This is a genomic window from Enterococcus sp. DIV1758 (assembly GCF_051711985.1).
Lineage (GTDB): Bacteria > Bacillota > Bacilli > Lactobacillales > Enterococcaceae > Enterococcus > Enterococcus faecalis.
In genome coordinates this window covers 420,515-881,887 of record NZ_JBIOOA010000001.1, presented here as the reverse complement: position 1 = coordinate 881,887, position 461,373 = coordinate 420,515, and the positions used below count along the sequence as shown (strand labels likewise).

The 461,373-nt window shown below is 37.0% G+C and carries 435 protein-coding genes, 4 tRNA genes, 7 pseudogenes, 2 riboswitches and 5 other annotated features (2 of these 453 only partly in view); of the genes and pseudogenes, 117 read left to right on the top strand and 329 right to left on the bottom strand.

Annotated features, from left to right (window positions below; all coding sequences use genetic code 11):
• A protein-coding gene (dnaE, locus tag IGJ52_RS04410; protein WP_289870126.1) for a DNA polymerase III subunit alpha crosses the window boundary here: on the bottom strand, positions 1–1,783 show its 5' portion. It extends 1,547 nt beyond the left edge of the window; 1,783 of the gene's 3,330 nt are visible here — the first part of the coding sequence; its start codon is at positions 1,781–1,783; the stop codon falls past the left edge of the window.
• Between the two features lie 117 nt (positions 1,784–1,900).
• Between dnaE and IGJ52_RS04405 the strand changes: the two genes are divergently transcribed.
• On the top strand, positions 1,901–2,086 hold the full coding sequence (locus IGJ52_RS04405) for a YjzD family protein (RefSeq protein WP_002355945.1): 186 nt from the start codon (positions 1,901–1,903) through the stop codon (positions 2,084–2,086).
• Between the two features lie 54 nt (positions 2,087–2,140).
• Here IGJ52_RS04405 and IGJ52_RS04400 read toward each other — a convergent pair whose 3' ends face one another.
• The 3 genes from IGJ52_RS04400 to IGJ52_RS04390 all read right to left on the bottom strand — a co-directional run bounded on the left by IGJ52_RS04400 (position 2,141) and on the right by IGJ52_RS04390 (position 5,679).
• Complete coding sequence (locus IGJ52_RS04400) at positions 2,141–3,337, bottom strand: multidrug efflux MFS transporter (protein ID WP_002381323.1); 1,197 nt, start codon at positions 3,335–3,337, stop codon at positions 2,141–2,143.
• A gap of 208 nt (positions 3,338–3,545) precedes the next feature.
• Positions 3,546–4,952: an NCS2 family permease gene (locus IGJ52_RS04395; RefSeq protein WP_002355943.1), complete on the bottom strand. Its 1,407-nt coding sequence runs from the start codon at positions 4,950–4,952 to the stop codon at positions 3,546–3,548.
• A gap of 151 nt (positions 4,953–5,103) precedes the next feature.
• On the bottom strand, positions 5,104–5,679 hold the full coding sequence (locus tag IGJ52_RS04390; RefSeq protein ID WP_002383440.1) for a DUF1361 domain-containing protein: 576 nt from the start codon (positions 5,677–5,679) through the stop codon (positions 5,104–5,106).
• Positions 5,680–5,884: 205 nt separating this feature from the next.
• Here IGJ52_RS04390 and IGJ52_RS04385 point away from each other — a divergent pair, with 205 nt between their 5' ends.
• Positions 5,885–6,688 carry a Cof-type HAD-IIB family hydrolase gene (locus IGJ52_RS04385; protein WP_010775688.1) on the top strand — a complete coding sequence of 268 codons (804 nt, stop codon included), beginning with the start codon at positions 5,885–5,887 and terminating at the stop codon, positions 6,686–6,688.
• Between the two features lie 115 nt (positions 6,689–6,803).
• Here the strand turns inward: IGJ52_RS04385 and IGJ52_RS04380 are convergent, their stop codons facing one another.
• From IGJ52_RS04380 to IGJ52_RS04355, 6 genes and pseudogenes are all read right to left on the bottom strand, one after another.
• Positions 6,804–7,889, bottom strand: a complete 1,086-nt coding sequence (locus tag IGJ52_RS04380) for a hypothetical protein (RefSeq protein WP_231422047.1) — start codon at positions 7,887–7,889, stop codon at positions 6,804–6,806.
• Between the two features lie 142 nt (positions 7,890–8,031).
• Positions 8,032–9,642 carry an aspartate 4-decarboxylase gene (aspD, locus tag IGJ52_RS04375; RefSeq protein ID WP_438791938.1) on the bottom strand — a complete coding sequence of 537 codons (1,611 nt, stop codon included), beginning with the start codon at positions 9,640–9,642 and terminating at the stop codon, positions 8,032–8,034.
• Positions 9,643–9,801: 159 nt separating this feature from the next.
• Entirely contained in the window at positions 9,802–10,215 is a 414-nt protein-coding gene (ndk, locus tag IGJ52_RS04370) for a nucleoside-diphosphate kinase (RefSeq protein ID WP_002383435.1), read from the bottom strand.
• 109 nt (positions 10,216–10,324) lie between these two features.
• On the bottom strand, positions 10,325–10,978 hold the full coding sequence (locus IGJ52_RS04365) for a DUF4767 domain-containing protein (protein WP_438791937.1): 654 nt from the start codon (positions 10,976–10,978) through the stop codon (positions 10,325–10,327).
• Positions 10,979–11,020: 42 nt separating this feature from the next.
• A pseudogene (locus IGJ52_RS04360) lies at positions 11,021–11,964 on the bottom strand (aminoglycoside phosphotransferase family protein).
• A gap of 76 nt (positions 11,965–12,040) precedes the next feature.
• Positions 12,041–14,182 carry an amidase family protein gene (locus IGJ52_RS04355; protein ID WP_438791936.1) on the bottom strand — a complete coding sequence of 714 codons (2,142 nt, stop codon included), beginning with the start codon at positions 14,180–14,182 and terminating at the stop codon, positions 12,041–12,043.
• A 161-nt stretch (positions 14,183–14,343) separates the two neighbouring features.
• Between IGJ52_RS04355 and IGJ52_RS04350 the strand changes: the two genes are divergently transcribed.
• Complete coding sequence (locus tag IGJ52_RS04350; protein ID WP_438791935.1) at positions 14,344–16,581, top strand: ATP-binding cassette domain-containing protein; 2,238 nt, start codon at positions 14,344–14,346, stop codon at positions 16,579–16,581.
• Between the two features lie 103 nt (positions 16,582–16,684).
• On the opposite strand, the gene IGJ52_RS04345 is transcribed toward IGJ52_RS04350, so the two are convergent.
• From IGJ52_RS04345 to IGJ52_RS04335, 3 genes are read right to left on the bottom strand one after another with little or no spacing between them, the layout of a single operon-like run.
• The gene (locus IGJ52_RS04345) at positions 16,685–17,341 is read right to left on the bottom strand and encodes a 5'-methylthioadenosine/S-adenosylhomocysteine nucleosidase (RefSeq protein WP_061100728.1); all 657 of its coding nucleotides are present in this window, start codon (positions 17,339–17,341) and stop codon (positions 16,685–16,687) included.
• A 17-nt stretch (positions 17,342–17,358) separates the two neighbouring features.
• On the bottom strand, positions 17,359–18,414 hold the full coding sequence (locus IGJ52_RS04340) for an endonuclease (protein WP_438791934.1): 1,056 nt from the start codon (positions 18,412–18,414) through the stop codon (positions 17,359–17,361).
• Positions 18,415–18,436: 22 nt separating this feature from the next.
• On the bottom strand, positions 18,437–19,021 hold the full coding sequence (locus tag IGJ52_RS04335; protein ID WP_438791933.1) for a hypothetical protein: 585 nt from the start codon (positions 19,019–19,021) through the stop codon (positions 18,437–18,439).
• Between the two features lie 176 nt (positions 19,022–19,197).
• Between IGJ52_RS04335 and IGJ52_RS04330 the strand changes: the two genes are divergently transcribed.
• Both IGJ52_RS04330 and mprF read left to right on the top strand, forming a co-directional pair.
• A complete protein-coding gene (locus IGJ52_RS04330; RefSeq protein WP_002358908.1) occupies positions 19,198–19,932 on the top strand; it encodes an alpha/beta fold hydrolase in 735 nt (244 codons plus the stop codon).
• A complete protein-coding gene (gene mprF, locus IGJ52_RS04325) occupies positions 19,929–22,460 on the top strand; it encodes a bifunctional lysylphosphatidylglycerol flippase/synthetase MprF (RefSeq protein ID WP_002358907.1) in 2,532 nt (843 codons plus the stop codon). Before IGJ52_RS04330 ends, mprF begins: the two co-directional genes overlap by 4 nt.
• 70 nt (positions 22,461–22,530) lie before the next feature.
• On the opposite strand, the gene IGJ52_RS04320 is transcribed toward mprF, so the two are convergent.
• Together IGJ52_RS04320 and IGJ52_RS04315 are read right to left on the bottom strand one after the other, a co-directional pair.
• Complete coding sequence (locus tag IGJ52_RS04320; protein WP_002355927.1) at positions 22,531–23,343, bottom strand: pyruvate, water dikinase regulatory protein; 813 nt, start codon at positions 23,341–23,343, stop codon at positions 22,531–22,533.
• 12 nt (positions 23,344–23,355) lie between these two features.
• The gene (locus IGJ52_RS04315) at positions 23,356–23,985 is read right to left on the bottom strand and encodes a helix-turn-helix transcriptional regulator (protein ID WP_002355926.1); all 630 of its coding nucleotides are present in this window, start codon (positions 23,983–23,985) and stop codon (positions 23,356–23,358) included.
• Positions 23,986–24,154: 169 nt separating this feature from the next.
• Between IGJ52_RS04315 and ppdK the strand changes: the two genes are divergently transcribed.
• Positions 24,155–26,785: a pyruvate, phosphate dikinase gene (gene ppdK / locus IGJ52_RS04310; RefSeq protein WP_438791932.1), complete on the top strand. Its 2,631-nt coding sequence runs from the start codon at positions 24,155–24,157 to the stop codon at positions 26,783–26,785.
• A 128-nt stretch (positions 26,786–26,913) separates the two neighbouring features.
• On the opposite strand, the gene IGJ52_RS04305 is transcribed toward ppdK, so the two are convergent.
• From IGJ52_RS04305 to sfsA, 16 genes are all read right to left on the bottom strand, one after another.
• On the bottom strand, positions 26,914–27,246 hold the full coding sequence (locus IGJ52_RS04305) for a putative quinol monooxygenase (RefSeq protein ID WP_002358903.1): 333 nt from the start codon (positions 27,244–27,246) through the stop codon (positions 26,914–26,916).
• Positions 27,247–27,280: 34 nt separating this feature from the next.
• Positions 27,281–27,354: transfer RNA gene (locus IGJ52_RS04300), tRNA-Arg, on the bottom strand.
• Positions 27,355–27,674: 320 nt separating this feature from the next.
• A complete protein-coding gene (locus IGJ52_RS04295) occupies positions 27,675–28,868 on the bottom strand; it encodes a GNAT family N-acetyltransferase (protein WP_033624593.1) in 1,194 nt (397 codons plus the stop codon).
• 57 nt (positions 28,869–28,925) lie between these two features.
• A complete protein-coding gene (locus IGJ52_RS04290; protein WP_002355921.1) occupies positions 28,926–30,320 on the bottom strand; it encodes a glycoside hydrolase family 1 protein in 1,395 nt (464 codons plus the stop codon).
• An 83-nt stretch (positions 30,321–30,403) separates the two neighbouring features.
• A complete protein-coding gene (locus IGJ52_RS04285) occupies positions 30,404–31,681 on the bottom strand; it encodes a PTS sugar transporter subunit IIC (RefSeq protein ID WP_002355920.1) in 1,278 nt (425 codons plus the stop codon).
• A gap of 65 nt (positions 31,682–31,746) precedes the next feature.
• Positions 31,747–32,067 (bottom strand): PTS lactose/cellobiose transporter subunit IIA, encoded by a 321-nt coding sequence (locus IGJ52_RS04280; RefSeq protein ID WP_002355919.1) that lies wholly within the window; start codon positions 32,065–32,067, stop codon positions 31,747–31,749.
• Between the two features lie 22 nt (positions 32,068–32,089).
• Positions 32,090–32,416, bottom strand: a complete 327-nt coding sequence (locus IGJ52_RS04275; protein ID WP_002355918.1) for a PTS sugar transporter subunit IIB — start codon at positions 32,414–32,416, stop codon at positions 32,090–32,092.
• Between the two features lie 280 nt (positions 32,417–32,696).
• On the bottom strand, positions 32,697–33,107 hold the full coding sequence (locus IGJ52_RS04270) for a DUF3284 domain-containing protein (RefSeq protein WP_368561311.1): 411 nt from the start codon (positions 33,105–33,107) through the stop codon (positions 32,697–32,699).
• Positions 33,107–33,307 (bottom strand): DUF3188 domain-containing protein, encoded by a 201-nt coding sequence (locus IGJ52_RS04265; protein ID WP_002355916.1) that lies wholly within the window; start codon positions 33,305–33,307, stop codon positions 33,107–33,109. Before IGJ52_RS04265 ends, IGJ52_RS04270 begins: the two co-directional genes overlap by 1 nt.
• 13 nt (positions 33,308–33,320) lie before the next feature.
• Positions 33,321–33,539 carry a hypothetical protein gene (locus tag IGJ52_RS04260; protein ID WP_002355915.1) on the bottom strand — a complete coding sequence of 73 codons (219 nt, stop codon included), beginning with the start codon at positions 33,537–33,539 and terminating at the stop codon, positions 33,321–33,323.
• 43 nt (positions 33,540–33,582) lie between these two features.
• The gene (locus tag IGJ52_RS04255; RefSeq protein ID WP_002364646.1) at positions 33,583–35,046 is read right to left on the bottom strand and encodes a PTS sugar transporter subunit IIC; all 1,464 of its coding nucleotides are present in this window, start codon (positions 35,044–35,046) and stop codon (positions 33,583–33,585) included.
• 141 nt (positions 35,047–35,187) lie between these two features.
• Positions 35,188–35,505: a PTS sugar transporter subunit IIB gene (locus IGJ52_RS04250; RefSeq protein WP_002355913.1), complete on the bottom strand. Its 318-nt coding sequence runs from the start codon at positions 35,503–35,505 to the stop codon at positions 35,188–35,190.
• 228 nt (positions 35,506–35,733) lie between these two features.
• On the bottom strand, positions 35,734–38,439 hold the full coding sequence (locus IGJ52_RS04245) for a sigma 54-interacting transcriptional regulator (protein WP_002355912.1): 2,706 nt from the start codon (positions 38,437–38,439) through the stop codon (positions 35,734–35,736).
• Positions 38,440–38,483: 44 nt separating this feature from the next.
• Positions 38,484–39,785 carry a DEAD/DEAH box helicase gene (locus IGJ52_RS04240; protein ID WP_002383417.1) on the bottom strand — a complete coding sequence of 434 codons (1,302 nt, stop codon included), beginning with the start codon at positions 39,783–39,785 and terminating at the stop codon, positions 38,484–38,486.
• 26 nt (positions 39,786–39,811) lie between these two features.
• Positions 39,812–40,810 carry a Gfo/Idh/MocA family protein gene (locus tag IGJ52_RS04235; protein WP_002383416.1) on the bottom strand — a complete coding sequence of 333 codons (999 nt, stop codon included), beginning with the start codon at positions 40,808–40,810 and terminating at the stop codon, positions 39,812–39,814.
• Positions 40,811–40,915: 105 nt separating this feature from the next.
• Entirely contained in the window at positions 40,916–41,647 is a 732-nt protein-coding gene (sfsA, locus tag IGJ52_RS04230; protein WP_438791931.1) for a DNA/RNA nuclease SfsA, read from the bottom strand.
• A 198-nt stretch (positions 41,648–41,845) separates the two neighbouring features.
• On the opposite strand from sfsA, the gene IGJ52_RS04225 reads away from it, so the two are divergent.
• The 3 genes from IGJ52_RS04225 (at position 41,846) to zwf (ending at position 44,577) form a co-directional block, all read left to right on the top strand.
• Positions 41,846–42,214 carry a DUF4828 domain-containing protein gene (locus tag IGJ52_RS04225; protein WP_002355908.1) on the top strand — a complete coding sequence of 123 codons (369 nt, stop codon included), beginning with the start codon at positions 41,846–41,848 and terminating at the stop codon, positions 42,212–42,214.
• Between the two features lie 171 nt (positions 42,215–42,385).
• Positions 42,386–43,054 carry a metal-dependent transcriptional regulator gene (locus tag IGJ52_RS04220; protein ID WP_061100738.1) on the top strand — a complete coding sequence of 223 codons (669 nt, stop codon included), beginning with the start codon at positions 42,386–42,388 and terminating at the stop codon, positions 43,052–43,054.
• Positions 43,054–44,577: a glucose-6-phosphate dehydrogenase gene (gene zwf / locus IGJ52_RS04215; RefSeq protein WP_002358895.1), complete on the top strand. Its 1,524-nt coding sequence runs from the start codon at positions 43,054–43,056 to the stop codon at positions 44,575–44,577. Before IGJ52_RS04220 ends, zwf begins: the two co-directional genes overlap by 1 nt.
• 51 nt (positions 44,578–44,628) lie before the next feature.
• Here zwf and ileS read toward each other — a convergent pair whose 3' ends face one another.
• The 17 genes from ileS to IGJ52_RS04130 form a co-directional block, all read right to left on the bottom strand.
• On the bottom strand, positions 44,629–47,409 hold the full coding sequence (ileS, locus tag IGJ52_RS04210; RefSeq protein WP_421503604.1) for an isoleucine--tRNA ligase: 2,781 nt from the start codon (positions 47,407–47,409) through the stop codon (positions 44,629–44,631).
• A 310-nt stretch (positions 47,410–47,719) separates the two neighbouring features.
• Positions 47,720–48,421 (bottom strand): cell division protein DivIVA, encoded by a 702-nt coding sequence (gene divIVA / locus IGJ52_RS04205; protein WP_002355904.1) that lies wholly within the window; start codon positions 48,419–48,421, stop codon positions 47,720–47,722.
• Between the two features lie 151 nt (positions 48,422–48,572).
• Positions 48,573–49,355 (bottom strand): RNA-binding protein, encoded by a 783-nt coding sequence (locus tag IGJ52_RS04200; RefSeq protein ID WP_438791930.1) that lies wholly within the window; start codon positions 49,353–49,355, stop codon positions 48,573–48,575.
• 26 nt (positions 49,356–49,381) lie between these two features.
• Complete coding sequence (locus IGJ52_RS04195; protein WP_002355902.1) at positions 49,382–49,639, bottom strand: YggT family protein; 258 nt, start codon at positions 49,637–49,639, stop codon at positions 49,382–49,384.
• A 28-nt stretch (positions 49,640–49,667) separates the two neighbouring features.
• The gene (locus IGJ52_RS04190) at positions 49,668–50,312 is read right to left on the bottom strand and encodes a cell division protein SepF (RefSeq protein WP_010713807.1); all 645 of its coding nucleotides are present in this window, start codon (positions 50,310–50,312) and stop codon (positions 49,668–49,670) included.
• A 13-nt stretch (positions 50,313–50,325) separates the two neighbouring features.
• Positions 50,326–51,003, bottom strand: coding sequence for a YggS family pyridoxal phosphate-dependent enzyme (locus IGJ52_RS04185; protein WP_002358890.1), 678 nt, complete (start codon positions 51,001–51,003; stop codon positions 50,326–50,328).
• A 16-nt stretch (positions 51,004–51,019) separates the two neighbouring features.
• Positions 51,020–52,252, bottom strand: a complete 1,233-nt coding sequence (ftsZ, locus tag IGJ52_RS04180; protein WP_002355899.1) for a cell division protein FtsZ — start codon at positions 52,250–52,252, stop codon at positions 51,020–51,022.
• 26 nt (positions 52,253–52,278) lie between these two features.
• On the bottom strand, positions 52,279–53,601 hold the full coding sequence (ftsA, locus tag IGJ52_RS04175; RefSeq protein ID WP_438791929.1) for a cell division protein FtsA: 1,323 nt from the start codon (positions 53,599–53,601) through the stop codon (positions 52,279–52,281).
• Positions 53,602–53,774: 173 nt separating this feature from the next.
• Positions 53,775–54,899 carry a cell division protein FtsQ/DivIB gene (locus IGJ52_RS04170; protein WP_438791928.1) on the bottom strand — a complete coding sequence of 375 codons (1,125 nt, stop codon included), beginning with the start codon at positions 54,897–54,899 and terminating at the stop codon, positions 53,775–53,777.
• A gap of 8 nt (positions 54,900–54,907) precedes the next feature.
• Positions 54,908–55,999 carry an undecaprenyldiphospho-muramoylpentapeptide beta-N-acetylglucosaminyltransferase gene (gene murG / locus IGJ52_RS04165; RefSeq protein ID WP_002355896.1) on the bottom strand — a complete coding sequence of 364 codons (1,092 nt, stop codon included), beginning with the start codon at positions 55,997–55,999 and terminating at the stop codon, positions 54,908–54,910.
• 4 nt (positions 56,000–56,003) lie between these two features.
• Positions 56,004–57,374, bottom strand: a complete 1,371-nt coding sequence (murD, locus tag IGJ52_RS04160) for a UDP-N-acetylmuramoyl-L-alanine--D-glutamate ligase (protein ID WP_208772277.1) — start codon at positions 57,372–57,374, stop codon at positions 56,004–56,006.
• Positions 57,375–57,396: 22 nt separating this feature from the next.
• Positions 57,397–58,362 (bottom strand): phospho-N-acetylmuramoyl-pentapeptide-transferase, encoded by a 966-nt coding sequence (gene mraY / locus IGJ52_RS04155; protein WP_002355894.1) that lies wholly within the window; start codon positions 58,360–58,362, stop codon positions 57,397–57,399.
• A gap of 26 nt (positions 58,363–58,388) precedes the next feature.
• Positions 58,389–60,617, bottom strand: coding sequence for a penicillin-binding protein (locus IGJ52_RS04150; protein ID WP_002383404.1), 2,229 nt, complete (start codon positions 60,615–60,617; stop codon positions 58,389–58,391).
• A complete protein-coding gene (gene ftsL / locus IGJ52_RS04145; protein ID WP_002358883.1) occupies positions 60,617–61,024 on the bottom strand; it encodes a cell division protein FtsL in 408 nt (135 codons plus the stop codon). The genes IGJ52_RS04150 and ftsL overlap by 1 nt, the downstream gene beginning before the upstream one ends.
• Before the next feature lie 16 nt (positions 61,025–61,040).
• Complete coding sequence (gene rsmH / locus IGJ52_RS04140; protein WP_010710705.1) at positions 61,041–61,997, bottom strand: 16S rRNA (cytosine(1402)-N(4))-methyltransferase RsmH; 957 nt, start codon at positions 61,995–61,997, stop codon at positions 61,041–61,043.
• A gap of 14 nt (positions 61,998–62,011) precedes the next feature.
• The gene (mraZ, locus tag IGJ52_RS04135) at positions 62,012–62,497 is read right to left on the bottom strand and encodes a division/cell wall cluster transcriptional repressor MraZ (protein ID WP_002383402.1); all 486 of its coding nucleotides are present in this window, start codon (positions 62,495–62,497) and stop codon (positions 62,012–62,014) included.
• Between the two features lie 233 nt (positions 62,498–62,730).
• Entirely contained in the window at positions 62,731–63,123 is a 393-nt protein-coding gene (locus tag IGJ52_RS04130; protein WP_002383401.1) for a DUF3397 domain-containing protein, read from the bottom strand.
• A 244-nt stretch (positions 63,124–63,367) separates the two neighbouring features.
• Here IGJ52_RS04130 and IGJ52_RS04125 point away from each other — a divergent pair, with 244 nt between their 5' ends.
• Both IGJ52_RS04125 and IGJ52_RS04120 read left to right on the top strand, forming a co-directional pair.
• Positions 63,368–64,333: a magnesium transporter CorA family protein gene (locus IGJ52_RS04125; RefSeq protein ID WP_002383400.1), complete on the top strand. Its 966-nt coding sequence runs from the start codon at positions 63,368–63,370 to the stop codon at positions 64,331–64,333.
• A 67-nt stretch (positions 64,334–64,400) separates the two neighbouring features.
• Positions 64,401–64,511 (top strand): DUF4044 domain-containing protein, encoded by a 111-nt coding sequence (locus tag IGJ52_RS04120; protein ID WP_002383399.1) that lies wholly within the window; start codon positions 64,401–64,403, stop codon positions 64,509–64,511.
• Between the two features lie 90 nt (positions 64,512–64,601).
• Here IGJ52_RS04120 and recN read toward each other — a convergent pair whose 3' ends face one another.
• From recN to IGJ52_RS04065, 11 genes are all read right to left on the bottom strand, one after another.
• Complete coding sequence (recN, locus tag IGJ52_RS04115; RefSeq protein ID WP_192444944.1) at positions 64,602–66,275, bottom strand: DNA repair protein RecN; 1,674 nt, start codon at positions 66,273–66,275, stop codon at positions 64,602–64,604.
• Between the two features lie 17 nt (positions 66,276–66,292).
• Positions 66,293–66,742, bottom strand: a complete 450-nt coding sequence (locus IGJ52_RS04110; protein ID WP_002358881.1) for an arginine repressor — start codon at positions 66,740–66,742, stop codon at positions 66,293–66,295.
• A gap of 138 nt (positions 66,743–66,880) precedes the next feature.
• On the bottom strand, positions 66,881–67,696 hold the full coding sequence (locus tag IGJ52_RS04105; protein ID WP_176944810.1) for a TlyA family RNA methyltransferase: 816 nt from the start codon (positions 67,694–67,696) through the stop codon (positions 66,881–66,883).
• A gap of 13 nt (positions 67,697–67,709) precedes the next feature.
• Positions 67,710–68,591: a polyprenyl synthetase family protein gene (locus tag IGJ52_RS04100; RefSeq protein ID WP_002355879.1), complete on the bottom strand. Its 882-nt coding sequence runs from the start codon at positions 68,589–68,591 to the stop codon at positions 67,710–67,712.
• The gene (locus tag IGJ52_RS04095; RefSeq protein ID WP_002383396.1) at positions 68,591–68,821 is read right to left on the bottom strand and encodes an exodeoxyribonuclease VII small subunit; all 231 of its coding nucleotides are present in this window, start codon (positions 68,819–68,821) and stop codon (positions 68,591–68,593) included. The genes IGJ52_RS04100 and IGJ52_RS04095 overlap by 1 nt, the downstream gene beginning before the upstream one ends.
• 1 nt (position 68,822) lies before the next feature.
• Positions 68,823–70,169, bottom strand: coding sequence for an exodeoxyribonuclease VII large subunit (xseA, locus tag IGJ52_RS04090; protein ID WP_086281014.1), 1,347 nt, complete (start codon positions 70,167–70,169; stop codon positions 68,823–68,825).
• A gap of 9 nt (positions 70,170–70,178) precedes the next feature.
• Positions 70,179–71,024: a bifunctional methylenetetrahydrofolate dehydrogenase/methenyltetrahydrofolate cyclohydrolase gene (locus IGJ52_RS04085; RefSeq protein ID WP_002355876.1), complete on the bottom strand. Its 846-nt coding sequence runs from the start codon at positions 71,022–71,024 to the stop codon at positions 70,179–70,181.
• 103 nt (positions 71,025–71,127) lie between these two features.
• On the bottom strand, positions 71,128–71,580 hold the full coding sequence (gene nusB, locus IGJ52_RS04080; protein WP_002355875.1) for a transcription antitermination factor NusB: 453 nt from the start codon (positions 71,578–71,580) through the stop codon (positions 71,128–71,130).
• The gene (locus IGJ52_RS04075) at positions 71,573–72,004 is read right to left on the bottom strand and encodes an Asp23/Gls24 family envelope stress response protein (protein ID WP_002355874.1); all 432 of its coding nucleotides are present in this window, start codon (positions 72,002–72,004) and stop codon (positions 71,573–71,575) included. Before IGJ52_RS04075 ends, nusB begins: the two co-directional genes overlap by 8 nt.
• A gap of 332 nt (positions 72,005–72,336) precedes the next feature.
• A complete protein-coding gene (locus IGJ52_RS04070) occupies positions 72,337–72,657 on the bottom strand; it encodes a MazG nucleotide pyrophosphohydrolase domain-containing protein (protein ID WP_002355872.1) in 321 nt (106 codons plus the stop codon).
• Between the two features lie 13 nt (positions 72,658–72,670).
• Positions 72,671–73,735, bottom strand: a complete 1,065-nt coding sequence (locus IGJ52_RS04065) for a M24 family metallopeptidase (protein WP_002391500.1) — start codon at positions 73,733–73,735, stop codon at positions 72,671–72,673.
• A gap of 171 nt (positions 73,736–73,906) precedes the next feature.
• Between IGJ52_RS04065 and IGJ52_RS04060 the strand changes: the two genes are divergently transcribed.
• The gene (locus tag IGJ52_RS04060) at positions 73,907–74,722 is read left to right on the top strand and encodes a metallophosphoesterase (RefSeq protein WP_002355870.1); all 816 of its coding nucleotides are present in this window, start codon (positions 73,907–73,909) and stop codon (positions 74,720–74,722) included.
• A 70-nt stretch (positions 74,723–74,792) separates the two neighbouring features.
• Here the strand turns inward: IGJ52_RS04060 and psiE are convergent, their stop codons facing one another.
• The 4 genes from psiE to rplU form a co-directional block, all read right to left on the bottom strand.
• On the bottom strand, positions 74,793–75,245 hold the full coding sequence (gene psiE, locus IGJ52_RS04055) for a phosphate-starvation-inducible protein PsiE (protein ID WP_002355869.1): 453 nt from the start codon (positions 75,243–75,245) through the stop codon (positions 74,793–74,795).
• A 197-nt stretch (positions 75,246–75,442) separates the two neighbouring features.
• Positions 75,443–75,730, bottom strand: a complete 288-nt coding sequence (rpmA, locus tag IGJ52_RS04050; RefSeq protein WP_002355868.1) for a 50S ribosomal protein L27 — start codon at positions 75,728–75,730, stop codon at positions 75,443–75,445.
• Between the two features lie 12 nt (positions 75,731–75,742).
• The gene (locus IGJ52_RS04045; protein ID WP_002355867.1) at positions 75,743–76,087 is read right to left on the bottom strand and encodes a ribosomal-processing cysteine protease Prp; all 345 of its coding nucleotides are present in this window, start codon (positions 76,085–76,087) and stop codon (positions 75,743–75,745) included.
• Positions 76,088–76,119: 32 nt separating this feature from the next.
• Positions 76,120–76,428, bottom strand: a complete 309-nt coding sequence (gene rplU / locus IGJ52_RS04040) for a 50S ribosomal protein L21 (RefSeq protein ID WP_002355866.1) — start codon at positions 76,426–76,428, stop codon at positions 76,120–76,122.
• A 19-nt stretch (positions 76,429–76,447) separates the two neighbouring features.
• Positions 76,448–76,523: a sequence feature (ribosomal protein L21 leader region), on the bottom strand.
• Between the two features lie 172 nt (positions 76,524–76,695).
• Here rplU and IGJ52_RS04035 point away from each other — a divergent pair.
• Positions 76,696–76,769, top strand: a tRNA-Arg gene (locus IGJ52_RS04035).
• Positions 76,770–76,856: 87 nt separating this feature from the next.
• Here the strand turns inward: IGJ52_RS04035 and IGJ52_RS04030 are convergent.
• From IGJ52_RS04030 to IGJ52_RS04005, 6 genes and pseudogenes are all read right to left on the bottom strand, one after another.
• Positions 76,857–78,749 (bottom strand): TPM domain-containing protein, encoded by a 1,893-nt coding sequence (locus IGJ52_RS04030; protein ID WP_438791927.1) that lies wholly within the window; start codon positions 78,747–78,749, stop codon positions 76,857–76,859.
• 241 nt (positions 78,750–78,990) lie between these two features.
• A complete protein-coding gene (locus tag IGJ52_RS04025) occupies positions 78,991–79,422 on the bottom strand; it encodes a VOC family protein (protein WP_025187508.1) in 432 nt (143 codons plus the stop codon).
• A gap of 144 nt (positions 79,423–79,566) precedes the next feature.
• A pseudogene (locus IGJ52_RS04020) lies at positions 79,567–79,767 on the bottom strand (MerR family transcriptional regulator); the annotation flags it as partial.
• 268 nt (positions 79,768–80,035) lie between these two features.
• Positions 80,036–80,377: a nucleotide pyrophosphohydrolase gene (locus IGJ52_RS04015; RefSeq protein ID WP_033624874.1), complete on the bottom strand. Its 342-nt coding sequence runs from the start codon at positions 80,375–80,377 to the stop codon at positions 80,036–80,038.
• The gene (locus tag IGJ52_RS04010) at positions 80,370–80,669 is read right to left on the bottom strand and encodes a hypothetical protein (protein ID WP_002358867.1); all 300 of its coding nucleotides are present in this window, start codon (positions 80,667–80,669) and stop codon (positions 80,370–80,372) included. Before IGJ52_RS04010 ends, IGJ52_RS04015 begins: the two co-directional genes overlap by 8 nt.
• Complete coding sequence (locus IGJ52_RS04005) at positions 80,650–81,612, bottom strand: helix-turn-helix domain-containing protein (protein ID WP_002419356.1); 963 nt, start codon at positions 81,610–81,612, stop codon at positions 80,650–80,652. Before IGJ52_RS04005 ends, IGJ52_RS04010 begins: the two co-directional genes overlap by 20 nt.
• 126 nt (positions 81,613–81,738) lie before the next feature.
• Here IGJ52_RS04005 and proC point away from each other — a divergent pair, with 126 nt between their 5' ends.
• Positions 81,739–82,554: a pyrroline-5-carboxylate reductase gene (gene proC, locus IGJ52_RS04000; RefSeq protein ID WP_174092407.1), complete on the top strand. Its 816-nt coding sequence runs from the start codon at positions 81,739–81,741 to the stop codon at positions 82,552–82,554.
• A 59-nt stretch (positions 82,555–82,613) separates the two neighbouring features.
• On the opposite strand, the gene mapP is transcribed toward proC, so the two are convergent.
• Complete coding sequence (gene mapP / locus IGJ52_RS03995) at positions 82,614–83,438, bottom strand: maltose 6'-phosphate phosphatase (protein ID WP_438791926.1); 825 nt, start codon at positions 83,436–83,438, stop codon at positions 82,614–82,616.
• A gap of 214 nt (positions 83,439–83,652) precedes the next feature.
• Positions 83,653–85,821, bottom strand: a complete 2,169-nt coding sequence (locus IGJ52_RS03990) for a PTS transporter subunit IIBC (protein ID WP_086281039.1) — start codon at positions 85,819–85,821, stop codon at positions 83,653–83,655.
• Between the two features lie 280 nt (positions 85,822–86,101).
• On the opposite strand from IGJ52_RS03990, the gene IGJ52_RS03985 reads away from it, so the two are divergent.
• The 4 genes from IGJ52_RS03985 to bopD are packed head-to-tail and all read left to right on the top strand — an operon-like array spanning position 86,102 to position 91,088.
• On the top strand, positions 86,102–88,396 hold the full coding sequence (locus IGJ52_RS03985; protein WP_025188637.1) for a glycoside hydrolase family 65 protein: 2,295 nt from the start codon (positions 86,102–86,104) through the stop codon (positions 88,394–88,396).
• Positions 88,389–89,057 carry a beta-phosphoglucomutase gene (gene pgmB, locus IGJ52_RS03980; protein ID WP_002355844.1) on the top strand — a complete coding sequence of 223 codons (669 nt, stop codon included), beginning with the start codon at positions 88,389–88,391 and terminating at the stop codon, positions 89,055–89,057. Before IGJ52_RS03985 ends, pgmB begins: the two co-directional genes overlap by 8 nt.
• Positions 89,047–90,054 carry an aldose epimerase family protein gene (locus tag IGJ52_RS03975; protein WP_002383376.1) on the top strand — a complete coding sequence of 336 codons (1,008 nt, stop codon included), beginning with the start codon at positions 89,047–89,049 and terminating at the stop codon, positions 90,052–90,054. Before pgmB ends, IGJ52_RS03975 begins: the two co-directional genes overlap by 11 nt.
• 23 nt (positions 90,055–90,077) lie before the next feature.
• Positions 90,078–91,088, top strand: coding sequence for a LacI family transcriptional regulator BopD (gene bopD, locus IGJ52_RS03970; RefSeq protein ID WP_002358859.1), 1,011 nt, complete (start codon positions 90,078–90,080; stop codon positions 91,086–91,088).
• A gap of 73 nt (positions 91,089–91,161) precedes the next feature.
• On the opposite strand, the gene IGJ52_RS03965 is transcribed toward bopD, so the two are convergent.
• The 5 genes from IGJ52_RS03965 to IGJ52_RS03945 form a co-directional block, all read right to left on the bottom strand.
• The gene (locus tag IGJ52_RS03965; protein ID WP_002355840.1) at positions 91,162–91,371 is read right to left on the bottom strand and encodes a hypothetical protein; all 210 of its coding nucleotides are present in this window, start codon (positions 91,369–91,371) and stop codon (positions 91,162–91,164) included.
• A gap of 169 nt (positions 91,372–91,540) precedes the next feature.
• Positions 91,541–92,062, bottom strand: coding sequence for a GNAT family N-acetyltransferase (locus tag IGJ52_RS03960; RefSeq protein WP_002383374.1), 522 nt, complete (start codon positions 92,060–92,062; stop codon positions 91,541–91,543).
• Positions 92,055–92,549: a tRNA (adenosine(37)-N6)-threonylcarbamoyltransferase complex ATPase subunit type 1 TsaE gene (gene tsaE, locus IGJ52_RS03955; RefSeq protein WP_025189182.1), complete on the bottom strand. Its 495-nt coding sequence runs from the start codon at positions 92,547–92,549 to the stop codon at positions 92,055–92,057. Before tsaE ends, IGJ52_RS03960 begins: the two co-directional genes overlap by 8 nt.
• 141 nt (positions 92,550–92,690) lie before the next feature.
• A complete protein-coding gene (pta, locus tag IGJ52_RS03950; RefSeq protein WP_002355836.1) occupies positions 92,691–93,674 on the bottom strand; it encodes a phosphate acetyltransferase in 984 nt (327 codons plus the stop codon).
• A 155-nt stretch (positions 93,675–93,829) separates the two neighbouring features.
• The gene (locus IGJ52_RS03945) at positions 93,830–94,510 is read right to left on the bottom strand and encodes a uracil-DNA glycosylase (RefSeq protein ID WP_002363309.1); all 681 of its coding nucleotides are present in this window, start codon (positions 94,508–94,510) and stop codon (positions 93,830–93,832) included.
• A gap of 133 nt (positions 94,511–94,643) precedes the next feature.
• Here IGJ52_RS03945 and IGJ52_RS03940 point away from each other — a divergent pair, with 133 nt between their 5' ends.
• Positions 94,644–95,513 carry a Cof-type HAD-IIB family hydrolase gene (locus tag IGJ52_RS03940; RefSeq protein WP_033600974.1) on the top strand — a complete coding sequence of 290 codons (870 nt, stop codon included), beginning with the start codon at positions 94,644–94,646 and terminating at the stop codon, positions 95,511–95,513.
• A 49-nt stretch (positions 95,514–95,562) separates the two neighbouring features.
• Positions 95,563–96,087, top strand: coding sequence for an LURP-one-related/scramblase family protein (locus IGJ52_RS03935; protein WP_002355833.1), 525 nt, complete (start codon positions 95,563–95,565; stop codon positions 96,085–96,087).
• A 184-nt stretch (positions 96,088–96,271) separates the two neighbouring features.
• Here IGJ52_RS03935 and IGJ52_RS03930 read toward each other — a convergent pair whose 3' ends face one another.
• From IGJ52_RS03930 to IGJ52_RS03920, 3 genes are all read right to left on the bottom strand, one after another.
• A complete protein-coding gene (locus tag IGJ52_RS03930; RefSeq protein WP_002383368.1) occupies positions 96,272–96,835 on the bottom strand; it encodes a GNAT family N-acetyltransferase in 564 nt (187 codons plus the stop codon).
• A 96-nt stretch (positions 96,836–96,931) separates the two neighbouring features.
• The gene (locus tag IGJ52_RS03925; protein WP_033600838.1) at positions 96,932–98,152 is read right to left on the bottom strand and encodes a 3D domain-containing protein; all 1,221 of its coding nucleotides are present in this window, start codon (positions 98,150–98,152) and stop codon (positions 96,932–96,934) included.
• Between the two features lie 248 nt (positions 98,153–98,400).
• A complete protein-coding gene (locus tag IGJ52_RS03920) occupies positions 98,401–99,168 on the bottom strand; it encodes a putative ABC transporter permease (protein WP_033600839.1) in 768 nt (255 codons plus the stop codon).
• A 125-nt stretch (positions 99,169–99,293) separates the two neighbouring features.
• Between IGJ52_RS03920 and IGJ52_RS03915 the strand changes: the two genes are divergently transcribed.
• Both IGJ52_RS03915 and IGJ52_RS03910 read left to right on the top strand, forming a co-directional pair.
• Positions 99,294–101,021 carry an ABC transporter ATP-binding protein gene (locus IGJ52_RS03915; protein ID WP_002363303.1) on the top strand — a complete coding sequence of 576 codons (1,728 nt, stop codon included), beginning with the start codon at positions 99,294–99,296 and terminating at the stop codon, positions 101,019–101,021.
• Complete coding sequence (locus IGJ52_RS03910) at positions 101,011–102,777, top strand: ABC transporter ATP-binding protein (RefSeq protein WP_002383364.1); 1,767 nt, start codon at positions 101,011–101,013, stop codon at positions 102,775–102,777. The genes IGJ52_RS03915 and IGJ52_RS03910 overlap by 11 nt, the downstream gene beginning before the upstream one ends.
• A gap of 51 nt (positions 102,778–102,828) precedes the next feature.
• Here IGJ52_RS03910 and IGJ52_RS03905 read toward each other — a convergent pair whose 3' ends face one another.
• The gene (locus IGJ52_RS03905) at positions 102,829–103,377 is read right to left on the bottom strand and encodes a folate family ECF transporter S component (protein ID WP_002385065.1); all 549 of its coding nucleotides are present in this window, start codon (positions 103,375–103,377) and stop codon (positions 102,829–102,831) included.
• A gap of 30 nt (positions 103,378–103,407) precedes the next feature.
• Positions 103,408–103,575, bottom strand: a riboswitch (THF riboswitch).
• Between the two features lie 66 nt (positions 103,576–103,641).
• Positions 103,642–104,064, bottom strand: coding sequence for a methylglyoxal synthase (gene mgsA, locus IGJ52_RS03900; RefSeq protein WP_002355823.1), 423 nt, complete (start codon positions 104,062–104,064; stop codon positions 103,642–103,644).
• A 185-nt stretch (positions 104,065–104,249) separates the two neighbouring features.
• On the opposite strand from mgsA, the gene IGJ52_RS03895 reads away from it, so the two are divergent.
• The gene (locus IGJ52_RS03895) at positions 104,250–105,353 is read left to right on the top strand and encodes an ABC transporter ATP-binding protein (RefSeq protein ID WP_002355822.1); all 1,104 of its coding nucleotides are present in this window, start codon (positions 104,250–104,252) and stop codon (positions 105,351–105,353) included.
• A gap of 50 nt (positions 105,354–105,403) precedes the next feature.
• Here the strand turns inward: IGJ52_RS03895 and IGJ52_RS03890 are convergent, their stop codons facing one another.
• From IGJ52_RS03890 to IGJ52_RS03875, 4 genes are all read right to left on the bottom strand, one after another.
• Entirely contained in the window at positions 105,404–106,021 is a 618-nt protein-coding gene (locus IGJ52_RS03890; RefSeq protein ID WP_002355821.1) for a hypothetical protein, read from the bottom strand.
• Positions 106,022–106,147: 126 nt separating this feature from the next.
• Positions 106,148–107,035, bottom strand: coding sequence for a 16S rRNA (adenine(1518)-N(6)/adenine(1519)-N(6))-dimethyltransferase RsmA (gene rsmA, locus IGJ52_RS03885; RefSeq protein ID WP_438791925.1), 888 nt, complete (start codon positions 107,033–107,035; stop codon positions 106,148–106,150).
• 18 nt (positions 107,036–107,053) lie between these two features.
• Positions 107,054–107,638, bottom strand: coding sequence for a ribonuclease M5 (gene rnmV / locus IGJ52_RS03880; RefSeq protein WP_002358848.1), 585 nt, complete (start codon positions 107,636–107,638; stop codon positions 107,054–107,056).
• Positions 107,635–108,405 (bottom strand): TatD family hydrolase, encoded by a 771-nt coding sequence (locus tag IGJ52_RS03875; protein ID WP_438791924.1) that lies wholly within the window; start codon positions 108,403–108,405, stop codon positions 107,635–107,637. Before IGJ52_RS03875 ends, rnmV begins: the two co-directional genes overlap by 4 nt.
• 134 nt (positions 108,406–108,539) lie before the next feature.
• Between IGJ52_RS03875 and IGJ52_RS03870 the strand changes: the two genes are divergently transcribed.
• Together IGJ52_RS03870 and IGJ52_RS03865 are read left to right on the top strand one after the other, a co-directional pair.
• A complete protein-coding gene (locus IGJ52_RS03870) occupies positions 108,540–110,762 on the top strand; it encodes a HelD family protein (RefSeq protein ID WP_438791923.1) in 2,223 nt (740 codons plus the stop codon).
• A gap of 120 nt (positions 110,763–110,882) precedes the next feature.
• Positions 110,883–111,488, top strand: a complete 606-nt coding sequence (locus IGJ52_RS03865; protein WP_438791922.1) for a hypothetical protein — start codon at positions 110,883–110,885, stop codon at positions 111,486–111,488.
• Between the two features lie 57 nt (positions 111,489–111,545).
• Here IGJ52_RS03865 and IGJ52_RS03860 read toward each other — a convergent pair whose 3' ends face one another.
• The 9 genes from IGJ52_RS03860 to IGJ52_RS03820 form a co-directional block, all read right to left on the bottom strand.
• Positions 111,546–111,767 carry a hypothetical protein gene (locus tag IGJ52_RS03860; RefSeq protein WP_002366304.1) on the bottom strand — a complete coding sequence of 74 codons (222 nt, stop codon included), beginning with the start codon at positions 111,765–111,767 and terminating at the stop codon, positions 111,546–111,548.
• A gap of 99 nt (positions 111,768–111,866) precedes the next feature.
• Positions 111,867–113,876: a methionine--tRNA ligase gene (metG, locus tag IGJ52_RS03855; RefSeq protein WP_438791921.1), complete on the bottom strand. Its 2,010-nt coding sequence runs from the start codon at positions 113,874–113,876 to the stop codon at positions 111,867–111,869.
• A 187-nt stretch (positions 113,877–114,063) separates the two neighbouring features.
• Positions 114,064–115,455: an amino acid permease gene (locus tag IGJ52_RS03850; protein ID WP_438791920.1), complete on the bottom strand. Its 1,392-nt coding sequence runs from the start codon at positions 115,453–115,455 to the stop codon at positions 114,064–114,066.
• A 40-nt stretch (positions 115,456–115,495) separates the two neighbouring features.
• Positions 115,496–116,359 (bottom strand): GRP family sugar transporter, encoded by an 864-nt coding sequence (locus IGJ52_RS03845; RefSeq protein WP_002355811.1) that lies wholly within the window; start codon positions 116,357–116,359, stop codon positions 115,496–115,498.
• A gap of 147 nt (positions 116,360–116,506) precedes the next feature.
• Complete coding sequence (gene sapS, locus IGJ52_RS03840; protein ID WP_002358842.1) at positions 116,507–117,532, bottom strand: two-component system sensor histidine kinase SapS; 1,026 nt, start codon at positions 117,530–117,532, stop codon at positions 116,507–116,509.
• Positions 117,533–117,545: 13 nt separating this feature from the next.
• A complete protein-coding gene (sapR, locus tag IGJ52_RS03835) occupies positions 117,546–118,220 on the bottom strand; it encodes a two-component system response regulator SapR (protein WP_002355809.1) in 675 nt (224 codons plus the stop codon).
• 88 nt (positions 118,221–118,308) lie between these two features.
• Positions 118,309–118,533, bottom strand: coding sequence for a hypothetical protein (locus IGJ52_RS03830; protein WP_002355808.1), 225 nt, complete (start codon positions 118,531–118,533; stop codon positions 118,309–118,311).
• Between the two features lie 274 nt (positions 118,534–118,807).
• A complete protein-coding gene (locus IGJ52_RS03825; protein WP_002355807.1) occupies positions 118,808–119,680 on the bottom strand; it encodes a VOC family protein in 873 nt (290 codons plus the stop codon).
• A 64-nt stretch (positions 119,681–119,744) separates the two neighbouring features.
• Positions 119,745–120,575 carry a LysR family transcriptional regulator gene (locus IGJ52_RS03820; protein ID WP_016614030.1) on the bottom strand — a complete coding sequence of 277 codons (831 nt, stop codon included), beginning with the start codon at positions 120,573–120,575 and terminating at the stop codon, positions 119,745–119,747.
• Between the two features lie 112 nt (positions 120,576–120,687).
• On the opposite strand from IGJ52_RS03820, the gene IGJ52_RS03815 reads away from it, so the two are divergent.
• Positions 120,688–121,716: a YeiH family protein gene (locus IGJ52_RS03815; RefSeq protein WP_010816373.1), complete on the top strand. Its 1,029-nt coding sequence runs from the start codon at positions 120,688–120,690 to the stop codon at positions 121,714–121,716.
• Positions 121,717–121,998: 282 nt separating this feature from the next.
• Positions 121,999–123,174, top strand: a complete 1,176-nt coding sequence (locus IGJ52_RS03810) for a SulP family inorganic anion transporter (protein WP_002419366.1) — start codon at positions 121,999–122,001, stop codon at positions 123,172–123,174.
• Between the two features lie 15 nt (positions 123,175–123,189).
• Here the strand turns inward: IGJ52_RS03810 and IGJ52_RS03805 are convergent, their stop codons facing one another.
• From IGJ52_RS03805 to IGJ52_RS03795, 3 genes and pseudogenes are all read right to left on the bottom strand, one after another.
• Positions 123,190–123,705: a GrpB family protein gene (locus IGJ52_RS03805; RefSeq protein ID WP_002361365.1), complete on the bottom strand. Its 516-nt coding sequence runs from the start codon at positions 123,703–123,705 to the stop codon at positions 123,190–123,192.
• A gap of 17 nt (positions 123,706–123,722) precedes the next feature.
• Positions 123,723–124,218 (bottom strand): annotated as a pseudogene (locus IGJ52_RS03800) (GNAT family N-acetyltransferase).
• 67 nt (positions 124,219–124,285) lie between these two features.
• Positions 124,286–124,645, bottom strand: a complete 360-nt coding sequence (locus IGJ52_RS03795; protein ID WP_002358829.1) for a DUF1304 domain-containing protein — start codon at positions 124,643–124,645, stop codon at positions 124,286–124,288.
• A gap of 67 nt (positions 124,646–124,712) precedes the next feature.
• On the opposite strand from IGJ52_RS03795, the gene IGJ52_RS03790 reads away from it, so the two are divergent.
• Entirely contained in the window at positions 124,713–125,093 is a 381-nt protein-coding gene (locus IGJ52_RS03790; RefSeq protein WP_002385048.1) for an MmcQ/YjbR family DNA-binding protein, read from the top strand.
• A gap of 46 nt (positions 125,094–125,139) precedes the next feature.
• Here IGJ52_RS03790 and rplT read toward each other — a convergent pair whose 3' ends face one another.
• From rplT to opp1B, 8 genes are all read right to left on the bottom strand, one after another.
• The gene (gene rplT / locus IGJ52_RS03785) at positions 125,140–125,499 is read right to left on the bottom strand and encodes a 50S ribosomal protein L20 (protein WP_002355799.1); all 360 of its coding nucleotides are present in this window, start codon (positions 125,497–125,499) and stop codon (positions 125,140–125,142) included.
• 60 nt (positions 125,500–125,559) lie between these two features.
• The gene (gene rpmI, locus IGJ52_RS03780) at positions 125,560–125,760 is read right to left on the bottom strand and encodes a 50S ribosomal protein L35 (protein WP_002355798.1); all 201 of its coding nucleotides are present in this window, start codon (positions 125,758–125,760) and stop codon (positions 125,560–125,562) included.
• A 113-nt stretch (positions 125,761–125,873) separates the two neighbouring features.
• A complete protein-coding gene (gene infC, locus IGJ52_RS03775; RefSeq protein WP_002355797.1) occupies positions 125,874–126,395 on the bottom strand; it encodes a translation initiation factor IF-3 in 522 nt (173 codons plus the stop codon).
• 54 nt (positions 126,396–126,449) lie between these two features.
• Positions 126,450–126,581 (bottom strand) — a sequence feature (ribosomal protein L20 leader region).
• Positions 126,582–126,793: 212 nt separating this feature from the next.
• Positions 126,794–127,864 carry an RNA-guided endonuclease TnpB family protein gene (locus tag IGJ52_RS03770; protein WP_002413564.1) on the bottom strand — a complete coding sequence of 357 codons (1,071 nt, stop codon included), beginning with the start codon at positions 127,862–127,864 and terminating at the stop codon, positions 126,794–126,796.
• A 40-nt stretch (positions 127,865–127,904) separates the two neighbouring features.
• On the bottom strand, positions 127,905–128,861 hold the full coding sequence (gene opp1F, locus IGJ52_RS03765) for an oligopeptide ABC transporter ATP-binding protein Opp1F (RefSeq protein WP_261998565.1): 957 nt from the start codon (positions 128,859–128,861) through the stop codon (positions 127,905–127,907).
• Positions 128,861–129,919 carry an oligopeptide ABC transporter ATP-binding protein Opp1D gene (gene opp1D / locus IGJ52_RS03760; protein WP_002355794.1) on the bottom strand — a complete coding sequence of 353 codons (1,059 nt, stop codon included), beginning with the start codon at positions 129,917–129,919 and terminating at the stop codon, positions 128,861–128,863. Before opp1D ends, opp1F begins: the two co-directional genes overlap by 1 nt.
• 9 nt (positions 129,920–129,928) lie before the next feature.
• Positions 129,929–130,981: an oligopeptide ABC transporter permease Opp1C gene (gene opp1C, locus IGJ52_RS03755; protein WP_002355787.1), complete on the bottom strand. Its 1,053-nt coding sequence runs from the start codon at positions 130,979–130,981 to the stop codon at positions 129,929–129,931.
• Positions 130,981–131,922, bottom strand: coding sequence for an oligopeptide ABC transporter permease Opp1B (gene opp1B, locus IGJ52_RS03750; RefSeq protein ID WP_002381304.1), 942 nt, complete (start codon positions 131,920–131,922; stop codon positions 130,981–130,983). The genes opp1C and opp1B overlap by 1 nt, the downstream gene beginning before the upstream one ends.
• 90 nt (positions 131,923–132,012) lie before the next feature.
• Here opp1B and IGJ52_RS03745 point away from each other — a divergent pair, with 90 nt between their 5' ends.
• Complete coding sequence (locus tag IGJ52_RS03745) at positions 132,013–132,363, top strand: DUF3899 domain-containing protein (RefSeq protein ID WP_002355784.1); 351 nt, start codon at positions 132,013–132,015, stop codon at positions 132,361–132,363.
• 78 nt (positions 132,364–132,441) lie between these two features.
• Here IGJ52_RS03745 and opp1A read toward each other — a convergent pair whose 3' ends face one another.
• The gene (gene opp1A, locus IGJ52_RS03740) at positions 132,442–134,112 is read right to left on the bottom strand and encodes an oligopeptide ABC transporter substrate-binding protein Opp1A (RefSeq protein ID WP_010816372.1); all 1,671 of its coding nucleotides are present in this window, start codon (positions 134,110–134,112) and stop codon (positions 132,442–132,444) included.
• A 243-nt stretch (positions 134,113–134,355) separates the two neighbouring features.
• On the opposite strand from opp1A, the gene IGJ52_RS03735 reads away from it, so the two are divergent.
• The 6 genes from IGJ52_RS03735 to fni all read left to right on the top strand — a co-directional run bounded on the left by IGJ52_RS03735 (position 134,356) and on the right by fni (position 140,406).
• Complete coding sequence (locus IGJ52_RS03735; RefSeq protein ID WP_002383344.1) at positions 134,356–135,429, top strand: FUSC family protein; 1,074 nt, start codon at positions 134,356–134,358, stop codon at positions 135,427–135,429.
• Positions 135,426–136,061 carry a pentapeptide repeat-containing protein gene (locus tag IGJ52_RS03730; protein WP_438791919.1) on the top strand — a complete coding sequence of 212 codons (636 nt, stop codon included), beginning with the start codon at positions 135,426–135,428 and terminating at the stop codon, positions 136,059–136,061. The genes IGJ52_RS03735 and IGJ52_RS03730 overlap by 4 nt, the downstream gene beginning before the upstream one ends.
• A gap of 269 nt (positions 136,062–136,330) precedes the next feature.
• On the top strand, positions 136,331–137,275 hold the full coding sequence (gene mvk, locus IGJ52_RS03725; RefSeq protein ID WP_002383342.1) for a mevalonate kinase: 945 nt from the start codon (positions 136,331–136,333) through the stop codon (positions 137,273–137,275).
• Positions 137,275–138,270 (top strand): diphosphomevalonate decarboxylase, encoded by a 996-nt coding sequence (gene mvaD / locus IGJ52_RS03720; protein ID WP_002355778.1) that lies wholly within the window; start codon positions 137,275–137,277, stop codon positions 138,268–138,270. The genes mvk and mvaD overlap by 1 nt, the downstream gene beginning before the upstream one ends.
• A 2-nt stretch (positions 138,271–138,272) precedes the next feature.
• Entirely contained in the window at positions 138,273–139,379 is a 1,107-nt protein-coding gene (locus IGJ52_RS03715) for a phosphomevalonate kinase (protein ID WP_002355777.1), read from the top strand.
• The gene (gene fni, locus IGJ52_RS03710; protein WP_002403711.1) at positions 139,363–140,406 is read left to right on the top strand and encodes a type 2 isopentenyl-diphosphate Delta-isomerase; all 1,044 of its coding nucleotides are present in this window, start codon (positions 139,363–139,365) and stop codon (positions 140,404–140,406) included. The genes IGJ52_RS03715 and fni overlap by 17 nt, the downstream gene beginning before the upstream one ends.
• A 44-nt stretch (positions 140,407–140,450) precedes the next feature.
• Here the strand turns inward: fni and adhE are convergent, their stop codons facing one another.
• The 5 genes from adhE to IGJ52_RS03685 form a co-directional block, all read right to left on the bottom strand.
• Positions 140,451–143,048, bottom strand: a complete 2,598-nt coding sequence (gene adhE, locus IGJ52_RS03705) for a bifunctional acetaldehyde-CoA/alcohol dehydrogenase (protein WP_368552649.1) — start codon at positions 143,046–143,048, stop codon at positions 140,451–140,453.
• Between the two features lie 155 nt (positions 143,049–143,203).
• Positions 143,204–143,509 carry a post-transcriptional regulator gene (locus IGJ52_RS03700; protein ID WP_002383337.1) on the bottom strand — a complete coding sequence of 102 codons (306 nt, stop codon included), beginning with the start codon at positions 143,507–143,509 and terminating at the stop codon, positions 143,204–143,206.
• A 261-nt stretch (positions 143,510–143,770) separates the two neighbouring features.
• Positions 143,771–144,169, bottom strand: a complete 399-nt coding sequence (gene yajC / locus IGJ52_RS03695; protein ID WP_002383336.1) for a preprotein translocase subunit YajC — start codon at positions 144,167–144,169, stop codon at positions 143,771–143,773.
• Between the two features lie 60 nt (positions 144,170–144,229).
• Positions 144,230–145,375 (bottom strand): tRNA guanosine(34) transglycosylase Tgt, encoded by a 1,146-nt coding sequence (gene tgt / locus IGJ52_RS03690; RefSeq protein WP_002355772.1) that lies wholly within the window; start codon positions 145,373–145,375, stop codon positions 144,230–144,232.
• A 158-nt stretch (positions 145,376–145,533) separates the two neighbouring features.
• Positions 145,534–146,640 carry an iron-containing alcohol dehydrogenase family protein gene (locus IGJ52_RS03685; protein WP_002379176.1) on the bottom strand — a complete coding sequence of 369 codons (1,107 nt, stop codon included), beginning with the start codon at positions 146,638–146,640 and terminating at the stop codon, positions 145,534–145,536.
• A gap of 170 nt (positions 146,641–146,810) precedes the next feature.
• Between IGJ52_RS03685 and IGJ52_RS03680 the strand changes: the two genes are divergently transcribed.
• Genes IGJ52_RS03680 through IGJ52_RS03670 form a run of 3 tightly spaced genes read left to right on the top strand, consistent with a single transcriptional unit; the run spans position 146,811 to position 150,159 of the window.
• Positions 146,811–148,274, top strand: coding sequence for an ABC transporter substrate-binding protein/permease (locus IGJ52_RS03680; RefSeq protein ID WP_002355770.1), 1,464 nt, complete (start codon positions 146,811–146,813; stop codon positions 148,272–148,274).
• A complete protein-coding gene (locus IGJ52_RS03675) occupies positions 148,267–148,989 on the top strand; it encodes an amino acid ABC transporter ATP-binding protein (RefSeq protein WP_002355769.1) in 723 nt (240 codons plus the stop codon). Before IGJ52_RS03680 ends, IGJ52_RS03675 begins: the two co-directional genes overlap by 8 nt.
• A 15-nt stretch (positions 148,990–149,004) precedes the next feature.
• Positions 149,005–150,159 (top strand): pyridoxal phosphate-dependent aminotransferase, encoded by a 1,155-nt coding sequence (locus IGJ52_RS03670; protein ID WP_010816370.1) that lies wholly within the window; start codon positions 149,005–149,007, stop codon positions 150,157–150,159.
• 47 nt (positions 150,160–150,206) lie between these two features.
• Here IGJ52_RS03670 and IGJ52_RS03665 read toward each other — a convergent pair whose 3' ends face one another.
• The 16 genes from IGJ52_RS03665 to IGJ52_RS03590 all read right to left on the bottom strand — a co-directional run bounded on the left by IGJ52_RS03665 (position 150,207) and on the right by IGJ52_RS03590 (position 171,183).
• Positions 150,207–150,518 (bottom strand): hypothetical protein, encoded by a 312-nt coding sequence (locus tag IGJ52_RS03665; protein ID WP_002419368.1) that lies wholly within the window; start codon positions 150,516–150,518, stop codon positions 150,207–150,209.
• Positions 150,519–150,533: 15 nt separating this feature from the next.
• Positions 150,534–151,394 carry a hypothetical protein gene (locus IGJ52_RS03660; RefSeq protein WP_002415921.1) on the bottom strand — a complete coding sequence of 287 codons (861 nt, stop codon included), beginning with the start codon at positions 151,392–151,394 and terminating at the stop codon, positions 150,534–150,536.
• A complete protein-coding gene (locus IGJ52_RS03655; RefSeq protein ID WP_002355765.1) occupies positions 151,384–153,450 on the bottom strand; it encodes a cellulose biosynthesis cyclic di-GMP-binding regulatory protein BcsB in 2,067 nt (688 codons plus the stop codon). Before IGJ52_RS03655 ends, IGJ52_RS03660 begins: the two co-directional genes overlap by 11 nt.
• Before the next feature lie 14 nt (positions 153,451–153,464).
• Positions 153,465–154,727 carry a glycosyltransferase gene (locus IGJ52_RS03650; protein ID WP_002355764.1) on the bottom strand — a complete coding sequence of 421 codons (1,263 nt, stop codon included), beginning with the start codon at positions 154,725–154,727 and terminating at the stop codon, positions 153,465–153,467.
• Positions 154,724–156,307 (bottom strand): hypothetical protein, encoded by a 1,584-nt coding sequence (locus IGJ52_RS03645; RefSeq protein WP_016614035.1) that lies wholly within the window; start codon positions 156,305–156,307, stop codon positions 154,724–154,726. Before IGJ52_RS03645 ends, IGJ52_RS03650 begins: the two co-directional genes overlap by 4 nt.
• The gene (gene wsfD / locus IGJ52_RS03640) at positions 156,297–157,817 is read right to left on the bottom strand and encodes a glycan biosynthesis hexose transferase WsfD (protein WP_219259830.1); all 1,521 of its coding nucleotides are present in this window, start codon (positions 157,815–157,817) and stop codon (positions 156,297–156,299) included. Before wsfD ends, IGJ52_RS03645 begins: the two co-directional genes overlap by 11 nt.
• 13 nt (positions 157,818–157,830) lie before the next feature.
• Positions 157,831–159,039, bottom strand: coding sequence for a hypothetical protein (locus tag IGJ52_RS03635; protein WP_263306396.1), 1,209 nt, complete (start codon positions 159,037–159,039; stop codon positions 157,831–157,833).
• A gap of 81 nt (positions 159,040–159,120) precedes the next feature.
• On the bottom strand, positions 159,121–160,050 hold the full coding sequence (gene dnaI, locus IGJ52_RS03630; RefSeq protein WP_002355760.1) for a primosomal protein DnaI: 930 nt from the start codon (positions 160,048–160,050) through the stop codon (positions 159,121–159,123).
• The gene (locus IGJ52_RS03625; protein WP_010816369.1) at positions 160,050–161,459 is read right to left on the bottom strand and encodes a replication initiation and membrane attachment family protein; all 1,410 of its coding nucleotides are present in this window, start codon (positions 161,457–161,459) and stop codon (positions 160,050–160,052) included. The genes dnaI and IGJ52_RS03625 overlap by 1 nt, the downstream gene beginning before the upstream one ends.
• Positions 161,460–161,474: 15 nt before the next feature.
• A complete protein-coding gene (nrdR, locus tag IGJ52_RS03620) occupies positions 161,475–161,957 on the bottom strand; it encodes a transcriptional regulator NrdR (RefSeq protein WP_002381296.1) in 483 nt (160 codons plus the stop codon).
• A gap of 179 nt (positions 161,958–162,136) precedes the next feature.
• A complete protein-coding gene (gene coaE, locus IGJ52_RS03615) occupies positions 162,137–162,736 on the bottom strand; it encodes a dephospho-CoA kinase (protein WP_002390402.1) in 600 nt (199 codons plus the stop codon).
• The gene (gene mutM, locus IGJ52_RS03610) at positions 162,733–163,575 is read right to left on the bottom strand and encodes a DNA-formamidopyrimidine glycosylase (RefSeq protein ID WP_010713835.1); all 843 of its coding nucleotides are present in this window, start codon (positions 163,573–163,575) and stop codon (positions 162,733–162,735) included. The genes coaE and mutM overlap by 4 nt, the downstream gene beginning before the upstream one ends.
• A gap of 99 nt (positions 163,576–163,674) precedes the next feature.
• The gene (polA, locus tag IGJ52_RS03605) at positions 163,675–166,323 is read right to left on the bottom strand and encodes a DNA polymerase I (protein WP_438791918.1); all 2,649 of its coding nucleotides are present in this window, start codon (positions 166,321–166,323) and stop codon (positions 163,675–163,677) included.
• A 187-nt stretch (positions 166,324–166,510) separates the two neighbouring features.
• Positions 166,511–167,422, bottom strand: coding sequence for an aldo/keto reductase (locus IGJ52_RS03600; RefSeq protein ID WP_010715059.1), 912 nt, complete (start codon positions 167,420–167,422; stop codon positions 166,511–166,513).
• A 68-nt stretch (positions 167,423–167,490) separates the two neighbouring features.
• Positions 167,491–168,915: a helix-turn-helix domain-containing protein gene (locus IGJ52_RS03595; RefSeq protein WP_438791917.1), complete on the bottom strand. Its 1,425-nt coding sequence runs from the start codon at positions 168,913–168,915 to the stop codon at positions 167,491–167,493.
• A gap of 123 nt (positions 168,916–169,038) precedes the next feature.
• Complete coding sequence (locus tag IGJ52_RS03590; protein ID WP_002361337.1) at positions 169,039–171,183, bottom strand: heavy metal translocating P-type ATPase; 2,145 nt, start codon at positions 171,181–171,183, stop codon at positions 169,039–169,041.
• 125 nt (positions 171,184–171,308) lie between these two features.
• Between IGJ52_RS03590 and IGJ52_RS03585 the strand changes: the two genes are divergently transcribed.
• Positions 171,309–172,007, top strand: a complete 699-nt coding sequence (locus tag IGJ52_RS03585; protein ID WP_002415909.1) for a helix-turn-helix domain-containing protein — start codon at positions 171,309–171,311, stop codon at positions 172,005–172,007.
• A gap of 69 nt (positions 172,008–172,076) precedes the next feature.
• On the opposite strand, the gene IGJ52_RS03580 is transcribed toward IGJ52_RS03585, so the two are convergent.
• The gene (locus IGJ52_RS03580; protein WP_002415908.1) at positions 172,077–174,083 is read right to left on the bottom strand and encodes a KUP/HAK/KT family potassium transporter; all 2,007 of its coding nucleotides are present in this window, start codon (positions 174,081–174,083) and stop codon (positions 172,077–172,079) included.
• Positions 174,084–174,416: 333 nt separating this feature from the next.
• A complete protein-coding gene (locus tag IGJ52_RS03575; protein ID WP_002415907.1) occupies positions 174,417–177,062 on the bottom strand; it encodes a calcium-translocating P-type ATPase, PMCA-type in 2,646 nt (881 codons plus the stop codon).
• Between the two features lie 822 nt (positions 177,063–177,884).
• On the opposite strand from IGJ52_RS03575, the gene IGJ52_RS03570 reads away from it, so the two are divergent.
• A complete protein-coding gene (locus IGJ52_RS03570) occupies positions 177,885–178,190 on the top strand; it encodes a helix-turn-helix transcriptional regulator (protein ID WP_002355748.1) in 306 nt (101 codons plus the stop codon).
• A gap of 344 nt (positions 178,191–178,534) precedes the next feature.
• On the opposite strand, the gene queA is transcribed toward IGJ52_RS03570, so the two are convergent.
• Complete coding sequence (queA, locus tag IGJ52_RS03565) at positions 178,535–179,566, bottom strand: tRNA preQ1(34) S-adenosylmethionine ribosyltransferase-isomerase QueA (RefSeq protein ID WP_002355747.1); 1,032 nt, start codon at positions 179,564–179,566, stop codon at positions 178,535–178,537.
• A 165-nt stretch (positions 179,567–179,731) separates the two neighbouring features.
• On the opposite strand from queA, the gene IGJ52_RS03560 reads away from it, so the two are divergent.
• From IGJ52_RS03560 to IGJ52_RS03535, 6 genes are all read left to right on the top strand, one after another.
• On the top strand, positions 179,732–180,622 hold the full coding sequence (locus IGJ52_RS03560; RefSeq protein ID WP_002361334.1) for a ring-cleaving dioxygenase: 891 nt from the start codon (positions 179,732–179,734) through the stop codon (positions 180,620–180,622).
• Positions 180,623–181,248: 626 nt separating this feature from the next.
• Entirely contained in the window at positions 181,249–182,442 is a 1,194-nt protein-coding gene (locus IGJ52_RS03555) for a betaine/proline/choline family ABC transporter ATP-binding protein (protein ID WP_002355745.1), read from the top strand.
• A gap of 3 nt (positions 182,443–182,445) precedes the next feature.
• The gene (locus IGJ52_RS03550; RefSeq protein WP_002355744.1) at positions 182,446–183,081 is read left to right on the top strand and encodes an ABC transporter permease; all 636 of its coding nucleotides are present in this window, start codon (positions 182,446–182,448) and stop codon (positions 183,079–183,081) included.
• Between the two features lie 2 nt (positions 183,082–183,083).
• On the top strand, positions 183,084–184,004 hold the full coding sequence (locus IGJ52_RS03545) for an osmoprotectant ABC transporter substrate-binding protein (RefSeq protein ID WP_002355743.1): 921 nt from the start codon (positions 183,084–183,086) through the stop codon (positions 184,002–184,004).
• Between the two features lie 3 nt (positions 184,005–184,007).
• A complete protein-coding gene (locus tag IGJ52_RS03540; protein WP_002363261.1) occupies positions 184,008–184,670 on the top strand; it encodes an ABC transporter permease in 663 nt (220 codons plus the stop codon).
• Positions 184,671–184,741: 71 nt separating this feature from the next.
• Positions 184,742–185,206 carry a GNAT family N-acetyltransferase gene (locus IGJ52_RS03535; RefSeq protein ID WP_002361333.1) on the top strand — a complete coding sequence of 155 codons (465 nt, stop codon included), beginning with the start codon at positions 184,742–184,744 and terminating at the stop codon, positions 185,204–185,206.
• Between the two features lie 35 nt (positions 185,207–185,241).
• Here the strand turns inward: IGJ52_RS03535 and IGJ52_RS03530 are convergent, their stop codons facing one another.
• The 5 genes from IGJ52_RS03530 to IGJ52_RS03510 all read right to left on the bottom strand — a co-directional run bounded on the left by IGJ52_RS03530 (position 185,242) and on the right by IGJ52_RS03510 (position 192,640).
• On the bottom strand, positions 185,242–187,065 hold the full coding sequence (locus IGJ52_RS03530) for an APC family permease (RefSeq protein WP_002379167.1): 1,824 nt from the start codon (positions 187,063–187,065) through the stop codon (positions 185,242–185,244).
• Between the two features lie 297 nt (positions 187,066–187,362).
• Positions 187,363–188,532 carry a cation diffusion facilitator family transporter gene (locus IGJ52_RS03525; RefSeq protein ID WP_002415904.1) on the bottom strand — a complete coding sequence of 390 codons (1,170 nt, stop codon included), beginning with the start codon at positions 188,530–188,532 and terminating at the stop codon, positions 187,363–187,365.
• Between the two features lie 220 nt (positions 188,533–188,752).
• Positions 188,753–191,458, bottom strand: coding sequence for a YhgE/Pip domain-containing protein (locus tag IGJ52_RS03520; protein WP_010816363.1), 2,706 nt, complete (start codon positions 191,456–191,458; stop codon positions 188,753–188,755).
• 120 nt (positions 191,459–191,578) lie between these two features.
• Positions 191,579–191,809 carry a hypothetical protein gene (locus IGJ52_RS03515; RefSeq protein WP_002355737.1) on the bottom strand — a complete coding sequence of 77 codons (231 nt, stop codon included), beginning with the start codon at positions 191,807–191,809 and terminating at the stop codon, positions 191,579–191,581.
• Positions 191,810–191,887: 78 nt separating this feature from the next.
• The gene (locus tag IGJ52_RS03510) at positions 191,888–192,640 is read right to left on the bottom strand and encodes a tyrosine-protein phosphatase (protein WP_010715057.1); all 753 of its coding nucleotides are present in this window, start codon (positions 192,638–192,640) and stop codon (positions 191,888–191,890) included.
• Between the two features lie 172 nt (positions 192,641–192,812).
• On the opposite strand from IGJ52_RS03510, the gene IGJ52_RS03505 reads away from it, so the two are divergent.
• On the top strand, positions 192,813–194,291 hold the full coding sequence (locus tag IGJ52_RS03505) for a helix-turn-helix domain-containing protein (RefSeq protein ID WP_010816362.1): 1,479 nt from the start codon (positions 192,813–192,815) through the stop codon (positions 194,289–194,291).
• 54 nt (positions 194,292–194,345) lie between these two features.
• On the opposite strand, the pseudogene lepB reads toward IGJ52_RS03505, so the two are convergent.
• From lepB to acpS, 7 genes and pseudogenes are all read right to left on the bottom strand, one after another.
• A pseudogene (gene lepB / locus IGJ52_RS03500) lies at positions 194,346–195,094 on the bottom strand (signal peptidase I).
• A 57-nt stretch (positions 195,095–195,151) separates the two neighbouring features.
• Positions 195,152–195,478: a hypothetical protein gene (locus tag IGJ52_RS03495; protein WP_025189176.1), complete on the bottom strand. Its 327-nt coding sequence runs from the start codon at positions 195,476–195,478 to the stop codon at positions 195,152–195,154.
• Positions 195,459–196,754, bottom strand: coding sequence for a hypothetical protein (locus IGJ52_RS03490; RefSeq protein ID WP_010816361.1), 1,296 nt, complete (start codon positions 196,752–196,754; stop codon positions 195,459–195,461). The genes IGJ52_RS03495 and IGJ52_RS03490 overlap by 20 nt, the downstream gene beginning before the upstream one ends.
• A gap of 24 nt (positions 196,755–196,778) precedes the next feature.
• Positions 196,779–197,474: a hypothetical protein gene (locus IGJ52_RS03485; RefSeq protein ID WP_010816360.1), complete on the bottom strand. Its 696-nt coding sequence runs from the start codon at positions 197,472–197,474 to the stop codon at positions 196,779–196,781.
• A gap of 321 nt (positions 197,475–197,795) precedes the next feature.
• Positions 197,796–198,173, bottom strand: a complete 378-nt coding sequence (locus IGJ52_RS03480; RefSeq protein WP_002355729.1) for a type II toxin-antitoxin system PemK/MazF family toxin — start codon at positions 198,171–198,173, stop codon at positions 197,796–197,798.
• Positions 198,174–198,188: 15 nt separating this feature from the next.
• Positions 198,189–199,304 carry an alanine racemase gene (gene alr, locus IGJ52_RS03475; RefSeq protein ID WP_010816359.1) on the bottom strand — a complete coding sequence of 372 codons (1,116 nt, stop codon included), beginning with the start codon at positions 199,302–199,304 and terminating at the stop codon, positions 198,189–198,191.
• Positions 199,305–199,333: 29 nt separating this feature from the next.
• Positions 199,334–199,687: a holo-ACP synthase gene (acpS, locus tag IGJ52_RS03470; RefSeq protein WP_002355727.1), complete on the bottom strand. Its 354-nt coding sequence runs from the start codon at positions 199,685–199,687 to the stop codon at positions 199,334–199,336.
• 304 nt (positions 199,688–199,991) lie between these two features.
• Here acpS and IGJ52_RS03465 point away from each other — a divergent pair, with 304 nt between their 5' ends.
• Positions 199,992–200,258, top strand: coding sequence for a hypothetical protein (locus tag IGJ52_RS03465; RefSeq protein WP_016630538.1), 267 nt, complete (start codon positions 199,992–199,994; stop codon positions 200,256–200,258).
• A 60-nt stretch (positions 200,259–200,318) separates the two neighbouring features.
• Here IGJ52_RS03465 and cshA read toward each other — a convergent pair whose 3' ends face one another.
• From cshA to IGJ52_RS03375, 18 genes and pseudogenes are all read right to left on the bottom strand, one after another.
• The gene (gene cshA, locus IGJ52_RS03460; protein ID WP_002355724.1) at positions 200,319–201,866 is read right to left on the bottom strand and encodes a degradosome RNA helicase CshA; all 1,548 of its coding nucleotides are present in this window, start codon (positions 201,864–201,866) and stop codon (positions 200,319–200,321) included.
• Positions 201,867–202,168: 302 nt separating this feature from the next.
• The gene (locus IGJ52_RS03455) at positions 202,169–203,542 is read right to left on the bottom strand and encodes a UDP-N-acetylmuramoyl-tripeptide--D-alanyl-D-alanine ligase (RefSeq protein ID WP_010816357.1); all 1,374 of its coding nucleotides are present in this window, start codon (positions 203,540–203,542) and stop codon (positions 202,169–202,171) included.
• A gap of 78 nt (positions 203,543–203,620) precedes the next feature.
• Positions 203,621–204,691 carry a D-alanine--D-alanine ligase gene (locus IGJ52_RS03450; RefSeq protein ID WP_002373496.1) on the bottom strand — a complete coding sequence of 357 codons (1,071 nt, stop codon included), beginning with the start codon at positions 204,689–204,691 and terminating at the stop codon, positions 203,621–203,623.
• A 140-nt stretch (positions 204,692–204,831) separates the two neighbouring features.
• Positions 204,832–205,278 carry a YaiI/YqxD family protein gene (locus tag IGJ52_RS03445; protein ID WP_002376042.1) on the bottom strand — a complete coding sequence of 149 codons (447 nt, stop codon included), beginning with the start codon at positions 205,276–205,278 and terminating at the stop codon, positions 204,832–204,834.
• Positions 205,275–206,303 (bottom strand): hypothetical protein, encoded by a 1,029-nt coding sequence (locus IGJ52_RS03440; RefSeq protein ID WP_002363239.1) that lies wholly within the window; start codon positions 206,301–206,303, stop codon positions 205,275–205,277. Before IGJ52_RS03440 ends, IGJ52_RS03445 begins: the two co-directional genes overlap by 4 nt.
• 93 nt (positions 206,304–206,396) lie before the next feature.
• The gene (locus tag IGJ52_RS03435) at positions 206,397–207,407 is read right to left on the bottom strand and encodes a sugar kinase (RefSeq protein WP_010816356.1); all 1,011 of its coding nucleotides are present in this window, start codon (positions 207,405–207,407) and stop codon (positions 206,397–206,399) included.
• 9 nt (positions 207,408–207,416) lie between these two features.
• Positions 207,417–208,160: a 2-dehydro-3-deoxy-phosphogluconate aldolase gene (dagF, locus tag IGJ52_RS03430; protein ID WP_010816355.1), complete on the bottom strand. Its 744-nt coding sequence runs from the start codon at positions 208,158–208,160 to the stop codon at positions 207,417–207,419.
• Between the two features lie 3 nt (positions 208,161–208,163).
• On the bottom strand, positions 208,164–209,270 hold the full coding sequence (locus IGJ52_RS03425; protein ID WP_010816354.1) for a DgaE family pyridoxal phosphate-dependent ammonia lyase: 1,107 nt from the start codon (positions 209,268–209,270) through the stop codon (positions 208,164–208,166).
• Positions 209,260–210,369 (bottom strand): amidohydrolase/deacetylase family metallohydrolase, encoded by a 1,110-nt coding sequence (locus IGJ52_RS03420; RefSeq protein WP_002420099.1) that lies wholly within the window; start codon positions 210,367–210,369, stop codon positions 209,260–209,262. The genes IGJ52_RS03425 and IGJ52_RS03420 overlap by 11 nt, the downstream gene beginning before the upstream one ends.
• An 8-nt stretch (positions 210,370–210,377) precedes the next feature.
• On the bottom strand, positions 210,378–211,466 hold the full coding sequence (locus IGJ52_RS03415; RefSeq protein ID WP_438791916.1) for a DUF871 domain-containing protein: 1,089 nt from the start codon (positions 211,464–211,466) through the stop codon (positions 210,378–210,380).
• Between the two features lie 8 nt (positions 211,467–211,474).
• Positions 211,475–211,774, bottom strand: a complete 300-nt coding sequence (locus IGJ52_RS03410) for a hypothetical protein (RefSeq protein WP_002383078.1) — start codon at positions 211,772–211,774, stop codon at positions 211,475–211,477.
• 25 nt (positions 211,775–211,799) lie between these two features.
• A complete protein-coding gene (locus tag IGJ52_RS03405) occupies positions 211,800–213,113 on the bottom strand; it encodes a PTS sugar transporter subunit IIC (protein ID WP_002383077.1) in 1,314 nt (437 codons plus the stop codon).
• Positions 213,114–213,243: 130 nt separating this feature from the next.
• On the bottom strand, positions 213,244–213,939 hold the full coding sequence (locus IGJ52_RS03400; RefSeq protein WP_002361314.1) for a DUF4310 family protein: 696 nt from the start codon (positions 213,937–213,939) through the stop codon (positions 213,244–213,246).
• Positions 213,940–213,958: 19 nt separating this feature from the next.
• The gene (locus IGJ52_RS03395; protein WP_002355709.1) at positions 213,959–214,738 is read right to left on the bottom strand and encodes a DUF4311 domain-containing protein; all 780 of its coding nucleotides are present in this window, start codon (positions 214,736–214,738) and stop codon (positions 213,959–213,961) included.
• Between the two features lie 15 nt (positions 214,739–214,753).
• On the bottom strand, positions 214,754–215,110 hold the full coding sequence (locus tag IGJ52_RS03390) for a DUF4312 family protein (RefSeq protein WP_002383076.1): 357 nt from the start codon (positions 215,108–215,110) through the stop codon (positions 214,754–214,756).
• 30 nt (positions 215,111–215,140) lie between these two features.
• A complete protein-coding gene (locus tag IGJ52_RS03385) occupies positions 215,141–215,497 on the bottom strand; it encodes a glycine-rich SFCGS family protein (protein ID WP_002355707.1) in 357 nt (118 codons plus the stop codon).
• A gap of 14 nt (positions 215,498–215,511) precedes the next feature.
• A complete protein-coding gene (locus IGJ52_RS03380) occupies positions 215,512–215,835 on the bottom strand; it encodes a PRD domain-containing protein (RefSeq protein WP_002393661.1) in 324 nt (107 codons plus the stop codon).
• Positions 215,801–216,787, bottom strand: a pseudogene (locus IGJ52_RS03375) (BglG family transcription antiterminator); the annotation flags it as partial. The pseudogene IGJ52_RS03375 and the gene IGJ52_RS03380, both read right to left, overlap by 35 nt.
• Before the next feature lie 79 nt (positions 216,788–216,866).
• Here IGJ52_RS03375 and IGJ52_RS03370 point away from each other — a divergent pair.
• The 9 genes from IGJ52_RS03370 (at position 216,867) to IGJ52_RS03330 (ending at position 226,470) form a co-directional block, all read left to right on the top strand.
• Positions 216,867–217,340, top strand: a complete 474-nt coding sequence (locus IGJ52_RS03370; RefSeq protein ID WP_438791915.1) for a hypothetical protein — start codon at positions 216,867–216,869, stop codon at positions 217,338–217,340.
• Between the two features lie 295 nt (positions 217,341–217,635).
• Positions 217,636–217,836 (top strand): hypothetical protein, encoded by a 201-nt coding sequence (locus tag IGJ52_RS03365; RefSeq protein ID WP_438791914.1) that lies wholly within the window; start codon positions 217,636–217,638, stop codon positions 217,834–217,836.
• A gap of 48 nt (positions 217,837–217,884) precedes the next feature.
• Entirely contained in the window at positions 217,885–219,171 is a 1,287-nt protein-coding gene (locus tag IGJ52_RS03360; protein ID WP_438791913.1) for a hypothetical protein, read from the top strand.
• A gap of 157 nt (positions 219,172–219,328) precedes the next feature.
• The gene (locus tag IGJ52_RS03355; RefSeq protein ID WP_438791912.1) at positions 219,329–222,085 is read left to right on the top strand and encodes a SpaA isopeptide-forming pilin-related protein; all 2,757 of its coding nucleotides are present in this window, start codon (positions 219,329–219,331) and stop codon (positions 222,083–222,085) included.
• Between the two features lie 56 nt (positions 222,086–222,141).
• The gene (locus IGJ52_RS03350) at positions 222,142–222,573 is read left to right on the top strand and encodes a hypothetical protein (RefSeq protein ID WP_438791911.1); all 432 of its coding nucleotides are present in this window, start codon (positions 222,142–222,144) and stop codon (positions 222,571–222,573) included.
• A 321-nt stretch (positions 222,574–222,894) separates the two neighbouring features.
• On the top strand, positions 222,895–224,364 hold the full coding sequence (locus IGJ52_RS03345) for an FtsK/SpoIIIE domain-containing protein (protein ID WP_438791910.1): 1,470 nt from the start codon (positions 222,895–222,897) through the stop codon (positions 224,362–224,364).
• Positions 224,348–225,454, top strand: a complete 1,107-nt coding sequence (locus tag IGJ52_RS03340; RefSeq protein ID WP_438791909.1) for a replication initiation factor domain-containing protein — start codon at positions 224,348–224,350, stop codon at positions 225,452–225,454. Before IGJ52_RS03345 ends, IGJ52_RS03340 begins: the two co-directional genes overlap by 17 nt.
• A gap of 51 nt (positions 225,455–225,505) precedes the next feature.
• Positions 225,506–226,051: a hypothetical protein gene (locus IGJ52_RS03335; RefSeq protein ID WP_438791908.1), complete on the top strand. Its 546-nt coding sequence runs from the start codon at positions 225,506–225,508 to the stop codon at positions 226,049–226,051.
• Between the two features lie 14 nt (positions 226,052–226,065).
• Complete coding sequence (locus tag IGJ52_RS03330) at positions 226,066–226,470, top strand: hypothetical protein (RefSeq protein ID WP_438791907.1); 405 nt, start codon at positions 226,066–226,068, stop codon at positions 226,468–226,470.
• Between the two features lie 97 nt (positions 226,471–226,567).
• On the opposite strand, the gene IGJ52_RS03325 is transcribed toward IGJ52_RS03330, so the two are convergent.
• Entirely contained in the window at positions 226,568–227,263 is a 696-nt protein-coding gene (locus IGJ52_RS03325) for a hypothetical protein (RefSeq protein WP_438791906.1), read from the bottom strand.
• Between the two features lie 461 nt (positions 227,264–227,724).
• Here IGJ52_RS03325 and IGJ52_RS03320 point away from each other — a divergent pair, with 461 nt between their 5' ends.
• The 10 genes from IGJ52_RS03320 (at position 227,725) to IGJ52_RS03275 (ending at position 237,960) form a co-directional block, all read left to right on the top strand.
• Positions 227,725–227,970, top strand: a complete 246-nt coding sequence (locus IGJ52_RS03320; protein WP_438791905.1) for a hypothetical protein — start codon at positions 227,725–227,727, stop codon at positions 227,968–227,970.
• A gap of 658 nt (positions 227,971–228,628) precedes the next feature.
• Positions 228,629–228,847 (top strand): hypothetical protein, encoded by a 219-nt coding sequence (locus IGJ52_RS03315; protein WP_069663656.1) that lies wholly within the window; start codon positions 228,629–228,631, stop codon positions 228,845–228,847.
• Positions 228,848–228,849: 2 nt separating this feature from the next.
• Positions 228,850–229,245, top strand: coding sequence for a TcpE family conjugal transfer membrane protein (locus tag IGJ52_RS03310; protein ID WP_221677711.1), 396 nt, complete (start codon positions 228,850–228,852; stop codon positions 229,243–229,245).
• Between the two features lie 262 nt (positions 229,246–229,507).
• Positions 229,508–231,709 carry an ATP-binding protein gene (locus IGJ52_RS03305; RefSeq protein WP_438791904.1) on the top strand — a complete coding sequence of 734 codons (2,202 nt, stop codon included), beginning with the start codon at positions 229,508–229,510 and terminating at the stop codon, positions 231,707–231,709.
• 2 nt (positions 231,710–231,711) lie between these two features.
• Positions 231,712–233,934 (top strand): CD3337/EF1877 family mobilome membrane protein, encoded by a 2,223-nt coding sequence (locus IGJ52_RS03300; RefSeq protein ID WP_438791903.1) that lies wholly within the window; start codon positions 231,712–231,714, stop codon positions 233,932–233,934.
• Positions 233,931–234,968 carry a lysozyme family protein gene (locus tag IGJ52_RS03295; RefSeq protein WP_438791902.1) on the top strand — a complete coding sequence of 346 codons (1,038 nt, stop codon included), beginning with the start codon at positions 233,931–233,933 and terminating at the stop codon, positions 234,966–234,968. The genes IGJ52_RS03300 and IGJ52_RS03295 overlap by 4 nt, the downstream gene beginning before the upstream one ends.
• Positions 234,969–234,983: 15 nt before the next feature.
• Positions 234,984–235,880 (top strand): conjugal transfer protein, encoded by an 897-nt coding sequence (locus IGJ52_RS03290; RefSeq protein ID WP_438791901.1) that lies wholly within the window; start codon positions 234,984–234,986, stop codon positions 235,878–235,880.
• Positions 235,880–236,455: a hypothetical protein gene (locus tag IGJ52_RS03285; protein WP_438791900.1), complete on the top strand. Its 576-nt coding sequence runs from the start codon at positions 235,880–235,882 to the stop codon at positions 236,453–236,455. Before IGJ52_RS03290 ends, IGJ52_RS03285 begins: the two co-directional genes overlap by 1 nt.
• Before the next feature lie 68 nt (positions 236,456–236,523).
• A complete protein-coding gene (locus IGJ52_RS03280; RefSeq protein ID WP_438791899.1) occupies positions 236,524–236,949 on the top strand; it encodes a hypothetical protein in 426 nt (141 codons plus the stop codon).
• Positions 236,950–237,027: 78 nt separating this feature from the next.
• Complete coding sequence (locus tag IGJ52_RS03275; RefSeq protein WP_438791898.1) at positions 237,028–237,960, top strand: IS30 family transposase; 933 nt, start codon at positions 237,028–237,030, stop codon at positions 237,958–237,960.
• 161 nt (positions 237,961–238,121) lie between these two features.
• Here the strand turns inward: IGJ52_RS03275 and IGJ52_RS03270 are convergent.
• The 4 genes and pseudogenes from IGJ52_RS03270 to udk form a co-directional block, all read right to left on the bottom strand.
• A pseudogene (locus IGJ52_RS03270) lies at positions 238,122–239,063 on the bottom strand (BglG family transcription antiterminator); the annotation flags it as partial.
• Positions 239,064–239,432: 369 nt separating this feature from the next.
• On the bottom strand, positions 239,433–240,398 hold the full coding sequence (locus IGJ52_RS03265; RefSeq protein ID WP_010816352.1) for a Gfo/Idh/MocA family protein: 966 nt from the start codon (positions 240,396–240,398) through the stop codon (positions 239,433–239,435).
• Positions 240,399–240,499: 101 nt separating this feature from the next.
• Complete coding sequence (locus IGJ52_RS03260) at positions 240,500–240,841, bottom strand: type II toxin-antitoxin system PemK/MazF family toxin (protein ID WP_115219912.1); 342 nt, start codon at positions 240,839–240,841, stop codon at positions 240,500–240,502.
• Between the two features lie 168 nt (positions 240,842–241,009).
• A complete protein-coding gene (udk, locus tag IGJ52_RS03255) occupies positions 241,010–241,639 on the bottom strand; it encodes a uridine kinase (protein ID WP_002355702.1) in 630 nt (209 codons plus the stop codon).
• A 174-nt stretch (positions 241,640–241,813) separates the two neighbouring features.
• Between udk and IGJ52_RS03250 the strand changes: the two genes are divergently transcribed.
• Entirely contained in the window at positions 241,814–242,269 is a 456-nt protein-coding gene (locus IGJ52_RS03250; RefSeq protein ID WP_002383069.1) for a GNAT family N-acetyltransferase, read from the top strand.
• Positions 242,270–242,303: 34 nt separating this feature from the next.
• Here the strand turns inward: IGJ52_RS03250 and IGJ52_RS03245 are convergent, their stop codons facing one another.
• Positions 242,304–242,984: a YjjG family noncanonical pyrimidine nucleotidase gene (locus IGJ52_RS03245; protein ID WP_002378056.1), complete on the bottom strand. Its 681-nt coding sequence runs from the start codon at positions 242,982–242,984 to the stop codon at positions 242,304–242,306.
• Positions 242,981–243,763, bottom strand: coding sequence for a 16S rRNA pseudouridine(516) synthase (locus tag IGJ52_RS03240; protein ID WP_002358774.1), 783 nt, complete (start codon positions 243,761–243,763; stop codon positions 242,981–242,983). The genes IGJ52_RS03245 and IGJ52_RS03240 overlap by 4 nt, the downstream gene beginning before the upstream one ends.
• Before the next feature lie 330 nt (positions 243,764–244,093).
• Between IGJ52_RS03240 and IGJ52_RS03235 the strand changes: the two genes are divergently transcribed.
• On the top strand, positions 244,094–244,702 hold the full coding sequence (locus IGJ52_RS03235) for a 50S ribosomal protein L25/general stress protein Ctc (protein ID WP_002358773.1): 609 nt from the start codon (positions 244,094–244,096) through the stop codon (positions 244,700–244,702).
• A gap of 251 nt (positions 244,703–244,953) precedes the next feature.
• Positions 244,954–245,277, top strand: a complete 324-nt coding sequence (locus IGJ52_RS03230; RefSeq protein ID WP_002355697.1) for a DUF960 domain-containing protein — start codon at positions 244,954–244,956, stop codon at positions 245,275–245,277.
• A 68-nt stretch (positions 245,278–245,345) separates the two neighbouring features.
• On the opposite strand, the gene IGJ52_RS03225 is transcribed toward IGJ52_RS03230, so the two are convergent.
• From IGJ52_RS03225 to IGJ52_RS03210, 4 genes are all read right to left on the bottom strand, one after another.
• The gene (locus IGJ52_RS03225; protein WP_438791897.1) at positions 245,346–248,360 is read right to left on the bottom strand and encodes a polysaccharide lyase 8 family protein; all 3,015 of its coding nucleotides are present in this window, start codon (positions 248,358–248,360) and stop codon (positions 245,346–245,348) included.
• Positions 248,361–248,474: 114 nt separating this feature from the next.
• Positions 248,475–249,275 carry a PTS system mannose/fructose/sorbose family transporter subunit IID gene (locus IGJ52_RS03220; protein WP_002383066.1) on the bottom strand — a complete coding sequence of 267 codons (801 nt, stop codon included), beginning with the start codon at positions 249,273–249,275 and terminating at the stop codon, positions 248,475–248,477.
• Positions 249,268–250,059, bottom strand: coding sequence for a PTS mannose/fructose/sorbose/N-acetylgalactosamine transporter subunit IIC (locus IGJ52_RS03215; protein ID WP_002358771.1), 792 nt, complete (start codon positions 250,057–250,059; stop codon positions 249,268–249,270). The genes IGJ52_RS03220 and IGJ52_RS03215 overlap by 8 nt, the downstream gene beginning before the upstream one ends.
• A 48-nt stretch (positions 250,060–250,107) precedes the next feature.
• Positions 250,108–251,001: a PTS mannose/fructose/sorbose transporter subunit IIAB gene (locus IGJ52_RS03210; protein ID WP_438792177.1), complete on the bottom strand. Its 894-nt coding sequence runs from the start codon at positions 250,999–251,001 to the stop codon at positions 250,108–250,110.
• A gap of 260 nt (positions 251,002–251,261) precedes the next feature.
• On the opposite strand from IGJ52_RS03210, the gene IGJ52_RS03205 reads away from it, so the two are divergent.
• On the top strand, positions 251,262–251,969 hold the full coding sequence (locus IGJ52_RS03205; RefSeq protein ID WP_002366233.1) for a GntR family transcriptional regulator: 708 nt from the start codon (positions 251,262–251,264) through the stop codon (positions 251,967–251,969).
• A 24-nt stretch (positions 251,970–251,993) separates the two neighbouring features.
• Here IGJ52_RS03205 and IGJ52_RS03200 read toward each other — a convergent pair whose 3' ends face one another.
• The 6 genes from IGJ52_RS03200 to IGJ52_RS03175 all read right to left on the bottom strand — a co-directional run bounded on the left by IGJ52_RS03200 (position 251,994) and on the right by IGJ52_RS03175 (position 260,153).
• On the bottom strand, positions 251,994–253,772 hold the full coding sequence (locus IGJ52_RS03200) for a glycoside hydrolase family 35 protein (RefSeq protein ID WP_033591986.1): 1,779 nt from the start codon (positions 253,770–253,772) through the stop codon (positions 251,994–251,996).
• Positions 253,773–253,784: 12 nt separating this feature from the next.
• The gene (locus IGJ52_RS03195; protein WP_438791896.1) at positions 253,785–254,948 is read right to left on the bottom strand and encodes a glycoside hydrolase family 88 protein; all 1,164 of its coding nucleotides are present in this window, start codon (positions 254,946–254,948) and stop codon (positions 253,785–253,787) included.
• Positions 254,949–255,219: 271 nt separating this feature from the next.
• Positions 255,220–256,047: a hypothetical protein gene (locus tag IGJ52_RS03190; RefSeq protein ID WP_002391333.1), complete on the bottom strand. Its 828-nt coding sequence runs from the start codon at positions 256,045–256,047 to the stop codon at positions 255,220–255,222.
• A gap of 3 nt (positions 256,048–256,050) precedes the next feature.
• A complete protein-coding gene (locus tag IGJ52_RS03185) occupies positions 256,051–257,790 on the bottom strand; it encodes a DUF2264 domain-containing protein (protein ID WP_438791895.1) in 1,740 nt (579 codons plus the stop codon).
• A gap of 376 nt (positions 257,791–258,166) precedes the next feature.
• The gene (locus tag IGJ52_RS03180) at positions 258,167–258,415 is read right to left on the bottom strand and encodes a GlsB/YeaQ/YmgE family stress response membrane protein (RefSeq protein WP_002355684.1); all 249 of its coding nucleotides are present in this window, start codon (positions 258,413–258,415) and stop codon (positions 258,167–258,169) included.
• Positions 258,416–258,521: 106 nt separating this feature from the next.
• Complete coding sequence (locus IGJ52_RS03175; RefSeq protein WP_010709260.1) at positions 258,522–260,153, bottom strand: peptide ABC transporter substrate-binding protein; 1,632 nt, start codon at positions 260,151–260,153, stop codon at positions 258,522–258,524.
• A gap of 147 nt (positions 260,154–260,300) precedes the next feature.
• Positions 260,301–260,533, top strand: a binding site (T-box leader).
• A 154-nt stretch (positions 260,534–260,687) separates the two neighbouring features.
• Positions 260,688–260,930 (top strand) — a binding site (T-box leader).
• A gap of 54 nt (positions 260,931–260,984) precedes the next feature.
• On the opposite strand from IGJ52_RS03175, the gene IGJ52_RS03170 reads away from it, so the two are divergent.
• The 5 genes from IGJ52_RS03170 (at position 260,985) to IGJ52_RS03150 (ending at position 264,062) form a co-directional block, all read left to right on the top strand.
• On the top strand, positions 260,985–261,629 hold the full coding sequence (locus IGJ52_RS03170) for an amino acid ABC transporter permease (protein WP_002383057.1): 645 nt from the start codon (positions 260,985–260,987) through the stop codon (positions 261,627–261,629).
• Positions 261,630–261,641: 12 nt separating this feature from the next.
• Positions 261,642–262,277, top strand: coding sequence for an amino acid ABC transporter ATP-binding protein (locus IGJ52_RS03165; RefSeq protein ID WP_002355681.1), 636 nt, complete (start codon positions 261,642–261,644; stop codon positions 262,275–262,277).
• Positions 262,278–262,287: 10 nt separating this feature from the next.
• Positions 262,288–263,121 (top strand): amino acid ABC transporter substrate-binding protein, encoded by an 834-nt coding sequence (locus tag IGJ52_RS03160; protein ID WP_002383056.1) that lies wholly within the window; start codon positions 262,288–262,290, stop codon positions 263,119–263,121.
• Positions 263,122–263,297: 176 nt separating this feature from the next.
• The gene (locus IGJ52_RS03155; protein WP_002355676.1) at positions 263,298–263,741 is read left to right on the top strand and encodes a hypothetical protein; all 444 of its coding nucleotides are present in this window, start codon (positions 263,298–263,300) and stop codon (positions 263,739–263,741) included.
• Positions 263,742–263,837: 96 nt separating this feature from the next.
• A complete protein-coding gene (locus IGJ52_RS03150; RefSeq protein ID WP_002383054.1) occupies positions 263,838–264,062 on the top strand; it encodes a DUF3955 domain-containing protein in 225 nt (74 codons plus the stop codon).
• A gap of 55 nt (positions 264,063–264,117) precedes the next feature.
• Here IGJ52_RS03150 and leuS read toward each other — a convergent pair whose 3' ends face one another.
• Together leuS and IGJ52_RS03140 are read right to left on the bottom strand one after the other, a co-directional pair.
• Positions 264,118–266,532 (bottom strand): leucine--tRNA ligase, encoded by a 2,415-nt coding sequence (gene leuS, locus IGJ52_RS03145; protein WP_033600732.1) that lies wholly within the window; start codon positions 266,530–266,532, stop codon positions 264,118–264,120.
• 120 nt (positions 266,533–266,652) lie between these two features.
• Positions 266,653–266,885, bottom strand: a binding site (T-box leader).
• 50 nt (positions 266,886–266,935) lie between these two features.
• A complete protein-coding gene (locus tag IGJ52_RS03140) occupies positions 266,936–269,149 on the bottom strand; it encodes an autolysin (RefSeq protein WP_438791894.1) in 2,214 nt (737 codons plus the stop codon).
• 315 nt (positions 269,150–269,464) lie between these two features.
• On the opposite strand from IGJ52_RS03140, the gene IGJ52_RS03135 reads away from it, so the two are divergent.
• The 5 genes from IGJ52_RS03135 to IGJ52_RS03115 all read left to right on the top strand — a co-directional run bounded on the left by IGJ52_RS03135 (position 269,465) and on the right by IGJ52_RS03115 (position 273,517).
• Positions 269,465–270,124, top strand: a complete 660-nt coding sequence (locus IGJ52_RS03135) for a DUF1700 domain-containing protein (protein ID WP_002381265.1) — start codon at positions 269,465–269,467, stop codon at positions 270,122–270,124.
• Entirely contained in the window at positions 270,124–271,149 is a 1,026-nt protein-coding gene (locus IGJ52_RS03130; protein ID WP_002420084.1) for a DUF4097 family beta strand repeat-containing protein, read from the top strand. Before IGJ52_RS03135 ends, IGJ52_RS03130 begins: the two co-directional genes overlap by 1 nt.
• A gap of 170 nt (positions 271,150–271,319) precedes the next feature.
• Positions 271,320–271,970: a phosphatase PAP2 family protein gene (locus IGJ52_RS03125; protein ID WP_002394236.1), complete on the top strand. Its 651-nt coding sequence runs from the start codon at positions 271,320–271,322 to the stop codon at positions 271,968–271,970.
• Between the two features lie 15 nt (positions 271,971–271,985).
• On the top strand, positions 271,986–272,954 hold the full coding sequence (locus tag IGJ52_RS03120; RefSeq protein ID WP_002355668.1) for a TIGR01212 family radical SAM protein: 969 nt from the start codon (positions 271,986–271,988) through the stop codon (positions 272,952–272,954).
• Entirely contained in the window at positions 272,954–273,517 is a 564-nt protein-coding gene (locus tag IGJ52_RS03115; RefSeq protein WP_002368069.1) for a class I SAM-dependent methyltransferase, read from the top strand. The genes IGJ52_RS03120 and IGJ52_RS03115 overlap by 1 nt, the downstream gene beginning before the upstream one ends.
• 57 nt (positions 273,518–273,574) lie before the next feature.
• Here IGJ52_RS03115 and IGJ52_RS03110 read toward each other — a convergent pair whose 3' ends face one another.
• From IGJ52_RS03110 to erfC, 5 genes are all read right to left on the bottom strand, one after another.
• Entirely contained in the window at positions 273,575–274,243 is a 669-nt protein-coding gene (locus IGJ52_RS03110; protein ID WP_002363221.1) for an ABC transporter ATP-binding protein, read from the bottom strand.
• A gap of 4 nt (positions 274,244–274,247) precedes the next feature.
• Entirely contained in the window at positions 274,248–275,327 is a 1,080-nt protein-coding gene (locus tag IGJ52_RS03105) for an ABC transporter permease (protein ID WP_010707811.1), read from the bottom strand.
• Between the two features lie 138 nt (positions 275,328–275,465).
• Positions 275,466–276,071 (bottom strand): TetR/AcrR family transcriptional regulator, encoded by a 606-nt coding sequence (locus IGJ52_RS03100; protein WP_438791893.1) that lies wholly within the window; start codon positions 276,069–276,071, stop codon positions 275,466–275,468.
• 545 nt (positions 276,072–276,616) lie between these two features.
• The gene (gene erfD / locus IGJ52_RS03095) at positions 276,617–278,386 is read right to left on the bottom strand and encodes a multidrug ABC transporter ATP-binding protein/permease ErfD (RefSeq protein WP_002358756.1); all 1,770 of its coding nucleotides are present in this window, start codon (positions 278,384–278,386) and stop codon (positions 276,617–276,619) included.
• A complete protein-coding gene (gene erfC / locus IGJ52_RS03090) occupies positions 278,386–280,101 on the bottom strand; it encodes a multidrug ABC transporter ATP-binding protein/permease ErfC (RefSeq protein ID WP_002355662.1) in 1,716 nt (571 codons plus the stop codon). The genes erfD and erfC overlap by 1 nt, the downstream gene beginning before the upstream one ends.
• A 253-nt stretch (positions 280,102–280,354) precedes the next feature.
• Here erfC and IGJ52_RS03085 point away from each other — a divergent pair, with 253 nt between their 5' ends.
• Positions 280,355–281,017, top strand: a complete 663-nt coding sequence (locus IGJ52_RS03085) for a TetR/AcrR family transcriptional regulator (RefSeq protein WP_002383043.1) — start codon at positions 280,355–280,357, stop codon at positions 281,015–281,017.
• A gap of 80 nt (positions 281,018–281,097) precedes the next feature.
• Here IGJ52_RS03085 and IGJ52_RS03080 read toward each other — a convergent pair whose 3' ends face one another.
• The 5 genes from IGJ52_RS03080 to rpoN all read right to left on the bottom strand — a co-directional run bounded on the left by IGJ52_RS03080 (position 281,098) and on the right by rpoN (position 288,371).
• Positions 281,098–281,889, bottom strand: coding sequence for an alpha/beta hydrolase (locus IGJ52_RS03080; RefSeq protein WP_002366213.1), 792 nt, complete (start codon positions 281,887–281,889; stop codon positions 281,098–281,100).
• Positions 281,890–281,927: 38 nt separating this feature from the next.
• A complete protein-coding gene (locus IGJ52_RS03075) occupies positions 281,928–283,394 on the bottom strand; it encodes an MDR family MFS transporter (RefSeq protein WP_104846175.1) in 1,467 nt (488 codons plus the stop codon).
• 167 nt (positions 283,395–283,561) lie between these two features.
• Complete coding sequence (gene metK, locus IGJ52_RS03070; RefSeq protein ID WP_002355656.1) at positions 283,562–284,746, bottom strand: methionine adenosyltransferase; 1,185 nt, start codon at positions 284,744–284,746, stop codon at positions 283,562–283,564.
• Positions 284,744–284,839, bottom strand: a riboswitch (SMK box riboswitch). Its footprint overlaps the gene before it by 3 nt.
• Before the next feature lie 122 nt (positions 284,840–284,961).
• On the bottom strand, positions 284,962–286,839 hold the full coding sequence (locus IGJ52_RS03065) for an acyltransferase family protein (protein WP_002373449.1): 1,878 nt from the start codon (positions 286,837–286,839) through the stop codon (positions 284,962–284,964).
• A gap of 200 nt (positions 286,840–287,039) precedes the next feature.
• A complete protein-coding gene (gene rpoN, locus IGJ52_RS03060; RefSeq protein WP_002366210.1) occupies positions 287,040–288,371 on the bottom strand; it encodes an RNA polymerase factor sigma-54 in 1,332 nt (443 codons plus the stop codon).
• A 58-nt stretch (positions 288,372–288,429) separates the two neighbouring features.
• Here rpoN and IGJ52_RS03055 point away from each other — a divergent pair.
• Positions 288,430–288,501: transfer RNA gene (locus IGJ52_RS03055), tRNA-Arg, on the top strand.
• 655 nt (positions 288,502–289,156) lie between these two features.
• Here the strand turns inward: IGJ52_RS03055 and IGJ52_RS03050 are convergent.
• The 6 genes from IGJ52_RS03050 to IGJ52_RS03025 form a co-directional block, all read right to left on the bottom strand.
• Complete coding sequence (locus IGJ52_RS03050) at positions 289,157–289,357, bottom strand: cold-shock protein (protein WP_002355647.1); 201 nt, start codon at positions 289,355–289,357, stop codon at positions 289,157–289,159.
• Positions 289,358–289,562: 205 nt separating this feature from the next.
• The gene (locus IGJ52_RS03045; RefSeq protein ID WP_289854156.1) at positions 289,563–291,905 is read right to left on the bottom strand and encodes a lectin-like domain-containing protein; all 2,343 of its coding nucleotides are present in this window, start codon (positions 291,903–291,905) and stop codon (positions 289,563–289,565) included.
• A 97-nt stretch (positions 291,906–292,002) separates the two neighbouring features.
• Positions 292,003–292,662 (bottom strand): WxL domain-containing protein, encoded by a 660-nt coding sequence (locus tag IGJ52_RS03040; RefSeq protein ID WP_289854154.1) that lies wholly within the window; start codon positions 292,660–292,662, stop codon positions 292,003–292,005.
• Positions 292,663–292,709: 47 nt separating this feature from the next.
• Complete coding sequence (locus IGJ52_RS03035; protein ID WP_289854153.1) at positions 292,710–293,738, bottom strand: DUF916 domain-containing protein; 1,029 nt, start codon at positions 293,736–293,738, stop codon at positions 292,710–292,712.
• A gap of 12 nt (positions 293,739–293,750) precedes the next feature.
• Positions 293,751–294,443, bottom strand: a complete 693-nt coding sequence (locus tag IGJ52_RS03030) for a winged helix-turn-helix domain-containing protein (RefSeq protein ID WP_002383033.1) — start codon at positions 294,441–294,443, stop codon at positions 293,751–293,753.
• Positions 294,440–295,915: a helix-turn-helix domain-containing protein gene (locus tag IGJ52_RS03025; protein WP_010827184.1), complete on the bottom strand. Its 1,476-nt coding sequence runs from the start codon at positions 295,913–295,915 to the stop codon at positions 294,440–294,442. The genes IGJ52_RS03030 and IGJ52_RS03025 overlap by 4 nt, the downstream gene beginning before the upstream one ends.
• A 162-nt stretch (positions 295,916–296,077) precedes the next feature.
• Between IGJ52_RS03025 and IGJ52_RS03020 the strand changes: the two genes are divergently transcribed.
• Positions 296,078–297,520 (top strand): helix-turn-helix domain-containing protein, encoded by a 1,443-nt coding sequence (locus IGJ52_RS03020; protein ID WP_438791892.1) that lies wholly within the window; start codon positions 296,078–296,080, stop codon positions 297,518–297,520.
• Positions 297,521–297,708: 188 nt separating this feature from the next.
• On the opposite strand, the gene IGJ52_RS03015 is transcribed toward IGJ52_RS03020, so the two are convergent.
• From IGJ52_RS03015 to IGJ52_RS02995, 5 genes and pseudogenes are all read right to left on the bottom strand, one after another.
• Positions 297,709–298,116 (bottom strand): NUDIX hydrolase, encoded by a 408-nt coding sequence (locus IGJ52_RS03015; protein WP_002363212.1) that lies wholly within the window; start codon positions 298,114–298,116, stop codon positions 297,709–297,711.
• A 25-nt stretch (positions 298,117–298,141) separates the two neighbouring features.
• Positions 298,142–299,929, bottom strand: a complete 1,788-nt coding sequence (locus tag IGJ52_RS03010; protein ID WP_002420071.1) for a glycerophosphoryl diester phosphodiesterase membrane domain-containing protein — start codon at positions 299,927–299,929, stop codon at positions 298,142–298,144.
• 29 nt (positions 299,930–299,958) lie between these two features.
• The gene (locus tag IGJ52_RS03005; protein WP_002383029.1) at positions 299,959–300,468 is read right to left on the bottom strand and encodes an SA1002 family membrane protein; all 510 of its coding nucleotides are present in this window, start codon (positions 300,466–300,468) and stop codon (positions 299,959–299,961) included.
• A 166-nt stretch (positions 300,469–300,634) separates the two neighbouring features.
• Positions 300,635–301,018, bottom strand: a complete 384-nt coding sequence (locus IGJ52_RS03000) for a bacteriocin (RefSeq protein ID WP_438791891.1) — start codon at positions 301,016–301,018, stop codon at positions 300,635–300,637.
• A 24-nt stretch (positions 301,019–301,042) separates the two neighbouring features.
• Positions 301,043–304,022: pseudogene (locus IGJ52_RS02995) on the bottom strand (isopeptide-forming domain-containing fimbrial protein).
• Between the two features lie 464 nt (positions 304,023–304,486).
• On the opposite strand from IGJ52_RS02995, the gene IGJ52_RS02990 reads away from it, so the two are divergent.
• Positions 304,487–304,891: a DUF1622 domain-containing protein gene (locus IGJ52_RS02990; protein WP_002383026.1), complete on the top strand. Its 405-nt coding sequence runs from the start codon at positions 304,487–304,489 to the stop codon at positions 304,889–304,891.
• A gap of 20 nt (positions 304,892–304,911) precedes the next feature.
• Here the strand turns inward: IGJ52_RS02990 and IGJ52_RS02985 are convergent, their stop codons facing one another.
• A complete protein-coding gene (locus IGJ52_RS02985) occupies positions 304,912–305,430 on the bottom strand; it encodes a hypothetical protein (RefSeq protein ID WP_002420012.1) in 519 nt (172 codons plus the stop codon).
• Positions 305,431–305,626: 196 nt separating this feature from the next.
• Between IGJ52_RS02985 and clpP the strand changes: the two genes are divergently transcribed.
• Positions 305,627–306,220, top strand: coding sequence for an ATP-dependent Clp endopeptidase proteolytic subunit ClpP (gene clpP, locus IGJ52_RS02980; protein WP_002355633.1), 594 nt, complete (start codon positions 305,627–305,629; stop codon positions 306,218–306,220).
• A 43-nt stretch (positions 306,221–306,263) separates the two neighbouring features.
• Here the strand turns inward: clpP and IGJ52_RS02975 are convergent, their stop codons facing one another.
• The 8 genes from IGJ52_RS02975 to uvrB form a co-directional block, all read right to left on the bottom strand.
• Positions 306,264–306,782 (bottom strand): DsbA family protein, encoded by a 519-nt coding sequence (locus IGJ52_RS02975; protein WP_010715045.1) that lies wholly within the window; start codon positions 306,780–306,782, stop codon positions 306,264–306,266.
• Positions 306,783–306,894: 112 nt separating this feature from the next.
• A complete protein-coding gene (locus tag IGJ52_RS02970; RefSeq protein ID WP_438791890.1) occupies positions 306,895–307,818 on the bottom strand; it encodes a DUF7916 family protein in 924 nt (307 codons plus the stop codon).
• A 233-nt stretch (positions 307,819–308,051) separates the two neighbouring features.
• The gene (gene whiA, locus IGJ52_RS02965) at positions 308,052–308,987 is read right to left on the bottom strand and encodes a DNA-binding protein WhiA (protein WP_002358736.1); all 936 of its coding nucleotides are present in this window, start codon (positions 308,985–308,987) and stop codon (positions 308,052–308,054) included.
• 33 nt (positions 308,988–309,020) lie between these two features.
• The gene (locus IGJ52_RS02960; protein ID WP_002355627.1) at positions 309,021–310,016 is read right to left on the bottom strand and encodes a gluconeogenesis factor YvcK family protein; all 996 of its coding nucleotides are present in this window, start codon (positions 310,014–310,016) and stop codon (positions 309,021–309,023) included.
• A complete protein-coding gene (gene rapZ / locus IGJ52_RS02955; RefSeq protein ID WP_002355625.1) occupies positions 310,016–310,903 on the bottom strand; it encodes an RNase adapter RapZ in 888 nt (295 codons plus the stop codon). Before rapZ ends, IGJ52_RS02960 begins: the two co-directional genes overlap by 1 nt.
• 165 nt (positions 310,904–311,068) lie before the next feature.
• Entirely contained in the window at positions 311,069–311,863 is a 795-nt protein-coding gene (locus IGJ52_RS02950; RefSeq protein ID WP_033625601.1) for a YusW family protein, read from the bottom strand.
• 171 nt (positions 311,864–312,034) lie between these two features.
• The gene (gene uvrA, locus IGJ52_RS02945; RefSeq protein WP_438791889.1) at positions 312,035–314,854 is read right to left on the bottom strand and encodes an excinuclease ABC subunit UvrA; all 2,820 of its coding nucleotides are present in this window, start codon (positions 314,852–314,854) and stop codon (positions 312,035–312,037) included.
• Between the two features lie 117 nt (positions 314,855–314,971).
• Positions 314,972–316,969 carry an excinuclease ABC subunit UvrB gene (gene uvrB, locus IGJ52_RS02940; RefSeq protein ID WP_002355618.1) on the bottom strand — a complete coding sequence of 666 codons (1,998 nt, stop codon included), beginning with the start codon at positions 316,967–316,969 and terminating at the stop codon, positions 314,972–314,974.
• A gap of 278 nt (positions 316,970–317,247) precedes the next feature.
• On the opposite strand from uvrB, the gene IGJ52_RS02935 reads away from it, so the two are divergent.
• Positions 317,248–319,416, top strand: a complete 2,169-nt coding sequence (locus tag IGJ52_RS02935; RefSeq protein ID WP_438791888.1) for an amino acid ABC transporter substrate-binding protein/permease — start codon at positions 317,248–317,250, stop codon at positions 319,414–319,416.
• A 1-nt stretch (position 319,417) separates the two neighbouring features.
• Entirely contained in the window at positions 319,418–320,155 is a 738-nt protein-coding gene (locus IGJ52_RS02930) for an amino acid ABC transporter ATP-binding protein (protein WP_002355616.1), read from the top strand.
• 47 nt (positions 320,156–320,202) lie between these two features.
• Here IGJ52_RS02930 and IGJ52_RS02925 read toward each other — a convergent pair whose 3' ends face one another.
• The 15 genes from IGJ52_RS02925 to IGJ52_RS02855 all read right to left on the bottom strand — a co-directional run bounded on the left by IGJ52_RS02925 (position 320,203) and on the right by IGJ52_RS02855 (position 336,355).
• Complete coding sequence (locus tag IGJ52_RS02925; RefSeq protein ID WP_002361276.1) at positions 320,203–320,922, bottom strand: MgtC/SapB family protein; 720 nt, start codon at positions 320,920–320,922, stop codon at positions 320,203–320,205.
• 35 nt (positions 320,923–320,957) lie between these two features.
• On the bottom strand, positions 320,958–322,862 hold the full coding sequence (locus IGJ52_RS02920) for a heavy metal translocating P-type ATPase (RefSeq protein ID WP_194177569.1): 1,905 nt from the start codon (positions 322,860–322,862) through the stop codon (positions 320,958–320,960).
• A 109-nt stretch (positions 322,863–322,971) separates the two neighbouring features.
• On the bottom strand, positions 322,972–324,420 hold the full coding sequence (locus tag IGJ52_RS02915; RefSeq protein ID WP_438791887.1) for a helix-turn-helix domain-containing protein: 1,449 nt from the start codon (positions 324,418–324,420) through the stop codon (positions 322,972–322,974).
• A gap of 3 nt (positions 324,421–324,423) precedes the next feature.
• Positions 324,424–324,873 (bottom strand): hypothetical protein, encoded by a 450-nt coding sequence (locus IGJ52_RS02910; protein ID WP_002420007.1) that lies wholly within the window; start codon positions 324,871–324,873, stop codon positions 324,424–324,426.
• Positions 324,874–325,074: 201 nt separating this feature from the next.
• Positions 325,075–326,169, bottom strand: a complete 1,095-nt coding sequence (locus IGJ52_RS02905) for a DUF916 and DUF3324 domain-containing protein (RefSeq protein ID WP_002383015.1) — start codon at positions 326,167–326,169, stop codon at positions 325,075–325,077.
• Between the two features lie 75 nt (positions 326,170–326,244).
• Positions 326,245–326,985 carry a WxL domain-containing protein gene (locus IGJ52_RS02900; protein ID WP_002355609.1) on the bottom strand — a complete coding sequence of 247 codons (741 nt, stop codon included), beginning with the start codon at positions 326,983–326,985 and terminating at the stop codon, positions 326,245–326,247.
• Between the two features lie 22 nt (positions 326,986–327,007).
• Complete coding sequence (locus tag IGJ52_RS02895) at positions 327,008–329,107, bottom strand: lectin-like domain-containing protein (protein WP_438791886.1); 2,100 nt, start codon at positions 329,105–329,107, stop codon at positions 327,008–327,010.
• A 19-nt stretch (positions 329,108–329,126) separates the two neighbouring features.
• On the bottom strand, positions 329,127–329,906 hold the full coding sequence (locus IGJ52_RS02890) for a WxL domain-containing protein (RefSeq protein ID WP_002420004.1): 780 nt from the start codon (positions 329,904–329,906) through the stop codon (positions 329,127–329,129).
• A 16-nt stretch (positions 329,907–329,922) separates the two neighbouring features.
• Positions 329,923–330,654 (bottom strand): WxL domain-containing protein, encoded by a 732-nt coding sequence (locus tag IGJ52_RS02885; RefSeq protein WP_002383012.1) that lies wholly within the window; start codon positions 330,652–330,654, stop codon positions 329,923–329,925.
• Positions 330,654–331,037 carry an LPXTG cell wall anchor domain-containing protein gene (locus IGJ52_RS02880; RefSeq protein ID WP_025191083.1) on the bottom strand — a complete coding sequence of 128 codons (384 nt, stop codon included), beginning with the start codon at positions 331,035–331,037 and terminating at the stop codon, positions 330,654–330,656. Before IGJ52_RS02880 ends, IGJ52_RS02885 begins: the two co-directional genes overlap by 1 nt.
• Positions 331,038–331,218: 181 nt before the next feature.
• Positions 331,219–332,169, bottom strand: a complete 951-nt coding sequence (trhO, locus tag IGJ52_RS02875; protein WP_438791885.1) for an oxygen-dependent tRNA uridine(34) hydroxylase TrhO — start codon at positions 332,167–332,169, stop codon at positions 331,219–331,221.
• 154 nt (positions 332,170–332,323) lie between these two features.
• On the bottom strand, positions 332,324–333,034 hold the full coding sequence (locus IGJ52_RS02870; protein ID WP_002355601.1) for a DUF1003 domain-containing protein: 711 nt from the start codon (positions 333,032–333,034) through the stop codon (positions 332,324–332,326).
• A 98-nt stretch (positions 333,035–333,132) separates the two neighbouring features.
• Positions 333,133–334,299 (bottom strand): serine hydrolase domain-containing protein, encoded by a 1,167-nt coding sequence (locus tag IGJ52_RS02865; RefSeq protein WP_002383010.1) that lies wholly within the window; start codon positions 334,297–334,299, stop codon positions 333,133–333,135.
• Between the two features lie 152 nt (positions 334,300–334,451).
• Entirely contained in the window at positions 334,452–334,832 is a 381-nt protein-coding gene (locus IGJ52_RS02860; protein ID WP_002363195.1) for a VOC family protein, read from the bottom strand.
• 131 nt (positions 334,833–334,963) lie between these two features.
• Positions 334,964–336,355 (bottom strand): L-cystine transporter, encoded by a 1,392-nt coding sequence (locus IGJ52_RS02855; RefSeq protein ID WP_002355598.1) that lies wholly within the window; start codon positions 336,353–336,355, stop codon positions 334,964–334,966.
• Positions 336,356–336,652: 297 nt separating this feature from the next.
• Between IGJ52_RS02855 and IGJ52_RS02850 the strand changes: the two genes are divergently transcribed.
• Positions 336,653–336,988, top strand: a complete 336-nt coding sequence (locus tag IGJ52_RS02850; RefSeq protein WP_002383009.1) for a hypothetical protein — start codon at positions 336,653–336,655, stop codon at positions 336,986–336,988.
• A 46-nt stretch (positions 336,989–337,034) separates the two neighbouring features.
• On the opposite strand, the gene IGJ52_RS02845 is transcribed toward IGJ52_RS02850, so the two are convergent.
• The 9 genes from IGJ52_RS02845 to ptcA all read right to left on the bottom strand — a co-directional run bounded on the left by IGJ52_RS02845 (position 337,035) and on the right by ptcA (position 346,503).
• Positions 337,035–337,421, bottom strand: coding sequence for a DUF1149 family protein (locus tag IGJ52_RS02845; protein WP_002358717.1), 387 nt, complete (start codon positions 337,419–337,421; stop codon positions 337,035–337,037).
• 112 nt (positions 337,422–337,533) lie between these two features.
• Positions 337,534–337,965, bottom strand: a complete 432-nt coding sequence (locus tag IGJ52_RS02840; protein ID WP_002383008.1) for a hypothetical protein — start codon at positions 337,963–337,965, stop codon at positions 337,534–337,536.
• A gap of 349 nt (positions 337,966–338,314) precedes the next feature.
• Positions 338,315–338,959 carry a deoxynucleoside kinase gene (locus IGJ52_RS02835; RefSeq protein ID WP_002355594.1) on the bottom strand — a complete coding sequence of 215 codons (645 nt, stop codon included), beginning with the start codon at positions 338,957–338,959 and terminating at the stop codon, positions 338,315–338,317.
• A gap of 8 nt (positions 338,960–338,967) precedes the next feature.
• Positions 338,968–339,666, bottom strand: a complete 699-nt coding sequence (gene pnuC, locus IGJ52_RS02830; RefSeq protein WP_002355593.1) for a nicotinamide riboside transporter PnuC — start codon at positions 339,664–339,666, stop codon at positions 338,968–338,970.
• A gap of 560 nt (positions 339,667–340,226) precedes the next feature.
• On the bottom strand, positions 340,227–341,813 hold the full coding sequence (locus tag IGJ52_RS02825) for an amidase family protein (protein WP_174100071.1): 1,587 nt from the start codon (positions 341,811–341,813) through the stop codon (positions 340,227–340,229).
• Between the two features lie 196 nt (positions 341,814–342,009).
• Positions 342,010–342,939, bottom strand: coding sequence for a carbamate kinase (gene arcC, locus IGJ52_RS02820; protein WP_002366182.1), 930 nt, complete (start codon positions 342,937–342,939; stop codon positions 342,010–342,012).
• A gap of 11 nt (positions 342,940–342,950) precedes the next feature.
• A complete protein-coding gene (gene aguA, locus IGJ52_RS02815; protein WP_002383005.1) occupies positions 342,951–344,048 on the bottom strand; it encodes an agmatine deiminase in 1,098 nt (365 codons plus the stop codon).
• Complete coding sequence (locus tag IGJ52_RS02810; RefSeq protein WP_002355588.1) at positions 344,041–345,417, bottom strand: APC family permease; 1,377 nt, start codon at positions 345,415–345,417, stop codon at positions 344,041–344,043. The genes aguA and IGJ52_RS02810 overlap by 8 nt, the downstream gene beginning before the upstream one ends.
• Before the next feature lie 66 nt (positions 345,418–345,483).
• Positions 345,484–346,503: a putrescine carbamoyltransferase gene (gene ptcA, locus IGJ52_RS02805; RefSeq protein WP_002355587.1), complete on the bottom strand. Its 1,020-nt coding sequence runs from the start codon at positions 346,501–346,503 to the stop codon at positions 345,484–345,486.
• Positions 346,504–346,900: 397 nt separating this feature from the next.
• Here ptcA and IGJ52_RS02800 point away from each other — a divergent pair, with 397 nt between their 5' ends.
• The gene (locus IGJ52_RS02800) at positions 346,901–347,746 is read left to right on the top strand and encodes a helix-turn-helix domain-containing protein (protein ID WP_002392183.1); all 846 of its coding nucleotides are present in this window, start codon (positions 346,901–346,903) and stop codon (positions 347,744–347,746) included.
• A gap of 42 nt (positions 347,747–347,788) precedes the next feature.
• Here IGJ52_RS02800 and IGJ52_RS02795 read toward each other — a convergent pair whose 3' ends face one another.
• From IGJ52_RS02795 to IGJ52_RS02760, 8 genes are all read right to left on the bottom strand, one after another.
• Positions 347,789–348,106 (bottom strand): thioredoxin family protein, encoded by a 318-nt coding sequence (locus IGJ52_RS02795; RefSeq protein ID WP_002383003.1) that lies wholly within the window; start codon positions 348,104–348,106, stop codon positions 347,789–347,791.
• 139 nt (positions 348,107–348,245) lie between these two features.
• A complete protein-coding gene (locus IGJ52_RS02790; RefSeq protein WP_002355577.1) occupies positions 348,246–348,374 on the bottom strand; it encodes a hypothetical protein in 129 nt (42 codons plus the stop codon).
• Positions 348,375–349,748: a 23S rRNA (uracil(1939)-C(5))-methyltransferase RlmD gene (gene rlmD, locus IGJ52_RS02785; RefSeq protein WP_202573338.1), complete on the bottom strand. Its 1,374-nt coding sequence runs from the start codon at positions 349,746–349,748 to the stop codon at positions 348,375–348,377. It lies immediately after the preceding gene.
• A 199-nt stretch (positions 349,749–349,947) separates the two neighbouring features.
• Positions 349,948–351,036 (bottom strand): diacylglycerol kinase, encoded by a 1,089-nt coding sequence (locus IGJ52_RS02780; protein WP_002383001.1) that lies wholly within the window; start codon positions 351,034–351,036, stop codon positions 349,948–349,950.
• Positions 351,037–351,054: 18 nt separating this feature from the next.
• Positions 351,055–352,485 carry an Asp-tRNA(Asn)/Glu-tRNA(Gln) amidotransferase subunit GatB gene (gene gatB, locus IGJ52_RS02775; protein WP_002358703.1) on the bottom strand — a complete coding sequence of 477 codons (1,431 nt, stop codon included), beginning with the start codon at positions 352,483–352,485 and terminating at the stop codon, positions 351,055–351,057.
• On the bottom strand, positions 352,485–353,954 hold the full coding sequence (gatA, locus tag IGJ52_RS02770) for an Asp-tRNA(Asn)/Glu-tRNA(Gln) amidotransferase subunit GatA (protein ID WP_002419989.1): 1,470 nt from the start codon (positions 353,952–353,954) through the stop codon (positions 352,485–352,487). Before gatA ends, gatB begins: the two co-directional genes overlap by 1 nt.
• Positions 353,954–354,259, bottom strand: a complete 306-nt coding sequence (gatC, locus tag IGJ52_RS02765; RefSeq protein ID WP_002355569.1) for an Asp-tRNA(Asn)/Glu-tRNA(Gln) amidotransferase subunit GatC — start codon at positions 354,257–354,259, stop codon at positions 353,954–353,956. Before gatC ends, gatA begins: the two co-directional genes overlap by 1 nt.
• 317 nt (positions 354,260–354,576) lie before the next feature.
• On the bottom strand, positions 354,577–354,663 hold the full coding sequence (locus IGJ52_RS02760; RefSeq protein WP_306173767.1) for a hypothetical protein: 87 nt from the start codon (positions 354,661–354,663) through the stop codon (positions 354,577–354,579).
• On the opposite strand from IGJ52_RS02760, the gene IGJ52_RS02755 reads away from it, so the two are divergent.
• Complete coding sequence (locus IGJ52_RS02755; RefSeq protein ID WP_002382998.1) at positions 354,629–354,844, top strand: hypothetical protein; 216 nt, start codon at positions 354,629–354,631, stop codon at positions 354,842–354,844. The two genes, IGJ52_RS02760 and IGJ52_RS02755, sit on opposite strands and share 35 nt — an antisense overlap.
• Here the strand turns inward: IGJ52_RS02755 and ligA are convergent.
• On the bottom strand, positions 354,841–356,871 hold the full coding sequence (gene ligA / locus IGJ52_RS02750; RefSeq protein ID WP_002375948.1) for an NAD-dependent DNA ligase LigA: 2,031 nt from the start codon (positions 356,869–356,871) through the stop codon (positions 354,841–354,843). The genes IGJ52_RS02755 and ligA overlap by 4 nt on opposite strands.
• 125 nt (positions 356,872–356,996) lie before the next feature.
• On the bottom strand, positions 356,997–359,255 hold the full coding sequence (pcrA, locus tag IGJ52_RS02745; protein WP_002363179.1) for a DNA helicase PcrA: 2,259 nt from the start codon (positions 359,253–359,255) through the stop codon (positions 356,997–356,999).
• Between the two features lie 164 nt (positions 359,256–359,419).
• On the opposite strand from pcrA, the gene IGJ52_RS02740 reads away from it, so the two are divergent.
• From IGJ52_RS02740 to IGJ52_RS02725, 4 genes are all read left to right on the top strand, one after another.
• On the top strand, positions 359,420–360,979 hold the full coding sequence (locus IGJ52_RS02740) for a ClC family H(+)/Cl(-) exchange transporter (RefSeq protein ID WP_002368023.1): 1,560 nt from the start codon (positions 359,420–359,422) through the stop codon (positions 360,977–360,979).
• A 138-nt stretch (positions 360,980–361,117) separates the two neighbouring features.
• Positions 361,118–361,870, top strand: a complete 753-nt coding sequence (locus IGJ52_RS02735) for a DeoR/GlpR family DNA-binding transcription regulator (protein WP_002381250.1) — start codon at positions 361,118–361,120, stop codon at positions 361,868–361,870.
• Complete coding sequence (pfkB, locus tag IGJ52_RS02730) at positions 361,867–362,784, top strand: 1-phosphofructokinase (protein WP_002355559.1); 918 nt, start codon at positions 361,867–361,869, stop codon at positions 362,782–362,784. The genes IGJ52_RS02735 and pfkB (IGJ52_RS02730) overlap by 4 nt, the downstream gene beginning before the upstream one ends.
• 23 nt (positions 362,785–362,807) lie before the next feature.
• Positions 362,808–364,730: a PTS fructose transporter subunit IIABC gene (locus tag IGJ52_RS02725; protein ID WP_002355558.1), complete on the top strand. Its 1,923-nt coding sequence runs from the start codon at positions 362,808–362,810 to the stop codon at positions 364,728–364,730.
• 47 nt (positions 364,731–364,777) lie between these two features.
• Here the strand turns inward: IGJ52_RS02725 and IGJ52_RS02720 are convergent, their stop codons facing one another.
• Both IGJ52_RS02720 and tig read right to left on the bottom strand, forming a co-directional pair.
• Positions 364,778–365,440, bottom strand: coding sequence for a hypothetical protein (locus IGJ52_RS02720; RefSeq protein WP_002366175.1), 663 nt, complete (start codon positions 365,438–365,440; stop codon positions 364,778–364,780).
• 111 nt (positions 365,441–365,551) lie between these two features.
• Positions 365,552–366,835 (bottom strand): trigger factor, encoded by a 1,284-nt coding sequence (tig, locus tag IGJ52_RS02715; RefSeq protein ID WP_267593743.1) that lies wholly within the window; start codon positions 366,833–366,835, stop codon positions 365,552–365,554.
• Between the two features lie 263 nt (positions 366,836–367,098).
• Here tig and IGJ52_RS02710 point away from each other — a divergent pair, with 263 nt between their 5' ends.
• The 3 genes from IGJ52_RS02710 to IGJ52_RS02700 are packed head-to-tail and all read left to right on the top strand — an operon-like array spanning position 367,099 to position 371,382.
• A complete protein-coding gene (locus tag IGJ52_RS02710; protein ID WP_438791884.1) occupies positions 367,099–369,474 on the top strand; it encodes a hypothetical protein in 2,376 nt (791 codons plus the stop codon).
• 55 nt (positions 369,475–369,529) lie between these two features.
• Entirely contained in the window at positions 369,530–370,267 is a 738-nt protein-coding gene (locus IGJ52_RS02705) for a WxL domain-containing protein (protein ID WP_002382990.1), read from the top strand.
• Positions 370,268–370,302: 35 nt separating this feature from the next.
• Positions 370,303–371,382 (top strand): DUF916 and DUF3324 domain-containing protein, encoded by a 1,080-nt coding sequence (locus tag IGJ52_RS02700; RefSeq protein WP_002419984.1) that lies wholly within the window; start codon positions 370,303–370,305, stop codon positions 371,380–371,382.
• A gap of 44 nt (positions 371,383–371,426) precedes the next feature.
• Here the strand turns inward: IGJ52_RS02700 and ptsP are convergent, their stop codons facing one another.
• The 3 genes from ptsP to IGJ52_RS02685 all read right to left on the bottom strand — a co-directional run bounded on the left by ptsP (position 371,427) and on the right by IGJ52_RS02685 (position 373,782).
• Positions 371,427–373,154 (bottom strand): phosphoenolpyruvate--protein phosphotransferase, encoded by a 1,728-nt coding sequence (ptsP, locus tag IGJ52_RS02695; RefSeq protein ID WP_002382988.1) that lies wholly within the window; start codon positions 373,152–373,154, stop codon positions 371,427–371,429.
• Complete coding sequence (locus IGJ52_RS02690) at positions 373,154–373,420, bottom strand: phosphocarrier protein HPr (RefSeq protein ID WP_002355551.1); 267 nt, start codon at positions 373,418–373,420, stop codon at positions 373,154–373,156. Before IGJ52_RS02690 ends, ptsP begins: the two co-directional genes overlap by 1 nt.
• 170 nt (positions 373,421–373,590) lie before the next feature.
• Complete coding sequence (locus tag IGJ52_RS02685; RefSeq protein WP_002366170.1) at positions 373,591–373,782, bottom strand: hypothetical protein; 192 nt, start codon at positions 373,780–373,782, stop codon at positions 373,591–373,593.
• 301 nt (positions 373,783–374,083) lie between these two features.
• On the opposite strand from IGJ52_RS02685, the gene IGJ52_RS02680 reads away from it, so the two are divergent.
• A complete protein-coding gene (locus tag IGJ52_RS02680; protein ID WP_438791883.1) occupies positions 374,084–376,324 on the top strand; it encodes an AAA family ATPase in 2,241 nt (746 codons plus the stop codon).
• Positions 376,325–376,518: 194 nt separating this feature from the next.
• Entirely contained in the window at positions 376,519–376,833 is a 315-nt protein-coding gene (locus IGJ52_RS02675) for a DUF1827 family protein (RefSeq protein WP_002355547.1), read from the top strand.
• A 41-nt stretch (positions 376,834–376,874) separates the two neighbouring features.
• Here IGJ52_RS02675 and IGJ52_RS02670 read toward each other — a convergent pair whose 3' ends face one another.
• From IGJ52_RS02670 to IGJ52_RS02645, 6 genes are all read right to left on the bottom strand, one after another.
• Positions 376,875–377,945 (bottom strand): hypothetical protein, encoded by a 1,071-nt coding sequence (locus IGJ52_RS02670; protein ID WP_010715038.1) that lies wholly within the window; start codon positions 377,943–377,945, stop codon positions 376,875–376,877.
• Between the two features lie 66 nt (positions 377,946–378,011).
• Positions 378,012–378,659 carry a DUF421 domain-containing protein gene (locus IGJ52_RS02665; RefSeq protein ID WP_002382984.1) on the bottom strand — a complete coding sequence of 216 codons (648 nt, stop codon included), beginning with the start codon at positions 378,657–378,659 and terminating at the stop codon, positions 378,012–378,014.
• A 15-nt stretch (positions 378,660–378,674) separates the two neighbouring features.
• A complete protein-coding gene (locus IGJ52_RS02660) occupies positions 378,675–379,118 on the bottom strand; it encodes a DUF3290 domain-containing protein (protein WP_002355544.1) in 444 nt (147 codons plus the stop codon).
• Between the two features lie 175 nt (positions 379,119–379,293).
• Complete coding sequence (locus IGJ52_RS02655) at positions 379,294–380,868, bottom strand: peptide chain release factor 3 (RefSeq protein WP_002355543.1); 1,575 nt, start codon at positions 380,866–380,868, stop codon at positions 379,294–379,296.
• Positions 380,869–381,041: 173 nt separating this feature from the next.
• Positions 381,042–382,421, bottom strand: coding sequence for a hemolysin family protein (locus tag IGJ52_RS02650; protein ID WP_002363168.1), 1,380 nt, complete (start codon positions 382,419–382,421; stop codon positions 381,042–381,044).
• Positions 382,422–382,595: 174 nt separating this feature from the next.
• The gene (locus IGJ52_RS02645) at positions 382,596–383,810 is read right to left on the bottom strand and encodes an AI-2E family transporter (RefSeq protein WP_002384914.1); all 1,215 of its coding nucleotides are present in this window, start codon (positions 383,808–383,810) and stop codon (positions 382,596–382,598) included.
• A 75-nt stretch (positions 383,811–383,885) separates the two neighbouring features.
• Here IGJ52_RS02645 and IGJ52_RS02640 point away from each other — a divergent pair, with 75 nt between their 5' ends.
• Complete coding sequence (locus tag IGJ52_RS02640; RefSeq protein WP_002358682.1) at positions 383,886–384,317, top strand: GNAT family N-acetyltransferase; 432 nt, start codon at positions 383,886–383,888, stop codon at positions 384,315–384,317.
• 87 nt (positions 384,318–384,404) lie between these two features.
• On the opposite strand, the gene bph is transcribed toward IGJ52_RS02640, so the two are convergent.
• The 5 genes from bph to pfkB (IGJ52_RS02615) form a co-directional block, all read right to left on the bottom strand.
• Complete coding sequence (gene bph, locus IGJ52_RS02635; RefSeq protein ID WP_002355538.1) at positions 384,405–384,938, bottom strand: biofilm phosphatase Bph; 534 nt, start codon at positions 384,936–384,938, stop codon at positions 384,405–384,407.
• A gap of 188 nt (positions 384,939–385,126) precedes the next feature.
• Complete coding sequence (gene lacD, locus IGJ52_RS02630; protein WP_104890740.1) at positions 385,127–386,104, bottom strand: tagatose-bisphosphate aldolase; 978 nt, start codon at positions 386,102–386,104, stop codon at positions 385,127–385,129.
• Positions 386,101–386,562 carry a fructose PTS transporter subunit IIA gene (locus IGJ52_RS02625; RefSeq protein ID WP_002382981.1) on the bottom strand — a complete coding sequence of 154 codons (462 nt, stop codon included), beginning with the start codon at positions 386,560–386,562 and terminating at the stop codon, positions 386,101–386,103. The genes lacD and IGJ52_RS02625 overlap by 4 nt, the downstream gene beginning before the upstream one ends.
• A gap of 26 nt (positions 386,563–386,588) precedes the next feature.
• The gene (locus IGJ52_RS02620; protein ID WP_002355535.1) at positions 386,589–388,007 is read right to left on the bottom strand and encodes a PTS fructose transporter subunit IIC; all 1,419 of its coding nucleotides are present in this window, start codon (positions 388,005–388,007) and stop codon (positions 386,589–386,591) included.
• Between the two features lie 4 nt (positions 388,008–388,011).
• Positions 388,012–388,938, bottom strand: a complete 927-nt coding sequence (pfkB, locus tag IGJ52_RS02615) for a 1-phosphofructokinase (protein WP_002375928.1) — start codon at positions 388,936–388,938, stop codon at positions 388,012–388,014.
• A 177-nt stretch (positions 388,939–389,115) separates the two neighbouring features.
• On the opposite strand from pfkB (IGJ52_RS02615), the gene IGJ52_RS02610 reads away from it, so the two are divergent.
• Entirely contained in the window at positions 389,116–389,862 is a 747-nt protein-coding gene (locus IGJ52_RS02610; RefSeq protein ID WP_002363162.1) for a MurR/RpiR family transcriptional regulator, read from the top strand.
• 192 nt (positions 389,863–390,054) lie between these two features.
• On the opposite strand, the gene trmB is transcribed toward IGJ52_RS02610, so the two are convergent.
• The 4 genes from trmB to IGJ52_RS02590 all read right to left on the bottom strand — a co-directional run bounded on the left by trmB (position 390,055) and on the right by IGJ52_RS02590 (position 393,630).
• Positions 390,055–390,699 (bottom strand): tRNA (guanosine(46)-N7)-methyltransferase TrmB, encoded by a 645-nt coding sequence (gene trmB / locus IGJ52_RS02605; RefSeq protein ID WP_002355532.1) that lies wholly within the window; start codon positions 390,697–390,699, stop codon positions 390,055–390,057.
• Positions 390,700–390,771: 72 nt separating this feature from the next.
• Positions 390,772–391,551 carry a phosphotransferase family protein gene (locus tag IGJ52_RS02600; protein ID WP_002355531.1) on the bottom strand — a complete coding sequence of 260 codons (780 nt, stop codon included), beginning with the start codon at positions 391,549–391,551 and terminating at the stop codon, positions 390,772–390,774.
• Between the two features lie 128 nt (positions 391,552–391,679).
• A complete protein-coding gene (locus IGJ52_RS02595; protein ID WP_438791882.1) occupies positions 391,680–392,891 on the bottom strand; it encodes an ABC transporter permease in 1,212 nt (403 codons plus the stop codon).
• Between the two features lies 1 nt (position 392,892).
• Positions 392,893–393,630 (bottom strand): ABC transporter ATP-binding protein, encoded by a 738-nt coding sequence (locus tag IGJ52_RS02590; RefSeq protein WP_002363160.1) that lies wholly within the window; start codon positions 393,628–393,630, stop codon positions 392,893–392,895.
• Positions 393,631–393,845: 215 nt separating this feature from the next.
• On the opposite strand from IGJ52_RS02590, the gene IGJ52_RS02585 reads away from it, so the two are divergent.
• From IGJ52_RS02585 to IGJ52_RS02575, 3 genes are all read left to right on the top strand, one after another.
• Positions 393,846–394,271 (top strand): HIT family protein, encoded by a 426-nt coding sequence (locus tag IGJ52_RS02585; protein ID WP_002355527.1) that lies wholly within the window; start codon positions 393,846–393,848, stop codon positions 394,269–394,271.
• Positions 394,272–394,616 carry a YtxH domain-containing protein gene (locus IGJ52_RS02580; protein WP_002355526.1) on the top strand — a complete coding sequence of 115 codons (345 nt, stop codon included), beginning with the start codon at positions 394,272–394,274 and terminating at the stop codon, positions 394,614–394,616.
• 163 nt (positions 394,617–394,779) lie between these two features.
• Positions 394,780–395,808 (top strand): peptidylprolyl isomerase, encoded by a 1,029-nt coding sequence (locus IGJ52_RS02575; protein ID WP_010816327.1) that lies wholly within the window; start codon positions 394,780–394,782, stop codon positions 395,806–395,808.
• A gap of 39 nt (positions 395,809–395,847) precedes the next feature.
• Here the strand turns inward: IGJ52_RS02575 and IGJ52_RS02570 are convergent, their stop codons facing one another.
• The 5 genes from IGJ52_RS02570 to IGJ52_RS02550 form a co-directional block, all read right to left on the bottom strand.
• Positions 395,848–396,792, bottom strand: coding sequence for a 3'-5' exoribonuclease YhaM family protein (locus IGJ52_RS02570; protein ID WP_002379105.1), 945 nt, complete (start codon positions 396,790–396,792; stop codon positions 395,848–395,850).
• A complete protein-coding gene (locus tag IGJ52_RS02565; protein WP_438791881.1) occupies positions 396,789–399,500 on the bottom strand; it encodes an ATP-binding protein in 2,712 nt (903 codons plus the stop codon). The genes IGJ52_RS02570 and IGJ52_RS02565 overlap by 4 nt, the downstream gene beginning before the upstream one ends.
• Positions 399,497–400,732 carry a metallophosphoesterase gene (locus tag IGJ52_RS02560; protein ID WP_438791880.1) on the bottom strand — a complete coding sequence of 412 codons (1,236 nt, stop codon included), beginning with the start codon at positions 400,730–400,732 and terminating at the stop codon, positions 399,497–399,499. The genes IGJ52_RS02565 and IGJ52_RS02560 overlap by 4 nt, the downstream gene beginning before the upstream one ends.
• Positions 400,733–400,887: 155 nt before the next feature.
• Entirely contained in the window at positions 400,888–401,229 is a 342-nt protein-coding gene (locus IGJ52_RS02555) for a YlbF family regulator (RefSeq protein WP_002355518.1), read from the bottom strand.
• A 62-nt stretch (positions 401,230–401,291) separates the two neighbouring features.
• Positions 401,292–403,478, bottom strand: a complete 2,187-nt coding sequence (locus IGJ52_RS02550; RefSeq protein WP_002382970.1) for a PBP1A family penicillin-binding protein — start codon at positions 403,476–403,478, stop codon at positions 401,292–401,294.
• A gap of 342 nt (positions 403,479–403,820) precedes the next feature.
• Here IGJ52_RS02550 and IGJ52_RS02545 point away from each other — a divergent pair, with 342 nt between their 5' ends.
• The gene (locus tag IGJ52_RS02545; protein ID WP_010827153.1) at positions 403,821–404,684 is read left to right on the top strand and encodes an RluA family pseudouridine synthase; all 864 of its coding nucleotides are present in this window, start codon (positions 403,821–403,823) and stop codon (positions 404,682–404,684) included.
• A 123-nt stretch (positions 404,685–404,807) separates the two neighbouring features.
• Here IGJ52_RS02545 and IGJ52_RS02540 read toward each other — a convergent pair whose 3' ends face one another.
• From IGJ52_RS02540 to IGJ52_RS02520, 5 genes are all read right to left on the bottom strand, one after another.
• On the bottom strand, positions 404,808–405,137 hold the full coding sequence (locus tag IGJ52_RS02540) for a GNAT family N-acetyltransferase (RefSeq protein ID WP_438791879.1): 330 nt from the start codon (positions 405,135–405,137) through the stop codon (positions 404,808–404,810).
• A gap of 23 nt (positions 405,138–405,160) precedes the next feature.
• Positions 405,161–406,669 carry a phosphomannomutase/phosphoglucomutase gene (locus IGJ52_RS02535; RefSeq protein ID WP_325822748.1) on the bottom strand — a complete coding sequence of 503 codons (1,509 nt, stop codon included), beginning with the start codon at positions 406,667–406,669 and terminating at the stop codon, positions 405,161–405,163.
• Between the two features lie 33 nt (positions 406,670–406,702).
• Positions 406,703–407,158: an arginine repressor gene (gene argR / locus IGJ52_RS02530; RefSeq protein WP_002355509.1), complete on the bottom strand. Its 456-nt coding sequence runs from the start codon at positions 407,156–407,158 to the stop codon at positions 406,703–406,705.
• 141 nt (positions 407,159–407,299) lie between these two features.
• The gene (locus IGJ52_RS02525; protein ID WP_002419969.1) at positions 407,300–408,817 is read right to left on the bottom strand and encodes an ABC transporter permease/substrate-binding protein; all 1,518 of its coding nucleotides are present in this window, start codon (positions 408,815–408,817) and stop codon (positions 407,300–407,302) included.
• Positions 408,818–409,771 carry an ABC transporter ATP-binding protein gene (locus IGJ52_RS02520; RefSeq protein ID WP_002363150.1) on the bottom strand — a complete coding sequence of 318 codons (954 nt, stop codon included), beginning with the start codon at positions 409,769–409,771 and terminating at the stop codon, positions 408,818–408,820.
• 235 nt (positions 409,772–410,006) lie between these two features.
• Between IGJ52_RS02520 and IGJ52_RS02515 the strand changes: the two genes are divergently transcribed.
• Positions 410,007–411,026 (top strand): acyltransferase family protein, encoded by a 1,020-nt coding sequence (locus IGJ52_RS02515; protein ID WP_002419968.1) that lies wholly within the window; start codon positions 410,007–410,009, stop codon positions 411,024–411,026.
• Positions 411,027–411,207: 181 nt separating this feature from the next.
• On the opposite strand, the gene IGJ52_RS02510 is transcribed toward IGJ52_RS02515, so the two are convergent.
• Entirely contained in the window at positions 411,208–411,441 is a 234-nt protein-coding gene (locus tag IGJ52_RS02510; protein WP_002355504.1) for a hypothetical protein, read from the bottom strand.
• Between the two features lie 397 nt (positions 411,442–411,838).
• On the opposite strand from IGJ52_RS02510, the gene IGJ52_RS02505 reads away from it, so the two are divergent.
• From IGJ52_RS02505 to IGJ52_RS02490, 4 genes are all read left to right on the top strand, one after another.
• Positions 411,839–412,414, top strand: coding sequence for an SHOCT domain-containing protein (locus tag IGJ52_RS02505; protein ID WP_438791878.1), 576 nt, complete (start codon positions 411,839–411,841; stop codon positions 412,412–412,414).
• A gap of 367 nt (positions 412,415–412,781) precedes the next feature.
• On the top strand, positions 412,782–413,030 hold the full coding sequence (locus IGJ52_RS02500) for a hypothetical protein (RefSeq protein ID WP_438791877.1): 249 nt from the start codon (positions 412,782–412,784) through the stop codon (positions 413,028–413,030).
• Positions 413,031–413,229: 199 nt separating this feature from the next.
• Entirely contained in the window at positions 413,230–415,137 is a 1,908-nt protein-coding gene (locus IGJ52_RS02495) for an N-6 DNA methylase (RefSeq protein ID WP_173958904.1), read from the top strand.
• Positions 415,121–416,170 carry a restriction endonuclease subunit S gene (locus tag IGJ52_RS02490; protein ID WP_169061621.1) on the top strand — a complete coding sequence of 350 codons (1,050 nt, stop codon included), beginning with the start codon at positions 415,121–415,123 and terminating at the stop codon, positions 416,168–416,170. The genes IGJ52_RS02495 and IGJ52_RS02490 overlap by 17 nt, the downstream gene beginning before the upstream one ends.
• Before the next feature lie 338 nt (positions 416,171–416,508).
• On the opposite strand, the gene IGJ52_RS02485 is transcribed toward IGJ52_RS02490, so the two are convergent.
• The 50 genes from IGJ52_RS02485 to IGJ52_RS02240 all read right to left on the bottom strand — a co-directional run bounded on the left by IGJ52_RS02485 (position 416,509) and on the right by IGJ52_RS02240 (position 450,177).
• Positions 416,509–417,810 carry a LysM peptidoglycan-binding domain-containing protein gene (locus tag IGJ52_RS02485; RefSeq protein ID WP_438791876.1) on the bottom strand — a complete coding sequence of 434 codons (1,302 nt, stop codon included), beginning with the start codon at positions 417,808–417,810 and terminating at the stop codon, positions 416,509–416,511.
• Positions 417,807–418,043: a phage holin gene (locus tag IGJ52_RS02480; protein ID WP_438791875.1), complete on the bottom strand. Its 237-nt coding sequence runs from the start codon at positions 418,041–418,043 to the stop codon at positions 417,807–417,809. The genes IGJ52_RS02485 and IGJ52_RS02480 overlap by 4 nt, the downstream gene beginning before the upstream one ends.
• Complete coding sequence (locus IGJ52_RS02475) at positions 418,036–418,257, bottom strand: hypothetical protein (RefSeq protein WP_002374005.1); 222 nt, start codon at positions 418,255–418,257, stop codon at positions 418,036–418,038. The genes IGJ52_RS02480 and IGJ52_RS02475 overlap by 8 nt, the downstream gene beginning before the upstream one ends.
• A gap of 73 nt (positions 418,258–418,330) precedes the next feature.
• Positions 418,331–419,452: a pyocin knob domain-containing protein gene (locus tag IGJ52_RS02470; RefSeq protein WP_438791874.1), complete on the bottom strand. Its 1,122-nt coding sequence runs from the start codon at positions 419,450–419,452 to the stop codon at positions 418,331–418,333.
• A gap of 11 nt (positions 419,453–419,463) precedes the next feature.
• On the bottom strand, positions 419,464–419,592 hold the full coding sequence (locus IGJ52_RS02465) for a hypothetical protein (RefSeq protein WP_256968977.1): 129 nt from the start codon (positions 419,590–419,592) through the stop codon (positions 419,464–419,466).
• A 19-nt stretch (positions 419,593–419,611) separates the two neighbouring features.
• Positions 419,612–422,026 carry a gp58-like family protein gene (locus tag IGJ52_RS02460; RefSeq protein ID WP_438791873.1) on the bottom strand — a complete coding sequence of 805 codons (2,415 nt, stop codon included), beginning with the start codon at positions 422,024–422,026 and terminating at the stop codon, positions 419,612–419,614.
• Between the two features lie 16 nt (positions 422,027–422,042).
• Positions 422,043–422,408, bottom strand: coding sequence for a DUF6711 family protein (locus IGJ52_RS02455; protein ID WP_010821551.1), 366 nt, complete (start codon positions 422,406–422,408; stop codon positions 422,043–422,045).
• Between the two features lie 10 nt (positions 422,409–422,418).
• The gene (locus IGJ52_RS02450) at positions 422,419–426,954 is read right to left on the bottom strand and encodes a phage tail protein (protein ID WP_438791872.1); all 4,536 of its coding nucleotides are present in this window, start codon (positions 426,952–426,954) and stop codon (positions 422,419–422,421) included.
• Positions 426,955–426,963: 9 nt separating this feature from the next.
• A complete protein-coding gene (locus tag IGJ52_RS02445) occupies positions 426,964–427,323 on the bottom strand; it encodes a hypothetical protein (protein ID WP_002406125.1) in 360 nt (119 codons plus the stop codon).
• 32 nt (positions 427,324–427,355) lie between these two features.
• On the bottom strand, positions 427,356–427,766 hold the full coding sequence (locus tag IGJ52_RS02440) for a DUF6096 family protein (RefSeq protein ID WP_002406126.1): 411 nt from the start codon (positions 427,764–427,766) through the stop codon (positions 427,356–427,358).
• Positions 427,767–427,822: 56 nt separating this feature from the next.
• Positions 427,823–428,281: a hypothetical protein gene (locus IGJ52_RS02435; RefSeq protein ID WP_010815137.1), complete on the bottom strand. Its 459-nt coding sequence runs from the start codon at positions 428,279–428,281 to the stop codon at positions 427,823–427,825.
• A gap of 19 nt (positions 428,282–428,300) precedes the next feature.
• Positions 428,301–428,663 (bottom strand): hypothetical protein, encoded by a 363-nt coding sequence (locus tag IGJ52_RS02430; RefSeq protein WP_002406128.1) that lies wholly within the window; start codon positions 428,661–428,663, stop codon positions 428,301–428,303.
• Entirely contained in the window at positions 428,660–429,199 is a 540-nt protein-coding gene (locus tag IGJ52_RS02425; protein WP_002406129.1) for a hypothetical protein, read from the bottom strand. Before IGJ52_RS02425 ends, IGJ52_RS02430 begins: the two co-directional genes overlap by 4 nt.
• Positions 429,199–429,540 carry a hypothetical protein gene (locus tag IGJ52_RS02420; RefSeq protein ID WP_002406131.1) on the bottom strand — a complete coding sequence of 114 codons (342 nt, stop codon included), beginning with the start codon at positions 429,538–429,540 and terminating at the stop codon, positions 429,199–429,201. The genes IGJ52_RS02425 and IGJ52_RS02420 overlap by 1 nt, the downstream gene beginning before the upstream one ends.
• Positions 429,521–429,859, bottom strand: a complete 339-nt coding sequence (locus IGJ52_RS02415) for a phage head-tail connector protein (RefSeq protein WP_002415688.1) — start codon at positions 429,857–429,859, stop codon at positions 429,521–429,523. Before IGJ52_RS02415 ends, IGJ52_RS02420 begins: the two co-directional genes overlap by 20 nt.
• A gap of 13 nt (positions 429,860–429,872) precedes the next feature.
• Positions 429,873–430,910: a major capsid protein gene (locus tag IGJ52_RS02410; protein WP_002406133.1), complete on the bottom strand. Its 1,038-nt coding sequence runs from the start codon at positions 430,908–430,910 to the stop codon at positions 429,873–429,875.
• 15 nt (positions 430,911–430,925) lie between these two features.
• Entirely contained in the window at positions 430,926–431,576 is a 651-nt protein-coding gene (locus tag IGJ52_RS02405) for a DUF4355 domain-containing protein (RefSeq protein ID WP_010818755.1), read from the bottom strand.
• Positions 431,577–431,736: 160 nt separating this feature from the next.
• Complete coding sequence (locus IGJ52_RS02400; RefSeq protein WP_010821544.1) at positions 431,737–432,885, bottom strand: minor capsid protein; 1,149 nt, start codon at positions 432,883–432,885, stop codon at positions 431,737–431,739.
• Positions 432,886–433,197: a ribosomal-processing cysteine protease Prp gene (locus IGJ52_RS02395; RefSeq protein ID WP_002406137.1), complete on the bottom strand. Its 312-nt coding sequence runs from the start codon at positions 433,195–433,197 to the stop codon at positions 432,886–432,888. It lies immediately after the preceding gene.
• Entirely contained in the window at positions 433,178–434,605 is a 1,428-nt protein-coding gene (locus IGJ52_RS02390; protein ID WP_010815133.1) for a phage portal protein, read from the bottom strand. Before IGJ52_RS02390 ends, IGJ52_RS02395 begins: the two co-directional genes overlap by 20 nt.
• A 13-nt stretch (positions 434,606–434,618) precedes the next feature.
• A complete protein-coding gene (locus IGJ52_RS02385; RefSeq protein WP_002406139.1) occupies positions 434,619–435,923 on the bottom strand; it encodes a PBSX family phage terminase large subunit in 1,305 nt (434 codons plus the stop codon).
• Complete coding sequence (terS, locus tag IGJ52_RS02380; protein ID WP_438791871.1) at positions 435,895–436,659, bottom strand: phage terminase small subunit; 765 nt, start codon at positions 436,657–436,659, stop codon at positions 435,895–435,897. Before terS ends, IGJ52_RS02385 begins: the two co-directional genes overlap by 29 nt.
• A gap of 60 nt (positions 436,660–436,719) precedes the next feature.
• Positions 436,720–436,908, bottom strand: a complete 189-nt coding sequence (locus tag IGJ52_RS02375; RefSeq protein ID WP_002389167.1) for a hypothetical protein — start codon at positions 436,906–436,908, stop codon at positions 436,720–436,722.
• A gap of 135 nt (positions 436,909–437,043) precedes the next feature.
• Entirely contained in the window at positions 437,044–437,235 is a 192-nt protein-coding gene (locus tag IGJ52_RS02370) for a hypothetical protein (RefSeq protein ID WP_438791870.1), read from the bottom strand.
• Between the two features lie 37 nt (positions 437,236–437,272).
• A complete protein-coding gene (locus IGJ52_RS02365) occupies positions 437,273–438,607 on the bottom strand; it encodes a DNA methyltransferase (protein WP_438791869.1) in 1,335 nt (444 codons plus the stop codon).
• 47 nt (positions 438,608–438,654) lie between these two features.
• Entirely contained in the window at positions 438,655–438,906 is a 252-nt protein-coding gene (locus IGJ52_RS02360; protein WP_228248901.1) for a hypothetical protein, read from the bottom strand.
• A 216-nt stretch (positions 438,907–439,122) separates the two neighbouring features.
• Positions 439,123–439,196 (bottom strand) — tRNA-Lys (locus IGJ52_RS02355).
• Positions 439,197–439,953: 757 nt separating this feature from the next.
• A complete protein-coding gene (locus tag IGJ52_RS02350) occupies positions 439,954–440,370 on the bottom strand; it encodes an ArpU family phage packaging/lysis transcriptional regulator (protein ID WP_010824919.1) in 417 nt (138 codons plus the stop codon).
• Positions 440,371–440,513: 143 nt separating this feature from the next.
• Positions 440,514–440,714 carry a hypothetical protein gene (locus tag IGJ52_RS02345; RefSeq protein ID WP_016024382.1) on the bottom strand — a complete coding sequence of 67 codons (201 nt, stop codon included), beginning with the start codon at positions 440,712–440,714 and terminating at the stop codon, positions 440,514–440,516.
• Between the two features lie 182 nt (positions 440,715–440,896).
• Complete coding sequence (locus IGJ52_RS02340; protein WP_438791868.1) at positions 440,897–441,430, bottom strand: DUF1642 domain-containing protein; 534 nt, start codon at positions 441,428–441,430, stop codon at positions 440,897–440,899.
• 11 nt (positions 441,431–441,441) lie between these two features.
• Positions 441,442–441,645, bottom strand: coding sequence for a hypothetical protein (locus IGJ52_RS02335; protein WP_438791867.1), 204 nt, complete (start codon positions 441,643–441,645; stop codon positions 441,442–441,444).
• The gene (locus IGJ52_RS02330; protein WP_258079978.1) at positions 441,645–441,779 is read right to left on the bottom strand and encodes a hypothetical protein; all 135 of its coding nucleotides are present in this window, start codon (positions 441,777–441,779) and stop codon (positions 441,645–441,647) included. The genes IGJ52_RS02335 and IGJ52_RS02330 overlap by 1 nt, the downstream gene beginning before the upstream one ends.
• The gene (locus tag IGJ52_RS02325) at positions 441,779–442,099 is read right to left on the bottom strand and encodes a DNA-directed RNA polymerase subunit delta (RefSeq protein WP_438791866.1); all 321 of its coding nucleotides are present in this window, start codon (positions 442,097–442,099) and stop codon (positions 441,779–441,781) included. Before IGJ52_RS02325 ends, IGJ52_RS02330 begins: the two co-directional genes overlap by 1 nt.
• Before the next feature lie 11 nt (positions 442,100–442,110).
• A complete protein-coding gene (locus IGJ52_RS02320) occupies positions 442,111–442,389 on the bottom strand; it encodes a hypothetical protein (RefSeq protein WP_413130251.1) in 279 nt (92 codons plus the stop codon).
• 76 nt (positions 442,390–442,465) lie between these two features.
• Entirely contained in the window at positions 442,466–442,660 is a 195-nt protein-coding gene (locus IGJ52_RS02315; RefSeq protein ID WP_074653936.1) for a hypothetical protein, read from the bottom strand.
• A 29-nt stretch (positions 442,661–442,689) separates the two neighbouring features.
• Entirely contained in the window at positions 442,690–442,917 is a 228-nt protein-coding gene (locus IGJ52_RS02310; protein WP_016629882.1) for a hypothetical protein, read from the bottom strand.
• Positions 442,918–443,042: 125 nt separating this feature from the next.
• Positions 443,043–443,567: a hypothetical protein gene (locus tag IGJ52_RS02305; protein WP_438791865.1), complete on the bottom strand. Its 525-nt coding sequence runs from the start codon at positions 443,565–443,567 to the stop codon at positions 443,043–443,045.
• Between the two features lie 3 nt (positions 443,568–443,570).
• Positions 443,571–444,500, bottom strand: a complete 930-nt coding sequence (locus IGJ52_RS02300) for a phage replisome organizer N-terminal domain-containing protein (RefSeq protein WP_438791864.1) — start codon at positions 444,498–444,500, stop codon at positions 443,571–443,573.
• A gap of 5 nt (positions 444,501–444,505) precedes the next feature.
• Positions 444,506–444,991 carry a hypothetical protein gene (locus IGJ52_RS02295; protein ID WP_233050386.1) on the bottom strand — a complete coding sequence of 162 codons (486 nt, stop codon included), beginning with the start codon at positions 444,989–444,991 and terminating at the stop codon, positions 444,506–444,508.
• Between the two features lie 5 nt (positions 444,992–444,996).
• Positions 444,997–445,677 (bottom strand): putative HNHc nuclease, encoded by a 681-nt coding sequence (locus IGJ52_RS02290; RefSeq protein ID WP_048948850.1) that lies wholly within the window; start codon positions 445,675–445,677, stop codon positions 444,997–444,999.
• A complete protein-coding gene (locus IGJ52_RS02285; RefSeq protein ID WP_438792176.1) occupies positions 445,674–446,612 on the bottom strand; it encodes a DUF1351 domain-containing protein in 939 nt (312 codons plus the stop codon). The genes IGJ52_RS02290 and IGJ52_RS02285 overlap by 4 nt, the downstream gene beginning before the upstream one ends.
• Positions 446,597–447,274, bottom strand: coding sequence for an ERF family protein (locus IGJ52_RS02280; protein WP_438791863.1), 678 nt, complete (start codon positions 447,272–447,274; stop codon positions 446,597–446,599). Before IGJ52_RS02280 ends, IGJ52_RS02285 begins: the two co-directional genes overlap by 16 nt.
• On the bottom strand, positions 447,275–447,511 hold the full coding sequence (locus IGJ52_RS02275; protein ID WP_010830775.1) for a hypothetical protein: 237 nt from the start codon (positions 447,509–447,511) through the stop codon (positions 447,275–447,277).
• Between the two features lie 54 nt (positions 447,512–447,565).
• On the bottom strand, positions 447,566–447,721 hold the full coding sequence (locus IGJ52_RS02270) for a hypothetical protein (protein WP_002370862.1): 156 nt from the start codon (positions 447,719–447,721) through the stop codon (positions 447,566–447,568).
• Positions 447,722–447,844, bottom strand: coding sequence for a hypothetical protein (locus IGJ52_RS02265; RefSeq protein ID WP_010830774.1), 123 nt, complete (start codon positions 447,842–447,844; stop codon positions 447,722–447,724).
• Between the two features lie 13 nt (positions 447,845–447,857).
• On the bottom strand, positions 447,858–448,586 hold the full coding sequence (locus tag IGJ52_RS02260) for a hypothetical protein (RefSeq protein ID WP_016629890.1): 729 nt from the start codon (positions 448,584–448,586) through the stop codon (positions 447,858–447,860).
• Positions 448,570–448,785 carry a hypothetical protein gene (locus IGJ52_RS02255; protein ID WP_438791862.1) on the bottom strand — a complete coding sequence of 72 codons (216 nt, stop codon included), beginning with the start codon at positions 448,783–448,785 and terminating at the stop codon, positions 448,570–448,572. Before IGJ52_RS02255 ends, IGJ52_RS02260 begins: the two co-directional genes overlap by 17 nt.
• Positions 448,786–448,929: 144 nt before the next feature.
• Positions 448,930–449,664, bottom strand: a complete 735-nt coding sequence (locus IGJ52_RS02250) for a phage antirepressor KilAC domain-containing protein (protein ID WP_010830772.1) — start codon at positions 449,662–449,664, stop codon at positions 448,930–448,932.
• 45 nt (positions 449,665–449,709) lie between these two features.
• The gene (locus IGJ52_RS02245; RefSeq protein ID WP_002370867.1) at positions 449,710–449,997 is read right to left on the bottom strand and encodes a hypothetical protein; all 288 of its coding nucleotides are present in this window, start codon (positions 449,995–449,997) and stop codon (positions 449,710–449,712) included.
• A 3-nt stretch (positions 449,998–450,000) separates the two neighbouring features.
• Positions 450,001–450,177 (bottom strand): helix-turn-helix domain-containing protein, encoded by a 177-nt coding sequence (locus IGJ52_RS02240; protein ID WP_002370869.1) that lies wholly within the window; start codon positions 450,175–450,177, stop codon positions 450,001–450,003.
• A 266-nt stretch (positions 450,178–450,443) separates the two neighbouring features.
• Between IGJ52_RS02240 and IGJ52_RS02235 the strand changes: the two genes are divergently transcribed.
• The 3 genes from IGJ52_RS02235 (at position 450,444) to IGJ52_RS02225 (ending at position 452,868) form a co-directional block, all read left to right on the top strand.
• Complete coding sequence (locus tag IGJ52_RS02235) at positions 450,444–450,797, top strand: helix-turn-helix domain-containing protein (RefSeq protein ID WP_002370871.1); 354 nt, start codon at positions 450,444–450,446, stop codon at positions 450,795–450,797.
• Between the two features lie 15 nt (positions 450,798–450,812).
• Positions 450,813–451,577 (top strand): ImmA/IrrE family metallo-endopeptidase, encoded by a 765-nt coding sequence (locus IGJ52_RS02230; RefSeq protein ID WP_023894908.1) that lies wholly within the window; start codon positions 450,813–450,815, stop codon positions 451,575–451,577.
• Between the two features lie 109 nt (positions 451,578–451,686).
• The gene (locus IGJ52_RS02225) at positions 451,687–452,868 is read left to right on the top strand and encodes a tyrosine-type recombinase/integrase (protein ID WP_438791861.1); all 1,182 of its coding nucleotides are present in this window, start codon (positions 451,687–451,689) and stop codon (positions 452,866–452,868) included.
• A 281-nt stretch (positions 452,869–453,149) separates the two neighbouring features.
• Here IGJ52_RS02225 and pepV read toward each other — a convergent pair whose 3' ends face one another.
• The 3 genes from pepV to IGJ52_RS02210 form a co-directional block, all read right to left on the bottom strand.
• Positions 453,150–454,565: a dipeptidase PepV gene (gene pepV, locus IGJ52_RS02220; RefSeq protein WP_002358655.1), complete on the bottom strand. Its 1,416-nt coding sequence runs from the start codon at positions 454,563–454,565 to the stop codon at positions 453,150–453,152.
• Between the two features lie 133 nt (positions 454,566–454,698).
• Complete coding sequence (locus IGJ52_RS02215) at positions 454,699–455,433, bottom strand: pseudouridine synthase (protein WP_010824393.1); 735 nt, start codon at positions 455,431–455,433, stop codon at positions 454,699–454,701.
• A 108-nt stretch (positions 455,434–455,541) separates the two neighbouring features.
• Positions 455,542–457,191, bottom strand: a complete 1,650-nt coding sequence (locus IGJ52_RS02210; RefSeq protein WP_002364837.1) for a putative polysaccharide biosynthesis protein — start codon at positions 457,189–457,191, stop codon at positions 455,542–455,544.
• A gap of 203 nt (positions 457,192–457,394) precedes the next feature.
• Here IGJ52_RS02210 and IGJ52_RS02205 point away from each other — a divergent pair, with 203 nt between their 5' ends.
• Entirely contained in the window at positions 457,395–458,921 is a 1,527-nt protein-coding gene (locus IGJ52_RS02205; protein ID WP_002371461.1) for a UDP-N-acetylmuramoyl-L-alanyl-D-glutamate--L-lysine ligase, read from the top strand.
• A gap of 65 nt (positions 458,922–458,986) precedes the next feature.
• Here IGJ52_RS02205 and IGJ52_RS02200 read toward each other — a convergent pair whose 3' ends face one another.
• A complete protein-coding gene (locus tag IGJ52_RS02200) occupies positions 458,987–459,559 on the bottom strand; it encodes an alpha/beta hydrolase (protein ID WP_002358653.1) in 573 nt (190 codons plus the stop codon).
• A 30-nt stretch (positions 459,560–459,589) separates the two neighbouring features.
• Here IGJ52_RS02200 and IGJ52_RS02195 point away from each other — a divergent pair, with 30 nt between their 5' ends.
• Both IGJ52_RS02195 and IGJ52_RS02190 read left to right on the top strand, forming a co-directional pair.
• Positions 459,590–460,564 (top strand): ring-cleaving dioxygenase, encoded by a 975-nt coding sequence (locus IGJ52_RS02195; protein ID WP_002382960.1) that lies wholly within the window; start codon positions 459,590–459,592, stop codon positions 460,562–460,564.
• Between the two features lie 112 nt (positions 460,565–460,676).
• Positions 460,677–460,850: a hypothetical protein gene (locus IGJ52_RS02190; protein ID WP_002355495.1), complete on the top strand. Its 174-nt coding sequence runs from the start codon at positions 460,677–460,679 to the stop codon at positions 460,848–460,850.
• A 74-nt stretch (positions 460,851–460,924) separates the two neighbouring features.
• Here IGJ52_RS02190 and IGJ52_RS02185 read toward each other — a convergent pair whose 3' ends face one another.
• Positions 460,925–461,373, bottom strand: partial view of a C-GCAxxG-C-C family protein gene (locus IGJ52_RS02185; protein WP_002384891.1) — the 3' portion only. 22 nt of this gene lie beyond the right edge of the window; the window shows 449 of its 471 coding nt (coding positions 23–471); the start codon falls outside the window, past its right edge; it ends in the stop codon at positions 460,925–460,927.

Here is a 461,373-nt window from a genome sequence, read left to right as displayed (position 1 = left end):
CATTCCGAATTCCAGCAGATTCAAACTGGAAAACACCACTTGTTTCCCCTTTTCTAAATAAAGCCAGCGTTGTTTCGTCATCTAATGGAATCTGATTTAAACGAATGGTTTGATTATAGACGCGTTTAACAGCTGTGAGGGTATCATCAATGATGGATAAATTTCTTAAGCCCAAGAAATCCATTTTCAGAAGACCAATTTTTTCAACATCATTCATAGTAAATTGGGTCAATAAAATTTCATTCGATCCTGGTTGTAACGGAACCAAATTCAAAAGATTTTCATCACTAATTACCACACCTGCTGCGTGCGTAGAAACATGGCGAGGCAATCCTTCTAGCTGAACAGCTGTTTTATAGAGCAATTGATTATTTGGCGAAAAATTGACCAATTCTTGCATCCGTTTCGACTCTTGGTACGCTTCTTCTAACGTAATTTTCAGCTTGTTTGGGACAGCTGCCGACCAACGATTCGCTTCACTCTGGGACAACCCGAAAACACGTGCAACGTCCCGTAAAACCATTTTCGCAGCCATCGTACCAAACGTGGCAATTTGCGCCATGTGATAATGACCATATTTTTGACTGACATAAGCTAAAACTTCCTCCCGCCGATTATCAGGAATATCTAAATCAATATCGGGCATCGTGTAGCGTTCTGGATTCAAAAAACGTTCAAAAAGCAAATCATATTTGATTGGATCTACATCTGTAATTGATAACACATAGGACACTAAAGAGCCCGCAGCTGAACCTCGGCCAGCGCCTGTAACAATTTGATTGTTATGACAGAAGTCCATCACATCCCAAACGATTAAAAAGTAATCATCAAAGCCCATATTGTGAATGATGGTTAACTCTTTTTCTAATCGTTTTTGGTAAACTTCATTTAGATGAGGCACTCTTTCTGGTAATTTTTCTAAACACAATGTGCGTAAATAAGAACCAGCCGTTTGATTATCAGGCACAGGAAAATGCGGTAATAATTTTTGATGTAAAGGAATGTCAACTCGGCAATTTTCAGCTAGCTGAATCGTATTCTGGACCACTTCTGCACCAGCTATTTGAAGCATTTGTTCCATCGTCGTCTCTGCTTCACGCAAGTAATTCAGACCTTCTATTTCCGGTGTTTGGCTTGTAATATTCAATTGATTATTTTCTTTGATGCTCTCAAGAACAGTTACGGCAAAGCCTTCTTCCCTTGTTAAATGACGTACCTCTTGCAAAGCCACGCCAGGTAATTGTTCTCTTTGGTAAAAAGAAAAGAGCGCTGGATTGCGTTGTTGATTCATTGAAAAAGAATGTTCAACAAATAACGACTGGGGATCAAAATATGAAGCAAGTTGTTGGAAAGCGTGAACCGCTTGTTGTTCATCTTCAAAAAATGTTTGGGCGACTTCTCCTTTAGCTGACAAAGTCACGGCAAATAAATCACTTAATAAGGATTGATGTTCTGCTAAGTAAAAGGGACCCTCTGTCGTCATTTTGCTGCTAGATAGTTGCATTAATTGCTGATACCCTTTTAAATTTTTAGCAAATAAAAGCAATTCGGAATGCCCTTCTTTTTCTGCTGGGGTATATTCTAATCTTAAACCGATAATTGGTTGAATTCCCGCTTCTTGGCATGCTTCATAAAATTCAACCGCCCCATGCAAGACATTGATATCGGTAATCGCTAATGTTTGATAACCTAACGCTTTCGCTTGTTTTACATAGGAACGAATCCTAACCGTACTAGATAAAAGCGAATAGGAAGTAACGGTATGTAATTGTGGAAATGACATTGGACAGCTCCTTTTTGAATCCTTGCTATTTTTTGCCTCTTCTCTTATTTTCCTATCGCGGATTCTTTACTTTTAAAGAAAATATGCTAAACTAAGAGCTAGAAAAGAGGTGCTCATATGCGTTATCTTGTTGTATTTTTCTGGACCTTCGCATTAGGCCAAGTCGTTGGATATATCGGCGGTGCATTATCTGGTGGTTCATACGACTTTAAAATGACAACGATTCTATCGTTGGCAACAGCCGTTATTATTTTATTAATTGCACACTTTGCAGTACCGAAAGAAACCAAACCTGTTAAATAAGAAAAAACCAGTTACTAAAGTTATTGTAACTGGTTTTTTTATCTTTTCAACTGTTTAGAGCTTTTTATTTAAAACTTTTCGGAAATTAAAGAAGGACAACCCAATGTTTCCTAAAACGAAACAAGCGGTTACCAGAAAAACAGAAGAATAGCCAAAACCATGGGCAACTGTTGACCCTACCATCGGTCCTAAAACTTGACCGAAATTACTACACATCTGATTGTAACTATAAACTCTACTTACGCCCTCCGTTGGCGTTATTTTACTAATTAACGTATTAATTGATGGCATTAATGCGCCTGTTGAAAAACCTAAAAGGAATCGTAAAACGCCTAACTGAAAAGGTGTTTGCACAAACGCCATGGGAATGTAACAAATAAAAGAAAGAATTAATCCGCCTAATAAAACTTTTTGGTTCCCAATGCGGTCCCCAATTTTTCCCAAAGTTGGAGAAGAAATAATTGCTGAAACGCCGGCAATCGAAACAATCAAACCACTAACAAATAATACATTCTCTGTATCGCCACTTAAAGATCGAATATACAGCGTTAAGATTGGGCTGATACTTGTAATTCCTAATTGTAAAATTAACGTAGTCACAAACAAACCAATCAATACTGAAACATGATCCATCTTACTAAAAATTTCTTTCGTCGTTAATAAATCCTTTTTCTCAACTGGTTGAAAATCTTCTTTAACTAAAAAGATAGTCAACAACGTTGTAATGAATAAAATAACGCCGGTAATAATAAAGACATTTTCCATTCCAAACCACTGTGCCAACGCACCGCCAATCGATGGCGCAATTAACGTCCCAGCAATTGCACCTGTTGATAATGTTCCTAGAGCCCAGCCATTTTTCTCTTTTGGCGCCTGCGACGCAATCATCGCTGTTGCGTTAGGAATATAGCCGGATAAAATCCCGTTCATAAAACGCATAATCAGCAGCCAGTATACATTAGGGACAAACGCTAACGCCCCCATTGTGATCGTCATTCCTGCTGCAGCCCGAATCATCATAATTTTCCGACCTTTTCGATCAGCTAAATTTCCCCAAATCGGCGCAACAATCGCAGCAGCAAATGCCGTGACAGAAATTGCCAATCCAGAAAACAACTCTACTTGACTCTTAGGCGTCCCTAATTGTTCAACATATACTGGAATAAACGGCATAACTAAGCTAATACTCGCCCCTGTAAAAAAGCAACCAATCCATGCGACTAATAAATTCTGCTTCCATTTTATTTTCATACTTTTATCCACCTTATCACCTCTTCACCTACCACTATACTCTAAAAGAGTGAATCTCTCAAAAGAAAATTCTTTTAAAAAAAGTCTGGCAGACCGGTCAAAACGACCAATCTGCCAGACTTCTTAACACTTGGGCTTAAGATAAATAGCTGAATAAATGCAACACCTTCGAAGCTAACCGCTGTTATCTCAGCCTCACTTCTGTTTACTATAAAATAGCTAAGATTACAAAGTTTAAGATAAACAACGCATCAATGACCCAAATAATTGGTGAAACTTCTTTGGCTTTCCCTTTGACTACTTTCACCACTGCATAAAAGATGAACCCAGCAGCAATCCCATAAGAGATGCTATAACATAATCCCATGAAAATTGAAGCAAAAAATGCTGGAATCGCATCTTCTAAATCCGTCCAATTGATGTCTTTGAAAGAAGCTAACATCATAATTCCCACTAAAATTAACGCTGGAGCCGTAGCTTGTGCCGGCACAATAGCAATAAGTGGTGAAAAAAGACTACTTAGGGCAAATAGAATTGCTACCACTACCGATGTTAAACCTGTTCGACCACCCGCACCGATTCCTGCTGCACTTTCTACATAAGTTGTCGTATTCGATGTACCAAAAATCGCACCGATAGATGTTGCAATAGCATCTGCAAATAGAGCTTTGTCCATTTTAGTGCTAAAACCCTTACTATCTTCTAAAGCTAATTCATCTTCTTTAGAGAAAATTCCTGTTCGACGTCCCGTACCAATAAATGTTCCAATTGTATCAAACGTATCTGATAAACTGAAGGCAATAATGGTCATTAAAACTTGAGGAATTTTTGAAGAATCGCTAAACAATGACTGTAAGCCCTCAGCACCAAAAGCAGCGCCAAAAGTTGTACCTAATTCTTTAAATGAATTGCCCAACGAATTAGCATGCCAATCAACCGAAGCAGTGTCTACCACCCCCATTGGAATTGCGACTAACGTAGTAACCACAATGCCAATTAAAATAGCCCCACGAACATTGGTGACAACTAAAATCGTTGTTAAAACTAACCCAATTACCGCCAAAATAATAGCTGGATTATCAAAATTTCCTAAAGCGGGCACGATACTCGAACCATTCACAACACCATTTTGAGGTTCTGCTTGTACTGTGAAACTTAGTAAGCCAGCATTTTTCAACCCTACATAAGCGACAAAAATTCCAATCCCACCACCAATAGCATGTTGTAAACTCTCTGGAATTGCTTTAATAATCATTTTGCGAATTTTTGTCACTGTAATCAAAATATTAATCAAACCACAAATAAAAACCATTGCTAATGCTTGTTGCCAAGTATACCCCATCCCAAAAACGACCGTAAACGTGAAGAAAGCATTGAGTCCCATTCCCGGTGCTTGAGCGTAAGGTACATTAGCAAACAGCCCCATAATTAATGTACCGATGATTGAAGCAATAATGGTCGCTAAAAAAACAGCCTGAAAAGGCATCCCTGTTTCTGAAAGAATGGACGGATTAACAAATAAAATATAACTCATTGCAAAAAAGGTCGTAACCCCCGCCATTATTTCAGTTGATACCGTTGTCTTGTTTTCCTTTAATTTGAAAAACGTATTCATAATTGCACTTCTCTCCCTTAAAATCCATGTTTTCGAATAATTACTCTTTGATTATAAGAGAATTGCTATCTTTTTACAACAAAATATTAACTATTATATATATTTATCTATATAATGTTCGTATTTTACGGATATAAAAAAAGAAAAAGCTTTACATTGCTTCTTCTTTTCCTAATAATTGGATTAGCCCAAACAACAGCATCTGTAGAAACATCATTAATAAAATAAACATTAATTTTTGAAGGGACCAGTCAAAAAAGATAATTTTCACTGTTTCAATTGGATTCATAAAAAGATAGACACTGTGTAATCGATCAAAACGTCCAACATAAATCGCCAAAGCAGACAAGAAATGAAGGCTGGCTTGAAAGCCTATAATTGTTCTATAGCCGCAATAACTTTGCAATTTCTGGCTAACAGTTGTTACTGTTTTCATCCCTAAAAGTCCATATATAACAATCCCGCTAGTTAAGCAAACAAACGCCCACCAATCACCAATTTGGTTTGCAAAAATCGTATTAAAGCCTCGATAAATAGATAGCGTTTCTAAATGAAAAAAATCCGTAAATAGGTACGGCGCATTAGGATAAAAAATTAACCAAGCAAAACCTATCAACCAATCCCTTTTACGTTTTTCTGCGTTTAAAAGATAACTAAGTTCAATTGGAATATAGGCTAACAACACGTTCAACGCCATAAAATGAAAATGCGTAGCAAATAACCACATATAGATACAATAGATTAAGGTGATCACTCGTAAATAATTTCTAGAATTTTTCAAGATGCTCTGCGCTCCTTTTTCAAACGGTTTATTTTAGTGTAGCATACTTCTTAAGCTTTTTTTTAAACCTTATAAATGAACATGCTTCTCCCCTTGATAATCTTCGGTTTTATGCTAGACTGAGTAAAAGGCATTTAGGAGGAATTTTTACTTGAAAAAATTAATTGCTATTGATTTAGACGGCACAACATTAAATGCACAGTCTTTAATCAGTCCAAAAACCGAACAAACACTAAAAAAAGCGATTGACAACGGTCATTATGTCAGTATTGCCACTGGACGTCCCTATAGAATGAGTCATCAATTTTACCAACAACTTGGCCTAACGACCCCTATGGTTAACTTTAACGGCGCTTTAGTCCACATTCCAGAGAAAAAATGGGACTTGGAAAGCGAAGCCAATATTGAGCGTGACCTAGTCTTTGACATTTTGGCACAGAAAAAAGAATTACAATTAGATTTTGTTGCTGCTGAAAACAAAGAAACATTTTATATCGATACGTTAGATGGGTTCGATCCGAAATTTTTTGCTTCCAAAGCAACCTTAGATAATTTACTTAATGCTAAAAATTTACGAAGCAATCCTACCTCAATGATGGTTCGGACCACGCCAAACCAAGCTGAAAAAGTTGCTGATACATTGACAAAACAATATGGTGATTATATTGATGTCCGCACTTGGGGCGGTCCAATGCCTATTTTAGAAATGGTCGCAAAAGGAATTCAAAAGGCCCATGGCGTTGATCAAGTGGCGAACTTTTTATCTGTCAAACCAGCTGATATCATTGCTTTTGGCGATGAACATAATGACGAAGAAATGTTAAGTTATGCTGGTTGGGGTGTTGCTATGAACAATGCCACGGATAAAATTAAATCCGTAGCCAACGATGTCACTGAAAAAACAAATGATCAAGATGGTTTAGCAGATTACTTAGAAAATTATTTAGATCTATAAAAGGCTAAAATAAAAGTATTTCTTTAAAAAGAACTCACTTTGGTTTAGCTGATAATCTTAAGATTACGAAAGTAGGGCATAAGTCGAAACGACTTATGCCCTACTTTCGTTTTTCTTATTCCTTCAATGAATTTTGAAACGTGCTGATTTTTTCAGCCAATCTTTGATAAGTAGTAAAAGACGGATGCTGTAGCTCTTGTTCTTCGTTAACGGATAAAGTTTGTTGTGTCGTAATGGCCTTTGTTAGTGCATCTACAAAATGAATAAAAGAATTGTTGGTTTGTTTATTATATCCTGGTGAATAATATTTCGATTGACGATAAAAAGGCCGCAGGGCTGTTTCTGTGATTTTTTCCTGTTCATCTGAAAAGTATTCATCATAGCTGACATGTTTTATTTTCTGCTCTTCTGTTATCACTTGAAGTCGACCGATTAGGCCATTACCTAAATCTTCTGCGTAACCGATATACGTTTCTTTCGATGGCTCTTTTAGCCAAGTGTCCATCTCTGCTGCTAAAGGCATTAAACCTTCACGAGCAGAAGTTGATGAACCGCGTACCGTATAAAAATTACCTGTGACACGATTTTCGTCACGCATTTGTTTTTCTACATAAGTAATACCATTAACAACGGTGACTAACGTATCGTCTGTACGCGTGTTGCTTGCTTGAAATTCAGGATAATCCGACAGGCGTTTGTTGACACCCGAATAGCGTGTATCGTAATAAGGATCACTAGCAAACTCTGTAAACTCAACATTCAGAATCCGTTGCGTTTCAGGTTCCGTAATAATCTCTACAATGCCGTAATTTCCGCCAGTAAATACACCTTCATTTTTATAATAGTTACCCGTCATTAATCCCAAAGGCGGTTGATTGGACCAAAACATTTTTTCCTTTTTTTCTTCTAGTGTATATTTTGCTGGTGGGGTTGTCCCAAATGTCGTTTGTGTGGCCCCTGTAACCACTTCGTACGTGTATTCATGAGAATCAAAAGTCAATTGATTAGCAATCAGTTCGTCATTTTTAGTCGGCGCTTGTTTTTCCACCGCAGAAGTCGTTTGATTGGTGACGGTAACTTGCTTCACTTGCTTTGTCTCTTGCGGTCCACTTGTTGTTTGTTTCGTTGACTCTTGATCTGGCGCACAACCAACCAAAATAAATAATCCGATAAAAACCAACATTCCTTTAATATGTTTCATTCACTTTTCTCCTTTTTATAAACGCTTAATTTCCTCTTATCTCCAGTGTAGCAAACATTTATAAACCAAAACTGACGGAAAAATGAATAAATAATAAACAAAAACGCTAAGTCTCCTGCAGCTTAAGAGACTTAGCGTTTTTTTATTTAATTGCTTGGCGCTTTTGGCGCAACCACTCTTCTTTAATGTGTTCAGATAGGCGAATCATTCGTTTACCAACTTCACTATATTGGTTAGTAGCTAAATTGGCTAAAGAAATTCGAACTGACCATTTGTCACTCCCGAAAGCATCCGCTTTTAAAAGCATTAATTTTTCTTTTTCTGCTAAAGAGGTTAATACTTTTGTGATCGTCCACGATTTCGTTAAATAACTTGAAAATTCTGGGCCATAACGTTTTTCTGTCCAGTCTCTAAAGTTAATTTCACAATAGTATGCTGTATTTAAACTTGCTAAAGGCTCTTCAATGCCTAAGGTGCGAAACAAGAGCTTTTCACGCGTATGACAAATATCCATCACTTCGTCTTTATATGCTTGACCGTCTTTTAACAAAGCATACAAACTAAATAAAGCCATCATCGCTTGCTGAATAGAAGAAAGTCCCGCTGCATGGTTCAACGCAATATCGCGGCTGTCTGCGACCAAGCGGCTGATAAAGTTAATTTGGCTTGTGTCTGCATTCAATGTAGCATAACGTGACTGTAATTCTATTTTTCGAGCCACTGGCAATTCTTTTAATAATTGATCAAAGATGTTCTCTTGGCTGACCGCAATGGTCCCCACACGCCAACCGGTAGCGCCAAAGTATTTAGAATAAGAATAGATACAAGCTGTATTGTAAGGTAACTCCGTAAATAATGAACGGAAAGCTGGCACAAAGGTTCCGTAAACGTCATCTGTTAAAATCATTAACTTAGGGTTATCCACTGCAACGATTTGTTTGATTTGTTCAATGGTAGGTTTTCCCATAGCATTAGCAGTTGGATTGCTGGGATTTACGACAAAAACCGCTTTGATGGACGGGTCTTTTAGTTTATCAATTTCCTTGTTTGAGTATTGATACGTCGTTTTTCCATCAATAATCATTTGCTCTGCTTTGATTTTAACTACGTCAAAATCATAACGTGGTAGTTCTGGAATTTCTAGATAAGGAGCAAACGTTGGTAATAACAACGCAATACGATCACCTTTTTCTAGTAAATAATTATTTGCCAACGTATCAAACAAGTAACAAATCCCTGCTGTACCACCTTCAACGGCAAAAATATCAAACGGTTGTGCTTCACTGGAAAATAATTCTTGATTTAAATATGCTTTAATCGGTTGTTCACACGCCTTCAAGCAACGAACAGGATTCGGATAATTATCCCCAATCACATAGTCTAACATGGCATCTAACCACATTTCCTTATCCATCCCAAAATAGTTATGCTCTGCTGTCCAAATTTCTTGTAAGAAGGTTGCCCCTTTGCTTGGATTTTCTGCTAAAAAGTTTAAGAAGCGTTGCGTTCTACCAAAACTTGGCTGAATCATACCAGCCGTTTGTTCGCTCCCTTCTCTTAACGTTTCTTTTGTAGCAAATTGACCTAATAAAAAAAAGGCTTCCCTTGGTGTTGGCGCCGTCCAATTAGGATTGCCTCGCCCTGCATTTAACAATGTTTCTAAATTATGATTTTCTTCATGTAATTTCTTCTCTAAAAATAGACTTAATTCAAACGGACTAAGGTTTTCTGTCAATTCATCACTTGTTATCATTTTATCCTCCTGAAGCACACGCAGTCATTTAGTATTTAGTATGTAGTCTATACTACTCTTCTACCTCCAGATGTCAACCATTTAAGCGGAATATTCTGACAATTAATAAAAAAGAAACAATCCTTTATAAAAAATAAAGGATTGCTTCTTTTTTGATGATTAACCAAAGAACCGTTGCATCTCAATTTTTGCTGATTGAACAGAATCAGAAGCATGGATTAAATTTTTGGTGACAGACAACCCATAATCCGCTCGTAAGGTGCCACTTTCAGCATCTAACGGATTCGTTGCTCCAACTAATTTACGCACTTTTTTAACCACATTGTCCCCTACAACGACCATCACAACCACTGGGCCACTTGTCATATAGGCTAATAATTCAGGGAAAAATAGTTCATCTTTTAAATGCTCATAGTGTTCCTTCACTGTTTCTACTGTTAGTCGTTCGAATTTAAGGTGCAATAAGTCAATACCTTTATCTTCAAAACGTTGAATGATTTTGCCAACTAACTTTCGTTCAACGCCATCTGGCTTAATAATTACTAAACTTGTTTCCTTCATTTTTTCTTCCATCCCTTTCAAAACTTCCTTTTGCCCTTTCCCAAGGGGTAGCTACAGAATAAAATGAAAGCGGATACTTTGTCAATGATAAATTTTCTTTTCCTTTTGATTAAATAAAAAATTAAAGATTATTCACAAGGTTTGTGAATTGTTCTTTCAGTTCTGTATTACTTGTTTCTTTTAAAAACAAATAAGGTTGCTCTTCTACTGGCTGTTCTTTACTCACATAAACTTTGGCTTCACCATTCACTAAAGTAAATAAATAGACATGCTTCTGGGCAACTTGTGTCGCACTGTCAGAGTATACTGCCACCAGACAATAACCCCCTTCGTTTCCAGTTTCTGACCAATTTAACCAAATGGGATTGTTCCCAATAGCTGGTTGTATTTTAGGTTCATAACTCAATAAATCATCAGGCACTTGAATCGTGTAAAAAGCTACAGAGTGACCTGGTTGGTACGCTTGATAGTTCTGATTGCGTTCTTGACCCCAGATTTCCATGTATTGTCCTAACTGTTTTGCTTTTTGCTGATTCCAAATCGTCCCTTCTTCTGTAACTAATTCAGTTAATTCTTGTGTTTGCGTTGTTTGCTCTAATTCCAACGCCGTGGTTTGACTAACTTCGGTTGCTGAAATTGCTCTTGTTTCTTCAGTATTTACATTGTTTGTTTGTACGGTTTGTACTTTCTGTGATTCCTCTTTCGATTTTTGCCAACCACAGCTAGATAAAACGCTTCCAACAACCGCTATCATAATAATCCCGTTTAGTTTCATTCCTTAAACTCCTGTTTTTATTTTTATTCTATCGAAATAAACCTAAAATCTCAATCCCTTTCTTTGGATAGTTGAAAACCATTTGGGAACTAGTAATTCTCCACAATTATAGTCCTCTAGTAATTGTTGGTATTGCTGTTCCATAGTCCTGATTTCTTTTTCACCAAAGCTCAGTGCCCAAACTAAAGAATAGAGTCCTGCGTGAAAAGTATAAAGCTTTTGAAACTGCCAAAATAAGGTAGGAACTTTCCCAGCAAAATAACCTTGTAATTGACCATAAGCAAACAATGGCGAAACATTTCTTGAAAAAAATTGTAACTTGTAAAATTCTTCATAAGGATCCCCAAAATCCCATCGATTAAAATCAATCACACCGACCTGCCTAGTTGGCAAGTAAATAAAATTTCCCACATGGAAATCTCCATGCTGATAAACTACAGGCCGTTGTTGCAATAACGGTAATTGTTTTTCTAAATATGAAGTTATTGGCTGTTGGTACGGCATACAAAATTGAGATTCCTTATACTTATTTAGTTGGCTCTGCTTTTTTTCGTATAAATTTCGCGCAATCTCTCTTTGACTAATCCTTTCAGGCAACAAAAGCTTATGGATTTTGTTTAAATAGTGGCCCGCCTCTACGCCTAAGTTCAGTTGTCTTTTAGGAGAAAGAGCGGGTAAAACATCGCTTAAGTCTTCACCTTCTAGATACGTTAATAACATGTATCCCTGTTCACTTTCAGGAATAGGTGCACAAAAAAAGGTTTAGAACTAGGAAATCCTAACGCCGCTATTTTTTTGATAAATTGATATTCTTGTTGTTTAGCTAATAACTCTTCTTGTTGAAAAATTCGCAATAAAAAGGTTTCTTGATTTTTGGTAACTTTAAACTTTAAATCAGTTGACCAACCACGGTGAATAGCTTCAACTTTTTGCCATTGCTGAAACTCTGGAATCTTCTCAAACGCCCTCATTACTTTCGCCTCCATTTCCCTATTGGTTTTAGTATACCAAAGAAAAAAGGCTGGAGACAATTGGGGATAAATTGTCTCCAGCCTTCACTGGTTATCGTTTTCTAGTTTTCCTTATATAAATCGTTCCACTCGTTACTAAGAAAGCTCCTCCTAAAACAATCCAGAAAGTACTAGGTACTTCTGCACCTGCTTTTGGTAATACTTTTTTGGGAAGCTGTTCTTGTTTCCCAATCATACTTTTATTAGAAAAAGCATGCGTACTTTCTGTTGATTTGGTTCCCTGATTTGCTGATGAATTCAGCGAATTAGCTAAGGATGACTCACTAGTAGTTTTTCCAGCTTTGTCTGGGTTTTGGTTTTTTCCTTCGATTGGTTCTTCGCTTGTTTTTGGTTCTTTATCTTTATCTCGTTCGCCACTTGCATTTGGTTCTTTGTCTTTATCTGGTTCGCCGCTTGCATCTGGTTCTTTGTCTTTTTCTGGTTCTTCTACATGTGGTTGATTTATCTTGTGGTTATTTTCAAATAAAGCACCTAATTGTAGCAATGTTCGGTCTTCATTTAATGCACTATTAAATTGAATCCCCAAAGGCAGTCCTTCTTTTGAAACGTAAGTTGGCACACTTAATGATGGATGTCCAAATAAATTTGCTTGTTGTGTAAACGGTGTATATGTGAACGCCGTCAGCCATTGGTCATAAATCAATTGTTTTTGTTCTGCTGGTGACAATTGATCAATTTTTTCCATCTGTGCTGCATGTTCTGGTTTTAGTAACGGATTATCAATACTAGGTGCCGTGGCAGCCGTCGTTGGTGTTAATAAGATAGGATACTGTTGATAAAATTCGTCCATCGCTTGTGCTTGTAAAGCAATATCTGTCCAAGCCGCAGTTGTCTCTTCACTCGTTATATTTTTTCCTGTTTGAAAAAGCGCCCATGTTAACAGTTCTACATCATTTCGTTCAAGCGGTCTTTTCAATTTCTGCCGCGCCATAAAATCGGCAATTCCTGCTGAGCCAGCAGCTACAGTATAATAATTTTTCATTAGACGTTCCCCATCAACAGGGTGCTTCACTTCAACCAATGTGTACCCTTGGTCTTTTAAAAAAGCAACAGCTTCAGCGACCGCCTCTTTTGCTTCGGCACTTACAGGCGTTCCAGCAGGGGATTCTGTTGTATAAGCAATGGGTTGCGCTTGACTTAAATGTCCCGCAGGAAGATCTTTTTTGGTTAATAAGGTTTCAAATAATGCATTTGTATCCGCCACGGTTCGACTTAAACCAAAGTGAACAGTTTGACCTTTTGCACTATTAGAATTACCAATGATTACTCCTCTAGAAGGTTTCAAGCCTACGGTGCCTGTCCAAGAAGCAGGGATACGGATAGAGCCACCAGCATCACTTCCAGAAGCAATGGGAACAAATGCCGCGGCGACACTAGCACCCGCTCCGCCTGAAGAACCACCTGAATAATGGTTAGGATTCCATGGATTGACGGAAACGCCATATAACTTTGAATCTGAAATATTCTTCCAACCTAATTCTGGATAATTCGTTTGACCAATGATTATGAATCCGGCATTTTGTAGTGCTTTGACAAAGGTCGATGTCCCACCAGCTACTTGATCTTGGAGAAAACCAAAACCGTTCGTGTTGCTTTCACCTTTCAAGGATTGTCCTAACCCTTTTAGTAAGAGCGGCACACCTAGAAATGGTTGACCTGTATCTTGTAAAGCTTTTGCTTCTGTCAAAGCCGCTTCTTCTCGTAAAGTAATGACCGCATTTAATGTAGGATTTTCACGTTTAGTGATGGCCAACGCAATTTTTACTAATTCTTCGCTCGTTACCTTTTTTTCTCTTACTAAAGTTGCTAACTCCAGTGCAGTTGCTTGTTTATAATCTGCTTCTGAAAAAACATTCTCTGCAGAAACAGCTTTTCTATCTGTATCACTATTTTGTATCTCATTTGTGGTTTCAGTAGTTACTGCAACCACATTTCCGCTACGGCTTTCGGCGATTGCCGAAGAGGATTCTTTTTCCTGCATCACCGTTTGGCTAGTAGTTTCAGATTCCAAATTAGCTACAGTCTGACTGGTTTCTGTTGTTACTGATTCCGTCTCTGTTTGAACGGTTGTTTCTAGTATACTTTCTTGTGCCAACATTGTTGGTACCCCTACCAGTGTTTGGCTAATTAATAAAATAATCCCTAACTTTTTGAACAAAATCGACTTCTTCATAAGTCACATCCTTTATCTATTAATACAGATAAAAAATCTGTATTACTTACAGCATAAATGAAAGCGATTAAAAAGTAAAGTTCTCTTGAAAATTCCAATGTTCAACTTTTAGGCTAGGTTCTTTTTATATGCTAAAATAGAATAGAAACGGAGGTTTTTTAATGGAATGGATTGAAATTAAGCACGCAACACAAAATAATTTGAAGAATGTCTCTGTCAATATCCCTAAAAAGCAACTAACTGTTGTTACTGGACTTTCGGGTTCAGGAAAGTCCTCCTTAGTATTTGACACATTAGCCGCTGAATCACGTCGTGAACTAAATGATACATTTAGTTCGTTTGTTCAAAATTACTTACCCAAATATGGTCGTCCAGAAGTTGAAAAAATCGAGAATCTTCCTGTTGCAATTGTCATTGACCAGAAAAAAGTAGCAGGCAATTCTCGTTCGACAGTGGGAACGTATACAGATATTTATACGTTTTTACGTTTGTTGTTTTCACGAGCAGGTTCTCCATTTGTTGGTTATTCAGATACTTTTTCGTTTAATCATCCGGATGGAAAATGTCCAACATGCGACGGCTTAGGAAAGATTACCGAAATCAATCTTCATCAGCTAGTTGATTATGACAAATCATTAAACGAAGGGCCTATCGATTTCCCCACATTTACAGTTGGCAACTGGCGGTGGAAGCGTTATGCCCATAGTGGTCTATTTGATTTGGATAAAAAAATCAAGGACTATTCTCCTGAAGAGTTAGCATTATTTTTATATGCTCCACAACAAAAACTAGCTAATCCACCCAAAGAGTGGCCTCATACAGCTTTGTATGAAGGAATCGTCCCGCGTATGCAACGTAGCATATTGCATACAGACGAAGGCAAACGTCATCAAAAATACCTTAATCACTTTGTTACCGTAAAAAGATGTCCTGATTGTTTAGGAAGTAGAGTCAATGAACGTGTTCGTAGCTGCAAAATTAATCAGAAAAGTATTGCTGATGCTGTTGACATGCCACTCACTGAATTACATTCTTTTATTCGTTCAATGGACCTATCCTTAATAAAAACTATTCAAGAAGAGCTACTTGTACGTCTAGAAGCATTAATTAATATCGGTCTCTCCTACCTCACATTAGGACGAGCAACTGAAACACTTTCTGGTGGTGAAGCACAGCGGATTAAAATTGCTAAGTATGTAAACAGCGCCTTAAACGATATTATGTATATTTTAGATGAACCAAGTGCTGGCTTACATCCAAAGGACATCGAACGGATCAGTCGTGCATTGCTCAATTTAAAAAATAAAGGAAACACCGTGATTCTGGTGGAACACAATCCACAATTAATTAAGGAAGCTGATTTTATCATCGATATAGGACCTTTCGCAGGCGAAAATGGTGGCCATGTCCAGTTTTCAGGAACGTATGACGCATTTTTAGCCTCCAAAACCTTGACTAGTCAAGCGCTTCAAGAGCCGCTCCCTTTAAACGACCAACCAAGAAAAGCAAGGAAGTCTTTAACAATCGAACATGCGACACTGCATAATTTAAACAATCTATCTGTCGAAGTTCCGTTAGGAGTTTTGACTGTTATTTGTGGGGTCGCTGGTTCAGGTAAATCATCATTAGCGGAAGAAATTTATCAAAAAGCCCAAGCTGATAACCAAGAAATTATTCATCTTTCACAAAAAAGCATTACCGCAAATTTACGATCCACACCAATGACCTATCTCAATATTTTTGATAAGGTCCGCAAACTGTTTGCGGAAGAAAATCATGTTAGTCCAGCTTTATTTAGCTATAATTCCAAAGGCGCCTGTCCTACTTGCAAGGGGAAAGGAATAATTGTCTCCGATATGTCTTTTATGGAGGATGTTACTAGTATTTGCGAAACCTGTCATGGAACGCGTTACAAAGAAGAGGTGCTTCATTATCTGTATAACGGAAAAAATATCGTTGAAGTACTAGCTTTAAGCGTTAAAGATGGCTATGATTTTTTCAAAGACCAGCCTTTTGCTCTTTCATTAAAAAATTTACTGGAAGTTGGCTTAGGCTACCTTAAACTCAATCAATCGCTCTCAACATTATCTGGTGGCGAATTGCAAAGGGTAAAATTAGCAGACACACTTCACCAAAAAAAAGCTATCTATTTAATGGATGAACCTACAGATGGTTTACACTTAATTGATATCCAACAAAGTCTTCAACTTTTCAATCGAATGGTAGAAGAAGGAAACAGCTTGATTTTATTAGAACATCACATTGATGTGATTAAAAGTGCCGACTGGTTGATTGAACTAGGTCCCGAAGGTGGAGAAAATGGCGGACAGCTTCTTTTTACAGGAACCCCAGCAAATATGCTAAATTCCACTCATTCTATTACTAAAGGCTATCTGTAAAATAATTGGAACAATAACAATGTTACTTTTATCCCCAACCTATATTACTTTTTAAGCTTGGAACAAAAACCTTTCTGGATTTTTGTTCCAAGCTCTTTCTTTTTTAATTTATATATGCACAGACCAATTCAAATACTTTTTCCATTGCCTGTGTTTGTGTATCTTCTGTTACTTTGACTGCGTTAGCATCCGCTCTATCGCAAATAATTCTTATAGAAACAAAAGCGCAATCATTTAAAAAGCAGCATTGTGCAATAGCTGCGGATTCCATATCCACACAGTCAATAGAGAATTGTTCAATTAAGTTTCTTTTTTCAGTTGTGTCACAAACGAAGCCTTCTCCAGTTCCAAAACGAACACACTTTATCTTTTCATCTAGATGTTGAAGTTCGGCCAGCATTCCTTTATCTCCTTTATAGTACAGCTGATAAGGAAATTTATTGATTGACTGTCTTTCACGAATATCGTAATGGCAGTATTCCTCACCTAGCACCATCTCAAAGAGTTGCAGTTTTTCATTTAAACAGCCACAAATACCGATATTAATTAGTTGTTCTATTTGAAATGAATCAATAAGTATTTGACTATATAGCGCAGCATTCGTCTTTCCTTGTCCTGCACAAACCATAATGACTTGCGATGTTTTTTGTTCATAAATATAAAATGTATTTTTTGCTAGCTGTATCTTTCGTTGTGGTGGAAAATATTCCAATAATTTTTGAAGCTCTAAATCCATTGCGGCAATAATTCCTAATTTCATCTATCTCCTCCTTTTTTCTATTTCAACCCAACTTCCATCTTCATAGGTTGGTGATCTGTATATTTAAATTGTTCGTCCTTTGTTTTCACGCTATGAACAGCCACATTATCAGAAACAATAAAACCATCAATTACATACACTTGGGATGTTTCATAGGAGCCAGTGTATGGCTTATTAAGCACCCGCACAGTCGGCTGTTGATCATCATAAGCAAGTGAAAAATGTTTAGGTAAGTCTGCTGGATCAATTTCTCCTGGTGCCCAACCAGCTTCCCCTAGGTCAGGATATCGATGACTGCCTTTGAAAACTTGATTAAAGTCACCTCCAGCAATTACATAGTTTCCTTTAGCGTATTCTTGGGATAATACGTCAGCTAACTTTTTGCTTTGAGCAATCTTCCCTTCCCCATTGTCATAGGCTTCCAAATGTAAGTTAAAAACCACTAATTCTTTGTCTGTGCCTTTAATTGGAAAGCGTGTTTCTAGAAGCGCTCGTTTTAAGTTACTAATGCTAACGGGCCAACGAAAGGGATTGGGTAGAGCAATGCGTTGGGCCTCTGTTATTTTTTCATTTGATAATGTTAATAAACCACTTTCTACTCGTCCAATCGGCGGCCAAGGAATGGGCACATAATCTACCTTAAAATTATAAGCAAATGCGCTGTTCAGCTGTAGCTGTTTTTGTAATTCTTGCTCTTGATTGACTTCATAAGAACGTTGCGAGCGACGATCGACTTCTTGGAATAAGTAAATCATCGCTGGTAATTCTTTTAAGGTTTCTTCAATGCCCGTTAAATTCTGTTGGACCATTGCCTTATTAACTGGTTGGACAGTTTTGCCACCGTCCATAAAAAAATCTTCTGTTTGTCCTAGGCCGGCATAGCCTATGTTATACGTGACTAAAGAAATGGATTGTTGTTTTTCGATGGTTTGCTCTGAAAATTGTTTATTTATAGCAACTGGTTCAACCGCTCGCGGTCGAAACTCTCGGAAGGTTAAATATCCTATCAAAATTAAAGCTATGCATAGAAGAAGGACCATCAAGCTACCGAGATATTTAAAAAACTTTTTCATTGATTCCGATGTTCCTTTCACATTATGTCAAACCAAAAGTAGCAATTATCTTCGTTGCTACTTCTTCTGGTGTCATGTTTGAATTATTTATTTTCGTTATTTTTACATTTGGAAATGTACTTTCTAGTTCGCCTTCGTGGCTTACTAATCGATGTTCTTTAAAGGTATTGAGTAATTCTTTTCGAGAAAAGTCGACATCGCGTTTTGAAGGTTTTGCCTCTAGCCGCTCTGGATGAACATTCCGTTCTAGACGGATTGCTGTTGAAGAGACGAGTTCGACGAAATAGACGGCTTCATGTTTATTAAGAAAAATTTCTGATATTTCTTCTAAAAATTGAAAATCCTGTTCTTGATCAAAAGCAATCACCACTGTAAAAATAATGTTTTTTGTTGTATTTGTGGTTGGATTTTCTACAAAGGCATGAAAAAGTTCCTTTCTAACGGAATCAGACAATTGAAACGCACGTTCCGTATACCCAAGATAGTTTGCAAATAAGTCAATGGTTTGATGATTAAATAGTAATTTAGCATCTAACTGCTTTTCTAAAGCCTTGCCAACGGTCATTTTCCCGACAGCTTGGGCACCAATTAAAACGATTAAAGACATCAACTTTCCCTCCTCTAGTCTAATTTTCAGGTGGCTATCTTCTACTATATCACACTATATTACAACACCTTACAAAACTGTTCGGAAAATTTTCTGTTTTTTATTACAAAAAAAAGACAAAAGACTCTATAATGAGAGAGGACTCGATTGATTATAGATGAGATAGGTGACGGAGAATGGCAATAGAAAAATATTTTCAAACAATAGATGGCAGTCAAATTTTTTATCAAATTTTTGGCAAAGAAACAAATTACCCCCTTGTGTTACTTCATGGTAATGGCAATGATCATACTTTTTTTAATTATCAAATTTCTTATTTCTCCAAAGAGTATCAAGTTATTGCGGTGGATACCCGCGGACATGGACGTTCCACCAATACACAAAGTCAATTAACTTTTCCGCTTTTGGCAGAAGATTTAGCTGGTATTATTCAACAAGAACACTTAACAAAAATTAATTTATTGGGCTTTAGTGACGGAGCAAATATTGCCATGGTTTTTACCCATTTATATCCTGATTTCGTCAACAAACTCGTCTTAAATTCTGGAAATGTCACCATGTCTGGTCTAAAAAAATATGTAACGATTGCCACTTATTTTCAATATTGGTTTTGTCGTATTGGCGCCTTTTTTTCAAAAAAATTGCGCGCACGGCTCCCTATCGTGGCTCTGTTATTTGAAGATACTGGACTGACAAAACAAGATTTAGAACACATCCCCTGTCCTACTCTTGTTATTACTGGCAGTCGAGATTTAATTGCGCTTTCCCATTCACGGGCGATTGCTGATGCCATTCCTGCTGGCAAATTGGTCTTGGTAAATAAACAAGGTCATTTATTTGCCAAAAACTCACCAGATATTTTTAATAAAACAATCGAAAAATTCTTAAAGGAAATGAAGGTGTCTAAATGAAACAAATTATTCATTGGATCAAAACGCATACAGGATTACTAAAAACACTGTTTGTTATTGCGGTCTCAATTATTGTTGTTGCCCAACTTTTATCAATTGGTAAAACGATCTCATTTGAACAGTTAAAACAGATTTTTGATGAGATTCCGCTATGGAAATTGTTATTGATGATGGTTATCGGTTTAGTTTCCGTTACTCCGATGCTAAATTATGACTTAACATTAAATCGCATTTTAAACTTGAAAGTCTCAAAACGGGAACTCCTTGAATCTAGCTGGATTGTCAATACCATCAATAATATTGGTGGATTCGGTGGTTTGGTCAGCATGGGACTTCGTTCTGAATTTTATGGAAATAAAACAGAGGAAAAGAAAATTTTACCTGCGTTAACCCATATTTTACTTTTTGTGTTATCCGGTCTATCTATTTATAGTATTCTTTGCTTTTTCCTTGTTCAGTTTGATCCAAAAATGGCTTATTTACAGCAATATTGGATTTGGTTATTAGGTGGCGGTCTTTATTTCCCATTACTTTATCTTATTTTACATTTCCAAAAAAATAGTTCCTTTGGTAACCTCGATGCAAAAAATCGCTTATCTTTAGTTGTTTCTTCGTTCTTAGAATGGACAGGTGTTTTAATTACCTTTATTAGTATTGGTTACTTATTGGACGTGCCGATTCCTTTAATTGATATTGTTCCTTTATATGTAGCAGCTTCGATTATTGGGATTGCTTCGATGATTCCAGGGGCTTTAGGTAGTTTTGATGTCATGATGATTTTAGGACTGAGCAACTTAGGTGTCGATCGTGAAATTATTGTTTTGTGGTTATTGCTCTATCGTTTATTCTATTATATTATTCCTTTCTTAATTGGCTGTTTGTTCTTTACAAAACACTTAAGCCAAAAATTGGATACTCATTATCGACAATTACTGAAACAAATTACTTTGGAAATTGCCCACAAATTGGAAGTGGTTTTACTTTATTTTTCAGGAATTATGATGGTGCTCCTAGCCACTATTCCAGAAGCCTTCACTCAAGTGCATTGGTTAAGAGATATTAACCCCTTCCGTTCACATATTATTATTCAAATTCCGAGTATTGTTTTAGGCTTTGCATTATTAATTATGGGACGTGGGATTGCTGATCGTGTTAAAAGAGCCTATTATCCAACGATTATTTTATTAATTGGTGCTATCTTGTATTCATTTGTTGTTGACTTTAGTATGTTTTCCATTTTCTATTTAGCTATTTTATTATTTATCGTTATTTTTTCAAAATCAGAATTGTACCGTGAACAACTGGTTTACTCTTGGGAGTGGATGACGATTGATGGGTTTATCTTTGGCTTGTTGACCTTGTTATACCTGGTAATTGGTGTTTATAATTTACCGAACTTCCCACACCATCGTCATCATTTTGTGGAATTTTTCTTGTTCCCTTCCGAACGGATCTGGTTGTCAGGATTTATCGCTATCCTCTTAGTTATGAGTTTTAACTTTCTATTTGTTCGCTACCTCCAAGGGAAAAAACACCAAGTGGGTGAGTTTCCAGAAGATAGTATCTTGCATAATATCTTAACAACTTATGGCGGGAATATTGACAGTGAACTTGTCTTTCTTCATGATAAACAGGTGTTCTTATATCCCAAAGAAGAACCGACTGTCTTTTTACAATTCAATACCATTAATAATAAATGCGTTGTGATGGGCAACCCTTCTGGGAACAAAGAAGATTTTCCTGCGGCGATTGATGCATTCCTTAAAGAAACAGATCGTTTCGGCTATGTACCCGTCTTTTACGAAACCAATGAGGACAGCGTGATGTTACTACACGAATATGGCTACGAATTTATCAAAATGGGCGAAGAAGCCTTAGTTAATCTAGAAACATTTACGATGTCTGGGAAAAAATTCAAAGGTACCCGCGCAGTGTTTAATAAAATTACCAAAGCCGGCTATTCATTTGACGTACTCCAACCTCCTTTTAGTGCCGAACAAATGCACGAATTAAAAGCTATTTCAGATAGTTGGTTAGACAATCGAAAAGAAAAAGGCTTTTCACTGGGATTTTTCGATGAAGCGTATCTTCAAAGAAACCCAATTGCTGTTGTCCGAAATGCTGAAGGAGAAATGGTCTCTTTCGCTAATATCATTCCTAGTTACACAAATGAAGTTGGTACCATTGACTTGATGCGTCACCATAAAGAAAAAGCCCCTTCTGGAAGTATGGATTTCCTATTTATTCATTTATTTGAATATATGAAAACAGAAAATATTCATTATTTCAATTTAGGGATGGCTCCGTTAGCCAACGTTGGTCAATCAAGAAAAAGTTTTATTCAAGAACGGATTGCTGCGTTAATTTATGAATTTGGTTCAGAAATTTACTCCTTCCAAGGATTACGCGAATACAAGGAAAAATTTGCTAGCAAATGGCAACCCCGCTATACACTTTATTCTAAAAGTAGCTGGATTGTCTACGTGATGATTGCTTTACTCATTGTCGATCAAAAAAATATTGACTAACAAAAAGAAGCCCAATTAAGTATAAAAAGCTTGGCAACTTCACTGAAATTTAGTGAGGTTGCCAAGCTTTTTAATTTCTTTCATCTAGTTTTTCTTTAATCAAAAAGGCTGTTTCTTCGACAGATTTTGCGGTTACATCAATCACTGGGATACCATACTTCGCAAAAATTTCTTCGGCATAAGCTAATTCTTGTTCAATCCGTTCAACATTGGTATAACTGGTCTCATTACCTAAACCTAAGGAAGCCAACCGACTGCTACGAATCTGTCCTAATGTTTCTGGCGAACAAACTAAACCAATCATTTTTTGTGGATCCATTTCTTCCAAAATTGGCGGCAATGGAACTTCTGGAATTAATGGTAAGTTAGAAACGCGGTAGCCTTGATTCGCTAAATACATACTGACTGGCGTTTTTGAGGTCCGCGAAACGCCTAACAACAATATATCAGAATCAAGAAACCCTTGAGGATTTTTGCCATCATCATATTTTACAGCAAATTCAATCGCTGAGATTTTATCAAAATAGGCACGATCTAGTTGGTGGCGTCGTCCAGGCTCTTCAATAGGATCTACTCCGGCTTTCGCTTGAATTAATTCAAAAAATGGCGCCATTAAATCTAAATATAACAACCCTGTTCGTTCACTAAATTCTTTCGCCGCTGTGATTAGTTGTTTACTGACTAATGTACTGACAACTAAGGCTTTATCTTTTAAGGCATCTTTTAAAATCTCTAATAATTCTTCTTCTGTTGTGACAAAAGAAAAATTGTATCGATTAAGAAAAGAAATATCTGGATATTGTGCGCTTGCTGCAGCTAACAATTTTTGTGATGTTTCTCCAAGTGAATCGGAAATAGTATAAACAATGATTTCTTTTTTCATAATTAAGCTCCCTTATCTGTTTTGTGCGGCTTCTTTCGCTTGTTGCGTAATATAGGTTAAAATTTTCGTTTTCGTAATTTTTCCAATAACTTTTTTAGGATTTTCTTTTTCAACGACTGGCAAAGAATCCACTTCGTATTTTTGCAAAGTGTCAGCAGCTTCAAGAATAGTAAATTCTGGTGTGCAGGTTTTCACATGTGGCACTCTTGTCATACAAACAGCAACAGGTGTGCCATCAATATTTGTATTTAAAGAGGCTCGTAATAAATCTTTTCGTGACAAAACCCCTAATAATTCTTTTGCTTCATCCATGACATAAAGAGAACCGACATCATACATAAACAAGTTGGTAATCGCATCTCGAATTGAGGTGTCTTGGGCAACCATCAATGGTGGACTCATGATCTCCTGAACTTTTGTTTGAAAAACGTCAAAAAAGAAAAAAGCCTCCATGTTATCACTTTCGTAAGTATAACCAACTTTCGGACTTGCTTTTAAAATTCCTGAAAGTGTTAAAAAAGACAAATCAGAACGCAATGTCGCACGTGAAACGGCTAGTATGTCCGAAATGCGTTCACCACTAACTGGCTGATGCTCTTTTACAACAGCGATAATTTGCTCTTGTCGTTTACTTAATTTCATCATTTCCTCCTCAATTCCTCTTAAACAAATTGTGCATTCGCTTACAATTATACACATATTTATTGTTTTTTCAACATATTGACAAGAAACTTTTTCTATTGACAAACTTATTTCCGTCTATTATGATGTTTATTGAACATATAAGACACATATTAAACGGAGGTCACGCATGAAAAAGTTTATTTATTCTTTTAACGAAACACACAATGAAGGTAAAGAGACTCTTGGTGGTAAAGGGGCGAACTTGGCAGAAATGACACGCTTAGGTTTGCCGATTCCGCAAGGATTCACGATTACAACCCGTTGCTGTATGGACTATTTGGCAGATGCTACTTTCTTTGAAGAACACTTACAATCAAAAATTTTGAAAGCGGTTAAAAACTTAGAAACTGAAACAGGCAAATCTTTTACCGCGGATAATGAGATTCTCTTAGTTTCTGTTCGCAGTGGTGCTGCCTTCTCGATGCCTGGTATGATGGATACTATTTTAAATTTGGGTTTAAATGATCAACGTGTGAAAAAATTTGCGACCTTAACCTCTCCTGGTTTTGCTTTTGATTGTTATCGCCGACTTATTCAAATGTTTGGAGACGTCGTCTATCACATTCCCAAAGAATTATTTGACCAACAAAAAGAGCGCTTGGAACAAGAGCTCAACAAAAAAATTACCGCTTTTCAAGAAGAAGATCATTTCGCCTTGATTGTCCGCTACCAAGAAGTTTTTGAACAACATCAGGTGGTCTTCCCGCAAGACCCTGTCGCACAACTTTTTGAAGCAATCAAAGCTGTTTTTGATTCATGGAATAATCAACGTGCGGTGGTTTATCGAAACTTACATCATATTGCACATGATTTAGGTACAGCTGTCAACATTCAAGAAATGGTTTTCGGCAATCGTGGACTAGACAGTGGCACTGGCGTTGTCTTTACTAGAAATCCGGTCACAGGGGAAAATCAACAGTTTGGAGAGTTTCTTTTGAACGCGCAAGGAGAAGATGTAGTGGCTGGTATTCGGACGCCAGAACCCATTCGTCGTTTACGTTTGACTATGCCAAAAGTTTATCAAGATTTTCGCCATTACGCAGAACTTTTAGAATATCATTATCGTGACATGCAAGATATTGAATTTACCATTGAAAATGAAAAATTATATATTTTACAAACAAGAAACGGAAAACGAACCGCCGCAGCTACGGTTAAAATTGCTTTAGACTTAGCCAAAGAAAATCGTATTACTAAACAAGAAGCACTGTTGCGTGTGACACCTGATACGATTGATCAATTAATTCATCCCGTGTTTGATCAAGAGAAACGACAACACATGGAACGCTTAGCTATGGGACTTCCTGCTAGTCCTGGTGCAGCAAGTGGCCAAATTGTTTTTACAGCAGAAAAAGCCAAAGAACTGACCAATCTAGGAAAGAAAGTCATTCTTGTTCGTCAAGAAACTTCACCAGAAGATATTGAAGGCATGGTTGTAAGCGAAGCAATTGTGACCAGTCGTGGCGGAATGACTTCTCATGCCGCTGTGGTCGCACGAGGAATGGGAACTTGCTGTGTGACTGGTTGTGAAAGTTTAACCGTCAATGAAGAAACCAAACAACTACACTGCGGTCCACAAGTCATCTTAGAAGGAACAATCATTTCCGTCGATGGCTCAACGGGGGAAATTTATCTTGGCGAAATTCCCACAATTTCTGCTGATAATAACGATGACCTTCAAGAGCTCTTGTCTTGGGCAGATGCGTATGCTGATTTAACTGTTCGTGCCAATGCAGAAACTACACAAGATTTAGAGACTGCTATCCGTTTTGGCGCAGCGGGGATTGGTTTAGCGCGAACAGAGCATATGTTTTTCGGTGAAGAGCGTGTCTTGGAAATGCGTCGCCTGATTTTAGCAGAGTCTGAAAAGGAAGCAGCCTATGCGTTGGAGCAACTTCTTCATTTTCAACAGGAAGACTTTTATCAAATGCTGAAAGTAGTTCAAGACAAGCCCATGGTGGTCCGCTTGTTAGATCCGCCGATGCATGAGTTTTTACCTCATGAAAAGAATGATATTCAATTATTGGCGAAGCAACTACAACGGTTCCCGGTGACCATCGCCAAACAAATTGAACGGTTACAAGAAACCAATCCAATGTTGGGCCATCGTGGTTGTCGCTTAGGTGTGACCCAACCACAAATATACAAAATGCAAGTTACAGCCTTATTTACTAGTGCCATTCGATTAGTCAAAGAAGGAATTACTGTTTATCCAGAAGTGATGATTCCTCTAATCGCCGAAAAAGAAGAACTTCTCTATCTCAAACGCATTTTAAAAGAAACGATTGACGGTCTCTTTGAAGAACATAAAATGACTCCTTTCCCTTACGAAATCGGGACAATGATTGAACTACCTAGAGCTTGTCTGATTGCGGATCAGTTAGCAGAAGAAGCAGACTTTTTCAGCTTTGGAACAAATGATTTAACACAAATGACCTATGGCTTTTCTCGTGATGATATCGGTAAATTCATTAATACGTATCGGGAAAAGAAAATCATTACCCAAGATCCGTTTCAATCACTAGATCAAACAGGTGTTGGTCAACTGATTCAATTAGCTGTAGAGAAAGCGCGTCGCACTAAACCAAACATGAGTATTGGCGTATGTGGAGAAGTCGGTGGTGATCCGCAATCCATCACGTTTTTCCAAACACTTGGCCTAAACTACATCTCTTGCTCACCTTATCGGGTACCTATTGCGAAACTCGCAGCTGCCCAAGCCAAAATTTTAACCGAACCGGCTGTGACTGAAGAATAAATGGTCCTTCTTTAATTTAACGTGTGTAACAAATGATTCATCCTTACAAGATAAAAAGTGCTAGGAACATCAGTCGAAACGATTGATGTTCCTAGCACTAAATTTTAAGATCAATGATTGCACTCTGGTTATTTTCTTATAAACGCAGCATCTTTTGTCAAGGGGTCTGTTACATCTGATACATATCTTTCTACTTTCATATGCAAATCATATTTTTCTCTAAGTTCCGTAATACGGGTCATCATTGGAGAAGCGTGGTGTTTGTCTAATGCTTCCTGATCTGTCCAACTATCAATTAGCAGAACTGTTTCTTCATCGTCCATTGGAAAAAAGTATTCATAGCGACTATTCCCTTTTTCTGCACGAATCGCCTCTACAATTCCGCTGGCAATCATTTCTTTGGCAAATTCTCTTGCACGTCCATTTGTCCCACTATAATAAATATTTATAGTAATCGCCATCTGTCTTCCCTCCCTAAATTTACTTGCCTTTTTACGTTCCCGACTGGAATTGAACCAGCGACCTACCGCTTAGGAGGCGGTTGCTCTATCCTACTGAGCTACGAGAACAATCTGTTTTAATTTTAGAAGTCTTCACTACATCTGTCAATAGACAAAAAGAAAGTATCCCGCATAAACAATTATGCGAGATACTTTCTTTCAGTGAAACACGTCGTTCTTTTATCTATTATTTTTTTTGCCGCCGATCAAGAATCATTTTTCCTAAATAATAAAGTCCTGTCGCAATAGCTATATATTGCCCAATTTTGTTATTGCGTGCAACTTTTTCTTGTTTCGTTTTCGCCATTGTCCCCATCACCTTTCTAAAATAATTCTTTTTACATTTTTATTATAGTAGGTTCTGTCATTTTTTGCGAATAAACACACTTTTAAAAATAATCTTCTAAAATTGGCATGCCTTTGACTAAACGTTGGCCTAAACGTTGAGCTGTCGTTGCGTCTCCTTGCAAGCGTTCATAAAAAGATAACGTTTCTGCTGAACGATAGCCCAAGAATAGTTGCGTCCACGTTTGGATATCTGCTTTCAAAGCAGCAGTCCCTTCTTTTTCCGCAGCACCTTTAGTCACTGTTGCTTTTCCTTGTTCGTCAATTGTGATTGTCCAAATGCCTTCATTCCATGGCCCATAGGAATCTTCAATCTCTAAAGAATACGTTTCTTTTTCTCCTGATTGAAATGGATACTTTTCCAGAAATGTTTGTAACTCAACGATTCGTGCCATCATGTAAGGTAAAATTTTTACAGAAGCTGCTGGCGTTGGCATTAAATCATTTAAATCTTTTCCAGCAAAACCATTAATCCAATGGAACGATTGAACGGAACCACTATGTGAGCCAATAAACCCAGCTAAAGCTTTAAAAGCTGTATTAGTTAAATAGTTCCATTCTACGATTTCAAAGGTGCCAGCAGCTATCCGATAAATCACATAGCCTTCCGCTTTCCCTTCTGACGAATAATAAATCGCTTGATTATTTGGTTTACTTGCACGATTCAGCGTATAATCCAGCCACCAAGTTTCACGGATCACACCACCAGAGTGCGCTCTTTGATTTTCAAGGTATACGTCTTTAATGACCTCTTTACCGTCAGCCCAAGAAACTCGTTTAATGGTACCTGGAACTCTTTTAACACGTGGCCAATCTTCCGTTTTAATTGTATACTCCACTTGTTCAAATGTTTGTTCATAGCCATATTGACGATAAAATGGATATGAAAACGGTGCTAAGTAAGAAAGGGCAACCTTTTGTTTCGCTAAATCAGCCAACATTTCTTTCATAATAGCAGAGATGCCGCCTTCACCACGATATTCTGGATAAGAAGCCACATAGCCAATTCCAGCCATGGGATAGCGGACACCATGGAAATTCACTTGAAAAGGTGTCGCCATCACTTGACTTGTTAATTGCTCATCAATTAGGAAGCCATAGCTTTGCGTATGTGACAACAATTTTTCAAAACGTTCTTGGCGTTCCGCCGTGGGTTCCTGATTAAAAGCATAGATGACAAGATCAAACATCTCTTTCATTTCTTCTTTGCCCATTTTTTTGACTCTTTTAGTTGTCATTTTCTTTCCTCCTCGCACATTGTATCAATTCATTTTATCACAGAAACAGTTCTCTTTCTAAAAGCCGTTATTTGCTGTCATTTCTTTGAACCAACGACCGCTTTTCTTAATGGTCCGTTTCGCATCATCATCTAAATCCACAGCGATGAAGCCGTAACGATTTTTATAGGCATTAAGCCAAGACCAGTTATCCATACACGTCCACATATGATATCCTTGAACATTACTACCTTCTTGAATCGCTTGATGCACCCATTTCAAGTGATCTTGCACGAATTCAATCCGATAATCATCTTCAATGACTCCTTGTTCATTGACAAAGCGTTCTTCTCCTTCTACGCCCATGCCATTTTCTGAAATGTAGCAGCGAATGTTGCCATAATTTTCTTTTAAATTCATTAATGTATCATAAATGCCTTTTTCGTAGATTTCCCAGCCACGGTAAGGATTCATTTTTTTGCCAGGCATATCGTAGACATCATAAAAATCTTCTGGAAGTAAGCCTTCTGGTCGTGTTTCAACAGGTGTTTCTTTTGCTTTGGCACGACGTGGTTGATAGTAGTTTACTCCTAATAAGTCCACAGTATTTTCAGCAATTATTGCTAAATCTTCTGGCGTTGTTTCTGGCAACAAGTCATTTGCTTTCGCCCAGGCAACCATATCTTCTGGAAAATGGCCTTTAACTGCCGGATCTAAAAACGAACGGTTAAAGAAACCATCGACAAATTTAGCCGCATTTACATCGGCTTCATTGTGCTCATCACGAGGATAAGTCGGCGTTAAGTTTAAAATAATGCCAATTTCACCTGATAAGTTCATAGAATGATAAACAGCAATCGCTTTGGCACTAGCTAAAGCTTCATGATAGAGTACTTGAATCCCTTCTTTTAGATTCACTTTATCAGGATAATGCCAGCCATAGAGATAACCACCTTCAACTGGTACAATTGGTTCATTGTGCGTAAACCATTTTTTCACGCGATCGCCAAACAATTCAAAACAGGTTTTGGCAAAGTCGACATACAAATCAACCACTTCACGGCTTTCCCAACCGCCTTTTTCTTGAAGTACCATCGGCATATCAAAATGATACAAGTTCATAAAGGGCTCAATCCCGTGTTCTAATAAATCATCAATCACTTGATTATAAAAATCAACTGCTGTTTGATTGACTTTCCCTGTTGTAGGGTCTGGAATTAAACGGCTCCATTGAATGGATGTTCGAAAAGAGTTATGTCCCGTTTCTTTCATTAACTGAATATCTTCTTGGTATTTTTTATAAAATTGTGAGGTCTTATCTGGACCGACTTGTTGAAAAAATTTTTCTGGCGCTTCTTGATACCAAAAATCCCAAATATTTTGACCTTTACCATCACCTTCAAAAACGCCTTCTGTTTGAGGACCGCTGGCTGCAGAACCCCACCAAAAATTTTCTGGAAATTGATATTTCATGTTGTTTGCTCCTTTACGATTTAATCATTAAAAAAAGGATTGAACCCTCCGTAAGAGTCCGGACGATTCAATCCTTCGATTTTTTACTCAGCTGCTTCTGCGGCTGCTTCTTGTTTCAAGTATTGATCTGTTGCTACTTTTACGAAAGGCATGTAGATCAAAATAGAAATCAATAAGTTAACAGCTGCTAAAACTCCGCCGGCGATACTCTTCGTTGCTAAAAATCCGCCAATAATTGGTGGTGTTACCCAAGGTGGCATAAAGGTTGCAGCTGGTACTAAACCAGTTGCTGTCGCCACATACGCAACAGTTACAAGAACCATTGGGACTAAAATGAATGGGATAAACATAATTGGGTTTAAAACAATTGGTAAACCGAACATGACTGGTTCATTAATATTAAATAGTCCTGGTGCTAAACTTAAGTTTGTAATGACTTTGTATGGTTTGTTACGACGACCTACGATAAAGATAGCAATTAACAGACCTAATGTTGCCCCTGTTCCACCTAAGTTTACAAATGAATCAAAGAAAGGTTTGTTTACAATATAAGGAATTGCTTTACCTGCTTCTAAAGCTTTAATGTTCGCATCAATCGCTGGTACGTTGATTGTTTGCATTAATGGGTCAACCATGTTGGCACCATGTAAACCAAAGAACCACAAGAATGGTGTAATGAAAGCTAACAATAATGCTGATGGGTAGCTGTTTGCAAGTCCCATAAATGGTTGTTGAACTGCTTCGTAGAATGAAATAACGATATTGTCAATTCCTAAAGCAAATAGAATTGATGTAATTAAACTAAATAAACTGATTGTAATCATTGCTGGTAATAATGCCGCAAATGATTTTGCTACTGCTGGTGGTACACCATCAGGCATTTTGATAACTAATTTAGGATTGCCAGATAAACGTTGGAATAGTTCTCCTGAAATAAGTGCAATAATCAAAGCAATAAATAATCCAGTTGCGCCCATGCCTTCTAAGCCGCCAACTGCGAAGAATGAAGCTACAGAAACTGTACCGGCTGCAATGCCGTCTTTTCCATAAGATTTAACTAAATTGTGTGCTACTAAAAAGGCTACTAAAACGGCAAAGATTGCGAATGTACCGTTCCAAATGTTGCCACCAAAGCTTTTCCAAATTGGTGCATCGTTATACATCATTGGGAAAATTTTGTTTAAAAAGTCCTCATATCCTGGAATTGGAATATTATTAATTAATACCGCCAAAGCCCCTAAAATCATTAATGGCATCGTTACGACAAACGCGTCACGAATTGCTACCAAGTGCCGTTGCGCTGCGATTACTGACGCTTTCGGCATAAAGTGTTTCTCCATCCATTGAACAAATCCGTCCATTGTTATTCCTCCTAATTAACGCTTTCTCAAGCGCGTTTTTCTTATAAGACGCATTGACAACGAGATTACTCGTTATCAATACGGCGATAAAGATCGATAATTTCTTTTGCTAAATCTGTAAATGCAATCGCAGTCATTAAATGATCTTGACTGTGCACTGTTAACAATGTTACTTGCATGTTATTGCCTTTTGCTTCTTCTGTTAACATTCCTGTTTGCGAATGATGTGCATGTACAAGTGATTCTTCTGCATCTGCAATTTTTTTGTCTGCTAATTCAAAATCCCCCGATTTTGCTGCGGCAATCGCTTCCATTGCATCGCTTTTAGCATTTCCGCCATACATGATTAAACCCATGATTGCTTCTAAGTTCTGTTGTCCGTCCATTACCTCTACCCCATTTTCTGCTCTAGTTTGATGATCCCATTAATGAAATTGCTTGATCTAAAACTTTTTCGCCATTCATCATGCCATAGTCTGCCATGTTAATTACATCTAAAGGAATCCCTTTTGGTTGTAATTTTTGTTCAAATTGTCCTTTCATGAAACGAACTTGTGGGCCTAATAATAAAACATTTACCTCTTTATTTTCCAAGTTTGTATCTGCTTCAGAAGCCGATACTGCAAAGATGTCTGCTTCCATGCCACGATCTTCTGCTGCTTTTTGCATTTTTGTTACTAATAAACTTGTGCTCATTCCTGCGGAACAAACTAACATAATTGTTTTTTTTGCCATTTTCCTTCATCTCCTAAATTCTCTTTATTTTGCTTTACACCTTTATATAAGCAAGAAGCGTGCCAAGTTTTAACACATTGAAAACCTTGATATGACAACGTTTTTCAACATGGAAAGCGTGTACACACTAAAAATAAAACGATTACACACAGCTTTTTTGTGTGCGTTTCCAAAATAATAGGGCAACAAAAGAAAGTGAGCGATAAGTCGAAACGACTCATCGCTCACTTTCTAAAGCTGAAGAGAATCAACTGGACAAAAGCCGCTTTTTCCCTTTCCTTTAAGCAGTTTCCATCATTTTAAGCATTTTATAAAACTGTTTCTTTTTAAAATGACTTAAAAAGATACCTAATACTGCATCATTCAGTTTTTGTAACGCCCCATAAGAAACCATTGTTTCTGTATAACGCAGTTCACAGCTTTTTTCATCAATTGGTTGGAGCTCATATCGCACCGAGAAATCATTTTTAGTTGTGGATGTTCGAAATTGATAGGTCTTATTTTCTACAGCTTCTTCAATAACTATTTTCGCGCGACTATTTTTACTATATTCTTTGATGTATTCAAACTTACGCAACTGCTTTCTTGTAAGAGTTTTGCCTGTTTGCTTACGGATATCAAAAATAACAGAATTCATTAATTGCGTGTAAAATTCATCTGCTGAAATAGTTAATGTTTTCGTAATTTCCATTACCGTTTCACCTCATCCTTTGTCGCCTCTTCTTCAGCAACTTTTTTTCCTTTAAAAAACAGGTAACCACCAAGTCCAATGAAAAAAATCCCCGTTGTCAGACTTAATAAATCATAGTTTAAGGAGCTGGGATTCAACGAATACAAAACAATCAAGAAGCCAATACTACATAAAAATAATCCATTTCTAATCATTTTCATCCATCCTATCTTTTTAGACTACCGTTGCTTGGAAGTATAAAACGCCACCCCAAGGTTGTTCCTTAATCAACTGTTTTGCAACTTGTGCAGCAGTTTCAGGGTCTCCTTCAACTTCAAAAAATAACTTAATACCATTCTTTTCTTTAAAAGTAAATGTTTCATTTTCCCCTTGATATGCCTCTAATAAAGTAATAATTTCCTCTTGCTTCATTGCACTTGCAATCGAAATCATGCCGCTCGCTCCTTTCTATACAAGTAATTGCTGTTTTTATTGCCTATTGCTCACTTTCGCCTAATGCAGGATCCATTTTGTTAGCAGCGATAACAAACGGTGTCCAAATCAAGAAAGTGACTACCATACATACCAATGCTACGATTGGTGCGCGCCAGTCGGCACCTGTCGCTAAGAAAGATAATAGCAACGGCGGTGTCACCCATGCGACTTGTTGAGAAACTGGGGCTACTAACCCAAGATACGTTGCAACCCAGCCAATTGTAGTAGCAACTAATGGCGCAATTACAAATGGAATAAACATAATTGGATTCAGAACAACTGGTAAACCAAACATAATCGGTTCATTGATATTAAAGATCCCAGGTCCTAATGATAATTTACCGACTGTTAAATAATCTGCTCGTTTGGAGAATAACAAGATTGCAATAATTAGAACAATTGTACCGCCTGAACCACCAAACCAAGCAAAAGCATCAAACGAACCACGGACCCACATGTAGGCTTTACCGTCGTCAATAGCGGCTAAAACCGCAGCTGTTCCTGTTTTTCCTTCATAACCTTTTTGGAAAATATCAATATTAATTAATTGTGCTTGTCCCCAAATTCCTTCAAGAACTGGTGCCAAAACGTTTGGACCGTGAATACCAAAGAACCAGAAAATTTGAACAAAAACCGTTACGATTAACACAGCTCCTAGTCCTTGTGATAACCCAAGGAACGGTTCCGCGATATATTTTTGAATTAAGTCAATTAATAATTGACCGCCTGAAAGTTTTGACACCGTAAAGTTAATAATTGCTACGACATACAATGCGATTGTTGCTGGTAAAATTGCCGCAAACGCTTTTGAAACTGCTGGCGGAACAGAATCAGGCATTTTTATTGTTAAATCCGCTTGCATTAATTTACAAAAAATAATGGTTGATAAAGCCCCCATAATCATCACTGTAAAGAAAGCGTTACCATTTAAATGATTAAGATTTAACCACCCCCATGGATTGACAGTCAATTGATTATTAGCAATTGACGCACCAATTTCTGCCCCATTAATTGCGTTGGCAATCTTTTCTGGCACTTTCACAGCTAATTCAGCTGTGTTATTTGGTGCAAAAGCAACACCTGAAATTAAGGTAGCTAAACTGACAATCCCACCAGCTAGCTCATTCACATTGTATGCTTTCGCTAAGTTATAGCCCCAAGAAAAAGCGAAAATCAAACCAGCGATAGCCAATGTACCATTCCAAACAAAACCATTAATCCCAATGATGACATTCAATACTGCAAAAATACCTTTGTCTGCTTCCAAACTTGCCGCATAAGTTGAGACAAACTCTTGGGGAAGATCTCGAATAATTGCGTTAATCATTACGGCGACTGATCCAGCCATTGTCGCAGGTAATGTACCAATAAAAGCATCTCTTAGTGCCACCAGATGTTTCTGTGCACCAATTTTTGCGGCAGTTGGTAAGATATATTTTTCCATCCATGCCATTAATCCGTTCATTTTTATTCCTCCTGTATCCATTTATATTTATTAAAAAGGCAGTAGCCTCATTAAACGAATGAATCGAGCGTACAAAATAAAACCTTTGGTAACATGCACTATCCTTGTTTGCTATTCACTTTTCTTAAACGTTTTAATTCCTTATCCCATTAATGAGATTGCTTGATCTAAAACTTTTTCGCCATTCATCATGCCATAATCTGCCATGTTGATTACATCTAAAGGAATCCCTTTTGGTTGTAATTTTTGTTCAAATTGCCCTTTCATGAAACGAACTTGTGGACCTAAAAGTAAAACATTCACCTCTTTATTTTCCAAATTTGTATCAGCTTCAGAAGCCGATACTGCAAAGATGTCTGCTTCCATGCCACGATCTTCTGCTGCTTTTTGCATTTTTGTTACTAATAAACTCGTGCTCATTCCTGCGGAACAAACTAACATAATTGTTTTTTTTGCCATTTTTTCTTCATCTCCTTAAAAGTTATGACGTTATACACTTTATTTATAGCAATAATTGTGCCAAGTTTTTTCCTCATTAAAATACTGATATAACAGCTTTCGCTATCAAAAAAAGCGTGCACACACTAAAAGAAAACGTTTACACACATAAAATTGTGTGTAACTTACAAAAAGAAAACATCAAGAAAAAAGAGAGCGTTTTCTCATTTCTTGATGTTTTTTTATTTATTATTGTTTACTTTTAATTTCATTTTCTAAAAACATTTGGGTAACATGCGCAACTTCCGCTTCTGGAATCGTCACACGATACGCCCGTTCAATTAACATAAAATTCGTGCGTACGACATCGATTTCTAAACGATGTGTTTTAACATATTCCGCTAAGTTTGGAAAAGTTCTTGCTTCTTCTCCTTTAATTAAAGCATCTACCAGAAAAGCCAAATGAATCATAATTCCGGCATCCACCCCTGGTTCAACAATAATATGCATGTCTGTTTGTATTTGATGAACTGTTTTTTGTAACATGAGAATTAATTTTTGTAAGGAGTCCACAGAAGTAATGACGCCACTTAGTGAATGAACAATTGTATCAATCGCCACTTCATCACTAGCAATCCGTTTCAGTACATTTAATTTTTCATCATCAAAAATATCATAGACGGAAAAGAAGGGAATATTTTGATATTCAACATCCACAGTTCCCGCAATGGCCTTAATTTCATATTCTTCCATCAAGTTGTCGATATGCTTTTTAAACGTTTCTCGTTCAATAAATTGCATTTGAATCAGTTCCACTTTTGTTTCATCAATAACTGGTAAGATTCGTTGGTATAGTTTTGCGGCAACCCCTTCTCCAGTAAAGCACGTCACGATTACTGCTTTTTTAACGTTTTGACGTTTTTGCAGACTAGAACGAAATTGTTCTCTCACAACGCTTTCAAAAGAAAGTTGAATATTTTGGTAAATGTCCTCTAAACTTCGTCCCACGCTTGCCATTCGAATAGCTTCTAAGACAATCATTGTGCTCGTCATTGTAATCGCCTTCGTTCGGATACCTGTTTCTTCAAACAACATATTTCCAAACGAATTTAATGAACCCATATCGGTCAGTAATAAAATCCCATTATTTAACGATTCTTTTTGCGTAATTACTTGGTTTCGTAATTGTTCATACATTGTTTGAACTTCCATCGTTAACGGCATATTCATCGCTGTTCCGATTGACGTTCCTAAAAGTTCTTGGGCGGTTTTCAACATACTTGAGGCAGTAGAATCCCCATGCATTAAGACGAACACACCAACATTATTTTCTGGAGTTCTTTCTTCTTTACCGACATTAATAGATAAAAACATACTAATAAAGCCAATTTCATCGAAAGGAATCTCTATGTTGTTCTCTTCTTCAATAATAGAAGATAAATCTAAGGCTACTTGAAATTCTTTTTTCATGTTTTTACGGACATTATTTAAATCAGGATGGACAATCACATGACCTTCTTTGACACGTTCAATCGTACTTTGTAAATGAAGCGCAAAGGCAAAGCGCGCTGTTTCATTGTACGTGTGTTCCAAACGCTCTTCTGCGATATCATAAAGACGATTCGTTAAGTCCCAAATAGCTTCTGGTAGTAACTCCTTATGTAAAGAATGTTGGGTTAATTCTTCGACATAATTTTTAAAATACGCATTCATATCTTTAGAAATCAATTCTTCTAAATCAACATTTTCTAAGTCAGCTTCGGACAAGTCAGCGACTTTTTCTTCGATTTCATTGTAAACTTGCATGTCTCTAGCTGGATCTTGCGACCAAACAATTTTGTTAGTACCTGGCTGGAAAGATAAATAATTACTTTTACTGTCGACAAATTGATCCAAGCGCTCAGGTACTTCTTTAATTTTTAATAATCCTTTTTGGACAGGTAACGACAAATCCCGTTTACGGATAACCAAGTGTTCTAAATTGTGCGTCCGGTAATAAAGAAATGACTTAGCACAAACTAATTTTAAGTCCCGCTTCACCTGACCAATATTTCCTTCTGCATCGTATAACATGAACGCCAAAACTGCTTCGCGTTCGATATCAATTTGTTGGCCCAAACGTGTTGCCTCTTGCTGAATAAATAACGAAATGATGGCATAACGCTCATCTAGCGTCCGTGCATCTAAAGATGGTAATGTAATCGACATCGGAATCCGCCGATTAAAAGTGGTTAAAAAGTTTTCTGAGGATTCCGTTGTCGCACCAATAATTTGAACAGAGGCTTCATAGGTTTGACCACTTTCTCCTAATGGACGGTACACGCCTTTATCAATAAACGTAAAGAGCATTTCTTGACCTTCTGGCGGTAAGCGATGAATTTCATCTAAAAAGAGAATCCCGCCATCTGCTTTTGCCATTAAGCCTGGACTATCTTCATTCGCACCAGTATAGGCGCCTTTTTTTACGCCAAAGATATGACCAAATAATAATTGTGGGTTTTGTGCATAATCAGCACAATTAAAAGAGACAAAAGGGGCATCTTCATCTAAGGTTTTTGAATCAATTGCAAAACGGTACATACATTCAGCAAAAAGAGATTTACCTGTTCCTGTTTTCCCAAAAATAATCGTATGCAAACCTCTTGGTGGATATAAAATAGCCGCCTTGGCCTGCTGAATACTCACTTTTAAAGAATCATTGGCACCTACTAATGTGTCAAAACTAACAGAGGTGGACTCATCTACATGGACTTGTTCTCCTTCATTGATTGTTGGCACTGAATAGATAACAGGACGTCCAGTACTTCTAGTAATTTTCTTTTCTTTGAATAATTCATTTAAATAACGGCTGGCATTACTGCGATCAATCATTAACTGTTCTGCTACCGCTCCTGCCGTTAAGCCAGTTTCATTTTTTTGAAGTAACGCTAAGATTTCTTCCTTCCGAGATTTCATGGAATCCTCCTCGATACAACGTTCTGCTTGAAGCTCGTAAAGCGTTATTTCTTCGCTTTACGAGCTCCTTTATTTTTCGTGTTTTTCTTTTTGTTTTTCTTCTTTTTGCGTGTTTCTTGTGGTTCTTTGACAACAGAATTTACTGTTTCTGGTTTTCTTTCTTTCGTACTCTTTTTTTCTGAAGACGTATCTTTGACTACGTTCTTTTTTTCTAGTTCATCTTTGGCTTTTGGCTGCTCATGAAGTGCACCATCATATAAAAAGATTTCCTGATAAGGAATGGCCAATTGTTTCATCAAACGTTGATAATCCCTTTTGGTGCCATCGTTGATAAACGTAATCACTGCCCCTTGTGCACCCATCCGGCCAACGCGACCAGAACGATGAATATAGCTCTCTTCGGTTAAAGGAACATCTACGTTTACGACGTAAGGGACCCCAGTGAAATCTAAGCCCCGTGCCGCAATATCCGTGGTTAATAACAACTTCACTCGTTCTGCTTTAAATTGATCGATCGCCAATTTACGCAACTGTTTACTTTGATCTGAAGCCAGACCAATAGCCGGCACATTCTCATAAACTAATTTTTCTTCTGCTGCACCTAAATCAGCAACTTGATTGAAAAAGACCATGCTTCTGAATGCTTCTGTATGGGCCAAACGACGTAAGTAATCAGCTTTTTTTCTTGGTGCTAACCGAATAAAGTAGTGGGCGACTTGACCTGCTGAAGTATCTTCTTCCGTCACATCAATCACCTGTAATTTTTGACTTAAAGATTGCGCTTGATTCACGACACGATCAGCAGTCGCTGAATAAAAGACAAGTTGGTATTCGGTTGGTGTGTGTGTCAAAATTTGCTTGGTTAAACTTAGCTCTTCCTCTTGGAAAAGTTGATCAACTTCATCCATTACAATTGTTTTTAACAACTGAGCTTTGACTTTTTTGTTCTTCATTAACTCTAAAATCCGACCTGGCGTTCCGATTAACACTTCGGGACGTTTTTTTAACTTGTCAATCTGGCGTGAAACATTTGCCCCGCCGATTAACGTTTGAACCGTTAATTGAAGTGGCTTAGCCCAAGTCCGAGCAACTTCAGCAATTTGCATAGCTAATTCTTGAGACGGAGCAATAATCAACAATTGATTTCCCTGTCCTTTTTCAACAGTTAAGAGTAAAGGCAGCATATAAGCAAGTGTTTTTCCAGTTCCTGTCGGCGAAATTCCTAAAACATTTTCTCCTTCGCGAAGGGGCGTAAAACTTTTTTCTTGAATTGTTGATGGTTCGTTAAAGCCAGAAGCTTGCCACTGTTCTTGCCAAGCCTCTGGAAGTTGTTCTAAAAATCTCATATTGTTCCTTTCCTATCGCTTAATTCTTATTTATCAGCATCAAAAATAATGCCGGCACTATGACGTAAATCAGTGACTACTTTATTGACATTTCGAGCAAGCTCAACCCATTCTTCATACTTGGTGCCCCAATACTTATCTGTTGGGTTATTTAAAACTGCTGCAAAATCACGAGCTTCTTCAATCATTGGATTATCGGCTACTTGAATATCTAAGACATCACGTTCTTCATGTGCGCGATCATGGTACTCAGCCGAAGAAATAGCATTGACACTGTCTAAAATCAAGGTCCCGTTTTCAAAGTAAATTTCGGATGGCGCAAAAGAATCACTAATTTTCCCAGTATTTAACGTCACGTCAAACTGATCATAACGTAAAATAATTGTTCCTAAGCCATCGACACCTGTCGCAATTTTACTAGCAAAATAATGGCTTTCCTTTGGTACGCCAAACCAACCTAAGGCTGCATAAACTAAATAAACGCCTAAATCTGCTAAGGCTCCCCCAGAAAAATGAGGAGAAAAAATATTTGGCTCTTTGCCTTCTAATACTTGATCATAGCGAGAAGAATATTTCATATACGTAAAATTCGCACCTAAAATTTGGTTTTTTAATGGCAATAATTCAGCAATTTTTTGGAAACTTTGCTCATGAATATTACGGGCCGCTTCAAAGAAATACACACGATTTTTATTCGCTAATTCAATAATTTCTGCCATCTCATCAGGCGTTGAAAAAGCTGGTTTTTCAACAATTACATTTTTTTTCGCTAAAATTGCTTGTTTCGCTTGTTCAAAATGTAATGAATTTGGTGAGGCAATATAAACCGTATCCATATGTGCAATACCAAAAAACGTCTCTAAATCAATTGCATATTCCACATCCCCATAGCGAGAACCAAATTCTTGTGCCGTTGCTAGTTTCCGAGAATAAACAGCCGTTAAATCGTACGCACCCGTTTCTAAAGCTGCTGCAACAAATTGATGACTAATCCAATTGGTACCAATTACGCCTAAATGTATCATAATCAAAAACCTCCATTTTTTGTTTATTTACTCTCTTTATAATAGTAATCTCTCGTACAAAAGTCACGTAATTACCCTGCCTTAAAGCGCTAGGAGTTCTTCAAGTTATTTATTAGGATCATCAAATGCCTGTAATAAATCAAAGGTTACCTGTGACTTAAGTTCAATCGTTGCTGGTGTTACGTGGCAATTGTAAGCAAGGACTTGCACACCTTGATCAATTGCAGCACCCACATTTTTAGCAAAGGCGGGTTGCATCTCTTGGTGAATCGTTGCTTGCTTAATTTCTTCAAATTGGACCACAAACAAAATGTAACAGCGGTAACCCGCTTTAGTTGCAGCCATTAGTTCAGTGACATGCTTCAAGCCACGAAGTGTTGGCGCGTCAGGAAAAGCACCGATGCCTTTATTTTCTAAAGTCATGCCTTTCACTTCGACAAAAGCTTGTTCGTCCGCATCCGTTTCCACTAGAAAATCAAATTTTGAATGTGCAAATCGTTGCTCACGTTTAACAGTTTGGATCGTACCAACTAAACCAGGAAGCACAATTTGACCATTTTTTAACGCTTCATTGACTAATGTATTCGGTACTTGACTATCAATATTAATCCAAAAAGAACCTTTTTTTACTGCAATCAAATCGTAATCTGTTTTTCTTTTAGGCGATGGTTGATAACTAAGCGCCACAATAGCACCTGGTAAAAAAACTTCTTTCCCTCTGCCAGTATTTTTGACATGTGTGACCACTTCTTCATTCGTTTCCATTAAACGACAGTGTGCAATAAACCGATTGGGTCGTTCGATAAAATAAGCAAGTTGGACATTCGGGTACTTCATACACAGACTTCCTTTCTTACACACTATACCATAAAAAAACAAGGAAAAGTATAGACCAAAACCAACAATTTTACTATCTTGTGTCAATCATTAAATATTTGTCAATTCTCAGCGATTTAGTCGAATATTTTAGACAAGTTCTATATAATAAAGGTAACGAAGACGAATAAATGAAAATGAAGGTTAGGAGGAATTTCTTTGAAAAAACATTGGACTTTCTTGGTTGGTGCATCTTTACTTACTGGATTAGCAGGCTCTATCCTCTGGAAAAAAAATAAACAGCTCCCTTCCCCACAGGAGCTTCAACACAACTATACTGGACATTGGTGGTTTGTAGACGTGAAGAAAGCCACGCAACACACCTTGGAAATCACCTCATCTTTCAATGTTTTCATTGATGGCAAACAAACGCATGCCTTGCTTGTTGAATTAACCCCTAAACGCTTAGTTATCTTAGACAAGTTAGGTTACCATTTAATCATTCAATGTGAAAATGGTGTCCCTGCGACGCTTTACGATGAAGCCGACGACGAAACCTACACACTAGAACGGGCCATTTACAATTAATAAATCACCCACGACACATAAAATGAAGTATGTGCAGTGGGTGATTTATTTTTTTACATCCCTTGCAAAAGCATTCAGAAAGTTTTCTTACAACTTGAATATTATTAAATAGTCAAATGCGCCTTTTTCTGATAAACTTAGGATGATGTTTTTTTGAAAGGATGAGCCCCTATGACACCAAATCGCGAAGACTATTTAAAATTAATTTTTGAATTAGGTGGCGACGAAGTTAAAGTGAATAATAAACAAATTGTTTCTGGACTCGATGTTTCGGCAGCTTCGGTTAGTGAGATGATTTCAAAGTTAGTAAAAGAAGATTTGGTTGAGCATTCTCCTTATCAAGGGGTACAATTAACTGAAAAAGGCTTAAAAAAAGCGAGTACGTTAATTCGCAAACACCGAATCTGGGAAGTCTTTTTAGTAGAGCACTTAAATTACACTTGGAATGATGTGCACGAAGAGGCAGAAGTTTTAGAACATGTTACTTCACAAACACTTGTGAACCGTTTAGCGGATTATTTAAATCATCCAGAATTTTGTCCACACGGTGGTGTTATTCCCGAAGATAATCAACCCATTCATGAGGAGAAACGCCAAACGTTAACAGACTACCCTGTTGGCACAAAAATTCGGATTGCACGTGTCTTAGACGAAAAAGAATTACTGGATTATTTAGTTTCCATTGATTTAAATATTCAAGAAGAATATACGATTAAAGAGATTGCTGCATATGAAGGACCGATCACCATTTGTAATGAAAATAAAGAATTATCCGTCAGCTTTAAAGCAGCAAACACAATTTTTGTTGAGCCGTTGATTAGAGAAAGTGAGGAAAACTAATGAATGAAAAAGTAGCATTATTTACTATTTTCGGGGGGACAGGTGATCTTGCCAAACGTAAATTGTATCCTTCCCTGTTCCGCTTATATAAAAAAGGATTATTAGCTGAGCGTTTTGCGGTGATTGGTACCGCACGTCGGGAATGGACAGACGAATACTATCGTGAAATCGTTCGTGAAACCATTCAAGACTTAAATCCCACGGCCGAAGAGGCAACTGAATTTTCTAGTCATTTCTATTACCAATCACATAATGTGAATGATACGGAACATTATAATACCTTAAAAGAATTATCTGATCGCCTAAATGAACAATACCACTTAGAAGGTAATCATGTTTACTATCTAGCTATGGCCCCTCAATTCTTTGGAACCATTGTTAATCACTTGAAATCACAACATATTATTTCGGAAGAAGGCTTTGATCGACTAATTATCGAAAAGCCATTTGGTTCTGATTATGAATCTGCCTACGAATTAAATGAAGAAATTCGTGCTGCATTTCCTGAACAAGATATTTTCCGAATTGACCATTACTTAGGCAAAGAAATGATCCAAAATATTTCAGCCATTCGTTTTGCCAATAATATTTTTGAATCACAATGGAACAATCGTTACATTGATAATGTCCAAATCACCTTCGCTGAAAGCTTAGGTGTCGAGGATCGTGGCGGCTATTATGACCACAGTGGTGCACTAAAAGATATGGTTCAAAATCATATTTTACAAGTCGTTGCTTTGCTTTCTATGGAGCCTCCTGTTGCCTTTTCTGAAAAAGAAATTCGGACTGAAAAAGTAAAAGCTTTACGTGCCATCCGCCTTTATTCTGAAGAAGAAGCCCTTCAAAATTTCGTGCGTGGACAATACGGCGAAGGTCAGCTAGCTGATCAAACATTTGCAGCCTATCGTGATGAACCGAATGTGGCAGAAACTTCATCCACTGAAACTTTTGTTGCTGGTAAATTTTTAATTGATAATTTCCGTTGGTCTGGCGTCCCTTTCTATGTTCGCACAGGTAAACGATTAACTGAAAAAGGTACACGCATTAACATCGTCTTTAAACAAGTACCTATTAATGTCTTTAAAGATGATACGTGTGAAGAATGCGATAAAACCGATTTACCACCGAATGTTTTAACTATCTATATCCAACCAACTGAAGGATTTTCATTAACCTTAAATGGAAAAGAAATCGGTCAAGGGTTCAATACAACTCCAGTGAAACTTGATTTCCGTCAAAGTGCTGAAATGACTGAAAATAGTCCAGAAGCATATGAAAAACTTCTATTAGACTGCCTAAATGGCGATAGTACAAACTTCTCTCATTGGGACGAAGTTGCCCAATCTTGGCGCATTGTTGACATTATTCGACATGCTTGGGATAAAACAGACGTTTCTTTCCCTAATTATGCCGCTGGCACAATGGGCCCGCAAGCTGCTTTCGACTTATTAGAAAAAGATGGCTTTACTTGGGAATGGCAACCAGATAACTGGTACCGTGACCGCGGGCAACTTGAGCAATAAATAAGCCAAAAAAGATCCGCTAGTTAACGACTAGCGGATCTTTTTTCTTGTTTATTCGAATCCTTCAGCAACCGCTTCTGGATAATTTTCTTCAACAATGTGTGCGCAACGGCCACAAAGTGTTGGTAATTTTTCATCTGAGCCGACATCTTGACGAACGGAACGACAACGGTCACACGTTTCGCCTTCTGCTTTTTCAACTAAAATAGCCATGTCTTCAAATTGAACAGCTTCACTAGGTGCTACTTCTTTTGATACTTCAAAGTCGGAAACAATTAGTAATTGAGCAATATCTGCATCAACAGCTGTCATTAATTGACGAATTTGTTCATTTGGATAAACGGTCACTTTAGCTTCTAACGATTTACCGATTAATTTAGAATGACGAGCTTCTTCCAACGCTTTTAAGACATTGTCACGGAAATCCATAAAGGCTGCCCATGTATCCATCAATTCTTCTTCATTAGTAAACGTTTCGTAACCTGGGAATTCAGCTAATTGCACATACTCTTCTTCTTCTTGTAAGAAACTCCAAATTTCTTCCGCTGTATGTGGAATAATTGGTGTCAATAATTTTGTTAATGAAACCAATGTTTGATAGAAAACAGTCTGCATACAACGACGTTGATAATCGTTTTCAGCTTCAATATAAACGACATCTTTCGCAAAGTCTAAATAGAAAGAAGATAAATCTACCGTTAAGAAGTTCATAACCGTCCGATAAATATGCATGAAATTATATTTTTCATAACCATTTTCACGGATTTCTTGAATGACTTGATTTAAACGAACCGTCATGTATTTATCTACAGAACGTAAATCAGCATAAGCTACAGTATGCTCAGCTGGATTAAAATCACTCGTATTCGCTAACAAGAAACGCATAGTATTACGGATTTTCCGGTACACTTCAGATACTTGGTTTAAGATATCCATTGAGACACGCACATCGGCTTCCGCGTCAACACTACTTACCCACAAGCGTAAGATATCTGCCCCCATTTGGTTAATAACTTTTTCAGGTAAGATGGTATTGCCTAACGATTTACTCATCTTACGGCCTTCGCCATCGAGAACCATCCCTTGAGAAATGATTGATTTATAAGGCGCTACCCCATTGATAGCAACACTTGTTGTAATACTTGAGTTAAACCAACCACGATATTGGTCAGAACCTTCTAAATACATATCTGCTGGGAAAGTTAACTCTTCTCTTTCTCGTAAAACTCCTTCATGTGAAGAACCTGAGTCAAACCAAACGTCCATGATATCTGTTTCTTTGGTAAACTCGCCATTTGGTGAACCTGGATGTGTAAAGCCTGCTGGTAGTAACTCTTTTGCTTCACGCATAAACCAGATATTTGATCCATGTTCTGCAAATAAATTCGCTACATGTTCAATTGTTTCTGGCGTAATGATGGCTTCCCCATTTTCAGCATAGAAGATCGGTAATGGTACACCCCACGCTCTTTGGCGAGAAATTACCCAATCACCACGGTCACGAATCATATTATACAAACGTGTTTTTCCCCAAGGAATTAGCCAGTCAACTTTCTCAACTTCATCTAAAATATCTTGACGGAATTTAGAAATTGAAGCAAACCATTGTGGCGTTGCACGGTAGATAACTGGTTTTTTGGTACGCCAGTCATGTGGATAACTATGCGTAAAGAAATCTAATTTTAATAACGCGCCTTTTTCTTCTAATAACTCAGTAATCATTGGATTCGCTTTGTCATAGAAAATTCCTTCAAAACCAGGTGCTTCATCTGTAAAGACCCCACGGCTGTCAACAGGAGAAATAACAGGTAAATCATATTTACGGCTAACAATATAGTCATCTTCCCCATGTCCTGGTGCGGTATGAACTAAGCCAGTCCCGGCATCTAGCGTCACGTGGTCGCCTAGCATAACAAGTGATGTTCGATCATAGAATGGATGTTGAGCTGTCATACGATCTAATTTTTCACCAGAAAATTCTCGCAAGACTTCTACTTCTTCCCAACCAATCGCTTCTTTAACTGTTGATAATAAATCTTTAGCAATTACAAATTTACGACCGTCTGCCTTCACTTCAACATACGTAAAATCAGGATTAACTGAAATACCTAAGTTGGCTGGTAATGTCCAAGGGGTTGTCGTCCAGATTACGAAGGCTGTCTCGTTATCTAAAAGACCTTTACCATCGGCCACATTAAAAGCTACGTAAATAGAAGGTGATTTTACATCTTTGTATTCAATTTCTGCTTCTGCTAAAGAAGATTCACTTGAAGGAGACCAATAAATTGGTTTTAAGCCTTTATAAATATAGCCTTTTTCTGCCATCTTACCAAAAACACGAATTTCTGCTGCTTCATACTCTGGATCTAACGTAATGTATGGATGTTCCCAATCACCTGACACACCTAAACGTTTAAAATCGTTACGTTGTTTGTCGACTTGTGATAAGGCATACTCTTTACATTTTTCGCGATACTCAGCGACAGTCATTTCTTTACGTTTAACTCCTTTATTGGTTAACACTTGCTCAATTGGTAAACCATGGGTATCCCAACCAGGCACATAAGGAGAACGGAAACCAGACATTGATTTTGAACGAATAATAATATCTTTACTGATTTTATTCAAAGAATGTCCTAAATGAATATTTCCGTTTGCATACGGAGGGCCATCATGTAAAACAAAGGTTGGTTTTCCTTCGTTTAATTTTTGACGTTGTTCATATAAGCCTTTTTCTTCCCAGTCTTTTTGCCATTCTGCTTCACGGTTTGGCAAGTTCCCACGCATTGGAAAAGCTGTTTTTCCTAATTGCAATGTTTCTTTCATTTTCATATGCATTTGCCTCGCTTTCATTTTATCGATTTAATTGTGTTAGTTCATACTAAAGATGAACGATAGCTGATAAAAGTAGATAAAAAAAGAGTACTCCATCCCAAGGGACGAAGTACTCGTGTTACCACCCAAATTCAAAGTAGAGTTGCCCCTACTTTCTCTGAAATTGATAACGGTAATTATCCGGCAGTTCCTACTCAAGTGTTCAGAACTGCATCTAGGATAGAGGATCTGTTTAATGCCAGTGTCTGTCAAACTTTCACTATCATTGACTCGCTGCTAAGAATAAACATTAAACGTTCTGTTCTATCTATTTTGATTCTTCTTCAATTGTTTCTTCAGTGACTTCAATTACAGGCTTTTTTTCTACTACAGCATCTGTGTTCTCTTCAGAGTTTACAACAGTTTCATTTTCGTTGTCAAGGTCTTGTTCATCAAGAATTTCCTTAACTGCTGTATGTTTGTCTCCGACATAACTAGAAAAAGGCTTTAAAATCTCTTCCCACTCTTCACTCTTTACTTGCTCTAATTGAGTTTCAAGCATTAAGCTTAAGCGTTGATGGAAGACACGTGTTTTCTTCTTCAAGTCTTCTGTTTCCCCAGCTAATTGACGGGCACGTTCAATTGCTTCTGCTAAGATTTGTGTTGATTTCGCTTCAGCATCTGCAATCATTGCATTTGATTTACGTTCAGCTTCTACCAAGGTTTCTTTGGCTTGGTTATCTGCCGAAGTGATAATCATTTCTGATTCTTTATTGGCACTTGATTTCACTTTATCAGCGGTATCTTGTGCAACAATAATTGATTGATTCAATGCATCTTTCAATTCATTGAAGTATTGTAATTTTTCTTCTGCGTGTTTTAATGATTTCTCAAGTTCACGATTTTTTTGTAATGCATCTTCATAATCACGTGTGACTTGATCTAAAAAGTCATCTACATCGTCTTGGTTATAGCCTCTCATTTTTGTTGAGAAGTCTTTGTTTTGAATATCTAATGGAGTTAATGCCATATTCCTTCACCTCTTTGGATTATTTTTGTAAAACCTCTTATGAACACATTCTCATACTAATCCTGAAATAGCAAATATCTTACTTTTTTTATTATACACAACTTCGTCTGAATGAACAGCCAAAATGGTTTTCTTAAACAAAAGTTCGAGATTATTTTCTCAATACCCCTAAGAGGACACGAAATTTTTCTTTCTTTGTTTTTCCTTCTAATTCTTGAATCTGAAGGCGCCCAAATCCTCGTATCGAAACAATATCTAATAAGTCTAAGGCAAAATCTGGTCGTGTCGTTTCTGTCCAATTGACTTTTACTTTACCAGATTCGATCAATTGTTTTGATCGCTGCCTTGAAATATTAAATACGGCGGAAATTACACTATCCAGCCGCAAAGAGCTCATAGTCGTTCGCTCTTCTTGCCAACCATCCTTCGGTATCAAAATTTGTGTATAATCCCGCTCTTCTAAGCGAACAGTAATTTTACCAATTTTGTCGACTTGGTTAACAACGAAGCCAGCTACTTGTTGTGCTATAAAAACCTGCCACTTATCACCATCGGAAATAATATCTCCAAAGGCTTCCCTACGAACCCCAACATTCATCAAGGTGCCTAAAATTTTCCCATGAGATAATGTCGCAAATTTAGATGGATAAATAATTTCAAATAATACAACACCAAAATCTGTCTCTTCTGGTATGTAATACGCTGGATAAATCAAGCAGCGTTTTCGTTCTGCTTGCTCATAACCACCATAAAAAGTAAACGATAAATCACTGTTTTGTCGAATCAACGTTTCCAAAATATACGCCTGTCTAGGATCAAGAAAGTCTGTCAAATAAGGCGCGTATTGCATCTCCACTTGCTCTAGCCAATCCCCGACAGTGTCAATAAAAGGATGTTCATCTTTGCGGAAATGTTGATACACATTTGCGTTCATAGATAAATCATCCTTTCTAAAAGTTATTAATAAACAATAGCTCGTAAAATGACTGCTAAGCCACCCGCTGCTAGGTTAAGGACAATAATCCCTACCATTACGTTAAATCCAACCATTCCAATCCTTAAATTCAAACGGTCAAACAAACTTAAGTATGGTTCACAAATTCTAGAGAGCAAACGCCCGAAAGCAGAATCATATGCTCCTGGAAACCATGAAAGTAGCGCGTAAATCACTAGTAATCCTGAATAGATTTGAACGCCTTTGTATAATAGAGTAATCAGTGTTGCGATAATAACACCTCCCTAAGGCTTAGAAATCAAAGAATTGTTTGTTGGCTAAAGATTGTGCTGTCGCACTATCAATTTCCATATTCGCTGGTGTGCATAAGAAGATTTCATTGCCAACGCGCTGAATATCTCCGTCTAAAGCATACACAGTACCAGTTAAGAAATCAACGATGCGTCGTGCTTGGTCTTCTTCTACTAATGTAAAATTAACTAGCACAGCTTCTTCAGCAAATAAATGTTTCGCAATGCTCATTGCTTCTGAATACACACGTGGTTCAATAATAGTAATTTTATGTGTTTTTGCATTGGCGGTGCTTTCTTGTGCTCGTCTTGTATTCGTAGTCGCTGATTGATTAGAACTACGCATAGAAACCACTTTTTTCTCTGTGTAAGCAGCTTGTTGTGTGTCTCTTTCTTGATGCGTTTCAGCAGAACGATAGCGTGCAGAAGGTTTTTCAACTACAGGCTCACTTTGTTGTGTATAAGCTGGCTGACTGTAACTTTCCTGTTGTTGAACAGGGCGTTGTGGTTTAGGCCGAGCCGCACGACGCGGTGGTTCATTAACTGCTTTGCGCTCTTCATATTCTTCGTAGTTATCATAATAATCATCTTCTTCGCCAGATAAGCCAAAAAAGCTCGATAACGCATCCTTGTTAAAAATTGACATAAATTCCTCTCCTTTACGCATCTCTGAATAACGCTGTTCCGATTCGTATAAAAGTTGCACCTTCTTCAACTGCGATTGGGAAATCGTTACTCATTCCCATGCTAAGTTCTGTACAAGGAGCAAAAGATAAATGTTTCTCATTTACGGTCATTTGCAGCTCTTTTAATTCTCTAAATGTTGCATGTAATACTTCTTCACTTGCCCCAAAAGGTGCCATAGTCATTAGACCGACGATTTGAATTTTGTCCAAATCAGCAAGTTCTTGAATGAAAGGTAAGACGTCTTCTTTACGAAAGCCGTGCTTGCTTTCTTCCCCAGTTATATTCACTTCAACAAAACAACGAATAACTTTCGTTGCTCTTTTTTGAATTTCTTTGGCTAGACTCAGACTATCTAATGCATGAAAATAATCTATCTCATTAATAATTAATTTTACCTTCCTACGTTGTAAATTACCAATTAAATGCCACTGAATATCATTAAATTTTTCCAATCCAGCTTTCTTTTCTAGTAACTTATCTACTCGGTTTTCAGCTAAATTCTGGACACCAAGCTGAACAAGCTCTGCTGCTTCCTCAATTCCTACTGATTTAGTAACGCCAATCATTGTCACATCAGCAACAGAGCGCTGTGAGCTTTTACATGCTAGCTGAAGTTGATTATTAATATTTGTTAAGTTTTCAGCTATCATTTCTAATCGATGCTCCTTATCGTTTTCTGCGGAAAAATGGTGGCGTACTTAATTCGTCATCATTGTGATTTGGTTCTTCACGGTGGAATGTATCAAATTCTTTTTTGTCTACTTGTTCTAATGAAGATTCGTCAACTTTTGGACGTGTATTTTGTTCTCTGCGAATATCCCAATCGCCAAAAGCACTTGCTTCTTCTTGTGATTTTGGTTGATCCATTTCCACAGATTGAGTTGTTTGTTGCATTGGTTGAACCGCTTGTCTTGTTTGACGGTGCGGTTTTCTATCCTTTTTTGATTCATCAATACCTGTAGCGATTACTGTTACACGAATTTCGTCGCCTAAATCTTCGTTGATTGATGTACCTAGGATGATGTTCACATCACCTGAAGCAGCATTTGTAACGATATCTGAAGCATCTTGTGCTTCAAACAAGGTCATATCTAAGCCACCAGTAATGTTTAATAAGACTTGTTCCGCACCATCGATTGATGTTTCTAACAATGGTGAAGAAATAGCTTTTTTCGTTGCTTCAATTACGCGTTCTTCGCCGCTCGCTACACCAATCCCCATTAAAGCTGTTCCTTGGTTTTCCATCACTGTTTTCACGTCAGCAAAGTCCAAGTTTACGTAACCTGGTGCAGTGATTAAATCTGAAATCCCTTGAACACCTTGACGTAATACATTATCAGCTTCTCTAAATGCTTCAAGCATTGGCGTTTTCTTGTCAACGACTTCTAATAAACGGTTGTTTGAGATAATTAATAGTGTATCAACGTTTTCTTTTAATAAGGCAATTCCTTCAGCGGCAAAACGACCACGTTTTGGACCTTCAAAACTAAATGGACGAGTTACTACACCAACTGTTAAAGCGCCTAATTCTTTAGCGATTTTTGCAACTACTGGGGCAGCACCTGTACCAGTTCCGCCACCCATACCAGCAGTAATGAAAATCATATCCGCGCCTTGTAATGATTCTGAAATCACTTGTTCACTTTCTTCTGCAGCTTTTTGGCCAACTTCAGGTTGTGAACCGGCACCTAAACCACGAGTGTATTTAGGGCCTAATTGAATCACTGTTTCTGCTTTTGAATGTTTTAATGCTTGAACGTCTGTATTGGCTGTGATAAATTCCACGCCTTTAACGTTTTCTTCGATCATACGGTTTACAGCGTTTCCGCCGCCGCCACCTACACCGATAACTTTAATGACTGCACCGTTGTTAATGTTATTGTCTAATGAAAATTCCATGATATCGTATCCTCCTGTTTGTGTGATTAGTCGAAAATGTTCGAGAAGAAGTCTTTGATTTTGCCTGTCACTTTTTCACCAGACTCACGTTCGTTGAATTCTTCGTATTCTTCTTGAGGCTGTTCAGCATATGTGTCATAGCGAACTTCTTGTTGGACAGCGACTGATTGTGCTGGTTTCGATTTTTCACCAGGGATTGCATATTTGGCAATGTGATAAATATCGTTTAGTTGCGCTGAATATTCCACAATGCTAATGACATTAGCAAAGACTGGGTTACGTAAGCCCATGTGATTTGGTACGTATAGTTTTACGTTGGCTTCAAAAATCTCTTGCGCCAAATCGACAATACCTGGCATACTAGCGGCGCCACCAGTTAACACAACGCCTCCAGGTAATTCAAACGCATCAATTTCATCCAGAACTTCTTTTGATTTTCTCAAAATTTGTTCCACACGCGCTTCAATAATTTCTGAAAGGTAACGTTCGTCCACTCTTACAGGCTCTGACTTACCGATAACATCAACAGGAAACTCTTCGTTTGCTGAAGTTCTTTCTGGATAAGCATCCCCATAATTAATTTTTAAGGCTTCGGCGTTGTTAAAAGAAGTATTCAATACGATTGAGATATCTTTCGTGATGAACTCGCCGCCTTCTTGGTTAACATGAGTAAATTTCAATTGTTTGTCGTGGATAACAGATGTCGTTGTTTGACCGCCACCCATATCAATGACAATTGTTCCAAAGTCTTTTTCGCCATCTGTTAAAATTGTTTCTGTTAAAGCAAGCGGTGTAATCACTAATTCGTTAACTCCTAAGCCAGCTTTTTCAACACATTTACGGATGTTATGGATGATTGTTTTTGGTCCAGTATAGACAACGCCAAACATCTCCATGCGAACGCCAAGCATTCCACGTGGGTCTTTGATGCCTTCAAAGCCGTCGACGGTAAAGTCTTGCGGTAAGATTGCAACAATTTGACGTTCAGGAGGAGTTGAACGAACCAAAGCTGCAGATGCGACGTTGCGCACATCCTCATCTGTAATTTCTTTTGATTCACTGCTAACAGCTATCATTCCTTGACAGCTTTCTACTTCTAATAAATTCGCTGGTAATCCAACATTTACGCTTTTAATTTGAATGCCGGCTTTTTCTTCGGCTTGTCGAACGGCCCGTTGGATTGCTTGAACTGTTTGATCAATATCGACGACAATCCCTCGATTCAAACCGTCTGATTTTGCATTTCCAACGCCGATGATGTTCATTTGACCTTCAATATATTCAGCGACAACTACTTTGACAGAAGTTGTACCAATATCGAGGCCTACATACATTCCTGTTTTTGCCATGAACGGAATTCCTCCTCCTATTAATTCCAATATCTAAGCGGACAAAGGCGTCCGTTTAACTATCTCTTTTTTAGTATTATTCACTTCTTCCAATTTTACCATAAAAATGGGGGTTTTAGAAAGCAGATTATACGAATTTGTTCGTTAATTTTTGAAACATTTTTGTAAAAAACTTATTCTGCTTGTTGCACTTCTTGATTTTCTCCATTTGTCGGCGTACCGTTATTCGCTTCATCCGTTGCTACGCCTGCATTTGGGTCCGCAACTTCTTGATTTTCAACCGCTGAATCTTCGGAAACTTCACTGCCCGTTTCTTCACTTTCTTTTTCATACGGATAAGAAAAAATGCCGACTTCCATATCAACGATTCCAGGTTTGTCCATTTGCTCGGCTACTTGTGAATAATAAGCCATTTTTTCACTTAAATCAGAAATATTAACAATCACTCGATTTCCATCATTCATATAGACATTAATCAAGTCTTTATTGGTTTTGGATGGTGCATATTTAATTTCTGAAATTCCTTGTTTAATTTCTTGAGGTAATTTGTTGTAAGAGGCCATTAATTCAGGGATTAATTTATCCTCTTTGAAATTCTCAAAAATTGGTTTGCCACTTTCAGCAGCTTTGGTGGTTTCCGCCAAAGTTTTACCATTCTCTAAAATCGGATGATAGCCGCCTTTAGTCGCAGCAAGAGCGACAATTTGATACTCTTGAATATCAATTTTAAATGAATTAATACCATTTAACTTAATGTTCGCCTTTTTTATAATTGGAAACTTTTTCTGAATATTTGCAGAAAAATAATTTCTATTTGAATACTGCTCCCATAAGCCACTGCCCGTTTCAAGTTTTGACTGCTGAATAATCGCTTGACTCTCCACACTTTTGTTACCTGAAACTGTTACTTCACTCAATCGACTAAGAGGCGAAACAAAATACAATGCCACTAAAATGGCTGTCCCTAAACAAGTTAAAATAAAGGCTAAACGCCTATATAAGCGCTTGTTCCGTGTTTTCTTAACGTTCGGTAAACGATCTGCAAAATGCTCCTCTTCTTCCACTTTTTCTTGTGGAAGATGTTGTTGAGGCTCTTCTTGACTTTGTTCTTGTAAAGTGATGGTGACTTCTGCTTGTTCGTTTTCACCTTTTGAAGCAGCTTCTTCCGCTTGCTTCTTCAAATATTCTTGGTTTTGTTTTTGCCAAGGTGTCAGTTCAGGTTGAGACTCTTCCGATTTTTTTGGAGGTAATGGTTTTCTTTTTTTGAATATATCGTTCTCGTTACTAATCTTCCACACCTCCTATCTCAGACTAACGTTTTCACAACTTGATACAAACGATCACTTGCATCTGGGATGCCTTCCCCTTTGGACGCCGTTGCCATCTGTTGTCTTTTTTCATTGTTTAATAAAATATCATCAATTGCCGCAACTAAACGAGCGCCGGTCAATTCTGCATCTGGAATCATTTCAACAGCACCAACTTTTACTAAGCTTTGCGCGTTTTTCGTTTGATGATCATTCGTGACGTAAGGACTCGGAATTAAAATTGCTGGTAATCCTAATGCGGTGAACTCCGCAATTGAGGTTGCTCCTGCACGTCCCACCATTAAATCGGTATTAGCCATCACTTCAACCATTTTATCAATATACGGTTGCACACTTATGTTTGTCAATTTCTTTTCAGAAAGCTTTAGACTTTCTTGAAGTTCCTGATAATATCTTTCTCCTGAAGCGTATAAAACTTGATACTCTCTCTCTTCAAACAAAGGAAAGGCCTGTTCAAACGCTTGATTGATTTTCAAGGCGCCACGACTTCCGCCAAATAAAACCACCGTTTTCTTTGCTGGATCCAAGCCAAACTCTGATAAAATAGCTGACTTTTCCACCGTTACGACTTCTTGTCCCCGCGGGTTCCCTGTCAAAATTGTTTTTTCTTTCGGGAAAAAACTAGCGACATCCGGAAAACAAATCGCAATTTTATCCACATAACGACTTAAAAATTTATTTGTCATTCCAGGGATACTATTTTGTTCATGAATAATTGTCGGTATTTTTAATTGGTGGGCCGCATAAACTACTGCACCAGAAACATAACCGCCTGTACCAATGACCACATCTGGTTGAAATTCACGAATAATTTTTTTTGCTTTATTAATACTTGTTAAAAATAAATAAATTGTTTTAAAATTTTGAGGACTCAGCGAACGCTTGAATCCTTGAATTTTAATCGTTTTAAATGGAATTTTCGCCTTTGGCACAATTTGACTTTCTAAACCATTTTCTGTTCCCACATACAAGAATTCTGTTGCAGGTGCTTCTTTTTTGACGTGTTCGACGAAGGATAACGCAGGATAGATATGCCCACCTGTGCCACCACCAGTTACTAGTATCTTCATTTTCTCACATTTCACTTTCTTTTAATTGTTGAACAGCTTGCATAAAGGCTTCCCCGCGTACTTCAAAATTCGGGTATTGGTCCCAACTTGCGCAAGCAGGTGATAGTAAAATAGTATCATCTTTTTCCGAATAATCAAAGGCAATGGTAACCGCCGTTTGAACATTTTCAGCAAATAAAATTGTTTCAATGTTCGCTTTTTTAGCAGCTTCCGCCAATTTTTCTTTGGTTTCTCCAAATAAAACAATTGCTTTGAGTCCCAGCAGAGCAGGAACCAATTCATCAAATGAGTTACCGCGATCCAAGCCACCCGCAAGTAAAAGTAGCTTTTGGTTGTCAAACCCACTTAACGCCATCTCTGTAGCTAAAATATTGGTTGCTTTTGAATCGTTATAAAAACGTCTTTGCTGAACTTCGCCAACAAATTGCGTTCGATGGGGAACGCCCGAAAAGTTTTTCAAAGTTTGTCTAATCTGAGCATTCGATACATTTTTTAATTTAGCTACACAAATCGCTGCGAGTGCATTTTCAATATTGTGACTGCCAGGAATCCCTAGCTCATCGGCGGGCATAATATATTCTTCATTGAAATATAATTTTCCATCTAAAAGATAAGCTCCTTCTACTGCTTTTTTTGTTGAAAAAGGCAATACGTTGGCTGCTGTGGTTTTAGCTAACGTTTGAAGCTCTACTTGATTCCAATTTAAAATCAAGGTGTCCTCTGCGGTCATGTTTTTTTGAATGGCCCATTTTGCAGCAACATATTCTTTCCGCGAACCATGATAATCCAAGTGTGCCTCAAAAATATTTGTAATTACTGCAATTTGTGGGTGAAACGTCTCAATTCCCATTAACTGAAAACTAGAAAGTTCCATCACAAGATCATCCTTGGCTGTTGCTTCTTGAGCCACCGTACTCGCTGGAAAACCAATATTTCCCGCCAAACGTGCCTCACCAGCCGTTCTGTCAGCGTTTAGCAATAAACCAATCATCGTGGTCGTGGTTGTTTTGCCATTGGTGCCCGTAATGCCGACAATTGGACATTCCGCAATTTGACCTGCTAATTCCACCTCAGTTATGATAGGAATTTTCCGAGTTAGTGCTTCTGCCACAAGTGGGTTTGTATAAGGAATACCAGGATTTTTAACGATTAGTTCAAATTCTTCATCCAACAATTCAATTGGATGCCCTCCTGTAACAACACGAATACCCAAGGTTAATAAATCTTGGGCGTCAGGGTTTTGATCAAATTGTTTTGCGTCATTAACGGTAACGAGCGCACCTAACTCATGTAAGAGTTTCGCTGCGCTGACACCACTTTTAGCTAGTCCTAAAACCAACACTTTTTTGTTTTGATAGGTTGTTATTTTTTTCATTGTCAATTTCCCCTTTGATAGATTAGAAAAGAATCCATAATGTGATTCCTGAACAGATTAAACCGACAGACCAAAAGACAAAATCAATTTTCCATTCAGACCAACCACACATTTCAAAATGGTGATGAATTGGTGACATTTTAAAAATCCGTCGACCAAATAATTTAAATGAAGCAACTTGTAAAATAACACTTGCTGTTTCACAAACGTAGACAAGTCCAATTAAAAGTAGCGTCCATTCTTGATGCAAAATAATTGAAATTGCTGCTAACAATCCACCTAATGCTAATGAACCAACATCACCCATGAAGATTTTTGCTGGTTTTCTATTATAAGGGAAAAAGCCAATCAGCCCACCAATCACACTTAGGCAGATAATCACAACATCAAATTGTTGTTGTTTCCAGGCAATAATTGCATAAGTACCAAATGAAATTGTTCCTAAACCAGCAACTAAGCCATCAATTCCATCTGTCAAGTTCACGGCATTAGAAAAACCGACTAACCAAAAAATAATAAACACGCCATAAAAAATACCTAACGGAACTTCTGCTACTCCAAACAAATCTAAGGTGTCTGAAAAGCCTTCACTTCGATAAACAAAGTAGAAAACCAACCCACCAAAAATTTGACCAATTAATTTTTGACGAGAGTTCAAGCCCATGTTCCGTTTTTTAAAGACTTTTATGAAATCATCTAAATAACCTAGCAAACCGTATAATACTAAAATAAATAGAATAATTAGTAGAGACGGCGTAAATTGGTGAAAAAACAACCCCATTGCTAATGAAGTAATCAAGCTGGCTACAAGGAAAACGACTCCCCCCATTGTAGGGGTACCTGTTTTCACGCTATGCCAAGTTGGGCCATCTTCACGAGTAACCTGCCCTTGTTTTTTCATTTGAAAATAGCCAATGAATAGTGGCATTACGCTCACTGTAATGGCAAAACTCACCACTATGGGAATAAAAATCTGTGTCCACTCCATGTTATCTCTCCTAATATTCTACGTTATTATTCTGTGCCTTCTAAAGTCACGGTTAATTTTTTCTCCGTAATTTCAGTTTCAGCAGCGATACTTTGTTTCGTCACATAGCCTTCACCTTTAAACTCGACAGTCAAACCTAATAGATCGCCAAACTTGGTAACATCGCTCTTCGACCAGCCGGTTAAATCAGGCATATAGTTCGTTCCGTTTGTGATCAAAATCAATTTTTGATTAGGCATTAATGTTTGACCAGACGGCGTTGATTGTTTCTTGATTTTTTCACCATCGCCGATAATCACAGGATCCACCCCGTTCACTTTGGCATTGGCCAACGCTTCCGCTGGCGTCATGTTTTTATAATCAGCAACTGTGACTTTATCAGAAGCTACTTTCGTTGTTTCCGGATCTGTCTCTTTAATGTCTAACGCTAATTTCATTAATGGGTTTGCAATTGCCGCCATTGCTTCTGAAGGCGAACCTGATTTTGCTTGTCTAAGTGTAATATACAAAACATATTCAGGATTATCCGCTGGGACCATTTCCACTACAGAAGACAAGACTTGACTTGCTCCATCAACGTACCCTTTACCATCTGAAATCTGGGCAGTTCCTGTTTTGGCAGCAACATGATAGCCTGGTACTTTATAAATATCATACGCAATCCCGTAAGTCGGGTCTTCAACAGTATCAATCATGTACGTACGAATCTGTTGAGCTGTTTGCGCTTTGATTGGGGTTCCTACGATTTGTGGTTCCGTAATCGTTTCTTTTCCTGTATTTTTGTCAACAATTTTGCTGATGTAATGAGGTTGCAACATTGAACCGTCATTTGCAATAGCTGAGAAACCTTTCATCATTTGGAAATTAGTAACCGTAATTGCTTGACCAAATGCCGACATTGCTCTATCTACAAAGTTTGTTCCTGGCAATTTACCAGCAGATTCACCACTTAAACCTGAATGCGTGCTCGTACCAAAACCAAATTTTTTCAAATACTCCATCCATTTTTCATCACCCATTTTTTGTTCTAGTTTTACCATACCAATATTACTAGACCAAGAAATGGCTTGACGATAATTCAAATATTCTTTGCCGTTCAACCGAGTGTAGTCATGGTCATTCACAGTTACATCCCCAACTTGAATTCCACCAACACGATTGAATAATTCATTAGGATTAAACTGTCCTTGTTCCATAGAAGCAGCTGTTGTAAATAATTTGATTGTTGAGCCTGGTTCATAAGGACTTTCAACTAATAGGTTCTGCCACGTGCCATTATCATCTAACCCTTGTTTCGTTTCAGGATTAAATGTTGGCCGTTGAGACATGGCAACAATTTCGCCTGTTTTTGCTTCCATTAACATGGCAGTCATAGAAACTGGTTCATATTTTTCATTAACTTGCGTCATTAAATCTTCTAAGGTATTTTGCAAGCGACTATCCAGCGTTGTGTAAATATCTTGACCATCCACTGCTTTTTTCTCTTCCGCCACAGTTCCTGGTAAGGCATTGCCATAAATATCTTTTTCAAAATATACACGGCCATCGGTTCCGCTTAAAATATCATTATAGGTCTGTTCTAGTCCCATTGCGCCTACTAAGCCTTCTTTATCATCATCTGGATTGGCTGCTTTCGTATAGCCAATAAAGTGAGAAGCAAACTGCCCATTGGGATATAATCTGGCTGGATGTTCATTGAAATAAACACCTGAGATTTTTTTCTTTTTCAAATCTGCTTCAATTTTTTGGCGTGTTTCCAAGGTAATGTTTTGACCACCTGCACCAAACTCCACTTGATATTGTGTTGACCCATCTTCATGGATCCCATTATTCAAGTATTTCAATGCTGTTTTTTTGTCTAGTTTGGTATATTTCGCTAAAATTTCAGCAATATCATCGAAGTCTTTTTTCTCAGCATATAGCTTTTCATTATTTTGTCCCGTATATTTTTTTGATAATACAACATATAACGAGTAGGAGGTAGCATCTTCTGCGATTGGATTACCATATCGATCTAAAATTGATCCTCGCTTAGCTTTTACCACTTGGCTTCCTTCATATAAAGAAGCTGTTTTTTCCTTTAGTGAGACACCGGCTACTTTTCCTGTTGCCACAATGTATGTCGTTCTAAAGGCAAATAAAAAGAACAATCCAATACTCGTAGCGAATAAAATGATGCCTACTTTTTTACGATTGTTCATCGGATTTAAGTTTTTCTTTTTCATGAATTGTTTAAATTTATGTCTTTTACTCATTATTTAACAGTCCTAACATTGTCGCCGTTATTTTCTAGCCCTTGTTTTTTAGCGACATCTTTGATTCGATCTGATTTAGAAAGTTCGCTTCTTTCTTGTTCCAATTTCAAAGCGTTATCTTCCTTTTCTTTAATGACTGCTTGTGTTTCTGTAATATCGTTCATGGTTTGGACAATTGTCGTTCTTACTTGAATTGTCGCAATTGCAATACCAATCGTTGCACAAACTAATACAACACCGATTAATTTTTCTAGCAAAGAGACATTTTTTAGTTTCTTTTTGGGTAATAGAGTGGGGACAGGGAGTGTTTCCTCTTGCATTTTTCTGTCTTGCTCTGTTGCCACAGTTGGCTGATCCATTTCTGGTGCTTCATAATGGAAATCATTTACTTTCTTCAATTCAGCCATGTGTCTACCCCTCTCTCTAACTAGATTTTATTTTTTCGGCAATGCGTAACTTCGCACTTCGTGAACGATTATTCTCAGATAACTCACTGTCACTTGGTAAAATTGGTTTTCTGGTAATTACTTTTAATTCTGGTTGAAATTCTTCTGGTACCACTGGAATGCCTGGTGGCAAATCTTGTACCGTACTGTATTCTTTAAACATTGTTTTAACAATACGATCTTCTAACGAATGGAACGTAATCACACTGATTCTGCCATTTTTCGCTAGCAAATCAATTGCTTGTTCTAGCGACTCTTCAACTGCCCCTAATTCATCATTAACGGCAATGCGAATTGCTTGGAAAATTCGTTTTGCAGGATGTCCACCTTTGCGTCTTGCTGGAGCTGGAATCGCCGTCTTAATAATCTCAACGAGTTCACCTGTTGTTTCAATTGGTTGCTTTTCGCGAACACGTTCAATTTCTCGAGCAATCTGTTTCGAAAATTTCTCTTCCCCATAACGAAAGAAAATTTTTACTAACTCACCATAGCTATACGTATTCACCACTTCGCGAGCCGTCAAGGGTGCGTCTTGATCCATGCGCATATCTAAGGGCGCGTCTTGATGATAGCTAAAACCACGTTCTGCTTCATCTAATTGTGGTGACGAAACACCTAAATCGTATAGAATTCCATCAACATGGAACACCCCGTGTTCTGCCAATTCTTCTTTAATATTTCTAAAATTTGATTTGATGAAGGTCACTTGACCTTTGTCTACATATTTCTGCAAACGAGTCTTAGCATGTGCCAACGCTTTTTGGTCTTGATCAAAGGCATATAAATGACCGTGCTCATTCAATTGTGTCAGTAAGTATTCACTATGTCCGGCACCACCGAGTGTGCAATCTACGTATACGCCATCCGGCTTCACTTGTAATCCATCCACTGTTTCTTTTAAAAGAACGGTGTAATGGCGAAATTCTTCAGTCATCATTTGCCTCATTCCTAAAATCCAAAATCAATCATTGTTTCTGCTAATTCATCAAAGTTTTCTTCAGCTTCATCAGAGAATGCATGCCAACGTTCGTCACTCCAAATTTCAATTCGGTTAGAGACGCCGATAACAACACAGCCTTTTTCTAAACTGGCATGTGTTCGTAAATTCGCCGGAATATTGATACGACCTTGCTTATCAATCTCACATTCAGTTGCAGCGGAATAAAAGAATCGCACAAAGGTACGTGCATCTTTCTTAGCTAAGGGCATTTCTTGAAGTTTTGCTTCAAGTTGTGACCATTCATTTAAAGGATAACCAAATAAACAGCCATCCATCCCTCTCGTTACCACAAATTTTTCACCAAGTTCCTCACGAAACTTTGATGGAACGATTAGGCGGCCTTTGGCATCGATATTATGTTGGTATTCACCCATAAGCATAGCCAATACACCCGCTTTTCCACTTGATAGAACAAGTCTACCACATCCCACCACTTTCTACCACTATAAATCTAAAAACTTCTATTTTTTAACTGTTATTTAAAATTTCTGTAATATTTACAGGGTTTTATGTAACAAGCATCATCCAACAAAAAATGTTATTATAACAAGGTTTTTACTATGTTTTTTATCAAATAACCCCCAAAATAACAAAAAAACCCCACGGAGTGGGGAGTTGTGGGGGACATTTTCCCACAGCGTATTTCCCCTATTGTCTCCACGCTTTATTACAGTAGATAATGACTGATATTTAGCAAGATAAGCAACACATACAACACAAACGTTAGTAAAAACGTCAACCGCCAAAACATCTTGAAATATCGTCTATATAAAATCTCTCCATAATAATAAGCTTGAAACAGGGCAACAGCGACTCCTAATAACAAAATAGAAATCACAAAATACGGCATAATCGATTCATCATAACTATCTTTGGATAACTCATGGATCCCTATGAATAAAAACGGAATGGCCAAATCCGGTGCTTTTATTTTCCAACGTTCCGTTAGGGAAAAAGTGGACACGAGAAAATTGCACGCAAAGAGCACAATTACCGGAAAAATATACCAAAATAACATTATTGCCGAAAACGACACCATTCTCTCAACAAATCCTTTCATTCCACCTGCTATAACTATACTTCATCAACGTTACACAGATGTTTCATTTCGTTTAAATATATGTGCTAAAAGCCCTTTTTGCTTGCTTTTTCATATAAAAAACGGATTACTTATCAAACCATTTTCAAAACGAGGCCTCACCTATCGCGGCCACTTATTTTTGAATGTTTTTTATAAGCTTTTCTTCTCGTATTGTGTCATACTTCTATTATAATGGATTTAGAACAAAAAATGTTGATTCGGGGTGAATCTTTTGATTAATTATTTATTATTGAAAAATGACTATTTTGAACCTTGTTCACCAGACGATGAAGCCCTAAGTTGGATTTCGGTAGAATCTCCTACGGAAGAAGAAATCGAGCGTCTCGTCAATCAATACCACTTACCAACAGATTATCTTACCGGCGTTTTAGATGATGAAGAAAATGCTCGAGTGGAAGGTTTCCGCCACGAAAAATTACAAACGCCTACGTTACTTTTATTTCGTTATCCCAAAGCTAGTATCAGTCCTAGTGGCTATCTGCAAGTAGAAACGGTGCCGATTGCTTTAATCGCAACCGTCGATAACAAACTAATTACTGTTAGCAATGGGCCTAACGACATCGTTCATGGGATTCAAAAAGAGGCGTTCACGCATCAAGATCTTTCTATCGAAAAGGCCTTAATTTTAGCCCTTTCATGGAAGATGGCCCTTTCCTTCAATAAAAACTTACAAGCACTTATCCAACAAACCAACAAACTTGAAGGAGAGCTCCAAGTAGCCACAGAAAATAGTCAATTGTATCAGATTATGGACATTCAAAAAAGTCTAGTTTATTTCGAAGCAGCTTTAACGGATAATTTAAAAGTATTAAAACGTTTATATAGCGCTGAAATTTTTAATCATCCAGAAAAACATTTGCCATTTTTAAGGGATATTTTGATTGAACTAGAACAAGGACTAAATACGACTAAAATACAACTAAAATTAGTTGATAACATTAGTAATACTTTTTCAGCAATCGTTTCAAATAACTTAAATAATGTCATGAAAATTTTAACATCCTTAACAATTGTCCTAACCATCCCGACCATCATCGGAGGAATCTACGGCATGAATGTGAAACTCCCTTTTGCAGAGCATGAATATTCTTTTTGGATTATTTTTGCTATCACTACCTTAATCTGCGTAATTAGTATTCGAATTTTAAAGAAAAAGAATCTCTTATAACTTTAGGTTGCTGTTTTCAGGAAAAGGTTGTACACTATTAGCAGAAATTAAAAAGGACGTGTCATTTATGAACGACAAAGAACAAAGTCGCTTTTCAAAAATCACGAAAGTCGTGGTTTGGCTAATGCTGATCGCAATTGTAGGTTCAACTGTTTTAACAGCAATTCTTAGTCTTTAAACTGGAGAACTTTTTCACACATTAAAAGTAAAAAAACAGCCCCTTCTATCAATTGAAGGGGCTGTTTTTTTACTTGCTCAAATAGAGCGGCTATTTTTTCGCCATCGCTAACAGCTCTTGTGCATGTTCAATGGTTAATTTCGTAATTTCACTTCCTGCGAGCATACGCGCAATTTCGTTTACTCGCTCTTTTTCAGATAAAATTCGGACGCTTGTTTCTGTCCGACCCGCCACGATTTCTTTTTCAATAAAATAATGTTCATCGGCAACGGCCGCCACTTGGGGCAAGTGCGTGATACACAACACCTGCGAATTTTCTGAAATCTGATAAATTTTATCGGCAATCGCCTGTGCTACTCGGCCACTGACTCCTGTATCCACTTCATCAAAAACAATACTAGTGATCCCTTGCGTTTGAGAAAAGATTGTTTTCATAGCCAGCATCACTCGCGAAAGTTCTCCGCCAGAAGCCACCCGAACTAACGGTTTTAATGGTTCCCCTGGGTTAGTAGTAATATAAAATTCTACTCCGTCTAAACCATTTTCTTGTAAATGCTCAAGTTCTGTAAAGCGGACTTCAAATTCCGTTCGCTCCAAATATAGTTCTTTTAATTCGGTTAAAATTTGTTGTTCAAGCTCTTTGGCTAGGCGCTTTCGTTCTTTTCGTAAAGCTAACGCTTGTTGATGAGCGACTTGTTGTTTCTCTGCAAGCAACGCTTCTAAGTCACCTGTACCACCTTCCAAAAAATCAGCCTCTGCTAACTCTTTGGTAATTTCTTCATAGTAAGATAAAATCGTTTCAATTGAATCGCCATATTTACGTTTCATTTGACGGATTAATTCCAAACGATTTTCTACTTCATTCAAGCGACCTTCGTCTAGTTCTAAGCCATCAATCAACCTAGAAAGATCTCCACTAGCTTCTTGTAGTAAGTAGTAAGCATTTTGAACAGTATCTGACAATGTTTTGTATTCTGGATCAAGGGATTCAATCGAAGCGAGTTCATTCATACTTGTTCCGATTTTATCCAAGCTACTATCGTCTTCACCATTTAGCGCGGCATAACTAATCGTCAGTGCATCAGCAATCTTTTGAAAATTGTTCAGTTTATTGCGTTCTTCTAGCAATTGTTCTTCTTCGCCAGCGACTAACTGTGCACTAGCAATTTCATCACTTTGAAAATGAAGCATGTCCATTCTTTGGGCAAATTCTTTTTCATTTTTTTGTCGCTTTCTGACTTTGGCTTCGAGTGCGCGATACTCTTGATATGCCCGTGTATATTTTTCTTTGACTGTTAAAAGTTTTTTCCCACCAAATTCATCTAACATATCAATATGGCGTTCACTTTGCATCAATTCTTGATGTTCGTTTTGGCCATGAATATCTACTAAATATTCCCCAATTCTTTTTAAATTAGTAATGTTGACAATTCGTCCGTTGACACGGCAAACATTTTTACCAGAAGCGGAAATATCTCGTTGAATCACTAAAGAATCTTCTTCTGTTTCAATACCTAATTCTTCTAATAATTGCTTTAATTCCTGACTTTTCGGCATTGAAAAAAGTCCTTCCAAGGTGCATTTATTTGCTCCTTGACGAATATAGTCACTGGAGCCGCGTCCGCCTGTGAGTAATCCCATTGCATCAATAATGATGGATTTCCCCGCACCCGTTTCTCCCGTTAAAACGGTCATACCCATTTGAAACTCTAATTGTAACGAAGAGATAATCGCAAAATTTTTCACGGAAAGTTCTTGTAACATCTTGTTCACCTCATTCTTTATAGATAGCTTAACAGCTCTTTATGAAGTTTTTCTGCCGCCTCCTCAGTTCGTGCAATCATGAGGACACTATCATCATCGTTGATGACGGCAAAAAGTTTCTCTTGGTAATTCTTTTCGATTAAACTACCACACGCCGCTGCATTGCCAGGAATGGTTCGTAATACGACATATTTTTCCATTTGTTCTGCAGCTACAAAGGCATCTTTTAAAAGCTTTGCAAGTTTAGCACTCGTATTAGCTTGTGTCTCTAATGGAAGGCTATATCGATAACCCCCTTCTGCAGAAGGAACTTTAATCAGTTTCATATCTTTAATGTCGCGAGAAATCGTTGCTTGTGTAACAGCTACGCCCTTTTCTTGTAAATAGTTGACAAAATCTTCTTGCTTTTGAATATTTTTTTCAGTCAATAAACGTGTAATTAAACGGTGTCTATCTTGCTTTCTCATGGCGCCGCTCTCCTTTTCAGTTTACTCTTGCCCTCATCATAGCTTATTTTTATGCATTTTAAAAGATGAATTACTAGATTTATACAAAAAAGAAGCTTTCACCCGTAGGCGTCCACTTCTTTCTTCTAACTTTTCTCATCATTCCGCTAATTTTTGATGCGCATGCGCGACAACTTCTTCAATGGATTCTGTCGCTTGATAGGATCCTTCCCCATCAACAGAAACTAAATGTGCCAAAAATTCAATGTTTCCTTCGCCACCAGTGATTGGTGAAAAATCTAAGTTTTTCACATCATAACCGTTATTCATGGCAAAGCGTGTGATTTCTTCCACAACCATTTGATGGGTTTCTGGATCACGCACGATTCCTTTTTTCCCAACAAACTCTTTGCCAGCTTCGAATTGTGGCTTAATTAACGCCACCACACTACCACCTTTTTTCAAAATATCATGGAGAGGTGGCAAAATTAAGCGTAATGAAATAAAGGAAACATCAATCGTTGCAATATCCGGCACCCCTTCGGTGAAATCTTCAGGTTTACTATAGCGAAAATTGGTACGTTCCATTACCACCACGCGTTCATCTTGCCGAATTTTCCATGCTAGTTGGTTATAGCCAACATCTAAAGCGTAACTCAAACGAGCCCCATTTTGTAAAGCGACATCGGTAAAACCACCTGTGGAGGAACCAATATCTAGCATTGTTTTGCCTTGAACGTTGATTGCAAAAACATTTAGTGCCTTCTCTAGTTTTAAGCCCCCACGAGAAACATAAGGCATTACTTGGCCCTTAGTATGTAAGGGTGTCTCCACAGAAATTTTTTCCCCTGGTTTATCTAAACGTTCATTTTTATCATTGTAAACCAAACCAGCCATCACGCTGCGTTTTGCTTTTTCTCGTGTTTCAAATAGTCCTTGATTAAACGCCAAGACATCGACGCGTTCTTTTTTCATAAGTGCCTTCTTTCTATCTCAATTGTAACTGAGTTAACAAGTTTGCTAAATGTTCTTCTGAAAAGTTGGGAACATTTGCTTTGATTTTTTCTAAAACAGCGCTGCCCTCTGCTAATTGATGTGTTAGCGCATCTTTCGCACCGGCAATCCCTAAAAGAGCTGGATACGTACTTTTATTCAACGCTTCATCTCGGCCTACTTTTTTACCTAAATCTGCTTCTGTACTTGTGGCATCTAATAAGTCATCACGAATTTGAAAAGCCAAGCCATAGTGATGCGCAAACTGTGTCAGTAAACCAATGACTTCTTCTGTTTGATTGGCTAATACGCCCCCAGCAATTAAGGCGAATTCAATTAGCGCTCCGGTTTTCTTTTCATGAACAGCCGCTAACTCTTCTAAAGTCAAGCTGACTTTTTCTCCTTCAATATCACCCATTTGGCCAGCAACCATGCCTTGATTCCCCGCTGCCTTTGCCAGTTGTTGCATCAGTAAAACTTTTTCACTTAAGCCTAATTGGCTCAAAGAAAGTAACTGAAATGCGCCTGTTAATAAGCCGTCCCCTGCTAAAATGGCAGTCGCTTCACCAAACACTTTGTGATTGGTTGGTTTGCCACGACGTAAATCATCATCATCCATTGCTGGTAAATCATCATGAATTAATGAATACGTATGAATCATCTCTAAAGAGGCAGCCACTTGATAGTCTTGTGTTTCCATCTCTTTTTGAAAAGCGGCCACTGTTGTTAGCACTAATAGCGGGCGTAATCGTTTGCCACCTGCGTGTATTGAGTAGAGCATTGCTTCTTTCAAACGCTCATTTTCAGTATATTCTGCGATAAAATCGACCATGACTTTTTCAACCAACGGTAAATGCTGTTGACTAAAATTCGTCATTACGCTTCCTCGCTCTCTTCAAAAACAATTTCTTCATTGTTTTCTGTCATCATTTTCGTTAAAGTTTTTTCCGCTTTTTCCAATGTATCTTGACATTGTTTACTTAATGCCATGCCCTCTTGAAAGGCAACTAAGGCTTCTTCCAAAGGAACATCTCCTCGTTCTAAGCGCTGAACGATTTCTTCTAAGGCATTTAATGATTCTTCAAACGTTTTTTCTTTTGCTGGCATGTTAAAACTCCTCTTTTTTCGCTGTTATTGTTTCGACGTTTGCTTGAACTGTACCGTCAGCATAATGAATCGTTAATTGATCTGCTGGCTGTAACTCGGTAACAGTTTTAACGACACGGTCCTCTTTTGTAGTATAACTATATCCTCGACCCATAATTTTGAGTGGGCTGAGTAAGTCTAATTGTTGAACAGCAGACGTGAATTGCTTTTGTTTGTTTAGGAACAATTGTGTCATTTGTGTTTGCAAGTTTCGTTGTAAAAATGCCAACTGTTGCTGACTTTCTCTTAATTGTCCCTTTGGTGTCTGTTGTTGCAATTGAGCGATAATCACTTGGGCTTGATGTTGTTTTTGGTGATGAATCGTTGTCATTGCTTGGAAAAGACGTTGCGTCATTCGATCTAATTTAATCGTTTGACCTTCATAAAGTCGCTCAGGTTGCTTAAACACATAAGAGTTTTGTAGTCGTTGGAAACGTTCTGTTCGTTGTTGTAAGAGATATAAAAAGCTTTGTTCTAAACGACTACGCCGTTCACTAATTCTTAATAGTTCTTCATTTAAAACTGGTACCGCTAGTTCCGCTGCTGCCGTTGGCGTTGCAGCACGAACATCTGCTACCATATCGGCAATTGTCACATCTGTTTCGTGACCAACCGATGAAATAATCGGTGTGGTGGCAGCATGAATGGCTCGAGCCACTTTTTCTTCATTAAATGGCCATAAATCCTCGATTGAACCACCGCCACGGCCGATGATCATCGTATCAAAATCGCCTTGCGCATCGGCTCGCTGAATGTTCCGCACAATGTCATCCGCCGCCTGCTCGCCTTGGACCAAGGTTGGAAAAAGGACCAGTTGTGCAATCGGGTACCGTCTTTTGACTGTCGTAATGATATCCCGAATGACAGCACCACTAGGACTTGTAACCACAGCGATTCGTTTGGGATAACGAGGCAACTGTTGTTTAGGCCCTTCAAAAAGTCCTTCTTTTCCTAGTTTTTCTCTTAATTCTGCCAATGCTTGATAAAGTGCACCGACACCATCTGGTTCCATATGTTCAATATAAATTTGATAGGAGCCGCTGTTTTCATAAAGCGAAATCCGCCCCACCACCATGACTTTCATGCCTTCTTTTGGTTGAAACTTCAATTTTTGAAAGGCTGATTTAAACATAATTGCAGAAATCTTCGCATGATCATCTTTTAAACTGAAGTACTGATGCGCGTTCGCTCGGAAGCGAAAGTTCGAAATTTCACCTGTTAAATAGACACGTCCTAAGTAAGGGTCTGCATCAAATTTACGTTTTAAATACTTCGTTAAGGCTGTTACTGTTAAATACTGTTGCGTCATTTTTTCACCTTACTTTTGTTTTTTTGCTGCCTCGACTGTTTGATACATTAACATGGTAATCGTCATTGGGCCAACACCTTTGGGAACTGGTGTGATATAGCTTGCAATTTCAGAAACTTCATCGAATGCTACATCACCAATCAATTTTCCTTCTTGATTGCGATTCATACCCACATCAATCACTACCGCACCTGGTTTCACGAACTCTTTGGTGACAAAATGCCCGCGTCCAATTGCTACAACTAAAATATCCGCTTCTTTTGCAACTTCTGCTAAATGTTCAGTTTTAGAATGGGCAATCGTCACGGTCGCATTTTTCATTAACAATAATTGTGCCATTGGCTTGCCAACAATATTGCTTCGACCGATAACCACCGCACGTTTACCTGTTAAATCAATATCATAGGCTTCAAACATCTTCATAATTCCATACGGTGTGCAAGGAATCATTTCAGGTTTGCCTACAAACAAACGGCCTAAATTCATTGGATGGAACCCATCTACATCTTTTTTGGGATCAATTGCTAATAAAATCTTTTCTTCATCAATATGTTTTGGCAAAGGTAGTTGTACAAGAATGCCATGAAAGCGTGAATCTTGATTATATTTGTCAATCTCAGCCAATAATTCTTCTTCTGAAATAGTTTCTGGCAGTTTTTCGACCTTTGACAGAATGCCAATTTTGGCTGCTGCACGTTCTTTATTTCTCACATACGTTTGGCTGGCAGGATTTTCCCCAACTAATAAAACAACTAATCCTGGTTGGATGCCTTGTTGTGTCATCTTTTCTACATCTTTTTGAATCTCTGCTTGCATTTGATCTGCTAATTCACGACCGTTAATTACTGTACTCATTCCTTCGCTCCCTCTATTGTTTCTTTACTTCTTTAATAGTATTTATTTTAGCATATAACCCAGTATCTTAACACCAGTTAGATAGTAAAAAAAGATTCAGAGCTTACGCCTCTGAATCAATTTCTTTCATTACATTTGATAACACACCATTAACAAATTTACGTGAACGGTCGTCGCTGTATTTTTTACTTAACTCAACGGCTTCATTTAATGCCACAATGTTTGGCACATCTGAAACGTATAGCATTTCAAAAATAGCTAAGCGTAAAATAACAATATCTATTTTTGCTAAGCGTTGCATAGACCAGTTATTACCTAAATGGTTCGTAATTACTTCATCTAATTCTGCTTTGCGGCTACACACACCACCGACAAGTAAATCTAAATACGTAGGAACTAGGTCTTCGCCATCTTCACTGACGATTTCCCGATTATCATAAGCCAATGCATAATCAATGGCATCTTGTTTGGTTAAATCAGCATTAAAATCTAAAGGAAAAAGGGCTTGGAGCGCTTTTTCACGAATCTCGTGACGGGTTAATTCTGTTTTACTCATTCTCTTCTCCATCTTCATCTTCTGGGAATAATTCATTTAAGTCTGGTTGAGGGATTTTTTCAGGTACTACCGCTACAACATGAATATTCACTTCAACTAAATCAATATCTGTCATAAATAAGACTTGTTGTTTCACACGGTCTTGCATTTCTAACGCAACTTTTGGCACAGAAACACCGTAGTTCAAGTAACAATAGATATCGACTTTTAAGCCTTCTTCTTCTGTTCGTAAATATACACCTTTGCCGTGTGCTGCACGGCCTAATAATTCATTCACATTATTGGCGAACGTGCCACGCATCCCATAAACGCCCTCTACTTTTGAAGCAGCGATTCCGATAATTACTTCAATGACTTCAGGAGCGATCACGATTTCTCCTAAAGAATCGTTTGCATTGATTACAAGATTTTTTTCTTCTGACATTTGGTTGTCCTCCTTATCTATTACGCACAAAATCGTTAAATAAACGATTTATTTGATGAATCACTAAGTCTCTTAAGGATTCTCTTTTAAGCAACGGATGATTCTTAAAAATTAAAACAACACTGGTTTCTTCAGTTAGTTGTGAAAGAACGTCCAAATTTTGCTTATCAATACTCGTTCTTAGTTTATCATTAATTAGCCTATTTCGCTACCAGAAAAGCTAAGTTCTGACTAAAAGAACAGATAATTTCTTGTCATAAATTTCTAATCCAAGCCTTTAGACGTAAAAATAAGAAAGACCAAGTAATTTTGGCTTTCTTATTTTTACATCTTTATTCTTCAGGATAACGTTCCATTAGTTTCGTCCGATGCTTTTGCATAATCATTTCTAAAGAGATGTCATATTTATCGGCTAAAATAAATAAATTATCCAACACATCGCCTAACTCTTCCGTTAAATTTTCCAGATTCTCTTCATCCGCCAAAACTGTTTCATCCGGTCGATCACGGCCAATTTCAATTGTCCGAATGGCCCGACAAACTTCGCCGACTTCTTCTGTTAAAAAGTTGGAACGAATAAACGGATCATATTGATACCAGTTACGTTTTTTATAAAACGCACTAATAAACCGCTGATACTCTTGGATATCCATGTTCTCCCAACCTTTATAAAATGATTAATTCTTTTGGCGCATGTGTTAATACACGATTACCTTCAGCAGTAATCAATAAATCGTCCTCAATACGCACGCCACCAATTCCTGGCAAATAAATTCCAGGTTCGTCCGTAATCACATTCCCTGGTACAAACTGTTTATCTGCGCGGAATGAAACATTTGGTCCTTCATGAATTTCTAACCCAATGCCATGACCAGTGCTGTGACCAAACGCATCGCCATAGCCATAGGAAGCAATATGATCCCGTGCAATCGCATCTAATTGAATGCCCGTCAACCCAGGTTTAGCTTCTGCTAACACTTTTAATTGTGCTTCTAAAACAATGTCATAAATTTCTTTTAGTTTTGGCTGAATACTACCAATGGCAAATGTCCGTGTCATATCAGAAACATAGCCTTCATAATAACAACCGAAATCTAAAGTGATTAACTCACCTTTTTCGATGACTTTATGGCTAGCAACGCCATGTGGCATCGCCGAACGTAGACCGCTGGCCACAATTGTCTCAAAAGAAACACCACTGGCTCCTTTTGAACGCATGAAGAAATCTAATTGATTAGCCACTTCAATCTCTGTCATTCCAGGTTTAATCATCTCTAAGACAAAGGCAAATCCTTGATCCGCGATGGCACACGCTTTTTCAATAATCGCTACTTCTTCTTCATCTTTCACTTCTCTTAATTCTTCAATCAAACCCATTACAGGAACTAATTCACATGGTAAAATTTCTTCCAATAAGCTATAATCAGCGAAACTAACTTGCGTTTCTTCAAAAGCTAAATTATCTAATTGCAACCGTTCAGCTAAATCTGCTACTTCGTCAAAAATATGTCCTGTGTTTTTAACGATAGTAAAACCAGTTGCTTGTTCCGCAGCTTGTTCCGTATAACGAAAATCCGTTACAAAAAAAGCTTTATCTAATGTAATCATTGCCAAGCCTGTTGTCCCAGTAAAATTGGTTAAATAACGTAAATTATACGGACTTGTCACTAAAAATCCTTGTAAATTATTTTCTTTCATTAACTCCCGTAGCTTTTCGACTCTTGCCATCATTGGTTCGACCTTCTTTCTTTTTTCTCATTTTTCATTATAGCAAATTTACTTCAGAAAAGCATGAATCACCAAAAAACTTCATCGAGAAAGTTTACTGAAAATTTTACCTTTCCTTATTTTTTGCTTAACACTTTTGTAGTAAACTAATTTAGCGACTTCAAGGAGGAAATTATGAACGTTTATTTATTTCTGGCACTATTTTTCATTATTATCGGCATTTTAAGCTATAGTTTTTTTATTGAACCTAACTGCTTAGTCATACACAAAAATCAAATTAAAGTAACAGAATCAGGGAAAACCTTACGGATTGTTCAACTCTCTGATATTCATTTAAAAAAGAATTATTCTGTGAAAGCCTTAAAACAGATTGTTGAAAAAACAAATACATTACAGCCAGACATAGTCGTTTTTACAGGAGACTTGTTCGACGATTATGCCCGTTTCGGTATCGAAATTCAGGATGAAGTGAGTCAACTTTTCCGTAAAATTAACGCCCCTTATGGCAAATTCGCTATTTATGGCAACCACGAGTATAGCGGGTTAGATACCAATTTTTACGAAACAATCTTAGAAGCTGCCGACTTTACCGTACTAAAAAACACGGGCAAATTACTGCCTGTCTCACACCGTATCTCCTTGTACGTCGCTGGTTTAGAAGATTCGTTATATGGACAAACCGACTTAGCTGCGGCTTTAGTCAACCGCCCTACTGGAACGCCCACTCTGCTACTAACCCATGAGCCAGATGTCGCAGACTCAGCAGTCAACAAAAACATTGACCTCATTTTAGCAGGACATAGTCACGGCGGACAGATTCGCTTGCCTTTTTTCACTTACAAAAATCAGCTTGCCAAAAAATATACACATGGGCTTTATCATTTAGAAGATGAAACGCCGCTAATTGTTCACCCAGGAATCGGAACCACTAAAATCAGCGCACGCTTTGGTGTCTTACCAACAATTGAACTGATTGAGTTAACTATTTAACTACGCATTAAAAAGACCGCCCCACGTTAGAGAAAACTTCTCACGTTGGACGGTCTTTGATTATGTTCGATTAATGATGAAAATCTTGCTCGTGATCTTCTTCTACTTTCGCTTTTCCTAGCGTATAAAATTTGCTGCCATTTAACCCGAGAATAAATAGCACAACCACTAGTAAAAGAATTGATAAAGATAACAATAAGGTCTGCAAGCCATCGCCATGCGCAACCATTAATTGACGTAAAATTGCGGTTAAACAAATTAAAATCAAATAACGAATCGGAATATGGTGTCCTTCTTGAATATAGCGAAGAATCATCATAATAAACTCAAATAACATAAAGAATGAAATAATTTCTTGCATGATAACTGAAAAATTATCCGGCGTCATTGGCTTCATGAGATATGTAGCGAGGTCAACTAAATAACTAGCCATAAATACTAATAAGAAAACTCCTAAAATCCCTAATACAATATCCAAAATCAAATTCACGTACTTCTTTACTACACTAAAATTCTTCTGCATAATACCCTTCTTTCTTTTGACTCAATTATTTTATAACATGCTTGTTATTACATTAAATATATCATCAATTAACCTTGTCAGACAAGCAGTTAAACCCAATGTGAGATTTTTTTTATTTTAAGATCTTCCTCTATTTCCGTCTAACCCTTTAACAAGACAAAAAAAGCTGAATCCGCAGATTCAGCTTTTTAATCGTATTAGTTAGCTACTGGATAAACTGATACTTGTTTTTTGTCGCGGCCTTTACGTTCGAAACGTACCACACCGTCAACTTTTGCAAATAACGTATCGTCGCCACCGATTCCAACGTTCACACCTGGATAAATTTTAGTTCCGCGTTGACGGTATAAAATTGAACCACCTGTAACTGTTTGGCCATCAGCACTTTTAGCGCCTAATCGTTTAGATTCAGAGTCACGGCCGTTTGATGTAGAACCGCCACCTTTTTTATGGGCAAATAATTGTAAATTCATAGTCAATAACATAGTCTGCACCTCCTATTTCTCAGTGATTGTTTTTATTTGAATAAATTCAGTATTTTCGTTCTCTATTGATTGTAAACCTAATAAAAGATTTTCTAATAGAATTTGGGCAATATTTTTTTGTTCCTGATTGACAGTAGTTAACATCTCGACATAAAGGTAGCCACCTTCTACATCATCAACTTCCACAATCGGTTCAAAACCTGCTAAGGCATCAATCCCATTGACTGTGCTGATCGCTAAGGCAGAAACTGCCGCGCAAACCACATCGCTGCCATAAGGACCCGCTTCAGCATGCCCGGTTAATTCGAATGAAACGATTCGGCCGGAGCCTGTTCGTTTAAAAGAACCTTTAATCATTGATAGGCCTTCTTTCCTGTCAACAAGAGAGATTAAGCGTTGATTGCTTCGATCATAACTTTTGTATACGGTTGACGGTGACCTTGTTTACGGTGAGAGTGTTTTTTAGGTTTGTATTGGAAAGTCACGACTTTCTTTTGTTTGCCGTGTTTTTCAACAGTTCCTTCAACAGTTGCGCCTGCAACAGTTGGCGCACCAACTTTTGTAGATTCGCCACCTACTAAGATAACTTCGTCAAAAACAACTTTCTCGCCAGCCTCAACGTTTAATTTTTCAACGTAGATTGCTTGACCTACTTCAACTTTCACTTGTTTACCACCAGTTTTGATAATTGCGTACATGCTATACAGCACCTCCTTCTTCTAGACTTAGACTCGCCATCCCAAGTGATGATTGCTCATGCTTAAAAACTTGTTCTGTGCGGTTGTAGCTGTGGAGACCACAATTACAACACTAACTATAATAACAGAACCAGAAAACCTCGTCAATATAAACTCTCTATTTTCTTCACTTTCTCTCTCCAAAAAAACTTCTTCTGTTATTTAAATTTCCGATTGACTTTCTAACACTACTTCCATTATAATTAGCTTTGTTGTGTTACAACTATTGTCATAGTAGCTCAGCAGGATAGAGCATCCGCCTTCTAAGCGGACGGTCGGGGGTTCGAATCCCTCCTGTGACGTAACGATAACAAAAGCGCCTCTTAGAAACCCTTGTTTCTAAGAGGCGCTTTTGTTATCCCAAGTTCATCCTAAACTAGTTTAACTTTCTACCAACTTGAAGTACCTCCACCTCCGCCAAAACTACCACCTCCGAAACTGTCACCGGAGCCATCATCAGAAGAACCCTCGTTGCTTGTAACCCACCAATCATGACGATTCACATACATACTGGTCTTTTTTAGTTGCCTTTCAGAACGTGAACTTGCTAGAAATTTAGCAATAGACACATTTCCATAAGCAAAACGCATATCATAGTATTCAGGATACGTAGTTTTAATAAATCTTATCGGATAGAAGGAGTTTGAAGCTTTTTTGTTGGTAATCTTTTTCTCTCTAATTTTTTTCCGCAATAATTTTTTTTCAATTTTATAGTGCTGGTTGTCTAAATCGTTTGCTAATTGTTTTAATGATTTTGATTTTTCTGAACTTACTTGCTGGATATCTTTTAAAAACCTACGGATCATAGAATCCAGGTGCAATCTATTTTGTAAGCCAACACCTATTGATTTTATATAACCAAATAAGAAAAAGACCGGAATCAAAAAATAGACCAGACTAACCATGGGTACTAAAGAGTCTTCGTCTTCTAAAAATGTCAGAATCTCTGTGATTAGTGTGAAAACTGTCGAAGGAAACGACTGCTCTGATAAACTAACTTGAACATAAATAATCAGAGTCACCGATACCAAAAAAGGATGTTTTAATAAAATCGAAAGAGGAAACAAAATAATTTTTAGGTAAGCAGGTATTAAGTTATCATTAATTCCACTAATCCGACACGCAGGCAGTTTCGTTTCTGGAACTTTTTCCCAATACACTTCACCTATCCAAAAACGCGGTAAGTAGATCCATGGTTGATTCACCTTCCAAAAACAAGCACACATAGAAGAGCTTCTTAAATCTTTCCACTGTGCAACATAATTATAAATAAATTTCTTTGGTGTCACCTCGCCAAATGCAAAATCCATATCATAGTATGCGGGAATTATTATCTCTTTTTTCGAATTTTCAGGATATAAAATATTTTTCTCCAAACGCGCCTTGGCAGCTTTAAATTCAACTGATTGTTCTCCTAAAACAATTGCCTTAGAGGAAATACCGACATTATAAAACATAGCTACATCTTCCTTATAGCGATTTGCCATGTCAACTAGAGCCAAGCGGGCACTAAGTTCTTTCCCCGCATTACGTAATTCCCATAAAAAATACAACATAACAATAATAAAAACTATAATTAGCCAAGGCTTTAACGACCTTCCTATTCCTAATAAATATAACCAAATTTTCTGCAAAAAACTAATCTTAGGTAGCGAGGTCGTTTTAGACATAGTATCAGTAGTAAGTAGTTCCTTAATCCGAGTGGTGACAATATGTATTCCTGCATTAAAATCCTTTAATTTATAAAAATCTTTCACGGTACTATCTGTTATTTCATCGGTTAAACTATCTGGGATTATCTCTTCAAGCCCATAGCCTACTTCAAGTCTTGCTTGCCTGTCTTTGACAGATACTAAGTAAATCACTCCATTATTATAAAGTTTATTTCCGATTCCTAATTTATTACCTATTTGATTAGTAAAGCTTTCAATCGTTTCGTTTTCAGGAACTTGCTCAACTGTGATAACCATTAGTTGTGGTTTCGTTTCCGTCTTACTAAGTTCTTGATTAATTTTTTGTACATTATTAATGACTTCTTCGTTCAAAATTTGTGCATTATCTGAAACAAAAAGATGATTTTGATTAATTTTTACTACGACATCGTCTGTTGGAGCTGAATAAGTCCTTTCAAATCGTTTTAAGAAACTCATTCCCAAATAGATCCCTATTAAAAGAACAGCTAGATAAACTAAATTCTTCATTATAATACTTTTTACTTTTGTTTTTCGATACTCCCCCACGCTCATTTGTAATTTTATCCCTACTTTATTTTTCCCATACACTGATTTTTTCTCCCTTCCACTCCTACCGAATATTCTAGCTCTGATTTTCCACAGAGCTAAATAAATTTTTTTGTATTAAAAATTTATTTTCTTAATAGTTAGTATACCGAATATAGACGTTCAAATCTTTATCTTTTTAACTAAACTTCTGTTAACACGCAAAAAAAGAACGTAACGCTTAGTTGATAAGCGTTACGTTCTTTTCAGATAACTAGTTAAACAAACACAAGAATAGTGATTTTTACAGCTCGTTTTCCAAAATCTCAATCCGCTCATCAAAACTCAACTCTTGATAGATTTGATGGAGCATCCACATGTACCCATACGGATCAACAAACAATGAATTTTTGAGCGCTCCTTCCATCATTTCAGTAATAGGCTGTACTTCTTGACAACCGTTTTCCATTGCCAGTTGATGTGTCTCTTCAATATTTTCTACTGTTATATTAAACCAGATAGTATTGGGATGTTCTTGGGTTGGTGCTTTTAACCCATATTCTTCATTGGCATCTAACATGTGAAACCTCGTGCCATAAAGTTGAAAAACCGCTTCATTCATTCCGATAGGGTATTCGGTTGCTTCCACTACCTCTATTTCAAACACCTTTTTATATAAGGCAAGCGCCTTAAGGCTATCACTAACAATAAAATCGATTTCTGTCCCTTTAATCATTTGTTTTTCCTCCTTCAAAGCTACTAACTGTTGATTAATTTTTTTAATCTTTTGCTCCTCCATTTGAATTAAATGTCGCGATTGATCTCGTTTTCTTAACAAAATAGTTTCCAAAAAAGAAGCATCCTTAAGTTTTCTCAAAGTTTCCGCCATCTCTTCAACTTTAAACCCTGAATCTCTTAACAGTAAAATTTGTTTCAATAAAGGAATTTGATGTGCACTATAATAGCGATATCCTGTTTTTTTATCAATTTCATTTGGAACAAAAATTCCTGCTTTTTCATAATGACGCAGCATCCGTGGGGAAATATCCATTAACTTGGCAAATTGCCCAATTTGATACATAGAGTCTCCTTTTCATTCAATTGATATTCTTATCATAAACCTTGACACCATGTGAAAGTCAATGAAAAAGTTTCTATATAAATACAAATTAGTTCACTTAGCAATTGCTATAACTGGATAAAATTCGAAATGCCTTAACTTACTAGCTCTAAGGATCAAGATAGACAGCGAGACTAGTTCAATTCAAAAGCTCGACTAGTATTAATTAACATAAATCCCAATTTCTTGAAACTAAACACTGTTTCCGTTCCAAAAAATCGGTCACAACTTATTTTTTTGAAGTCCTGTTTGTATCTCGTTGTGGCACTGGATATTTCACCGCATTTTTCTTCAACTTTTCTTCGATAATTTCGTCCAAATCAAACCCTAAATTATCAGCCATCATGTAGGAGTAAATGAGAACATCAGCCAATTCTTCTTTGATTCGTTCTTCTTGTTTGATGCCTTCTTCTGCTGTTTTCCATTGAAAAAGTTCTAACAATTCTGCCGCTTCTAAACAAATTGAGAGCGCCAAATCTTTTTCATTATGGTGGGGGCGCCAATTTCTTTCATCACGAAATTGATTAATTTTTTCCATTATATCCATCTGTTCTCCTGCTTTCTTATTCATTTGATGGCAACTGAAACCCATCGAACGTTTCACCATCATAGTATTTTAATAACTGCTCTGTAGACAATAATGAGGAGGTTATTTCTTCCTCTTCAACAACTGCTTGATTCTCTTCTCTATACAATAAATAAGCCTGTAAAAGCTGTTGGTAAAGTTTTTTTCGTGAAGAGGCTTCCGCTGAAAGAAACGTTAATTCTTTTAAGTGTCCGCGATAGACAGGCAAATCATCAACAAATTCGATTGGTAATTCTACTACAGTTAACTGAAATTCTTCAAAGACTTCTTCGTACATCTGTCATTCCCTCTTTCTGTCGATATTGTTTTGGGGTCATGCCCATTTCTTCTTTAAAACGTTTATAAAAAAAGGCTTTGTCTTGATAGCCGATTCGTTCAACAATCGTTTGAATCGATAAATCTGTTTGCTTCAAGTAGTTTTTCGCCAATTGGATTCGGTAGGCTAAGACAATTTCCGTAAACGTTTTGTTTGTTTTGTCTTTTAAAAAATTCGATAAGTAATTCGGATGAAAATGAAATTTAGCGGCGACTTCTGCTAAAGTGACATGCGCAATTTGTTGCTCAATATACGCTAAAATCACCTCAACACGTTGATGATTCGACAAATAATTATCTTGCATCTTTAAAGCTTCTCTAGGCAGTTGACCTAGTTCCACCACCAGCAAAACAAAGGCCGCTTTGGTCACTTTATTATTAAAATAGGCCATTTTCACAATTTGTTTCAGTAATAATAGCGAATAGACGTGGACATCCGAATTTGGCTGGCTGGCAAAAACGAAATATCGAGGAATGTTTTCAAATTCACTGCTAGCAATTTCTGTAAAAAAACGATACATGACTGGTTCTTCCGCCAGCTGATTTAAGAGCGTATCAAGAAAATAGTGCTTTTTAAAATAAAATATAATCATAGACATTCCTTGCCCCTGATAGCTAACCGAGGTGGCCTCATTGACAATCATGACTTGGCCAGCCGAAAACGAACACCTTTGTTGATCCAAATAAGCATTGCCATCTTGCTCTAAACAATAGAGCATCCGAATAAATCCTTTCGGAACGTCAATGGTTTCCGAAGATGCCAGCATAAAGCCCGCAATTTCTCGATGCGGATTTTCCTTAAATTGCGCTACTTCATTCTCAAGAGCATTGGTAGTGGTTAAATAACAATCTAAGGTCTCTAAAAACTGATAAAATGCTGCATATTGCTCTTCTTTGCTTGCCAATTAATCACCTCATAATCCAACACTTTTTACTTTACTCCTTCTATTTTTTTCTTTGGCGTTTCCTTCTATACTAGATACATGGTAACACGAAAAAAGAGATTCAACAGTTTTTAGGAGGAATTTTTTATGAAAATTAGTTTTATCGGTGCTGGAAATATGGCATCCGCCATTGCCAAAGGTGCGCTAAAAAAGCAATTTATTGCCGCAGAAAACCTTTATTTTTATGATATTCAAGTCAAAAAAACCGCCGCTTTTGCACAAGAAATTGGTGCACATGCGGTTGCTTCGCCTCAAGAAGCTATTGCAGTAGCAGACTTAGTTATTTTAGCGGTGAAACCGCAATTCGTTCAAGCAGCTTTACTTGAAGCGAAAGAAGCAATTTTAGACAAGCAACCGTTAATTGTTTCCATTGCAGCAGGTACGACTATTGCAGAATTGTATCAACTGTTTGAGACTACCCAACCGCTTCGTCTTGTTCGTGTGATGCCCAATATGAATGCATTAATTGGCGCAGGTGCAGCAGCTGTTTGTGGCAACACTTTTGCATCCCCTGAAGACATCCAGACTGTTTTATCATTATTTCGAGCAGTTGGCCAAGCTTGGGAATTAGAGGAACAGTATTTTTCGATTTTTACTGCTATTGCAGGTAGCACTCCTGCGTATGCTTTCTTATTTATTGATTCGATTGCCCGAGCAGCCGTTAAAAATGGTATGAACAAAGAGTTAGCCTTAGAAATTGCCACACAAGCTGTACTAGGCAGCGCTCAAACTTTGGCAAATAGCACAGAGAATCCTTGGACTTTAATCGACCAAGTCAGTTCTCCTGGTGGAACCACGGTTGCTGGGATTGTCGAATTAGAAAACAATGCGTTTATTTCAACAGTCATCAAAGGGATTGAGGCCACCATCCTTCGGGATCAAGAATTAGCCAAACAAGACTGAGAAGAATAGTTACATGAGCGAATAAATAAGAAAAAGCGCTGAAAATTCAGCGCTTTTTCTTATTTTAGTTGAATGAGTAAGCCAAAATGATCACTGACTATCGGTGTTTTCCTACCATCAAAAATTACTTCATATTTTCGTACGTGCCACTGTTTTGGAACAAATACGTAGTCAATCCGCAAGGTTGCTTCATTTTCTTCCCAGCCATCTATTTTTTTCTCTACTGTCGCTTCACCGCTTGTTTCTTCCGCTACAACAAATGCATCTTGAATCGGCAAGTAACTATTTTCCACTAATTGATAGCCAGTTGTACCAGCTGGGTTGTTTAAATCGCCTAAAATGACTAACGGTTGTTGCCCCGTCGCTAAGTATTTCTCTAATTGTAGCCATTCATAGGCAAAACCTGTACAGGGTGTTTCCCACCAAGAAAAGTGACCAGAGACAACAGTAAGCGTACCTTTTGAACTCTCTGTCTCCGCTACTAAGATTTTTCTTGTTCGATAATTCGTTGGTTCTTGGCTTTCTGAAATAAGGAGAGCTTCACTAGTCAACGGACATTTCGAAAGTAGTGCGTTCCCTTCTTCATAAATAGCATAACCAATGTGGCTCATTTCCCAACTCCAATAATAGTGTTGGCCTTTTTCAGCTAGATATTGAACGATTAGATATGCAAAATTATCTTCATGGACCGGTGTTTGGGTCGCTACGGGACAAAAAGTAGTTAACTGTTCTAACGGCACTTTCTTGGAAGCGACTTTCTGATTCACTTCTTGTAAGGCAATTATTTCACTTTCAGAAGATAAAATCACCTTGGCAATCTCCTCTAATTTTTTTAATGGTTCTTCTTCTAACCAGCTATGAGTATTGATTGTTAAAAGATTCATCTTTTCACCTTCCCTTACATGTGATTAGGTCTGTGAGTGGGACAAAAATCACTTTGGATTTTTGCTTCACGCGCAAAACCTGATAAATGGCGGGAACAGAACCAACTCCTTCGGAAATAAGCCGAAATTATCCAAAAATTAAAAAGCAATTTCCGGAAATCCCTTCTTATTTCTCGGAGTTAAACGGTTCTGTCCCGACCTCATACCTAATCATTTAAATTTCAATCTGTCCGATCACAGTTCCCGCAGTGGCGGTTCCTAGTTGATTAATGACTACTTGTTCCACTTTGTCGCTGTTTGTAAAAGCGACAATAATCGTTGTTTCTTTGCCAGCTTGTTCAATCACATCCAAGTTCATTTTAGCTAGTTTCATCCCAGCTTTCAATGATTGTCCTTCTTTAACAAAAGATTCAAAAGCAGGTGTTGCCATTTCGACTGTATCAATCCCCATATGGACAAGTACTTCAATACCTTCTTCTGTTTGTAGCCCAATCGCATGTTTGCTTGGGAAAACACTTAGAACTTTCCCCGAAATTGGTGCCACCACTTCTCCTTCTAGAGGCTTAACCGCAAATCCATCCCCCATCATTTTTTGTGAAAAGACAGGATCATTGACTTGCGCCATTGGAATAACTTCCCCTGTCGCCACAGCCACGAAATCTTTTTTCTTGCCTAAGAAATTCGTTGTTGGCACTCCTGTTGTACTTTCTGCTATAACTGGTTCTGGAATGTCAACGCCGGAAGCTAGTAAATCTTCAATATCGGATTTTAAAACATCGGCTTTTGGTCCATAAACGGCTTGAACGCCATTATCTTTCACAATCAAGCCCATTGCGCCTGCCCGTTTCCACGCCTCTTCCGAACCGACTTTTTCTCGATCCTTTACACTGACACGTAAGCGTGTCATACACGCATCAACTTCTTTGATATTTTGTTTACCACCAAGTAAGTAGACAATTTGCGCGATTTGCTGATCGACGACGCCTGAACCAGCCGCGCCAGATGCGATTTCTTCGCCGTTATCATTGTCATAGTTTCCATTTCTTCCAGGTGTTGCGTAATTAAATTTTTTAATTAAGAAATTCGCTAAGAAATAAGTGACAACACCAAAAATGATGACCATTAAAACAAAATTGATTAAATCGCCACCTAAACCAGCTTTTATTGCTAGCGGTGTTCTTGTTAACAATTCAATATTTCCAAACGAATGCACACGCAATGGTAAAATATCAGCCATTGCAAAAGCAGCACCTTGGATTACGGCATAAATCACATAAAGCGGCACTGCAGCAAACATAAACATGAATTCTAACGGCTCTGTCACACCAGTTAAGAAAACAGCTAAGGCAGCAGAAAAATACATTGATTTATATTTAGCTTTTTTATCTGCATCGACATTACGATACATCGCCAAAGCCATCCCCATTAAAATCCCTGAAGAACCAATCATTTGGCCTACTTTGAATCGAGCTGGTGTCCAATTTTCTAAGACAAACTGATACTTGCTCATGTCACCAGCGCCTTTAAGATTCACTAAGTCTGTTGCCCAAGCCAACCATAAAGGATCTTGACCAAAAACTTGGGTTCCAGCTTGTGCGCCAGATAAAATTTCATACGTTCCACCTAATTGTGTATAGTTGATTGGAATCGTCAACATATGATGTAACCCAAAAGGTAATAACAAACGTTCCAACGTTCCATATAAGAATGGCGCTAAAATAGGTGCACTATCTTGAGATTGCGCAATCCATAACCCAAAATTATTAATTCCCGCTTGAATATTTGGCCAAATAAGTGCTAATGCAATTGAGACAATTGTAGACCACAAAATAACGACAAATGGGACAAACCGTTTACCATTAAAAAATGATAGCGCATCTGGTAATTTCCGATAATTGTAATACTTGTTGTAAGCCATCGCACCGACAAAACCAGCAATAATCCCTACAAAAACACCCATATTTAATGCCGGAGCTTCTAAGACACTTGTAAAGAATCCCTTCACCATAATCTTGGTGCCAAATAAGGTATGCGTGAAAGCTTGTTCATCTGCCAACATTTCATTTGTTACACCAAAAATGGCTCCAGTAATACGATTGATTAAAACAAAAGAAATCCCCGCTGCAAATGCGCCACCTGCACGATCTTTGGCCCAACTGCCACCTATTGCTAACGCAAATAGTAAATGTAAGTTGCCAATAATTGCCCAACCGATACTCTCCAGAACTCCGCCTGTTGTTACTAACAAACCTAAATTAGGATCGATTAAGGGAAGCGATTTCCCAATACTAATCATTAAACCCGCTGCGGGCATTACTGCCACAACGACCATTAAAGCTTTCCCGAATTTTTGCCAAAACTCAAAACTAAACATTTTTTTCATTCCTGCCACTCCTTACGCAATCGGTTTCGTTATGTTGCCATTATATACTCCTGTTTCCTTTTTGTAAATGCTTTAATTTCAAAAATATTGTGGAAAACAACTCCCTACTACTTAACCCCTTTTTATTTTGTCTTTTAATAAAGCAAATAAAGCTCCTTCTATCCTACCTTTGTTTCAGCTTTTATTCATAAGATTACACTTTTTAAGCATTGACTATTGACTAATGCAATCGGTTGCGTTTATGATAGACCTATCAATAAAATCACTGAGGGGGATTCTCATGAAACAAATCAAACGTTTATTCCAAATTGATCCTTGGAAAATCCGTACTACACACTTAGATAAAGAAAATTTACGTTTACAAGAATCATTAACGAGCATTGGCAATGGCTATATGGGGATGCGGGGAAATTTTGAAGAACACTATTCTGGCGACCACCATCAAGGAACCTATTTAGCAGGTGTTTGGTATCCAGACAAAACACGTGTTGGTTGGTGGAAAAATGGTTATCCTGAATATTTCGGCAAAGTGATTAACGCAATTAATTTCATCGCAATGGACTTACAAATTGATGGACAAACAATTGATTTAGCCACTACACCTTACGAAGATTTTTCTTTAGAATTAGACATGCAAAATGGGGTCCTTTCTCGGCAATTCACCATCCAAACACCGAAGAACAAAGTGCGCTTCTCTTTTGAACGTTTTTTAAGCTTAGAAAAAAAAGAAGCAGCTTACATCCACTTAACAATTGAAATGCTGGAAGGTACAGGCACAATCACTCTTCACTCAAAATTGGATGGCGATGTTCAAAATGAAGACAGCAATTATGAAGAACATTTTTGGGAAGAAAGAGCTATTGAAACACAAGAAACACTTGGCTTTGTTACGACTAAGACCATTCCTAACAACTTTAAAATAGAGCGTTTTACAGTGACTGCAGGCATGCGCCATTTCATCGATGGAGCCGCTGTTGTGCCTACATATACACAACAGCCCTTGGCTTTAACCGCAGAATTGACAGTGTCCTTAAAAGAAGGTGATACGACCGCCATCACAAAAGAAGTGCTTGTCGTTACCAGCCGTGATGTGCCAGAAACGCAACAAATCACACGAGTAAACGAATTATTTGCAGAAATGACTACCTTGTACCCTGAAGCAAAAGCTGGTCAAGCTGCCGCTTGGGCAAAACGTTGGCAATTAGCTGATGTTGTTATTGAAGGAGATGACGAAGCCCAACAAGGCATTCGTTTTAATCTTTTCCAACTTTTCTCAACCTACTATGGTGAAGACGATCGTTTAAATATCGGACCAAAAGGCTTTACTGGCGAAAAATATGGCGGTGCCACATACTGGGATACCGAAGCATATGCTGTCCCACTTTACTTGGCGCTGGCTAAGCCCGAAGTTACTAAAAATCTACTGAAATATCGCCACAATCAATTGCCTCAAGCCATTCATAATGCCCAACAACAAGGGTTAAAGGGTGCGCTTTACCCAATGGTTACTTTTACTGGTGTGGAATGTCATAACGAATGGGAAATCACTTTTGAAGAGATTCACAGAAATGGTGCGATTGCTTATGCGATTTATAATTATGTCAACTATACAGGAGACGAAGACTATCTCAAAGATGCTGGTCTAGAAGTACTTGTGGCAATCGCTCGTTTTTGGGCAGATCGGGTCCACTTCTCCCAACGTCATAAACAATATATGATTCATGGCGTAACGGGGCCAAATGAATATGAAAATAATATCAACAATAACTGGTATACCAATACCATCGCTGCGTGGGTTCTACGTTACACACGTGAGTCTTATTTAAAATTCCAAGAAGAAACAACGCTCAAAATTGCAGACGACGAATTAGCTAAATGGGCAGACATTGTAGAGAATATGTACTTCCCAGTGGATAATGAATTAGGCATTTTTGTACAACATGACACTTTCTTAGATAAAGATTTAATGCCTGTTTCTGATTTACCACTTAGTGAGCTGCCTTTAAATCAACATTGGTCATGGGATAAAATTTTGCGGTCTTGTTTCATTAAACAAGCCGATGTTCTTCAAGGAATTTATTTCTTTAATGACGCCTTTTCTTTAGAAGAAAAACGCCGGAACTTTAATTTTTACGAACCAATGACTGTCCATGAATCTTCCCTTTCACCAAGCATTCATGCTGTATTAGCTGCTGAATTAGGCATGGAAGAAAAAGCAGTGGAAATGTATCAACGAACAGCGCGCCTTGACTTAGATAATTACAATAATGATACAGAAGATGGCTTACACATTACCTCAATGACTGGTAGTTGGCTAGCGATTGTGCAAGGTTTTGCCCAAATGAAAACGGACCATCAACAACTAAAATTTGCACCCTTTTTACCAGCGACATGGACAGCCTACTCGTTCCACATTAATTACCGGAATCGTTTACTATTTGTTGAAGTTGCAGCAGACCAAGTAGCCTTCACTTTACTCGACGGCCCTGCAATTCCATTAACTGTTTACGATCAAAAACACACATTAAAAGATCGATTAGTTTTACCGATCAGAAAGGAAGAAGTTCATGTTTAAAGGCGTTTTGTTTGATTTAGATGGCGTTATTACTGATACAGCAGAATTTCATTACCACGCTTGGAAAAAATTAGGGAACGAAATTGGAATTTCCATTGACCGTGTTTTCAACGAACAATTGAAAGGTGTAAGCCGTGAAGATTCTCTGCAGTTACTGTTAAAATACGGAAAAAAAGAAGGCACGTTTTCTTCTGAAGAATTTGCCCAGTTAGCGCAACGGAAAAACGATTATTACTTGGAAATGATCCAAGCAATTACGCCTGAAGATGTCTATCCAGGAATTCTTTCTTTATTAACGGAATTACGTGAAGCCAATATTAAAATCGCCTTGGCTTCTGCAAGTAAAAATGGGCCTTTCCTTTTAGAAAAAATGCAATTGACGCCCCTTTTTGATGCCATTGCTAATCCAGCAGACGTTCAGGCAGGCAAACCCGCTCCAGATATTTTCATTTTAGCTGCGAAAGAAATTGATTTGACACCAGCAGAATGTCTTGGCATTGAAGATGCCAAAGCTGGGATTCAAGCGATTCTTGCTAGTGGAGCGCAGCCTGTTGGCGTTGGCCGCAAAGAAGAGTTAGGCGAAGGGTTGCCCATCGTGCCAGAGACGAGCGCTTTAACGTTTGATTACTTAAAAAAAGTGTGGCTTGATCATGAAGGATAATCGTATCACCGTAACCGGTATTCCAAACACAAACTTAAAAAAAATTACTTTGAAGAACGACTTTTTAGAAGTCGTTCTTCTCAATTATGGCGCGCGCCTACATCAACTTTTGATGCCAAACAAAAATAATCATTGGGAAAATATCCTTTTATCGTATGATTCGTATCAAGATGTATTAAAGGATCAAAGCTTTTTTGGCGCCACTGTTGGACCAGTTGCTGGACGTATTCGTAATGGCCATTGGCAAAATGGAATATTAGAACAAAATAGCGACGGTCATCATATCCATGGTGGCTCAAAGGGGTGGTCTTTTCAATATTGGACAGTCGAGCCCTTTGAAAAAAAGGATATCATTGGCGTTGCTTTTCATTTAACCGACACCCTTTCTGGCTATCCCGGACCAATTGAGGCCACCATCACCTACCAGCTAGAGGATAATCATTTACGAATGATCAGTACTGGACGGAGTAAACAGGAAACACTTTTTAATCCTACAAACCACGCCTACTTTAATTTATCTGGCAATGGAAAGTTAGACATTCTGTCACATTTGCTATCTTTGAACTGTCAAGGTATGTTAGAATTAGACGATAATAAGCTGCCTACTGGACGGATTTTACCAGCTTCTGAACTATCCATACGTTTTAATGAACTGACACCTATCGAAACAATCCTCCAACGCTATCCAACTGGGTTAGATGATGTTTTCCCCTTAGTTGGCTCTGACTTAAGACAGCCACAATTATGCTTACAAGAACCTACTTCTGGAAGAAAAATGACGATAGCAACAACGAACCAAAGTATGGTATTATTTTCTACGACTGGTTTTGAGGCTCCTTTTTCTATTAATGGACAAGCGATGCATTCAAACTATGGCTTAGCAATTGAACCTCAAGAGTATCCAGACATTGTTCATCATCCTCAGTGGGGCTCTATTTTATTACCAGCTAATAAAAAGCAAACCTACCAAACGGTTTATCAATTTAACCTTCTATAATCACTAAGAAAGGCGTGGCAAAAATGGCAATTACAGTAAAAGATGTCGCTAAGAAAGCGGGGGTTGCAACTTCAACCGTTTCGCGTGTCATTAACGATCATCCAAGTATTTCTGAATCGACAAAAAAGAAAGTGCGAAAAGTCATGGATGACTTAGGCTATGTGCCAAATATGACGGCACGGAATTTGGGTAAACGAATTTCAAGTGCCATTGGCGTAATTTTACCTCCTTTAGATTCGAAAGAACGGTTAGGGAATCCATTTTATTTAGAAATTATGGAAGCCATCAACGAGGAAGCCCGTCTTTACGATATGACTACTGCTATTGCAACTGCCAAAAGTTTTGATGTACTATTGGAAAACGTTAAAAGAATGCATCTTCAAAAACAAGTGGACGGTTTTATTCTTGTGTATTCAGATAGTAAGGACCCCGTCATTGATTACTTATACGAAAACAACATTCCCTTTACTTTAATCGGCCAACCTTACCAACATGAAACGGAAATAGTTTACGTGGATAATGATAATCAATTATTAGGGAAACAAGCGACAGAATTTTTAATTGAAAACGGCCATAAAAATATTTTATTTGTGACCAATACAACGCATGAAAGTTTGTACTTTGAACGTTACTTTGGTTATCAAAAAGCAATGATGATGCAAGGATTAACTGTTTTACCAAGCGTTGCGTTAGAAAAACCTGAAGATTACATGGCTTTCGATGACATTCTTCATCAAAATAATGCCACGGCGTTGGTGGTGATTGATGATATCTTTGCTTTGCGGACGATGCAACTTGCGCAAATCTATGGTTATCAAGTTCCTGAAACGTTATCCATTATTAGTTTTAACAACTCAATCTTTTCAACATTGACACATCCTTATCTAACAAGCATTGACATCGACACGTCAGAATTAGGGCGAATGGCGATGAAAAAATTATATGAATTAATCCACGAAGAATTGACGAATGGTGTCCGTCTCGTTATTCCTCACAAATTAATTAAGCGTGAAACAGTTATTCCTATTCATTAAAAAAGAAGCGTAAGCAGTGTTAAACTGCTTACGCTTCTTTCTATGTGTACGCTCTTATTCGTATGTATTACTTTTATAAAATAACTTTTTGCGAAATTTTTTTCCAAAACGTTTCTTCTTTTGCATCAAATTGAGCTGGTTCCCCGTCAGACAATTTTTCATTTAATAATGATAATTTTTCTTGATGTTTTGCATACTCATCTTTTTTTATTAGCTCTAAACGATACGCACGATCCAAAATCGACTCTCGATAGTTAACATTCATTTTCGTCGCCTTCGCCATTTCTTACATTCCTTCCCAAAATAAATTTTCATTTTTTCGTTAAATTCTTCTATAATTATAACAAAAATATCAGAAAAATAAATATGAAACAAACGATAATTGCGAAAATTTTGTTTTTTCATGCAATTATCGTTCGATTATTTAAGAAATTAAAATTATTAACCAATAATTAATCAATCAGCAAACGCATTAAATGAACATCTAAAAATTCACCTTGGTCTGTTTTGGCGCCTCGAGGCATAATTGCTTCTGTTTCAAACCCTAATTTTTTATAGACGTGAATCGCTCGTTGATTGCGATCCTGTACCGTTAATTCCAAGCGACGAATAACATGACTTTCATGCGCCCAGCGAATAAGTTCTTCCATCAGGATACTGCCCAGTCCATAGCCCCAGTACTCTTTTAAAATACTAATGCCAATTTCACCAATATGCTCCATCCGCTTTTTAGAAGAAGCAGACACAGAAGCGGTCCCAATGATCGCTTTTCCCGCTAATGCCACCAATAAAACATTATTTGGTGATTCATAGAGTGTTGCTAGATTTTCAGCCAATTCTGTTGTCGACATGGCCATTCCTCGCTCATCCATTACCAAATAGGGCGTTTCACTCCCAATTTTTGACATCACAGATAGTAATTGATCCGCATCAGTAGGCACTGCTTCTCGAATAGAAAATGTTTGTTCAGTCATATTCGCGAGCCTCCCACACTTGTAGAATCTCTGCTATTCTTTCTTCTGCCAACGGACCAGTTCCGCGGAATTCAAGAACTCTCTTGTCAGCTTCTTGAGAATCTTTATTTAAAATAATTTCTAAATAATCTTCTGGCAATTCTTCTTCAATCAAGCTGCCCCATTCTACAACGGATAGCCCATCTCCTTCAAAATACTCATCTAACCCTAATTCATCCGCACCCTCTTCAACACGGTAAACATCCATATGGTATAACGGAAGTCGTCCTTGTGGATATTCGCGGATAATCGTATAGGTGGGACTTTTAATCATTTGGGAAATGCCTAATCCTAAAGCAATCCCTTTCGTCATTGTCGTCTTACCGGCCCCTAAATCACCAGTCAGGACAATTACATCACCAGCTTGTGCCTTTTGTCCAATGATTTTAGCAATTGCTTCTGTTTCCAATGGATTGTTCAGGACAATGTTCATTTTTTTGCCTCCCATCTGCAAGAATCTATGTATGAAAGTATACCGAAAATTCAATAAGTTGACTAGTGGCAGCTTCAAAAAAATAAAGTTGAGGCCCAAGTGTCCTGGGAACCTCAACTTCTACTTTGCTTATTTATCATGCTTTGACATAGTTAATTAGTCGTTCATTAATGTTTGAGCAGCTGTAATGATTGATAATTTATAAACATCTTCTTCGTTTGCACCACGTGATAAATCAGAAACTGGTTTGTTCAATCCTTGTAAGATTGGGCCAATTGCTTCAAAGTTACCTAAACGTTGAGCAATTTTGTAGCCAATATTTCCTGATTGTAAATCTGGGAATACAAAGACTGTTGCTTCTCCAGCCACTTTTGAGTTGGGCGCTTTTAATTGTGCGACAGAAGATACATAAGAAGCATCAAATTGTAATTCACCATCAATCGCATATTCAGGTGCTAATTCTTGCGCAATTTTTGTAGCTTCAGCAACTTTTGTTACTTCTGGTGCTTTTGCAGAACCTTTTGTTGAAAAACTTAACAATGAAACTTTTGGTTCAATGTCAAATAATTCAGCTGTTTTGGCACTATCAACAGCAATTTCAGCTAATTCTTGTGCAGTTGGGTTCACGTTAATCGCGCAGTCTGAGAATAAATATCTTTCTTGGTCACGACCACGAATCATTAAGAAGGCACCACTTGTACGGCTCACACCTGGTTTTGTTTTAATAATTTGTAACGCAGGACGAACTGTATCACCTGTTGAGTGGATAGCACCACTAACCATACCATCAGCAATACCCATGTAAGTTAACATAGTACCGAAATAGTTGACATCTTTTAAGATTTTTTCAGCATCTTCTTTAGTAGCTTTTCCATTACGGCGTTCAACAAATGCTTCGACCATTTCATCCCATTTTTCATAATCATTGGGGTTGATAATAATAAAGTTTGATGTGTTGATTCCACGAGCCATAGCAGCATTTGCGATATCTGTTGGATCACCAATTAAGATTGGTTCTACTAATTCATCAGATTTTAAGCGGGCAGCAGCACCTAAGATTCTAGGATCTGTTGCTTCAGGGAAAACAATTTTGATATTACGGCGTACGACTTTAAATTTTAAGCTATCGAATAATTCCACGATAAACCCTCCAGTTTTATATTTACAAAATCCATCATACACTATTCTCAAAGAAAATAACAGTTTTTTCTAGCTGTATTAGTCAAAAAAACCAATAATCCGATAAACTTTTCACAAACTAACTCTTCTACACTATAACAGCATACACTGTTACACTACACTGTTTCAGGAAGTTGCCAATCAATCGGCGTTTCCCCTAAACGTTCTAGAGCAGCATTCGCTTGAGAAAACGGACGTGAGCCAAAAAAACCACGATGCGCTGACAATGGACTTGGATGTGGTGATTTGATAATCACATGCCGAGTCGTATCAATCATTTTAATTTTTTCTTGAGCTGGACGTCCCCATAAAATGAAAACAACGGGTTTTTCACGCTCATTCAACTTTTCGATAATGACATCTGTCAGTTGCTCCCACCCTTTACCTCGATGGGAATAGGCTTGACCTGCCCGAACGGTCAACACAGTATTTAATAATAACACGCCTTGTTTGGCCCAGCTTTCTAAAAAGCCATGGTTGACGGGTTGGTACCCTAAATCAGCTTGTAATTCTTTGTAAATATTCGCAAGAGATGGCGGCACTTTCACACCTGGCTGGACAGAGAAACTTAGTCCGTGTGCTTGATTGGGTCCATGATATGGGTCTTGTCCCAAAATTACTACTTTTACTTCTTCAAAAGGGGTTAGTTCTAACGCTGAAAATAAATGATACATATCTGGATAAATCGTTTGTGTCTGATATTCTTTTTTCAAAAATTCCCGCAATTCTTGATAATACGGTTTTTCAAATTCAGCAGATAAAACGGTTTGCCAACTATTGTGAATAATTTCTTTCATAATGCTCACTCCTTCGCTCTCTAAGCATAACGAATTTCTCCAAACCTGACAAGAAATTTCTGGGTACTTTCTCTTGGAAAAACGTGGTAAACTATAGGTAAGCTTTAAATAGATAATGAGGTGTAGAGAATCGATGATTAAATTAATTGCTTCAGATATGGATGGAACACTTTTAGATGCAAAAATGAGCATCACAAATGATAACGCTTCAGCAATTCGCGAAGCGGAACGTTTAGGAATCGAATTTATGGTTGCTACTGGCCGCGCATATACCGAAGCGAAACCCGCTTTAGAAGAAGCTGGAATTGACTGCGCCATGATTACTTTAAACGGCGCCCAAGTGTTCGACAAAGATGGACACTCACTTTTCACGGCTGGGATCGAAAAAGAAACAGTAACCGAAGTACTAACTATTTTGAGTCAACACAATGTTTACTATGAAATCTCTACAAATAAAGGTATTTTTTCTGAACATCAAGAAAAAAGAATTGAAAACTTTGCCGCTCATATTGCAGAATCCATGCCCCATTTAACTTATAAAGTGGCGATCGCCATGGCTTCAGCACACCTATCTTTATTGCATATTACCTATGTTGATAGTTTAGACGACATTTTAAAAGATGATTCGATTGAAGTCCTTAAAATTATTGGCTTCAGTATGGATGGGCCGAAAGTATTAGGTCCTGCTGGGATGGAAGTAGAAGAACTAGATGATTTGGTTGTTACCTCTTCTGCGCTTAATAATATTGAAATTAACCACCGCCTAGCACAAAAAGGGATTGCGGTTGCGCGCGTCGCTAAAGAACGTGGGATTCCCGCTGAACAAGTCATGACTATTGGTGATAATTTAAATGACGTCAGCATGATTCAATGGGCTGGGGTAAGTTTTGCAATGGGCAATGCCGAACTGGAATTAAAAGAATACGCTAAATATGAAACAGCCACTAATTTAGAAAATGGTGTTGGCGAAGCCATCCTGCGTGCAATAAGAGAAGATTTGTAATAAGCACTACCAGTTACAGCACTCATTTATATAGAAAGGAGATCGTGTCGTGTCTGAATTTTTTATTCAAGAACAACAGTTAGGAAAAGTTACGCGAACCATCGTGAAAGACCAAGCAGGCCGTTCACTTTTTCTATTGGTGGGGCGCTGGGGCACACGAGGAGATGCGCTTTCTTTATATGCAATGAACGGAGAAATTTTAGCCAGTATTAAACAAGTTTCTTGGACTTTCGGCACACGATTTGAGTTATATCAGCGTTTTGAAAAAGTGGGTACTCTACGGAAACTGTTCAATTTGAATGCTGATTTCTATTATGTTCAAGGCCTTCACTGGGCAGTTGTTGGGGATATCAAAGCGCACCAATATTCAATTTATCAAGTCCATAAAAAAATCATGTCAATGGATAAAACCATGCTTTGTACAGGCGACTATTTTGTTTTAACTGTTGCCAATGATGAGGACGCACCGTTGTGCATCTGCATAGCAGCTGTCCTTGACTACTGGTTATATAATAAGAAAAAACAAAAAACTTCCGATGATTTTGGATTAGATTTTGATCCTTTAACGGATTAATGAAAAATAGAGCCTGGGACAAAAATCACTTTGGATTTTTGTCCCAGGCTTAAAAATTGATAAACGGCGGGAACAGAAGCAACTCCTTCGGAAATAAGCCGAAATTATCCAAAAATTATAGAACAATTTTCGGAAATTCCTTCTTATTTCTCGGAGTTAAACGCTTCTGTCCCGACCTCTATTTTTACACTTCTTTTTGCATATGATTGTATAAGTGACCACTAATAGTCATTGTTGTGACATCTTTAAAGCCTTTGCTTGCGTATAACTTTCTCGCCCCTGGATTGTCAAAATCAACATTTAGACCTAAAGCTCGCTTCCCGCTAGCTTTAGCTACTTCAGGTAAAGCATCTAATAACTTAGAACCAATGCCCATTCCACGGAAACGTTCATCCACTGAAATCGTGTCTAAATACCATTCATTAGGCAAAGTTTCTTCTTCAATAAATAGCCGAACATCTTCTGCTAAGCCATGTTTTTTAAAGACTTCTCTTAAAGGTTCATCAATAATCTTTTCATCTTCCGCAGGATAGCCGACAGCAATCCCTGCAACTTCACCTGCATGTTCATAAACTAAAATTCGTTGATAGCCATAGCGATAGGTTGGATACGCCGTTGCCTCTGCTAATAGGTCAATCATTTGTTCTTCTGAGACTTCTTCTAAAATTGGTAACTCCATATCTTTTAAAATAACTAAGACCAGCCGAGCAATCGCTTGACCGTCTTCTTTTGTTGCCGAGCGAATCATTGTAATTCTCCTTTACATTTAACTAAAAAAAAACTGGCTACTATCATTACTGACTTAGCCAATTCCTTTTATCTTGTCTTTAGTATAACAAATTTATTATTGAATTTCTACTGTAACCTGACGTCGTCCCCAAGCAATGCATTGCTCTACCGAATCAAAATGAACATCAATAATATTCCCTTGAATAGCGCCACCTGTATCTCCAGCAATAGCAAAGCCATAACCAGAGACTTTCACTAATGACCCCAGAGGAATTACGCTCGGATCAACTGCAATCACATTGCTTTGTTTACTTAAGTCAATGCCAGTAGCACTTAGATTACTTGCACCAGCTTCGCGCCAAGAATAAGCAGTTGATTCCATCTGAAGCACACGACCAGAGCCAGTTCCTGGTGTTGATGATTCGTCTGTCGTTGATTCTGTCGTTGATGACGATTCGGATGAACTAGCAGAACTTGAAGATTCAGTGCTACTGCTTTCTGTACTTGTAGAAGAGCTTGATGCTTGACTGCTTGACTCTTCAGCAGCTTCGGCTTCTAGTTTAGCCGCCGCATCTGCTTGCGCTTGTTTGTCGGCAGCTGCTTGTTTCTTCGCTGCTTCTGCTTTGGCGGTTTCTGCCGCACGTTTTTTCTGTGCCTCAGCTGCTGCTTTTTCGCTGACTAAGCGTTGTTGCTCTTTTTGTTTGTCTGTCGAAATTTGAGCCAATAATTCTTCATTATTCGCCATTTTTTCTTTTAACTCAGAGACTTTATTATTCATTGAAGAAGCTTCAACTTGTAATTTCTCTTCATTTTGTTTTAAAGTTGTTTGCGTATTTTCAACTTTTTCTTGTAATGCAGCTAATTTTTCTTTTTCGCTAGTTAAGCTTTCAATCTTTTCCCGTTCAAAGTTTTGTAAAACGGTCATGGCGTAGGCCCGATTAAAGAAATCTGATAAATTTTCTGCATCTAATAAGGCTTGCCAAGTACGTTGGTCGCCATTTAATTGAATATCCTTCATACGATCGCCAACAGCTTCTTTACGACGAGAAATATTTTTTTCTGTTTTTTCTATTTCCTCTTTCGAAGTTTTCAACGTATCTTCCGCTTTTGAAATTTGCGTTTTTAAACGTTCGATTTCCGCATATTTAGCATTTACATCATCTAAGGCTGAATTGATTTCTTTACTAATTAACTCCCCAGATTGTTTCGCTTGCGCTTCTTTTTCTTGCAACGAATCAAGTGATTCTGCTGCCGCAGCGACTGGAAGTCCAAAATTGATAAGCATCATTGTTGTTAAAAATGGTATCAACTTTTTAACCTTCACTAAATCCAACACCTTTCCTAACTTATCTAAAACACCTACTCATTATACTAGTCAGGAGGGCTTGTTTTATTTCAATCGTGTTACAATTTGTTACAATTTAAATGCAACTCTTTTTTTATCCTGCGTTTATTCATTAGTCCATTTCTATCTCAATTCTTTAAGAATTTCTTAAGACGCCTTAAAAACTAGCTTTTGACGATTTTTCTTTTTTTCATCCAATTAGACCATTGATTGAAATATTTTGTAATATTTTTTGTTAATTATTGGCCTTTCTTCTTCAAATCTTCTAAGAGATGCCGCACTTCTTTGGAATTTTTAATGTTTTTTAAAGTTAGTTTTGGGTAATTGTTAATAAAACGACGTTGTTGGAAATTTAATCGATTTTGGAAATGCTCTTTTTTGGTTCGCTCTTTTAACTTCTGCCAATCAGCTGTAGCAATTTCCATTTTTGTGTTCAACCGTTGCTTAAATTCTTGTTGGTTCGTTTCCAACGTTTGTCCCATCTCGGTAATAAGTTTTTTGAAACCTTGCATGTTCAGCAACGTATAAATTAAGTCAAGCCCCATTACAATCACTATGCAAAGGGCTAAGTAGTTGCCAAAGGTTGCTTGTAAAAAGCTGACAACTTTGGCGATTTCTGGTTGAATAACTTTGACAATCAAGACACACCCCAATCCCCAAAAAAGAGAAACCGGTAAAGCCACGCGACCGTTTAAATTAAAAGGTACATCATGATAATCCCACCAAGAGGCATGGAACAGTTTTTCCAAGCCATAACTAGTGACATATTCTAAAATTGTCACTAAAACAACCGATCCGATATACAATACCAAGAGATTGTTTTCAAAGGGTTCCACAAAATAGAGAACGCTTAAGACCCCAAATCCATAAATAGGACAATAGGGCCCTACCAAAAATCCTCGATAAACAAATTTTTTAGCTTTTAATGAACAATACACCGTTTCCCATAACCAACCTATAAAGGAATAAATAAAAAATAACAAAATAATCTGACTCATTTTTTCCATGTTTCTACCACTCTCCACTTCTTTACTCTTTTCTTCTATTTTACCAGAAGTTAAGAAAATGTAGCGAACAACTTTCTTTCATTGAAAGATTAGGCTACAATGAGAGCAGCAAAGGGAGGAATCTTATGTTTGGTTTATTGAAATACGCAAAAAATTATCGAAAACAAATTATCCTCGGTCCAGTCTTCAAATTTTTAGAAGCTTGTTTCGAGTTAGTCTTGCCCTTATTCATGGCTCACTTAGTCGATGTCGGTATTCGTCAAAACGACCGACAGACTGTCATAGAAATGGCCCTCTGGATGCTTGTTATGTCGTTAGTTGGTTTATTTTTTGTCATGATTTGTCAATATTATGCTTCAGTCGCTTCGCAAGGTTTTGGAACAGAGCTAAGAAATCAATTAATGAAAAAAATTAATCAGCTTTCACACAAAGAATTGAATAGTTTTGGTACAGATACCCTCATCACTCGGATCACAAACGATATCAACCAGCTTCAATTGGCTTTAGCGATGTTTATTCGGTTGGTCATTCGGACACCTTTTTTAAGTATCGGTTCTGTGGTCATGGCTTTTTACATTGACGTGCAGATGGGCTTTCTTTTCCTATTACTTTTACCAATTTTTAGCCTTATTCTCTTTATTATCATTAAAGTGACTGTGCCTTTATATCAAAAAGTCCAAGAATATTTGGATCGGTTAAACCGTCAAATCAGCCAAAACTTAAGCGGTGTCCGTGTGATCCGTGCGTTTGCTAGAAAGGAAACAGAGCAACGACATGTTGATAAAGCTTCCGATGATTTAGGCGATATTTACATTCGCGTATCGAATGTCTCTGCTTTATTAACGCCTTTAACCACTTTGATTATGAATGTTGGAATTTTATTTTTACTTTATTTTAGTGGCTTAAAAGTTTCTTTTGGTTCTCTGCAACAAGGGGAAGTTTTAGCCTTGATCAATTATATGAATCAAATGATGCTCGCTTTAATTGTTGCTTCTAATCTCGTGGTAATTTTTACACGAGCCGCAGCTTCCGCAAACCGTGTCAATGAGGTTTTAACTGTAGAAAGTCAGTTAACAGATACACCAGAATCAGCAAAAACATCGCCACAATTTGGTGATATTACCTTTGACCATGTAGATTTTCGCTATGAACCAGAGGCCGGTTTGGCTTTGGAAAATATCAATTTTACGATTCCTAAAGGCTCAATTCTCGGCATCACAGGACCTACCGGCAGCGGGAAAAGTACCTTAACCCAACTCATTCCCAGATTTTATGATGTGAGTGCAGGAAACCTTTTTATTAATGGTATAAATGTGCGCGATTGGCCGCTCTTTACTTTACGCCAACAAGTGGCAAGTGTCCCACAAACTGCCGTCTTATTTACAGGGACTATTCGAGAAAACTTACAATGGGGCAAACCAAATGCAACTGATGAAGACTGTTGGGAAGCATTAGCTATCGCCCAATGTAAAGAATTTGTTGAACAATTAGACCAAGGGTTAGACACGCCTGTTAACGAAGGTGGAAAAAACTTTTCTGGTGGACAAAGACAACGGTTGACCATTGCCCGTGCCTTGATTAGGAAACCACATTTACTTATTTTAGATGATTCCTTGAGTGCCCTCGACTATCAAACAGATTTGAATCTGCGCCGTGCTTTACAAAAAGAACGAGCAGAGACAACCGTTATTTTAATTTCACAACGCGTGAGTTCGATTGCTACGGCGAATCAAATTTTAGTCCTAGATAGTGGAAAAGTCGCTGGCCTTGGCACCCACGAAGAATTACTTACTTCTTCTAAAGAGTATCAAGAAATCGTTGCATCACAGGAGGAGGATACCCATGCAAACTAAAAAAATTCATTTTGGTGCCTTCTCACGTTTTAAGCCGTATTTACTACGCTATCCAAAAGAAATTATCGGCGCCTTAATCCTAGGAATTCTCAGTGGTTTTTCGACTGTCCTCATGACTTATTATATAGGTAAATCCGTTGATACAATGGTTGGTAAAGGGCAAGTCAATGCTGCACAACTCATCAAAATTTTAGGTTTATTAGCAGGGATTTTACTCGTAACCGTTCTAAGTCAATGGCTGATTCAACGTCTCGGTAATCGCGTGTCTTATTTATCGACCACACAGCTGAGAAAAGATGCCTTTGCCCATTTAAATCAATTACCGTTAAGTTATTATGACCAAACATCACACGGAAATATCGTCAGTCGCTTTACCAACGATATTGACAATATTTCAATGGCTTGCTCGGCTGTCTTCAACCAATTATTTTCTGGCATGGCCACCGTCGTTGTTGCTTTGCTCTTTATGATTCGGCTAAGTCCTCTGCTCACATTAGTGGTTCTTATCAGTACGCCGATTATTTTTATTGTAAACTGGCTTGTTGCAAAAGCTTCACAAAAAAACTTTGCTGCACAACAAACGATTGTTGGTGAAATTTCCGGCTTCGTTTCAGAAATGGTTGGCAACCAAAAAATTGTTAAAGCCTTTCAACAAGAACAAGCTACGCAAGAAACATTTGAAGCATTGAATCAAACGTTGTATGAAAAAGGACAGAAGGCTCAGTTTTCTTCCTCCTTAACCAACCCACTTTCTCGATTTATCGACCATTTATCTTATTTATCGATTGGATTAGTCGGTGGCTTGTTAGTTTTAAGTGGCAATCCTTTAGTCACAGTTGGTGTTATTTCCAGTTTCACCATTTACTCTAGTCAGTTTTCTAAACCTTTTATTGAACTCTCAGGAATCACCAACCAAATCCAAGCAGCCTTAGCTGGATTGGAACGTACTTTTGATATGATGGATCAACCAGTTGAACGTCCTGATGCCCCGAACGCAATTGTTTTGAAAGAAGCGCGAGGCCGTGTTGAATTTAAAGACGTTGATTTTTCTTACACGCCGACGCGACCTTTAATCGAAAACTTTAATTTAATTGCTGAACCAGGAGAAACAATTGCCATTGTTGGGCGAACTGGTGCGGGTAAATCAACATTAGTGAATTTGTTAATGCGCTTTTACGAGGTCGACCGTGGCCAAATTACGGTTGATACTCACGACATTACTCAAATTACTCGGGATAGCTTGCGAAAAAGTTTTGGCATGGTTCTCCAAGATACTTGGCTATTCGATAGCTCCATTCGGGAAAATTTAACGTACGGAAATCCTGAAGCCTCTGACGAAGAAATTATAGAAGCCATGAAAAAAGCCCATATTTTTGATTTCGTCATGCGTTTACCTCAAGGACTAGATACTCAGATTGGTTCCCAAGGCGTTAAAATTTCTGAAGGACAACGACAACTAATGACTATTGCACGCACGATGATTAGTAATCCGCCGATGCTTATTTTAGATGAAGCGACCAGTTCAGTTGATACGTTGACTGAGCAAAAAATTCAGGATGCTTTTTTACAAATGATGACTGGCCGGACCAGTTTTGTTATTGCCCATCGCTTAGCAACAATCAAAAGTGCTGAAAAAATTCTAGTTATGGACAATGGTCAAGTGGTTGAAATTGGCACCCATGACGAATTATTGCAAAAAGAACAGGGTTATTATCGTGACCTTTACGAAGCACAGTTTAATCAAAAAGCGCAATAAAAAAGAGTCACTTTTCTGGGATGATGAAAAGTGACTCTTTTAATTTTAAATTTATTGATCTAATTCAGATAATGGCTTTCCAAATAAACGTTTAAAGGGAATTTTATTGCCTAAATAATAAGTGGCAATTACTTGAATAGGAAAGAAAATAACTGTTTTAATTAAGCGTGGCACCCACCAAGCAAAATTTGCTAGATTGACGCCATACATTAAACTTAACCACAAAGGAGTTAAAATGATATTAATTAAAACGGTGACCAACAATGTCGCCAAAATCACTCGTTGCCATGTCATTTCTTTCTTATAATAGAAATAACCATAAATAGCACCAGCCAAAAAGGCATTTAAAGTAAACCCAGGAAAATAGCCTGCCTTTGGAAAAAGCAGCATTCCTACTACATCAGCCACCGCCGTGCCGATTCCAGCCCAAAAAGGTCCGAAAATCATCCCAATCAATGATTCTGGGATAAACGTGAAACTGATTTTTAAAAACGTTGTTTCATACGCAAAAAAGCGTGAAAAGACAACGACCACCGCAATGAGTACGCCCATTAACGCAATGGATTTTGTGCCAAATTTTTTCTTTGTCATTTTTAGCATCTCCTCTAAGAGCTGCTACATGACGAACCATGCAGCGAATGCGAAAACAAAACCGCGAACATTAAAAAGCTGAACGTGTTGTTCTGATGATAAGCAAAGTAAGAACCTTTGCTTTCTAGCAACACACTGTTTATGTTCTTCGTCCAAAAGGCAACATCCCATCCTTTTAGCACTTAACGCTTTGTCTCCTACTCTGTTATTTTATTTGGACAAAAGTCCTCATAAAATATACCACAAAATAGTCAAAATAACCATTAAGGTTCTCTAAAAAGCTAACGGTCGACGATCCCCTTCATGGATAACCTCACGGAAGTCCGCAAACCCCGCCTCGACACCTCTCAAAAGAATTTCAGCACTGCCGATATTGGTCGCTAAAGGAATTTCATAGACATCACTTAGACGAATCAAAGCCGTCACATCTGGTTCATGCGGTTGCGCGGAAAGAGGATCTCTTAAAAAAATAACTAAATCAATGTTGTCTTCTGATATCATTGCGCCAATCTGTTGATCCCCACCTAATGGCCCCGATTTAAAGCAATGCACGGGTAAGCCAGTTGCTTCCATCACTTTCATGCCTGTCGTTCCCGTTGCATACAATTCATGTTTTTCTAAAATATGTTTATAAGCGGTTGCTAGTTTGATCATTAATGTTTTTTTACGATCATGAGCGATTAAAGCGATTTTCATGTTATCCAACTCCTGTCTTTGTTATATTATAACAAAAGTTTAGCGATAAATCCGCTGAGAGTGTTTGTCCTTTGTCACCTTGACGAAAAAGTCTTCTTTTTCTTGTGCAATTCTCCCTTGCCGAAAGATAGCGTTTTCATTTAAACTATGAGTAACAAATCAAAAAGAAAAGAGTGACGTATCAAATGGTGGAAATGGCGCTTAGAAATGTGTATAAAAAATATGACAATGCAGAACATTATTCTGTTACAGATTTTAACTTAGAAATTACAGACCGTGAATTTATCGTCTTTGTCGGACCTTCTGGTTGCGGTAAATCAACAACATTGCGAATGATTGCTGGCTTAGAAGATATTACTGAAGGTGAATTATCAATTGGGGACAAAGTCATGAATGACGTTGCACCGAAAGATCGTGATATTGCCATGGTTTTCCAAAACTATGCGCTTTATCCGCATATGACTGTTTTTGATAACATGGCTTTTGGTTTAAAACTAAGAAAATATGATAAAGCTGAAATTAAAAAACGGGTGGAAAATGCTGCGGATATTCTGGGCTTAACAGAGTACTTACAACGTAAACCTGCGGCGCTTTCTGGTGGACAACGCCAACGTGTTGCACTTGGTCGGGCAATTGTCCGTGATGCCAAAGTCTTTTTAATGGATGAACCTTTATCAAACTTGGATGCAAAATTACGTGTAGCCATGCGTGCTGAAATCGCTAAACTACACCAACGTTTAGAAACTACGACAATTTATGTGACACATGACCAAACCGAAGCGATGACCATGGCTGATCGAATCGTAATTATGAAAGATGGCTTTATTCAACAAATTGGTTCACCAAAAGAAGTTTACAATACACCAAAAAATATGTTCGTAGCTGGGTTCATCGGCTCACCTGCCATGAATTTCTTCAAAGTTACCTTAAACAATGGGGTTATTTCTAACCAACATGGCTTAAAACTAGCAATTCCTGAAGGAAGAAACAAAGAGCTTGTTGAACATGGTTATGAAGGCAAAGAATTAATTTTCGGTATTCGTCCAGAAGATATTCATAGCGAACAAGTGGCTTTAACGGCAATGAAAGATGCGGTGATTAAATCTGAAGTCGTTGTTTCTGAATTATTAGGGGCTGAATCCATGCTTTATACAAAAATTGGTGATACAGAGTTTATCTCAAAAGTAGATGCTCGTGACTTCCACCATCCTGGTGAAATGATTGACTTAGCTTTTGATATTAACAAAGGACATTTCTTCGACCCTCAAACAGAAGAAGTCATTAAATAAAAAAATCTCGAGGCATCCGTCGCAATGACGGATGCCTCGATTGTTTCTCTTTATGCTAATTTAACCTTCTTCTTTATCACTTTGGGTTGTTTTGCTTCTGTAAAAGTTGGAATATCTACATGTTTACTTAAGGTACTTGCTAAAAAGTAGGCAATACTGAAATCCACCAAACTATGAATTAATCCACCAACGCCCATCAAAAGAAAAATAGAATACATGAAGCCGGCTGTATAATAGGTTCCTGGCAAGTTGCCCATTGTGTAAAATACAGAAACAACCACTAGCTCGGCAGCGGAATGAATCACTCCAATTCCCACGTTAAACAACTGTAATTTTCCATTTAATAAAGTGAATTTCCCCTCTTTATTGATTAAAATTTCTGGATGCTTTTGTAAAATCACTGCGCCAATGACTGCAAAAATCAAATGAGATAAGGCCCGCAAAGCAATAATCGGTGTTGCGGATAAGAAAAAACCAAAACCTGTTCCTAGACTAACCGCAATTGCCACCACTGGAGAAATAAACATGGCAATAAAAACTGGGACGTGACTTGCTAATGTAAAACTGGCTGGACCAATGGTAATTCTTGGCATAACCATTGGAATGATAATCCCCATTGCAATTAAAAGTGCTGAAATTGTTAAACGTTTTACTGAGTTTGTTTTCATTAAAACTGCCTCCTGAAGGTGTCATGACACCTTTTGTTTTTCTCAAGTGTAGCTGAACAGCCGCAATGTGTCAAGACACATAAAAGAACTTTCTGTTATTTCTCATAAATAACAGAAAGTTCTTTTTTATACTGGTTTATTTTTTTCTAAAGCATTACTTAGACGAGCGAATTCTTCTAAAGACAATGTTTCACCACGTCTAGAAGGATCAATTTCTGCTTCAGCTAGGCTCTCTTTTAGCCAAGCCACCGTTTGTTCATCTTTCCCATAAAAATGCGTTAAGTTATTCCACAATGTTTTACGTCTTAATTGGAAACTGGCTTTGGTTAATTTGAAAAATTCTTTTTCATTGGTCACTGTCACCGCTGGTGTAGCACGGCGCGTCAATTTAATAATCGCCGAGTCAACATTGGGTTGCGGCACAAAAACTGTTTTTGGCACAATAAAGGCGACACTTGCTTCCATAAAATATTGGACAGCAATTGATAATGAGCCATAAGCTTTCGTTCCTGGTTTAGCAGCAATTCGATCAGCGACCTCTTTTTGCATCATCACAACCATTTCGGCTACATCTAAAGAAGATTCTAAAAAATGCATCATAATTGGCGTAGTAATATAGTAAGGTAGGTTAGCTACCACTTTAATCGGATACTTCTCTTGAAAAACTTGGTTGGTTGTCTCGACCAAATCAGCTTTTAAAACATCCTGATGAACCACTGTCACATTATCATAGCGACTTAAGGTATCCGCTAAGACAGGAATCAAGCGATCATCAATCTCAAAAGCCACAACTTGTGCTGCGTTCATCGCTAATTGCTCTGTTAATGCACCAATTCCAGGCCCGACTTCGACAACATTTGTCTGCTGATTAATTCCCCCTGTTTCTACAATTTTTCTTAAAATATTAGGCTCTGTCAAAAAATTTTGACCTAAACTCTTTTTAAATGAAAATCCATGTTTTTTTAGTATTTCTTTGGTTCTGGATGGTGTGGCAATTTCTTTATAGTCCGTCACGCTTGTTCCTCCATGTAGTTATTCTTCGTTTGCAAGTTCTTTTAAAATACGTGTCATGCTTTCTTTCAATTCTGCTTCTGTAATCCGAAACATGCTTAACCGTTTGACTAACTGTTTGCTATTTGTATAGCCAATTCTTAGGTCATCTCCTAATAATTCACGGTATTTTTTGGCATTTGCTCCCGCTATTAAACCATATTCAACTAGTGTTTGTCTAGGAATTTCTTGATAGTCTTCATCAGCTTGAACAGGTGTTACGACTTTTTTTAATGCTTCAATAATTGCTTCATCACTAGCATGTTCAACCCCTAGGCTACCGCCATTTTTTTTAGGCACTGCGACTTTTCTTGATAAAAAAGCATGCTTTGCATCAGGGACAACTTCCATTATTGTTTTACGAATTTTTTCGCCCGAATAGTCTGGATCTGTAAAAATAATCACGCCTCTCGTTTCTTGTGCGTGTTCAATTTGTGTCAAAATTTCATCATTGATAGCAGAGCCAATCGTTTCAATCGTATCCGCTGCAACTACCTCTTGGATGCGGCGTGTGTCGTCTTTTCCTTCAACGACAATGATTTCTGCAACTTTCATTTTTTCCTTCATTTATCTATCCGAAACAAGCGATGAGCGTTGACTCTCGTTTGTTCTGCCACTTCTTCAAAGGTTAGTTGTCGTAATTCAGCAATTTTTTCCACTACGTATCGTGTATAGCCTGGTTCATTCCGTTTACCACGATAAGGAACGGGAGCTAAATAGGGTGCATCTGTTTCCACCAACATTCGTTCAAGTGGTACCGCCATCGCCGCTTCTTGAACATCCAACGCCTTTTTAAACGTTACGACTCCACTAAAAGAAATATGCAAACCTAAATCTAAAAATTTCTTCATCCACTCGGCATCACCACTGAAACTATGCATGATTCCACCAATATCTGAAATTTTTTCATCTTTTAAAATTCGATAGGTATCTTCTAATGCCTCTCTCGTATGCACACTAAACGGTAAATTCATTTCCCGAGCAATCGCAATTTGGCGGCGAAAGACTTTTTCTTGCACCTCTTTAGGATCCTCCATCCAGTAATAATCAAGACCGATTTCACCTAATGCGACAATTTTTGGCAACGTTAATTGTTCTTGTAATCGTCGTTCAACCTCTGGCGTATAGCTACCCGCTTCTGTTGGATGCCAACCAATGATACTATAAATATTGGCATATTCCTGACTAAGTAAAAGAGATTTTTCAATCGTTGGTTCATCAAAACCGATCACGGCCATCTCTGTAACACCCAATTCTTGGGCATGTGCAATCGTTTCTGGAATATCATCATTAAATTGTTCTGCATTCAAATGTGTATGTGTATCAAAAATCATTATGATTGCCTCCTTTATCTCCTCTCTACTTTATCATATTTCTTGAAAAATCTGAATGACTAGGCGACAAGATTCGCCATTTCCTCATAAACAGCGCTTGCATTTATGCTAAAAGTAACGTATACTATTCAGTCATGTTATTAAAAGGAGGAATCTCCATGACCGATGAAAAAATTTATGAACAACAGCATTTAACAACGGTTTATCATGAGCTGCAAGCGGCTAAAAAAGTTTACGAAGAGCAATTGGCGAACACAATGAAAGATGGCAAACATATGCTAGAAGAATTTGATCGCGATTCTAAGCTGAATTTTGATAGTTATGCCGATAATCTAGAAACGTTTGCCATGTTGGAAATGAAGAACCGTGAAATTGATCAATGGAACTTAAAAAATGAAGCAACGGCTAAAAATTTAGACAAAGTGAAACGCCTATTACAAGTTCCTTATTTTGGCAAAATTGGCGTGACTTTTGAAGACAGCCCTGAAGAGCCAGAAAATTTTTATATTGGCGTAAACGATTTTACTTCTTTAGAAGAAGAAACGCGCATTCACGATTGGCGCTCACCGATTGCTTCGTTATTTTATGACAATGTTTTAGGGAAAACAGCCTACATGGCACATCAACAAACCATTCCTGTACAACTTGATTTGAAAAGACAGTTAATTATTGAAAAAGATCAATTAATCAACTATTTTGACACAACCATTGCGATTCAAGATGATGTGTTATTGCATTCTTTAGAAGAAGATGCTTCTCCTTACATGAAGGACATTACGACAACCATTCAACAAGAACAAAATCAAATAATTCGTGACGAAACGCAGCCACTCCTACTAGTCAACGGGATTGCTGGTAGTGGGAAAACGTCTGCGATTATGCAACGGATTGCTTATTTACTTTATCAACATCGAGCAGAAATTACAGCGGATAATATTTTATTACTTTCACCAAATTCAACATTTATTGATTATATTTCTCAAGTTTTACCGAATTTAGGCGAACGAAATCCCTTGAATTTGACTCTTTTACAATTTTTGCGCTTCACTACCAAAGAAGCATGGCCAATGGAAGAAGAAACGGACTATTTCGAACGCATTACTCGCTCTGAGGTAACGGAGCAAGAGCACGTTATTCGTTCAAAAGAATTTGCAACGTTTCTTTTAAGCAATCCTGAAAAAGCAGTTGTGCAGCCACATTTTTTCCGTCCTTTAACTTTTAAAAAGCAGACCTTATTTACTTCAGAAACAATTTTTAAACTTTATCAAGAAACACCAGCTGACTTGAGTATTCGCCAACGAATTTCAGCCACAAAAGAAAAATTAACCAGTCTTTGGACACGGTACTTATTAAAACAAGCCCATTCTAAAAAAATGTTGGATCAATTCCAAGATTTAACAGAAGCTGAACAAGTTCGTTATTTTGGCACAGTGATTACCGAAGATAATGAAAAACATCTGGCTGATTTTGCTTTAAAACGTTTGAAGAAAAAATATCGCTCTATTACTGCCGCTATTAAAAATGATGCTTGGCTAGATCAATGGGCCTTTTTTGAAACGTTTTATTCTTTATTCACTGAAAAATCGTATCAAAAAGAGACAGCTATTTTCACAGCCGATGAAATTGTGGCCCTTATTTTGGTGAAACATGCATTTATTGAAAACCTCGCCAACCAGCAAATGGCTTTTATCCTAGTCGATGAAGTCCAAGATTATACAGAAGCCCAATTATTATTACTGCTGACACTTTTCCCTAAAGCTAGTTTTACTTTAGCTGGTGATGAAAATCAAGCCATTTTTAATACAGCCATTGAATTTTCTGAAGCTCATGATTTATTGGTTAACGAAACCAGCCGTTCTGTTGGAACGTATCAATTATTAAACAGTTACCGTTCAAGTAAAGAAATTACACGACTCTTCCAAACATTAGGCACTCAACCAGAGCAATTAACCATTGTGCCCATCCGGCATGATGGAGGAAAACCGACATTTATTCCTTGTGACTCTGCGTCTGACTATCTTAAAGCAATCGTCACTTCCATTGCAACTTTTGATCCGAAAGAAAGCACCGCCATTATTACTAAAACTTTTGCAGAAAAAGAACAATTAACAAAAGAACTCAGTGCTTCTCTTTCATTGGAAGAGCATCCGTCACTGCAAGTTTTATCAATTGATATGGCAAAAGGTCTAGAATTTGATAATGTAATTCTTCATAACCCAAATGTTAATCGTTATTCCGACAATAAACGAGATAAAAAAATCCTGTATACTGCTATTTCTCGTGGAATGAAACGGGTCGTTTTACCTTATACCGGCACACTTTCTGAATGGTTTACACCTTACTTGGCATCCCAGTAACTGAGACTTAAGGCGGATTTTATTTTTAGAAAAACCACTTATAATAGACGAGTAGGCACTGCTTTTTAATTAGCAGACCTACTCGTTTGTTGTCTCTTAAGTTGAGAGGAGCGTGATAAGGTGAAACAATCACCTGATTTAGAAAATTTTTTAAAAACCTCTATCCAAAAAAATGTAACTATTGAGCGAAAACAACAAAACCAAACCATTTGGCACTGGCTACTGCTTATTTTATTTGGCTTACTAACTTTTGGCTCACTGACACAGCAGTTACTCCTAATTGGCTTGTTTACACTTATTTCCGCTATTGTTAAAGGTCCCTTAATGCTCGTCTGGGGAACCATCTATTCGGCGTTAGTGGCTTTGTTTCCACCTTTTGCTTTAGTCCTATCTTTACTTTTTTTTATAATTAATTTAGGCACCGTTATGAAAAGTTGGCGTATTACTTTAACAAGTGCTTACTTTTATCTAATTCCTTTAGGTTTTAGTCTCTTGAAAACGACCGACTGGGTATCAACGCCTTATTTCCTGACAGGCTTGGCTTTGTTAAGTATTTTAGGACTGCATTTTATATTAGAGTGGCTCTATAAAAATAATAGCTTAGGTCGTTTACTCACGTGGCAAATTATTAGTGTCCCTTTTTCACTCTTACTGATCATTTTACCAAGTCGCCTAACGAAAGGCCGTTTTGGTAAAAAACGAATACCTAAAAAAGTGAAACTCTAAAATAGAAAAGCCTAGGAAAAATCGCAAATGATTTTTCTAGGCTTTTCTTCGATTCTTTTAATTTAAAAATTCGTTGATTTTTGATTTTAGGACGTCGATAATATTATTTACTTCTATATCGCCACTTTCTATTTTTTTCCACAAAACAAAGCCCCAAATAATTATATTTATCGTAACTAAAGCACCAATAATACGTTTATTCCTAGCAGATGTATAGGCCTTTCTCCATTTTGGATCATTTTTACGTCTTTTTAAAAATTCATAAGTATGATAAGCCATCAAACTTCCCCCACATCAAATCACTTTTCTTCTAGTATACAAAAAAAGTAGTAAAGATAAAAGGTTACAATTCACCTTTTATCTTTACTACTTATGCTTTTATGCGATTCCTGCACCATTTGGCATTTCTTTTGGTGCTTCAACAATTTGAAGTTTCCCTTCTGGTGATTCAGCTGAAAGAATCATTCCTTGGCTAATTTGACCACGCATTTTTCTTGGTTTTAAGTTAGCCACAATAACTACTTTTTTGCCAATTAGCGCAGCTGGATCTGGATAAAATTCAGCAATACCTGAAAGAATTTGACGATGGTTTTCATCTCCAGCATCTAAACGGAATTGCAATAATTTATCTGCTCCTTTGACTTTTTTGCAGTCAATAACTTCGGCAACTTTTAATTCCACTTTATCGAAATCATCGTACTTAATTTGTTTTTCTTTCGTTGAAACTAACGTTGTTTCTTCTGGATTCCATTTAATATCCTCTTCTGTAGCACTTTCGCTTTGAGACATTTTCTTTTGAATATACGTTACTTCTGTTTCAATTTCTAAACGTGGGAAAATAGGTGTTCCTTTACTTGTTACTGTTACGTCTGTTGGGAACTCACCAAAATGAATATTTTCCATGTTCATTGTTTCTGGATCTAAGCCTAATTGTTCGAAAATTTTCCCTGGTGTTTCTGTCATGACTGGTTGCAATAAGATTGCCACAATTCGTAAGCTTTCCGCTAAATGGATCATGACACTTTCTAATTCGTTGCGTTTCTCTTCTTCTTTAGCCAATACCCAAGGCGCTGTTTCATCAATATATTTATTTGCACGAGAAACTAGCGTCCAGATTTCTGCAATGGCCGTATTAAATTCCATTTTTTCCATTGCTTCATGATATTTTCCAATAACATTCGCCGCAGTTGTCGATAGTTCACTATCAAATGGGGTAACTTTTGAAGCATAGGCTGGTACTTTGCCATCACAATATTTATTAATCATCGCAATTGTTCGATTCAACAAGTTTCCTAAGTCATTAGCTAAATCATAATTTAAGCGAGAAACGAAATCTTCTGGCGTAAAGACGCCATCACTACCAAATGGAATTGCTCGTAATAAATAGTAACGTAACGCATCTAGACCGTAGCGTTCTACTAACATTTCAGGGTAAACAACATTTCCTTTAGATTTAGACATTTTTCCGTCTTTCATCAATAACCAACCATGTCCAAAGACTTTTTTCGGTAATGGTAAATCCAAGGCCATTAACATAATTGGCCAATAAATCGTATGGAAACGCACGATTTCTTTCCCAACCATTTGCACGTTCGCAGGCCAATATTTTTGGAATAATGAATCATCTTCTGAGCCATAACCTAGTGCTGTAATATAGTTTGATAACGCATCAATCCATACGTAAACCACATGTTTTGGATCATTTTTTAATGGAATTCCCCAAGAGAAAGTCGTTCTTGAAACGGCTAAATCTTCTAATCCTGGTTTAATGAAGTTATTTAGCATCTCATTTTTACGAGATTCTGGTTGAATAAATTCTGGATGTTCTTCGTAATATTGTACCAAGCGATCCGCATATTTACTCATGCGGAAGAAATAGGATTCTTCTTTAACTAATTCGACTTCGTGACCACTTGGTGCTTTCCCACCAATGACATTGCCTTCATCGTCACGATATGCTTCAGCTAATTGTGTTTCAGTGAAAAATTCTTCATCAGAAACTGAATACCAACCTTCATATTCTCCAAGGTAGATATCTCCTTGTTCTACTAAACGATCAAAAATTTGTTGCACGGCTGCCATGTGATAATCATCCGTTGTCCGAATAAATTTATCATAGCTGATATCTAATGTTTTCCATAATTTTTGAACATCTGCTGCCATTTTATCAACGTACTCTTTTGGTGTCACATTCAACTCAGCAGCTTTTTTTTCAATTTTTTGGCCATGTTCATCCACACCTGTTAAATAAAATACATCAAAACCCATTAAACGCTTGTAACGGGCCATTGCATCGCAGGCGATTGTTGTATATGAATTCCCAATATGTAACTTCCCACTTGGGTAATAAATTGGGGTGGTAATATAAAATGTTTCTTTCTGTGACATACAGAAAAAACCTCCTTTAGTCATTTTCCTAAACCCTCAGGATTTACTCCTAAACAGTATACCATAATTAGACATTATTAAACTATATTTCTTGTCGGTTTTCTCTTGAAAATGAAGAAAATGCCAGAAAGAAAAGAGAGAAACACCTGTCTATTTGACAAGTATTCCTCTCTTTTTTCGTTCACTTTTATTCTTTTGTCTCGAAACGAACGATACTATGGTGTCGTCCATAAAAGAAATAAATAGCCAAACCAATCACTACGGCTATGCCAAATACTTGCCAAGTAGCTAAAGACAATTGGAACATCAAAGCCGCGCAAACCACGATTGAAATTAATGGTAGAACCGGCACAAGTGGTACTTTAAATTCACCTGCTTGCGGTTCTCCTTTCATTGTTCGTAATTTGATAATTCCTAAAGCGAGAAACATCAGATAAAAGAGTGTCACGATATTTGTAAGTTCAGCCAACATCTCCATTGGAACAACACCAGCAAAAACCATTGCTAAAAATCCAGCTACATAGGTTGCATTCTTAGGTGTGTGCCGCTTCTCATCGATTTTGCTCATAAACTGCGGCAATAATCCATCTTTACTAATCGCATAAATCACACGGGCTAAACTGTACATCATCGCAATCGTCACTGTTAATAAGGTTAAAATAGCACCAACTGAAATGATTGTCGCAATTGCGCCATGATTAATGAAGCGCATCGCAAAAGCCACCGGATCCTTGACCCCTAAATCCGTAAATGGAACAATCCCAGTTAAAACTAACGTAACAACAATATATAACAATGTTGAAATAATAATGGAACCAATAATCCCTTTTGGAATATCTTTTTTCGGATTCTTCACTTCCTCCGCGGCCATGCTAACCGCATCAAACCCTAGAAAGGCAAAGAAAACTAAGGCAGCACCACTGAAAACGCCTGAAAAACCATAAGGAATAAATGGTTGCCAGTTCGTTGGTTTCACAAAAAAGATCCCAACGAGAACAAATAATAAAATAATCCCAAACTTCACGAAAACCATTAAGTTATTTAAACGTAACGCTGTTTTCGCTTCTAAAGATACCCAAAAAGTTACGGCTACAACGACCAACATGGCAATCAAATCAATATATGTACCATTTGTTGGATTATAAGCGCCACTTAACGCTTGCGGCAAAGAAAAACCTAAGCTATCCAAAAAGCCATGGACATAGCCTGACCAACCTGAAGCAACGGATGAAACCGCCAAGAAAAATTCACAAATAATCATCCAACCAGTCATCCAAGCCACAATTTCTCCAAAGACCACATACATGTAGGCATACGGCCCACCAATGACCGGAATACGCGATGCAAATTCTGCATAGCATAAACCAGATAAAATAATCGCGGCTGCTGCTACCAGAAATGATAAGACGAGCCCTGGACCTGCATAGCGTTCCGCTGCGACACCTGTCACAACAAAAATCCCTGTTCCTACTACAGCCCCAATTCCTAGAAAAATTAAGTCCATCGTCTTAAGATTTTTTTTCATCCCACCACTGTCATTGACAGGCACAGTGATTTCTTTTTTTCTGAAAATAGACATGTGTTTACCCCCGTAAAAAAAATAAGCGTAAATAAACTATTTACGCTTTCATATACCCTAAAAGAATACCACCTAGAATAACAAAAATGCAACCAAAAATAACATAAAACATTTCTTTTTTTGATTTTCTTTCGCCTAAAAGGAAGATGCCCCCAAGAGTCGAAATAATAATCCCCATTTGTGATAAAGAGAAGCTAATAGCTAAGCCAATTTCACGCATGGTTAATAACATACAAATATTTCCTAAGCCCCAAAGCAGACCCGTCGTCATATTCATCCAAACAAAACGATCAACTTTGACTTTTTTGAAGGCAAAGAAACTAGCCCCCACTAACATACCAATACTTTGTGGCAAAATAATTCCCCACGGATCTAAACCAGTGGCATTAATAATGATGGTATAGACACCATACCCAACTGTTGAGAAAATCAAGGCCCGAATCCCTTTATTAAAATCTAACATACTGTTTGAGGTTTTCGGTTGACTGTCATCATCTTGTCGAGCTGTTAAATACACCCCAAAAACTAAAAAGGCTAAAGCGATAAAGCCTACAACAAAGTCTTTTGTTTTTGTCCATTCATGGAAAAAAACAGCCCCTGCAACGGTATTAACAACTAACTGCATCCCAGTTGAAATTGGTAAGCCAACTGAAACGCCCATATATTTCATGCTATGAAATTGTTGATTCTGTCCCAAACTCCAGAATAAACCAGATATAAATCCAACAATTAATGTGGCTGTCGTCAACGTAGGCTGGATAACAAAAAAGACAACAATTGAAAATAGTAATGCGCCGATTGTCATACCTAACGTTTGTTGATTGGCGCTTCCACCAATTTTACCGCTGACTAAACCAATACTGCCCCACGCAATCATGGGCACTAAAGCGATAAGTAAACTCATAATATTCTCCTAACAAATTTATTTCATTTCATTCTAACAATAAAAACGTTTTCTAAACAACTAAGAAGAGTAAGAGAAGTTAGCAAGAAAGTTTTAATAAATAAAAAAAGGCCTATCACCTCTTTAATTTGCTGATAGACCTACTTTTTATTTCACTTCATTATAATAACTGAGGGAAGGGAAAAACAATGTCATCGTCGTACCTTGCCCTTCTGTCGATTCGACTGTTAAATCATGACCTAACTTTTTCGCTAAGCTATGGGCCAAATACAGGCCAAGACCAGTCGAATGCTGTTCACTTTTCCGCCCGTTTTCTCCAGTAAATCCTTTATCAAAAATGCGTCGTTGATCTTGCATCGGAATGCCAATCCCAGAATCTTTTAAAGATAAATAAATACCTTGTTTATTTTTGGAAATTAGAACCGTAATTGTGCCGCCTTCTGGCGTATACTTGACTGCATTACTTAATAATTGGCGGAAAATAAAAATGACCCATTTTCGGTCGGTTAAAACCGCTTCATCTTCTCCTTCAATTGAGAATTGCAATCTTTTTTGGATAAAATAATTTGCCTGCGTACGAACAACAGATTGCACAATTTCTTTTAAAGAATATTCTTGGAGTAAATAATCTCGAGAAAAGCTGTCCAGTCTAGCATAATATAGGACTTGCTCGACATATTCATCAATTTTCCCTAACTCATTTTCCAATAGATAATATTTTTTCTCTGGAATATCATCTTCGACAGATTGTACCAGTAAAGTGATAGCCGCTAGGGGGACTTTGATTTCATGAACCCAAGAGTCAATGTAATCTTTTTGGTCCTGTTGGTTGTTAATTGCTTGCTGCATGGTTTGTTGGTGCTCTTGCAATAAACCGTTAATATACGTTTGGACAAGTAGCTCTTCTTCTTTTTCTGCTGTATTCAAATATTCTTGTAAAGAAGGCGGCTCTTTTTCCGTTGCCAACGAAAGCCACCACTTACGTTTTAAATAATAATCAATTGTTAAAAATAGCGATAAAAACACACTTTGCAGTAAAAAGATATAGCCAACCACTGTCCAATCTAAGCGGACATTAGGAGCCAACCATAAAATAAAACAAGTTAAGAACAGAAAAAATAACCAACCAATTAGTAATAACCAGCGATCTTTTAAATACTTTAGAATGGTCATTGTCTACTCCTATCTAGGGCACCATATAACCGACGCCCACTTTGGTTTCAATATAGCCAGCAATCCCTGCTTGCTCAATTTTTTTTCGTAAACGATTGATATTTACCGTCAACGTATTGTCATCCACAAAACGTTCATCGTCCCATAAAGCGCGCAATAGTTTTTCACGTGTTAAAATTTTTCCGTGCTTTTTCATTAAAAGATACAGTAATCGGTATTCATTTTTACTTAAATCGATCATTTCGCCTTTGATTTCCATTCGTCCATTGTCCACATTTAAAGTAATGCCATTATGTGAAAGCACTTCACTATCTGTATCGGAATAGTTATAAGAGCGGCGCAACAAAGCATTGATTTTAGCAATTAAAACATCTATCTGGAACGGTTTTGTAACAAAATCATCCGCGCCCATGTTCATCGCCATAATCATATCCATATTGGTACTACGACTCGAAATAAAAATAATTGGTACTTTAGAAACTTCACGAATTTTTTGACACCAATAGTACCCGTCGTACACAGGTAAATTAATATCCATCAAGACTAATTGAGGATTCTCCTCTTGAAAATCATCCAATACATCATTAAAATCGGTTGTTCCAATCGTTTCAAATTGCCATTTTTGTAATTCCTCGCTAATTAACTCTCGAATGGTTGTTTCATCTTCGACAATCATGATTTTAGCCATGCAATCCCACCTCTTTTATTTCTAAATTTTCATCTTTCTTATCCTAACAAACTTCATTCTTTTTGGATATAGGACTTTATGATGATTTTTACACTATTTCAAAAATAGGCGCTAATAATTCCCATTCTGATAACATGATGAATTTACCAACAAAAGCAAAAATACCATCTAATAATAACACAGACATATTAATTCCTAATACAATAGAAGCTTTTTCGACAATTGGCATGGACTTTTTATTTTTCAAAATAAGATATAAAACAAAGTTCGTTCCATAAGTAAAAACTGTTAACAACACAATTAACTCAATCATTTTACCACTTCCTATTTTGGACTTTTCATTTTTCCTTCAATAATTTACTACTCTTAATTATAGCATAATCTTATAAAAAAATCGGCAGAGTCCTAACCCTTAAGATAAACAACAAAATAGAAGCAGCCTCTTTGGAACTCGCAAGAATCGAGCTTTTTTTAAGAGTTGAAGGTCTTGATCCTTAAAAGACACGTCCTTCAACTCTAGTATGTTCCATGTATTGGAATTGATACCAACGTACCAAAGTGTAGTGGATCAGACAACCTCAGTTTTTCTAATGATTATATTTGTCATACACTTCTTTTAACTGGTTTAAATCTATTTTTTTCATTTGGTACAATTTTTTGGTCACTTCATTTGCTCTAGCTGGATTTGAGTCAGATAAATAACGTTTCAGTTCAGGATTGCCTGTTTGCCAACTGACTCCAAATTGATCTTCCATCCAGCCACACGGCCATTCTTTCCCTTTAGCAGTCACTTGTTGCCATAGTCGATCTATTTCCTCCTGATTTTCACAATCAATATAAATGGAGAAAGCCATGGTAAAATCAAAGTCATGTTTATCTCGTGCATCCATTACTCGAAACGGTTGCTCCTGTAATGTGAAAAGTGCTTGCGCAATGTTCCCATCTTCATATTCAACTTTTTCAATTATTTCGCCTGGACCGAAAATCGCCAACCATTCTGATAGAGCTTTGGCTGCTTCGCCATATTTTTCATTAGCAAACATAAAGGTTGGTACAATTGTTTGTTCTTTTCCTGAAAAAGACACTTGCCAAGAGACCCCAAATTTGTCCACTACCCAACCATATAAAGGACTAAAAGGATATTCCCCAAAAGGCATCAAAATCTGTCCGTCTGCTGTTAAATTTTTCCACAACGTTTCTGTTTGTGATAACGTTTTACATTCAACAAAAAATGAACTAGCTGGTGTAAAGGAAAATTCTGGTCCGCCATTTAAACCAATGATTGTTTGGTTCGCCAAGGTAAATTCAATGGTCATTAATGATGTTCCTTGAGGTTGATGCTCCTCATTAACGTAGTTCGTTTTACTTAGAATCGCACCTTTTTCAAAGATTGTTGTATAGAAGTTAGCAGCTTCTTCCGCTTGTGTGTCAAACCATAAACATGGTGAAAATTTAGGCATTGTGGTTCCCTCCTTCGTTTTCTTTAGTGTAGTCAAAGATTGATAAATAAACAAAGAGAACGTTTTAGTATTTATTCATTTCCGTCTGATAGAATCGATAAATTGCTTGTTTTACTTCTTGAAGCAAGGAGGATTTTAAATGTCCCCGTGTCAAAAAATAAAAGGAACGCCAATACTTTTCACCTAACGTTTGGAAAGGAATTTTTTCAGTAATCGCCTTTCTTGAAAGCAACGATTGCCCCATGCCCAATTCCAACATTTTAACAATCATTTCATTATTTTTAACCGTCATGAGTGTTGGGCTTTGATTACTTTCTTCTAAATACTGTTGGGTATAATGAAAAACCCCAGAATCCTTTTCACGTACCAACCAATTCTGATTGTCAGGGTTCCCAGCTAAAACCAATTGATCCTGAATAATTTCTTCACGAGTTGCTCCTTTCGTAATTAATGGTTTTTCGATAAAGCCAAAATCAACTTGATGTTTTTCAACTTTTTCCACTACTTCTTCTGAATTGTTCATTTCTAAAACAAAATTGATCGTTGCATACTGTGTCTGTAAATGCTGCATCAGTTGCGGCAAATAATAAACTGCAAAAGTATTAGACGCAGCAATTCGGCAAGTTTCTTTAGGTAATCTCGCCTGATGAAGAGCTGTTAATGTTTCTTGCCAATCATCAGCTAAATTTAGCAAACGATTATACAAGACTTCCGCTTGCCTAGTAGGGACTACATCTTGTCGACCTTTTCTTAAAAACAATGAACAGCCTAATTCTTCTTCTAATTGTTTGATTTGATTAGAAACGGCTGGTTGTGATATATATAGGCAGGTAGCTGCTTTGGAAAAGTTCATTTGCTCATACACAATTTGAAAAGTCTTTAATAATTTAAACATAGGTATCCTTTCGATAACTTTCTATTATAAATATTATTTTAACTATTTATTTCTCAAATGTAAAAAATTTCGTTATACTGGAAGTAATGAACAAGAAAGAGAGATTTTTTCAATGAAAAATTCAGAAAATGATTATATCCAATCTTTATTACAAATTCTTCCCGGCTTGCTAACAGCTTTCCTTGTCGCCTCCCTTAGCAAGTTTTTTGCCATCTGGTTACCTAGCTTAGGCGCCGCAACGATAGCTATTTTACTAGGAATCTTTTTGGGAAATACCTTTGTTCGCGGTGCCAATTTAAATCGCGGAACCAAAGTAGCCGAAAGTAAATTACTAGAATTTTCTGTTGTTTTATTGGGAACCACCGTGACCTTTCAAACGATTGCCCAAATTGGCTTACAAGGTGTCGCATTTATTCTCATTCAAATGTCGCTGACCATTATTTTTGCCTATTTGATCGGTAAAAAACTGGCTTTTTCTGATAATATGTCTTTATTGATGGCTGGTGGTAATGCCGTTTGTGGATCCTCTGCCATTGCTTCGATTGCTCCAGCAATTCAAGCAGATGAGGAAGAAAAAGGCCAAATCATTACTTTAGTAAACTTATTAGGAACCGTTTTAATGTTGACCTTACCCATTTTAAGTGGGATTCTCTATGGTACCAATTTGTTAGCTCGTAGCGCACTAATCGGAGGGACTTTACAATCAGTTGGTCAGGTTGTCGCCAGTGCCAATATGGTCAATGAGAACGCAGTTCAACTTGCGATGCTCTTTAAAATTATGCGAATTGTCCTACTCGTAGCAGTTGTCTATTTATTTGGACGTTTCAAGCAAAGTAAGACGGCAGAATCAGAAGCTGAGTTGGTAGAAGTCACCAAAAAAAGCAGTGCCCTACCTTGGTATGTAGTTGGCTTTTTCATTGCCTGTGTCTTTAATAGTTTGATTCATTTCCCCGTTGTGATCAGTGAGACTGCTCATTTCTTTAGTTCTTGGTTTGAAATTACTGCCTTGGCAGCAATCGGGTTACGACTCGATTTTAAAAAGTTTTTCCAAGAAGGTAAACGTTTCTTAATCTATGGTTTATCAGTAGGAACTGTTCAAGTCGTCCTAGCCATTTTGTTGTTGGCACTGTTACAGTTCTAATGAGGTCGGGACAGAAGCGTTTAACTCCGAGAAATAAGAAGGAATTTCCGAAAATTGTTCTGTAATTTTTGGAGACCAAGTAGGTATTGTTCATCATCGAAACACTACGTTCTTCGTGATTCTCAACAATTTCGGCTTATTTCCGAAGGAGTTGCTTTTGTTCCCGCCGTTTATCAGTTTTTGAGCGTGGAGCAAAAATCCAAAGTGATTTTTGTCCCACGCTCATTTCAGCTTATTCATGCTATTATGAATAAGGTTTTATTAACTTAAAGGAGTTTTTCGATGTTATTTAGTATTAAAAAAAGCGAATGGTTAGGCAATGAACAAAATGATCTCTTTGCCGGTCTCGTTTCTTCTGTCGCCATTTTACCAGAAGTAATCGGGTTTGCAATTATTGCTGGTGTTCACCCGCTTTCTGCAGTGTTTGCTTCAGCTGTTACTTTACTTGTGATTACTTTTACGGGCGGCCGTCCGGCAATGGTTTCGGCGTCTGCTGGCTCAATGGCCTTAGTCCTTGCAGGCTTAATTCAAGCACATGGTTTGTCATACATGCTTGCTGCGACTATTTTAACAGGCTTTCTACAATTTATTTTAGGTTATTTAGGTATCCATAAATTAATGCGCTTTATTCCCAAGACAGTGATGTACGGATTCGTCAATGCGTTAGCCATTTTAATTTTCATGGCGCAAGTACAACAATTGCCTCATCAAACACTGTGGTCCTACGGCATGATTATCTGTAGTATCTTACTTATTTATCTATTACCTAAGTTTATTACAATCGTGCCTCCTGCTTTAATTGTTATTTTATTCATGACTATCCTGTCCTATTTTTTAAAAGGTCATTTGCAAACGGTAGGTGATCTTGGTGAAATGAGTCAGTTTCATCCAGCGATCCGTTGGCCTAATGTACCCGTCAACTTAGAAACGTTGTGGATTATTTTACCTAGTTCTGTTGCCTTAGCAATGGTCGGGTTAATTGAATCTTTATTGACGATCCCCATTGTGGACAAAATGACAACGAGCCAAAGTGATAGCCAACGAGAAGTTAAGGCGCAAGGATTCGCTAATATAATTACCGGCTTTTTTGGTGGCCAAGCTGGCTGTGCGATGATCGGGCAAGCGGTCATTAATGTTAAATCAGGGGGACGAAAACGGCTTTCTACTTTGATTTCAGGTATTACCCTCCTTCTATTCATTTTTGTTTTTAAATCCGTGATGGTAGCCATTCCTACAGCTGCATTGATTGGGATCATGATGACAGTGGCAGTCGACACCTTTGATTGGGAAAGTTTACAGCTTTTCCGAACTTTTGAAATTACTGAAATTGTTATTTTACTCGTGACAGTGGGTGTGATCGTCTATACGCATAATTTAGCGATTGGAATTATTCTAGGTGTTCTTTTAAGTGGTCTTCTTTATCATTTTTTCAAAAAAGAACCAAAAAAAAGTTGCTAGCTTTAGCAACTTTTTTTATTTTTCCCAATATTTCTTCAACGCTTCTTTTTCTATTTTCTTAATGAACGCATCTTTGCCATCCATATATTTATCAATGCTATCGGGGTGTGCTTGGGCCAATTGCTTTTTTAATGTACCATAGGTTGTAGCAATTGCCGGATTTTCTCGTAAATAATTTCGAAAAGCAAGATGGCGCAAAATTTCTTGCGTATTGTCAAACTGATAAATATGCACATGATGTGTTCTTTTTATCGGGCCTTTTCGTAAATAACGACGTCCTGATAGCCCAAATTCCCCCATATATTCATAACCGATTCTTTCAAATTCCCCTTGTAACAGGTCTACTTTTTCAATTTCTTCAACAATGACCAAAAAATCAATAATTGGTTTGGCTGCTAAATTAGGCACAGATGTGCTACCGATATGTTCAACTTTAAGACAATTTTCCTTTAGAATCTGTTTCAACGCTTGGGCTTCTTCTTCAAACTGTTCCACCCAGGCTGGTTGGTATTCAGTAACGATTACCCGCATGATTTCTTCCCTCTTTTCTATATCCGTTTCATATGTAAAATAGGAAACGGATTTCCTTGAGGATCTTCCTTTGATTCACCAATTACTTGAAACCCTTGAGATTGATAGAACTTCACAGCCCCTTCATTTTGTTTATTGGCATCAACAAAGACAATTGATTCTTGCTCTATTAACTTTTTGATAATTTCTCCACCATAGCCTTTACGAAAATAGACTGGGTCAATAAATAACATTTCCAACGTTTGTTGATTTGTTCCACTAAAGCCCACACATTTCTGTTCTTCATTTAACCACATACTTAATTGAACTTGTTGAAAATAATCAGGTAAAACTACTTCGATTTTATCAATATCTGCCTGACTCAAAAACAAATGGGTAGCTTCTACTGAAGAACGCCATAGAGAAATTAATTGAGGATAATCGTTTTTTTTTTACTTCTTTTTGGTTCAGCATTTTTAATTCCTCCCTATCTAATAAACAAAGTATACCACATTTTGTCTCTCTCAATTCCATAAAAAATAGTCAAATCAACCGTGTTTTTTCTGTCGATTTGACTGTCTCTCTCTATTAACTCTGATGGCTAAACAAGTAAACTAATCAAAGCCACGATAGCTAAACCGCCTTGTGTTAAAATGATTTTTTTATCACTAGTTAAGCTACCGTACGCCGCCACTAAAATAATATAAATCAATAAAAATTTTGTCATCTCCATCGTTGCTTGCGCAAAATAGACACTATAAATAAGTCCTGCACCGATTAGTCCATTATAGATTCCTTGATTTTTAAACAATGTAGTGACTGATTTTCTTTGTAACTCTTGCTTATCCATTTTAAAAACACGGCTTGTTGTCTCAGATGTTGGTACAATCGTTTCTAAATACATAATGTAGAAAAATTCTACAGCCACCAAGGTTACTAAAATTGTTGAAATTAATGTCATCTGCTCCCTCCTCCCATTCCTTTGAACGAAGTAATTTTATGTAATTTTTGCTATGATGTAAATAGATATGCCTAGCCTTAACGAAAGGAAGAAACCTATGACTTTTCAAGAAACTATTAGCGCCTATATCCAAGAACGTTATCAGATAACGCCCGATTTTCCTTTTAAAAAACACCCAGACTATCTCGTCTTTCGTCATCCTAGAAATGCGAAATGGTTTGCTTTAATTATGCCACTGGATGCACAACTGCTCGGCGCTACCGAGAATAAGCAGCTCACTATTTTAACCGTTAAACTTGCGCCTGAATTGATTGCCTTATTAAAGAACCAACCTGGCTATTTTCCTGCCTATCATATGAATAAAGAGCATTGGTTAAGTCTTTCTGAAGAAATTCCGCTCTCACAAGTTTTTTCATTTATAGATGAAAGTTACCAACGGAGTTATTAAAAAAAACACCCTACTCAAGGAGTAGGGTGTGAAAGATTATTTAAGCTTATTTGCTTAAAGCGTCTTTTGCTTGTTCAGCTAACGCTGTAAATGCTGCTGCATCGTTAACGGCTAAGTCAGCTAACATTTTGCGGTTGATATCAATCTCTGCCAATTTCAAACCGTGCATTAATTTAGAATAGCTTAAGCCATTCATACGAGCTGCCGCGTTGATACGTGCAATCCATAATTTACGGAAGTCACGTTTCTTTTGACGACGGTCTCTGAATGCATAGTAATAAGAGTTCATTACTTGTTCTTTTGCTGATTTAAATAAAGTATGTTTTGATCCGTAGTAGCCTTTCGCTAACTTAAGGACTTTTTTACGACGTTTACGGGTTACTGTTCCACCTTTAACACGTGCCATGTTGAATTCCTCCTAATATCTTGTTTCTCTTGACGGTAATCTAAAAGTCACCGAGTTGTTTTATTTCATTCTTGCTAATTGTTGGCGGATACGTTTGTAATCGCCTTTTGCAACCATGCTTGCTTTACGCAATTGACGGCGTTGTTTTTTAGTTTTACCGTGGAAACGGTGAGATGTAAAGGCACGGCCACGTTTTAAGCCGCCTCCACCAGTACGTTTTACACGTTTTGCTAATCCGCGGTGTGTTTTTTGTTTTGGCATGACTAATTTTCCTCCTCAAAATCTTTGCTTCAAGTGAAAGACTCTAACAGTCACAACTGTCGAATATCCTTCTTGTAGAAATTACCAAAAGTCCGAATGCTCGGTCTCTTCGTTTACTTGTCGTTTTTCGGTGCCAGCGTTAGAAACATGCTGCGTCCGTCCATTTTCGCTTTTTGTTCCACTGTGGCGATGTCCGCAGTTTCTTCAGCTAAGCGATCAAGAACTTTCTGACCAATCTCTTTATGGGTAATGGCACGGCCTTTGAAACGGATAGAAGCTTTCACTTTGTCTCCTTTTTCTAAGAACTTACGCGCATTACGAAGTTTTGTATTGAAGTCATTTACGTCAATTGTTGGACTTAAACGAACTTCTTTGACGTTGATCACTTTTTGTTTCTTGCGAGCTTCACGCTCTTTCTTTTGTTGTTCGAAACGGAATTTTCCATAATCCATAATTCGCGCAACTGGTGGTTTCGCTCCTGGCGCTACAAGTACTAAATCCAAGTTTGCAGATTCAGCGATTTGTAATGCTTCTGCTTTGGTTTTTACACCTAATTGTTCACCATCTTGTCCGATCAAACGTAACTCGCGTGCACGAATGCCGTCGTTAACCATCATATCCTTTGCTATGGTCATTCACCTCCAAAATTTTTAAGAGAAAATCCTAACGGAAGTCTGCTTTGTTTGCTAAATGCAATAAAAAAACAGGTTCCTATCCAGAACCCGCCAACAGTCTGCCTTACTTAAAAAAATAAGGAATACTTTATCTAGCCCAGCGATATACTCAACTAAGGCGAGAAGCGGGTGCTTCTGCTTTCATTTCTCAACTTCACTAGTTTACCTTAGTTTATCCTAGTTGTCAATATATTTCCTCAAAAAAAACGAATCTAGCATTAGATTCGTTTGAACTCGTATTTTGATTATTAATAATTAGTGGACTGTCCCAATATGACTTCCTAGAAACAAATGGTTCAACACATGGTGTGCATTTTCTATCCCCTAGGCGATCCCTGTAGTCCCTACAGTTCTTCTATTTATAAGGTTTCTCGTTTAGACAAGCCACGTTCTAAGATTTTTTGGCTTCTAAGATACTCTGAATTTTCTGTACTTTCAGAAAAAGACAACTCTGTTTCGATCTCCTCTGACTCAATACAAATGAGTTCTTTGCCATACCATTGTGCTTTATACAACAGTTTAGCTAAAAATAAAGACCAAGCCAATTCCGAACGATCATGTTTTGGCGGCCGCTCATTACTGTGATGGGCTTTTTCAATACAAATAACATCGTAACTTGAAACCAATTCCGTTGTAATTTTGTTTAAAATATCCGTTCGTTGGTTGGCTATTTTTTCGCGAATTTTTGCGACTTTTATTTTTTGTTTTTGATAATTTTTTGCTTGCGAAAGATCGACACCTTTTTCTAAAGCAATCATTTTACGCTTGTTTAATTTTCGTTCTTCTTGACGTAGTTTTTGCTTTAAATGCTTTGAACAATAGCTTTTTTCGAAGCTTTCACCATTCGAAAGCAGCGCAAATTTTTCCCTACTGCTACAAATTCCCACCATTTTTTGTTGCTTTGTTTTCGTTTCAACCGGCGCTTCACACAAAATGGAAACATAATAATTGTGACTCGCACTCATAGAAATAGTTACAGATTTTATCTCCCCCAGTGGTTGGCGGTGTACCTTCATTTTAATTAAAGATTTCAATTTAGGTACTTTCAAATAACGATTATCCAAAATTTTGACCGTGCCATGTTGATTGTTCGTAGTGTAGGAATGCACCGTTTCTTTCTTTTTCTTTTTTGGAAAGCCCATCCCTTTTTCCCGATAAAAATTTTTAAAGGCTCGATCCAAATAAACTTGTGCATTTGCCAAGGCTAAACTATCAACTTCTCTGAGGACAGGGTATTGTTTCTTATATTTAGCTGGCGTTGGCATTTTAAACGTTTGTTGAGGATTTTTTCGCATCTCTTTGTAGATATCAATCCGGTCTTGTAACATTAAATTATACACCAAGCGAACACAAGAAAATGTTTTTTGAATAAACTCTTCTTGTTTTGAGGTTGGATAAAGTCTGTATTTATAAGCTTTCAGAGCCTTCATCTCATAACCACCCTACCAAGATAGTTAGAAAAGAAGCTGGTTATAAACCAGCTTTTCTTTTCTTCTCTTCAATTTTTTCACGGTACATTGCAACTTCGTCTTCAGCACAATAAACATAGTGTCCATTGAGAATTTCACGGAGCTCACGATTTTTCCCATCTGCCGCTGCAGGCTGGTAAACGATCCGTTTACGTGTGCGTTCATAGTCTGGATCTGGTAATGGAATCGCAGAAAGTAAACTTTCTGTATAAGGATGAACGCCGAAATTATAGACATCATCACTTGTGCCCATTTCCAATAATTTCCCACTGTGCATTACGCCAATTCGGTCACTGATATGTTTTACCATCGATAAGTCATGTGCGATAAACAAGTAAGTTAAGCCTTGTTCTTTTTGTAAATCTTGTAATAAGTTTACTACTTGGGCTTGAATCGACACATCCAAAGCCGAAATTGGCTCATCACAGATAATGAAACGTGGATTAACCGCTAAAGCACGGGCAATCCCGATCCGTTGACGTTGCCCACCAGAAAACTCATGAGGATAACGCGTACTGTGACTTGGATTTAAGCCCACCGTTTTTAAAAGTTCATTGACTTTTTCTTCCCGCTCTTTTGGTGTTTTAGCTAATCCATTGACATCGATTCCTTCAGCAATAATATCATTGACTTTCATTCTTGGATTCAATGAAGCATATGGATCTTGGAAGATCATTTGAACATCGCGGCGGAATGCTTGCATGTCCGCTTTTGATTTAATTTTGCTAATGTCTTTTCCATCGAAAAGAATTTCACCAGCAGTTGGATCATATAAACGAATGACACTGCGACCAGTTGTTGATTTTCCACTTCCTGATTCGCCAACTAATCCAAAGGTTTCGCCTTCAAAAATATGAAAACTAATGTCATCAATGGCTTTTACTTCGTCTTTACGACCAACATTGAAATACTGTTTCAAACCAGTGACTTCTAATAGGACTTTTTTCTCTTCTGCCATTAATTACTACCTCCTGGATTTTTTTGACGCTCTGCATAAATTGCCCAACGACGAACAATCTCTGCTGGAGGCGTAACTTTTGGTGCTTGTGGTGCTAATAACCACGTTGCTGCTTTGTGGGTTGGTGATACTTCAAAATAAGGTGGTTCTTTTTCTGTATCAATTTTTAAAGCAAACTCATTCCGTGGATAGAAGGCATCTCCAGTTGGTGGATCTAATAAATCTGGAGGTGAACCTGGAATCGCATAAAGTTTGTCTTCTGTTCCTTCCATCGTTGGCATTGACCCTAAAAGTCCCCAAGTATATGGATGTTGTGGATTATAGAAAATTTCTTCTGCTGTTCCCACTTCAACCAGACGTCCACCGTACATGACAGCGACACGGTCAGCCACGTTCGCTACTACCCCTAAATCATGGGTAATGAAAATAATCGAAGTGCTAATTTTTTCTTGTAAATCTTTTAATAACTCTAAAATTTGTGCTTGGATGGTTACATCCAACGCTGTAGTTGGTTCATCTGCAATTAGAACTTCTGGATAACAAATTAAAGCAATTGCAATGACAATCCGTTGACGTTGCCCACCAGAAAATTGGTGCGGATAGTTTTTCAAACGTTTTTCAGCATTAGGAATGCCTACTAATTTTAGTAATTCTAATGCTTGCGCTAAGCCTTCTTTTTTTGAGACTTTATTATGTTTGATTAATGATTCCGCCACTTGTTTGCCAATTGGCATCGTTGGGTCTAATGAAGTCATCGGATCTTGGAAAATCATTGCGATTTCTTTACCACGAATGGCTTGCATTTGTTTTTCTGTTTTATGAACAATATCTTGCCCTTTAAACAAAATTTCCCCGTTATCAATATTGGCATTACTGCTCAACAAACGCATAATACTGCGAGTTGTAACAGATTTACCACTCCCTGATTCACCTACGATGGCTAACGTTTCACCTTTATAAAGATCAAAACTCACACCACGAATGGCGTTGACTTTACCTGCAAATGTATCAAAGGAGATTCTTAAGTCTTTAACTTCTAATACTTTTTCCATAGTCATTCACCACTCTTACTCTTTCATCTTAGGATCAAATGCGTCACGTAACCCATCAGCTAACAAGTTGAAACAAATCATGATAACTGAAAGTGTTGCCGCTGGAATCCACATTAAATATGGAAGGAAACGGAAAGTTTTGTATCCTTCGTTTAACAAGGTTCCTAAAGATGCGGTTGGTGGACGTAAGCCTAACCCAATAAAACTTAGGAACGCTTCAAAGAAAATTGCCGATGGGATACTGAACATCATTTGGACAATAATGACACTTGAGATATTCGGTAAAATATGTTTAATAGCAATTTTCCAACGAGATTCGCCCAATGTTTCTGCTGCCATGACAAACTCTTGGTCTTTTAGTTTCATGGTCTGGGCTCGCACAATCCTGGCCATTGATATCCAGTTTGTAATAACCATGGCTAAAACAATCGAAACAATCCCTGGATCAAAGACTGTTAGCATCAAGATCATAACAACTAAGTTAGGAATACCAGAAAGAACTTCTAAAATACGTTGCATTACTGTATCGACACGACCGCCGACTAACCCGGAAATCAGTCCATACGTTACCCCAATCGTAATATCTAGAATTGCCGCAATAAACGCAATTAATAAGGAAATACGTGTTCCCATAAATAAACGACTTAGGACATCACGACCTAAACCATCTGTTCCTAGATAAAAGTTTACATTATCTGGAACGTTTGCTTGTGCATATTTATCAACTAATTGACCAGCAACTGTTGTTTTACCATTTAAACCATTCACGCTTTCCAAGCCAGGAATTCGTGGTGGTAAGTTAATGTAAGAAACATTTTGTTTCGTTGGGTTATGTGGTGAAACCCAAATGGTAATAATAGAGATAAAGATAATAACTGCTAAGAAACTCATTGAGATAACTGCAGCTTTATTCTTTTTCAAACGACGCCATGAGTCTTGTAAGAAACTTAAAGACGGTGTGGCAATACGCTCTCTTTCTTTTAGAGTTGAAGTGTTTAGAGGCTGAAACTCATCTGCCGGAATATCTTTAATCGCTTGTGGTAGATTATTTTTATTGACTGTTTCCATTAGCCTTTTGCACCTCCTGATACGCGAATTCTTGGATCAATTAAACCATAAAGTAAGTCAACAATCAGAATTACAACAACTAACATTGTTGAATACAAAATAGTTACTGCCATAATTGTTGGATAGTCGTTTGTCATAATTGATTTTACAAACTGTTCCCCAATTCCAGGGATGGCAAAAATATTTTCTACTACTAAAGAACCTGTCATTAAACCAACGGCTAAAGGTCCTAATAAGGTAATCAATGGAATTAAACTGTTTCTTAACCCGTGGCGGAATGCAACTTGCCAGCGACTCAAGCCTTTTGCTTTGGCTAATTCGACATAATCACTATGCAAGACCTCTACCATCTCGGTTCGAATAAACCTAGCCGAATCGGCCATTGGACTCATTGCCAAGGCAATAGTTGGTAAAATTGTGTAGGCAAAACCATTCCACATAGCAATTGGTAAGATTCTTAATTTCATTGCAAAAATGTATTGTAATAATACCGCGAAAACAAAGTTTGGAATAGAACGACCTAAAATGGCTAACAATGTTGCCAACGTATCTACCCAAGTATTTTGACGCATCGCTGCGATAATCCCCAATAAAATACCGACTAACGTACCAAAGATAATCGCTTGTCCTCCCAGTTGAAGGGACGGCCCAATTCGACCAGCTAATAACTTAGCAACAGGTTGGTTTTTAAATTGGAATGAAATACCAAAGTCTCCCGTTACCAGGTTCTTTAAGTAAATTCCGTATTGAACAATCACTGGTTTATCTAAGCCAGATTGTTTATTCAACATAGCGATTGTTTCTGGACTAAGTTTTTCTTGGTTGGTATAAGGCGTACCTGGTAATAATTGCATTAAGAAAAACGTAATCGTTGCGATTAACCACAAAGTGATAATCATGAAAAAGATCCGTTTAAGAAAATATTTTCCAAAACTATTCAATAATGACACCTCCGAGATTTTTTTGACTTCCTCAGTTATTTTCGTTAAAGTAATGACTAGATAGACCACAATAATAGATAGGGTGAACACATGAAAACTTTTAAATGGCCAATTATTACAGCCGTTATTTCCAGTATCGGCATTTTTCTTTACTTATTAATAAGTAAAGAACCTATCACTACCTCCTCATTATCAGATACCTTCTTTATCGTTTCGCTTTTCTTTTTAATTATCGGCATTGCTTTATGGATTATGTCCTCTGGCTTTTTCGATAACTTTCAGCGCTCAATGAAAAACGCGTTTCGTTTTAAAAAGAAAAATGAACCGAAAGAGTTTATCCCGCTTTCAGTCATTGGCGATGCACATCGCTCTTTCTGGCTAAAAACTGGGGGCATCTTACTGATTCTGTCTTTAGGCTTTCTACTATTTTACTTGGTCTAAGACAAGATAGCAAGAGGACCGTTGCCTTTTATTCCATGGCAAAGGTCCTTTTTTGTTTGCTATCGATCTTTTGTCAGGTTATTCTGAAATGTATGCCCATTTGTAGTCATACGTTGCGCCAGCAGGATGAACTGCGACATCTTTGACTTTTTCAGCACGTAAATGCGCTTCTGATTTTTGGAATAATGGTACCACACCCATGTCTCCCATAATCGTTTTCTCTGCATTTAACATATCATCCCAACGTTTTTCAGGATTTGTCGCATCTGCGCTACTTGCTGCTTTCACTAACTTGTCAAACTCTGGATTGTTATAACGTCCACGGTTATATGAGTTATCTGAAGCAAATAAGTCTAAGAAACTACTTGGATCAGCATAGTCAGCACTCCAACCACCGATTACTGCATCAAAGTCGCCTTTGTTTGAACGATCTAAACGAACAGAGAATGGAACCGGACTAACCGTTACCTTCACACCATCTAAAGCATCTTGAATTGACCCTTGAACAAATTCAACTGTTTTCTTAGAAGAATCTGCATCTGAAGAAAGAATATCCATTGTTAAGGTTGAAATCCCCAATTCTTTTTTCGCTTTTTCCCAGTATTCTTTAGCTTTTTTCGTATCATATTCAATTTGACTACCTGCTTCTTTAGCAAAGTCTTTGCCGCCACTTGGGTCTTTTGCCATATCTGCTGGTACTAAACCGTTTGGCTCGATAGAACCATCCCCTAAGATTGATTCAACTAACGCTTTACGGTCGATTGAGTAAGAAATTGCTTTACGTAAGTTCGCATTTCTAAATGGTGATTTTTCATCACGTTGATTTAGTTCCATATATTGTGTTGATGCTTCTTTTTGACTAACAAAAGCTGGGTCATTGGCCATTTGTTGGGCTAATTCACCAGAAAGAACGACATCGTCTGTTTGACCATCTTGGAACAAGTTCAACGCGGTTGGTGATTCTTTCACGACATTCACATCTACTGAGTCCAGTTTCACTGTGTCTTTATCCCAATATTGATCGTTTTTCTTGAATGACCATTTTGTATCTGTACCAGGACCATCAAAGCCGTCTAAGACGAATGGACCATTGTAGACAGCACTTTCGCTGTTTGATGCATAATTTTTACCATATTTTTCCACAATATCTTGACGTTGCGGGAAGAATGATGGGAAAGCTAATAAGTAATCAAAGTATGGTGTTGCTTTTTCTAAAGTGATTTCTAATTCTGTATCACTGACTGCTTTAATTCCTAATTCTGATTTATCTTTTTCCCCTTTAGCAATGGCATCACCATTTTTTACAGAGGCATACAGATAAGCATATTCAGAAGCTGTCGCTGGATCAACTGTTCGTTGCCATCCATAAACATAGTCATTCGCAGTCACTGGTTTACCGTCTGACCATTTTGCATCTTTATTTAATTTAATTTTGTATGTTAGTCCATCTTCAGAAACTTCTGCTTTTTCCGCTGCACCTGCAGGTTGGACTTTGTTATCTTTGTCTAAACGATAAATTCCTTCATATACATTATTTAATGCAATAAAACTAATTCTGTCTGTTGCTAGTGATAAATCAGCTGTTGGCATTTCTTGTTGTTCTGTGACACGTAAAACTTGTTCGCCACTTGCCTTACCGCCACCAGACGCACTTGAGCTATCTGACGTTCCGCCGCCTCCACAAGCCGCTAAAGTTGTTACGCTAAATAATGTAATCACACCGAATGTTAATGACTTTTTCAATTTCATAGTGTTGCCTCCTAAAATAATACAATCTGTATTTTCTGAAAAATCAGAATTTAATAATTATTTATTGCTATGGAATATATCTTACATTTTTCATATTAAAATTGCAAGTCAAAATGTTAACTTTTTTTAATTTTTCTTCTCTTCCTATCAGAAACCACTCTTTTTCTTCCTGTCTTTTATTGCAATTCTTTTGTCAGTTTTCTAAACATTATGGTAAATTAGGAAGTAAAGGAGTGACAAAATATGAAAAATTCTACGTTTTTAAAGGATTTGTTTGCTATTGATAAAGCAAATGACGAATTATTTCGGTTAGTTGGTGTCGCAATTTGTATGGCAATTCCATTATTAATTGGTTATTTTTCCAATAATTTACTCATTGGGACCTTTGGCTCGATGGGCATTTATACGTTTATTTATTATCAGCCGCTTCCTTTGCCTCAATTATTGCGCAGACTGAATATTGTTGGCTTTTTTATTGTTCTGGGCAACAGCTTAGGAATGCTAAGTCACCATGTACCTTGGTTGATTCCTATTACAATTGCCATCGTCGCTTTTTTTGCACGCTTACTTTTTAGATTGTATGGCATTGAGAAGCCTGGTGCTTTGTTAGTTATCATGTCAACCGCAATGGGAACAAGCAACAATTTTCCTTTACATAAGATTCCCATCATGGCCAGTTTTGTTCTTTTAGGAGTAGTGACCGGCATTATCATGGGCATTGTGCTTCATTTCATCGACAAGCGCCCCTACGTTTTTCAAAAACGGATGTCTCTTCAAGAACGACTTTATATTGATCCCGCTTCTTTATTAGATGCTTTGCATTATGCGGCCATTTTATTTTTAGCGGCTTATTTAAGTCAATCGCTTCATTTAGTCAACGCTTATTGGATGACGTTTACTTGCGCAGCCATTTTACAAGGGGAAAATTTACATTCTGTGATGCAGCGAAATGTTCAACGGATTCTAGGTACGAGTCTTGGTTTGTTGCTTTCTGCAATTTTATTAATGATTCCCTTTACACCTTTACAAACAATCGGTATCATTAGTATTCTATATGCAGCTTTTGAAGGATTCATTAACAGAAACTATGCGATTGCCAGCTTTTTTATTACCCCGATGTCCTTATTATTATCAAATCTTGCACGACAGCAAGTCATTAGTAATCTTTTAAACTATCGATTAGTCGGGATTGTGTTAGGTAGTTTACTTGGTTTTGCCGGCGCTTATGTTTTCACAACTGCGCTACGTTTCTATAATCGGGCCTACTCAATTGATGAAACCTTTGAAAATCAACAAGAAGAAAGAGGTGTTTTATGAAAATAACTTATCCCTTGTCACCAAATCTACCAGAACAACTTCCTCTATTAACGAACTGTCAATTAGAAGATGAGGCAATCTTAGAAAATCATTTGTATCAGCAGATTGATTTACCGAATCAAGAAGTTCGTAACTTAGTCTTTCGGGATGCTGTTTTCGATCATCTTTCATTAGCAAATGGCCAGTTTGCTTCTTTTGATTGTAGTAATGTGCGTTTTGAAGCTTGCGATTTTTCTAACGTCGAATGGCTGTCTGGCAGTTTTCATCGAGTGACTTTCCTTCGTTGCAATTTGACAGGAGCGAATTTTGCAGATAGCTATTTAAAAGATTGTCTGTTTGAGGATTGCAAAGCCGATTATGCTTCTTTTCGTTTTGCAAATTTTAATCTTGTTCACTTTAATCAGACTCGTTTAGTCGAAAGTGAATTTTTCGAGGTCACCTGGAAGAAACTCCTTCTAGAAGCTTGCGATTTAACCGAAAGTAATTGGCTAAATACTTCTTTAAAAGGATTGGATTTTTCCCAAAACACCTTTGAACGCTTGACTTTCTCGCCAAACTATTTATCAGGTCTTAAAGTCACCCCTGAACAAGCCATTTATTTAGCAAGTGCCCTTGGTTTGGTGATTACCTAAGAAAATTTTAAAAAAATAGCCGAATAACTGGTTCTGTCGGTTCTTTCTTATTAAATTGTTATTAATTTTTTGGAAAAACCAACGGAACCATTTTACTTGTGCCTTATTTTTAGGTAAACTATCTTAGGTTAAGCAATCTCTTTTTTTGGAACAAGAGAAACTTTTGGAATCATTTCCTATAAATCATGAAGAGATTATGACAAACGTTCTTCTAATCCAAGAACGTCTTTTGTCCTATACTCGATTCTACTCAAAAGGAATGTCAGTGAATGAATATAAAAAAACAAGGCCTCGGTCAAGCGACGGGAAAAATCATTTTAATGGGGGAACACGCCGTTGTTTACGGCGAACCAGCAATCGCCTTTCCTTTTCAAGCGACAGAAATCACAGCCGTCTTTACCCCGGCAAAAACTATGCAGATTGATTGTGCATATTTTACAGGATTGCTTGAAGACGTGCCCCAAGAGCTAGCAAATATCAAGGAAGTTGTTCAGCAAACCTTACATTTTTTAAAGGAAGATACAGTTAAAGGCACTTTGACCTTAACAAGTACGATTCCCGCTGAACGAGGAATGGGTTCAAGCGCAGCAACCGCTGTGGCCATCGTTCGAAGCCTTTTTGATTATTTTGATTACGCTTATACATATCAAGAATTGTTTGAGCTTGTTTCTTTAAGTGAGAAAATTGCTCATGGCAATCCTAGTGGTATCGATGCCGCAGCAACAAGCGGCGCTGATCCATTATTTTTTACTAGAGGATTTCCGCCCACACATTTCTCGATGAATTTATCTAATGCCTACTTAGTAGTAGCTGATACGGGAATTAAAGGTCAAACACGTGAAGCCGTGAAAGACATTGCGCAGCTAGCTCAAAATAATCCCACCGCAATCGCTGAAACAATGAAACAATTAGGTTCTTTTACTAAAGAAGCAAAGCAAGCGATTTTACAAGATGATAAACAAAAATTAGGTCAGCTAATGACGTTAGCGCAAGAGCAACTCCAGCAATTATCCGTCAGCAACGATATGCTGGATCGACTAGTGGCTCTCTCTTTAGAACATGGCGCTCTAGGAGCAAAATTAACCGGCGGCGGTCGCGGTGGCTGTATGATTGCCTTAACAGATAATAAAAAGACCGCACAAACCATTGCACAGACTTTAGAAGAAAATGGAGCTGTTGCTACATGGATTCAATCATTAGAGGTGAAAAAGTAATGCTTTCAGGAAAAGCACGAGCGCATACAAATATTGCTCTGATTAAATATTGGGGAAAAGCCAATGAAGAATACATTTTACCAATGAATAGTAGTTTATCATTAACATTAGATGCCTTTTACACAGAAACAACTGTGACATTTGATGCCCATTATTCAGAAGATGTATTTATTTTAGATGGTATCTTGCAAAACGAAAAACAAACAAAAAAAGTCAAAGAATTTTTGAACCTTGTTCGTCAACAAGCCGATTGTACTTGGTTTGCAAAAGTGGAAAGTCAAAATTTTGTGCCTACTGCAGCTGGTTTGGCTTCTTCAGCGAGTGGTCTAGCTGCTTTAGCAGGGGCCTGTAACGTAGCCTTAGGATTAAATCTTTCAGCAAAAGACTTATCACGTTTAGCGCGACGTGGTTCAGGTTCTGCTTGTCGCAGCATTTTTGGTGGTTTTGCTCAATGGAACAAAGGCCACTCTGATGAAACTTCGTTTGCTGAAAATATTCCAGCCAATAATTGGGAAAACGAATTGGCCATGCTCTTTATCTTAATTAACGATGGCGAAAAAGATGTTTCCAGCCGTGATGGAATGAAACGAACAGTAGAAACTTCTAGCTTTTATCAAGGTTGGTTGGACAATGTGGAAAAAGATTTATCCCAAGTTCATGAAGCAATTAAAACAAAAGACTTCCCTCGTTTAGGAGAAATCATTGAAGCCAATGGGTTAAGGATGCATGGAACCACCTTAGGCGCTGTCCCTCCATTTACTTACTGGTCCCCAGGCAGCTTACAAGCGATGGCTTTAGTTCGCCAAGCACGGGCCAAAGGAATTCCTTGCTACTTTACAATGGATGCAGGTCCGAATGTCAAGGTCTTAGTCGAAAAGAAAAACTTAGAAGCATTAAAAACATTTTTAAGTGAACATTTTTCAAAAGAGCAGTTAGTCCCAGCTTTTGCTGGTCCCGGAATTGAATTGTTTGAAACGAAAGGAATGGATAAATAAGCATGATTGAAGTTACTACGCCAGGAAAGTTATTTATTGCAGGAGAATATGCCGTTGTTGAACCTGGCCACCCTGCCATTATCGTTGCTGTGGATCAATTCGTAACTGTAACTGTCGAAGAAACAACAGATGAAGGCAGTATTCAATCTGCACAATACAGCTCGTTACCTATTCGCTGGACACGCCGAAATGGTGAGCTTGTATTAGATATTCGCGAAAATCCTTTTCATTATGTTTTAGCGGCGATTCATCTAACTGAAAAATATGCGCAAGAGCAAAACAAAGAATTGTCATTTTATCATTTAAAAGTGACGAGTGAATTAGATAGTTCAAATGGACGAAAATACGGTCTTGGTTCAAGCGGTGCAGTAACCGTTGGAACTGTCAAAGCCTTGAATATTTTTTATGATTTAGGTTTGGAAAATGAGGAAATTTTCAAATTATCAGCATTAGCTCACTTAGCCGTTCAAGGAAATGGTTCTTGTGGAGATATCGCTGCCAGCTGTTACGGGGGTTGGATTGCCTTTTCAACCTTCGATCATGATTGGGTCAATCAAAAAGTAGCCACTGAAACATTAACTGATTTGTTAGCAATGGACTGGCCTGAATTAATGATTTTTCCGTTAAAAGTACCGAAACAACTACGTTTACTAATTGGCTGGACAGGTAGCCCTGCGTCCACTTCAGACTTAGTTGATCGAGTCCATCAATCAAAAGAAGAAAAACAAGCGGCTTATGAGCAGTTCTTAATGAAAAGTCGGCTTTGTGTCGAAACAATGATTAATGGCTTTAACACAGGAAAAATTTCTGTTATTCAAAAACAAATTACTAAAAATCGCCAATTGCTCGCCGAATTATCTTCACTGACTGGTGTGGTAATCGAAACAGAAGCCTTGAAAAATCTTTGTGATTTGGCTGAATCTTATACAGGAGCTGCGAAATCTTCTGGCGCTGGCGGGGGCGATTGTGGGATTGTAATTTTCCGCCAAAAATCCGGGATTTTACCATTAATGACTGCTTGGGAAAAAGACGGAATTACCCCACTGCCACTTCACGTCTATACCTATGGTCAAAAGGAGTGTAAGGAGAAGCATGAATCGAAAAGATGAACATCTATCATTAGCTAAAGCGTTCCACAAAGAAAAAAGTAATGACTTTGATCGTGTGCGTTTTGTTCACCAATCGTTTGCTGAATCCGCTGTTAACGAAGTGGATATTTCCACTTCGTTTCTTTCTTTTCAGCTTCCCCAACCTTTTTATGTCAATGCAATGACAGGTGGTAGTCAGCGTGCAAAAGAAATTAATCAGCAATTAGGCATTATTGCCAAAGAAACTGGCCTTTTAGTTGCGACAGGATCTGTCTCGGCAGCGTTAAAAGATGCTAGTTTAGCGGATACGTATCAAATTATGCGAAAAGAAAACCCAGATGGACTCATTTTTGCCAATATTGGTGCAGGTTTGGGTGTGGAAGAAGCAAAGCGAGCGCTTGATTTATTTCAAGCGAATGCCTTACAAATCCATGTAAATGTGCCCCAAGAATTGGTCATGCCTGAAGGAGATCGTGATTTCACTAATTGGCTAACCAAGATTGAAGCTATCGTACAGGCCGTTGAAGTGCCTGTCATTGTCAAAGAGGTTGGCTTTGGCATGAGCCAAGAAACCTTAGAAAAACTCACCTCTATCGGCGTTCAAGCAGTGGATGTGAGCGGCCAAGGCGGAACGAGTTTTACACAAATTGAAAATGCCCGGCGGAAAAAACGCGAACTTTCTTTCTTAGATGATTGGGGGCAATCAACGGTTATCTCTCTTCTGGAATCACAAAATTGGCAAAAGAAACTAACTATTCTCGGCTCTGGCGGTGTGCGTAACTCTCTTGATATTGTCAAAGGACTCGCTTTAGGTGCCAAAAGCATGGGAGTTGCTGGGACTATCTTAGCTTCCCTTATGAGTAAAAATGGTTTAGAAAATACCTTAGCCCTTGTACAGCAATGGCAAGAAGAAGTGAAAATGCTTTATACTCTTTTAGGAAAAAAGACGACAGAAGAATTGACGAGTACCGCACTTATCCTCGATCCAGTTTTAGTTAATTGGTGTCATAACCGTGGTATCGACAGCACTGTTTTCGCAAAACGTTAAAGAGACCAGAACATTAATGTTCTGGTCTCTTTATTTGAGTTCTTTTATCCTACATAAGCATCTAAGATAATTTGTTTTAGTTCACTAATTAATGGTTCTTTCGGATTTGCAGTTGTACATTGGTCTTCATATGCAAGTTCTGCCATACGATCAACTGTTGTGTCTAATGTTTCTTGTGAGACACCTTGGGCTTTCAAGTTCATGTCAATTCCGACTGATTTACCTAAGTCTGCTACTGCTGTTGCTAAAGCTTCTACTAATTCTGCGGTAGTATTTCCTTTTAAGCCTAAGAATTTTGCAATGTCTGCATAATCAGTATCGGCGCGGAAGTAATCATATTTAGGGAACATTGCGTGTTTTGATGGATCTTTCGCATTGTAACGAATAATATGTGGTAATAAAATCGCATTTGTACGACCATGTGGAATGCCATATTCCCCACCAATTTTATGAGCAATAGAGTGACAAATACCTAAGAATGCATTAGCAAATGCCATCCCTGCCATGGTTGATGCATTATGCATTTTTTCGCGAGATTCCATATCTGGACGTTTCACTGAATTTTCTAAATGATCGAAAACTAACTTGATTGCTTGTAAACTTAAACCACGTGTGTAATCTGAAGCCATCACGGAAACATAAGATTCAATAGCATGTGTTAAAACATCCATACCTGTATCTGCAGTGACTGAAGCTGGCACAGACATTACGAACTGTGGATCAACAATCGCTACATCTGGTGTTAACGCATAGTCTGCTAACGGATATTTCACGTGTGTTTCACTATCAGTAATAACGGCAAATGGTGTAACTTCTGAACCAGTTCCTGAAGTAGTTGGGATACAAACAAATTGTGTTTTTTCTGGTTTGGCAATTTTATATGTCCGTTTGCGGATATCTAAGAATTTTTGTTTTGCACCAAAGAACTCTGTATCTGGGTGTTCATAGAACATCCACATGCCTTTCGCCGCGTCCATTGCAGAACCGCCACCCAAAGCAATCACTGTATCTGGTTGGAAATCAACCATCATTTTGGTACCTGCATAAACAGTATTTGTTGATGGGTTTGGTTCAACATCAGAAAATACTTCGATTTTCACATCATTTTTACGTTTTTGTAGCTCTTTACGTACGATATCTGCATAGCCAAATTGAACCATACCTGGGTCACAAACTAACATGACACGTTCAACATTTTCCATTTTTTGTAGATATTGTAAAGAATTTTTTTCAAAGAAAATTTTTGGAGGTAATTTAAACCATTGCATATTATTTCTCCGTTTCGCTACCGTTTTAATATTAATTAAGTTAATGGCTGATACGTTTTTAGAAACAGAGTTTTTCCCGTATGAACCACAACCAAGTGTTAAGGATGGAATCATTTCGTTATAAATGTTACCGATACCGCCTTCTGCTGATGGAGTATTCACTAAAATACGACAAGCTTTCATACGTAAACCAAAAGCAACTTGTAACTCTTCATCTTCTGTATGAATTACTGCTGTATGTCCTAAACCACCTAAGTTTAACATCGCTTCACATAGTTCAAAAGCATGCTCTGCATTGTTTGATTTCATCATTGCTAAAACTGGCGATAATTTTTCTCTTGATAATGGATATTCTGGACCTGCACCTTCTAATTCAGCGACTAAAATTTTTGTGCCTTTTGGTACACTAATTCCTGCTAATTCAGCAATTTTTTCTGCAGAGTTACCGACAATCGCTGGTTTTACTGCGTATTTGCCTTCATTCATCACTGCATCTTCTAGTTTTTGTAATTCATTCGGTTTCACGAAGTAAACATTGTGTGCTTCAAACTCAGCTTTGACAGAAGCATAAATTTCTTTATCCACAATGACCGCTTGCTCAGAAGCACAAATCATTCCATTATCAAATGATTTTGAAACAATTAAATCATTAACCGCACGTTTTACTTTAGCCGTTTTTTCAATATAAGCTGGTACGTTCCCAGGACCAACGCCTAGTGCTGGTTTACCTGTTGAGTACGCAGATTTTACCATGCCTGCGCCACCAGTTGCTAAAACAATGGCAATCCCTGGATGATTCATCAAAGCAGATGTTGCATCAATCGATGGTTGTTCAATCCATTGAATACAATTTTCTGGTGCACCTGCTGCAATCGCCGCATCCCGTACAATACGTGCCGCTTCTGCCGAACATTTTTGTGCGCTAGGATGGAAAGCAAAAACAATTGGATTTCTTGTTTTTAAGGCAATTAGTGATTTAAAAATAGTTGTTGACGTTGGGTTTGTTGTTGGTGTGACCCCACATACCACGCCAACTGGCTCAGCAATTTCCATTAAACCGGTTTGTTCGTCTTTGTTAATTACACCCACTGTTTTATCATGTTTAATATTATTCCAAATGTATTCAGATGCATACATATTTTTGATTGCTTTATCTTCATAGATTCCACGGCCAGTTTCTTCGACAGCCATTTTTGCTAAAGGCATATGTTGGTCTAACGCCGCCATCGCCATTTGATGGACAATGTGATCTACTTGTTCTTGTGTAAAATCTTCCATTGCTTTTAAAGCGACATTCGCTTTTGTTGCTAATTCATCAATCATTGATGAAACATCAACTGTTTCTGTCTTTTCTTTTTTTACTGTTTTAACCATGTTCATCCTCCTAAGAGTTTCATTTTAAAAAAACTTTGTTAACTATTTCACATTCACATCATACAACATAAAATGGATCTTGTAAATAGTTTTTGTGATATTTTTCACAACTATTTATAATTTTTTTATCTCAAAAAAAAGACCTATTCTTTTTTCTAGAATAAGTCTTCAATATCATGCCAGTCCCTTAAAGGTTTTTTTGATGTCTGTGCCAATAATTGTTGATAGTCAAAAAATTCATTTGGCTTAACCTTCTGAATGTCTTTACGACAGTCTTTGACAGATAAATGGGTTTGTTTTTTCCAACGATAGGTGAGTAAATAAGTCAATAAATCTTCTTCGTTGATGGAAGAATAACCTAGTTCACGAAAATTTTGGCACTTCTTTTTAATACTTTTATTGAGCATTTTTTGTTGTAACCAACTTAATTTTTCCTTTGTCATGGGCTCTTCTCCTTCCAACCAAGCGAAAGATTGCTCACTATTTAACTATCTTCAAACATTATAAAAAGGAACCTTTTTTGTAAACTTAATAGTTAAAAAGGACTTAGGACGTAAGTCCAAATGACCTACCTTCCTAGTCCTACATTTTAAGATAAACGACACGAGCGGAATAGGAATTATCTCTTCTTATTGGCTTTCTCGCGTGACTACTGGTCACAGTTTCGCCTTTGAAAAGCCTGTTCCGCTCTCTTTAACCATTAAATGAATCAGTTGATTCGTTTAGTCTTTCTTTTCTTTTGAAGGATCTGATGTTTCAGGAACTTCAGTTACTTCTTCTGTGACTGTCTCTTCAACTTCTGTGACTGGTACACTAGTTACTGCTGAATCATTTGTAACAGCAGTTCCAGGTGTTACAGTTCGAATTGCTGCACGGTCAAATTCTAAGACAATACCTTCGCAATCGATTAAAACTGTTTTTTCGTTGATTTCACTTAAAACACCATGTAAACCACCAATTGTGACAACACTATCGCCAGTTTTCATTGCGTTTAGTTGTTTTTGACGTTCTTGCTGTTGTTTCTTTTGAGAACGTGTCATGAAAAACATCATTCCTCCTAGAAGGACTAATGTAAAAATCATTGTAAATCCGCCACCCATTTGTTTCACCTCACTCTGCATTATTCACACTACTAACTGTATCAAAAAAATGCTTGAAGAACTAGTTTTTTCCTCTAATTTTTAGAAACTTTTTGCATTCGCTTTATTAAAGCCATATTCTTCAAAAAACGCTTGTCGGAATTCTAATAAATTGTCGTCCATAATTGCTTGACGGACATTTTTCATTAAGTCTAACAAGAAGTATAAATTATGATACGATGTTAAACGGATTCCGAATGTTTCATCACATTTAATCAAATGACGAATATAGGCCCGCGTATAATTACGACAAACATAACAATCACATTTCTCATCAAGCGGACGAAAATCTCTTGCATATTGGGCATTTTTAACAACCAAGCGACCTTGTGAAGTCATACAAGTACCATTGCGCGCAATACGTGTTGGTAACACACAATCAAACATGTCAATCCCACGAATCACTCCATCAATTAATGAATCAGGGGCACCCACACCCATTAAGTAACGTGGTTTATTTTCTGGAATTAACGGTGTCGTAAAGTCTAAGACTCGGTTCATTTCTTCCTTAGACTCACCAACAGATAAGCCACCAATCGAATAGCCAGGAAAATCCATACTCACTAAATCTTTGGCACTTTGACGACGTAAATCTTCAAATCCCGCACCTTGAACAATACCGAATAATCCCTGTCTATCAGGATTCGCATGGGCTTTTAAGCCACGCTCAGCCCAACGAGAAGTCCGTTCAATCGAGCGTTTGACATACTCATAGCTTTCATCAAATGGTGGACATTCATCAAAGCTCATCATAATATCTGATCCTAATTTATTTTGAATATTGATCGCTTTTTCTGGAGAAAGGAACATTTTTGAACCATTTAAATGATTTCTAAAATGCACACCTTCTTCTTCGATTTTCCGCATATCACTTAATGAGAAGACTTGGAAGCCACCTGAATCAGTTAAAATAGGTTGATCCCAGTTCATAAATTTGTGTAAACCGCCTGCTTCTTCGACTAAATCTTCACCTGGGCGTAACCATAAATGGTAAGTATTACTTAAAATAACACCGGCACCCATTTCTTTTAATTCTTCTGGTGACATTGTTTTAACTGTCGCAAGTGTACCTACCGGCATAAACATTGGTGTTGGAAATGTGCCGTGAGGAGTAATTAATTCACCTAAACGCGCACCTGTGTGTTTATCTTTTTTAATTAAACGATAACGAATGGCTGGTTCCGTCATTCATTTCCCTACTTTCTACTATAATTTGTCCTCCCATCATCATACTTTTTTTTTATTGAATTTGCAAGGATTTCTCAAGGTTTCTTTTTTCAAAAAAGGATCCTTAAAAAACAGCAACTAGTTCAAATAATTCAAATGAACTAGTTGCTGTTTGGCACTTATTTTGTCGCTGTATATTTTTCTAAATCTTGCATCGCTGTTTTCACAATTTCAGGGGTAATTTTTTGTTTCATATAATGAATCGTTTCGCCTTCTATACAAGCACGTTCTGCTACTTCTTGATACTCGGCTTCAGTTAAGTCCATGTCCATTTCTTTTAAAGAAATAGGCAAACCTAGTTGGTGATAGAACGGAATCAATTCAGCGATTTCTTGCCATTTCTCTTCAATGGCTAATTGAACAAACACACCATACGCCACTTTGTTTCCATGCAATTGTCGATGGCTAGCTGGTAGCAAAGTTAGTGCATCATGAATGGAATGGGCACCCGCTGTCCGACCATAATCATCGCCAAAGCCACCCACCATTCCACCAATAATTAAATTTGTTTCGATGACATCAATAAACGATTGATTTAATTGTTGCTCTTCCATCGCTTTTAAAGCATTGATACTTTCATTTAACAAAATATCGCGACATTTTTCCGCGGCAAAATGAGAAACTTGAATAGGTAACACTTGGACGTCTAACTGCGAAATAATCGCATCTGCTTCATACCATTTAGCTAATGTATCCCCAATACCTGCCACCATTAAGGACCGAGGCGAATGCAATAACACTCTTGGTTCTACCAACACCAAAGCGTTTGCTTGCGGAAAAACGTCATACCGTTCCATTGCTCCATCTTCTCGATACATTACACTCAATGGCGTGCACGGCGCACAAGTAGCTGCTAAAGTGGGTAAAATAATGACCGGTAACGCCATTTTGTGTGCTAAGGCTTTGCCCAAGTCGGCCACTTTTCCTCCACCGACAGCGACAATGGCCTCTAAATGATTGTCCAGCACTTGCGCTTCTAACTCTTGCACACGTTGATCTGTACAAACACCTCCATAGTTTTCAAAAACAGCTGTTACTTTTTGAAACGTCGGAAAATACGGTTTTGCCGCTTGCCATGACTCAGTCCCGTGTAAAATGAATACACGATGAATATTTCTGCATAATAGTTGTCCTTCTAATAATTCCCACGAACCAATTTCGCAAAGATACTCTTGTGGTGTCCCTCTCACAATTAATGATTGTTCCATCTTGAAAATCCCCTTCATTTTTGACTTTTGAAAATTTTTTTGAAAAAGTTGTATTTTTTCAACTCTACTACTTTTCCTTTTACATATTCTATGATATGATAAACCACATCATAACACAATAAATTTTTATACATTTATTCGCTTTTTTTGAATATTTATAAAAATAATACAAAAAGGAGTTTACGCAAATGACCAAATGTAAAAAATGGCTACAGACGATTTTACCAATTTTATTCTTGTTGCTCTCATTATTACCTATTAAAGAAACTTTTGCAGCCGAAAACGATCCAGTCTATGACAAAATCATCCAAAAGGGAGAACTAGTTGTCGGCCTATCCGCAGACTATGCCCCTTATGAATTTCATGCAAAAGTAGATGGTGAAGATAAAATTGTCGGTTTTGATATTTCTATTGCTCAAAAAATTGCCGACGATTTAGGCGTTAAATTAAAAATCGAAGAACTAGGCTTCGATGCTCTGTTAGGGGCCTTAAAAACTGGCAAGATTGACATGGTCATCTCTGGCATGTCGCCAACGCCTGAACGATTAAAAGAAGTAGCTTTTTCTCAACCATATATGAACGTTCAACAAAGAGTCATTGTTCGGAAAGAAGACAAAGATAAATTTCATTCCACTAAAGATTTCGAAGGCGTTCGTGCAGGTGCCCAAAAGCAAACGACACAAGAAGAATTAATTAAAACCGAATTAACCGGTGCTGTCCCTACTTCTCTTCAAAAAATTCCAGATTTAATTATGAATCTAAAAAATAATAAATTAGATGCAGTCGTTATGGAAGAACCGGTTGGCGAAGCCTATGTTTCTCAAAATGAGGATTTAGCTTTTGCTGATGTTACCTTTGAAAAAGGCTCAAAAGATACTGCCGTTGCTTTTCCTAAAGATGCGCCCGTTTTGACGGAGAAAGTAAATGCCTCTATTAAACAAATTAATGATCAAAAATTAATGGACGGTTATAAAAAAGAAGCCAATCAATTAATGTTCCAAAAAGATCAAAGCTTTTTACAAAAGTATGGAAAGTTCTATCTTAACGGTGCAGGCTATACCATTTTCCTAGCTTTCATTGGTGTTTTGTTTGGTGCCATTTTAGGGGCATTACTTGCTTTAATGAAGTTAGCCAATTCCAAAATTTTACGTGGCATTGCCATTGCTTATATTGAATATGTTCGTGGCACTCCTTTGCTTGTTCAAATTTTTATTGTCTATTTCGGGACAGGCGTTCTTGGTTTAGACTTATCAAAAGTAGCAGCTGGTTGTATTGCCCTTTCTCTAAACAGTGGTGCATATGTAGCAGAAATTATTCGTGCTGGTATTCAGGCAGTTAATAAAGGACAATTGGAAGCTGCTCGTTCTTTGGGAATGAATCAAAATCAAGCAATGCGATACATCATTTTCCCACAAGCTATTAAAAATATTTTACCAGCGTTAGGCAATGAATTTGTTACAGTAATTAAAGAATCTTCCGTTGTTTCAGTCATTGGCGTTTCGGAACTAATTTTCCAAGCTGGCAACGTTCAAGGAGCAAGTTTTAAACCCTTCTTACCTTACTTAATTGTATCGTTGATTTATTTCGTCCTAACCTTTACTATCTCGCGTCTATTAGGTGTTGCTGAAAGGAGAATGAGTACTAGTGATTAACATTAAAAACTTACAGAAAACATTCGGAAAAAATGAAGTACTTAAAGGAATTGACTTAGAAATTGAAGCTGGTGAAGTTGTCGTAATTATTGGCCCTTCTGGTAGTGGTAAAAGTACTTTTTTACGTTGCTTGAACTTATTAGAAACACCAACTGGTGGCAGCGTTGAATTTGAAGGAAAAAATTTATTAGATAAAAATACCAACATTGATCAACTTCGTCAAAAAATGGGAATGGTATTCCAAAATTTCAATCTTTTCCCGCATAAAAATGTCTTGGAAAACTTAACGATTAGTCCTGTTAAAGTAAAAAAAGAAGCCGCTGCTGAAGCCACAGAACATGCTCTTTCTTTACTGGAACAAGTTGGTTTATCAGATAAAAAAGAAAATTATCCCGCTCAACTTTCTGGTGGGCAACAACAACGGGTAGCGATTGCTCGCGCTTTAGCCATGCGTCCTGACGTGATGCTGTTCGATGAACCAACTTCTGCCTTAGACCCTGAAATGGTGGGCGAAGTGCTATCCGTTATGAAAAATTTAGCTATTGAAGGGATGACAATGGTAGTGGTTACCCATGAAATGGGCTTCGCAAAAGAAGTTGCGGACCGTGTCATTTTTATGGATGCAGGAATTATTCAAGAAGAAGGCACACCTGAAGAAATTTTTGATGCGCCACAAAACCCAAGAACACAAGATTTTCTAAGAAAAGTTTTATAAAAAGGAGCACCTGGTATGGATCGCAAGAATATCGCAACACGTTACCAACAACCTACTGAAAATTTACTCATGGATATTGCAACATTGGCGAAAAAGACCCCAAATTTAATCGATTTATCGATTGGTGACCCTGACTTAATTACCGATGAGCGGATTATCGAACAAGCAGCTAACGATGCCAAAAATGGGCATACAAAATATACCGCTTCTGATGGTAGCGAGGCATTCATTGAGGCGGTCATTCAGTTTTATCAGTCACATTATCAATTATCCTTTCAACCGAATCAAGTCCGGGCCACAGTTGGCGCTCTGCACGGAATGTACCTTGCCTTACAAGTGATTCTAAATCCTGGAGATGAAGTGATTATTCATGAACCTTACTTCTCTCCTTATAAAGACCAAGTCCTTTTAGCAGATGGTGTTCCGGTCTTTTTGCCAACCTATGAAGAAGATGGTTTCCAAATTGATGTAGCTCTTTTGAAAGAAAAAATCACGCCTAAAACCAAAGCGATTATTCTAAATTCACCGAATAACCCGACAGGCGCTGTTTTCTCTGAAGAAACTTTCAGAGAAATCGCACAGGTAGCGATTGAACACAATTTATACATTCTTTCAGATGAAGTTTATGAAGCCTTTTGTTTCCAAGAAACGTTTACTCCCATGGCTACGTTTGCTCCAAAAAATACTATCACTTTTGGCAGCTTTTCAAAAGCCTTTGCAATGACTGGCTGGCGTATTGGTTATATGATTGCCCCAGACTATATTAACGAAGTAGCCAAATTAATTAATGAAGGCGTTACGTATTCTGCGCCTACGTTGTCACAGCAAGCAGGAATCTATGCGTTACAACATTTTGACGAATTTGTAGACCCGATCGTTGAAGTGTTCCAAACACGTTTAGAGTATGTGGCCCAGCGAGTAGCAAAGATTCCTTTCCTTTCGCTTCATCCAGTCAAAGGAAGTATTTACGCCTTCATTAACATTCAAAAAACCGGACTAACTTCCGTTCCTTTTGTGGAAAAGCTTTTAAAAGAGACACAAGTATTAGTGATTCCTGGAAAAGCATTTGGTGAAACAACAGGCGATGAGTACATTCGTTTAGCCGCAACACAAAATTTAGATTTATTAAAGGAAGCGTTCGATCGAATTGAAAGAATGACCTTTGAATAAAAAAAGCTTCTGCATTAGCTAATAATCATAGCTAATGCAGAAGCTTTTTAGATTTCTTCTATCAATTCAATCGCTTGCCCACCAACATGCGGTGGAATCGACATAGTCATCGGCGGCAAGCCTACGACTGTGAAACGGACTTTTGTCCCTTTTTTCAAGTGAGACAGTGGGATACTTTCCTCTAACTGTTCAACAAGTATGTTTAAAATTACCCCATGAGAAAATAAGGGCACGATGGATTCTGGATCACTTTCTGCTTGGATATTTTCTAAATGCAATCGCATTGACAATGGCTGCGTCTCATTTATCACACCAGCCTCTGCTAAATTCCCTGTAAAAACAGCAATTTTTTCAGTCATTTGTTTGCCTCCTTTTTAAACATCATATTGAAGAGAATTAATTCCATCCCCTAAAAATTCTGAAGCGTTGTTAAATTCGGCAGGATCATATTTGGTATAGGAAACTTGTAATGTCAAAGTAATATTCCTTAAGGTTTCAGAATGGGCAAATTTCTCTTGAGCTTGTTGTTTGAATTCTTTTCTAGTAGTGTATCCGTCATCCCCATCGCGGAAAATTAATAACGCCCAAGTTGGCGGTGTGCCGTCGATAAAGTATGGTAAGAAGCGATCATCCGTTGTCTCTTTAATCGCCGCTGTCACGATTTGTAGCAATTCATTTTTTTGTTCAGGACTTAATAAGTTACGAATACTTTCCCAATAGGCCACTCGGATCACGACTAAATATAACGGCGCTTCATAACGTGTAGAAATGTCAGAAAATAAATCGAATCCTTCTTCGTACATTTTTGCTGTTCTTAAATTGGTTACTGCATCTAACGCATTTAACTGAGAAGTTTCTTTACGTAAGCGAATATTTTCTTCTTCAATCGTACGAATTTGATAAGTCACTGCATAGATTGTTAAACAGTAGAGCGGCGGCATGATTAGCCAAAATAATGAGCCATAGCTAAACAAATCATGATAGACATACTGATATACAACATAAGTCAATTGTAGAAAAATAAATATAAGCGAAAATGTTAACCCCGCTGTAATCCCTACAAAATAGGTAACAATAATTAAGATAACTGAAATTAATAGACAACTTAAGTCCACAAAGAAATCATTCGTTCCTAAGGCCATAAAGATGGTTGTGCCGACAACCAAAACAATTCCTACCAACAAAGTTAAATCCAAAAGTAAGGTCACTCGTTTTTGATTCACTCTATTCCCCACCTTTCAAATTCTTCTTCACGATGAAGAACGCACTTAATCCAATAATGGTCATACCAATTAAGAAGACAAATAGATAAATCATTAATTTATGATTATTGACAATTCGTTTACCTAATGATTCGTTGCTAACGTTGCTTACACGTTTTTTGAAACGATAATCATAGCGACGATAGTTTGGATCGACCACAATGGCATCTCCTTTGTACATAGAAGTATTCTTCTCTGTATTCACTTGTGTAGAGGCTAAAAAGACACCTTGTGATTTAGCTCCCGTTAAGATTAACGCCGCGGCTTTCGCATTATATGGAGAAAACATTAACTGCGCCGTACCGATTTGTTTGCCATAATCTTTTTCAATGCTCAGTTTCTCGTTTGAAACAAAACGTGTGAAGTCCTTATCATAATGGAAATATAACTGATCGTTTAACTTACGAATCATCGGATTATCCTTAGGCGTACCAAAAATAATCAAGTTATGATTTTCTAATGCCGCATTTTTAGGCGCTTTTTTATAATACGTAATCTCACCGACATTACTTTCGGCATAATTACCAATTAAGTTAAATAAATTAGTCAACACTTTAAAATAGTTGTCGTCCATTTTTTCTGGTAATAAAATCGCTAAATCAGCAAAAGAACGGCTTCTGATAAAAATGTTCGGATAGTTGTTAAATAATATGTCATTCAGTTCTTCTGTTTGAATAAACGCATTTGAATTATTTTCAATAAAGGCCCATGGAGTCTGACCATTTCGCAAAACTTCTGGTGATTTAACATTCAAATCAAAAGCAACTTTTAAAACAAAACTATCAGCAATTTCTAAGTTCTTTGGAAATTCGAGATTTAATTCATCACCGTTCGCACGAGCAGCGCTTAATTTCTTGCTGCCAATTGGTTTATCATTGGCATAGACCGTCACTAAAGAAGAATCAAAATCTAAGTTTTCAGCGTATTTAAAATGTAAATGCACGCGACTTCCATTGGCATTGTTTCGATCCACTGGTAAATTGACAAAGTACGTTTGTTCTTGGTGATAGGCCCCTTCTAGCTTATCCCCCGTTGAGGTTAATGGATAATTTCCATCAAATTCTAAAGTTGAACTAAACGTATCGGTATTCTCATCAACTGTTGTCTCTTCTTTATCTGTTTGGGTCATTAATTCATAGTTTGCTAAATAACGTCCCGCACGAACAAGTAAGTCCTCATCTTTAGAAGTAGCTACTAAAACATGCTTATCTGGTTGATTGAAAAATTTTAAGACAGCCTGGTCCTCCACACGTTTGCTATCGATTTGACTTTTATACTGATCTGGTAATTTATCATAGCTGGCAATAATCAACTGATAGGGTGCTGACTGTTCTTTGTTCAAAGAAGCCATTGGCAACAATTCTTCTGAGGTAGTAATCAAACGAGCAGCACCAGCTAACGCATGGGTCGCTGCAGCTAATTCTTTTTCCGATGCATTTTCTGGTGTCAAAATAACACTGTGTTTATTTGCAATCGTGTCTGCTCCCACAAAATGATTATAAAAAGAATGAATTGTATTCTCTGGTAATTGTAAATCGTATTGGAAGTTTACGTTAGATCCTTCATACATCGTTAACCAATTTGCCGGAGTTTCAATTAAATTATACATATCGTTTCCTGCCTGATTAATAATTTGGCCCTCAACAGTCAATGTATTTGTCTCTTTAATCAGTTCTAAAGGGATTTCAATCGTCTTTTGTTGAATACCAGTCGTATTTTCAGGACGCCAAGAATAAAACTTCACACCATTCACTGCGACAGTTAAATCTGAGGTCTGATTATTTTTTAATTGTGTGATTTGGTAGGTCATATTGAATGATGCTTTTTTTACATCCCAATAATCAATTTTTGTAAAATACATGGTGCTACGGACAGAAGTACCTGTTAAAGAGATTGTTTTATTTTGAAAAGGTTGTGTAAAGGTATGGTTGTCTTGTTCTTTGTTTTCGGCGTATACGGTCGGACTTGCGACACCAATTAGAATTGCCAGAAAGAACAACCCTATTAAAGTGACTGTTTTTTGTTTCATTGCACGTTTCCTCCTTATTTAAATCGTTCAGTTTTGTACCATTTTGTTTGTGTTTGTTTATGAAAAACATTTTCTTTAATATACATCACCATGCCATAAGCGGCGACTACTAGCCACATCTGACTGTATGTAATATACATCAAGGCAATAATTAAGATATTCTCTAAAGTCATTTCGCCTTTTTCGGTTGTAATACTGACAAAAGTACTGAAAATAAATAACAAAATCGCTAACAACCATAAGGAATTGCTAAATCCTTGCAGGGTCGTTGTTAAGTAACCAGACATTGATAAAACTAACATGATGTCTGACAAAACGAGCGATGTCATTAAGAGAAAATAAATGGACAAGAAATATAAAATATCAAAACGGATCCGACTCGCTTTAGGATTAAACAATAATTTAGCATTTTTAACAATGACATAAATATTGCCTTTGACCCATCGCGTCCGTTGTCGGAACCAAACAGACAAAGTTTGCGGCTCTTGCTCCCACGTCACTGCTTTTGGTTGAAACTTAATTTTATAGCCCATCATATAGATGCGAAAGCTGATTTCTGTATCTTCGGCTAACGCTTTGTCATCCCAGCCGCCAATGGCTTCAATAATACTGCGACGAACAATGAAATTTGTGCCAGGAATCGTGCATAACTTAAATAATTGAAAACGACCGGCTTGTGCCATCCATTGAAAGGCAAGTGTTTCGATATTAATAAAGCGTGTCAACAGGCTTGCATTGCGATTTCTCGTTCTAAATTTACCAATAACCGCGCCGTATTCCTCACTAGCAATTAACTCTCCAACTAAATAACGGAGTGCATTCGGTTCAGGTGTATTGTCCGCATCATAAATGGCAATCACGTCCCCCTTGGCTTGCTTGAAACCAATGTTTAAGGCATTAGACTTACCTTTCCCACCTGTTATATTGTCTGTATTAATAATCTGCAAATTTCGATTAACCGCCTTTTTTTGGACATTCGCTAAAAGCTCAGCACTATTATCACTTGAGTTATCATTAATCACAATAATTTCATAGCGATCTTGCGGATAATTAAAATTCAATAACGCTTCAACTGTCCGCACAATGACAATTCCTTCATTATGGGCCGGCACCATAATTGAAACAAACGGTGCATCTTCGTCCTCTACAGGTGGCGGTGCGACAGGATCTGTTTTTAAATAATAAACATAGCCAAAAATAACTAAGAGAATATTTACAATTAGTAGACTCCAAATAATGATAGTTGCTGTTAACATTACAATGTCAGCAATGGTCATTTGTCTTCCTCCTTATTAATATATTTCGACCGATAATTCTTTCGTCCAATCATAAACAAAATAATCAGGATGATTAAAGTCAGTGTAACAACGCCAATCAAAATATTGTTTGTGATACTGAAAAAGAATGAAAATAACCCTGTAAATCGTTGTTTTTCAACTGTTGAGGCCCCTGTATCAGCCAAACCATTGACAATTTGATTGTTTAAGAAGAACCGATTATTCCGAAATTCGATTTTCTGCGTTTGTGTTTGAACAGTGAAATGTTGATCCGCTTCTGAAACACTAAACACTATTGGTGCTTCTTTGACTTCTTGAATTAGATGATCCACTTCTTTTTTAGAATTTGGAAATGAAAAACTAATGGTGGTCGGCATTGGAAATCGATAGTCATTCGGATTATCTTTATCCGTCCATTCAATCCCCGATAAATAATCATACGGTAAATCAAACAAAGCATTCTTATAAGTGATTGATTCTCCCGTTTGGTTCCGATAAAAAACACGTTCAATCGGCGGATTTTCTCTTAGAATCACTGTATCACTAATTGCTAGACCATCCTCTTGGTATTGAAGGTCTTGATTCCAATATCCTGGAGCAGAAATGCCTACTGGATAGACATGTCTGTCGACCAATAAACTAATCTGCTGCGCCATCAATTGTTTCAAGGCACGTTGGTCATTTAAATCAACATTATTAACGACCGGTGTTTCTAAGAAAATAACCCCCGTCGAAGCAAATGCACGTAACGCATTCGTAAATAGTTTATAAGGTAAAATCGTATTGTTTTGTGAAACGCTCGTACTGGATAAAATATAAGGATACGTGGTTTTAACTAATTCTTCTTGCAAATAGGTTGCCACAGACATATCTCTTAACGGGTTAAAATCAGAAATCGTCAAAAACGGCCGTGACATTTTTTCACTTTCCAGCCATTGACTAATCACGTCCAAGCTTTCTAAAAAAACAGCGCCTTTGCGTTCAAACATTGGTAGAAAAGCATGCCCATTCTCAATTACACCAAATGGATATTCTTCTGGTGCTAATTCTTGTGTTTTTAATCGACCAACTGTCTGACCTTGCGTATTTTCCAGCACAACTGATTGATCTTGAAAAGGCAATACTTGAGAAAAGCGTTTTTTTTCATCTTCTAACCGATATTGACGATGACTTAATTCTTTCCACGTACCGCTAAAATATTGTTTTTCATCGTCACGCATGTTTCGACCAATGTGTAATTGTTTACCTTTAAAATGAACTCGATCTGCTAGAAAATCAGAGGCAATAACGCCGGCTTGTTCAGGCCAATTCACCATAGAAATCAAACTGTCATAGCCATCATTTAGCAATTCGCCAGGCACATAATCTGACACCGCCACACTCTGAACTTCTACTCCAAAACTCGTCAACACTCGTTGTAAAGCATCCACATCATTTTCTTTTTTTCCAGCAATATTCAAGCTGTCATAGACAAGTAAGACATGTTTACTTGGTGCAGCCAGCGCCGGTTTAGCAAAGCCGCAAAAAACGAAAAAGAGTAAGACACACACCCAGCCAATAAGATATTGTTTATTTTTCAATTTTCTCTACCTCCCCAATGACTTGTGGTGTTGTATCTTGCCACATTCGTTTACCAATAACATCAGAAACAATTTGTAACAAGAGAAAATCTAAAAATACTGAGACTAAAAACAAATGAAGTACTAAGTCACTATCCCCATCAATAATAATTGTTGAAATGAAAACAACTAATAAATTTAGATAAATCCCTGTCATTAAAAAGAAGCGAAAAACTAATCTCGGTTCGTTTCTCTTGAGTCCTCTGTATAAACCAACGCCATATAAACCAAACAGGATCACGCCTAATAATAGATAGAAAGCAAAGTTTTTAGGAAAAAAGCTGGCTTTAATACGGTTATACACCATAAAAAATTTAGATTGTTCTAGCGGTGCACGCCCCGTCGTTTTCTCAAAATTCCCCACATTATTAGGCTTTACTAAGTAAACATTTGGGACCGCTGAATTCAGTCCTTGCCATAATTCAGATGGATAATTTAAATAATTCAATAACACCCATCCAAAACTCGTTTTATCAAAAAAATCTTTTTTCATTTGTTCAGAAGTTGGTGATACAGGACTGTATTCTTCAAAGTAGGAACGTCCCTTTTGCAACCCATATTGCGGGTTAATTCCGCCCTCTGACATCCGTTTATCTGGAACCTTACTATCCTTCATTACACCGCGCGTCATACTGTGGTAGACATCACGTTCATAGATATCGTTAGGGACAATAAAAGCTGCTAACGTTGTAAAACCAATCAGTGCAATTAAAAAGGCCGTCATTGACAATCGTTGATAACGTTGTGACAAGTAGACAAAAAATCCTAATCCAGCAATAATTACACCAATAATAAGCAAATATTCTTGGCGTGTTGTTCCTATTAAAAGTACTACTGCTTGTGCCAAGATAACTAAGATTATTCTTCTGAGCCAAGTTCGTGGTTTCGTCACCCGATAAAAATAGACAGAAAATGCTAAGACACTCACAGAAAGTAAAAAACTCGTCGCTTCTGTATAAAAGGAATTAAAATAAATCGTATAGGAGGTATCCCCTAAGATGAAAATAACCAACAAGGAGATAAGATAACTTTTTTTCAAAGATACGTCTTCGGTTAAGCCTCGTACCAGAATATAAATTGACACTAAAAAACAACTAAGATAAACGAAACCTAAGAAACGAATATCGAAAAGTGTTTGACTATAAAAAAGTTTATTAAGCCAAATGGCAACGGTAATGAAAAATTGTTGAGTGGAAACAAAGTGCGTCGTTGTTTCATTAAAATAACGCATAATTGAAAAGTCCTTAACAAAATAGGCCACATTGTCGTAGCTATCACCATTGACACGATAAAGACTATTTGAATTTAACACACGAAAATACTCGCCATTATCTCCCAAGCCATTAATCGGATAAACAAATAACAAAATGCTTGTCACTAACCCAATCCCTAAAACGGCCAAAAGACTTGGAGAAATATAACGACTCAACCATTCAAAAGCCGAGTTCATGTGTTTTTTGATCTTTTCCATGCTTTCACCTCATCTAGAAATCATAGGCCAAAAGAGCCATTAAGTTATTATAGGAATAGACTTGTTTCGTAACTTTATCACCAAACCCTCCATAAATCGGGCTGCTTGAATCCATAATTTGAAAATTATTAAGTACTGTAATTGCCGCACGATACAACTCTTTGTCATTTTCGGCAACACCAATTAAAGCCGCTATCGCATAACTGGCTGCAGATTGATTTTTATCCACAGGCGATCCATTTAAATCATACGAGTTAAAAAGCGTTCCTTGCTGAACTTGTTTTCGCACAAAATCAATACTAGTCTGCTTCGCCATACCCACTTCACTTAAATGGACAATCGTTAATAAAGATTCAATAATATTAAGTGTTCCGTTGTTTTCGTATTTATTTGTTTGATGATTAAACTTCGTTTGATAAAGAGGTAAATCATCAGAAATATAGCCATCGTCTATTAATTGGTAATGATACTGCAAGTAGTCTGCTGAAATCCCAAATTCTTTGTATAGATAACCCAGCGTAATTAAGTCAATATAAAACAAAGAAGTTTCTGAAGACTGTTGTTTTGATTTACTATCGTAAAAATCAATTAGAATATTATCTTTCATAGAGGTTTTCATAAAACTCTTACCTAATTTTTTAATTTCTTGATCATACTGATCTGTGTTAAAATACCCACCTGCTTCAATTAATGAACGAATGATCCGTAAATCATCAATCGAGGCATTGACATTGTACTTATTGCCTTGCTCGTCAATTCGGTAACTAAATTGGACGCCGTCATAAAAAGTGTCTTTCGTCTGCTTATAAAAGTTATCAAAACGTCCCTGCGTATCAAAAGCTAAATCCCGCAAATATAGACCAGAAGACTCACTTAGCAACTCATGTCCTGTAGCGACATCTTTGCGTTCAGCATCTGGTAAATAATTGGTTAAAAAACCGCCGTCTGTTTTGAGCCGGGTTTCAATAAAAAACTTCAACAAATCTTTGCGCTCAGCTGTTTCTTTTGTGTGAAATTCATGTTTTGTTAAAAAATGTTGTTTGTCTGTCGACATTAAGCGTTGAATTTTTGGATTCACTTTTTCCACCTCTACTTTATAGGATTTTTCTCTAAACAAAAGAAAATATCCTCCCAGAAGCACCACGAATACCCCAATAAAAATCCAAAGTTTTCTCTTCATTGTTACGCCTCTTTTCCTCACTTCTTTATTGTCAGTGTACACAAAAGTACTTGTTTTTGCGAAACTTACGCTACCTCTTCAAGCGCAAGAAAAAAAGCAATCCATAAAAATAAAAGGATTGCTTTAACCGTTTCGTCGATCATTTCCTGTCATCGTAATCTCTTTTGACAGATAACGCACACGTTCCATAATTCGTCTGGCTTTTAGCGGCTCTTGTTCTCCTCGTTGCGTCACGGTTAAATGCTCTTCTAAAGCTTTTAAATCTAGATTGGAAGAGAAAAAAGTAACTAATTGTTCTTGCATTCGGTATTGCAAGATTACGCTTAAAACGTCGTCACGAATCCAACTAGTCATGGATTCCGCACCAATGTCATCAATCATTAATATAGGGGATTTTTTTACTGCATCGAGCTTTTCACCAACTTGATCGCGACCAATGGCTTGTTTCATTTCTACTGTAAATGTTGGAAAATGAACAATTGTCGTAGTAAATCCACGTTCTGCTAAAGCATTAGCCATCGCACCTAATAAGAAAGATTTTCCTACACCGAAGGGGCCTTGTAAATAGAGCCCTTTATGAAACTCTTTTGGTGTCGCAGGATATTCTCTTAAAAATTGCATTGCTTCTGCTAACGCTTTGGCTCGACCTTGAGAAGATGGATCGAAATCTCGTAAATTTGCTTCTCGGACATCTTTTGGCATGTCCATTGCCCTTACTCGATTGCGAATTTCTTCTTCCTTCTGACGGGCGATTAAATCAGCCGTTGGGACATATGTTACATCAATGTAATGAAAATTCAACATTAATCTTGGCTCATAGCCGGGGGCAATCATTGCCGGATCGTTTAATTGAAATTTCTTTTTTTCTTGAACAAATTCATACAGCTTAGCATAACTTTTACGAATATCTTCATCGGTTAAACGCTCTCGGTTTGCTTGTATAAAGGCTTGAACATCTTGATCTTTCAATACTTCGTTAACCAGCTCTTCATATCGTTCATTGATGTCACGCTTCTGGATAATTTTTGACATTTCTTTTCCTACGTCTTCCATCATTGGTCACCTCCTTGGTTTAAAAATTCTTGAATTTGGCGATCTAACTCGGCTTGTTCTTCTGGGGAAAGTTTTGTTTCATCGTTTGGCTGATCGGCCCATTCTGGCAATCGCTCTTGTCGAACAGTTTGGCGTTTCCCTGAATAATTTTGTTGTCGCTGTTTTTGTTTGGTTTGGCTTTGTTTTGCCAATTCTCTGACATGTTCAATTGCTTTTTCTGGTGAATGAATGCCACTTTGTCCCCATTCATTCGCAATTCGATTCACATACTCCGCTTTTAAAGTCGGTTGTTGTTGAATGTTGTAAACATAGTTAATCAAAATATTAATCACACTAGTCGGTAAGCCTGATTTGGCAACCAAATATTTCACTAATGAACGTTCTTGTGGTGTCGTATAGCCGCCTCGACTATTTTTTAAAGCTTCTAAATATTGAATAGGCGGATTCTTTTCACTATCCATAATCATTTGAATATCCAGTTCAGAAAAACCATTCATTTTTAATGCGTTATATCGATACGTTTGTTGCTCTTCCACCGTCAATTGTGCTTGCTTGTTTGTCACTACGTTTGTTGGTTGTGGTTTTTTATCAGGATCAAACGCTTGATGAATCGTTCGCACTAATTCCTTAGGCAAAATTCGACTTGTATAATAGTCAAATGATTTCGAAGCAAAGTCTACCATATCTAACTCATTGATGCCATATAATTGATGAAAAACATAGACTTCTTCTTGAAAACTAGCCTCATCTTCAGGCAATTGTAAACCTAAGCGGTGCAAACCTTCCACAAAATAGTGCCAATCAAAAGAATCCGTTGATACAGAAATTTTCTTCGCTTTTTCTTGTTGAGAAAAAGTTTCTTGAATCGTTGTCAATCGGTTCGCCTCGGAAACAATTTGTTCTTCTTTAAAGGCATAAACCTCTTGAAAGCTAGCGGAAACATTTTGATAGCCCTCTGTTTTGGTAGGATGCGGTTGGAACTTTTGCACTAATTGATCAAATTTCCGTTGTCCAACCCGGTTAAATAACACTAAAGCTAACACTTCATCTTTAAAAAAACGAGCGGCTGTTTCAGGTGCTTTTAAATAATATAAATAACAATCTCCTAATTCCCGATCTGTTTTTTTATACGTTTCTAGCAACCCAATGCCTTCTAATTTGTAGCAAGCTTCTTCTAATTGTTGGCAACTCAAGTCCAGCAAACTAATTAAATCTGCATGAAACAGCGAGCCATTCTCCTCTGAGTCTGTTGTTTCAGATAACAAAAGCCAATATAAACTAAACGCATTGGCGCCGACAATTGGTTGATATAAAAAGGTTAAAACCTCTTTCTCTTGATCAGAAAGCGGTGAATCAATAACCGCTTGAAAAATATTTTTTGGTTGGATTCTTTGCCGATTTCCTTTCAAAGAAAGACCTCCTTTTTAATTTTCTGAGTCAGGAGAAGAAGATTTTGCTTTGTCGACAATGTCCTGTAACTCTTTCAAAAACACGCTCATATCTTTGAATTGTCGATAAACACTCGCAAAGCGGATGTAGGCAATTTCATCTAGATTGACTAAATCTTCCATCACATATTCACCGATAAGCGTTGTAGAGACTTCATTTTCCCCTAAACTACGCACTCGATTTTCAACATTATCGACAATTTGAACCATTTGTTCCATAGCAACGGGTCTTTTTTCCGCAGAGCGAATGAGCCCACGCAAAATTTTATCACGATTAAATTCTTCACGATCCCCATTTTTCTTGATTACAAGTAATGGCGCCGCTTCAATTCTTTCAAATGTAGTGAACCGATAACTGCAATTTTCACATTCACGACGACGGCGAATTGCTCGTCCATCATCTGCTTGACGGCTATCAATAACACGGGAATTATTATGATGACATCTTGGACAACGCATAACGTTCACCTCTTCTATTCTGTATAATTTTTGTTGCCTATATTATAACATGAAATTGCGCTATTACTAGGTCTTTAGAACTGGTTCTTCGTTGAATCTTTGCCATTTTTTAATAAAAACAAAGACTTTCACTGTTTTTTCTGAAATTTTCAAAATATTTTACGCCATTAAAAAAATATTCACTTCTCTTCAGTTTGTTCCTCTAGCCACTTCTTCACTTGTTGTTCCGTTTCTTCTCTAGTTCCTTGATTATCAAACACGATATCTGCTCGTTCTTTTTTCATTTCAATCGGCCATTGGCTAGCAATTCGTTGTTGTGCTTCTTCTTCTGTTAATTGGTTTCGGGCCATCAGACGCTCTTTTTGAATCTTTTCTGGTACATATACCACAGCAACTTGATCCATAATCGCCTCATAATGAGCTTCATAAAGGAGAGGAATATCAACAATAACCAGGGCGGCTTTCTTTTTAGCTTCTTCAATTTGACGTAAAATTTCTTTTCTTAAAAAAGGTTTCAACGTTTCATTTAATAGCTCTCTTTTTTGAGGATTAGCGAAAATTAATTGTCCTAATTTTTTCCGATCCAATTCACCAGTTGTTAATACTATTTCTGGTCCGAAAGTTTCAACGATTGCGGCTAAGGCTGGTTGCCCTTTTGCAACAATTTCGCGGGCGATAATGTCGCCGTCAACAATTGGATAGCCTGCTTTTTTAAAAAGAGCAACAACCGTACTTTTACCTGTCGCAATTCCTCCTGTAATGCCTAAAACTTTTGTCATTTCAATCGACGACCTTTCAATTGTTGGCATTGTGGACAATAATGCGTACCACGTTGTGCCACTTTTGTTTTAACAATTGGCGTACCACAACGATTGCAAGGTAAGCCTGTTTGTCCATAGACATTCAACGCTACTTGAAAAGTCCCTGCTTCTCCTAACGCGTTTAGATAGGTGCGGATGGTGGTTCCACCTGCTTCAACAGCGCGTGCCAAGACGTCAATGATTGCTTGATACAACGTAGCAACTTCCGCAGGTTTTAAGGAATCTGCTGGTTGCTCTGGATGAATTTGCGCTTGCCAAAGTGCTTCATCTACGTAAATATTCCCCAAGCCCGTCACTAGCTTTTGATCTAACAGTAATGGCTTAATTGCCTTATGATGCTTTTTCAATCCTTGTTGAAAAGCAGCTAATTGAAAAACGTCTGGTGTTGGCTCTGGGCCCAAAGCTAAAATCCCTTTATATTGATGACCTTGATTCTTAGGAACCAATGTCATACGGCCAAATTTCCGTACATCTAAATAACGTAATTGCGTGCCATCTGTAAAAGTAAACATTACATGGGTATGTTTGGCAATTTCATCATCAGCCTGATGAAACTCATATTTACCTTCCATTCGTAAGTGAGAAATCATATCATTATCAGACAATTTAAAAATCAGAAATTTTCCTCTTCGCTCAATCCCTTCAATCGTTTGACCAGCTAATTGACCTTGAAATACATCAACTTCTGGTGATTCAATAATTCTTGGCCAAAAAACAATGACTTCTTGAATGGTTTTTCCTACAACAAGTTTTTCAAGTCCTTTTCGCACTGTTTCTACTTCTGGTAATTCTGGCATTATTTTTGCTCCTTTATATAAAGAGGTCTGAACGCTTAGATACCAACGTCCAGATCCTACTTATCCTTATTTTATTCATCGTTCTTAATGGGTAAGCTATTATTTTGCTTCATACCATGTTTTTCCCCAACTGCTATCGGTGATAAGTGGCACATGTAAGGAAACTGCGTGCTCCATCACTTCTTTGACGAGTTGATTTAATTGTTCTAATTCTGATTCTGGTACTTCAAAAACTAATTCATCGTGCACTTGTAATAACATTGTCGCTTGTAATTTTTCTTCTTTTAAACGACGCGCCACTTCAATCATCGCAATTTTTAAAATATCTGCGGCACTTCCCTGAATCGGTGTATTAATCGCTGTACGTTCAGCGAACGAACGTAGATTAAAGTTTCTTGAATTAATATCACTTAAATAACGACGGCGATGATACAATGTTTCCACATATCCTTTGTCTTTGGCATCGCGGACAATCTCTTCCATGTACTGTTTCACGCCTGGATATTTTTCAAAATAGGTGTCAATATATTGTTGCGCTTGCTTTCTAGTAATGCCTAAGTTTTGAGACAAGCCATAATCACTGATACCATAGACAATTCCAAAATTCACCGCTTTAGCTTGACGACGCATGTTAGGTGTGACATCTTCTGCTTTTTCAACACCGAAAACTCGCATTGCAGTGCTGGCATGGATATCTTGTCCTTCCACAAACGCTTCTTTTAAATGTTCATCATTAGAAATATGCGCGAGCACACGTAACTCAATTTGAGAGTAATCAGAAGAGAAAATCAACCAATTATCCTCTCTTGGTACGAACGCTTCTCTAATTTTTCGGCCTTCTTCTAAACGGATAGGAATGTTTTGTAAATTAGGATCTACTGAGCTTAGTCGTCCTGTTTGTGTCAGTGTTTGTACATACCGAGTATGAATTTTATTATCTGGCTGAATTACTTTTAAGAGTCCTTCAACATAGGTTGATTGAATTTTGGCAATTTGACGATAAGTTAAAATATCTGCCACAATTGGTGCTTGTTCTTTTAGTTGTTCTAAAACATCCACCGCTGTTGAATAACCAGTTTTCGTCTTTTTGATTACAGGTAAGCCCATTTTTTCAAATAAAATAACGCCTAATTGTTTAGGTGAATTCAAATTAAATTCTTCGCCAGCTTCTGCATAGATTTTTTCTTCGATTTCTTTCAAGCGTTCTGAAAATTCTACTTGCATTTCTTTTAAGCGCGTGGCATCAACACGGATCCCAGTTATTTCCATATCGCCTAAAATACGAGAAAGTGGTAATTCCATTTTATAGAATAAATCAGCTTGATTCTTTTCTGTTAATTCGCTATCTAATTTGCTTGTTAAAAATTGAATTGCTTTAATCTTACGTGCTAAATGACCAAAGAAAACTTCTTCGTCCTCTGGCAAGCCTTTTTTGGCCCCTTTTCCATAAATGGCTTCATCAGATTGAATCGCATCATATCCGTAATGTTGTGCTACACCTTCAATATCAGCGTTATTGTCATTGGTATCAAGTAAATAAGCAGCCAATAAAACATCAAAGGCAATCCCTGTCATTTTTCCTACATAGCGATTTAGTGCAACGTACGTCCGTTTTGCATCATAGACATTTTTTTTACGTGTCTCATCCATCAACCAATCGATAAATGGCTGACTTTCAAAAACAGCTAAATTATTCGTGGTATAAATCTTCTTGTCGTTGCCCCAAGCAAGGCCGACAATCGGTGACGTGTGATAGTTATCTTCCATCATCTCAACATAAAGAGCCATATCGTCTGTAAACATTTCATTGGTTAACTGATCTTCGACTACTTCAAATAAAATATCTTCCATTTCAACAGGTTCTTCTGTAATGTCCAACTTAGCTAAAAATTGTTTAAAATCCATTTCTTTATAAAAAGGAACCAATTTTTCTAAGTTTTTCCCTTCATATGCCAAGTCTTCCACATTGACTTCGACTGGTGCATTGACTTCAATTGTCGCTAAACGTTTAGAAAGAAAGGCTTGCTCTTTATCATTAATCAAGTTTTCTTTCATTTTGCTTTTTTTCATTTCATCGATATTCTCATAAACCCCTTCAACTGAGCCATATTGTTTTAACAGCTTAATCGCGGTTTTCTCACCGATTTTCGTTACACCTGGAATATTATCCGATGTATCGCCAGCCAACCCTTTCATATCAATAATTTGCTTAGGCGTTAATCCATCATATTTTTCAGCAATATGCTCAGGCGTATATGATTCAATATCGCTAACTCCTTTAACAGTGATATCTACTTTGACAGTGTCCGTCGCTAATTGTGTCAAATCTCGGTCCCCTGATAACACGACAACATCATATTCATCTTTATCAACTTTGTTGGCTAATGTACCAATAATATCATCTGCTTCATAGTTAGGTAGTTCATAATATTTTACGCCTAAACCTTCTAAAAGTTCACGAATATACGGCATTTGTTCTTTAAATTCGCCCGGTGTTTTTGAACGTCCGGCTTTATATTCTGAATAAAATTCTGTTCTGAATGTGGTTTTCCCTGCATCAAAAGCGACTAAAACATGAGTAGGCATTTCTTTTTGCATTACATTTTCAAACATATTGTTAAATGCATAAATAGCATTTGTATGCAAGCCGTTCTTATTTTTGAATCGTTCTAATGAGTTATGTAGCGCAAAAAATGCACGAAAGGCTACACTGTTTCCATCAACGAGTAATAATTTTTTTTTGGTCATTTTTTTCCCCTCATCTTTAGCAAACTAGTTTCCTTTCTATTTTAACAAAAAACTACAGAATTTGCAGTAGACGGCGATTGCAGAATGAAAGAAAAAGGTATTTGACATAGTTCCTTAGTGACAACTATATCAAATACCAAAATCAATCAGCAATACACGCTGGATCTTCACAAGTATGAAAATCTTTTTACGGCAAAACATTTCCCGCTGCACGATAAATATCGTACCAATCTTCGCGACTAATCACAATGTCTGCTGCTTTAGCAATTTCTTCAATTCTACCAAGATTCATACTTCCTGCGATGACTTGCATATTAGCAGGGTGGCGCAGAATCCAGCTGCTGGCTAAGCCAGTTGGCGTTGTTTGATATTTTTCAGCCAATTCGCTTAATTTTTGATTTAACTCAGGGAATTTTTCATTTCCAATAAAGACACCTTCAAAATAACCATATTGGTACGGTGACCATGCTTGAATAGTCATTTGTTTCAACCGTGAATAATCTAAAATACCATGATCATAATCAATGCTTCCTGATATTTCCATATTTGTTTGTAAGCCTTGATCCACCATGCCAGTATGCTTGATGCCAAATTGTAATTGATTGGCTAATAATGGTTGTTTAACAGCTGTTTTTAAAAGTTCAATTTGTCCTGGCGTTTGGTTACTTACACCAAAATAGCGAACTTTCCCTTGTTTTTCTAATAAATGAAAAGCTTCAGCTACTTCTTCTGGTTCCACTAAAGTATCTGGACGATGCAACAATAATGCATCGACTGAATCTACACCTAAACGCTGTAAACTCCCTTCAACCGCTTCTAAAATATGTGCTTTCGAAAAGTCAAAAAAGCCTTGGCGAATCCCACATTTCGTTTGTATAAAAATATCTTCACGACGAATGGCACTTTCTTTTAAGGCCTTACCAAAAATGGTTTCGCAGTCGCCGCCACCATAAATGTCGGCGTGATCAAAAAATGTAATGCCGTGATCATAAGCAGTTTCAATTACCTGTTGAGGATTTTCAGCACCATTTAAGCGCATACATCCTAAGACAACCGAAGAAACAGTTTCGTCACTTGTACCAAATTGCAGTTGTTTCATTTTAATATCCTCCTCATCCATTCCTCTTACTTCTTCATTTTAACACTATTTAGACAAAATTGGACTTCTTATGGTAGATTCGCTTCGACTTTTTCAAAAAAAGCAGGAGATAATTCCTCTGGCAAATAAACAACTGTCTCAGAAGAAAGCGCTACGTTCATCTGAAACAAATGATTGACAATTAAGAGGTGTGCTTGGTGAAGTTGATACGTTGGTTTTCCATGAATAATTGTAATATTCTTTTTTTCACTGAAATAGTTTTTTATAGATTGCCCCAGCGCTTGTTCCTTTTCTGGAGGAAAGTCCGTCAATAGGCAAATAATATATTTTTTTTCATATAAAATCGGGTCAAATAAATCTAGGATGTGATAAAAATAGCAACTCGTCAATTCCCGTTCTTTTACTGAAGTAAAGACTGGATACAGGCGTTTTAAAAGCCTAATTAGTTTCTGTAATCTGTGCCAAGTTTGCTGATAACGTACAGCGAGTATTTGTTCCTGTTTATGAGCTGGCAACCATGTTTGTCCGTCTAATAAACTATTCATATGCGTACTTAAAAATCGACATAAATGAATTTCTTGATAATTAAAATGATGTTGTGTAAAATTTCTCCTAATTTCTTTCATAATAAAAATAGCTGTTTTTAAGCATAAACTTTCTATTTTCATTTGCTCATGAATAAAATACTTTCGCGCTCTCTTGCCAAAGCAACCACCAAAATGTGCTTCAAGAATCACAAATAACGCTTTTTGTTCTTTAAGAGATATAAAGGAAGTGCTCAACACTTCCACACGAAATAAATAAAAAAAAGCACTTGTTTGTTGAAATAAATTAGCATTTGGCACTGAAATTCCATGCCCGTCTCGATATCGTCTCTCCCAAATATAAATTAGCCAACTAAGATGATTCTGTTGTGCCACATTTAAATCCAACTCAAAAAAGGTAATGATTTTCCGAGTCATGTCTCTGTTTTCTTCCAGACAGCTTTCTTGAAAAAACAAATAAAAACAAAGGATTAACTGTCGAATTTGCCATTCATTGCCAGTTAAATCGTAATGTTTTTGACGTACAATAATATCAAAATTAACTAGCCAACGTCGAATATTAGAAAGTTTCTTCCGAAGAGTTGATTCCTGTAATCCCAATACCTGGGTCAATTGCGCATAATTGATTCGCTCTTCAATTAGACAACGTAAAATATAAAATTCGGGAATAAAATAACAAAATTTTTGTCTAAATCGAGCCAAGCCACAAACGCATAATTCACGATATTTTACAATTCCTTTGGTCGTTGTATAAATCTTACAAAGCCCTTCTATCTTAAACGTTTCCTGCTTTTTTTCAAAACGTTGAATGTAACAATGGATGGTTTTGTCGCTCACCTTTAGTTTTTCTGCAGCCATCAAAACAGAAAATGTCTGCTCTTGTTGCAGTAAATCCAACAATTCCAACATATTTTTATGTTCAAAAGACAATAATTCCTTGAAATCCATATATCGTCCCCTTTCACTCCCTTGTTATAAGAATACGTCAAATAAGGCAAAAATTTTTTTAAGAAGAAAAAAATAGAGAACAAAAAGTATTGATTACTTTCCGCTCTCTACAATTATATCGAATTATTTTTTTGAAATATGCAGTGTCATAGCATTTGCTGCTACAATAATTGTACTTAATGACATCAAGACAGCACCTACAGCTGGATTTAAAACAATCCCAATTGGTGCAAGAACCCCAGCCGCTAAAGGAATGGCGACAATATTGTACCCAGCTCCCCACCAAAGATTTTGGATCATTTTACGTCGTGTTTGTTTGGCTAAATCTAAGAACCTTAAAATATCTTTAGGATCACTATCCGTCAGTACAACATCTGCCGAATCAATCGCTACATCTGTACCAGCGCCTATCGCAATGCCGATTGAAGCACGGGCTAAACTTGGTGCATCGTTAATACCGTCTCCTACCATCATGACCTGATGCCCCTCAGTAAGATACTGTTGCACAATTTTTTCTTTATCTTCTGGTAAGAGCTCTGCGTAGTATTCCTTCATTCCTAAATAATTAGCAACTGCACTGGCAGCTGTTTGATTATCCCCTGTCAACATGACTGGCGTAATGCCTTGCGCTTGTAACTCTGCAATAAATGTTTTAGCTTCTGGTTTGACTTTATCTCCTAAAGCAAGCAGTGCGACTAATTGACCAGCGATGATTAAATAGCTCAAAGTATTTCCTTGCTCTTGATAGTTTGTTTTAATTGTTTCATCGAAGGTTAACTGTAACCGTGCAACTTCTTTTTCATTGACTATTTTGACTTCTTGGTTTTGAACAGTAGCAACCAGTCCTACGCCTGATAAAGCTTGCAGATTATGGGCTTCATAAGGTTGAACGGCTTGTTTATTTAAATAGTTCATGATCCCAATTGCCAACGGATGGTTTGCATTTTTTTCCAATGCCCCAATATATTTAAGTGCTTCTTCTCTAGTAAACTGCTTACTCATTAATTCTAAGCCAGTAACTGTAAATTGTCCTTCTGTTAAAGTACCAGTTTTATCCAGCAACACATATTCAACCTTATTGGCTTGTTCTAATGCATTCCGATTTTTTAAAAGTAAGCCATTTTTAGCAGCAATGGAGGTACTTCTAGCAATCACTAAAGGAATTGCCAAGCCTAACGCATGGGGACAGGCAATAATAAAAACTGTAACCATTCGTTCAAATGCTAGCGACAAATCTTTCGTTACGAGTAACCAACCGATAAATGCTAACACACCTACGAATAAGGCAATATAGAATAACCACTTGGCTACACGGTCTGAAATAGATTCTAGTTTTGATTTTTCCGATTGCGCTTGTTTAACCATCTCCATAACTTTTGACAGGTAACTATTTTCACCCGTGCCAGTTACTGAAATTTCAATCATTCCGTTGCCATTGACAGCTCCACCAATCACGGAGTCGCCAATGTTTTTTTCTACTGTTTTTGATTCCCCTGTAACCATCGATTCATCGACTGTTGTGCTTCCTTTCAAAATTTTACCATCTGTCGGAATTTTATCTCCCGAACGAACAATCAAGCGATCGCCTTCTTGGACATCTTGCAAAGGAATTTCTTCTTCCCCATGTTCAGTCATTCGCTTGACTGTGTCAGGTAACAGTTCAGCCATTTTTTTCAAGGCATCACCAGCATTAGAAATAGCATTCATTTCAATCCAATGGCCTAAAAGCATAATAACAATCAGAGTGGCTAATTCCCAGAAAAAGTCCATCACGTGGGCCTGATTCGTAAAATGATTCATGTAAAACGCATATAGGCTATAAAAATATGATACCGAAATCCCCATCGCAATTAACGTCATCATTGCTGGACTCTTTTGCTGTAATTCCATTTTAGCGCCACTTAAAAATGGTTGTCCACCATAAAAAAATAGCACAGTTGCTAAAATTAAGACCAACCAATCAGAACCTGGAAAAGTAAATTGAAAAGGTAATTGAAAACCCATCATTGGTGAAAGAACAATAATCGGAATAGCTAAAATCAATGACAGCCAGAATTTTTGTTTAAAATTCCCCATATGCATTGAATGGTCCATTCCCTTCATTCCTTCATGTTGGTGTGACATAGCCATTTGTTCATGCGCCATATCATGATTCATGTGATTCATTTTATCGTGGGACATTGTTGGCTGTTTTTCCTGGTGTTGTTCATGATTATGTTTTGCTGACATATGATCCCTTCTCTTCTTAAGTATTTTCATCTTAAGCATAGCACAAGATGAAAATTGTTAGAAATAATTACTTTTTTTAGTTTAGAAAAAAAAAGAGCCGAATTTTGCGTATGTATATTTTAAGAACACCTTATCCTCATATTTATTACAAAAGGAGTGTTTCAATGAAAATTACTACAAAGCAAGTCGGGGCGCGCATGCGTGAAGCTCGAAAAAAGAAGAAGTACACTTTACGTTATTTAGCCAATAAAATTGGTTTATCTAGTGGAAGTACAATTAGTAACTGGGAATTAGGTTTGAATTTACCCAATAAACGATACTTAAAAAAAATCGCTAAAGCCTGCGACACAACAGTAGATTGGCTACTTTATGGTGATTTCGATCGATTTGTGCGCCAGCTATTAAAAGAAAATTTTCAAAATAAACAACTGCTAAAACCACCTTTTTTTACTCAGTTGATGATACGTTTATCTGAAGAACAGCTATCCTATCACGATTCCTTAAAAATTATGATTCAAGCGCAAAAGTTACAGCAGTCCTTTTATGCTTTTCCTTTAACAGTAGAAGCCCCCTCTCATTCCCAAGAGAGTATTTCTATTTATGAACCAACAACTGCAGAAGAACAGTCTGACCAATCTTATTATCATCCGTTTATTTTGTCGGAACTCCATGAATTATTTACACATTCTCAAAATCCAGAATTGGATTATTCTCTGATTATCGCTTTTCTTCCTTTGTTAAAAGTAGATCAATTAACTGAACCACAAAAAGAAGTCTTACTGGCCATCTTTAAGCGAATGAATTCCTTTAAAGACCAAACACTTTTAAATGAATTCTTTGTGGAATTACAGTATTTACTCTGATTCTACAAAAAAGATTGAGCCATGTATCTCAAGGACTTAGGCTCAATCTTTTAGTTAAATTTCTTCTATTTATGAACGATTCTTTCGTTCGACTAAGTGCGTTTTCCGTTGTGGTCCAATGATTAAAGGAACGGATTCATATTTGACTTCACTGTATTCCAAGCCAAACCAACTTTCAGGAGAGGTAGTTAAGTTTTTGATAGCTAATTTTGCCTGCATAATTTGTCGATCCCATTTTTTCAGTTCAGAAACGTTAGATAATTCTTCTTGAATTAATACAAATTGGAAATCGCCAACTTCTCTCCCTGGCGTTAATGAATAACGTTGTGGCTGTTTTGGCAAGCGGCCTGTTTTCATCAAGTCATGAACAATTTGTCTTAAATATACATTCACTTCTTGAGAAATATGGAAACCTAAATATAGCTGAACTTGCACAATAAAATCAGTCCCTAACATATCAACAGAATACTCTTGAGTAAAGGGTTCATCTGTTACCTGAACATTAACAAACCAATAAACATTCGCTCGTTTTGGCTGTTTGTCCAAAATCGAATAAATAATATTACGATTAATTTCGCCGTCCACTCGATCGGAGGTTAAAAAGACCACGTTGGTTTGATACATTGGTACAGATGTATCTTCTTTCAAAGCTTTAAGTTGTGGTACATATTTTTCCAACGACACTTGTTCCGCCGTTGCTTCCTTAATCTCGTTGCCGCGTTCCCAAATAATCATGATGCATAACAAGAAGACTGCCATTCCCACAGCAACATATCCACCATGGAAAAACTTCGCAGCACTTGAAAAGAAAAAGACAACTTCAATGGCAGCAAAGAACAAGGAAATTAGATACGCAGACCAAGCTGGAATTTTATCCAAAAGATAAAACAACAATAAAATGGTTGTCATCAACATCGTAATCGTAATCGATAGACCATACGCAGCTTCCATGTGTGTCGATGTTCTAAAAGCCAGCACGATTGCTGAACAAGCTAACCACAAAATTAAATTTACCGCTGGAATATACATTTGACCGATATTGCTCCCAGGATAAATAATTTTGAGTCTTGGTAATAACTTCAATTTAATCGCTTCAGAAACTAAAGTATACGAACCTGATATTAACGCTTGCGAAGCAATCACTGCGGCGATTGTTGCAAAAACAACGCCAAATACGAGAATACCTCGTGGAATCATTTGGAAAAATGGGTTAATTTCAGCTAATGCCTGCATTTCAGGGTTTTCTTTGACCGTTAACAACCATGCAGCTTGACCTAAATAATTAAGAATCAAACAAATCTTAATATACGGCCAGCTAATGCGGATATTCATTTTTCCTACATGCCCTAAATCAGAATATAAAGCTTCAGCACCAGTTGTAGCCAAGAAAATATTCCCTAAAATAAATAGACCTAGTTTATTTTCTGGACTGACTAGTAATTGCAAAGCATAATATGGATTTAATGCACGAATAACCGTCCAATCTTGGCTAAAATTCATTAAACCAATGATGCCTAAAAAAGTAAACCACATGAACATAATCGGCCCAAAAGCTTTCCCGACCAATTCTGTTCCAAATCGTTGAACAGAAAAAAGAATTAAAATAATCGTCAACGTAATAACCACTATAATCGTTTGGTCATTACCAAAACGTTCAAAAAATGCCGGAATCCCCCGTAAGCCTTCGATCGCTGTCGTCACTGTCACAGCTGGGGTCAAAACGCCATCAGCCAGTAAAGCGGCACCGCCAATCATTGCGGGAATAATCAAATACTTACTTTTTTTACGAACCAATGTATAAAGAGAGAAAATCCCACCTTCTCCATGGTTATCAGCATTTAAAGCAATAACAACATATTTAATCGTGGTTAAGATAGTCAATGTCCAAAAAATTAACGAGACCGAACCTAAAATAAACGATTCAGAGACCCGTGCCAAGCCACCATTATCTCCTACAATAGCTTTCATTACATATAAAGGGCTCGTTCCAATATCTCCATAGACAACGCCCATGGCAACTAAGATCCCTGCCATCGTAAATTTCCGACGATCAAACCCCTCTGCTTTGTGTAACACAATACTTTCCTCCTACAAAAGAAATGACTTCGTTTAGTTTAACCAACAGCTCCATAAAAACTTTTAAAACTCTTTATTATATAACGTTTTATATATCTTTTTCATTAGTCAAAAAGCGCTTTTTGACTAACGATGCTACTCACTATAATACGTTTTAAATCGTTTAGCAAGTCTTTTTATTAGAGAATGTTCATCTTAGATAAGAAACCCACCTATTTTGAAAAAAGGAAAATCAAAAATAAGTGGGGCAGCAGTCGAAACGACTGCTGCCCCACTTGCTAACTATTAAGATAATTTTCTGAACAAAAGTAGCTCCTTTTATTCCTGTTAAATTTAAATCACTTCTTCTTCCTCATCAACTTCAGAGAAATGGAACTTAATCATTTCATTGACGAAAATTGGCACAAAGGATAGGAAAATTGCTAACATCCAATGATTTAAACTAATATGCACTAATCCGAATAGTTCTTGTGTGAATGGTAATAAAGCAATGGTTGTGGTAATTAGTAATGCTAAAACGACCATTTCAAAGAGGGACTTGTTGCTTGATAATTTTACACGGAAAACAGAGTTCGCACTACGAACATTAAAGACATGTAAGATAGAGGAATAAGCTAAGATTAAAAATGCCACTGTTTGTCCAACTTCATAGCTGTTTGAAACATAGGCTGAAACACCTGGTACAAAAGCACCTAGGTAAAAACCAAACAAAGTAATGACTGTGAACACTGCTGAATTAATCCCAATCTTTTGCCATAAGCCTCGTGCAAAAATCCCTTCATTTTTAGGAATTGGTGCCTCATCCATAATTCCTTTTTCTGCTGGTTCTTTTCCTAATGCAAAACCAGGTAACCCATCTGCGACCACGTTAACAAACAACAGTTGAACTGCAGTAAATGGCGCACCCCAACCAAGTAACATGGCAATTAAAACAATAAAAATCTCAGAAATATTACAGCTTAACAAGAAGTTAATGGCTTTACGAATATTTCGGTACACGGCACGTCCTTGCGCCACTGCATCAACAATGGTTGCAAAGTTATCGTCCGTCAAAATCATATCTGAAGCGCCTTGAGCCACATCTGTTCCAGTAATCCCCATTGCGCAACCGACATCACTAGCTTTCAAGGCTGGCGCATCATTCACGCCATCTCCAGTCATTGCTACAACAGCGCCAGAACGTTGCCATGATTGAACAATTCGAATTTTATCTTCAGGGGTTACACGTGCATAAACGGATAAATCTTTAACCCGTTTATCTAATTCTTCATCACTCATTTTTTTCAGTTCTGAACCAGATAAGGCTTCACTTTTATCTTTTAAAATTCCTAATTCTTTAGCAATTGCACTGGCTGTTACCACGTGATCACCAGTAATCATGACTGTTTTAATTCCAGCTTTTTTCGCACGAGCAATGGCGCCCTTACTTTCTGGACGTGGTGGATCAATCATGCCAATTAAGCCTAACAAGCGAAGATTTTTTTCTAAAGCCTCCGATGTAATTTCCTTGGGTGGTTCATCATATACGGCATAACCGACAGCAATAACTCGTAACGCTCGTTTTCCGAAACGATCATTAACAATAGCCGCTTGATCGACATCCCCGAAACCAAAACGAGGTAGTAACACATCAAAGGCTCCTTTAGTAATTGAGATGTACTTTTTCCCCCATTGATGGACCGTAGTCATCATTTTACGTTCTGAATCAAAGGGAATTTCACCAATACGAGGATATTTTTCTTCAAGTTCTTCTTTCGTATGATAATTCTCTTCGACAGCACGAACAATTGCCGCTTCTGTCGGATTCCCTGTAACAGTTAGTTCATCGCCTTCTTTTTCCACAATGACATCTGTACATAAAGCAGCCATTTTCAGTACTTCCATGGCTTCATCGGTCATGGCATCTTCCGTATCCGTTACTTCATCACCACGATGCCATACTCGGCGGACACGCATTTTATTTTGTGTCAGTGTTCCTGTCTTATCAGAACAGATAACATTCGCAGTTCCTAGCGTTTCTACTGCTGGCAATCGGCGAATAATCGCATGTTTTTTAGCCATTTTTTGAACACCATATGCTAAGGTTAACGTTACAATCACGGTTAGTGTTTCTGGTACAGCTGCCACCGCTAAGGAAACGGCTGTCATAAACATTTCAAGAAGCGGTTCTCCTTGCAGTTCACCAATAATGAAAACAATTGCCGCAGCCCCTAAGGCTAACAAACTAATACGTTTGCCTAATTGATTCAAGCGTTTTTGTAATGGTGTTTTTTGCTGATCGCTGTTATTCAGTAACCCAGCAATTTTACCCATTTCTGTATTCATTCCTGTTGCAGTTACTACTGCTCGTCCGCGGCCATTCACAACGGTACAGCCTTTGAAAATCATATTTATTTGATCTCCTAAGCCATCATCGTCATGCCCCACGTATGTAGGATCTTTTTCAACAGGTTCACTTTCACCTGTTAGTGCTGACTCTTCTACGCGCATTTGAGAAGCTTGAATAAGTCGTGCATCGGCTGTAATCATTGAACCAGCTTCAAGAACTAGAACATCTCCTACTACTAGTTCTTCAGCATCGACTTCGATTACCTTGCCATCTCGTAAGACTGCACTACTTTGCTTGTTCATGTCTTGTAAAGCCGCCAGAGATTTTTCAGCATTTCCTTCTTGAACAATGGCTAAAACAGCATTGATAATCACAATTGCAATAATTAAGATTCCTTCAAAATATTCGCCATGTTCTGTTACGATTGCTGTATAAAACGAAATTGCCGCAGCAACTAATAAAATAATCGTCGTAAAATCAGATAAACTGTGAATGAATTTCTTTAACACAGAATCCTTCTTAGCCTCTTCAAATTGATTGCGGCCATTTTCTTTCAGCCGTTGTTGGGCCTCTTGTTGTGTTAAACCAGTTTCAGTATTGACTGAAACTTCTTTTGTGACAGTATCGACAGTTTGCTTGTAAGCTTCCATCCTATTCCCCCTCTAATTTTTTCTTCCTATATAATAGTGTCTCTATTAAATATAACATGATTTTTTTTGAACACGCAACTTTTTTCATCTTTGGCTTAGCGTTCTCTCATATGCCCGAAAAAAACTGGTATTTTCGTTGTTGCTACAACAATGTTTCTATTCAATTATGGGAATTTTATGAAAAAAGAAACGAATTCAGCCAAAAAGCAATGGACATTTTTTTCATTTTGTCTGATAAAAAAATAGTTTATTTCTATATATTCAACACAAAAACAACAAAAAATACAATGTTATTTGGTTCGCACGATTATTTATTTTACATGTTATAAAATAACCAGAAAAATATTATATTTAATCTTATTAATAAGTGTTATAACTTGCAAACGCTTCCAAAAGGTGCTATTCTTTAAGTGTAAGGAGGACATGCAAATCAATTGGTTGAAGATTTTCTCAGTAGATAAAAATCGGTAAACTCAAAGTTGTTAGAATTGCAAGATTCACCTGTAAACAATACGTGTAGAGTAATTGTTAGTGATAACTCGTATCGGAAAATAGGGAAAGGTTATAGAAGGATGGAGTTTCTATAAAGCATTTACCCTATCTGTTATCACCTAACGCAAGTTATCCACCATCCAAGCGTCGAAACTGTATGAAAACAAGGTTTTAGTTTCACCACATCACGTTCACCTTTTGCTTTACATGTATCGCGAAATGTAAACACTTATTCAACCAATTGATGTCTTCCCGTTAACAAGGCCGAGCTTAAATTTAAGCTCGGTTTTTTCTTTTAGGCAATAAAATATATTTGTATCAAATAATCATATGTGTTATATTCAAGGTGCACATTCTATTTTATCTTCTTTTAAAGGAGGGAATGCTATGCGAAAAAAGAAAAAATCTTCGTTTGAAAGTTCAATTCATGTTTATCGTGCTATGGCTCGTATGACCCAGCAAGATTTGGCCAATCGAGTCGGTGTCTCTCGACAAACAATTATTCAACTGGAACGAAACAAGTACAATCCTTCATTACTTCTTGCGCATGACATCGCGAACGTCTTTGGCGTAACCATTGATGATGTGTTCACCTTCAAAGAAACACTGAATGACGATGTAGAACAAGAAGCCTAAACAGTATAAGCTGTACTTAACAAGACAATTTTTCTGATTGTACTTGGAGTTGCCGAGGTACAACTTAGTACCGGCAATACGAAGAAAGCACTTCTTCGTATTGTTGTTTCAATAATTAATCTTTTCTTACATAAAAAAAGAACGGCGCAACCGTGGTTGCGCCGTTCTTTTTATTCTAAGATTGTCTACTAAGCACTTTTGCTCTAGTAGCGTTTTGGTTTCTAACTTTATTATTTACAGGGGAAGAAAAAATAAAGCACACCTTTACTGTGATTCCAAAAATCACGTGTTTATCATAATATATTTTTGTTTCAATCCCAAGTATTCTGCTCACAAAGTGTCGCTTATTTAATAAACATTGCATCTCCAAAACTAAAGAAACGATATTTTTCCTCAATTGCATGTTGGTAAGCAGCCAATGTTAAGTCTTTTCCTGCAAAGGCACTCACAAGCATCACTAACGTAGATTTTGGTAAATGGAAGTTCGTTGAAAAAGCCTCTACGACTTTAAATTGATACCCTGGCGTGATAAAAATATCGGTCCAGCCACTGTCAGCTTGGATTTCACCATTAAATTTTGTGCCAATTGTTTCCAACGTACGAATAGAAGTTGTTCCAACGGCAACAATCCGACCGCCTGCTTGGCGCACTTCATTTAATTGCTTAGCCGCTTCTTCAGTTAAACGATAGAATTCGCTATGCATATGATGTTCTTCTATATTATCAACGCTCACGGGACGGAATGTTCCTAAACCGACATGTAAAGTTAAATAAACGAGATGAACACCTTTTGCTTTGATCTCTTCTAATAGTTCTTTTGTAAAATGCAAACCCGCTGTTGGTGCTGCAGCTGAACCGTTTTCTTCAGCATAAACCGTTTGATAACGATCTGGGTCATCTAGACGTTCTTTGATATATGGCGGCAATGGCATTTCTCCTAACGATTCTAAAATTTCTAAGAAAATACCATCATATTTAAATTCAATGATTCGACCACCATGTTCCAACTCTTCTTTAACCACCGCTTTTAGGCGACCATCGCCAAATTGAATTTCCGTGCCGACTTTTGCACGTTTCGCGGGTTTAATCAAGGTTTCCCATGTATCGCCTTCTGTATTTGTTAAAAGTAAAACTTCCAAATGACCGCCTGTTTCAGGTTTTTCTCCATATAAACGGGCCGGCAGTACCCGGGTATTATTCATGACTAATGCATCCCCAGGCTGTAATTCATCAAGAATATCATGGAAATGTTTATCCTCCATGTCTCCTGTTTCTTTATTTACAACTAATAATCGTGAACTAGCGCGATCTTTTAGTGGGGTTTGAGCAATTAATTCTTCTGGTAAATCAAAATCAAAATCTTCTGTACTTAGCATTTACGTCACTCTTTCTACTAGTTTTTATCTTGGTTATTCTAACACTTTTTCTTGTTTCTGGCTATGTCAGCCTTCTAAATCAAACTAAATAGTTGTCAAAAAATGTCAGAAGCACTACACTTACTTTAAGTAAGTATACATAGTTATTTAGAGGAGGAACTCAAAATGCATGCTCAATTTCATCATGTTTCACTATTAGCGCGTCATGGTCAAGAAAACCAATCATTCTATACAAAATTGTTAGGCTTACGTTTTGTCAAAAATACCGTCAATCAAGACAACAATCGCATGCCTCATTATTTTTATGGCGATTATCAAGGCACGCCGGGAAGCTTAGTAACTTTTTTTATCGTGCCCTTATTAGGCAACCGCTATGAAGAAAAAAATTATTTAGCCACGATTGGCTTAAAAATTCCCCAAAACAGCCTTTCCTTTTGGGAACAACGTTTAACAGAAAACAAAATTCCATTTAACAAAAAAGAAAAGAGCCTCCATTTCAGTGATCCAGATGATACGCATATTATCCTGACAGAAGTTCCTGAAAATCCATTAAAAGAAACACTCGTTGTTTCTAACGACATTCCAGCAGCGGTTCAAATTATCGGTTTGGCCTCTACAGAATTTCATGTACCAGATTCTGAAAAAACCTTGGCCTTTTTTGAAACATTTCTTGGTTGGCAAGCAGTTGGCAATACGATTATTTTAAGTGAGACGGAAAGCTTTTCTGTTCATCAAACAACGTCGGATAAAACAAGTCGAATGGGGCGTGGTAGTATGGATCATATCGCTTTTTCTGTGGCTGATGATGAAGCATTACAAGAACTACACACGCGCGCTTTAGCACAAGGCTGGGAGATTGAAATGTATGTAAGTCGTGGATATTTTAAAAGTTTATACATTCGTGAACCAGGCGGGAATCGGGTTGAATTTGCTACTTTGGCTCCTGGCTTTACATTGGATGAGCCTCTGGAACATTTAGGGGAAACATTGGCTTTACCGCCTTTTTTAGAACCAAAACGGACTGCAATTGAAGCCAACCTCTACAAAGACATGTAACCAACGCTTCAGAAGACAGCGGAAAACGGACGTAATAATCGGTGACAAAATTACGTCCGTCTCTCTTCCCCTATGTTTGAATGTTTGAACAAGAGAATAAAAAATGACCTTCAGATTTTACTGAACGTCATTGCACATTCCATAAAAAGCATCCTTCGTTCTTCCACTTCTTACTTCTTAAAAAAACTGGTAATTTTTTCAAAAATTCAGTAAAATAAAAGTGATCAATGGTTTCCATTGATTGAACGGGCAACTTGATGGTCCACTTGCACAGGTGACTATTCAAGGCTTCGTGATTTAGTTGCCGCTAAATCATGAAGCGCCTTTTTTTATTTTATTCCCTTGTTCTCTTTCCATTCTAATGAAAAACTCAGCTCCCGTCAACTTGCTATAAAGGACACTTTTCTTTGTTATAGCGGCTTTTTCCCCTTCTCAGAATACTCTTTTTAACATCTTGTTTCGTTCAGACAACTTTTACTAAACAATAGTTGTCTTTTCTTTTTTTTAGAACGAATTAAAAAATTTTTACCGCCTTCTTTTTCCCATTAAAAATAGATTACATTTGTCGAAATCGCATTTTTATAGCATACTAGTAATAAGATACATTTTCAAAATATTTAGTTGAGGTGAGTAAGTTGATAGAATTTCAGCATGTATCAAAATTTTATAAAGGCGGAAAAGTCGCCGTCGATGACATTAATTTGTCTTTCGATAAAGGTGAATTTATCTGCTTCATCGGAACAAGTGGTAGTGGAAAAACAACATCAATGCGGATGCTTAACCGCATGACCGACCCTTCAAAAGGAAAAATTTTAATTGATGGCCAAGATATTCAAAAAATCAATCCTGTAGAGCTACGTCGCCAAATTGGCTATGTCATTCAAAATATCGGCTTGATGCCTCACATGACCATTCGTGAAAATATCGTTTTAGTGCCTAAATTATTAAAAGTACCTGTGGAAGAACGCAATAAGATAGCCGAAAAAATGATTGATTTGGTTGAGTTACCACGAGAAATGTTGGACCGCTATCCCAATGAACTTTCTGGGGGACAACAACAAAGAATCGGCGTTGTGCGGGCTTTAGCTGCCAATCAAGATATTATTCTAATGGATGAACCTTTTGGTGCTTTAGATCCTATCACCCGTGATTCATTACAAGATTTAGTGAAAGATTTGCAAGAACGTTTAGGAAAAACGATTGTCTTTGTTACCCATGATATGGATGAAGCGTTGAAATTAGCAAATAAAATTGCCATTATGAGCGAAGGCAAAGTAATTCAATTTGACACACCAGATAATATTTTACGTCATCCAGCCAATGAATTTGTAGAAGAACTCATCGGAGAAGATCGCTTATTACAAGCCAAACCTGATTTCACCACTGTTGATGAAGTCATGTTAAATTCAGCTATTACTATCACGCCGGAAAAATCTTTACAAGAAGCGATTAAATTGATGCGTGAAAAACGGGTTGATACCTTATTAGTTGTTGATAATTCCCATGTGCTTAAAGGCTTTATCGATGTTGAAACATTAGATCAGCAACGTGGCAAAGCTTCTAGTGTTGGTGATATCTTGAATAAAGATGTCTTCTTTGTTCAAAAAACCGCTCTTTTACGTGATGCTTTACAAAGAATCTTAAAACGTGGCTTAAAATATGTGCCAGTCGTTGATGAACAAAAACGAGTGGTGGGCATCTTAACACGTGCTTCCCTTGTTGACATTGTTTATGATGTTATCTGGGGCGATGAAACAACGATTAGTGAAGCTGTAGAAGCAAAACAAAGCGAGTCCGAAACTGATAAAGAGGAGGCGTAAGCAATGAGTAGCTTCTTTCAAGAATATGGATCAGAAATGATTTCAAAAAGTATTGAACATATTTATATTTCATTCTTTGCACTTTTATTAGGGGTCGCTATCGCTGTGCCCGTTGGCGTTTGGTTAACACGTTTGCCCAAAGTAGCCAATATTGTCATTGGTTTAACAAGTGCCTTACAAACGGTTCCTTCGTTGGCTTTATTAGCTTTGATGATTCCAATTTTTGGTGTCGGCAAAACACCCGCTATTATCGCGCTATTCATCTATTCCCTTCTACCTATTTTAAGAAACACGTATATCGGAATGAAAAATGTCGATGAAAATTACCGAGATGTTGCTAAAGGCATGGGCATGACCAATTTACAGTCTATTTTTAGTGTTGAATTACCCATTGCCATGCCAACAATTATGGCCGGCATTCGTTTAGCTGCTGTCTATGTCATTGCTTGGGCTACACTGGCTTCTTATATTGGTGCAGGTGGTCTTGGTGATATGATTTTCAGTGGATTAAATAACTATCAGCCAGAATTAATCTTTGGCGGGACTATTCCGGTAACTATTTTAGCGCTTTTAGCAGATGTTCTTCTTGGATTATTAGAAAATCGTTTAACGCCAAAAGCTTTAAGGGAGGGCGAATAATGATGAAAAAGAAACTCAAGTTAAGCTTACTCTTCTTAAGTAGTTTACTTTTATTGGCAGGTTGTTCTTTACCTGGTCTCGCTTCAACTTCTGATGATAACACTGTCGCCATTACAGGTGGGATTACTTCAGAAGCGCAGATTTTAGGGAGCATTGTAGCGGATATGGTTGAGCATTACACAGATAAAAAAACAAATGTGATTAACAACTTAGCCACTACTACCATCAATCACCAAGCAATGTTAAACGGAGATGCCTCAATTTCTGCAGCTCGTTATACTGGTACTGACGTGACTACTACGCTTGGTTTACCAGCGGAAAAAGACCCTAAAAAAGCGTTCAATCTAGTTCAATCAGAATTTGAAAAACGTTATCAACAAACTTGGTTCCCTTCATATGGATTTGAAAATACTTATGTATTCTTAGTTACAAAAGAAACGGCTGAGAAATACAATTTAAAAACAGTCAGTGATTTAGGGAAAGTCGCAGACAAATTAGTTGCTGGTGTCGATACTGCGTGGATCACACGTGAAGGCGACGGTTATGAAGGCTTTAAAAAGGAATACAACTTCCAATTTAAATCTATTTTACCAATGCAAATTGGCTTGGTGTACGATGCAGTCAACGCTGGAAAAATGGACGTTATCTTAGGTTACTCAACAGATGGCCGGATTGGTAGTTACGATTTAGTCATGTTAAAAGATGACAAGCGCTTCTTCCCGCCTTATGATGCCGCTCCTGTGGTTAGTGACAAATTATTAAAAGAAACGCCGGAAATCAAAGATGTATTAAATCGCTTAGATGGTAAAATTTCTACCAAAAAAATGCAAGAATTGAACTATCAAGCAGATAATGATTTAATTGAACCTGCTGTCGTAGCCGAACGTTTCTTAAAAGAAAACAACTATTTTGAGGGGGAGTAACAGATGAATAATATGAATTTATTCCAACAATTTATCTACTATTTCCAACAAAATGGCGGCTACGTCTTTCAACAATTTTTACGTCACTTTTTAATTTCGATTTATGGCGTAATCTTTGCTGCAATTGTCGGGATTCCTATCGGGATTATGATTTCACGTAAACGTAGCTTAGCCAACTGGATTATCCGTTTAGCGAACATTATCCAAACAGTACCAGCTTTGGCAATGCTTTCGATTTTAATGTTGGGGATGGGCTTAGGCGTCAACACGGTGGTTGTAACGGTCTTCCTTTATTCTCTCCTACCAATCATCAAAAATACGTACACTGGCATGATTCAAGTAGATCGCAATATTTTAGATGTTGGTAAAGGAATGGGTATGACAAAAGTACAACTTCTTTATATGGTCGAGTTACCTTTATCTGTGTCAGTCATCATGGCAGGTATTCGAAATGCGTTAGTCGTCGCAATCGGGATTACTGCGATTGGTGCTTTCGTTGGTGCTGGTGGTTTAGGGGATATTATTATTCGTGGAACCAATGCCACAGATGGTGCTTCTATCATTTTAGTCGGTGCCTTACCAACGGCCTTTATGGCGATTATCACAGATTGGGTTCTAGGGATTATTGAACGTCGTTTAGACCCAGCTAGCAAACATTCCAATTAATAAAAAATACAGAGCAGATCCAACATTGTTTCTTTTCAATGGGATCTGTTCTTTTATCTAGGAGATCAATAATGTCTAACTATACTATTATCGATTTAAACCAACAGCCACACTTAATTCCGTCAGCTGCTCAATGGTTTAGCCAAAAGTGGCAAATCCCCGCTGAAGCGTATCAAGCAAGTATGCAGGAAATGCTAACTAGCGAAAACCACGTACCACATTGGTGGGTCTGCTTGAATAAGCAGCAGGACATCGTTGCAGGCGTGGGCGTAATTGATAATGACTTCCACAATCGTGCAGACCTTACGCCAAACCTTTGTGCATTGTATGTCGAACCAACATTTCGTCACCAAGGCTTAGCAGGAATTCTTTTAACAACAGTTGGTGATTTTCTTGCTAATTCTGGATTTAAAAAGCTTTATTTGCTTACAGACCATACTACTTTTTATGAAAGATATGACTGGGAATTTTTGACAATGGTAACCACTGAAGAGCAGTCTTGCGCTAGAATTTATCAAAAACAATTACGTCAATAAAAAAAGTCTGCCATCAAAATGGCAGACTTTTTTATTTATTTTTTCAAGTGATAACTATAGGTAGCCACAATAATATTTTCCCGCCACGCTAAACGAATCCGCAAGCGTAAACTTGTTTGGTTATGCAAAATATTTTGCCAACGTTTATTTGGTACAAATTGTGGTACTAAAACTGTTGTACTGTAGTTATGCTTCGTGGCATTTTTACTAACTAAATCAACATAACGTAAGATAGGGTTTTGCAGTGAGCGATACGAAGAATGGACAATTGATAGACGAACGTCTGGGAAGTGTTTTTTAAACTCTTCCTGAATTTCTTTTTCCTTTTCAACGTTTTCATCCATTGAGACATGCATGGCAACAACATAATCACCAATGGAACGCGCATAGTTCAAGGCGCCGACATTTGCCTTGGTTACGTTCCCTACTAAAACAATAACTGTATTCCCGTCAAACTCATGTAACTGTGCCCCATCTTCTAAACGTAGCTGTTCCGCCACATTTTTATAGTGAGTATTGACCCGATAAAATGCATAAATCAACACTGGCATAATAATAAAAAACGGCCAGATGTCCCCTAATCGATAAATAAACAAAATGGCGATAATCGCGAAAGAGATAAAGGCGCCGACAATATTAGCAATTGATTTTGGCAACCAATTTTTAGTTTCTTTTCGCCATTTTACAACCATCCCCGATTGAGACAAAGCAAACGGAATAAACACACCAATTGAATATAATGGGATTAAACGTTCTGTGGAACCTTGGAAAATCAATAATAAAACAATGGAACCAGCAGCTAAAGTTAAAATACCGTTTGAATAGCCTAAACGGTCGCCACGATCCATATACATATGCGGCATAAACTTATCTTTGGCTAAGTTATAAGCCAAAACTGGAAAGGCTGAGAATCCTGTGTTAGCGGCAACCGCTAAAATTAAGGCTGTCGCAAACTGTAATAAATAATATAAAATATTTTGACCAAAGACCGCTTTCCCAATTTGGGAAAGAACTGTCACTTCTTCTTTTGGCACAATCCCATACCAATAGTTAATAAACGTAATCCCCACGAAGAAGAACCCTAAAATCGTTGCCATTAACGCTAACGTCCCAGCAGCATTTTTTGCTCGTGGTTTCTTAAAGAATGGCACTGCATTACTGATTGCTTCAACCCCTGTTAAGGAAGAAGAACCAGATGAAAAAGCCCGTAGAACTAAGGCAATAGAAATTCCTGGAACCACGGCTCCTGGTAAAGCTGTCGCATTCAATGGCTGTGCGCCAGTCACAATTTTAAATAGCCCGACAACAATCAGTAAGGTAATAATTGCGATAAAACTATACACTGGCAACATTAAGAACGAAGCAGATTCTCGCAGGCCTCTCAAGTTCATTAAGGTAATCAATATCACAATCCCAATAGAAATTGCTACTTGATGCCCATATAACGCCGGAATCGCCGATATAATCGCCTCTGCGCCCGCTGAAACTGAAACGGCTACTGTTAGCATATAATCGACTAACAACGAACCACCAGCCAATAAACCGGCATTTCTGCCGAGGTTTTCACTACTAACAACGTATGCACCGCCGCCATGCGGATAAGCATGAATAATTTGTCGGTACGACAATGTTAAAGAAATAAGTAAAATAATAACAAATGCAGCAATTGGCAATGAATACCAAATCGCAGCCGCCGACAAAGTAACCAGAACCACCACTATTTGTTCTGTACCATACGCAATGGATGAAAGTGCATCAGAAGATAACAACGCAAGCGCTGCAAATCTGCTTAATTTATGTTCATCATTTTCGGCTGATTTCAATGGTTTCCCAATGAACAGTCGTTTTAAATCCGCCATTTTTTTCGACTCCTTTTCTCTAGAGTGACCCGCTCACTTTTTTCATTATTTTTTATCAAACAAATCCATATGCTACGCTTCTCACAATGAAAAGTCAATTGATTTATGTTACTGAAAAAGATAAAAAAATCACCATTTTTTTTTAATCAGACACTCATTTACAGTCCCCCGCTTCCTTTATCTTATCAAGAGAATCTAGATAACAAAAGGATTTGCATTCTCTAAACAAAAAAGCGAGAGCTAAAAGTCTATTTGACCTTTTGGCTCACGCTTAAAAACTTAGTTAATTATTCCCTTTTATTGTAACAAGTACGTATGATCGAAGGTAATTTCCACTTTATAACGACCAATTTTTTCATAAACTTGCCGCTGAATTTCCACACCCAGTTCAAATTCAGATAATTTTGATTCTGTAGGTAAAACCAAGTCGAACAAAATCTTCGGTTCTTCACCATAAGTAACTAAGCGGATATCATGGACTTTTAAAGACGCATCAAAAGAACGAATAATCTTTTTGATTGTTTGATGAACAAATTGTTGTGTTGGGTCATACAAATTCACTGGATCAATATGACAAACAAGATTAACATCCAACTCTTCTTTAAACTTCGCTTCAATCGCATCGATTGTCTGATGGGCTTTATTTAAATCCCAGCGATCATCAATTTCAATGTGAACAGACGCAAACGTTTGGCTGGGACCATAATTATGAATCAGTAAATCGTGATATCCTACAATTGTTTCCATTTTTGATAAGACATTTTTCATTTCATCAATTTCTGTTTGGCTCGGACGCATGCCCATCAACTCATTAATAAATTCGCGAATTAACTGCAAGCCACTATAAATAATATATGCAGCAATTAAAAAACCAATATATCCATCAATTCGCAAACCAGTGACGCCTTCAATAAATGCAGAAATCAAAACAGCTAATGTAGTATAAACATCATTAAAACTATCCTTAGCAGAAGCAACTAATGCTTGAGAATCAATTTTTGCTGATACTTTTTTGTAAAACAGCCCTTGCCAAATTTTAATCCCAATTGACAAAGCTAAAACAGCAAATAAAATGGGTGTCACCTTGATTGATTCTGGATGCAGGATGCGATCAACGGAGGTCGTTAGAAACTCAAATCCAATAAACGTAATCACTAATGATACAAGCATTCCACTAATATATTCAAAACGTTCATGGCCATAGGGATGTTCTTTATCCGCTGGCTTACCAGCAATATAAAAACCGACTAATGTTAAAACTGAAGAAATAGTATCGGACAAGCTATTAATGGCATCTGCCATGATTGAAACACTACCTGAAAGCAAGCCAATCATAAATTTACTAACGAATAAAAATAAATTAGAAACAAGCCCAATCCGCCCGGCAAAAGCACCGAATGCTGTTCGTTTTTCCAATTTACGACGTTCAATTTTTTTCTCATATCGTTGAAGCAATGCTTGAATCATTTTACAACCCCTACCCACTTTTTATTTCTTAAAAAAATACTATAAAACCTTTTTATACATTTGTACACAAAAAACCTCACTTTCTGAGGGAGATTTTATTATTTAGCATTGCCAAAAAGTCAAAAGCAAGAGCCCCCAAAACTTCTTTGTTAGGGATGCCTTGAAAATAAAGAAAAACAAAAAGCCGAAAACGCTAGAGACGTTTTCAGCTTTTTGTTTTTTAATGGAATAAATGGCTCTTTTGTGCTAAAGCCGCAAATTTTTTCGATCTGTGTTCCAGATGTGGATAAAGAATTGCACCGCCAATACTAAAGACGACTGAAATCCCCACCATAATCCAAATTGCAAACCAAGCATTTGGCCAGTAAATGCCTCCTGCTGATTCCCTTAGCAAGTTCACGGCATGCGTAAACGGCAAGAACGGATTAATCATTTGGAAGAATTTACCTGAGACTTGAATTGGGTAGTTCCCACCCCCACCAGAGATGGATAGTACCAAGATTATTATCGCAATTCCTTTCCCTACATTGCCAAAGAGAGCAACGAGCACATAAACCATTATCATAAACGTAATGGCAATCAATACAGCAAACCAGACACTATACGCTGGATTACGAACATCTACGCCTAACGCAAAGTAATTACCTAAGGTTACAATCAGTGCTTGACCAATCCCCATGACAATGAAGGTAAACATCCGTGCTGAAAATTGTTCCCGTTTAGAGAAGCGTTTTTTATCTTTTCCTTCGAGATAAACATCCGTTGTCGCAACACTTGAGAATAACACAGCGCCAACCCATAAACACAAAGCTGTATAGAATGGCGTACTTGCCGAACCATTATTAGCAATCGGATAAACAGCATGTTCTTTGACTTCAACTGGTTGTGTAAAGAAGTCACTTTCTTTATTGGCATCTAATTTTAGTAATTTAAGAATTTCACCTAAATCAACTTCTTTTTCACCTTTACGGATTGCATTCGCTGCTTTGTGTAATCCTGTTTTGATATTTGGCCAATCATTAATAATCAGCTCGTTGGCTTTGTCTAAGGCCGCTTCAACATCTGGCATTTTCTCATTGACTGTTTTCAAGGTATTCGTTAAATCTTTTCGGATACCTGGATAGTCATTTTGCATAAAGGCTGCCGCTTTGCTGACTTTGTCTTGAATGACTGGTAAATCGTTTTTATACAAATCAGCACCACGATTAATGCCATTGACAATGGTTTCCATATTGCCATTCAACATCGTATTCGCATCATGAATTTCTTGTTTAATTGCCGGCATTTCGGCTTGATATTTTTCTAATAAAGAAATCGCATTAGTGACCGTTTGACTTGTTGAGCTCAATAACCCTTCAAAGTCAATTTGTTGTGCTTTGTTTAGTTGACCTTGAGCGTTTTGGATGGTACTAGTTAGTTTGTTTAAAATGGTTGAAACGGTATTACTAATTCCGTTTACATCAACACTGCCCACAATATTAGAAATATTAGTTGCCATTGCGTCAATCTCATTTAAATAATTTTGTACTCCAGAGATATCACCCGCTTGGACTAAAGCATTTAATTGATTCAAGCGATTGCTAAAATCTGTTAATAAATCATTTACATGGCTTAATTGAGCAATCGCACCATCTAAGTCATGATTACCAGCATTTTCTTGGAGTTGTTTCATAAACGCAATAATGTCGTTAATTGCTTGCTGTTGCCGTTGGATATTAGTTGTGAAATCTTGTACTACTTCATTAATATGTTGTTTTTCTTCTGGCGTTAACTGTCCATCATCTAACGCTTGACGAATAGTAGCGACTACGGAAGTTGTTGTTGTAGCAACTTGCTGGATAGATTTCAAAGTCACTTCAACGCTATTCGTAATGCTTGGTAACGCCTCTTGCAATTTATTAGCGCCATCTAATGTGACATTCCCTAAATCATTGGCTTGATCACCTAGTTTACGAATATCTGGTAACGCCGTTTGAACTTGTTGAATGATTTCTAATCCTTGTTTTGCTTCTTGGATTCCTTCGCTCATTGTTTGTTCCACAGAGGCAAAGTCTTCATCAATCATAGCAATTTGTCGGCCAGCGTTTTGAATTTCTGGAATTTTGTCTTGTAACGTCAAAATAACACTAGCTTGCTCTTTGATGCTTGGCATTTTGCCATTTAGCTCAACAATCTTCTCTCCTAAAGCATCAACTTCAGGTAAATATTTCATCGCATCGTTGGCTTTCGCTAATTTTTCTTTTAGCTCAGGCATCTTACCATGTAAGTCTGTGACTTGTTTTGCATACGTATCAATGGTTCCAATGTTGGCATCTGTATCTAAAATCATGCTCTTAACTTTTTGAATGCTGACCATGTTTTTATCAATATCATAGCCAATATCATTGAATGTTTTGATTAACGTACTACTTGCCGTTTTAATGAATTCTTCCGAAATTTGTGACTGAATGGAAGAAGCGCCTTTTGACGTAATTTTCGGCGCAATTGCATTAATTTTTTCGTTAATTGAGTATTCAATTTTAGGTTTATTGATATCACCAGAAGTAAAACTTAGCAAATCCTTGGAAAAATCTTTAGGTAAATAAATCCCGGCAAAATATTTTCCTGATTGGACCCCTTTGTCTAATTCCTTTTTCGAATCAACAAAACGCCAACCTAATTGCTTGTTTTTCTTCAAGTTTTTCAAGACTTCATCACCAATATTGACCGATTTATCTTGAAAAGTTGCTGTTTGGTCATCACTATAGACCGCTATTGGTAACTCTCCTGTATTTGAATACGGATCCCATAGTGCTTTAATGTTAAACCATGCATATAATGATGGAATAATCATTAAGGCAACAATCAAAAATGTTGCTACTGGGTTTTTAAAAATTCTTTTCCAATCTAAAATAAATAGTTCCCATGTATTTTTTATATGTTTCATAAAATCACCTGCTTTTTTTTGTGCCTGAATAACTTTAGCATAAAATACAAGAGAATAACAAACAAAAGCTTGAATGTTACGACACATTTTTAAAATGTCGTAAGTTCAAGCTAAGATTGTTTATTTCATATTTTTAGAAAATTCCGAAACGACTTGTTTAACTTCATCAATGGCTTCTGGTTTTAAATAAGCCAAAAGTTTTGGTGCTTTTGTCATCAAGTACATTTTATCTAGTTTGCCTGTTTGTTGGCGTTCAAACATTTCTGCAAGTAGCGCTTGCATTTTTTCTTTTTTATCTTCTTTTGTTCGATCTAGTATGAACGTTAAGAATTGTTCTTGTCCTTCTTTCATTCCCTATCCCTCCTTACAAACAGATTCTTTTCTATTATAAAACTTCTTTTTTAGAAAGGATAGTCCTTTTTTTAGGATCTATGATTTTGTGTACAGACTTAGCATGTCTTTTTTGGCGGATAAAGGTAAGCCGAGTCCCTCTTTTAAATAGCCCTCTACCGAACCAAATTCTTTTTCAATCGCCTGTAAAGCGGTCGCTAAGTACTCTTTTTTCACATAAAGCATCGTTTCTAATTGTTGAATTTCTGCTGAAGAGGTTCCATTTGCTTGATATTGTGCAATAATCTGCTCGTTAGCGGCTTTTCTTTGCTCATTCGTCTTTAAATAATCTTCTAAAATATATGAATGTTCCACACCTAAAGCACTTAATATCAAGGCTGCACCGATTCCTGTTCGATCTTTTCCTGCGAAACAATGAAATAAAATAGCTTCCTGTGGATAACTTAAAAAGTTTTCAAAAAATGTTTGGTAACCTTTGCGGCCCGAATTGGAAAGAACCATCTCTTTATAAGCCATGTCCATTGCTGCATCGGGTGAACCAACCGTTTTAAGCATTCCTTCTAATGAAGCGGTCTGTGCCTGAATATCGGCCAAAATATCTATATGTAAATAGTTGGTTCCTTGAATTGAATCATCTGGTCGTTCTTGCGTTTCTGCTGCACTTCTAAAATCATAAATCCGTTTAATTTGATAATCCTCTACTAGCATCTGTTGATCCTCTTGTGCAACATTAACGAGTTCCCCACTCCGAAAAAAATGCCCTGTCTTGACGGATGTGCCTTGTTTCGTTGGAAATCCTCCGATATCTCTAAAATTCACTACGCTGTTCATATTCTGTCGCTCCTTCATTTTAATTATTTTGTTGTCATTTAAATGCTTTGTTTTTTTCTTTTATTTCTTTTTTTCAATGATAATAAAAAACACTTCAAAAAGCAATCTTTTTATCAGTTGTTTATTGCCATTTTATCATAGATGCAGTATTCTTAAAGAGAGGTGAGCAACGATGTTAAAAAGAGATTTTTTAGAGAAACCTTATGATTATATGAATGATATTTTATTATTCCTATATAATAATAAAGGCCAAGCAACACGAAATGAATTAATAGATTTTTTCAATATTAGTTTACCAACATTGAATGAATACCTTTCTTTTTTAGAGCAATTTTTGAAAGAAGAGCAACTTCAAGAAAGCCTCACCGTGACTGCATTAGGTGATACCCTTTATCTAAACAAAGCACCAACCTTTTCCATGAAATCAATGATCATGTTGTTCTTGGATAAATCTATTAAGTTTCACATGGTCCAGCAGCTCTTCCATAAGAATGAAATAAATGGCGGGTATTTTCAACAGAATTATGCCATTAGCTCTGCTACGTATTATCGAAAAATTGTTGAATTAAATGATTTACTCAATGAGTTTAATTTACGTATCAAACGAGGAAAACTTGTTGGCGAAGAAAAACAAATTCGCTTTTTCTTTTTTAATTTTTTCTGGTTTATCTTTGAAGAAAAAACAGATTTGGAAAAAGAGCTGGCCAATCAATACTTAGGATTAATTGAGATATTACAAGAAATTCCCAGAATTACCTTTGATCATACAGAAATTCTCCAAATTAAACTTTGGATGAAAATTTCTTTTCGTCGCATGGTTTTAGAACCCCTGCCAACGATTAGTCCACAGGATGCCCAACTCGATCGACCTTTATTTGAAGAAATTAATTTATCTATACATACATATATGAAAAGAATCGACCGTCCATATACAAGCAACGAAGCCTATATGTTTTATGACTTTTTTTGTTCCATGCATAATTATTCTGCGAATGCTGCTTTCGCCTTTCGTTTAGCAAAACAACAACGAATCGAAAAAACGTATCTTAACGAAATGAACCGAGTTATTTTAACGTATCTTAAAGCACATGGTTATCTATCTCATTACGTACTGCCTATTCGATTACTTTATATTGAAAATTTACTTTTTCAATTACATGCGCAACTCTACTATTTTTCTGGATTTATTTTACCCTTTGATTATTGGACAATTCAGTCACTTTTGAAAGTCTTACGTCATCCTTTTAGTGAAAGTGAAGTTTACGAATTAGTGGAAATCGCTACAACGAACTTTGCCACAGAAGCCACTATTTCTAAATACCAAAATCAATTTACTGAAATTAATTATACGCTTATTTTGAATCACATTGCTGAATTAAATGAAAAAAAAATAACGATTGGTGTTTATCACTCATTGAGCAGTGCCTATAGTGAGTTGGTAGCACAAAAAATACAACAGAGTATCGCTGGAAAATATCCGCTGAAAATTGAGCCTTACAACGTAGAAAACCATTATGATTTGCTTTTAATGAATACCAATAATGAACAGCTCATTGCCCAGTATGACCATTACTATATTTTTTCGGATATTAGTAATCGTTATGACCTGCAATCAATTGAAAAAATCATTCAATTGTTATTGGGTAAATAACCTCTAATAAGAAAAGCTTAAGTGCCCGACTCTCAGATGGCTGACTTAAGCTTTTTATTTTACTTTCCCTATTTCCTTAAACGGCGCCATTTTAAACACCACGATGCCTTCAATCGTCTTATCTCGACAAAGCCGAACGTACGACTATCACTTGAATGCGTACGATTGTCCCCTAAGACAAAGTAATGACCGGCTGGAATCTTCTGAAATAGGTGAAGTTGGGCTGCTTCTTCTTCTGATAAGTCAAAACGACTGGCATTCTCAGGCAGTGCCTCATTATCGCTTGCTATAGGTTCTTCTGAAAGATAAAGTTTTCCCTCATTTACCCAAATTCGATCACCAGGAACCCCGATAATTCGCTTGACGTACGTACCTTTGTTAGCTAGCGGTGCTTTAAATGCAATCACATCGTACCTTGTTACTTGCTTCGTCCGTTGTACTAAGACTCGTTCCCCTGCGTTAAGTGTCGGCTTCATGGATTGCCCAGCAATTGGGTAGCTAGATGTCTTTAACACAAAAAAGAACACAAAAATGGCGAAAAGAATAGCTGGCATAAAAAATTTAACGACTTGGATGCGTTGTTTCTTTTGGTAGGCTTGCCGCTTTTTTTTAATCTCTTCAGCGGTCATTTTTCTTTGCGGTCCTCTTATTGATCGATGGTTATCTGTTTGCTCAAGCAAATATTCCGTTGCTTTGTTAGTCTTTTGCTTTTTTAGCTGATATGTCGCAGGCAACTTTTGCTTCAAGAAGGCGCGCTTAATGTGGCGAATTGTTCGCATAACTGGCTTTATCCATTCTTCCATCGTTTTCTTAAAAGGAAAAGCTCCTTAAATAAACTTTTCCTTTCTTGCTCCTTTTTTCTATTTGACTAATTGCGTTCCTTTTTTTATATAACTACTACGTAACTGGTTCTCCTTCATAAACTGATTCAGTGGTTTCTGCGCATCTTGTGCCAGCTCCCAGATACTTTGATTTGCTTGTACAAGATATTCGCTCTTCTCTGTTACTATGTTTTTCCTGATAAGCGGTTGCCTTAGCGACTGCTCTTTCTTTGAGACAACAGCAGCCTGTAATCGTTCTGCAGAGCCACTTAGTGTAACAGCTAAAAAAAGGACCCCAAGACAATGTAGTTTCCTTGCTCCCGTTAACTTTTTACTGACCATTTTATTAATAGTTATCTTGTTCAAGACGTGTCAGTTTAGTTAAGCGTTCCTCTAATTCGCGATAAATCTCAAGTACTTCTACTTTTGACGCTTCGACTTCATTCGAAATACTTTTCGCTCGATTACCAATATTTAACATTTCTAATTCTGCAGAATTGATTAGGTGTTTTGCTTCTACTTTCGCTTCATTAACAATCCGATTGGCTTCTTTTTTGGCAGAAACCATCACTTCGCCAATTTCTTGTTGCGATTTTAAAGCCTCTTCTTGTAATTGCTGATTTTTCATTAATAAATCGTTAATTTGCTGTTTTGCGCGTAGCAGTTCTGTTAACTGCTCACTACTCGGTTCAATATTTTTTGAAACGGCTTGTAGTGTCTTCAATTCTTTTTGAACTTGTTCTAAACTGTCCTCTTTGGCCTCTACTTCTTTTCTTAGAGCAGCTAATTCCCCTTCGTAAACTTGCTTTTCAGCAAGATGTTTGTCATTGACACCTTGCAGTCGCCCTAATTTTACTTCCGCTTCATTTTTTTGCTGTAAACTATTTTGAAGCTCATTCTTTAACTCCTCCATGCGTTGTTGCACAATCACTTCTTGTTGGGCAGCCTCTTGTAAGGTTTGTTTTTCGGCTTCTACTTTTTGTAATTGTACAGTTAGTTTTTCAATTTGTTCCTGCAATGCTTGTTGAGTCGTTGTGCTTTCTTCTAATTCTGTCGTTAACGTTTCTACTTGCTTTTCCATTCCTGTAATATCCCCTTTTTTCTCCAACTTTCCTTTTTCTTCTGCTAACTGGTTGTATAATGTCTGGATATGTTGTTGCTGTTCAGCCGATTCTTTTTCTAATTCTGCCACTTGCTGCGTTAATTCACTTTCTAAACGTTCCATTTGATTATGTACAGTGGTTAATTGTTTTTCTGCGTTTTGCAGATTTGTTTGAAGAGTAGTAGCCTCTGTCGTGGTTTCACTGTCTGTTTCCAGTTGCTCTTCCAATTCAAAAATTTCATGTTCTTTTTGATTTAGTGTTTCAAGTAATGCCTGATTTTTTTCTTCTAATGCTTGTTTTTCCGTTTCTTGTTGGTTCTTTAATTGCTCATTTTCTTCTTGAAGTTTTTTAAAGGCTGTTTCTTTTTTCTGATAGTAGGCGAGCCTTTCTCTTAACGTCGCCATTTCTTTTTCCTGTTGTTCTGGTTTGATTCCGCTAATTATTTTTTCTGGTTCGAATCCTGGCTGAAAAAAGACTTCTTTTTCAAGCGTATCATCCGAAATATCTTTAATTTTTTTGATTAAACGTCTTTTTGTCATTTATATGTCCTTTCTCTCGTCCTTTTAACTAATCACGACAGGCTCCAAATTTGTTTCAAGTGTCTCACGAGCATACGTATCAATGGATTTGACAAGGGTTTGCTCTTGATCTCGATAAGTAAAATTAAAATCAATCATGGTAATTTCTTTGACTGAATCCAATGCTGAAATAAGTGCTAAAATATTGTCTTGGGCTGTTTGAAATTCAGGGTAACTTAAGCCAACTGAAAAAACAGACAGTGTCAAGGTTTGTGTTTTTTCACTTCTAATTATTGTGATACTCGTCTCTCCGAAGTAAGGACGCCATTCACGCGCTAATTGTAATTCATAATTAGTCAAGACAGCGGCCGATTCTGTCGAAACAGCTTGCTTCCAGGGAAACTGGTTTAAGGCTGTTTTTTTAATCGCTTGTTTTTTTATTTTGTCACCTTGAGTAGCTTGGCCCTGTGCCAAACGCTCGATCCGCTGTTCCATGCGGATATTTCGTTGATTTAATTGATAATATGTATAAACAATTCCTAACAATAATACGCTAAGTAGACAAACACTAAACAATAAATAAATCATTAAACGACTATTTTTCTGATACTTATAGAAATTTATTTTCCTCTTTAATGTCCTGTCCTCTGAATCCAGTTTTTCGACAAGTAATCGCAAATACAATTGATAGCTTACAAATAAAAATAAGCAACTACTCATTAAAAGTACAACAATCATCATACCAATATAATCTCCTTTATGTCATCACTCAACAATCAAAACTTGTAAAATCACCTGTTACGCTCTTTAAAAACTCTATATAGTATTGATTGTAACATTCCGTTTGAGCCTTGCCAACAACTTTATTTAAAATAAGATGATAAAAATTTGAATTTTATATTTATATTTTAATTTTTTAAATACAAAACAAAAAAACAAGAGAGATGCCACTTGGCTATCCCTCTCGCTTTTACTCAAACTATGTTTAGCAAACCAAATTCAATCAGTTGCTTTTTCAAAAATCCAATTCGTCTTTGTTGATTTCATAGTAGCTATCGTTCTTTATGTAGCTGAATTTGCTTTTGCTGGGGCTGAATCGCTACTAAGTCCAACACTGATGCCTAAGGCACGATCAACTTCTTCCATAATATCAAGTCTCAAATGACAAACTTTTTCTTTCAAGCGGCCCTTATCGATTGTTCGAATCTGCTCTAAAAGAATCACTGAATCTTTTTCAATGCCTGTTTCATCAGAATTAATCCCGATATGTGTTGGCAATTTTGGCTTTGCCATTTTGGCTGTGATCGCCGCAACGATAATCGTTGGGCTAAAATGATTACCTAAGTTATTTTGGACAACAAGGACAGGTCTGACGCCACCTTGTTCCGAGCCCACTACTGGGGAAAGGTCTGCAAAATAAATATCTCCGCGTTTGACCATAGTGGAACCTCCTATCTAGTTATATTCTCTGGGGATTCTTTGTGAGAAAGTACATGCAACTTCATAATGAATGGTTTCTAATTTTTCGGCTACCATTTGTAACGTATTTTCTTCATTGCCATCTTTTCCAACTAATGTAACGACTGAGCCGACAGGAACTTCTTCTGCTAAACGAATCATACATTGATCCATACACACTCGTCCAACGATTTCGCAACGCTTGCCATTCACGAGCACTGTAAATCCTTGGAGATGACGCAACCAGCCATCTGCATAACCGATTGGCACTGTCCCAATCCACTCTTCGGATTCAGTCACGTAGGTTTCGCCATAGCCAATTCCTTCGCCAGCCGCTAAGCGTTTTACATGGATGAGTTCACTGGTCAACCGCAAGGCCGGCTTTAACGCATAGCTTGGGGCCAGCTTATTACCTGAAGGGTTCAACCCATACATGGCTACACCATAGCGAATCATGTTTCCTGGCACATCAGGATGCCATAACGCTGTCGCACTATTGCTAACATGGACATACTGAGGTAACTCTTCTAAAACTGCTAGAACAGCCTTAAAACGCCCTGCTTGTTTTTCAAAATAGCTTGTATCGATTTCATCAGCTGTTGAAAAATGAGTGAAAATCCCTTCCCATAAAAATTCTTTGTGGGATTGAACAAACCGCACTGCTTGCTTAGTCTCTTCTGGGGTTAAAAAGCCAATCCGTCCCATGCCAGTATCGACTTTTAAGTGAACACGTAATGGCGTGTTACTCTCAGACGTTAGTTGTTGAAGAGCAGCTTCTAACCATTCTTGTGTAGCTACCGTTACAGACAAATCATATTGAATCAACAAAGGCACATAAGCTAAGTCTACCACACTCAAAATTAAAATGGGGTCCTGAACACCTGCTTCTCTCAATTCAATTGCTTCATCCAATAAGGCGACACAAAAACCTGTCGCGCCACCTTTTTTCGCCGCTTTGGCGGTTTCTACGGCGCCATGCCCATAGCCGTTCGCTTTTACAACCGCAAATAAAGCAGTTCCTTCTGGCAAACGTTGACATTCATTTTGGACATTTTCAGTAATTGCTTGCGTATCGATATGTAACCGTGTAGGACGATGCCATCCAACGACCATTGTACATCCTTCTTTCTTCGTTGCTTCTGTTATTCGCTTTCTAAAACAATTTGTGCAATCGCCATAGTATCTGTGTGCGTAATCGAGACAAACACTTTACCATTATGGGGCGAGTTTGCTACGTACGGTGCACCTGTTTTTTCAGTCAGCACCTCAATATCTTGTAAACCAACTTTGCCAATCCCTGTGCCCCATGCTTTAGAGAACGCTTCTTTACAAGCAAAACGACCAGCTAAAAATTCTATTTGACGTTTTGTAGATAACTTTTCAAAAAGGGTCAATTCGTTAGGTGTTAAAACCCGTTGAATAAACGATCCTTGTTTTTCAACAATCGGTTTTATCCGACTTAATTCTACTGCGTCAATACCAATTCCCTTTATCATTTTCCGCCTTACTTCCTATTTAATATAGTTACTCCGAATTACCTTTCATTTTAACAAAATTTCAAAATTTTTCCACTGATTCGCTAAAAAAATAAAGAATGTTTTACAAGATCCTCACACAAATTGAAGTACCATACGTTTTCTTCCTATTTACATTTTTATAAAATTTTTCTGAATTTTTATAAAAGTAAGACAACAACTAAGAAGTATCGGAAAAAAATCAGGAAACTAAGCGGATGTTCTGATATTTTATAGCAAATTTTGGCTACTTATGGGAGAATAAAAAGAAAAAGGAGAAAAATGTATGACTTTAACTTCTCGGCAAAAAAAGTTACTTCGTTGCGCCCTATTTATTTTTACTTTGTTGCTCTACATATTTCCAATCTTCTTTAAAAATCCCAGCCTATTTTTTCTCTTGCAACTGGTTTGGATTATAACCATTCATTTGCTACAACAAAAACTGAAACTCTTCAATCTAACTTCCCCGTTGAAAACTTGGATAATTTTGGCGTTTTTCTTTTTCTATATCATTTTGATGCCTTTTTTACTTTTTTTAAGTTTTTCTATTTAACGATTATCTACAAAAAAAGAGCGAGTGTTCCGTTCATAGACGGAACACTCGCTCTTTTGATTATTTGGCGTTTTCGCGAATGACGAAACCACGTTTTTTATCGTTATGACGTTTGCCGCCACGTTGATCTTTATTTTTGCGGTCGCTATTTTTGTAATTACGGTCGCCATCTTTATGGTTTTTGTTGCCACGATAGCTGCCACCTTTACCATTGCCACCACGGTTACGATTACGGTTGTTACCACCGCCACCACCACGGCCATTTTTGTTAAAGCCTTTTTTATTTGAAGGCAATGGTCGTTCTGGGGTAATTTTTACAGGAACCGCATCTGCTGGATCTTTCGCTACTGTTTTTAATAATAACGCAGCTAAGTCTGTCGCTGAATATTTTTCTAATAACGCTTCAGCAGATTCTAGATATTTGTCTAAACCATTTTCTTCTAGATCACTTTCGATGGTTTCAACAGCTGCACTTAATTGTCCTTTAAATGCTTCTTTTTCGGTTGGTGGACGTAATGGTGTCATCCGTTTTTTCGTTAGGTTTTCGATGACATGTAAGTAACCCATTTCGTTTGGTGTTACAAACGTCACAGACATACCACCTTTACCAGCACGACCTGTCCGACCAATACGGTGAACATAACTTTCTGGATCTTGTGGAATATCGTAGTTATAGACATGGGTGACACCTGAAATATCTAACCCACGTGCTGCTACATCTGTTGCCACTAAGATATCTAAGTTACCATTTTTGAATGAACGTAAAACGCTCATCCGTTTTTGTTGTGATAGGTCGCCATGGATGCCTTCTGCTTTGTAACCACGCGCTTCTAACCCGCGGGCAAGTTCATCAACACGGCGTTTTGTCCGACCAAAGACAATGGTCAATTCTGGGGTTTGCACGTCTAGTAAACGTGTCATAATGTCAAATTTTTCAAAGTCTTTTGAACGTACATAATATTGATCAATTAAATCAGCCGTCATTTCTTTGGCTTTAATCTTCACATGTTCTGGTTGTTTCATGAATTTCACGCCAATATTCTTGATTGCTGGCGGCATAGTTGCTGAAAATAGAAGTGTTTGACGTTGTTCTGGCACTTGTGAGATGATTTTTTCAATGTCTTCCAAGAAGCCCATATTTAACATTTCATCTGCTTCGTCTAAAACTAATGTTTCAACAGTTTCTAATTTCAAGGTACGACGGTTAATATGGTCTAGTAAACGTCCTGGTGTACCTACAACGATATGTGGACGATCTTTTAGTCCACGAATTTGGCGACCGATATCAGCCCCACCGTAAACGGCTTGGACGCGAATCTTTTTATCGCGGCCTAAACGGAATAACTCTTCTTGTGTTTGGATAGCCAACTCACGGGTTGGTGCAATGACTAATCCTTGAATAACGCGGTTGTCTGCGTCAATTTTGTTAAGCATTGGTAAGCCAAAAGCAGCGGTTTTCCCTGTTCCTGTTTGTGCTTGTCCGATTACGTCTTTTCCTGCTAACGCTAACGGAATTGTTTCTGATTGAATAGGGGTTGCTTCCTCGAAGCCTGCGCGTTCTACCGCTGATAATAATTCTGGCGCTAAACCAAGTTCTTTAAATTTCAAATGATATCCTCCTAGATTTTGTTTCGGAAAGAACGATTTCTTCCTAGTTTCAGGTGTCTTCACTTTCAGTTGTTAAAAAGAAATCCATTATAGTGTGCCAACTATTTCTTCTTTCCTGATTTCACCGAAAAATTCACCTTATGGCATTAGAAAAGCCAAACGTGGTCGTTCAGCTTCACATTTATTATTAAACATAGAAATAGATCTATTTTATTTACTACGATTCAATTTTTCTCGTCATCTTCCGGCAATAGGTCATTCTATCATAGAATCCTATTTTCAGCAAGTTTTATGAAACTTATTTACTTTTCCAAAAGTGCATCGATGACTTCACGAAGTCCCATCCCGTTACTTCCCTTTAAAACCACCATGTCTTCTGGCTGTAAGACTTTTTTGACAGCTTCAATCAACTCATTTTTTTCTTCTTTTTTAAAAGAATGAATGTTAGCTGGTGCATAGGTTTCTTGCAATTTATCAGCTAAATAAGCCATTTCAGAACCATATAAAAAGACTTCTTCAATCGCATCTGAGGCTAAATGCTGCGCCATTGCTTGATGCATGGCAGCAGAATCAGGACCTAATTCCAGCATGTCTCCTAAAACAGCAATTCGTTTTCCTACTTTGGACATTTTGCTAAAACTGTCCAGAACAAGACCCATAGCTGTCGGATTGGCATTGTACACATCACTTAAAATTTCGGCCCCATTCGCTGCTTTCAGCCATTCTGTCCGATTCTTTGTTAGTTCCGCTGTAGCCAACCCTTTTTGAATCTCACTATCCGTTAATTGGAAATACCGACCAATGCCAATTGCGATTAATGCATTGGTGACATTATAGGTTCCTGGCACTGGAATCGTAAACGTCATTTGTGTATCACTGATTTTGAATGAGGTTTGCTCTTTGGCTTCATTTGTGACGATTCCTTGAAGTTGACTTTCCTGGCTAAAACCAAAAGTAATCACTTGTTGCGTGACTTTTTCCACCAATGGTTCTAGCAAAGGTTCATCGCTTGGCACAAATAAACTACCGTCTTTGGCTAAACCATCTACGATTTCCATTTTTGCTTGTGCAATGCCTGCTCGTGAGCCTAAATTTTCCACATGAGCTTCGCCAATCATTGTGATGGCGGCAACTTCTGGCTGAGCCAGATTGGAAAGGAAAGAAATTTCCTGAGCGTGATCCATCCCCATTTCTAAAATCAGTTTTTCTGTTTCATCAGGCATGTGTAAAATAGTATAGGGTAAGCCAATTTGATTATTGTAATTGCCTTGCGTTTTGTAAGTCACAAACTTTTCAGATAACACAGCAGCAATCAAATCTTTAGTGGTGGTTTTTCCATTACTGCCAGTCACAGCGATGACATTCGGTTGCATTTTATTTAAATAATAGGTAGCTAATTTTTGCATAGCAACCAGTGGATCAGTAACATGCAAAACAGGCAATTGTTGCGGTGCATCGACTAAATCCTGTCCCCAAAAAGCGGCCTGACAGCCATTAGCCATGGCACTCTCAATAAAACGATGACCATCATTTTCACCTTGTAAAGGAACAAAGAGATTTCCTTTCACAATTTTACGACTATCAAATTCAATGCCTGTTAAAGGAAAATCAGGCCATTGTTGCCAATCATTACTGGCTTCAACCGCTTGCGCTACTTCCCAGAAGGTTAATTTCATTATGTTTTGCTCCTCTGACACAGGGACTGGGACATGCCAAAGTCTTGTCATGTCCCAGTCTTGTGTGATTTTTTCTTCTTAGTTATTATAAAATTCTTGGCGTTGTTTAAAACGATTCAAAGCTAACTGAATCAATTCCTCAATTAAATCACTGTATTTCAAGCCCATATTTTCCCATAGTAAAGGGTACATACTAAAGTCAGTAAAACCAGGCATGGTGTTCAATTCATTCAGGAATAATTCGTTTTTGCTTGTTAAGAAGAAATCACAGCGACTTAAGCCACTTCCATCTAACATAATATACGCTTTTTTAGCGTATTCTTGCGCTTGATGGGCTACTTCTTCTGGAACATGCGCTGGGATTTGCATTTCAATCGTGTTATTGATGTATTTTGCATCATAATCATAGAAAGCGACATCTTTCACCACTTCACCAGGTAAAGTCGTACGGACATCTTCATTTCCTAAAATGGCTACTTCAATTTCACGTGCTTCAATCCCTTGTTCAACAATTGCTCGTGCATCATAACGGAAAGCTTCTTCCAATGCTTCTTGCAATTCTTCACGATTTTCCGCTTTGCTAATTCCGACACTAGAACCCATATTGGCAGGTTTAACAAAGACCGGATAGATTAAAGAACCTTCACATTTTTCAAAGACTTCTTTTGGATTTCCTTTCCAGTCACTTCTTAAAACTGGCACGAATGGTACTTGTGGAATGCCAACAGTTTGTAAAAGATATTTCGTCATGATTTTGTCCATTGCGTTAGCACTAGCTAAGACACCTGCGCCCACATAAGGCATATTAATGGTTTCCATGAATCCTTGAATTGTTCCATCTTCGCCATTTGGTCCATGTAAAACAGGGAAAACAATCGCTTCTTCTTCATAAATTTCCGAAGGACTGATTCGTTTTCCTGAAAATTCGCCTATTTCTTCAGGTGTTTGTGCCCAAGTTAAATGTAAAACTTCTTTATTTTGTGGTCGTTCAGATAAGAGAGGGCCTTTTACCCATTGACCATCTTTACTAATAAAGACTAACTGTACTTGATAATATTTATAATAGATTGCATTTAAAACGGAATATGCAGACAAAACAGACACATCGTGCTCTTCACTTCTGCCGCCATACAACAAAATAATCTTCAAATGCTTGTCCTCCTAGTTTCTTTCCTGTCTTTTAGAAAAAATTATTTTTCAAATTATCCTTACTTATTTTAGCATAAAACCCAGTTTCATAATAGAAGCAAATTTAGTGAAGGAAAAATTCTTTGCTTGCCTTTTCCTTGCTAAAGACTCCGTTCCACCAGCTCAATAAGGGCTTGTTTAAACGTTGTTCTATCTTTGTCTGTAAAAGGTTTAGGTCCTTTCGTTCGGCCACCTTTTCGCCGAATTTGGCCACTAAAATAGCGTTGTTCTAACAATCCATCAATATTTTCTTTCGTATATTGATAACCCAGTTGATGTAAAACCAACACTCCTTTTGGCAAAACCAAGGAAGCTAAGCCATAATCTTGTGTAATTAAAAGATCCCCTTTTTTTATTAACTGCACAATTTTAAAATCAGCAGCATCCGCTCCTTTATCAACATACACAAAAGAGACATTTTCTGGATAATCTTTTAAGGAATAATGATCTACACTAGTAACAATCACCACATCCAAAGCTTTCTCTACAGCGACTTCAATAACCGTCTCTTTCACAGGTGAACCATCGCCATCGACAAAAATTTTCATTCATTTCCCTCGATTCTTCCTTGCTCTAACCATTTGGGATGACGTTGAAAGTAGTGTTGTAATTCGTCAAAAACGACTTCTTTAACCACTTCATATAACTCTGTATTTCTTAAAATGGTTTTCGTTGCATCCGTGTAGCGGGGCTTTGGTATCGTAATGGCTAAAACAAAATCAAATTCTGCTAAAAAACTATCTGCTGTCACAGATAATGAATAATGTTGCTCCTCTAAAAATTGATTAAAGGCGGCCACTACGCCATCAAGAAAACCCTCATAGTGAGTTCCACCAAGACTGGGATAATGCCCATTAACAAATGTTTTTTGCACTTGCGGCGCATGATTTTTACTCAAAATAAATTGAACAAGGGCCAATTCTGTTTGCTTGGCTTGAATAATCGGTGCAGCTTTTCTAGTTAATGGGTTATCTTTTTCAAATAAATAATTACTTAAACCTTTAGGGTAATAACAAAGATTTTTTTGTTCCTCTTCTTGTGTTAAGAGAATCTTTAAGCCTGGATTCAACATGGCAATCTGTTGACATTGTTGTAAAACACGCATATAAGAAAGTGATTCTGTACCAAAAATTTGCGTATCGGGCCAAAACAAGACTTCAATTCGTTCCTGTGTTTCTTCAATAGGTAATAATAATCGTTTTTTCAATTGCCCTTGATGGTAAATAAAAATAGTCCGCTGTTTTTCTTGATCGATACTGATTCCTACTTGTTTTGAGAAGGCTTGTAAAACAGATAAATACAGAAATGGTGGTTCTAAATCGACTTGCTTTTGTTCAAAAACAAGCGGTCGTGTGGAAGATACCTGAAAAGAGATTTGTTGACGCGATAACTGTATTGCAATTTTCCCTTGATTCTTTTCAATGAAAAACTCTAATAAACCGTTAATTGTCTGAACAAGTAAATTCTCTAAGCCGACTAAGCCAGTCGTTCCAATGAACGCTTCTGGTCGTTTTTGAATCCGTTCAATAAATTCATCATTTTCTAAAACTGTTAAAAGATGTGCAACACTCATCCTGCTGCCTCCTTTGCAATCTGTTTCTTTTAATTATAATGAAAAAAAGACCAGAAGAAAAGCCACACACGACTTTTCTTCTGGTTTTCTTCTTTAACGAATTAAATCAATATTCGGATGCTCGAGAACATGATTCACTTGTTTGACCGTTGTCAAAGGAATATCTCCTTGAATCGTATGTGCAAGGACCCCATTGACTGTGGCAAAGGTAACTGCCTTTTCTAACGACCAATTTTGGCTATAGCCATATAAAATCCCCGCCGCATAAGCATCACCAGCACCAATTCGATCAAGATTAAGAAGCGGTCTTTTTTCACTCTGTTGGTACTCATTTTGGGTATATAAATACCCACTTAAGTAGTTTTGATTTTGGGAATGACTTCTCGTTGTCCCAGCAAACCATTCCAAATTGTATTGAGACATGAAACGCTGAATCAGTTCAGTTTCTTGTGCCTCACCTTCTAAATCTTCTCGCGGAATGAAACCTAATAGCTCGACCAAATCACGTCGACTGCCAAAAACAATATCACAATAAGATAAAATGCGTTCGTACTGTTGACGCATAAAGAGTGCGCTATTTGCTGTATTCAAACTAGGTCGATAATTAAAGTCAAAACAAACTTTCTTTTGACAGGCATGCGCCTTTTGAGCAAGTATCAAAGCAGCATCACGAGTTTTTTCAGTTAAACTTAACGAAATACCACAAATATGCACCATATCTACTTCCGCTAAAAAAGCCTCAAAATCGTAGTCCTTCGCCTCGCTGATGCCAAAAGCACTCTGATGGCGATTTTGATAAGTTACTTGTGTGGGTCGGATTCCATAACCCATTTCTGCAAAAAAACTACCAATATGATCGCCCTTTTCTCCTACCCATTGATCTGAAATTCCTAACTTCCTTAGCGCTGCTTTGCCAGCTTCACCAAGACGATTGGCAGGTAATTTCGTAATCAATGCTGTTTCTAGTTGAAAATGAGCCAAATTTGCTAAGAGATTTACGCCAGTACCTACAAAGTTCATTCTTAACTGCTCTGTTTGTTCTAACATTAGATACTCTGGCGGAGTGAAACGAAGCATGACTTCACCAAACGCAGCAATTTTCATCTTTGCCACCTACTTATTCAATGTGTTTTTCATCATGGTTAGTAACGTTTTCACGTCTTCTGTTCTAGTGTCCCCTGTTTCTTGATCGATAATTGAGCTGTAAACATGAGGAATGATTTTTTTAACGCCAGCATCCACCGCAATTTGAACAATTTCTTCAAAGTTTTCTAAATCAATGCCCCCTGTTGGCTCTAAATAAAAGTCATACTTGGCACAAGCTGCTGCTACTGCTTGGTATTCTTCTTTGTGAGCCAAGCCTTTCATCGGGAAATATTTAATGGAACTACCTCCCATGTCTTTCAACAATTTGATGGCAGTTTCGATAGGTACTTCTGCCGCTGGCGCACCCGAGCTTAACGGACCTGTCGCAATGTTAACATAGCCAACTTTGCCTGTGGGTGACACCAAGCCATTAATCACTGTTTCGTCTTGACGAAGTAAGGCCCGCGAAGCGCCGACACCTGTGAAGACTTGGTTCACGTGTTGCGGTTGTAGAACTTCTGATAAGCGAGCCACCATTTGACTTTGATTAGGATCGCCAGCCCCTAAGCCGACAGATAAAGCGTTGTTGGTTGCTGCTTGGTATTTTTTCATATCTTCAATGGCTGCTTCATCGGTTTCATAGTTTTTTGAAAGGACGCCTAACACAACATGCCCTTCTGCTGCTTCATAACAGGCTTGGGCATTTTCTACTGAATTGGCTAAGACGTTTAAACAAATGCGTTCTTCTAAATAATTAGGTTTTAATGACATGGCTTATTTCTCCTTTGTGTCCATAATTTCTTGTAATCGTTGCACGATTTTGTTCATTTCTTCTTGATTGACAGAACGAATGTCAAATTCAATGATGCCATTGTTGGCTTGATATTCACGCGTATAAATGGCCGGACTTTCTGCTTTTAATGCTTGGATGACTTCCTTAGCGGTTTTTCTGCCGTCCACTTTGACACTGGCGCGATAAATGTCTCGGCCAGCGCCATCTTGGACGATTTTGGCGGTTAAATCTGACAAGTTGTTGATAGCTTCAACAAACGGTTTTAAGCGCTCTTGCATCGAAGCCCCTGATTCACTGCCATGCGCCAAGTATTCTTCCACTGCTTGCGTAAAGCCTAGGATATTGTCTTTGCCAATTTTCATTGCTCGACCAATGCCTTTGCCTTGTAGGCGCACCCAGTCAATGTATTCTTTTTTCCCGACCACTAAACCGGCACTTGGCCCTTCAATGGCTTTGGCGCCGCTGTAAATCACCAAATCAGCGCCTGCTTCAGTGTATTTGAAAAGATCTTCTTCTGCTGCCGCGTCAACAATTAGCGGCACCTTGTGGCGTTGCGCCACTTTGGCCGCTTCGGCCACCGTCAGCATACTTTTTTGCACGGTATGATGGCTTTTGATGTATAGAATGGCCGCTGTTTTTTCGGAAATCATCATTTCCACGTGTTCTGGACTGCACATGTTGGCGTAGCCAGCTTCCACCACTTGGCCGCCGCCTTGCGCTACCATGACTTCTACAGGCGTGCCGTAGTCCACGTTGTGCCCTTTAGGTAAAATAATCTCTCGCTGTTCAATTTTTTCTGTATAGGGATGATACGCGTGGTACAAGCTGCCTTTTCCAATCAGGGCAGCCACCGATTGGGCAATCCCCGCTGAAGCCGAGGAAACGATTTGGGTATCTTCTACCTTCAACAAGTTGGCTAAAAAGGCCCCTGTTTGCACACTAAGTTCACTCATTTCAAAGAAATGTTCGCCGCCGAATCGTTGAGCCGCGAGGACTGCCTCCGAAACTTTTGAGACACCTAGAATGGTCATTTTCCCAGAAGCATTAATGACTTCTTTTAAGTGGAATTTTTCGTAACTAATTGTCATAGATTTCTCCTCCAATAATTGTTTTGATTGGGCGAATTTGCTCTTTGGCTACTCGTGTCAATCCATTAGAATCAGTCAATGTTTTTTCTTCTGCTTGAATCGTGAAAATCGTTAAATCAGCATCTTTACCTATTTCCAACGTGCCTTTTTGAGCTAAATGGAAATTCTCAGCAGGAGCCTTGGTTACCTTTTCAATAATTTCTGGCCAATCATAGCCGACCACACGGAGTTTTTCCATCGTTGTGGCTAAATCATAAACAGGACCATTTTCTCGGTTACGGATGTAGATATCTGTGCTAATTGATGCAGCTTTCATTCCCTCGCGCAACGCTGTTTCAGCTACGTGAAAATTGAAACTATCCGTACCATGCCCGATATCAAATACGACCCCTTTGTTGTACGCTTGCCAAGCGAAATCTTTTATTTTATCCGTTGCTTGGTCTAAAATGCCATTTTCTTTCCCATTAAAACAATGGGTTAGGACATCCCCTTTTTCCATCAAGGCTAAAATTTCATCTAAATGAGGTGGTGCTGATCCAATGTGAACCATTAAGGGAATTTCTTGGTTCTCTTGCTGAATCTGTTTGGCCAATTCTAAAGGCGTAATGCCGTTATCGCCAATAACGGTCCTACTCATACGGGCTTTAATCCCTACAACAAAATCTGGTAATTCTTGAATCGCTTTTTTGACCAAACTCGCTTGTACTTTACTTAAATCTGCGAGTTCGTCCTGAGCAACGATGCCCCATTTAGAAATATTGACTAATCCAAAAACATTTGTTTTTGCTTGCTGCGCTAAGTCATAAAATTCATGAATGTTTTCAGCACCTGTTGTCCCAGCATCAATCACTGTCGTAACACCCTTTTTGACCCCAATTTCATCTGGATAATCATAATAAAGAGCCATTTTTTCAAAACAATGAACGTGATCATCTATCCAGCCTGCGGATACATAAGTACCTGGTTCTAAGTGGATAGTTTCTTTTGCAGAACCTGAAATAGTTGCTGCAACAGCAGTTATTTTTTTCTCTTTAATTGCAATTTCAACAGGCATACCATCTACTGTCTGTCCATTTTTTATAAGTAAATCGTAGTCCATATTCTTCCCTACTTTTCTATAAATCTAAATTTTGTCCAAGGATTAATGAATTCTAATAATACAAGTTCTTCTTCTATAATACGCCCTACTCGGTTTTTGCGTGAGTCTTGATGTGGTTCTAAAACGACTTGTAATTCATTTTTGTATTTTCCAAATGCATCATTTCCCACAACAACATCTCCAGGTTGTAGCATTGCTTGATTATCATGTGGGGGATTAGCTTCATTTTTATATTTTTTACGCACTTCTGTGGAACGAATCATCTGCTGAGTGATATCTCCACGGCGAAAATGTTGATTTTTTTTTACGATTTCTTTTTCAATTTCAGAAGTCGTTTCTTCAAAAACAATGGTCAATTCTGTTTGATAACGATTCAACTGACCCAATACTTCTAATTCTTCGTTGGAAGCATAAGCATTTCCAATAACAACATCATCAATTAAATTTGTTGCAAATAAATGTTTAGCTTGAACAGTGACTGGCAACTGTCTATGCATTTCTAAAGTAGGTAGCCCATCATTCACATCCCAAGGACCAATTTCACCTACCTGTGATGAAATAAAAGCAGCTGTCCGAATACCTTCCTTTTTAAAACGGATGCTACATTTTTCAAAGAAATCATACGGCAATGCAGTTCCCGCTTGTGGATAAAAGTTATGACAACCATATAAGAAAGGTCGATTCGCTTCATACGTCAAAATGTTATCAAGATAAGCAACATCATTACTCATATTCAGCTCAATAGCCACGCCAAATGGATTAAACGTCAACATGGCTTCTTTATTTCCATCAAAACCTGTATCCAACCGAATCCCGTCAGCTCCTAATTCGCTGAAAAAAGTCAAATCATCATATGAAATTTCCAATTCATCAAAGATACTTGGAACGACATCTAAAATTGTTTCAAATCCTAAATTTTTCGCATAACTAATTAATTCTTTAAATTTTTTCTGAGCCGCTTCTTTGCCATCGGTCACTTCTAACATACTCATAAAAATTCGAGTAAACCCACATTCGCTGGCTTTTTTTAAATACGCTTTATCTTGATTGATATCACTATGATCTGGATAAACTGATACACCTAATGCTCTTTTCATCTTCGTTCTCACACTCCGCTATTTTCAAATTTATTTCGAAATTTCCAAGCAATCACCGAGCTACACAGGATTGTTGTAGAGCCAACGAGCAATACTGGTTGATTTAGAAATCCGCCAATTATCATGGAAAGAGTAATACAAACTGCCGTAAAAACCAACGTCTTTACTAAACCAAGTTGATAAACAACAGTAGGCAACTGCCCTTTTTCTATAATAATTTGACTAACGATAAAAAAGAAAATGAACCAAATAATCATCTTATACGCTCCTGACCTTCTTCTCTGACTTAGAAGGGGCAGGATATTCATATCAGAACACCCGCCCTAACATTTTTTAATTTTTCGCTGCTTGTTCAGCTGCTAATTCTTCTGCTTCTTTATCCAATTGTTGTTTTTCATAAACTTTGAAAAATGGATAGTAGATAGCTATTGTAATTAAGAAGTTAACAATCACTAATACTGCGGCCGAAAAACTCCAATTGGTACTCATCCAAGCAGCAATTGGTGCTGGAATTGCAAACGCTAAGCGTGCAGCCATCATCGGAATTATATTAGCGACTGTTAAGAAATAAGATAACGTTGTGGTAATTAACGGTGCCACGATAAACGGAATACCTAAAATAGGATTCATTACGATAGGCGTTCCGAAAATAACTGGTTCATTAATATTAAACAAGCCTGGTAAGAACGATAAACGGCCAAGACTTTTCAGATACGTTGATTTAGAAAACATCATTAAAACAACTAAAGAAAGCGTAGTTCCAGCGCCACCAATCCAGATAAACCATTGTAAAAACTGTTCTGTAAAAATATTAGGTAACTGATGAACGTTTGCGCCATTGGTAAAAGCTTCAAGGTTTTCTGCAATCGACATATCCCAGAAAGGACGAATAACTGGGCCCATAATCGCTGGACCATGAATCCCTAAAACCCAGAAGAAACAGATTAAGAAGACTGTTAGTAAGCCGCCAAATAAACTGTTACCAGCAAGGATACCTTTAAGTGGCATTAATAACGTACTCAAGAAACCATTCAAATCAAAACCAATTACGTGGCGAATAACCCAGAATAATAAAAGAATAACTGCTCCTGGAATTAACGCAATAAATGAATTTGACACTTCAGGCGGTACGCCATCTGGCATCTTAATCATAATATCTTTTTCAATAAAGAAGCGATAAATTTCAACAGATAACAGCGCTGTTACAATCGCACCAAATAAAGAAGCTGAACCTAAATTTGCTAAATTAATATAGCGCCCTGCTGTAATGACGTTGTCAACATCTTCAAAGACACGTGTTGGTGGTGCCGCTGTTACTAAAAAGGCCATTAATGCTAAAATTCCGCACGTCAAAGAGTCAAGCTTATAACTTTTGGCCAATGATGAAGCAATCCCAAATGTTGCATAAAGTGCAAGTAACCCCATCGTATAGCGGGAAGGAATATCTAAAATTGCTTGATAAGGTTCAATCAATTTTGTGTATGCCTCAATTGGAATATTTTGAAAAATTGTAAAGAATGAGCCCACAATTGTTAAAGGCATCGTTGCAATTAATCCTTTTCTAATCGCTGTCATATGGCGTTGCGAACCAAATTTATTCGCAATCGGCATTAACTTAACTTCCATCCACTGTACAAAACCATTCATTTGTTAATTCCTCCGTTCAACTAATAAAAATAATAATTATTTCGCATTTATAATAACATAGTAACATTATAATGTAAACGCTTATTCTTATTCGTGACAGAGAAAGTGCAAAACAAAAGGTTTTTTCTTATTATAAAGAAACCGGGAATATTGCACCAAAAATCATTGCGCCTAAAATTGCGCCCCCAGCGATTGGTTTTTTCCAAATGTAAAAGCCTAAAGCTCCTAATGTGGCACCAATCCCAATAGGAATCGAAGCACCCGCCGCACTCAAAATAATTAACGGACCTAAGAAACGTCCTGAGGCATTACCAGCCCCCATCATCACATCCGCACCAAAAGTGGAATTTCCTTGATTGATAGTAAATTTCCGAATCAACACAATTACGCCACCAACTGCTAACCCTAGTAGCGCACCTGTTAAAAGGGCTAAGCCAAAGTTTTCTACAGGTGCTTTAATTCCCATGCTGAGGAAAATTGCAGGTACGCCAATCCCAATCCCCGTTAAAATTGAGCCACCTAAATCTAAAATCCCGACTAAGGAACCTTCTAAAATTCGTGCAAACAGGAAACTTGCACCAAATGCTGCGGCAGCACCATAAGAACCACCATCTAAACCAGCTTTTAGCATCGCAACAATTGAAACTTCATTAAAGGCGCCCACACCATAAACTACATACATATGTGTTCCTGCAAAAATTGCCGCTGACATAATCCCGACTAAAATGGGAAAGCCCCAATCAGCATACCAAAAACTTTTGCCTTTTAAACCTTCTTGAATTTCTTGTTCTTGTTGTGCCCATTCATTTTTTTCTTGCTGTTCCATCTATGAGACCTCCTTTTTTCTACTTAACGGTGAAGACATTGTGTAAATTATTTAACCATTGGGGAATAGACAAGCGGAAACTTTCGATCATTTCTAAGTCGAAACCTCGGAAGAAGCCACTTAAAATAAATAATAAGATAATGGCACCAAGCATGCCGCGTGTCATTCGGGTCCACCCTAAATCATCGACACCTTTACCGATTAAGATCCCTAATACAACTCCTGGGACAGCATTGCCCATGACTAATTGAGATAATCCGCCAAATAACGTTCCCCAAAAACCCGTCCGTTTTCCTGCATCTAAAGCCGCTAGCCAGAATAAAACGGGCATCACAGTATTGATTAAAATCGTTGCTGCAGGTACCAACACCGCAACTGCTGTTACTTGTAGCGATTCTGGAATTGCTGCAGCTGTACTATTTAAGAAAGCCACAGTCGCCATTCCTACAAAGGCCCCGACAATCCCCATTTTTTTGGGATTATGCATCGTTTTAGTGACATCTTTATCCTTTACCAATAAAATTGCTGCAGCCCAGTTAGGCACAATCCGGTGGGTCACATCTTGTGTAAAGGCCCCTGCTCCGACGGCCGAAGCCCAAGCATTAAAGAAAAAACCTAAACCAAAAGAAAAGTGTGATGCCGGATCTCCTTGTGCCGCGTTCATTTCTCCTAATGTTCTAAATGCCCCTAACCCTTGCGTTTGTGGTGCATGAAACATCCGAGCAGCGCCTGCGCCAGCTGCAAAACCTAGTAAACCACCAATAAGCAATGACTTCAGCAAAATGATTACAAATTCCATTCCTTCTTCCTCCCTTTATACGCCTCTTTTTGAAAGAAACGGAACTACTACTGCGTTCGGTTCTTTAATTGTTTCCGTTAAAAAATCAACTTCTTCGACTGCAATGGCTTGGATTTCCACTTCTACAGCTAGTTCGACATGATAAATCACTCTCTTTCTAGGAAAGAAGAAGAACAGAAATTTTTCTGTATAAACTTGTTCTTTTGCCTGACGAATAGTTACTTTTTTCGGTTCAATCCGGATGAGGACCTCTGTTGTTTCTTTTAATACTTTTTTTGAAACATCATTCAATGCACTTGCAAAAGCTTCATTCTTCTTATTACCTTTTCCAGAAACAATCACGGTTTGTGTTGACCGTTTTGTGGCATCCATAATTACCGCTCCTTTCTAAGTTACTACTTTCTATGCTCCGTGTTTCTTAATAAATGCTTCAGTTACTCGTTTACCAAGTTCTTCCTGATCCATAAAACCAAATCCAAGAACAGTTTTCCCATCGTTAATTGCTGTTACCCCTTCTTCGATTGATCGCATGCCATGTCTTTCGGGATACCCGTATTTAGTAGCAGCCGTTAACGCCCCTGCACCACCACTGCCACAGAAAGAAATGCCTAAATCTGCCTTTTCTTGTTGCATCACATCTCCTAAACGCATATCAGCGCCCATTCCTGGAACAACAACCGCACGACCACCGGCTTGCTCCACTCCTTTTGCAACATTTTGTCCCTTTCCTAAACGATCTGCGATAACTACTGTAATCATAACTTTTCCTCCTATTAATTGTTTTGTTTAGCAACTTCAAAATGAACAGCTAAAACATACCATTCATCTTCTGATAACTGACCAATTGCTTCTGTTGTTTCTTGTGCAATTTTCAACGTTTCTGGTGTTAGTTCCGTAAATAACGTCCGATCAACACCAGATAATGTCGTTCCTTCTCTTGAACGATTCAGCATCTCATTGAGATGGTTGATCAAAATCGTCCACTGTAATTCCGTTGGTTCAATTTGTGCTTCTGCTAATCGCGCACTGGTTTGTTTGATAATCGATTGTAGCTTTTCTGGTTCAGCACTTTGTCGAATGATCTCCTGTGCTTCCATTGCTAGTTCCATCCTCTTCCTCCTTTGGTTGTTCTAAATAATTAAGTAATGCTGAAATTTCAGCATGATTGACAGGTAACTCATTTTTAGCAAATAAACATTCAATTTGCCGAATTTCTTCTTGTCTTTCACGCGATACTTCTCCATTACAAGGAATCTCTTCGTATTGCTTATTAAACGTAATCCGATGTGTCATTAATAAAACGTGCAGTAAAAAGGCTTCTTGATATTCGCTCAGTAACTTTGTTTGAAACATTCGTTTTAACTCTTCATAAATAATATACGCTTTTACTAACAAATCTTGGCTTTGTATCCGTTCATTTTTTTCAATTACATCAGATTTCGTGGAGCGAGCGGTACCTTTCCCTTGACGTTTCCCTAATAAAATTTTATCGACCTCTTCCCGAATCAAACTTAAGTCTGTGTCCGTCAACAATGGACTAACTTTAATAAATGGGTATGTCATTTCTTCAATTGGGAAAATACTCAATACCAAATCAGGCTTTTCTGCTTGAATCACTTCAGTTGCATTTAAAACAGAAGCAAATCCCGCGAGTTCAACGTTTGGTACTTCCTCTAAAATTTTTTGTTCAATTAAACTGGTCACACCTAAGCCCGTCGAGCAAACATACACAATCCTAACAACTTTAGCTTCCTGCTGTTGTCGTTCCTGAGCTGCCAAAAAATGCAACGCAATATATGCGCAGAAAGAATCGTTGACTAGCAAAACAGAACGTTGAATTAATTGTTTACAGGCACTTTGAATAGCTAAAAATAACGCTGGGTGTTTTCCTTTGATTTCTTCAGAAAACGGATTGTATTCATTAATAAATAAATGTTTCTTTGTAAAACGTAAGGACAGGTGTGCAAACAAGTTCGTAAATAATTGGCGATCATTTACAAAAGGATAATCCAGCTCTTTTGAAACGCTTTCAATGACTTGCTTTGACAGATTATACTTTAAAGTGCAAAGGTGATAGAAACACTTATCACTGACGCATTTTAAAGTATTTTTTTGTGGAGGAAAGGACATGAAAATTTTTAAATGGTCTGTCGAAACAATCGTTTTAAAAGATGATTATTCTCTTGAAAGTTATTCTTTTGAGATAGAAACAATCGGTGAATCTAAGCAAGATGTCTTTCAAATTGCTAAGTATAAAACTGAAAAGTTTCTAAAAAACAAGAATCAAGACTTTCATAGAATCACTATATGTTGGTTAGAATCCAAAGGATTCTATCACGTAAGTAAGTATCAACGGTTTGTTCGATTGTATGAGAGTAAACGACCACGAAAAGCAATCATGAACATTCTCCACATACCTTTTTGGAAACTTCGAGAGTATGAGGAATATTACAACGGAAATACGAAACCACTCACTCGAAAGAGTTATGTTTATCTTAGAAAATTCTTGACTGATGAACAAATTCGTAGGCGTTGTAAAATACCTGAATGTGAATTTAAACAGTTTTTAAAAAGTATGAAATCTTGTGCAGTATCTAGTTGAATATCATAGACACATAATTGTGTGTAGGGTCGAGTATACATTGGTCTGATTCGATAACCAAGCTTTAAGACAATGTCACCCTTTATCAAAGCTCATAACTGCACTCTACTTTGGCGGGATTGTGTTAATTTTTAATTGATACGAGTGACCAAGCTATTTACAAGGATAGCGTAACCGTATGGCAAGTGACAGGCAAAATAAATTTTCATATATATAAATCTTTATTTACTAATGAATGATGAATGATTGTTTATTAGTAAGTAAAGATTTTTTTATGGAATAAAGGAGGATTGAAATGTTTCGAGTGTTATTAAAAAGAGTAAGAGAACTAAATGAACAAGTGAATATGCTTCGTGATAATGGTGAGTATGCTTGCTCTGTTCATTTACAAGCTGGTTGTATGGGAATGCTTGAGTGTTTACATGTTTCTGGTGAATTAACGAGTGAAGAAAAAGAATCTTTAATTATGGAGTTACAAAAACGGGAAAACAATTGACTTTTTTTATCAAGAAAGAAATAATATTATTATAAGGAGGAATAAAAAATGAAATTAAACGAACAAGTGAAAAAGTTATCAAAAAAACAAAAGGCACTCATTGGAACGGCAGTTGTTTTATTGGTGTTTGGTGGTGGATTTGGGTATAAAGCCTATGCTGATAGTCAAATCAAAAAACAAGTTACTCATGCGCAATCGTTAATTAATGAACAATCCAAGGAGCATAAAGTGTTTCAGGATAAAGTCAAAGCATTATATAGTGCAAAAAAATCTGGTTTTTTAAAAAAGGATTTAAGTAAACAAACATTTGATTCGCTTGAAAATGATTTAGAAAAAATTCAGGCTGACTACTCTTCTATCTCTATTCCTAAATCAGGTGTTGATGTCAATAAGTATAAACAAAACTATACTTCAAGTATGGAGTCTTTAAAAAAAGCAATGGCATTATATATTAAGCAAATTGATGTTAACAACTTGTTTGTAAAACCTGTTTTAAACGGTGATTCTATTACTAATGAGGTTGCAATTAAGGATAATTTAACAGCTGATGAAGTAAAGAAAGTAAAATTATCTAAAGATTCTACTGAATGGGAAAAAACCGTAAATGCTTTAGTGAATAATGCTGATAGCCAATTAAAGCAAATAGCAAAAGCAAAAGTTGCTGTGGAAAAAGTATTCAAAGATAACAAAGTTGTCAATTTTGAACGGAAAAATTATGATTCTGCTAAAGCAGAAGTAAATAAGATAAAAAATGAAACAGCAAAAAAAACTTTACAGTCCCAACTGGAAAAAGTAAAAACAGAAATTGATAAAAAAGAAAAATCAACCAAGGGAGAACGTTCTTCGGTAAAACCAGAAGTACAGAATACAGAAAAAACAGATACTAATATTAATGAATCTGCAACAGCTCCAGATACTCAACTGAATTCGGCTAGTAATAGTGAATCATCAGAAATTGTACAAAATCAACCTTCTGTTGATGGAGTGGTTTCTAGTGATAATGGTGTGCCAGCAAATAATACGCCTGTAAGTGATGGCTCTAATAACGGAAATGGTGAATCTAATTATGTCCCTTCACCTACTCCACAACCCACGCCAGCACCAACACCGCAACCTGTTCCTACTCCAACGCCAGCCCCTACACCAGCTCCTGAGCCAACACCTGAACCTACGCCAGAACCTGAACCTACACAGCAATGGGTTGGCTGGTGGAACGATGGCAAACAGTTGCACAGTGCGGGAACATTTAATTCAGAAGCTGAGGCTTTAGCAGCTGGTAAAGCGTTGTGTATGCAAAATGGTGGTATCGGGACTTGGGGAGCAAGTTCTCTGTAATTAATTCAATAATAAGAAGACAAAGACAGTTCATTGATGAGCTGTCTTTTTTGTTAGAAAGGAAGTGTTTTAAATGAAAAAAATCCGTTCTCCGTCTAACTGCTTTCTGTAATTTAAAATAGGAAAGAAAAAAATAAATGAATAAGAAGGTTAAATTATGAATCTGAAAGGAAAATTAAATAAGCTGAAAACCTTAGCTATGTTAGGGGTCATTAGTATACAAACTTTAGTATCTGCTGTTCCTGTACATGCTTTGTCTGCAAGTGATGTATCGTTTGACCATGATAATGAGCGAACAATGTCTATCACTTGGAAAGGAGAAACTAGGGATGTCTGGACTGCACCTATCTATCTTGACCGTGGAAATGGTAAAGAATTAGTGTTCTGCGTGGATCCATTTAGCCATGTAATTGAAGGTGAAGGTTACTCGAGTAACCCGTTTGTTTTAAATCGTGAAGCTAATTTAGTTAGTACACTATGGAAATATGCAGGCACAGATTTAGATACAATGTTTGTCACGCAAGAAATGATGTACAATGCAATTGGTGCGCAAGTACATTCAAATGGGGATTTGACAGAAGCCCAACGAAATGCAATTAAGGATAAAATCAACAATGTTATCAAGAATTATGAAAAGAAACCTTCGTTTCATAACAAAACGGTTGAACTTACTTTAGGTAAAACAACTCCTATTGAAGATATTAACAATGTCGATTTATCAAAGTTTGATATTTTAGACAGTAACACCGCAAATGTTGATTTTTCTATTCAAGGCAATAAATTAATGGTGACACCTAAGAAAGATTCAAAAGAATCGGGTAGTTTAATGTTAGAAAAATCTTTAGAACGTGGCACACCTTATGCGTGGAAAAAAGCAAATTCTCAAGAAGTTGTTAGTGCGGGTATTTCTGACCCAGCATATTTCAAAGTGAATTTTAACATCGTAAAAACTGGTGATGTGAAAATCAAAAAAGTGGATAAAGTCACAGGTCAAGTTGTTCCAGGAACAAAATTTGATGTAGAACATGACGGAAAAACACAAAGTGTCACAACGGATAAAAATGGTGAAGCTGTAGTTAAAGGAATTTTGCACGATACTAAAGTAAAAGTAACAGAAACTTTTGTTCCTTCGCCTTACATTTTAGATAAAAACAATACAAAAGAAGTTATTGTTCAAGCTGGCAAAACGGCAAGTGTTGAATTCAAAAATGACCGTGCAACTGCTAAAACATCACTAATAAAGCAAGATAGCACAACTGAATCAAACAAGCCATTAAACCCTACTTATCCTATGACTGGTGCTAAGTATGGTTTATTTAAGTCTGACGGTACATTATTAAAAGAGTTCGTCTTAGATGATAAATTGACAGCTACAATGGATAAACTAGAATTAGGTTCGTATTATTGGCTCGAAACGCAAGCTCCTACTGGTTATGTACTGGACACCACAAAACACGTGGTTGATTTAACCTATAAAGACCAATACACACCTGTAGTCGTGAACGATGCTCAAAGTAACGATGATGTTATCCGTATGAATTTAGACGGACAAAAATTGATTCAAAACGATACAAATGAAATCTTTAAAAACGGTGTTGAGTTCACGTTGACAAATCAACGTACAGGAGAAGCTCAAACCGAAACAACGGCAAATGTAGACGGAAAAAAAGGCTACTTCCGTTTTGCGGATTTTGCGATTGATGATTATGTACTCACTGAAACAAAGGGCGTTGATGGTTATAAAAACATTGACCCTATGGAAATTAAACACTCTTACGATAAAGAAACAAATACATTCACCTTTACAGTAATTGACCAAAAAAGCGGAAATGTCTTAAACACAGAACAATTCACACAAGAAGAACTAGCGAAAGGTGAAAATGTTGACCTTGGCACCTACACGCTTAAAGACAAAGCAACACCAGCAGAAACACCAATCGTGGATATTGTTTCTCAAGCTCATACTGGAGACGGGAAAACACAAACATTTACTTGGGGTGATGATGTAAAACTGTATGATGATGTAAAAATTTCCCATAAAAATATTGCTGTAGGCACAGAACGTGCGTTTGAAGATACTCTAGTTGCAGTCACACCTGATAATAAAGAAAAAGATGTTTGGTCTTCTGGGAAAATTGATTATAAAGTAACAGAAAACAACACTACACAACGTGTTCAATCTGACTATGACTATAAAAAAGACCCAAAAGGCACTCGTTACTTTTTCAAAGTAGTTGGGTACAGTAAGGTTTCTGATAAAAAATACAAAAAAGATACAGAACACAATTTTGATGGAAAACAAAAAAATCAAGATTTAACCCCTGAAATACCTGAAAATCCTGAGGTATCTATTTCTACACAGGCGCATACTGGAGATAACAAAACACAAACATTCGTTTGGGGTGATTTAGTTACGCAATACGATGATGTAAAAATATCACATAAAAATATTGCTGTAGACACAGAACGTGCGTTTGAAACAATCTTAGTTGCAGTCACACCTGACAACAAAGAAAAAGATGTCTGGTCTTCTGGAAAAGTGGATTATAAAGTATCTGATAAAGAAACTATCCAAACAGTAAAAGCTGATTATGATTACAGAAAAGACCCTAAAGGTACTCGTTACTACTTCAAAGAAATTGGCTATAGTAAGCCTAATGATAATGAGTATAAAAAGGATACAGAACACAATTTTGATGGAAAAGAAAAAACACAGGATTTAACCCCTGTAATGAAAGAAACACCTAAAGATACTCCTTCCCCTAAAGAATCACCTAAAGCCTCTCTTCCAATGACAGGTGAACAAATTAAAACCTCTCTAACTGTTGCTGGTGTTATTTTGATTTTAGGTGTTGGCGGTGCTATGTATTTACTAAATAAGAAAAACAAAAGATCTGGTAATAAAGAAGACTAGAAAATCACTAGTCTTCTTCTTTTTATAAAAAAAATAACGAAAGTAGGAATTTAACAATGAAAATTATTATGAATGAAGCGTGTGTAAAAGAAAATCTAGGTGAAGTAATGTTACTAGGAGTTAATGCTCGTCACCCTTATAACGAAACTACTCGTGAATATGATGAATCAATTATTGATTCAATTACTGTGAATCTGGCTTGTACCAATTTAGACAATAGTATCACTGTTCAATTAGAAGAAAAAGAAATGCCTAACGTTAAACGCTGGGCAAAAGTACGTGTGGCTGGGTTAGTCTATTCGCCTTCTGCTACTGCAAATTCTTTTGAAGACCGAAACACAGGGCGTCAACGCTCGTATGGTAGTATTAATGATCGTTTCACTGCTATTCGTATTGAAGCATTAGCACCAACCGATAGAAAAGCCGATGAAAATGGTCAAGTACTTGATTCTCGAGAACCTAAAGACAACAAAGACACAAAAAAATAGTCTCTAGTGGTCTTGTTTTTTCCTAACTTGGGATGAGCGAGGCGACTGGGGTTTGGGGTGGCAAGCCCCAAGAAAATAAACGATATGCGATGTACAATGAACCAAACTTTAATCTTAACGACAACGGACTTTCCCCCTTATACTATCTCGACCGAGTGATAGCTAAATTAGTTTCTAACTTGGTCTATCGCTCGGCGATTCGAGTTACAGGGGGAAAGTGTTAAATGTCAATAGATAAGGGTGGAGATTTTTTTGTGGGCTTGAAAAAAATACTACCCCTATTGACATTTGACAGTGATTAATCAAATAGGAGGTGTTCTTTTGCATTTTATAGACTGGCGCTATAAAGGGTTACGTGTGCGAACATGGCATAAACATTTGATTTGGCGTGTTCTATCCGTTTGTTTTCTCTTTGTCTTCTTTTCGTTTCTTATTTATCAATCATGGAATAAGCAATACTTTGCAATTTTAACGGCTATACCATTTACGTCTCTTTTGCATGCTGTTTTTTTATCTGTGTTTTATGGTTTGGCAAGTGATTTGCTACTGTTCGTTCTGTTGTTTCCTTTGTTTAAACGTTTTTTAGTTCTTCAACGTATCTGTAATATGGTTTATTCCTCACGCTTTTATATGGTGAATGATTTTGAAGCGCCGAATATGATGAAATCTAATCAAAAACGCATGAAAAAGGATATTATCTATTTTCCTCGTTTTTATGCAAAACTTAAAGGCGAGCAAGTTCTTATTACCGTTCGACTAGATGGTAGTCAATTTCATCAATCGGGCAAACTAAAAGAATTATCAGGGATTTTTGAGGATTTATTTTCTATTGATTTGGTTGGAATGGGGCAAAAAAATGGCTATTTTACGTACACTTTTGAAGCGGAAAATATCAAGAATCGACTTTCTATTACTGATGTAGTGCCACAAAACTATACCATTCCTTTAATGAAGGGCATTTCTTGGGCAATTGCTAAAGTGCCTCATGCCCTTATTTCTGGCGGTACTGGAGGCGGAAAGTCTTATTTTTTATTTATTTTGTTACGTGCTTTTATTTTAATGAAAGCTGATATAAGAATTGGTGACCCTAAAAATAGTGATTTAGCAGATATGGCGAAATATATGCCCCATGTTTATTCAGACCCGAAAGAAATTACAACAATGGTTGATAATGCAGTAATCGAAATGAACCATCGTTATTCAGAGCTAAAAAAACGTCAAGACTATAAAGCGGGTCAAGATTTCACGTATTATGATTTAACACCGCTTGTCATAGTTATTGATGAATATGTGGCTTGGTTAACAAGTATTCCAGCGAAAAAAGACCGTGACACAGTTCTGAACTCATTGAGGCAAATCATTTTGAAAGGTCGCCAAGTGGGCGTTATTGGTATATTTGCAACCCAACGACCTGATGCACAGTTTTTAGTTGGCGATATTCGTGACCAATTGGGCTTACGTATCACGTTAGGAGAAATGAGTGACGATGGCTATAAAATGGCGTTTGGAAAAACTGGGCAAACGTTAATTAACAAAGCAATAAAAGGACGTGGTTATATTCAATTGACTGGAAGTTTTATGATACGGGAGTTTTTCAGTCCGTTAGTCCCGAAAGGATTTGATTTTATTGAAGAACTCGGCAAGTTGTTGGTCGACGAACCGAACGCATTTGGAGCGAAGCGTACAAATGCTAGTTCGAGTTCATTAGACCAACAAAATGAGCCGTCAGGCGATTACGAAGTACGAGAAATAATTTTTGAGGAGAAGAATAGTTATGAGCGAAGCGAATAACGCCCCCACTACTAATAGGGGGGCTAGGCGTACAAGTGAAGAATTCCCTTTACGTGTTTTAATTGATTGGTGCCAAGTGACCATTAAGGACATGGATGTTCAAACGATATGTAATGAGCTATTGAACATTCCTTTTGAACTAATGCGAGAAGATGAGCGTAAAGGTATCAAGGGGTATCATGCTTCATACTGTTATGATGACATTAGAATTCTTGAAAGTAGCGGTAAAAATGCAGAAAATGGTATTCAATTATTGATGTCTGGTGCGGGTTGCCGAAACTATGAAATTTTTTTAGAAGCAAACAACGAAACGTGGTACGATTTCTTAGAAAGAGTGTTATTTTTTGGCGCAAATATTCCTCGTTTTGATTTGGCGATTGATGATAAAAAAACATATTTTAAAATTCCAACTCTTAAAAGAATGGCAAAAAAAGGCTATACTGTGGGTTCTTTAAAAATCGGTTCTGGTAATGATTCTTTTGCTTTGAAAGACGGAGAAAATAAAGGCGAAACGTTGAACGTCGGTACGAGGTCAAGTAAGTTATTCATGGTTTTTTATGAAAAAAACTATGAACAAGAAAATAAATTTAATCTCGAGGAAGGACTTCCTAAATGGAATCGTTATGAAATACGATTCCGACAAGAGAAAGCTGTAGCCGTTGTGAAAGAGTTAGTGAAAACCCAACGGGTTGATGAAGTGGCTCTTTCCGTTTTGAATCAAGAAATACGGTTTGTCGTACCTCCAGAAAATGGCACGGATTCAAATAAACGTCGCTGGGACGTTTGGCAACCTTGGGCTTGGTTCATGAAAGACGTAAGCAAAATAAAATTATCTGTTGATCCACAAGAAAAATCTTTTGAGCAGTTGTTTTCTTGGCTTTATAAGTCTGTCGCTCCTTCTCTCTGGGTTTTAAGGGAATTAGATAGGATTCATAATACCCAACAATTGAAATGGCTAATTGACCATGCAAACGTGACGGAGAAACATGGGAAAATGGTGGAAAATTATGAAAAACAAGTGGAACGATTGAAACTTAAACCTCATAGAATTGAAAGTATGGAAAAAAACATACTTGAATATTATGAATAAATCTTTGTCAAGTAGTGGAATTGTGATAAAATTAACATAGGAGGTTTTCAAATGAAGGTTTTGAAAGATAGTTTATCAAAAACTCAATTTGTAATAAAACGATTTGGTAGTAAGTTTGTTTTTTCCTTAGGATTGGGTGGATTAATTTCATTATATATAGTGGAATTTTTTAAAGTGAAAATGTTACCTCACTTAAATAATTTCAATAAATTACATGAAGTCTTAGCTGATAATAATATACTAAGTATTGGAAATATTGAAATAATAATTTTTATTGTGAGTATGGTTTCAATTATTTCAGCCCCATTATTAAGTTTAAATGATTCAAAAAAAAATTATAGTGTTGTGGGGCTGATTATTTTATTATTTGTAGAAATGGTAGCTGTTTTGTCTGTTTGTGTTAGTCAACAAATAGGAAATTTATTTATAGTTTGTACTACAATACTGTGTGTCTATTTAATTTGGTTGTTACTTGATATTTTAAAAATAGCTTATGCTTGGACAAAAATAGATAAAACTGAAAAAAATCAAATTGATGTTGCGAAACTTACCTTTATATGGGCAATAATTGTATTTCTTTTAGGTTTATTTAAATAAAAGGAGGTTTTTTGGTGTTGGGATTTATAGTGGAGACTTTGAATGAACATAAGTGGTATTATATTAGCGAATCAGCTATAGCTGGAGCGACAATTTGGTTTATTTTTATGTTAAAGGCTTATAATCAAGTGTTATATCAAATACAAGAACAGTATGCAAATAAAATACAGCAAACGATAGAAATCGCTGCAGAGCCCCAATATTTCACTTATCTTTTAACTGGAGGCTTTTTTATCGTGTTACTTGTTGCGTTTACTGTATATACCGTAAAAAAACTTTTCAATGTACATGCGCTTATTATTATTCTTGTAAATCTTGTGATTTTACAAGTTTTGTTAGTTACATTTTGGAATCCTGTATTGGCTACATTTGCTATGCTTTTAATTGGTGGCGGTATGTTTGTTCTTGCGAATTCATAATAAGAATAATGAATTAAAAAGACAATAATTTCTATTGTCTTTTTTGTTTATTATTGAAAATAACACCTCACAGAAGGCTTTCTGTGAGGTGTTTCGCTTATTTCAGTAATTCCACTACCGATTGTTTGTCTTCCTCGCTGTACGCTGGATATTGTGAAGAAATGAAGAACTCGCCGTTTTCGTCAAGCTCTAAAGCTACTTTTTTTAGTCCTTTAACAAAATAATAAATAGGTTTCTTTTTCCATTGTGTAACTGCTCCATTGTCAATTAGCGTCTGTGCTTTAGTACTTACTGTTTTGTTCTGGTCTTTTTCTTGCATTTCTTCCAATGAAGCAATCTTTCTTTTTAGTTTTGTTATCTCTGCGCCGTATGTCTTCATTTTTCTTGCTGGTTTTGTTTTGTTAAATGCTTTTGCTTCCTCGTTTTGTTTCTCTAGTTCGCTCAATTTGTTTCTAAAATAGTCTAAATTGTTCACGCTTGTTCTTGCTCCAACTGTTGCATAACTAGACTTACCAACAACATGTATATCTTTTAGTAGTACGTTTTCTGTTTTAAAGTCTTCAACCTTTTCTAACATGTCAATTCTGTTTTCTTGTTTTTCCTGTTCTTCTACTAGTCTGGTTGATTTAGCGTAGTGGCGCTTTACATTTTTGTAAATGTCAGAACGTCCGATGATGTTCGGCTGTCCGAACGGTATCATATCGTGTTCTTTTCTGATTGCTTGTGTTAACTCTGTTTGTTCGTTTTTGATGCGCTCCATTTTTGCTCTTGCTTGTTCTAGTCTTGTTGTCATGTTTACCAGTCCTTTTCTTTTGTTTTTTTGGTTTTTGCCACAGCCATTTTTTTGAGGCGTTTTTCAGAGGCGGAAAAGGTTTTTAAAGAATTTCAATTTTTCCGTTCTTAGTCTTTGCCCCGTGTATATTTGGTTATGGTTCATTTTCTCTCGGCTGTTATCTTCGGCGTGCTTATGAACTACACCTGTAGAAACGGGAAAAAAAGGGAATGCTGTAGTAAAAAAAATATTTGTACTGAAAGTTGCCCACAAATATTTTTTTACGCCCCTTTTTTTCCCGTTGCGGAAGGTGTATAAGCACCAACGCCGAGGATAACAGCTGGTCGAGAGAAAATGAGCCATAGACTACACGTTGCAAGAACGGATAAAATCGCTCTGAAATTCTTAATCTTTTAATAACAAAGTTTGGGGGTTGCCCTTTTTAAAGGGCAAGGTCTTATTTTTAGAGAGGAGAAAATATAATGTTGCTAAAAATATTGTATTTATTTTTGAAGATAATTTTACTGTTCATGATTGTTGTTTTAAGTGGAGTGATTGTTCTATTACTTCCCTTTATATTTATTTGTATCACTCTGGAAAGCTATGGTTTCGTTCTGTCTAGTGTGTTACTACTATTTGTTTGTTTTTACGTTATTTATCAAGGAATGAAAGAATTTAAAGAATTGACGTTAAGTTCTTTGTATAAACGATTGCCGTCAAAAAAATAGAAAGAGGTTTTTTATGTCAAAATATAAGGAATGCTAAAAGAAAGGAAAGATTACATGTTCATTACGTTATCTGATCGTTTAGAACAACTAGGGTTTATCACAATGTCAAGAGGAACCTATCAATTGTATATGGTTGAATTGCCACCCTAGAACCTCATTAGTGATTGAGGGGTTTTTAGACAAATCAAAAGGTATTTATTTGTATGACTTTTATTCAATGAAGTTTGATAAACGTAGCGGGACAAGCTACGGATACAAAATTTATTGTAATAAAGTTCCTGTAACAGTGATGTATAAAAAAGTATCAAGTCACGTTGCGTTTATGAAACAGTTACTTGATGGAAAGGGAAAATAATATGAGTACATTATTAATATTTGTGTTAGGTGTCTTGGTGGGAGCAAGCAGTGTTTCCAAAATAGACGCCTTTTTTGCTATGGAATCCCGTAGGCAAATTAAAGCAATCTGCAACAAATTTAACTGTAATAAAAACGAATTTACTTACTACATTGAAGACAATGACGGGTATTACATCGTTAGTCTCGATGATAGAGAATTTAGAATAAAATTCTCTATGAATCGACCGTGTCAAATTGTTTATTGTCAAGAAGTAGAATGTGTTCGTACAAGTGATATTTATTAAGAAAGGACGTTGAAAAAATGAATTTTTTTCAAAATGTATTTAATAGCGTAGTTGGTGAAGCAAAGTATTTCGTTATGATTTGTATGTTAATAGCAGCTGGTTACTTTGCGCTAGAAAGAAAAGCAAGTAAAGCTATTCCTGTTATTTTAGCTGTCGCTGTCGCCGTGTGGTTTGTTGGTGATACTGCGGGTGTGTTTGATTGGCTATTAAACAACATGAAAGCTTGGGGTAAATAATTATGCAACAAATAAAAAACTGGTCAAAAATCTGGAAAATTGAACGTGTTTTTTACAAAATAAGTAATGAAATCTCTTTACCCCGTCCAATCACACAAACTTTTTTAACATGGTTTATTATTTTATTTGTTTGTTCGCTAAAAATGAACGGTATCTTTCCATTCATGTTTTCTAGTGCATTAGTCAATCATTTAGGCATTCCCTTTGGGATTGCCTTTTTGTTGAATAGACGAACCTTTCAAGGGAAAAAGCCATATAATTATTTGTTAACACTGCTATTCTTCTTAATTCGTTCAAAAAGAACAAGACGAGGACGGCGTGCAAGAAAGCTATATGAACATGATTTTCAACATACGGTGTTGATTCGTGAAAGGAGCGAAGAAAATGAATATACCTAAGTTCGTGCCAAAGTTTCCTATTAGATATTTAGAAGAAAATTTGGTATTTAATACAGATGGCACAGTTTATGCTTACTATGAATTTACGCCTTATTCCTATGGATTCGTAGGACAAGATAAGGCTTTTCAAATAAAAAACAATCTTTTACGATTGATTAAACAATACAAAAAAGGTCGTTTTCGTTTGTATATGTGTTCAACAGAGGAACGAATTGAAAATGTCATTGCACGTTCAAAAAAAGAGGTAAAATCAACGGGAGAATTGAAAGAATTAGCTTTGCAACACTTAGACGGTGTAAAAGATATTCTAATACAAATGAATGGCGAGTATGAATTGTCTACCCGTTTTTTTATTGGGTTTGAATTATTACTTGATGAAGAAAAACTCGGAAAAGGACGTTTTTTAGATGATGTTGTTGTGGGAATTGAAAACTTTTTTAATCGTTCGAACTCTGTGTTATTTAATGATTTTGAAAAAATATCGAATAAAGAAATCGAGCGCTACAAACGTTTAGAACGCTTATTGTCAAGTCGTATCTCTAAACATTTCACCTTAAGGAAAACTGAACCTTCAGATATTGCTTATCTCGTTGCGCATTTAAATGGAAAAAGAAATCATGCTATGGAAGAAACCAATTACTTTACTCAATCATTCAAAACAGATGAAGAAACTAATGTATTTAAATATGACACCTTAAAATTAGCCTCCGCAAAAATTACTGAACATGATGAATACTTAGAAATCATTCAAGATGGGCAAAAAGAATATACTTCTTACCTTGCTCTTTCTCATGTAACAGGAGATATTACTTTTCCTTTTGGTTCGGAATTCTTTTATTATGAACAATCGGAATTTGATTATCCTGTAGATATTAGTCTTGATGTTGATGTTTTAGAAAATAAGTCTGCTCTTTCCAAAATTCGAGGGAAGAAAATGGATTTAAAAGATATTGACGAAAGCGGGCTTGAAAGTGGGCATGATGTAGCTAACAATGTACTGGAAGCCCGACAGATGGCAAGTGAATTAGAAGCCGATTTAGAAGACACGAAAGACAATATGTATAGAGTGTCGCTAGTTGCTCGGGTATCAGCTTCTACTCATGAAGAATTACTAAAACGAGAAAGTGAAGTTCGTAGTTTCTTTGATGATTATAAAATGATTTTAGAAACCTCTAGGGGTGACCAATTGTTCTTACACTATGAATGTTTTCCCTCTGGAAAACGAACAATTGATGATTATATTCAATACGTTGAAGCGGAATTTATCGCAAGTAGTGGCTTTGGTGCTACGCAACAACTTGGTGATGACTATGGGATTCCACTTGGTTTTAATGTAGATACTGGAAAAACGGTTTATATTCGTCCATGGCTAGCAGCGCAAGGAACTGCTGGAACAAATACAAATGCCCTTGCAAAAGCCCTTATAGGGTCTCTTGGTGGCGGTAAATCACTAACTGAAAACCTAATTACTTTCTGGAGCGTTCTTTTTGGAGCACTCGGTTTTCTCATTGACCCTAAAGGAGAACGGACGAACTGGAAAGATGATTTACCTTATTTTAGCAAGCATTTAAAAACAGTAAATATTACTAACAACGAGGAAAATTTAGGGCTTCTTGACCCGTTTTCTGTTATGTCAAAAGCAAAAGACCAAGAGGCTTTAGCTCTTGATGTTTTGACGTACATTACAGGTGTTAGTGTTCGAGATGAAGACCGATTCCCTCCTCTGCAATCTGCGGTTGAAGCCGTCTCTCAGCGAGAGAAAAAAGGCTTATTATTTGTTATTGATGAATTACACGCTCAAAAAGACCCCGTTTCAGAAAGCCTTGCTAAACATATCAATAGTTTCAAAAAGTTATCTATCGCTGGCTTACTGTTCGGAAATGGAGAAAAACAAAGAGCATTGGATATGTCTTCTCCGTTAAATATTGCTTTAGTTCAGGATTTAACCTTACCTGAAAAAGAAACAAAAATGGAAGATTACAACCCTAGTGAAATCTTGAGTGTAGCAATCATGATGATTCTTGCGACCTACTCTCTTGATTTTATTAAACTGAATCGGTCTGTTTTCAAGTCTCTAGGTCTTGATGAGAGTTGGGCATGGTTGAATGTGGCACAAGGAAAAATCCTTGGGAATAAACTGGTACGTGCAGGGCGTTCAATGAATGCAGGTATTGATTTTTCAACGCAAAACACAGATGATTTAGGCGATGAAAAAATGAAAAACAATATCGGTATGAAGTTTATTTTCCGTTCAAACGATCGTGACGAGATTGAAAAAGCATTAGCTTTTTGTAATTTGGAAGCGACAGACGAAAACATCGCTCGTGTTATGGGTCTACAAAATGGCGAATGTTTGTTTTCAGATATTCACGGGAACGTGGGTATCATTTATGTTTATTATTGGTTTGAAGACCTATTCAAAGCGTTTGACACTCGCCCGCCAATGGAAGAAATCGAGGAATGATTATGAGAAAAAAAGTTTACTGGAGCAGTCTTTTTTTACTGCTCTTTTTCTTATGCTTTGCTTTAGCTCCTTCTGTTGCCCATGCAACGGGTTGGGTGAATGAAACCATCGGTCAAGATGGCGCTGTTTTTAATTTTCAAAAGTATCCATTAGAAAACTACTCGCTTGATTTTTATGTGGATACTTCTTGGAATTGGCTTCCGTGGAAATGGGGCGAAGGAATTGGTGATGCGGTCATTTATGGATTGTACGCATTTACTAATGTTCTTTGGTTGCTCAATGTTTATATCAGTTATTTTATTGGCTACATTGTTCAAGAAGCTTTTGACTTGGATTTCATTACAAATCTTGTTTCTAGTGTTGCTTCAAATATGCAACACATTGCGGGTATCGATGAAAACGGCATTCGAGCAACGGGTTTATTTCCCATGTATGGAAAATGGCTTGTTCTGATTGCTGGTTGTTATATCGCTTATGTGGCTGGAGTTAAACGACAGACTACTCGAGCGATTAAACACGGTATCGTTTTTTCAGTTATCTTCATTTTATCGGGTGTCTTTTTGATGAATGCAAAAACGTATCTCACGCAAGTAAATGATGCCCAAAAGGATATTAATAGTGAAATGTTGGTAATTGCTAAAGATATAATACCCAACTCAACGGTTGGAAATGATATTGTACTTGCTCCAGATAGACCTAGTGAAGGAGAACAAAAAACGAAAAGTGCAACAAACGCCATTCGTGAAAACTTATTTGAATTACAGGTATACACGCCATATCTACTCTTACAATATGGTGAAAGTAATTCTGATGCCATAGGTACTAAAAGAATTAATAGTTTACTATCTCAATCACAATTTATTAAAGGTAGTAACAGAGAAAAAACTGTTGAAGAAGAAGCCACAAAACATAATAATATGAACGTTTCAGTCAAAGGAGCATTTCTTCGCTTTGGAATGACGTTACTGGTAATTGTATCTAATGCTGTAGTGAGCTACAGTGTTGCTGTTCTTACAATAACAATGATTACTTCACAGATTTTATTCTTATTGTTTTGTGCGTTTTTACCTGTGGCAATGGTCTTCTCTCTTTTTCCTAATTCCAACCGATTATTGTTTAATGCAATGCAAAAAGTAGCACAAGCATTAATGACGAAAATGGGCATTACATTAATTCTTGCGGTGGTATTTTCACTTAGTCACTCATTCTTTTCTTTATCTACAGAAAAAGGTTATATCTGGGTAATCTTTTTACAGATAGCTACATGGCTGACAACTGTAAATAAAGTAAATGAGTTGTTAGGATTTATGAACCTTGGGGGTGCAGATATTCGACAAGGTGGACGTTTTGGACGTATGGCAAAGAATCTAATGTTTGCGGGTGTTGCCAGAAATATGTTGAGACGTACAGCTTTTCAACCTAGCCAACTTTCAAAAACATTACAAACAAAAACACTGCCTAAAAATAATAGACAGACGAAACAACCTATTTCTAAACGAGTTGGAACAAAAATTTCTAATCTTCAAGACGTTCCTAATAATTTTGCTGAAAAAGCTAATGCTGTGAAAGACACTGTTAAACATGCGCCTACAAACGCAAAATACAAAGCTTTGCAAATGCGAAATAATTACGATGATGGACGTATCGGAACTGAAATGAAAAATAATCAACAACGCTCTAATCGAGTAGCAAAACGGCAGTTAGCTCAACAACAACGCTTAAATGCACTTCAACAAGTAGAACAACATAAAAAAGATAATGTAAGAAATCAATTATCTTCTACTGCTCCAAGGGATTTAGTGAAAAAGCATATTCCTACAGAAAAAAGCGGTGTAAAATCTCCTGTGCGTTCTAATGACGGAAAAGAAAGACGTCAATTGCCTGTGGCAAAAACAAGTTTTAATTCAAAACAAATAAAACCAAATACAGAATTAAAAGAACCTAAACATTTGAATAAAACAGAACCTAAACAAACAGCAATGAAGCAGTCTACTAAGAATGCTTCTGTACGGTTTAATGAAAATCGTTCTGAACAGGCACAATCTGATAGACATTCTTTTGATTCAAAGAGCAAAAGAACTACTCGTTCGCCAAAAATGACTATAGAAAAACCTTCTAAACAAATTGTTCCAACAAATAAACAATCAAAGAAAACGATAAATGTTGTGAAACATAATGTAAGGAAATCAAAGAATCCTTCTGTTAAAGGAGGTAATCGGAAATGAAAAAATACCTCTATTTGTTCCTAATTAGTCTTTTGGGCTTAGGAATGGGTTTTATTCTTATAAGCGGTGCTGGGAATCAGAAAAATACCGATTCTGATTCCGAAGCCCCTGTAACCCTTGGGTTACCTAAAGAAGTTTTACAATATGAAAAAATTGTAAAACAAGAGGCAAAAAATGAAAAAATTCCTGATAAAACACAAACATTACTTGCTATCATGGCGGTTGAAACTGGCGGTCGAGGTAATGATGTTATGCAATCAAGTGAAAGTTTAGGATTGCCACCTAACAGCTTACAACCGATTGATAGTATTAAACAAGGTGTTAAGTATTACGCCTCTCTTTTGCGTTCTGCACGTGATAAAGGGTGCGATGATGATGTAGCCATTGGTTCTTATAATTTTGGCGGTGGCTACATAGATTTCGTTGTTAAAAACGGAAAAAAGCATACGTTAGTAGTTGCAGAAAAATTTTCACATGATGTCGTAGCACCAAGTTTAGGAAATACGACAGGACAAAAATATTACTATGGCAATCCGATTGCAGATAGTCACGGGAATTACCTTTATTTAAACGGTGGAAATTTTTATTATGTTGACTTAGTTAAACAATATCTTGGCAGTTCAGGAAGCTCTATTGCTATTTTAGATAGTGTTCTAGGACAACGTGTACTAAATGGGCAATGCTACGGCATGACTGCGTATTATGTAGAAAAATTAGGCGGTCCACAAATGATGGGTTCGGGTTTCATGAATGCTGGTGATATTGGAACGGATTACGATTGGAATAGTTATGGCTGGACAGTCATTCTAAAGCCAAAATTTGAAGATTTAAAAGCTGGTGATGTGATTAATTGGGTACAGGGAGATGTCGCTACCTCAATTTTTGGGCATACGGGCGTAATTAAATCTGTGAATAAATCAAAGAAAACAATACAAAGTTACGAACAAAACGGCGAAAAAGGCGAAATTGTAGCTGTATATGAGCGTTCATGGAGCCAATATATCTCTAGTATCGTAAGAAAACAAGCAAAATAAAGGAGTGATAAAAGTATGTTTTTGAAAAAGAAAAAAGAATCTCTAGAACCTAAAAAAGCAAAGAAGAAAAAGTCAAAACGTTCTCGAGTATCAAAAGGTATTTTGTACGGTGGTTGGGCGGTTTTGATTTTTAGCGTTGGCTTAGGTGTTTATAATAATTTTACTGCTGTATCCACACATACCGTTCACGAAAAAGAAATTGTAAAAGAACAATTAACAGATACAACAGGGCTACAAGCCTATGCAAAGGATTTTGCAAGGCTTTATTTTACTATCTCGCCTACGAGCAAAGATCAACAGATTCAAAAAGAAGCGTTAGAAAAATACTTAGCTGAAAATCTTTCTTTTTCTAACTCAACCTACAAAGAGTTGAAAGAAAAAGTGACGGTAAAAGATGTTGAGGTTTGGCAGATAAAAACAGTGAAGAATCAAAAAAACGTGTATAGTGTAATGTTGAAGCTATTACTAGCTACAGGCAAACATGCCTATACACGTTCCTATTCAATTAATGTTTATTGTAAGGATAATCAGTTTACTGTGGTTAAGTTACCCACGCTTGCGACATTGCCAAATAAGGCAAGTGTTGAACCTGAAAAAACGCAAACAGCTACTACTGTTGAAGCTACAACAAGAGAATCTGTAGAAGGTTTTTTGGATACGTTCTTTAGTGTTTATCCTAAAGCGGAAGAAAAAGAACTGATTTATTATGGTAAAAACCTACAACCTGTAAAGAATAATCTAACCTTTTTAGAATTAAATAACGCTCAAATGAACGAATCTAAACAACAAGTGGAAGTAAACTGTGTTGTTACGTATCGTGATAATGATACAAAACTTTTACTAGAAATGCCCTATCATTTGATTCTTGAAAAAGTTTCAGACGGTAAATTTGCGATTAAGGAGTTGCAATGATGAAAAAACTATGCTTAATTGGCTTATCCCTAGTCTTGTTTATTACTCTTGGTGGTTGTTCTAAGAGTGATAATAACACTGCTCAAATTGAAGAGCAAAGTAAACAAATTCAAATGTTGAAACATGAAAAGAAAGAACTCGAGTTATTGCTTGAAAACGAAAAACAAAAAAATACTACTTCTTCTATCGATGAAGAATCGAAATCAAGTGAAGAAAATAGCTATGATGAAGAATTAGACAGTCTTTTTACTTCGTTTATTCATGCGGAGTTTGAACAAGATAACGAAGCTTTGAAAAAAATAACTACTGGGAAAATGTATACAATTCTTGTTGATAAAGCAGGTAAAAAAGACCCTAGTTTTTCGTTTTCAAGTACAGTGAAATCTATCACGGTCTATCAAGTGAAACAAGAAAGCGACAATGAAGCGAAGCTTGTAGGCAAAATTGAAGTTGAAACAAAAGTCGGTGATTTTGCACCGAATCGTTATCAACAATTAGTGGAATGTTCAGCGATAAAAGATTCTTCTGGAGTATTTCAAGTAGACACACAAGTTTTAACAAATTTGGCACAATAATTTTTATGTATCCTTTTCAACCTACTTGTCTTTTGGTAAAATAAAAGAAAAGCACAAGGAGTGTAAAAATGATTAATAAAAAACGTATATACGGTTTGTTAGTACTTGCTTTGTTTGTTGTTTCTGGGTGTTCAGGTACTTCAAAGGCTGACTATTCTAAAGTTGTTGATACTGCTGTAAAAGCGAATAAGGAACTTGTTGCCGAAAACGCTGGGGATAAAGAAAATATTTTCGACCGTAAAAAATCTAATATTATGATTTGGGAAGATGAAAATAATTATTTTGTTTATCTTCGGAAAAATAGGGAAAGTTTTTTAGGTGATGATGAAAAAGTCGTTTATGGTGATGGATATAAACTTGGGAAAAGCAATAATAAATGGGATTCTTCTCCTGCTACTCGAACAAAAATAAAAGAATTTTTAAATAACAATGAAGAGCCTGTTTATAAAGAAAACAACGTAACTTTAGTATCCGATGATTTAGACATGAGATAAAAAAGAATAGAAAAAAGAAACTCCTTTGTGTATAGTTTAAGTGTCTAGTTTAAACAAAATACAGAAAGGAGTTTTCTTTTGAACTACTCGCATTTTACCATAGATGAACGTGCGTGTATAGCTCTTTACCTTAAGCAAAAGATATCAATAACGACAATTGCGGAATTGATTGGAAGACACTATTCTTCTGTTTATCGTGAAATAAAAAGAAATTCAGATGATAAGGGTAATTATGACCCTTCGCTTGCGGAAGTAAAAGCAAATATGCGACAAACTACTAGAAAGAATCATGTGAAATTTACTATTAAAACAAAAAGAAACATAGAAAAATGTTTATTACAACGCTGGTCTCCTGAGCAGATTGTCGGTTATTATCGAAAAGACGAAACAGAAAAATTTGTATGTCACAAAACTATCTATCGATGGATACGACAAGGAAAATTGTTGAATGGTGATGTTTCTGTTTTGAGAAGAAAAGGGAAAAAGTATAAACGTAGGACAGATGTAAATCGAATGTCTGGAGGGAAAAGTATCCATGACCGACCGAAAGAAGCTAAAGAACGTACAAGGGTTGGCGACTGGGAACTTGATACAGTTGTAGGCTGTAAAGGCACTAAAACATGTATAGTGACGATTGTTGATAGAAAAAGTCGTTTTTTGAAAGCAACACTTTTACCTGATAGAAAAGCCTTTAGAGTTGCCAAAGCAATCAATCAGTTGTTAAAGACTGAGGTAGTCCACACTTTGACAGCCGATAATGGAAAAGAGTTCTCTGATTATTCCACTGTTGAACAAACATTGAATACAGATGTGTATTTTGCTGATCCTTACGCCTCTTGGCAACGTGGAACGAATGAAAATACCAATGGTTTGTTGCGTGAATTTATCCCAAAGGGAAAAGACATTGGAACGTTCACAGAAGAACAGTTACAACAATTTGTATTTCTAATTAATCATAGACCTAGAAAAGTTCTTGATTTCCAAACAGCTGAACAAGTTTACTTGTGTTAATTATAACAATTGAATACTTGATTAGAGGGTTGAAAAAAACAATATGTTTAACCCTCTATCTTGTGATGCAGTTAACAGCTTTTTCTTGACGTAAAAAGTGTTAATTCTTAAGCTAAAAATTTTTTTAAACTTTTTTTTCGCATTTTTATTGACAATCCGTCCTTTGTTAATTGAACCATATCTTGCCGTTGATGGGTTCCGAATAAATCACTATAAATATAAAAATATTCATCCGCTAATAAAGGCAAGTCATACCGTTCAAACACCTCTTGTAAAAGTAAAAGTGGTACTTCGTTCCGTTGTTCAAAGCGTGTTTTTTGCGATAACACTCGGTAAGTCCCAATTGTATGTGCCATCTGCATACGTGCTGCGGCAATTGCCACTCTCAACGTAATAGATAATATTTCGGCATAATCAAATTGATTTTGATCGAGTGGATTAATTAAATTTCGCATTTTTTTCAATGCACTACGATAACAACCTTGAAACAATGTCCCTGACCCAAATTTAATTTTAGGGATTTTTTCAGCCCCTTTTGTCTTTGTCACATAGTTCATAATTTGGTAAATATCGTATTCTGTAAGTTCTTTTTGAGTGATAAATTCCATCAGTAATCGTACATTGCTTTCTTCACCACTAATTGTAAACCCTTGCCGTGCTTGGCGAATTAAGGTTAAATCATATGCTTGCAGCAACCGTTCAACCTGTTCCAAATCACTGACAATTGTGTTTCGACTCACTAATAATTCATCTGCTAGCTGCTGTGCCGTTAAGTACCCTTTGACTGACAATAACTGAAAAATCAATACATTGACTCGTCTTTTTTGATCAGGATAGGTTTCAAATCGATCGACATCGATAATTTCATTTTTTAACAGTAAGCGTTTAGAGTCAGGTAAATCTAGCCAGATTCCCTTATTTCGTTTTGAATAAAGTGTCTCATCGTGCTGTTCAAACCAAGCACGAATATCTTCTAAATCATACTTAATTGTTCGAACGCTGACAGTAAAGTTCTCAGCTAATTCTTGCGTGGTAATGCTCCCTTCCAAATCCAAAAGCATCAATAAAATATTTATCGCTCTTTTGGACAACAACACGGTCATGCCTTGTCACCTCTTTTCTTTTCCCTTTACACTTAAAACTATAGCGTTATTTTATCTGTTCCACAACACAAAAAAGTTGCACTTATAAAAGTGCAACACTTCTCTTTTCATACAAAAAAATCCCTTAACAGTAGTAACTGTTAAGGGATACCACACTATTTATTTGCATAAATAGACAGAGACCTTCTCCACAAAAGTATTCTGTCCGACACGTTACAAATCCGGTAACTGATAGCCGTACTATCTGGTGTCGTTGTGTTTGACAATCACTAGCCGTCAAAACGGAATAGCCGAAGCTATCTGATTGAGTCAACTCGTCGCATAAAACACACTTTAACACAGAATAGTATGGATAGCAAGTGGTGGTAATTATTCGCTATCAAACCATTCTTGATAAAAACCTTCAACAATTTTGACGGTTGCTATCGTTAATTCTTTCGTCATTACGGGGCTAGTTAACTTTTTGTCTTGTAAACATTGATTCACATGATTGATTTCATACGTAAATTCACTAGTGAATTGTTCAGACCATTTGACAGTGTTGCCTTGAGCATCTGTATAATAAGCACAATCTGTTTTCCAGAAATTAGGAATAACGATTTGCCCTTTTGTCCCACAGATGGTCATTTCACTAGGTATCTTTAAACCAACATTAATAAAAATATTGCCCAGTGTCCCTTCAGCAAATTTTAAAGCTAAATTACATTGACTATCCGTCGCCCCTTGCTGATACGTTGCGGTTCCCGTAACCGCTTGAATTTCTTTCCCTAATACGTATTGTAAATATTGTAATGGATAACTTCCTGAGCCATGAAGCGCTCCACCCCCCGCTTCTCTCGAGTAAAACCAGGGAATATGATCCACATTGGGATAGGCAGTAACTGACTGAACCCATAAAATTTCTCCCAATCCCCCTTCTTGAATCGTCGCCTTTACTTTTTGGGTAATTGGTAAAAAGACAGATTTCTGAGCTTCCATTAGAAAAACCCCTTGCTCCTGTGCGATTGCGAAGAGTTCTTCTGCTTCAGCAGCATTTAATGTAAATGGTTTTTCCAGTAGGACGGGTTTTCCTTGTGATAACGCAAGCTTAGCTGCTGAGTAATGTCCTTGATTGTAGGTGGGAATATAAATAATATCAATTGTTTCATCCTTACATAACTCTTCATAACTGCCATAAGCTACCGGAATCGCTAATTCTTTAGCCATTTTTTGAGCATTCTCTAAACGCCTTGATGCAATCCCGCGCACCTCAGCTTGCGCGCTTTCTCGAAGCCCTGCTACAAATCTTGGGACAATTTGGGCAGTACTCATAATTCCATAACGAATTTTATCCATGTGATCGCCTCCTCTTTCACTATACGAGAAAAACGAATATTTGGAAACCATTTCAACAAAAAAAGAAACCGTTTCCCCAAAACGATTTCTTTATATGTAAATTAACGGATACCAACGCTAACTTTTAAAGCTTGATTGACCTGTTCCATCTCTTCACGAGAAAGTTGACAAACCTTGTGTAGCATTCGTTCTTTATCCAATGTTCGAATTTGTTCTAACAAAATAAGTGATGGCGTCCTGCATTCGTTATGGGGAATTTCGATGAGGACTTGCGTTGGTTGCAGCCACTTGCTTACGTTACGGGTAATCGGTGCAACAATCAACGTTGGACTAAATAAGTTACCTTTGTTATTTTGAATAATCAGGACAGGTCGAATCCCACCTTGTTCAGAACCAACAACTGGTGAGAGATTCGCATAAAAAACCTCACCTCTTTTTATCATTCAGATTCCCTTCCCTCCTTTTCCTTTAAAAAATTATAGCATATTGTTTCTTTCAATATTTTCAACTTTTTAGCTATCCCTTAAAATATTTGATAAAACAACCCTTTAAAAGTCAAAAAAAGCTTAAACAGTCGACTCTGATATAGAGACGGCTATTTAAGCTGACTATTACATTTTTGTTAAAATACTATCCACTTTTGTATTAATTAAATCAATAGCGACGTGGTTTTCGCCACCTTCTGGCACAATGATATCTGCATAACGTTTCGTAGGTTCAATAAATTGGTGATACATGGGCTTGACGACTGTCAAATATTGTTCAATCACAGAATCCAACGTACGGCCACGTTCTTCCATATCACGCTTGATTCGACGAATAATACGGATGTCATCATCTGTATCCACATACACTTTAATATCCATTAAATCCCTTAAGCGGCGATCTTCTAAAATTAAAATCCCTTCAAGAATAATTACTTCTTTCGGTTCTTGGATCACCGTTTCTGTACTTCTTGTATGCGCAACGTAGTCATAAACTGGCTTTTCAATGGCTTGATAATTTAACAGTTGTTCAACATGTTGAATCAATAAATCTGTATCAAACGCAAAAGGATGATCATAATTGGTATTTAAACGTTCTTCAAAACTCAAATGGCTCTGATCTTTATAATAAGAATCCTGTTCTAACATCATAATTGAATGATCGGGAAAATTATTAAAAATCGCACGGCTAACACTGGTTTTTCCGCTTCCTGATCCGCCAGTAACACCAATGATAATTGGCTGACTATCTTTCATGTATAAACCTCTTTCTTTTCAAAAACTTCATTGTCTTTTACTATTATAATGAAAACTCTGAAGAATGCCAGACCTTTTCCAAGACTTTTCATGTGATTTTTATCTTCTTATGAAAAATCTGCCCACACTTCTTTCAATTACAGTATACTTATCAATAAAAGGAGAATCCTACCTATGATTAAAAAAGTCAAAAAAGAAACACTTACAACGGCGCATTACGCTCTTCTTTATGAGGCAGATCCAGCAAAAAAAATGGTGGCAGATTATATTACCCGCGGCATTTGCTTTGACTATCAGACTGAAGAACTTCAAGGAATTTTAGTCCTGTTGCCGACTCACCCACGGACATTGGAAATCGTAAACATCGCTGTCTCAGAAGAAAGCCGAGGGCGGGGCATCGGGCAAGAATTATTACATTTTGCCATTGATTTTGCCAAAAAAGAAAAGTATGATTCCTTGGAGATTGGGACTGGGAGCACAGGCTTTCAACAGCTATATCTCTACCAAAAAGTCGGCTTTCGAATGACACATATTGAACCAGATTTTTTTATCCATCATTATGATGAGCCTATTATAGAAAACGGCTTGCCTTTAAAGGATATGGTTCGCTTACGGTTACATTTAAGTTAAAAAACAACATTTCCTGTACAGGAAATGTTGTTTTTTAATGCCCAAGAATTGGTAACAACTCATCTAGCTGTTGAATCGTATAATTGGGTTGAATGGTTGGTGTTGCTGGAGCGGAGGTCGGATTGAGCCAAACAGTTTGAATTTTCGCTTGTTGACCTCCTTGAATATCTGAATGCAAAGAATCGCCAATAATCATTGTTTTTTCTCGACTAAAATTAGGAATCCGTTCAAAAACAAAATCAAAATACTCTTTCATCGGTTTTTGATAACCCACTTCTTCTGAAACAAAAATATCTTTAAAATAAGGCATTAATTTCGAATCTTCCAACCGACGATACTGTGTTTTTGCCACTCCGTTTGTCACAATATATAAATCATAATGGGGTGCTAATTTTTCCAAAATACGTTGACTATTGCCAAGCAAGTCATGTCCTTGACTTAAATATTCTCGGTAGTTTTCTCCCATTCTAACGCTATCAACTTCTCGATTAAACGCGTCAAACAATAAACCAAACCGTGTATCAAGGAGAACATCTTTTGTTATTTTTCCTTCTTCAAATGAACGCCATAATCCTTGATTAATTCGGTGGTATGTTGACTCGACTTCAGATGTAAATGGTACATTTTCTTCTTCAAATAAGGCATGGAGCGCCTTCTTTTCAGCCAATTTAAAATCTAACAATGTATCATCAACATCAAAAAGCAATGTTTTCATTTCCGTTCCTCTTCTCTTTTCAAATTACTCGGTAACGCTTTGCTTGTTTGTTGTTTTTCAATAAAAAAATAAGGCAATAGCAATTGTAACTCTTCTCTTGTTAATGAACGATAAGCACCTAAAGGTAATTGCGGATCTAGCCGCAACGGCCCCATAGTTTGGCGTTTTAAAGCAGTCACTTTTTTCCCCACAGATAAAAACATTTTTTTCACTTGGTGAAATTTTCCTTCTTGAATAGTCAGGAAAACATGACTCTCCGTTTCAGTCGCTGCAAGAACAGTTATTTTTGCTGGCTTACATTGAATGCCTCCTTGCAAAACAATCCCATCTTTAAATTTAGCACAATCTTCTGCAGAGACCAAACCATTGACTTTCACTTCATAACATTTCGCTACTTCTTTATTTGGCCGAATTAATTGATACCCTAATTGTCCATTATCTGTTAATAGAAGTAACCCTTCCGTATCGCCATCGAGTCTTCCCACTGGATAAAGACCAGGGCGTCTGTCTTGTGGCGCAATCAAATCAATGACTGTTTTTTTAGATGCATCTGAAACAGCGCTAACCACACCTTTTGGCTTATTCAACATATAGTACACATGTGTCTTATGCGAAATTAATTGTCCTTTTACTTTAATCATTTGTAATTGCGCATCGACGTTTTGGCTTTCATTTAATGTCACGATGCCATCCACAGTGACCTGCTTGCCTCTGATTATTCGTTTCACCGTTTTGCGTGATCCAAACTGAAGTTCTTCTAGTAATTTATCTAATCGCATTGTTCCGCTCCATTCTGGTATTAGTATAGTGGAATCCGTTAAAGATGAAAAGTAGAAAAAGGTAATTCCTTGACGTATAAAAATATAAGTGTTACGGTTAATAAGTAAAGTAAATAAAGGTTTCTCAAAAACAGCGTAATGACCTGGGAGAGAACAACGATAACAATGAACCATTCCCATGAGTGTTGCCTGGCAATATTTGTGGGGATTTTTTGATTATTGTTAGCATTTTTCTAGACAAGAACAACTGAAAAAAGAGTTTCTTTTTTCCATTATGTTTTGTTTCTGAGTTTAACCAAATCACTCATTATTTCAAGGAGGAATTAGGTTATGTCAGTACAATTAGAAGTTAAAGAAAGAGCTATCCGTCCACGTTCACTAAGAAATCAGCTACGTCACGAAGGGAAAGTACCTGCCATTGTTTACGGTTACCAAATTGAAAGTACACCAATCTATTTTGAAGAAAAAGACTTATCAAAAATTTTACGCGAACATGGTGCTAACACCGTTATTAAAATGACAGTTGATGGCAAAAACATCAACACATTAATGTCGAAAGCACAATTAGATACCTTTACTGGTCAAATGCTTCATGTTGAATTCTTATCTGTAAATATGAAAGAAACAACAGAAGTCGAAGCAGAAGTTCAATTAATTGGTGAATCTGCAGGTGTGAAAGCTGGGGGTACCTTAGCTCAAAACTTGTACACTGTTTTAGTGGCAGCCACACCAGATAAATTGCCAGAATCAATTGAAGTAGATATTACAAACTTAGAAATTGGTGATGCTCTTACAATCGCTGATTTACCTGAACACAAAGACTATGAAATTTTAACTGATCCAGAAGAACAACTAGTTGCTATTGTTGAAGCACAAACTGCTCCTGAAGAAGAAGAAGGAACAGCTGCTGAAACGACTGAACCAGAATTAGCCGAATAAAGAAAACACTTTTGTTCAGCTGATTCTCTTAAGTTTTAGAAATGGGACGTACGTTGAAACAACGTACGTCCCATTTTCTTTTTACTGCATGTCTTGATTTCTTTATATAAATGATGACACCTGCAAAGCTAGGAAGCTACAGAGGAATATTAAATTTTTGCTAATCTACGCAATATTTTCAAACGAAACAATTTCTTTTTTTAAAATTTGCAGTATACTAAAAGTAAGTAAACAAAAAGGAGGTCATCCATATGTTTGAACGTTTTGATAGTGACCGTAGCCGCTATGCTTCATTAGGTGTTGTTTCTAGCTTACCTAGTGGCTTAATTGATAGTATTTGGTTGATTATTGACTTAAATCTAAAAGGGGTTATCCCTTTAAACGACTTACTTCACTTTGATTTGTTGAACAATAATGGCAAAGTGACTGTCCATTTTTCTCAAGAAAATAGTTCAGTAGAAATGGCCATCGACTTACCATTTAGTTATTCTACGGCATATCCGTCGCGAATTTTTGCTTTTGATGATGGCCATCGTGAAACGATATTATTACCCGCAGAAATGTTAGAATCTTAAATAATTTCAACAAAGTAGCCTCAAATTCCGATTAAACTGGAATTTGAGGCTACTTTGATTTCTTTTAGTTATTCTACAATAATTTGTTTACTACTTCCTGCAGCATTTTCAAAATTAATAGTAAAGGTTTCTGTTGCATCATCATAAGTGATTCCGTCACTTTGACTAATTACTGTGCTGTAATCTTTTGGTATTTTTAAAGTCAGTGTCTTAGTTGTTTGTGTGGGATCAGAGAAAGTATACGTTTTTTGGTGTTGTTGTGTCTTTCTCATTAAAGAAATAGCTTTATTTGAGGTAATCCCTGCTATTGTACCGCCAGTTTCTGACCAAATATTAACCCCAAGATAGCCTTCTTCTTCTTGCTTAACTGCTTGAATTTCTTCTGTATTTGAGAGAACTTCTACTGTTTTTTTGGCAGCATATGTTTTTAAATCAGTTTCATCGATTCCTGGTAAAACTACATAAGCATAATGCTCGTTCGTTGGGTGTTGACCATGTTGAATCGTAAATGTTCGATAATCACCTACATATTCTTTATCACTTGGAAATGCTTCATTAATTGCTTTATAGGTTCCTTTTCTAGTTTCACTTTTAACATTTACCGTTGTTTCTTCTGGAAAATAATAACCCATATTAGCATTGGAATGATCCGACTTTAGTAATAACCATTGTTTTTTACTCGTTTCATTTTTCTCATGAATCTCCCCAATATTTGATAACACTTGATACTGATACGCATCATTTAACAAACGATTATCAACAACTGTCTCAATCGAAGCTTCTGTATCGCCTTTAATTCCTGCGCCTAATGCGATAATTTGCCCATTTAATACAAACCAAGATTTTTTAGCTTGTAGGTTCATAGGTAAAAGTTTCCCATTATTTTTGGTCCCGTCTTTATTAAGAGCCATCCCTACTACTGCCTGATTGTCTGACGTTACTCCACCAACCCATTGCTCTTTCGATGTGATTGTTGTAAATGCTGAAACTTCATCTGCCAAAGAAATGGTATCTACCGTTGTTCCTGGTAGTCGATAGGGATCTACAGTTGGCCAATAGCTGGAATTAAATTGAACCTCGTCATCATTATATACGTACATCATTCCGTCACCAGTGTGCCAGCCACGTTTATTTTCTTTATTCCCTGCTTCAAAAGATGCAGTGCGCTTTGAATACAAGCCTAGCCCAAACATATAACTAGGTGTTCGTTGGACAAATCGATCCATCGAAGCATAAAGTTTCGTGCCTGTAAAAGGAAGTTGCCCTCCCGTAATTTCTGGATTAGTTAAAAGTTGCATAGTCATCTGTAAATCATTAAAATCACGAGCATTGGTCAAATAATAATCTGGGTTCTCCTTCATCCAATATTTAACGGCTTCTTGAAATTTCTTTTGATAATTATTAGGGGCAAATTTAGCCACAATTAATAAATTATACATGGTAGTTGAGCCATAGCCTGTTTTTCCAACTGCTGGGGCTCTTGAGATGGAACGGCCATTCACAGTTGGTAGCATTTCACCTTTATAAATCAAAGGAAGAAAGGCCCGATCAACATTTTCAACAAATTCTGTCACAAGAGTTGCATCCATTTGAAAAGATGAATCTGCTGTAATGGCCAAAATTTGTCCAACCCCTTTCACCAAAACATTTCCATACGAACCTGTATAAGGAATGTTATTGTGCTGGATAAAAGAACCATCTTGGTAAAAACCATCACCTTTTGTTACTAATTTAAATACATCGACGATACTACTGGATGCTTGGTTAATTTTCCCGCTATCCTTTTGTAAAATTCCTAACCCCAAAACAGTTAAAGCTAAGTCCGTTCGGTTCGCTCCTGATGTCACAAAATTTGGGATAAAAGCTAAATCCACAAACGTTCCTTGTGGTTTTGTATACAACTGTTTAAATGGATCTGGGACATAACTGCTCAGCGCATTTGTATAGATTTGTTGCTTTTCCGGAGAAACTTTATCCTCTAAAATCATTAGAATATTAAGAAACTTCTGTGGCACACCAATTTGCCAGTCCCACCAATTTCCATGGTACTTTTTCCCATCATATCCTTTTTGCGTTACCATAAAATCTAAGCCATCAATAATGGTTGCTGCCAATTTGTCATCTTGGTAAAGCGTACTCCCCTTCGTTCCATAGGCTAACGCTAATTTTTGCAATTTGGTAAATTGAGTCGTTAAATCAGCAGATGGCGTATTGCCAGGCTCTAGTGGCCATAAATAGCTGCGGTTCGGCTCTTTATTCATCGTTTGATCGAGTTCTGTTGCTTCATTGGAGATTTTTTGGACGTAGTCTACAAGCGCTTGGTTAGTTGAATCATATTCTTTGGAAACAAGCTGATTTCGCCATTTTTCTTTTAATCCTCGGTATTCTGCAGATGAATCGATAACAGGAATGCTACCAACGGAGCCACTTTTCATAGAAATGATATTCAGCTTTGATAGATTACCAAATAGTCTAATTCCTACAGCGCCCGTCCAGTCATCATTAATGGACGTACCATCAGGATAATGAACCTCTTCATTTTCATAAAATAATTGATCATTCAGGAATGTCTGAATTTTTTTTCCGTCATAGCGAACCAGCAGTTTATATTGTTGGCCACTTAGTAATGTTGGCCCCGGAATATTAGTTAGCCATTTACCGCCTGGTTGTCCTAATTGCCAGCGGCCGTCACGATTATAAGCAAAAGATTGCCATTGACTCGTCTTTTGTTTATCTCCGCGGAAAACCAATCCGAAGTTACTTTGTCCTTCATATAAAAAGGTTAGTTCAAGATCTCCTGAAGATTGTTCGCGTGCATCAAGATTGATAGAGACAGATTCGAGGTTTGTCCCTTGCTTCGTGTTTGCGATCCATAAACCAGTAGAATCATTCTTTTTTTCTGCTGTTCCCACCAAATCTTGCCAATGCCCAACTTGATTGGGGAAATCTGAAATGTAAGAGGGTTGCTCAATCGTTTGGCTCGCTTCGTTTTCTTCTGCAAAAGTAAGGGTGGTTCCCATAAATCCACTCGTCAAAGCAGTAAACAGTCCGACCAGCATTACCCATATTTTCCTGTTTTTCATTCTTTCTCCTCCTAAAAAATTATCGTAAAACGCTTACATCCGAATTAGAGAAAAAGAGTGAAGAAAAATACTTTCTACACTCTCCGACTCTCTGAAAATCACTTAATATACTTTTTACGCCAAAATACCAAAGGCACTCAAAACAATCGATAAAATTAAAATAATCCAAATCACTCGTGTGGAATTTAATTTCTTTTGACCTAACATCCAATAAGTTAAAAGAACAAGTAAGATTGGAACTAAGGAAGGTAAAATTGCATCTAACGTATCTTGAATAACTAATTCGACCCCGTTCTTTTTATAAACAAAAGGAACTGTCGCCTTGATAACTGAAGGAATTAAGGCACCAATCACAGTCACACCAAGAACAGTTGCTGCATTCGTAAAGGCAGATAACTTGTCTTTTAAGGTCGTCACTAGTTTGACCCCTTGCTTATAACCAAGTGGTAAGAGCGCGGCCCGACCAAACAATAGTGCAATATTTGCAATAATCCAAATAACACAGCCAACCACCGAACCATTTTGAGCCAGTGTCCCTGCAACAGAGCCGAAAATCGTCCCCCAAATAACGTGGAATAAAGAGTCCCCAACGCCTGCCAAAGAACCCATCAGAGCTGTTTTTAACGCAATAATTGTTTCTTTCGCTTTATAACCATCTTGCTCTTCAATCGCCACATCAATCCCCATAATTAAATTCCCAAAAATAGCATTGGTGTTAAAAAATTGATTGTGTGTGCGCATCATATCTTGAAATTGTGCTTCATCATGACCATAGAATTTTTTTAAAACAGGTAAGATGCCGTATAAATATCCTGAACTCATCATACGTTCATAGTTCCAGTTTAATTGGCTTCCTAAAATATAACGCCAGCTAATTGCATTTAATTCTTTTTTTGTCAGTTTATGCTTACTCATCGCCGTCATATCCTCCTTCAAAATCACCATTTCCTGTTGTTGCTTGTGTCGTGCTTTTTGCCCCATCACGTTTAAATACAAGCATCGCTGCTACCATCCCAACTATCGAAACACCTAACATTGGAACTTTTAAATAAGCCGCTAAGAAAAAGCCTAATAGTAAATAGGGGATATATTGCTTCGTTGGCAAGTAACGTAATAAAATCCCTACACCGACAACAGGTAATACTCCTCCAGCTGTTTTTAAGCCCGTCATTAGCCATTCTGGCATGTTATCGGTAATCGTTGTTACTACAGCATCCCCCGCTAATAACATTAATAAAATTGGAATGGCACGAGACAGTCCCCATAGAACAGAACCAGATAAAACTAAGCGTGGAATCCGTTTTACTTGCATCTTATCAATCGCTTTATCGACACTATGAAGTAAAAAGACATTACAAAAACGGGCCACTACATCTAGTTGCAACATCAACAGAGAAACAGGAACAGCTAAGCCAATACCATACTCCGCTCCTTTTCCAGAGATTACAGCGAAAGCGGTTCCTAAAACAGCCCCTGTGAAATAATCAGGTACCGATGCTCCACCAAAAGCAGCAATTCCTAAACGCATTAATTGAAGAGTGCCGCCAACCATTAAACCAGTTTTTAAATCTCCCATAATCATTCCAGAAATCATTCCAGCAATAGCTGGTTGCGTCAACGTATTTGAAATAAGTGAGTCATTAATAGCAATAAACGCATAAATAGTAATTAAAATAATTTGATACGCTGCTAAATGCATTGAAATTTCCTCCTAAATTTAAAAATATTCTTTCTTAGTCTGACAGTTTTAGCCGCGTAATTTTTTCATAAAATCAACGACTGGATCGTTTGGAACTAATTGGGCTGTCACAGTGACGCCTTTTGAAGCGATTGTTTCAAAAATTTGTTCTTCTTCTGGTAAAACTTGAATACTTTTTGTTACTTCGCGTGCTCCTTCTTTGTAACTCATATTCCCAACATTTACAGTTTTGATAGGTCCTTGCGCTTCGATAAAGCGGAGCACATCTTTCGGATTTTTAAATAATAAAAATAAACGCTGTTTACCATATTTTCCTGATTGAATATTTTTAGCGGCAGCCTCTACTCCAAGAACAGATAAACGCATTGAAGAAGGCGCTGCCATTCTCAAAGATGATTTTTGTAAAGGATCTGTAGCCGCCTCATCATTGGCTACAATTATTCGCTGTGTACTAAGACTTGTCGACCAAATTCCCGCTACTTGTCCATGAATTAACCGTTCATCGATCCGTGTGTTTACAATATTTTCTTTTCCAGCATATTGACTATAGTTACTTAATTCTTTTTCATTGCTGGCTTCTGAAATCTCTTGTTCTGCTTGATTCATTCCAGCCTTTACATCAACAATATTTTCTTGTGCTAAACAAACTAATTCTTTAATCGAAGCCTGTTGATTAACCACTGCTTCAATCACAACAGAGAGCGTCATCCCTGCAATAATTTCCACTCCGTCAACGTTCAAATAATTCTTAGTTGCCACGTTACATGGCGTTCCTCCTAGTAAATCAGCAATAATCAGTGTCGTACCGTTAAGGGCTTTCATTTTTTCATTTAGCTCTTTCTCAAATTGAAGATTGTCGCTATCTGGTCGTAATGAGACTGTATGCACGTGTTCTTGCCGACCAACGATCATTTCTAAGCTAACTTTGACGCCTTCAGCCATGCTACCATGACTAATTAGTACAATGTTTTCCACGAATTTCCCTCCCTAGATGTAGGTGACCCTACTTAACATGTTATGTTCTCTACGAACTTACTATAACACATACTAAGTTATCCGTAAACCTAATATCTTAATATATTGAATTTATTTTTTTGAATTCTTTAAATAAAAATTGTCTTTCCTCTTTTTCAAAGTGTTTGCTAAAGGCTAGTTAACATGTTATGCTTAATTCATTCGATTACTAGAATGGAGGCAATCGCATGTTACCTAAATATGAACAAATTAAACAAGACCTTTTACGTGAAATAAAAAATCATACCTTTATTCCTGGTGATAAATTTTATTCTGAAGCCGATATTAAACGAAAATATGCTGTTAGCTCTATCACAGCTGTCAAAGCACTGAATGAGCTGACCAGTGCAGGTTACTTGTATCGTATCCAAGGAAAAGGGACCTTTGTTTCGAAATCAAAAGTTTCTCAAAATGTAAAATTTTCTGATATCGAGTTGCATTCTTTAGACTCTGAAAAAGTTAAAGTCCTTTCAATTGAAGAAGAAAATCAAGCCGAAATTTTAAAGGAATTAGGCTTACCAGCTAACGCTTCTTATTATAGAATCAAGCGTGTACGCTATTCTGAAGATACACCCTTTCTCGTACATATCACACATCTTCCCAAAAAGCTTGTTAAAGAGCCGCTCTCAAAGGACCTCACAGCTTATGCAAGTGTGTATGAACGAGTCCGTAAAGATTTTTCAGTAGACCTCTTCTCGTTGGCTTCTGTAGAAACAAATGAAATTGTCTTTCCCGAAGATGCTGAGTTATTGAATTTACTTCAATTAAGTTTTCGTGAACCCGCTGTTAAACAAGTTAAACATTCCTATCTCGCAGATGGTAGTGTTGCTGAATATATTATTAGTTATAAACATTGGAAATATTTCAAAACCAAAATAGAAGTAGAAGCCGAATAAATTTCAGCTTCTACTTCTATTTTTTTAATCTATGATTACTTGATTCGTAAATTTCAAGTACTCAATTTCAATTCCCTCTGTTTCAAAAATTACTACTTCATTTTGTCCTTGCTGTAAAAATTCTTTGGGACAATACAGCGAATGAATGGGTCCTATTTCCCAATAACGACCTAGATGATGACCATTGACCACAACGAATCCTTTGCCGTAGCCTCGACAGTCAATATACGTGTCTGCTAGCTGTTCTAATTCAAATGTTACTTGATAAAACGAAGGCTGCAATGGATTTTTTCCAGCTGTGTAATCAATCTTGGCTAATTGCTCTTGTGAAAAAGTTAAGGGATAGTGTTGATAGCCTTGATGAAAATGAATGTCTTGCATCACTCCACCTCGAATTCCTTTACTTTGTGTCGGATTATTTAATTTAAAGCCATAATTAACGCGACCTAAATTTTCCACTAAGATATCTAACGCAAGTGTGTCTTTTTCAGTTTGCCCTGAAATCAGTAGCTCTTCTCCCACTGTCTCTTGATATTGGGTAGCAGCTAAATCTCCATCTACATAAATGTGTAAACGATCACTGGCCTCAACCACTTTTAGTTTATTTTCATGATGATAATTTTTTAAATCAAACGAATAAAGCAAGTAGCCATAGCCTGAGCCAGCTTCTTCCATACTTAATGGATACGCGGTGGTCTTCGGTGTCATCATTTGATCTTTTACTGCGAATAAAGATACGCTAGCAGTTACTGGAAAGCTTCCTAAATTCCCCAGTTTTTTCGTGCGTGGTTGTGCTTGCCAAACTTCTGGACAGACTTCTTTAATTGCTTTTTGAACGGCATAATATTTTTCTGTTGGTTCTCCTGCTTCTGTTAATAAAGCATCATAATCATAGCTAGTGACTTGAGGTAAATCTTTTGCACCTCGCGCCGAACACCCGTTATAAAAGCCGAAATTTGTTCCTCCATGAAACATATAGAGATTTAAAGAACCCACTGTCAGCATATCTTTTACTTCCTTCGCCAAGTCGGTACCTTCTCGCTGAATCACTGGTTCGCCCCAACGATTGAACCACCCATCCCAGTATTCCATGCACATCAACGGCCATTTTTTACCATGACGAGTCATAAATTTTTTCAAAACGGCAGCATTTTCTTTCGAATGACTACCAAAATTTCCTGTCACAAAAACATCCTCTTCAATTAACGTCCCCGCATCCAAAACCTCTTCCCAAGCGCCATCAGATGTAAAAAGAGGAACCTCAATCCCCAGTTCTTCCATTATCTGCTTGGTTTGTCGCAAGTACGCTTTCTCCATGCCATAGGACCCATATTCATTTTCAACCTGCATCATGATCACTGGTCCACCTTGTGTTATCTGCAGCGGTGCTAGTTTAGGCAATAATACTTGAAAATAGTTACGAACTTTAGTCATAAAAATAGGATCTGTCGAACGTAATCGCACACCTTTTTCTTTCAAAAGCCATGCTGGTAAGCCACCAAACTCCCATTCTGCACAAATATAAGCCGAAGGACGCAGAATAACTAGTAAATTCAGTTTTTCTGCCAAGCGGACAAATGCTTCAATGTTTTTCATTCCTTCAAAATCGTATACGCCTTCTTCTGGTTCATGAATATTCCAAGGAATGTAGGTTTCTACTGTATTAGCTCCTAAAGCTTTCAGATTATAGAGGCTATCTTCCCATTGTCTAGGTGTCATTCGAAAGTAATGAATCGCCCCGCTAATAATTTTTATTGGTTGTCCATTTAATAAAAAGTCTTCTTTAATCTCAAACGTTTGCATCATTTTTCCCCTTTACCAGTATCTTTGCCATGATGGTTTTGCTAAACGCATTAAGGCTTCCATGTAAAAATAATCGCCCCATAAATTGGGTTCATCAATCCCTTTTCCTTCTGCATGTGCGTAAACACCATGGAGTAGCAGTCCTTCATTTTCGGAATCATTTTGCGTACGATAATATTCTCCTAATTGATAAATCATTCCTTTGGCAAGCTCTTTCGCTTGAGGAAAAGCCTGTAGTTTGTCTGCTTCCAATAAACCACATGCCGCAATTGCCAGTGCCGAGCTATCTTTGTCAGATGGCATTTGGTCATTAAAATCAAAATCCCAATAGGGAATTAAATCTGCTGGCAAATGAGCTAGAAAAACCTCCACTATTTGTGGATAAATTTCTGGAAATGGTTGGGAATGGAGAAATGTTTCGTTTAGGGGAAACCCTAAAATTGCCCAACTTTGGCCTCGTGCCCAAATGGAAGTATCACTATGTCCTTGATGCGTAGCTCCATGTTTTGGTCTGCCTGTTTCTGGATCAAAATAATAGGTATGATAAGTTGTCGCATCGGATTTAATCACCGTTTTCATTAACGTATGATAGTGACGTGAGGCAATTTCCTCATAAATCCTATTTCCAGATAATTTAGTTGCTTCAAATAAAAGCGGTAAATTCATTAATGAGTCGATAATTAATCGATATTCTTTGGGATCACCATAATGACCCCACGCTTGAATGAAGGAGCCATTTTCTTGGAATCGTGCTGACAATACTTCAGCGGCAGCTAGCACTTCTTGTTTACAGCGCTCATCACCGGTAATTTTATACCCAGCACCCGCTGATAGACTATATAAAAAACCAATGTCATGGTGGTCCAAAACAAAATGCTCCTCTAATCGTTGTTGAAAGCTGTCAATATTTTCCATTGCTAGTAAACGAAATTTTTCTTGGTGAGACCACTCATATGCTAGCCAAAGCATGCCTGTCCAAAAGCCATTGGTCCAAACATCGTTAGCTTTGAGACGATATCGACCATTCGTAGCACAAGCTGAAGGAAACTGTGTTCCGAAACGCTGCATATTTTTAGCAATTTTTGAAACGCATTCATTTAATTGCGTTTGAATCCATTCATCTGTGACATTTTCTCCTAGAGAGATCAGTCTTTGTTTATTTTCTTGACTACACATCTCCACCACTCCTTAACTTATTAACATATTAACTTATTGTATTATAACGTAAAAGAAAATAAAAAGCGACCTTTCTTAATTATTTCTCTTAAAAACAAGAGCGTGGGACAAAAATCACTTTGGATTTTTGTTCCACGCTCAAAAACTGATAAACGGCGGGAACAGAACCAACTCCTTCGGAAATAAGCTGAAATTCTCCAAAAATCAAAGATCAATTTTCGGAAATTTCTTCTTATTTCTCGGAGCTAAACGGTTCTGTCCCGACCTCTTGTTATTTATTCCGACCGAATACTTCAATTTGGGTCAACGCTGGAAATGGAGAAGAGTCCAGCGCTTTTCGTAAGCATTTTAATGTCAAAGTTTGTGTTGTTTTCATTGGGAACTTTATTTCTTGAAAACAGGCGGTATTCGTTGTGGCAACTACTCGTTCCTCTCCATCTGAAAAGGCTAAAGTGACTTCCTCCCAATAGCTATCATGTGGGTAATCCGCCCGAAATAGCAAGCGGATCCAGTCCGTTTCTACAGGCCTGCCAAAGTCAATCGTTAACTGTGCCTCCTTTTGTTGGTTAATTCCCCAAGAAGCAAACGGATACGAGCCATGAGAAAGGTTACCAAACTTAGAATCAATAGCATTTTTCGCAAAGAAAACAGCATCGTCTCTCGTTTCAACGTTTGCATACGCATGAGGATAGGCTCCTGAATATTCTTTTTGGTCATGTGTATTCATAGAAAGATTTTGATAATTGTCTTTTTCAAACGTGTGCGCTTGTCGAACCATTATTTGGTGCCTTGCTGAATGAAAGGCCGTATCAACAAAAGCTTTTCGAGCAGATTCTTCTAATGGAATTTGATATTCCCAAACTTTTTCTTTCAGATAAATCAATGAAGGAGCCAAAGTTTCATCTAATTGAACCATCAAATAAGGGGTAGCCCCTGTATAAGTCACTACAATTTTATCGCCAACTTGATAAAGATACTGTTTAATTGCTAATACCGCTAACGTGTCTCCCTCCGCCATGAATGGCGCTTCTGGCTTCTCGTGATCGATTCGGCCAGTAATAATCTGATTGTCTTTATTTTTCAATTCGATTTTTATCATTTTTTATTCCTCCCTTGTCACACCACCTACTAAACAAATCAGGCGATGCGTTCCTATTGGTAGCTCTTTTTGCAAATAAGGTAAACTTGTTCTTGGGAAAAACAACGATGTATTGGGTTCAGGTTGAAGAATACCTGCGTGGTCATATCCTTCAATTGCAACTATTTGCGAACACAATTCTCCTGAATCGACTCTAGCCCACTCTTTACCCAGTTCTTTTTCTGAAAATTTTCCAAGTAACGGTAGACTGAATCCTCCTTCGCGCACTTTTAATGGAACCGATGTCACTATTTCATGTACTCTAACATGCCATTCTCCAAAAGGATAAATGGTTGTTTCAATTTCTACTTCTTGAAATGGTAGCCATTTATAATAAACTTGCTCCTCTGTTAAATAAAAATCATGAACTTTCCCTTTAACACGAAAATATTCACCATCACGAGAAACAGCCAATACGTTATCAAAAGCCCCCTCCTCATAACGCGCACCAGCTTTGGGAACGCTAAAACCAAAGCGGCTAGAATAGACAAATTTACTATATTTAGCCGCAGCATGTGCTTGATTTTCAAGCCATAGTCCTGCAGGATAGCCGAGGACATGCGTTTTCATTTTAGGATGGATTAATAACATGTTTCCCTTTTCTATCAAACGCTTTTCTTCTCGTTTTATCGCCAGCGGTTCAGCACGCCAAAACGGATGGTCTTGATCCACAGCGAGCAACAAAAATGTTTTAAAAGCCCAATACGGAGAGCCTGGTGCGTTATAACCTTCTGCAATTACTAAATTTTCGTAATGATAGCCAATGGACAACCGACCATCATAAGTGAAAATAGTCTGTTGCATCCAACAGTGTAAATGTTTTGCTAACAGCGTTTTTATTTGTCCCCAAGGTAACGCCTCTACTTCTGCAAATATCAAAGCTGCGAAAAACGCTCCTTGAGCAAATCGATACGTTTGACTACGTCCGTAAGGTAACGCTTCGCCCTCCTCATCAAAATAGTACAGATAGTCTTGCGCGAACATAACGGCTCGTTCTGTAAAACGTTTCGCACGAATAGGATCTCTTTCTCGCATAAATTTGACATAAATCAAACTATAATAATGAAAAGCAAACGAAATATAATAATCTCTTTGCGTAGTTTTACCATCCATATACCAACCATCACCTAAATACATGCGTTCAATCAACGCCAATTCTTCCTCTAGTTCCGCTTGGTTAATCACTTGTCCACATCCCTCGAGTGCCAAACGAATGAGCACTTTGAAAAACGTCCAATTATTTTTAGGAATTTTACAACCAAGTGCCTTATTTAACCAAACCATGATATTTTCTTGCTGTTTCTCAGAAAAACAGGACCAAAAATATGTCTTATGAAGCAATAAAGTTAAAGATAATGCTGCTGCTTCCACAATATATTGATCATAATCAACAATATCGCCCCAATAATCTGGGGATGACGGATCAGTTCCTGCGATTAATTTTTCCACATAAGCATCTCTTAAAACATCATCTTTACAAGCAACCCAATACGGTCCAATTCCCCATAATGGTCGAATGAGCGCTTCCATTTCAGCATGTTGCTGATCATAGACAGCACCACTGGACCCAAAATTCACGCCAGGTTTTTCTGATGTTAAAATAGCCGTTTTTAAAGGTGTCATGATTGTTTCAAAAGCTTCCAAATATGCTTCTCTGGTCAAAAAAAGATTACTTTTTAACGATTCCATGCTTTTCGCCCCCATTAGTTTAATTCAAAGAATAACAAGGGCACATATTTTTTTCAACTATCGTTTAATGAATAAAACGGCGTATTATGAGAGCAGAATTTCCCCTTTCCTAAACTTAACATATTAATTTTTTCTTTATTTTTGTTGAGCCTTGAGCTATTCACTTTATCCAACAAAACTTCCTTTATCAAAAATGAATAATAAATGAAAAATAAGCAGTCTAACGCAGGAAATTCTCATAATAAATATTTTAAAAAAAGAGTCTATGACAAAAATCCAAAGAAATTTTTGTCATAGACTTAAAATATGAGAGAAAAGACATCAAAAGTAATGGTTTGATCAACCTTCACAAGTTTTATGATGCTTTTCAAGATATCATTTTGATACAATTTTACGCCTTGCGGTTTACAATAAAAGAGTAAATAGCGATACAGATAATCGCTCCTAGCAACGCTGAGATAATTGGAAAACCGCCGATGACTGGTCCTAAAGAAGGCAACAAGAGTGATGCTACCCAACTTCCTAAAAAGCCCACGATAATATTTCCAATAATGCCACCTGGCACGTCTTTTCCTAAAATTGCGCCAGCAATTGCGCCAATAATTCCTCCGACAATTAATGCCCATAGAAAGCTAAACATTTGAAAAACCTACCTTTCATAGTTGATTTTTTTAGTTAATTTTCCTACTTTAAGGATAAAACAGAAAGCAGACTTTTTCAAAAGATAGGACTTTTCAGAAGTCAATTTATTCTTCTACATAAGCTAAACGATAGGATACTGTACGACCAAAAGAAAATACTTGCAAGCCTTGTAAGCGATCTGATTTCAAGTAACCAATGGCTCCTTGGAATAAGGGTAAAACACCGGCATCTTTTTCAATTAATGTTTTTTCTAAACTTAGTAATTCATTCCAGCGTTTTTCAGGTTCATTGGCGTAATCTTTTCTAACTTTTTGGAGACCCGCATCATACGCTGAATCGTTATAACCAGAAGTATTTAAGCCACTTTTTGAGTCATAAAATTCTAAAAAATTAATGGGATCAGCATAGTCAGGTGTCCATGTTCCAAAGGCTAAATCGTAATTACCTGCTGTTTGTAAATCCAAACGATTTTGCAAAGGCAATGATTTTAATTTGATTGTTAAACCTGGTAAATTTTGTTGCAATTGCCCTTGAACAAATTCAATGGTTTTCTTGGCAATCGCTGAGTCCGCTGAGATTAGTTCCAATTCAATTTTATCTTTGCCCAACTCTTCTTTCGCTTTGTTCCAGTTAGCTTGGGCTTCTTTAATATTATATGGCAATAAATCACCATTTTCTTTGCGGAAATCTTCACCTGTATCTGGATTTTTTGCAAAATTAGCTGGTACAAAACCATTTAAAGCTGTCGAGCCATCTCCTAAAATTTCTTTTGCAAAAGTTTCTTTGTCAATCGCTTGTAAAAAAGCTTTTCGAACATGTTCGTTGCCGGTAATTTCACGGCGATGATTTGGGCTTAAATAACCCACCATGGCTTTAGGCACAAAATGCGCTTGTTTTGACTCTTTATACTGAAGTGCATAAGTATCTGCTAAAACAGTGTAATCTAAATCGCCATTATCAAAAAGATTGGCTCCTGTGCCAATTTCTTTCACTACTTGAACATCAATTTCATTCAATTTTACGTGTTCTTTATCCCAATAATGATCATTCTTCTTCAATTTCCAAGTTTCGGAATTGCCATCCCAGCCTGAAATTACAAACGGTCCATTGCCAACAAAATTATCTGCAGAAGTCCCATAGGCAGTACCTTTTTCTTTGGCAAAGGCTTCATTTTTAGGCATAAAAGGTGTTCCAACTAAGACTTGGGCTAAATAAGGAATTGGATTTTCCAATGTTAGTTCTAGTGTCTGGTCATCGATTGCTTTGACACCAAATTCTTCCATCGTGGCTTGTCCTTCCCGCACCGCACGCCCATTTTTAAAAATATCCATTTGATTACTGCTACTTGAACCATACGCTGGATCGACCACGTTTCTAAACGCAACTACAAAATCCCCTGCTTTAACTGGATCCCCGTTTGTCCATTTTGCCTCTCGTAACTTGAATGTATAGACTAACCCGTCTTCACTAACTTGTGGCTCTGCTTTCGCCATAGCTAGCTCAGGATCTCCGTTTTTATCTTGTCGATACAAGCCTTCAACTACTTGACCAATCATATCGGAACTATAGACATCTGTATAATGAGCGCTGTCTAATGTCGAGAGTTCACCACCAGATGCGACGTTAATTTTCTGTGTAGCTGGTTCATTCGAGGTCGTTTTCGAACCGCCACTTCCACATGCTGCTAAAACCAAGCCCAGTGCAACAAGTCCGATTAACCACTTTTTCTGTTTCATACCAAAACTCCTCCTTCTGTTCAAACAACTTACTTACATTTTACATGATTTTCCATACATTTGTCCTTTTTCAGCACTTACTTTTTGAAAGAAAAATATTTTTTTAAGAATAAGAGTTGACAGATATTTTTTCTGGTGGTACAGTATTGAAAAACAGAGAACAGAAGAGTAACTGTTTCCTTTAGTGAAGAGAGTCTTTGGTTGGTGGAAAAAGACGTAAAGAAACAGCGAACCACATCTGGGAGTTGACTTTTTGAACCCTTAGTAGGAAAGTCCGGGACCACTCGTTAACAGGCGAAGTTATGAACTTCATAAGGTTCGTGTTGCGAAACACGAATAAACTAAGGTGGAACCACGATAATTGATTATTCGTCCTTTGGCTAGTCAGCCAAAGGACTTTTTTGTTTTTTAGATGCGCTTTTCAACCTGAGAGAGTGCCTCAACTGCTCAAGTCTGTTGTCCTCTTTTCCATATCCTTAATGGGATAAGCTAGAAAAGCAACAGGTTTTCTGTTCCGTTCGAACAATTTCATACTTACAATCAAGGCTTAGGACATAGTAATTTAGCTCTTCCTTTACAGAGACTTTTTCATTGGCTGAAAGAAAAAGATGGATTCTTCTTTACTCACACCTAAAAGATGTTTTTCTGAATCCTTTAGTAAGAAAAACCGGTGACTCTATCGTTAACAAAGAGTAGTTGTCAACGCAACTACATAAGGCTTATCTTGTGAAAGATAAGTAAATTGAGGTGGCACCACGAATGCGATTCGTCCTCTTGGCTCACAGCCAAGAGGCTTTTTTGTTTTTTAATAAAAATTGTTGGAGGAAAAAAATGATGGATTATATTTTAGAAATTTTACCTGCTTTAGTTAGCGGAGCTGGCATGACACTGAAAGTCTTTTTCTTTACGCTCCTTGGCTCGATTCCACTGGGGATTATCATTGCCTTTATTTTACAAAGTTCGTTTAAACCTTTACGTTACTTAATTAACCTCTACATTTGGTTAATGCGCGGCACTCCGCTATTGTTACAATTAATTTTTGTTTTTTACGGCTTACCATTAATTGGTATTGTCTTTGAACGTTACGATGCGGCCTTATTCGCATTTATTTTAAATTATGCTGCGTACTTTGCTGAAATTTTCCGCGGGGGGATTCAAGCAATTCCCCAAGGTCAATATGAAGCTGCTAAGGTTTTACGTTTAACACGTTTTCAAACAGTCACCCGGATTATTTTGCCACAAGTTGTTAAAATCGTGCTGCCTTCCGTAGGAAATGAAATTATCAATTTGGTCAAGGATACTTCTCTTATTTATGTTCTTGGCTTAGGCGATCTTTTACGTGCTGGTAAAATTGCGATGAGCCGTGATGTTACATTAGTACCATTAGCTTTAGTGGGAGTGATTTATTTACTCTTTACGGCAATTTTGACTGTTGCTTCTAAGAAAATTGAAAAATTCTATCAATATTATAAATAGGAGGACTCTACCATGTTAACTATTAAAAATTTAACCAAACATTTTGATAACCGGACCATCATTGATCACTTAAATTTAGAAATTCCAGAGGGTAAAATTTTAACGATTGTTGGTCCTTCAGGCGGCGGAAAAACCACTTTACTTCGTTGTTTAGCTGGTTTAGAAACCATTGATTCTGGTGAGCTTTTGTTGGATGGTGTTCCTTTCAATCCTGCTGAAATGGACAATGCCGATCAAGTGGTTGGGGTCGTTTTCCAGGATTTCCAACTTTTCCCTCACTTATCAGTTTTAGAAAACATTACCTTAGCACCTACATTAGTACTAAAAGAAGAAAAAGCAAAAAGTCAGCAAGAAGCTTTAGAATTACTGGAAAAATTGGGCTTGGCTGGTAAAGAAAAACTCTATCCGTACCAACTTTCCGGTGGACAAAAACAACGAGTTGCACTTGCTCGTGCCTTAGCAATGAAGCCAAAAGTTCTTGGGTACGATGAACCAACGAGCGCGCTAGATCCAGCTTTACGCCAACAAGTGGAAGAAGTTATTTTAGATTTACGGAAACAAGGCATGACACAGATTGTCGTGACCCACGATATGGCTTTCGCTGAAAAAATTGCAGACAATCTTTTGACGGTTGCCCCCGTCCAATAGAAAGGAGTTTATGATGAAAAAGAAATATTCTTTAGCCTTGCTGGTTATCTGTTGTAGTTTACTCCTATTTGCAGGTTGTGGTAAAAGAAAAAGCAACGAAGATCAATGGACACGGATTAACGAAGAAAAACGGATTATTATTGGCTTAGATGACTCCTTTGTGCCCATGGGTTTTCAAGATAAATCAGGCAACATTGTCGGCTTTGATGTCGACTTAGCCAAAGCGGTTTTTAAACTTTATGGCATTTCCGTTGACTTCCAACCGATTGATTGGTCTATGAAAGAAACAGAATTACAAAATCAAACCATTGATCTTATTTGGAACGGCTACACTAAAACGAGCGAGCGGGCTGAAAAAGTTCAATTCACACAACCCTACATGACGAACGACCAAGTACTTGTTTCTTTAAAAGAAAAAAACATTGCAACAGCGAGCGACATGCAAGGCAAAATTTTAGGGGTTCAAAATGGCTCTTCTGGCTATGATGGCTTCGAAAGTCAGCCTGACGTTTTGAAAAAATTTGTTAAAGACCAAACACCTATTTTATATGACGGGTTTAATGAAGCTTTCTTAGATTTAAAATCTGGCCGAATTGATGGGCTCCTAATTGATCGCGTCTACGCCAACTACTATCTTTCCCACGAAGATAATTTAAAAAACTATACTATTTCTCATGTCGGCTATGACAATGAAGATTTTGCTGTGGGCGTCCGCAAATCAGACAATCAATTAGTCAAAAAAATCAATACTGCCTTTGAAACGTTACGAAAAGATGGCACCCTTAGTAAAATTTCTCAAAAATGGTTTGGAGAGGACGTTACAAATAACACAAAAATAAACTAAATAACGAATAAAAAGGTGTACTGCTGACTTAGTACACCTTTTTATTTGAATCAAATTCTTAGCAAATTCTAACTTATGAAGAACTTTTATTTTTGCTACACTAGTAAAAGTCGAGAGAATTTGTCCTTTTTCTGCCTAGAACAATCATTACTCTCAATAAATGAAAGGAGAAAAAAATGCCTACTAATAAAAAAGAAGGAATGCTTTTTACTACGTTAATGTGCTTTCTGATGGTTTTCGGAATGAGCACCTATAATTTATTATTGCATGGAGAATTTTCATTGTACGCCTTATCAAAAGGTTTGCTTCCTGGATTTATCGTTGCTTTTATTTTAGACGTTTTCATCGTTGGTGTCTTAGCTAAGAAAATCGCTTTTTCTTTACCCTTTAATAAAGAAAAACGGCTATTACTTATTCTGACCATTTCGAGTCTCATGATTATCGGCATGGTGACTTGTATGTCTTTATTTGGCTTATTAATGGAAGGCCAGACGTTGTCACTAAGTGCGTATTTCCAAGCTTGGGGCCTGAACTTTATTGTTGCGCTTCCTTATCAATTGCTGATTGTCGGTCCCTTTTCACGTATGATCTTAACCAATTACCAACAACGACAAACTTAGAAAATAGATTTCTTATCTAAGTTTTAACAGTTGCCTAAAAAAAAGTTAACCTTTTTGATTTATCTTAGTGATAGTTCATTAAAGGAGGAACTGAAGTTGAAAAAATATCGTATTAGCTTATTTCTTGGCTTGATTAGTCTTTTATTATTTATGATCTCTATTTTAGTTGGATCAACATTATCTAGCGATGGACTTTTAAAAGAACCCGCCTTTTTCTGTACGCCGCTCGGTTACTTTTTTCTCTTCATCGCCTTGCTTTCAGTTATAACAATCACATGTAAAGAACATATGAATCAAAAAGGTAAAACAAAACAACCTTAAAAAGAGCCGGACGTTTTGATACGTCCGGCTCTTTTTTTAATAAAAACATGTAAACTTAATTTGCAACAATATTTACTAATTTATCTGGAACAGCAATCACTTTGCGCACTGTTTTTCCTTCAATAAATTCTTTAACAGCTTCATGGTTCATTGCAATTTGTTCTAATTCTTCTTTACTTAACCCACGAGCGACATTTTGTTTGCCACGTAATTTTCCGTTCACTTGGAAAACTACTTCCACTTCATCTTCTACTAAGGCCGCTTCATCATAGGTTGGCCAAGGGACATAAGTTAAACTTTCCTCGTTACCTAAAATTTGCCATAGTTCTTCACCAATATGTGGCGCGATTGGTGCAAGTAATTGGACAAATCCTTCCACATATTCATAAGGTAAGGCATCCACTTTATTGGCTTCATTCACAAAAACCATTAATTGAGAAATCGCTGTATTAAAGTGCAAGTTTGCCATATCTTCTGTCACTTTTTTAACCGTTTGATGATAAATTTTCGTTAAACGGCCATCATTAATTGTGGTAATTCGGTCACGCATTTTGCCTTCTTCATCAACAATCAGACGCCAAACGCGATCTAAGAATTTACGACTTCCTTCTAATCCATTTTCATTCCAAGCAATGGAAGCATCTAATGGGCCCATGAACATTTCATAAAGACGTAACGTATCCGCACCATATTTAGCCACCACATCATCGGGATTTACAACATTGCCACGTGATTTAGACATTTTTTCGTTGTTTTCTCCTAAAATCATACCTTGGTTGTATAATTTTTGGAAAGGTTCTTTGGTAGGAACCACGCCAATATCATATAAGAATTTATGCCAAAAACGAGCATAAAGTAAATGCAGCACCGCATGTTCGGCACCACCAATATAGATATCAACTGGTAACCAACGTTTTAATTTTTCAAAATCAGCAATTTCATTTTTATTATGAGGATCAATGAATCGTAAGTAATACCAAGAGCTTCCAGCCCATTGTGGCATAGTATTCGTTTCACGTTTTCCCTTCATGCCAGTTTCAGGGTCGACGACATTGACCCATTCATCAATATTTGCTAATGGCGATTCCCCAGTTCCACTTGGGCGAATATCCGATGTTACTGGTAAACGTAGAGGTAACTCAGATTCAGGAACCGTTGTGGTTGTTCCATCTTCCCAATGGATCACAGGAATTGGTTCACCCCAGTAGCGTTGACGAGAGAATAACCAGTCACGTAAACGATAGGATACTTCTTTTTTCCCTACGTGATTTTCTTCTAGCCACTCATTCATTTTAGCGATGGCTTCTGCTTTGTTTAATCCATTTAAGAAATCAGAATTGATATGCGGTCCATCCCCTGTATAGGCTTCTGTTGTAATGTCGCCACCTGCGATTACTGGTAGGATATCAATGCCAAATGTTTTCGCAAATTCGTAATCCCGTTCATCATGCGCTGGGACCGCCATGATTGCGCCTGTACCATAGCTTGCTAAAACATAATCGCCAATCCAAATTGGAATTTCTTGGCCATTGACTGGATTTATCGCATACGCACCTGTGAAAACACCTGTTTTTTCTTTTGCTAAATCCGTTCTATTTAAATCAGATTTTTTTGAGGTTTCTTCAATATATGCTTCTACAGCTGCTGTTTGTTCAGGTGTCGTAATTTTTTTCACTAGTTCTAGTTCAGGAGCTAGAACAGTATAGGTTGCACCAAACAAGGTATCAGGACGGGTTGTAAACACCGTGAAACTTTCTTCTGTGCTAGCGACTTTAAAGGTCACATTGGCTCCTTCAGAACGTCCAATCCAATTTCGTTGCATATCTTTAATACTTTCTGGCCAATCAACAAGCTCTAAATCTTCTAATAAGCGATCTGCATAAGCAGTAATTTTCAACATCCATTGACGCATTGGTCGGCGAACCACATCATAACCGCCACGTTCACTTTTTCCATCAATGACTTCTTCATTTGAAATAACAGTTCCTAGTTCAGGTACCCAGTTAACCGCAACTTCTGCTTCATAAGCTAACCCTTTTTCATATAATTTTGTAAATATCCATTGTGTCCATTTGTAATATTCAGGATCAGTGGTATTAATTTCACGATTCCAATCATAGCTGAATCCTAGTGAATTAATTTGGCGACGGAATGTTTCGATATTTTTCTTAGTAAATTCAGCTGGGTCATTTCCTGTATCTAACGCATATTGCTCTGCTGGCAAACCAAACGCATCCCAGCCCATTGGATGCAAAACATTATAACCTTGCGCACGTTTCATACGTGAAAGAATATCGGTTGCTGTATAGCCTTCCGGGTGACCTACGTGTAAGCCTTGTCCAGATGGATAGGGAAACATATCTAGTGCATAAAATTTTTCTTTATTTGGGTCATCCAATGTATTGAAACAATTGTTCTTAGCCCAATATTTTTGCCATTTCTTCTCAATCTCTTTGTGATTGTAGCTCATGTTATTCCTCCTAGTAATATAAAATTTTTCATTCTTAAAATTTTCCACCTGCAGCCATTTTCACTATTCTGACTTAAACTAGCCACTTAGTGATAAAAAAAAGTCCTATAGGAAAAATTCCTATAGGACGTGAACATACAAATGCAACGTGGTACCACCTAAATTCGTCAAAGAAACGGTCAGTCACCGTCACCTTAACCTCAAACGTCTTAACGATCGTCACCGACTTTTCCTACTTGGTTTGTTCAAAAAAGTAACTTAAAGGCGAGTTCAAAAGCTTCTGTACGTATTTCCACCAGCCATACGCTCTCTATCACATGGTTCTTTCTACTATTCCTTCTCATTGTTTTTTTCTATTATAAGACTCATGTTACCAAAGATAGCTATTTTTTTCAATCTTAAATTAACCAACTTTTAAAGTTTGACCAATATAAATTGTATCCCCGCTTAAGCCATTTAATTGTTTGATTTTTTGGATGCTGATTCCGTATTGCATTGATAAGCCCCAAAGTGAATCACCGCTTTTAACTGTATGGCGTTTGCCTGATGCACTATTTGTTGAAGAAGCATTGCCACCTGCAGAAGCGCCTTTTTTCACGATGATTGTTTGACCAGCAAAAATTAAATCGCCTTTGATCCCGTTCCATGAACGTAGATTAGCAACACTCACGCCAAACTGTGCAGAAATTTTATTCAACGTATCGCCTGATTTAATCGTGTAAGATGTTGTCGCACCACCACCATTATTCGTAGGCTTGTTCGTATTCGTTGAACCTGAGTTAGCGCCTTTTTTCACGATAATCTTTTGACCAGCAAAAATCAAACTACCGCTGATGTTATTCCAGGCTTGTAAGTTAGCCACACTAACACCGAATTGTGCAGAAATTTTGTTCAAGGTATCCCCTGATTTAATCGTGTAGTACGTATTCGTTCCTGATTGATTATTGTTAGAACCACCATTGCTTGAGCCGCCGGTGTTACCTGAAGTACCTTTTTTCACAATAATTTTTTGACCAGCGAAGATTAAATCGCCAGAGATGCCGTTCCATGAACGTAAATTAGCAACGCTCACACCATATTGCGCGGCAATTTTGTTCAAGGTATCCCCTGATTTTACAGTATAGTACGTGTTCGTTCCTGATTGATTATTGTTAGAACCACCGTTACCTGAGCCACCAGTGTTACCTGAAGCACCTTTTTTCACGATGAGTTTTTGACCAACGAAAATTAAATCGCCAGAGATGCCATTCCATGAGCGTAAATTAGCAACGCTCACACCATATTGCGCAGCAATTTTATTCAAGGTATCCCCTGATTTTACAGTATAGTACGTGTTCGTTCCTGATTGATTATTGTTAGAACCACCGTTACCTGAGCCACCAGTGTTACCTGAAGCACCTTTTTTCACGATGAGTTTTTGACCAACGAAAATTAAATCGCCAGAGATGCCGTTCCATGAACGTAAATTAGCAACGCTCACACCATATTGCGCGGCAATTTTATTCAAGGTATCTCCTGATTTTACAGTATAGTAGGTGTTCGTTCCTGATTGATTGTTAGAGCCGCCTGTTCCTGGATTAACTGTTCCGCCCCCAGTATTCCCACCAGAAGATGGTGTATCATATTGAGTTAAGTTATATGCGGTAATGACATTATTTAATTTAGCATTGTAGCTAGGATCTGTCGCATAACGACCTGTTAACCAAGCAGTTGCATCGCGGTACGAGCTTGTATTGCTTTTCCAAGCTCCAGCATAATAGTAAACGCCCGCTTGGAAAGAAGTTGTTTTTAGCACGTGCGCATTATCTTGGAATGATTCCATGTAAGAAGGATATTTACGGAAAGGCTCTTTTTTCACTAACCATTTGCCGTTTAAATATTCCCATGTATCCATATAGACAGATTGTCCATTGTAGCTGCCTTTAATCCCAAATAAGTTATAGTTTGGTGCCTTAGATAACGTACTTGCTCCCCAACCACTTTCAACGATTGCTTGAGCCATCATCACTGATGCATATAAATCATTGGCTTGCGCAATAGGTTGTGCACAACGAGCTAACTCGGCAATAAATTCTGAAGGACTTTGCGTCGGTGATAATGCTGAAAAAGTTTGCGCAGAAGCTACTCTAGCTTCTGGTACTTTTACTTCATCATCGGGTGTAACCGCAGGCGCTGCTTCAGACTCGGTTGTTGAAGGAGCTACTGGCGTGATTTCTGCTACTGAAGAATCAGTCGTTCCCGATTCCACAGGTGTAGTTGAATCAACTGTTGGTTGCTCAGTGCTTGGTGTTGTTGGTGTTTCTTTTGATGATTCAGTTGTCGATTCAGTCGTTGTTGCCGAATCCGTTGTCGGTTGTTCCGTAGTTCCTGGCGTAGTTTCTGTTGTTGGTGTCTCTACTAAGCCAGTTTCCGTAGTAGATGCTTGGGCAACTTCTGCATTTGTTGGCTGCTCTTCTGTTGCCTCAGCAGTCACTGGTAGTAACGCAACGGGCGTTCCTACAGATGAAACAATTAACGCCGAGCTGAATAAAGTAGTGCTTTTCTTCCATTGTACTGGCGTTTTCTTTCTTTGTTGTGCTTTCCTTCTTTCGATACGTGACATTGATTCTTTCTTCATTGATACGTCCCCAACTTTCCTTTTTTAACTTATATGTAAATGTAATTTTTTAGTTTTGTTATTATAACAAGTATACCTTTTTTTCTGACGAATTAAAAACACTTCAACAAAATTTCATATTACTGTAACTAGATTGTAAAGAAGTAATGTTTTTTAACATAGATTTACTCTCTTGTTACTACTCGGAAAAAACTGCGACTTTAGTTGTAGACGCTTCTTTACCTTAGTCTGATTTTTTTAATTCCTCTTGTTATTCGCCCAAAAAGAAATTATAGTTTAAGATGAGAAATGAATCGTGTAGAAAGAGGGAGCGGAATGAATAAAGAACATTTTATTATTGAGCTGAAAATTTATTTAAAAGCATTAAATCCAAAAGATCAAGCTATTATTCTTGCGAAATACAAGGCGTTATTTGATGCTCGTGTTGCGGAAGGCGAAACAGAAGAACAAGTGGCAAAATCATTGGGGAAACCACGAGTTATCGCAGAAGAAATTTTAAAAGAACAAGGCATCGAATTGACGGAACGAAAAATTGAAAATAATGGCTGGCAAGAAATTCCAGCGGCTACACCTGCTTATGATCATCCCTATGAAGAAGAATCTGAATTTTACTATGATAATGATTCTCCTTACTATCAACGACCACAGCATCGGCCGCTAACCCGATTTTTCCAAGTGCTTGGTATTTTCTGTTTAAATTTTTTCTTCATGTTTTGGGTTATTTTAGGGATTGCCTTAATGTACGTCGGTTGTGGCATTGCCGGAGCTGCAACTTTATTTTCACCAATTTATGGTATTTATAGTGTTATTACCCAAGCAAATGCCGCTTCCTTTTTCCAATTATCTATGAGTCTCTTTTTATTTGGTGCATCAATCATTGGTTGGTTACTGTTTCTACCAATTTTAAAATTTTCAGCACATGTCTTTAAGCGTTATTTCCAATGGAACATTGCTGTTTTACGAGGTGATATCTAATGAAAAAAACAACAGGGATTCTCTTATCCATTGCTGTCTTAGCGATGCTAATTGGTGGATCTGGCGCCGTCTATTATTACAAGCAAGCGGAAAAATCAGTCACACCGCTAAAAGAAAGTTATACACTAAAAAATAAACAAGCAGGCGAAGAACTTCACTTATCCTTAAAAGGCAAAGGCCCTTATACCATTTATAAAACTGATAGTAACAACATGGGATTACGATCACCGAATAATGCCTTTTATTCAAAAGCTGAAGGCACCTTAGATGTCAAAGAAGAAAAAAATAAAATAACAGCAACCATCAATACCACTCGTACACAAAACCAACCCGAGTTGTCATTTTTTAATATTGGCATTTTTAATGACCTCACACCGAACGTGAGTGTCCAGATTCCTAATAATGTGAAAAAGTTAGTGATTGATGGCTCAACCCATTCACAAGTTTCATTGAATGCTTTTAACGTAGACGAATTAACAACTAATCTACCAAATTCTTATGTTAGTCTATCGGGCGTTAAAGCCAAAAAAATGACGCTTAACTCTTCAGATGGTATCTACCTTTCAGCGGATACTTCCGCTAAAACAGCAACAGTTGAAACCACTGACGGCGATATAACGTTGGATTCAGCCTATTTCGATGAAATCAAAAATACGACTACTTCTGGTGATATTCGAGTGCAAAATGCTCGTGGAAACATCCAAGCAACAACGACAGATGGCGATATTAGCGTCTATGATTTCAAAGGAGAAGCTAACTTTTCAAGTGAAAATGGTGATTTTTCTTTAGACATGCCTGCTGTGCCTAAAAAATTAACTGTCGCTCTTGTCCATGGAGACATTTATGTAAATTCTGGAGAAATTTTGCGTAACATTTCAATCAAAGGTGAATCAAAATTAGGCGATGTTCAACTTTTAAACAAAGAGCGAACATCTTATAAGAATGGTCGTGCGGATACAGAGTTTAACCTTTCTAGCGAATTCGGCGATATTACCGTTGATACTCCTGATGATGATAATCAATAAACATGTGCCATTTAAAACATCTGTTCTGGCACCACAATGAGAGATTGTGGTGCCAGAACTTTTTTAATATCTGTATACCCTCCAATCAGGCAATGAAATTATCTTTTAATTTTTTACCCTTTTGATGGTATAATACGGATTGTTGCGATTAAATTTTGAAAGGATTTTTTATGAAAAACAAACTTTATTATCAATTTGCAGGTAGTTGTTTTCTTTTAGTATTTATGTTTTTAGGCTATGTTGTTCGTTTTTATCCAACCTGGCTCAGAGGCTTTGATCAAACGATTACTTCTTTTGTTCGTCGTCCTTTTCCACAGCTAAATAACTTTTTTATTTGGTACACCAAATTTGCCAATTCATTGACGATTATCATCTTAGCGATCGTTGTCATTGCCCTATTTATTGTTTGGAAATATTATGCTGAAGCATTATGGCTCTTTATTAATACTGCCTTAATTGCTGGCGTAGGTAATTCTTTATTAAAATTATTCTTTATGCGCCAACGTCCTACTTTGGAGCATTTAGTAACTGAACATACGTATAGTTTTCCTAGCGGACATGCTGTAGGAAGTACCTTGTTCTACGGCACTATTTTATTGATTCTGCCAATTTTCATTAAAAATAAAACGGTCCGCCTTTGTGTGCAAATTTTACTAGGTATTGGGATTTTCATGATTGGGGTTAGTCGAATCTATTTAGGTGTCCATTTCCCTAGCGATATCTTAGGTGGTTTTTGTCTTGGTTTAGCTTGGTTGTTATTAAGTTACCCTATTTATTTAGAAAAACGCTTTGTTTGGCGATTTCAAAGCAAACAACGCTAGAAAGAAGTCTTGATTATGCAAATTTTTCCTTATTCAGATGATCCAAATAAACGCTATCACACTTGGAACTATGCACTTCGTCAACAGTTTGGTGAAAAGATTTTTAAAGTGCCAATTGATGGTGGCTTTGATTGCCCCAATCGTGATGGGACGGTTGCCAAAGGTGGTTGTACGTTCTGTAGTGTTTCTGGATCAGGCGACATGATTGTTGCACCTAGCGATCCCCTGCCGCTTCAATTTCAAAAAGAAATCCAATTGATGCATCAAAAATGGCCAACTGTCGATCAATACATTGTTTACTTCCAAAATTTCACCAATACACATGCGCCCGTTGACGTTATTCGTCATCGGTTTGAACAAGTAGTCAATGAAAAAGGCGTCGTTGGTTTATCCATTGGTACCCGTCCTGATTGTTTGCCTGATGAGGTAGTGAACTATTTAGCCGAATTAAATGAACGCTTTTATTTATGGGTAGAGTTGGGTTTGCAAACCACATTTGAGGAAACTAGCGCTGCCATTAATCGCGCTCATGATTATCAAACATATCTAGATGGCGTGGCTAAATTACGGAAACACGGGATTCGGGTCTGTACACATTTAATTAACGGGCTACCTGGTGAAACACCTGCCATGATGCGCGAAAATGTGCGGCGAACTATTCAGGATTCAGATATCCAAGGGATTAAACTGCATTTACTTCATTTAATGACAAATACCAAAATGATGCGAGATTATAATGAAGGACGCTTACAATTGATGAGCAAAGAAGCCTATGTTTCAGTGATTTGTGATCAGTTAGAAATGATTCCACCCGAAATTGTTATTCATCGCTTAACAGGCGATGCCCCCTTTGAAACAATTATCGGACCGATGTGGAGCTTGAAAAAATGGGAAGTCCTCAATGCGATTGATGCGGAAATGAAACGCCGCAACAGTTATCAAGGAAAATATACTGTCATTTCAGGAAAGGAAGTTTTCAATTAATGCTACAAACAGCCCTACATTTTAGTCACCAACTTTTAAAAGAAGTGGTGGAACCTGGCGACTTCGTCATTGATGCAACAATGGGAAATGGTCATGATACAGCATTCTTAGCAGAGCTGGTTGGCCCTTCTGGTGAAGTTTTCGCCTTTGATATCCAAAAAGAAGCGTTGATCAATACAGAACAAAAGTTAACAGAACTTAATTTACTCCCACAAACTACGTTATTTCCATTAGGACATGAACATCTTCATGCTGTCCTAGATGAAGAAACAGAAATCACTGCCGCTATTTTTAACTTAGGCTATTTACCTAAAAGTAATAAGGAAATTATTACAAAACCCACTACGACTAAACAGGCGTTAGATGGGTTACTGCCTCATTTGGTAAAAGGAAGTCGCATTATTTTAGTCGTTTATTATGGCCACGAAGGTGGTTCAGAGGAACTTGATTTGGTCACGAATTACACGCAAGCCTTACCACAAGATGTTTACAGTGTCTTACGTTATGAGTTTATCAATCAAAAAAATCAGCCACCTGTTCTTTTCTGTATTGAAAAGAAATAAGAGAACATGATCGGATTGTCTCCAGCAATCCGATCATGTTCTCTTTTATTTGTTTTGTTACTCTGTCAATTCACCATCACGAATACGAACCACTCGATCACAGTATTTCAACAAACGCTCATCATGTGTCACCATGATAATCCCTTTATCTTTCTCTTTGGCCTCTTTCGCTAGTAATTGGACAACATCAAACGCCTTTTCTGTATCTAAACTAGCCGTTGGTTCATCTGCCAAAATTACGTCTGGCTCATGATACAATGCACACGCAATGGCTACCCGTTGTCTTTCCCCACCAGAGAGATCACGAGGATAACTATTTCGTAATTCTTTTAAACCCAACGTCTCTAACAATTGCTCTTTTAATTCACTATTTTTACGTGACTTATCAACTTTTTCAATTAAGTGAAATTGATCTTCCACTGTTAAAAATGGCACCAAATTAGAGCTTTGTAAAATAAAGCCGATTTTTTGAAAACGTTGCGCCAAACGTTGTTTTTTCGTTAACTTATTTAGTGATTGCCCGCCAACAATGACTTCACCACTTGTCGGTGCCTGTAAACCAGCTGCAATCGTTAAAAAGGTACTTTTACCAGAACCAGAAGGACCAATTACTGCGACAAATTCACCTGGCTGAACCGCAAAAGATAATTCTTTTAACGCGATCACTTCTGTATGTTTTTCACCATATTTTTTATAAATATTTTTCATTTCTAAAACATTTGCCATGTCTTTAACCTCCAATCGCGATTAACGGATCAATTTTAGCAATCGTTCGAATTGAAAATGCCCCGCCAATTAATGCAGATAAAATCAATAGTACACTAAACAAAATCATGCGTGGTCCATTAGTTGCATAAGGCATCGCTTCTGGTAAAAAGAGCACGGTAATTCCCGTTAAAGCAAGACCAATCGCCACGCCTAGAACAGCCAATAAAGCGGTTTGTAGCATGACTGCCTTTGCTAAGAAACTTGTCGGTACCCCTTGAACTTTTAAGACACCGAACATTGCTGTTTTCTGTAAAGTCATCACAAAGATAAAAATACCGATAATGAACGCTGCAATCACAATCAAGAAATAAATCATGCCATCCAAGGTCAAGTTTTGAGCGCTGTATCCTGGCAGTTTTTCAATAAAATCTGAAATTGAAAGAACTTGGCTGTCTTTATTAGTCGTTTTAACTTCCGCGTTGTCCTTGCTGCGAACAATGAAACCATTAACCATTTTGGCCATTGCTGGATTGTCACCATATTTAATTGACCGCCAAGTATCCAGAGAAGTGTAAATAACCGGCACAATGTTATAGCTACTTTTAGAAATAAAGCCGGCAATTTCTAATTGCTCATCATATTTCCCTGCAGTTAATTTGTCGCCAATTTTAAATCCTTGATTTTTCAATGTTTCTGAAGCAATCACTTGATTTTTATCAGTAAATGCGTTTCCTTCAATCACTTTTGGCATTAAAAAACTTTCTTTTTCAATCCCAAATAAGCTAACATTCGTTAATTCAGCCTTTTTGTCATCTGCTGGGCGGATAGCTAACGACTGTTGACCAATCGGTGCAATTTTGCCTCCTGAAATCGTTTCTTTCACGTTTTCATCTAACACTGATACATTTAAATTACTATTGGCCTCTTTTGATAAAACCACTTGATTCGCTTGCCATTGATCTACCGCTAAACGATTTCCTTGAGCTAAACCGTTCGCTAAACCTGACAAAATAAAAATTAACCAAGCAATCAAGACCATTACTAAGACTACAAGGACGTACCGTCCTTTTGAATACTTCATTTCATTAAATCCTAAAAACATGAATGGTTCACCTCTTTCTTCTTTTCGAAATAAACTATATCACTTATCAATCGATAAATCAATAATTGTTTATCGATTGATAAGTGAATTTTACAAAAAAATAGAGAAGTCTGTTTTTCAACAGGGCTTCTCTATTTTTTATTTGTGACTTTTCAGAACGCCATGTAGCATAAATTGAATGAATTTTTTGACATCGTCATCCACTGTTTTCCGCTGGTACGTTTTTTCAATACTTAATAATGCACTAACGTTATATAAAATAAACCGAGTTGCATCATCTACACTGATGCCCTCTTGTAAGCAATTGGTTTCAGGTTCACTTTCAAAAACAGCCGCAATATTATTGATATAGGTTTTTTTGAAAATTTGATACAGCGTACGATTGTAATCAGGGCCCATTTCTTGAAACATGTCGTTCAACATTAAGAAAAGATTGGTCGGATGTTCATCTAACAAAACTTTGATTAATTGATAAAGTTTTTCTTCTACTGATGCATTTCCAGAAACAATTGGGACTAATTCTTCCTGAACACGGGACGTTAATTCTTCAATCACAGCTAAATACAGTTCTTTTTTATTTTTAAAATGGTGATAGAGATTCGGTTGGGTAATGTTCGCTTTTAAAGCAATTTCACGAGTGGAGGTATTTTTGAACCCCTTTGTCATGAATAATTCAGAAGCGACAGACAAAATAATTTGCCGTGTACGTTCTAAATCAGCTTTGCGTTTATTTGGCTTTTCCATGGTTTTCTCGCCCCCTGCTGCTTTTTATTTTAGCATATTCTCCGGCAAGAAACGAGAGACCTTTATACAAAAAACGAAAAATATACAATCAATGTGCCTGCTATTTGGAGAAGAACCGCGCAATAATAACACCGCTGCAGATGTGTCAGCCAGCCTTTTTCGCCCCCAAGATAAATCAACCACTGCAGTCCATATAAAAAACTATTAGCCAAAAACCAAAAAAGTAGTGCCGATTTTGTCCATTGATTCTCTCTGAATACACTCAGTACAAATAAAGTATTTAGCACCAAAAACGTGCGCCGTAATTGTCGTACATTCCTCATTTTCCCCATTGATATATCTCCTTTTTCTATTTAGCATAGAAAAAATAGCCTGGGACAAAAATCACTTTGAATTTTTGTTCCAGGCTTAAAAATTGATAAACGGCGGGAACAGAAGCAACTCCTTCGGAAATAAGCCGAAATTCTCCAAAAATTATAGAACAATTTTCGGAAATTCCTTCTTATTTCTCGGAGTTAAACACTTCTGTTCCGACCTCTTTCAACTTATTCAAAAACAAATTGATTTTTATAAAGTTCCGCATAAAATCCATCTTGTTCAACTAGTTCATGGTGGTTACCTTCTTCAATGACTTCACCGTCTCGTAAAACAATAATCCGATCCGCATTTAGAATCGTTTTCAAACGATGGGCAATCACAAAACTGGTGCGCCCTTTAATTGCTTCGTCCATCGCTTTTTGGATTTTGGCTTCTGTTACTGTATCAACATTACTTGTTGCTTCATCCAAAATTAATAATTCTGGATTGGTAATAATCGTTCGTGCAATACTTACTAATTGCTTTTGTCCCGTACTGAAAAGATTATTCTCTTCCGTAATCTCAGTATCGTAGCCTTGCTCAAGATTTACAATAAATTCATGGATATTCGCTTGTTTCGCTGCTTGAACAATTTCTTCATCCGTGGCCTCTGGCTTACCAAAAGCAATATTCTCACGAATTGTTCCTGAAAATAGAACGGACTCTTGCAAAACAATGCCTACATGTGAACGCAAGCTATCTAAATCCATTTCACGAATGTCCACACCATCAAACGTCACGGCGCCTTCATTCACATCATAAAAGCGATTCATTAAATTCATAATCGTTGTTTTTCCTGAGCCTGTCGGTCCAACTAAAGCGACCATTTCACCTTTATCCACATGAATAGAAACATCTTTCAACACAGGTGTTTCTGGATTATAGCCAAAAACAACATGATTTAAAGCTACAGCTTTGTTAATCTCTTCTAATTTTTCGCCATTTTCGGGACGAATTTCATCTGGTTCATCAAACATCTCATTTAAACGACGAGCGCCTGTAACAGCTAATTGAATCATGCTATAACCTGAAGAAATTTGCATTAATGGTTGATAATATTGTTGAGAATATTGGACAAACATAACGACTAAACCTAACGCAGCGGCACGATCAACAGAGCCATTGATTGCTAACCAACCACCAAAGAAAATAACAATTGCCGTATTGACTAATGACATTCCTTGCATCATTGGGAAAAGTAATCCTGAATACACTTGACCTTTATACGTAGCTGCACGAACTTTTTCATTTTGCTCTAAAAAGCCGTCAATGGTTTCTTCTTGTAAGCCATTAGTGATAATCACACGTTGCCCACTAATTTTTTCATCCATATAGCCATTTAATTTCCCCACTTCATCTTGTTGTAAATCGACATATTTGCGCGCCTTGCTAATCACAAAGACCGCAATTAAAATCGCAATCGGCGTAGAAGCAATTGTAGCCCATGCCAGTTCCACATTTTGACGGAACATCATGATTAAGACACCAACCAATAAGGCAATATTGGTTAATACTTGTAGCAACGCTTGGTTTAAGCTGTTTTGGATGTTGTCTAAGTCACTAGTAAAACGACTTAAAATTTCACCATCTTGATGAGAATCAAAGAAACGAATCGTCAATTTTTCTAGTTTGTTAAACAAACCAATCCGCATGCGGTTCGTCGATTTCCCCACGACTTGTGTAAAGAGAATACTATAAATGAAACTAGCGGCACTAGTTAAGACATAAAAAATGAGTAGTTTCCAAATGACAGAAACGAACGCACTTTTATCGTCTTTTCCTTGCATCACATTAACCGCATATTTCGCTAATTCCTGAATAGCTTCCCCAACGAATTGCGGCGCTTTGACTTGTAAATAAGTCGCTGCGAAAATTGCTAAGAAAATAAAGAGGAAAGAAACTTTGTAACGTTTTAAATAATGATAGAAAAATTTACTAGCTTTTATTAAATCAGTCATTAAGCTTCCTCCTTTCCTTTTTGAGTTTCATAAATTTCTTGATACACGGGGTTCGTAGCTGCTAATTCTTCATGCGTGCCTTCCCCGACTAAACGTCCATTATCCAATACTAAAATACGATCTGCATGGACAACAGAAGAAATTTTTTGGGCAATAACGATCGTGGTAGTCTCTTTTAACTCTTTATCCAACGCTTCTCGGACTAACCGCTCCGAACGAGCATCCAACGCGCTGGTGCTATCATCTAAAATCAAAATTTTAGGTTCACCAATCACACCTCTAGTAATTGATAACCGTTGTTTTTGGCCACCAGAGAAGTTATTACTCCGTTCTTCGACGGGTGCATCATAACCTTCTGCTAATTTTTCAATAAATTCCTTGGCTTGGGCGATGCCTGAAGCCCGTTCCATGTCCGCTTCAGAAGCGTCACGTTTACCATGGCGTAGATTTTGTGCAATCGTCCCAGAGAACAGGATTGCTTTTTGCAACACAAAGGAAACTGTTTTTCGTAGACTGTGTTCGTTCACTTCTCGTAAATCGACACCACCAACTTCAATCTTTCCTTCTGTTGGATCAAACAAACGTGGAATTAATTGTGCCAATGTAGATTTACCAGCGCCAGTTGCGCCCACAATCCCAATCATTTCACCTGGCTGAATAGAGAAAGAGATGTCTTTCAAGGTATCTTCTTCATCCCCAGGATAACGGAAAGATACGTGATCAAACTCAACACTACCAATTAACTCTTGTTCTGGGACTTTTTTGTAAGTAACATCTGGTTCTGTTTCCATCACTTCTTTAATCCGCTTAATGGAAACAGCGGCACGAGAAGTCATCATCATCATCATTCCGCCGATAATAATCGCCATCATGATTTGCATTAAATAGTTCATAAAGGAAGCGACACCACCGATTAAAGTTGGATCGTCCTTGACTAAGTTACTCACAAAGAAAATCGAGCCTACAACGGCTAAGTTCGCCACCAACATAAACGCTGGAATCATCACAGCAAATAAGCTACCTACGATTAAGTTATGGGTGGTTAATTCTTCACTCACTTTTGTAAAACGTGACAATTGATTTTTTTCTTGAACAAATGATTTGACGACACGAATGCCTAACAAATTTTCTTTTGCGATGCCATTAATCTTATCAATCAAGTTTTGAATAATCATGAAATGCTTGCCCATTTGCGAAAAGGACAGCATAGAAATCAAAATAACTGCGATGACAAGTGCAACAATCACCCACCATAGTTGCGGTAAGGTTAGCATCGCTAAAATAAAACTCCCGATAAATAAAAAAGGAATTCTAAATAGTGTCTGCAACGCAATCATAATGACATTTTGAATTTGAGTAACGTCATTTGTTAAACGAACAACTAAGTTACCTGCTGAAAATTTTTCGATATTGCCAAATGAAAAGGTTTGGATTTTGCGGAAAGTTGCTTCACGAATGTCAGCACTGACACCTTGGGCAACTTTGGCAGAAAAAATTGTATTAATAACCCCTGCAACGAGTCCTAATCCTGCAATGGCAATTAATTGAATCCCTAAGTTTTTCATTTTGTCGCTATCATCATTCATAATTGCTTCCAACACTTGTTGTAACAATTTTGGTTGCCAAAGTGCTGAGACAACCATTACGATCACCGCCAACAAGGCAATAACTACCGAGCCTTTGTATTTTTTGGCGTGTTGAATAATAAGGTCCATCTTATCCCTACTTTCTTAAAATAGTTCCCTGCTTCTTCAGTGTTGGTCTGCGAATTCTTCCCCATTACAAAAAAATCAATTTGCTCATTGACTTCACCAATTTAACACTGTAAAATAAGGCCGATTCATAATTTACCATTTTTAGTGGTAAAATACAAGCGAACAAGTTAATTTTTCACAAGTTTTTCCTATCATAAAGTGTACCTTCTTTTTGATAAACTTACGAAGATAACGTTTAATAGGAGCTAAAATCATGGAACCGAAATTATCAAAAGACACGATTATTGCAGCCGCATTTTCTTTGTTAGAAAAAAGTCCCACTTTAGAACAACTTTCTATGCGTAAAGTCGCCAAACAGCTTGGTGTACAGGCGCCCGCAATTTATTGGTATTTTAAAAATAAGCAAGCCTTACTTCAAAGTATGGCTGAAGCGATTGAAGAGCACTTTCAAGAACCTGTATTATGTGGTGAATGGTATTCTGACTTACTGGCCTTCATGGAAAACTATTATGATCTCTATCAACAATTTCCCTGTGCCGTAGCCATCGAAATCCAAACCGTTCCTGCCTATCCCCAACGATTACGCCATTTGAATCAAATGATGGGCATTTTAAGAGAAGCAGGTTTTTCACCAGAAATGACTCATTTAGCAGTAACGTCTTTACAACATCTTTTGTTTGGGATGATTATGGACGCAACGGAGGAAAAACAGCTCGTTTCGCAAGTGTTGAACGGAGATGACTATCTAAAAGAACAAGTGCTGCACATGAAACAATATGTCTCCGACAATGGGTTAACATACATGGAGGAAAGCATTCAATTTCGGCGCTCCATTCACCAAAAATCCGCCTTTATTCAAGCCGTTAAAACCTACTTAGATGGGTTGCAAGCAGACAACACCTCTTCATCTAAATAAAAAAAGCCCTTGGTCCGTCAGTCGAAATGACTGACGGACCAAGGGTTAACTTTTAAAATAAATAGCGAAAACTACTTTCTCTATTTTGGTATTGGTAGCCAAGCCAAGGCTTTTTGAATCCATTCATCCCAGAACACCCAGTCATGTTCTCCTGGTCCAGTTTCAAAAGTGTAACTTGCCTGTGCCTGTTCCAACGCTTGAGCCATCTGTTGATTAGCAGAAAGTAACATATCTTGCTCCCCACAACAAAGATAAAATTGGGGCATTTCTGTTTGGCTTTCTACTAATTGTTGTAATAAATACAGCGGATCGTGAATGGAACCTTCAATTTGATCTAACGGGCCAAAAATACCTTCCCAATAGCTTCGCTTACGGACTTTTAATAATTCCCCAAAACTAGTGGATGATAAACTAACTGCCCCAGACAAAGAAGCAACGGCTGCAAAAGATTCTGGTTTCGCTAAGCCTAATTTCAAGGCGCCATAACCACCCATTGACAAACCAGCAGCAAAGGTTTTTTCTCGTTTTGTACTTAACTGTGGAAAGAGTTGATGACAAATTCTCGGTAATTCTTCTGAGATAAACGTCCAATAGTTCATATCGTATTGCGTGTCCGTATACCAAGCTAAATCCGTGGACGGCATAATGACAGCAATCCCCAAATCAGCGACATACCGCTCAATAGAGGTTCTGCGAGCCCAGACGCTGTGATTTCCTCCCATCCCATGTAATAAATACAACACGGGAATATCTGTCAATGCTGCTTGGGTACTTGTGCCCACTTTTTTTACCGTTTCTTGTGGTAAAATTACGTTCACATTCACTTCCATTTCCAATACATTTGAATAAATATTTGCTTGTAAAAAGGCCATCTACTTTTCCCTCCAATACTCTTTCTATTAGTGTACCACTAAACCTTCGCTCGTTGCGCTTTTGCGAAAATATTTAACAAAAGAGCAACAACAACTAAGCCCGCACCGACTAAGTAAACATTATGCAGACCTTCATAGAGGATACCGCGTAATGGTTTTAACAACGTAGCTGGAATTAAATTTGCAGTATGTGGATTCACTAATTGATTCATGACATCTGCATCGACGTTTAACGCGCTCGCTTCCAATTTTGCAAACATTCCTGCATTTAAAATCACACCAAAAATTGACACCATCACAGTCTGCCCAATTGTACGCACCAACGTATTAAACGATGTTGCAACCCCCATTTTTTCGGGCTCCACTGTACTTTGTGCGGTCACCGTAGTCGTTGTGATAGTAATCCCAAAACCAACTCCTAAGACAGAAGAAACTACAAAGAAAAGCCAAAACGGAACGGCCATTGGCATTACCACTAAAAAGATGGCCCCGACTAATAGAATCGATAACCCAATCGTTAAGACTTTTTTCATAGCATATTTTTCCATAAAGCTACTTGCTATAAATGATCCAGCCATCCAAAGTAACGACATAGGCGCTAAAACTAAGCCACCAATTCCTGCACTTTTTCCTAAGACACCTTGCATCCACATCGGAATGTAGACATCAATCCCCATTAAGAAACCACTAATAAGCGCCGCAATAAGATTCACTAAAACAAACGTTGGTTGATTAAATAAATGCAAATCAATCACTGGGTCTTGCGCGCGTTTTTCTATCATCACAAACGCTACAAAAAAGAGCACACTTAAACTCAAACAACCAAATGTTACTAGTGTAAAACCATTATCGCTAATCATTTGAAAACCTAGCAATAACGTTAGCAACACGGCCATCAAAGTAACGCTGCCCAAAATATCCATTGGCATCTTGGTCCGTTCCCGCTTTGGCTCTACTAAGAAAATACTAATCAAGCCCAATAAAACAAGTCCAATAGGAACATTAATGAAGAAAATCCAATGCCAACCGACTGTATCTACAATAAAACCACCTGCTAACGGACCAAAAATACTAGCAATTCCCCAGGCGGCACTGTTTAAACCTAAAATTTTCGCTCGCTTGTCCAATGAATACATATCGGCAATAATCGTTAACGCAACTGGTAAAATTGCGCCTGCCCCCACACCTTGAATTGCGCGGGCAATAATTAAGGTCAACATATCTTGAGCAAAGCCACACAACGAGGAGCCCAAAATAAAAATGATAATGCCAATCATGAAGACAGGTTTACGACCAATTTTATCCGCAAGTTTCCCATAAATCGGTGTTAACATCGCATTCGTTAATAAATAAATTGAAAATACCCAGTTCATAATTTCCATGCCATGTAACGAGCCGACAATCGTTGGCATCGCAGTAGACACAATGGTCCCTTCAATGGCTGTCATAAATGTTGCCACAAAAACACTCACCGTGACTAACTTAACATTTGTTTCTTTTGCCATTTGTTCACATCCTTTTCTATTCAATTGTCAATTTTCTAAATTGCTCCATAGCTATTCTATACAAAAAAGAACAAAATGTCTTAAAAAAATGCTTTTTCATAAAAAAATTATTGTAAAAAAACAAGAAGTCAGCCAAGTATTGGCTGACTTCTTGTTTTTTTATTTAATTATTCAGCTAAACTAGCTTTTAACGCTTCAACTTTATCTGTTTGTTCCCAAGGTAAATCAATATCTGTTCGACCAAAATGACCATAAGCCGCAGTTTGTTTATAAATTGGGCGACGTAAATCTAGCATTTCAATAATACCTGCTGGACGTAAATCAAAGTTTTTACGAACTGCTTCGATTAATTTACTTTCTGGAAGATCACTCGTACCAAACGTATTAATAGAAATAGACACTGGTTGCGCCACACCAATTGCATAAGCTAATTGGACTTCTACTTTTTTCGCCAAACCAGCAGCAACAATGTTTTTCGCGATATAACGCGCAGCATAACTAGCAGAGCGGTCAACTTTGGTTGCATCTTTTCCAGAAAAAGCGCCGCCGCCATGACGAGCATAACCGCCATAAGTATCAACGATAATTTTACGACCAGTTAAGCCGGCATCTCCTTGAGGGCCACCGATTACAAAGCGACCAGTTGGGTTGATAAAGTATTTTGTTTCATCATCTAAAAGTTCATGAGGGATCACCTCATTGATTACTTGTTCTTTAATGTCTTTTTCGATTTGTTCTAAGGTTGTTTCATCATCATGTTGTGTACTGATGACAATCGTATCCACACGTTGTGGTTGACCTTGATCATCATATTCCACTGTTACTTGAGATTTTGCATCAGGACGTAAGTAAGGTAAGACTTTTTCCTTCCGCAATTCTGCTAAACGGCGAACCAAACGATGGCTTAACGCGATCGGTAATGGCATTAATTCTGGTGTTTCGTCAACGGCAAAACCAAACATTAAGCCTTGGTCACCAGCGCCAATATCGTCTTTTTCATCTTGATCACGCACTTCTAAGGCTGCGTCAACCCCTTGAGCGATATCAGGTGATTGCTCATCGATTGCTACAAGAACTGCGACAGTCTCTCCATCAAATCCATATTTTGCTCGTGTATAACCAATATCTTTCACAGTTTGACGAACAATTTTTTGGATATCTACATAAGCTGTTGTAGAAATTTCTCCAAATACTAGGACTAAACCAGTTGTTACGGATGTTTCACATGCCACGCGGGCCATCGGATCTTTTTCCAAAATCGCATCTAAAATTGCATCACTGACTTGGTCAGCTACCTTATCTGGATGTCCTTCTGAAACGGATTCTGATGTAAATAAATGTCTTTCTGTCATAATGTTATTCCCCCTAAATAGTTTCGGTTACAAGGCATCTTTAGTAAGTAACGACAATTACTTGCTAAATCCTTTCGGGAACTTGTAACAAAAACAGTATACCAGATATCTAAAAAAAAAGCTTAGGTTTTCAAGAAAATCATTAAATTACCTATATTTGCTTTTCCTATAACAAAAAACTTCCAGCCCCTTTCATCTGAGCTGGAAGTTTCTTGCTACTGTAAAATTTTCTCCGCGATAAAGTGTGTATATTGCTCGCCACCTGCCACATTTGGATGAACTCGGTCATCATAAAACCAATCATCATGGGCGTTACTATAATTAAACCAGTCAATGACCGTTAAGTTATCGTATTTTTTGTCCATTTGACTAAGTAAACTATTCACTTGATTTTGCCATCTTCTAGTTGGAACGCGAACATTAATCCAATAAACTTTTCGATTACCTAACGCTTTCATAAATTCATCAAATTGTGCCTCTGTAAAAGGACCATTCGTACCTAAACTCACTAAAACAGTATCTTTGAGCATTTTCTTTTTGTCTAGTTCACCAATTAGTGAAATGCTACTATACAATTGACGGCCCACTTCCCCATCGATAATCATTTTAGGAAAAATATCTTGTAACCCGCTAGCACCATCTAGAATAACAGAATCACCAATAGTTGTGATTTCTAAATTCTGCGCTTTTTTTACTTGCTCTGGTGTGAGTTGTGTGGGTAGAACATCTTGGCTTTCACTCGGTTTTGTACTACTTTCTGTGGACGTGCTACTATTTTTCGTGCCACTTTCTTGGACTTCTTTTTTACGTTCTTCAATTTTTTGCTGATTTTTCGCAATATTTTTTTCTAGTTGCTCTTGTTGCGCACTTTTAGCGTTTGCTGGGGCCACAATTAAACCGAATACTGCAATCACGCTAATCACTGTCATAAAGGCCATTGTCCCTTTTTCACGAAGGTCCCACGGTTTCCGTAAGAACTCAGTGAATTGAGTCCAGACATCCTTATAAGACAATCGTGTCAGTGGATGTTCGATAAAACGATAAGACAATTCGCTCACGACTAAAATTAATGCTATTTCAACCAATGAATGTAGAAAAACATGGTCCGATAAGGTCTTAATTTTGGCCTCATAAAAAATCATGATGGGGAATTGATACAAGTAAATGCCATAACTCCGTTTACCTATCCACGTAAAGACTGGATTCGTTAACCAACGATTCATATCTGCCCCTGGATGTGCAGTGACGGCCACTAAGACAGTGGCTGCCAAACTAATTAAAAACATGCCGCCATAATAAACAAAATTTGTATGATCTGATAATGTTAAAAAGGCTAATACTAAAAGAACTAAGGCACTTAACCCAGCGCCATTTAAGATTTTTTTAGAGGCTTCTGGAATTTCTTCTTTCAAACGTGTGCTTGGCCAAACATACGCCAATGCACTACCTAGTAAAATAGAAAAAACACGTGTGTCTGTTCCATAATAGACACGTGTAGGATCTGCGCCAGGAACATATAAAACGGCCATCAGTGTCACCGAAATTAAGGCGCCGATTAAAACTAAACTGAAAATTCGACCGCGCTTACGAACAAAGCGTTCCAGAAGAATAAAAAGTAATGGCCAAATTAAATAATTTTGCGCTTCAACTGCCAATGACCAAATATGTACAAATGGCGATTGTGTCGCAAATCCATCAAAATAAGAAAACCCTTTAAAAATTTGCCACCAGTTGTTGTAATAAAAAACACTACTAGCGACAACGCTGCGAATATTGTTTAATAAATCCTGCTGAAAGAGTGTAATATAACTAACTGCACTTAAAAGCATCACAATTAATGCTGGATACAGCCGTTTCATCCTTCGCACATAAAATCCTTTTAAATCAATGGTCTGATTTTCTGCCCATTCTTGCCGCAACAAGTCGTTAATAAGATAACCTGAAACAACAAAGAAAATCGGAACACCTAAGTAGCCACCTCGCATGACTTGGGGAAAAAGGTGATACAAAATCACGCCAATTACAGCGATCGTCCGAATGCCATCAAAACCTGTAATATAGCGTTTTTTCTTGCTATTTGCTGTCTGATTCATTTGTGCTTTCCAACTTTTCTATAAAATTATTCTTTTCCTTTATTTAAAGAAGCAAGTAACTTTAATATACGTTTTTTCCTAGGAAATGGCAAGCAAACTTTGTCTCCTTTAGGCTTTTTTTACAATTCAAAAAACCAACATTTTTTAAATTGTAAAAAAACAACCAAAGCTTATGAAAATCACTCATAAGCTTTGGTTGTTTACTCATATCGTTTTCGTTTAGATGAAGATGGAATCCCTAAGGCTTCACGATACTTTGCCACCGTTCGCCGGGATATTTCCATGCCTGAATCTTTTAATCGCTCGACTAATTTTTGATCAGATAACGGTTTACTTTTTACTTCTTCATCAATTAATTTTTGTAGTTGCTTTTTAACCATTGTTGTTGAGACATCCTCGCCATCTTCTTCTGATGAAAGAATACTTGTGGAGAAGAATGAGCGCAATTCAAAGACGCCAAACGTGGTTTCTAGATATTTTCCATTGACCGCACGACTAACTGTCGATTCATGAATAGACAAAGCATCCGCAATTTCTTTTAAAGTCATTGGTTTTAATGGCCGATCTGCTTCTAAAAAGAAAGCTTCTTGACGGCGCACAATTTCTTGCCCTACACGTAAAATTGTATCCCCCCGCTGATTCACTGCGCGCTCTAACCATTCAAATTCGTTTTTCTTATCCTTAATATATTCTTGGACTTCTTTGTCGTCAGTCTCTTGCATTCGTTTGAAATAATTTTCTTGAAAATTTAATGTCGGTCGACCAGCTTTGTTGGAAATCACCACTATTCGATCTTCCTTGATTCGGACAGTTAAATCTGGTCGAATATACAATTCCTCGGTCGCATCAAAAATATTCCCTGGCGCTGGCGATAACGTTTGTATATAATCAAAAATCAATTGAATTTCTGCTAATTCAATTCCGAATTTTTTAGCTAACGGGCCCCATTTACGACTCACTAAGGCATCAAACTCTTCCTCCAATAAAATATACGCTAAATTAGGCGCGGTATCGTCTCGTTCTGTTTGTAGCATCAAACATTCTTGTAAATTGCGTGCCCCCACACCTGCTGGATCTAGCTGTTGTAACAAAGTTAATGCATCTAGCATTTGAATGGCGCTTGCTTCGGTTTTCTCTGCCGCTTCTTCTAACGAAATCGTTAAATAACCATTCACGTCTATATATTCTACTAAAAACAATACCAATGTTCGCAAGTATGTATCGCGGTAATTCAAATGAATTTGATCAATTAAAGACTCAAATAATGATAAATGATAGTCTGGAATTTGATTCATATAATTATTTTCTTCGTCTTGATTGGTGTAAGAACGACTAGTTATCGGAAAATCTGTGGTGTACTGCGTGTCTACTTGTAAATCAATCAATGGATTCTCTAGTGCTTTCGCTTCAACAAAAGCAGCGAGTTCTTCCGTATTAAATTGTAAAATTTGAATGGATTGTTGAAGCTGTTGAGTCATGGCCAACTTCTGGACTTGTTTTTGTTGTTGGGACATTCGTTGCTCAAATTTCATTATTTTCGTCCTCCCTCTTGTAATTTTTGTCAATATCAGCTAAACTAGTATTCGTGCCGCGCCCTTAGTGTAGTGGATATCACGTAAGATTCCGGTTCTTGAGACGGGGGTTCGATTCCCTCAGGGCGCGTTATTTAAATATGTTGATTTATCAACGTTTCTGGACACTCTTTATTCATCTAAAGAGTGTTTTTTCTTGTTTAGGAATGATTTTTCTATCCGTAGTTTTTTCAAATGTTGCTTGTGGCAAGCTCAATCGCACTTAACGCGACAACATTTGTTCTGCTTCAGCTACAAATCCAATAAGGTTAAAATTCCTCCGTTCCTATTGTAACGCATAACGTTTCCTTTTTCTATCTGCTAAACAAAGTATTACGACAAGCAAACACCTGCTTCTCTCTTAAAGATCCCTTTCTGATTATATAGTAAATTGCTTTTAATTTGTTAATTATTTTACCTAAAACTTAATACCCTAATTAAATAAAGAACCTGGGGCAAAAATCACTTTGGATTTTTGTCCCAGGCTTAAAACCTGATAATTGGCGGGAACAGAACCGTTCAGCTCCGACCTCTAAAATACTTAATTAGAAATATGCTACCAGCAATCACAGCAATTATGATTACTAGCCAAAATAATCCACTTACAAGTAACAGCTCAGTTAAGGTCATCTTCAGATTCTCCTCCTTTAAATGGCCTCTGCTTTGTTTTGCTATGTAATTAATGGCGATATCAGACAACAGCTATCAAAAAAACGGACCAACACGTGGTCCGTTTTCATTCATTATTAAGCTTTTACGATGTTCGTTGCTTGTAAGCCGCGTGGACCTTCTTCAGTATCAAAAGTTACTGCTTGGCCTTCGTCTAAAGTTTTAAATCCATCTGATTGAATAGCTGAAAAATGTGCAAATACATCATTGCCATCTTCACCTGTAATAAATCCAAAACCTTTGTCTGCGTTAAACCATTTTACTGTACCGTTGTTCATATATATTTCCTCCTAGTGCATAAAAATATGCAAGTTATTGCAAAAAATGTTGAGTGGCAAAAGGAGAAGTATAGTTTTTAAATATATAACTCAAATTACTTATCAAAATTGATTACTTAATTACTATAACATATTTATTAGGAATAAACAATGCCCACGACTTTTCCTTGGACTTTCTAAACAAGAAAAATTACTTATTTTCAACTTATGTTGGGGCTGAGATTAGATTCCACTGGATTTTCCCTTGATACGTTCCGATTCCCATTGCATTATTGGGATTAAAATAAAAACCATTCGCTTGTTCTTGATTGACTGTGATTCTAGTTGCTGTATCAGTAGGATTACTCCGTAAAATAGTCACTGGTTCCGTACTAATGGATGTAATTTGTCCATCTAACTGATAATAGAAAAAATTATTAGATGCAGTTAACGCTTTTGACGTTCCGCTTGCTGTATTGACGAAATTTGAATCTACTAAATGGGCTTCCAATAGCCAATTGTCACGTTTTACACGACTATCAGTTATCGCTATTTCCCCTATATTAGTAACTTTTTCAGGATTTCCACCAATTTTCAATGCATCGCTACTAAATGCTTGTGGCACTTTTTCAAATGCTAAAAATCCTTCTAGATATATATCATCTAAAGAGAGAATTTCAGATTTGTTTTTTTCTGAATCCATGCAATATATCTTCAACGTATAGATTCCTGGTGTTAAAAGTGAGGTATCATAGTTCAATTCTACTTCTTGTGTCTCACCAGGAATATGTTCAATTGTTTGTCGATATGGTTCACTTTGCCCTTCTACCTCCATTATAATATCTAAGTAAGAACTATCTTTATCTTCTACTAAAACAGGTATTTTTATTGGACTGCCCTTGTAAAAAGTATTACTTTGCTCAGTTTCTTTTAACGAAACTGATGGAGCATTCTGTTTAAACAATGTGATTTTAGAAGAAGTGGATAAATTATTTTCATTTTTCAATAAATACTCAACCGAAAATTCACCATATGACAATTTTTTGAATGCTTCGATCATATCATAAGAAAAATTACCTTCTTCATTCGTGATCGTTTCTTGGTTTAATGTAACAAGCTGAAGTTCTCCGCCTTGCGCATAACCAATCGCTTGCGTAATAGAAGCGGTACCTTTCGCTATCCAACTGGTTTCAATCGATAATTCAGTTAAATTATTATCTACAATAACCGCTTGATCTTTAGGTGATGTAATTGTAGCACTTAGCGTTACAGGCTTGATAGTAAACGTATAAGGTTCTAAATTATAAATCGCATTTCTTCCAGAAAAACGATTTGTAATATTCTGATTGGTAAAATTATCATTTTTAGTTTTCACTTTAAAACTTATGGTAGAAGAAGTTTGTGTGTTCTCTTGTTTATTACCTAATGGCGGAATTTGATTGTCGCTCGTCTTTAACGTATTCGCTGACCAAATTAAAGTATCTGATATGTTATTTCCATCAATGGTCGTCGTATCAGGAACTATTTCTATTCCTTCAGGTAAAGTTGTTTCTAGTAAAATATTTTGCCAGTTCTGCTTGCCGTCCAACCAGTCTGCTGTAACATTTACTGTATAGGTTGTATTGCCTTCTAGCACTGCACCGTTTGGTAATTCTTGACCGTCTTTGTTTACTACGTTCATCTTTACTTTTGCGTCCACCAAACCTGGTACTCTTTGAAAAACAACATTTTGAACAGCTTTATATGTAGGTCCTGTTGATCCAGTAAATCCCCAATAAGCCGTTGATACACTGCCATTTAAAAAAACTTGCGCGTTCAATATTTCAGAGTTTATGATGATTGGCGTACCTCCATTAATTTGATACGCCAAAACGCCCTTCGTAAAATCCGACTCGTTTGTTTGCCAATGTAAATCTAACCTATTCCAATTTCCGTTAGCTAAGTCAACATCTGTAATCAAATTATCATGCTTTACATATCTTGTTGACGTGCCTAAAAGTACATAATTATCTTGATAACCTGCTTCCATTCCTGGATAAATGACTGCAATATGACTATTTTTATATACGCCAGAAATGCCATTATCAAAAAAACCGTCCTGTGAACTTCGATTGCCATATAAATCAAACTCTATCCCAATAGAATTAGGAATACCTAAGGTGCCTTTATACTTATTTTCCCCAAGCGCTCCCATTGAAGCCCCCGAATAGGTAAACCATTTTAATTCTGGCGTGGCCCCTTGTAAGAGAAAAACCATACCATCACCGGCAGCACCAGCAACCCCAGTCTGTTTAACATAAGCAACCATATTAAAATCTTTTTTAAAATCCAATAAATTATCTTCTGTACTCCAGAGTGCTCCTACTTGATTTGGCAGACCATTCGTAATAACGCCGACATCATCAACCACTTCGGAGGAATTATTAGATACTCCCAAATTTGTTGTAAAAATTCCATCTAGTGAGACTCTGTTTGGTATTGTCTCATCTGCTTGAACACTACTTGAAAATATTAAAAAATAAGCGAGTAAACACAACAAACTAAATCCTTTTATTAAATTACACTTCAATTAATAATCCCTCCTAATGGTTTCTTCACTTTCCTATTGTGGAATGAGTGACAACGTCCAAGTAAATCTACTATAGTAAGTTGGATGCGTCTGTTTGCTATTCACCAATTGGAACTTGCGCGATTGTCCAAGTAAAAGTGCTTTTGTAACTACCAGCTGAATTCCCGTCTGCAATATTCAAAGATGCACCAGAAAATTTAGAAATCCAAGTCCCGTATCCTTCACCGACATTGGCTGACATAACCGTTCCCACATCAAATCCTGAAACCGGATCTACGATACCAGAAATTGATTTAACAATTGACGGGGCTACAGAGGTATTATCTGTTCCCGCTTCAAGACTAACGGGAATTGTGATGTTAACTCCCTTGAGTGCGACATCCGCGCTTTTAAAGCTTGAGATATTTAAACTTAAATTCCAACCTGCTCCAGTTCCTCTTCGATCTGTAATTTGAGCATTTTTTTCATACCCATTTTCAATTTGGGTTGGTGTTAATGTGTCCATAAATTGACCGGATAATCCTTCCCCCTTAAAATCAAAACTAGGAACAGCGTCCAATGTTAGAAGGCCAGTTTGACCCGTTCCGTTGGGGTTTTCTGGATCTGTAATTTGCGGCGTAATTGGGCCAGCCTCCTCTTCCGTAAGTGCTTGTAATGTCGCAGTTCCTTCTGAAATTGCAGGTGTAACTGCCAAAGCCTCCTTACCTAAAAATAATGTTGATCCTACTAACATTGAAAATAAAATCGTTTTCTTCATCTTTCTTCCTCCTAAATAATATATATATAAATAAGAACAACTCGTTCTTATCTATCCCTATTTCTTCTCTTTCTTAAAAGTAATATCATAAGTAATAAAATAACTAGCCCAAACCAGATACAGGTGACTAAATAAATAATTTTTCGATTACTGATTTTGGTACTCGGTATTGCTTCATTTTGGACACCTTTTTTCTCTTTAGATGTAATTTCAAAATCCTCAGATAAACGCCACTTGTTTTTTTTATCTCTCGATTCTATCGTCAGTAGCATCTTATATTTACCTGGTTTAAGCTTGTTTTCCTCAATTTTGTCTGGCGCTTCATAAATACTATTAGGTGCGATGGAAATCCCTTCTTTTTTAAACTTTGCTATTTCTTTTCTATTCATATCTTGAATCGTTTTTTCAACAGAATAGAATGAAACTAACGACGCAGAAACATTAGAAATAGAAGAAATAATTGAAAAATAGCCACCATACGTACCTAGTTTAACTTTGTTTAATTGAAAATCTTTGGGCACTTTTTCCTCATTCATTCTTAATTGACAGCCAATAACCATAGAAAACTCGTTAGTAATTTGAACAGTCTTATTTAAAGACTGTACCTGTTGTTCATCTTTTTCTTCTCGAATATAAAATCCACCTAAAATAATCCCTGGAAACTCCTCCCTTGGTATAGATAATACAAAATCAACGTTTTTCTTTGTATGAGGTTCAATCGAGACCACTTGCTCTTTTGATACGAGTTTATCAAACTGATACTTTAGATTATCCGTATTCTTTAAATCCATACCAGAATAGTCAATCGTTCCATTCCTAGTTGTTTTAGCTGTATTGGGTGTGATTTTTATTTTTATTTTTTTGTCGCTACTGTTGTTTATTTGAATAGTTACTATTTGTTTTTCTCCTTTTGAAACAAGTAAATCAAAATAACTGACATTTTTATTTAGTTGGTTCTCAGGAATGATTGCTGTGGCACTATATGGAATTGCTTGATCTTCTTCAGCACAGACCGAAAGACCATAACCAGCAATTGTCATAAAAATCATCATGAATAAACTAATTTTTTTTACCATAAGAACTCCTCCTTAACAACTTTCTTTAAACTTATAACCAATCGAGCGCACCGTATAAATATAGTCTGAATTCCCAGCAATTTCTCGTAGTTTTTCTCTGACGTGCTTAGCAATAATTGACAAACGAACTGTATCTTTTTTCTCAAACGTTTCTTTTTCCCATATATTTTTTGCGATTTCTTCATAATTCACAACATGGCCTTTTTTATGGTACAAAGAATTAAAAAATTTAAATTCTAACCTTGTTAATTGAACTTGTTTTGAATCACCTATGCGCAGACTTCTTTCTTGTGAATTTATTTGAAAATTTAAGGGAGCCTCTATCGCCTCAGTTTGTTGATTCAATTCTTGGAAAAAAGAATAATTATTCGCTAAAATTGTTTTGATATTTGCTGGTGTAAATTTTGTTGTCAGAAAACCCATGACCCCTAAATTCAAATAGATGATTTGCTCGGAACAGGACAGACAATCCGACAAAACAAAGATAGGTACTTTAAAATTCTTACACAATGCTATAATCACTTCATATTTCAAATCATTCTCTACTTCATTCGAGTGATAGATAAGATAAATCTCCTCTTTATTTGGCTTGATATTTTTTAATTCCTTCTCTGAATAATGGTTACTTTCCGCAAAATATTCTTCTATTTCATCTTTATAAATACTATTCAAATTATTACCGATACAAATTATATTCACTTTCATTGGTTATATCCTTTCTCTAAAAAATACAATTCTTCTACAAACTTTGAGATATTGTTTAATTCAGTGTTCATAAAGTAATTTCTAATATAAAAAATCGGAATCTTCTGATTACTTTTCAGATAACGATTAGAGATAATCAATTGTGGGTTTTCTTCTAAACGATTAACAAAACGTATAGGAATTGTAATAAACTTTTGTAGTTTCTTCTCAATCCGAACTTTGTCCCTATCTCCAAGCGCACTGTAAACTAACACACTAATTTTTTTATCTTTTTCTAAAAGTATTTCTAAGAGAATTAATTGAAGATAGTCAACTGGTAAAGGCAGCTTTTCTCCAGTATTTCGTTCAAAGTATTTTGAAAAATCGGAAAATAACTTATTGATGTATTTCTCAATAGGTTTATCTAAATACTTTTTTTCAAAGTGATAGTAATAAAAAATTTCACTCTTTTTTATTTTTAAATAAAAATTTGCACCGAGATAGAAATATTCTTCTGGACTAAACTTTATGTCAAAAAATTGAGAAAGCTGATAAAGAATTGTATTCCCAATCAAAAAAGCTTCTTCCGATAAGATAGCTGGAGAAAGATAAGCGGAAACACTTAAAATTGTTTCAATTGTTAACAATTCATCAGTACTGATAAAAAAGTATAAACATTCTAATTCAACTTGATTATTCATCGCATCATTAAAAAAAATATATTTCCCTAACTGGGTTTCAAAATCTTTCAGCGTAAATAATCGATTAATTACTTCAAAGTGATTTTCTTTTGCTTGCAAACGAAAGTCATGCGCCATTCGGATTTTAGTAACATGTAAAAAATATAAAAAGTTTTCTAACGTATTCTGGGTAATATTAGGATAGATTTTTTGAAAATCTGTTTGTATTCGTTTTATTGATTCTTCAGAATATAGATCATCCGGTGCATTGCTACTAATTTTAAATAAAATGAAATAAAAATAGCGAATCTTTTCTTCATCGCCTACTAAGAGATACTTTTTATTTTTTTTAATGATTTTCAGATAAAATCCATCCAAAATTTCTCTTAACTGCTTCATCGTTCGCTTGACTGAAGACTCACTAATAAATAATTTTTCAGTGTACTGTTCAATCGTCCGTTGCTTCCCATACAATAAATCTATAAGGAGACGATAATATTGACTTCTTCTGAGAAAAACGGCAAAATAATAATCCAAAGTAAAACTTGGTTTTTTATGAAATGAATAACAATTATAACTTTCTATGTGAACACTTAAAGATTGATTCTTATCTATCACCGGAAGTATTTCTATAAATTTACGAAGTAATTCATACAGTGTCTGAACCGATAAATTTGTTATTTCATATAATTCTTCATATGTAAGCGATACTTTTTCACTGCTCGCAATGAATTTTAAAATATCATAAACATTTTTATCCTGTTTTTCTAAAAATTGTTCAAATTTTTCATATGTAATAAAATTTTTACTCATCTTAAAACTCCAATTCATATAAAAAAATTTTTTAATTAAATTACTATCTTTTCCACAAATAGTTTTACTTTATACAGTATATTCTATTCGCATAAAAATTTTGGCTCAAAAAATAGAAGAAAAATTATAAATTTTGAGCGGAAAACATGGAGGATAATATTTATGAGAGCTTTATTATCTGATTCTTTCCAAAGAAAATTAACAGTAATTGATTTTTTGTACGACAATCCTTATCAAAAATTAACAACCATCCAAGAGTACTTCCAATATAATCATACAACCTTGCTTAATGATTTAGCTGATTTGAACAGCATTATTTCTCCCTGTGAAATTATTAAAACTGCAAACCTAGAATATTTTTTACATTTTCCTAACAATACAAACATAGAATATGTATATAGTTGTTTTCTACAAGTGGCCCCTGAATTTAGGCTCCTACAGCAACTAATTTTCAACACCTATCCTTCGACTGAGGCGTTAGCAGAAGCACTATACGTCAGCAATTCAACAGTTAAGCGAATGATTACTCGTATCAATCAGATACTTTTAGAAAAGTTTAGCTTTAAAATTCAAACGACACCACTTACTTTCAGTGGCGATGAAACGAAAATAATAAATTTTTTTATAGCATTCTTGAAAGAATCCTATGTGACATCTACTCAACTTCTTTCAAAAGAACAGAATATTTTTTTTAATCAACTATTTGAGGAGTCTTTACCTATTCTCAAATTTGCTGGAAACATTGATATCGATAAATTTAGTTTTTATGTCTATTCAATCGTGCTTAGATTTAAACAAGCAGGTAGTTTAGCATTCTTTCCTGAAAATAGACAACTTTATTCCAATCTTGCTGATTATTCTCATTTATTCGACCGCTACTTTTCTATCAAAACGGATACCTCTTTCTTTCATAGCTTAGAATCTATTTTCTTTAATGGTCATTATCTGAAATCTTATAAAGAGTTAGTTTTCTTATCTAAAGAAAATCAACAAGTACTTACAAGAAAGAGACAGATCGAGCAACTACTGGATTATCTAGCCACAGCATTAGCAATCAGTAATCCTAATTACCATGCAATAGTTCTTTATTTGTATAATCTTTCTGTTTCCGATTATGGAGAGGCTTTTATTCTTTTCCCAAAATATAAATTTTTCTTAGAAAATTTAACTCATCATTATCCTTATTTTTACGACAAATGTGTTCCTTTTCTAAAAAAAATACTTAATGATAAATCTATTGATAGATTTTATGAATTTATCTATCACTTAATTATTCGTTGGGATGAATTACAAGCCTCTTTAAATAAACTGCCTCCGAAAATGAAAACGGGTATCTATTTTTTTACAGATATTGAACATAATTTATTTATGAAAAAATTTTTTACTGAGCGTTTTAGGGATATCTTAGCAATTGACAACTTATTCACTTTAGATTCTTCTGTTGATTTAAAAGAAGTTGTAGCGTCCTATGATTTACTATTAACGAATATTCCAATTCCAGATGTGGTAGAACGAAACATCATCTGTTGCTCTTTATTTCCCACAAATGCTCAATTAGAAGAAATTGCCAGTTACTACTCTAAATGGTTAACCACCACTACTTAATTCAAACAAATTATTAATAAAAAGTTGCCATCATTCCAACGTTTATGGAACAATGGCAACTTTTTTAGATTCTGTACTTTCTGATGCTAATATATCTGAAAAATTTTATTTGTAAAAAGATAAAACAAATAACTATGTCTTCTTCAAATTTTCTGACAAAGCCCTAGCAAAAAACACTCCTATGCTCTCTATTTCCAGTTAGTTTTATTTAACTTTAAATAATCACTACGCGCTAAATAATCAAATAGCGGAGCTAATCCTGGTGAAAAATTTACTTCCTCAAACCGCTTAATAAATTGTACGCCTTTAATTTTATTTGGTTCGTTCAGCGTAACTTTTCCTTGGGCTTGTTTAGCAAAATAAAAATGTCCTTGCCAAACGATTGAATCAAAAACGAGTGGTCCAGTAAAAATTTCTTCAAGTTCAGTAATTTCCACTGCTAATTCTTCTTTAATTTCACGAATCGCACATTCCAGCGCTGATTCACCAAGTTCTTGTTTTCCGCCAGGGAAATTCCATGTGTCTGGCCGATCTTTTAAGATAAGAATTTCATCAGATTGATTTTTAAGAAGTACTCGCGAAAATTCTTTTTTCATTTCGTTTAACCCTCTTCTTCATTTTTTATTGAGAAGCCACACTTGGCAGCATAAAAATATAATGCAAAATACGATCCGCATACGATGGATTTTTTTCAAAGTCATTGACTTCTTCATTAACTAACTCCAAATCATCGGTAATCACTCCAGCAACGTCCATAAAGAGCATTTTACTTAGTACCTCTGAGTCATTAACTGTCCAAGCATAAACTGCTTTTTTCTGTTGGTCAGCTTTTAAAATGAAGGTATCATTCAACGTAGTAGCTTCCATTGTATACAAATCAGCTTGTGTTTCTGGAAAAGTGAAATTATAGGGCAAAATAAAACTAACTTTTACTTTTGATTTGGCTTTTTTAAACGCTTTGATCACATTGTAGTCGAGAGATTGAACCTGATGGTTATTCTTTATCAAAGGACGTTCATATTTTTCAATAAAGTTAGAAAGCGCACCTTGACTATCTTGTTTAGACGTTTTAATTTCTACTAGTAATTTTTGTTTGGCTTGGTTTGCTTTCGCTAAATAATCATCAAAACTGGCAATTGGTGCTTCTTGGCCATTTTCTTTAACAATCATTTTTGTTAATTCAGCCAACGTAAATTCTTGTGGCGTGCCATCAACGCCGGCGAGTTCTTTAAGGTTTGCATCATGCATCACAACAAATTGATGGTCTTTGGTTTCTTGAACATCAATTTCAATATAATCTGGTTTAAATTTAATGGTTCTTTCCATAGCAGGAATGGTATTTTGTACGCCATTACTATTGGTGACCCCTCGATGCGAAATAATCAAAGGTTTTGATTCTAATAGCCCTGTTAAGTAAACAGCGTTGAAAATTATATAGCCGCCAAAAATGGTGAATAGTCCTAGGCCCATTCCGATAGTCACTAATTTATTACGTTTCGTTTCTTTGTCAAAGGCAACTTTTGTCGTCGTTTCTGCTTGAACATTTAATTGTGTATATAAGAAATTAATCAGTAATACTGAAAGCCAAGCATTAGAGACAAACTGTAAAAATTGGACAACCGTTAAATTTAAAATACCACCTAGCAAGCTAATGGTGTCGCTCAAGGTATCTAACTTCAACTGTAGAAGATAAAGTAACACATAAATAACATACGTTGAAACAAATACCGCGATCGTCACAAATGCAATATTACGAATAATGAACCATAATCGTTTGTTTGTCATTGACCAACTAGCCTTAACTGCCTCGCCTGCTTTTTTTCTCTCCAAAATCATTAATGGAAGCGTGTAAATGAAACGAATAGCTAAATACCAGACTAATAACCCAAAAGCCAGTAGCCCCACCAAGTAAGGAATTCGTTGGGACAAAAATTCAACAATAAAATCTGGAATCACGAATTTCGTCAATAGATTACTTTGGAAAATTAGGTTACCAAAAGGGACAATGACAACAAAATAACCGAAAAAGAATAACCACGAACGGGCACCTTGCTTTTTAAGAACTTTAAAAGATGCCTTGGTAACTCCTTTAAAATGAAAGCGATGGTCTTGCCGTATTTGAAAAATCCCTAATAATAAAAAGGTAAACTGATAAAAAACTGCACCTAAAAAAAGTAACAACAAGAGAATTAATAACACCAGAGCAAGCGGCTTTTCTAACAGTAAATTCAGGTTATTAAACGAAAGATAAGGAATACCTTGAGTTTTTAGTGCGTTGGAAGTAGCCCAACTAAAAGCCCCACCCACCAATAATAATAAAACATTTAAAGTAAAAAATAACCATAAGTACTGCAAGATGTCTTTAAAAAATTGCCTTGTTCCATTTTTAAATGTTTGCCAAGCAGACATACAAACTCCTCCATTCTAAAAGTATCTGATTAAAGTTCTTCCATACGAATCCTAAATAAAACAACGGCAATCCAAATTGAAATAAATGATGGCAAAATAACAATAATGATTGCGACTGGCTCATTAATAGTTCCTTTTAACGTATTTTTTACTTCTGAAGAAACAATAAACTGATCAAAAATCACTTGATAAATAGTAACATAAATCAATACCCATTGAATATAATATTCAATTATTTTCATTAAAGCGATGGGTAAAACAATTTTTTTCGTCGTTAAATTCAATAAAAAATATAATAAAAGACTCGTACTGATGATAACGACTATCCCTAAAAGAAATAACGACTCTAACTTCTCCCCTATTACGCTTGCAACGCCTATTGTTAATAATAAATACATAGCTACCGAAATTAAGATGCTCACACTTAGCATAACAGAAAACAAAAGCAATGCTTTAAGAAAAAGCCACTTATCCACTCTTTTATTTCCAATCAATAAACCTAAAAGAATCACCGACAAAAGTAAAATCAATTCAATCATTCGTTCCTCCTTCCAAAACAAATGAAAATAAATTCATATGTTCAAATTTATTTTATCAAACCAAAATGAATTTGTAAAACATTTCACATGTTATTTAATAAACGACTATTACTAGAAAAAAGACAAGTTTCCTATAAAGGAAACTTGCCTTGTCTTTTTATTCTTTTTACTTCGTTATTTTTGGATAGTTTGCGAATAATTGATTCGCATCTCCTTCTCCATCAATTTTCTTGAGATGGCCGTTATCTATTTTAAACATAGATGGCACATGTAAAACTTTATTTTCTCGGATAAATGTTGACCATTCTTTCATGGTCTCTTTGTTGGTTAATTCTACATAGTAAACCTGTTTAGGTGCTTGCAGTAGTTTCTCGAAATCCTGACAATCTGAACAGTTTTTCTTTTTTAAAACAACATAAAATGTTTCGCCAGAGTGTTTTTTTTCTTGATACTCATTAAAACTTAATTCCTTTTTATGCGGAATAAATGTAAAACCTACCAACAAACTAAGTAACAAAATTAACAGACTGAACGAAATTTTTTTATTCATGTTTTTTCTTCCTTTTTAGTTTGTCTAATTTTTTCTTTTTTTATTTTTTGTTATGCCAAAGCTAATAGCCACTATAAGGACAATTAAACCTGCGATCATGTAAAGTGGATTTACTGTTGTATTAGTCATTGGTAAATGAATTCCTTTACTTGCTGATTTCCCAAAATTGACTGGGTTCGTTGGTGCTTGATGATTTGTAGGCGTCAACGGTTTTTTCGGTTTTAGCGGTTGTTTAGGTTCAGGTTTTTTTGGATCTTCTGGCGTTGGTGCAGGTGGTGTTACAGTTGGTTTGTTGGAATGTAACACGTCACCTTCGTTGCCAAAGTTTAAGTCCGCTTGGTTAGGAATCCCGCCTTGTTCAATATAAGGCGCTAATTCTTCGTCCGTTGCATCAGCTTTAATTTTAGTGGTGATAGTCATTGTGTACGTATGTCCAGCTAAGTATGAGTAGCTGTCATCTTTTTTATTCATTTCAAAAGTTACTTTGTTATTTTCTTGTGTTACTTTGCCATTAGCTGTAACATCTTTGCCATTTTCATCAGTGACTTTCACGTCTGTGATGTCTAACACTTTATTAATGTCATCTACCATGCTAGCTTGGGTCCATGTGCTGGTTTCGTTGCCAAAAGTTGTTTTGACATTCCATTTAAATTCTTGGTCACGGTTGGTTAAATCTAAATGTTCTTGACCTTCGATATCTTTTGTAATCGTTGGATCTTCTGGCGTTGGTGCAGGCGGTGTCACTGTTGGTTAAATCTAAATGTTCTTGACCTTCGATATCTTTTGTAATCGTTGGATCTTCTGGCGTTGGTGCAGGCGGTGTCACTGTTGGTTTGTTGGAATGTAACACGTCCCCTTCGTTGCCAAAGTTTAAGTCGGCTTGGTTGGGAATCCCGCCTTGTTCAATATAAGGCGCTAATTCTTCGTCCGTTGCGTCTGCTTTAATTTTAGTGGTAATGGTCATTGTGTATGTGTGACCAGATAAGTAGGTATAACTGTCGTCTTTTTTATTCATTGCAAAAGTTACTTTGTTATTTTCTTGTGTTACTGTGCCATTGGCTGTAACATCTTTGCCATTTTCATCAGTGACTTTCACGTCTGCAATGTCTAACACTTTATTAATGTCATCTACCATGCTAGCTTGGGTCCATGTGCTGGTTTCGTTACCGAAAGCTGTTTTGACATGCCAATCGAAACTATCTTCACGATTGGTTAAATCTAAGTGATCTTGATTTTCGATATCTTTTGTAATCGTTGGATCTTCTGGCGTTGGTGCAGGTGGTGTTACCGTTGGTTTGTTGGAATGCAACACGTCCCCTTCGTTGCCAAAGTTTAAGTCGGCTTGGTTGGGAATGCCACCTTGTTCAATATAAGGTGCTAATTCTTCGTCCGTTGCGTCTGCTTTAATTTTAGTGGTAATGGTCATTGTGTATGTATGACCACTCAAATAGTCATAGCTGTCTGCTTGTTTGTTCATTGCAAAAGTTACTTTGTTATTTTCTTGTGTTACTGTGCCATTAGCTGTAACATCTTTACCATTTTCATCAGTGACAACGACTTTTTGGATATCTAATAATTGGTTAATATCATCTACTAAACTGGCTTGGGTCCAAGTACTTGTTTCATTGCCAAAGGCTGTTTTGACATGCCAATCGAAACTATCTTCACGATTGGTTAAATCTAAGTGCTCTTGATTTTCGATATCTTTTGTAATCGTTGGATCTTCTGGCGTCACGTCACACGCATGCGCATTGTCATTTTTAGGAATCGTCGCTTCTGGAAATTCCTTAGCAATTGTTCCTTGATTCATTGTCCCACTACTTACAAGGGTTGCTGCATCAATCGCTGTATTTTCTTTGACTTCGTAGTGAATGGTGATGTTTCCTACGTAACCTTCTGTACTAGTTGCTGAAATGGTTTGTCCGTTAATTTGAACAGGCACATCATTTCCAGCATCGTCCGTAGCGGTCGCCGATTGAATATCAAATTGATTGGCAATCGTTAATGAAGCTGTTGCTGGTGTCGATTGCGCCAGACGATCTTTGACAATTTGTTTTAATTGGGTTGTAAAATCATCAATAGATTGGCTTGTAATAAAATCTTCTGGTGTGCTAGATCCTTGTTGCAACTCTTGTTTTACAAAAGGACCCACTTCTGTTTTATACTTATCAAAGTATGAATTCACTGAACTTAAAGATTCGACACTTTCCCAATACGCATTAATCATTTCATAGCCTTGGTTAGTAATTTCTTGGTTTAACGCTAAAACTTCTGCTGCAGCACCTTGGTAGTCATTACTATATTCCACTGAGACTTGAAGAGGATGTCTTGGATCTGGATATTCATTGATTGAATCATTGGTATTGGTTTTATGCAAGTAACCATCTAAACGTGTATTAGCGACCCCATCTGTCACTAATAGGAAATACGTTTTTCGATTCGTTAAATCTCCGTGTGTTTGATTGTACGTATCTAAAGCGAGTTTCAATCCTGGGGCGGTTGGCGTACCACCATACGTCCGAACGTCTCCAAAACCAGAGACAAACTGGCTTTTATCATGGGTTAATTGAGTATCAACACGCACATTCATGTCATAATCAGCTGAATTAATTTTTGTCTTTCCATCAGGAAACATAAATTGTTTTCCGCCGCGATATGAAGCAAGCATCACGCGGTCTTGGTCAGACAAGCCTTTAACAACTTCATCAATCGCTTGTCTTACATGTGGAAAATTATCTGAAAAACTACCACTGGCATCTTCAACAACCACTAAATCAACCGGTTCCGTTTCACCCGCTTGAACTGGGAAAGTAGCTTGTCCTTCCAATATCCGTTTACAATCAGCCAGACTGTCGTCTTTTACTTTCACCGTATTGGTCATTCCTTCTGTATCTCCTGCTTTAACCGCTCCTTCAGCTAAAGCCAATGTGGAACTGAAATTTCCCACAACTGTTCCAGCGACAATCACCATTGTCGATAATAATTTCGTTGCTTTCTTAAACATTTTAATCCTCCCTATTTTCTTTCGCTAGTGTTTGGGACACTTGCTTCTCTTTACTTCAACTACAGCTCCTTAAATCTTTCATCAAGTCGATGTGTCTCCTTGCTTTTGTGACACATCTCTTACTCAATTTCTGATTCTATCACCTTTATAGGCTAAAACTTGGCAGTATTCGGCTCTTGAAAACGTAAAATTTGTCTTTTAAAAATTAATGAAAAGACTATCCACTGACAAAGTTGGTTTTCACTTACTTTTTGCTACTTGATTCTTTTCAAGACTCTTTTTTTACACAAAAAAAGTAAAAGAACCTTTACAGTCCTTTTACTTAATTGTTAGATGCTATTCATAATTTTCTTAGTTTTGTTCTATAAGCTGAATAGTTTAGCCCGTTTATTTCAACAATATTTGACGTTAGTCAACCGTTTCGTTATAGTTAAAGAAAAGGCTTTTTGGTAGGAGTGAATACGATGAATGAGTGGCCCCATCAGTTAATGACGCTTTTAACCCCACTTTTTGAGCTATGTATTTTAGGACTGAATGTTTTTTCAATTATTGTTTTAGTTTGGGGTGTTTGTTTAGCAGGAAAAGATTTCATTAAAAGTGAACGACAAAATCAAAGCCGCTTTACCTTAACAAAAATGAATACGTTCATCAAAAACTTCCTTGGTAGCTACATTCTGTTAAGTTTAGAAATTTTAATTGCTGCTGATATTATTGAATCTATTGTTAAACCAACTTTTCAAGATATTTTGAAATTGGCAACCTTAGTGATTATCCGTACAGTTATTTCTTATTTCTTACATAAAGAAATTGAAGACACTATGACCGATATGGAACAACAAGAAAAAGAACCAGATACCCCAAAAAATTAGCGGGTACGCTGGTTCTTTTTTTATTTAATCGCTTTAAAATAATGAAGTGGTTCGTTAGACAAACGCTGCATTTTACGTTTTTTATCTTCAATAATTGCTAGAATCTCGTCTGAAAAATTTTCTAAAATAACACGGCCGCCTTTATAGGTGTGCCCACCCATTTCAGCAACTTCGCTGGCCGTCAAAATGACTTTACGATGCGCAATTTTTTTGAAAAATTCTTCAATTAAGTACGTTGGTAAGTAAAAATTATTTTGAGCAGAAAATGATTCCAAATAAATAAAATCATCGATGCTGATGAAACAATCATCCATCGATAAGTATTCAATTGATCTGTCTATATATAATTCACGCTTTTGTAAAATTTCTTTGACTTTTTTATTTAATAAATTCAATGATTCAATTTCTTTAACCAAATGTTCTAGTTCACGATAACGTACTTCTTTTCGCTCTTTGTAAGATGAATGTAAGGCGGCACTTGCTGTGACTATTAGCGCACCGATGATTACACCGACCATTCCGGCGATAAAAACAAACATATTTTTCCCCTCGCTCTTTTTCTAATTTTCCATTTTAGTATAACATAATCCAAAAGTTTCGGATAAAAAATGACACAAAATTTTTCAAGCGACTTCGTTGACCTTTATTGACCAAAGAGGTATACTTTTCATAGGCATTCAAAGTGCTTTGTGATAGAATGACTTTAAAAGTTTCTTTATATAGGAGGATTTACTTATGAATTTAATTCCAACAGTTATTGAACAATCATCTCGCGGTGAACGTGCTTATGACATTTACTCTCGTTTATTAAAAGACCGCATCATTATGCTAAGCGGCCCTATCGATGATAATGTGGCAAACTCAGTGATTGCACAGTTATTATTCTTAGATGCCCAAGATTCAGAAAAAGACATTTACTTGTACATTAACTCTCCTGGTGGCAGCGTTTCTGCAGGCTTAGCGATTTTCGATACCATGAATTTCGTTAAAGCGGATGTCCAAACGATCGTATTAGGAATGGCGGCTTCAATGGGTAGCTTCTTATTAACAGCTGGTCAAAAAGGCAAACGTTTCGCTTTACCAAATGCGGAAATCATGATTCACCAACCACTTGGTGGCGCTCAAGGGCAAGCAACAGAAATTGAAATTGCTGCTCGTCACATTTTAGACACTCGTCAACGTTTAAATTCAATTTTAGCTGAACGAACTGGCCAACCAATTGAAGTGATTGAACGTGATACCGATCGTGATAACTATATGACTGCCGAACAAGCAAAAGAATATGGTTTAATCGATGAAGTAATGGAAAATAGTAGCGCCTTAAATTAAAAAAAAAAAAATGGAAACAGCGACCGTCGCTGTTTCCATTTTTTTATTTTTCAATGTATCCTCGTAATTCTTCTTCAGTGACACTTTCGTCAAAGATATGCTCACCAATGATGATCGTTGGTACAAATTGAATGTGCGCCGCATTGGCTTCAGCAATCACTGCGGAAACAAGCGTTGCATCTGTTTGTTCTTTTAAGCCAAGATTTTTTTCAGCATACGTCGCTACTTCTTCTAAGGTTAAGTTTCCCCATTCATCTTGCGTAGCAAACATTTTATGCAATGCTGACAGTGCTTGTTCAGGCGCTGAATAGTCAATGTAATGATGCATCACATTGCCGCGTTGTAAACTTTCTTTTTCTTTATCAAACAACTTAATGATACGTTCAACTTTACCACTTTTGACAAATTGTGCTAACAGTTCCTCAGACTCTTCAAACCATTTTCTGCAATAAGGACAGCGAACATTGATAAATTCTATCATTTTGATAGGGGCATTGCTCTCACCAATGTGAAGTCCTGTTTCTGTGTTAACTTTTGTTGCATCAATTACTGAAATATCCATAAAAAACCTCATCCTTTCAAACCTTTATTTCTCTTTTAGTATACCGTTTTTCAATAAAAAAATCATAAGACACGAATTCAAATTTTCTGAATTCGTGCCTCTGTTCACTTTTTTAACGATTAATCGAACGAGCCATTCTAGCAACAGTATGTCTTTTCCCACGTATCGCATCAGAAAGCTCTTTAATATTTTCAATACCAACTAAGCCCATATTGGCATCGCCAATATGTTGAATATCTACGCCTAAAATTTTATTTCTAATGCCGATAGTTTGGATAACTTCAGGTTGAGCACTTTCTTGTGAAGTTCCAATGGCACTCATAACTAATTTTCCTTTTGAATGTGCAAAATCTACAACTTCTTTGACTTGTTGATCAGTGATGCCCCAAACCGTGCCAACTGCTGGGACTAAGACAATATCAGCGCCCGCTTCAATAAATTGTTCAGCTGATTTTAAACTGACCACTGGTTCATCTACGCCTGAACTGTGCATTTTTCCGGCAATAATGATGCCGTCAAAATGTTTTTTGGCTAAGGCCACGTTCTTAGCAATCAAGTCGTTGGTCACACCAGTTCCAGGATTACCTGTCAATAAGATAAAATCCAAACCCAGTTCATTGGCTTTTTTGAAAGTAGCTGCTGATGCTTTTCTACCTGGTTCGATTGAAACTCTTGTTGAAGTTAAGTCTAAATTTTCATCAACAGGTTCGACATTCATGCCAATCGGTAAACCGACTAGTTCTTTCAAACGATGAACAACCTCATCATTAGGGACACATGTTTCCGCAGTATATTGCCCTTCATAAGCGGCTACTACAATCGGTTGATTAACATCGAAAACATTCAATAAAATCATGTCTGCGCCATATGCTTTTGACATTTCCGCACAAGTGATATCACCTGCTACGGATGGATGAACTACCACATTTTCCGATAAAATTACGCGCCCTTCGCTCGCTTTAATACTCTGAAACAGCTCTTCTTTTGACATCCGTTTGATTTCTGATGCATTTGCACTAATTAATCGTTGAACCATTTTGACCCCTCCAATAGTTTTTAATGTTTTAGTTAAAAACAGCAATAAGTAATCGCTTGCATTTCATTACATGCAACATTCGTGCCAACATCGTTTCTTTAAAACACAGGTCAACACTACATTTCAGCGCTACACACTTTTTGCACACTTTAATTTTTTTTACACGCTTAAAGAAAAAGTGAAGGATAGCACTTCAAACGGAAATGTTATTCTTCACTTCTGGAGCAGAAAAGTTACGCACTTTTTTCTCGTAATTTTTCTGCAAATTCATTAATTTTTCGAATACGATGATTAATACCTGACTTAGAAATAGCTCCTGAAGGAATCATTTCCCCTAGTTCTTTGAGACTAACTTCCGGATACTCTAACCGTAATTCTGCGATTTCCTGAAGTTTCTCCGGTAATGACGTCAGCCCTACTGTACTTTCAATAAATTGAATATTTTCAATTTGTTTTGAAGCCGCATCAATGGTTTTATTTAAATTCGCTGTTTCGCAATTCACTAAACGATTTACTGAATTCCGCATATCACGGACAATCCGGACATCTTCAAATTTCAACATAGAGTTCGTGGCACCAATTAACGTTAAAAAGTCGGCAATTTTTTCAGCACCTTTTAAATAACAAATATACCCGTTTCGGCGTCCCAATGTTCGAGCGTTTAAGTCATAGTAATTCAACATCTTACAAATATCATTATTGTGTTCTTCATAAATTGAAAAAATTTCTAAATGATAGCGACTTGTTTCCGGATTATTAACTGAGCCAGAAGCCATAAAGGCCCCGCGTAAATAGGAACGCATTTTTTGTGCGTTACCCATGATTTCATTTGACACATTGCCATTAAAAACGACCCCATCCATAATATCCAAATCAGCTAGAATTTTTTGTGTATCTTGTTTTAGACGCACAATGTAAACATTATTTTTCTTTAGTTTCATTTTTTTACGAACTAATAATTCTGCTTGTGCATGGTAATGATCTTTCAGCAATGAATACATTCGACGAGCAATTGCAGCATTTTCCGTTTGTACATTCAAGACAAACTGTTGATTAACTAAGCTAAGTGAGCCGTTCATCCGAATTAATGCTGCTAATTCTGCTTTCGCGTGTTCTCGATGGACTTCTAAACCAGTCAACTCTTTTTTGACATCCGAGGCAAAAGACATCTAAGCTCCTCCTCTCTTGATTCTTTTGATTAATTAATATTTCGTTCCAAATACGATACGGAAAAGTTCTTCAACAACTTTTTCCCCATCATGAAAAACTCCGCCATCTCTTAATTCTAAAAAGTCTGTCGAAATAACTCGGCATCCTTCTTCACGTAATCCTTGAAAATCATGCTTTACTTGAACTAAATATTCATCATAAATTTCAGGATCCATGTAATTTTCTGGTACTTTTTCTGTGTTAACCAGCACTGTATCAACAAACTGCGCTTGTAGATGCTCGTTTAAGACACGAACATGATCTGCATCCGTAAAATGTTCCGTTTCCCCTTTTTGGGTCATGATGTTACAAATATAGACTACTTCGGCTGCCGTTTGTTTGATGGCTTCACCAATTTCTGTAATAACTAAATTAGGCAAAATACTTGTAAAAAGACTCCCTGGCCCTAACACGACCATGTCTGCTTCTTCAATTGCTTTGACGACTTTACGCGCAGCTCTTGGCTGCTCTTCTCCGTGTGTATTTGTTACAAACACATGGTCAATCGTCTTGCGATCCAGTGCAATTTTTGATTCTCCCACCGCCACTGAGCCATCTTTAAATACAGCATGTAACGTTAATGGCCGTTCTGATGATGGATAAATCCGTCCATCAACATGCATCATTTTTGAAAGCAATTGAATCGCTTCATACGTACTTCCTCTCATTTCTGAGACAGCAGCAATGATTAAATTACCGATTGCATGATTGGCAAAATGACTATCTGATTTATCAAAACGATATTGAAAAATATCTTCATATAATTGTGGCATATCTGACAATGCCACTAAAACATTTCTTAAATCTCCCGGAGGTGTCATGTTATTAATAGAGGAACGAAGCTCGCCACTACTACCGCCATCATCAGCGACCGTTACGACGGCAGTAATATCAACACTTTGATTTCTTAAACTTTTCAAAATTACTGGCAAGCCTGTTCCACCACCAACAACCACGATCTTCGGTTTACGAATTCGATAGGTTTTCATTAAGAGCGATTAACCGTTTCTTTTCTTTTTAAGCGGTCGCGGTGGGTAATATTTACATGGTAATCTTCCTCTTTTAATTCAGCGCCAACACGTTCTGTCAATGCAACAGAGCGATGTTGTCCGCCAGTACAGCCAATTGCAATGGTGACGCTACTTTTACCTTCTTTTTTATATCCAGGTAAGACTGTTCGCAGTAAATCGATAAATTTTGTATAAAATTCATCTGTTTCTGGGAAGCCCATCACATAATCATAAACAGGTTGATCCATTCCAGTTAACGGTCGTAGTTCATCAATATAATGGGGGTTAGGTAAAAAGCGAACATCCATAACGATATCTGCATCAATCGGCAAACCATATTTAAAGCCGAAGGACACCATTTCCACTCGAAATTCGTGTGTCTCTCTCGTTGCTAGTTCTTTATTCAAACGTTCCCGCAATTGACGAGGGGACAAGTCCGTGGTATCAATAACCAACTGAGCATCCGCCTTGATTTCTTCCAGCATTGCACGTTCTTTACGAATACCTTCTGTCACTAAACCATCCATCGCCATTGGATGCGCACGCCGTGTCTCTTTATAACGAGAAACTAACTCTTCATCGGTGGCATCTAAAAATAAAATCGTTGTATCAATAAAATTAGTATTTTCAAGTTCGACTAACATATCCTGAATTTCTCTAAAGAAGGTCCGTGAACGTAAATCGATCACTAACGCAATCTTGGTAACTTTTCCAGATTCTTTAATTAATTCCCAAAATTTTGGGATTAAGCTTGGTGGTAAATTGTCGATACAGAAATAGCCCATGTCTTCAAAGCTTTGAACAGCGACTGTTTTTCCAGCGCCACTCATTCCTGTAATAATAACCAGTTGTAAATTTTCTGGCATATTCAACACTCCCTTCACTTGCATCACTATATTATAACACCCCGGGCGTATCAAAGAAAGCTTTTCAATCATTCTTATAAAGATTTCTATTCTTTCATAGAAAAACAGCATTGACATTTTTGTCAATGCTGTTTTAATTGCTGAATTATACTATATAACTCTGTGTTATTTTAATACAAACTCAATTTCTGTTTTATCAGTAAAATTAGCTTCAAACTCAAATTGTTTTACTTGTTCATTCACGGCTAACTTTTTCGTAATGTGTTCTTTAATTTGTTCATTTGTAGCTGTTTTGATTGACAATCCATCTAAAAGAGTCATGATTTTGTCTTGTGCTGCCTTACCTTCTAATTCTAAATCAGCAAATTCATCTTCATACGTTGCTTCAATTGTCCCGTTCGATTTTATTTCATAGGTGAATTCAATTTCATTTTCATCGTATTCGATTTCTACGTCAATCTCTTGAAGACTGGCAACAGTCGGTGTCGGTGTGGTTAGTTCATTGTCTGCTGTTTCATGGTCCCCGCCAACTTCAGGAGTTACGGTTTCCCACTTAAAGGTACCAATTTTAGCTGTTGCTAGATAGGGATTATTAATGGTAATGACTTTCAATTGAAGGTCTGAATGGTTGGCGATATCTGTTAAAATCCCCAGAGCCTGATATGTATTTTGTGTAAAACGTGTCGCAATATTTTGCGCATCAATTGTGGAATAGCCTAATGTTTCCCAGGTGATTTGTTGCTTTAATTCCTGATGAACGGCTTGTACTGTCGCCGGCTCCAATTGAATGCCCGTTGCTTCTTTTAAGTCTTTCTTGGTAAAACTCATTACTTTTTCATGGTCTGATTGTGAAATTAAAGTCGCTGCTTCCATTGTGTTACTATGTACAAAAGGTGTGATTCCGATAGCTAAGACCATTCCTGCTGTTAATAAACTTGTTGTTATTTTTTTGTTTTTCATTTAAGACTTCCCTTCGTGTTCATTGTTATTTTGTTAACAAACATAGTATATCTTTTAATTACACATTAAGTCAACATTTATTTTTAATTTTCATTAAAAAATTTTTGTTATTTTATAATAAAAGAACCTTGTTTCCCATAAAAACAAGGTTCTTTATCTAATCATTAATGTTTATTTCAGAACACGTTTTAAATAATATCCTGTGTAACTGTCTTTGACTTTAGCAACTTCTTCTGGTGTTCCTGTCGCCACGATCGTCCCACCACCGTCGCCACCTTCTGGCCCTAAATCAATCACATGATCCGCAGATTTGATGACATCCAAGTTATGTTCAATCACTAAAACGGTATTGCCCGCTTCCACTAAACGCTCTAATACTAGAAGCAACCGCGCAATATCATCGGTATGCAAGCCTGTTGTTGGCTCATCCAGAATATAAAAGTTTTTCCCATTAGAATTTTTATGAAGTTCACTCGCTAGCTTCATCCGCTGTGCTTCCCCACCAGATAAAGTAGTTGCTGGCTGCCCCAATGTCACATAGCCTAAGCCTACATCCACAATTGTTTGCAATTTACGATGAATTTTAGGGATATGTTTGAAAAATTCTACGGCATCTTCCACCGTCATATCTAAAATATCAGAAATGTTTTTGCCTTTATAATGAACTTCTAACGTCTCAGAATTATAACGTTTGCCATGACAAACTTCGCAAGGCACATAGACATCAGGTAAAAAGTGCATTTCAATTTTGATGATACCATCCCCGCGACAAGCTTCACAACGGCCACCTTTGACGTTAAAACTAAAGCGACCTTTTTTATAGCCACGAACCTTGGCTTCATTTGTTTGGGCAAACAAATCGCGAATGTCATCAAAAACACTAGTATAAGTCGCTGGATTACTTCTTGGTGTTCGGCCAATCGGACTTTGATCAATGTCAACAATCTTTTCAATGGCTTCATAACCAGTGATACTTTTGTGTTTCCCAGGTTTATTGGAATTACGATTTAATTTTTGGGCCAGTGCTTTTTTCAAAATTTGATTGACTAAAGTACTTTTCCCTGAACCTGAAACACCTGTGACAGCAACAAATTCACCGAGCGGAAATTCAACACTGACATTTTTTAAATTATTTTCACTGGCACCAGTGACTTTGATCGCTTTGCCATTACCTTTGCGACGTTCTTTTGGTACAGGAATCACTTTTTTCCCAGAAAGATATTGTCCGGTCAATGAATGCGGATTTTTAGCAACCTCTTCCGGCGTACCAGCGGCTACAATTTCACCGCCCAGATGTCCAGCGCCAGGTCCCACATCAATCAAGTAATCCGAAGCCATCATTGTATCTTCATCGTGTTCCACCACAATTAATGTATTGCCTAAGTCCCGCATTTTTTTCAATGAGTCAATCAAGCGGTCGTTATCTCGTTGATGCAAACCAATTGATGGTTCATCTAAAATGTAAAGGACGCCTGATAAGTTTGAGCCAATTTGTGTTGCTAAGCGAATTCTTTGTGCTTCTCCGCCAGAAAGTGTACCAGCAGCTCGACTTAAGGTTAAGTAATCTAAACCGACATTTTTTAAGAAGGTTAACCGATCTTCGACTTCTTTTAAAATTGGCCGAGCAATCGTTGTTTCTTGTTCAGATAAAGATACACCTTCAAAAAATTGGACCGCATTTTTTATTGCTAATTCACTGACTTCACCAATGTGCGTGCCATTGATTTTTACAGCTAAAGCTTGCGGATTCAAACGATATCCATGACAGCTTCGACAAGTCAATTCTGTCATGTATAACCGCATTTGATCTCGTGTAAAATCGCTATTTGTTTCATGGTAACGTCGTTTAATATTTTTTAAAATCCCTTCAAATGGCACTTCCACATCACGAACACCACCAAAGTCATTTTCATAATGAAAATGAAAGTTTTTCTCGCCAGAACCATTTAAAATAATTTCTTGTTGCTCTGCAGGTAATTCTTCAAACGCCGTATCCATATCAATCCCAAAACTGGTGGCTGCTTGCTCCAACATTTGTGGATAATATTGGGAACTAATAGGGTTCCACGGAACAATGGCTCCTTCTCTCAAGGTTTTAGTGGGATCTGGAATCACTAAGTCTTTGTCCACTTCTAATTTAACACCTAAACCATCACAATCGGGACAAGCGCCAAATGGTGCATTAAATGAAAACAAGCGCGGTTCCAATTCACCGACTGTGAACCCACAATAAGGACAAGCATAATGTTCACTAAACAACATTTCTTCTTGACCAATCACATCAACAATTGCGTAACCTTCAGCTAAACGCAAAGCCGCTTCAAACGAATCAAACAAGCGAGAGCGAATGCCTTCTTTCACAACGATACGGTCAATCACAATCGCAATATCATGTTTTTTATTTTTTTCAAGTTCTGGTGCCTCACTAACATCATAGGTTTCACCATCCACCCGCATTCTGACATACCCTTCACGTTGGATCATTTCAAACACTTTTTTATGTTGGCCTTTTTTCTTGACCACAACAGGCGCCAAAATTTGAATTTTTGTTCGCTCTGGTAGCTCTAAGACTTTATCAACCATCTGTTCAACAGACTGACTGGTAATTTCAATATGATCGTTAGGACAAATTGGATGACCTACCCGAGCAAATAACAATCGTAAATAATCATTGATTTCTGTGACCGTCCCTACTGTTGAGCGTGGGTTTTTACTTGTCGTCTTTTGATCAATTGAAATAGCTGGACTTAAACCATCGATGCTGTCAACATCTGGTTTATCCATCTGTCCCAAAAATTGTCGCGCATAAGCAGAGAGACTCTCTACATAACGTCGTTGCCCTTCTGCGTAAAGCGTATCAAATGCTAATGAACTTTTACCAGAACCAGATAGTCCAGTTACAACAACCATTTTGTCACGAGGAATCGTGACATCAATATTTTTTAAGTTATGGGCGCGTGCACCATGAATCACAATTTTATCATTTGCCATATATGTTCTCCTTTTACTAAATCTCTTACGTCAAATCATTTCAAGTCATTCTATAGAGAAAAGATTAGTAAAAGATACGATGGTTCATCGTATCTTTTACTTAATCCGTTGGTTGACTTATTTGGCAGCTTTCAATTCAAGAATGGTATCTCGTAATGTGGCTGCAGTTTCGAAGTCTAATGCTTTGGCTGCATCTTTCATTTCTCTTTCAAGTTTCATTAATAAATCAGCTTTTTCTTGTCTTGATAAATCTTCATATGATTTATCCAATTGAACCACTGTTTCATCTTTATCAGCTGTTTTGGAAATAGAAATCAAATCACGAATTTCTTTAATAATTGTTTTTGGTTCAATGCCATGTTCTTCATTATATGCTTCTTGGATTGCCCGACGTCGTGCCGTTTCATCCATAGCTCGTTGCATCGAATCGGTGATTTTATCTGCATACATAATGACTTTTCCTTCGGCGTTCCGGGCAGCCCGTCCCATCGTTTGCACTAACGAGCGTTCACTACGTAAGAAGCCTTCTTTATCCGCATCTAGAATCGCAATTAAGGAAACTTCTGGCACATCGATTCCTTCACGTAATAAGTTAATACCTATTAGAATATCAAATTCGCCTAATCGTAAATCGCGAATGATCTCCGTTCTTTCCAGTGTTTTTATATCACTATGCAAATATTTAACTTTTAAGCCTAATTCTTTGAAATAGTCGGTTAAATCTTCGGCCATTTTCTTCGTTAAGGTTGTGACAAACACCCGCTGATCTTTTTCGATCCGTTCATGAATTTCGCCCACCAAGTCATCAATTTGACCCATAATTGGGCGAATTTCTACTTCTGGATCTAGTAAACCTGTTGGTCGAATGATTTGTTGAACAACAGTCTCTGTTTGTTCCATTTCATAAGGTCCTGGTGTTGCCGATACATAAACAATTTGGTTTACATGTTGTTCAAATTCTTCTAAACGAAGCGGTCGGTTATCAAGTGCACTTGGTAAACGGAAACCATAGTCCACTAACATTTGTTTCCGTGCTCGGTCGCCATTATACATCCCTCTAATTTGCGGCATTGTTACATGAGACTCATCGATTACAAGTAAGAAGTCATCTGGGAAAAAGTCCAACAGCGTATATGGCGGCTCCCCTTCTTGGCGACCATCCATATGTCGAGAGTAATTTTCAATCCCTGACGTGTAGCCCATCTCTCTCATCATCTCAATATCATAGTTGGTTCGCTGTTCCAAACGTTGGGCTTCCAATAATTTGTTTTCACTGCGAAGCACTTTCAAACGTGCCTCTAATTCTTCTTGGATCTGCGAAATGGCGTGTTCCATATGTTCTTCGTTCGTCACAAAGTGTGTTGCTGGAAAAATAGCGACATGCTCTGTTTCGCCGACAATTTCACCAGTTAACGCATCTACTTCACGAATTCGATCAATTTCGTCTCCGAAAAATTCAACACGTAGCGCATGCTCATCCCGTGAAGCTGGGAATATCTCAACCACATCACCGCGGACACGAAAACGCCCCCGTTGAAAATCAATATCATTTCGTTCAAATTGAATATCGACTAAACTTTTTAGTAACTCATTACGATCCATTTCCATTCCCACACGTAATGAAACAACTTGTTGACTGTATTCCCGCGGATCCCCTAAACCAAAAATACAAGAAACTGACGCTACCACGATGACATCGTTTCGTTCCAATAAAGAACTTGTCGCTGAATGGCGTAGTTTATCAATTTCATCATTAATACTGGAATCTTTTTCAATATATGTATCACTTGAGGGTACATATGCTTCTGGTTGATAATAATCATAGTAACTGACAAAATACTCGACCGCATTATCTGGGAAAAATTCTTTAAATTCCCCGTATAATTGTCCAGCTAGTGTTTTATTATGTGCAATCACTAATGTTGGTTTGTTCACTTCTTGAATCACATTAGAGATTGTAAATGTTTTACCTGTTCCGGTCGCTCCAAGTAAAATTTGAGCTTTTTCTCCACCTTTGACACCGTCAACTAGTTCAGCAATAGCGGCTGGCTGATCTCCGGCAGGCTCATATTTAGAAGCCAAATGAAAGGTATTGGAAGTTTCTCTTTCGATCATTTATAACTCCCCCTCAAAGTGTCTAATTTCTCTTAAATTATCGGCCCATTCTGGCAGAATGTCCACTTATTAGTTTAACATACCGAACATATTTTCGCCACTTTTGCTGTTTCGGACTTCAACTGATCTTAATCTTTTGTTCTTAATTCCGATGTTACATTTTATAACATGTAATGTAAGGAAATTAGAGTTTTTTTCTCTTTTTAGCATTCAAATACTTGTCAGCTTCCTATTTCTTACTATATAATTGTTCAATATGCAAAACTAGGAGGTATTTTATGAAAAGGAAACACTTTTTACTTTCTTTCTTTGTGATGATGGTAACTCTGCTAACATTCATTAGTGGCACTTCAGCACATGCAGAAGGAAAGAAATATACAATCGGAACGGATTTAACATTCGCCCCTTTTGAATTCCAAGACTCAAAAGGAAAATACATTGGTATTGACGTTGATTTATTAGATGCGATTGCCAAAGATCAAGGTTTTGAAGTGGATTTAAAACCATTAGGCTTCGATAGTGCAGTCCAAGCGATTCAATCTAAACAAATTGATGGCATGATTGCTGGAATGAGTATTACGGATGAGCGAAAAAAATCCTTTGATTTTTCAGATCCATACTTCGATAGCGGTTTACAATTAGCGGTTAAAAAAGGAAATGACAAAATTAAATCATATGATGACTTAAAAGGCAAAACGGTTGCGGCTAAAGTTGGAACTGAAAGTGCCAATTTCCTTGAAAAAAATAAAGAGAAATATGACTACACCATCAAAAATTTTGACGATGCAACGGGTCTTTATAAAGCCTTAGAAAACGGCGAAGCGGATGCAATCGTTGATGATTATCCTGTATTGGGCTACGCAGTTAAAAATGGTCAAAAATTACAATTAGTTGGCGATAAAGAAACAGGCAGTTCTTATGGTTTCGCAGTGAAAAAAGGCCAAAACCCTGAATTAATCAAAAAGTTCAACGCTGGTTTGAAAAATCTTAAAGACAATGGTACTTATGATAAAATTTTAAACAACTACTTAGCGACAGGCGATGAAACAAATACACAAGACGCTGGCGAACAGATGAAAAAAATCACTCCTAAAAAAGAGAAATATGTGATTGCTAGCGATTCTACATTTGCTCCGTTTGAGTTCCAAAATGCTCAAGGCGATTATGTCGGAATTGATGTTGATTTAGTCAAACGTGCAGCTGAATTGCAAGGTTTTACTGTTGAATTTAAATTTATTGGTTTTAGTTCTGCTGTCCAAGCTGTTGAATCTGGTCAAGCAGATGGGATGGTTGCAGGCATGACGATTACGGATGATCGTAAAAAAGCCTTCGACTTCTCTGTTCCTTACTTTGATAGCGGCATTCAAATTGCGGTCAAAAAAGGCAATGACAAAATTAAATCGTATGATGATTTAAAAAGCAAAAAAGTCGGCGTAAAAATTGGTACTGAAAGTGCTGATTTCTTAGAAAAAAATAAAAAGAAATATGATTACTCAATTAAGTATTTAGACACAACTGATGCATTATACAGTGCGTTAGAAATTGGCGAAGTTGATGCCATGATGGATGATTATCCTGTCATTGGCTATGGGGTTGCGCAAAATCAACCACTAGCGACACCAATTCCTCGTGAAAAAGGTGGTTCTTACGGTTTTGCTGTCAAAAAAGGGCAAAATCCTGAACTACTTGAAATGTTTAACGAAGGCTTAAAAGAAATGAAACGTACAGGTGAATACGATAAAATTATCGGTACTTACGTGAAAGATGGCAGCGAAACCAAAGAAGAAACAGCTGACGAATCTACATTTGTTGGCTTCATGCAAAACAACTGGAAACAATTGTTACACGGTTTATGGATGACGATTCTATTAACGTTGATTTCCTTCGTACTTGCTTTAATTGTCGGCGTTATTTTCGGATTATTCAGCGTTTCACCAATCAAAGCATTACGTGTACTTTCAACCATTTATGTTGATTTAATTCGTGGAATTCCTTTAATGGTCTTAGCGTTCTTCATCTATTTCGGATTACCTGGTGTGCTTGGCTTTAATATCCCGGTCTTCATTGCTGGGATTATCACATTAACTTTAAATGCCAGTGCCTATATTTCTGAAATTGTGCGCGGCGGAATCAAAGCTGTTCCAGTTGGCCAAATGGAAGCTTCAAGAAGTTTAGGTCTTTCCTATAATCGGACAATGCAAAAAATTATTTTACCACAAGCGATTCGCATTATGATTCCTTCATTCATTAACCAATTTGTTATTTCATTGAAAGATACAACTATCCTTTCAGCAATTGGCTTAATCGAACTACTACAAACAGGAAAAATTATTGTTGCTCGGACATTACAAAGTACAATGGTTTACTTCGTTATTGCGTTAATCTACTTAATTTTAATTACTAGCTTAACTAAATTAGCGAAAAACCTTGAAAAGAAGGTGAACTAATATGACTGAAAAAATCTTAGTTGAACATTTAGTAAAAAAATATGGTGACAACACGGTCTTAAACGACATTAATGTTTCTATTAACGAAGGCGACGTAGTCTGCGTCATCGGTCCTTCTGGTTCTGGTAAAAGTACTTTTTTACGTTGCTTGAATCAATTAGAAGAAGCTTCTAGCGGAGACATTATTATTGATGGTGCGAACTTGACAGATAAAAATACGGACATCAACCAAGTCCGTCAACATATCGGCATGGTTTTCCAACATTTCAATTTGTTTCCACATTTATCTATTTTAGAAAATATTGTTTTAGCACCAACCGATTTAGGTCGCTTGTCAAAAGACGAAGCGGAGAAAAAAGCGTTAGAACTTTTAGAACGTGTTGGATTGGCAGATAAAAAAGATGCCTATCCAGATTCTTTATCTGGTGGTCAAAAACAACGTGTCGCAATTGCACGTGCGTTAGCGATGAATCCTGATATTATGCTTTTCGATGAGCCAACATCAGCTCTTGATCCAGAAATGGTTGGCGATGTTCTTGGTGTAATGAAAGATTTAGCAAAACAAGGAATGACAATGGTCATAGTTACTCACGAAATGGGCTTTGCAAAAGAAGTGGCTAACCGAGTAATGTTCATTGATGGCGGTAACTTCCTAGAAGATGGTTCGCCAGAGCAAGTCTTTGAAAATCCTCAAAACCCTCGAACAAAAGATTTCTTAGATAAAGTATTAAATATTTAAACAAAAGCACTTGGCGCGCGCTAGCGCCCAAGTGCTTTATTTTATGGTTAAATTGTTTCCGTGACAGAGACAGATTGAACGTGCCCTTTTTCTTTTAAGAGATGGTGCAAGTTGGAATGCCAGAAATCTTCTTTGCCTACATAAGAAATCTTTGCTGTCACTGCCTCTTGTTCGGATTCCAAAGTCAATTCTACTAAGCGCTCCCCTTTTTCTAAAGAAGCTTGAAGTTGTTCATGCAGGCGGCTTTCTTTAATCATGGGTTCCTTCATTTTTACGATAAGCTGCAATCGTTTTAAAGGAGTTTTTCGTTTAAAATGGGCCAGAGCTAATACTAGCAAAGTCGCCACGAGATTGATAAACGCAATGGTTAAAAAGCCCATCCCAATGACTAAACCAATAATAGTAACATTCCACATCATTACTGCTGTCGTTAACCCAGAGACTTTCCTTTCTCTAAAAACGATAATCCCCGCACCGAGAAAGCCTACCCCACTAATCACTTGGGCGCCATATCGTGTAATATCCATAGAAATAATGGACGCCAAGGCGCTATTTTGTTTCACCACATCAACTAAAATATCCACCGATTGAATCTGTAAAATGGAAATCGTACAGGAGGCCAAACATAAAATGGCATTACTACTAATACCGAAGCCTTTTCTTTTAATACTTCTTTCTAACCCAATCAAAGCTCCAAAAACCACGGCTAGAGCCATCCGAATGACAACGTCTGTGAGAGAAAGTTCAATCATTTTTAAAGAATTCATCGCTTTCTCTCCTTTCTTGCAAGTGACTATTTGGCTTATTTTGTATTAACTAATAAACGCAAGCCATTAAAAATGACCACTAAGGTACTTCCTTCATGAATAAGTACGCTAAATGCGATATTCGCAATACCTAAAAAGTTCAAGATAATTAACGTTGCTACCACTAACATTGAAAAAACAATATTTTGCTGCACAATTTTATTCAAGCGTTTTGAGACACGGTGAGCATAGCCTAATTTAGAAAGATCATTTTTCATCACTACCACGTCTGCAACATCGATAGCAATGTCTGTACCATCCCCCATTGCCACTCCGATATCAGCATTCACTAAAGCCGGTGCATCATTAATGCCATCACCAACCATCCCTGTCATTCCTACTTCGCGTTTTAATTGATCAACAATCGCTGATTTTTCCTCAGGCAAAACATTAGCATAAACTTGGTCCACGCCTACTAAGCGGCCAACTGCTTCACCCGTAAGTTTTGCATCTCCTGTAATCATTGTTGTTTCAATATTCTGTGACTTGAAATAGTGAATGGCGTTCATTGCTTCTTCATTAGGAACATCCATCAATGCCACTAAACCAATCACTTGTTCATTTTCGGCAAAGTACACTACCGTTTTGCCTTCACTCGCTAATTTCGTTGTTTGCTTCTCAATGATTGTTGGCACTTGTTCGAAACTAGATGGTTTACCAATTCTAAAAGTTGTGTCTGCAATGGTCGTTACTAAACCCACCCCAACAATATTTTCTACTTCTAAATTTAAAGCCGTTGTTTCTGCTTCAAAGCGATTAACAATCGCCGTCGCCAATGGATGATTGGATTTTTTCTCCATATTTGTTAAAACAGCTACTAATTCGTCTTGGCGATCTTCTAAGCCATCAATAAAAAGATAATCTGTTACCTCTGGTTTGCCTTTTGTTAGCGTGCCTGTTTTATCAAAAGCGAGTGCTTTCACTTCAGCTAAATTTGATAAGAATGAGCCACCTTTAAACAAAACGCCTTGTTTCGCTAAATTGGAAATTCCTGATAAAGTTGCCGGAACGGCACTCGCTGCTAGTGCACAAGGTGAGGCAGCAATTAAGAAGACCAAGCCTCTGTAAAAACTTTCAGCCCAAGTCAATTGGAAAAGTAATGCGCCACCTAAAACAATTAGTGGAAAAACTGCTAAAACTAGTGTGACATATTTTGGTTCAAATCGTTTAATTTTGCTTGCAATTTCTGATTGATTTTCTTGTGATTGGTTCACGAGCTGTACGATTTTTGCAAAAACTGTTTCTGAACTATCTTTCGTTACTTCAACAACAATTGTGCCTGAACCGTTCATAGTACTACCAAAAACTGGGTCCCCACTATTTTTTTCTTTGGGAATACTTTCCCCATTAATAGATGATTCATCCACAGCGGTACTTCCTTCAATCACGACGCCATCTGTCGGAATTTGCGCACCATTGAGGACTTGCACGCGGTCACCAATCTTCAATTGTTCAACTGACACAGTTTGAATTGAGCCGTCGTCTGTTATCAAGCGAGCTTCTGTTGGATTTAAATTTAATAGTTTTGTAATTTCACGTTGGCTTTTGCCTTGGGCATAATCTTCAAGGAAATGCGCCGCCGCAAAAATCAAAATCAACAATGCTGATTCTTCAAAACTTCCCATTAATGCTGAACCAACTGCAGCTAAGGTCATTAACAAATGAATATTAGGTGAAAACTTTCGATTGTTTTTCGTATCCCGATACGTATCTCCAAAGCCTTCCCCAATAATATGATAACCAGCTAAAATAGCAGCTAACGAGAAAAGAATATTTTTCACTAAGAGCATGTTCCCTAAAAATAAACCGATAAAGAAAAGAGCCAATCCTGTAAAAAAGAGAATAACTGGAACGTTTTTACCTTTTTCTTCATGTGTGTGTGCACCTGTTTGTTTTGACATTGTTATGCGCCTCCTCATTAATGTTTTTCTATTCATATGAATGTATATTCATATTATAAAACACTTGGGTGGTTTTGTAAAGACTTAAACACAAAGACAAGCGATGATTCTATTCGATAGGATCACCGCTTGTCTTTGTTGATTCTTTTTGTTGTTGATATTTTTCTTCTTGAATAGTCAATAATGATTGCGTTAAATTGACCCAATCAATCGAACGAGGTGGATCCAGCCAAACCATAACTTTACTCTGTTCTTCTTGATACAAGTTATTTAAATTGGTAATCACCACATCTGGTAAGGTATCTGATAACGGGTCAATAATTTCTACATTTAAATTCACATAGACGGATAAATTTTTTTTGATGAATTGGTTATACTCTTTTCCATAAGAAAAATCAATTAGGACCTTGGCTGGCTCTGCAATTAAATGAACCGGAACATGATTAATTAGCAACAATAGATAGTTAAAAAACAAACAGTGATTGGCTTTCGCAATTTTTTTATGTTTTGCTGTTAACCAACGAATATATTCAATTAAATAAAAATAAAATTCCGGATATGTTTGCTTAAAAAACTGTAAATCCATTTCAAAATCGTCAAACATATTAATCGGAAAGTAAATAACATTGAAATGAATAATTGCTAACCCTTCTTCTAGAGTATTCCTTGTTGACTCCTCTAAACAATTAAATGTTTTTTCAAAACTTCCAATGAAAACACGAGTTAGGCTTTCAATCGTAGGATCTTCATGAATGACATATTTTTTCTCTAGTTTGCCATGCAAATACAAGAAAAAAACAATCGTATACGTTAATGATTTTGAGGACAATGCCCATGCCACTTGCGATTTTTTTATTAATTTTTCTGAAAATGTATTTAGTGCACGTGTATCGATCCCTTCCACCGCACGTCCTTCGTTGTTAATCATAATAGCTAAATAATGGAAAAAATTGCGTCGCTCATAGGTGGTGAAAGTATAGTTTAACTCAACAGACTGTAATACACGTTTCGCTTCATTATAGACTTTTACCGAATATAGTTCGGAAATTGGTTGATTGGAAAGCGTGAACAATTTATACAAAAAAAATGAAATTGCTTTTTGATTGCCGACAATTTCCCGTTTACTAAAATAGATCTGATACTCCTTTAAGGCTTTTTTTAGCCGCTGTAAGGTACTATACGCCACAGAGGTGCTGACATGATTACATTCAGCAAACTTTGTCAAACTATAATTTCCTCTAAAGTAAGACAACACTAATTTAAAAGAGAGCGATTCTGTTAAGTATTTCGTGAGCAAAAGTTTACTTGAATAGTTTCCATCAATTTCAAGTGTAACATCTACATCAGAAACGACTAAAGTTAAGCTGTCGCTTAACTTTAGATTGTCAATATCTGCTTTTAATTTTTCTAATGTTTTTTTGACTAAAAAATTCGACATTGATAATTCTTCGCGAAGTGCAATAAAAGTACCTGATAGCGTGGGACTTTCTTCTAAATGCCTTAGCAAGGAATAACTTCGTTGATCTTCTTTATTTAAAAAAATTTCATAATTCATCATTTATCAGTTCTTTCTCCCATAAATAGCCGTTCCTACTAATTCCCGTATGAAATTCAAGTAAAAAGTGTTTTGCCCCTCCGTTCCAGCACCGCCTGTGCTATTTGGTACAATGGTGATATGGCTAGCATCAAATAATTCATCCGTGAAAAATACTTGATGCTGACTTTTCTTGGAAGAAGGCCTTTCTTCATTTGTTTTTGGATTATTGGTTTTCACTTCTTTTTTACTAACGTCTTCGTTACTTTCTTCCGCTTGCGTTTCGCTAGTAATGGTACTTTCATTTGTTTCTTCCATTTTTTCTGGTGTGCCAGTATTCTCAATCGGATAAATTTCTTCTGTTGGATTGGTCGGATTATAAATTGGATTCCGTTCTTCTGCTGCTTGCACATTGGTTACTTGAAAAAACGAGAGTAACAATGTACTCCATAATAGTAAATGTTTGTATTTATCCATTTTTCTCACATATATTGCCAAATACTTTAGCTACATAACAAAACAAAAAATATAACTAGTAAAGTGGTATCAGACGATATTTAACAATACTCCTTCTTATTATTTCTTTTTTTGAGTTAGGTTTGTTGAATAAACTGCATGTTTGATAAGTAAAAACAAACAAAAACGTTGCCGATAATCAAATCAAAAATTAACTACTCTTTATATTTCTCTTTCGTTTTGTTCCTGTTTCTTTTTTCGCCAAATCAACCAGGCAATGATTAAAATCACTATCAATAATAGTAGTAAGCCAATCAGCAAATATAAATTTGAATGATTTTCTTTTAAGGTCACATCTTTTTCATTTAATTCTTTGGCAACTTCACCATTAATTGTAAAGTCTTTTTCAAATTGCCATTGATTTCTAAAAGATATCGATTCATTGTTTATTGATTTTTTAAATGAGCCTGCAGCATCTTTATTCCCAACAACGGTCATAGACAAATGGTAATCTCCTGGCTTAAGCGGTTGCCCTTTTAGCGCAATGGGAACAGAAAAATTGGTATTTGGTGCAATTTGCATGTTTGCTTTTTCCTCTTTATATAAAACTTCTTCATGCCCCTTTTTGGTAATCTCTGCCGAAAAGGCAACTTGGTTAATATATGTTTTTTGATCATTTTGTAGATTGACTAAAATCACATTTCTAGCATTAATCTGTCCTGGTGAGACTTTTTTCAAAAGTAAATTCGGCTCAACCTTTTTTTTATTTTGTTGCATCAATAATGCAACGACATACGAATATTCATTTTTAATGGATAACCCCTGACTCTTATCGTCTTGGCGTTTACCTTCATCCGACGTTTCTTCTTTAAAAGTGATACCACTAGCTAACACTCCATCAAAGGGTGTATTAGGCATTTTGACGTTAATAGAAACCGTTTGTTCACTTTTCGGTTTTAAACGAACTGAGCTAGGATATTGAACATAGTCTTTTATATCAAACGCTAAACTTTGATCTTTTTCCCCCTTATTTTCACCATACTCCACGATTACATTTGAATTGGTAATGGCACTATTGATGGAAATACCTACCTTTACTTCTTTATCTGTATCATTGCGTAAGTTCACTTTCAACTCAGTTTCTTCATTTGGTTCTAGTAATAAATCAAAGTAAGTTTTTTCTTTATCTACTTGTTTTTCTGATGGAATAGGCGTAACCGCAAAATTAAATTCACTGGCAAAACCATTGCTAGGTACTAACGCTAAAAGAATTAGTAGTATCGGAAAAAAAAGAAATCGTTGTTTTTTTCTGTTCAAATTATTTACTCCTTTTCTATATGTAGTGAATAGCAGGTAACCATGTTCCCCGCTATTCTTCTTTTTAAAATTCGTTTAATTTCCTGGAGCGTCTGTCAACGTCCATGTTAATTTTGTGGCGTATTTTTCAGCGTATTTGGTTGTAGAACCTGGAACAGTTAACTCAATACTTTTAGCGGCTGTAGTTGCATCGGTTCCCCAATCAAATAAATAAGTTCCTGCACCGTTTCCTTTCGCTGCACTCATTACATCTGATTGACTACCATCTGAGTTCAACGTGATTGTGGCTGGGCCTGTTGGTTTGCCTGAATCTGAAGCAGTCACTACATTTCCGTTTTTAAACGTGATAGCTGCCCCAGTCAATTCTTTACCAGAAGTTGATTTAAATTGTCCTTCTTGTTTCACTTTTAATGACCAGCCAGCTTCGGTTCCACGATTATCTGTTACTTGGACATAGTTAGGCCCTTCTTTGACTTCATCGGTTGCGCCTACCGTCTTGTATTTTTGGGTAGCAGCAAAATAAGTCTGATCCTTCGACGTGATTTTTTGAACACCGAAGTCTAGACTTGACGCATAATCAATTGACAACGGACCGTTTGTTCCTGGATTAGGACCTTCAGGATCTGTTGGGTCAATAGGATCAACTGGATTAGTTGGATCCGTTGGGTCAACCGGATTAGTTGGCTCTTCACTTGGTGTAAATTCTACGATACCATTAGATGTATAACTACCGCCATCTTCTGCAAAGGCTTGAGAAGTCATGCCTAAGCTCCCTAAAATAAATGTGGATAAACATACTGTTGTTACTTTTTTCATTTTCTTTTCTCCATTCTTTTCTTTAATTTCCTGGTACGTCTTCTAACGCCCAAGATAAACGAGCTTTAAATGTTCCAACTCTTTGATAAGCTACAGGAACATTGATTTGAATTCCTTGTTGTTTTGATTCATCAAGTAATGCTGTTAAATCTGTTTCACCTTTCTGATTACTTTCTAAAAGCGTAATTGCCTCATTTGTAATCTGAGAGCTTCCAGCAGTTGAAACGAAAGAAAAAACATCTGGCATTACAATTGAATCATTTGTTAACGGTTGCGTTTGCTTTAGTTGCAAGCGCCAATTATTTGCGTTACGTTCATCCACGACTTTGAGTCCTTCGGTGGGATGCCCAAGTTTAATTAGTGGTTGATTACGTATCTTTTCCGTACCAAAAGTAATCTGTTTTGGTGTCTCTTTAAAATATAGTTCCCCTAAACGATAGTAAAAATAAATATCTTTTGTTTCCTCTGTCATTGTTCCTTCCGCATTGCCCGAGTCTTTTGTAAAAACATAGCCAGAAATATCTAGGGGTTTTTCTTGATAGGGTGCACCAATTTTCCCTGTTACACTTTTAGGTGGAGCAATATCTTTACCTTCCGCGTCTTTATAAAAAACGGTTACTGTTTTTTCTGTTGGTTTAGGAATAGTAATCGTTACATTATTTGACTTTTGCAGTAAGGTTCCTTCTTCATAATAGTCAAAGTTCATAGTTAAAACTTTTTCGGGCGTATTATCTTGAAGGGTTGTTTTTAATTCAATCATCATGTCCTTCTTTAAAACTAGGTAGTCATTTAAAGCAATTGTTAAGTGATTCCCTGTTTGTGTCAGATCTTTGGCTGCTACCTTTTTACCATCAATCGTTAATGAATTTTCTTCATATGCTAATTCATCAGGTAAGTCAATGCTTACTTGCGGTTGACGATCTTCGATAAAGTCATTGTCAATATTCAACGTATTCCGTAGTATCACCTGATCATTTTTCACTGCTTCAACAGCTGAGCTAAACTCCTGACCGTTCACGCTAAGGGCTGCTTGTGACGTAACGTTGGTAGGAATTTGTGTCATTGCTAAAGCATTCTCTTGGTATTTGCCACCTGTGGATGATGTAAAGCCCCAATAAACTGTTGTTGCGCCAAATTGTGCATTTAAATCTGAAACTACATACGTATTCGTGCCCACACCTTCTAAATCATATGTTAATGCTTTGGCTGCGGCATTCCAATGAACAGTCAACATGCGCCAGGTTCCATTAGATAGATAGGTTGGCGCAACAGTGACGCCTGAATGCTCCCCTGTATAGTTGTTGTTATTAGCTTTCGGAGTGACAAAAGCTAAATGTCCATTTCCCTTATCTTGTGAAATTTCTCGGTCCATTCGGTTGGAACTACCAGTATTTTTATAGGTATCAAACTCAATCGATAAGGCATTTCTAACATAGGGTTGCCCCGCTTTCGTGGAGTATGCGCCGATTCCCATCCCAGGTGAACCAATGACTTCTTGAGGCGTTGTGGACATTCTAGGATCATTCGTTAAGGTAAAGGTCATACCATCACCAGCATTTGCATACTCGTTTCCTAAATACAAATAACTTTTAAAGGTAAAATCCGACAATAAACTGATTGGTTTTTTTGACCAAATAGCTCCTTTTTGTGATTTAACAGCTGGGTTTAGTTGTAATAACTTCCCACCTTCTAAAATACTTGTTGCATTTCCAATTGGCTCTTGAAATACCTTGTCGATTGGAATGATATTAGGATCATCAGGCAATGAAGTAGCGTATGGCGCAGCCAACATGCGCGGCTGTGGTTCAACTATCGCCGATTCCGTTGCACTGTTATCGTCATCCTTTTGTTGTTTGCTAGGTTCTAAAGTAGCCGTTGATTGGTCTGTTTCTGCTGGATGATTATCGGTTGTTGTTGTCGTTTCTAGGGAAGGTTCTTGCTCTAATGTTTCCGAGTGAGAAGGAGCGCTAGTTGCCTGATCATTGGCCGATTCCTCCACTATTTCCCGATTGACTTCGTTGATATTTGTCGAAGGATTACTAATCGCTTCGCTAGTAATAGGCGCAAGGAGTAGTAAGAATAAACTACTTGCCAAAAAGACTAGGCTTTGTTTGTTTCGCATCTCTCTTCACCTCTACTTTTTAAATTCCTGGTACATCCGTCAACGTCCACAATAATTTTGTTTGATATTTCACGGCATCTTTAGGGGTTGACCCTGGTACTGATAGCGCAACATCTTTTGTAACATTAACATTGTGTACCGTATTGGTTTCATCGCGTTCTGCAACCACTTCTACTTTTCCCCAATAAGTAGCCCAAGTTCCTGCACCGGTTCCTTGCTTCGCAGCTGCCACCAGCGATGCGGTCCCTGGAACAAGGGCAATCTTATTTGTTGCCTCTGGTTTCACAACATTTTGCGCATTACTATTAACAGTCGGGTTAGCTAAAGAAATTTGCGCACCTGTCAACTGACTATTTAAAGTCGCCTTTGTTGCTTTAAATTGCTCCTTTTGCGTAACCGTTAAAGACCAACCACTATTGGTTCCTCTATTATCAGAAATTTGCACAAAATTTGGTGTATCTTTTTGATTTTCTTGATATTGCTGTGCTCTTGCAAAATATACTTGGTCTTTATTCGAAATACGATTTTTCCCAAAGTCAAAACTTGAAGCATAATCAATAGATAGCGGTCCTTGGGTACCAGGATTGGGACCTTCTGGGTCTGTTGGATCAATTGGTTTGACTGGCTTTTCTGGATCGGGATTTTCTGGATCAACTGGCTCTGTCGGATCTACGTTCGGAATAAATTCTACTAAACCATTCGAACGATACTCTTTTGGCTCTTCTGCCTTCGCTTGTAAGGACCAACCAGCAACTGCAAATGTACTGCATAGAACGATTCCTGTGAATTGTTTTTTCATTGCTTTTCTCCTTTATTTAATTATTAGCGGGAGTATCTTCTAATGCCCAAACTAACTTCGTTGAATATTGTTGTGCAAGCTTTACAGATTTTCCGGGAACGAATAGTTGGACAGCTTCTTTATTTGTTGCTTCATTTGAACCAAAGCGATAAACCCAAGTCCCAACACCTGTTTCTTTTTTAGCGTTCATCGCTAGATTATTATTTACACCAGGTGTTAAGGAAATAGTACTACTGACTTCAGTAGGTTTATATTTTTCATCCACCATTGAGGCAGCTTCTGCCTTTGTAAACGTTAATTGAGCGCCGACTAGTTCCTCTCCAGTAGCTGTTTTAAATTGTTCAGGTTGGGAAAGCGTTAGTTTCCATCCTGCTAACGTTCCTCTTTTATCAGTTACTTGTACATAGGTTGGTTTTTTTGAACCATCTTTCATTTCATCTGGCGCAGCATAATACGTTTGATCTGCCGTAGAAATCTTTTGTGTGCCAAATTTAAATTTTGAACCATAATCAATTGATAAGGCACCACCCGTTCCTGGCCCTGGAGGATCAATTGGGTCTACTGGATCAGTAGGATCGGGATTTTCTGGATCAACAGGCGGTGTGATTTCGTTATCGCCTGCTTCAAAAGTAATTGTGCCTTCCGTATTGTATTCTTTCGGAAAAGTTTCTGCTGCTGATGCGTTTATTGCTTGAAACCCTACGCCTAAAAGTATGGTTGCCGATGTAAGTAAAATAGTTTTTTTCATTAAATAAGCTCCTTCTCTCGTTTCATTTTATTAATTAAATAAATGACTACCCCCAACAAACTAACTCCTATCAAGGAATACAGCGGATTTTCAGACGCGCCTGTTTTAGGTAAAACTGCTTGTCCAGAAGCAGCTAAATTGTTTCTTCCCTGTTCTTCTGATTGTTGGGTATACGCTACGTCATTTGACTCTTTTTCATTCTCATAAACGTAGGTGCCATAGAAGCTCGCTTGACCATTTGATTCATAATTATTTTCTTCAGCCATAACGCTTTTTGTTTGCAACCCAATGATCAATAGCCCTAAACATACCAAACTAAACCCTCTTATGATTTTCATCTGAATTCCTCCTTCCCCATTTTCAACATTGACTGGCCCAGCCAATAAACATTATATAAAAGAAATATTTATTAGATTTTTTTATTTTTTTCAAACGCTTTTAAAAAATAAAATGGTTTTAGCTAAGAAAGCTTTAAAATCAACACTTTTAAAGACAAAAAAAATAAACAAAAAAAACTTCAAAAAATAATTTTCGAAGTTTTTTTGTTTATTTTTTTTATTATTTTTATACTTCAACCGCTTCTAACAAAGCCAAACGTTCAGCAACTTCTGCTTCTGTTAAATTATGTTTTTTTACATAACGGTTGGCAGGATGCTGGCTACACTCTAATGAGCAGCCACCTAAATGTTTATGTTCATTTTCTTCTGAAGTTAAGATTTGACGATTACATTCTGGGTTTGCACAGTTAATGTAGCGTTCGCAAGGTGTTCCATCAAACCAATCTTTCCCAATAACTTTTTTATCAACGTGATTAATTTCGACACTGATTCGGTCATCAAAGACATACATTTTGCCGTCCCAAAGTTCGCCACGTGTTTCTGGATTTTTTCCATAGTTGGCGATACCACCATGCAATTGAGCAACATCTTCAAATCCTTCTTTTAATAACCAGCCAGAAAATTTTTCACAGCGAATCCCGCCAGTACAATAGGTAACAATTTTTTTATCCATAAATTGTTCTTTGTTCTCGCGAATCCATTCTGGTAATTCACGGAAGCTACGGATATCTGGGCGCACGGCACCACGGAAATGGCCTAAATCATATTCATAATCGTTACGAGCATCGATTACAACAGTGTCTTCGTCTAATAAGGCTTCTTTAAATTCTGCAGGTTCCAAATATTTCCCCGTCGTTTCCAATGGATCAACGTCTTCTTCTAAGTTCAACGCCACTAATTCAGAACGTGGGCGAACAAACATTTTGCGGAACGCCATTTCTTCTGCTGGATCAATTTTAAAGAATGTATCCTTAAAGCGCTCATCTGCTTGCATTGCTTCCATATACTTTTCTGTTTCTTCGACAGTACCAGATAACGTTCCGTTAATCCCTTCTGTCGCTACTAAAATACGGCCTTTTAAATTTAATGATTTGCAAAAAGCTAGATGCTCTTTCGCAAAAGCTTCTGGATCTTCAATTGTTGTATATTTGTAATAAAGTAATACTTGGTATTTCATCTTGTTTTCCCCTTTTGTATAAAGTCATTCTATCCCATTATACGGTGAATAAAAAAGGGAAAGCGATTATTTTGCTTGTGTATTTACACACAATAAAAAAAGTAGCTCGTTGTTGCGTAATAATTATTACGCAACAACGAGCTACTTCTATATACTACTCCTTTTCAGAAGTCGCAGCGAGTTGTTCTTGCAACTCACCTAAAAGTTCAATTTGAATATTTTGGATTTTTACCAAATTTTCTAGTTGATTATTGATAATATAATCCATTTTCTCATGTAATAAATTAATTTCTACTTCTGCTTTTAAGTTAATTTTATAATCATTATTCGCTTGTTCTCTGTCACGGGCTTCTTGTCTGTTTTGACTCATCATAATAATCGGTGCTTGGATAGCTGCTAAACAAGATAAGGCGAGATTTAGCAAAATATAAGGATATTTGTCAAATGGTTGTCCCAATAAAGTGGTAGAGTTAATCACAATCCAAGCAATCAACACGAAGCAAAAGAAGCCAATAAACACCCAGCTACCGCCAAATTTAGCAATGGTATCCGCTGCTCGTTGGCCAAAGGTTAATTTCTTTTCCATCTTTTCATTCATATTATTGGAAATCAGCTTATCTTCTTTGATATGTTGAACCACCAACTCATTCAGTTGTTGGATTTTTTCAGAATCATTTGCGACTAATTGTTTCATGTAATCCAAACGATAATTAAGTAACTCCGCCAATGTAATCATCGATTCAGCTGTCAATTGTGGATTGTTTTGGAGAATAAAAGCTTGCGTTTCCTGTTCTATATCTTGAAGATAAATGTTTTTTTTCGTTGATTCACCAATAACAACTTGTTTATTTTTTGATTGCTTCATCTTCGTCACTCCCTTTGATTGTTCTTCCCTTTATTTTAATATAAAGTCTCTCAGAAGAAACCTAAAAAGGCTTTGGAGTGATCGTTGTTGCTTCTGCTTTAAAATTTAACAGTTAAATTGGTTACATCATGGAACAACGAACCAATTAATTCTTTGTATTTCGCTGGATTCACACAATTAGTTAGCAATATGACCCCGGTTTTCATATCTTTTGAAAATAAAGCTAGGGCTTGTTGACCCGCTTCAACGCCGTGTAAGCGTAAATAATTATCATGAACATAGATGCCCCCATGATAAGAACTTTGCTGAGAAGACGTCCATAATTTTTGCAAAAGTGCGGTGGAAACTAAATGTCCACTCGTTAATTGATGTAAGTACCAATACAAATCACCTGTCGTCATATCCACATTACCAGTCCCAAATTCATGGGCAAAACTAGCTGCGGGAATTGAGAGCACTTGATTATACGAATTGTCTTCTGTCCATTTATAGCTTGTTGAATTATTGGGTTGTTCCAATAAGGTTTCAAAGAAGCCAAAATTCTTTAAACCAGCTGTTTTATGATAAAAATTATTAAATAATTCTTGATAGGTACGTTGATACATTTTCTCTAACATTCCTGCTAAAAGGACAAAATTTACTGGGGAATAATTGTATTTTCCTTTATTGACTTGAATGGTATTTTGTTTAACAAATTGAATAATTTCTTCATCCGTAACGATATTATTAGGTATTGCTGATAACTTCAAACCGCTTGTCATATTCAACATATCGCTAATCGTAATATCTCCAGCACCTTGAACTTGCGGATAAAACGTAGCGAGTTTTGTATCTAATGTAAGTTTACCTTCTTCAATCGCTTTTAAGATCAAAGTTGTGGTAAAAGATTTTTGAATTGAGCCAATCTGAAACCTTGTGTTTGGCGTGTTGGCTTGTTGCTTTTCAAAATTGGCAAAGCCATATCCTTTATTTACTAAAACCTGATCATCTTTAATGATCAAAGCCGAACCAATATAATTTGTTTCTTGAATTTTTTGATCAAGTTCGCCACTATCTGGTGCAACTATTTCTTTCGTTAAATTCGCATAATTATCACTTCGGCGATCTTCTTCCAAGACCACTTTCGATTCTTGACTAACTTGTGAATCTCTAGTGAAAAAGAACGTTTTTATTAAATAACCACTACCACCAATCACCACCAACAAACATACTATAAAAAGCCAATTCACTCCTCCATGTCTTTTCTTTGCATGTCGCTTACGCATACCGCTTACCTCCGCCTATTCTATTAACAGCATTATCATACGCTATATTTTCATGAAAATTACAGATTTTAGTAAAATTTATAAAACTTTCAACTTTTATAAAAAACAGCTTGGCACCAGAATCTAGATTGATTCTGGTGCCAAGCTGTTTTTTATTTACTTTCTTGCCCCATCACAGCAAAGTAATTATCATCGTTATCTGCAAAATTAAAAACTAAGCCTGTTGGCAATTGAACCATTTCACCGACAGTAACGCCAGCCTCTTGCATTTTTTTATAGAGACCAATGATATCATCGCTAGCAAACATTAGAGAAGGGGTATTCCCCGCCACTTCTGGTGAATGTTTTTGAATAAAGGCCAAATCATATAAAACAATAATCGTCTCTGCTGATTCACTTGGCGCAATCTCTACCACCAATGTGCCGTCAACTTCCTCTCTTTCCTTTTCAACAAAGCCAAACGTTTGCCAAAATTGACTAGATTCCTCAACATTATTCACATATAACATAATCTTTACTTGGTTTGAAAACATTCCTTCACGTCCTTTTGAATTTAGTTAACAACTTATTATATACGTTCTTTTAAATAATTACTGCACTTTCGCTTAAAATCAAAAAAAGTGTTTGAGCAAGACATTGCTCAAACACTTTTCGTTTTATTGATTTAGATATTTGCATCTAAGACAACGTCGCGATCATTTAAGACATCACGATCTAATTCATGAATACGAGCACTTGTTAACACACCTGCAACCATACTATCGTTAACGTTAACAGCTGTCCGCGCCATGTCAATAAGTGGTTCAACCGAAATTACTAAACCAACAATTGCAACTGGCAAGTTCATTGCGCCTAAAACGATTAGAGAAGCAAAGGTTGCTCCGCCGCCGACACCGGCTACGCCAAATGAACTGATTGTGACAACTGCTACTAACATTAAAATAAATTGTAAACTAAAGACATCAATTCCAACAGTTGGTGCAACGATGGTTGCTAACATAGCTGGATAAACGCCGGCACAACCATTTTGTCCAATAGATAAACCGAAACTACCAGCAAAGTTTGCTGTGGCATCATCAACACCTAATGCTTTGGTTTGTGTTTCAATATTTAATGGTAAAGCTCCTGCACTTGAACGAGAAGTAAAAGCAAAGCTCAAGACTGGAAAAACTTTTTTTAGATACGTAACTGGATTGACTTTTAAAGTAATTAAAATCAACATGTGAATGGCAAAAACAATAATTAAGGCCACATACGATGCCAACACAAATTTACCTAAGTTAATAATCGCAACAAAATCACTTGTTGCTACAACATTAATCATTAACGCTAACACGCCATAAGGGGTCAAGCGTAAAACTAAGGTAACAATTCGCATGGTAATTTTATATAAACTATCAATTAAATTTGCAAAAAATTCAGCTTCTTTTGGCGCTTTACGACGAACGCCTAAATAAGCGACACCAACAAACGCAGCAAAGATTACCACCCCAATGGTACTCATTGGTCGTGTTCCCGCAAAGTCAGCAAAGACATTTTTAGGAATGAATGAAACAATTTGTTGGGGAATCGTCAAATCTTGAATCGCATCTTGACGCGTCGCTAACTCGGCAATTCTTGACGTTTCTGCAGCACCTTGCGTGAATTTTGCCCCTTGAAGACCAAACGCTAAGGTTGTTCCAATCCCCACCAAGGCAGCTACTGCTGTTGTTCCTAGTAAGGTGGCTAACACATTAAAGCTAATTTTTCCTAATTTATTGGATTCTTTCATTTTTGTAAATGCACCTACGATAGATACAAATACTAACGGAATTACGAGCATTTGTAGAAACGCTACATAACCATTACCTACAATCCCGATCCATTCCATTGATTGCGTAGTAATTTTACTGTCTGTACCAAAAGCAAATTGAATAATTGCACCTAAAACAATCCCCACGCCCAATGCTGAAAAGACACGTGTTGAGAATTTTAAATGTTTCTTTTGCATTTGGTAGAAACCGAATAACACAGCAATAAATGCAAGGATCACTAATACAGTGATGAATGTTGTCATTTTAGTTCCTCCCTATGTTTTTAATGACAAGTACATCAAAGGAAGTAAAGGTTCCCGGTACTCACTCTCCAGTAAATACCCTGAAAACAGCAAACTGTTTCCAGTGATAGTTCTATTGTACCTTATTTTATAGCAAATAGTGGGATAATTTGCTTACTTTTTGATAGAAAATAACCGTTGTGATAGTTTAAAACTATCACCAAGCGTTGTTTTACTAGTCACTGTAAAAATAATTTGTTTTTTGTCCTCTTTCTTTTAATCTGACGTGATATACTTAGTTCTAGGAGGTGTAAGCGTATGCGAAAAATTTGTTGGATCCTTTCTGTCAACCGTGATGGAGCAATGTTGTATGTTGGGAGCCCTGCAAATGGAGGTCCTTGGCTCTTTTCAAATAAAGAGCAGCAAAACATCAAAGCCTTTTTTCAACCAACCTATGAAATTGACTTTATCAGTTATGATGTTCTTTCAGAGAAAGTACCAGAAGCTGCGTTCATTTTGTACAATGAAATGCTCGCTCCCTATCTTCCCGAAAAAATCACCAAAGTTGGTCAGCCGATTGCTTATGTGGATATCGCTACAAAAAATTATGAACAGTTTAAAAAAGCTTTGGTTGCTAAATCTTCACAAGAATAAAAACAGCGTTTGTAACGGAATCCGTTATAAACGCTGTTTTTAAAGGTTACGCTTCTTCTGATTGTTGAAAATTCAATTGAACACCTGGACGATCCAGAGCAATTTCAGTTACTTCATAAGATAAACGTTCGACGATGCTAAATAAAGGACGTACAAGTTCATCGACTTCTTCTTGCGAAATATCTTCTTGTTTTTCAATTTTACGATCAATAATGTGATTAATTTGGCTAATCGCCCCTGATAAAACAAATTCGTCAAAGACAATTCGAAATTCTAAGCGAGCAACAAGTGCTGAGCTATTTTCTGGATAATTTTCTTCTTCTACTTCAATTGGTGAAAAACTGACACGTAAATCTGTCTCTACTTCTGAATCAGGTACTCGCATATCATAGTGATACGCTTCAACAATTTCTTGTTGGCGTTTAATTTCCATTGTTTTTTCTCTCCTTTTTTAACAAGATATTCCCCTTTTAGAATATCCAATGGTTTCTTTTCTCAAGTATACCACAAGTCCGAAAGTTGCCTAGACCAAAAAACACAGAAGGTCAGACTTTTTTGATAAATTGATTTTGGCAGTTTGAACAAGTGACTTTGATTGTTCCTCGTCCTTTCGGCGCACGTAATGACTGCTGACATTTTGGACATTTAAAATAACGATATCCTTTCTGAGTCATGTGTCGCTTGCGAAAAGCATGAACCTTTTGCATTAGGCGTTGTTTTCGAAGAATAAACCGTTGATTTTCATTCAATCGCGGGTGAATATGTTTTGAAAAAAAGCGATAATACACGTAGGCGACTGTGATTAAAATCAATAATCGAACCCAAAGATAGCCAGTAAAAATATTGATGAGCGCCAGCACAACACTTGTTAGCAACAGCGTTCGATTCAATTCATCAAACCGGGCATAACGTCCTTGTAAAAATCGTTGCGCTTTTTTGCGCCAACGTAGAATGCGTTCAAACCAAATTTGGCCCATTTATCTTCCTTCTTTCGAGCATTATTTTTTGAATAAATGATTGATTTACAGAAACTTTCAATCAAAATTTACACTTACTAAGTCCAAATTTTGAACAACTGTTGGTTATTTTCGATGGTATACTTCTAGAGAAGTCAGGTCAACCGATGAATGACTTCGTTGATAATAGCTACCGCTATTTTATACAAACTTAAACTGTCGATGGATAGATTATCCGATTTTAACTTAGGGGAAGGTTAAAATCCGATTCTATAATTTAGCACTACACTCCTTTATTTAGTAGCAACTTTAGCCTATCTATCCACATTTTAAGTCAAAAAGAAGCAAGTCCGGACTTGCTTCTTTTTATTTATCTTTCTAATTCTTCAATTTTCTTCTCAATTAATGCCAAGACATATTGACACGCTTCAGGATCTTCGACAAAATCATATTTATCGCCATCAATTTGAATTTTAGGACTTTCATCATAGTCTTCGTACCATTGATCATAACGCTCGTTCAACATTTGATAGTAATCATACAACGTTGGATCTGTCTCAATTTGTTCATAAGGACGGCCACGTTTTTTGATGCGTTCTAACATTTTGGGAAATGAAATACGAATGTGAACTAACAAATCAGGTCTTTTTTTATGCGCAGCATAAGGCAATTCTTGGAGCATGTTTTGTAATAAGTCATCGTACACTTTGACCTCTGTTTCGTTGGCACGACCTAAATCTGCATTTAAATGAAAAAGTAATGAATCTTCATAAATCGAGCGATCCAATACATTATTTTCATGCGTTAATGCTTGTTTAATACTATCAAAACGTTTATTTAAAAAATAAATTTGTAATAAAAATGCGTACTTTTCCGGTTCCGCATAAAATAAAGGTAATACCTCATTATCATCAACTGATTCGTAAAAGGCTTCTGAACCTAAACGGTTTGCAATTAAAGCTGTTAAACTAGATTTACCAGCGCCAATCGTACCTGCTAAAACAATCACTGCCATCGAACTCCCTACCTATTTTTTTCCATTTTATTTTTTATCTTCAACCAATTAAACATACCAAAAATTGAGTTAAAAGTATACATACAATACATAACAAATATCGCATAATCACCACCAGCGTGCGTCCCTGCTCGGAACCATAACAAAATTGAAAAAATATTTCCTAGTAACCAAAACACGAATTGCGATTGATAACGTTTAATCATCAATAACATCCCTGTCGCTGAAACACTGAACGTGATTGCATCTAATGTTTGTTGCGCATCATTTACAAAGCCTAACAAAATATATGCAGCTACGCCAATGAGCAGCCACGTGAAAAAGGCATACAACCACTGAATACCTTTTAAAACTTTTACTTCGGTTACTTGACCCGAGCCATCTTCGCTAGCCCGAAGCCAAGCATAAAGCCCTGTAATGTCCATAATAATATAGAAGCTTTGTAAAAGAACTTCCGCATATACCCGTGTTACTAACCCAAAATAGCCAATAATCACTGCACTGATTAAGCCAAAAATGTAATTGCTGACTTTTCCTTGGGCAATTAAATTCACACAAATGATGCCGGCTAAACCACCTACTAACGTAATCCAATTCGATGGATTGATAGCAAATGCAATCAACTGTACCCCCACCATCAAAGCTAAAAACAAGTAACTTCTCGTTTCCCAACCTTTAAAATCATTCACCAAAAAATTCTTATTCACGACAAATTTCCGACCTTCCTAAAACCAAACTTTTCTCTGTTGACGTCTCAATAAGAGTACTCCGTTTTAAAAAACAAGTCAATCAGATTTCGGAATAAAAAGAAGATTTTAATACTATATATTGATTAAAAAAATAAAAAGACACTACATATAGTTATTTCGTAAGCTTTCTGATATCCTTTATTGCCACAATATTTTCTTCATCTTGTTTTAATCTTCTATGTAGTCATGGATTTGTTTCCATCTAATAATTCCTGCTGCAGAACCCTTTACGACGGTAGCGCTCCAAATTAATGTTGCGAAAGCGGAAGCAACCGCACATATTTATGCTTCAAACACAGCCATCGTTCACTCTTTTTATTGAAATGCTTAAAAATTGACGGCCTTATTTCTCGAATCTGGCCACTTATTAACTTATTACATGAAAACATTCGCCTAAAAAAGCAAAAAAAAAAAAACGACTCACCTAAATAATCGACCTACAAATAATTTTCTTTCATTTGTAGGTCGATTATCTTTATTAGGTTTGATACGGATGTTTCGCCATTCCTAGTTTCCCTTTACTGCTCATCTCTACTTATTTTTTTACTGTTTGCCAATAGCTCGTTGTCTGAAAGCACTATCCGTCCTTTGGTACTTTGTTCAAAGCTGTAAGCTTGCTCAAATAACGTTTGCTCTTTATTGGCAGTTTGTGTAAAAGTCAGCCCATAAGGTTGTCCTTCACTGTTTTTCGCCAAAGGAACAGTCAATTCAGGATATCCTGCCACGGCACTTAAACCCGTACCTTCAGAATCAATAAAAGCATATCCGTCTAATTGTTGTTTTTTTAGCAACGCATCAAACGTTTGCTGTGCTTTTTTAATGGTTGCTTGAATGACTTCTTTATCTGGTTGTTTCTTTTTAACATCTGCTTCTAATAAATCTTGCCCATACTTGGCACGAACCTTTTTATCTTGTTGATTATACGCAATTAGTTCCTCCAGTTTTTTAAATGGTAAATCATAACGTTTCGCAAATTCTTCCAATGCAAACTTAAATTCATTGGAAATAACTTTCCCGCCATCAATCCCTTCCATATCTGGTGTTACCGGAATCACTTCTGCTCCTGCTTTTTGGAGGGCCTTTTTAGCAGTCGCAAATTCTTCTTCAGCACTTGGCATTTCTAGCAACCCAATGCGTTGGCCTTGTAAGTTATTTTTAGTAAATTTCGTTGAATCAATGCTCGGAACCGTGTCTTTCTTAAACGCATTATAGCCTTGTGCAGCATCAACGACACTTCGGGCAATCGGGCCAACTGTATCTAATGACGGTGCCAATGGCAAAACACCTTCGCCACTTACTGAACTGTGGGTCGGTTTAAAACCAACCACTGATTGATGAGAAGCGGGGGAAACAATCGATCCCATCGTCTCAGTGCCTAAAGAGAAGGCGCCGATATTCATCGTCACACTGGCCGCACTCCCAGAACTTGAACCTGAAGGTGTTATTTTGAGTGGCCCATAAGGATTAAGTGTTTGTCCATGTTTGGAACTATAGCCACTTGGTGCTTTCATTGACATATAATTCGCTAGTTCAGATAAGTTTACTTTTCCTAAAATCAAAGCTTGCGCCTCTGTTAACTTCTTAACTACTTCCGCATCTTCCTTAGGCTTGAACGTGCGTAAGGCATAAGCTCCTGCACTCGAAATCATGTTGGTCGTATTTATATTTTCTTTCAAAGTCACAGGAATACCATACAAAGGCTTCTTCGGTGTTTGAGAGGCTTGCTGGTCAAATGCCTTTGCTTCCTTAATTGCTTGCGGATTGATTTCAGAGATGCTGTTCATACCATTATCTATTTGATCGAACTGTAAAATACGGTCCAAATAAAACGCCGTAAGTTCTTCATAGGTCAATGTTCCGTTGGCAATCGCTTGCTGTAATTCAGTGATATTTTTTTCAATAATCAACGGTGCTTTGGTACGAGCTTTTTGTACATCTGTTTCTTTTAATTGGTCTTCAATCGTTTTAACGATTCTCTCTTGATTGTACATTGCTGGGGTTTCTGCCTCAGGAGTGAACTTTTTGAGTATAAACCAATACGCTGCAGCGCCTATTATGACTAACAAAACAGCAATTATTCCGATTACTTTAAAAAATTTAGACATTTTTATCCTCCTATACCATTTAAAGATTATCTTACTATGTTTATTTTTGCATGACAACTAACAGTTTTGTTCGTTAAAAAGACAAAATAAAGAGTAGGACATCCGTCAAAACGACCGATGTCCTACTCTCTAACGATTAAGTTAGTCCGCTAAATGCGTATGTTTTAGTCTTTTGTGAAAGTTAAATACTGAGAATTTATTGTGTAATTCGTGTACCACTTTCTCCTTTGATTGCTTCCGAAGCTAATTCTAAAAGCCCGATAATCGCCTGGCGGTTTGGTTTACTTTCTGCAAAACTGATGGCCGCTTCCACCTTAGGTAACATACTACCTGGCGCAAATTGATCTTCTTCTATATATTGTTGCATTGCCGTAACCGTAACATCGGTCAAAGCTTGTTGATTTGCTTGACCAAAGTTAACAAAAACATGTTCTACTGCAGTTAATACCACAAAAACATCTGCTTCAATGAGTTCAGCCATTTTAGCTGCCGCAAAGTCTTTATCAATGACTGCATCTACACCATGATAGACTGGACCATCATAGGCAATAGGAACCCCGCCACCACCACAAGCAATTACGATCTGTCCTGCATCAACAAGTGTTCGCAAGCTAACCTTTTCGTAAATATCAACTGGTTTTGGCGAAGGAACTACCCGTCGCCAGCCTCGACCCGCATCTTCTTGATAGACGTTCCCAGTTTCCGCCATCAATTGTTTGGCTGTTTCTTCGTCATAATAACCACCAATTGGTTTTGTTGGTTTTGTAAACGCTGGGTCTTTTGGATCCACCACGACTTGTGTAATTAACGTAACAACTGGTTGTTCCCCTAAATTTCTGGCTACTAGTTCTTCATCAATTGCTTGTTGTAAATGATAGCCAATATAGCCTTGGCTCATTGCTGTGCATTCAGGAAACGGCACGACATCTTCTGGAGATTGACTCGTTTCCTCAAAAGCTAAGCGAATTTTGCCAACTTGTGGCCCGTTGCCGTGAGCAATCACCACTTGATGGCCTTGTTCAATTAAATCAACAATGGATTTTGCAGCGGTTTGTGCTTTTGCCAATTGTTCTTTCGAAGAATTTCCTAACGCATTTCCACCTAATGCAATCACTATTTTTGACATCTGTTTCCCTCCTAGCGCTTTGGTTCTTGTTGTGTGATACAGTGAATATTGCCGCCCCCATAAACAACTTCTACCGTATTAACGCCGACAATTTTTTTATCTGGGAACATCGTTTGAACTTGCTCTAAAGCCAAACGATCATTTTCATCACCATACTGTGGCACAATCACGCCATCATTTGTAATTAAAAAGTTCATATAGGATGCGATACAAATATCGCCATCTTCTCGTGGCATGGTTCCTTCCACGAAATCAATTTTGAAGGAGCCTTGAATGGTCACGTTTTTGACAGGACAGCATAATTTGTGGACTTTTAATTGGCGTCCTTTAGCATCAGTCATTTTAAGCAAACGTTGATACGCATCTTGTGCCGCTTCATAAAATGGGCTATTTTGATCTTCGGTGTAAATACAAGCCACTTCACCAGGTGCAATAAAACAAGCTACATCATCCACGTGACCATTAGTTTCTTCTGGGTCAATTCCATCACCTAGCCAAAGAACTTTTTCAACATTTAAATAGTCGCATAATTTTTGTTCGATTGCTTCTTTTGAAAGTTGTGGATTTCGACCTTCACTTAATAAGCACATTTCTGTAGTCAAGACTGTTCCTTGTCCATCTACGTGGAATGAACCGCCTTCTAAAACAAAATCATCTGTACGATAAGAATCTACATGCTCAATTTCACAAATTTTTTGTGCAACCAAATCGTCTTGGTCCCAAGGGAAATATAAACCATCTACTAATCCCCCCCAAGCATTGAATGTCCAATCCACACCACGGATTTCTCCATGGTCGTTAATGACAAATGATGGTCCACAATCACGGACCCAGGCATCATTGTTTGACATTTCGTAAACCGTAATTTCTGGCGGCAATTGGCGACGGCAATTTTGAAATTGTTGTTGAGAAACCACCACATTCATCGGTGTAAACTGACTAATTGCTTTGGCCACATTAGTAAACGCTTCTTGGACAGGTTTACCACCATCACGCCAATTATCCGGTCTTTCTGGCCAAATCATCCAAACTTTCTCTTGTGGTTCAAATTCTCCTGGCATTCTAAAGCCATCTTGTTTAGGGGTACTTCCTACAATTCGTTTAGCCATTTTCTTTCGTTCCCTTCTTAATTTTTTTCACGTAAATAATTACTTCACCAAACAGAATAAAAATGATTGCCCCAATTGTGATTGGTAATTTTTCATTTAATGCTGCGGGACTAAAATCTAAAGGTACTGCTGTGAAAATCAGTGAAATAATAATCATAATCATTGGTAAAACCACTAAAACTTTTAAAAATCCTGGTTTTCCGTTAACTTTAAACGGACGTGGTGTATCGGGATCAATTTTTCTAAGCTTATAAAAAGCTGGGAAAACTGGGATATACGATAACAAGAATAGGACGACATTCAAGGAGAAAAAGGCCCAGAATAAATCTTGATTAGGTAAAATTGGTGCTAATACAATGACCACCGATGCCACAATGCCATTCATCAAAGCAGCCCCAATTGGCATGTCATTTTTCTTACTACGTTTTTCAAAAAATTTAGGCATGTCACCATTTTCAGCAGCATAACAAGCTGTATTATTGACTCCTAATGACCAAGAAATCATGTTGCCAAACAACGTAAGAAGGAATAGGAAAGCCATCAACATAATGAACCAACCTTCTGTCGAGCCTGTCAATAGTTTAAAGCTATCCATCATACCACTGCCGGTACTAATTTGATCGGTGGGAATCGCTACCCCAATTCCAAAGGCTGAAAAAATATAAATGGCCGCAATGACTAACCCCGCTGCTACAATAGCTTGTGGAATTTGCTTCTTAGGATTTTCCATATCATCTGCAAACGTACAGATGACTTCAAACCCTAACAAATTAAAAATGATTACAGAAATAAAAGATAAACTCCTTAAGTCAAACGTTGGCAGCATTGATTTCAAGGTAAATTCATTGGCAACACCTTTCGTCAAGGCTACATACAATCCTAGCCCACCAATTAAGACTGCTAAAACCATCTTGATTACGGCAGCTCCATTTAGAATCCAGATACTGTCGCTGACTGGATAAAAACTAATCCAAACCACAATCCAAGTAAAAATTAATTCAACAATAATCATCATCGGTGTTGAAAACTTAATACCTGTAATTGTCGTTAATAGTTCTGGCGTCATAACGGCTAATGAAGCTAGCCACAATGGATAATTAATCCAATAATACCAAGAAACTCTGGCACCCCAACGATGACCATATGCTTTGGTCACCCAGTCATAGATACCCCCTTCACCAATATAAGTTGTTCCTAATTCTGATGAAATTAACCCATATGGCAATAGGAATGCAATTAATAAGAAAATCCACCAAAAAAACTGAGAATTACCAATTGCAGCAACAGGCGCCGCTGCTTCAGCAACGAAAACCACACAGATCACTGATAAAATGGCACTCGTTAAACTAAATTTCTTTTTCCCCTCCATGAAGACTCTTCCTCTCTTTATAAACTGTCCACTGATTCATTTTTTCAATCAGTGGACAGTTGGCCGTTAAATGCTTTGAGTGTCTAAGAAAACTTCTAGTTCTTTTTTTGCTTCTGCTTGTTTGATTAAATCATAAGGATTTTTTGCTTCATAATCATTCATAAGATATACTAATAAGCCACGAATAGATGTTAAACGGTTTTCTGCTTCATCGAAACAAATAGAATTTTTACCGTCAATTACTTCATCAGTTACTTCTTCCCCACGTGTTGCTGGTAAACAGTGCATGAATTTACAATTGGCACCTGCCCGATCCATCATTTCTTGATTCACTTGATATTTTGGATAGAAAACCTTCATACGTTCTTCTTCAGATAATTCCGCTTCGTACAAGCCATACCAAACATCCGTGTACAAGAAATCAGCGCCTTCAACAGAACTTGCATCATCTGTGACCAAAAAGCTACCGCCTGAAACTTCACAATTTTTTGCTAATTTCGCTTGATGCTCTTCATTTAATTGGAAGCCTTCTGGACCGAAGTGAACAAAATTCATGCCCATTTTTGTTGTGATTAATCCTAAAGAAAAACAAACTTGTGTCGCATCTCCGACAAAGACAACTTTACAATCTTCTAATTTTTTGCCTTCTGGTAAATGCTCAACCATGGTACACAAATCACCTAATTCTTGGGTTGGATGATTGTAATCAGACATACCGTTAATGACTGGGATGGTAGCACAATTAGCTAAATCAACAATACTATGGTGACGTTCCACACGAGCCATCAAAATATCTACTAAACGTGACAATACGCGGCTGGTATCTTCAATCGTTTCATGTCCCCCTAATTGAATTTGACCAGGTGCTAAATATTCGCCATGTCCACCTAATTGTTCCATTGCAGTTTCAAAAGATACTCGTGTTCGAGTTGAAGATTGTTGGAAAATCATTCCTAAAGATTTGTTTTTTAACAGTTGCGGATAATACCCATTTTTAATCGCTTCTTTAATTTTTAATGATAAATCGACTAAGTAATGCATTTCCTCTTTCGTATATGTTTCTGTTGTAACGTAATCTCTTTTCATGATGTGTTCCTCCTAAAGTTGTTTTTGTTTACACATTGACTTTACCAAGTTTAGCGAAGAGTTTACTATCCACCAAAAGTCAGAAAACGTTTTCTTTTTTGGCGTGATTTTTCATTAAAAAAAGTTTATTTATGGTTATAAACCGTTAGTACACCAGGGGTTTATAAAAGTTTAGGCGGATTTCTCTCTAATTTCTGACCAATCATAGATTTGAAAATGGTATAATTATTTTGAAAAATCATTCACTTAAAATAAAAGATGAAAGGGGTTTCCAATCGTGACATTTGTTTTTATTTATAACATCTTATTGATTATTTTATATTCGTTTACTTCAACCTTCACCTTAAATCTTTACTTGAAAAATAAACAACCGATTTTTTTATTGCTTCTCTTTTTAATGGTTATTTTTATTTGTGACAATGTGATTGTTTATATGACTGAGTTCATTAATTCGTTTGCAACCGAATATAATCAGACCTTTATGACCGCACCTTTTTTAAAGACCATCATTTTTATTTGTTGTAATTTTGCCTATCTGGCTATTATCAATACTATTAGTGGGCGTCCTTTTAAAAATTATCAATTTGTCTGGTTATTTTTAATTGGTTTATGGATGCTAGCTATTCCATTTTCACAAAATTCCGCCTTAAAAGTTTGGTTGTACTATTTACCCAATCAGCTATTTTTAATTTACCTTGGATGCTATGCGCTCTATCAATTACGAATAGATCCTTTATCAGCCCTTGCGAAAAAATATCTTCGTTTTATTGGTTGGCTAAGCATTGGTTTCGGTGTGGCAATTCTTTTGGAAGATACCTTCGTTATTTTTAACATTGACCAATATTCTGATATTGTCTTTAAAATTAACAACCGAAACGTTTCTGAAGATATTTATACAATCATTCTCTCCATCGCCATTATTTACTTCTGTAATCGTGATTTTCCTCTGTCGGTTCTTGAAAAAGACGCTGCTAAATTGGAAGAAAATCAATCAGATGAACCCGTACTTTTGGCGCCTTTTTGTGATGCCTATCAATTAACGCAGCGAGAAAGAGAAGTGCTTTCGTTACTTTTAGAGTGCAAAACAAATCAAGATATAGCCAACGAACTATTCCTATCAATCGGGACAGTAAAAACACATATCCACAATATTTTCGTTAAATTAGAAGTAAACAAAAGAGCAGAAGTTTTTGTCAGTTATCAACTTTTTTCTCAACAACAAACTGAACATTTAGCGAGATAATCAAAAAGGAAGCCTCTCCGTGATCGGTGGCTTCCTTTTTGATTAACTATTTTCTTGTACTTGTCGAACTCTCTTTTCAATTTCTTGAAAGTTAATAATTTTAGCTTGGCGATGAATTTCTTTTCCTTCATAGTATAAGATAATGGTCGGTGCAGAAAAAGCATTTAATTGTCCAATTATTTCTGGACTTTTATCAGCTTCTGCAATGTATGTAGGAAATTCATATTTTGTTGAAATTTTTTCGACAATCGGTTTATCAACTGTACAAACACTACAATTTTTTGCTGTCAAAAAGACGGCTTGTAGACGATTGTCTGTAATTTTTTCTTCTAATTCTTCTAATGTTGTTACATATTCCACTGAATAGCCCTCCTTGTCTTTTGTCTAAAATAACAGATTTACTAGCAAAAGAACAACTTATTTGTTTAGCTAGGAATACTTTAACAAAAAAGTTGCCGCCCATTTCATTAATGGGCGGCAACTTTTTACTGATAACCGCTTATTTATTAAAAATTTTAGGCCCTTTGCGCATGTTTTTACGATCATTTTTGGGAGTTTCCATTTTTTTAGAACGGCCACCACCTTGTTTCTTTTTAATTAATTCTAACATTTTTTCTTTTTCATTCATTTAATCCACCGCCTTTGTTAATAACGTGACAGATTCAATGTGGGTCGTTTGTGGGAAATTATCTACTGGTTGAATTTCTTTTGCTTCATAGCCACCTTCTGTTAATAATGCAATGTCGCGAGCGAGTGTGGCTGGATTACAGCTGACATAAACAATTCGTTCAGGTTGCGTTTCAATTAATGTGTTTACTAATTGACCATCTAACCCTTTCCGTGGTGGATCCACCACCACAACATCTGGTTGCAAGCCATTTTCAACTAATTTTGGCAATAATTCTTCCGCTAAACCAGCCGTGAAAGTGGCATTCTCAATGTTGTTTAATTTAGCATTATTTTCTGCATCTTTGACCGCTTCTTCAATTACTTCAATACCGTAAACTTGCTTTGCATCTTGGGCTAAAGTTAAGCCAATCGTCCCAATCCCGCAATAGGCATCCACCACAATTTCATTGCCTGTTAAAGCCGCATACTCTTTAACTTTTTGATACATCACTTCTGTTTGTTGTGGATTTACTTGATAAAATGAACGCGCGGAAATTTCAAATTTCAAATCAAAAATAGTATCTGTAATTTTTTCAGACCCATGTAATAAGATGGTTTCGTTGCCAAAAATGACATTGGTTCGTTTGGGATTAACATTTTGTACAATGCTGACTACTTCCGGAATAGCTTCCAAAATATCTGGCACAATTTTACTAATTGGGAATAATTTCGGTGTTCTCGTAATTAGAACAACCATCATCTCCCCAGTATGGTAGCCACGACGAACGACAATATGGCGTAAGTTCCCTGTATTATCAGATTCGTTATAAGGTTTTACGCTATATTTACGCATAATGTCACGGATTTTAACAATTGCTGCATCAATTTCTGGGTCTTGAATATAGAAATGTTCCATCGGAATTAAATCATGGCTATTTTTCCGGAAAAAACCTGTTTGTAATTGGTTGTCAATTTTACGCACGGGAATTTGTGCTTTGTTCCGGTAATGCCACGGATCATTCATCCCAATTATTGGTAAAACAGGAACTTCTGGCAATTTAGCGACACGTTGCATAACATTTTCGACTTGTTGCGTTTTAAATGATAGTTGGGCGCCGTACGCTAAATGTTGCAACGGACTGATCCCGACTTTTGTAAAGTTTTCATCTTTCACGGGCACCCGCTGTTCACTGCTTTTTAGGACAGTCAATACTTTCCCATAACCAAAACTTTTGCCTGTTTTTAAGACTTTGATTTCAAGTTTTTCACCTGGTAAGGCATTTTCAATAAACAATGGATAATGGTCCACTTTTGCCACGCCTAAACCTTCATGCGTCAAGTCAACGATTTCTACTTCAATGACGTCATTTTTCTTTACTGGATAATTTTTCATAAGTCGCTCCTTCTTTTTATACACTTCACTCATTCTAATGAAAATACCTAAGAAAAGCAACAACGAATTTTCATGGCGATTTAGCAATTTCGTTTGGGCTTTTTAGGTAAATAAAAGAATGAAATCCTTTCCCTTAGTCAAAAAATAGCCAATGAAAGATCTTATCAACTAAATCTTTCATTAGCTATTCACGGGCTACCTAGTGCTTTTCTTTTTCGGCAATCTTTCCATCGCCATCAATATCTTCGTCTGTTAGTCGTTCAACTTCTTTGACAAATTCTTTGCTGGCTTCGTTATATGCTTCTTCCTCTTCATCTTCTGATTCTACGACAATCTCATCGCTACCAGTTAAGACAGAACCCATAATTGCATTGGACGGCAGTGCATCACCATTTGCAAAAATTTCAATGTGTTGATGCATATTTTTAAAGGTCATTGGAGCATCGCCTCCATATTCACCATCTAAATTAATCATCATTTTATTGTTCTTTTCTAACGTTTCTGCATGTAAATAGCTGGTCTTTGTATAGATTAGTCGATGATCTTCAACATGCTTTCCACCATTTAACATTAACGCAACTAAATGAAGAATCTCAAAAATATTGGCTGTTTTTACAATGATTAATGAAAACTTACCATCATCTAATTTAGCATCTGGTACGATTTGCTCGAAACCACCCACCGAGTTAGTCAGCCCTAGGAAAAACATTGATGCGTTGCCTTCGTACACACCTTCATCATATGTCATGCGCATTTTAATCGGCTTCACTCGCGGCAACATTTCGGCTCCTTTGGCTAAGTACGCTAAGTAGCCAAAAATACTTTTCAACTCTGACGGAACTTCATAAGTCAGTTCCGTTAAATGACCACCCGCCGCAATATTGATAAAGTAATTTTTGCCGGCTTGACCAATATCCATTTTGACAGTTTGATTTTTTTTAATCACTTCTGCTGCCTTAACGATATTATCACGAGGAATCTTCAAGGCCCGTGCATAATCATTCGTCGTTCCAGCAGGAATAATGGCCATTTTAGGGCGCCGCTTCAACGGAGCAATCCCATTCACGACTTCATTAATGGTCCCATCTCCACCTGCTGCTACTAGTAAATCAAATCCTGCACGCGCAGCACGATGTGCTTCATTGCGTGCTGAATTTTCTTCTGGTGTGGTCGCAAATGCACTGGCTTCATAACCACATTCTTCTAAAATAGATAAAATATCGGCTAAGTTCTTTTTAACTAACTCTTTTCCTGACGTTGGATTATAAATCACTCTAGCTTTTTTCATGGTTTGCCTGCTACTTTCTTATCGTTTTGAAAGCTCTTCTTGCAATAACTTGTTAACCACACCTGGGTTTGCTTGTCCACGAGTTGCTTTCATAATTTGTCCAACAAGGAAACCAACTGCACGGTCTTTGCCGTTTTTAAAGTCATCAATTGATTGTTGGTTGTTGTCTAAAACTTCGTTAATCATTGGTAATAATTGCGCTGGATCAGATAATTGAACAAGGCCTTTTGCTTCGACAACTTCTTTAGCGTCTCCACCGTTTTCAATTAACTCTTTGAACACTTTCTTCGCAATTTTCGAGCTGATTGTGCCATCGTTAATCAAAGTAATCATACCCGCTAGATTTTCTGGTGTTAGTTTAGTATCGGCTAATTCAACTTTTTCACTGTTTAAGTAAGCAGAAACTTCGCCCATTAACCAGTTTGATGCTTGTTTCGCATCTGCACCGTTTGCTAAAGTTGCTTCAAAGAAATCTGACATTTCTTTCGTTAAAGTCAAGACCATTGCGTCGTATTCAGGTAAACCTAATTCACTGATATAACGGGCACGACGTGAGGCTGGCATTTCTGGCAAACTAGCGCGAACTTTTTCAATCCATTCATCATCAATTGAAAAACGAGGAACATCTGGCTCTGGGAAGTAACGGTAGTCACTTGAGCCTTCTTTAACACGCATAAGCAACGTTGTACTAGTTGCTTCATCAAAGCGGCGTGTTTCTTGTTGAATTTCGCCACCAGATAATAGGACTTTGGCTTGGCGTTTTTCTTCATAAGCTAAACCTTTTTTTACAAAGTTCATAGAGTTCAAGTTCTTTAATTCCGCTTTAGTACCAAATTCTTCTTGACCATACGGACGTAAAGAAATATTGGCATCACAACGCATAGAACCTTCTTCCATTTTCACATCAGAAACTTCTGTAAATTGGATAATTGAACGCAATGCTTCTAAATACGCATAGGCTTCTTCTGGTGAACGCATATCCGCTTCTGAAACAATCTCAATTAAAGGCGTTCCTTGACGGTTCAAGTCCACATAAGAGTACCCATCTGTGCCATGAATGTTTTTGCCGGCATCTTCTTCTAAATGCACCCGTTCAATGCGAATTTTTTTCTTTTTGCCTTCGACTTCAATTTCAATCCAACCATCATGTCCGATTGGTTGATCAAATTGAGAAATTTGATACGCTTTAGGATTATCTGGGTAGAAATAGTTTTTACGATCAAAATGTGTTTCTTTTGAAATTTCACAGTTCAAGGCAAGTGCTGCTTTCATGCCAAATTCTAAGGCACCTTTATTCATGACAGGTAAAACACCTGGGTAACTCCAGTCAACCACATTTGTGTTGCTGTTTGGTTCTGCTCCGAAATGCGCTGGCGCAGAGGAGAAAATTTTAGAGTTGGTTTTCAATTCTACGTGGACTTCTAATCCAATGACAGTTTCAAAGTTCATTAATCGTTCCCCCCTAAAATGACTGGTTTTTTCGTATGGAAATCTGTCGCTTGTTCAAAGGCGTACGCTGCTTTGTACATTGTATGTTCGTCAAAATGTTTTCCAATAATTTGTAAACCAACTGGCAAGCCTTCTGAGAAGCCTGCTGGAATGGACATGCCTGGTAGTCCTGCTAAGTTGACAGGAATGGTTAAAATATCATTCATATACATTGTGATTGGATCATTGATGTTTTCCCCTAGACCAAAGGCAACTGTTGGTGTGGATGGGCCAATGATTAAGTCATAATCCGCAAAGACATTCTCAAAATCTTGTTTGATTAGTGTACGGACTTGACCAGCCTTTTTAAAGTGCGCATCATAATAACCAGCACTTAAAGAGAAGGTTCCTAACATAATCCGACGTTTAACTTCTGTTCCGAAACCTTCAGAGCGTGAATTAACATAGACATCTTCTAGATTTTGGACATTTTCGGAACGGTACCCGTAACGAATGCCATCAAAGCGTTGTAAGTTTGAACTTGCTTCTGAAGAGGCAATAATATAATAGACCGCTACGCCGTATTTAGAATGTGGCAAACTAACTTCTTCCACCGTTGCTCCTAAAGATTTAAATGTTTCTGCTGCTTTTAATACCGCTTCACGAACATCCGATTGTACCCCTTCACCTAAGTATTCTTTTGGTAAAGCAATTTTCATGCCTTTGATGTCGCCAGTTAAATCTGCCGTAAAATCAGGAACAGAAACACCTGCAGAAGTGCCGTCTTTTTCGTCATAACCACTAATTGCATTTAAAGCTAAGGCATTGTCTTTAACATTTCGTGTCAATGGACCAATTTGGTCTAAACTTGAAGCAAAAGCAATCAAACCAAAACGAGACACACGTCCATAAGTTGGTTTTAGGCCCACAATACCGTTGAATGCGGCTGGTTGGCGGATACTACCACCTGTATCGCTCCCTAAAGAAACTGGGACTTGTCCGGCTGCGACAGCAGAAGCTGAACCACCAGAAGAACCGCCAGGAACTTTGGTTTGATCCCAAGCATTTTTTGTTTTCTTGAAGTAAGACGTTTCCGTACTTCCGCCCATGGCAAATTCATCCATGTTCAATTTTCCGACTGGAATCATATCTGCTTGATAGACTTTATCCATCACGGTCGCATCATAAATTGGGTCAAAATTGTGTAACATTTTTGATCCAGCTGTTGTCAAAATGTCTTTTGTGACAATATTATCTTTAATCCCAATTGGAATTCCTGCTAAAGGATTACTTTCAGTGATGCCTTTTAAGTCAATCGCTTTGGCTAATGCCATTGCTTTTTCTTCACTAACTGTGATAAAAGAACCTAGTTGTTCTTCTGTATCTTGAATACGATTTAATGTTTCTTCGGTTAAATCAACTGCAGTGATTTCTTTTGAGACCAATAAATCATGTAACTCTGTTAACGATTTGTCGTATAATTTTTCCATTAGGCTCCTGCCTCCCCGTTATCCATAATTGCAGGCACTTTAATGTAACCATTCTCTGATTCCGGAACATTCCGCATTAATTCTTTACGGTCCATTCCTGGTGTCGCTACGTCTTCACGCATGACATTGATTGATTCATTCACATTTGAAGTAAAAGGAACCCCGGTTGTATCTACTTCTTCTAGTAATTCCACCATATCAATAATTTTATCTAGTTGGTTGGTAAAGTCCGCTAATTCTTCTTCGGAGAAAGATAATTTTGATAATTTAGCGACATGTTTGACTTGTTCTTCTGTAATTGCCATAGATACCCTTCTTTCTATCATTTACTGAAATTTTCATTTTCAGATTAATCAATTGGATTGTATTTCTTTAAACAGCTTAGCACAGCTGTTCACTCTGTTCCCATTCTACCATAAAATGGTCGGATATTTTAGATGAAACCTTGAATTTCATTGATAATTTGTCGCTCGCAAAAATGACGGAACTATGTTATTATGAAAATGAAAAGAGAGATATGCAGGAACATACCTCTCTAATAGCCACTACCAGTTATAAGAACTGGTGGCTTACTGAGTTATTGGTTTTATTTCAAACGCTTAACCGTTCAGCTCCTCAAAGCTTATGAACGGTTATTTTTGTTGTCTAAGACAAGCGCTAAGATACCGAAGATAATGGTCACAACAAGCGTTGCAAAACCAATCATCAGTCCTAGCGCTGCTTCAACGGACAAAAACATTGCTCCTTTCGTTAAAGTAAGAAGAATTGCGCATAAGCATCAACCTCCTTTCTCAACTCAGAAAGTCCTCGTTCATATAACTTTTATGACTAAAATAAGTATACCATCAAATTACTACATAAAATCTGACAACGTTAATTTTTCTTCTTAAAAATGACTTGCATCTAACGCATCGACCATTTCTTGTTCATTCCAAACGGTCACGCCTAAGCTTTCAGCTTTGGTTAATTTACTGCCAGCATCTTCGCCAGCAACCACAATGTCAGTTTTTTTCGAAACGCTCCCTGTAACTTTTCCACCAAGATTTTCAATTTTTTCTTTAGCTTCTTCGCGAGTGTACTGCGTTAATTTCCCTGTTAAAACAACTGTTTTGTCTTTGAAAGGTGACTCCACTTCTGCTAATTGTTCTGTCCGGAGACCTTTATATGTCAAGTTCACTTGGGCTTTTTCCAGTTCAGCCATTAATTCATGAACTTCCTCATTTTCAAAATACGTCACAACGCTGTCGGCGATTGTTTCACCAATTGAATCCAAAGCCACAATTTCTTCCGCAGTTGCTCGACTTAAGGTTGATAAATCACCAAAATGCTCCGCTAAAATTTTCGCCGCTTTCGCCCCCACATGGCGAATCCCTAAGCCAAAAATCAAACGTTCGACAGAGTTTTCTTTACTCCCTTGAATGGCAGTATAAATGTTGTTTGCTGATTTTTCTTTGATTTTATCCAAAGTCATTAACTGTTCTTCTGTTAAGAAATACAGATCCGCTACGTCTTTCACTAATCCTTTGTCATACATTTGTGCTAACACTCTTGGCCCCAAGCCATCAATGTTCATTGCGTTTCGTGAGACAAAGTGATTCAGCCCTTCTTTAATTTGCGCAGGGCATTTTGGATTAATACAACGTAACGCCACTTCCTCATCTAAATGCACCAACTCACTATGACAAATTGGACAATGTGTCGGCATTTCATAAGGCTGACTATCGGCTGCACGTTTTTCAACTAGGACTTGCGCTACTTCTGGGATAATATCGCCGGCTTTGTAAATAATAACATGATCATTTAAACGGATATCTTTCATTTGAATAAAATCTGCATTATGCAAACTTGCCCGACTAACCGTGGTTCCCGCGACTCGTACAGGAGCCATGACCGCAGTAGGAGTGACCACCCCCGTGCGCCCAATTGTCCATTCAATATCTTCCACTACTGTTTCTGCTTCTTCTGGTGGAAATTTGTAGGCAATCGCCCAGCGAGGTGCTTTGACAGTGAAACCTAATTCATCTTGTAACGCAAATTCGTTCACTTTAATCACAATTCCATCAATTTCGTATGGCAAAGTGCTCCGCTTTTCATGGTATTCTTCAATGTAGGCCCAAACTTCATCGATTGACTGACATAATTGCCGTTCGGGATTGGTTCTAAAACCAATTGCAGAAAGCTCTTCTAATGCCTCAAACTGCGTCTTCGCTTTCATTGGTCCAAAGTCAGCAACTGTGTATAAAAACGTATTTAAGTTCCGTTTCGCCACAATTTTTGTATCTAATTGGCGCAAGCTGCCCGCCGCTGCATTCCGAGGATTGGCAAAAATATCTTGGCCATTTTCTTCACGTTCTTCATTCAATGCGACAAAGGATTGTTTAGGCATGTAGCACTCGCCACGAACTTCCACTGAAATGGGCTCCGTTAAGCGCATTGGTACAGAGCGAACCGTTCGTAAGTTCTCTGTAATGTTTTCACCAACCGTTCCATCGCCTCGTGTTGCTCCGCGTACAAACACCCCGTTTTCATAACGTAATGAAATTGCTAACCCATCAATTTTCAACTCGCAACAGTAAGCAACAGGTTTACCAATCGCCTTACGAACACGTTCATCAAAAGCAAAAATGTCTTCCTTGCTAAACCCATCATTTAAACTATACATTGGAATGTCATGCGGAGCTTTTTCAAAACCAGATAAAACTTTGCCACCTACACGTTGTGTCGGCGAATCTGGCGTGATTAAATCAGGAAACTCCGTTTCAATATCGACTAACTCTTTATACAAACGATCGTAAACATAATCTTCTACGGATGGTTGATCTTTGACATAATATTCATGGGAATATTGATTGAGTTGTTTTCTTAATTCTTGCGCACGAGTTGTCGCCGCCGTTAATGTTAATGGTTGTTGTTCCATCGTAGAACTCCTCCTCATAAGTGTAATGCTCCTATCGTCTTTTTAACACATTTACACTAAGATAGAAAATAAAAAGAATTTATCTAATGATGATTTCTCATTAAATTGCTGACCTATTTTTCATGTTAAATTTTTTCAATTGGTGCAAATGCCGCTAACAACCGTTTTATGCCTTTTTCTGGGAAAGCAATGTCCAACTCTAAGTCTTTGGCCGAACCGCCTACACGAACGACTGTACCAACGCCCCATGCTTTATGTTGGACCTTATCACCTGCTTGCCAAGAAACTTTTTCCCCACCACTTGCCACTTTGTTGCTAACTGATTTTGTAGCTGGCTGTGTATAAGCTGGTTTACTTGCGCTGGGCTTGAATACTTTAGGATCAAAGGTGCGCGCTGGAGCTTTCTGTAAATTGGCCGCCGCCCCTTGTTTCATTAAACGCTCCGCCTCAATTTCTTCTAAAAAGCGACTTGGTCGATTATATTGCGTGCGACCATATAATGTTCTCGAATAAGCATTCGTTAAGAACAGGGCTTCTTCCGCTCTTGTGATACCAACATAAGCCAAGCGCCGTTCTTCTTCCAGTTCACTTTCTTCTAGCATGGCACGTGATAATGGGAAAACCCCTTCTTCTAAGCCCATTAAAAAGACCACTGGAAATTCCAGCCCTTTGGCCGCATGCAACGTCATTAAGGTTACTTGTGAAGAGCTCTCTTCTAAATTATCTAAATCAGAAACCAAGGCTAAATCTGTTAAGAAATCTGCCAATTTTGTTTCTTCGCCATTTGGATCGTCGTTATTTTGCGCTTCAAAACGTTTATCAAATTCTTGAGTCACAGATAAAAATTCGTCCAAGTTTTCTAAGCGAGCTTGAGACTCTAAATTATTTTGCGCCATCAAAGCTTCCCGATAACCACTACGTTGTAAAGTTTCTTTCACCAATTCTGTAATCGTTAAATAGGGCACTGTTTTCGTTAAGTCTTGAATCATCATGCCAAAATTACCAAGCTCTTTACCCGCTTTTCCTGAAATATTTGCCAAATCAACATTTTGGGCAGCTTCCAGCAAAGCCCAACCATGCGTATCCGCAAATAGCCGTAATTTTTCAATTGAACTTTTACCGATTCCTCGTTTTGGTTCATTGACAATTCGTTCAAAACTAATCGAATCATCTGGATTGGCAATCAAACTTAAATAAGCCAAAATATCTTTAATTTCTTTACGGTCGTAGAATTTATGTCCGCCCACCATGGTATACGGAATATTAGATTTCAAGAGCATTTCTTCCACTACACGGGATTGAGCATTGGTCCGATATAATACCGCAAAATCACCATAAATTCGGTCATTTTCCCGCATTTCTTTTTGGATTTGGCTCACAATAAATTGTGTTTCATCCCGTTCTGTGTCTCCACGATAATAGACAATCTTTTCACCGTCTATATTTTCTGTCCACAGTTCTTTCTCGCGGCGGTTACGGTTATTTTTGATGACATCATTCGCAGCCGCCAAAATGTTTTTGGTGGACCGATAATTTTGTTCTAGCAAAATTACACTGGCATCTGGATAATCTTTTTCAAAATCCAAGATATTTTGCATATCCGCCCCGCGCCAACCATAGATACTTTGGTCGGCATCACCTACGACACACAGATTTTTGAAACGTGCAGCCAATAAATTGACTAAGGTATATTGTGCATGATTGGTATCTTGGTATTCATCCACATGAATATAGTGAAATTTATTTTGGTAGAAAGCTAACGTATCTGGTTGTTCATTGAATAAACGAATCGTATTCATAATCAAATCATCAAAATCCATACATTGGTTTTTGCGTAATTCTTTTTGATAGGCTTCATAGCATTTTGCGACAATTTCTTCATATAAGGAACCTTGCATTTCAGCAACTTTTTCAGGCGTTTGTAATTCATTTTTGGCATTGCTAATCGTACCTAAAATTGAGCGAGGATCATATTTTTTTGAATCAATATTTAAGTCGTTTAAGATGCGTTTCATTAATGTTTTTTGTTCCGATGGGTCAATAATTGTAAAATTACGGTTGTAACCAATCTGATCCACATCACGACGTAAAATTCTTACACACATGGAGTGAAAAGTGGAGACCCATACATCTTCACCACCCGTTTCCAGTAATTTATTTACACGCTCTTTCATTTCTTTAGCAGCTTTATTGGTAAACGTAATCGCCAAAATATTCCATGGATTTACTTCTTTTTCCTCAATTAGATAGGCAATTCGGTGTGTTAAAACCCGCGTTTTTCCACTACCAGCACCAGCCATGACTAACAGTGGTCCTTCTGTATGCAAAACGGCTTCTTCTTGTCGAGGATTCATTCCCTGAACCAAGGCATGTTTTTGTGTCATATTAAACGTCCTCTCTCTTTTTTCAATCTTATACAGTATACCAAAAATCCCTTTGAAGTTCTTTAGAAAAGAACAAAAAATCTTTTTCTTTTTATATGAAATTTTCTTGTAAATCAAGTCAAACCGCAGTACATTAGTAAGTAGTGATGGAGGCTAAAAATGAAATGAATAATGATGTACATGAAATTAAACAATTAGATGGTACCCGAATCGGCTTTATCCTTAAAGGCATCGTCGTCGGAATCCTGGTCGGCTTTGTTGTCAGCTTATTTCGCTTAGGCATTGAAAAAATTGGCGAACAAGTCGTTCATCTGTATCAAACGTTTCACGAAAAACCCTTTTGGATGATTCCTTGGTTCTTATTTTCTCTCGTACTTGCTTATTTATTAGGACGACTGATTAAGAGCGAACCAGCAATTAAAGGCAGTGGCATCCCCCAAGTGGAAGGACAACTTCAAGGTCAATTAGAAATTCACTGGTTTCCAGTGCTTTGGAAAAAATTTATCGGTGGGATCTTAGCGATTAGTCCTGGGCTATTTTTGGGACGTGAAGGTCCTTCAATTCAACTAGGTGCAGTGGTTGGACAAGGCTATAGTCAATGGCGGCAAAGCACCAAGTCTGAAGAAAAAATTTTAATCAGTAGTGGTGCCAGTGCTGGTTTAGCCGCCGCTTTTAATGCACCAATCGCAGGACTTTTATTTGTTCTAGAAGAGGTTCACCATTCCTTTTCACCTTTAGTTTGGTTAACCTCTTTTTCTGCGGCCATTTCCGCTAACTTTGTTTCTTTGCATTTCTTCGGATTGCAGCCAGTTCTTTATATTGGTCCCGTTAAATCTTTGCCTTTAGAGTACTATTGGACATTAGTCCTGCTGGGCGTTTTGCTAGGATTATTAGGTTGGATATATCAAAAAACATTGTTGTCCTTACCAAAAGTATATGGAAAAATCAAAGGCCTTTCTTCTAATTATTATGGTTTTATTCCTTTTATTTTGATTTTACCGATTGGTTATTTCTTTCCACATTTACTTGGCGGTGGGAATCAAATTGTTTTAGCTTTAGGCAATCAACCGGCCACGATTTGGGCTTTAGTCGGCTTACTGGTTTTACGTTTTGTTTTTTCAATGGTTTCTTACGGTTCGAATCTCCCTGGTGGTATTTTCTTGCCTATTCTAACTTTAGGTGCCATTATCGGAACATTGTATGGCAGTCTACTTGTCCAGTACGTAGGGATGGATCCAATTTTTGTGAAAAACTTTTTAATTTTTGCCATGGCTGGTTATTTTACTGCGATTGGTAAAGCACCGTTAACAGCGATTATTTTAGTAACAGAAATGGTCGGCAATTTTTCTCATTTAATGTCTTTAGGGGTTGTCGCTTTAGTTAGTTATATTACCATCGATAGTCTTGGCGGCAAGCCAATTTATGAAAGCTTATTAGAACGTTTGGTTCCTTCTAAAGTAAGTAATATTCGTGGCCACAAAACGATTATTGAATTACCTATCACTGCAGAAAGTTCCTTAGATGATACGATGGTACGTGATTTTGTCTGGCCTAAACAAATGTTGCTCACTTCCATTCGCCGTGGCGAATCGGAAATTTTAACACATGGTGATACTGTTATGCATGTTGGCGATGTGCTCATTATTTTGACCGATGAAAAACTCGCTTACCAAGTCAAAAAAGAGATTTATCAAAAAACTTTACCGAATGATTTAGTGAATTAAAGAAAGCTGCTGAACCTGAGTTCAGCAGCTTTCTTTTTTTCTTATGACTGTTTTTTAATTTTTTTGAATGTTTTTGACCGTTTTAGATTGATTAGCGTTTTCATTTGTGCTATTATATCCATGAAATGAGGGATGAAAATGCTTACGGAAGAACGACATCAAAAAATTTTACAATTGTTAGATCAAAAATCAGTCGTCAAATCACAAGAACTTGCTAGCTTGTTCAATGCTTCAGAATCCACAATACGCCGCGATTTACAAGAATTAGAAGACGCCAATTTGTTAGAACGCATTCACGGCGGCGCTAAGCGTATTCTTAATTTAGGCTTTGAACAAAACATGACGGAAAAATCAATCAAAAACACGCACGAAAAGCAAAAGATTGCTTCTTTAGCCGCTAGTTGTGTACAAGATGGCGATATGATCTATTTAGATGCTGGTTCAACCACGTTAGAAATGATCCCTTTTTTAGTTGGGAAACAAATCCATGTAGTGACGAATTCCGTACATCATGCTGCAAAACTTAGCGATATGGAAATTCCCACTATTATGCTTGGTGGTACTTTGAAGCTCTCCACTAAAGCAATCATTGGTGCCACTAGTATGGAACAGCTACAACATTTTCGTTTTAACAAAGCTTTTTTAGGAACTAACGGCGCACATTTAGAGTTTGGTTTAACGACGCCTGATCCCGAAGAAGCAGCGCTAAAAGCCTTGGCTATTCATCAAGCAGAAACAGCCTATGTTTTACTGGATCATACAAAATTTAATGAAGTAACGTTTACCAAAGTGGAAGAATTAGAGTCAGTTACTTTACTAACTGACTACTGCCCTGCTGAATCGCTTCAAGGATTCCAGCAAAAAACTATTTTAATGGAGGCAAACAAATGATTTACACAGTGACTTTAAACCCTTCTATCGACTTTATCGTTCATGTCGATCATCTACAAATTGGTGATTTAAATCGGATGACGAATGATTTTAAATTACCTGGCGGCAAAGGAATCAACGTTTCACGTATCTTAAAACGTATGGAGACAGAATCCACTGCCTTAGGTTTTTTAGGTGGTTTTACAGGCTCATTCATTGCCGATTGGTTGAAAAAAGAAGAAATCCAAACGAATTTCACTCCCGTGTCTGCTGATACACGAATCAACATTAAATTGAAATCAGATACTGAAACAGAAATTAACGGCTTAGGACCTGCTCTAACAAACGAAGAAATTCAAGAACTAAAACAAGCAGTTAGTCGTGTTCAGGCTGGTGATATTGTTGTTCTTTCAGGAAGTACACCTGCTTCTCTACGCAAAGGATTTTACGAAGAATTAATCCAAATTGTGAAGGAAAAAGGCGCAGAATTTGTTATTGATACGACAGGTGAAGATTTAATGAACGCTTTGTCACAAAAGCCTTTATTGGTCAAGCCAAATAATCATGAGTTGGCAGAATTATATCATACAACCTTTACAAGTGTTGAAGATATTTTACCTTATGGACATCGGTTACTAGAAGAAGGAGCGCAACACGTAATTATCTCAATGGCTGGTGATGGTGCATTACTTTTCACAACAGAAGGTGTTTATCGTTCCAACGTTTTAGAACGTCCACTGAAAAATTCTGTCGGCGCTGGCGACTCAATGATTGCTGGTTTTATTGGCAACTTTTCAAAAACACAAGATCCTTTAGAGGCTTTCAAATGGGGTGTCGCTTGCGGTAGCGCGACCGCATTTTCTGATGATTTAGCCTCAGAAGATTTTATCCAAGAACTTATTCACGAAGTAACAATTGAAAAAATTTCAGAATAAATCCACTAAGGGAGGAAAATAGAGTGAACATTAATGATTTATTAATAAAAGATGTCATGATTATGGATTTACAAGCTACTGATAAAAAAGGCGCGATTGATGAAATGGTCCAAAAATTATACGATGGCGGCCGCATCTCTGACATTGACACTTACAAAGAAGGAATTTTAAAACGCGAATCACAAACATCGACTGGTTTAGGCGACGGCATCGCTATGCCTCACGCAAAAAACAGTGCCGTAAAAGAACCGACAGTTCTTTTCGCTAAAAGTAAAAAAGGGGTTGATTATGAAGCACTAGATGGACAACCTACTTATCTATTCTTCATGATTGCTGCTCCAGAAGGCGCTAATGATACACATCTCCAAGCGCTTGCGGCCCTTTCTCGATTACTTATCGATCCAGACTTTGTTGGCAAATTGAAAGAAGCGGAAACTCCAGAAGCAGTCCAAGCTCTTTTCCAAGCAGCAGAAGATCAAAAAGAAGCGGAAGAAAAAGCAGAACAAGAACAAACAACGCCAGCACCAGAAAGCAATCGTAAATATATTATTGCTGTGACTGCTTGTCCTACAGGAATTGCTCACACTTACATGGCTGAAGATGCACTGAAGAAAAAAGCAAAAGAAATGGGCGTAGACATTAAAGTAGAAACAAACGGTTCAGAAGGAATTAAAAATCGTTTGACTGCTGAAGATATTGCTCGTGCTGATGGCGTAATTGTCGCAGCCGATAAAAAAGTAGAAATGAATCGTTTTGATGGTAAAAAATTAGTCAATCGTCCCGTCAGTGATGGAATTCGTAAAACCGAAGAACTAATTAACTTAGCCATTAGTGGTGAAGCTCCTACTTTCCATGGCAGTGACTCGGCTGCAAGCGACCAAGAGGATTCAGCGGAAGGTTCAATCGGTTCTCGTATCTATAAAGATTTAATGAATGGTGTTTCTCATATGTTACCTTTCGTTATTGGTGGCGGAATTGCCATTGCTCTTTCCTTTATGATTGATCAATTTATCGGAGTTCCTCAAGATCAATTAGCCAACTTAGGTAATTACAATGACGTAGCTAGCTGGTTTAACCAAATTGGTGGCGCAGCATTTGGCTTTATGTTACCTGTCTTAGCTGGTTTTATTGCTTCTAGTATTGGGGATCGTCCAGGCTTAGTTGCTGGTTTCGCCGCTGGTGCGTTAGCAAACGCTGGAGGCGCTGGGTTCCTTGGGGCCCTAATCGGTGGTTTCTTAGCTGGTTATGTAGTGGTTCTTTTACGTAAAGTCTTCAAAGGCTTGCCAAAATCATTAGATGGAATTAAAACCATTTTATTCTATCCAGTTTTTGGTTTGATTATTACGGGCTTATTAATGTTAGTCATTAACATCCCAATGAAAGCAATTAATGATGCGTTAAATCATTTCCTACTTGGCTTAGATGGCACAAATGCAGCTTTACTTGGTGCTTTATTAGCTGGTATGATGGCCATCGACTTAGGTGGACCAGTTAACAAAGCTGCTTATGTTTTCGGTACAGCTACGCTAGCAAGTACTGTTGCAGAAGGTGGCAGCGTGGTCATGGCTTCTGTAATGGCTGGCGGAATGGTTCCTCCATTAGCAATTTTCGTAGCAACTCGTTTATTTAAAAATAAATTTACAAAAGATCAACAAGATGCCGGCTTAACCAATATTGTAATGGGACTTTCTTTTGTCACTGAAGGGGCAATTCCTTTTGCAGCAGCTGACCCATTACGTGTGATTCCAAGTTTCGTGGTAGGTTCTGCTTTTACTGGTGCGTTGGTTGGTGCGTTTGGTATCAAATTATTGGCACCACATGGAGGAATCTTTGTCGTATTCCTATTAAGTAATCCATTACTATATCTATTGTTCATCTTAATTGGGGCGATTATTTCAGGAATTGTCTACGGACTTTTGAAAAAACCTGTCGAAGTACCTGCTTAAAAAAAACAGCAAAAAAGCGATTCAACCATGGTTGAATCGCTTTTTTATTATTTTCTCTTTATCGCATAATTTTCTAAATACTCAGGATTTCCTTTGCTTCTGATATACGTATACACGCCCATCACAAAGGCCCCAAGGGTATTGGTAAATAAATCCCCCATCGTATCCATTAAAGCAGCACGCCCAATAAATGGTTGGCCGTTGGACATATTATAGCGTTGTAAATTCATGTTCCCTAATGAATCGCAGATAAATTCCCAGAATTCCCAGAAAACGCCACAAAGCCCTGCAAATGCAAACCCAAATAATAAAAACAACCACGGGGAAACATCGGCGTACTTCGTTTTCTTCAATAGGAAACCAGCAATACCATAACCAACAGCAGTTAACAGCATCGGACTAACAAAGTGTAAAATTTTATCCCAGAACGAAATGATTGAAATCATATGCAACGAGGTTCCTAGGAATACTGAAATAAATAAGAAAAACCAGTAAAAATAAACGATGGTCGGTGGCATAATAATTTTTAAAAATTTATTGACAAGATCCGGTAAAAAGATCAGCCCAATTCCAAGTAAACATTCGATAACAAACGTCACACCTTGTTTTGTTGAATACTTGGCCGTAAAAAATTCCCAGAGATTGTACGTCAAGCATAAGATGCCAAACACCACTAATCCATATTTAATTTTCGAATAATTTTTATCCATTTTGACACACCCTTTCAAAAGTTATTTTATATGAAAAAAACTGTAGATGAAAGACACCTTCCATCTACAGTTTTAGAAAACTCTATCGAATGAAGAGCTTATTAAAAATGTTTATTTTTCAACAGCTGTTTCAGTAATTGTTTCAACAGCACGTTTCATACGAATATCGTGTTCTAACATGTCGTTGTTTAATACTTTACGTACTTGCGCTTCAGGCATGTTGTATTGTTCTGCTAAATCTTTCACTTCAGCATCGATGTCTTCTTGTGTTACTTCGATGTTTTCAGCTTTGGCAACTGCTTCAATCACTAAGTTTGTTTTTGTGCGTGTTTCTGCTTCGCCTTCAAATTGTTTGTGTAAATCTTCTTCTGTAGAACCAGTTAATTGGTAGTACATTTCAGGAGAAATTCCTTGGCGTTGCATGTTGTTTAAGAATTCATCCATTGAACGGTGAACTTCGTCGTGAACCATTACGTGTGGTAATTCAACGATTTCAGCATTTTCAACAGCTAAACGAATTGCTTCTTCGTCTTTTGCTTCTTCAGCTGCTGCTTCTTTTGCTTCTGTCAATTCTTTACGGAATTTTTCTTTTAATTCGTCTAATGATTCTACTGAATCGTCAACGTCTTTTGCAAATTCATCATCCAATTCTGGTAATTCTTTTGCTTTTACTTCATGAACAGTTACTTTGAAGACTGCTTCTTTACCAGCTAAATCTTCTGCTTGGTAATCTTCAGGGAAAGTAACGTTTACTTCTACTTCTTCGCCAGCTTTTTTGCCAACTAATTGGTCTTCAAAGCCTGGAATAAATGAATTAGAACCTAATTCTAATGAGTAATTTTCGCCTTTGCCGCCTTCAAATGCTTCGTCGCCTAAGAAGCCTTCAAAGTCGATAACTACAGTGTCGCCATTTTCAGCAGTGGCATCTTCTTTGATTACTAATTCAGCTTGAGATTCTTGTTCGCGTTTCAAACGTGCTTCCACGTCTTCATCTGTTACTTCACGGTCTTGTTTAGACACTGTTAAGTTTTTGTATTCGCCTAATTTTACTTCAGGTTTTACAGTTACTTCAGCAGTGATAACCCAGTCTTCCCCTTTATTCATGCTTTCAACATCAATTTTTGGTTGTGCTACTGGTTCAATTCCTGCTTCTAATACAGCCGCTTCATATGCTTCTGGTAAAACAGCGTTTAACGCATCTTCGTATAACGCTTCTTCTCCATACATACGGTTAAAAACAGTACGTGATACTTTTCCTTTACGGAAACCAGGTACGTTTAAGTTTTTTTTCACTTTATTGAACGCTTGCGTTAATCCTTTTTCGATTACTGCTTGTTCGATTGAAAAAGTTAATACACCATCATTAGTGCCTTTTTTTTCCCATTTCGCAGACATTTGTTTCCCTCCGAATAACATTTAATTTTATACATCAAACTTTATTTATGCATACCTTTAAATAGTACACTATCCCTAGGAAAATGTAAATATTTTAAGTGCTAAGAAGTGAAAGAAAGACTCGATTTTTAGCAAACTATCAGTTTTTTAATTTTTTCGGATTAAAAAAGCATAGAATTTCGAGAAATTTCCTTCTTAAAACCCTAAAAGATTGTGAACAAAATATCTTGTTCATCATCGGATGTAATCGCTTTACTTTATGAATGGCCCATTATAGAATGTATGTACTCAATATTTACGTATTATATATTTTCGTCATTATACATATAATATCAAAAAAGGAGGGGATGGTTTTGAATAAGTTCGTCTGGGGAATCTTTTCTTGCATCATATCATGGCTTTTTTTATCGCTGACTCAACCTTTGATGGCTCATTCTGAAACACTGAACCCTACAACTCACGCCTCTACTTTTAGTGAAACATTTACCTCAGTTTCAACAGAACAACAAACAACTCAAGCAACCGATATCGTGGAACAAGAAACCGAGCAAACCCATGCTTCCTCTGAAAACGATGAACCTATGGCACCTATGCCAGCTAGTGTTTCTGTTGGTAATAGCACCTTGAAAAGTACCTTAAGTACGGGAACGTATAACCAAGATATTATCACACTTTCATATGAATACAGTGTGACACTTATCGGCTTAGCAATTAATGATCGGCCGATTATTGCTATTCAACTTCCTACAGAAATTTCAAGCCAGTTAGATAACGACACTCTAAAGCAACAAGATTTTCTGACTCTTTTAACAGGGACTGTTAGTTATCCAGGAACAGCCACTCAAGATATTCACAGTTCAACTAACGGCGTCAGCCTCTCTTATAGTAGCACTTATCATTCTGTTTATCTAACTTTTCCAAGTAGCACCTTGGTGTTACTTCCCGGAACCAAATGGTCTGCCGCCATTTCGTTTGATGTGGGCGCACTTTATAAACGAGGAATTTCAATCCCTCCTGCTCTTAACGGCAAAGACTATCCGATTCGAGGAACCTTTACAGATGTCGGCACTGGATTAGGTGCAATTAATATTATTATTGGAAACAATACAAAAACAGGCGTAATTAGCAAAGCTCAACTTAGTTTAGGGAATTACCCCGTTCCTCAAGTCACACCAGCCAAACTAACTCAACCAAATCATCTGGACACTACTGTAACAGGGACCATTCAACAAGTACAAGACCCAAACTATAACTACTCTGTTCAATTAACCTTGAACCGCCATGATGGCACCACTACCCCCATTGTGGTGAAAGGGATTTCTGTCGATGCAGCCGGAAATTTCTCGACATCTTTAGCTTCACCATTAGAATATGGCGACACGCTCTCTACAATTGTCTTTGCTCGTTCAAAAACGTCAACCGACTATATTCAAAGCAGCCCCTCAGCTGACCAAAGTGTCAATTGGTCAATCCAACCAGTCACAAACGTAGTCGCTAATGCCGGATCAACTCAACTTTCAGGTAAAGCTTCTCAAGCATCTAACGGAACCTATCAAGTTAAAGTACAAATAAATGGTGGTTCTATTTTCACAACGTCCTTAGATTCCAATGGCCATTTTCAGTTTGCTAATTTACCCACTTTCCAAGGGGGAGAAACGGTCAGCTTGTGGGTCCAAGGTCTCAGCAATCGCACTGGCCTGCCTTTGCTAACCAGTTCTACTGTTTCTCAAACAGTTGCTTATCCTGTGCCTCAACTAACGGTCACGCAAACCATTGAGCGGAAAAATGCACAAGGGCTCTGGGAAGCTGCAAACTCTGTCGTAAGTGGTCAAATCATTCGTTTCACGTTAATCACACGTTTAACCAATCAACCAGCAACGTGGATGAATCAGCAATTACGAGCAACGGTGCCTAAAGGACTGGCTCAACTTTCAGCTGCTACATTAACAAAACAATCAGCAGCAGGTTTAAGTACGCCAATAGCTGGGCTTCAACTTTTAACTGATAGTTCCACTGGTTTGCCGTATTGGAGTTATCATAATTCGCTGCCAGCAGATAATTTTACGGAAGCCAATACACAATTCACCTTACAATATACAGCAACGGTTACAGAAGAATGGATAAACCAATTTCTTTTATTTTCTAGCACGGTTACTGGCAATGATGGTGGCGGAACGCCAATTACGCCAATTACTAAGGAACAGTCTTTACCTATCAAAAACGGTACCCTCCGTTTTGTGCAGATGCCAACTACAGTTTCCTTTAAAAATTTACCTTTTCCCAGCAAACGAACCATATACTCACCATCGACCATCAGCGCTCCTTTCCTCATTGCCGATGGTCGTGTTGCAAAAACACCATGGCATTTGTTGGTAAGAGAGAGTCAGCCCATGCATTCAACTTCTACAAATAAAACGATCCAGCAAGCTTTCATTTATCGAAAAAATGGCAGTGATTTCCCTATCTCCTCTTTAGCAACCGAAGTTTATCAATACACCGCAACGGACGATAACAATGTAGAAATTCCTTGGAACCAACAAAATGGACTTTTTTTAAGCGTTGCTCCTGACCTTAATTTAACGGTCAAAGAATCTTACACTGCCGAATTACAATGGATTCTTTCTGATACACCCCTCTAATTAGGATTTAGCTTTTTTAAAAGTTAAAAATAAACAAGAAAGAAGGAATAAAAAAATGAAAAAGATCGTGCGCATTTCAAGCATTTTGTTCGTTGCTACGCCTCTTATGCTTTTAAATAGTCCAAAAGTTGAAGCAGCTCAAGTCGCTTCTATTCAATCCAACGCTGATATTACGTTTGCTCTTGATAATACTGTCACGCCACCTGTCAACCCGACGAACCCTTCTCAGCCTGTGACACCTAATCCTGCTGATCCTCATCAACCTGGTACAGCCGGACCCCTTAGTATTGACTATGTTTCAAATATCCATTTTGGATCAAAACAAATTCAAGCCGGAACAGCAATCTATTCGGCACAACTGGACCAAGTACAAAATAGTACTGGCGATTTAATTAGCGTGCCAAACTATGTTCAAGTAACTGACAAACGTGGTCTAAATCTTGGCTGGAAATTATCAGTTAAACAGAGTGCGCAATTTGCTACAAGTGATTCAACACCCGCTGTTTTGGATAATGCATCCTTGACCTTTTTAGCAGCAACACCCAATTCAACACAGTTACTTTCTTTGGCGCCATTAACGGTCCCAGTAACCTTGGATCCAACTGGTGCCGCTACTTCTCCTGTGGCGACTGCCGCTCTTTCAACAGGAATGGGCACTTGGACATTAGCTTTTGGTAACGGAGCGACCGCTGCTCAAGGCATTCAATTAACTGTTCCTGCGACAACGAAAAAAGTTGCAGCTAAACAATATAAAACAACGCTTACTTGGATTTTGGATGATACACCACTTTAAAAGAAAACAAACAAGGTATTGCATGAAACAACTTCATGCAATACCTTCTTATAAAAAATTGTCAAAAAGGAGTGCACACTATGAATCAGCAGCTTTTTAAATGGCTCCATGCTATTAGCGTCATCATTTTTTTATTTTTTATTGGCTCTTATTCTGTAGAAGCAAGCGAAATGACTTTTTCTGTAAAAGCCATTTTACCCGACAATCAACGAACCAAAGAGACAAGTTATTTTGATCTACGTGTCGCTCCAAACCAAACACAAAAGCTACAAATCGAACTAACGAATCAAACAGCCAACGACATTACCGTGCTAGCTTCAGCCAATGCAGCGATTACTAATGATAATGGCTTGGCAGATTATTCTCATGCTGAAACAAAAAAAGATCCATCTGCACCTTTTACCTTTAATGAGATTGCGCAATTACCAAAAGAAATCTACCTACCTAAACACTCAACCAAGACTGTTGAATGTCAGCTTACTTTACCGGAAAAACCATTTAATGGTTATGTTTTAGGAGGACTCTACTTTGAACAAAAGTCAGATGAACAACCTGCTCACTCAGAAAACGGCGTGGCCATCAATAATCGTTTTTCTTATGTAGTCGGTGTCTTACTTAGTGAAACAGATGAACCTGTTCAGCCAAAATTATCTTTAAATGAAGTAAAAACCGATCAAGCTAACGGTCGTAACCGCGTATTAATGAATCTCCAAAACAAACAAGCGGCTATGATTAAAAAATTACAAGTCGATGCCTCTTTATATTATGAAAAAGAAGCTAAACCTCGCTACGAAAATCACCAAGAGTCGTTAACAATGGCCCCTAATACAAATTTTAATTATCGGATTGACTTAAAGGAACAACCTTTTGTTCCTGGAAATTATACTGTAAAAATCAAAGCAAACGATGGCTATCAAGACTATTCGTGGGAAAAACACTTAGTCATCCAAGAAAAAGAAGCTAAAAAATACAATGCTACCGCCGTCAACCTCCCACCTGAAAAGCACACCAATTTCCCTTGGAAACTGGTGTTTAGCATCACGCTAGTTTTTCTATTCATTTTGGGAAGCACGATTTATTATTTCAAGAAAAAAATACGTGAATCGCAACAGTAAAAAAGCACATCGACAATTGTCGATGTGCTTTCATAATCGCTTAATTATTTTGTATATTCTTCAACTAATGCAACGACTTCTTCCATCGTGTCGCATTCTTTTAATGCGCGGTCAGCAAGTTCAGCCATTTTAGTTGTGTCTAGACGTTTCATCAAGCTACGTGTTTTAAGGATAGATGTAGCACTCATTGAGAACTCATCTAAGCCCATACCCAATAGTAATGGAACAGCTGTTTGATCGCCCGCCATTTCACCACACATACCAGCCCATTTACCTTCAGCGTGTGCTGCATCAATTACATTTTTAATTAAACGTAAGATTGATGGGTTGTATGGTTGGTATAAGTAAGAAACGCGTTCGTTCATACGGTCTGCAGCCATCGTGTATTGGATTAAGTCGTTGGTTCCAACACTAAAGAAGTCTACTTCTTTGGCAAATTTATCAGCTAATACGGCAGCTGCTGGAATTTCAATCATAATACCTACTTGGATATCGTTTGAAACTTCAACACCTTCGTTGACTAATTTTTGTTTTTCGTCTTCAAAGATTGCTTTCGCTGCTCTAAATTCTTTCAAAGTAGCAACCATTGGGAACATGATACGTAAGTTACCATGAACAGACGCGCGTAATAATGCACGCATTTGTGTACGGAACATGCCGTCACCTAGTTCTGATAAGCTAATACGTAATGCACGGTAACCTAAGAATGGGTTCATTTCGTGTGGTAATGTTAGGTAAGGAAGCTCTTTGTCCCCACCAATATCCATTGTACGAACCACAACTGGTTTTCCTTCCATTCCTTCAAGAACTGCTTTATACGCTTGGTATTGGTCCTCTTCAGTTGGAAAGTCAGATGAATCCATGTATAAGAATTCTGTACGATATAAACCAACAGCTTCGCCGCCGTTTTTGTGTACGCCTGCTAAATCTTTTGGTGTACCAATGTTTGCAGCTAACTCAACATGTTTGCCGTCAGCTGTCACTGTTTCTGCATTTTTTAGTTTATCCCATTCTGCTTTTTGATCTGCATAAGCTTTTGCTTCTGCTTCAAATTCAGATTTTTCAGCATCTGTTGGGTCAATAATAACATCCCCAATGATTCCGTTTACTGCTAAAATATCGCCTGCTTTTACTTTGTCAGTAATTTCTTTTGTACCAACGATTGCAGGGATTTCTAACGAACGAGCCATGATTGCTGAGTGAGAAGTACGTCCGCCGATGTCTGTCACAAAGGCTTTAACATACGTACGGTCTAATTGTGCAGTATCACTAGGTGTTAAGTCATGGGCAACCACGATTACTTCTTCGTTAATCATTGAAGGATTTGGAAGAGTCACACCTAATAAATGTGCTAAGATACGTTTGGCAACGTCACGAATATCTGCTGCACGCTCTTGCATGTAAGCATTATCGTCCATTGCTTCAAACATACCAATATACATATCCGTAACTTCTTTCAAGGCAGCTTCTGCATTGACTTTGTTGTCTTGGATATTTTGTTTGATTTGACCAACCATTTCTGGGTCAGATAAAACCATTAAATGAGCATCGAAAACTTGCGCTTCTGCTTCACCAAGGCTTTGAGCTGCTTTGTCACGAATTGCTTGCAACTCTTCAGTAGATTTTGCTAAAGCATCGTCTAAGCGAGTTGCTTCTGCTTCAGTATCTTCTACGGAAGTTTTGTTGAAAGACAAGTCAGGTTGAACTAGCAGGTAAGCTTTAGCAACAGCAACGCCATCACTTGCGGCAATCCCTTTTAGCATCTCAGACATTATTCAGCCAATCCTTCTTTTTGTAATGTTTCAACGATTGCTGCCATTCCTTCAGCTTCGTCAGCACCATCAACAGTGATTGTTACGTCAGAACCTTGACCAACGCCTAAAGACATAACGCCCATGATTGATTTTAAGTTAACAGATTTACCTTTGTATTCTAAGTTAATATCTGAGTTAAATTTGCTTGCAGTTTGTACTAATAAAGTAGCTGGACGTGCGTGAATTCCTGTTTCTGCTACAATGTGAAATTCTTTCTTTTCCATATAAATCGGTCTCCTTCGTAAATAAAAAATTTTTATGTTAGGGTTTTCCTTTCTTGATACGCTAAAATCAAACGTCTACTCGAAAAAAGACCCTTTCAGTTTCTAAGATTACCATTTTTTTCTATCTTACACAACACTTTTTACTTAAATTTCGTGATGTTTTGCACTGACTATTCTTCCTCTTTTTGGTAACGATAAATGATTCGTCCATTTAACCCCGCTTCTCCAACAATTTCCGCGCGGTCAGGCAAAGAAATCCAAGCATCACGAAATTGGAAAAATTCATTTTGCTCCACGATTAATTCAGAGATTTCTCCAGCTTTTAATGAAGCAATTTTTTCTACAAAAGGATTTTCAGCCATTGATTTCACCACTCTTTCTCTTAAATATCAACTCTTATAGTTTACTTGAAAATGGCGCAATTGTCTGTAAAAAAATCGAATCTTTGTCTTTTTTTAAACAAGGTCTTTTACTTGATTCTCTTACAAAAAATGCTATAATAACCTCAAAGGTCAAAAATGGTCAAGTGGTTTTATAGACAGAATTTATTCTTGCTATCTAGTACTTGGCTGGTTTGAGGAAAAATGGTCTGTTTACTAGAAATAATAGAGCAAACAGCTATTTTTCTGGCCTCAGTTATTTTGAAAGGATGTGTTTCATTCAATGATTTGTCAAAATTGTCAACAAAATGAAGCAACAATTCATTTATATGCAAATGTGAATGGTCAAAGAAAACAACTGGACTATTGCCAAAGCTGCTATCAAAAATTAAAAAATCAAGCAAATAATTCCCCTCAAAATATGGGACAAGACCCTTTTGGCTTTGGGAGTTTAGACGATTTATATCGCTCTCTTTCTCGCCAAATGCAACAAGGGAATCCTTATGAACAACAAACACCACCCACTCAATTTGGTGATGGTGGTAATGGCGGTCAACCCCCTCGCGGAGGCGCTGGCGCTGGTCAAGGTTTACTAGGCGAGTATGGGATTAACATCACCGAAGCGGCACGCCAAGGAGATATCGATCCTGTGGTAGGACGTGACCAAGAAATTAAGCGTGTCATTGAAATCTTAAATCGCCGTACAAAAAACAACCCCGTTTTAATCGGTGAACCAGGTGTTGGTAAAACAGCCGTTGTCGAAGGTTTAGCCCAAAAAATTGTCGATGGCGATGTGCCCCAAAAATTATTGGACAAAGAAGTCATTCGTTTAGATGTGGTTTCACTTGTTCAAGGAACTGGTATTCGCGGACAATTTGAAGAACGGATGCAAAAATTGATTGAAGAAATCACTGAAGCTGAAAATGTCATTTTATTTATTGATGAAGTCCATGAAATTGTGGGTGCCGGTGCTGCTGGTGATGGCAATATGGATGCTGGCAATATTTTAAAACCAGCCTTAGCACGTGGTGAATTACAATTAGTCGGTGCCACAACTTTAAATGAGTACCGTATTATTGAAAAAGACGCTGCCTTAGAACGTCGGATGCAACCAGTCCAAGTAGATGAGCCAACCGTTGCTGAAACCATAACGATTTTACATGGTCTGCAAAAACGTTATGAAGATTATCATCATGTTAAATATACAGATGAAGCGATTAACGCAGCAGCAAACTTATCCAACCGTTACATTCAAGATCGCTTTTTGCCAGATAAAGCGATTGACTTGTTAGATGAATCTGGTTCAAAAATGAATCTAACTATTCAACTCGTCGATCCAAAAACAATTGATAAAAAATTAGCAGAAGCGGAACAACAAAAACAACAAGCTTCCGCAGAAGAAGATTTTGAAAAAGCGGCTTACTATCGTGATCAAATCAATAAATTACAAGCAATGAAAGAAAAACAAATCAGCGATGAAGAAACACCCGTCATCACTGAAAAAGATATTGAAGCCATTGTGGAACAAAAAACTGGCATTCCTGTCGGTGACTTAAAAGAAAAAGAACAAACCCAATTGAAAAATTTAGCTGTTGACTTAAAAGCTCATGTTGTCGGACAAGATGATGCCGTCGATAAAGTAGCTAAAGCGATTCGTCGCAATCGTGTAGGCCTAGGCAAACAAAACCGCCCAATTGGTTCCTTCTTATTTGTTGGGCCAACAGGCGTTGGTAAAACAGAATTAGCAAAACAATTAGCCTTTGAGCTATTCGGTTCAGAAGATTCGATGGTTCGTTTTGATATGAGTGAGTATATGGAAAAACACAGTGTTTCTAAACTGATTGGTTCTCCTCCAGGCTATGTTGGGTATGACGAAGCTGGACAACTCACAGAAAAAGTCCGTCGTAATCCTTATAGTTTAATTTTATTGGATGAAATTGAAAAAGCGCATCCTGATGTTTTACACATGTTTTTACAAATTCTCGACGATAGCCGTTTAACAGATGCACAAGGTCGTACAGTCAGCTTTAAAGACACCATCATTATCATGACAAGTAATGCTGGAACAGGAGCTGTGGAAGCCAACGTTGGCTTTGGCGCTGCCCGTGAAGGTGTGACTAAATCTGTTTTAGGTCAATTGAACAACTTCTTCACCCCCGAATTCCTTAACCGTTTCGATGGTATTATCGAATTCAAAGCATTAAGCAAAGAAAACCTGATGAACATTGTCAGCTTGATGTTAGAAGAAGTAAATGGCTTATTAGCTAAACAAAAATTACACATTGAGGTTCCAACAGAAGTCAAAGAGAAAATCGTTGATTTAGGTTATGATCCTGCAATGGGCGCTCGTCCTTTACGCCGAACGATTCAAGAACAAATTGAAGACGGCATTGCTGAATACTATCTAGATCATCCTGAAAATCATCAATTAGTCGCAACGTTAGATAACGAAGGTAAAATTATCGTAACTGGCGCACAAGAAGTGACTAAAACAGAAACTTCAACATCTGACCAAGCAGAATAATCAAAAATCCACACGCATTAATAACAATGCGTGCGGATTTTTTTATGCTTTTCACTTTTTATTTTCATCAAAAAAAACTATAATAGAAGAAAGATATTCGTATACTTGTTCCTCATAGAAAAAATTCAATCTGGAACTCCTGTACATAATTGGAAACGCTCTTTTGCAGCACACAACTATAATGAGGTGATAAAATGAAATTAGTGAATGTGACCAATAGCTACAAACAATTAGTAAATAAACAATTGGAAAACACGGATGCTTACTTTGTAAAAGTCTACTCAGCAGGAAACACGACCGCTGTCTATTCAGAAGCAGCTCACCATGTGGAAGTTCTGATTATGAATAAAAATCGTCGCATTCGTCCGACAGAAGTAAAAGAAATTTTAGCAAAACTGTTGAAACGATTACCTAAAGAGGCTTATGACCCAGATGAAATTTCTATCATTGAATTAAACCATGTGACCGAAGTGTCTGTTCCATTAAAAGTTTCCCTCATGGAAAACTAAACAAACTGCCGAAGTTTCCCCACTTCGGCAGTTTTTTTAATTTATTGTGACGTTATTTTTTTTACAAGACTTTGATAATTTTCCGACCAAGCTTCCTCATTTGTCGGACTGACTAATTTGTTTTCCTCGATTGCTTTTTTTCTTAAGTCATCCACTTCTTTTTTGAAATTTTCTCCCGATTTTTGAGCATAATCTTTAGAAAAATATTTTGATTGGCGAGAATAAGCCTTCAGTTTCGCATCTTTAATCTCTTCTTCTGTATCTGCAAAATATTCATCATAACGAAGATCGGTTATTTTCCCTGAATCTTTTAACGTAATAACAGTTAAACGTCCAGAAAGCCCCTCTCCAAAATCTTCTGTTAGACTTGTATAATGTTCTTTTGAGGGTTCTTTGATTTCCTTAGCTAAAGCCCTAGCAGCAGGAAGATAGCCATTATTAGCGCTATTGGATTGACCTTTGGCTGTCTGGAAGGCACCATCTAGACGATTTTCAGCAACCATTTGATTTTCTAAAAAAGTCATCGTATTAACAACGGTCACTAACGATTGATCGGTTCGGGCGTTGTTCGCTTGAAAATTTGCATAGCCGGATAAACGTTTTGTCACTCCTGCCCATTCTTCAGAATAATAGTTTTTAGGTCCACGTTCATCAAATTCCACTAACTGAATTTGTTGATCCTTAACAACGACATCAATTAAAGCCGTATAGCCGCCATCAAACACGACTTCATGATGATAATAATCCCCTTGAACTTCTCCGATTTCTGGACGACCTGACCAATACATCTTCTGGGCTTTTTCTTCTGGGCTAATTCCTGATTGTCCATTATTAGCTTCTACTGTAGCGCCAGAAACAGCATCAACTTCAAAGGTATGTCCATTACGCTCATAACTCACTTTGGCAGCACTCTCCTTCGGTTGATCATTCGTGTTTGCCTGCTCCTCCTGCTTTACAGAAGTGGCATTAGTGGCTTCCGAGGCACCACTCGTTACTTGGCCTGCTTCTGCTTCAGTACTTTCTTTCATTTTTTCAGTTCGTTGATCTGGTTGGCACCCCATTAAAACAATCATTGAACAAAATAACCCGACAACTATCTTTTTAGTTTTCATTTTTCCTCCTTTTAAAGCTCATTGAATTACCATTCAATTCTAATATAAGTAGGATAAAAAGTATAGCTAAGTAATCGTTTTTTCTTCATATGGCGATAAACTTAACTGCCCAGATAAATACTCACCTAGATAGATTTCCTGTAATCTTTGGAATCCTTGTTCTTGGATTTGCGTTAATAGCCAGTGCTCATCCTTTTTAATTAACTCTAGGACATCCATGTTGGCTTGACCGTCCACAATAATCGGGTAACGAATACTTTCATCGCCATATTCGACGATTGTTAATTGACCATTTTGTTCTAAAACCGCCCGTTTAACAAGCTGGACTTCATAAATACCATTTGCTCGTAATTTAAACATCAGATCATTTGCAGAAATACCATTTTTCAAACATTCCTTCACCACAACCTGTCCATCCTTGATTAAAGTAATGGGTTTACCATCCACAATTTGCTTCACATAGCGATTGTGTTCTTTTGCAAATTTTAAAATTAAGACTAATAATGTCCACAAAATTAACACTAATACAAATTGAAGCACCGTAATTGAATCATTATAAATAACACCACCAATAATGCCCCCCAATACATAGTTTTGCACTTGGTCCATGGCCGATGTGGGCGCCAAATTGCCTTTTCCCATCAAATTAATTTGGACAATTAAACAAATAATACCTAAAGCAAATTTAATAATAATTGGACTATAAAACTGCATTAATTTTCCCTCACTTTACTTTATTATTTCAATCGTTGGTGTTAATAAATACGTTTCTTGTAACGTATAAGACTGCTGATCCGTACTTAAACTCATTTTATAAAACACTTCGTCAATTTTAACTATGGTTCCGTCAGCCAATTGTGTACCATTGACATAAACTTTTTCTGGAGAAACCTTTTTTTCCTGTGCCACTTGTTCGACAAAATGTACCATTTGTGAAGATTGTGAATGCTGATTTTGGTTCAGTTGATAATTGGAATATTGAACCCCTAAAACAAATAATAATGATAAAAAAATAATAATACTTAATTCACGATATTTCGTTTGAATTTGATGTCGCACATAAAAACTAAACACAATGACTAGCCCGATTAACAAAGCAAAAATAAAAAAATACTTTAAGTAATCATTTAAATTAGATTGGCTTTTTAAATACTCGATGCCATAAAAATTCATGTTCTTGTCCACTCCTTGATAGGTTCGTTATAGTAAGTATTCTATCTCAAAAAAAATAATCACGCCTGCTTTAGTGCCTTATAAGAAGAAAAAGCTCAGCGCAATCATCTTGAGAATGATTGCGCCGAGCTTCAATCTTCTAAAGATTCAGCTACTGATTGATTACAAATTAATTTTACATCAAACTTTTCAGTTCAACATCTGGATATTTATCCGCAAACCAGCGTTCCGCAAATTGGTTTTCAAATAAGAACAATGGTTGGTCGAAGCGGTCCCGTGCCAAAATGTTTCGGCTAGAGCTCATGCGTTCATCTAAATCTTCTGGATTAATCCAGCGGGCAATTTTAGAACCCATTGGCGTCATTACTACTTCAGCATTGTATTCATTGGACATTCGGTATTGGAAAACTTCAAACTGCAATTGACCTACGGCGCCAATGATATATTCTTCCGTTAAATATGTTTTATATAATTGAATGGCTCCTTCTTGAACCAGTTGGTAAATTCCTTTATGGAAAGATTTTTGTTTCATCACGTTTTTGGCAGTTACTTTCATGAATAATTCAGGGGTAAATGACGGCAACTCTTCATATTGAACATTCATTTTCCCTTCATACAAAGTATCGCCAATTTGGTAATTTCCTGTGTCATACACGCCGATAATATCGCCTGCAACAGCTTCTGTGACGTTTTCGCGGGCATCCGCCATAAATTGCGTCACGTTACTTAATTTGACTTTTTTGCCTGTTCTACCTAAAGTCACGTCCATGCCTCTTTCAAAAACACCTGAACAAATTCGAACAAAGGCAATTCGATCACGATGGGCTGGGTTCATATTCGCTTGAATTTTAAAGACAAAGCCTGAAAATTCTTTTTCGTAAGGACTTACTTCGCCACCCTCTTCTGTTTTATGCGCATGTGGCGCAGGCGCAAATTGTAAGAAGGTTTCTAAAAATGTTTGAACCCCAAAGTTTGTCAAAGCAGAACCGAAGAAGACTGGCGTTTGATCACCACGAGCGATTTTTTCCTCGCTAAATTCATCGCCTGCTTCTACCAATAACTCAACATCTTCCAACACTTGTTGATAAACGCTGTTATTGTGCAATGGTAAATCGCTTGGGATATCGCCATCTTTTAAAGGAATAAAACGCTCCCCGCCATTATTTTCTGGACGATATAATTCCACACGTTCATTATAAATATCGTATAGACCTTCTAGGCCTTTTCCCATACCAATTGGCCAGTTCATTGGATAAGATTCAATATCCAATAGTTCTTCCAATTCTTCTAAAAGTTCCAATGGTTCCCGTCCATCACGGTCCAATTTGTTAATAAAGGTAAAAATTGGAATACCACGTTTTTTAACAACTTGGAAAAGTTTTTTCGTTTGTGCTTCAATCCCTTTGGCACTGTCAATAACCATCACAGCACTATCCACGGCCATTAAGGTCCGATACGTATCCTCTGAGAAATCCTCATGCCCTGGGGTGTCCAAGATATTAATCCGTTTATCTTGATAGTCAAATTGCATCACAGAACTCGTTACCGAAATTCCCCGTTGTTTTTCAATTTCCATCCAGTCAGATTTGGCAAAGTTCCCTGTTTTTTTCCCTTTGACTGTTCCAGCTTGGCGGATGGCGCCCCCAAATAATAATAATTGTTCAGTAATCGTTGTTTTCCCAGCATCCGGATGGGAAATAATCGCAAACGTACGGCGACTATCGACTGCTTCTTTTTGATTGATCGTCATAAAAATCTCCTTATCACTTGTGATGTTTATTTATTTATTTTCTTCAGCATAATTTTTGATTAACCTTTGCTAGTATATCATGTCAAGCCTTGAGAATAAAGAGCTGCTGTTGGCTGTTTTTTAAAAGGAAAACCTGCGACATTAGTCAAAACGACTGATGTCACAGGTTATTTTTAACGTCTTGGTTCGTCATCTTCCATTTCTTTACGGAAAAAACGACGATTTTCTTCTGGTTCTTCATCGACAGTTTCTTCATCGTAGAAATGAACGCGTAAGACTAGCAAACGTGTGCCTTCCATTTCTTCAGCAGTTAACTTAATATTGCCCACTTCAAAAGAAGGTTTTTCCCCTTCATCAGGAATGGTTCCTAATGCTGTAATTAAGTAACCTGCCATTGTATCAACATCGCTCATGTGTAAATCTGTTTCAAATACTTCATTAAATTCGTCAATTAACATGCGCCCTTGAACCAAATATTCATTGTCGGCCACTTGTGTATATAAATTTTCTACTTCATCTGTTTCATCGTCAATTTCACCAACGATTTCTTCTAGTAAATCTTCCAGTGTTGCTAAACCGACAACACCGCCATATTCATCTAGTAAAATCGCCATTTGGTTTTGTGTTCGTTTTAACTCATAAAGTAAATCATCAATAAAAATGGTTTCTGGGACAAATAATGGTTCTTGGATGATTGCGCCTAATTCAATGTTTTCAAAGCCTAAATTACGTGCAGCTTTTAGTAACGTTTTGGTATGTAAAATACCAACAATTTTATCTTTGTCTTCACTATAAACAGGAATCCGAGAATAATTTTCTCCTAAAATTAAATTGATGTTTTCTTGGACATCATCTTGGATGTCAACCATGAATGCGTCTGTCCGAGGAACCATTACTTCTCGTGCCACTTTTGTATCTAATGAAAAGACACCTTGTAACATTTCTAGTTCTTCGTTTTCCAAAACACCTTCTGTTTCAAGCATGTAGCGCATTTCATCTCGTGTCATCTTCGAATCAGCATCATCGAAAGTCATTGGTGTGATTTTGGATAATAAATCGGTCGAAGCCGATAGCAACCAAACGAAGGGACGCGCGATAACTCCTAAAAAGCGGACTGCACCAGAAGTCAATTGAGCGACTTCTTCTGATTTATTCATGGCAATTCGTTTAGGATATAATTCACCAAATACAATGGAAACGTACGTTAACAACGCTAAGATAATGATACTGGCAAGACTCTTAGCTGCGGCGCCGCCACCTAATACAGGGGCCAAACGACTAGATAAAGTCTCTGCTAATGAAGCACCAGATAGGATATTAACCAAAGTAATCCCTACTTGGATTGTGGATAAAAAGTTATTGGGGTCTTGCAATACCTTAAGCAATTTTTGAGCTTTTGCGTCGCCGTCTTCCGCTTTTTGTTCCACACGATTCTTGTTAACAGATACGACTGCAATTTCCGCCGCTGCCAAAAAGGCATTGATAAACGTCAACACGACTAATAATAGAAGTTGCGCAATTAGCGACTGACTCTCAGGGTCAGCATTATTCATAATGTTCTCTCTCTCCTTAATTGTTGATAATTCCGAGGCTGTACTTTCGTACTCTTTTAACGTTCTTCCTCTTTTTATGGTTAGGCTTAGAAACAGACACAATCAGTATTATGACAGGTTATTTTCTATCCTAATCCATAAAATCATAGCACGAAAGATTAGCGGATTCAATCATTAACCGTTATTTTCTTTCGTATTTGTTTCATTCCCTAAAAGAACGGCATTGGTAACTTTTTCACTACGACCCGCTTTGACCATATCAATAACATAGTAGATAATGGTCCGGCAGATTGCGTAAAATGGGACGCCGAGGAAAATACCTAGCAAACCTGCTAAATTTCCTGCTACCAATAAAATTAAAATAATCGTTAATGGATGGATTTTTAGAGATTTTCCGATAACGTTTGGATAAATAATATTTCCGTCCAATTGTTGAACCACTAGCACCACTAAACAACATAAGGCTGCTTTGACGGGTTCATTAAAGATGGTCACTAAGACAGCGGGCGCTAATCCTAGATAAGGGCCTAGATAGGGAATCAAATTCGTAAAGCCGGCAATGACACCAAATAAAAAGGCATAACGAACGCCAAGCAATGAATACCCAATAATCGTAAATGTACCGACAAATAAACATTCAATCGCTTGTCCACTAATATAACTGGATAAGGTTTGGTTCAATTGTCCTAAAAGATCCACAATATCATCTTTTCTTTTCTCAGGTAAAAAGCGTTGGATCGCTGGTACTAGCTTATCTCCATCTTTTAACATATAAAATAAAATAAATGGCGCAGTGACCAAAACAATGGTGGTTGACGCCACCGTTGATACGATTGAACCTAAGCTACTTGATAAACTACTTAAAAATTGTTGGATAATATTTGCATAAGAAATATCCATTTTTTCAATATAGCTTGTTAAATCAATTTGTTTAAAAATAGGTAACTCCGCAATCTCATAAATCCAGGTCTCCACTTGTTTAAAGAAATCCGGCATACTTGATGCTAAACTAGCTAGCTGATCTGCCAACTTAGGGATAATTGTTAATAAAATCAGAACTAATGCGATGATTAGTAATAAAAATACCAGTAAGACGGCATAAATTCGTTTCATTTTCGTCTTCATTAATAGATTGACCACAGGATTTAGTAAATAATACAAAAAGCCTGCTACTAAGACTGGGGCAAACAACGTTGAAAAGAATGTCCCAATCGGTGCAAATAAGAAATTAATTTTCGAAGCAATAAATAATAGCATGGCCACGACAAGTAATTCAACTGACCAGAAAAATAATTTCGATTCTTTAAATCGATTAATCACAGCAGCTCCTCCTTTATTTTTATTCAATTGTTGCTGTTTTATTTTATCACACCTTCCCCCCTCAGTCATTGAGAATACTTCATTTCTAGAACTTTTTCGTGGTATAATAAAATAGAAACAGATTCTGAACTTGGGGGTTTTTCTATGCATGTAGCTCAAACAAAAGATACCATGAGTGATCTTTATTTAGATGCTGTCCGGCTTCGTCAACGCGTATTCGTAGCGGAACAAGGGGTACCAGAAGAGATGGAAATCGATGAATATGAAGCACGTTGTATTCACTTTGTTTTGTACACGGATCATGTAGCTGTCGCAACTTGTCGCTTGCTTCCACTAGAAAATGGCGTTATGAAATTACAACGAATGGCCGTTGAAAAAGCTTACCGTGGCGCCGACTATGGACGAGTGATTATGGAAGCGGCAGAAAATTTTGCCAAAGAACAAGGCTACCACAAGATTACTCTAGGCGCGCAAGTCACCGCTGTAGGCTTCTATGAACGTTTAGGTTATCAAAAAACAGGGGCACCTTTTATGGATGCTGGCATTGAACACTACGAAATGAATAAAGAACTATAACACCAATTAAATCGGAAAATTTAGAGCTTGGAGCATTAGCCATTTTGGCTAATGCTCCAAGCTCCTTTTGTGGGCTGTTTACATCGGCTATTTTTTTGATAGCTGTTGATAACGTTGATACCAGATATCTACATATTCGGGCGAGAAGGGGCCTTTTTCGTTATTAATCCAATCCACTAAAGTCTTGACATTTTCTTTTAAAATGAAGTCAATATCTTCTGGATAATCCATTAGTTTGCTATGAAATTCATATTCATCAACGTCTAGTAAACGTTTTTCACCATCTGGAAAAACCTTGATATCTAAATCATAATCAATATACTTCAATGCTTCGTCATCTAAAACATATGGCGAAGCCAGATTGCAGTAATACGAAACCCCCTTTTCTCTAATCATTGCTATTATATTGAACCAATATTTCTTGTGAAAATAAACAATGGCTGGTTCCCGAGTCACCCACCGACGTCCGTCGGATTCCGTTACTAACGTGTGATCGTTCACACCAATTAAAGAATACTCGCTCGTTTTTAGTACCATCGTATCACGCCACGTTCGATGTAAATGTCCGTCATGTTTATAACTCTGAATGGTTACAAACTCGCCTTCTTTAGGAATTCCCATAATACCCCAACTTTCCCCAAATAAAGTAAAGCACTGTTACTTTTTGGGTGTTCATACATCGATATCAAAATAATTATATCATATCTTTTGAGTTTGCGTACATTGAGTTCACTTAAAGAAGACGATTTCTGAAAAAATTTAATTCAGATGACCAAATAGTTTAAATTCAGTAAATATTTTCAGCTTAATTACTGTATTTTTTCAAAGACTGATACTGCGCTCTCTCTTAAAACCTGATTCAATTCTTCAACATTTGTTTTACCAGTTGTTTCAAGCCACGCAACGGCTGCTTCAGAACCTTGTTGAACAAATGGAAGCACGCCGTCTGCCCAAGTTGCACGACCACATAAGACTCCATTAAACGAGGAACCTGCTTTTTTTGCAAATTTCAATGTTTCCTGAAACATCGCAGCACTAACCCCTGCACTCAAGAAAATAAATGGAAGTTGTGTTGCTTCACTTTGCATGTTGAAAAAGGCCTGCGCTTCATCTTGGCTATAAAGACTTTCAGTGCCAAAACCTTCTACAAAATTCATGTTCACAGGGACTTCTACTTTTAAAACATCAACATTATAGCGATCCTTTGAAAATTCTTTCATCGCTTCAATTACTTTGTGCGGTTTTACTTTAGCGTATTCTTTTGAAGCACTATCCGAATTGTTTGCATCATAAGAGACAATTTCTAAAAAGAATGGAATTTCTTCGGCTAAACACTCTGAACCAATCCGTTCTATATAAGCTTTCTTTCGTTCATTGATTGCTTCACTTTCGTCAACATCGTAATAAAGTAAAAATTTACACGCGTCTGCGCCCGCTTCTTTTAAACGCTTAACCGACCAAACATCAAGACTATCGGGTAACCGTCCTGGTGTCGAAGCATCGTAGCCCGTTTTTTCATACGCAAGTAACAAACCTGAAGTCTGTGCTCGATTTTCAGCAGCAGCTAGGCCATATTCTGGATCCAACAAAATTGCTGAAGTCTCTGGTGTTAAGCAACGAGATACTAATACTTTAAAGTCACTGATTTCTTGCGCAGTCACCTCTTTGTATTTTCCCATCATGCGTTTTAAGGCCCCACGTTGATCAATGGCTAGTGCGCCAATAATCCCTTGATCATCTACCAGATTTTCTAAATGTTTACGTTTTTGTTCACTAATTTTTTTCATTCTGTTTCCTCTCCTAATTGATTATTTAGTAACGTAGCAATTTCAGCTGGCGAACTTGCTTGTTTCAGTCCAGAAGTAACTTCTTCTCTTAATAGGAGGCGCGCAACGGAAGAGAGTAATTTCAAATGTGTCGTGCCAGCTTCGGCATCTGGAATAAACAGCGCAATCACAAACTCCGTTAATTGGTTGTCAAGGCTCTGCCACTCAACACCTTGGTCCAAGGTAACGATGATAATGGCCGCTTGTTGAATCGTTGCTGCTTTTGCATGAGGTATCGCAAATCCATTCATCATCCCCGTTGTTCCTTCTTGTTCTCGCTCGTTCAGTTTATCGAAAACTTCCTGTGCGTCCTGAGCAACTTCCAATTCTGTTGATTTTTTTGCTAAAAAGTGAAAAACATCCTCTTGCGTTTGTAACTGTTGATTTAAAAAAATATGATTTTCTTTAATAAAAGCCATTCCATTCACTCCTAATTCCTGTTATTTCATTTTTTTGATAACGATTGCTCTTGTTTGGCGATTCTACTTTTTTGTACAAAACCTAGCAATAAACCGCCTACCAATGAACCAGCTAAAATTGCCAGAACCCATTGAACAGCGTGAGTAACAACTGGTAAAACAAGAAATCCTCCATGAGGTGCTGGCACTTGTACCCCAAACATATACGTTAGGACTGCCGCAATTGAAGATCCGAGCATCATAATTGGTAAAACCTTCAATGGGTCTTTTGCCGCAAATGGAATAGCGCCTTCTGTAATATGTGTGGAGCCTAAAATAAAGTTCACTAGCCCCGCATTGCGTTCATTTGTGTCAAAGTATTTTCCAAAGAATAATGTAGCAAAGCCTGTAATTAAAGGTGGCGCTATGCAGGCAGCAGAAACTCCTGCCATAAAAGAAGTATTGCCTTGAGCTAAGAGTGCCGTTCCAGTAACATAGGCCGCTTTATTAACTGGACCTCCCATATCAAAGGCACACATACAACCCACAATTATTCCTAAAACCAACGGACTGGAGTTTTGGAAACTAGCTAAAAAGCTCATCATTCCTTCGTTAACAGCTTTCATCGGATCTGCTAGTAAAGACATAGTGATACCAATAACTGCAACGCCAATGACTGGATAAAGGAAAATTGCTTTTAAACCATCTAATGATTTAGGCAAACCTTTAAATACTCTTTGTAATAAAAGAATGAAATACCCAGCAAGGAAACCAGATAATATCCCTCCTAAAAAGCCAGTACCACCAGTGTTAGCAATCAAACCACCGACAAAGCCCACAACCAAACCAGGTCGTTTCGCAATCCCCTCTGCGATATACGCAGATAAGATTGGCACCATCATGCCCATTGAGGCATCACCAATACTTTTTAACATAGCAGCGGTAGCATTATACTGACTACTTTCTGGATCAAATGAATAAATACCCCAAATAGCAAAAGAAAGAGCAATTAAAACGCCGCCTGCTACTACAAACGGCAACATGTGAGAAACGCCATTCATTAAGTTTTTATAAATACTATGTCCAACATTTCCTGAAGAAATTTGTGTCTCCTGTTCAAGTTCGTCCACTGCTTGGTTTTCGGCCGCAATCGATCCTTTGCCTGCGAGTGCTTCTTCAATTAAGCGATCTGCTTCTTTAATCCCCACACTGACAGGGACATCAATAATTCGTTTCCCAGCAAAACGTTCTGCTTGAACGTCTTTGTCGGCGGCAATAATGACTGCCTCCGCTCCTTGGATTTCTGCAGGTGTTAACTCGTTTTCTATACCAATCTGACCATGTGTTTCAACCTTAATCGTAATACCTTTACGTTTCGCAGCTTGTTCCAATGCCTCCTGTGCCATATACGTGTGCGCTATTCCCGTCGGACAACCTGTAGCAGCTATTAATTGATACGTAGCCATCTGTTTATTCCTCCTCTTGAATCTTTATTTGTTGCTCTAACTCCTGAACATCTGAAAAATCTGTCAATCCTTTGCGAAATGCTGTTGAACTACCTGCTGCAATACTTCTTTTTAAATTTTTTTCCAATGAAAGTCCTTGATGCCAGCCAGCTAAAAAGGTACCTAACATTGCATCCCCTGAACAAGCTGTATTCACAACCATTCCAGTTGGTGAATTACCTGAAAGAACCTTTTCATTATTTATAAATAAAGCCCCTTCACTACCTAAAGAAAGTAAAATATTTTTGGCTCCCCGCTTCAGTAATTCTTGTCCATAAAAAATGTAATCGTCCTTAGTCTGCACTTCTGTATGAAACCACTCTTGAAGTTCTTCTTCATTTGGTTTCAATAAAAATGGTTGATAAGGCAAACAATCTAAAATTTCTTCATAACTACTGTCTAAAATTAAGAACACCTGCTTTTCAAAACAAATTCGGCTAATTTCAATCAAAATACTTGGCGAAACCCCTTGTGGTAAACTTCCTGATACGCACAAATAATCCCCTTTACGTAACTCTGAAATTTTTTTCAAAAAACGTTGTACATGTTCTTCAGATAATTTTGGTCCTTTATTGACTAATTTGTATTCCTTTTGATCTTGGGTAACTTTTGTAAACACATTAATTCTCGTTGTACCAGCGACTTCGATAAAATCAGTGGTTATTTCTTTTTCTTTTAAATAATCCTCGACATAGTTCCCAGTGAAACCAGCTTTGACTCCCAAAGCGGTATTATCAATCCCTAACATCTTTAAAATTAGGGAAACATTGACTCCTTTCCCGTTTGCTTGAATATCATCTTCCTTCGTGCGATTCACGACAAAAGGAACTAGCTCTTCTGTTTCGATAAATAAATCAATGGCTAAATTTAATGTACATGTATAAATAGTCACTGTAGTTCCTCCTTTCTCCTCTTTATTATGTCTCAAAATACTATGTAAAGGTTTTCATTCTTTCGCAAAAATATAGAAAACATTTACAATTTCATAATTTCTCTAGCTTTTTTATTTTTTTTCATTAAAAATAGGCTTATAAATGTTTTTTAGCGAAAGAAAGAAGGGCTGGCCATTATGGAACAAAAATTGAGTGAATCAGAGCAATATCTCTGGCATTTTATCGAAACACATATTTTAGAAATCCCTGATTATTCCATTGTAAAATTAAGCGAACGAGCCAACGTATCAACTGCGACGATTGTAAGAACCATGAAAAAGAAAGGCTATGAAGGTTTCACATCCTTCAAGCATCACTTGAAAGATAAAGAAAACCAAAATATAAATTTTTCAGCATTAGAAAAAGTAGACCGAGGAATTCGGACAGCCATTTTAAAGAATGAAGAAGAAGTAACTCGTACGATTAACATGATTGAAATTGGTAATATCGAAGATGCAATCCAAAAAATCAAGGCTTCTCGACGGATTATTATCTTTGCTAGAGGTTTTTCAGAATTAATTGCTCAGGAAATGATGGTTAAGTTTCAATTGGCTGGCAAATACTGTGAGCTGCATACGGACCCAGAAATTATTAAAAATATTAGTAAAAAGTTATCAAAAAAAGATGTGGCTCTTTTTGTTTCTTTAAACGGAGAAACTCAAGAATTAGTTGTCGCTGGTAAAAACTGTTACGACTCAGAAATTGGGACTATCCTTTTAACTGCAAGCAAACACTCTAGTTTAATGAAATATATTGAAATTCCGTTCGTGGGTTTCAAATCAGAAGGCTCCTTTTTCCCCGATTATGAAGTGCGTTCACGGTTACCACTATCCATTCTGGCAAGAATTTTATTGGATGCCTATGCTCTAAGAACGACAACTTAGGCTTTCTTAAATAATAAAAAGAGCGTGGGACAAAAATCACTTTGGATTTTTGCTCCACGCTCAAAAACTGATAAACGGCGGGAACAGAACCAACTCCTTCGGAAATAAGCCGAAATTCTCCAAAAATTAAAGAGCAATTTTTGGAAATTTCTTCTTATTTCTCGGAGCTAAACGGTTCTGTCCCGACCTCTTTTATTTTGCAACAAAACGTGCTTCTACTCGATAAATTCGTTGACCACGACTAGAAAATTTTTCTTCGTATTCTGTCATAATGTTGCCTTCAAACTCGCTATTATGCAAATCTAGCCATACACGTTCAATAATCATGCCATATTTAGAAAAGCTACTTAATGAGTATTCGAAGAGCCCTTGATTATCCGTTTTAAAATGAATTTCTCCATTTGGTTTTAAAATAATTTCATCTGTCGCTAAAAAGTTTTTATACGTTAAACGACGTTTTTCATGTTTTTTCTTTGGCCAAGGATCTGAAAAATTTAAATAGATTAAATCTACTTCATTTTCAGCAAAATATTCTGTTAATGCTTCGCCGTCTACTCGCAATAACTGTAGATTAGGTAACGGCTCGGCCACTAGCTTATCTAATGCAATCGATAAAATACTTAATTGCATATCGATACCAATATAATTAATTTCAGGATGTGCTTTAGCCATTTCATAAATAAAACGACCTTTACCTGAACCAATTTCAATGTGGATGGGATGATTATTGCCAAAACGTTCTTGCCATTTCCCTTGCCATTTTTCAGGACCTTCTACCACATATTGTGGATATTTTGCCATATATTCTGCTGCTCCGGGTCTATTTCTTACACGCATATTTAAAATTCCTTTCTTTTAAAAACAGACTGGTGAAATTCGCCAGCCTGTGTGGATGTTAAATGAATTAGTTTAACTACTAAACATTCGTTTTAATTGTAAAATTTCTGCAGTCATTGCTCTTCTTTCGCCCTCTTGGTGATGACGAACAATCTCTTGTAAAAAGCTAAATAAACCATACCAATAAATTCGTTGAACTGTACTTTCATTAGGAATTAAACCATAAGATAGTAACCATTGATTCCAACCGGAACGAGGCACATAATGACTCAAAATCATTCCTAAATCTACCGCTGGGTCCGCGACCATCACAGAATCCCAATCTACTAAATAGAGATAATTATTCGAGACTAACCAATTCCGATGATTCACATCGCCGTGGACAGCCACATAGCTAGTTTCTGGATATTCTGGTAAATGATTATATAAATAAGTGATTACTTCTTTTAAATAACTGTTTCGTTTTAATTCTTTAGGTAGTTGACGCTTATACTCTTTCAACATTGTTAGCGGGGTACAAACTTCGCCACCAATTTTTTTCAACATGTCTTTCAGCAAATTAGAATGATGCAATTGGTATAACACGTCAATCACGTCATTGCGTTTGCCAATTTCGTCCGCATGTAATAAACGTCCTTCCAGCCATTCTTGGGCTGTTAGTACGTCGCCATTCGCTGTCCGCTTTGTCCAAATCATCTTCGGGGCTAACCCTTCTTTAGACAATGCTGCAAGAAGTGGAGAAGTGTTTCGTTTAATGAACACTTTCTCTGTTTCTTTTATTCCCATGTATGTTTGACCAGTTGCGCCCTTTATCGGCTGCAGACGCCAGTCTTTATCCAACTGAAATTCCATGGAAATTATCTCCTATCTCAACACAATTTTATTGCAATTTTTACAGCAATTACCATTTTAGTCGCCAAACCTTGCTTCGTCAAGCTTCTATGTGGTTCTTTTGTAAATTTTGCTGGGTTTTCTCATCTTTATAACTTATTCAAGCGCATTGGAACATACATTTTAGTGAAAATCACAACTTCTACAATTAAGGCACCCAGAATGAGCAAGCTATTTTGCAAATTGCCTAAACGAAGGCAGACAATCCCACCAAAAATAATGGCCGCAACAGACAATGCGCCGCCAATTAACCGGCGAATTGCTGCTTGTTTTTTTTCTATTGAAATTGGATATAGCTGTGTCATCACCATATAATCAAATTGCGTGTACATGGGAATCAACTGGAACCCGATTAAATAGACAAACAATAAAGCAACTACCAACGCAATCCAGAATTCTTGTAAAAAGAAGAGTAGCACGCCACCAACCAAAATCAAGCGAAACAATAGGCCACTATATTCGCTACCTCGTAAAAAGCTCCGAATGAATAAGTAAGCATACGTGTTCTCAGATGTTTTTTTGACTACTCCGAGGAGAGGATCTAAGTATTTACGACGTTTCACTGTACTACTCACTTCAGGAATATCTGTAAACAGCTGAATGAATTTATAAATTCTATGCATTCTGTTTTGTTCTTTTTGGATCATTTTTTCCCAATCCAAGAAACTCTGTTTCATCTTATTTTGCCAAATACTCGATAAACAAACGGCCAGAATGATGCCACCAATCACACCAACCCAAGGCGTCCAGTAAATGGCTCCCGTCATAATCAAGAGACTACTGATCAACCAAACGAACCACCAACTACGGTAAGTGGTTGACGAAAGATGATAGAGCCCATAGTTTTGTAAACTAAGATGTGTATAAATCATACAAACTAGCATGACCAAAAATAAAAAGAAGGTTTGAAACGACCAACCTGTTGTGACTACAATCAACGGCATCAATAGGCCACTTCCTAGAAAGCTGACCACAATCGGTAAAATTAAAGAGTAGCGCAGCGCCCGTTTCAGATAAGCAGCGAATTGTTTTTCTTTTGGTAATAAAAACACCTTGTCGGGCTCTTCTGTCAAAGTAGCCAACTTACCAACTTGAATGAGTAGCAACCAGCTCAACAGAATTAACGGTCTGCCCCAAACAAAATCACGAGGTAATTCTTTTAACAACTGGGAATAGTACAGACCTAATCCGCCTAATAAAAACATACAGACTAAAACAAAATGATCATTTAAAATATAGCGCAAGTACTTGGACATTTTTTTGAAATGCCGTGACAAACGTTGACTAAAAAATTCGCCCATGTTACCCCACCTTTTCTTCCTTCGTCAAGGCAAGATAAATATCATCTAAAGAAGACTCTGGTAAATTAAATTCTGCACGTAATTCAGCCATTGTACCGTTTGCCCGTAATTTTCCTTCGTGTAGCACCACAAAGCGATCACAATATTTTTCAGCTGTTGCTAAAATATGCGTGGACATTAAAATCGCTGCCCCTTGCTTACGCATCGTATCCATTAATTCTAATAAAGCATGAATTGCTAAAGGATCTAAGCCTAGAAAAGGTTCATCAATAATATATAAACTCGGTTCAATTAAGAATGCACAAAGTACCATGACTTTTTGTTTCATGCCTTTTGAAAAATTAGCAGGAAACCATTCCAATTTATTGTCTAAACGGAACGTTTTTAGTAATGGTTCTGCTCGTTTGAATGCTTCTTCTAATGGAATATCATAAGCCAAGGCCGTTACTTCGATATGCTCTTTCAATGTTAATTCTTCATATAAAGAAGGTGTTTCCGGAATATACCCGATTTTTTTGCGATATTCTTCAGGGGCTTGCTGCAATGTTTCCCCGTCAATCATAATTTTGCCTTTTTGCGGCGTAAGTAACCCAATAATATTTTTGATGGTGGTGCTTTTCCCCGCACCATTCAAGCCGATTAAACCAACCATTTCACCAGACTTGACGTCAAAATTAATATCTTTTAAGACAGGAATATGGCCGTAACCTCCTGTTAAATGTTCAATTGTTAAGCTCATTTCTTTTGCCTCCAACCTTTTCTCTCTACCATTATTAAACCCTAAGCGAACCAAGAATTCAAAAATTACTCCCTTAATTAAATGGATTTTTTTCTTTCTCTTATTATACACGAAATGAAACGAACTTTTTAGCGAACTCACGTACTTTTTCATCCACAGAGAAATCAACTTGTGGTAAAGTAAAGGAAAGAACCTAGAGAAAAGAGGAATTTTTCATGAATGATTGTATTTTTTGTAAAATTATCAACGGCGAAATCCCAAGTTACAAAGTCTATGAAGACGAGAAAGTCTACGCGTTTTTAGACATCACACAAGTGACCAAAGGACATACCTTAATGATTCCAAAACAACACGTTGCTGATATTTTTGAATATAATGACGTTTTAGCAAGCGACGTCTTTGCTCGTATTCCTAAAGTAGCACGAGCATTAGAAAAAGCTTTTCCAGAAATGGAAGGATTAAACATTTTAAATAACAATAAGGAAGTGGCTTATCAATCCGTTTTCCATTCCCACGTTCATTTGATTCCCCGTTATTCAAAAGAAGATGATTTCTCTATTCATTTTGGCAACCATCAAGAGGACTATTCCGCCGAAGCGATGCAAGAAATTGCTGAAACCATTGCAAAGCAGGTGAACTAAATGAAAAAATTTATTAAAGGTCTCTTTTTTGGCGCAGCTGCTGGTACCATTGGCGGATTGTTGGCTGCTCCAAGAAGCGGGAAAGAAACACGTCAACATTTAATCAATGAGCTAGAGGACTATCGTTCACTGAAAAATCAAGTCACGAATGACTGGGATCAGGTGCAACGAAATTTGGCAGTTGTCGAAGAAAACGTACCACTGGCAACTGAATTTTCAAAAGACCTGCAACAAGAAATCACTGATTTCAAATTCCAAGCGGAACCTCGGATTGCTCAAATTAAAGAACAAATTGCCAAAATCACGGCTGAATTACCTGACACACAAACTAACAAGCAAAAGTAAAGTCTTTGATGTTAATTATTTCTTTTGTTATTAAAAAAATAAAAAGTGTGACGTAAATACGAATTTTGTTTGAAACTATGCCTGAGACTCTTTCTTTTTCAAAATGAGGTATGGTATAGTTATAACAGAAATAAAACTAAAAAAAACAGGAGTGCATAAGAGAATGAAGAAAAAACTAATCTTAGCTGCAGCGGGCGCAATGGCCGTTTTTAGTTTAGCAGCGTGTTCAAGCGGTTCAAAAGATATCGCAACAATGAAAGGTTCAACAATTACTGTTGATGATTTTTATAACCAAATTAAAGGGCAAAGTACTAGCCAACAAGCGTTTAGCCAAATGGTTATCTATAAAGTCTTTGAAGATAAATATGGTAATAAAGTCACTGATAAAGATGTTCAAAAGAAATTTGATGATGCTAAAGAACAAATGGAAGCACAAGGTGCAAAATTCACTGATGCTTTAAAACAATACGGCTTAACTGAAAAAGATTTCAAAAAACAATTAAAACAAACTGCTGCTTTCCAAGAAGGTATGAAAGCACATCTTAAAATTACAGATGAAGACTTAAAAACAGCTTGGGCAAGCTTCCATCCAGAAGTAGAAGCACAAATTATCCAAGTTGCTTCAGAAGATGATGCAAAAGCTGTCAAGAAAGAAATCACTGACGGCGGCGATTTCGCAAAAATTGCCAAAGACAAATCAACCGATGCTGCAACGAAAAAAGACGGCGGTAAAATTAAATTTGATTCACAATCAACAACTGTTCCTGCCGAAGTTAAAGAAGCAGCCTTCAAACTAAAAGATGGCGAAGTATCAGAACCAATTGCTGCAACAAACGCACAAACGTACCAAACAACTTACTATGTAGTGAAAATGACGAAAAACAAAGCAAAAGGCAATGACATGAAACCTTATGAAAAAGAGATCAAGAAAATTGCTGAAGAGACAAAATTAGCCGATCAAACATTCCAAGCAAAAGTTATTAGTGACGAATTAAAAGCGGCCAATGTGAAAATTAAAGATGATGCCTTCAAGAACGCTTTAGCAGGCTACATGCAAACTGAATCTTCAAGCGCTTCTTCAGAGAAAAAAGAATCAAAATCAAGTGATTCTAAAACAAGTGATACCAAAACAAGCGACTCTGAAAAAGCAACAGATTCTTCAAGCAAAACAACAGAATCTTCTTCTAAATAAGTATAAAAAAGAGAGTGGTCGATTGACCACTCCCTTTTTTTATTTATCTTTTGGAACATAGAAACTGCGGTTATCTAAACCAAAGATTCGTTCCGTATACTCCCCAGGCTGTGTTTGACGAATGGCCCCTAGCATCATTTGAATGGACGCATCCATGGTATCAATTTGATGTAAGATTTCCGCTTCCATAATTCTTGGTCGCACAGGTGAGCCATATTCCAACAATCCATGGTGGGCTAAGACCATGTGCCGAAGAATGACAACGTCTTCTTCTCGATCATCAATTTTTAAAGCCAAACACGCCTTGGTAATTTCCTCATCCACCAAAACTAAATGACCAATTAAGTTCCCTGCCACCGTATATTCTGTCGTAATAGCGCCAGATAACTCTAAAACTTTTCCTAAGTCATGTAAAATAATCCCCGCGTATAATAGTGACGTGTTAATTTCAGGATATTCCTTAGCAATTGCTTTGCCTAGGCGCAACATTGAGACAGTGTGGTAAGCTAAGCCATTCGCAAAAGCATGATGGTTCCGTTTGGCTGCAGGAAATTCATAAAATTCTTGTTGGTATTTCGTCATGAGATAGCGCACAATACGATTCCAATGAGCATTGGTAATCTCAAAAATTACTTGATTGATTTCCTCGACCATCTCTTCTTTTTTCAAAGGCGCTCGTTCCATATATAAACTTGGCTGGCTTGGTTCCTCTGCTGTCGCTAAACGCATGTGTAAAATTTTTACTTGGGGTTTGTTTTGATAAACTTCTCGTTTCCCATTCAGTAAAACAACGTTTCCCGCAGTAAATCGTGTAATTTCATCCTCAGAGGCGTCCCAATATTTTCCGTCAATCGTACCAGATGTGTCTTGAAAGGTAAAGGCAATAAACTTTTTCCCATTTTTAGCTACACGCACATCGGCATTTTTAATTAGAACAAATGATTCAAAAAGTTCTTCTACTGTTAATTCACGTAATTTTTTCACTTGACGCTTCCTCCTTCTAACGCAATTACTCTTTGTTGTAAGTCCTGATAATAGCTTACCATTTCTTGGTCAGAAGAAAAACAAATGACTTGCTGTTTTTGACCAAACTTAGTAAATAATTCAGCTAATTGGGCTTTTCTTTGATGATCATAGTGTAACCAGCCATCATCAATGATAATTGGACAAATCAGTTGCTCGCCTTGGACTGCTAAAAAAGCAAAACGAACAGCCATCATCAATTGATCTTTAGTGCCAGTTGATAATTCATGTAAATAAAACATTTCTTGTTCTTTCGTCACCGCAACTAGTTGACCTTCGGCTACTTGGATTGATTGATAACGCTGATTTGTTAAAAGTGCAAAGTAGCTTGATGCATACTGTAATAAGCTGGGCAATTGTTGTTCCGAAAGCTCTGTTAATAGGTCCATTAACAGTTGTCCCGCTAGTTGATACCCAGACCAACGTTGAGCTAGTTCTTTGATTTCCGCTTTTAAAATTGCTTGTCGTTGATACAACTCATCTAAGGTACCATCCGTCATTAATTGTTGTTTTTCATAAATCAACGCTTGATACTGTTCTTGTATTTTATTTAACTGACTTTCTTCCAGTGCTTGTTGCTGCGCCAGTTGTAAAGAACGGTCTTTTAACGTTGCCTCTGTTACCGCTTCTGGAAACAGATTGCCTAATTGTGTCGCTAATTCTTGCCCACGACCAACTTGAGCTTGCTGAGTCGTCAGCTGTTGAATCCTCATTGGAACATCAGCGATTGATAGAATCCGATAACGAATTAGTAAAGGCTGAATTCGTGTTAACGCTTCTTGCTGTTTAGTTTTCAACTCTCGTAACTGCTGTTTGAGATAGCCATCTGCTTGATACTCCTGAGCAAAGCGAACTTTCTCCATTTCTTCAGCAAATCCTTCTAAAAAGTGTAATTTTTCGGAAAGGCTCTTTCCTTGTAAGGGTAAATGCGTCATCAATGGAAAGACTTGTTCTTCAAATACTTGGCGTTTTTGTTGATTTTCCTTCAATTGACTCATGAGTTCTTCGTTTGTTTGAACAAGCAATAGATAGCGCGTAATCAATTCCCGCTGATTCATTAAAGTATCAATTTGATTCATTTTTCCTAATTGATGAAGTTGGGCTTGCTCCGCTACTGCTTGTTCAAGTTGTTCCACTTGCAGTTGTGCCTCACGTTCTTGATTCAACGCTTGTTGGAACTGTTCATTTAAATAATCTAGTTGCGAAAGTTTCGTCTGCCATTCTTCTTTCACTTCATCTGAGGACGCTTCTTTTCTAGTGGCGTAGCCAATCACTTCTTTTGCGATAAGACTAACTCCCACGAGAACTAGGCCCCATTTTAAAGGGCTCGGCAAAAAGAAACCCAGTAATGTAAGGAGACTTCCTGACAATAACCATAGTGGCTGACTTGTTTTCTGCGCTCTTTGAGCACGTGTCGCTTCACCAAAAAATGCAGCGTGCTCTTTTTCAAAGTCCGTTAACTGGTCTTCCAGATTTTCAATTTGAGAAGCCAAGAATGCTTTTTGTTCTTGGCCTTTTTGAAGAGCTTGCGTATACGCAACTTGTTGTTGGCGCCACTTTTGAACGGTTTCGTTGTCATAAAAAAGCTGTGGAGGTCGTTCAGGCGACCATGACCATTCGTTCTCTAAAAGGACCATTTCTTGACGATTTTGATCAAAGGTTTGGGTCATCCATTCCGATTCCGTCATCAATTGTTGCATATCATAGCGTTGATTCAACAATTGTTGAATTAATGCTTCTTGTTCTAGGTAAAAAGCATAGCCTTCTGGAACATCGAGCGCTTCTGACTGAAGAGATAACTCTTTGGTCAAACGTTGTCGTTCTTTGTCTAGGTACATATATTCTTGAAAGGTTTCTTCTAATTGCACTTGGTCTTCTTTTACTAAAACAACGTTCTCTGTTTCTTCAGGCAGCGACTGCCATTCTTCGTACAAGGGAAAGTGACGTTGCTGTTCCGCAACCTGTAACAAGCCCTGTTGCGTTTCTTTTAATTGCTGTTGCAGTGTCACTCGCTGTTGTTCTGTTTCGCGAATCGTTTCTTCTAATTGTTGAAAAGTTTGTTGCTGCGCTTCTTTCTCTTGAATTTGCTCTTTTAGTTCTTGATAAGCCGCCAACTTCTGATTGAGTAATGGCTGCTGTCCTTTACCTTTAAAGATTTTTTGTGCTTCTTTAAAGTACACATTTCGGTAAGTCAAAAGTTGTTGACTACCAGAAACACCAATGGCTAACAAGGATGTTTGCAGTTCCTCTTCTGTCAACTTGTCACTCGTAATTAATTGTTCTTGTTGGAAAGTAAAAACCTCTTGAAATAACTTTTTAGTTAGCGGATGTAACATTTGCTGTAAGGTTTTTTCATCCCCCATTTGTTGTTGATAATAAATGATTGCTTGCCCTTTATTTTTTTCTTTAAAACGCTCGACTTGAACTTCTCCAAACACAGGATGTGCCAACCACAAACGACCACCATACGAACCACCATTTTTTGGTGCGTAATCGCGTTTTCTTTTGCCCTTTGTGGGAAAACCAAACAGCATTGCTTGAATGAATTGATACAATGTGGACTTGCCAACTTCATTTGCGCCGTACAGCAATTGATTACCAGATTCAAATGTAATTTTCTGTTGTTGCCATTTTCCAAAGCCCACAATCTCTACTGCAAGTAATTTCATAGTGGGTCCTCCTGAATAGTAAAGTCTTCATTAATTTGCTCATGTGCTAGGCGCAAGCTCTCTAATCGCCACTGCTCATCCATGGAAAAAATTCCAGCAAATTCTGGATAACGTAACAATTCCTTGGTGGTATCTTCAAAAATAACTGGATCTAAGTATGTTTTTTCTAATGCCGTTAACAAGTTAGGACTAGCGGCTAAATAGATCGGTTCTTTTGTTGGTTCCTCTGCTTGCAATAGTAGGCGATAAACAAAAAAATCACCTTGCGTTTTTTGTAAAAGCTGCTGCTGTAAGTAGCTTAATAGTTCACCATTGACAATGGCTTGCACCACGGTCACATCCAAATGTTGCGTTTCTTTCAGTGTCAACTCCATCAATTGCTGTTGCTGATGCACATGCCACTTCGTCAGCAAACTGGTTTCAAGATAAGACAAAACGCTTTGGGTGTCACGGCATTGCGCCAGAGATATTTCTTCATTCGTCCAATCTATTTCTGCGACTTTTTCAAATTGAACAGTCGCTTGATTTTGGGAAAGTGTGACCACTGCAACCCCTTGTAAAGACTGTTCTTTTTTCGTGTGCCCTTGAGGTGTTCCAGGATAAACAATTAGCGGTTGTTCACTAACAATTTGCGGTTGATGAATGTGGCCCAATGCCCAATAATTATAGCCAGTGGCTTTTAAATCCTTCCATGTAAACGGAGCATAATTTTGTTGCGCTTTCCGACTGGTGTCTCCATGATAAATCCCAATATGAATGTCAGATTCTGCTTGTTTGATAGGAAATTCTAGTGCTTTATTTTCATCAATCCAAGGATGCTCATAACTAAACCCTGAAACAGCCACTTGTTCGCCCGCTTTCGTTTCAAAATACAGTGTCTCAACCATTTCTTTTTCAAATAAAAAGACATTGTCTGGAAAAGAAAACCAATAGCGGTCTTTTTTATAGTAATCATGATTCCCAAATGTTAGAATCACAGGGATTTCTGCTTGTTTCAACTGTTCTAATGCGGCCATCAATTGGGCTTGCATTGAAATAGAGGTCTGACTTTGATGAAACGTATCTCCTGCAAAAATAACTAAGTCCACCGCTTCTCGAATGGCAACTGTTACGATATTCATTAACAATTGTTGATTAGCTTCTCTTAAGCGCTTCGCTAAGGCTGTCGGGATCCCAGTTAACCCTTCAAAAGACCGATCCATGTGTAAATCAGCTGTATGCAATAGTTTCATCGTTTCCCCTCCTTTTCTCCTTCCTTTATCATATCATTTTCTGCCAGCTTGGTCAGTAAAAACATACGAAAATTTGTTCGTTTTTTTATTTTCAGTAAAAGAAAAACTCTGACAAATTGTCTTATAGACAACTTGTCAGAGTTCAATTACGTAAATTAATCGTTATACATATCACGCACAGGAGTCATGATAATTCGGTTTAAATCATTGACAACTAAGCTAAACGCTTGTTCTTTTTGCATTAATTCGTTGATAACTGCTGTTTCCTGCACTTTCGTTGCAATGCTTTGTGCTTTTTCAGCATCTTCATCCGTGAATTCTTCGCCGCGCATTTGTTTTTCTTGTAGTCCTTGTTGGAATCCTTGGAATTCTTTAAACAATGTGTAAGCTGCTTCGTCTGCTTTTACTTCTTCATACGCTGCTTGTAATGCTTTAAATTCGTCTAACTCACGTAGTTCACGTTCAATCTGATTGGCTGTATCATAAATGTTACTCAATGGAATCCCTCTTTTCTCAATAGTTTCATCTTTATTGTACCATTTCTCTTAGGTTTTCCCAACTAATTTCCTAATAAGCCTCCGAAAATTCCTTCAATCTTGTCTTTGACTTTTTTCGCGCCGTCTTTAATTTGTCCCCCAACTTCATTCAATGTATCTCCGAAATTGCTAGCGCCGTCTTGAACAGAATTTCCAAAGTCTTTCAAGTTATCCCGCCAATTAGAATTGGCACCACCAGTTAAACTATCGTTGCTATCAACAACTTTCCCACCTGTGGCATACGCATCCGCGACAGGAAATTGTGCTTGTTTGACTTGTGGCAAGATGCCACTGGCTTGACTGTTGAACACCTGTGAGGCATACGTAGCGCTACTGCCTTCCAAATAATGGGTTTTACTGGTTTCTTGGAAGCCTAACCAAGTAGCAATGACAACTTCTGGTGTATAACCAATCACCCACTGATCGTTCGTTTTACTACTATCGAAGTTGGTTTCTGTCGTACCTGTTTTACCAGCCATTACGTAGCCTGCTGGTTGTGCGTTGACCCCGCTCCCAGAACTAAAGACCCCTAGTAACATACTTGTAATCCCGTCTGCAACATCTTTGGTAATGACTTGTTCTTTCTTGACTTTAGTATTATCAACTACAATTGCGCCAGTTGAGTCGACGATTTTTGTAATTAAATGCGTTTCAGTTTTATAGCCTTCATTGGCAAAGGCACTATAAGCTCCCGCCATAGTTAATGGCGAAACACCCGTTTGTAATCCTCCAAGGGCTAAACCATAGTACCGATCTTTTTCTGATAACGGAATGCCAAATTTCTCTGTTTTTTCATAGCCTTTATCTAAACCAATTTGATGTAATAACCATACCGCTGGTAAATTTAAGCTTTCTCCTAAGGCTTGGTACATAGGAACTTCTCCACTGTACGTGCGGCTATAGTTTTGCGCTGGATAATAATCTTGTGGTTTATCTTCTAAAACAGAGTCTGGTTTATAGCCAGCCTCTAAAGCTGGTGTATAGACAGAAATTGGTTTTAAGGACGAGCCTGGTGAACGTTTTGTTTGCGTTGCAAAGTTAAAGCCTCGATAAACATGTTCCCCTCGACCGCCCACCAGTGCTTGCACGCCGCCAGTTTTCGGATCAATGGCTACAGAACCACTTTGAACCATGGCACCGTCTTCTGCATTGGGTGGAAATAGTGCATCATTTTTATAAGTTGCATCCATCGCATCTTGATATTTTTGATTTAAAGAAGTGTAAATCTTGTAGCCTTTATTTAAAATATCTTCTTCTTTAAATTTATAACGATTGACCGCTTCATCAATTACCGCATCAAAATAATATGGATATTTGTAACTATTTTCGTCGCCAACATAGGTGTCATTTAATAGACTCGCTAAGTTAACACTCGCTTCTTGATTGGCTTCTTCTTGAGATAGTTTTTTATTGTCGACCATTAGTTGTAAAACGGTATTCCGTCGCGCTGTGGCATTGTCAATGTAATCAATTGGGTTATAAATTCCTGGCCCTTTTAACATGCCCGCTAGCGTTGCGGCTTCCCCCACTGTCACTTGGGACGCATCCACGCCAAAATATTTACGAGCTGCATCTTGCACGCCCCAGACACCATTACCAAAATAAGAATTATTTAAATACATTGCTAAGATATCTTTTTTCGAATATTTCTTTTCGATTTCAATCGCTAAGAATAATTCTCTGGCTTTCCTATCTAGCGTTTGCTCTTGCGTTAAGTAAGCATTTTTGGCTAATTGCTGCGTAATTGTACTTCCGCCACCACCGCCACCGATTTTCCCGAAGGTCAATTTTCCAACAACCGCACGGGCAATCCCTTTGATGGAATACCCTTTATGTTGATAAAACGCGCGATCTTCAGTTGAAATAACCGCATCTTGAATATAAGGAGAAATATTATCCAGTTCCACAAAAGTTCCTTTTTGCCCGAATAATTTTCCGACTTCCTCTCCTGATTCGTCATAAACGCGTGTTGATTCACTTAGCCCCGATTTTAGGGTCTCAACGTTTGCGGACTTGGCTAAGTAAAATAAATAAATACTGGCACCTAAAGCGACTACCAAACCAATTAACAAGAAAATTTTATTGATTTGATACTTTTTCCAAATCCGCTTTCTGGCTTGATGGAATTGTATTAAATAAGGCTTTATCCACGTCCAAAAATGACGTAATCCGACACCGACTTTACTAAAAAATTGTTTAAGATTGTCCATAGTACTCCCTCTGTTTACGTTTCTTGGCTAAGTCTACCATATTCTTGTGGGTACGACCTAGGTCTAAAGCATGAAAAATTCTTGAAAAACAATTTCAATGGTCTTTTCGCTGTAGCAAAGGAAATGTTGCCTTCGCTAGAGGTAAATAATTGCTTACGTTTAGAAACGAGTCTTTATTTAGCCTCTATTCTATCATGCTTTTCTTCGTTTTTTATGTAAATTTGTTTAAGAATCTCTCAAGGAACTGCCTTTCTAACAAATTTCAGCTTTTTTTCCGTTCTGACTTGACCTTTTGAGCAGCTTTGTTACACTAAATAGCGAATCAGTGAAAGGTGGGATTTGGTGGAATATTCAATGAGATTACCTGAAAATTTTTCAACAATGACTGTAAAAGAACTATTAGAAAATGAGTGGCTAGTCCCTCGAAAAGTGCGCCATTTTTTACGCACGCGAAAAAATGTCAAAATCAACGGAGAAACAGCTGCTTTTCATTTTCCAGTCCAAGCTGGCGATTGTGTCACCTTAACGTTTGAAGAAACCGATTATGTGCGTCCCACTATTCATTTGGGTGACGCAACGCGTGTGAAGGTTTTATATGAAGACGAACATTTAATGATTGTAAATAAACCTTATGGCATTAAAACCCATCCAAATCAGCCACAGGAAACAAACACCTTGTTAAATCATGTTGCTGCCTATTTAGCTGAGAAAAATCAGGTCCCTTATGTCGTTCATCGATTAGATAAAGAAACCAGCGGTGCGATTGTCTTTGCTAAAAATCCTTTTGTCTTACCTATTTTAGGGCGTTTATTAGAAACAAAACAAATTTACCGTCAATATCAAGCGATTGCGGCTGGTCACTTTAACCAAAAAGAACAGACAATCAATCAGCCGATTGGTCGTGATCGGCATGATCGCCGGAAACGACGGATTGATCCTCAAAAAGGGGATTCAGCGATTACACATGTCCAAGTGGTCAAAGCTCTTTCTAATAATCAAACCGCAGTTACCTGTGTTTTAGAAACAGGTCGGACGCACCAAATTCGGGTCCATTTAGCTAGCGAAGGGCATCCAATTATTGGTGATCCGTTATACAACCCAAAATCGCAGGCAGCTCGTTTAATGCTCCATGCTTCACAACTTCATTTACTCCATCCGTTTACAAAAAAACAAATCGTTGTGACTGCAGCGCCTGGCCTATGGTAAAAAAACAGAAGAAATCGGACGGTAACCGCCGATTTCTTCTGCTTTTTTATTTTACCGCACATTCACTGCTGAGAACGGCATATCTGCGTTTGCTTAGTGTCTTGGTGTTAAACAGTTCCTGAGCTAACTCTCAGCCTTAATCATTTGTAGCCACTCTTTTTGTAAAATAGCAATCCCTAAATTGACCCCTCTATTTTTCAACTGTACATCAGACAATGAAACCCAACCAATAAATTCCTCTGTCGTATTTTCTAAAATAGCAAATAGAAATCGATCATCTTCTCCTTTATTAATCGTGAAATCTTTCCATTCTTCAAGCCCCCACGGATGTAAAGCATCCCAGCTCAAATGCCGAAGCAATTCATTATCCCATTGCTGTTTTGCAATATGTTCGATATATTCTTCTCTAAAATGAGAAAAGCCAATGTGTTTTCCTTTTAAGACATTTTCCATAAGAACACCTTTAATTTCTTAGATTATTTTTCTATTTGCTGACTATCTATTTCCTCATATTTTTGTAAAAAAGTGGCAATTTTTCCGATGACACACGCATTTTTATCGCTTTGGTCATTCTCTACCTGAAGAACAAGCAACGGTTCATGCAGACTTAAGCGTAGCAAAAACCAACCACTGCCATATTGACCAGACACGTTTCCCCGAACACCTTCTTGGTTTTCACGGTCCACAGCAAAGTCTGCTTGATTTTCTACAAACAATTCAAAGTCTCGCAAGACTTGTTGCCCATAACAAGTAACATCCTCCGCAGTAATTTTGAAGCGAAATTCGTTGGTTTCTGCCGGTTGCTTCAATGTAGCAATCAGATCTCCTAACGTTTGATTGTTTTGTTTCAATTCTGGTAACAACATTAAAATTTTCGCCACGACATATGCACCATCATCCAGATTGTAGTTTTCTTGAAACGCTGCATGACCACTGGTTTCAATGGCTAACGGTGTCTGAAAGCCCCCATGATTCAATTCAATCATTTTATTAATGACATTTCGGTAACCAGAAATATAACGAATCTGTTGGCCGCCTTTTTCTTCAATAAATGTTTTTAAATGACTTGAGGTTGGCGAATTTGTCACAATATAACTACCAGGCGCTTCTTTTAAAACAATTGCCGCTAAAACAGCAATTAAATTATTTCGGTTTAGTACCTCACCTGATTGGTCCACCACAGCCGAACGATCTACATCTGTATCAAAAATAATGCCCAAATCTGCTTGATTAGCTAAAACAGCCGTTTGAATACTTCTCATTGCTTCAGAATTATCTGGATTAGGTACATGATTAGGAAAATGCCCATCTGGTTCTAAAAACTGTGATCCCGTCGTATCAGCGCCCAAAACTTGAAGAACCTGCTCCGCAAAGAAGCCCCCAGCCCCATTACCCGCATCAACGATAATTCGAAAGCCCTGTAAAGGTTTCTCTTCGGGCGAATGAATTCCTTGGCGGATTTTTGCCACCAAATGCTCCGCATAAATTGGCAGTAACTCTTGCTTCATCAGTGTGCCATTTTCATTGGCTGTCAGCGGATCAGTATGAGATAAAATATACCGAATATCTTCTTTCTCTGCTCCACCTTCTGCTGTGAAGAACTTCAAGCCATTAAAATAGTAAGGCAAATGGCTAGCTGTAATCATAATCGCCGCATCACATTGAAGCGTTGGAAATTGAGTAGCCATAAACATAGCAGGCGTCGTAGCTAAACCAACGTCAATCACCTGAATACCTAATGAAAGAAACGTATCTACTAATGCTTGCTTAATCGGCTCCGCCGTTAGACGACTATCATGTCCGATTGCAATTGTCAGGCGCTGTTGTGCCTTTCGTGGCAGCTGTTTTTTGTCCTGTAACCAACGAACCACGCCCACCGCAATCTCGGCTACTGCTGTTACGGTTAATGTTGCAGTTTGTTCTTCCGTATCCAAAGCAATTCCCCGAATATCCGAACCATTTTGTAGCGCTTTCAATTCTACCAAGAAAAAAACTCCCTTCTATTGATGCTTTCAATTTTAAAAAATCATATTTTCGATGCGTTCGATAAAGTGTTCCGCATCCTCTTCTGAACGTGTAATCACAATAATCGTATCCGCACCAGCCACTGTACCCGCCACTTCCGGATAAGCTACTTCATCTAAAAAGTTACTCACCACATCGGCATTTCCCATCTCTGTATGCAAGATGACAATAAATTGTACTCGCTCCATTCGAACAACTGAATCTTTCACTGATTCTCGTAATTTCTCTTCACTGCTTGTGCCTTGTGCTTGAGAAAAAATTGCATATTTGACACGACCATCTGCACCATGTGTTTTAACAATACTCATTTCACGGATATCTCTTGAAACAGTCGCTTGAGTGGCTCGGACGCCAAGTTCTTCCAAACGAGTGATTAATTCATCTTGTGTTTCAATTTCTTGTTGCATAATTAATTGTTTAATCAAACGTTGACGTTCTGCTTTTTTCATATAGACCACTCCTCTCCATTCATTTCTTTTATTATATCCAAAAATGAGTAAAAATACAGGTACTTTTCACATTAAACTCTTTATTTATCTGAAAAAGACTGGATAAATGTTTATATACCAGTCTTTTTCAGTAAAAAATACTTATTTAAGAAGATTCTTTTCTTTTAAATAGTCTTTCGCCACTATGCTAGGATCTTGCCCTTCCACATTGACTTGATAATTCATTTCACTCATTTCTTCTTCGCTAATTTTTCCTGCCAATTTATTCAATATTTCTGCTAATTCTGGATATTTTTCCAACGTTGCTGTTTTAATAAGTGGTGCTCCTTGATAAGGCGGAAATAGCGCTTGATCATCTTCTAACGTTACTAAATCGTATTGTCTCAATTCACTATCCGTTGAATAGGCATCAATCACATTTACCTCACCATTATTAATCGCTTGATAGCGTAACGCCGGTTCCATCGATTGGACATTCAGATTTAAATGATATTTTTCTTGTAATCCCTTATAACCATCTTGCCGATCAATAAATTCTAACGTAAAACCTGCTCTCAACTGATTGCTAATTTTCTGTAAATCACTAATCGTTTTTAATTGATGCGCTTTTGCAAATGAGCGCTTAACTGCGACGGCATACGTATTTTCATAGCGCATCGGTTTCAGCAAAGTAAGGTTTTCTTGTTTTTTCAAGCCAGCGCGTGCCGCTTCATAGACTACTTGAGGTTGATTGTCTAGCTGAGGAGGATTTTTTAAAAAGGTCTCGATCACTGTTCCTGTAAATTCTGGATAAAGATCGATTTCATCTGATTTCAAGGCATTATATAAAAAAGTAGTCTTGCCAAAGTTTGGCTTTAACGTCACCTGAATGTCGCTATTTTCTTCAATTAAGGCTTTATACATATTAATAATAATATCTGGTTCCGCTCCTAATTTGCCAGCAATTGTCAGCTGTTTTTCCTTTGAAGAAGTTTGTTGATTCCAGAAAAATGAACTACCTAACAAAAGGCCTAAAATAGTACCGCCAATGATTAGTCGCCGCCCATTCGCTTTTTCCAACCAATGAATTCCATAATTAAATAAGACTGCTAGTGCAGCCGATGAAAGGGCTCCAATAAAAATCAACGATAAATTATTTCGATCAATTCCTAATAAAATGAAGGTCCCTAAACCACCTGCTCCAATTAACGCCGCCAACGTGGCAGTACCAATAATTAAAACGGTAGCCGTTCGAATCCCAGAAATAATAAATGGTAACGCCATTTGTAACTCAAACTTAAACAGTTTTTCTTTTTTACTCATACCAAATGCTTCTGCGGCTTCTTCTAACGAAGGATCAATTTCCGTCAAACCAGTATAGGTATTTTGTAAAATTGGGAATAAGGCATAAATCACTAGCGCAACAATTGCCGGTGGTCGACCAATACCAATTAACGGAATCAATAAGCCTAGCAAAGCTAAAGAAGGGATTGTTTGGAAAATCCCAGTCACTTGTAACAGACTTTCCGCTAACTTACGATGACTCGTTAAATAAATGGCTAAAGGAATTGCAATCAACGCAGCGAATAATAACGAAATAAAGGACAATTGCATATGCTCGATTAACGCTTGCAGATATTCTTCTTTTCGAGCGAAAAAAGTTTCAATCAGTGCTTGCATCTACTGTCCCTCGCTTTCCAACAGTTGTTCCATAAAACGAGTAATCGTTTTTGAGGTGATACACCCTAAAACTTGTTGTTTTTCTACTAAATTTGCTTTCTCTTGCGCATTAATGAGTTGGACAATCTCTTTTAAATTGGTTTCCATGAAAACAGTCGGCACTGGCTCAATCGTCTCATCTGCGGCTTCTAAAAATGCAGTCAAGTCAGCGCCACAATAGTTCGCTAGTTCTGGCGAAGATTGTTTGAAAAATTGACCGACAAAATTATTTTTCGGATGTTTTTGAATGGCTTCTGGCGTATCGACTTGAATAATTTTGCCAGCGTCCATAATACAGATGCGCTCACCTAACAATAAAGCTTCATTCATATCATGGGTCACAAAAACAATGGTACTCGCTAATTCCTGATGAAGTTCTTTCACCAAACGTTGAAGATGATGTCTTGAAATTGGATCTAGCGCGCTAAAAGGTTCATCCATTAAAATCACTTCTGGTTCGGCTGCAATGGCGCGTAAAATCCCGATACGTTGTTGTTCGCCTCCTGAAAGCGCTGCTGGCTTACGATGCAGATATTCCTCAGGATCCAGCTGAACTTTTTTCAATAGTTCAATGGTTCGCTCTCTGCGTTGCTCTTTGGGCCATTTTTTCATTTCAGGAATCAACTCAATATTTTCCGCCACGGTTAAGTTAGGAAATAAGGCAATTTGCTGAAGAACATAGCCAATTTTTAGTCGTAATTCACGTAAAGGATAATTGGTTACCGCTTGTTCATTGAGAGCCACTTCACCTGTCGTTGGCTCAATGAGCCGATTAATCATTTTCAAAGTCGTCGTTTTTCCACTACCACTCGGCCCTACTAATACAAAAAATTCGCCTTGTTGGATTGTTAAATTCACATCAGACAAAACGGCATTTTCTTGATATACTTTTGAAACATTTTGAAATTTTATCATTTATTTTCACCGCATCTTTCACTTCTTAATAAACAAAATCTTTGGAGGATCGTCACTCTTTCAGTATAATTTAAGACTAACATCCTGCCTAATTTTTTGTTTTAAGCGCAAATATGTGGGGCTCATTTAACGGCTGCCGGTTCGTATCTACAATTATCTACTCAATGAATGGAAAAATTGTCCTCTTCTGCCTTAAACAAAAGTGAACTGTTTTCTACTAAAAGGAGTGATCGTTATGGAAAACGACAAGCGAATTTATAAATGGGACAACGTGAAACTTTTTTTAATTTTCTTAGTGATTTTTGGGCATATTTTAGATCGTGAAGCTTCTCCTTCACGACTCATGGAAACGATCAACTTTTGGATCTATTCATTCCATATGCCAGCCTTTATTTTTGTCTCTGGACTCTTCAGTAAACATGCCATTAAACAACGAAAATATCTCCGTTTACTTTCCTTTGTTTGGCTTTATCTCTTAGCGAAGTTGTTGATTACGCTTGCTAATTTCGCCTTTGCAAATAAAATGAATTTTGATTTACTGAACGAAACGGGCGTTCCTTGGTACTTACTTTCCTTAGCAAGTTTCTACTTAATTACCATCTTTCTTCAGCGCGTTCAGCCGAAAATCATGTTGCCAATTATCGTTGTTATCGGCTGCGCCTCAGGCTATTTACCTGTGGAAGGTTTCTTGTCTTTAGGACGGACTCTGGGCTTCTTCCCTTTCTTCTATTGTGGCTACTTAATGGATATTCAAAAGCTGCAAACCTTTTTAGATCATCGCAAAGTCAAATGGGCAGCGATAGGTGTAATTTTAAGCTCCTTTTTATTTGTAAATAGTCAATGGTCATTGGCAACGAAATTTTGGGGCTTCTTAACTGGTTGGGCTTCCTACGCTGAAATTAGTCCGGCCTTTGAATACAGTAGTTTCATTCAGCTGTTCTTTTACGTTGCTGCAGCATTGGTGTCTCTTTCTTGGTTTGCATTATTGCCGAAACGAAAGTTACCTTTAAGCCCCCTCGGAAAAGATACCCTCTACCCTTATCTCTTGCATATGCCCTTAATTATTCTGTTGGAAAGTGGTTTGCAATTAGACACACTCTTTAAAGAATGGTTTACTTTCCGAATTCTGGCACTTTTCTTCTTAGCCCTCTTCATTTTAGCTATTACGAATATGCCTGTGGTGAAACGGGGAGCGGATTATCTTTTTAATCCAATTGCGTATGTGTTGCCAAAACAATGGTTAAAAGTTAAATAAAAAAGAAGAGCGTGGGACAAAAATCACTTTGGATTTTTGCTCCACGCTCAAAAACTGTTAAACGGCGAGAGTTGCAATGTTTCACTGTGAAGCATGAACAGATGAAATCATCGTACCTACTTGGTTTTTGGAGCTAAACACTTTTGTCTCAGCCTCCACTTTTATCTCAGATTTTTTCCAACTATTGAAACAATCCTTTAATTTTATCAAACAAACCATCGGTCGTTGTATCAGCTAACATCGCTGTAATTTTATGATAGTGTTCGCCTAATTCATCTTTATGTTCTTCAATGAATTGTTGCGCATGTTCCACGTTGCCTTCTCCAATTAAATCTTTTGCTTTTTGAACTAATTCTTCTACGTTCATCTTCACACGTCCTTTGATTAAATAGTTAACAATAAGTGTTTCACTCATTGCCTTTTCTCCTATTTATCGTATCGTGGGATCCTTTGATTTGCAAGAAATTTTCAGTAAATTGACGGTTCTGATTTTGGGTTTTTAAAAGGCAAAAATTGCAAAAAAAAGCTGTTTTCGATTTTCGAAAACAGCTTTTTTACTTTACTTCGCTAAACGATAAATAGCAAGGCTTTGAATCCCTTGAAAAAAAAGGTTTTTTTAAGAAACAAAATAAAATATCACAACTTTTCCACAACTAAGAACGAATGTCGGGCAGGCTTACCTATACATAATTTCTTTCTATAGTAGAAAATTAATGATAAAATAAAATTGAAAGAATTTCTAATACTAACAAACTGGTCATTTAATGCAATATTTAAACAGTAAAAACTGAATATAGAAAGGGTGGAAAATTATGGGCTTATTCAAACATAAAAAGAAAGATGATATTGAATTTACAGAAACTAGCTCTTACGGTCCTATAAAAATAGATGAAACAAGAAAACTATTTAAATATAAAAGTGAAATTTTTAATTATACTGATTTAATTAGCTTTGAACTAATCGAAGATGGAAATCAAGTTACTCATGGAGGCATAAGCTTAGGAAGAGCAGCATTAGGCGGAATACTATTTGGAACTTCAGGTGCTGCGATTACCGGTGTATCAAAAATAAAAAAAGAAGATAAAAATTATTGCTCCCAATTAGATATAATGATTCACGTTAAAAATAGTCCTAAACCTACTAAATTCATAAAACTAATAACTTTTAAAATTGACAAGTCAAAATTCATGTATAAGCAAATGGCAAACACCGCAAAGGAAATTTTAGGTGGTTTAAACTATATATTGGATAACATAGAAACACAAACATCAAGTGATAATGCAATAGACCAATTTGATAATTTAAAAAAATTAAAAGAGCTTTTAGATATGGGGATTCTTTCTCAAGAGGAATTTGATAAAAAGAAACAGAAATTGTTAGATTTGTAATAGATAGTTGTGAGATATGTTATGGCAAAAATAAAAAAACATTTAAGCAAACGAAGACAACAAATAAGAAGTATTTTTCATGACTGTAAACCTATTCACAAGCGTATAACTTTATGGATTATAATTATCATACTTCTAATAGATATAATTCTGCGTTTTGGAGTTCTAAAATAAATTCAGTTTCTTTAATTTATCTGTAAGCATAGTCAAGAGTTCAATTCTAACTAAGAATTGAACTCTTTTAATATTTATTAATTTATATTGTATATGAGCAAAACAATCATAAATACAATATTACAATTATGTAAAAGCGATAGACAAAGCGAACGTTAGTTCTGTATAATTGTATTATCAGGAGGGCGATATTATGAAAACTAATTATGTAGGAGTAGTTGAAAAGATTAGAATGTTAAGTATGTATCCAAAAATGCTCGTTCGATTCTCATTAGTAACACAGGGCGAAACTATAAACTGTATCGTCTCAAAAACTGAGTTAGCAAACACCTTGCTAATGTTACCTGAACAATCTGAATTAGCTGTCTATGGTCATCTGAATAAACGAAATCAACTCGTGATTAATAAAATGCTTGTTAGAAAATCTTTGACAATTGCATAAAAAATAAGCCTACTTCTCGAAATTTGAGAAGTAGCCTTTTTTTTAATGGACCATACAGGACTCGAACCTGTGACCGAACGGTTATGAGCCGTTTGCTCTAGAAAATAGTTAACAATTCTATAAAATATTTCAAGGAAAAGTTGTGTTTTTTCAAAAAAAAGTGTATTCTTACTATAAATAACAAAAAAGAGGTTTAATTATGATTAAGAAAAAAGAAGCAAATGATATTGTTCATTTTTTACTACCTAAATTAGATAAACTTGGTTTTTCTTTTGAAGTTGATACATCAACTGTAAATACTCAAAGATTAAGAGGAGATTGTTGGTTATTAGATAAAGATAACAATAGAATTGGATTAATTGAGGCAAAATCAACTTATTCTGTCATCGGAGATAATGATTGGAAAGATGCTATGAGACAAGGAAAAATAAAAGCTTCTTCTGAAGGATTTCCTTTTTACATCGTTACTAATTGTAATCAATATACAAGATTTTATAATTCGTACTCTGACGAGGAAATTTGTATTGATATGTTAGTGATTACTAACTTAGTAAATATTGAAACATTATTAAAACTAAACCAAACCATCAATCCAACAAATAGTAACTATTCTACTTCTAAATCTATATCTGTAAAAGAACACACTCAACAAGAGTTCACACAGACGTTAAGATTGATAAGAAATAAATATCGCTCGGTCGGTCTTGATAAAGATAAGCTAATTAGTCCTACAATTTCATTTATTATCATAAAATATATTTCCGAATTAGAAAACGAAACTCGAACATTACCTAAAAATATACAATTATGGGATGATTTTCCTATTGAAAACATCAAAAGTTCAATTAATCAATTTAGAAAAAGTTTATGGCATGATAAAGAATATCAAAATAATAGATATGCTGATTTTAAGAATCTAATTCACTTCCCCGAAGAACTTACTAACCAAACTTATATTGATATTTATAAAGAACTATCTGCTTATAATTTTCATGGTTCAATCAAATTTGACATATTTGGTGCTGTATACGAAGAATATGCAACAAAAAATGCAAAACAACAGTTTGGTGAGTATTACACCAGACGTCATATAACCACAATTGCTGCAAGAATGTTACTACTAAATGTTCAATCTATTTCTGAAAATACTAAAATTGGTGATCCTGCTTGCGGTACTGGAGGTTTTCTAACAGAAGCATTTCAATATTTGGACTCAACTATTCAAGATAAAACACAAAAAGAACTTCTGAAAACAAATACTTTTTGGGGATTTGATTCCAATGTTGAATCAATTAACAGAACAAAATTAAATATGTTTCTATCAGGGGATGGTCATAATAATATTAACCACATACAAGATTCCCTAAAGTGGGATAGTAAAATAGGATGGAAAGAAAATACTTTTGACTATATTTTAGCTAATCCCCCAATGGGTAAATATGACGGAACAGCTCCTACTGAATCTTTTTTTTATAGTACTCAAAAAAGGATGGAAACACTATTTTTAGAAAAAATAGTTCGATCTTTGAAGTTTGGAGGTCGAGCTTGTGTTGTTGTAAATGATGGTCCCTTAGAAAACCCTTCTTTTGCAGAATTCAGAAAAAAATTTTTATTAGATGTAACTGTCGAAGCTATAGTTTCTTTAAATAAATGGGTTTTTGCACCTTATACAAAAGAAAAAACCTATTTGGTATTTTTCAAAAAGAAGTATCCGTCAGAATTACCAACAGGAGAAATGAGATTAACAATTCAAACAGAACCAATATACCATTATATACTTGATTATGATGGGTTTGCTCAAAGTGATAACCGTTATCGAACAAAGTATCATGACGATATCCCAGAATTAGAGATGCAACTCAAACTATTGTTTTCTGGCCTTCAACCTGAAGAAAGAAAAGTGAATAGTGTAGAACAACAAGATAATCTATTCGGTTGGAAATCACTCTTTGTAAATATGAAGGATATAGAACAAAACATGTATATTCTTACTTCTGAAAAATATCTAAGAAATGAAACCTATATTGATTTTAATAGCTTGCTAAAAAAAATAGACACATCAATATTAGAGATTGAGAGGCTACTATCAAATGGTAAAAATTCATGAATTCTTTAACGAACATACACTCTATGGAGGAGCTTCTTCTTTAACTAATGAATTCATCTATAACAATAGTGATGATATTTCAAATTTAATACCAGTATATACAGGATCAAAATATTTTGAAAATAAATATGTTAACTTTTTTTCGATTCCATCTTCTAAAATTTTCTCAGGAGGACAATTCACTCTTAAATTTAATAGAAAAGGAGATGTTAAGTTTTTATCGTTTATAGAAGATCCATACTTCACTACTAATGACGACGTATATATTGGATATCTAAATCCACATATTCTAAATAAGTATAATCTATCCCCTTTTGAGTTTTGTGGATTTGTTTTAGCTAACATGTCTAATTTTTCTTCATCTGAAAGCGGAAATGGAACTTTTAACAAAGAAAAGTTTCTAAACAGTGAAGTTAATCTTAATTCAGAAATAAATTACGCCTCTATCTATGATTATTATAAATGGAAACATAATTTAAAAAGATGCTATCAAATACTTAAAAACTGTAGAGAAGTGTCCATCACTTTTGATAAAGATTGTTATTCCTTCATTAAAATCACGGAGTTATTTGACATTAGGAAAGGTTCTTCAATATACACAGATAAATATCTTTATAACAATTCAGATGACATTTCAAATTTAATACCAGTATATACTGGTGCATTAGAATTCGAAAATAAATTTGTTAATTCGCATGCTGCTGTTAACATTATCTCTTCTCCTTCTATAAGAATATTAAAAGATGGCGTAAATGCTGGAATAGCAAAAGTAATGCAGCCTTCACCCTATGTGATTAATTCACATGCTCTAGTCTTGATTCCACTCATAAAGGATTTAGACTTAAATATATATTCGTTTATTCTAAGAACTTTTATTAGGCCTTTATTAAATGATAAGACGGGAAATCCTACACTCAATATTAATGAGTTTAAAAAGATATCCGTTCCTATAATTTACCAAAAAAACAATAAATTAAGTCACCAAATTCATAAATTAACTCAACTGGAAAAAATTATTAGTAATTCTTTGTAAAGGATACTTAGTAAGTAAATACATCACAAAACCACCCATATTCAAAATTACGGGTGGTTTTAATTTGAAGTCAATGTTTAATTAATGTTATGTAAAAAGATGCCGCCTAATTGGGAAAGGCGACAAGAGGTAATAATGAAAAATAAAATTGTTTGGTAAAGACATTTTACCGCTTTCTTTTTTGAATTTCAACAAAAAATGCACCTATCTTAGGACTTGGAAAAGATAGGTGCCCCCTTCTTTTACTCTCATAAAAGAAGGTCAAATATGGAAATATCAAAAGGTAACTATATTTTAAATCAGATACTTTTTATTTTCAACCGATTTTGCCAAAAAAATCAGTAGCTCAATGTTTGACCAGGATAAATCAAGTTAGGATTTTCTAGTCCGTTTAATACAGCTAATGTTTGATAAGTCGTACCAAGCTTAGCTGCAATACTTGATAAATTATCACCGTATTGAACCGTGTAAACATTACTTGTTGCTGATCCATTGACTTTTAAAACTTGTCCAGGATAAATAAGATTTGGATTTACCAATCCATTTAGCGAAGCTAAGGTTTGATAGTCTGTTCCGTATTGATAAGCAATGCTTGATAATGTTTCGCCATATTGAACCACATGTGTTGCTTCTGGTTGTTTGTCAGGAACAGTTGCTGAATCTGGCAATAGTTCAATATCACCTTTGCTAATCCACGACAAGATACCTTCAAGCAATACTCTGCTTCCAGTTACTTCTTGTACTTTATAGCTGTTTCCTTTTACCCAATCTGGAATAGCTTCACCAGTTGCCCAAGCATCTACATTAAATTTTACTTTGACTGTATCGCCAACTTTAACATCAGAACTTGGTGTATTTTCTACTTCTTTACCTTCCTCAATAGCTGGTGTGTCCGTTTCTGGTTTGTCTGTTGCAGTATAACCATTATCAGTAATACCTGTTAAATCAACATTCCCATCTAACCCACCAGCAATATAAGTTGAGGTAAATTGCCAAATGCCAATACCATCCATGCTTGGGAAATAAGCATACAATGGATATGGTGACACACCATCGATAGGATACGCAGCAATCCATAAAGAGTTAGGAAACTCTTTGATGATTTGTTGATAGTTTACATGATTTAGTGTAAATGGCTTATAGCTGTAATACATTGGAGTATAGCCAGCCTGTTTGATTCTGCGCATACCGTACAAAATTGTCTCTGTATTTGCTGCTTTTTCGGCATCTGAACTTACATATCCTCCATATCCATCTGGAACACTAGCCAACGCTCCATGTTCAAAATCTAATGCAACGATGGAATTTTTAGGCGTTTGAATACGTGGCAAAAAGTAATCCATTGTTGTTTTCGCAATGTCCATGTTTCCCCAAGTGTCATACCAAATATAGGTATGCGCACGTTTACCTTGTGCAATAGCACTTGCTACTTGCGTTTTATATGTGTATTGTTCATAAATACCGCTAGCATTGTAGCCACCAATCTGGGCAATAGCGAATTTATCATGTGCATAGCCAAAACGGCCTTGTTCGCCTTGGTAAATCGCCCAATCCACACCTTGGTCTCCTTTTGCGGCAAACATAGCTGTAGGCATAAAAAACAGAGCGACAAGCGCCCCTGCTAAAATTTTCTTTTTCATTTATTTGTCTCCTTTTTATCTGATAAACCAGGCGTTGTATGGTCTGTCACAATTCCTAAAATAGTTAATACAACAAACACTGCATTGACAACATCTAGCAGTTGCTGATTAATCACATCAATTTGAAATTTATACCCAAAAGGAACTGCAACTACTTGAATAAGTAGCAAAACTGCAGGAATAAGAGACAACCAGAATTGTTTATTTTTTATTCTTAATTTCCAATCAATCATTTTTATTTCCTCCAATTCCTCGAAAGAGGGTTTTATTTTGTTCTTCCAATCGACTAATGCGCACTTCATGGTTATTTAATCGGTCAACAGCCTGCTTTAGTTCTTTCATACTATCTTCTAATTGAGAAAACACATGATAGAATTTCATTAATGCGAAGATAATTCCGCCTAAAAATGTAATTAGCGCTAACCATTGTTCTAGTGTTAAGTTCATCCTGCACCTACTTTCTACTTACAATAAAACCGCTTAGCTTTCGCTAAACGGCTATATTTGTATTATTCATTACTTATGTTAACGATCCATCAGGTAATCTGTTAAGAATTGAAACAGTACCGCCATTTAAAGAGCCTTCTTTTGGAAAAGGATCTTTAGTCAGCCAAGAACCTTGTACATAAGTATTTCCATTGTGCGAACTACCAAACCGGATATCTTGTGGCGATCCCTCTGCAATTGCCATGTAGTTTTTAGCTGCAGATTGTGCGAATGCCCATTGTGATACTGACAAGCTATTATTAAAATACGTATTTGAGATTAAATCGCCAAGCGTTCTAAAACCCATCGGCAAATCATAAATAACCGGCATATCATTACCAAATTTAGTATAATCCTTAACATTTATACGCATATTGAAAAATACCATGTTTCCTACTCTACAGATGTCTACTTTACTTTCCGTTGCATTGATTGCATCTTTTGCTACTTGAACTTTATTAGACAAATCCAAAGAAGTTCGTAAATAGCGATAAACTTTGTTTGTTGCTAGTATATCTTCAGTTGATGCAATATCCACTCCTGATATTTTGGGTTTTTTTTTAAAATTCTTTACCCCGTCTATTTCTTGATTATTTGATAAATTCACAACATTCGGTGCAAATGCGACTTCTTTCCAGTCTGTCCATGTTGAAGGGATTCCACCAAATTGGCGAATGACCATTGTTCTCTCTGTTTGAAATAATTGTCTGACTCCACCTGAATCTTTATTAACAATCAAGCTTCCAGAGTTTGGTAATGGCTTATTTTCTACCCCTGTAGCTGGAATCGAATAAATACCTGGCTCCACAGCATCATTTAAATCTGATATTTTAGAATTTTTCCTTACAAATAAACCATTTTCTGCTTCAGTTTGTTCAATAAATAGATTCTCTGATTCTTTTTTTGTATACGAACTGCCCAATGCTGCGAATTTTTTATTAGATTCTTCTTTAGTATAAGCTCCTACCTGTTCAGAAGTTACCTTATGAGGATTATCAAACTGCTTAATATGACTATCAATGTTTTCATGTGAGATTGCGATTCCATCTTCTACATGATTCATGCGTTCAGATGTTACAACTGCACCTAACGCTTTATTTTCTTCTTCTGTCTTTAGTTCATCATATGTTTGCCAATGCTGTTTTTCATAAGACATAAAAACACTCCTTAATCATTACTCTCTTTATTAGATAGAACTGCTTTTAAAGCTGCATTTTCATATTCTAACTCTGTTATTTTTTTTAATAATTGATCAATTACTTGTTCTGACGAAATTTCCATTTCTTTTATAGGCATCATATGCTCTCCTTTTCCACTATTGAGGCTGGCTCAGTCTAACATCTTCATAATTTTTTCTATATGCAATAATATTCCAAGAAAAAGGTATTTCTGGCTTGTCACTTTTTACAATAAAATAGGTGCTTTTTATTTCTTCTACCCAAATTGAACCTTCTCCGTAAGGACTTAACATAACATGGTAGTTTTCATTGTTAGTAAAAATTGTTTCTAAGAAAATAGATTCGATTTCAATTTTTACTTGGCCATCTGATCCAGTTACTGATTTTCCATAATCTGCAAAATAATATTCTGGAGTTTCATAAGCATTTAATAAACGCTGCCCATGGTTTTCTGTATCAACAAGAGAATTTTTAGAGCCAGTAACACGTAAGTTACCACTAATTTCTGTTGATACACTTCTGATACTAATACTTCCGTTATTACTTAAAACACGAACGTCATTATTACCTATATAGAATCCTGTATCTGTCGAATACAATCTAGGATTTTTATTTGAAAAAGAATAATAATCAAATCCCGTCGGCTTATAACTCAGACTACTTTTGCTTCCTATTATATTGAATGTATCCAAATATGCTAAGCCAGACATATCATTTGTTGCCCCATAAAATGATAAAAATGACTTGCCATGTTTTTTACTTCGAATTGTAAATGAACCTTCATCTGAAACATCTAATCTTACGTTTCCTTCTTTTTGGTTCATCAATGTCGTATAGAAGCTAAATATCTCTTTTCCATCACTATTCCGCTTCCAAGTTATCGCACCATTATCTTCTACCATTGTAAAATCTTGTCCTATTGATGTTATTGTTGCACTCTTTATTTTAACTCCTTCAATATTAACTGCAGTCAAAGTACCCGTACTAATTGCGCTAGCATCAAGATTAACTACCCGTATTTTGCCCGCATCTAAAGTTCCTACTTTTATTGTTCCAGCATCTACAGAACCTATCATCCCGTGAGTAATAATCGCATCATCAATTTTTGTTTGATCTGTTAACCAAATTTTTGCACCTGTAATTTTAAGCCATTCTTTTCCATCCATTTCTTGACTTAAATTAATTGTTTTCACGATTTCGTCGGAAGGGGTAGAATTTTCAATTTTCTCCTTAATATCTTCATCTAAAGCAGTTGAGGTTTGCATTACCCATTTTCCATCTCTATATATCCAAATTTCAGTATCTGGACCATTAGGTTTAAACCACAGGTCCCCTTCTTTCGGATTTTTAGGTTCGTCTGTCCCATCATATACATTATTTTTACCAGCAGCATCAACTCTAGAATATAAATCATCTAGTTGTTGTTGAATAGGTCCTTTGAATTGAGTTGTTTGTGATGAAATAGCTTTAGTGTCGGCTGAACTCGTTCCTTTTAAGCCACCTCTATATTCTAAAGAATAGCTTAGATTAGGACTTTTGAATTTGTTACCTTCTCTATCTGTAAAAGTAATCCAATCTCCAACTTCCAATGCTGGATTACCTCGCCAAGATAAATTGTATGGGTAAAAGTTTAAATTCCTTAATTTCACATACATATCATCTAATAATGTTTGTGTCATAGAATTATTAGATAACTTTATCTGAGCTCCTTTATCGGAACCAGCTTTAAGTAATATAGTTTCACTACTACCTTCTTCATCAGATCTTACTTCACAAGAAATACCGCCAAGCTTGTACATTAATTCGTTCTTTTTTAGGCCTTTCATAAAGTATTCACTTGGCGTTATTTGAAAGCGTGGATCTGTCAGATTTCTTATAGTTAAAAGTCCATCTCTATTAAAATGAGCGTATCCGCATTCAAATTGTGCTATCATTCCAATTGCTTGTCTATAAGTACAGTTTTTAGGAGTTTTTATTCTAACCGTGCTTAATCCATTAAATGACGATAAATCAACTTTAATACCAGCTTTATTAGCAATATCAATTGCAATATTTCTTATTGTTTCCATTTCAGGTAATTCTGACTTGTACATTCCTTCCATATAAACGAAACTGTCTAAAGCTTTAATTGTAGTCTTTTTCTCATTTCTATCAGGATCTGATTCTGTAATATAGAAAGTTCCCATATTAACATATTCATATTCAGTTGGCTTATATCCAACTAATTTAGCTGAACCTATCTTAGCAGAGCCTACTTTTGCCGGTTTAACTGAACTGATATCACTTTCTGCATCATGAATTACAACACCTAATTCAATTACGATTTCGTCCATCTCTTCAAACTCTGTAATTACTGAACAAAATTCTATTTCTAAAGAGTTAGAATACGTAGAGCCAATTTGTAGGCTGTCTCCGACCATTGCACCATAGTCAAGTTTTAAATAATTAACGTCATTACCAGTGTATACTTTATTTTTTGCAGTTATACGAGTGACGATATTTCTATCCATGCTTTTTATTTTTTCTAAAAATCTTTCTGAAACTTTTAACATGTATACTCCTTTCTGCCTACTGTTCAATAAAGTTCATTTCTAATCCTTCCCACTTCAATTCTTCAAATTTACCATTCCATGAATAAGAAGGAGCTGTTCTATCACCTACATAAAATGTTTTAACTCTTTGCCTTCCAATCAAGGGGTCTGGGTATTCAACTTGAAAGAAATTACTTTTTACAGCTTGCAAAATGGAAGAGACCTCTGAATCACTCAGAGGCCCCCACTTCATCGTTAATTTAATTTTCTCTGCAATTACATCTCGTACCATTTCTCCATTAGCATTTCTGCCGCTAGAATCAGCATCAATTGCTTGTATCCCTACTGAATATTCTTTAGGATATCGAACAGTCTGTCCGTTTATTTTTAACATTCCAGACATAGTTTCACCTCTATATTTCAAGTGCATTATAACCAATTTTCCGATTATATTCATTAATTTTAGAAATAGCAATTCGAGCAAATTCTTCTCCGCCTATGTTTATAATTATATCACCATCCCGATTTTGCGAAGCTGATGCACCAAGAGAACTCACTAGGGACATAATTGCATTAACCAGAGAATTCTCTAGTCTAGAAATACCATAACTATTTACATTATTTGGAGAGGAATTGTTAAAATCAGTATTATTTATTGTACTTTGTGACGAATATAATTGGTCAGGCATACGCAGATTTTTAAAGTCTTTAAATTGATTATCTGGATTAAAAGGATTTGCGCCAGCTGGAACAACCATTTCTCCTTTATGAATCATTGCTAATTGGTCCTCAGGTACCCAAGGTGTTCCTTTAGCATAGCCATGTCCATGACCAATAACTTGAAGCATTCCTGTAACTCCGTATCTGTTTTTTGCATAGTTTATTGCTGCCAATGAATTGTCAAATCCATTAAAAATATTTCCATGACCTGGGAATTTATATGCATTGAATGTAGCAGATATTGTTTGTAGTAGCCCTTTTGCAAGGTCTCCTGAAATAGTGTTTACATCAACATATCCACCTTGTACTGCTTTTTCATTTCCTCCAGATTCAGATTGCACTTGCCTTAACCAAGCACCAGTATATGTTTCATTAGAAGGTAATCCATTCATACTTAAAGCCTTTTTAATAACAGGCCTCCATCTTTCAACTCCAGTACCTTTTGGGGATTCGCTACCCTCATCAAAGAATTTTTTAACAAAACCGACTGCGCCTTCAGTCATCTTTGATATTCCACCTTTAGCAATTGACAGTGCGGGTTCAAACACTCCAGATAAATCAGTAAATTTTGATACAGCAGCATCTAATACTTTTTTAGGATTGGTTGCATAGTCCCAAATATTCGAAGCTAAATCTTGAAGATTATCCAGCCACCCACTAGTTCCTTTAGCATAATTTGGTATTTGATTTCCTGGTATAACCTGAGAACCTTTAGGTAAGTTAACTAACAAATTTCTTTGTTTAGGGAATAAACCAGCTCTTCCGTCAGGCAGCATAAACATTTCTTGATAACGGCTGCCAGCAGCATCATTAACCATTGCATACCCTCCTGGATGTCCATTGGTACCTTTTGCATACCTTGGAACTTCCCACGCAGTTAAACGATTACTTGATCCTACTGCTCCTAGTACCCAGTTAATACCATTGATGACTCCATTTACAGCGCCCCCAATAACACTAACAATTCCATTACCAATCGCTGCTGCTCCTCTTTTCACAGCATTTACACCTCTGCTTAATCCTGAGCCTATTTTTTCACCCATTCCAGATGCCCAAGAAGCTACACTATCAAATGCATTTTTTGCATTTGATTTGATTGTGCTCGAATAACTTCCCATTTTTTCTTTCATATTCGACCATGCACTAACAGCATTATTTTTTGCTGTATTTGCTTTATCAGATACTGTACTTTTTACATTTTCCCAAGTATCAGATGTTCCTCTTTTTATTTCACTCCATTTATCTGAAACATTAGTTTTAATTGTAGATACTTTATCACTAACTGATTTTTTTGTATCTTCCCATTTTTCAGAACTCCATTTTTTTACACTATCCCAAGCTTCAGATGTAGAATTTTTAATTCCATTCCACTTTTCATTAATCCATTTACCTAATTGTCCTGCTTTTTCTTTTACTGTATCCCAGTTTTTCCAAAGTAACACTCCGGCTGCAATAGCCGCTCCTATCGCTACTGTTATAGGTCCTCCTAAAATACCAACTACTGTACCAATCGCTGTTCCTACTGCAGAAAGCACTCCACTAAGGCCACCAATACTCGAAAGAAAAGTGAAGATTCCAGATAGAACTTCAACAACTTTCACAGCAGCTCCTATTACTTTAATCGCTCCTACAAATGTACCAAAAGCTATAACGAAATTTGAAAAACCTTCTGCGTGTTCTGAAAGCCATTGACCAATTGTAGACAACACGTCACCAAGTGATTTCAATACATCAACTACTATACCCCCTGTCCATTCAGCTAGGGGTTTTAATACATTGTTCCAAAAATAATCAAAAGCTGGCTTAAATGCGTCAATGACGCCACTAAGTAAATCAATAACTCCTTTTAACGTATCTAAAAATGCTGGTATTAAATCTTGAATAGTATAGCTTGCTAAAGGTAATAGGACGTTTTTATAGAACCATTCTAACCCTTCTCCGACCTTGTCAGCTAATGGACGAATGCTTTTCAGTAAATTTTTAACACTACTTAATAACGGCGTAAAATCAAGAGTTTTAGCCCAATCAGCAGTCGCTTTAGTTATACCATTTATGTGACTTAGAATATCATCAATAATTCCAAGAATTATTGAAAAGATTTCTCTTCCAGTATTATTAGATTCCCATGCTTTCTTTAATTGATCAGCAATATTACCTATTGTCTTAAAAATATTAGTATAGATTTCTAATATATTAGCAGCAATTGATTCGCCAGTACCGTCATTCCACGCATCTCTAAAAGCGGTCGCAACACTATGCAAAAGTTCTAAGATAGAGTTCCACATATCAAATATAGATTGTATAAGGGCAGTTCCTCTACCATTGTCTTCCCATGCTCTTCTAAATGCACCTGCTATGTCACCAATAATATTTAATACATCTGCTAATAATATTAGAAGATTTTCAATAAATCGCTGACCTGTCCCATTAGTCCATACTTCCATAAATGACTTGCCTATAGCTTTTGCCAATCCTATTACTTCTTTTAAAGCATAGTTCCAAGCATCTATTACTTTTTTACCTTGATTATTCCAAGCATCTTGAAATGGTTTGAAAAAATCTTTAAGCAGATTTTTAAAGTTTTTCATCCACGCTGGCGGCTGGTAATCCCCTGTTGCTGCACCAAAATCAGTAGACGGTTTGTTAGGTTTATCTAAGGAACTATCATCCTCTTTGTCATTATTCAGACTCAATTTATTGATTTCATCAAACCCCATCAATACTCGTTCTAATTTTTTCACTTTTTCCTTAGTTTTTTCTGCAGCATCTCCAGTATCTTCCAATGCTTGAATATCATCATAAAGTCCACTAGCTCCTGTCTTTGCTGCTTGATAAGTAGTTCCAAAAATAGATGCTATAAAAGCTGCAAATTGACCTGTTAACGTTGCAAGTGCATTCATTAACGTATTAACTGCTGGTAAAATCGCTGTGTAAATGGGATAAAAAGCAGTCATAAGATTAACTTTGATCTGATTTAAAGAATTAGAAAATTGTTCATTGGTCCTAAAAGCTGCAAACAAATTTTTGGCTAATCCAGATATTGCTCTTCCAATTAATTGATAAACAATTAATGATGGTAACAATCCACGCATCGACTGACCTAGCTGTCCAGTTCGCCGAGACATTCCTTGTGTTCCTCGATTAACTTTATTACTAGTTAAAGAAAATATGCTACCGAATTTACTTACAAAACCTAGACTATCTTTAAAACCATTGCCTAATCCTCTTGATCCATGAGAAAGAGCATTTTGCATACGATTAAATACTCCACCATATCTTGAAACTGCACGCTCTGATTGTTTCATTCCGGCTCCTGTTTTAGTAGCTCCATCTACAGCATCTCCTGTACGAATTGACGAAGATCCCAACGCCGTATTAATTCGTGCTAAAGCTTTTCTCAATGAATTAGCTCTATCTTCTGTTTTAGCATATTCTTTTTGCAATCTATCATTGTCATTAATTAATTTATTCATTTTGACTGATTGCTTTTGAATAGCTTCTGCCGTTTTGTCTGATGCAGGAGTATCTTTAAACTCTTTAAAACCATTTTGAAAAGTACCTTTCGGAATCCTTTGGTCTTCATACGTACTTTTTAATCCTTTTATTTTCTTTCTCATAGCTTCTATTTGAATTTCGTTCAGTGCCATTTTTTTCACAATGTTATCTAAAGAACTTGGCACCGAGTCAAATTCAGATTTTATCCCTTTGGCTAATCCCTTTGCTTGATCATGAAATTTAGTCATATTTGCTTGCGCTCTTGCGATTTGTTCATCGTATTTAATTGTTTTTCCCGTATCACCTTTTGCAGATGCATCTTGTCTTTGTGATTTTAAATACGCAACCTTCTCTTGTGCTGCTTTTGCTTGACCCATTTTTGCATTAATTTCATTGACCAGAGCGTCAACCTCTTTAGAAACTTTTGGTTTTGCTTTCCTTATACCTGATGCAAAGTTATTTCCAATATCACTTGATGCATCTTTGGTATTTTTAGAAATAGTATTAGTCATACGCTCAACATTTTTAGACAATTCATCCAATTGCTTACTAAACGCTTGTACGCCTTTATCTATATTTAGATTTTTTTCAGTTTTATCCATGCTATCTTTTGAAGTACCTTCAATTTTCTTTAACATAGAATCAAACTTAGGCCAAACTTTCTCCATAGCTGCATCGATTCTTGATAAGTTAACATCTAGCAGAACTTCTAATGTTTCAAGTTCTATCGCCATATTTTTCACCTACCTTTCTTCAATCATCTTTCGTTTCCTAGTTTCTTTAATAGCCTTGGCATTTTTCATTAAAATATCCTGATCTCTATACATTGAGTCTTCTTGAGTGTTGTATTCTTTTATTCCTTGATTAACCACTTGTTCAACGTCTTTCAAAAAAGGATATACTTCTTCAAACTTAGGGAATTTTTTTGGATCATTAAAAGCATAAACTGCTAATTTTTGTTGAGAGTAATCGAACATTGCTTTTTCTCTCAGCTCGTTTTCTTTACACTTTTTGTTGGCTTGAATCTGTACCATAAGCTCATCAAAAGTCATAAGCCAATATTCTGAAGCTGGGATGCCTGCTTCTACAGCTTGTGGATACATAGCCTCTAGAAGCTCACTTAAAGTGCTGTATGTTACAGCATGCTTTCCTCCTCGGTTACTTCCTGATCCAGAGATTCCCCATTTGTCTCTTCTTTCTCCGTTTTTTTCTTTCCGAAAAAACCAGATTCATCTAAGAAATCATTAATTTCTGCAAATAAATCCATTGTAGTTTTGCCTGAATCAATATATTTTTCGAATGCATCAACCATAACCTTATCTGTTACACCACTCGTCTTATTTGCTCCTTGCAAAATGATAAGTAAACTATTTGCAGGTGGTAATTTAAGTTCCCCTTGTTTTTTTACAAATAATCCCATGATACCTTCATCTAATCGCTTTTCAATGTTAAGAATAGATTTCCCATCTAATCGCAATTGAAGTGTTAAGTCACCAAATTCAAACTCTTTTGTTAAAGGCATAGCTACTAAATTATTTTTTGACATTTACATTTCCTCCTAAATAAAAGAGCAGAGAGTTTCTCTGCTCTTTAAATTGTTGTTTATTTTGTTGTTGGAGCAGTGACAGGTGTAAAATCTGGTCCTTTGGATACTACTACAACTAAATTAAAACCAATAGCTTGATTGACTTCTGCTCCATCAAATTTATAATCTGGTTCTCCTGAAAAAGTTGCTGTTAATCCATCAGGATAGGTAATCGTGAAATCAAATGATTTGCCAGATTTTACCATAGTATGAATATCATTGAAGTTTGTTCCTTGATAAACGATAGCAAATTCTAAGCTTTCACTATCTTGTAATCCTTTAATATATGCTTTTTTTTCTGAACCCAAGTGAGTCACTTCTACTTTTTCAGGGTCTGTTCCTAATGCTGGAATGGATTTTACTGCTGCGATATCTTTTGAAGTTGCCCCATCTTTGTATGACAACTTAGTGCCTTTTGATAATAGCCCTTCAAATGCTGGTTCTCCAGCAAATAGTTGTAAATCTAATTTTTTCATTGTCGCTACCTCCAAATTTTCATTTTTTATAAACATATTTTGTTACATTGTCAACTACACCAGTTAGTTCAATGATAACTCGATGCATATCAGCTGTGTTTGCATCTTTACTAGTACCTGTAAATCCTATAGAATTAAACTTCTCTATAACTAATGACGTCAATGCAGTCAAACTAGTATTTCCATATAACTCAATAGTAATCATCCAAGTTGTCTGTAACTCTTTTTTTTGCGAATCGATTTCTTTTGGTTGTGAGCTAGTTCTATATATCGCGGAAGGGAATGAGGTCCAGTTACTTGGATAATCAGTTGCAACTTTCTTAATCTCTTTAACTTGTGTAAGTAATTGATAAACAATAGGTTTCAAGTCAATCTTATTCATAATTCCCTCAGCCTTTCTTTAACATGCTTTATATATATTTCTGAAGCTTGTTCAATCATTTCTTGAAGTGACGGATACAAGAACGGTCTCGAGGGCTGACCTTTAGTTATGAAAAAATCTTGGCCTTGAATCGTAATTTTTGGAATACCATACATAGCTTCTAAGTCTATTGCTACTTTTTCAGCCGGGATAAACCAAGGTTTCTGCGAATAAACAGGCATTATTCCAGTCGGAATGTCTTTAGAACTTGCTTCTCCAATTTGCCCAGTACCAAACTCTCTGTAAATTGCTTGTTCTTTATCTGACCAGACACGGCCGACAAGATGACCACTCGCATCAACTACAACCTCATTTTTTAAACTTCCTGACAGTTCACCACTTCCGTATTTAATGCTGGAAGCCAAGCGTAGTTCTGCAGCTCCCTGAATCAATTCTGTAAGTTCAAAAGTCGCATCCCATGCTGCATCAGATATTAACTCTGTCGCTTTCTTGGTTTTACGTTTAAGGCGGTCTAAGCCTCTAATCTCAACACCCATTACACTCCTCTTTTCTTTAATGTGATATTTAAATGAGAAGAGAAAGGCTGAATTGATTCAATCTCATAATCTGGATCATTTTCTGGTTTAACATATAAACAAATGCCATCTTTTTCATTTCTATTTGGCTTTAACAAATCTCCTTGATATTTACAGAGTTTGATATAAGGTAAATGTTGACCATAAATTGTAGCTGCTACTTGTCCACCTGCAGACTGAATATTCATGTGTAGTTCATTGAACTCACTTGAATAGGTAACAACGTCATTTCCTTCATCATCTTTTTCAAGATGACGTTTTTTCAAGTAGGCAACAACCAAATTACGTTTTCTTAGACGCATAGTATTTCACAACCTTTCCTATGCGATAGTTATTCAATCCAGATTTTAGCTTTTCAGGAATATCTGTAATAAAACTTTGAGAGACACCACCCTCTGAGCGTGAAGTCTCTCCCTCGTTCCCTTCTTGATTCCAAGTGATTATTACTAGTTGACGAGCGTAATAGTATAGCTTGTCTATCATTTTTTCTCTATTGGTATAATCAAGAACTAAAACAATAGCATCCTCTAACATTCCTTTGATTTTTTCAGATTCAGTCTCATCAATTCCAAGTCGAACAACAAGTGCTTTTGTGTGCTTGATTACTTCTTCTTTATCCATAAAGATTACCCCTTTATTCGCCCGTTCCTCCACCAGGAATAACAGTTTTAGGAACCCAAAGTTTATGCTTAAATTGAACAATACGAACATTTTTAGACTCATAAACACGTTCCCAGTTTCCTCCTGTAGCTAATTCTGCATTCGTAGGTGATGAGCCCGTAACAGTTTTATTTGTAAATTTCACTCCGCGTGGATGCAATAAGAAGTGTTGACGGTTAACTAAAATATCATCTCCAGCCAATGCATCCCGGTCTGTTTCTGTAGGAACAGGAGCTGCCCCATTACCTAAACCAATAGCACCTTGCCCGAAAATATAGGATGTAAAAACATCTCCAGATACTGGCATTCCGTCATCAACAATTACACGTTTTCCCATGTAAGTAGGAATCTTCGTGTTGTTAGAATCTAATAAGAATTCAATCAAGTTTTGCTTACGTAAGTTCGCATAAACAGATGAATGGACTGCGATCGCAGTTAGTTTTTCTTCGGCATCACCTAGTTTATAAGATGCATCTAAGAATGTTTCGCCAGTAAACGCTGAATCATTACCAGTTTCGGCTGAAATATCTAAACTATTTTCATTCATCTTAGTAGAAGCTGCTCCAAACACACCTTTTAAGACGCTTAACAAAGTAGCTTGTTGACGACGTGCCCAATAAGCAGCGACCAAATCACCGATCGCACGCATAGGATCATCCCCAGATAGAGCCTTAGATAAATCATTTACTTTCCATGCTTTACCTCGCATTAAAAGAGCAGCGACATCTTGACTAGCAGTAATTTTATCTGTTTCTAAAGAATCTGTATCAGATAACACTTCATCTTCACCAGTTAAGTCTTGCCAAAACGGCATGTTAATCAGCTTACCACCAGCAGTTGCTAACGCATCTAGTTCTGGGTCTTTCACAACAATACCTGACTGATACAATGCTGATAATTCAGCTGTACGTTCAATAACATAACTATTGAATACCTCAGGTACGATGACATCTTCGATCTTCGTTTTCGCTGCAAATATTTGCAAATTCATTTTAATTAAACTTTTTTTCATTTTTTCTCCTACTTTCTATTTATTAACTAATGCTTGTAAAGCTTTAGCTTTTTCTGGGTCTTCTCGTAGCAATCTTCCTTGTTCTGTAAGGTTTAAAGTTTCAGGCGCAAAAGGGTTTATGTCAGGAATAGATGCATTCGATCCTAGCGGTGAATCAACCGAACTCAACAGTGCCTGGTCAACAGCAATTTTTAACGCTTCGTCCCAAGCCTTTTTAAACGTTTTGACATCTTCTAAAATTTCTTCTGCTGTATCACCTTTAATACGCGAAGCTAATTCTTTGCTAATTCCGATTGACTGCAACTGGTTACCTTTTTCTACAAATAATTGTTCCTGTCTAAATGCTTCTTTTTCCTTTTCGAAATCTGACTTCTCTTTGTTGAGTAATTCTTTTTGTCGTTCTTCCTCACTAAGTTTTGCTAAACGAGCAGCTTCATTTTTTTCTTCTTCGAGCTCTTTCTGCCAACGTGACTTTTTGCTTTTGACAATAGAATCAACTTCTTTGTCATCTTTAAAACCAAATTTTTCTTTAATTGCTGTAATTTCTTCATCGCTCAACTCATCTACATTCAACTTTTTGGATGTTTCAGAACCGTCTGGAATATCTGTTTCATCTTTTTCAGCAAAGAATTGTAGATTTAATAGCAACAGTTTTTTTTGTTCCATAGTTAGTACTCCTTCCATATCTTTTAAAGTGGATAAATGCTTGCACTTCCGGAGCTTTTAACGTCATCACGCTTGGACATAATAAAAAGCCCAGCAGTTGCTAAGCTTTCGTTTCTATCAGTTTATAACCTGAGGTTCAATTCTCTAAAATCCAAATAAATCACAACCCTAATATTTTTTTCTTTTGCAAGGCTATCTTTTCTTCTGGATACTTTTCTTTAAGCTTATCCATCCATTCATTATAAGTAGTTGCACCTCTGATAGGCATTGTATCGCCACTGATTGGATCTATAGCTTCCCTAGGAAGGTTCAATATTCTTTTACTATAGATAATGGCAATTGTTCTACACCAGGGATGGAATGGAGGATATGTTCCGTTAGCCCCATTAACAACCGCTTTGGAAACTAAATAGACTTTATGATCTTTATTTTTACAGATTTTAGAAGTTTTCAAATCTAAAACTGCGACAAGCATATAGTATTTTATGCCTCTATTTTGCCATGCTTTAAGTTTCGCTTGATTTGACATATAATTCGCTTCTGTACGAATCAAACGCCTTGCAACACCAATAGATCGGTCAAACTCTCTAGCTATTGTCTTAGCCATTTCAAACTCTGACATTCCTGTCATTGACTCAACTGTGAACAACGCTTCTAGCCTTGTTGCTAAAGCTTCAGTATCACTCCACAAGCGTTTAGAATAATTTGATCCATGCCAATGACTATCAAGGATGTTTTTTGTGTATCTAGTCGATAACTCTTTAAACTGATAACCTTTTTTATTCCATACTTCAATTACAAGGCCGTTCTTAGCATTTTCTTTAGCTTGTCGAATAACTGATTCAGCAGTTGCTTCACGATAGGATTCATGAATAACATCGATATAGAACTCTGTTTGCTTTTCTAGTTGTACATTAGCAATTTGTTTAGAAACTAAAAAAGACTTGGCTTTTAAGTCCTCAGCTTTAGTTATTCGTTTTTTAAATGCTAAACTGGTTAACTTTTTCTTGGCTTCTTTTTGTAGAGTAGTATTACTTATTTGTTCAGACAAGACCTTTAACTTTACAAGTTCCGAAGGGGATACAGTTTCGTTCAGCAATCTCCTTGCTTCTTTTTCATCTAACCCTGTACGCTTTTTTGACCTATCAAAGAGCTTTCGGGTTTGTTTAGTCAAGTAGTATTGTGCTTGACGATAGGCTATTATTAATTTATCCTCTAGCGCTTTTGCCCCATCATTAATTCTTTTTTCCGCTTTAATATTTCGTAATTGCCAGTATGTTTGTTCGTCCTGTTTCTTTTTTTTAGCCATTTAATTAGCTCCTGATTTTTCATCACGATTAACTATTTCTATATGATTTGGATATTCTTTTGCTATTTCGCATAAGTTTTCATAAAGAACAGTCACTATATACTGAGAATCTTTGATAATACCTAACTGAATAGATCCATCAACATCAATCGTTGCGGCATGTTGCTTTATCAATACATTAGTCACAGCTATATATAGAGCTGATACACCAGCACAAATAATATCTTGTCCTTTTGGGGCAAAGTTTGCATGTCCTGAAATGGAATAACTTACATACTGATTATCTTCCTTTTTAAATATTGCTGTAATCATCGTAATTATCCTCCTCAGAACCTTTATCTAAATCGCTATGGCTATCTTTAGCTTGTACACCTAACGCTTTCTGATTGAGCTCAATAGCTTTCTCTTTTTCAGTATTAAGCTGTTTTAGAACCTCATCAACATCGTCTATATCAGGCAACCATCCCAAAAGAACTTTAAGGGGCAAGATGCCAGCTTGATAAGCGCTAACGATTTGATTTATAATATCGCTAGTATTGACAGGTAAATTAGGCTTAAGCTTGATTTTTGTTCCTTGAGCATCAATAGAATTATCTTTAACTTTTAGAATGGTTTCAAATAGTTCCAATCGTTTCCTCAAACCTTTAATCATGTATCTTGATTTAACAGACATGAGTTGTAGCAAGCCAAACAATTTATATTTCATCGCTTCTCCACTAACATTACCTGAAAACTTTTCATCATTCATATCTGGCACATACGTAATCTTATGAATATCATCTAGAATTGCTGATCTTAAAAGATTCACTCCGTCTTCATTTAATTCTTTAGTAAGATAACCAGCATCTACTTCACTTGGCAACGCACCTGTTTGAAGCATTTTTTCTTTTGCTAACTTTTCACCATCTCCATCTTCCAACATAAACCCTCTTATGAATAAAATTGCGTCAACAAAAGCTTCTTTATCATTTAATCGATCAGATTGCAGTAGATTGTAAGCGTCAATTAATGATATAGCTTGTTCAAAGTCTCCTTGCTTCTCTTCGTTGTTTCGGTATTCAATCACCGGAACTGCTTTAAAATAATGTGGTTTAGCATTTATAAACAAGTACTCACCAGATCCTCTTGATTTAGCATGATAGGTTATCACTCTGTTGTCGTTATAGTACTTAATTACATAATGATCTATCCCCCCTTGAAGTGTTAACACTGGCTGATAATGAACGGCAAATAAAGGATTTTTGTCTACTGTATCGTCTGTCACTAAAAAGATACCTCTTGGATCAATACATTTGATTTCTAGCTGTGTGGCATCATTATCCTTAGTCTTTTTCAAATATACAAGCTCATATCCAACGCCAAATGTAGACAAATCTTTCTCTAGTTCAGTATCATGAGAGACTATATCTACCCGATCGTAAGCTTCTAAAATAGGCCCAATATTTTTATCTGACTCTGCAACATATGAAATTGGATTACCTACCATAAAGCCTACATTCATATCAACAACATATTTTGCATGATTGATCAGAACTTTATTATTAGGTGCTCCTTCATTTTCTTTTGTTCGTTTTAAAATATCATGTTTACCATCATAATAATCTGATAGTTTTTGTAATCTTAATAATTCTTCCACATGTTTGTTGATACAAAAATTAAGAAGTTCAGCTGAAGGTTTATTCAAATCGCCAGCTATCTGTCTATTAACTACTATTGACACAATATCACCTCTCTTAAAATCCAAATTTAACTTTATTCGTAATGCTTACTTTTATATTTCTCATATCATCGCTAAATGCATATCGCGTAGCATCGATTGTGTGATTATCTTTATCTTCTAATCTTGGCTTAGGATTGCCATCTTTATCAGTTTGATAATCAATGTTTTCAAATTCATGTGCTATGTTTGGTGTTCTCAAAGGGTCTATACAAATGAAGTCTAGATCATCAAGCCATCCTTCCCCATATTCAACTGAATCAGGTCCCTTTTTCACTCCATATAGTTTCTTTATGGAATGCTCATTAATAAGCTCAGCTATCGATTTTGGTTCAGCCGAATCTGCACCAATCCTATCAGCTTCATATCCTTTTGCTTTTACTTTTTTAGCTAATTCCCGATTGCTAATTTTAACACCGTATATCTCATCAATAGCATAGATTCCATTTTTCTTTTTATCATAATGCCATCTAACAAATGCTAGTGGATCAGTAGCATAACCGAAGTCAAGACCGTTTCTGATATTATCAAAGTTAGCTACCATCTCATCAGTAATACAACCTTTTATTACTCGTAAATTATCAAACGGAACAACTCCTGAACCAATAGCTTTGCCGTCATACTCCCACTCAGCACGTTTCGGATTCTTAGCTCTCGTGGCATTAACTTCTTCAATAAATGCTTGAGCTATGAATGGATTATCCTTATATGTTGAATGATGAACAAAAGTATTCTCAGGTTGGAAGCTAGATTCATATTTCTTATTAACCCATGATTGTCGTCGCTTAGGAGGATTGTACGAATAAAAAAATTTATAAAAAAGACCATCTGCTAATTCACCACGTAGCAATGAGTTAGTTATGGTTTTTACATCATCTTCAGTTTTAAACTCGGCTAATTCCTCAATCCAAGCTATAGCAAATGGAAATCTTGAATCTTTTAATGACTTAATCCTTTCTGGATTCTGTGCACCACGAAAAACAATATAATTCCCCCTGGGTTTATAGGTGATTTTCATAGGACTTTTATTTACTTTAAAATACTTAGACACGCCTTGTTCTTCAATAGCCCACTTAATCTGTTCAAAAATAGATAGCTCAATCGTATTATCAACATATCTAATGGCCACAGCATTTACAGGATATCTCATAATCAATTGAACGATTATGTGTGCTATGCCAGATGATTTACCTGACCCACGGCCACCTTTTTCAACAACATGTAATATATTTGAGTTTAATGCTACCCTCCAAGTAGTATGAAATGCTTTAGGAAGAAATTCAGATAATTTTTTACTCATATTCATCACCTGATATATCATCAATAAAAACTGGCATATCCATGTCTCCATTTGTAGCATCTAAACTAGCTTTAACTTTTTCAGTTTGAACTTTCAATAGTTGTAATTTGGCATCATTTGCTAGCAAGGCATTCTGTTGCTTAACAGCCTTTGTTAACTGATTGCTAATTCTAGTCAACGCATCTTCAATAGCTAAGATGTCATCTAACTTTCTAAATGTTTTACGAGTTACTTGAACGTCTTGCATAACTTCACGTTTTATTTCTAGCTTTCTACCGTCTTTTTCAACTGGTGTTTTAATTTTCCTTAGCTGTTGTAAGCGTTCAACTTCTTCATCATTTAGTCCTTTTTCAGCTTCTTTGATACGTTTCATCATTCTAAACTGCCGTACCTTTAATAAGCGAATCTCATCATTCAAAATAAAAAAAGGATCATCATTCATAGTAGAATAGATGTCCTTTTCTTCATCTGAAAGTAAGTCAGCGAATATAGTTTCAAATTCACCAGTCTTTACAGCGTTTTTATTTTGTTTAGGGGCAGAGGCATTCTTATTGCCTTTGTTGCCTATGGCATTTTTATTACCTTGGGGTGCACCCCTATTTGCAGGTTGCACCTCTTTGGTTGCACCCCCTCTTTGCCAACTGTCACGCTTTCGCCACGACTTCAATGTGTTAAGAGGAACAGAAAGTTTTTCTGAAATGTCTTTGTACTTCCAGCCATCCTCATAATATTTCTTTGCTTGTTCCTTTTTATCCATGCGACATAAAACACCACCTCACGATACTTATTAATTGAGTTTTGTTTTCTATATTTAAAATCATAGTTCTTTCAAATGACTTTCTATTTCAATCAAGTCTTTCAAGTCTTTAACTGTGTTCAATTTGATATGACCTGCTTTAAAGTTACTTATCCATTGAGCCTTTGCAGCCCTGATAATCTTGTTGTTTTCTTCTGCAATCTTTTGCTTTTCTAAAGCTTGTTGAACTTCATAATCAAATGTTTCCATTGTAGAATACCTCGCACTATTATATAATGCTAAAAGACACAGAACTGGGTTTAAAGCACGCGCGTGTGGTTTCTGTGTCTTCGGGGTATTCGTATCCTGTGGATTGAGGCAAGTGTTAGCGCACTTGTCTCTTTTTTATCGTAAAAAGGAAACAATAGAGATTGTTTTTGGTTTTTGATTAAACTTCTTAGCAATTTCTTTTGATTTTTTGTTGTAAGCTTCAATAAATGGTTCGATACGTTCTTTTGCTTCTTCCCTAGTAATTAAGTTACTTCTGTATAAGCTTCTAGCGTTTTCTGCTACTCTTTTTAGTTCTTTATTTGTCATAATCCATCACCTCTTGCAGAGCATAAACGATTGATTTTTATTCGTCCAGTGATTCCAGTACAGTTTCTAGCTCATCATCTAATGTTTCTAGTGCTTCAAAATGCTTACTAATTTTTTGAGGATTTCCTTTGTAGAACACTAAGACATTTTGGTGAATTCTAACTACTTTTCTATTGTTCATTGATTGTCTAGCCCTTAATGCTGCAGAACCAGCAGTGTTCAATAAAATCATGTCATTATAGAAAAATAATCCTTCTTCAGAAAAAGCTTGTTTAGTTAATCCTGTTAAATCTCTATAGAAGCCTTTTTTGTCTCGAACATCTGAAATAGTAACAACAGCAAAGCGATTATCTTTTAGTTTTCTAGCAGAACGTTTTAAAATTTCACTATATGCTTCTGCAAACTCTTCATAGGACATATTACTAATGTCTCGTTCATCGTCTGAATAAACTTCAAGGTCTGCATACGGCGGACATGTAAATAACAAGTCTTGGCTTTCATTTTCAATATGTTCATCTATATCTAAGCTATCATCACAAATCCAATTAATATCGCTCAAACCAATTTCTCGAGCATTAGCATAATTTGCGCTTACTTGTTCTGCTCTTAAATCAATACCTGTATAATTATGTCCAAGAACTTTTGCTACTATTCCACGAACAGAACCACCAGCGAATGGATCAAAAATATTGCTTTTTGTTTTTGGGGTAAACCAGCGATAACCTAATTCACAAAGAACTGGATCGAAAATAGAGGTGCCTTCTAGTCCTGGAGCTTGCAAGTTAGCACTAAAAACTAAATTATCCTCTCGGCCAAGTTCACTCTTAATTCCCAATTCTTTCCACTGTTTTTTACGATCTAACCATCTTTTGGTTTTTGTATCTAGGTAGGAAAACGGCGGAAACAAAAAAGAATCAAATAAATTTGAATTCACTGGATTAGCTTTTACTTTATCTGCTAATGTCTCAATTTCATCTAAACCTGATAGTAAATCATCTAATTCGCTTTGACTAAAACCTGTTAGTAGCAATTCGTCACTTTCTAAGTCTTCAAGCAATACTGTGAGTTTTTCTTCATCCCACGAACCCTCAAGATTGTTCAAAGCGATATTTAGTATCTTTTCTTTTTTTAATGGTAAATCAACTATTGAAGTCTCAACTTCTTTAAATCCTAAATCTATCGCAACAGCAACTCGTTGATGTCCACCTACCAAACAACCTGTTTGTTGGTTAAAAATAGGAGGGTCAACAAAACCAAATTCTAAAAGAGAGTTTTTTAAGTTTTCGTATTCCGTCATACCTGGTTTCAATTCAATTCTAGGATTATACGGGGCTGGTTTTAAATCAGATAATTTCATTTTCTCAATACGCATATTCTTGCTCCTTAAAAAAATATAAATAAAAAAGGAGCGTTAGCTCCCTAAAAACAGTTAACTGTTTCTTCTAAATATTCATTAAATACTTTAACAGCTTCATCTGCAGCGTTAATCATTGCACGTGTATAAGTTTTTACTTTCAACGGGCTACTGAATGGAATCACTCGGCCTGCAGAATATTCACCGTAAAAATATTTGATTTGGATTTCCGGCAATGTTTTTTTATCACTGATTGCTTCAATTCCATTTTCAGTTTCTACTAGACTGTAATTTCCAAATTTAATTAATAATTCCATGTTATCCACTCCTAAATGTTCGGTTTCCTTAACTGAACCCATGATACCCCAATGAAAAATACATTGCCAGGCATCAAACGTACTTTTATAAAAAAGACTGCACTTTTATTGTGCAGTCTAGGGATAGGAGGGAAAATCTTAACCGTCGTCTGATCTTAAAGGTAGTTACATTTGACTTATTGACGACATTTTTTATTTAAGTAGCTATGCTACCTATTGGCGTGACAGGATTCGAACCTGCATGTACTTGATTAAAAATCAACCGCTCTCACCAATTGAGCTACACGCCATACCAGAAGGAGCTACCTTCTAGCAATTGCTAATAAATCAAATTAACCTTTACACACTCTCGTCAGAATGTTTTCCCATCAGGACGTAGCTTTCGCAGACTTTCACGGCTAAAATGATTATGTCACTGGTAAGGATTTGCACCTTACATGCACGCTTCCATTAGTTAGTCGGCACCTTCGAGATAGGGACATACAGCTTCAATTTTCTAATGGATTTATAGGAATCTAGCCTTACAGTTGTTTACCCGACTTGTTCTAGACTAGCCTGAATCTTCCCCTGTGCTATACTGTGTTAATTAGCGTCTACCTATTCCGCCACAGTGACTGATCAATCAAACACCAGCAAAAACAATTGATTAAGTTTATCCTAAACGTACCTAGCTGCTACTCTATGAGTTTAGGAATTGCTCTCGTGCGTAAGCAGCTGCCGCAGAGATCTGGTTAATGTTCTTATCGTCATATGCTGGAATAGAGTAACCTGCCCAACTTCGCCTAGTATGAATCAGGTAGTTACTGCGTCCCTAGCAACTATTTGTGTCACTTGCAAACTTGTAGAAAAATAAGGGAGGAATTTCACCTCGCTTTTTGTTTTATGAGAACATATGTCTGCAAGTGACTATCGAAAGGCAAAGCAAACGGTAGACTAAACCAGAAAGTGTTGTGTAATGTGTCCATTTCTTTGACTTTCGATATTACTATATTAGCACTCAAATTCGTATAAAAACCGCCAACTTTCCGCCAAAAAACCGCCAAAATTTTATTTATAGGCAATTATTTTCCCATTTCGATAAGCTTCAGCAAATTCAATCAAAGCTTCTGATTTCATGCGTTGAATACTTCTTTCGGAATAGCCAACTTCTCTAGCAATCTTGTAATTAGAGTAATGGTCCTGCACACAGAAACTGTAGTGAAGAATTTGACGACTTATTATGCTTAAGGACATCAAAGCCGTTAAAATTGCATCACGTTCTGCCTCAACGTCAAGCATCTGGATCAACGCATCTTCTGCTTTGTTGCCATGCTTTATACCTTTCGGCATGTCTGTAATGATTGGCGACCGAACATCTACTAAGGAACGACCAGCTATTCGGTCCAAACGTCTAAAATTCTTCAATACGGCTCTCGCATTGGCTCTAGTCTGACTGAAATCAACTTCTTTTAACAATTGAATCAAGTTAAATCGCTCCTTTTATGTTATAATATTAATGTCATTGGTCGGAGCGATTCCGACTTTTTTATTTTTTAGAATTTTGAGTGCCGTTTGCAATCGCCTTTTCTTGCAAGCGACGCTTTTTCTTTTTAATTTTTGATTTTTTCTTACCCATGTTGCACCTCCAGTGTAATTGGTCTGCCATACTTTAAAATTTTCCAAGAGCCAGCATCATGTGACATTAATTGGCCCATTTCATAGTGATGCTTATCAAATTCAGCTTCTTTTTTTGAAAGATATGGCTCTGAATACTCAACATAAACGCCATCGACTTGCCTTCCTAAGATATAAACTTCTGGATAACTCATACACTGGAACCTCCTAAATATAGCCCTAATCCAAAAATAAACGAGCATGAAAGGAAATAAACGAGGTCACTGCTTGTTATGTCATTGCCATATATGAAATAGCTCACGGCTGCTTTTGCTACAAGAATCATTATTGCAATGCCACATCCTTTTTTAAATCCGATTCTGAAATTAGGTATCATTTATTCTTCCTCCCACTTCTCAACCGTACCTTTCACCCAATCAGCAATAACGGCTGCTTTTGCTTTGTCTTTAATAAATAGTGGGTCTTCTTCACCAATATGTCTAAAAACAGGCTTCTCAAAATTATTATTTATAAATCTAGCTAAATAGTGTTTATAAAAACTGTTGTTGGGAGCGCTTATTACATACCTTGGTTCTTTTTCGACTTCGTAACCATGAATCCAAGCATCTAAAAACTCTTCTAAATTATTTACAATCCAATTTAAAGCTTCGCTATCAATCGTGCCTTTGTAGACTTTGTTATGCCAGCTTTTAAAATATCTCATTAGATATGCTAAACTGATTTCTTTTTCTCGGTAAGTTTCAATCATTTCAGCCACCGATCGAGGTACAAAGACTTTTTTCGGTTCGTCGAGTTGTTTTACTGCAATCAAACAGTCACGAACTGCTTGATCATATCCTTCGTTGTACTTTTCGATGAATGAATCACCTTCTAACCCTTCTAAAATACCAATCAATTCTTGTTTATTCATCGCTGTTCCTCCTACGCCAAATTTATATCAATAACTCTCTTAATAATTTCCCGCTCATTTTTAGGAATGGTAAAATCATGTTGACTTTCATCTGCTGAATTCGTTGTACATATCGCTAACTCTCCAGCTAAAACACTGAAAAAAATGCTTGATTCACCACCTGAGTGAACTTCAGAGAACTCAATTTCTCCGATTTTGAGACCACTTTTTTTCATCATCGTTCCCCCTCGATTATTTGCTCTTGGCAATCCTCGCAATATTCAGGATAGCCATTCCCATATACATCAAGGAATACACCACAACTTGCACATAAGACACCTTCCAACATCATTTCTGCAATTTCTCCCATTATCCTTCCTCCTTGCGTTTCGCTATATCATCGGACCAAGCAGCATAATAATCAAAGTCATAGCCATCTTCTCTTGGGTTTTCTTCTAAACGATCTGGATCAGGCATTAATATGGCCTGTTTCACTTCTTGAGATTTATCTTCCAGTTCATCTATCAAGTCATCTGATATCTCAATCGATACTAGTTTTACTGTTTCATCTTCATCAGGCTCATCAGCCATTAGGTAGTCTTTTTCCTCTTCGTATTCTTTGTTTGCCTGTCCTTTACTTTCTGTCCAATGTCCAGTATTTTTTGAACTTTCATATCGATATAGTTTCATTTTGATTCCTCCTAAATCAAGCCGCCGTCAATCAATAATACTTCGCCGTTTTCTTCAAGATTTTCTAACTGATTGAAAGCTTCTTCTGCGCCAGTCTTGTCACCCTCTTCAGTATGACTTTTAGCAAGCATTTTAAACGCTTCGTATTTATCAATTGTTTTCATATCATCGAAAAATTCTTTTTCGTCTTCTACTTCGCAAACAATATCCTTGTAAAGTTTTAAACATTGTTTTTCATCTTCAGCAGCGATTAATGCAAAATAAGGTTCTTTAATTTCGTAAAATTTCATTCCGCTTCCTCCTCAATACATTTAAGGAGTAAAGAATTCTTTACTGTGGCCACAAACTCCACTCCCTTCTGATTATTTAAAGTACAATTATTCTCTCAACCGTTTCGGGTTTCAGAATAACATCGCCAATTTTTACAAGCTTATTTCTATATTCGTCATCGTTAAGTAAGTTAATTAAGTCATCAAGTCTCACTTTGTTTATTTCTGTATCATACGTAGTCATCATAAACGTTCCGTTATTTACAAAAATTCGAATTGTTACTATTTTCATATTTAACACTCCTTCCGCATTAAATTTAATTATTTGATTAATACATAAAATCCATTTTTCTTTGCAACGTCTCCTCGAATTCCCAAATGGCCTTCCAACTCTTCAAAGGTCCTTTTTGTAAGCTTAGAAAGTTGCGTGTCATACCCCAAATTTCTAAGTGTCACGTATTCATCTGGTGTTAATTGGTCTAAATCTATTGCCACAATTGGCGGAAACCGTTCAGCCGACGGCTTAAATGTCACACTAGTTAATTTCATTTTTTTACCTCACAATTTTACCGCTTTATTTTTCTATTTAAGGCGTTTTAAATCATTTATGATTAATTACCCTAAACCAATTATTAAATCTAACTGTCGTTAAATTACGCCGTAAAAACAAACAATTATTTCTTTGTCATCCAAGATTGATTGCTCTTGGTTTTCTTCTTAGATTTTTCTTGAATTGATTCTTCTTTCACTTTTGCAAGTAATTGTTTTGGTTTTTCTGGTGGAATTACAACATTTACGACCTTTCCACCTGCCACTTCTGCAGTAAGATTCGCTAATTCATCGTCTGTAAAATGCATCGCCTGCTTAATTTGATTAGTGATGTTCCCGTCTTTATCCAAATACCCAGCGCATTTCACTACTTTTACTTTTTCCACGTGATCACCTACTCTATTTTTAATGTACTGCTTCAATTTTCGTATACTTTCCCCTCGGTCTTGTCCTTTGCGGACAACCCAAGCGCCATTTATCCCGAAGTAATCAATGACGCCTATAGGCGTTTCAATCGCGAATTGGCAACTATCTTCGAAGTATTCAAAGGGATAACCGAGTTCATAAATATTCTTCATTGCCTCTGTACTCATGAATTGCACATGAGCTTTTCTTTTGTTTTTTGATTCTTGTGTTGGGTACTTTGTCATTCACTATTTCCCCTCCATGTACTCTTTTATTTGTCTATCAAATTCAGCTTGCTCTTCTGGCGATAACTTTTCTTCTTGCTGTTTATTTGGTTCTTTTGCCCATTCTGGTAAATTTTCAACCCTCATGGTTTGACGTTGGCTACGTTTTATTTCACTCTTGATTTCAAATTTTAGTTTTTCAAACTGAGTTCTTAGCTTAGAAGCACTTCTGATGTTTCCAAACCAGAAAGAATTTGTCGGTAACCAATCAAGAACATAGTCAATTGCTGCAATAGTTTGTTGATCTCGTTTTTCAATTAACCTGAACGTATCAGCCCATTTTTCAATCTTCACTCTTTTCATTTCACTTGGAAAATCATTGATTAAATTATTTTTTAACTTTTCAGCAAGACGTAAATGTTCGTCAGAATATTTACAAGATGTTTTTGACCTATTCTTTTTATCTTTATCTTTATCTATTTCTTTATCTATATCTTTATCTGTTCCGTTACTCAGCGTTACATCAGCGTTACGTGTAACGTTACTAGTAACGTTACTTAATGACAGTTGCTTTTGCTTTTCTCGGTATTTCGCTTGTCTAATGCGATTTTGCTCTTTGACTTTTTCCATACCATCAATGGCCTGATATTCTTCCCAATTCTTAATGAAAATTACATCTTCATAGGTTGTTACCATGCTGTATTTTTCTAAAGTTAAAATGGCAAACTTTACAAACTCAACTGTGAAATCAAAATCAGCTGCTAAATCTTCATCTGAATAGGGCAAAGTATCAGTTAAAAACAATCCGCCTTTTTGGTTGCTTTCACCAGCACGAGCTAGTAAAAATACCCAAAACAAAATTACTCGATCGCCATCTGGCAATTTGCGTATTCGTTTAATTTTCTTATTATCAGGTAAACTAGTACTTAATTTTATCCAGCTAATTTCAGCCAATTCACTTACCCCCCAATTGACGAAAATGGAACTTCCCAAAAGTAGTCATCGTATTCTTTCACAATATTTTTAGTAGTTTCTCCTTCTATGACTTCAACTTCTTGTGTGAACTCCATACCCATCTCGAAAACAAAAATTTTAATATCGATATTATATTTCTTTGAAATTCCTTCAAAATCTTCTTTAATTACACCCCAAGCCTGTTTAAAGCCTAATATCTCTACTAATGCTTCATCGAGTTCTTCGTGCAATACCTCTATCTCTTTTCGATCTATGAAAGCACGTCTAGTATTGTTGACGTAGAATTCGTTCTCACTGTACAATGTCGTTGAATAATCATCTTCTGAAATATCGACTTTTTGTGGGACTGTGACTGGTCCATCTTCAGTCATTTTAAAATTAGGTGCAGCAATTATTCCCTCTTTCAAAAATCTGATTACATTCTCTTTTTTCCCTCTAATTTTAAGCGTTCCCTCTGCCCAGTTTGGCATTTAAATCATCCTCCTATGTGTAATTTTTTAATAGTTTCTTGGTTCAATTTGATACCTTTAACATGGTATTTTTTCTTAAATGCTGTAATACCAATGTTGTGTTTCTCTGTGTGATGGCATCGACATAAACCAGCGTAAGTGTATTCTGTGTGGTCCACACTTTTTCTTTTCCGCCGACCTAGAGCTTTATCGAAATGGTCAATATCTGCACCAGTTTTGCCACAAATGCAACAAACTCGGTTAGTGATACATTTGTAAAAGTAATATTCTTGATTTGCTGGTAAAATGTCGTATCCTTTTTTGAAAGGAATATTATTTTCAAAGATAAAATTCAAGATAATGTTCGCTAAAATGGTTGCATCGTCCATTGTGTTCGTTGAGTCGTTTCTGAGGCTAATTTCATAGCCTTGTAACGCTTCAAACCTGAGATAGAACATTTCCTTTAACACTTCCGTTTCTTGCCCTGTGAAAGAGAATATATCCTCTAGCATTGCAAAGATAAATCGACGTTGGGCAACACTAAATTTTCTCGGATCAATAAATCTTATTTCAACTTCTCTTGGCCCTGTATAATCAAAATACATGGTTTTTAATCGTTCAATATTTATTGCTTCGTTTATTACTGCTGTTATTGAGTTGTTTTTCAAACTCTTAATAACAGCAGAATAAACATTGTTCAGGTTCATTCAATCACTTCCACTTGAATCCCGTTATTAATAATAAAATTGTTTAGAGCAACTAACTTTTGATGCTCTGCTGTTAGTCTTAACGTAACTGTTTTCTCTTGTTGTTTTTTGCTGGTTTTTGGCGCTTCTTCCGTGATGATTTCACCTGTCGCAGTGTCAACCGTTTTATTGTTGATTGTTTCAGTTTTCAAAGCAGCAATAGCATCGTCGTGCTCTTTTTTTGCTTTTTCTCGTTCTTCTTGTTCTTTTTTTAAAGCAACGGCAGAATCGATTTCTTTTATCAGCTCTGGTGCAGTAGACCCTTTATCAATTAATGCGACCCAAGAAAACGAGTCAAGGCCAACTGCCTTAGCATAATTTTCAACAATGAGCTTATCGTTTTTTATACGTTCTTTTTCAGATGCAACTGCTACCATCGATGCCGCTATTTCCTCAATAGTTTTCTTATTTGGTTCACCTTTAACTGTGAAAGCTGTTTTATTAGTCCACGAACTAGGAATTTCAATTTCGTCAATGGATACATTGTAGTTTTCAGACATTTCAGCAATTACTTTTTGAAGCTTTTCGCTTCGTTTCTGTTTTTCTACTTCTTCGTATGATTGGATACTTTCGTTAATTCCTGAACTAACCTCACTGATTTTTTCAGTATATTTTTTAATTTTTTCCTCAAAATCTTTTAATGGCTTATTATACTGATTTTTAACGGCTTTGCGTTGATCATCTAGCAACGTCGCAACTTTGTTTAAGTCTGCTCTTGCTTTTTTAGCTTCTGGAATGTTTTTATCTGTGAAAACCATTGTTGAATAGTGGTTAACTGCGCTCTCAACCATCTCAGCCAACTGTGCTTCATTTTGGATAGTGATTTCACTAGCTTTAAAATCAACATTAAACTGCAATTCTGTTGTTAATTCGTTTGTCATTAGCTTTGCCCCCATGTAATGTTTTCTTCTGGTTGTGGCTGGAATTGTTGTATCCATTGCTTCAGAACTTCAATAGCTTTATTGAACATACTAGACGGCATGTTTTCATTGACATCAACATTCAATTCTTTACTTAGTTCATTCCGCACATAGTCAAGTTCAGAATTCGATAACTCAGAAAGTTGTCTGATATGATCGTTTAACGTGGCTAACTGTTTACCGCTAATCAAATTAACATTCGATGTATCATTGTTCTTTTCAGCTGCCGTTTGGCCATCGTCGTCTTTATCTGCTGCAATTCCAAACGCTGCCGAAAGCGAGTAACGTCTTGCATATGTCGTTAAACTTCCTAATCCTTGAGGATTTGTCCCGCTGTTTGGAAATTCAAAAGGTCCATGAACTATATATTGACCACTAACGTGAGTAATAATTGTTGTGACTTTTAACGCATTATTCTCATTGACGACATTTTGTTGAAAATCAATTCCGCTTTCTGATTCTTGTGCAGCTTTTCTAATTGCTTCTTCAATCGCTTTTAGCGTTGCATATTGAAAATTCATTGAACCTTTTTTCGTTGAGTAGGCAACTTCTGCGTCAAATTTTGGTTGAGTTAATTTGCTTTTAAGTTTAAACATCCCATCAAACAATGAATTTAATCTTTCGCTGTTATTTTCCATCTATTCCCCTTCTTTCAGTAATGAAATAACTTTTTGAAGTCCTTTTATCAATTCATTTTTTTCAAATTCCGCTGATTCATCTAAATTTTCAAATTTAGATCGGATATGCTCATTTTCAGAATCTTGATAAATAGCTACTCTGTTATTCTTACAATCTTTTTCAAAAATTATTGCTCCGTACGGAGAATAATCATCTCGCAAAACGATTCTGCCAATTGTGTCAAAATCTACTTTCATGCTATAATTCTCCTATCAATTAATTTTGTTGTGACTCTACGCTTGGCGGCAGAGTCACTTTTTTGTTTCTCGGATAAATAATGCTTCTGGAAATACTGCCTTATTTATCGCAGTGTCTGGATATTTTTCTTTAAGCTTTTGAAATACCAGGGCTTTCGTTTTCTCGACAACATAAATTTTCAAACTATCTTTGCCAACCGCTTGAAACATCTAAACACCCCGCTTTTCTTTCTGCTGCTTAATATAGATATTTCCCTTTTGTTTGTTGTACCATTTGTTAGCATCCACAATTGATTGTTCAAATAGTTGTTTTCGTTTATCACTAAAAGACATCTAAATTCTCCCTTCAAAATTTTTCTTTAATGTTTAATACTTCTAAAAGATTCCTATTAATTGAATAAATAGCATTCTCTGTTAAAATTCGTTGCCAACGCTCGTTGCGTGGCGACCAACGCATGGCTGCTTTTTTTAGTAATGGTTTTACTTCATCTGAAGGCTTTCCATTCGTTGTAACAAAAATTCGGTTATCATCTAAATCCATTCCAATTCCTGAAATTTCATCATGCTTGATTTCCTTATAAAAAGATTGCCAACCTTCTTTTTCAGCTTTTTCTTGACGTTTTTCGTCAATCTTTTGTTGTCGTTCAATCAACACAGGATCAAACATTTTACGAGTATTTTCAATAAATTTCGCATGTTTTCCTTCATCAGAGTAAAGTTCTCGTTCTTTTTCATGGACACGTTCAACTTCTTTTCTCTTTTGGCGAGCTGGATAATTAGAGCCGCCACAAATCATTATTGATGGAATTTTCACTGATTGAAGAATATCCGTTCTTAAATCAACAACTAATTTGTTGTATTTTACTAATCGTTCATTCAATGCCTGCTCGTTTTCACTTGTTAAGCAGTGCTTGAATCGTTTAACAAATCCTGTCATGTACGTTTTTACTTCACTGTTAAAATCTCTTCCACGATTGAAAGACGTAAGTTCTTCATATCGTTGTCCTACTTCTAAAGGAATTGTGTATATTAAATCGAAATTACCAGATTCTACCGCTTTAAATGTTAATGTCATGTTTTCTAATCTCCCTATATTTTTTTCTACGCTTTACAGATTCATCTTCCACAGCAAGGTCAAATGAAAATAAAAATAAAACGATAGCTAATACACAAGTTGATTTAAAAAGTTCTATATCCCCTCTTCCTAACAAGTAGCTAGCTAAAAATACAAAACCTACTGCGGAAAATCTTCTCCTAAATAATTTATCTTTCATCGTTCTTTATCCTCCTATAAAATACTGTCAACCCAATCCATAGAACTCCAAAGGCAGTTGCATAAATGAATTCTTGAATATAAAAAGCTTTAATCATACAAATCAACAGGATTATTGTGTCGAGAAACATTATCCACTTCATATCTAAACTCCCACTCTATCAATTTCATCAAAAAACTTATCTAGAATGTATCTTTGTCCTTTTCCAGTAATTTTTGGTGTTTTTTTAATAGAAGTTTGCCCATTAGAATGAACGATGGTAGTTTCTTTAATTTCAAATATTTTTAATTCCATTGATCTTTGTGTTGGTACATTGAAGCTCGTTCCTCTTCTTTTGATTAGATATCCTCTTTTTCTCAACCAATCAAACAATCGATTCTGTCCAATATCAAAACCATTTTGTTTTAATATTTTTGCCATGTCATTAACTGAAATACTAGTTTCACTGGCACTTACTGCATCAGCAAATAATGCTTTTGGCCTCAATTCTTGATTTTCCAGTTCTAACTTTTCAATTTTCTTCTGTTGAAATTCAAGAGCACGTTTAGTCACCATTTCTGGACTATTCCAAAACTTTTCTAGCTGAATAAAATATTTACGAGCTTCTTTTCCTTTTTCTGTTTTAGTTAACATTGAAATATGCTTTGCAACATCAAGTTTCAATACATAGTCAGATACATATTGAATATTTCCATTCCCTCCTGAGACAGGTGTACCTCCAGGTACACTCGTAAAATCTTCTTCTTTTATAAACATTTCATCATACTGTTTCCACCAAGCGCTAAATCTTTTCTTTATACCTAAAAATCCATATAAATCTCTAGCACTTACTAACTGTTCATCATTTTCATTAGTTGTAACTTTTATTAATTGATTCACTAGACATACCCCTTCCTTTTGTATTTTTATAGCCCGCCCGACTTATTAATATTGAGTATTTTCATGAATCCATTTTTCAACCAATTTTTTAGGATATTTTTCTTTGCCTTCCTTAACAATTTTAGGAAATCCACTAGCATATCTATAATGTTCATCAAACGTCTTTACATCACACTTCAAAATTCTTTTAGAAACTTCATTTCGGTTTAATAATTCTTCATCTTGATTTTCAGATAACTTTCTTTCTATTATCGGAAGTGTTATTTCTAAAAATTTAGAAGCAATCCATTCAAAAAATTTTTTTGTGCTAATTGAATCAAATTGGATATTCATTACTTACACCTCTTCCAAAAACTCTCTAATTTTCTTAATTTGTTTTTTTGGTTGAACTCTACCGTTTAGAATTCTAGAAAGATATCCTTCGTTGATTTCCAACTTTTCCGCTAGCCAAGCTTGATTTTTGCCCTTAACAGCTAGAGTAATTGCGACTTCTTTTTTTAAAGTCGTTTTCACTTATCTCACCTTCTTTTATAAAATTAGCAAGAATATTTACAAATATTGTTGACAAAAGTATAAAATGTAGTACAATTAATGCATACAAAATACACCTACACATCACATTAATTCTTGCTGGGGAGCTGTTTTAATGCGTATTGTTTAGTACGTTATTTTGTAAATATTCTTGCTTACGAGATAATAATAACTACATTTTATACTTTTGTCAATAGAAAAAGCATAAAATTTTATATTTTCTCAGGCAAAATTTTGAGGTGCTTAGAATGACACTATTTGAGAGAATAAAAGAGTTATCTGCAAAGCGTGGAAAAAACTTAAAACAAGTCGCAAAAGAACTAGGTTATAGTGAAAACCTATTTTATCAGTGGAAGAAAACTACACCAACTGCTGATAAATTGCAAAATGTGGCAGACTATTTTAATGTTACAACTGATTATCTATTGGGTAGGGAAACATCTGGTATGCAAAAATTAGACCCAGAAGAAGATGAGTTAATCGTAATGTTTAGAAAAAATACTGCTGGTATGAATGATGAAGAAAAGAGAGAATTCAATGAATCACTAGATAAATTAATGTCTGTTGCAAAAGACTTATTTGAAAGAGACAAGAAAAAATAAAAAGGACTGTTGCTGATGTATAATAAAAAAATGTTAGAATACAGAGATGTTGATTCAGAAGATTACAATAATTATTCAGAAAATGCATTATTTCTTTTAAAAGTTATTTCAGATTGGGCAGCCATACCTATTTCCGAAATAACTTATCATGAAGTTATAGATTATTTTGTTAATAACTTCAATATTGAAATTGTATTTTTCGATGATAACGACAGGATAATTAATCCAGATTACAAATTTATCAACGACACCATTTACAAAATTTACCCGACATTTAAAGAAAGAGTTTCTGGGTTTACTGTAACTGATGGATATAATTATAAAATATTTTTGAACTTCGATATGATGAGACATCGTCTGATATTCACTATTTTACATGAGTTAGCCCACATATATTTTCATTGCTCTTCAAAAAAGTATATGCAAATTTTTGCATCATTAAATATTGAAGATCATTATCCTAAAGAAATACTACCGTTTGAAGATGAAGCAAATATAATAGCATCTATTTTATACTTAAATGACACTAAACTAATTAATTATATATTGGAAGGAAATTCGTTCCACAGTATAATGTCTCTTTGTAAAATTAGCAAAGCTGCACTACACTGCAGAATAATGAACTATTTAATACACAACATAGGATTAAACAAAAACACTGCTCTATTCAAATATTTAAATCCTTATAAAGAAGAAGTATTCGGGCAAACAGCATTAAAAAATTTACAATCCATAATTTCTTATCCTAGCTTTATAAAAAGATTAAACCGAGAAGCTTAACTAAAGTTAAGCTTAAAAAAATCCACAAAAAAAGAACATACATTCGATTTAAAGGAGGTGATGCCACCCTTTTTAATAGCCTGCCCGGCAATAGAAAGGAATTTTAATAATGGCAAATAAATATAAACCAACAAAATATCCTGGTATTTTATCTTACGAAACAAAAAGAAACGGTACTATGTATCGTATACGAAAATCTGTAACAATTAACGGTGTAAAGACCCCATTTGATGAGTCGAAATTCAAAACGCTAACTGCAGCAAAAGCTAGATTAAAAGAGATTGATGATTTAGCTTTAAGAAACGAAACTGGTATACTATTAAACCGCAAATTAACTGTAAATGATTATTGGGAAAAATATGCTAATAAAAAAGTTGTGCAGAAAGTATGGTCTAAGGACACTAGACTAGGAAACGATTCCTTGTACAAAAACCATATAAAACCAAAATATGGTAACTTACCACTTATTCAATTAAACAGAAATGACTACGAATTATATATTGTAGAATTACTTAAAAAGTTAAGAAAAGATTCTGTTCGTTCTATCCACATAGCTTTCATGGCCATGCTAAATGATGCTGTTTACTGCGGTGTGATAGAAAGAAATAGGCTTCAACGTGTGTATATTGGTGACGCAGAAAAACCTGCCAGAAACAAACATCTGAGCCTTGACGAATACTGGTCTTGGATGGATACTGCAAAAAGAATACTAACAAAATACGAATACTCATGTGTGTATCTATGTATTTATGGAATGAGACGTGGTGAAGTATGTGGTATAACACCTAAAGTAATTAGTCAAAATGAATTAACAGGTAATCTGATGATTCATTTAGAAGATAGTAGGACGAATGCCACATCTAAAGATGGTCAAAGTAAAGGCGGAGTTAAAACAGCTGAAAGTGAAAGGTATATCGCACTTGATGAACTAGGCACCCAAGCCTTGAACACTGTCTTAACTGAAGCAAGAGAAATCAAAAAAGACTTTGGGGAAATACTACATCGAGATGACTTTATACTTATTAACCCTAGAACAGCGAAGCCATTTCACCCTACTCAATTGAATAGATGGTTTGATAGAGTTTCGAAAGAATGTGGGATCAAAGCTACTCCTCATATGCTAAGACATTTTTTCACAACTCAAGCAGCTATAGCAGGAGTTCCAAAAGAACATGTTGCCGCTTATCTAGGACACACTGATAAAGTAATGACAGAAAAATATACACACTTAAAATATGAAACGGCTCCGAGCGTAGTGAGTGCAGTTTCGGAGCGTTTGAATAAGCGTTAATAAATAGTTGTGGCGTTTTGACTAAAGTAGGTTAACTCCACAACTTTATAGCTTAATTAAATTTAAAATGCTTTAATATCAATATTTATTAATGATAATATCACGTTAAAAAGCAAAAAAATAGGTTGTGGAGTTTAGACATAATCAGTCAAAACTCCACAACTTTATCACAACAAATACTAACTATTAATCACTTTTATTCATTTCTTTAAAATTGATAATACCATATTGTCAACATTTAAAAAGGAATGAAAAGGAAGTGAATGGATTTAAAAATCTATTTACTTCGCTAAACGATAAATCGCATCTGCATAAATAGCAGCTGCTCGGAATAAGTCATCTAATTCCATAAATTCGTTGGCTTGGTGCATTGTGTCTGTGTAGCCAGGGAACATTGCGCCATAGGCAACACCACGTTTTAATAAGCGGCCATAAGTACCGCCACCAATGATTTGTTCTTGGCCTTTTTCGCCTGTATGGTCTTCGTAAACTTGTAGTAACGTTGCCACCAATGGATCATCAACTGGTACATAATGCGGTTCTTGGTTGCGATCTCCTTGTGTTGCAGTGACCGTTTCACCGACTGTTGCTTGAACTTTTGCTTGTAATTCTTCTGCTGAAGTTCCTTTTGGATAGCGGAAGTTTAATGTTACTAAGCTATTTTCAGGATTTTCTGGATCAAAGTTAACAATCCCAGCGTTCATTGTCAATTTACCCATTTTTTCGTCTTCAAAAGCCACGCCTAATTTTTCACCATAAAAATCTTCATGGATAAATTCAGCAATGGTATTAATAAAGCTATATGCGCCTTCTGCAAAGCTGTAATCATTTAAGAAAGTTGCCAAGAAAGTCGCTGCGTTAATTCCAGATTGTGGGCTAGCACCGTGAGCACCTTTACCAACTACATGGAAAGTCACTGTTTTATCTGAAAGTTCTGCGTTACCTGAAATTTTTGCTTCTTGTTTGATGAATGTTTCAAAGCTAGCAGCTAGTGAAGCCGCTTCGTCTGCTGAAGCAGCCGTTACAACAGCATCTGCTGTTCCCGGAACCATGTTTTCACGTAAGCCAGATTTGAAGCTTTCTAATTTATAATCAGCACCGTTACCACCTCGGAAAGTTAAACGAATAGTCACATTTCCTTTTTCCCCATTAATAATTGGGAACTCAGCATCTGGTGAGAAACCAAAGTCTGGCGCTTCTTCATGTTGGAAATAGTAATCCATATCGCCCCAGCCGCTTTCTTCGTCACTTCCTACTACGAAACGGATTTTTTTAGACACGGGTAAGCCTAATTCTTTGATAATTTTCATTGCGTAATAAGCAGCCATACTTGGGCCTTTATCATCGCTTGCACCACGTGCATAAATTTTGCCATCTTTAATGACTGGTTCATAAGGATCTGTTTCCCAACCATCACCAGCAGGAACAACGTCCATATGACCAAAAATTCCTAACGTTTCGTCGCCTTCACCATATTCAATGTGTCCAGCGTAATTGTCGACATTTTTCACCGTAAAGCCATCACGTTCACCATACGCTAACATGTGTTTTAAGCCAGCAACTGGTCCAGGTCCAAAGGGCGCTTCAGGTGTTGCTTGCGCATCATCACGTTCACTGTTGATCCGTAATAAGTTTTGTAAATCTTCTAATAAGTCGTCTTTACGTGCTTCGACTTCTTTTGTCCAATCAATTGTCATTTGTTGTCACTCCTATTCATAAAGTTCTACATAGTCAATCATACCATTTTATGCAGAAAAAGAAAGAAACCCGACACTATTTTTCGAGAAAATTTTTATCTTTTCCGCAGAAAGTGCTGGGTTTTTGTTTATTTTAATTGAGGTATGATTGTTTAGGTTGTAGTTGTTGCAATTCGTCTTCTGTTAAGGGCCGATATTCCCCTAGTTCTAACGTTTCATCTAACCATAGTTCGCCCATTCGTAATCGTTTTAAATACGTCACAGGTTTGCCTACAGTGGCTAACATCCGTTTGACTTGATGGAATTTTCCCTCTTGAATCACTAAACGAACTACGGAAGTCCCTTCTTCCTCATTGATCGTCTCAATGACTAAACGACTTGGTTTAACCATTTCTCCATCTTTCAAGGCAAATCCTTGCGCAAACAGTTGACAATCTTCCGCTGTCACAAGTCCCTCAACTTCAGCTAAATATTCTTTATCCACATGCTTTTTGGGTGATAATAATTGATGCGCTAACTGGCCATCATTTGTTAATAGAAGCAAGCCTTCAGTATCTTTATCCAAGCGACCAACTGGGAACAAGTCGGCACGGTAATCCTGATCAGTTAACAAGTCAATTACCGTTTCATCTCGCTGATCTTCCGTCGCAGAAATGACACCTTGTGGTTTATGCAACATGTAATAAAAGAATTTCTGATACGTAAGAATTTCTCCCATCAAGGCAATTTGATCTGTTTCTTCATTTACTTGTGTTTTGGCTTCTTTTACGACGTCACCATTCACCGTAACGACTTTTTTCTTTAACAATTGTTTGATTTCTTTACGACTACCGATACCAACATCGGCTAAAAATTTATCTAAACGCATCGTCATTCCTCTTTCCTTTAAAAAAATAGCTTGGGACATAAATCGAATCGATCGATGTCTCAAGCCTTGTCTCTTAAGAGAATCTGCTGAAAGGAGTTCAATCAGCTATTATTTAATATTGAATTTTGCACGTAATTTTGCGGCATTTTTCCCTAATAAACGATCAGCTAAGCGAATCTTCAAGACCGAATAGCCATAAAAAGCGCCTCCTGCAGCAGCCACAATTACAACGATAATGAAGGCTTGGAAACGTCTAGTTGGATCTAAAAATAGATACAAGAACTGACGGAAAATCAAAGCGATAATCATCATGATGACTGTAATACAGAACATTAATAATGTTCGCCGTAAGGTTAATTTGTAATTAAAACGTGTCACTTGACGAATTCTTCTTAGAATCAATACGCAAGAAACCGTAAAGCCTATCATCGTTGCTAATAACGGACCGTAAACTTCAAATAAACGGATTGCGGGGAATTGCACGATTAATTTCACTGCTAAACCAATTCCTAAATAACGCATTGCGTCACGATTTTCATACATCCCCATCAACATATTTGACACTAACATATACAAGCCCAAGAATAAACTAGCGTAACAAGCTTGCACTAATAAAGAAGTGCCTAAAGCATCTGGCATGTAAAAAACAGTGTATAGTGGTTGCGCTAAAACAATCATGCCGAACGTTGCTGGCAACATTACAAACACAAAAAGTTGTAAATTATTACTAATCAAACGCGCTAACTCACGGTGATTTTTTAAGGTGACCGCTTCTGTAATTAACGGTAATCCAGTAGCCGAAATCGAAGTCGCTAAAGCCACGACAATCATGGTTAATTTGTCCGGATTGGCATTAAAAATACCGAAAAGCTCTCGTAATTGGGTATCTGAATAATCCGTAAACAAACGCATAAAGTTTGAGAAAGTAAACTGATCGACAAGTTTAAAGACCGTCACACCTGAGCCAACTACGATAAAAGGAATCGCCTCTTTAAAAGTTTCAATCAATAACTCTTTTGGGGCAATCTCATGTTCATTGGCGCTGTGTTCTTCTAAATAATCAAATAATGGTTTTTGTTTGTACATGTAATAACCTAAAACCGCAAAACTTGCGAGCATCCCAATAAATGCCGCAAAAGTGGCTTGAGTCACCGCTGTAACGTAATTACCTTCAAAGACTTTCATGATAATAAAAGCGGTTAATAACATGTAAAAAACTCGTGCTACTTGTTCAACAATTTGTGATAAAGCAAAGGGCATCATTTCTTGATTTCCTTGGAAATAACCGCGAATGACACTCATGCTTGGGAAAACTAAAACGGCTAAACTTAATGAACGCATTGTTGGAACTAATTCAGGACCTCCGCCAGACAAAGCTGCTAATGCCGGAGATGCCAAATACATCACAATAGCAAAAACCACACCTAAGCCACCCATTAGTTGTAAGGCACGATAAAAAAGCTGTCGACTAATTTTATATTCGTTCAATGAATTATAATGCGAGGTCTGCTTGGCAATCGCACCTGGAATTCCGGCGGTAGAGATCATTAGGAATAAGGCATAAATCGTATACCCCATTGAAAACAAACTGTTCGCTTCGTTTCCGTGCTCGCCCATCCAAGCGTACCAGGGGATGATGTAAATCGCCCCTAACATGCGGGAGATAATATTACTAGCTGTCATCCAAGCTGAGCCTTTGACCATTTTTTCTTGGTTCGTCAGGATTGGTTGATCAACTGAATTTGGTTGATTGATCATTTTGTCCTCCAATATTCTTTGAGTATGCTTTCTTTATTTTAATTGTTCATCTTGGGATATGCAACGACTTTCTCGAAGAATTATCCTATTTTAACATTTCTCATGGATTTTCTCACGCTAACGAGATGGTTTTTTTAAAAGAAAAATAATGCTATAATGACATCAGTTTTGAAATTTCGTTGAAACGTTTGGAGGCAAAAAAAGTGACGATTTCATTATTCGCAATTCGCGATTGCTTAGAAAAAGAAGATTTATTAAAAGAATTTATTTCACCAGAAGGCTGGCACTTGACCCTTTCCGACACGTTAGGTCAACGAGAAGTAACGGCTCTTTCTTACGATTCGAGAGACGTAACAGCAGAAACACTCTTTTTTTGTAAAGGATTAAACTTTAAAGAAATCTATTTAGAAAATGCTGTAAAAGACGGCCTAGAAATTTATGTTTCTGAGGTGCCTTATGAGGTTCCGGCGCAACTAGGAATTATCGTGACTGACATTAAAAAAGCAATGGCTGTGTTAAGCATGGCTTTTTATGATTATCCACAAAATAAATTAAAACTGATTGGCTTTACTGGAACCAAAGGTAAAACAACAGCGGCTTATTTCACCAAATATATTTTAGATGTTGCTACACAACAAAAAACAGCCTTGCTTTCTACCATGAATTCGACATTAGATGGCAAAACATTCTTTAAATCTGCATTGACTACACCCGAATCTTTGGACTTGTATCGAATGATGGCAACCGCTGTTGCTAACGGGATGACTCATTTTATTATGGAAGTTTCTTCCCAAGCCTACAAAACTAATCGTGTCTACAAGCTGTTTTTTGATGTCGGCATTTTTTTAAACATTACCCCCGACCATATCAGTCCAATTGAACATCCAACCTTTGACGATTACTTTTATTGCAAACGTCAATTGATTACACATTCTAAAGTCATTGTGTTGAATCACGAAGCTGATTATTTTCCATTACTTAAAGAAACTGCACAACAGCAAAAAGTCCCAGCCATTGTCTATGGCAGTCAGCCGGCTCCAGAAGTAGACTATTCATTCGCTGTTTCTTCAGAGGATTCCTTACGTTTTATCGTTGAAAGTCCTGCAGATGCGTTAGGATTGGCCGGCTCTTATCACCTTCGTTTAGGTGGTGATTTTAACAAAGGTAATGCGTTAAGTGCGGCGATTGCTAGTGTCCTTGTGGGAGCTTCAAAAGAAGAGTGTCAACAAGGAATCGCAGCAACCACCGTCCCTGGCCGGATGGAATCTTTAACGAATACCAACGGTGCAACCGTCTATGTTGATTACGCTCATAATTATGACAGTTTGAAGAATCTTTTAACCTTTGTCCGTGAAGAACATCCTGACGGCCGCTTAATTGTTCTTGTCGGTAGCACGGGAGACAAAGCGATTTCTCGCCGCAAAGACTTTGGTAGGGTTCTTTCTGAATTGGCTGATGTTGCAGTCCTAACAACCGATGACCCAGCCAGTGAAGATCCAGCAAAAATTTGCCAAGAAATTCAAGCCCATATTACCAAAGAAATGCCTGTTTACACCGTTTTAGATCGTGGCGAAGCAATTGCTCACGCATTATCTTTAAGCACAACGGCTGATGATGCGATTGTCTTAGCTGGTAAAGGTGCCGACCTTTATCAAAAAGTAAACGGCGTAGATGAACCTTACGCAGGAGACTTTGCTCTTGCGGAAGCTTTCATTAATAAAAAGAACTAAATCATTTAAACACACATGAAAAAAACAAGCTGCAACCACTTATCAACAGAGGTTGCAGCTTGTTTTTAAAGAACTTCTTTTATTTTCGTTACTTCTTCTTCCGATAAACCATGACCGCCATCCACTAGTAAAAAGTCGACTGGAAAATGTTTCTTTAATTGATTAGCTAAAGAAAGAACTTGTCCCGGAATACTCAACTCATCCTGAGCCCCTGTTGTGACAATCACTTTTGTCGCAAACTCACCAGATACATATTGATAGCCTAAATTGCTTGGATGCAGTAAAATAACAGTGTTAGCAATAGTCGGGTTCTTTTCTAACAGGCCTAAAATAAAATTGGCACCGTTAGAGTACCCTATAAAAATAACTTCATCGTATAACTTTTGCGGTTGCCAAACTTCTTCTAGAAACGCAGTCACTCGCTCATCAAAGTTAGCACGAGGTAAGGCTCCATTAACTAATGGCGCAAAAAAGCGTCGCTGTTCGCCTACACCTTCTGTCCCTAAGTAACTTAGAACACTCGCTTCTGGATAAAGGGTTGCGATGGTCGTTAATAATTGATATTCATTGCCACCAGTACCATGGAAAGCGACAACTAATTGATTAGGTTTCGACCCTTTTTGAAAAAATTGTTTCATTTAATAAACCTCCAAGAAAGGAATTTTACTATGTATGCACAAATTCATCACATCTCTATTTTAAATCGATTGATAAAGCCTACATTTGACTTCTATCATAATACACTGGGATTAAAATTACTAATGAAAACGATCAACCAAGATGACCACACCATGTATCACTTATTTTTCTCAGATAATGAGCAACGAACAGGTACCGAATTAACTTTTTTTGAATTGAATGATGGCCAAGATCAATCATTTGGGACAAATACAATTGAACGAACTATTTTAAAAGTACCAACGCGCGCCTCTTTGGATTTTTGGGCAGAACGTCTTGAGCAAGCGGGTATCTGCCACTATGGTGTGGAAACATTTAACCAACACCCAATTTTGCGTTTTGAAGCGCCCGATAATACACAAATGGCGCTTGTTCCGTTACGTGAATTTGAAAATGCGGAAGATTATTTTCCAGCTGAGCATGCTGAAATTCCAGTAGAACATGCAATTTTAGGCATTGATGCAATTCAATTACGCGTCCAATATGCCGCAGCTACCAAACAACCTTTAGTGGATTATTTACATTGGCATGAAAAAGAAACAGTACCTTTTTTTGAAACTGCACATGAAGTAACTGTTCTGGAAAATCATCATCCACAGTTTTATCAAGAGGTTCATATCATTGATGACCGAACCAATCCGCTTGCCATTGAAGGAATTGGTGGCGTTCATCACGTCGCCTTTGGGGTGGAAGATACGCAAGAATTAACGCAAGTTGATAGCCTGTTGGATGAAAAGAATTTTACAAACTCAGGAATTAAAGACCGTGAATTTTTCAAATCATTGTATTTTAGAGAACCGAACCACTTATTATTTGAAGTAGCCACACAAAAAGGCCTGCTAGATGCCGAAGCCTATGAAAATCAAAGTTCAAACTTTGATGAAATCCCCCTTTATTTGCCTCACTTTTTGGCAGATCAAAGAGAACGAATCGAAGCGATTTTAGCACAACAACGCCATGAGTAAACAAAAATAGCGGTTAGAACCGCTATTTTTGTTTTTTAATATCCTATTATTGCCCTTTTTTGAAAAAAAGGAGTACACTAATAGTAGATGAACTGCGCAAGGAGGTGAGTACATGTTATCTAAGGAAGAAGTTCTACACTTATTGAACGAAGCAAAAAAAGAAGTCGATCGTTTAGAAACAAACCGCCAAGAAGATTTAGGTAATTCAATCAACTATATTGAAAATGAATTACAGCTCCAACGTGTCTTATCTCAAGTGGAAGCTTATGAAAAAGTGCTTGGTTAATTGATTACGCATTAGATGAGAGAGGAGCAACCAGATTCATTCACCGAATCTGGTTGCTCCTCTCTCATTTTTTACTAGACTAATTCGTAAGCAAGTTCTCGTGCAATAATTTTTGCGGTTGTTTCAGCGATTTCCCCAGTAAAGCCAATGCATTGTTCCATATGCTCAGGTGAACCCATCGTCATTTTACTTGTCAAAATACTGCAGCAAACCACTCGATGCTTTTGTCGAAAACTTTGATGCAATTCGTTGGCTAAAGCCATCGTTTTATTTACTTGTTCTCCTTTGGCTTCTGTCCGACCAAAAAAGTAGCCCAGACACATAACCCCGCCTGAAAGAGCACCACAAATACACTTCGCTCCTCCAACACCTACAGGAAACCCAGAAGCCATGGCCACAGCTTCAATGGGAATCTCCGCATCGAAGTGTTGCCGAATGGTCGCCACAATCGCTTCCGAGCAATAAAAATCACCGTTACGATAATAGGCTTCCGCTTCTTCCCTGATTGCTTGTAAACAAATTC

Coding starts and splice junctions, on each gene's coding strand:
- IGJ52_RS03350 (WP_438791911.1), top strand. CDS start 222,142: ATGAAAATTATTATGAATGAAGCGTGTGTAAAAGAAAATCTAGGTGAA.
- IGJ52_RS04235 (WP_002383416.1), bottom strand. CDS start 40,810: ATGATACATTTAGGCGTAATTGGTACCAATTGGATTAGTCATCAATTT.
- IGJ52_RS03485 (WP_010816360.1), bottom strand. CDS start 197,474: ATGATGATTGTTGTACTTTTAATGAGTAGTTGCTTATTTTTATTTGTA.
- murG (WP_002355896.1), bottom strand. CDS start 55,999: ATGAAGATACTAGTAACTGGTGGTGGCACAGGTGGGCATATCTATCCT.
- IGJ52_RS02895 (WP_438791886.1), bottom strand. CDS start 329,107: ATGCGAAACAAACAAAGCCTAGTCTTTTTGGCAAGTAGTTTATTCTTA.
- nrdR (WP_002381296.1), bottom strand. CDS start 161,957: ATGCGTTGTCCAAGATGTCATCATAATAATTCCCGTGTTATTGATAGC.
- IGJ52_RS03520 (WP_010816363.1), bottom strand. CDS start 191,458: ATGAAACATATAAAAAATACATGGGAACTATTTATTTTAGATTGGAAA.
- pgmB (WP_002355844.1), top strand. CDS start 88,389: ATGTTTAAAGGCGTTTTGTTTGATTTAGATGGCGTTATTACTGATACA.
- sfsA (WP_438791931.1), bottom strand. CDS start 41,647: ATGAAGTACCCGAATGTCCAACTTGCTTATTTTATCGAACGACCCAAT.
- IGJ52_RS03415 (WP_438791916.1), bottom strand. CDS start 211,466: ATGAAAAGAGCATTAGGTGTATCAGTTTATCCAGATCATAGTGATATC.
- IGJ52_RS04275 (WP_002355918.1), bottom strand. CDS start 32,416: ATGGCAAAAAAAACAATTATGTTAGTTTGTTCCGCAGGAATGAGCACA.
- IGJ52_RS04095 (WP_002383396.1), bottom strand. CDS start 68,821: ATGCCAGCAAAAGAAAAAACGTTTGAAGAATCATTAAATGCCTTAGAA.
- erfC (WP_002355662.1), bottom strand. CDS start 280,101: ATGGACCTTATTATTCAACACGCCAAAAAATACAAAGGCTCGGTAGTT.
- IGJ52_RS04350 (WP_438791935.1), top strand. CDS start 14,344: ATGGAATGGATTGAAATTAAGCACGCAACACAAAATAATTTGAAGAAT.
- IGJ52_RS02970 (WP_438791890.1), bottom strand. CDS start 307,818: ATGGTTCAACGATTAATTAGTGCAAATGCATCAGAAATCAAACGGATG.
- IGJ52_RS03005 (WP_002383029.1), bottom strand. CDS start 300,468: ATGATTGAATTGATTTTACTTTTGTCGGTGATTCTTTTAGGTTTATTG.
- IGJ52_RS03920 (WP_033600839.1), bottom strand. CDS start 99,168: ATGGAAAAAATGAGTCAGATTATTTTGTTATTTTTTATTTATTCCTTT.
- IGJ52_RS02565 (WP_438791881.1), bottom strand. CDS start 399,500: ATGAAATTACTTGCAGTAGAGATTGTGGGCTTTGGAAAATGGCAACAA.
- infC (WP_002355797.1), bottom strand. CDS start 126,395: ATGACCATAGCAAAGGATATGATGGTTAACGACGGCATTCGTGCACGC.
- IGJ52_RS02215 (WP_010824393.1), bottom strand. CDS start 455,433: ATGCGTTTAGATAAATTTTTAGCCGATGTTGGTATCGGTAGTCGTAAA.
- lacD (WP_104890740.1), bottom strand. CDS start 386,104: ATGAAAAAAATTAGTGAACAAAAACGTAAACATTTAGAAAATCTGGTA.
- IGJ52_RS02580 (WP_002355526.1), top strand. CDS start 394,272: ATGAAAAAATTTATTAAAGGTCTCTTTTTTGGCGCAGCTGCTGGTACC.
- IGJ52_RS02590 (WP_002363160.1), bottom strand. CDS start 393,630: ATGAGCTTAACAATTGAACATTTAACAGGAGGTTACGGCCATATTCCT.
- IGJ52_RS02550 (WP_002382970.1), bottom strand. CDS start 403,478: ATGGACAATCTTAAACAATTTTTTAGTAAAGTCGGTGTCGGATTACGT.
- IGJ52_RS03155 (WP_002355676.1), top strand. CDS start 263,298: ATGCCTACTAATAAAAAAGAAGGAATGCTTTTTACTACGTTAATGTGC.
- IGJ52_RS03945 (WP_002363309.1), bottom strand. CDS start 94,510: ATGAAAGAAATTATTCACAATAGTTGGCAAACCGTTTTATCTGCTGAA.
- IGJ52_RS03465 (WP_016630538.1), top strand. CDS start 199,992: ATGACTTTAACTTCTCGGCAAAAAAAGTTACTTCGTTGCGCCCTATTT.
- IGJ52_RS02780 (WP_002383001.1), bottom strand. CDS start 351,036: ATGAAAAAAGCTAGAGTGATTTATAATCCAACGTCAGGAAAAGAGTTA.
- IGJ52_RS03455 (WP_010816357.1), bottom strand. CDS start 203,542: ATGAAATTAACCTTCTGGGAAGTAGCGCAAGCGGTTGAAGCCAGTAAT.
- IGJ52_RS03850 (WP_438791920.1), bottom strand. CDS start 115,455: ATGTCTATTTTCAGAAAAAAAGAAATCACTGTGCCTGTCAATGACAGT.
- IGJ52_RS02710 (WP_438791884.1), top strand. CDS start 367,099: ATGGCCCATTATAGAATGTATGTACTCAATATTTACGTATTATATATT.
- dagF (WP_010816355.1), bottom strand. CDS start 208,160: ATGTCATTAAAACCTAATTATTTAGAAGAACGCATTTGTTTAAACGTC.
- IGJ52_RS03730 (WP_438791919.1), top strand. CDS start 135,426: ATGAAAATAACTTATCCCTTGTCACCAAATCTACCAGAACAACTTCCT.
- IGJ52_RS02315 (WP_074653936.1), bottom strand. CDS start 442,660: ATGAAAATAGTAACAATTCGAATTTTTGTAAATAACGGAACGTTTATG.
- IGJ52_RS03325 (WP_438791906.1), bottom strand. CDS start 227,263: ATGACAACAAGACTAGAACAAGCAAGAGCAAAAATGGAGCGCATCAAA.
- IGJ52_RS03390 (WP_002383076.1), bottom strand. CDS start 215,110: ATGGATGCCACAAAACGGTCAACACAAACCGTGATTGTTTCTGGAAAA.
- IGJ52_RS03440 (WP_002363239.1), bottom strand. CDS start 206,303: ATGAGTGTTGCACATCTTTTAACAGTTTTAGAAAATGATGAATTTATT.
- ptsP (WP_002382988.1), bottom strand. CDS start 373,154: ATGTCTGAGATGCTAAAAGGGATTGCCGCAAGTGATGGCGTTGCTGTT.
- IGJ52_RS02665 (WP_002382984.1), bottom strand. CDS start 378,659: ATGCAGTTTTATAGTCCAATTATTATTAAATTTGCTTTAGGTATTATT.
- IGJ52_RS03245 (WP_002378056.1), bottom strand. CDS start 242,984: ATGAAAACATTGCTTTTTGATGTTGATGATACATTGTTAGATTTTAAA.
- uvrB (WP_002355618.1), bottom strand. CDS start 316,969: ATGATCGAAAGAGAAACTTCCAATACCTTTCATTTGGCTTCTAAATAT.
- IGJ52_RS02260 (WP_016629890.1), bottom strand. CDS start 448,586: ATGACATTAACATTTAAAGCGGTAGAATCTGGTAATTTCGATTTAATA.
- IGJ52_RS04390 (WP_002383440.1), bottom strand. CDS start 5,679: ATGTGGTTATTTGCTACGCATTTTCATTTTATGGCGTTGAACGTGTTG.
- IGJ52_RS04100 (WP_002355879.1), bottom strand. CDS start 68,591: ATGACGAATTTTAGTCAACAGCATTTACCGTTGGTTGAAAAAGTCATG.
- IGJ52_RS02360 (WP_228248901.1), bottom strand. CDS start 438,906: ATGGAATTATTAATTAAATTTGGAAATTACAGTCTAGTAGAAACTGAA.
- IGJ52_RS03420 (WP_002420099.1), bottom strand. CDS start 210,369: ATGGACTACGATTTACTTATAAAAAATGGACAGACAGTAGATGGTATG.
- IGJ52_RS04220 (WP_061100738.1), top strand. CDS start 42,386: ATGACACCAAATCGCGAAGACTATTTAAAATTAATTTTTGAATTAGGT.
- tsaE (WP_025189182.1), bottom strand. CDS start 92,549: ATGGGAGGCAAAAAAATGAACATTGTCCTGAACAATCCATTGGAAACA.
- rapZ (WP_002355625.1), bottom strand. CDS start 310,903: ATGCCAGAAAATTTACAACTGGTTATTATTACAGGAATGAGTGGCGCT.
- IGJ52_RS03570 (WP_002355748.1), top strand. CDS start 177,885: ATGTGTTATATTCAAGGTGCACATTCTATTTTATCTTCTTTTAAAGGA.
- IGJ52_RS02705 (WP_002382990.1), top strand. CDS start 369,530: ATGAAAAAGATCGTGCGCATTTCAAGCATTTTGTTCGTTGCTACGCCT.
- rplU (WP_002355866.1), bottom strand. CDS start 76,428: ATGTACGCAATTATCAAAACTGGTGGTAAACAAGTGAAAGTTGAAGTA.
- polA (WP_438791918.1), bottom strand. CDS start 166,323: ATGACCAAAAAAAAATTATTACTCGTTGATGGAAACAGTGTAGCCTTT.
- IGJ52_RS04345 (WP_061100728.1), bottom strand. CDS start 17,341: ATGAAATTAGGAATTATTGCCGCAATGGATTTAGAGCTTCAAAAATTA.
- IGJ52_RS02690 (WP_002355551.1), bottom strand. CDS start 373,420: ATGGAAAAGAAAGAATTTCACATTGTAGCAGAAACAGGAATTCACGCA.
- IGJ52_RS03050 (WP_002355647.1), bottom strand. CDS start 289,357: ATGAACAACGGTACAGTAAAATGGTTTAACGCAGACAAAGGTTTTGGA.
- IGJ52_RS02800 (WP_002392183.1), top strand. CDS start 346,901: ATGGTTATTTTTATTTGTGACAATGTGATTGTTTATATGACTGAGTTC.
- IGJ52_RS02255 (WP_438791862.1), bottom strand. CDS start 448,785: ATGAAAGATAAATTATTTAGGAGAAGATTTTCCGCAGTAGGTTTTGTA.
- IGJ52_RS03280 (WP_438791899.1), top strand. CDS start 236,524: ATGATTAATAAAAAACGTATATACGGTTTGTTAGTACTTGCTTTGTTT.
- terS (WP_438791871.1), bottom strand. CDS start 436,659: ATGGATAAAAAGGAACAAGCAAAGAAATATTATGAGGATGGCTGGAAG.
- ftsZ (WP_002355899.1), bottom strand. CDS start 52,252: ATGGAATTTTCATTAGACAATAACATTAACAACGGTGCAGTCATTAAA.
- IGJ52_RS02845 (WP_002358717.1), bottom strand. CDS start 337,421: ATGGAAATTAAACGCCAACAAGAAATTGTTGAAGCGTATCACTATGAT.
- IGJ52_RS02460 (WP_438791873.1), bottom strand. CDS start 422,026: ATGTTAAAAGTTTCAGAAAGATTTTTAGAAAAAATAAAAAGCATGGAT.
- mapP (WP_438791926.1), bottom strand. CDS start 83,438: ATGAATCTTTTAACAATCAATACTCATAGCTGGTTAGAAGAAGAACCA.
- coaE (WP_002390402.1), bottom strand. CDS start 162,736: ATGACAAAAGTTTTAGGCATTACAGGAGGAATTGCGACAGGTAAAAGT.
- IGJ52_RS03905 (WP_002385065.1), bottom strand. CDS start 103,377: ATGCTAAAAATGACAAAGAAAAAATTTGGCACAAAATCCATTGCGTTA.
- IGJ52_RS02320 (WP_413130251.1), bottom strand. CDS start 442,389: ATGAAATTTTACGAAATTAAAGAACCTTATTTTGCATTAATCGCTGCT.
- IGJ52_RS03080 (WP_002366213.1), bottom strand. CDS start 281,889: ATGGCCTTTTTACAAGCAAATATTTATTCAAATGTATTGGAAATGGAA.
- IGJ52_RS03595 (WP_438791917.1), bottom strand. CDS start 168,915: ATGGATTTCAAGGAATTATTGTCTTTTGAACATAAAAATATGTTGGAA.
- IGJ52_RS04255 (WP_002364646.1), bottom strand. CDS start 35,046: ATGAACGGATTAATGGCATGGATGGAAAAATATATCTTACCAACTGCC.
- rpoN (WP_002366210.1), bottom strand. CDS start 288,371: ATGAAATTTGAGCAACGAATGTCCCAACAACAAAAACAAGTCCAGAAG.
- IGJ52_RS04200 (WP_438791930.1), bottom strand. CDS start 49,355: ATGAACGCAAATGTGTATCAACATTTCCGCAAAGATGAACATCCTTTT.
- IGJ52_RS02860 (WP_002363195.1), bottom strand. CDS start 334,832: ATGTTTTCAAACCAAGTAAAGATTATGTTATATGTGAATAATGTTGAG.
- pcrA (WP_002363179.1), bottom strand. CDS start 359,255: ATGACACAAAAACATGCCTTGGTTCAGGGAATGAATCCTCGACAAGAA.
- IGJ52_RS03100 (WP_438791893.1), bottom strand. CDS start 276,071: ATGGAAAAGCCAAATAAACGCAAAGCTGATTTAGAACGTACACGGCAA.
- IGJ52_RS03685 (WP_002379176.1), bottom strand. CDS start 146,640: ATGAAGGGGATTTTCAAGATGGAACAATCATTAATTGTGAGAGGGACA.
- IGJ52_RS02625 (WP_002382981.1), bottom strand. CDS start 386,562: ATGGCTTTTATTAAAGAAAATCATATTTTTTTAAATCAACAGTTACAA.
- opp1A (WP_010816372.1), bottom strand. CDS start 134,112: ATGAAATTGAAAAAGTCATTAACATTCGGTGTGATTACATTATTTAGC.
- IGJ52_RS02275 (WP_010830775.1), bottom strand. CDS start 447,511: ATGAAAGTAGATTTTGACACAATTGGCAGAATCGTTTTGCGAGATGAT.
- IGJ52_RS02245 (WP_002370867.1), bottom strand. CDS start 449,997: ATGAATATCCAATTTGATTCAATTAGCACAAAAAAATTTTTTGAATGG.
- IGJ52_RS04365 (WP_438791937.1), bottom strand. CDS start 10,978: ATGAAACTAAACGGGATTATTATGATAGCGGTTGTTGGAAGCGTTTTA.
- IGJ52_RS03260 (WP_115219912.1), bottom strand. CDS start 240,841: ATGATAAAAAGAGGTGAGGTTTTTTATGCGAATCTCTCACCAGTTGTT.
- IGJ52_RS03975 (WP_002383376.1), top strand. CDS start 89,047: ATGAAGGATAATCGTATCACCGTAACCGGTATTCCAAACACAAACTTA.
- IGJ52_RS02740 (WP_002368023.1), top strand. CDS start 359,420: ATGAATAATGATGTACATGAAATTAAACAATTAGATGGTACCCGAATC.
- IGJ52_RS03560 (WP_002361334.1), top strand. CDS start 179,732: ATGCATGCTCAATTTCATCATGTTTCACTATTAGCGCGTCATGGTCAA.
- IGJ52_RS03960 (WP_002383374.1), bottom strand. CDS start 92,062: ATGACTGAACAAACATTTTCTATTCGAGAAGCAGTGCCTACTGATGCG.
- IGJ52_RS02495 (WP_173958904.1), top strand. CDS start 413,230: ATGATTAAGAAAAAAGAAGCAAATGATATTGTTCATTTTTTACTACCT.
- IGJ52_RS03550 (WP_002355744.1), top strand. CDS start 182,446: ATGAGTAGCTTCTTTCAAGAATATGGATCAGAAATGATTTCAAAAAGT.
- IGJ52_RS02490 (WP_169061621.1), top strand. CDS start 415,121: ATGGTAAAAATTCATGAATTCTTTAACGAACATACACTCTATGGAGGA.
- IGJ52_RS03385 (WP_002355707.1), bottom strand. CDS start 215,497: ATGATTACAGTAGTTATCGCAGATCGTTTAGGAAAGGGACAAAATGTT.
- IGJ52_RS03790 (WP_002385048.1), top strand. CDS start 124,713: ATGCCTAGCCTTAACGAAAGGAAGAAACCTATGACTTTTCAAGAAACT.
- IGJ52_RS03140 (WP_438791894.1), bottom strand. CDS start 269,149: ATGAAGAAAGAATCAATGTCACGTATCGAAAGAAGGAAAGCACAACAA.
- IGJ52_RS03180 (WP_002355684.1), bottom strand. CDS start 258,415: ATGTTTAGCTTTCTATGGGCATTAATTGTCGGAGGAATTATTGGCGCA.
- ppdK (WP_438791932.1), top strand. CDS start 24,155: ATGAAAAAGTTTATTTATTCTTTTAACGAAACACACAATGAAGGTAAA.
- IGJ52_RS03365 (WP_438791914.1), top strand. CDS start 217,636: ATGTTTCGAGTGTTATTAAAAAGAGTAAGAGAACTAAATGAACAAGTG.
- IGJ52_RS03590 (WP_002361337.1), bottom strand. CDS start 171,183: ATGCTTAAGATGAAAATACTTAAGAAGAGAAGGGATCATATGTCAGCA.
- IGJ52_RS02475 (WP_002374005.1), bottom strand. CDS start 418,257: ATGAACTTAACACTAGAACAATGGTTAGCGCTAATTACATTTTTAGGC.
- IGJ52_RS02295 (WP_233050386.1), bottom strand. CDS start 444,991: ATGCCAAACTGGGCAGAGGGAACGCTTAAAATTAGAGGGAAAAAAGAG.
- IGJ52_RS03235 (WP_002358773.1), top strand. CDS start 244,094: ATGTCAGTACAATTAGAAGTTAAAGAAAGAGCTATCCGTCCACGTTCA.
- IGJ52_RS03225 (WP_438791897.1), bottom strand. CDS start 248,360: ATGAAAAACAGGAAAATATGGGTAATGCTGGTCGGACTGTTTACTGCT.
- IGJ52_RS03715 (WP_002355777.1), top strand. CDS start 138,273: ATGATTGAAGTTACTACGCCAGGAAAGTTATTTATTGCAGGAGAATAT.
- IGJ52_RS03285 (WP_438791900.1), top strand. CDS start 235,880: ATGAAAAAACTATGCTTAATTGGCTTATCCCTAGTCTTGTTTATTACT.
- IGJ52_RS02510 (WP_002355504.1), bottom strand. CDS start 411,441: ATGAGTGAAACACTTATTGTTAACTATTTAATCAAAGGACGTGTGAAG.
- opp1C (WP_002355787.1), bottom strand. CDS start 130,981: ATGGAAACAGTCAATAAAAATAATCTACCACAAGCGATTAAAGATATT.
- IGJ52_RS03360 (WP_438791913.1), top strand. CDS start 217,885: ATGAAATTAAACGAACAAGTGAAAAAGTTATCAAAAAAACAAAAGGCA.
- IGJ52_RS04315 (WP_002355926.1), bottom strand. CDS start 23,985: ATGAAATTAAGTAAACGACAAGAGCAAATTATCGCTGTTGTAAAAGAG.
- IGJ52_RS02990 (WP_002383026.1), top strand. CDS start 304,487: ATGAATGAGTGGCCCCATCAGTTAATGACGCTTTTAACCCCACTTTTT.
- IGJ52_RS04260 (WP_002355915.1), bottom strand. CDS start 33,539: ATGATTTCGATTGCAAGTGCAATGAAGCAAGAGGAAATTATTACTTTA.
- IGJ52_RS03240 (WP_002358774.1), bottom strand. CDS start 243,763: ATGCGATTAGATAAATTACTAGAAGAACTTCAGTTTGGATCACGCAAA.
- metG (WP_438791921.1), bottom strand. CDS start 113,876: ATGTCACAGAAAGAAACATTTTATATTACCACCCCAATTTATTACCCA.
- ftsL (WP_002358883.1), bottom strand. CDS start 61,024: ATGGCTGAATTGAAGAAAGTAAATGATTTCCATTATGAAGCACCAGAA.
- IGJ52_RS02425 (WP_002406129.1), bottom strand. CDS start 429,199: ATGGGTGTTGAGATTAGAGGCTTAGACCGCCTTAAACGTAAAACCAAG.
- IGJ52_RS03075 (WP_104846175.1), bottom strand. CDS start 283,394: ATGGCAAAAGAAACAAATGTTAAGTTAGTCACGGTGAGTGTTTTTGTG.
- IGJ52_RS02810 (WP_002355588.1), bottom strand. CDS start 345,417: ATGGAGGGGAAAAAGAAATTTAGTTTAACGAGTGCCATTTTATCAGTG.
- IGJ52_RS03040 (WP_289854154.1), bottom strand. CDS start 292,662: ATGAAGAAAACGATTTTATTTTCAATGTTAGTAGGATCAACATTATTT.
- IGJ52_RS02420 (WP_002406131.1), bottom strand. CDS start 429,540: ATGCGTCTAAGAAAACGTAATTTGGTTGTTGCCTACTTGAAAAAACGT.
- IGJ52_RS02890 (WP_002420004.1), bottom strand. CDS start 329,906: ATGAAAAAACAATTCACAGGAATCGTTCTATGCAGTACATTTGCAGTT.
- IGJ52_RS04045 (WP_002355867.1), bottom strand. CDS start 76,087: ATGATTAAAGGTTCTTTTAAACGAACAGGCTCCGGCCGAATCGTTTCA.
- IGJ52_RS02190 (WP_002355495.1), top strand. CDS start 460,677: ATGTTATCTAAGGAAGAAGTTCTACACTTATTGAACGAAGCAAAAAAA.
- ndk (WP_002383435.1), bottom strand. CDS start 10,215: ATGGAAGAAAAAATGAAGGAAACAAGTTTAGTAATTATTAAGCCAGAT.
- nusB (WP_002355875.1), bottom strand. CDS start 71,580: ATGAGTAAAACAGAATTAACCCGTCACGAGATTCGTGAAAAAGCGCTC.
- mvaD (WP_002355778.1), top strand. CDS start 137,275: ATGCTTTCAGGAAAAGCACGAGCGCATACAAATATTGCTCTGATTAAA.
- rplT (WP_002355799.1), bottom strand. CDS start 125,499: ATGGCACGTGTTAAAGGTGGAACAGTAACCCGTAAACGTCGTAAAAAA.
- IGJ52_RS03130 (WP_002420084.1), top strand. CDS start 270,124: ATGAAAAAAACAACAGGGATTCTCTTATCCATTGCTGTCTTAGCGATG.
- IGJ52_RS02680 (WP_438791883.1), top strand. CDS start 374,084: ATGATTTGTCAAAATTGTCAACAAAATGAAGCAACAATTCATTTATAT.
- recN (WP_192444944.1), bottom strand. CDS start 66,275: ATGTTACAAGAACTTTCCGTGAAAAATTTTGCGATTATCTCTTCGTTA.
- IGJ52_RS02455 (WP_010821551.1), bottom strand. CDS start 422,408: ATGTCTGGAATGTTAAAAATAAACGGACAGACTGTTCGATATCCTAAA.
- IGJ52_RS03990 (WP_086281039.1), bottom strand. CDS start 85,821: ATGAAAAAAATGTTTAGTTTTGAGTTTTGGCAAAAATTCGGGAAAGCT.
- IGJ52_RS02330 (WP_258079978.1), bottom strand. CDS start 441,779: ATGGGAGAAATTGCAGAAATGATGTTGGAAGGTGTCTTATGTGCAAGT.
- arcC (WP_002366182.1), bottom strand. CDS start 342,939: ATGTCAAAAATAGTGATTGCATTAGGTGGAAATGCGTTAGGAAATTCT.
- IGJ52_RS02885 (WP_002383012.1), bottom strand. CDS start 330,654: ATGAAAAAAACTATTTTACTTACATCGGCAACCATACTTTTAGGCGTA.
- IGJ52_RS03210 (WP_438792177.1), bottom strand. CDS start 251,001: ATGGCTGAAGGCGTCAAAGTTAGCTTAGAAATGATCGTTGGTCGGCAA.
- IGJ52_RS02835 (WP_002355594.1), bottom strand. CDS start 338,959: ATGGCAGTGATTGTTTTAGCAGGTACGATTGGCGCTGGTAAATCTAGT.
- IGJ52_RS04065 (WP_002391500.1), bottom strand. CDS start 73,735: ATGATGGCAAGAGTCGAAAAGCTACGGGAGTTAATGAAAGAAAATAAT.
- IGJ52_RS03875 (WP_438791924.1), bottom strand. CDS start 108,405: ATGATTTTTGATACACATACACATTTGAATGCAGAACAATTTAATGAT.
- IGJ52_RS02395 (WP_002406137.1), bottom strand. CDS start 433,197: ATGATTACAGCAATATTTAAAAAGGAAGATAATCAGTATGTAAGTTAT.
- IGJ52_RS04110 (WP_002358881.1), bottom strand. CDS start 66,742: ATGAGAAAGCAAGATAGACACCGTTTAATTACACGTTTATTGACTGAA.
- IGJ52_RS02450 (WP_438791872.1), bottom strand. CDS start 426,954: ATGGCGATAGAACTTGAAACATTAGAAGTTCTGCTAGATGTTAACTTA.
- IGJ52_RS03815 (WP_010816373.1), top strand. CDS start 120,688: ATGAAAAATTCAGAAAATGATTATATCCAATCTTTATTACAAATTCTT.
- IGJ52_RS03010 (WP_002420071.1), bottom strand. CDS start 299,929: ATGTCTGCTTGGCAAACATTTAAAAATGGAACAAGGCAATTTTTTAAA.
- IGJ52_RS03030 (WP_002383033.1), bottom strand. CDS start 294,443: ATGAAAGTGAATATAATTTGTATCGGTAATAATTTGAATAGTATTTAT.
- IGJ52_RS04190 (WP_010713807.1), bottom strand. CDS start 50,312: ATGTCAATTTTTAACAAGGATGCGTTATCGAGCTTTTTTGGCTTATCT.
- xseA (WP_086281014.1), bottom strand. CDS start 70,169: ATGACGCAACAGTATTTAACAGTAACAGCCTTAACGAAGTATTTAAAA.
- pfkB (WP_002355559.1), top strand. CDS start 361,867: ATGATTTACACAGTGACTTTAAACCCTTCTATCGACTTTATCGTTCAT.
- IGJ52_RS02365 (WP_438791869.1), bottom strand. CDS start 438,607: ATGCGTATTGAGAAAATGAAATTATCTGATTTAAAACCAGCCCCGTAT.
- IGJ52_RS03120 (WP_002355668.1), top strand. CDS start 271,986: ATGCAAATTTTTCCTTATTCAGATGATCCAAATAAACGCTATCACACT.
- IGJ52_RS02505 (WP_438791878.1), top strand. CDS start 411,839: ATGGGCTTATTCAAACATAAAAAGAAAGATGATATTGAATTTACAGAA.
- IGJ52_RS02855 (WP_002355598.1), bottom strand. CDS start 336,355: ATGACAACATTCATCACTGTATTAGTGATCCTTGCATTTATTGCTGTG.
- udk (WP_002355702.1), bottom strand. CDS start 241,639: ATGAAAGATAGTCAGCCAATTATCATTGGTGTTACTGGCGGATCAGGA.
- IGJ52_RS02415 (WP_002415688.1), bottom strand. CDS start 429,859: ATGGATAAAGAAGAAGTAATCAAGCACACAAAAGCACTTGTTGTTCGA.
- psiE (WP_002355869.1), bottom strand. CDS start 75,245: ATGCAGAAGAATTTTAGTGTAGTAAAGAAGTACGTGAATTTGATTTTG.
- IGJ52_RS03940 (WP_033600974.1), top strand. CDS start 94,644: ATGATTAAATTAATTGCTTCAGATATGGATGGAACACTTTTAGATGCA.
- IGJ52_RS03320 (WP_438791905.1), top strand. CDS start 227,725: ATGTTGCTAAAAATATTGTATTTATTTTTGAAGATAATTTTACTGTTC.
- IGJ52_RS02840 (WP_002383008.1), bottom strand. CDS start 337,965: ATGGGCCAAATTTGGTTTGAACGCATTCTACGTTGGCGCAAAAAAGCG.
- IGJ52_RS02440 (WP_002406126.1), bottom strand. CDS start 427,766: ATGTCAAAAAATAATTTAGTAGCTATGCCTTTAACAAAAGAGTTTGAA.
- IGJ52_RS03665 (WP_002419368.1), bottom strand. CDS start 150,518: ATGACTGAAAAAATTGCTGTTTTTACAGGGAATTTAGCAGAGGCTGGT.
- IGJ52_RS02335 (WP_438791867.1), bottom strand. CDS start 441,645: ATGAAAAAAAGTGGTCTCAAAATCGGAGAAATTGAGTTCTCTGAAGTT.
- IGJ52_RS02500 (WP_438791877.1), top strand. CDS start 412,782: ATGAAAACTAATTATGTAGGAGTAGTTGAAAAGATTAGAATGTTAAGT.
- IGJ52_RS02525 (WP_002419969.1), bottom strand. CDS start 408,817: ATGCAAGCACTGATTGAAACTTTTTTCGCTCGAAAAGAAGAATATCTG.
- IGJ52_RS04355 (WP_438791936.1), bottom strand. CDS start 14,182: ATGAAGAAGTCGATTTTGTTCAAAAAGTTAGGGATTATTTTATTAATT.
- IGJ52_RS03445 (WP_002376042.1), bottom strand. CDS start 205,278: ATGAAAATTTTTGTCGATGGCGATGGTTCACCTGTGAAAGAGACGGTT.
- mvk (WP_002383342.1), top strand. CDS start 136,331: ATGAATATAAAAAAACAAGGCCTCGGTCAAGCGACGGGAAAAATCATT.
- IGJ52_RS03670 (WP_010816370.1), top strand. CDS start 149,005: ATGGATCGCAAGAATATCGCAACACGTTACCAACAACCTACTGAAAAT.
- IGJ52_RS04240 (WP_002383417.1), bottom strand. CDS start 39,785: ATGAGATTTTTAGAACAACTTCCAGAGGCTTGGCAAGAACAGTGGCAA.
- ligA (WP_002375948.1), bottom strand. CDS start 356,871: ATGGAACAACAACCATTAACATTAACGGCGGCGACAACTCGTGCGCAA.
- IGJ52_RS02435 (WP_010815137.1), bottom strand. CDS start 428,281: ATGAAAAAATTAGATTTACAACTATTTGCTGGAGAACCAGCATTTGAA.
- IGJ52_RS04185 (WP_002358890.1), bottom strand. CDS start 51,003: ATGATAGCTGAAAACTTAACAAATATTAATAATCAACTTCAGCTAGCA.
- IGJ52_RS03015 (WP_002363212.1), bottom strand. CDS start 298,116: ATGAAAAAAGAATTTTCGCGAGTACTTCTTAAAAATCAATCTGATGAA.
- IGJ52_RS02825 (WP_174100071.1), bottom strand. CDS start 341,813: ATGTCTAAATTTTTTAAAGTAATCGGAATAATTGCTGTTTTGTTAGTC.
- divIVA (WP_002355904.1), bottom strand. CDS start 48,421: ATGGCATTAACTCCATTAGATATTCAAAACAAAGACTTCTCAACAAAA.
- IGJ52_RS02950 (WP_033625601.1), bottom strand. CDS start 311,863: ATGAAAAACAAAAAAATAACAACAAGTTTATTAACAGCAGGAATGGTC.
- IGJ52_RS04070 (WP_002355872.1), bottom strand. CDS start 72,657: ATGGATATCCAAGAGTATCAGCGGTTTATTAGTGCGTTTTATAAAAAA.
- IGJ52_RS02290 (WP_048948850.1), bottom strand. CDS start 445,677: ATGAACCTGAACAATGTTTATTCTGCTGTTATTAAGAGTTTGAAAAAC.
- IGJ52_RS03175 (WP_010709260.1), bottom strand. CDS start 260,153: ATGAAACAGAAAAAGTGGTTAATCGGACTTGTTGCACTGGGCTTGGTT.
- IGJ52_RS03035 (WP_289854153.1), bottom strand. CDS start 293,738: ATGGTAAAAAAAATTAGTTTATTCATGATGATTTTTATGACAATTGCT.
- ptcA (WP_002355587.1), bottom strand. CDS start 346,503: ATGAAAAGAGATTACGTTACAACAGAAACATATACGAAAGAGGAAATG.
- gatC (WP_002355569.1), bottom strand. CDS start 354,259: ATGGCAATTACAGAAGAACAAGTCAAACATGTCGCTAAATTATCAAAA.
- erfD (WP_002358756.1), bottom strand. CDS start 278,386: ATGACTGATTTAATAAAAGCTAGTAAATTTTTCTATCATTATTTAAAA.
- fni (WP_002403711.1), top strand. CDS start 139,363: ATGAATCGAAAAGATGAACATCTATCATTAGCTAAAGCGTTCCACAAA.
- IGJ52_RS02235 (WP_002370871.1), top strand. CDS start 450,444: ATGACACTATTTGAGAGAATAAAAGAGTTATCTGCAAAGCGTGGAAAA.
- tig (WP_267593743.1), bottom strand. CDS start 366,835: ATGTCTGCGAAATGGGAAAAAAAAGGCACTAATGATGGTGTATTAACT.
- IGJ52_RS03505 (WP_010816362.1), top strand. CDS start 192,813: ATGTTAAAAAGAGATTTTTTAGAGAAACCTTATGATTATATGAATGAT.
- IGJ52_RS03195 (WP_438791896.1), bottom strand. CDS start 254,948: ATGTGTAGTCAAGAAAATAAACAAAGACTGATCTCTCTAGGAGAAAAT.
- IGJ52_RS03825 (WP_002355807.1), bottom strand. CDS start 119,680: ATGCCTAAATTTTCACCATGTTTATGGTTTGACACACAAGCGGAAGAA.
- IGJ52_RS02925 (WP_002361276.1), bottom strand. CDS start 320,922: ATGAATTCTTTAAAAATGATTGAACTTTCTCTCACAGACGTTGTCATT.
- IGJ52_RS02520 (WP_002363150.1), bottom strand. CDS start 409,771: ATGATAAAATTTCAAAATGTTTCAAAAGTATATCAAGAAAATGCCGTT.
- gatA (WP_002419989.1), bottom strand. CDS start 353,954: ATGGAAAAATTATACGACAAATCGTTAACAGAGTTACATGATTTATTG.
- zwf (WP_002358895.1), top strand. CDS start 43,054: ATGAATGAAAAAGTAGCATTATTTACTATTTTCGGGGGGACAGGTGAT.
- IGJ52_RS03165 (WP_002355681.1), top strand. CDS start 261,642: ATGTTAACTATTAAAAATTTAACCAAACATTTTGATAACCGGACCATC.
- acpS (WP_002355727.1), bottom strand. CDS start 199,687: ATGATAAAGGGAATTGGTATTGACGCAGTAGAATTAAGTCGGATAAAA.
- IGJ52_RS02225 (WP_438791861.1), top strand. CDS start 451,687: ATGGCAAATAAATATAAACCAACAAAATATCCTGGTATTTTATCTTAC.
- IGJ52_RS02325 (WP_438791866.1), bottom strand. CDS start 442,099: ATGAAACTATATCGATATGAAAGTTCAAAAAATACTGGACATTGGACA.
- IGJ52_RS03805 (WP_002361365.1), bottom strand. CDS start 123,705: ATGCGGGTAATCGTTACTGAATACCAACCAGCCTGGGTGGAACAGTTT.
- IGJ52_RS03820 (WP_016614030.1), bottom strand. CDS start 120,575: ATGTTTAAATTATTAAAGACTTTTCAAATTGTGTATGAGCAAATGAAC.
- IGJ52_RS03340 (WP_438791909.1), top strand. CDS start 224,348: ATGAGCGAAGCGAATAACGCCCCCACTACTAATAGGGGGGCTAGGCGT.
- IGJ52_RS03930 (WP_002383368.1), bottom strand. CDS start 96,835: ATGATTCGCTCGGCAACAAAAGAAGACGGTCAAGCGATTGCTCGGCTG.
- IGJ52_RS03540 (WP_002363261.1), top strand. CDS start 184,008: ATGAATAATATGAATTTATTCCAACAATTTATCTACTATTTCCAACAA.
- IGJ52_RS03985 (WP_025188637.1), top strand. CDS start 86,102: ATGAAACAAATCAAACGTTTATTCCAAATTGATCCTTGGAAAATCCGT.
- IGJ52_RS02975 (WP_010715045.1), bottom strand. CDS start 306,782: ATGGATATTTCAGTAATTGATGCAACAAAAGTTAACACAGAAACAGGA.
- IGJ52_RS04380 (WP_231422047.1), bottom strand. CDS start 7,889: ATGAAACATATTAAAGGAATGTTGGTTTTTATCGGATTATTTATTTTG.
- IGJ52_RS03585 (WP_002415909.1), top strand. CDS start 171,309: ATGAAAATTACTACAAAGCAAGTCGGGGCGCGCATGCGTGAAGCTCGA.
- IGJ52_RS03910 (WP_002383364.1), top strand. CDS start 101,011: ATGCAAACTAAAAAAATTCATTTTGGTGCCTTCTCACGTTTTAAGCCG.
- IGJ52_RS02650 (WP_002363168.1), bottom strand. CDS start 382,421: ATGAATAATGCTGACCCTGAGAGTCAGTCGCTAATTGCGCAACTTCTA.
- IGJ52_RS03160 (WP_002383056.1), top strand. CDS start 262,288: ATGATGAAAAAGAAATATTCTTTAGCCTTGCTGGTTATCTGTTGTAGT.
- IGJ52_RS02685 (WP_002366170.1), bottom strand. CDS start 373,782: ATGGCTGAAAATCCTTTTGTAGAAAAAATTGCTTCATTAAAAGCTGGA.
- IGJ52_RS04130 (WP_002383401.1), bottom strand. CDS start 63,123: ATGAAAGGATTTGTTGAGAGAATGGTGTCGTTTTCGGCAATAATGTTA.
- rsmH (WP_010710705.1), bottom strand. CDS start 61,997: ATGACTGAAGAATTTCGCCATTACACCGTTCTTTTAAAAGAAACAGTG.
- opp1D (WP_002355794.1), bottom strand. CDS start 129,919: ATGACTATGGAAAAAGTATTAGAAGTTAAAGACTTAAGAATCTCCTTT.
- IGJ52_RS03380 (WP_002393661.1), bottom strand. CDS start 215,835: ATGGAAGCACAGGAGATCATTCGACAAAGTGCTGAACCAGAAAAGCTA.
- IGJ52_RS02465 (WP_256968977.1), bottom strand. CDS start 419,592: ATGCCTATAAAAGAAATGGAAATTTCGTCAGAACAAGTAATTGATCAA.
- IGJ52_RS02200 (WP_002358653.1), bottom strand. CDS start 459,559: ATGAAACAATTTTTTCAAAAAGGGTCGAAACCTAATCAATTAGTTGTC.
- rlmD (WP_202573338.1), bottom strand. CDS start 349,748: ATGAAAAATTATCCAGTAAAGAAAAATGACGTCATTGAAGTAGAAATC.
- IGJ52_RS04105 (WP_176944810.1), bottom strand. CDS start 67,696: ATGAAAAAAGAACGCGTCGATGTCTTGGCGTTTAATCAAGGACTATTT.
- IGJ52_RS02560 (WP_438791880.1), bottom strand. CDS start 400,732: ATGAAACTATTGCATACAGCTGATTTACACATGGATCGGTCTTTTGAA.
- IGJ52_RS02720 (WP_002366175.1), bottom strand. CDS start 365,440: ATGGATAAAAATTATTCGAAAATTAAATATGGATTAGTGGTGTTTGGC.
- IGJ52_RS03600 (WP_010715059.1), bottom strand. CDS start 167,422: ATGAAACAACTGCAATTTGGTACAAGTGACGAAACTGTTTCTTCGGTT.
- IGJ52_RS03405 (WP_002383077.1), bottom strand. CDS start 213,113: ATGAATGGTTTTGTACAGTGGATGGAAGTTAAGTTAATGCCGATTGCG.
- IGJ52_RS03065 (WP_002373449.1), bottom strand. CDS start 286,839: ATGAATCAGACAGCAAATAGCAAGAAAAAACGCTATATTACAGGTTTT.
- IGJ52_RS02265 (WP_010830774.1), bottom strand. CDS start 447,844: ATGTCTTTTAGTGATAAACGAAAACAACTATTTGAACAATCAATTGTG.
- IGJ52_RS04060 (WP_002355870.1), top strand. CDS start 73,907: ATGAACGTTTATTTATTTCTGGCACTATTTTTCATTATTATCGGCATT.
- IGJ52_RS03335 (WP_438791908.1), top strand. CDS start 225,506: ATGAAGGTTTTGAAAGATAGTTTATCAAAAACTCAATTTGTAATAAAA.
- IGJ52_RS02305 (WP_438791865.1), bottom strand. CDS start 443,567: ATGACAAAGTACCCAACACAAGAATCAAAAAACAAAAGAAAAGCTCAT.
- IGJ52_RS03110 (WP_002363221.1), bottom strand. CDS start 274,243: ATGGCAAATGTTTTAGAAATGAAAAATATTTATAAAAAATATGGTGAA.
- IGJ52_RS03125 (WP_002394236.1), top strand. CDS start 271,320: ATGAAAAACAAACTTTATTATCAATTTGCAGGTAGTTGTTTTCTTTTA.
- IGJ52_RS02735 (WP_002381250.1), top strand. CDS start 361,118: ATGCTTACGGAAGAACGACATCAAAAAATTTTACAATTGTTAGATCAA.
- IGJ52_RS04400 (WP_002381323.1), bottom strand. CDS start 3,337: ATGAAAATAAAATGGAAGCAGAATTTATTAGTCGCATGGATTGGTTGC.
- IGJ52_RS03170 (WP_002383057.1), top strand. CDS start 260,985: ATGATGGATTATATTTTAGAAATTTTACCTGCTTTAGTTAGCGGAGCT.
- IGJ52_RS02340 (WP_438791868.1), bottom strand. CDS start 441,430: ATGAATAAACAAGAATTGATTGGTATTTTAGAAGGGTTAGAAGGTGAT.
- IGJ52_RS02850 (WP_002383009.1), top strand. CDS start 336,653: ATGCGAAAAATTTGTTGGATCCTTTCTGTCAACCGTGATGGAGCAATG.
- IGJ52_RS04085 (WP_002355876.1), bottom strand. CDS start 71,024: ATGAGTACAGTAATTAACGGTCGTGAATTAGCAGATCAAATGCAAGCA.
- IGJ52_RS03400 (WP_002361314.1), bottom strand. CDS start 213,939: ATGGAACAGCAAGAAAAAAATGAATGGGCACAACAAGAACAAGAAATT.
- IGJ52_RS02640 (WP_002358682.1), top strand. CDS start 383,886: ATGCATGTAGCTCAAACAAAAGATACCATGAGTGATCTTTATTTAGAT.
- IGJ52_RS02645 (WP_002384914.1), bottom strand. CDS start 383,810: ATGACTGAGGGGGGAAGGTGTGATAAAATAAAACAGCAACAATTGAAT.
- whiA (WP_002358736.1), bottom strand. CDS start 308,987: ATGTCTTTTGCCTCGGATGTCAAAAAAGAGTTGACTGGTTTAGAAGTC.
- IGJ52_RS02595 (WP_438791882.1), bottom strand. CDS start 392,891: ATGGGCGAATTTTTTAGTCAACGTTTGTCACGGCATTTCAAAAAAATG.
- IGJ52_RS04015 (WP_033624874.1), bottom strand. CDS start 80,377: ATGAATAAGAAAGCAGGAGAACAGATGGATATAATGGAAAAAATTAAT.
- mgsA (WP_002355823.1), bottom strand. CDS start 104,064: ATGAAAATCGCTTTAATCGCTCATGATCGTAAAAAAACATTAATGATC.
- IGJ52_RS02445 (WP_002406125.1), bottom strand. CDS start 427,323: ATGTATCCACAAGCTGTAGAAGCAGGCATCCCAGCTTCAGAATATTGG.
- pepV (WP_002358655.1), bottom strand. CDS start 454,565: ATGACAATTGATTGGACAAAAGAAGTCGAAGCACGTAAAGACGACTTA.
- IGJ52_RS03655 (WP_002355765.1), bottom strand. CDS start 153,450: ATGAAACAAAAAACAGTCACTTTAATAGGGTTGTTCTTTCTGGCAATT.
- IGJ52_RS02700 (WP_002419984.1), top strand. CDS start 370,303: ATGCAATACCTTCTTATAAAAAATTGTCAAAAAGGAGTGCACACTATG.
- IGJ52_RS03295 (WP_438791902.1), top strand. CDS start 233,931: ATGAAAAAATACCTCTATTTGTTCCTAATTAGTCTTTTGGGCTTAGGA.
- IGJ52_RS02485 (WP_438791876.1), bottom strand. CDS start 417,810: ATGAAAAAGAAAATTTTAGCAGGGGCGCTTGTCGCTCTGTTTTTTATG.
- IGJ52_RS03810 (WP_002419366.1), top strand. CDS start 121,999: ATGTTATTTAGTATTAAAAAAAGCGAATGGTTAGGCAATGAACAAAAT.
- aspD (WP_438791938.1), bottom strand. CDS start 9,642: ATGATAACAAGTGATGAATTGACAGAAAACCTTAGTCCGTTTGAATTA.
- IGJ52_RS04340 (WP_438791934.1), bottom strand. CDS start 18,414: ATGAAAAAGTTTTTTAAATATCTCGGTAGCTTGATGGTCCTTCTTCTA.
- IGJ52_RS02400 (WP_010821544.1), bottom strand. CDS start 432,885: ATGGCTAAAAAAAAGAAACAGGACGAACAAACATACTGGCAATTACGA.
- rnmV (WP_002358848.1), bottom strand. CDS start 107,638: ATGAAGGAAAAAATGAAAGTTGCAGAAATCATTGTCGTTGAAGGAAAA.
- sapS (WP_002358842.1), bottom strand. CDS start 117,532: ATGACCATTCTAAAGTATTTAAAAGATCGCTGGTTATTACTAATTGGT.
- IGJ52_RS04320 (WP_002355927.1), bottom strand. CDS start 23,343: ATGAAAAAAGAAATCATTGTTTATACTATTTCCGATTCACTTGGAGAA.
- IGJ52_RS02620 (WP_002355535.1), bottom strand. CDS start 388,007: ATGGCTACGTATCAATTAATAGCTGCTACAGGTTGTCCGACGGGAATA.
- IGJ52_RS03795 (WP_002358829.1), bottom strand. CDS start 124,645: ATGACATTAATTTCAACAATTTTAGTAACCTTGGTGGCTGTAGAATTT.
- IGJ52_RS03000 (WP_438791891.1), bottom strand. CDS start 301,018: ATGAATAAAAAAATTTCGTTCAGTCTGTTAATTTTGTTACTTAGTTTG.
- IGJ52_RS02910 (WP_002420007.1), bottom strand. CDS start 324,873: ATGGATAAATACAAACATTTACTATTATGGAGTACATTGTTACTCTCG.
- IGJ52_RS03895 (WP_002355822.1), top strand. CDS start 104,250: ATGGTGGAAATGGCGCTTAGAAATGTGTATAAAAAATATGACAATGCA.
- bph (WP_002355538.1), bottom strand. CDS start 384,938: ATGGGAATTCCTAAAGAAGGCGAGTTTGTAACCATTCAGAGTTATAAA.
- IGJ52_RS02345 (WP_016024382.1), bottom strand. CDS start 440,714: ATGAGTTATCCAGAAGTTTATATCTTAGGAAGGCAAGTCGATGGCGTT.
- IGJ52_RS03395 (WP_002355709.1), bottom strand. CDS start 214,738: ATGGAATTTGTAATCATTTTGCTGAAGTCATTGCTTATTGGTGGTTTA.
- IGJ52_RS04025 (WP_025187508.1), bottom strand. CDS start 79,422: ATGATTAAAGGGACAGAAATCGATTTTATTGTTAGTGATAGCCTTAAG.
- IGJ52_RS02405 (WP_010818755.1), bottom strand. CDS start 431,576: ATGGAACAAAAAAAACTGTTGCTATTAAATCTACAATTCTTTGCTGAA.
- IGJ52_RS04150 (WP_002383404.1), bottom strand. CDS start 60,617: ATGAGTAAAAGACATAAATTTAAACAATTCATGAAAAAGAAAAACTTA.
- IGJ52_RS03530 (WP_002379167.1), bottom strand. CDS start 187,065: ATGGCGGATTTAAAACGACTGTTCATTGGGAAACCATTGAAATCAGCC.
- IGJ52_RS03250 (WP_002383069.1), top strand. CDS start 241,814: ATGATTAAAAAAGTCAAAAAAGAAACACTTACAACGGCGCATTACGCT.
- IGJ52_RS02370 (WP_438791870.1), bottom strand. CDS start 437,235: ATGACAAATAAAGAACTAAAAAGAGTAGCAGAAAACGCTAGAAGCTTA.
- alr (WP_010816359.1), bottom strand. CDS start 199,304: ATGGTCGTTGGATGGCATCGTCCTACACGGTTACATATCGATACGCAA.
- IGJ52_RS02935 (WP_438791888.1), top strand. CDS start 317,248: ATGAAAAGGAAACACTTTTTACTTTCTTTCTTTGTGATGATGGTAACT.
- IGJ52_RS02285 (WP_438792176.1), bottom strand. CDS start 446,612: ATGGGGGCAAAGCTAATGACAAACGAATTAACAACAGAATTGCAGTTT.
- IGJ52_RS02575 (WP_010816327.1), top strand. CDS start 394,780: ATGAAGAAAAAACTAATCTTAGCTGCAGCGGGCGCAATGGCCGTTTTT.
- ftsA (WP_438791929.1), bottom strand. CDS start 53,601: ATGGCAAAAACAGGAATGTATGTAGGCCTCGATATTGGTACAACTTCT.
- IGJ52_RS02410 (WP_002406133.1), bottom strand. CDS start 430,910: ATGAAAAAAAGTTTAATTAAAATGAATTTGCAAATATTTGCAGCGAAA.
- IGJ52_RS04265 (WP_002355916.1), bottom strand. CDS start 33,307: ATGAAAATGATTAGAAATGGATTATTTTTATGTAGTATTGGCTTCTTG.
- IGJ52_RS03190 (WP_002391333.1), bottom strand. CDS start 256,047: ATGATAAAAATCGAATTGAAAAATAAAGACAATCAGATTATTACTGGC.
- dnaI (WP_002355760.1), bottom strand. CDS start 160,050: ATGGAAGACGTAGGAAAAGAAATGTCAAAAATTATCCAGAAGCGTGAC.
- argR (WP_002355509.1), bottom strand. CDS start 407,158: ATGAAAAAAGCAGAACGTCAACGTTTGATTAAACAATTAATTATGCAA.
- IGJ52_RS03265 (WP_010816352.1), bottom strand. CDS start 240,398: ATGGATAAAATTCGTTATGGAATTATGAGTACTGCCCAAATTGTCCCA.
- IGJ52_RS03230 (WP_002355697.1), top strand. CDS start 244,954: ATGTTTGAACGTTTTGATAGTGACCGTAGCCGCTATGCTTCATTAGGT.
- IGJ52_RS03860 (WP_002366304.1), bottom strand. CDS start 111,767: ATGGCTTATCATACTTATGAATTTTTAAAAAGACGTAAAAATGATCCA.
- IGJ52_RS03370 (WP_438791915.1), top strand. CDS start 216,867: ATGAAAATTTTTAAATGGTCTGTCGAAACAATCGTTTTAAAAGATGAT.
- rpmA (WP_002355868.1), bottom strand. CDS start 75,730: ATGTTATTGACTATGAATTTACAATTATTTGCCCATAAAAAAGGTGGC.
- IGJ52_RS03220 (WP_002383066.1), bottom strand. CDS start 249,275: ATGAGTAAGCATAAACTGACAAAAAAAGAATTAAATGCAATTAGCTGG.
- IGJ52_RS02610 (WP_002363162.1), top strand. CDS start 389,116: ATGGAACAAAAATTGAGTGAATCAGAGCAATATCTCTGGCATTTTATC.
- IGJ52_RS04305 (WP_002358903.1), bottom strand. CDS start 27,246: ATGGCGATTACTATAAATATTTATTATAGTGGGACAAATGGACGTGCA.
- adhE (WP_368552649.1), bottom strand. CDS start 143,048: ATGGTTAAAACAGTAAAAAAAGAAAAGACAGAAACAGTTGATGTTTCA.
- IGJ52_RS03085 (WP_002383043.1), top strand. CDS start 280,355: ATGGAACCGAAATTATCAAAAGACACGATTATTGCAGCCGCATTTTCT.
- IGJ52_RS03525 (WP_002415904.1), bottom strand. CDS start 188,532: ATGATTCAAGCATTGCTTCAACGATATGAGAAAAAAATTGAACGTCGT.
- trmB (WP_002355532.1), bottom strand. CDS start 390,699: ATGCGTGTAAGAAATAGACCCGGAGCAGCAGAATATATGGCAAAATAT.
- sapR (WP_002355809.1), bottom strand. CDS start 118,220: ATGGCTAAAATCATGATTGTCGAAGATGAAACAACCATTCGAGAGTTA.
- leuS (WP_033600732.1), bottom strand. CDS start 266,532: ATGAGCTACAATCACAAAGAGATTGAGAAGAAATGGCAAAAATATTGG.
- IGJ52_RS04335 (WP_438791933.1), bottom strand. CDS start 19,021: ATGTCTTTAATCGTTTTAATTGGTGCCCAAGCTGTCGGGAAAATGACC.
- IGJ52_RS03735 (WP_002383344.1), top strand. CDS start 134,356: ATGAAAAATTCTACGTTTTTAAAGGATTTGTTTGCTATTGATAAAGCA.
- proC (WP_174092407.1), top strand. CDS start 81,739: ATGAAAATTAGTTTTATCGGTGCTGGAAATATGGCATCCGCCATTGCC.
- IGJ52_RS03890 (WP_002355821.1), bottom strand. CDS start 106,021: ATGAAAACAAACTCAGTAAAACGTTTAACAATTTCAGCACTTTTAATT.
- metK (WP_002355656.1), bottom strand. CDS start 284,746: ATGACAGAAAGACATTTATTTACATCAGAATCCGTTTCAGAAGGACAT.
- gatB (WP_002358703.1), bottom strand. CDS start 352,485: ATGAACTTTGAAACTGTCATTGGATTAGAAGTCCACGTAGAATTGAAA.
- IGJ52_RS03310 (WP_221677711.1), top strand. CDS start 228,850: ATGCAACAAATAAAAAACTGGTCAAAAATCTGGAAAATTGAACGTGTT.
- IGJ52_RS04250 (WP_002355913.1), bottom strand. CDS start 35,505: ATGGCAAAAAAAACAATTATGTTAGTTTGTTCCGCAGGAATGAGCACG.
- IGJ52_RS03770 (WP_002413564.1), bottom strand. CDS start 127,864: ATGAAGGCTCTGAAAGCTTATAAATACAGACTTTATCCAACCTCAAAA.
- IGJ52_RS03490 (WP_010816361.1), bottom strand. CDS start 196,754: ATGACAAAAAGACGTTTAATCAAAAAAATTAAAGATATTTCGGATGAT.
- trhO (WP_438791885.1), bottom strand. CDS start 332,169: ATGAAATACCAAGTATTACTTTATTACAAATATACAACAATTGAAGAT.
- IGJ52_RS03870 (WP_438791923.1), top strand. CDS start 108,540: ATGTTATTAAAAGGAGGAATCTCCATGACCGATGAAAAAATTTATGAA.
- IGJ52_RS04120 (WP_002383399.1), top strand. CDS start 64,401: ATGAACGACAAAGAACAAAGTCGCTTTTCAAAAATCACGAAAGTCGTG.
- IGJ52_RS03510 (WP_010715057.1), bottom strand. CDS start 192,640: ATGAACAGCGTAGTGAATTTTAGAGATATCGGAGGATTTCCAACGAAA.
- IGJ52_RS02385 (WP_002406139.1), bottom strand. CDS start 435,923: ATGATATATCAGGTGATGAATATGAGTAAAAAATTATCTGAATTTCTT.
- IGJ52_RS02915 (WP_438791887.1), bottom strand. CDS start 324,420: ATGATGAATTATGAAATTTTTTTAAATAAAGAAGATCAACGAAGTTAT.
- IGJ52_RS02655 (WP_002355543.1), bottom strand. CDS start 380,868: ATGACGATCAATCAAAAAGAAGCAGTCGATAGTCGCCGTACGTTTGCG.
- IGJ52_RS02660 (WP_002355544.1), bottom strand. CDS start 379,118: ATGAATTTTTATGGCATCGAGTATTTAAAAAGCCAATCTAATTTAAAT.
- IGJ52_RS02540 (WP_438791879.1), bottom strand. CDS start 405,137: ATGGAAAATGTCTTAAAAGGAAAACACATTGGCTTTTCTCATTTTAGA.
- IGJ52_RS04405 (WP_002355945.1), top strand. CDS start 1,901: ATGCGTTATCTTGTTGTATTTTTCTGGACCTTCGCATTAGGCCAAGTC.
- IGJ52_RS03205 (WP_002366233.1), top strand. CDS start 251,262: ATGTTACCTAAATATGAACAAATTAAACAAGACCTTTTACGTGAAATA.
- IGJ52_RS02210 (WP_002364837.1), bottom strand. CDS start 457,191: ATGATCAATCAACCAAATTCAGTTGATCAACCAATCCTGACGAACCAA.
- IGJ52_RS03435 (WP_010816356.1), bottom strand. CDS start 207,407: ATGAAAATTGCTGCGTTTGGTGAAGTCATGCTTCGTTTCACTCCGCCA.
- yajC (WP_002383336.1), bottom strand. CDS start 144,169: ATGCAGAGTGAGGTGAAACAAATGGGTGGCGGATTTACAATGATTTTT.
- IGJ52_RS02280 (WP_438791863.1), bottom strand. CDS start 447,274: ATGGAAAATAACAGCGAAAGATTAAATTCATTGTTTGATGGGATGTTT.
- IGJ52_RS02230 (WP_023894908.1), top strand. CDS start 450,813: ATGTATAATAAAAAAATGTTAGAATACAGAGATGTTGATTCAGAAGAT.
- IGJ52_RS02195 (WP_002382960.1), top strand. CDS start 459,590: ATGTATGCACAAATTCATCACATCTCTATTTTAAATCGATTGATAAAG.
- IGJ52_RS03115 (WP_002368069.1), top strand. CDS start 272,954: ATGCTACAAACAGCCCTACATTTTAGTCACCAACTTTTAAAAGAAGTG.
- IGJ52_RS03215 (WP_002358771.1), bottom strand. CDS start 250,059: ATGCATTTAGCAGCGTATCAAATTATTTTAATTACTATTTATGCGTTT.
- IGJ52_RS04075 (WP_002355874.1), bottom strand. CDS start 72,004: ATGTCAGAAGAAAAAAATCTTGTAATCAATGCAAACGATTCTTTAGGA.
- IGJ52_RS04270 (WP_368561311.1), bottom strand. CDS start 33,107: ATGGAAATTACGAAAACATTAACTATTTCAGCAGATGAATTTTACACG.
- IGJ52_RS04290 (WP_002355921.1), bottom strand. CDS start 30,320: ATGAAATATCAATTTCCAGAAAATTTTTGGTGGGGTTCTGCAGCCAGC.
- IGJ52_RS03135 (WP_002381265.1), top strand. CDS start 269,465: ATGAATAAAGAACATTTTATTATTGAGCTGAAAATTTATTTAAAAGCA.
- murD (WP_208772277.1), bottom strand. CDS start 57,374: ATGAAAAAAATAACAACCTATCAAAACAAAAAAGTGTTGGTTTTAGGA.
- IGJ52_RS02375 (WP_002389167.1), bottom strand. CDS start 436,908: ATGGAAACATTTGATTATGAAGTTCAACAAGCTTTAGAAAAGCAAAAG.
- IGJ52_RS03355 (WP_438791912.1), top strand. CDS start 219,329: ATGAATCTGAAAGGAAAATTAAATAAGCTGAAAACCTTAGCTATGTTA.
- IGJ52_RS03425 (WP_010816354.1), bottom strand. CDS start 209,270: ATGACAATTAGTTACGAAAAATTCCACTTAAAAGAAGTCATTAATGCT.
- bopD (WP_002358859.1), top strand. CDS start 90,078: ATGGCAATTACAGTAAAAGATGTCGCTAAGAAAGCGGGGGTTGCAACT.
- IGJ52_RS03650 (WP_002355764.1), bottom strand. CDS start 154,727: ATGACCATTGCTGACATTGTAATGTTAACAGCAACTATCATTATTTGG.
- opp1F (WP_261998565.1), bottom strand. CDS start 128,861: ATGGCAGAAGAGAAAAAAGTCCTATTAGAAGTCACTGGTTTGAAACAG.
- IGJ52_RS03535 (WP_002361333.1), top strand. CDS start 184,742: ATGTCTAACTATACTATTATCGATTTAAACCAACAGCCACACTTAATT.
- IGJ52_RS02430 (WP_002406128.1), bottom strand. CDS start 428,663: ATGAATAAGATTGACTTGAAACCTATTGTTTATCAATTACTTACACAA.
- IGJ52_RS04295 (WP_033624593.1), bottom strand. CDS start 28,868: ATGACAACTAAAAGAGTCAAAAAAATGGGCAAAGAAGAAATGAAAGAG.
- IGJ52_RS03410 (WP_002383078.1), bottom strand. CDS start 211,774: ATGAATATCCTGCCCCTTCTAAGTCAGAGAAGAAGGTCAGGAGCGTAT.
- clpP (WP_002355633.1), top strand. CDS start 305,627: ATGAATTTAATTCCAACAGTTATTGAACAATCATCTCGCGGTGAACGT.
- IGJ52_RS03290 (WP_438791901.1), top strand. CDS start 234,984: ATGTTTTTGAAAAAGAAAAAAGAATCTCTAGAACCTAAAAAAGCAAAG.
- IGJ52_RS02585 (WP_002355527.1), top strand. CDS start 393,846: ATGAATGATTGTATTTTTTGTAAAATTATCAACGGCGAAATCCCAAGT.
- IGJ52_RS02960 (WP_002355627.1), bottom strand. CDS start 310,016: ATGAAAACCTATCGAATTCGTAAACCGAAGATCGTGGTTGTTGGTGGT.
- IGJ52_RS03025 (WP_010827184.1), bottom strand. CDS start 295,915: ATGAGTAAAAATTTTATTACATATGAAAAATTTGAACAATTTTTAGAA.
- IGJ52_RS02515 (WP_002419968.1), top strand. CDS start 410,007: ATGGAAAACGACAAGCGAATTTATAAATGGGACAACGTGAAACTTTTT.
- wsfD (WP_219259830.1), bottom strand. CDS start 157,817: ATGGAAAAGATCAAAAAACACATGAACTCGGCTTTTGAATGGTTGAGT.
- IGJ52_RS03915 (WP_002363303.1), top strand. CDS start 99,294: ATGTTTGGTTTATTGAAATACGCAAAAAATTATCGAAAACAAATTATC.
- IGJ52_RS03200 (WP_033591986.1), bottom strand. CDS start 253,772: ATGCAAACGTTTGAGATTAAAGAAGACTTTTTATTAAATGGACAACCA.
- IGJ52_RS02670 (WP_010715038.1), bottom strand. CDS start 377,945: ATGAAAACTAAAAAGATAGTTGTCGGGTTATTTTGTTCAATGATTGTT.
- IGJ52_RS03185 (WP_438791895.1), bottom strand. CDS start 257,790: ATGGGGGCGAAAAGCATGGAATCGTTAAAAAGTAATCTTTTTTTGACC.
- mprF (WP_002358907.1), top strand. CDS start 19,929: ATGAAACAAATTATTCATTGGATCAAAACGCATACAGGATTACTAAAA.
- IGJ52_RS02470 (WP_438791874.1), bottom strand. CDS start 419,452: ATGTCTTATGAAAAACAGCATTGGCAAACATATGATGAACTAAAGACA.
- IGJ52_RS02480 (WP_438791875.1), bottom strand. CDS start 418,043: ATGATTGATTGGAAATTAAGAATAAAAAATAAACAATTCTGGTTGTCT.
- IGJ52_RS03745 (WP_002355784.1), top strand. CDS start 132,013: ATGAAAACTTTTAAATGGCCAATTATTACAGCCGTTATTTCCAGTATC.
- aguA (WP_002383005.1), bottom strand. CDS start 344,048: ATGGCTAAACGAATTGTAGGAAGTACCCCTAAACAAGATGGCTTTAGA.
- IGJ52_RS02310 (WP_016629882.1), bottom strand. CDS start 442,917: ATGAAATTAACTAGTGTGACATTTAAGCCGTCGGCTGAACGGTTTCCG.
- IGJ52_RS02900 (WP_002355609.1), bottom strand. CDS start 326,985: ATGAAAAAAGTAACAACAGTATGTTTATCCACATTTATTTTAGGGAGC.
- tgt (WP_002355772.1), bottom strand. CDS start 145,375: ATGACGGAACCAGCCATTCGTTATCGTTTAATTAAAAAAGATAAACAC.
- IGJ52_RS03020 (WP_438791892.1), top strand. CDS start 296,078: ATGAGAGCTTTATTATCTGATTCTTTCCAAAGAAAATTAACAGTAATT.
- IGJ52_RS03300 (WP_438791903.1), top strand. CDS start 231,712: ATGAGAAAAAAAGTTTACTGGAGCAGTCTTTTTTTACTGCTCTTTTTC.
- rpmI (WP_002355798.1), bottom strand. CDS start 125,760: ATGCCAAAACAAAAAACACACCGCGGATTAGCAAAACGTGTAAAACGT.
- IGJ52_RS02790 (WP_002355577.1), bottom strand. CDS start 348,374: ATGAATGAAAAAGAAAAAATGTTAGAATTAATTAAAAAGAAACAAGGT.
- IGJ52_RS04245 (WP_002355912.1), bottom strand. CDS start 38,439: ATGAAATCTCGGAAGGAAGAAATCTTAGCGTTACTTCAAAAAAATGAA.
- IGJ52_RS03575 (WP_002415907.1), bottom strand. CDS start 177,062: ATGGAAGCTTACAAGCAAACTGTCGATACTGTCACAAAAGAAGTTTCA.
- mraY (WP_002355894.1), bottom strand. CDS start 58,362: ATGGAGTGGACACAGATTTTTATTCCCATAGTGGTGAGTTTTGCCATT.
- IGJ52_RS02755 (WP_002382998.1), top strand. CDS start 354,629: ATGGTCACAACAAGCGTTGCAAAACCAATCATCAGTCCTAGCGCTGCT.
- IGJ52_RS03680 (WP_002355770.1), top strand. CDS start 146,811: ATGACCAAATGTAAAAAATGGCTACAGACGATTTTACCAATTTTATTC.
- uvrA (WP_438791889.1), bottom strand. CDS start 314,854: ATGGCAAATGATAAAATTGTGATTCATGGTGCACGCGCCCATAACTTA.
- IGJ52_RS03480 (WP_002355729.1), bottom strand. CDS start 198,173: ATGGTCAAACGCGGAGATATTTATTTTGCAGACCTTTCCCCAGTAGTG.
- IGJ52_RS03965 (WP_002355840.1), bottom strand. CDS start 91,371: ATGGCGAAGGCGACGAAAATGAATGTTAACTATCGAGAGTCGATTTTG.
- IGJ52_RS04010 (WP_002358867.1), bottom strand. CDS start 80,669: ATGTACGAAGAAGTCTTTGAAGAATTTCAGTTAACTGTAGTAGAATTA.
- IGJ52_RS03830 (WP_002355808.1), bottom strand. CDS start 118,533: ATGATTGAGTTAATTGTGTTGTTAACAGTTTTTACTTATGGAACGAAC.
- IGJ52_RS02600 (WP_002355531.1), bottom strand. CDS start 391,551: ATGGAATTTCAGTTGGATAAAGACTGGCGTCTGCAGCCGATAAAGGGC.
- IGJ52_RS02985 (WP_002420012.1), bottom strand. CDS start 305,430: ATGTTTGTTTTTATCGCCGGAATGGTCGGTGTAATCATCGGTGCGCTA.
- IGJ52_RS03105 (WP_010707811.1), bottom strand. CDS start 275,327: ATGTTTTTAGGATTTAATGAAATGAAGTATTCAAAAGGACGGTACGTC.
- IGJ52_RS03515 (WP_002355737.1), bottom strand. CDS start 191,809: ATGAAAGAAGGACAAGAACAATTCTTAACGTTCATACTAGATCGAACA.
- ileS (WP_421503604.1), bottom strand. CDS start 47,409: ATGAAAATGAAAGAAACATTGCAATTAGGAAAAACAGCTTTTCCAATG.
- IGJ52_RS03315 (WP_069663656.1), top strand. CDS start 228,629: ATGAATTTTTTTCAAAATGTATTTAATAGCGTAGTTGGTGAAGCAAAG.
- IGJ52_RS02930 (WP_002355616.1), top strand. CDS start 319,418: ATGACTGAAAAAATCTTAGTTGAACATTTAGTAAAAAAATATGGTGAC.
- IGJ52_RS04285 (WP_002355920.1), bottom strand. CDS start 31,681: ATGGACGGATTTGTTCAATGGATGGAGAAACACTTTATGCCGAAAGCG.
- IGJ52_RS04395 (WP_002355943.1), bottom strand. CDS start 4,952: ATGAATACGTTTTTCAAATTAAAGGAAAACAAGACAACGGTATCAACT.
- mutM (WP_010713835.1), bottom strand. CDS start 163,575: ATGCCAGAATTACCAGAAGTAGAAACAGTGCGAAAAGGACTTGAAAAA.
- IGJ52_RS04330 (WP_002358908.1), top strand. CDS start 19,198: ATGGCAATAGAAAAATATTTTCAAACAATAGATGGCAGTCAAATTTTT.
- IGJ52_RS03545 (WP_002355743.1), top strand. CDS start 183,084: ATGAAAAAGAAACTCAAGTTAAGCTTACTCTTCTTAAGTAGTTTACTT.
- IGJ52_RS02920 (WP_194177569.1), bottom strand. CDS start 322,862: ATGTCAAAACAAACAGGTGCACACACACATGAAGAAAAAGGTAAAAAC.
- IGJ52_RS03845 (WP_002355811.1), bottom strand. CDS start 116,359: ATGAGTTTACTTATCGCTTTAGTGCCCATGATTGCGTGGGGCAGTATT.
- IGJ52_RS02270 (WP_002370862.1), bottom strand. CDS start 447,721: ATGTTTCAAGCGGTTGGCAAAGATAGTTTGAAAATTTATGTTGTCGAG.
- IGJ52_RS02675 (WP_002355547.1), top strand. CDS start 376,519: ATGAAATTAGTGAATGTGACCAATAGCTACAAACAATTAGTAAATAAA.
- IGJ52_RS04280 (WP_002355919.1), bottom strand. CDS start 32,067: ATGGACGGACAACAGAACTTAGAAGCAATCATGGGTTTAATCATGTAT.
- IGJ52_RS02870 (WP_002355601.1), bottom strand. CDS start 333,034: ATGAAGCAATCAAAAAATAAACAAGTTGTTATTGGTGAATCAACGAAA.
- IGJ52_RS02865 (WP_002383010.1), bottom strand. CDS start 334,299: ATGCGTAAGCGACATGCAAAGAAAAGACATGGAGGAGTGAATTGGCTT.
- queA (WP_002355747.1), bottom strand. CDS start 179,566: ATGCTAAGTACAGAAGATTTTGATTTTGATTTACCAGAAGAATTAATT.